At 36.7% G+C, this 461,373-nt stretch carries 451 protein-coding genes, 8 tRNA genes and 1 riboswitch (1 of these 460 only partly in view); of the genes, 238 read left to right on the top strand and 221 right to left on the bottom strand.

Annotation, left to right across the window (positions count from 1 at the left end; all coding sequences use genetic code 11):
- The 6 genes from FJA49_RS13410 to FJA49_RS13385 form a co-directional block, all read left to right on the top strand.
- On the top strand, positions 1-471 hold the 3' portion of the coding sequence (locus FJA49_RS13410; RefSeq protein ID WP_140001426.1) for a DUF6624 domain-containing protein. Its footprint begins 180 nt before the window's first position; only the last 471 of its 651 coding nucleotides appear in the window; the start codon falls outside the window, past its left edge; the stop codon is at positions 469-471.
- 119 nt (positions 472-590) lie between these two features.
- The gene (locus FJA49_RS13405; protein WP_140001425.1) at positions 591-1,544 is read left to right on the top strand and encodes a DUF6624 domain-containing protein; all 954 of its coding nucleotides are present in this window, start codon (positions 591-593) and stop codon (positions 1,542-1,544) included.
- A 12-nt stretch (positions 1,545-1,556) separates the two neighbouring features.
- Complete coding sequence (locus FJA49_RS13400) at positions 1,557-1,994, top strand: DUF1801 domain-containing protein (RefSeq protein WP_140001424.1); 438 nt, start codon at positions 1,557-1,559, stop codon at positions 1,992-1,994.
- A 6-nt stretch (positions 1,995-2,000) separates the two neighbouring features.
- Positions 2,001-2,480: a DUF1572 domain-containing protein gene (locus FJA49_RS13395; protein ID WP_140001423.1), complete on the top strand. Its 480-nt coding sequence runs from the start codon at positions 2,001-2,003 to the stop codon at positions 2,478-2,480.
- A 71-nt stretch (positions 2,481-2,551) separates the two neighbouring features.
- Entirely contained in the window at positions 2,552-3,508 is a 957-nt protein-coding gene (locus FJA49_RS13390) for a serine hydrolase domain-containing protein (RefSeq protein WP_140001422.1), read from the top strand.
- 89 nt (positions 3,509-3,597) lie between these two features.
- Positions 3,598-3,789 carry a hypothetical protein gene (locus FJA49_RS13385; RefSeq protein WP_140001421.1) on the top strand — a complete coding sequence of 64 codons (192 nt, stop codon included), beginning with the start codon at positions 3,598-3,600 and terminating at the stop codon, positions 3,787-3,789.
- Between the two features lie 45 nt (positions 3,790-3,834).
- Here the strand turns inward: FJA49_RS13385 and FJA49_RS13380 are convergent, their stop codons facing one another.
- On the bottom strand, positions 3,835-4,737 hold the full coding sequence (locus FJA49_RS13380; protein ID WP_140001420.1) for a magnesium transporter CorA family protein: 903 nt from the start codon (positions 4,735-4,737) through the stop codon (positions 3,835-3,837).
- 141 nt (positions 4,738-4,878) lie between these two features.
- Here FJA49_RS13380 and FJA49_RS13375 point away from each other — a divergent pair, with 141 nt between their 5' ends.
- Positions 4,879-6,882 carry an ATP-binding protein gene (locus tag FJA49_RS13375; protein WP_140001419.1) on the top strand — a complete coding sequence of 668 codons (2,004 nt, stop codon included), beginning with the start codon at positions 4,879-4,881 and terminating at the stop codon, positions 6,880-6,882.
- Here FJA49_RS13375 and FJA49_RS13370 read toward each other — a convergent pair whose 3' ends face one another.
- Positions 6,883-7,845: a GlxA family transcriptional regulator gene (locus FJA49_RS13370; RefSeq protein WP_140001418.1), complete on the bottom strand. Its 963-nt coding sequence runs from the start codon at positions 7,843-7,845 to the stop codon at positions 6,883-6,885.
- A gap of 160 nt (positions 7,846-8,005) precedes the next feature.
- Between FJA49_RS13370 and FJA49_RS13365 the strand changes: the two genes are divergently transcribed.
- Genes FJA49_RS13365 through FJA49_RS13350 form a run of 4 tightly spaced genes read left to right on the top strand, consistent with a single transcriptional unit; the run spans position 8,006 to position 9,802 of the window.
- Positions 8,006-8,509 carry a DinB family protein gene (locus tag FJA49_RS13365; RefSeq protein WP_140001417.1) on the top strand — a complete coding sequence of 168 codons (504 nt, stop codon included), beginning with the start codon at positions 8,006-8,008 and terminating at the stop codon, positions 8,507-8,509.
- 18 nt (positions 8,510-8,527) lie between these two features.
- Positions 8,528-8,911 carry a VOC family protein gene (locus FJA49_RS13360; RefSeq protein ID WP_140001416.1) on the top strand — a complete coding sequence of 128 codons (384 nt, stop codon included), beginning with the start codon at positions 8,528-8,530 and terminating at the stop codon, positions 8,909-8,911.
- A 43-nt stretch (positions 8,912-8,954) separates the two neighbouring features.
- Complete coding sequence (locus tag FJA49_RS13355; protein ID WP_140001415.1) at positions 8,955-9,374, top strand: VOC family protein; 420 nt, start codon at positions 8,955-8,957, stop codon at positions 9,372-9,374.
- 23 nt (positions 9,375-9,397) lie between these two features.
- A complete protein-coding gene (locus FJA49_RS13350; protein WP_140001414.1) occupies positions 9,398-9,802 on the top strand; it encodes a VOC family protein in 405 nt (134 codons plus the stop codon).
- Positions 9,803-10,312: 510 nt separating this feature from the next.
- On the opposite strand, the gene FJA49_RS13345 is transcribed toward FJA49_RS13350, so the two are convergent.
- Together FJA49_RS13345 and FJA49_RS13340 are read right to left on the bottom strand one after the other, a co-directional pair.
- On the bottom strand, positions 10,313-10,747 hold the full coding sequence (locus FJA49_RS13345) for a hypothetical protein (RefSeq protein ID WP_140001413.1): 435 nt from the start codon (positions 10,745-10,747) through the stop codon (positions 10,313-10,315).
- 295 nt (positions 10,748-11,042) lie between these two features.
- Positions 11,043-11,717, bottom strand: a complete 675-nt coding sequence (locus tag FJA49_RS13340; protein WP_140001412.1) for an SRPBCC family protein — start codon at positions 11,715-11,717, stop codon at positions 11,043-11,045.
- A 292-nt stretch (positions 11,718-12,009) separates the two neighbouring features.
- Between FJA49_RS13340 and FJA49_RS13335 the strand changes: the two genes are divergently transcribed.
- The 11 genes from FJA49_RS13335 (at position 12,010) to tamL (ending at position 27,232) form a co-directional block, all read left to right on the top strand.
- Entirely contained in the window at positions 12,010-12,525 is a 516-nt protein-coding gene (locus FJA49_RS13335) for a lipocalin family protein (protein ID WP_140001411.1), read from the top strand.
- 247 nt (positions 12,526-12,772) lie between these two features.
- A complete protein-coding gene (locus FJA49_RS13330) occupies positions 12,773-14,173 on the top strand; it encodes an anthranilate synthase component I family protein (protein WP_140001410.1) in 1,401 nt (466 codons plus the stop codon).
- A gap of 12 nt (positions 14,174-14,185) precedes the next feature.
- A complete protein-coding gene (locus tag FJA49_RS13325) occupies positions 14,186-14,752 on the top strand; it encodes an anthranilate synthase component II (protein ID WP_140001409.1) in 567 nt (188 codons plus the stop codon).
- Between the two features lie 40 nt (positions 14,753-14,792).
- Entirely contained in the window at positions 14,793-15,785 is a 993-nt protein-coding gene (gene trpD, locus FJA49_RS13320; RefSeq protein ID WP_140001408.1) for an anthranilate phosphoribosyltransferase, read from the top strand.
- Between the two features lie 2 nt (positions 15,786-15,787).
- On the top strand, positions 15,788-16,579 hold the full coding sequence (gene trpC, locus FJA49_RS13315; protein WP_140001407.1) for an indole-3-glycerol phosphate synthase TrpC: 792 nt from the start codon (positions 15,788-15,790) through the stop codon (positions 16,577-16,579).
- A 40-nt stretch (positions 16,580-16,619) separates the two neighbouring features.
- Positions 16,620-17,228, top strand: a complete 609-nt coding sequence (locus tag FJA49_RS13310) for a phosphoribosylanthranilate isomerase (protein ID WP_233590160.1) — start codon at positions 16,620-16,622, stop codon at positions 17,226-17,228.
- Complete coding sequence (trpB, locus tag FJA49_RS13305) at positions 17,225-18,412, top strand: tryptophan synthase subunit beta (RefSeq protein WP_140001406.1); 1,188 nt, start codon at positions 17,225-17,227, stop codon at positions 18,410-18,412. The genes FJA49_RS13310 and trpB overlap by 4 nt, the downstream gene beginning before the upstream one ends.
- Positions 18,413-18,414: 2 nt before the next feature.
- Positions 18,415-19,176, top strand: coding sequence for a tryptophan synthase subunit alpha (gene trpA / locus FJA49_RS13300; protein WP_140001405.1), 762 nt, complete (start codon positions 18,415-18,417; stop codon positions 19,174-19,176).
- Positions 19,177-19,272: 96 nt separating this feature from the next.
- The gene (locus FJA49_RS13295) at positions 19,273-19,575 is read left to right on the top strand and encodes a hypothetical protein (RefSeq protein WP_140001404.1); all 303 of its coding nucleotides are present in this window, start codon (positions 19,273-19,275) and stop codon (positions 19,573-19,575) included.
- A 276-nt stretch (positions 19,576-19,851) separates the two neighbouring features.
- A complete protein-coding gene (locus FJA49_RS13290) occupies positions 19,852-24,933 on the top strand; it encodes a translocation/assembly module TamB (protein WP_140001403.1) in 5,082 nt (1,693 codons plus the stop codon).
- Complete coding sequence (gene tamL, locus FJA49_RS13285) at positions 24,923-27,232, top strand: translocation and assembly module lipoprotein TamL (protein ID WP_140001402.1); 2,310 nt, start codon at positions 24,923-24,925, stop codon at positions 27,230-27,232. The genes FJA49_RS13290 and tamL overlap by 11 nt, the downstream gene beginning before the upstream one ends.
- 73 nt (positions 27,233-27,305) lie before the next feature.
- On the opposite strand, the gene FJA49_RS13280 is transcribed toward tamL, so the two are convergent.
- The 5 genes from FJA49_RS13280 to FJA49_RS13260 all read right to left on the bottom strand — a co-directional run bounded on the left by FJA49_RS13280 (position 27,306) and on the right by FJA49_RS13260 (position 32,225).
- Positions 27,306-29,810, bottom strand: a complete 2,505-nt coding sequence (locus tag FJA49_RS13280) for an AsmA family protein (protein WP_199758386.1) — start codon at positions 29,808-29,810, stop codon at positions 27,306-27,308.
- 220 nt (positions 29,811-30,030) lie between these two features.
- Positions 30,031-30,537: a pyridoxamine 5'-phosphate oxidase family protein gene (locus tag FJA49_RS13275; RefSeq protein WP_140001401.1), complete on the bottom strand. Its 507-nt coding sequence runs from the start codon at positions 30,535-30,537 to the stop codon at positions 30,031-30,033.
- A 19-nt stretch (positions 30,538-30,556) separates the two neighbouring features.
- Positions 30,557-30,934, bottom strand: a complete 378-nt coding sequence (locus tag FJA49_RS13270) for a SpoIIAA family protein (protein ID WP_140001400.1) — start codon at positions 30,932-30,934, stop codon at positions 30,557-30,559.
- Positions 30,935-31,034: 100 nt separating this feature from the next.
- Positions 31,035-31,526 (bottom strand): GNAT family N-acetyltransferase, encoded by a 492-nt coding sequence (locus FJA49_RS13265; RefSeq protein WP_140001399.1) that lies wholly within the window; start codon positions 31,524-31,526, stop codon positions 31,035-31,037.
- Between the two features lie 6 nt (positions 31,527-31,532).
- A complete protein-coding gene (locus FJA49_RS13260; RefSeq protein ID WP_140001398.1) occupies positions 31,533-32,225 on the bottom strand; it encodes a DUF421 domain-containing protein in 693 nt (230 codons plus the stop codon).
- 351 nt (positions 32,226-32,576) lie between these two features.
- On the opposite strand from FJA49_RS13260, the gene FJA49_RS13255 reads away from it, so the two are divergent.
- A complete protein-coding gene (locus tag FJA49_RS13255; protein WP_140001397.1) occupies positions 32,577-33,551 on the top strand; it encodes a DUF3667 domain-containing protein in 975 nt (324 codons plus the stop codon).
- Between the two features lie 26 nt (positions 33,552-33,577).
- Positions 33,578-34,579, top strand: a complete 1,002-nt coding sequence (locus FJA49_RS13250) for a M28 family metallopeptidase (RefSeq protein ID WP_140001396.1) — start codon at positions 33,578-33,580, stop codon at positions 34,577-34,579.
- Positions 34,580-34,629: 50 nt separating this feature from the next.
- On the opposite strand, the gene FJA49_RS13245 is transcribed toward FJA49_RS13250, so the two are convergent.
- From FJA49_RS13245 to FJA49_RS13220, 6 genes are all read right to left on the bottom strand, one after another.
- A complete protein-coding gene (locus FJA49_RS13245; protein ID WP_140001395.1) occupies positions 34,630-34,959 on the bottom strand; it encodes a YegP family protein in 330 nt (109 codons plus the stop codon).
- A 121-nt stretch (positions 34,960-35,080) separates the two neighbouring features.
- Positions 35,081-35,344 carry a hypothetical protein gene (locus tag FJA49_RS13240; RefSeq protein ID WP_140001394.1) on the bottom strand — a complete coding sequence of 88 codons (264 nt, stop codon included), beginning with the start codon at positions 35,342-35,344 and terminating at the stop codon, positions 35,081-35,083.
- A gap of 115 nt (positions 35,345-35,459) precedes the next feature.
- Positions 35,460-35,535, bottom strand: a tRNA-His gene (locus FJA49_RS13235).
- 63 nt (positions 35,536-35,598) lie between these two features.
- Positions 35,599-36,315, bottom strand: coding sequence for a bacillithiol biosynthesis deacetylase BshB1 (gene bshB1 / locus FJA49_RS13230; RefSeq protein WP_140001393.1), 717 nt, complete (start codon positions 36,313-36,315; stop codon positions 35,599-35,601).
- Positions 36,316-36,354: 39 nt separating this feature from the next.
- Positions 36,355-37,419, bottom strand: a complete 1,065-nt coding sequence (locus tag FJA49_RS13225) for an isochorismate synthase (protein WP_233590157.1) — start codon at positions 37,417-37,419, stop codon at positions 36,355-36,357.
- Positions 37,416-37,844: a hotdog fold thioesterase gene (locus FJA49_RS13220; RefSeq protein ID WP_140001392.1), complete on the bottom strand. Its 429-nt coding sequence runs from the start codon at positions 37,842-37,844 to the stop codon at positions 37,416-37,418. The genes FJA49_RS13225 and FJA49_RS13220 overlap by 4 nt, the downstream gene beginning before the upstream one ends.
- A gap of 190 nt (positions 37,845-38,034) precedes the next feature.
- Here FJA49_RS13220 and FJA49_RS13215 point away from each other — a divergent pair, with 190 nt between their 5' ends.
- The 4 genes from FJA49_RS13215 (at position 38,035) to FJA49_RS13200 (ending at position 45,131) form a co-directional block, all read left to right on the top strand.
- A complete protein-coding gene (locus FJA49_RS13215) occupies positions 38,035-39,579 on the top strand; it encodes a hypothetical protein (protein ID WP_140001391.1) in 1,545 nt (514 codons plus the stop codon).
- Positions 39,580-39,664: 85 nt separating this feature from the next.
- The gene (locus FJA49_RS13210) at positions 39,665-40,312 is read left to right on the top strand and encodes a DUF1579 domain-containing protein (protein WP_140001390.1); all 648 of its coding nucleotides are present in this window, start codon (positions 39,665-39,667) and stop codon (positions 40,310-40,312) included.
- 145 nt (positions 40,313-40,457) lie between these two features.
- A complete protein-coding gene (gene purL, locus FJA49_RS13205) occupies positions 40,458-44,156 on the top strand; it encodes a phosphoribosylformylglycinamidine synthase (protein WP_140001389.1) in 3,699 nt (1,232 codons plus the stop codon).
- Between the two features lie 9 nt (positions 44,157-44,165).
- Positions 44,166-45,131, top strand: a complete 966-nt coding sequence (locus FJA49_RS13200) for a hypothetical protein (RefSeq protein WP_140001388.1) — start codon at positions 44,166-44,168, stop codon at positions 45,129-45,131.
- A gap of 65 nt (positions 45,132-45,196) precedes the next feature.
- Here FJA49_RS13200 and FJA49_RS13195 read toward each other — a convergent pair whose 3' ends face one another.
- Complete coding sequence (locus FJA49_RS13195) at positions 45,197-45,484, bottom strand: hypothetical protein (RefSeq protein WP_140001387.1); 288 nt, start codon at positions 45,482-45,484, stop codon at positions 45,197-45,199.
- A gap of 156 nt (positions 45,485-45,640) precedes the next feature.
- Here FJA49_RS13195 and FJA49_RS13190 point away from each other — a divergent pair, with 156 nt between their 5' ends.
- Together FJA49_RS13190 and FJA49_RS13185 are read left to right on the top strand one after the other, a co-directional pair.
- Positions 45,641-46,018: a ribosomal maturation YjgA family protein gene (locus tag FJA49_RS13190; protein ID WP_140001386.1), complete on the top strand. Its 378-nt coding sequence runs from the start codon at positions 45,641-45,643 to the stop codon at positions 46,016-46,018.
- 102 nt (positions 46,019-46,120) lie between these two features.
- Positions 46,121-47,044: an AraC family transcriptional regulator gene (locus tag FJA49_RS13185; protein ID WP_140001385.1), complete on the top strand. Its 924-nt coding sequence runs from the start codon at positions 46,121-46,123 to the stop codon at positions 47,042-47,044.
- Here FJA49_RS13185 and FJA49_RS13180 read toward each other — a convergent pair.
- From FJA49_RS13180 to FJA49_RS13170, 3 genes are all read right to left on the bottom strand, one after another.
- Positions 47,037-47,411 (bottom strand): DUF779 domain-containing protein, encoded by a 375-nt coding sequence (locus FJA49_RS13180; RefSeq protein ID WP_140001384.1) that lies wholly within the window; start codon positions 47,409-47,411, stop codon positions 47,037-47,039. The two genes, FJA49_RS13185 and FJA49_RS13180, sit on opposite strands and share 8 nt — an antisense overlap.
- A 49-nt stretch (positions 47,412-47,460) precedes the next feature.
- Complete coding sequence (locus tag FJA49_RS13175; protein ID WP_140001383.1) at positions 47,461-48,522, bottom strand: 2,3-butanediol dehydrogenase; 1,062 nt, start codon at positions 48,520-48,522, stop codon at positions 47,461-47,463.
- Between the two features lie 78 nt (positions 48,523-48,600).
- On the bottom strand, positions 48,601-50,106 hold the full coding sequence (locus FJA49_RS13170) for an aldehyde dehydrogenase family protein (protein ID WP_140001382.1): 1,506 nt from the start codon (positions 50,104-50,106) through the stop codon (positions 48,601-48,603).
- A gap of 222 nt (positions 50,107-50,328) precedes the next feature.
- Here FJA49_RS13170 and FJA49_RS13165 point away from each other — a divergent pair, with 222 nt between their 5' ends.
- From FJA49_RS13165 to FJA49_RS13155, 3 genes are all read left to right on the top strand, one after another.
- Positions 50,329-52,107 carry an AMP-dependent synthetase/ligase gene (locus FJA49_RS13165; RefSeq protein ID WP_140001381.1) on the top strand — a complete coding sequence of 593 codons (1,779 nt, stop codon included), beginning with the start codon at positions 50,329-50,331 and terminating at the stop codon, positions 52,105-52,107.
- Between the two features lie 118 nt (positions 52,108-52,225).
- Positions 52,226-53,617 carry a S41 family peptidase gene (locus tag FJA49_RS13160; protein ID WP_140001380.1) on the top strand — a complete coding sequence of 464 codons (1,392 nt, stop codon included), beginning with the start codon at positions 52,226-52,228 and terminating at the stop codon, positions 53,615-53,617.
- A 106-nt stretch (positions 53,618-53,723) separates the two neighbouring features.
- Complete coding sequence (locus FJA49_RS13155; RefSeq protein WP_140001379.1) at positions 53,724-54,176, top strand: VOC family protein; 453 nt, start codon at positions 53,724-53,726, stop codon at positions 54,174-54,176.
- Between the two features lie 65 nt (positions 54,177-54,241).
- Here the strand turns inward: FJA49_RS13155 and FJA49_RS13150 are convergent, their stop codons facing one another.
- From FJA49_RS13150 to FJA49_RS13120, 9 genes are all read right to left on the bottom strand, one after another.
- Positions 54,242-54,790 (bottom strand): 3'-5' exonuclease, encoded by a 549-nt coding sequence (locus FJA49_RS13150; protein ID WP_140001378.1) that lies wholly within the window; start codon positions 54,788-54,790, stop codon positions 54,242-54,244.
- 56 nt (positions 54,791-54,846) lie between these two features.
- Positions 54,847-57,087: a hypothetical protein gene (locus FJA49_RS13145; RefSeq protein WP_140001377.1), complete on the bottom strand. Its 2,241-nt coding sequence runs from the start codon at positions 57,085-57,087 to the stop codon at positions 54,847-54,849.
- 245 nt (positions 57,088-57,332) lie between these two features.
- Positions 57,333-57,451: transfer RNA gene (locus FJA49_RS18455), tRNA-Gln, on the bottom strand.
- A 172-nt stretch (positions 57,452-57,623) separates the two neighbouring features.
- The gene (locus tag FJA49_RS13140; protein ID WP_140001376.1) at positions 57,624-57,944 is read right to left on the bottom strand and encodes a hypothetical protein; all 321 of its coding nucleotides are present in this window, start codon (positions 57,942-57,944) and stop codon (positions 57,624-57,626) included.
- Between the two features lie 106 nt (positions 57,945-58,050).
- Positions 58,051-58,123 (bottom strand) — tRNA-Leu (locus FJA49_RS13135).
- A 9-nt stretch (positions 58,124-58,132) separates the two neighbouring features.
- Positions 58,133-58,204: transfer RNA gene (locus FJA49_RS13130), tRNA-Pro, on the bottom strand.
- Between the two features lie 6 nt (positions 58,205-58,210).
- Positions 58,211-58,281: transfer RNA gene (locus FJA49_RS18450), tRNA-His, on the bottom strand.
- A 100-nt stretch (positions 58,282-58,381) separates the two neighbouring features.
- Positions 58,382-58,455: transfer RNA gene (locus tag FJA49_RS13125), tRNA-Arg, on the bottom strand.
- 907 nt (positions 58,456-59,362) lie between these two features.
- The gene (locus FJA49_RS13120; protein WP_140001375.1) at positions 59,363-59,773 is read right to left on the bottom strand and encodes a hypothetical protein; all 411 of its coding nucleotides are present in this window, start codon (positions 59,771-59,773) and stop codon (positions 59,363-59,365) included.
- Positions 59,774-60,121: 348 nt separating this feature from the next.
- Between FJA49_RS13120 and FJA49_RS13115 the strand changes: the two genes are divergently transcribed.
- Together FJA49_RS13115 and FJA49_RS13110 are read left to right on the top strand one after the other, a co-directional pair.
- Complete coding sequence (locus tag FJA49_RS13115; RefSeq protein ID WP_140001374.1) at positions 60,122-61,843, top strand: T9SS type A sorting domain-containing protein; 1,722 nt, start codon at positions 60,122-60,124, stop codon at positions 61,841-61,843.
- A 37-nt stretch (positions 61,844-61,880) separates the two neighbouring features.
- Positions 61,881-64,208, top strand: a complete 2,328-nt coding sequence (locus FJA49_RS13110) for a BspA family leucine-rich repeat surface protein (RefSeq protein ID WP_140001373.1) — start codon at positions 61,881-61,883, stop codon at positions 64,206-64,208.
- 23 nt (positions 64,209-64,231) lie between these two features.
- Here the strand turns inward: FJA49_RS13110 and FJA49_RS13105 are convergent, their stop codons facing one another.
- Entirely contained in the window at positions 64,232-65,653 is a 1,422-nt protein-coding gene (locus FJA49_RS13105; protein ID WP_140001372.1) for an RtcB family protein, read from the bottom strand.
- A gap of 125 nt (positions 65,654-65,778) precedes the next feature.
- On the opposite strand from FJA49_RS13105, the gene FJA49_RS13100 reads away from it, so the two are divergent.
- From FJA49_RS13100 to FJA49_RS13085, 4 genes are all read left to right on the top strand, one after another.
- Positions 65,779-66,357 (top strand): Crp/Fnr family transcriptional regulator, encoded by a 579-nt coding sequence (locus FJA49_RS13100; protein ID WP_140001371.1) that lies wholly within the window; start codon positions 65,779-65,781, stop codon positions 66,355-66,357.
- Positions 66,358-66,477: 120 nt separating this feature from the next.
- The gene (locus FJA49_RS13095) at positions 66,478-67,200 is read left to right on the top strand and encodes a sterol desaturase family protein (RefSeq protein ID WP_140001370.1); all 723 of its coding nucleotides are present in this window, start codon (positions 66,478-66,480) and stop codon (positions 67,198-67,200) included.
- A gap of 390 nt (positions 67,201-67,590) precedes the next feature.
- A complete protein-coding gene (locus FJA49_RS13090) occupies positions 67,591-68,613 on the top strand; it encodes a helix-turn-helix transcriptional regulator (protein WP_140001369.1) in 1,023 nt (340 codons plus the stop codon).
- A gap of 47 nt (positions 68,614-68,660) precedes the next feature.
- A complete protein-coding gene (locus tag FJA49_RS13085) occupies positions 68,661-69,494 on the top strand; it encodes a helix-turn-helix domain-containing protein (RefSeq protein WP_140001368.1) in 834 nt (277 codons plus the stop codon).
- An 11-nt stretch (positions 69,495-69,505) separates the two neighbouring features.
- Here FJA49_RS13085 and bla read toward each other — a convergent pair whose 3' ends face one another.
- The 7 genes from bla to FJA49_RS13050 all read right to left on the bottom strand — a co-directional run bounded on the left by bla (position 69,506) and on the right by FJA49_RS13050 (position 75,460).
- Entirely contained in the window at positions 69,506-70,258 is a 753-nt protein-coding gene (bla, locus tag FJA49_RS13080) for a BlaB/IND/MUS family subclass B1 metallo-beta-lactamase (RefSeq protein WP_140001367.1), read from the bottom strand.
- Positions 70,259-70,262: 4 nt separating this feature from the next.
- On the bottom strand, positions 70,263-70,700 hold the full coding sequence (locus FJA49_RS13075) for an SRPBCC family protein (protein WP_140001366.1): 438 nt from the start codon (positions 70,698-70,700) through the stop codon (positions 70,263-70,265).
- Positions 70,701-70,745: 45 nt separating this feature from the next.
- Complete coding sequence (locus tag FJA49_RS13070) at positions 70,746-71,390, bottom strand: NAD-dependent epimerase/dehydratase family protein (protein WP_140001365.1); 645 nt, start codon at positions 71,388-71,390, stop codon at positions 70,746-70,748.
- A gap of 205 nt (positions 71,391-71,595) precedes the next feature.
- Positions 71,596-72,090 (bottom strand): SRPBCC family protein, encoded by a 495-nt coding sequence (locus FJA49_RS13065; RefSeq protein WP_140001364.1) that lies wholly within the window; start codon positions 72,088-72,090, stop codon positions 71,596-71,598.
- Between the two features lie 176 nt (positions 72,091-72,266).
- Entirely contained in the window at positions 72,267-73,670 is a 1,404-nt protein-coding gene (locus FJA49_RS13060) for a hypothetical protein (protein ID WP_140001363.1), read from the bottom strand.
- A 74-nt stretch (positions 73,671-73,744) separates the two neighbouring features.
- Positions 73,745-74,851 (bottom strand): helix-turn-helix domain-containing protein, encoded by a 1,107-nt coding sequence (locus FJA49_RS13055; RefSeq protein WP_140001362.1) that lies wholly within the window; start codon positions 74,849-74,851, stop codon positions 73,745-73,747.
- Between the two features lie 27 nt (positions 74,852-74,878).
- On the bottom strand, positions 74,879-75,460 hold the full coding sequence (locus FJA49_RS13050; protein WP_140001361.1) for a hypothetical protein: 582 nt from the start codon (positions 75,458-75,460) through the stop codon (positions 74,879-74,881).
- A gap of 113 nt (positions 75,461-75,573) precedes the next feature.
- Between FJA49_RS13050 and FJA49_RS13045 the strand changes: the two genes are divergently transcribed.
- The 5 genes from FJA49_RS13045 to FJA49_RS13025 all read left to right on the top strand — a co-directional run bounded on the left by FJA49_RS13045 (position 75,574) and on the right by FJA49_RS13025 (position 83,490).
- A complete protein-coding gene (locus FJA49_RS13045; RefSeq protein ID WP_140001360.1) occupies positions 75,574-77,145 on the top strand; it encodes a Na+/H+ antiporter in 1,572 nt (523 codons plus the stop codon).
- A 218-nt stretch (positions 77,146-77,363) separates the two neighbouring features.
- On the top strand, positions 77,364-77,837 hold the full coding sequence (locus FJA49_RS13040) for a MarR family winged helix-turn-helix transcriptional regulator (protein ID WP_140001359.1): 474 nt from the start codon (positions 77,364-77,366) through the stop codon (positions 77,835-77,837).
- Between the two features lie 9 nt (positions 77,838-77,846).
- Positions 77,847-80,237: a 3-hydroxyacyl-CoA dehydrogenase/enoyl-CoA hydratase family protein gene (locus FJA49_RS13035; RefSeq protein ID WP_140001358.1), complete on the top strand. Its 2,391-nt coding sequence runs from the start codon at positions 77,847-77,849 to the stop codon at positions 80,235-80,237.
- Between the two features lie 22 nt (positions 80,238-80,259).
- Positions 80,260-81,441 (top strand): acetyl-CoA C-acyltransferase, encoded by a 1,182-nt coding sequence (locus FJA49_RS13030; protein ID WP_140001357.1) that lies wholly within the window; start codon positions 80,260-80,262, stop codon positions 81,439-81,441.
- Positions 81,442-81,684: 243 nt separating this feature from the next.
- The gene (locus FJA49_RS13025) at positions 81,685-83,490 is read left to right on the top strand and encodes an acyl-CoA dehydrogenase family protein (protein WP_140001356.1); all 1,806 of its coding nucleotides are present in this window, start codon (positions 81,685-81,687) and stop codon (positions 83,488-83,490) included.
- A 78-nt stretch (positions 83,491-83,568) separates the two neighbouring features.
- Here the strand turns inward: FJA49_RS13025 and FJA49_RS13020 are convergent, their stop codons facing one another.
- The 4 genes from FJA49_RS13020 to FJA49_RS13005 all read right to left on the bottom strand — a co-directional run bounded on the left by FJA49_RS13020 (position 83,569) and on the right by FJA49_RS13005 (position 85,894).
- Positions 83,569-83,739 (bottom strand): lmo0937 family membrane protein, encoded by a 171-nt coding sequence (locus FJA49_RS13020; protein ID WP_140001355.1) that lies wholly within the window; start codon positions 83,737-83,739, stop codon positions 83,569-83,571.
- A gap of 42 nt (positions 83,740-83,781) precedes the next feature.
- Positions 83,782-83,943 carry a lmo0937 family membrane protein gene (locus FJA49_RS13015; RefSeq protein WP_140001354.1) on the bottom strand — a complete coding sequence of 54 codons (162 nt, stop codon included), beginning with the start codon at positions 83,941-83,943 and terminating at the stop codon, positions 83,782-83,784.
- Between the two features lie 24 nt (positions 83,944-83,967).
- The gene (locus tag FJA49_RS13010; protein ID WP_140001353.1) at positions 83,968-84,561 is read right to left on the bottom strand and encodes a DUF4142 domain-containing protein; all 594 of its coding nucleotides are present in this window, start codon (positions 84,559-84,561) and stop codon (positions 83,968-83,970) included.
- 130 nt (positions 84,562-84,691) lie between these two features.
- Positions 84,692-85,894, bottom strand: coding sequence for an NAD(P)/FAD-dependent oxidoreductase (locus FJA49_RS13005; RefSeq protein ID WP_140001352.1), 1,203 nt, complete (start codon positions 85,892-85,894; stop codon positions 84,692-84,694).
- 173 nt (positions 85,895-86,067) lie between these two features.
- Between FJA49_RS13005 and FJA49_RS13000 the strand changes: the two genes are divergently transcribed.
- Entirely contained in the window at positions 86,068-87,270 is a 1,203-nt protein-coding gene (locus tag FJA49_RS13000; protein ID WP_140001351.1) for an LETM1-related biofilm-associated protein, read from the top strand.
- A 33-nt stretch (positions 87,271-87,303) separates the two neighbouring features.
- Here the strand turns inward: FJA49_RS13000 and can are convergent, their stop codons facing one another.
- The 4 genes from can to FJA49_RS12980 all read right to left on the bottom strand — a co-directional run bounded on the left by can (position 87,304) and on the right by FJA49_RS12980 (position 90,685).
- Positions 87,304-87,939: a carbonate dehydratase gene (gene can, locus FJA49_RS12995; protein WP_140001350.1), complete on the bottom strand. Its 636-nt coding sequence runs from the start codon at positions 87,937-87,939 to the stop codon at positions 87,304-87,306.
- A gap of 64 nt (positions 87,940-88,003) precedes the next feature.
- Entirely contained in the window at positions 88,004-89,674 is a 1,671-nt protein-coding gene (locus FJA49_RS12990; protein ID WP_140001349.1) for a SulP family inorganic anion transporter, read from the bottom strand.
- Between the two features lie 84 nt (positions 89,675-89,758).
- The gene (locus FJA49_RS12985; RefSeq protein WP_140001348.1) at positions 89,759-90,052 is read right to left on the bottom strand and encodes a hypothetical protein; all 294 of its coding nucleotides are present in this window, start codon (positions 90,050-90,052) and stop codon (positions 89,759-89,761) included.
- Positions 90,053-90,205: 153 nt separating this feature from the next.
- Positions 90,206-90,685 (bottom strand): Dps family protein, encoded by a 480-nt coding sequence (locus FJA49_RS12980; RefSeq protein WP_140001347.1) that lies wholly within the window; start codon positions 90,683-90,685, stop codon positions 90,206-90,208.
- A gap of 118 nt (positions 90,686-90,803) precedes the next feature.
- On the opposite strand from FJA49_RS12980, the gene FJA49_RS12975 reads away from it, so the two are divergent.
- Positions 90,804-91,748 (top strand): hydrogen peroxide-inducible genes activator, encoded by a 945-nt coding sequence (locus FJA49_RS12975; protein ID WP_140001346.1) that lies wholly within the window; start codon positions 90,804-90,806, stop codon positions 91,746-91,748.
- Positions 91,749-91,792: 44 nt separating this feature from the next.
- Here FJA49_RS12975 and FJA49_RS12970 read toward each other — a convergent pair whose 3' ends face one another.
- The 4 genes from FJA49_RS12970 to FJA49_RS12955 all read right to left on the bottom strand — a co-directional run bounded on the left by FJA49_RS12970 (position 91,793) and on the right by FJA49_RS12955 (position 93,924).
- The gene (locus tag FJA49_RS12970; protein WP_056070947.1) at positions 91,793-91,990 is read right to left on the bottom strand and encodes a hypothetical protein; all 198 of its coding nucleotides are present in this window, start codon (positions 91,988-91,990) and stop codon (positions 91,793-91,795) included.
- A 147-nt stretch (positions 91,991-92,137) separates the two neighbouring features.
- Complete coding sequence (mnmD, locus tag FJA49_RS12965; protein WP_140001345.1) at positions 92,138-92,803, bottom strand: tRNA (5-methylaminomethyl-2-thiouridine)(34)-methyltransferase MnmD; 666 nt, start codon at positions 92,801-92,803, stop codon at positions 92,138-92,140.
- Between the two features lie 18 nt (positions 92,804-92,821).
- Positions 92,822-93,277 (bottom strand): hypothetical protein, encoded by a 456-nt coding sequence (locus FJA49_RS12960; RefSeq protein WP_233590155.1) that lies wholly within the window; start codon positions 93,275-93,277, stop codon positions 92,822-92,824.
- Positions 93,277-93,924 carry a DUF4920 domain-containing protein gene (locus FJA49_RS12955; protein ID WP_140001344.1) on the bottom strand — a complete coding sequence of 216 codons (648 nt, stop codon included), beginning with the start codon at positions 93,922-93,924 and terminating at the stop codon, positions 93,277-93,279. The genes FJA49_RS12960 and FJA49_RS12955 overlap by 1 nt, the downstream gene beginning before the upstream one ends.
- A gap of 289 nt (positions 93,925-94,213) precedes the next feature.
- Between FJA49_RS12955 and FJA49_RS12950 the strand changes: the two genes are divergently transcribed.
- Positions 94,214-95,281: a branched-chain amino acid aminotransferase gene (locus FJA49_RS12950; protein ID WP_140001343.1), complete on the top strand. Its 1,068-nt coding sequence runs from the start codon at positions 94,214-94,216 to the stop codon at positions 95,279-95,281.
- A 225-nt stretch (positions 95,282-95,506) separates the two neighbouring features.
- Here FJA49_RS12950 and FJA49_RS12945 read toward each other — a convergent pair whose 3' ends face one another.
- Positions 95,507-95,890, bottom strand: a complete 384-nt coding sequence (locus tag FJA49_RS12945; protein ID WP_140001342.1) for a pyrophosphohydrolase domain-containing protein — start codon at positions 95,888-95,890, stop codon at positions 95,507-95,509.
- 80 nt (positions 95,891-95,970) lie between these two features.
- Here FJA49_RS12945 and FJA49_RS12940 point away from each other — a divergent pair, with 80 nt between their 5' ends.
- Complete coding sequence (locus FJA49_RS12940; RefSeq protein WP_056070933.1) at positions 95,971-96,159, top strand: hypothetical protein; 189 nt, start codon at positions 95,971-95,973, stop codon at positions 96,157-96,159.
- 70 nt (positions 96,160-96,229) lie between these two features.
- On the opposite strand, the gene FJA49_RS12935 is transcribed toward FJA49_RS12940, so the two are convergent.
- The 5 genes from FJA49_RS12935 to FJA49_RS12915 form a co-directional block, all read right to left on the bottom strand.
- Positions 96,230-97,666, bottom strand: coding sequence for a DUF6794 domain-containing protein (locus FJA49_RS12935; RefSeq protein WP_140001341.1), 1,437 nt, complete (start codon positions 97,664-97,666; stop codon positions 96,230-96,232).
- A gap of 79 nt (positions 97,667-97,745) precedes the next feature.
- Entirely contained in the window at positions 97,746-98,387 is a 642-nt protein-coding gene (locus tag FJA49_RS12930) for a DUF6705 family protein (RefSeq protein ID WP_140001340.1), read from the bottom strand.
- Between the two features lie 19 nt (positions 98,388-98,406).
- Positions 98,407-99,048 (bottom strand): DUF6705 family protein, encoded by a 642-nt coding sequence (locus FJA49_RS12925; protein WP_140001339.1) that lies wholly within the window; start codon positions 99,046-99,048, stop codon positions 98,407-98,409.
- Positions 99,049-99,066: 18 nt separating this feature from the next.
- Complete coding sequence (locus FJA49_RS12920; RefSeq protein ID WP_140001338.1) at positions 99,067-100,473, bottom strand: hypothetical protein; 1,407 nt, start codon at positions 100,471-100,473, stop codon at positions 99,067-99,069.
- A gap of 136 nt (positions 100,474-100,609) precedes the next feature.
- Complete coding sequence (locus FJA49_RS12915; protein ID WP_140001337.1) at positions 100,610-102,643, bottom strand: dipeptidyl-peptidase 3 family protein; 2,034 nt, start codon at positions 102,641-102,643, stop codon at positions 100,610-100,612.
- Between the two features lie 131 nt (positions 102,644-102,774).
- Between FJA49_RS12915 and FJA49_RS12910 the strand changes: the two genes are divergently transcribed.
- From FJA49_RS12910 to FJA49_RS12895, 4 genes are all read left to right on the top strand, one after another.
- Positions 102,775-103,935 (top strand): SRPBCC family protein, encoded by a 1,161-nt coding sequence (locus FJA49_RS12910; RefSeq protein WP_140001336.1) that lies wholly within the window; start codon positions 102,775-102,777, stop codon positions 103,933-103,935.
- 148 nt (positions 103,936-104,083) lie between these two features.
- A complete protein-coding gene (locus tag FJA49_RS12905) occupies positions 104,084-104,626 on the top strand; it encodes an RNA polymerase sigma factor (protein WP_140001335.1) in 543 nt (180 codons plus the stop codon).
- A 30-nt stretch (positions 104,627-104,656) separates the two neighbouring features.
- Entirely contained in the window at positions 104,657-105,067 is a 411-nt protein-coding gene (locus FJA49_RS12900) for a hypothetical protein (protein WP_140001334.1), read from the top strand.
- 2 nt (positions 105,068-105,069) lie between these two features.
- Complete coding sequence (locus FJA49_RS12895; protein WP_233590153.1) at positions 105,070-105,501, top strand: sensor of ECF-type sigma factor; 432 nt, start codon at positions 105,070-105,072, stop codon at positions 105,499-105,501.
- 4 nt (positions 105,502-105,505) lie between these two features.
- On the opposite strand, the gene FJA49_RS12890 is transcribed toward FJA49_RS12895, so the two are convergent.
- A complete protein-coding gene (locus FJA49_RS12890; RefSeq protein WP_140001332.1) occupies positions 105,506-106,561 on the bottom strand; it encodes a WD40/YVTN/BNR-like repeat-containing protein in 1,056 nt (351 codons plus the stop codon).
- A gap of 364 nt (positions 106,562-106,925) precedes the next feature.
- Here FJA49_RS12890 and FJA49_RS12885 point away from each other — a divergent pair, with 364 nt between their 5' ends.
- The 3 genes from FJA49_RS12885 to FJA49_RS12875 are packed head-to-tail and all read left to right on the top strand — an operon-like array spanning position 106,926 to position 111,628.
- A complete protein-coding gene (locus FJA49_RS12885; RefSeq protein WP_140001331.1) occupies positions 106,926-109,349 on the top strand; it encodes a TonB-dependent receptor in 2,424 nt (807 codons plus the stop codon).
- Entirely contained in the window at positions 109,350-110,450 is a 1,101-nt protein-coding gene (locus FJA49_RS12880; RefSeq protein ID WP_140001330.1) for a PepSY-associated TM helix domain-containing protein, read from the top strand.
- Between the two features lie 5 nt (positions 110,451-110,455).
- Positions 110,456-111,628 (top strand): PepSY-associated TM helix domain-containing protein, encoded by a 1,173-nt coding sequence (locus FJA49_RS12875; protein ID WP_140001329.1) that lies wholly within the window; start codon positions 110,456-110,458, stop codon positions 111,626-111,628.
- A gap of 133 nt (positions 111,629-111,761) precedes the next feature.
- On the opposite strand, the gene FJA49_RS12870 is transcribed toward FJA49_RS12875, so the two are convergent.
- A complete protein-coding gene (locus tag FJA49_RS12870; protein ID WP_140001328.1) occupies positions 111,762-112,127 on the bottom strand; it encodes a DUF983 domain-containing protein in 366 nt (121 codons plus the stop codon).
- A 118-nt stretch (positions 112,128-112,245) separates the two neighbouring features.
- Between FJA49_RS12870 and FJA49_RS12865 the strand changes: the two genes are divergently transcribed.
- The 8 genes from FJA49_RS12865 (at position 112,246) to FJA49_RS12830 (ending at position 120,797) form a co-directional block, all read left to right on the top strand.
- Positions 112,246-113,118, top strand: coding sequence for a helix-turn-helix domain-containing protein (locus tag FJA49_RS12865; protein WP_140001327.1), 873 nt, complete (start codon positions 112,246-112,248; stop codon positions 113,116-113,118).
- An 89-nt stretch (positions 113,119-113,207) separates the two neighbouring features.
- Positions 113,208-114,512, top strand: a complete 1,305-nt coding sequence (locus tag FJA49_RS12860; RefSeq protein WP_140001326.1) for a putative sodium/potassium/calcium exchanger — start codon at positions 113,208-113,210, stop codon at positions 114,510-114,512.
- 114 nt (positions 114,513-114,626) lie between these two features.
- A complete protein-coding gene (locus tag FJA49_RS12855) occupies positions 114,627-115,853 on the top strand; it encodes an RsmB/NOP family class I SAM-dependent RNA methyltransferase (RefSeq protein ID WP_140001325.1) in 1,227 nt (408 codons plus the stop codon).
- Between the two features lies 1 nt (position 115,854).
- On the top strand, positions 115,855-116,943 hold the full coding sequence (locus FJA49_RS12850) for an endonuclease (protein ID WP_140001324.1): 1,089 nt from the start codon (positions 115,855-115,857) through the stop codon (positions 116,941-116,943).
- 135 nt (positions 116,944-117,078) lie between these two features.
- Positions 117,079-118,170 carry an endonuclease gene (locus FJA49_RS12845; RefSeq protein ID WP_140001323.1) on the top strand — a complete coding sequence of 364 codons (1,092 nt, stop codon included), beginning with the start codon at positions 117,079-117,081 and terminating at the stop codon, positions 118,168-118,170.
- Positions 118,171-118,365: 195 nt separating this feature from the next.
- The gene (locus FJA49_RS12840) at positions 118,366-118,953 is read left to right on the top strand and encodes a Crp/Fnr family transcriptional regulator (protein WP_140001322.1); all 588 of its coding nucleotides are present in this window, start codon (positions 118,366-118,368) and stop codon (positions 118,951-118,953) included.
- A gap of 82 nt (positions 118,954-119,035) precedes the next feature.
- A complete protein-coding gene (locus tag FJA49_RS12835) occupies positions 119,036-119,806 on the top strand; it encodes an alpha/beta hydrolase (protein WP_140001321.1) in 771 nt (256 codons plus the stop codon).
- A 196-nt stretch (positions 119,807-120,002) separates the two neighbouring features.
- The gene (locus FJA49_RS12830; RefSeq protein ID WP_140001320.1) at positions 120,003-120,797 is read left to right on the top strand and encodes a class I SAM-dependent methyltransferase; all 795 of its coding nucleotides are present in this window, start codon (positions 120,003-120,005) and stop codon (positions 120,795-120,797) included.
- Positions 120,798-120,851: 54 nt separating this feature from the next.
- Here FJA49_RS12830 and rho read toward each other — a convergent pair whose 3' ends face one another.
- Positions 120,852-122,672, bottom strand: a complete 1,821-nt coding sequence (gene rho, locus FJA49_RS12825) for a transcription termination factor Rho (protein ID WP_140001319.1) — start codon at positions 122,670-122,672, stop codon at positions 120,852-120,854.
- 184 nt (positions 122,673-122,856) lie between these two features.
- Between rho and FJA49_RS12820 the strand changes: the two genes are divergently transcribed.
- The 3 genes from FJA49_RS12820 (at position 122,857) to FJA49_RS12810 (ending at position 126,178) form a co-directional block, all read left to right on the top strand.
- A complete protein-coding gene (locus FJA49_RS12820) occupies positions 122,857-123,267 on the top strand; it encodes a DUF4293 domain-containing protein (protein ID WP_140001318.1) in 411 nt (136 codons plus the stop codon).
- Positions 123,268-123,429: 162 nt separating this feature from the next.
- Complete coding sequence (locus tag FJA49_RS12815) at positions 123,430-124,089, top strand: response regulator (protein WP_140001317.1); 660 nt, start codon at positions 123,430-123,432, stop codon at positions 124,087-124,089.
- Between the two features lie 313 nt (positions 124,090-124,402).
- Positions 124,403-126,178, top strand: a complete 1,776-nt coding sequence (locus FJA49_RS12810) for an ATP-binding protein (RefSeq protein ID WP_140001316.1) — start codon at positions 124,403-124,405, stop codon at positions 126,176-126,178.
- A gap of 5 nt (positions 126,179-126,183) precedes the next feature.
- On the opposite strand, the gene FJA49_RS12805 is transcribed toward FJA49_RS12810, so the two are convergent.
- The gene (locus tag FJA49_RS12805) at positions 126,184-126,681 is read right to left on the bottom strand and encodes a metallophosphoesterase family protein (protein WP_140001315.1); all 498 of its coding nucleotides are present in this window, start codon (positions 126,679-126,681) and stop codon (positions 126,184-126,186) included.
- Positions 126,682-126,848: 167 nt separating this feature from the next.
- Here FJA49_RS12805 and truA point away from each other — a divergent pair, with 167 nt between their 5' ends.
- The 4 genes from truA (at position 126,849) to lpdA (ending at position 131,159) form a co-directional block, all read left to right on the top strand.
- Complete coding sequence (gene truA / locus FJA49_RS12800) at positions 126,849-127,628, top strand: tRNA pseudouridine(38-40) synthase TruA (protein WP_140001314.1); 780 nt, start codon at positions 126,849-126,851, stop codon at positions 127,626-127,628.
- On the top strand, positions 127,625-129,373 hold the full coding sequence (locus tag FJA49_RS12795; protein WP_140001313.1) for an ABC transporter ATP-binding protein: 1,749 nt from the start codon (positions 127,625-127,627) through the stop codon (positions 129,371-129,373). The genes truA and FJA49_RS12795 overlap by 4 nt, the downstream gene beginning before the upstream one ends.
- 10 nt (positions 129,374-129,383) lie before the next feature.
- A complete protein-coding gene (locus FJA49_RS12790; RefSeq protein ID WP_140001312.1) occupies positions 129,384-129,668 on the top strand; it encodes a hypothetical protein in 285 nt (94 codons plus the stop codon).
- A gap of 102 nt (positions 129,669-129,770) precedes the next feature.
- A complete protein-coding gene (gene lpdA / locus FJA49_RS12785; protein WP_140001311.1) occupies positions 129,771-131,159 on the top strand; it encodes a dihydrolipoyl dehydrogenase in 1,389 nt (462 codons plus the stop codon).
- 273 nt (positions 131,160-131,432) lie between these two features.
- On the opposite strand, the gene FJA49_RS12780 is transcribed toward lpdA, so the two are convergent.
- The 12 genes from FJA49_RS12780 to FJA49_RS12725 form a co-directional block, all read right to left on the bottom strand.
- Entirely contained in the window at positions 131,433-132,068 is a 636-nt protein-coding gene (locus FJA49_RS12780; RefSeq protein WP_140001310.1) for a porin family protein, read from the bottom strand.
- Positions 132,069-132,236: 168 nt separating this feature from the next.
- Positions 132,237-133,361: a cysteine desulfurase family protein gene (locus FJA49_RS12775; RefSeq protein WP_140001309.1), complete on the bottom strand. Its 1,125-nt coding sequence runs from the start codon at positions 133,359-133,361 to the stop codon at positions 132,237-132,239.
- A 27-nt stretch (positions 133,362-133,388) separates the two neighbouring features.
- Complete coding sequence (locus tag FJA49_RS12770) at positions 133,389-134,300, bottom strand: EamA family transporter (RefSeq protein ID WP_140001308.1); 912 nt, start codon at positions 134,298-134,300, stop codon at positions 133,389-133,391.
- Positions 134,301-134,377: 77 nt separating this feature from the next.
- Positions 134,378-136,213, bottom strand: coding sequence for an MFS transporter (locus FJA49_RS12765; RefSeq protein WP_140001307.1), 1,836 nt, complete (start codon positions 136,211-136,213; stop codon positions 134,378-134,380).
- Positions 136,214-136,406: 193 nt separating this feature from the next.
- Complete coding sequence (locus FJA49_RS12760) at positions 136,407-138,197, bottom strand: discoidin domain-containing protein (RefSeq protein WP_140001306.1); 1,791 nt, start codon at positions 138,195-138,197, stop codon at positions 136,407-136,409.
- 8 nt (positions 138,198-138,205) lie between these two features.
- Complete coding sequence (locus FJA49_RS12755; RefSeq protein ID WP_140001305.1) at positions 138,206-140,293, bottom strand: glycoside hydrolase family 97 protein; 2,088 nt, start codon at positions 140,291-140,293, stop codon at positions 138,206-138,208.
- A gap of 90 nt (positions 140,294-140,383) precedes the next feature.
- Complete coding sequence (locus FJA49_RS12750) at positions 140,384-142,627, bottom strand: glycoside hydrolase family 3 N-terminal domain-containing protein (RefSeq protein ID WP_140001304.1); 2,244 nt, start codon at positions 142,625-142,627, stop codon at positions 140,384-140,386.
- A 26-nt stretch (positions 142,628-142,653) separates the two neighbouring features.
- Positions 142,654-143,352 carry a carboxylesterase family protein gene (locus FJA49_RS12745; protein ID WP_140001303.1) on the bottom strand — a complete coding sequence of 233 codons (699 nt, stop codon included), beginning with the start codon at positions 143,350-143,352 and terminating at the stop codon, positions 142,654-142,656.
- Between the two features lie 3 nt (positions 143,353-143,355).
- On the bottom strand, positions 143,356-144,726 hold the full coding sequence (locus FJA49_RS12740; protein ID WP_140001302.1) for a glucoamylase family protein: 1,371 nt from the start codon (positions 144,724-144,726) through the stop codon (positions 143,356-143,358).
- Between the two features lie 12 nt (positions 144,727-144,738).
- Entirely contained in the window at positions 144,739-146,163 is a 1,425-nt protein-coding gene (locus FJA49_RS12735; RefSeq protein ID WP_140001301.1) for a RagB/SusD family nutrient uptake outer membrane protein, read from the bottom strand.
- An 11-nt stretch (positions 146,164-146,174) separates the two neighbouring features.
- Positions 146,175-149,252, bottom strand: coding sequence for a SusC/RagA family TonB-linked outer membrane protein (locus FJA49_RS12730; RefSeq protein ID WP_140001300.1), 3,078 nt, complete (start codon positions 149,250-149,252; stop codon positions 146,175-146,177).
- Between the two features lie 253 nt (positions 149,253-149,505).
- Entirely contained in the window at positions 149,506-152,259 is a 2,754-nt protein-coding gene (locus FJA49_RS12725) for a helix-turn-helix and ligand-binding sensor domain-containing protein (RefSeq protein WP_233590151.1), read from the bottom strand.
- Between the two features lie 126 nt (positions 152,260-152,385).
- Between FJA49_RS12725 and FJA49_RS12720 the strand changes: the two genes are divergently transcribed.
- Complete coding sequence (locus FJA49_RS12720; RefSeq protein ID WP_140001298.1) at positions 152,386-153,375, top strand: hypothetical protein; 990 nt, start codon at positions 152,386-152,388, stop codon at positions 153,373-153,375.
- Between the two features lie 51 nt (positions 153,376-153,426).
- Here FJA49_RS12720 and FJA49_RS12715 read toward each other — a convergent pair whose 3' ends face one another.
- Together FJA49_RS12715 and FJA49_RS12710 are read right to left on the bottom strand one after the other, a co-directional pair.
- Positions 153,427-153,981 carry a Smr/MutS family protein gene (locus tag FJA49_RS12715; protein ID WP_140001509.1) on the bottom strand — a complete coding sequence of 185 codons (555 nt, stop codon included), beginning with the start codon at positions 153,979-153,981 and terminating at the stop codon, positions 153,427-153,429.
- Complete coding sequence (locus FJA49_RS12710) at positions 153,971-154,156, bottom strand: hypothetical protein (RefSeq protein WP_140001297.1); 186 nt, start codon at positions 154,154-154,156, stop codon at positions 153,971-153,973. Before FJA49_RS12710 ends, FJA49_RS12715 begins: the two co-directional genes overlap by 11 nt.
- A gap of 109 nt (positions 154,157-154,265) precedes the next feature.
- Here FJA49_RS12710 and FJA49_RS12705 point away from each other — a divergent pair, with 109 nt between their 5' ends.
- Both FJA49_RS12705 and FJA49_RS12700 read left to right on the top strand, forming a co-directional pair.
- Complete coding sequence (locus FJA49_RS12705) at positions 154,266-154,541, top strand: DUF2752 domain-containing protein (RefSeq protein WP_394344084.1); 276 nt, start codon at positions 154,266-154,268, stop codon at positions 154,539-154,541.
- 20 nt (positions 154,542-154,561) lie between these two features.
- The gene (locus tag FJA49_RS12700) at positions 154,562-154,894 is read left to right on the top strand and encodes a CCC motif membrane protein (protein ID WP_140001295.1); all 333 of its coding nucleotides are present in this window, start codon (positions 154,562-154,564) and stop codon (positions 154,892-154,894) included.
- Positions 154,895-154,942: 48 nt separating this feature from the next.
- Here the strand turns inward: FJA49_RS12700 and rocD are convergent, their stop codons facing one another.
- The 3 genes from rocD to FJA49_RS12685 form a co-directional block, all read right to left on the bottom strand.
- Positions 154,943-156,187: an ornithine--oxo-acid transaminase gene (gene rocD / locus FJA49_RS12695; protein ID WP_140001294.1), complete on the bottom strand. Its 1,245-nt coding sequence runs from the start codon at positions 156,185-156,187 to the stop codon at positions 154,943-154,945.
- A gap of 193 nt (positions 156,188-156,380) precedes the next feature.
- Positions 156,381-156,797, bottom strand: coding sequence for an OsmC family protein (locus FJA49_RS12690; RefSeq protein ID WP_140001293.1), 417 nt, complete (start codon positions 156,795-156,797; stop codon positions 156,381-156,383).
- 84 nt (positions 156,798-156,881) lie between these two features.
- Positions 156,882-157,439: a DUF1697 domain-containing protein gene (locus FJA49_RS12685; protein ID WP_140001292.1), complete on the bottom strand. Its 558-nt coding sequence runs from the start codon at positions 157,437-157,439 to the stop codon at positions 156,882-156,884.
- A gap of 158 nt (positions 157,440-157,597) precedes the next feature.
- Between FJA49_RS12685 and rlmD the strand changes: the two genes are divergently transcribed.
- The 3 genes from rlmD to FJA49_RS12670 are packed head-to-tail and all read left to right on the top strand — an operon-like array spanning position 157,598 to position 160,278.
- On the top strand, positions 157,598-159,010 hold the full coding sequence (rlmD, locus tag FJA49_RS12680; protein WP_140001508.1) for a 23S rRNA (uracil(1939)-C(5))-methyltransferase RlmD: 1,413 nt from the start codon (positions 157,598-157,600) through the stop codon (positions 159,008-159,010).
- A 4-nt stretch (positions 159,011-159,014) separates the two neighbouring features.
- A complete protein-coding gene (locus FJA49_RS12675) occupies positions 159,015-159,560 on the top strand; it encodes a DUF6452 family protein (protein ID WP_140001291.1) in 546 nt (181 codons plus the stop codon).
- Positions 159,532-160,278, top strand: a complete 747-nt coding sequence (locus tag FJA49_RS12670; protein ID WP_140001290.1) for a DUF6048 family protein — start codon at positions 159,532-159,534, stop codon at positions 160,276-160,278. The genes FJA49_RS12675 and FJA49_RS12670 overlap by 29 nt, the downstream gene beginning before the upstream one ends.
- A 1-nt stretch (position 160,279) precedes the next feature.
- Here the strand turns inward: FJA49_RS12670 and FJA49_RS12665 are convergent, their stop codons facing one another.
- The 4 genes from FJA49_RS12665 to FJA49_RS12650 form a co-directional block, all read right to left on the bottom strand.
- A complete protein-coding gene (locus tag FJA49_RS12665) occupies positions 160,280-160,513 on the bottom strand; it encodes a hypothetical protein (protein ID WP_140001289.1) in 234 nt (77 codons plus the stop codon).
- A gap of 50 nt (positions 160,514-160,563) precedes the next feature.
- Complete coding sequence (locus FJA49_RS12660; RefSeq protein WP_140001288.1) at positions 160,564-161,826, bottom strand: TraB/GumN family protein; 1,263 nt, start codon at positions 161,824-161,826, stop codon at positions 160,564-160,566.
- Positions 161,827-161,890: 64 nt separating this feature from the next.
- Positions 161,891-162,727 (bottom strand): helix-turn-helix domain-containing protein, encoded by an 837-nt coding sequence (locus FJA49_RS12655; protein WP_158629488.1) that lies wholly within the window; start codon positions 162,725-162,727, stop codon positions 161,891-161,893.
- Between the two features lie 2 nt (positions 162,728-162,729).
- Positions 162,730-163,890 (bottom strand): THUMP domain-containing class I SAM-dependent RNA methyltransferase, encoded by a 1,161-nt coding sequence (locus FJA49_RS12650; RefSeq protein WP_140001286.1) that lies wholly within the window; start codon positions 163,888-163,890, stop codon positions 162,730-162,732.
- An 83-nt stretch (positions 163,891-163,973) separates the two neighbouring features.
- On the opposite strand from FJA49_RS12650, the gene FJA49_RS12645 reads away from it, so the two are divergent.
- The 3 genes from FJA49_RS12645 to FJA49_RS12635 are packed head-to-tail and all read left to right on the top strand — an operon-like array spanning position 163,974 to position 166,373.
- Entirely contained in the window at positions 163,974-164,705 is a 732-nt protein-coding gene (locus tag FJA49_RS12645; protein WP_140001285.1) for an SAM-dependent methyltransferase, read from the top strand.
- Positions 164,706-164,747: 42 nt separating this feature from the next.
- Positions 164,748-165,467, top strand: a complete 720-nt coding sequence (locus FJA49_RS12640; RefSeq protein ID WP_140001284.1) for a ZIP family metal transporter — start codon at positions 164,748-164,750, stop codon at positions 165,465-165,467.
- Between the two features lie 6 nt (positions 165,468-165,473).
- Positions 165,474-166,373, top strand: a complete 900-nt coding sequence (locus FJA49_RS12635; protein ID WP_140001283.1) for a hypothetical protein — start codon at positions 165,474-165,476, stop codon at positions 166,371-166,373.
- 28 nt (positions 166,374-166,401) lie between these two features.
- On the opposite strand, the gene FJA49_RS12630 is transcribed toward FJA49_RS12635, so the two are convergent.
- From FJA49_RS12630 to FJA49_RS12615, 4 genes are read right to left on the bottom strand one after another with little or no spacing between them, the layout of a single operon-like run.
- On the bottom strand, positions 166,402-169,062 hold the full coding sequence (locus FJA49_RS12630) for a carboxypeptidase-like regulatory domain-containing protein (protein WP_140001282.1): 2,661 nt from the start codon (positions 169,060-169,062) through the stop codon (positions 166,402-166,404).
- Positions 169,055-169,789: a GLPGLI family protein gene (locus FJA49_RS12625; RefSeq protein WP_140001281.1), complete on the bottom strand. Its 735-nt coding sequence runs from the start codon at positions 169,787-169,789 to the stop codon at positions 169,055-169,057. The genes FJA49_RS12630 and FJA49_RS12625 overlap by 8 nt, the downstream gene beginning before the upstream one ends.
- A gap of 4 nt (positions 169,790-169,793) precedes the next feature.
- Positions 169,794-170,096, bottom strand: a complete 303-nt coding sequence (locus tag FJA49_RS12620) for a hypothetical protein (RefSeq protein ID WP_140001280.1) — start codon at positions 170,094-170,096, stop codon at positions 169,794-169,796.
- A gap of 3 nt (positions 170,097-170,099) precedes the next feature.
- Positions 170,100-170,408 carry a hypothetical protein gene (locus tag FJA49_RS12615; RefSeq protein ID WP_140001279.1) on the bottom strand — a complete coding sequence of 103 codons (309 nt, stop codon included), beginning with the start codon at positions 170,406-170,408 and terminating at the stop codon, positions 170,100-170,102.
- A 167-nt stretch (positions 170,409-170,575) separates the two neighbouring features.
- Between FJA49_RS12615 and murQ the strand changes: the two genes are divergently transcribed.
- The 8 genes from murQ to FJA49_RS12575 all read left to right on the top strand — a co-directional run bounded on the left by murQ (position 170,576) and on the right by FJA49_RS12575 (position 177,444).
- Positions 170,576-171,388 (top strand): N-acetylmuramic acid 6-phosphate etherase, encoded by an 813-nt coding sequence (gene murQ, locus FJA49_RS12610; RefSeq protein ID WP_140001278.1) that lies wholly within the window; start codon positions 170,576-170,578, stop codon positions 171,386-171,388.
- 3 nt (positions 171,389-171,391) lie between these two features.
- Positions 171,392-171,616 carry a DUF6095 family protein gene (locus FJA49_RS12605; RefSeq protein ID WP_140001277.1) on the top strand — a complete coding sequence of 75 codons (225 nt, stop codon included), beginning with the start codon at positions 171,392-171,394 and terminating at the stop codon, positions 171,614-171,616.
- A complete protein-coding gene (locus FJA49_RS12600; protein ID WP_140001276.1) occupies positions 171,613-172,185 on the top strand; it encodes a pentapeptide repeat-containing protein in 573 nt (190 codons plus the stop codon). Before FJA49_RS12605 ends, FJA49_RS12600 begins: the two co-directional genes overlap by 4 nt.
- Positions 172,186-172,187: 2 nt before the next feature.
- Entirely contained in the window at positions 172,188-172,763 is a 576-nt protein-coding gene (locus FJA49_RS12595; protein ID WP_140001275.1) for a DUF1572 domain-containing protein, read from the top strand.
- A gap of 7 nt (positions 172,764-172,770) precedes the next feature.
- Positions 172,771-173,148, top strand: a complete 378-nt coding sequence (locus tag FJA49_RS12590; protein WP_140001274.1) for a DNA topoisomerase IV — start codon at positions 172,771-172,773, stop codon at positions 173,146-173,148.
- Between the two features lie 11 nt (positions 173,149-173,159).
- The gene (locus FJA49_RS12585) at positions 173,160-173,933 is read left to right on the top strand and encodes a TerC family protein (RefSeq protein ID WP_140001273.1); all 774 of its coding nucleotides are present in this window, start codon (positions 173,160-173,162) and stop codon (positions 173,931-173,933) included.
- 173 nt (positions 173,934-174,106) lie between these two features.
- On the top strand, positions 174,107-175,588 hold the full coding sequence (locus tag FJA49_RS12580) for an alkaline phosphatase PhoX (RefSeq protein WP_140001272.1): 1,482 nt from the start codon (positions 174,107-174,109) through the stop codon (positions 175,586-175,588).
- 71 nt (positions 175,589-175,659) lie between these two features.
- Positions 175,660-177,444: a cytochrome-c peroxidase gene (locus FJA49_RS12575; protein WP_140001271.1), complete on the top strand. Its 1,785-nt coding sequence runs from the start codon at positions 175,660-175,662 to the stop codon at positions 177,442-177,444.
- Positions 177,445-177,480: 36 nt separating this feature from the next.
- On the opposite strand, the gene FJA49_RS12570 is transcribed toward FJA49_RS12575, so the two are convergent.
- The 7 genes from FJA49_RS12570 to ychF all read right to left on the bottom strand — a co-directional run bounded on the left by FJA49_RS12570 (position 177,481) and on the right by ychF (position 186,548).
- The gene (locus FJA49_RS12570) at positions 177,481-180,132 is read right to left on the bottom strand and encodes a DNA gyrase/topoisomerase IV subunit A (RefSeq protein WP_140001270.1); all 2,652 of its coding nucleotides are present in this window, start codon (positions 180,130-180,132) and stop codon (positions 177,481-177,483) included.
- A 35-nt stretch (positions 180,133-180,167) separates the two neighbouring features.
- Positions 180,168-182,021, bottom strand: a complete 1,854-nt coding sequence (locus tag FJA49_RS12565; RefSeq protein WP_140001269.1) for a DNA topoisomerase IV subunit B — start codon at positions 182,019-182,021, stop codon at positions 180,168-180,170.
- Between the two features lie 174 nt (positions 182,022-182,195).
- Positions 182,196-183,149: a transglutaminase domain-containing protein gene (locus FJA49_RS12560; protein WP_140001268.1), complete on the bottom strand. Its 954-nt coding sequence runs from the start codon at positions 183,147-183,149 to the stop codon at positions 182,196-182,198.
- A 24-nt stretch (positions 183,150-183,173) separates the two neighbouring features.
- Positions 183,174-183,848, bottom strand: a complete 675-nt coding sequence (locus FJA49_RS12555; RefSeq protein WP_140001267.1) for a TIGR02117 family protein — start codon at positions 183,846-183,848, stop codon at positions 183,174-183,176.
- 5 nt (positions 183,849-183,853) lie between these two features.
- A complete protein-coding gene (locus FJA49_RS12550; protein ID WP_140001266.1) occupies positions 183,854-184,381 on the bottom strand; it encodes an NADPH-dependent FMN reductase in 528 nt (175 codons plus the stop codon).
- Positions 184,378-185,319 carry a YihY/virulence factor BrkB family protein gene (locus FJA49_RS12545; RefSeq protein WP_140001265.1) on the bottom strand — a complete coding sequence of 314 codons (942 nt, stop codon included), beginning with the start codon at positions 185,317-185,319 and terminating at the stop codon, positions 184,378-184,380. Before FJA49_RS12545 ends, FJA49_RS12550 begins: the two co-directional genes overlap by 4 nt.
- Positions 185,320-185,453: 134 nt before the next feature.
- The gene (gene ychF / locus FJA49_RS12540) at positions 185,454-186,548 is read right to left on the bottom strand and encodes a redox-regulated ATPase YchF (protein WP_140001264.1); all 1,095 of its coding nucleotides are present in this window, start codon (positions 186,546-186,548) and stop codon (positions 185,454-185,456) included.
- Positions 186,549-186,759: 211 nt separating this feature from the next.
- Between ychF and FJA49_RS12535 the strand changes: the two genes are divergently transcribed.
- Positions 186,760-187,299, top strand: a complete 540-nt coding sequence (locus FJA49_RS12535) for a hypothetical protein (protein ID WP_140001263.1) — start codon at positions 186,760-186,762, stop codon at positions 187,297-187,299.
- A gap of 71 nt (positions 187,300-187,370) precedes the next feature.
- Here the strand turns inward: FJA49_RS12535 and FJA49_RS12530 are convergent, their stop codons facing one another.
- Entirely contained in the window at positions 187,371-187,721 is a 351-nt protein-coding gene (locus FJA49_RS12530) for a 4Fe-4S dicluster domain-containing protein (RefSeq protein WP_140001262.1), read from the bottom strand.
- Positions 187,722-187,835: 114 nt separating this feature from the next.
- On the opposite strand from FJA49_RS12530, the gene FJA49_RS12525 reads away from it, so the two are divergent.
- From FJA49_RS12525 to FJA49_RS12500, 6 genes are all read left to right on the top strand, one after another.
- Positions 187,836-188,894, top strand: a complete 1,059-nt coding sequence (locus FJA49_RS12525) for an acyl-CoA reductase (RefSeq protein WP_140001261.1) — start codon at positions 187,836-187,838, stop codon at positions 188,892-188,894.
- 144 nt (positions 188,895-189,038) lie between these two features.
- Positions 189,039-190,112, top strand: a complete 1,074-nt coding sequence (serC, locus tag FJA49_RS12520) for a 3-phosphoserine/phosphohydroxythreonine transaminase (RefSeq protein WP_140001260.1) — start codon at positions 189,039-189,041, stop codon at positions 190,110-190,112.
- A 28-nt stretch (positions 190,113-190,140) separates the two neighbouring features.
- Positions 190,141-191,100 (top strand): D-2-hydroxyacid dehydrogenase, encoded by a 960-nt coding sequence (locus FJA49_RS12515; RefSeq protein WP_140001259.1) that lies wholly within the window; start codon positions 190,141-190,143, stop codon positions 191,098-191,100.
- Positions 191,101-191,166: 66 nt separating this feature from the next.
- The gene (locus tag FJA49_RS12510; protein WP_140001258.1) at positions 191,167-191,724 is read left to right on the top strand and encodes a hypothetical protein; all 558 of its coding nucleotides are present in this window, start codon (positions 191,167-191,169) and stop codon (positions 191,722-191,724) included.
- A gap of 118 nt (positions 191,725-191,842) precedes the next feature.
- Positions 191,843-192,268 carry a DUF6146 family protein gene (locus FJA49_RS12505; protein WP_140001257.1) on the top strand — a complete coding sequence of 142 codons (426 nt, stop codon included), beginning with the start codon at positions 191,843-191,845 and terminating at the stop codon, positions 192,266-192,268.
- Positions 192,269-192,298: 30 nt separating this feature from the next.
- Entirely contained in the window at positions 192,299-192,625 is a 327-nt protein-coding gene (locus FJA49_RS12500) for a DUF6787 family protein (RefSeq protein ID WP_140001256.1), read from the top strand.
- 69 nt (positions 192,626-192,694) lie between these two features.
- Here the strand turns inward: FJA49_RS12500 and FJA49_RS12495 are convergent, their stop codons facing one another.
- Together FJA49_RS12495 and msrA are read right to left on the bottom strand one after the other, a co-directional pair.
- On the bottom strand, positions 192,695-192,994 hold the full coding sequence (locus FJA49_RS12495; protein ID WP_140001255.1) for a hypothetical protein: 300 nt from the start codon (positions 192,992-192,994) through the stop codon (positions 192,695-192,697).
- A 43-nt stretch (positions 192,995-193,037) separates the two neighbouring features.
- On the bottom strand, positions 193,038-193,688 hold the full coding sequence (gene msrA, locus FJA49_RS12490; RefSeq protein ID WP_140001254.1) for a peptide-methionine (S)-S-oxide reductase MsrA: 651 nt from the start codon (positions 193,686-193,688) through the stop codon (positions 193,038-193,040).
- A gap of 138 nt (positions 193,689-193,826) precedes the next feature.
- Between msrA and FJA49_RS12485 the strand changes: the two genes are divergently transcribed.
- From FJA49_RS12485 to FJA49_RS12475, 3 genes are all read left to right on the top strand, one after another.
- Positions 193,827-194,486, top strand: a complete 660-nt coding sequence (locus FJA49_RS12485; protein ID WP_140001253.1) for an ABC transporter ATP-binding protein — start codon at positions 193,827-193,829, stop codon at positions 194,484-194,486.
- A gap of 13 nt (positions 194,487-194,499) precedes the next feature.
- On the top strand, positions 194,500-195,264 hold the full coding sequence (locus tag FJA49_RS12480) for a TIGR02757 family protein (RefSeq protein ID WP_140001252.1): 765 nt from the start codon (positions 194,500-194,502) through the stop codon (positions 195,262-195,264).
- A 101-nt stretch (positions 195,265-195,365) separates the two neighbouring features.
- Positions 195,366-196,718 (top strand): DEAD/DEAH box helicase, encoded by a 1,353-nt coding sequence (locus tag FJA49_RS12475; RefSeq protein WP_140001251.1) that lies wholly within the window; start codon positions 195,366-195,368, stop codon positions 196,716-196,718.
- Between the two features lie 18 nt (positions 196,719-196,736).
- Here the strand turns inward: FJA49_RS12475 and FJA49_RS12470 are convergent, their stop codons facing one another.
- Positions 196,737-197,846: a lactonase family protein gene (locus FJA49_RS12470; RefSeq protein WP_140001250.1), complete on the bottom strand. Its 1,110-nt coding sequence runs from the start codon at positions 197,844-197,846 to the stop codon at positions 196,737-196,739.
- A 458-nt stretch (positions 197,847-198,304) separates the two neighbouring features.
- On the opposite strand from FJA49_RS12470, the gene FJA49_RS12465 reads away from it, so the two are divergent.
- Genes FJA49_RS12465 through FJA49_RS12450 form a run of 4 tightly spaced genes read left to right on the top strand, consistent with a single transcriptional unit; the run spans position 198,305 to position 202,484 of the window.
- Positions 198,305-200,245, top strand: coding sequence for a vWA domain-containing protein (locus FJA49_RS12465; RefSeq protein ID WP_140001249.1), 1,941 nt, complete (start codon positions 198,305-198,307; stop codon positions 200,243-200,245).
- Entirely contained in the window at positions 200,242-201,498 is a 1,257-nt protein-coding gene (locus FJA49_RS12460) for a dihydroorotase (protein WP_140001248.1), read from the top strand. Before FJA49_RS12465 ends, FJA49_RS12460 begins: the two co-directional genes overlap by 4 nt.
- Positions 201,499-201,501: 3 nt before the next feature.
- Positions 201,502-201,828 carry a hypothetical protein gene (locus FJA49_RS12455; RefSeq protein ID WP_140001247.1) on the top strand — a complete coding sequence of 109 codons (327 nt, stop codon included), beginning with the start codon at positions 201,502-201,504 and terminating at the stop codon, positions 201,826-201,828.
- A 5-nt stretch (positions 201,829-201,833) separates the two neighbouring features.
- On the top strand, positions 201,834-202,484 hold the full coding sequence (locus FJA49_RS12450) for an alpha/beta hydrolase (RefSeq protein WP_140001246.1): 651 nt from the start codon (positions 201,834-201,836) through the stop codon (positions 202,482-202,484).
- 43 nt (positions 202,485-202,527) lie between these two features.
- Here FJA49_RS12450 and FJA49_RS12445 read toward each other — a convergent pair whose 3' ends face one another.
- The 3 genes from FJA49_RS12445 to FJA49_RS12435 are packed head-to-tail and all read right to left on the bottom strand — an operon-like array spanning position 202,528 to position 204,337.
- Positions 202,528-203,013, bottom strand: a complete 486-nt coding sequence (locus FJA49_RS12445) for a hypothetical protein (protein WP_140001245.1) — start codon at positions 203,011-203,013, stop codon at positions 202,528-202,530.
- A gap of 49 nt (positions 203,014-203,062) precedes the next feature.
- Complete coding sequence (locus FJA49_RS12440; protein ID WP_199758385.1) at positions 203,063-203,560, bottom strand: hydrolase; 498 nt, start codon at positions 203,558-203,560, stop codon at positions 203,063-203,065.
- Between the two features lie 12 nt (positions 203,561-203,572).
- Positions 203,573-204,337: an MBL fold metallo-hydrolase gene (locus FJA49_RS12435; protein WP_140001244.1), complete on the bottom strand. Its 765-nt coding sequence runs from the start codon at positions 204,335-204,337 to the stop codon at positions 203,573-203,575.
- 85 nt (positions 204,338-204,422) lie between these two features.
- On the opposite strand from FJA49_RS12435, the gene FJA49_RS12430 reads away from it, so the two are divergent.
- Complete coding sequence (locus FJA49_RS12430) at positions 204,423-205,895, top strand: TonB-dependent receptor (protein ID WP_140001243.1); 1,473 nt, start codon at positions 204,423-204,425, stop codon at positions 205,893-205,895.
- Between the two features lie 74 nt (positions 205,896-205,969).
- On the top strand, positions 205,970-206,518 hold the full coding sequence (locus FJA49_RS12425) for a GNAT family N-acetyltransferase (RefSeq protein ID WP_140001242.1): 549 nt from the start codon (positions 205,970-205,972) through the stop codon (positions 206,516-206,518).
- 67 nt (positions 206,519-206,585) lie between these two features.
- Here the strand turns inward: FJA49_RS12425 and bcp are convergent, their stop codons facing one another.
- Positions 206,586-207,038: a thioredoxin-dependent thiol peroxidase gene (gene bcp, locus FJA49_RS12420; protein ID WP_140001241.1), complete on the bottom strand. Its 453-nt coding sequence runs from the start codon at positions 207,036-207,038 to the stop codon at positions 206,586-206,588.
- Positions 207,039-207,122: 84 nt separating this feature from the next.
- Here bcp and FJA49_RS12415 point away from each other — a divergent pair, with 84 nt between their 5' ends.
- Entirely contained in the window at positions 207,123-207,773 is a 651-nt protein-coding gene (locus FJA49_RS12415) for an endonuclease III domain-containing protein (protein WP_140001240.1), read from the top strand.
- Between the two features lie 37 nt (positions 207,774-207,810).
- On the opposite strand, the gene FJA49_RS18585 is transcribed toward FJA49_RS12415, so the two are convergent.
- Positions 207,811-207,954 carry a hypothetical protein gene (locus tag FJA49_RS18585; RefSeq protein ID WP_233590148.1) on the bottom strand — a complete coding sequence of 48 codons (144 nt, stop codon included), beginning with the start codon at positions 207,952-207,954 and terminating at the stop codon, positions 207,811-207,813.
- Positions 207,955-208,008: 54 nt separating this feature from the next.
- Positions 208,009-208,593, bottom strand: coding sequence for a sigma-70 family RNA polymerase sigma factor (locus FJA49_RS12410; RefSeq protein WP_140001239.1), 585 nt, complete (start codon positions 208,591-208,593; stop codon positions 208,009-208,011).
- Positions 208,594-208,912: 319 nt separating this feature from the next.
- Between FJA49_RS12410 and uvrA the strand changes: the two genes are divergently transcribed.
- Positions 208,913-211,699: an excinuclease ABC subunit UvrA gene (gene uvrA, locus FJA49_RS12405; RefSeq protein WP_140001238.1), complete on the top strand. Its 2,787-nt coding sequence runs from the start codon at positions 208,913-208,915 to the stop codon at positions 211,697-211,699.
- A gap of 206 nt (positions 211,700-211,905) precedes the next feature.
- Here uvrA and FJA49_RS12400 read toward each other — a convergent pair whose 3' ends face one another.
- From FJA49_RS12400 to FJA49_RS12375, 6 genes are all read right to left on the bottom strand, one after another.
- Positions 211,906-212,883 (bottom strand): YeiH family protein, encoded by a 978-nt coding sequence (locus FJA49_RS12400; RefSeq protein ID WP_140001237.1) that lies wholly within the window; start codon positions 212,881-212,883, stop codon positions 211,906-211,908.
- Positions 212,884-212,952: 69 nt separating this feature from the next.
- Complete coding sequence (locus FJA49_RS12395; RefSeq protein WP_140001236.1) at positions 212,953-213,849, bottom strand: LysR substrate-binding domain-containing protein; 897 nt, start codon at positions 213,847-213,849, stop codon at positions 212,953-212,955.
- A gap of 19 nt (positions 213,850-213,868) precedes the next feature.
- The gene (locus FJA49_RS12390; protein WP_140001235.1) at positions 213,869-215,344 is read right to left on the bottom strand and encodes an oligosaccharide flippase family protein; all 1,476 of its coding nucleotides are present in this window, start codon (positions 215,342-215,344) and stop codon (positions 213,869-213,871) included.
- 214 nt (positions 215,345-215,558) lie between these two features.
- Positions 215,559-216,839 carry a glycosyltransferase family 4 protein gene (locus FJA49_RS12385; protein ID WP_140001234.1) on the bottom strand — a complete coding sequence of 427 codons (1,281 nt, stop codon included), beginning with the start codon at positions 216,837-216,839 and terminating at the stop codon, positions 215,559-215,561.
- A 115-nt stretch (positions 216,840-216,954) separates the two neighbouring features.
- Positions 216,955-219,414 (bottom strand): YfhO family protein, encoded by a 2,460-nt coding sequence (locus FJA49_RS12380; RefSeq protein ID WP_140001233.1) that lies wholly within the window; start codon positions 219,412-219,414, stop codon positions 216,955-216,957.
- A gap of 71 nt (positions 219,415-219,485) precedes the next feature.
- On the bottom strand, positions 219,486-219,764 hold the full coding sequence (locus FJA49_RS12375) for a DUF4834 family protein (protein WP_140001232.1): 279 nt from the start codon (positions 219,762-219,764) through the stop codon (positions 219,486-219,488).
- Between the two features lie 127 nt (positions 219,765-219,891).
- On the opposite strand from FJA49_RS12375, the gene FJA49_RS12370 reads away from it, so the two are divergent.
- Together FJA49_RS12370 and FJA49_RS12365 are read left to right on the top strand one after the other, a co-directional pair.
- The gene (locus FJA49_RS12370) at positions 219,892-220,857 is read left to right on the top strand and encodes a transporter (protein ID WP_140001231.1); all 966 of its coding nucleotides are present in this window, start codon (positions 219,892-219,894) and stop codon (positions 220,855-220,857) included.
- Between the two features lie 6 nt (positions 220,858-220,863).
- Positions 220,864-221,982, top strand: a complete 1,119-nt coding sequence (locus tag FJA49_RS12365) for a GTP cyclohydrolase (RefSeq protein WP_140001230.1) — start codon at positions 220,864-220,866, stop codon at positions 221,980-221,982.
- Positions 221,983-222,054: 72 nt separating this feature from the next.
- On the opposite strand, the gene FJA49_RS12360 is transcribed toward FJA49_RS12365, so the two are convergent.
- The 10 genes from FJA49_RS12360 to FJA49_RS12315 form a co-directional block, all read right to left on the bottom strand.
- Positions 222,055-222,519 carry a hypothetical protein gene (locus tag FJA49_RS12360; RefSeq protein ID WP_140001229.1) on the bottom strand — a complete coding sequence of 155 codons (465 nt, stop codon included), beginning with the start codon at positions 222,517-222,519 and terminating at the stop codon, positions 222,055-222,057.
- Between the two features lie 235 nt (positions 222,520-222,754).
- Entirely contained in the window at positions 222,755-224,023 is a 1,269-nt protein-coding gene (locus FJA49_RS12355; protein ID WP_140001228.1) for an aminotransferase class I/II-fold pyridoxal phosphate-dependent enzyme, read from the bottom strand.
- Positions 224,024-224,248: 225 nt separating this feature from the next.
- Positions 224,249-224,953, bottom strand: a complete 705-nt coding sequence (locus tag FJA49_RS12350) for a DUF342 domain-containing protein (RefSeq protein ID WP_140001227.1) — start codon at positions 224,951-224,953, stop codon at positions 224,249-224,251.
- 439 nt (positions 224,954-225,392) lie between these two features.
- Entirely contained in the window at positions 225,393-225,725 is a 333-nt protein-coding gene (locus FJA49_RS12345; RefSeq protein ID WP_140001226.1) for a DUF4339 domain-containing protein, read from the bottom strand.
- A 190-nt stretch (positions 225,726-225,915) separates the two neighbouring features.
- A complete protein-coding gene (locus FJA49_RS12340) occupies positions 225,916-226,296 on the bottom strand; it encodes a PH domain-containing protein (RefSeq protein WP_140001225.1) in 381 nt (126 codons plus the stop codon).
- 34 nt (positions 226,297-226,330) lie between these two features.
- Positions 226,331-226,876 (bottom strand): hypothetical protein, encoded by a 546-nt coding sequence (locus FJA49_RS12335; RefSeq protein WP_140001224.1) that lies wholly within the window; start codon positions 226,874-226,876, stop codon positions 226,331-226,333.
- Positions 226,877-226,944: 68 nt separating this feature from the next.
- Entirely contained in the window at positions 226,945-228,234 is a 1,290-nt protein-coding gene (locus FJA49_RS12330) for a metallophosphoesterase (protein ID WP_158629487.1), read from the bottom strand.
- An 88-nt stretch (positions 228,235-228,322) separates the two neighbouring features.
- Entirely contained in the window at positions 228,323-228,529 is a 207-nt protein-coding gene (locus FJA49_RS12325) for a helix-turn-helix domain-containing protein (RefSeq protein WP_140001222.1), read from the bottom strand.
- A gap of 1 nt (position 228,530) precedes the next feature.
- Positions 228,531-229,031 carry a hypothetical protein gene (locus FJA49_RS12320; RefSeq protein WP_140001221.1) on the bottom strand — a complete coding sequence of 167 codons (501 nt, stop codon included), beginning with the start codon at positions 229,029-229,031 and terminating at the stop codon, positions 228,531-228,533.
- 102 nt (positions 229,032-229,133) lie between these two features.
- Positions 229,134-229,625 (bottom strand): hypothetical protein, encoded by a 492-nt coding sequence (locus FJA49_RS12315; RefSeq protein ID WP_140001220.1) that lies wholly within the window; start codon positions 229,623-229,625, stop codon positions 229,134-229,136.
- Between the two features lie 171 nt (positions 229,626-229,796).
- Between FJA49_RS12315 and FJA49_RS12310 the strand changes: the two genes are divergently transcribed.
- Positions 229,797-232,103, top strand: coding sequence for a T9SS type A sorting domain-containing protein (locus tag FJA49_RS12310; RefSeq protein WP_140001219.1), 2,307 nt, complete (start codon positions 229,797-229,799; stop codon positions 232,101-232,103).
- Positions 232,104-232,210: 107 nt separating this feature from the next.
- Here the strand turns inward: FJA49_RS12310 and FJA49_RS12305 are convergent, their stop codons facing one another.
- The 3 genes from FJA49_RS12305 to FJA49_RS12295 form a co-directional block, all read right to left on the bottom strand.
- Positions 232,211-232,864 (bottom strand): ankyrin repeat domain-containing protein, encoded by a 654-nt coding sequence (locus tag FJA49_RS12305; protein WP_140001218.1) that lies wholly within the window; start codon positions 232,862-232,864, stop codon positions 232,211-232,213.
- 144 nt (positions 232,865-233,008) lie between these two features.
- A complete protein-coding gene (locus tag FJA49_RS12300) occupies positions 233,009-233,848 on the bottom strand; it encodes a helix-turn-helix domain-containing protein (RefSeq protein WP_140001217.1) in 840 nt (279 codons plus the stop codon).
- Positions 233,849-234,089: 241 nt separating this feature from the next.
- Entirely contained in the window at positions 234,090-236,480 is a 2,391-nt protein-coding gene (locus FJA49_RS12295; RefSeq protein ID WP_158629486.1) for an outer membrane beta-barrel family protein, read from the bottom strand.
- Between the two features lie 322 nt (positions 236,481-236,802).
- On the opposite strand from FJA49_RS12295, the gene FJA49_RS12290 reads away from it, so the two are divergent.
- The 3 genes from FJA49_RS12290 to FJA49_RS12280 are packed head-to-tail and all read left to right on the top strand — an operon-like array spanning position 236,803 to position 239,421.
- Positions 236,803-238,164 (top strand): sensor histidine kinase, encoded by a 1,362-nt coding sequence (locus FJA49_RS12290; RefSeq protein WP_140001215.1) that lies wholly within the window; start codon positions 236,803-236,805, stop codon positions 238,162-238,164.
- The gene (locus FJA49_RS12285; RefSeq protein WP_140001214.1) at positions 238,161-238,853 is read left to right on the top strand and encodes a response regulator transcription factor; all 693 of its coding nucleotides are present in this window, start codon (positions 238,161-238,163) and stop codon (positions 238,851-238,853) included. The genes FJA49_RS12290 and FJA49_RS12285 overlap by 4 nt, the downstream gene beginning before the upstream one ends.
- A 4-nt stretch (positions 238,854-238,857) precedes the next feature.
- Positions 238,858-239,421, top strand: coding sequence for a hypothetical protein (locus FJA49_RS12280; RefSeq protein ID WP_140001213.1), 564 nt, complete (start codon positions 238,858-238,860; stop codon positions 239,419-239,421).
- Positions 239,422-239,480: 59 nt separating this feature from the next.
- Here the strand turns inward: FJA49_RS12280 and FJA49_RS12275 are convergent, their stop codons facing one another.
- The 3 genes from FJA49_RS12275 to FJA49_RS12270 form a co-directional block, all read right to left on the bottom strand.
- Entirely contained in the window at positions 239,481-239,756 is a 276-nt protein-coding gene (locus FJA49_RS12275; protein WP_140001212.1) for a hypothetical protein, read from the bottom strand.
- A gap of 57 nt (positions 239,757-239,813) precedes the next feature.
- Positions 239,814-239,972 (bottom strand): hypothetical protein, encoded by a 159-nt coding sequence (locus FJA49_RS18445; RefSeq protein WP_158629485.1) that lies wholly within the window; start codon positions 239,970-239,972, stop codon positions 239,814-239,816.
- A gap of 605 nt (positions 239,973-240,577) precedes the next feature.
- Positions 240,578-241,672 carry an MBL fold metallo-hydrolase gene (locus tag FJA49_RS12270; protein ID WP_140001211.1) on the bottom strand — a complete coding sequence of 365 codons (1,095 nt, stop codon included), beginning with the start codon at positions 241,670-241,672 and terminating at the stop codon, positions 240,578-240,580.
- 168 nt (positions 241,673-241,840) lie between these two features.
- On the opposite strand from FJA49_RS12270, the gene FJA49_RS12265 reads away from it, so the two are divergent.
- The 4 genes from FJA49_RS12265 to FJA49_RS12250 all read left to right on the top strand — a co-directional run bounded on the left by FJA49_RS12265 (position 241,841) and on the right by FJA49_RS12250 (position 245,803).
- Complete coding sequence (locus FJA49_RS12265) at positions 241,841-242,146, top strand: hypothetical protein (protein ID WP_140001210.1); 306 nt, start codon at positions 241,841-241,843, stop codon at positions 242,144-242,146.
- A gap of 225 nt (positions 242,147-242,371) precedes the next feature.
- Complete coding sequence (locus FJA49_RS12260; RefSeq protein ID WP_140001209.1) at positions 242,372-242,944, top strand: non-canonical purine NTP diphosphatase; 573 nt, start codon at positions 242,372-242,374, stop codon at positions 242,942-242,944.
- Positions 242,945-243,044: 100 nt separating this feature from the next.
- Positions 243,045-244,958, top strand: a complete 1,914-nt coding sequence (locus FJA49_RS12255; RefSeq protein WP_140001208.1) for a DEAD/DEAH box helicase — start codon at positions 243,045-243,047, stop codon at positions 244,956-244,958.
- A gap of 86 nt (positions 244,959-245,044) precedes the next feature.
- The gene (locus FJA49_RS12250; protein WP_140001207.1) at positions 245,045-245,803 is read left to right on the top strand and encodes a carboxypeptidase-like regulatory domain-containing protein; all 759 of its coding nucleotides are present in this window, start codon (positions 245,045-245,047) and stop codon (positions 245,801-245,803) included.
- A gap of 154 nt (positions 245,804-245,957) precedes the next feature.
- On the opposite strand, the gene FJA49_RS12245 is transcribed toward FJA49_RS12250, so the two are convergent.
- The gene (locus FJA49_RS12245; protein WP_140001206.1) at positions 245,958-246,260 is read right to left on the bottom strand and encodes a hypothetical protein; all 303 of its coding nucleotides are present in this window, start codon (positions 246,258-246,260) and stop codon (positions 245,958-245,960) included.
- Positions 246,261-246,518: 258 nt separating this feature from the next.
- Complete coding sequence (locus FJA49_RS12240; RefSeq protein WP_140001205.1) at positions 246,519-247,199, bottom strand: TrmH family RNA methyltransferase; 681 nt, start codon at positions 247,197-247,199, stop codon at positions 246,519-246,521.
- A gap of 54 nt (positions 247,200-247,253) precedes the next feature.
- On the opposite strand from FJA49_RS12240, the gene FJA49_RS12235 reads away from it, so the two are divergent.
- Entirely contained in the window at positions 247,254-247,784 is a 531-nt protein-coding gene (locus FJA49_RS12235) for an RNA polymerase sigma factor (protein WP_140001204.1), read from the top strand.
- A complete protein-coding gene (locus FJA49_RS12230) occupies positions 247,784-248,569 on the top strand; it encodes an anti-sigma factor (RefSeq protein WP_140001203.1) in 786 nt (261 codons plus the stop codon). The genes FJA49_RS12235 and FJA49_RS12230 overlap by 1 nt, the downstream gene beginning before the upstream one ends.
- 40 nt (positions 248,570-248,609) lie before the next feature.
- On the opposite strand, the gene FJA49_RS12225 is transcribed toward FJA49_RS12230, so the two are convergent.
- Positions 248,610-249,419, bottom strand: a complete 810-nt coding sequence (locus tag FJA49_RS12225; protein WP_140001202.1) for a DNA alkylation repair protein — start codon at positions 249,417-249,419, stop codon at positions 248,610-248,612.
- Positions 249,420-249,551: 132 nt separating this feature from the next.
- On the opposite strand from FJA49_RS12225, the gene FJA49_RS12220 reads away from it, so the two are divergent.
- The 5 genes from FJA49_RS12220 (at position 249,552) to FJA49_RS12200 (ending at position 254,705) form a co-directional block, all read left to right on the top strand.
- Positions 249,552-249,911, top strand: a complete 360-nt coding sequence (locus FJA49_RS12220) for a winged helix-turn-helix transcriptional regulator (protein ID WP_140001201.1) — start codon at positions 249,552-249,554, stop codon at positions 249,909-249,911.
- On the top strand, positions 249,908-250,600 hold the full coding sequence (locus FJA49_RS12215) for an SIR2 family NAD-dependent protein deacylase (RefSeq protein WP_140001200.1): 693 nt from the start codon (positions 249,908-249,910) through the stop codon (positions 250,598-250,600). Before FJA49_RS12220 ends, FJA49_RS12215 begins: the two co-directional genes overlap by 4 nt.
- A 65-nt stretch (positions 250,601-250,665) precedes the next feature.
- A complete protein-coding gene (gene purB, locus FJA49_RS12210; RefSeq protein ID WP_140001199.1) occupies positions 250,666-252,012 on the top strand; it encodes an adenylosuccinate lyase in 1,347 nt (448 codons plus the stop codon).
- A 211-nt stretch (positions 252,013-252,223) separates the two neighbouring features.
- Positions 252,224-252,829 carry an NAD(P)H-dependent oxidoreductase gene (locus tag FJA49_RS12205; RefSeq protein ID WP_140001198.1) on the top strand — a complete coding sequence of 202 codons (606 nt, stop codon included), beginning with the start codon at positions 252,224-252,226 and terminating at the stop codon, positions 252,827-252,829.
- 1 nt (position 252,830) lies between these two features.
- Positions 252,831-254,705, top strand: coding sequence for a monovalent cation:proton antiporter-2 (CPA2) family protein (locus FJA49_RS12200; RefSeq protein WP_140001197.1), 1,875 nt, complete (start codon positions 252,831-252,833; stop codon positions 254,703-254,705).
- Between the two features lie 55 nt (positions 254,706-254,760).
- On the opposite strand, the gene guaB is transcribed toward FJA49_RS12200, so the two are convergent.
- The 4 genes from guaB to FJA49_RS12180 form a co-directional block, all read right to left on the bottom strand.
- On the bottom strand, positions 254,761-256,233 hold the full coding sequence (gene guaB, locus FJA49_RS12195; protein ID WP_140001196.1) for an IMP dehydrogenase: 1,473 nt from the start codon (positions 256,231-256,233) through the stop codon (positions 254,761-254,763).
- 72 nt (positions 256,234-256,305) lie between these two features.
- Entirely contained in the window at positions 256,306-258,156 is a 1,851-nt protein-coding gene (locus tag FJA49_RS12190) for a tetratricopeptide repeat-containing sensor histidine kinase (RefSeq protein WP_140001195.1), read from the bottom strand.
- Positions 258,157-258,250: 94 nt separating this feature from the next.
- A complete protein-coding gene (locus tag FJA49_RS12185) occupies positions 258,251-259,114 on the bottom strand; it encodes a hydroxymethylglutaryl-CoA lyase (protein ID WP_140001194.1) in 864 nt (287 codons plus the stop codon).
- 80 nt (positions 259,115-259,194) lie between these two features.
- Positions 259,195-260,214, bottom strand: coding sequence for a quinone-dependent dihydroorotate dehydrogenase (locus tag FJA49_RS12180; protein ID WP_140001193.1), 1,020 nt, complete (start codon positions 260,212-260,214; stop codon positions 259,195-259,197).
- A gap of 142 nt (positions 260,215-260,356) precedes the next feature.
- Between FJA49_RS12180 and FJA49_RS12175 the strand changes: the two genes are divergently transcribed.
- The 6 genes from FJA49_RS12175 (at position 260,357) to FJA49_RS12150 (ending at position 264,408) form a co-directional block, all read left to right on the top strand.
- Entirely contained in the window at positions 260,357-260,722 is a 366-nt protein-coding gene (locus tag FJA49_RS12175) for a VOC family protein (protein ID WP_140001192.1), read from the top strand.
- 9 nt (positions 260,723-260,731) lie between these two features.
- The gene (locus FJA49_RS12170; RefSeq protein WP_140001191.1) at positions 260,732-261,112 is read left to right on the top strand and encodes a VOC family protein; all 381 of its coding nucleotides are present in this window, start codon (positions 260,732-260,734) and stop codon (positions 261,110-261,112) included.
- 21 nt (positions 261,113-261,133) lie between these two features.
- On the top strand, positions 261,134-261,883 hold the full coding sequence (locus FJA49_RS12165; RefSeq protein WP_140001190.1) for a hypothetical protein: 750 nt from the start codon (positions 261,134-261,136) through the stop codon (positions 261,881-261,883).
- 5 nt (positions 261,884-261,888) lie between these two features.
- Positions 261,889-262,506 carry an HD domain-containing protein gene (locus FJA49_RS12160; protein ID WP_140001189.1) on the top strand — a complete coding sequence of 206 codons (618 nt, stop codon included), beginning with the start codon at positions 261,889-261,891 and terminating at the stop codon, positions 262,504-262,506.
- A gap of 76 nt (positions 262,507-262,582) precedes the next feature.
- Positions 262,583-263,824, top strand: a complete 1,242-nt coding sequence (gene pepT, locus FJA49_RS12155) for a peptidase T (RefSeq protein ID WP_140001188.1) — start codon at positions 262,583-262,585, stop codon at positions 263,822-263,824.
- Positions 263,825-263,832: 8 nt separating this feature from the next.
- Positions 263,833-264,408 (top strand): YdeI/OmpD-associated family protein, encoded by a 576-nt coding sequence (locus tag FJA49_RS12150; RefSeq protein WP_140001187.1) that lies wholly within the window; start codon positions 263,833-263,835, stop codon positions 264,406-264,408.
- Positions 264,409-264,457: 49 nt separating this feature from the next.
- Here FJA49_RS12150 and yajC read toward each other — a convergent pair whose 3' ends face one another.
- From yajC to FJA49_RS12130, 4 genes are all read right to left on the bottom strand, one after another.
- Complete coding sequence (yajC, locus tag FJA49_RS12145) at positions 264,458-264,733, bottom strand: preprotein translocase subunit YajC (protein WP_140001186.1); 276 nt, start codon at positions 264,731-264,733, stop codon at positions 264,458-264,460.
- A 7-nt stretch (positions 264,734-264,740) separates the two neighbouring features.
- The gene (locus FJA49_RS12140; protein ID WP_140001185.1) at positions 264,741-265,217 is read right to left on the bottom strand and encodes a DUF1573 domain-containing protein; all 477 of its coding nucleotides are present in this window, start codon (positions 265,215-265,217) and stop codon (positions 264,741-264,743) included.
- Positions 265,218-265,234: 17 nt separating this feature from the next.
- Complete coding sequence (gene nusB / locus FJA49_RS12135) at positions 265,235-266,143, bottom strand: transcription antitermination factor NusB (protein ID WP_140001507.1); 909 nt, start codon at positions 266,141-266,143, stop codon at positions 265,235-265,237.
- Between the two features lie 119 nt (positions 266,144-266,262).
- Positions 266,263-267,366, bottom strand: a complete 1,104-nt coding sequence (locus tag FJA49_RS12130; protein WP_140001184.1) for a Glu/Leu/Phe/Val family dehydrogenase — start codon at positions 267,364-267,366, stop codon at positions 266,263-266,265.
- A gap of 202 nt (positions 267,367-267,568) precedes the next feature.
- Between FJA49_RS12130 and FJA49_RS12125 the strand changes: the two genes are divergently transcribed.
- The 3 genes from FJA49_RS12125 (at position 267,569) to FJA49_RS12115 (ending at position 270,921) form a co-directional block, all read left to right on the top strand.
- Complete coding sequence (locus FJA49_RS12125; protein ID WP_140001183.1) at positions 267,569-269,317, top strand: ABC transporter ATP-binding protein; 1,749 nt, start codon at positions 267,569-267,571, stop codon at positions 269,315-269,317.
- Positions 269,318-269,389: 72 nt separating this feature from the next.
- Positions 269,390-269,767, top strand: coding sequence for a PUR family DNA/RNA-binding protein (locus tag FJA49_RS12120; RefSeq protein WP_140001182.1), 378 nt, complete (start codon positions 269,390-269,392; stop codon positions 269,765-269,767).
- Between the two features lie 113 nt (positions 269,768-269,880).
- Positions 269,881-270,921 (top strand): WG repeat-containing protein, encoded by a 1,041-nt coding sequence (locus tag FJA49_RS12115; protein WP_140001181.1) that lies wholly within the window; start codon positions 269,881-269,883, stop codon positions 270,919-270,921.
- A gap of 50 nt (positions 270,922-270,971) precedes the next feature.
- Here FJA49_RS12115 and FJA49_RS12110 read toward each other — a convergent pair whose 3' ends face one another.
- Positions 270,972-271,325, bottom strand: a complete 354-nt coding sequence (locus tag FJA49_RS12110) for a tRNA-binding protein (RefSeq protein ID WP_140001180.1) — start codon at positions 271,323-271,325, stop codon at positions 270,972-270,974.
- Between the two features lie 86 nt (positions 271,326-271,411).
- On the opposite strand from FJA49_RS12110, the gene FJA49_RS12105 reads away from it, so the two are divergent.
- Positions 271,412-271,966: a thioredoxin family protein gene (locus FJA49_RS12105; RefSeq protein ID WP_140001179.1), complete on the top strand. Its 555-nt coding sequence runs from the start codon at positions 271,412-271,414 to the stop codon at positions 271,964-271,966.
- Here the strand turns inward: FJA49_RS12105 and FJA49_RS12100 are convergent, their stop codons facing one another.
- Together FJA49_RS12100 and FJA49_RS12095 are read right to left on the bottom strand one after the other, a co-directional pair.
- A complete protein-coding gene (locus FJA49_RS12100) occupies positions 271,967-272,506 on the bottom strand; it encodes a hypothetical protein (RefSeq protein ID WP_140001178.1) in 540 nt (179 codons plus the stop codon). It lies immediately after the preceding gene.
- A 101-nt stretch (positions 272,507-272,607) separates the two neighbouring features.
- A complete protein-coding gene (locus tag FJA49_RS12095) occupies positions 272,608-273,540 on the bottom strand; it encodes a peptidylprolyl isomerase (RefSeq protein ID WP_140001177.1) in 933 nt (310 codons plus the stop codon).
- A gap of 162 nt (positions 273,541-273,702) precedes the next feature.
- Here FJA49_RS12095 and FJA49_RS12090 point away from each other — a divergent pair, with 162 nt between their 5' ends.
- The 8 genes from FJA49_RS12090 (at position 273,703) to uvrB (ending at position 282,636) form a co-directional block, all read left to right on the top strand.
- On the top strand, positions 273,703-274,152 hold the full coding sequence (locus FJA49_RS12090) for a DUF1569 domain-containing protein (protein WP_140001176.1): 450 nt from the start codon (positions 273,703-273,705) through the stop codon (positions 274,150-274,152).
- Positions 274,153-274,277: 125 nt separating this feature from the next.
- Positions 274,278-274,955, top strand: a complete 678-nt coding sequence (gene trmD / locus FJA49_RS12085) for a tRNA (guanosine(37)-N1)-methyltransferase TrmD (RefSeq protein WP_140001175.1) — start codon at positions 274,278-274,280, stop codon at positions 274,953-274,955.
- A gap of 337 nt (positions 274,956-275,292) precedes the next feature.
- A complete protein-coding gene (gene rplS / locus FJA49_RS12080) occupies positions 275,293-275,643 on the top strand; it encodes a 50S ribosomal protein L19 (protein ID WP_140001174.1) in 351 nt (116 codons plus the stop codon).
- Between the two features lie 137 nt (positions 275,644-275,780).
- Positions 275,781-276,542: a hypothetical protein gene (locus FJA49_RS12075; protein WP_140001173.1), complete on the top strand. Its 762-nt coding sequence runs from the start codon at positions 275,781-275,783 to the stop codon at positions 276,540-276,542.
- Positions 276,543-276,954: 412 nt separating this feature from the next.
- Positions 276,955-279,177, top strand: a complete 2,223-nt coding sequence (locus FJA49_RS12070; protein WP_140001172.1) for an NADP-dependent isocitrate dehydrogenase — start codon at positions 276,955-276,957, stop codon at positions 279,175-279,177.
- Positions 279,178-279,288: 111 nt separating this feature from the next.
- Complete coding sequence (locus FJA49_RS12065) at positions 279,289-279,951, top strand: thiamine diphosphokinase (RefSeq protein WP_140001171.1); 663 nt, start codon at positions 279,289-279,291, stop codon at positions 279,949-279,951.
- A gap of 22 nt (positions 279,952-279,973) precedes the next feature.
- Positions 279,974-280,558 (top strand): GDP-mannose pyrophosphatase NudK, encoded by a 585-nt coding sequence (nudK, locus tag FJA49_RS12060; RefSeq protein WP_140001170.1) that lies wholly within the window; start codon positions 279,974-279,976, stop codon positions 280,556-280,558.
- Positions 280,559-280,647: 89 nt separating this feature from the next.
- Positions 280,648-282,636, top strand: a complete 1,989-nt coding sequence (uvrB, locus tag FJA49_RS12055) for an excinuclease ABC subunit UvrB (protein ID WP_140001169.1) — start codon at positions 280,648-280,650, stop codon at positions 282,634-282,636.
- Between the two features lies 1 nt (position 282,637).
- Here uvrB and FJA49_RS12050 read toward each other — a convergent pair whose 3' ends face one another.
- The gene (locus FJA49_RS12050) at positions 282,638-283,039 is read right to left on the bottom strand and encodes a TerB family tellurite resistance protein (RefSeq protein WP_140001168.1); all 402 of its coding nucleotides are present in this window, start codon (positions 283,037-283,039) and stop codon (positions 282,638-282,640) included.
- 56 nt (positions 283,040-283,095) lie between these two features.
- Here FJA49_RS12050 and FJA49_RS12045 point away from each other — a divergent pair, with 56 nt between their 5' ends.
- The 3 genes from FJA49_RS12045 to FJA49_RS12035 all read left to right on the top strand — a co-directional run bounded on the left by FJA49_RS12045 (position 283,096) and on the right by FJA49_RS12035 (position 284,975).
- Positions 283,096-283,890, top strand: a complete 795-nt coding sequence (locus FJA49_RS12045) for an alpha/beta hydrolase (RefSeq protein ID WP_140001167.1) — start codon at positions 283,096-283,098, stop codon at positions 283,888-283,890.
- Positions 283,891-284,020: 130 nt separating this feature from the next.
- Positions 284,021-284,452 (top strand): DUF1456 family protein, encoded by a 432-nt coding sequence (locus tag FJA49_RS12040; protein ID WP_140001166.1) that lies wholly within the window; start codon positions 284,021-284,023, stop codon positions 284,450-284,452.
- A gap of 1 nt (position 284,453) precedes the next feature.
- Complete coding sequence (locus tag FJA49_RS12035; protein WP_140001165.1) at positions 284,454-284,975, top strand: DUF4269 domain-containing protein; 522 nt, start codon at positions 284,454-284,456, stop codon at positions 284,973-284,975.
- A 58-nt stretch (positions 284,976-285,033) separates the two neighbouring features.
- On the opposite strand, the gene sucC is transcribed toward FJA49_RS12035, so the two are convergent.
- Complete coding sequence (gene sucC / locus FJA49_RS12030; protein WP_140001164.1) at positions 285,034-286,227, bottom strand: ADP-forming succinate--CoA ligase subunit beta; 1,194 nt, start codon at positions 286,225-286,227, stop codon at positions 285,034-285,036.
- A gap of 243 nt (positions 286,228-286,470) precedes the next feature.
- Between sucC and FJA49_RS12025 the strand changes: the two genes are divergently transcribed.
- The 6 genes from FJA49_RS12025 (at position 286,471) to FJA49_RS12000 (ending at position 292,326) form a co-directional block, all read left to right on the top strand.
- Positions 286,471-286,884, top strand: a complete 414-nt coding sequence (locus FJA49_RS12025) for a hypothetical protein (RefSeq protein WP_140001163.1) — start codon at positions 286,471-286,473, stop codon at positions 286,882-286,884.
- Positions 286,885-287,008: 124 nt separating this feature from the next.
- Complete coding sequence (gene lysA / locus FJA49_RS12020) at positions 287,009-288,244, top strand: diaminopimelate decarboxylase (protein WP_140001162.1); 1,236 nt, start codon at positions 287,009-287,011, stop codon at positions 288,242-288,244.
- A 140-nt stretch (positions 288,245-288,384) separates the two neighbouring features.
- Positions 288,385-289,800, top strand: coding sequence for an alkaline phosphatase (locus FJA49_RS12015; RefSeq protein WP_140001161.1), 1,416 nt, complete (start codon positions 288,385-288,387; stop codon positions 289,798-289,800).
- Positions 289,801-290,043: 243 nt separating this feature from the next.
- Complete coding sequence (locus tag FJA49_RS12010) at positions 290,044-290,601, top strand: hypothetical protein (protein WP_140001160.1); 558 nt, start codon at positions 290,044-290,046, stop codon at positions 290,599-290,601.
- 251 nt (positions 290,602-290,852) lie between these two features.
- A complete protein-coding gene (locus tag FJA49_RS12005; protein WP_140001159.1) occupies positions 290,853-291,689 on the top strand; it encodes a helix-turn-helix domain-containing protein in 837 nt (278 codons plus the stop codon).
- A gap of 88 nt (positions 291,690-291,777) precedes the next feature.
- Entirely contained in the window at positions 291,778-292,326 is a 549-nt protein-coding gene (locus tag FJA49_RS12000; RefSeq protein WP_140001158.1) for a YbhB/YbcL family Raf kinase inhibitor-like protein, read from the top strand.
- Positions 292,327-292,682: 356 nt separating this feature from the next.
- On the opposite strand, the gene FJA49_RS11995 is transcribed toward FJA49_RS12000, so the two are convergent.
- From FJA49_RS11995 to FJA49_RS11975, 5 genes are read right to left on the bottom strand one after another with little or no spacing between them, the layout of a single operon-like run.
- Positions 292,683-293,378, bottom strand: a complete 696-nt coding sequence (locus tag FJA49_RS11995; RefSeq protein ID WP_140001157.1) for a hypothetical protein — start codon at positions 293,376-293,378, stop codon at positions 292,683-292,685.
- Positions 293,379-293,413: 35 nt separating this feature from the next.
- The gene (locus FJA49_RS11990; RefSeq protein ID WP_140001156.1) at positions 293,414-293,980 is read right to left on the bottom strand and encodes a DUF6620 family protein; all 567 of its coding nucleotides are present in this window, start codon (positions 293,978-293,980) and stop codon (positions 293,414-293,416) included.
- Positions 293,981-293,982: 2 nt separating this feature from the next.
- Positions 293,983-294,843 (bottom strand): hypothetical protein, encoded by an 861-nt coding sequence (locus tag FJA49_RS11985; RefSeq protein WP_140001155.1) that lies wholly within the window; start codon positions 294,841-294,843, stop codon positions 293,983-293,985.
- Positions 294,844-294,854: 11 nt separating this feature from the next.
- Positions 294,855-295,103, bottom strand: coding sequence for a hypothetical protein (locus tag FJA49_RS11980; protein WP_140001154.1), 249 nt, complete (start codon positions 295,101-295,103; stop codon positions 294,855-294,857).
- Between the two features lie 4 nt (positions 295,104-295,107).
- The gene (locus FJA49_RS11975; RefSeq protein ID WP_233590146.1) at positions 295,108-296,055 is read right to left on the bottom strand and encodes an SPFH domain-containing protein; all 948 of its coding nucleotides are present in this window, start codon (positions 296,053-296,055) and stop codon (positions 295,108-295,110) included.
- A 420-nt stretch (positions 296,056-296,475) separates the two neighbouring features.
- Here FJA49_RS11975 and FJA49_RS11970 point away from each other — a divergent pair, with 420 nt between their 5' ends.
- Positions 296,476-297,108 (top strand): carbonic anhydrase, encoded by a 633-nt coding sequence (locus FJA49_RS11970; protein WP_140001153.1) that lies wholly within the window; start codon positions 296,476-296,478, stop codon positions 297,106-297,108.
- A 34-nt stretch (positions 297,109-297,142) separates the two neighbouring features.
- Here FJA49_RS11970 and FJA49_RS11965 read toward each other — a convergent pair whose 3' ends face one another.
- From FJA49_RS11965 to FJA49_RS11955, 3 genes are read right to left on the bottom strand one after another with little or no spacing between them, the layout of a single operon-like run.
- Complete coding sequence (locus FJA49_RS11965; protein WP_140001152.1) at positions 297,143-298,081, bottom strand: NAD(P)H-dependent flavin oxidoreductase; 939 nt, start codon at positions 298,079-298,081, stop codon at positions 297,143-297,145.
- Between the two features lie 38 nt (positions 298,082-298,119).
- Positions 298,120-299,733: a S8 family serine peptidase gene (locus FJA49_RS11960; RefSeq protein WP_140001151.1), complete on the bottom strand. Its 1,614-nt coding sequence runs from the start codon at positions 299,731-299,733 to the stop codon at positions 298,120-298,122.
- A gap of 3 nt (positions 299,734-299,736) precedes the next feature.
- A complete protein-coding gene (locus FJA49_RS11955) occupies positions 299,737-300,087 on the bottom strand; it encodes a bleomycin resistance protein (RefSeq protein WP_140001150.1) in 351 nt (116 codons plus the stop codon).
- Between the two features lie 195 nt (positions 300,088-300,282).
- A riboswitch (SAM riboswitch) is annotated at positions 300,283-300,391 on the top strand.
- 150 nt (positions 300,392-300,541) lie between these two features.
- Here FJA49_RS11955 and FJA49_RS11950 point away from each other — a divergent pair.
- Positions 300,542-301,720, top strand: coding sequence for a trans-sulfuration enzyme family protein (locus FJA49_RS11950; RefSeq protein WP_140001149.1), 1,179 nt, complete (start codon positions 300,542-300,544; stop codon positions 301,718-301,720).
- Positions 301,721-301,732: 12 nt separating this feature from the next.
- Positions 301,733-302,926, top strand: coding sequence for a homoserine dehydrogenase (locus FJA49_RS11945; RefSeq protein WP_140001148.1), 1,194 nt, complete (start codon positions 301,733-301,735; stop codon positions 302,924-302,926).
- Between the two features lie 438 nt (positions 302,927-303,364).
- Here FJA49_RS11945 and mnmA read toward each other — a convergent pair whose 3' ends face one another.
- From mnmA to FJA49_RS11925, 4 genes are all read right to left on the bottom strand, one after another.
- Positions 303,365-304,552 carry a tRNA 2-thiouridine(34) synthase MnmA gene (gene mnmA, locus FJA49_RS11940; protein ID WP_140001147.1) on the bottom strand — a complete coding sequence of 396 codons (1,188 nt, stop codon included), beginning with the start codon at positions 304,550-304,552 and terminating at the stop codon, positions 303,365-303,367.
- A gap of 106 nt (positions 304,553-304,658) precedes the next feature.
- Positions 304,659-305,408: a toxin-antitoxin system YwqK family antitoxin gene (locus tag FJA49_RS11935; protein ID WP_140001146.1), complete on the bottom strand. Its 750-nt coding sequence runs from the start codon at positions 305,406-305,408 to the stop codon at positions 304,659-304,661.
- Between the two features lie 144 nt (positions 305,409-305,552).
- Complete coding sequence (gene yidC, locus FJA49_RS11930) at positions 305,553-307,493, bottom strand: membrane protein insertase YidC (RefSeq protein WP_140001145.1); 1,941 nt, start codon at positions 307,491-307,493, stop codon at positions 305,553-305,555.
- Between the two features lie 69 nt (positions 307,494-307,562).
- A complete protein-coding gene (locus FJA49_RS11925) occupies positions 307,563-309,176 on the bottom strand; it encodes a CTP synthase (RefSeq protein WP_140001144.1) in 1,614 nt (537 codons plus the stop codon).
- A gap of 217 nt (positions 309,177-309,393) precedes the next feature.
- On the opposite strand from FJA49_RS11925, the gene FJA49_RS11920 reads away from it, so the two are divergent.
- Positions 309,394-309,765: an RDD family protein gene (locus FJA49_RS11920; RefSeq protein ID WP_140001143.1), complete on the top strand. Its 372-nt coding sequence runs from the start codon at positions 309,394-309,396 to the stop codon at positions 309,763-309,765.
- Between the two features lie 100 nt (positions 309,766-309,865).
- Here the strand turns inward: FJA49_RS11920 and FJA49_RS11915 are convergent, their stop codons facing one another.
- The 5 genes from FJA49_RS11915 to guaA form a co-directional block, all read right to left on the bottom strand.
- Complete coding sequence (locus FJA49_RS11915; RefSeq protein ID WP_056070380.1) at positions 309,866-310,096, bottom strand: DUF3820 family protein; 231 nt, start codon at positions 310,094-310,096, stop codon at positions 309,866-309,868.
- On the bottom strand, positions 310,097-310,756 hold the full coding sequence (locus FJA49_RS11910; protein WP_140001142.1) for a hypothetical protein: 660 nt from the start codon (positions 310,754-310,756) through the stop codon (positions 310,097-310,099).
- Between the two features lie 3 nt (positions 310,757-310,759).
- Positions 310,760-311,161 carry an OsmC family protein gene (locus tag FJA49_RS11905; protein WP_140001141.1) on the bottom strand — a complete coding sequence of 134 codons (402 nt, stop codon included), beginning with the start codon at positions 311,159-311,161 and terminating at the stop codon, positions 310,760-310,762.
- Positions 311,161-313,185 (bottom strand): LysM peptidoglycan-binding domain-containing protein, encoded by a 2,025-nt coding sequence (locus FJA49_RS11900; protein WP_140001140.1) that lies wholly within the window; start codon positions 313,183-313,185, stop codon positions 311,161-311,163. The genes FJA49_RS11905 and FJA49_RS11900 overlap by 1 nt, the downstream gene beginning before the upstream one ends.
- 100 nt (positions 313,186-313,285) lie before the next feature.
- Positions 313,286-314,815 carry a glutamine-hydrolyzing GMP synthase gene (gene guaA / locus FJA49_RS11895; RefSeq protein ID WP_140001139.1) on the bottom strand — a complete coding sequence of 510 codons (1,530 nt, stop codon included), beginning with the start codon at positions 314,813-314,815 and terminating at the stop codon, positions 313,286-313,288.
- A gap of 156 nt (positions 314,816-314,971) precedes the next feature.
- On the opposite strand from guaA, the gene FJA49_RS11890 reads away from it, so the two are divergent.
- The 5 genes from FJA49_RS11890 (at position 314,972) to FJA49_RS11870 (ending at position 320,300) form a co-directional block, all read left to right on the top strand.
- Positions 314,972-316,246: a voltage-gated chloride channel family protein gene (locus FJA49_RS11890; RefSeq protein ID WP_394344083.1), complete on the top strand. Its 1,275-nt coding sequence runs from the start codon at positions 314,972-314,974 to the stop codon at positions 316,244-316,246.
- A 69-nt stretch (positions 316,247-316,315) separates the two neighbouring features.
- Positions 316,316-317,326 carry a DHH family phosphoesterase gene (locus FJA49_RS11885; protein WP_140001137.1) on the top strand — a complete coding sequence of 337 codons (1,011 nt, stop codon included), beginning with the start codon at positions 316,316-316,318 and terminating at the stop codon, positions 317,324-317,326.
- A 4-nt stretch (positions 317,327-317,330) separates the two neighbouring features.
- Positions 317,331-317,966, top strand: a complete 636-nt coding sequence (gldI, locus tag FJA49_RS11880; protein WP_140001136.1) for a gliding motility-associated peptidyl-prolyl isomerase GldI — start codon at positions 317,331-317,333, stop codon at positions 317,964-317,966.
- Between the two features lie 15 nt (positions 317,967-317,981).
- Entirely contained in the window at positions 317,982-319,094 is a 1,113-nt protein-coding gene (locus FJA49_RS11875; protein WP_140001135.1) for a peptidylprolyl isomerase, read from the top strand.
- Between the two features lie 42 nt (positions 319,095-319,136).
- Positions 319,137-320,300 carry a peptidylprolyl isomerase gene (locus FJA49_RS11870; protein WP_140001134.1) on the top strand — a complete coding sequence of 388 codons (1,164 nt, stop codon included), beginning with the start codon at positions 319,137-319,139 and terminating at the stop codon, positions 320,298-320,300.
- A gap of 56 nt (positions 320,301-320,356) precedes the next feature.
- Here FJA49_RS11870 and FJA49_RS11865 read toward each other — a convergent pair whose 3' ends face one another.
- Together FJA49_RS11865 and FJA49_RS11860 are read right to left on the bottom strand one after the other, a co-directional pair.
- The gene (locus FJA49_RS11865) at positions 320,357-320,794 is read right to left on the bottom strand and encodes a hypothetical protein (RefSeq protein ID WP_140001133.1); all 438 of its coding nucleotides are present in this window, start codon (positions 320,792-320,794) and stop codon (positions 320,357-320,359) included.
- A gap of 3 nt (positions 320,795-320,797) precedes the next feature.
- Positions 320,798-321,415, bottom strand: coding sequence for a GNAT family N-acetyltransferase (locus FJA49_RS11860; protein WP_140001132.1), 618 nt, complete (start codon positions 321,413-321,415; stop codon positions 320,798-320,800).
- 325 nt (positions 321,416-321,740) lie between these two features.
- Here FJA49_RS11860 and FJA49_RS11855 point away from each other — a divergent pair, with 325 nt between their 5' ends.
- From FJA49_RS11855 to FJA49_RS11815, 10 genes are all read left to right on the top strand, one after another.
- A complete protein-coding gene (locus tag FJA49_RS11855; RefSeq protein WP_140001131.1) occupies positions 321,741-323,147 on the top strand; it encodes a hypothetical protein in 1,407 nt (468 codons plus the stop codon).
- Positions 323,148-323,163: 16 nt separating this feature from the next.
- The gene (locus FJA49_RS18440; protein WP_158629484.1) at positions 323,164-323,328 is read left to right on the top strand and encodes a hypothetical protein; all 165 of its coding nucleotides are present in this window, start codon (positions 323,164-323,166) and stop codon (positions 323,326-323,328) included.
- 174 nt (positions 323,329-323,502) lie between these two features.
- Positions 323,503-324,429, top strand: a complete 927-nt coding sequence (locus FJA49_RS11850) for a GLPGLI family protein (protein WP_140001130.1) — start codon at positions 323,503-323,505, stop codon at positions 324,427-324,429.
- A 17-nt stretch (positions 324,430-324,446) separates the two neighbouring features.
- A complete protein-coding gene (locus FJA49_RS11845) occupies positions 324,447-324,956 on the top strand; it encodes a hypothetical protein (RefSeq protein ID WP_140001129.1) in 510 nt (169 codons plus the stop codon).
- Positions 324,957-325,040: 84 nt separating this feature from the next.
- Positions 325,041-327,044: a hypothetical protein gene (locus FJA49_RS11840; RefSeq protein WP_140001128.1), complete on the top strand. Its 2,004-nt coding sequence runs from the start codon at positions 325,041-325,043 to the stop codon at positions 327,042-327,044.
- Between the two features lie 11 nt (positions 327,045-327,055).
- Positions 327,056-328,051 carry a coiled-coil domain-containing protein gene (locus FJA49_RS11835; RefSeq protein WP_140001127.1) on the top strand — a complete coding sequence of 332 codons (996 nt, stop codon included), beginning with the start codon at positions 327,056-327,058 and terminating at the stop codon, positions 328,049-328,051.
- Positions 328,052-328,061: 10 nt separating this feature from the next.
- Positions 328,062-328,622 (top strand): T9SS type A sorting domain-containing protein, encoded by a 561-nt coding sequence (locus FJA49_RS11830; RefSeq protein WP_140001126.1) that lies wholly within the window; start codon positions 328,062-328,064, stop codon positions 328,620-328,622.
- 135 nt (positions 328,623-328,757) lie between these two features.
- The gene (locus FJA49_RS11825; RefSeq protein WP_140001125.1) at positions 328,758-329,120 is read left to right on the top strand and encodes a heavy-metal-associated domain-containing protein; all 363 of its coding nucleotides are present in this window, start codon (positions 328,758-328,760) and stop codon (positions 329,118-329,120) included.
- Between the two features lie 12 nt (positions 329,121-329,132).
- Positions 329,133-329,492, top strand: a complete 360-nt coding sequence (locus tag FJA49_RS11820) for an iron chaperone (protein ID WP_140001124.1) — start codon at positions 329,133-329,135, stop codon at positions 329,490-329,492.
- A gap of 4 nt (positions 329,493-329,496) precedes the next feature.
- Positions 329,497-330,342 carry a GNAT family N-acetyltransferase gene (locus FJA49_RS11815; RefSeq protein WP_140001123.1) on the top strand — a complete coding sequence of 282 codons (846 nt, stop codon included), beginning with the start codon at positions 329,497-329,499 and terminating at the stop codon, positions 330,340-330,342.
- A gap of 48 nt (positions 330,343-330,390) precedes the next feature.
- Here FJA49_RS11815 and FJA49_RS11810 read toward each other — a convergent pair whose 3' ends face one another.
- From FJA49_RS11810 to FJA49_RS11770, 9 genes are all read right to left on the bottom strand, one after another.
- The gene (locus FJA49_RS11810) at positions 330,391-331,569 is read right to left on the bottom strand and encodes an AIR synthase related protein (RefSeq protein WP_140001122.1); all 1,179 of its coding nucleotides are present in this window, start codon (positions 331,567-331,569) and stop codon (positions 330,391-330,393) included.
- Positions 331,570-331,673: 104 nt separating this feature from the next.
- Entirely contained in the window at positions 331,674-332,561 is an 888-nt protein-coding gene (locus FJA49_RS11805; RefSeq protein WP_140001121.1) for an OmpA family protein, read from the bottom strand.
- A 78-nt stretch (positions 332,562-332,639) separates the two neighbouring features.
- Positions 332,640-333,428, bottom strand: a complete 789-nt coding sequence (locus FJA49_RS11800) for an OmpA family protein (RefSeq protein ID WP_140001120.1) — start codon at positions 333,426-333,428, stop codon at positions 332,640-332,642.
- A gap of 359 nt (positions 333,429-333,787) precedes the next feature.
- Positions 333,788-335,272, bottom strand: a complete 1,485-nt coding sequence (locus tag FJA49_RS11795) for a carboxypeptidase regulatory-like domain-containing protein (protein WP_140001119.1) — start codon at positions 335,270-335,272, stop codon at positions 333,788-333,790.
- An 18-nt stretch (positions 335,273-335,290) separates the two neighbouring features.
- Positions 335,291-336,703, bottom strand: a complete 1,413-nt coding sequence (locus FJA49_RS11790) for a CsgG/HfaB family protein (protein WP_140001118.1) — start codon at positions 336,701-336,703, stop codon at positions 335,291-335,293.
- A 1-nt stretch (position 336,704) separates the two neighbouring features.
- Complete coding sequence (locus FJA49_RS11785) at positions 336,705-337,106, bottom strand: curli production assembly/transport component CsgF (protein WP_140001117.1); 402 nt, start codon at positions 337,104-337,106, stop codon at positions 336,705-336,707.
- Positions 337,107-337,122: 16 nt separating this feature from the next.
- Positions 337,123-337,851, bottom strand: a complete 729-nt coding sequence (locus FJA49_RS18580) for a curli production assembly/transport protein CsgE (RefSeq protein ID WP_233590144.1) — start codon at positions 337,849-337,851, stop codon at positions 337,123-337,125.
- Between the two features lie 3 nt (positions 337,852-337,854).
- The gene (locus tag FJA49_RS11775; protein WP_140001116.1) at positions 337,855-338,370 is read right to left on the bottom strand and encodes a hypothetical protein; all 516 of its coding nucleotides are present in this window, start codon (positions 338,368-338,370) and stop codon (positions 337,855-337,857) included.
- A gap of 61 nt (positions 338,371-338,431) precedes the next feature.
- Positions 338,432-339,268, bottom strand: coding sequence for a hypothetical protein (locus FJA49_RS11770; RefSeq protein WP_140001115.1), 837 nt, complete (start codon positions 339,266-339,268; stop codon positions 338,432-338,434).
- 414 nt (positions 339,269-339,682) lie between these two features.
- On the opposite strand from FJA49_RS11770, the gene FJA49_RS11765 reads away from it, so the two are divergent.
- Complete coding sequence (locus FJA49_RS11765) at positions 339,683-340,138, top strand: T9SS type A sorting domain-containing protein (protein WP_140001114.1); 456 nt, start codon at positions 339,683-339,685, stop codon at positions 340,136-340,138.
- A gap of 2 nt (positions 340,139-340,140) precedes the next feature.
- Positions 340,141-341,226: a cadherin repeat domain-containing protein gene (locus FJA49_RS11760; protein WP_140001113.1), complete on the top strand. Its 1,086-nt coding sequence runs from the start codon at positions 340,141-340,143 to the stop codon at positions 341,224-341,226.
- Positions 341,227-341,295: 69 nt separating this feature from the next.
- Here the strand turns inward: FJA49_RS11760 and FJA49_RS11755 are convergent, their stop codons facing one another.
- Complete coding sequence (locus FJA49_RS11755; protein ID WP_140001112.1) at positions 341,296-343,485, bottom strand: glutamine synthetase III family protein; 2,190 nt, start codon at positions 343,483-343,485, stop codon at positions 341,296-341,298.
- A gap of 373 nt (positions 343,486-343,858) precedes the next feature.
- Between FJA49_RS11755 and FJA49_RS11750 the strand changes: the two genes are divergently transcribed.
- The gene (locus FJA49_RS11750) at positions 343,859-344,122 is read left to right on the top strand and encodes a hypothetical protein (RefSeq protein ID WP_140001111.1); all 264 of its coding nucleotides are present in this window, start codon (positions 343,859-343,861) and stop codon (positions 344,120-344,122) included.
- A 57-nt stretch (positions 344,123-344,179) separates the two neighbouring features.
- Complete coding sequence (locus FJA49_RS11745) at positions 344,180-346,537, top strand: glycosyltransferase (RefSeq protein WP_140001110.1); 2,358 nt, start codon at positions 344,180-344,182, stop codon at positions 346,535-346,537.
- Positions 346,538-346,616: 79 nt separating this feature from the next.
- Here FJA49_RS11745 and FJA49_RS11740 read toward each other — a convergent pair whose 3' ends face one another.
- The 12 genes from FJA49_RS11740 to FJA49_RS11685 all read right to left on the bottom strand — a co-directional run bounded on the left by FJA49_RS11740 (position 346,617) and on the right by FJA49_RS11685 (position 355,414).
- Positions 346,617-347,165: a hypothetical protein gene (locus tag FJA49_RS11740; protein ID WP_140001109.1), complete on the bottom strand. Its 549-nt coding sequence runs from the start codon at positions 347,163-347,165 to the stop codon at positions 346,617-346,619.
- Positions 347,166-347,334: 169 nt separating this feature from the next.
- The gene (locus tag FJA49_RS11735) at positions 347,335-348,345 is read right to left on the bottom strand and encodes a T9SS C-terminal target domain-containing protein (protein ID WP_233590142.1); all 1,011 of its coding nucleotides are present in this window, start codon (positions 348,343-348,345) and stop codon (positions 347,335-347,337) included.
- A gap of 11 nt (positions 348,346-348,356) precedes the next feature.
- Positions 348,357-348,593 carry a hypothetical protein gene (locus FJA49_RS11730; RefSeq protein WP_140001108.1) on the bottom strand — a complete coding sequence of 79 codons (237 nt, stop codon included), beginning with the start codon at positions 348,591-348,593 and terminating at the stop codon, positions 348,357-348,359.
- A gap of 313 nt (positions 348,594-348,906) precedes the next feature.
- Positions 348,907-349,521: a hypothetical protein gene (locus tag FJA49_RS11725; RefSeq protein ID WP_140001107.1), complete on the bottom strand. Its 615-nt coding sequence runs from the start codon at positions 349,519-349,521 to the stop codon at positions 348,907-348,909.
- A 99-nt stretch (positions 349,522-349,620) separates the two neighbouring features.
- Entirely contained in the window at positions 349,621-350,493 is an 873-nt protein-coding gene (locus tag FJA49_RS11720) for an alpha/beta hydrolase (protein ID WP_140001106.1), read from the bottom strand.
- A 47-nt stretch (positions 350,494-350,540) separates the two neighbouring features.
- Positions 350,541-351,416 carry an AadS family aminoglycoside 6-adenylyltransferase gene (locus FJA49_RS11715; RefSeq protein WP_140001105.1) on the bottom strand — a complete coding sequence of 292 codons (876 nt, stop codon included), beginning with the start codon at positions 351,414-351,416 and terminating at the stop codon, positions 350,541-350,543.
- Between the two features lie 6 nt (positions 351,417-351,422).
- Positions 351,423-351,785, bottom strand: a complete 363-nt coding sequence (locus FJA49_RS11710) for a cupin domain-containing protein (protein ID WP_140001104.1) — start codon at positions 351,783-351,785, stop codon at positions 351,423-351,425.
- A gap of 23 nt (positions 351,786-351,808) precedes the next feature.
- Entirely contained in the window at positions 351,809-352,339 is a 531-nt protein-coding gene (locus FJA49_RS11705) for a GNAT family N-acetyltransferase (protein ID WP_233590141.1), read from the bottom strand.
- 72 nt (positions 352,340-352,411) lie between these two features.
- The gene (locus tag FJA49_RS11700; protein ID WP_140001103.1) at positions 352,412-352,969 is read right to left on the bottom strand and encodes an AAA family ATPase; all 558 of its coding nucleotides are present in this window, start codon (positions 352,967-352,969) and stop codon (positions 352,412-352,414) included.
- Positions 352,970-352,992: 23 nt separating this feature from the next.
- On the bottom strand, positions 352,993-354,153 hold the full coding sequence (locus tag FJA49_RS11695; RefSeq protein ID WP_140001102.1) for an FAD-dependent oxidoreductase: 1,161 nt from the start codon (positions 354,151-354,153) through the stop codon (positions 352,993-352,995).
- Between the two features lie 32 nt (positions 354,154-354,185).
- Positions 354,186-354,941, bottom strand: a complete 756-nt coding sequence (locus FJA49_RS11690; RefSeq protein ID WP_140001101.1) for a helix-turn-helix domain-containing protein — start codon at positions 354,939-354,941, stop codon at positions 354,186-354,188.
- Positions 354,942-354,946: 5 nt separating this feature from the next.
- Positions 354,947-355,414: a GyrI-like domain-containing protein gene (locus FJA49_RS11685; protein ID WP_140001100.1), complete on the bottom strand. Its 468-nt coding sequence runs from the start codon at positions 355,412-355,414 to the stop codon at positions 354,947-354,949.
- 226 nt (positions 355,415-355,640) lie between these two features.
- Here FJA49_RS11685 and FJA49_RS11680 point away from each other — a divergent pair, with 226 nt between their 5' ends.
- Complete coding sequence (locus FJA49_RS11680; protein WP_140001099.1) at positions 355,641-357,440, top strand: hypothetical protein; 1,800 nt, start codon at positions 355,641-355,643, stop codon at positions 357,438-357,440.
- Between the two features lie 64 nt (positions 357,441-357,504).
- Positions 357,505-358,194, top strand: a complete 690-nt coding sequence (locus FJA49_RS11675; protein WP_140001098.1) for a VIT1/CCC1 transporter family protein — start codon at positions 357,505-357,507, stop codon at positions 358,192-358,194.
- A gap of 26 nt (positions 358,195-358,220) precedes the next feature.
- On the opposite strand, the gene FJA49_RS11670 is transcribed toward FJA49_RS11675, so the two are convergent.
- The 6 genes from FJA49_RS11670 to FJA49_RS11645 form a co-directional block, all read right to left on the bottom strand.
- Positions 358,221-358,643 carry an arsenate reductase ArsC gene (locus FJA49_RS11670; protein WP_140001097.1) on the bottom strand — a complete coding sequence of 141 codons (423 nt, stop codon included), beginning with the start codon at positions 358,641-358,643 and terminating at the stop codon, positions 358,221-358,223.
- A 129-nt stretch (positions 358,644-358,772) separates the two neighbouring features.
- On the bottom strand, positions 358,773-359,243 hold the full coding sequence (locus tag FJA49_RS11665) for a DUF6428 family protein (protein ID WP_140001096.1): 471 nt from the start codon (positions 359,241-359,243) through the stop codon (positions 358,773-358,775).
- A gap of 54 nt (positions 359,244-359,297) precedes the next feature.
- Complete coding sequence (locus FJA49_RS11660; RefSeq protein ID WP_140001095.1) at positions 359,298-359,624, bottom strand: ArsR/SmtB family transcription factor; 327 nt, start codon at positions 359,622-359,624, stop codon at positions 359,298-359,300.
- Between the two features lie 138 nt (positions 359,625-359,762).
- Complete coding sequence (locus FJA49_RS11655) at positions 359,763-360,299, bottom strand: hypothetical protein (protein WP_140001094.1); 537 nt, start codon at positions 360,297-360,299, stop codon at positions 359,763-359,765.
- Positions 360,300-360,500: 201 nt separating this feature from the next.
- Positions 360,501-363,941, bottom strand: a complete 3,441-nt coding sequence (locus tag FJA49_RS11650) for a methylmalonyl-CoA mutase family protein (RefSeq protein ID WP_140001093.1) — start codon at positions 363,939-363,941, stop codon at positions 360,501-360,503.
- Between the two features lie 236 nt (positions 363,942-364,177).
- Positions 364,178-365,659, bottom strand: coding sequence for a catalase (locus FJA49_RS11645; protein ID WP_140001092.1), 1,482 nt, complete (start codon positions 365,657-365,659; stop codon positions 364,178-364,180).
- A 167-nt stretch (positions 365,660-365,826) separates the two neighbouring features.
- On the opposite strand from FJA49_RS11645, the gene FJA49_RS11640 reads away from it, so the two are divergent.
- Entirely contained in the window at positions 365,827-366,582 is a 756-nt protein-coding gene (locus FJA49_RS11640; RefSeq protein ID WP_140001091.1) for a DUF4197 domain-containing protein, read from the top strand.
- 192 nt (positions 366,583-366,774) lie between these two features.
- Here FJA49_RS11640 and FJA49_RS11635 read toward each other — a convergent pair whose 3' ends face one another.
- The 3 genes from FJA49_RS11635 to FJA49_RS11625 all read right to left on the bottom strand — a co-directional run bounded on the left by FJA49_RS11635 (position 366,775) and on the right by FJA49_RS11625 (position 370,694).
- The gene (locus tag FJA49_RS11635; protein ID WP_394344085.1) at positions 366,775-368,151 is read right to left on the bottom strand and encodes a di-heme oxidoreductase family protein; all 1,377 of its coding nucleotides are present in this window, start codon (positions 368,149-368,151) and stop codon (positions 366,775-366,777) included.
- Between the two features lie 89 nt (positions 368,152-368,240).
- Entirely contained in the window at positions 368,241-369,305 is a 1,065-nt protein-coding gene (locus FJA49_RS11630; protein ID WP_140001089.1) for an imelysin family protein, read from the bottom strand.
- A 33-nt stretch (positions 369,306-369,338) separates the two neighbouring features.
- Complete coding sequence (locus FJA49_RS11625; protein ID WP_140001088.1) at positions 369,339-370,694, bottom strand: autotransporter outer membrane beta-barrel domain-containing protein; 1,356 nt, start codon at positions 370,692-370,694, stop codon at positions 369,339-369,341.
- Between the two features lie 206 nt (positions 370,695-370,900).
- Between FJA49_RS11625 and FJA49_RS11620 the strand changes: the two genes are divergently transcribed.
- Genes FJA49_RS11620 through FJA49_RS11585 form a run of 8 tightly spaced genes read left to right on the top strand, consistent with a single transcriptional unit; the run spans position 370,901 to position 377,331 of the window.
- Complete coding sequence (locus FJA49_RS11620; RefSeq protein WP_233590139.1) at positions 370,901-372,229, top strand: HTTM domain-containing protein; 1,329 nt, start codon at positions 370,901-370,903, stop codon at positions 372,227-372,229.
- A gap of 28 nt (positions 372,230-372,257) precedes the next feature.
- On the top strand, positions 372,258-372,671 hold the full coding sequence (locus FJA49_RS11615; RefSeq protein WP_140001087.1) for a DoxX family protein: 414 nt from the start codon (positions 372,258-372,260) through the stop codon (positions 372,669-372,671).
- 20 nt (positions 372,672-372,691) lie between these two features.
- Positions 372,692-373,555, top strand: a complete 864-nt coding sequence (locus FJA49_RS11610) for a T9SS sorting signal type C domain-containing protein (protein WP_140001086.1) — start codon at positions 372,692-372,694, stop codon at positions 373,553-373,555.
- Between the two features lie 2 nt (positions 373,556-373,557).
- Complete coding sequence (locus FJA49_RS11605; RefSeq protein WP_140001085.1) at positions 373,558-373,995, top strand: thioredoxin family protein; 438 nt, start codon at positions 373,558-373,560, stop codon at positions 373,993-373,995.
- A complete protein-coding gene (locus FJA49_RS11600; RefSeq protein WP_140001084.1) occupies positions 373,995-374,981 on the top strand; it encodes an FAD:protein FMN transferase in 987 nt (328 codons plus the stop codon). The genes FJA49_RS11605 and FJA49_RS11600 overlap by 1 nt, the downstream gene beginning before the upstream one ends.
- Entirely contained in the window at positions 374,978-375,193 is a 216-nt protein-coding gene (locus FJA49_RS11595) for a DUF4266 domain-containing protein (protein WP_199758384.1), read from the top strand. Before FJA49_RS11600 ends, FJA49_RS11595 begins: the two co-directional genes overlap by 4 nt.
- Positions 375,193-376,701: a DUF3570 domain-containing protein gene (locus tag FJA49_RS11590; protein WP_140001083.1), complete on the top strand. Its 1,509-nt coding sequence runs from the start codon at positions 375,193-375,195 to the stop codon at positions 376,699-376,701. Before FJA49_RS11595 ends, FJA49_RS11590 begins: the two co-directional genes overlap by 1 nt.
- Before the next feature lie 33 nt (positions 376,702-376,734).
- On the top strand, positions 376,735-377,331 hold the full coding sequence (locus FJA49_RS11585) for a lipocalin family protein (protein WP_140001082.1): 597 nt from the start codon (positions 376,735-376,737) through the stop codon (positions 377,329-377,331).
- Positions 377,332-377,378: 47 nt separating this feature from the next.
- On the opposite strand, the gene FJA49_RS11580 is transcribed toward FJA49_RS11585, so the two are convergent.
- From FJA49_RS11580 to prfA, 4 genes are read right to left on the bottom strand one after another with little or no spacing between them, the layout of a single operon-like run.
- Positions 377,379-378,185, bottom strand: a complete 807-nt coding sequence (locus FJA49_RS11580) for an ABC transporter substrate-binding protein (RefSeq protein ID WP_140001081.1) — start codon at positions 378,183-378,185, stop codon at positions 377,379-377,381.
- Between the two features lie 3 nt (positions 378,186-378,188).
- Complete coding sequence (locus FJA49_RS11575; RefSeq protein WP_140001080.1) at positions 378,189-378,578, bottom strand: DoxX family protein; 390 nt, start codon at positions 378,576-378,578, stop codon at positions 378,189-378,191.
- Positions 378,579-378,587: 9 nt separating this feature from the next.
- A complete protein-coding gene (gene pyrF, locus FJA49_RS11570) occupies positions 378,588-379,400 on the bottom strand; it encodes an orotidine-5'-phosphate decarboxylase (protein ID WP_140001079.1) in 813 nt (270 codons plus the stop codon).
- Positions 379,401-379,455: 55 nt separating this feature from the next.
- On the bottom strand, positions 379,456-380,532 hold the full coding sequence (gene prfA, locus FJA49_RS11565) for a peptide chain release factor 1 (protein ID WP_140001500.1): 1,077 nt from the start codon (positions 380,530-380,532) through the stop codon (positions 379,456-379,458).
- A gap of 109 nt (positions 380,533-380,641) precedes the next feature.
- Between prfA and FJA49_RS11560 the strand changes: the two genes are divergently transcribed.
- The 5 genes from FJA49_RS11560 (at position 380,642) to FJA49_RS11540 (ending at position 383,640) form a co-directional block, all read left to right on the top strand.
- Positions 380,642-381,136, top strand: a complete 495-nt coding sequence (locus FJA49_RS11560) for an SRPBCC family protein (RefSeq protein WP_140001078.1) — start codon at positions 380,642-380,644, stop codon at positions 381,134-381,136.
- A 1-nt stretch (position 381,137) separates the two neighbouring features.
- The gene (locus tag FJA49_RS11555; protein WP_140001077.1) at positions 381,138-381,944 is read left to right on the top strand and encodes an AraC family transcriptional regulator; all 807 of its coding nucleotides are present in this window, start codon (positions 381,138-381,140) and stop codon (positions 381,942-381,944) included.
- A gap of 74 nt (positions 381,945-382,018) precedes the next feature.
- On the top strand, positions 382,019-382,534 hold the full coding sequence (locus FJA49_RS11550; RefSeq protein WP_140001076.1) for a DUF6265 family protein: 516 nt from the start codon (positions 382,019-382,021) through the stop codon (positions 382,532-382,534).
- Between the two features lie 37 nt (positions 382,535-382,571).
- On the top strand, positions 382,572-383,003 hold the full coding sequence (locus tag FJA49_RS11545) for a VOC family protein (protein WP_140001075.1): 432 nt from the start codon (positions 382,572-382,574) through the stop codon (positions 383,001-383,003).
- A gap of 88 nt (positions 383,004-383,091) precedes the next feature.
- Positions 383,092-383,640, top strand: coding sequence for a PepSY-associated TM helix domain-containing protein (locus FJA49_RS11540; protein ID WP_140001074.1), 549 nt, complete (start codon positions 383,092-383,094; stop codon positions 383,638-383,640).
- 56 nt (positions 383,641-383,696) lie between these two features.
- On the opposite strand, the gene FJA49_RS11535 is transcribed toward FJA49_RS11540, so the two are convergent.
- The gene (locus FJA49_RS11535; RefSeq protein WP_140001073.1) at positions 383,697-384,131 is read right to left on the bottom strand and encodes a DUF5606 family protein; all 435 of its coding nucleotides are present in this window, start codon (positions 384,129-384,131) and stop codon (positions 383,697-383,699) included.
- A 40-nt stretch (positions 384,132-384,171) separates the two neighbouring features.
- Entirely contained in the window at positions 384,172-384,759 is a 588-nt protein-coding gene (def, locus tag FJA49_RS11530) for a peptide deformylase (protein ID WP_140001072.1), read from the bottom strand.
- Positions 384,760-384,934: 175 nt separating this feature from the next.
- On the opposite strand from def, the gene FJA49_RS11525 reads away from it, so the two are divergent.
- Positions 384,935-387,157 (top strand): FUSC family protein, encoded by a 2,223-nt coding sequence (locus FJA49_RS11525; RefSeq protein WP_140001071.1) that lies wholly within the window; start codon positions 384,935-384,937, stop codon positions 387,155-387,157.
- Between the two features lie 52 nt (positions 387,158-387,209).
- Here FJA49_RS11525 and FJA49_RS11520 read toward each other — a convergent pair whose 3' ends face one another.
- From FJA49_RS11520 to FJA49_RS11505, 4 genes are all read right to left on the bottom strand, one after another.
- Entirely contained in the window at positions 387,210-388,709 is a 1,500-nt protein-coding gene (locus FJA49_RS11520; RefSeq protein WP_140001070.1) for a malate:quinone oxidoreductase, read from the bottom strand.
- Positions 388,710-388,815: 106 nt separating this feature from the next.
- Positions 388,816-389,232: a Holliday junction resolvase RuvX gene (gene ruvX / locus FJA49_RS11515; RefSeq protein WP_140001069.1), complete on the bottom strand. Its 417-nt coding sequence runs from the start codon at positions 389,230-389,232 to the stop codon at positions 388,816-388,818.
- 4 nt (positions 389,233-389,236) lie between these two features.
- Positions 389,237-389,818: a hypothetical protein gene (locus tag FJA49_RS11510; protein WP_140001068.1), complete on the bottom strand. Its 582-nt coding sequence runs from the start codon at positions 389,816-389,818 to the stop codon at positions 389,237-389,239.
- Positions 389,819-389,843: 25 nt separating this feature from the next.
- Entirely contained in the window at positions 389,844-390,581 is a 738-nt protein-coding gene (locus FJA49_RS11505) for a class I SAM-dependent methyltransferase (protein ID WP_140001067.1), read from the bottom strand.
- Between the two features lie 156 nt (positions 390,582-390,737).
- Between FJA49_RS11505 and FJA49_RS11500 the strand changes: the two genes are divergently transcribed.
- Entirely contained in the window at positions 390,738-391,553 is an 816-nt protein-coding gene (locus tag FJA49_RS11500) for a 2,3,4,5-tetrahydropyridine-2,6-dicarboxylate N-succinyltransferase (RefSeq protein WP_140001066.1), read from the top strand.
- 120 nt (positions 391,554-391,673) lie between these two features.
- Positions 391,674-392,735 (top strand): glycosyltransferase family 9 protein, encoded by a 1,062-nt coding sequence (locus FJA49_RS11495; RefSeq protein WP_140001065.1) that lies wholly within the window; start codon positions 391,674-391,676, stop codon positions 392,733-392,735.
- Here FJA49_RS11495 and FJA49_RS11490 read toward each other — a convergent pair.
- Both FJA49_RS11490 and FJA49_RS11485 read right to left on the bottom strand, forming a co-directional pair.
- Positions 392,732-393,544 carry a glycosyltransferase family 2 protein gene (locus FJA49_RS11490; protein WP_140001064.1) on the bottom strand — a complete coding sequence of 271 codons (813 nt, stop codon included), beginning with the start codon at positions 393,542-393,544 and terminating at the stop codon, positions 392,732-392,734. The two genes, FJA49_RS11495 and FJA49_RS11490, sit on opposite strands and share 4 nt — an antisense overlap.
- 22 nt (positions 393,545-393,566) lie before the next feature.
- A complete protein-coding gene (locus tag FJA49_RS11485; protein WP_140001063.1) occupies positions 393,567-394,325 on the bottom strand; it encodes a lipopolysaccharide kinase InaA family protein in 759 nt (252 codons plus the stop codon).
- 110 nt (positions 394,326-394,435) lie between these two features.
- Between FJA49_RS11485 and FJA49_RS11480 the strand changes: the two genes are divergently transcribed.
- The 9 genes from FJA49_RS11480 to FJA49_RS11440 all read left to right on the top strand — a co-directional run bounded on the left by FJA49_RS11480 (position 394,436) and on the right by FJA49_RS11440 (position 404,294).
- Entirely contained in the window at positions 394,436-395,287 is an 852-nt protein-coding gene (locus FJA49_RS11480; RefSeq protein WP_140001062.1) for a glycosyltransferase, read from the top strand.
- 406 nt (positions 395,288-395,693) lie between these two features.
- Positions 395,694-396,647 (top strand): hypothetical protein, encoded by a 954-nt coding sequence (locus FJA49_RS11475; protein WP_140001061.1) that lies wholly within the window; start codon positions 395,694-395,696, stop codon positions 396,645-396,647.
- A 9-nt stretch (positions 396,648-396,656) separates the two neighbouring features.
- Positions 396,657-397,793, top strand: coding sequence for a hypothetical protein (locus tag FJA49_RS11470; protein ID WP_140001060.1), 1,137 nt, complete (start codon positions 396,657-396,659; stop codon positions 397,791-397,793).
- A 5-nt stretch (positions 397,794-397,798) separates the two neighbouring features.
- Positions 397,799-398,872 carry a DegT/DnrJ/EryC1/StrS family aminotransferase gene (locus tag FJA49_RS11465; protein ID WP_140001059.1) on the top strand — a complete coding sequence of 358 codons (1,074 nt, stop codon included), beginning with the start codon at positions 397,799-397,801 and terminating at the stop codon, positions 398,870-398,872.
- Positions 398,869-399,501 (top strand): acetyltransferase, encoded by a 633-nt coding sequence (locus FJA49_RS11460; RefSeq protein WP_140001058.1) that lies wholly within the window; start codon positions 398,869-398,871, stop codon positions 399,499-399,501. Before FJA49_RS11465 ends, FJA49_RS11460 begins: the two co-directional genes overlap by 4 nt.
- Positions 399,498-400,058 carry an L-threonylcarbamoyladenylate synthase gene (locus tag FJA49_RS11455; protein WP_140001057.1) on the top strand — a complete coding sequence of 187 codons (561 nt, stop codon included), beginning with the start codon at positions 399,498-399,500 and terminating at the stop codon, positions 400,056-400,058. The genes FJA49_RS11460 and FJA49_RS11455 overlap by 4 nt, the downstream gene beginning before the upstream one ends.
- A gap of 37 nt (positions 400,059-400,095) precedes the next feature.
- Positions 400,096-401,529 carry a CCA tRNA nucleotidyltransferase gene (locus tag FJA49_RS11450; RefSeq protein WP_140001056.1) on the top strand — a complete coding sequence of 478 codons (1,434 nt, stop codon included), beginning with the start codon at positions 400,096-400,098 and terminating at the stop codon, positions 401,527-401,529.
- Between the two features lie 36 nt (positions 401,530-401,565).
- Positions 401,566-402,591 (top strand): COX15/CtaA family protein, encoded by a 1,026-nt coding sequence (locus FJA49_RS11445; RefSeq protein ID WP_140001055.1) that lies wholly within the window; start codon positions 401,566-401,568, stop codon positions 402,589-402,591.
- Between the two features lie 5 nt (positions 402,592-402,596).
- Positions 402,597-404,294: a S41 family peptidase gene (locus tag FJA49_RS11440; protein WP_140001054.1), complete on the top strand. Its 1,698-nt coding sequence runs from the start codon at positions 402,597-402,599 to the stop codon at positions 404,292-404,294.
- A 266-nt stretch (positions 404,295-404,560) separates the two neighbouring features.
- Here the strand turns inward: FJA49_RS11440 and FJA49_RS11435 are convergent, their stop codons facing one another.
- From FJA49_RS11435 to FJA49_RS11410, 6 genes are all read right to left on the bottom strand, one after another.
- Positions 404,561-405,316, bottom strand: a complete 756-nt coding sequence (locus FJA49_RS11435) for a LytR/AlgR family response regulator transcription factor (protein ID WP_140001053.1) — start codon at positions 405,314-405,316, stop codon at positions 404,561-404,563.
- Between the two features lie 40 nt (positions 405,317-405,356).
- The gene (locus FJA49_RS11430; protein ID WP_140001052.1) at positions 405,357-405,671 is read right to left on the bottom strand and encodes a 2TM domain-containing protein; all 315 of its coding nucleotides are present in this window, start codon (positions 405,669-405,671) and stop codon (positions 405,357-405,359) included.
- Positions 405,672-405,675: 4 nt separating this feature from the next.
- A complete protein-coding gene (locus tag FJA49_RS11425; RefSeq protein ID WP_140001051.1) occupies positions 405,676-405,993 on the bottom strand; it encodes a 2TM domain-containing protein in 318 nt (105 codons plus the stop codon).
- Positions 405,994-406,010: 17 nt separating this feature from the next.
- Entirely contained in the window at positions 406,011-407,366 is a 1,356-nt protein-coding gene (locus FJA49_RS11420; RefSeq protein WP_140001050.1) for a 2TM domain-containing protein, read from the bottom strand.
- 25 nt (positions 407,367-407,391) lie between these two features.
- The gene (locus FJA49_RS11415; protein WP_140001049.1) at positions 407,392-408,021 is read right to left on the bottom strand and encodes a tetratricopeptide repeat protein; all 630 of its coding nucleotides are present in this window, start codon (positions 408,019-408,021) and stop codon (positions 407,392-407,394) included.
- A gap of 424 nt (positions 408,022-408,445) precedes the next feature.
- Positions 408,446-410,599: a TonB-dependent receptor gene (locus FJA49_RS11410; RefSeq protein WP_140001048.1), complete on the bottom strand. Its 2,154-nt coding sequence runs from the start codon at positions 410,597-410,599 to the stop codon at positions 408,446-408,448.
- 166 nt (positions 410,600-410,765) lie between these two features.
- Here FJA49_RS11410 and FJA49_RS11405 point away from each other — a divergent pair, with 166 nt between their 5' ends.
- The 13 genes from FJA49_RS11405 (at position 410,766) to FJA49_RS11345 (ending at position 425,322) form a co-directional block, all read left to right on the top strand.
- Positions 410,766-411,143, top strand: a complete 378-nt coding sequence (locus tag FJA49_RS11405; RefSeq protein ID WP_140001047.1) for a VOC family protein — start codon at positions 410,766-410,768, stop codon at positions 411,141-411,143.
- A gap of 6 nt (positions 411,144-411,149) precedes the next feature.
- Entirely contained in the window at positions 411,150-411,539 is a 390-nt protein-coding gene (gene gloA2 / locus FJA49_RS11400) for an SMU1112c/YaeR family gloxylase I-like metalloprotein (protein ID WP_140001046.1), read from the top strand.
- A gap of 106 nt (positions 411,540-411,645) precedes the next feature.
- A complete protein-coding gene (locus FJA49_RS11395; RefSeq protein WP_140001045.1) occupies positions 411,646-412,182 on the top strand; it encodes an IS1096 element passenger TnpR family protein in 537 nt (178 codons plus the stop codon).
- Between the two features lie 79 nt (positions 412,183-412,261).
- Positions 412,262-412,630, top strand: a complete 369-nt coding sequence (locus FJA49_RS11390) for a four helix bundle protein (RefSeq protein ID WP_140001044.1) — start codon at positions 412,262-412,264, stop codon at positions 412,628-412,630.
- 38 nt (positions 412,631-412,668) lie between these two features.
- Positions 412,669-413,727, top strand: coding sequence for a nucleoid-associated protein (locus FJA49_RS11385; RefSeq protein WP_140001043.1), 1,059 nt, complete (start codon positions 412,669-412,671; stop codon positions 413,725-413,727).
- A gap of 121 nt (positions 413,728-413,848) precedes the next feature.
- Entirely contained in the window at positions 413,849-414,289 is a 441-nt protein-coding gene (locus tag FJA49_RS11380; protein ID WP_140001042.1) for a hypothetical protein, read from the top strand.
- A 187-nt stretch (positions 414,290-414,476) separates the two neighbouring features.
- On the top strand, positions 414,477-414,716 hold the full coding sequence (locus FJA49_RS11375) for a hypothetical protein (RefSeq protein ID WP_140001041.1): 240 nt from the start codon (positions 414,477-414,479) through the stop codon (positions 414,714-414,716).
- Between the two features lie 92 nt (positions 414,717-414,808).
- Positions 414,809-415,705, top strand: coding sequence for an ABC transporter ATP-binding protein (locus FJA49_RS11370; RefSeq protein WP_140001040.1), 897 nt, complete (start codon positions 414,809-414,811; stop codon positions 415,703-415,705).
- A 61-nt stretch (positions 415,706-415,766) separates the two neighbouring features.
- Positions 415,767-416,606: an ABC transporter permease subunit gene (locus FJA49_RS11365; protein WP_140001039.1), complete on the top strand. Its 840-nt coding sequence runs from the start codon at positions 415,767-415,769 to the stop codon at positions 416,604-416,606.
- Positions 416,607-416,628: 22 nt separating this feature from the next.
- Positions 416,629-418,929, top strand: coding sequence for a T9SS type B sorting domain-containing protein (locus FJA49_RS11360; RefSeq protein ID WP_158629483.1), 2,301 nt, complete (start codon positions 416,629-416,631; stop codon positions 418,927-418,929).
- A 31-nt stretch (positions 418,930-418,960) separates the two neighbouring features.
- Positions 418,961-421,738: a T9SS type B sorting domain-containing protein gene (locus FJA49_RS11355; RefSeq protein ID WP_140001037.1), complete on the top strand. Its 2,778-nt coding sequence runs from the start codon at positions 418,961-418,963 to the stop codon at positions 421,736-421,738.
- 47 nt (positions 421,739-421,785) lie between these two features.
- Complete coding sequence (locus FJA49_RS11350) at positions 421,786-424,197, top strand: T9SS type B sorting domain-containing protein (protein ID WP_140001036.1); 2,412 nt, start codon at positions 421,786-421,788, stop codon at positions 424,195-424,197.
- Positions 424,198-424,443: 246 nt separating this feature from the next.
- Positions 424,444-425,322: a tetratricopeptide repeat protein gene (locus tag FJA49_RS11345; RefSeq protein WP_140001035.1), complete on the top strand. Its 879-nt coding sequence runs from the start codon at positions 424,444-424,446 to the stop codon at positions 425,320-425,322.
- A gap of 31 nt (positions 425,323-425,353) precedes the next feature.
- Here the strand turns inward: FJA49_RS11345 and FJA49_RS11340 are convergent, their stop codons facing one another.
- A complete protein-coding gene (locus FJA49_RS11340) occupies positions 425,354-425,887 on the bottom strand; it encodes a GNAT family N-acetyltransferase (RefSeq protein WP_199758383.1) in 534 nt (177 codons plus the stop codon).
- 350 nt (positions 425,888-426,237) lie between these two features.
- On the opposite strand from FJA49_RS11340, the gene FJA49_RS11335 reads away from it, so the two are divergent.
- From FJA49_RS11335 to FJA49_RS11270, 14 genes are all read left to right on the top strand, one after another.
- A complete protein-coding gene (locus FJA49_RS11335) occupies positions 426,238-427,635 on the top strand; it encodes a hypothetical protein (protein WP_140001034.1) in 1,398 nt (465 codons plus the stop codon).
- Between the two features lie 2 nt (positions 427,636-427,637).
- A complete protein-coding gene (locus tag FJA49_RS11330; protein ID WP_140001033.1) occupies positions 427,638-428,156 on the top strand; it encodes a GNAT family N-acetyltransferase in 519 nt (172 codons plus the stop codon).
- A 168-nt stretch (positions 428,157-428,324) separates the two neighbouring features.
- The gene (locus FJA49_RS11325; RefSeq protein ID WP_140001032.1) at positions 428,325-428,819 is read left to right on the top strand and encodes a hypothetical protein; all 495 of its coding nucleotides are present in this window, start codon (positions 428,325-428,327) and stop codon (positions 428,817-428,819) included.
- 62 nt (positions 428,820-428,881) lie between these two features.
- The gene (locus FJA49_RS11320; RefSeq protein WP_140001031.1) at positions 428,882-429,454 is read left to right on the top strand and encodes a hypothetical protein; all 573 of its coding nucleotides are present in this window, start codon (positions 428,882-428,884) and stop codon (positions 429,452-429,454) included.
- Positions 429,455-429,504: 50 nt separating this feature from the next.
- On the top strand, positions 429,505-430,632 hold the full coding sequence (locus FJA49_RS11315) for an agmatine deiminase family protein (protein WP_233590137.1): 1,128 nt from the start codon (positions 429,505-429,507) through the stop codon (positions 430,630-430,632).
- A 70-nt stretch (positions 430,633-430,702) separates the two neighbouring features.
- Positions 430,703-431,275, top strand: a complete 573-nt coding sequence (locus tag FJA49_RS11310) for a hypothetical protein (RefSeq protein ID WP_140001029.1) — start codon at positions 430,703-430,705, stop codon at positions 431,273-431,275.
- Between the two features lie 81 nt (positions 431,276-431,356).
- Positions 431,357-432,064, top strand: coding sequence for an XAC2610-related protein (locus tag FJA49_RS11305; RefSeq protein WP_140001028.1), 708 nt, complete (start codon positions 431,357-431,359; stop codon positions 432,062-432,064).
- A gap of 76 nt (positions 432,065-432,140) precedes the next feature.
- Positions 432,141-432,731, top strand: a complete 591-nt coding sequence (locus FJA49_RS11300) for a TetR/AcrR family transcriptional regulator (RefSeq protein ID WP_140001027.1) — start codon at positions 432,141-432,143, stop codon at positions 432,729-432,731.
- Positions 432,732-432,811: 80 nt separating this feature from the next.
- On the top strand, positions 432,812-433,270 hold the full coding sequence (locus tag FJA49_RS11295; protein WP_140001026.1) for a hypothetical protein: 459 nt from the start codon (positions 432,812-432,814) through the stop codon (positions 433,268-433,270).
- A gap of 1 nt (position 433,271) precedes the next feature.
- The gene (locus FJA49_RS11290) at positions 433,272-433,574 is read left to right on the top strand and encodes a DUF3817 domain-containing protein (RefSeq protein WP_140001025.1); all 303 of its coding nucleotides are present in this window, start codon (positions 433,272-433,274) and stop codon (positions 433,572-433,574) included.
- Positions 433,571-433,933, top strand: coding sequence for a rhodanese-like domain-containing protein (locus FJA49_RS11285; RefSeq protein ID WP_140001024.1), 363 nt, complete (start codon positions 433,571-433,573; stop codon positions 433,931-433,933). The genes FJA49_RS11290 and FJA49_RS11285 overlap by 4 nt, the downstream gene beginning before the upstream one ends.
- Positions 433,934-434,194: 261 nt before the next feature.
- Positions 434,195-434,581, top strand: coding sequence for a VOC family protein (locus FJA49_RS11280; RefSeq protein WP_140001023.1), 387 nt, complete (start codon positions 434,195-434,197; stop codon positions 434,579-434,581).
- 86 nt (positions 434,582-434,667) lie between these two features.
- A complete protein-coding gene (locus tag FJA49_RS11275) occupies positions 434,668-435,624 on the top strand; it encodes a hypothetical protein (RefSeq protein WP_140001022.1) in 957 nt (318 codons plus the stop codon).
- Between the two features lie 289 nt (positions 435,625-435,913).
- Positions 435,914-436,459 (top strand): dihydrofolate reductase family protein, encoded by a 546-nt coding sequence (locus FJA49_RS11270; RefSeq protein ID WP_140001021.1) that lies wholly within the window; start codon positions 435,914-435,916, stop codon positions 436,457-436,459.
- Between the two features lie 55 nt (positions 436,460-436,514).
- Here the strand turns inward: FJA49_RS11270 and typA are convergent, their stop codons facing one another.
- Positions 436,515-438,311: a translational GTPase TypA gene (gene typA, locus FJA49_RS11265; protein ID WP_140001020.1), complete on the bottom strand. Its 1,797-nt coding sequence runs from the start codon at positions 438,309-438,311 to the stop codon at positions 436,515-436,517.
- Positions 438,312-438,500: 189 nt separating this feature from the next.
- Between typA and FJA49_RS11260 the strand changes: the two genes are divergently transcribed.
- The 4 genes from FJA49_RS11260 to FJA49_RS11245 are packed head-to-tail and all read left to right on the top strand — an operon-like array spanning position 438,501 to position 444,219.
- A complete protein-coding gene (locus FJA49_RS11260) occupies positions 438,501-439,844 on the top strand; it encodes a sensor histidine kinase (RefSeq protein WP_140001019.1) in 1,344 nt (447 codons plus the stop codon).
- A gap of 43 nt (positions 439,845-439,887) precedes the next feature.
- Entirely contained in the window at positions 439,888-440,319 is a 432-nt protein-coding gene (locus FJA49_RS11255; protein WP_140001018.1) for a response regulator, read from the top strand.
- Positions 440,320-440,321: 2 nt separating this feature from the next.
- Positions 440,322-443,819 carry a PAS domain S-box protein gene (locus tag FJA49_RS11250; RefSeq protein WP_140001017.1) on the top strand — a complete coding sequence of 1,166 codons (3,498 nt, stop codon included), beginning with the start codon at positions 440,322-440,324 and terminating at the stop codon, positions 443,817-443,819.
- Position 443,820: 1 nt separating this feature from the next.
- Entirely contained in the window at positions 443,821-444,219 is a 399-nt protein-coding gene (locus FJA49_RS11245; RefSeq protein ID WP_140001016.1) for a response regulator, read from the top strand.
- Between the two features lie 136 nt (positions 444,220-444,355).
- On the opposite strand, the gene rpsT is transcribed toward FJA49_RS11245, so the two are convergent.
- The 4 genes from rpsT to proS all read right to left on the bottom strand — a co-directional run bounded on the left by rpsT (position 444,356) and on the right by proS (position 446,385).
- Positions 444,356-444,607: a 30S ribosomal protein S20 gene (rpsT, locus tag FJA49_RS11240; RefSeq protein WP_140001015.1), complete on the bottom strand. Its 252-nt coding sequence runs from the start codon at positions 444,605-444,607 to the stop codon at positions 444,356-444,358.
- 32 nt (positions 444,608-444,639) lie between these two features.
- A tRNA-Glu gene (locus FJA49_RS11235) sits at positions 444,640-444,711 on the bottom strand.
- Positions 444,712-444,756: 45 nt separating this feature from the next.
- Positions 444,757-444,828, bottom strand: a tRNA-Glu gene (locus FJA49_RS11230).
- 78 nt (positions 444,829-444,906) lie between these two features.
- On the bottom strand, positions 444,907-446,385 hold the full coding sequence (gene proS / locus FJA49_RS11225; RefSeq protein WP_140001014.1) for a proline--tRNA ligase: 1,479 nt from the start codon (positions 446,383-446,385) through the stop codon (positions 444,907-444,909).
- A 113-nt stretch (positions 446,386-446,498) separates the two neighbouring features.
- On the opposite strand from proS, the gene FJA49_RS11220 reads away from it, so the two are divergent.
- Entirely contained in the window at positions 446,499-447,491 is a 993-nt protein-coding gene (locus FJA49_RS11220; RefSeq protein ID WP_140001013.1) for a hypothetical protein, read from the top strand.
- A gap of 91 nt (positions 447,492-447,582) precedes the next feature.
- The gene (locus FJA49_RS11215) at positions 447,583-449,079 is read left to right on the top strand and encodes an OmpP1/FadL family transporter (RefSeq protein WP_140001012.1); all 1,497 of its coding nucleotides are present in this window, start codon (positions 447,583-447,585) and stop codon (positions 449,077-449,079) included.
- Between the two features lie 46 nt (positions 449,080-449,125).
- On the opposite strand, the gene FJA49_RS11210 is transcribed toward FJA49_RS11215, so the two are convergent.
- A complete protein-coding gene (locus FJA49_RS11210) occupies positions 449,126-450,064 on the bottom strand; it encodes a M23 family metallopeptidase (protein WP_140001011.1) in 939 nt (312 codons plus the stop codon).
- 67 nt (positions 450,065-450,131) lie between these two features.
- Here FJA49_RS11210 and rimO point away from each other — a divergent pair, with 67 nt between their 5' ends.
- Positions 450,132-451,448, top strand: coding sequence for a 30S ribosomal protein S12 methylthiotransferase RimO (gene rimO, locus FJA49_RS11205; protein ID WP_140001010.1), 1,317 nt, complete (start codon positions 450,132-450,134; stop codon positions 451,446-451,448).
- Positions 451,449-451,498: 50 nt separating this feature from the next.
- Here rimO and FJA49_RS11200 read toward each other — a convergent pair whose 3' ends face one another.
- Positions 451,499-452,269 carry a tetratricopeptide repeat protein gene (locus FJA49_RS11200; RefSeq protein ID WP_233590135.1) on the bottom strand — a complete coding sequence of 257 codons (771 nt, stop codon included), beginning with the start codon at positions 452,267-452,269 and terminating at the stop codon, positions 451,499-451,501.
- A gap of 186 nt (positions 452,270-452,455) precedes the next feature.
- On the opposite strand from FJA49_RS11200, the gene FJA49_RS11195 reads away from it, so the two are divergent.
- Positions 452,456-452,803 carry a nuclear transport factor 2 family protein gene (locus FJA49_RS11195; protein ID WP_140001009.1) on the top strand — a complete coding sequence of 116 codons (348 nt, stop codon included), beginning with the start codon at positions 452,456-452,458 and terminating at the stop codon, positions 452,801-452,803.
- A gap of 63 nt (positions 452,804-452,866) precedes the next feature.
- Here the strand turns inward: FJA49_RS11195 and FJA49_RS11190 are convergent, their stop codons facing one another.
- Entirely contained in the window at positions 452,867-453,079 is a 213-nt protein-coding gene (locus FJA49_RS11190; protein WP_140001008.1) for a helix-turn-helix domain-containing protein, read from the bottom strand.
- 3 nt (positions 453,080-453,082) lie between these two features.
- Positions 453,083-453,637: a DUF2975 domain-containing protein gene (locus tag FJA49_RS11185; protein ID WP_140001007.1), complete on the bottom strand. Its 555-nt coding sequence runs from the start codon at positions 453,635-453,637 to the stop codon at positions 453,083-453,085.
- Positions 453,638-453,832: 195 nt separating this feature from the next.
- On the opposite strand from FJA49_RS11185, the gene FJA49_RS11180 reads away from it, so the two are divergent.
- From FJA49_RS11180 to FJA49_RS11175, 3 genes are all read left to right on the top strand, one after another.
- Entirely contained in the window at positions 453,833-454,378 is a 546-nt protein-coding gene (locus tag FJA49_RS11180; protein WP_140001006.1) for a GNAT family N-acetyltransferase, read from the top strand.
- Positions 454,379-454,420: 42 nt separating this feature from the next.
- The gene (locus tag FJA49_RS18435) at positions 454,421-454,591 is read left to right on the top strand and encodes a hypothetical protein (RefSeq protein WP_158629482.1); all 171 of its coding nucleotides are present in this window, start codon (positions 454,421-454,423) and stop codon (positions 454,589-454,591) included.
- Between the two features lie 84 nt (positions 454,592-454,675).
- Positions 454,676-455,104: a hypothetical protein gene (locus tag FJA49_RS11175; protein ID WP_140001005.1), complete on the top strand. Its 429-nt coding sequence runs from the start codon at positions 454,676-454,678 to the stop codon at positions 455,102-455,104.
- On the opposite strand, the gene FJA49_RS11170 is transcribed toward FJA49_RS11175, so the two are convergent.
- The 5 genes from FJA49_RS11170 to FJA49_RS11150 all read right to left on the bottom strand — a co-directional run bounded on the left by FJA49_RS11170 (position 455,101) and on the right by FJA49_RS11150 (position 460,868).
- Positions 455,101-457,296: a B12-binding domain-containing radical SAM protein gene (locus tag FJA49_RS11170; RefSeq protein ID WP_140001004.1), complete on the bottom strand. Its 2,196-nt coding sequence runs from the start codon at positions 457,294-457,296 to the stop codon at positions 455,101-455,103. The genes FJA49_RS11175 and FJA49_RS11170 overlap by 4 nt on opposite strands.
- Before the next feature lie 92 nt (positions 457,297-457,388).
- On the bottom strand, positions 457,389-458,084 hold the full coding sequence (locus FJA49_RS11165; protein ID WP_140001003.1) for a hypothetical protein: 696 nt from the start codon (positions 458,082-458,084) through the stop codon (positions 457,389-457,391).
- Between the two features lie 195 nt (positions 458,085-458,279).
- Entirely contained in the window at positions 458,280-458,789 is a 510-nt protein-coding gene (locus FJA49_RS11160; protein ID WP_140001002.1) for a tetratricopeptide repeat protein, read from the bottom strand.
- On the bottom strand, positions 458,776-459,465 hold the full coding sequence (gene prfH, locus FJA49_RS11155) for a peptide chain release factor H (RefSeq protein WP_140001001.1): 690 nt from the start codon (positions 459,463-459,465) through the stop codon (positions 458,776-458,778). The genes FJA49_RS11160 and prfH overlap by 14 nt, the downstream gene beginning before the upstream one ends.
- Before the next feature lie 11 nt (positions 459,466-459,476).
- The gene (locus FJA49_RS11150) at positions 459,477-460,868 is read right to left on the bottom strand and encodes an RtcB family protein (protein ID WP_140001000.1); all 1,392 of its coding nucleotides are present in this window, start codon (positions 460,866-460,868) and stop codon (positions 459,477-459,479) included.
- Positions 460,869-461,373 lie beyond the last annotated feature (505 nt).

Raw genomic sequence — 461,373 nt, 5'->3', positions numbered from 1 at the left:
CTTTTCAAGAACATGAAAACTACTGATTCTCTAAACCTGATTCAGGTAGAGAAGATACTAAACAGACACGGATGGTTAGGGTCTGATAAGATTGGCAGCCAGGCCAACACTACACTGTTTATGGTCATCCAGCATTCTGATTTGCCAACGCAGATAAAATACCTTCCAATGATGAAAGCGGCTGTAAAACAAGGAAATGCAAAAGCGGGTTCGTTGGCATTGCTTGAAGATCGTGTTGCTTTAAAACAAGGAAAAAAACAGATTTATGGCAGTCAGGTCAGCTGGAATATGGAAACAGATGTAAGCTTTGTGGCACCACTTGAAGATCCTGACAATGTAGACAAACGTAGAGCCGAAGTAGGCCTTCCAAAGCTAGAAACATATCTGGCTGAAATCGGGCTAAAATGGGATGTCGAACAATACAAAAAAGAGCTGCCGGCTCTTGAATCGACTTTCTTTAAAAAGAAATAATCAACTACAATAACATACCAATCTCTGAATTAAATTACTTGCAAAAAGCTTTTCTTTTAGCAAGTCTATTTTTCATAACTTCGTTTATATCAAAAATTTACAACAAAACTCCCACACTAATGAAACTAAAGTTACTTACATTCTTTCTTATGGTCTGTTCGCTTGCATTTGGGCAAGATTACAAATCAACTATTGCCCAAGCGGAACAATTCTACAATGCCAAAGACTATGCAAAGTCAACAGCAAAATATAAGGAAGCCTTTAAAATCGAACAAAAAAACAGCAATGACTACTATAACGCAGGCTGTTCTGCTGCACTTTCAGGCAAAAAAGACCTGGCTTTTGAATGGCTGAATCTGGCTTACAAAAACGGCTGGACCAACTTACAGCATATGAAATCTGATACCGACCTGAAAACCCTTCATGGCAATAAAAATTGGGATAGCCTTATAGCAGCAATACAGCAAGAAATAGATAAAAAGGAAGTGGGAATAGATAAGCCGCTTCAGACAGAATTACTTGCTATTTACAATGACGACCAAACAATCCGCCAACACTATATGACCGCACTAAAAGAATTTGGCAACCAAAGCAAACAGGCTGACAGTATAGCTAAAATTATGGGACACAAAGACAGTATTAACCTAATTAAAGTAAAAGACATCCTTGACAAAAAAGGCTGGGTCGGGCCAAACAAAGTAGGCGCTCAGGCAAATATGACGTTGTTTCTTGTAATACAGCATTCCGATTTGGAAACACAGCAAAAATACCTACCTATGATGAGAGAAGCGGTCAAAGATAAAAATGCTCAGGCAAGTGCACTTGCCCTTTTAGAAGACAGGGTGGCTTTAGGGGAAGGTAAAAAACAGACTTACGGCAGCCAAGTCGGTTACGATAATAAAACACAAAAAAATTATGTACTGCCGCTTGAAGACCCTGACAATGTAGACAAACGAAGACAGGAAGTAGGCCTGGGTCCTATTGCTGAATATGTAAAGACCTGGAATATAGTCTGGAATGTAGAAGAATACAAAAAAATGTTGCTAGAAATTGAAAAACAGCAGAAAAAATAAATTAGGCATATCATGAATAACATTCCTGACATACATCCAGATTTTAGGATCTTGCTGGAACGAAAAGAGCAAGAACTAATTGATCTGTTCACAGACCTGAGAGCTTTTATTTTCGAACTCTATCCAGATAGCAATGAATTGCTCTATCATACCCATGCCCTAACCTCGGTATTTTCTGTTTCAGACAAATTATCCGATGCTTTCTGCATGATTCCGATTTATACCAATCATTTGAATTTAGGGTTCAACAAAGGAACCCTGCTTGAAGACACTGATAAATTACTCACTGGAACGGGAAACCTGATACGGCATATTCCGGTAAAAAACAAAACCGATTATAGAAATGAGAAAGTACAGAAATTGGTTCTATCTGCTGCCCAATTTGCGGTTAATGATATGGACAAGCCTTCAAAGGCAATCCGGCAAACCATTTCAAAAATTAAAAAATAACATCCTATGAAACCGACAGAACAAATAGCAAAACATTTTCGAGATATCCATTTTGGAGGAAATTGGACTTATTCCAATCTCAAAGACAACTTGAAAGATGTCACTTGGCAGCAAGCCACAACCAAGGTTTCATCGCTCAACACCATTGCTGCGTTGGTTTTCCATATGAATTATTATGTAAGTGCCGTACTGAAAGTATTGCGGGGAGGACCATTGGAAGCCAAAGACATATACAGCTTTGACCATCCGCCAATAGAATCCGAAGAAGACTGGAACAAGCTTTTAGAAAAAACATGGAATGATGCGGAAAATTTTGCAAAGCTCATTGAGCAATTTCCGGAAGAGAAGCTTTGGGAAACCTTTATAAATGATGATTATGGAAATTATTATAGAAACTTTCATGGAATTATTGAGCATAATCATTACCATCTTGGTCAAGTCGCAATTATAAAAAAATTAATCATGACCGAAAATAAACAAACATGAAGCACTACTTATCTCTTCTGATTCTCACTGTAGCTGTATTCATATCGTGTAATGATGCACCCTAAAACAACATTAAAGAAATAGCCAGCAACTATAACAAAAAAGGAGCTTTTAATGGAGCTCTTTTAGTTGCCAGAGACGGAAAGATTCTTTGTGATACCATTTTAGGTTATAGCGATTTCAAAACAAAACAGCCTTTAAACGACAGTACTGCTTTCTATATTGCTTCGCTTGCCAAGCCATTTACTGCTTTGGCTATCATGCAATTGAAAGAACAGAAGAAGTTAACGTATGACAACCCAATTTCGCTATATGTCACAAGTCTGCCAGCGTTTGCGCAAAAAATTACCGTACGCCAATTACTCAATCATACCTCTGGAATTCCTGATTATGAAAAAGAAATGGCTACTGTAAAAAATCTTACGAATTCCCAGGTCATGCAATGGCTTGCTACAAAAAACAAACTAAACTTTTCGCCTAGCGATAAATTTGAGTACAGTAATACCGGCTATATTATTTTAGCAACTATTATTGAAAAAATAAGTGGCAAATCGTATGCTGATTTTTGTAAAGAAGCTTTTTTCAAACCATTAGATTTAAAACGGACTATTGTCTATGATACTACCAAGCCTACAATTACAAATAGGGCTATCGGATACAACAAAAACAAAGAACTCGACGATTATTCTATTTTAACCACTGGCGACGGCAGTATTTTTTCAACCACAAAAGATTTGTTTGCATGGGAAGAAGCGCTTTACGGCCAAAAGCTGGTTAGCTCAAAAGAAATGGAAAATGCTTATAAAGCTCCTATTCTAAATGACGGAAGCATTTCAAATTATGGTTTTGGTTGGAATATAGAAGAAAAAGACGGTCACAAAATCGTGAGCCATACCGGCGGATTAAACGGCTATAGAGCCTGCATCTGGAGAAAACTTCATGACAAAACGGTTATTATTGTACTGACAAATCAAGGCGATGCTTTTCCGTTACAGGAATTTATGACAGCTATTGAAAAGGAACTTTAGACTGCATATTTCAATTACATAACCTTTTACACGAATGATATAACACGAAAATTTACCAAAGCCGCTAACTTTGGTAAAAATAGAGCGCCATGGAAAATCGTGAAAAAAAGCAAAAGGATGCAACTGGCGAGAAATACATTCATGTTTCAGAAATCCCAATCCAAAAGTTGGATAAAGATCCAGACTTTAAGGACGATAAAAATAACCAAGTAACTAATCCTAGCCTAAAAGAAGCAAAACAGCCGAAAGCAGAAAACAATGAAACCATGGGGATACCATAAACAAATTTGAGTTTAGTTAGGGGCGGAAGTATACTTCCGCCTTTTTTATAGCCATTTTTTTCTTCGGAACCAGATAAAAATAATAACCGATACGATTACCATAGCCAATAAGGCAATTGGATAACCTAATTTTTGATCCAATTCAGGCATAAACTTAAAATTCATCCCATAAATACCTGCAATAAAAGTCAACGGCATAAAAAAAACAGAAAAGATGGTAAGAATCTTCATCACATCGTTTGTTTTTCTGGCCGATAGTGACAAATAAATATTCAGCAAGTTGTTAGCATCATCCTGAACCTGTCCATATAGCGTGAGTAATTTTAAGTGAAGATCCCGAACATCCTGCAATGCAGGCATATCCTTTTCTTCTACTTTAACCGAATTAACAACCTCATTGGTAAGTACCAGCAGTTTTTTACACAGTCCCGCTTTTCTTTTCAGATAATACATCCCTTCAATCATATCAGCAGGAATATTCTTTTTCAGAAAAACTTTCGATTCATAATAATCAATCTCCTCCGAAAGTTTGATGGCAGGATGCTCATAAGAATGAAGCATTTCCCAAATAATTTTTATCGCCATTCCTCCTGTCGTTGTCAATTTTCCGTTTTCTATACAGGTTTCACGTATTCCCTGCATAATAGGCTGAGCTGCCCTATGGATTGTAATGATAAAATCGGAATTAAAAAAAACGGCTATCTTACTGCTCAATTCCCTGATGGTTTGCTCATGCTCATCGGAATGTTGCAAAATCCTGGCAATAAAAAAATGTGTTTTGTTATGCTCTTCATATTTGGGAAGGTGATCCGGATCCAAACTGTCAATCAGCGTATAGGGATTTAAATCATATATTTTGCTGACTTGTTCAAGCTCTTCTTTTGTTGGATTTGTGATATCAGTCCAGACGATAGCACTATCTGAAAATTTGCAGGTTTCTATAGCCATAGAATCATTCTTTACATTTCTATCAAATTTAAGGGAATATTCGCCAACATATTCTGAAAGAATAGCAAAATTTCTACAATTTCGATAGCAATATTTTAAGATTTCATTAACTTTGTTAGTACCCTAAATACCACATTCCATATGTCCGTATCAAAGACACCCCCAGCTATTGAAAGGATTATTGCCTTGGCAAACGAACCTATGGCACTGTTAGACAAAGCTTTTACTGTTATATGTTCCAATGCTTCGTTCCAAACAAAATTCAATCTGTCTGAATTTGCCACTTCTAAAAACAGGAATTTCCTTGAGATTATAGATTCTTCTTTTGATACAGTTTCGTTAAAACTTCTTTTTTTGGATGTTTTGAAAACGAAAGAGACTATTAAAGACTATGGAATCCATTCTAAAAATTCGCCTAATAATAAAATCACATTCAATATTGAGACTATTGATATAGATGGTGAAACTTTCCTGCTTTTAGCTTTTAACAATTATAGAGAAACAGAACAGCTACAATCTTTTTTGCAATCTGTATTGAACTCTACAAATTACGGAATTGCCAGCTATGAGCCTATATACAAAAACGATGACTCGATTAGCGATTTTAGGATAACCTATACCAATCCTGAAGTTCCTAGAAATTTTGGACTGGAACCTAAAGATGTCATTGGAAAAACCTGTTGCGAAGTATATCCCGGAATTTTCAACAATGGGATTTTCGAAAAAATGGTAAAATGTATTGAAACCGGCTTGCCCGATAACTATGAAATTGCTGTAAGTCATAACAATAAGACAATGTGGCTGAGTGCTACAATAGAAAAAGCCGGCCATGCTGTTGCAGTAACTTCAAAAAACATAACTCCTGAAAAAACGGCAGCCTTAGAGATCGAAGCCATCAACATATTGCTGTCAAACAAAAACAAAGAATTGGAACAGCAATTGCTCAAGGAATTTTCTGAAAGTTTTTATTCTTATGGCAGTGGCGATGCCTTTTTTAATTCTTTATTACTCGAAATAGCACAAAAAACAAAAATGGACTATGTGCTTTTAGGAGAAGTACAATTTAATGAATTAGGAGAAGAAATCATCAAAAGTATCTCTGTAATAGCCTTTGGAAAGGTTGCTGACAATTTCAAATATCAGATAAAAGACGGCCCGTGCGATGAAGTCATCAGAGGGAATTATGCCTGTCATCCACGTGACAGTCAAAAGCTTTTTCCAGAAAGCAGGACACTTGCTGATCTTGATGTAGAAGGTTATATTGCCTACCCGCTAATTGGCTCTTCCGGAAAAGTAATAGGACTTATAGCCGTACTGCACCAGAGTGAAATATACGACATAACCTATATCGAATCCTTATTGAAAATTGCTGCTAAAAGAAGCGAAATGGAATTTGAGCGCTTGCAGAATGAAAAGCTTTTAGAAATGAAAAATAAGGAGCTTGAAAGACAAAATGTCGAACTGGCATCTTTTGCCTATATTTCATCCCATGACCTTCAAGAACCGCTCCGTAAAATACAACTCTTTGCCAGCCGTATTCTTTTTAGAGAAAAAGCAAACTTTAGCGATTCTTCCCTCGCCTATTTCCAAAGTATTACCAATGCTGCCAATCGCATGCAGAATCTGATCGAGTCCTTACTCAACTATTCCAGTATGGATGCATCAGATATTTATTTTGTGCCCACTGACCTCAATGCTGCAATTGACGACATTAAAAATAATATGACTGATGTTCTCGAAAAAAAGAATGCACGTGTTGAAGTTGGCAAACTGCCTATGCTTTCTGTTATTCCAATACAATTTCAGCAACTGCTCACCAATTTGATTTCGAACGGCATAAAATACAGCAAGGCAGATGTTCCTCCGGTCATAAAAATAAATGCCGAACTTGTTTCTTCGGAAGAATTTACAGGAAAAAAATTCTGGAAATTGGATATCGCCGATAACGGAATTGGCTTTCCTCAAGAATACGAACAGCAAATTTTTGAATTATTCAAAAGACTCCATGGCAGATCCGATTATGAAGGCACAGGTATTGGTCTTGCCATCTGCAAAAAAATCGTTCAGAAACATGACGGATTCATCCGCGCTCATGGAATTCCAGGCGTAGGCTCTGTATTTTCAGTCTATCTTCCAGCTGAATAATCAGGCAACAAGGTTATTGAATTTTTCCCTATAAGCTGTTGGAGTCATCCCTACATTTTTCTTGAATAGGCTTCGAAAAGATTTCAGATCATTATAACCCGACTCAAACATCACTTCCATTACGCTCTGTCTTGAGTGTTCAAGCATCTGTTTGGCAGCTTCGATTCTGGTTTTTTGTAAATATTCAATTGGTGTAATTCCAGTCACCTGTTTAAAACGCCTAACCAGATTTCTTCTGCTTGCGGGAACATCCGTAATAATCTCTTCAATAGTATTGGCTTCACGGAAATTTTTCCTGATGACTTCTTGTGTCTGTTTGACCAAATCATCGCCATGATCTTCGGCCGGAGCAAATGTTCCAAAATAGGTTTGCTGATTCCGATCCAAATCGACAGAAAATACTTTTGCCGTTCTCACAGCCATTCTCCTGCTGCAAAAATTCTCAATAAGGCGCAACATCAAATGAAAACTATTTGTAGCTCCACCACTCGTATATACCCTTTCCTCTTCTGTGACTACCGCATCTACTTTTAAGTTTACGGCCGGAAAAGCATGCGCAAAGGCATATTCTGCATTAATATGCGTCGTTGCCGGTTTGTTGTCAAGCAGTCCGGTAGAAGCTAAAAGAAAAGCTCCCGTACAAAAGCTCGCAACTGAAGCTCCTTTTTCATATTGCTGCCGTAGCCATTGTATCCATTGCATATTGAGTGAAATTGCTTTCGGCACAATATCATGCTTAAAGGCAGGAATCAGTAAAATATCATACGTTCTTTCTGAATCAGGCTGCATCAGATTGTATTCAGAATACGTCTGTGCGACTTCATCCATGTGTAAAAGAGTAATGTCAAAAAAAGGAACCTGACCTTCTTCAACATAAAACTTATTAACGGTTTCAAATACGTCGAGCATCGCTGCAACGCTTAAAAGCCTGTGTTCTTGTGTAAGCAAAATACCTAATTTCATAGCTAATTTTTTAGGAGAAACAAATATAAAATATTTTGTCTTAAATCCCCCCTTATAATGACTTTAACTCACACCCTTTACGCATATTTTTTGAATTAATTTTACAAAACAATACAAAAGACAATATTTAATTCAATTTTTAATACTAAAATTTAAAGATATGAAAATCACAACCGCAAGTAACAGAATGTTTTCCCTGCTTGTTTTATACGATATGCAGACGCTCTATTTTGAAAGAGCCTTAGACAAAATTTCTGATGAAGATGCCCATAAAAGACTAGACACAAAAGCCAACCATATCGCATGGCTTTCCGGAAGTTTGGTGCAGCAACGCTATGAAATTGCAAACCTGCTTGGATATGCTGAAGAACAAAAAGCAGTCGAATTGTTTAAAGAAGGCAAAGGCATACAAGACAATGTAAAATATCCATCATTATCCCAGTTTTTGGACGATTGGAAAAAGATCAGTCCCATATTAAAAGATCTTTTAGCGAAGATAACCGACCAAAAACTGGATGAAAAATTTGAAATGATGCCTGGCATGTCGCTTACTTATTATGAGCTGATTACTTTTATTATTTACCGTGAGGCTAACTGTATTGGACAAATAGCATTATGGAGAAGACTTTTAGGCTACGACGCCTTACGATATGACGATATGTAAATCCAAAAAAATACAATCATGTTAAGCAACAGCAACGCATTTAGCGGATTTTCTGTAAATGACAGTAAAAAAGCCAAAAAATTCTATGGAGAACTATTGGGTCTAAACATAGTAGAAGACCCTGAAATGGAAGGAGTACTAACCCTAAAATTAGCCGGGGGAAACTCAATTCTTATCTATACTAAAGAAAATCATGAGCCTGCTACTTTCACCATCCTCAATTTTCCAGTCAAGGATATTGAGCAGGTTGTAGATGAACTTACAAAGCAAGGTATCCTTTTCGAACAATATGGCGGAGATATAAAAACCGACAAAAAAGGAATTTTTAGAGGAGGCGGGCCGCTTATTGCCTGGTTCAAAGATCCAGCAGGAAACATCCTCTCCATACTACAAGAAGAATAACATAAATCAATTAAATACGAACAATTAATTAAATTAAATCAAAATGGCAACAATCAACACTTACCTGAATTTTAATGGTAACACTGAAGAAGTTTTTAATTTTTACAAAGCTGCTTTTGGTGGCGAATTTGCAGTCATAATGCGTTTTGGAGATACTCCAGGGTGCGAAGAAATGCCTGCAACTGACAAAAATAAAATCATGCATATCGCATTGCCAATTGGCGGTAATATGTTAATGGGAACCGATGTTCCTGAAACTATGGAACAGGTTAAAAACGGAACCAGTATGTCCATCTCAATCAATACCGATTCTGAACAGCAAACCAGAGACCTGTATGCAAAACTTTCTGAGGGCGGCAACATCAAAATGCCGTTAGACACTATGTTCTGGGGTGCTTTATATGGTATGTTCACAGACAAATTTGGTATCCAATGGATGCTTAATTACGAATACGAAAAATAGTAAAACAATAAAATAATCGACTTATGGCAACACAAATCTTTGTAAACCTTCCCGTAAAAAACCTTAACCGATCCATCGAATTTTTCACAAAATTAGGCTATACTTTCAATCCTCAGTTTACAGATGAAAATGCAACATGCATGATTATTAGTGATACTATTTTCGTGATGCTGGTAGTTGAGCCTTTATTCCTGAACTTTACCAAAAACGAGCTTTGTGATACGACCAAATATACAGAATGCATCGTTTGTCTTTCAGCCGAAAGCCGAAATGCCGTAGATGATATGGTAAAAAAAGCAATCGCTGCAGGCGCAACTACACCAGTTGACAAGCAAGATCATGGCTGGATGTACGGACATGGCTTCCAGGATCTGGACGGACATCTTTGGGAAGTCGCTTATATGGATATAGGTGCAATGCCTAAATAAAAAACACGGCTTCGGCCGTTTTTTTATTTTAAGGCACTAAGTGGCTAAGGTTCTGAGGCGCTAAGTTTGTAAACTTCTCAAATCAGCGGTAATTTCTTTAATCCGTGTTAATCAGCGTTGAAAAAGAGGCTCTAAGATGCTAAGGTTCTGAGGCGCTAAGGTTGTGTCTTTCGTATGTAAAAGAGTAAATTATTGAAATAGTCACTACCACTATCAACTAACCATTATCAACTATCAACTACAGAGGTGCTAAGTTGCTAAGGTTCTGAGGAGCTAAGGTTGTGTCTTTCGTATGTAAAAGAGTAAATTATTGAAATAGTCACTACCACTATCAACTAACCATTATCAACTATCAACTACAGAGGTCCTAAGTTGCTAAGGTTCTGAGGCGCTAAGGTTGTGTTCCTTTATGAGCAAAAGAGACTTATTGAAAATATTTTTTGTATATCTTTTATTTGACGCAAAACCTCACAATAGTCACTACCACTATCAACTATCAACTAAAAACTATCAACTAAAAAGGCGGTATATCACAATTACTGTCAGCGCAAATAAAACATAAGCAGCAATCAACGGGAGGTAATAATCCTTAAAACGAGCTTTTGATGCTGTAGAATAGTTGAAAAGAAAAAACCAGTAAAAAATAGCTGCTAATCCGGTAATGATGCCAAAAATAAGGCCACAAAACCAGGTTGGGTCAATATCAGTATGCGTCCAGATGTAGTGATAGCAAAGAACTACAAACAATCCAGCGAGATAACGGACACCTTGCTCCCATCTTGATGTATGATTTAGAGACTTGTTATGGGCCAATTTTGATAAAACCAAGCCCAATACTACCGGTTCTTTAAAAATATGCTGAAACCGCTCCGATACATAGCGGCTAAAAACCGTCATGACATAGGTTGCGACAAAAGCAGCTACCAAAATTTTCACAAGTTCCATAACCAAAGATTTGCCTTAAAGTTTGCAATTAAAATCGGTTTTGCTTTTATACAATTTACAGGAAAAATTATAAGCTTACTGCTTCTCAAATGATATAAAAATTAAACATAATTATATAATCGATTTGAAATCTGCAGCCGTAACTTTGATAGTGTAAAATTGAAAAATCTATTGGAATAAGCTGATAATAAAAATCACAACTAAAATTTCAATTTCAAGATCTCTTGAGTTTGTATTTATTTTTGAGGTTTATTATTTGTTTGAAATCCCCATCTAACGATGGGGATTTTTATTTTTATGCTAATCCACTTTCAAAGTGTAATTTGCATCTTCTGATATCCTCTTCAATAGTATTCTCCAAAATCGGAGCTAATACTTTTCCAACTGTTTCTCCAATATTTCCAAAAGGAAAATGGTACGCAATGATAACACTTAATTTTGTTCCACCCTTACCATTGTCATAAAGTTGTACAGTCCCAATATTGTGAATCAAAGAATCTGAGTAGGAACGCCAACTAATTTCTTTATCTTTTTCATCTTTAATGATAGTAGCCTTCCACGGAATTGTGCCCAGATTTCCCGGAATTTTCATCCTCCATTCTGATGTTTCCTCATCGAGAACATCTACACTTTCCAGATGTTTCATAAATAATGGTAGGTTTTCAAAATTGCGCCAGAAACTATATACAGTTGAAACCGGCTGATCAATTATCATCTGTACCTTGACCAGGATATTTTGGGATTTCTCGACTTTTGGTTTGTCTTTTAATAAAGCATAACCAAAACAATGTCCGCTTGTTCCTCTAAAAATCATAAAACCGGCCAACAACGCACCGGGTAGATTTTTCGGTTTTTTAGCTAAGGCATCATAAAGCAGTACCGAACCCGATAAAACGGAAAGTAATCTTTCCGTACTCCCAATATTGACCTCCAGGTCAGATAATCGGGAAATTGCTTCTTGTACTTTCATTTTCAACAATTTAATTCCTATTAAATGTAGGACTAAAAATTCAGTTTCATTTTATATGCAGTTGGCATTTAACCTAGTTTTAACGCCTTTACTTTCTGCCTATCCAATCCTGTTTATTTTTTTCTTTTTTGAATTATTCATAATTATATCTTAAAAAATTAACTATTTTTAACTTTTACAAAGAATTATATAACCATCATTAAAAATAGTATAAAGAATTAACAGATTTAACTATTGAAATTTGTGAAAACTGCTAATAAACCAGTAGAGAACTAACCTAAAAAACAATGTTATGAAAAAAGGAAAAATTTTAGTCTTGGCAATTTTAGCTTTAGGCTTTGGAGCTTGTTCAAGTGATGACGATTCATCAAACAACAACATGGGAACTATTGAAGGAGTGTATGACCTGACGGAATTCAACACAGCAGCACCAACAGATTTTGATCAAAATGGAACAGCATCTACAAACCAGATGAGCGAAAGTAATTGTTACAATGATCGAAAAATCGATTTCAATTCAGACAATACTTTCACTTATGAAATGGATTATATCCTGATTGATACCAATACCGGCGTTGCCGTTTGTGCAGAAAATACCGTAACGGGTACATGGACAGCTACAAATAGTGTGATAACCGCTACTTATGAAGAAGAAAATGGTACGGAAGTAACACTTAATTTTACGAGATCAAACAACGGAAGAACATTAACCCAGGCAACAGCCTTAACTACCTATCCGGACAGAAATGCCGACGGAGTGGCATACAACAGAATCGGTGGTGTTACGTTAGTATTCACGAAACAATAATCTTAAAAAAACTGCTTTCCAAACGAAAGCAGTTTTTTAAATTTATATTAAAATTAGGCTGTATTAAAAAAACATTTATACATTTGCCTCAATAATTAGCAACATGAACTGCATTTTAAATAATACTTGGTGGTGGAATTACTTACGTCGAACTTCGTGAGCGAATCCTGCTATCTGTATTTTTTAAATCCAAATATATAAGGCTTGTCATCACGACAAGCCTTTTTTTATTCCCAAAATTGAACATATGAAAACGTATACATTACATTCAAAATACAAACAAATCCTGGCTGATACAATAACGCCAGTAAGTGTCTATCTGAAAATAAGAGACAAATTCCCTAACAGTCTTTTACTTGAAAGCAGCGATTATCATGCAAGCGATAACAGCTTCTCTTACATTTGCTGTAATCCCATCGCCTCAATCAAAATAGAAAACGAAACCATCGTTACCGCCTATCCTGATGGAGATTTCCAAGAGGTCAAAATTCAAAACGAAACGGATGTTATTGAGGCTATCCAAAAATTTGCTTCTCAATTCAAAGAAGAAAAAAACAATTTCAAATTCATAAACAATGGCCTGTTTGGATATATTGCCTATGATGCTGTACGCTATTTTGAAAAGACTTCCGTTTCACAAAAACAAGACAGCCACAAAATCCCTGATCTGTATTATGCCATTTATCAAAACATAATAGCAATCAACCATTTCAAAAATGAAGCCTATATCTTTTGCCATACCATAGACAACAAAGACAATATAGCCCAGATAGAGCAGCTTTTATTGTCTAAAAATTTTGCCTCATATACTTTCTCAAAACAAGGAACATCGTCTTCTAACCTGACAGATACAGAATTTAAAGAAAACGTAAGTCTTGCAAAAAAGCACTGCCATCGTGGCGATGTGTTCCAACTTGTGCTGTCAAGACGTTTCACACAAGGCTTTAAGGGCGATGAATTCAATGTGTATAGAGCCTTGCGAAGCATCAACCCTTCCCCTTACCTATTCTTCTTTGATTATGGCAATTTTAAAATATTCGGTTCTTCGCCCGAAGCGCAATTAGTTGTAAAAAATAACAAGGCAGAAATCCATCCAATTGCAGGGACTTTCAAGCGAACAGGAAACGATGAACAAGACACCATTCTTGCCAAAAAGCTTTCAGAAGACAAAAAAGAAAACAGCGAACATGTCATGCTGGTTGATCTGGCTCGAAATGATCTCAGCCGAAACTGTAATGGTGTTCAGGTAGATACTTACAAAGAGGTACAATTCTTCTCGCATGTAATCCATTTGGTTTCAAAAGTAACCGGAAATCTAAAAGAAAATGCCACTACCATGAATGTGGTTGCCAGTACTTTTCCTGCAGGTACTTTAAGCGGTGCTCCAAAACATAAAGCATTGCAGCTAATTGAAACCATAGAAAAAACAAACCGTGGATTTTATGGCGGAGCTATCGGATTTATGGATTTCTCTGGCAATTTTAACCACGCTATTATGATTCGTACTTTTTTAAGCAAGAATCATCAGCTCCATTGTCAGGCCGGTGCAGGAATTGTAGAAAGCTCAGACGAAGAAAGTGAAATGCAAGAAGTATATAACAAATTAGGAGCCCTGACCAAAGCATTGGATTTGGCAGAAAACATCTAAAAGTCAACAAAAATGAAAATAGTAGTTATAGACAATTACGATAGCTTTACTTATAATCTTGTCCATTATCTGGAAGAATTATCAGGAGAAGTAACCGTACTCAGGAACGATGAATTTGACATCGAAGAACTAATCACTTATGATAAAATTCTATTATCACCCGGACCTGGAATTCCGGATGAAGCCGGACTTTTAAAAGAAGTCATAAGACACTATGCTCCAACAAAAAGCATATTAGGAATTTGTCTCGGACAACAAGCTATTGGTGAAGTTTATGGTGGAAGTCTCATCAATCTGGACAAGGTTTATCATGGCATTTCATCCAAAGTGAAAATTATAGCAGAAGAAGAGTCTCTGTTCAAAAATTTGCCTGAAGAATTTGAAGTTGGCAGATACCATTCCTGGGTGGTGGCAACTGAGAATTTCCCAGAAAATCTTGAAATAACATCGATAGATGAAAACGGGCAAATCATGTCACTCAGACATCGAATTTTTGATGTAAGAGGCGTACAATTCCATCCGGAAAGCGTACTTACTCCTTATGGGAAAACCATTTTAAAAAATTGGCTTGAAAGCTAAACTAAAAGCATTTTATGTCAATTTAAAAAATAATATCACAATGAAAAACATACTCAATAGGCTTATTGCCCAAGAAACATTATCACAAGAAGAAGCTAGATTCGTTTTGGTAAACATATCTTCCGGCCAATACAATCCGAGCCAAATTTCGGCCTTTCTAACCGTATTTATGATGCGTAGCATTACGATTGATGAACTGTCCGGCTTTAGGGAAGCCTTGCTGGAACTTTGTATACCCATCGATTTTTCAGATTATAATACTGTAGATTTATGCGGCACTGGTGGTGATGGGAAAGACACTTTCAATATTTCTACACTGGCTTCCTTCGTGGTGGCCGGAACCGGAATCAAGGTCGCAAAGCATGGAAATTATGGTGTTTCTTCTATTTCCGGCTCTAGTAATGTGATGGAAAATCTTGGTGTGAAATTTAGCAACAATGCCGATTTCTTAAAACGATGCCTTGAAGAAGCTAACATTTCAATACTCCATGCTCCGCTATTTCATCCGGCTATGAAAAATGTAGGTCCTATCCGTAAAGAACTGGGAGTAAAAACCTTTTTTAATATGCTCGGACCTATGGTCAATCCATCATTTCCTAAAAATCAGACTGTGGGCGTTTTTAGTCTGGAACTGGCGAGAATGTATGCTTATCTCTACCAAAACACAACTGTCAATTATACTATCCTGCATTCCTTAGAAGGTTATGACGAAATTTCACTGACAGGAGAAACCAAAATAATCGCCAAAACTTCCGAAAGTATAATCAGTCCTAAAGACTTCCGATTGCCGACAGTAAGTCCTGATGAAATAAAAGGTGGTACTACCACAGAATCCGCTGCCCAACTTTTTCTAGATATTATTTCCGGACAAGGAACAGAAGCACAAAACCAGGTGGTGTGTGTCAATGCTGCTGTGGCAATTGCTACAGTCAATGGAGATTCTTTTTTAGAAGCCTACAGCAAAGCTGAAGAATGCCTAAAGAACGGAAAAGCTTTGGGAAAATTAAAAAAATTACAACAATTAAGCCGATAGTCATGACAATTCTAGATAAAATAATAGCGGATAAAAAACGTGAAATCCAATTAAAGAAAAGTATTATTTCTACCAAGCAACTGGAACGTTCCGATCTGTTTGAAAGACCTGTAATTTCCATTTCAAAAAGCATCAGAAACTCAGCTGGAATCATTGCGGAACACAAACGGCGTTCGCCTTCAAAAAAAGTCATAAACGATATATTTTCTGTTGAAGAAGTAACAAGAAACTACGAAATTGGAGGTGCAGCAGCAGTTTCCATCTTAACTGATGCAAAATACTTTGGTGGTTCCATCGAAGACTTGCAATTTGCCAGAGCCAGTGTTTCGCTTCCGGTTTTAAGAAAAGAATTTATCGTTGATCCTTACCAAATTTTAGAGGCCAAATCTCATGGCGCAGATGCCATCCTTTTGATTGCTGCCATACTGACTCGAGAAGAAATCAGTGAACTTTCAAACTTTGCCCAATCGCTTTCTTTAGAAGTCCTGCTGGAAATTCACAATCAGGAAGAACTGGACAAATCATTAATGTCGAGTCTTGACCTTATTGGTGTAAACAATAGGAATCTTAAAACATTTGAAGTCGATTTAGCCAACAGTCTTGGTCTATCCGAAGCTATTCCTGATGATTTTGTAAAAATTTCTGAAAGCGGTATCCAAGCCCCAAAAGATGTGCATGAGCTTAGAAAATATGGTTTCGAAGGTTTTCTTATAGGTGAAAACTTTATGAAAACAGACAACCCAGGGCTATCACTGAAAAATTTTATTGCTGCCCTCCATCCCGATACATTATAAACTCATGATGATGCAAAAAATACAGATTAAGATTTGTGGTATGAAATTTCCAGAAAACACTAAAGAAATCAGCCAATTATCTCCTGATTTTTTAGGTTTTATTTTCTATAAAAAATCACCCAGGTATCTTGAAGAAACTATTCATGAAATCGTTCCTAATATAAAAAAAGTTGGTGTTTTTGTAAATGCTTCTCTTGAAGAAATCCGGGAAAAATCCAAACAGTATGTTCTGGATTACATACAGCTGCATGGAGATGAAACTCCTGAATTCTGTGCTGCGGTTGAAAGCAGTACCTCTGCCAAAGTAATCAAAGCCTTTGCTCTGGATAGCAGTTTTGATTTCAGCATTTTAGAACCTTATCAAAATAGCTGTTCTTATTTTTTATTCGATACCAAAGGACAGCATTTTGGTGGCAATGGAATAGCTTTCGACTGGAAGATTTTAAAAAAATATACACTTTCTAAGAACTACTTTCTAAGTGGCGGTATCAGTCTGGAAACTGTCGAAAAACTCATTGACTTTTTAAAAAGTGACTATTCCGAAAAATGCTTTGCAATCGACCTAAACAGCCAATTTGAAGACAGTCCCGGTTTAAAAAACAGCAGTAAGCTCAAAGAATTTATGCAATTACTAAAACAAAAATTATGAACTCAAAATATAATGCTAACGAAAAAGGGTTTTATGGCCAGTTTGGAGGCACATTTATCCCAGAAATGCTCTATCCGAATGTAGAAGAGCTGCGATTAAAATATCTTGAAATTTCGCAAGAACCTGAATTTAAAAAAGAATTCATGTCACTACTCAAAGAATATGTGGGACGCCCAACTCCTTTATATTTTGCCAAGAGACTATCAGACAAGTACAACGCAAAAATCTACCTTAAAAGAGAAGACCTCTGTCATACCGGAGCCCATAAAATCAACAACACAATTGGGCAGATTCTCCTGGCAAAGCGATTAGGGAAACAGCGAATTATTGCCGAAACCGGTGCCGGACAACATGGAGTTGCAACCGCAACAGTCTGCGCATTAATGGGACTCCAATGTATTGTTTATATGGGCGAAATAGACATTGAACGCCAAGCTCCAAACGTGGCCCGTATGAAAATGCTTGGTGCCGAAGTTCGCCCTGCCACTTCAGGCTCAAAAACATTAAAAGATGCCACAAATGAAGCCATCAGAGATTGGATTAATAATCCGGAAGATACTTTTTATATCATTGGTTCTGTCGTGGGACCACATCCTTATCCCGACATGGTTGCCCGTTTCCAAAGTGTTATTTCTGAAGAAATAAAAATACAGCTTTTAGAACATGAAAACCGGGAAAACCCTGATTATGTCATTGCTTGTGTAGGAGGAGGCAGCAATGCTGCTGGCGTATTCTATCATTTTCTGGATGAGGAAAATGTAAAACTTTTAGCTATAGAAGCTGCAGGAAAAGGAATCTATTCTGGCGAAAGCGCGGCCACTTCTGTATTGGGAAAAATGGGTATCATTCATGGAAGCAAAACACTTCTCATGCAAACAGAAGACGGACAGATTACGGAACCCTACTCTATTTCGGCAGGATTGGATTATCCGGGAATTGGCCCGCTGCATGCACATCTTTTCGACACAAAACGTGCCGAATTTCTATCTGTAACTGATGACGAAGCCATGCAGGCAGGAATGGAACTCGCGCAATCAGAAGGAATAATCCCTGCCATTGAAAGTGCACACGCATTGGCCGCACTTGAAAACAAAAAATTTGACCCAAATGATATCGTCGTCGTCAACCTTTCCGGACGCGGCGACAAAGACCTGAATACTTATATCAATTATTTTAAACTTTAGAAATGAAACGTATCCAGAACAAATTAAAAGAAAACAAAAAGCTGCTTTCCATTTACTTTACGGCAGGTTTTCCAAAACTGGAAGACACCAAAACTATTATTCAAAATTTGGAAAATTCCGGAGTTGATATGATCGAAATTGGTCTTCCTTTTAGCGACCCTATAGCCGATGGGCCTACAATCCAGGCCAGCTCTACAAAAGCGCTCGAAAACGGCATGACATCTGATTTGCTTTTCCAGCAACTAAAAGACATTCGTCAAACCGTAGAAATTCCATTGCTTATCATGGGATATTTCAATCCTATACTACAGTTTGGCATTGAAAATTTCTGCAAAAAGTGTCATGAAACAGGAATAGACGGATTGATTATACCCGATCTTCCTTTAGAAATCTACCTTTCTGAATATGAGCCTATTTTTAAAAAGTACCAATTGGCCAATATTTTCCTGATTACGCCACAGACATCCGAAGAAAAAATCAGGCAAATTGATGACAATACAGACACGTTTATTTATATGGTTAGCAGTTCAAGTGTTACCGGAAGCAAAACAGAATTTAATCAAAAACAGCTGGCTTACTTTGAAAAAATAGCCTATATGAAACTAAAAAACCCACAAATCATAGGTTTTGGAATCAGTAATAAGACAACCTTTAATCAGGCAACACAGTCTCAAAAAGGCGCCATAATAGGCAGTCATTTTATAAATTATCTTGAAAAAAATGGTCCACTGAATATCAGTCCGTTTTTTGATGACATAAGGTAATAACTAAAAAAGATATAATTTTTTCAATCTATTATGTAAGTAAAAAAGCGTGTTTATGTTGGAACTTTGGAATAAATCAATTTAAAATTTAATCTTATGGAACCGACATATAACAACTCCGAAGAAGATTTACATCTCGATCAGGGCAGCCCAAATCCAAATAGTTTGAGAATGGGAAATGACAAAAGAGGTATTGACAATCCAAACCTGAACAGGGATAATAACAATCCTCACGACAAAGACAGGGACTTTGACGATGACGAAGAAGATGATGATGACTTTCTGGATGATGGCTTTGACGACGACGATTCTTTAACCGATGATGAAGAAGCTGATGACGATCCTCAAGATACAAAGCGCAATCAGAAACGTACTGGAACTAACACCAACCCTAAATAACCATAATTCCTACTAATGACGGAGGCAAAAGCCTCCGTTTTTATTTTAGAAATCCTTAAGTTCTATTTTTAATAAAAAAGCAATTCCAATTTGGACATGACACAACAGTATCAATCTATAAATCAAACCAATAATTATTTGACAAAGTCATTCGCCAATTAAATGATACAATAATTCCAACTAAATTTGTTAGTTTTTTTCTGTCATTTTGGGAAGTATTTAATAAAAGTGAACTTTTAAATTCTTAAATTTAGAGTGAATAAAAACAAAATCCGCTTGAATAAGTACGTCAAAAAAGGACTCAAAATTACCGCTTGGACTCTAGGATCAATTCTGGGTCTGCTTCTGCTAATCATAATTTTAATACAGATTCCTTATTTCCAGAATCTTATTAAAGATAAGGCGGTTTCCTGTCTTGAAGAAAAAATCAAAACTCCGGTTGAAATCAAAAGAATCGAAATTGGGTTTCCCAAAAAAATAATTGTTGAAGGTATTTATTTTGAAAGTCAGGAAGGCGATACTCTTTTGGCAAGCGAAAAGCTGAAAATAGATATCAGCCTTTTTAAATTATTGCGAAACAAAGTAGAAATCAATTCGATTGACCTCCAGGGAGTCACGACAACCATAAAAAGAGATAAAGATTCTGTATTTAATTTCGATTATATCATTAAAGCCTTTGCATCCGAAGAGCCTAAAAAAGAAGATTCGGAACCGATGCAATTCTCCATAAAAAAAATAAACCTGGATAAAATCAAAGTCCGTTTTGATGATAAGATTTCAAAAAATGACCTGACTGCCTACTTGCAGCATTTTGATACCAAAATCACAAAGTTCGATCTCGAAAAAATGGATTTTGAAGTACCAAAAATCAATCTTGATGGGTTTAATCTGATGCTCAAACAAGGCGAAATCATTGAAGAAGTGGCTCAAAATACGGTTGAAGTTGCAGATGAAGCCGTACGAAGCCCCGAACTCAATCTTAAATTGGGAGAAATCAATCTGGCCAATATCAATATCGGGTTTGATAATGCAGGAACACGCCTTAATACGGGTATAAATTTGAAAAAACTACTTGTCGAATTCAATGCGATAGATCTCAAAAAACAATATATTGATCTTAAAAACTTTGAAATTGATGGCATAAAAGGCGGACTTACATTTGGCAAGCTCGACAAGAAAATTACAGTCAAGGCACCTGATTCGCTTAAGGCCACCGCTCCAAACTGGAAAGTAAAATTAGATGAAACCTCTCTAAAAAATATTGCTTTCCGTTTTGATGATGAAAATGCTGTTAAGGCCAAAAAAGGAATCGACTACAAGCATCTCAATCTTGACAATGTACAGCTACAGGGTAAAAAGCTTTATTATAGTTCCGATACAATTTCCGGGAACATACAGGCTTTCAGTATGAATGACCATAGTGGTGTTAGTATCGAATCCTTCCGAACCGACTTTTTCTATGGCTCAAAAAGAGCTTCGCTTAAAAAACTATACCTGAAAACACCACAAACGTTAATCAAGGACGAAATCAACGTTACTTACGACAACATTGCTACGATTGCAGACAATTTAGGAAGTCTGGGAATCAAAGCTTCGCTTAAGGACAGCCGTGTTGGTTTTAAAGATATACTGCTATTTGTCCCGACTCTGGAAAATACCAATCCGTTCAAAACGAACCCAAATGCGGTGATGTATATTAATAGTGAAGTCTACGGAAAAGTAAGCGACATTATTATCCCTAATCTTGAAATTAGCGGTATCGGAACAACAGTTATTGCAGCCAGCGGCAGGATTACTGGACTTCCGGATCCAAAGAAAACCTATTTTGATTTAAAAATACGTGAATTCAAGACCTCATCAAAAGACATCAATACGTTTGTTCCGGAAGGGACAATTCCTTCCAACATACAGCTTCCTTCACAACTGTCTTTAAACGGCTTTTTCAAAGGATCAGTTGATAATTTCAATACTGACATGGCTTTGGCCAGTAGTTTTGGAAAGGCAAAAATAAAAGCCACTTTTGACCAAAGAAGAAAGAATCATGAAAAATATAATGCCGACGCCATAATCGATAATTTTGATATTGGCAAACTGCTCAAAAACGATTCGTTAGGAAAAATAAGCCTTAGAGCTAAAGTCAACGGGACAGGATTAGATCCTAAAACAGCAAATGCAACTGTTGATGGTAGGCTGGTAAAAGCAGAATTCAATCGATATGTGTATCGTGACCTGAAATTAAAAGGCGCCATACAAAACGGGAAATTTGATGTCAAAGCCGGAATGGATGATGCTAACCTTACATTTGTCCTTGACGCTGAAGGAAACTTTAAAGACAAATATCCGGCTGTAAAATTAAAGCTGAATACTGACATTGCCGATTTAGAAAAACTCAACCTACATGCCGGTCCTTTAAAAATCCGTGGTAACGTATATGCAGACATTACGAGTTCTGATCCTGCTTTTCTAAACGGAAAAATCGATATCCATAACATCCTGATTGCTGATGCTAAGGAAACCTATGCGTTAGATTCAATAAAAATTGCTGCCGTATCAACTGCTGAAAAAGATAGTATTACGTTGAAATCACAATTTATAGATGCTTCAATTATTGGGAAATTCCAAATTGACCACGCCCCAACTGCCTTATCGAATACAATCGCTAAATATTACGATACCAATCCAAAAGCACCGAAAAAAGTAACCAAACCACAACAGTTCGACCTAAAAATAGGAATTAAAGAAGACCCTATTTTAGTCAAATTATTACCGGAACTCACAAGCCTCTCTCCTATCCAAATTAATGGAAGATACAATAGTGAAGGCGATAGCATTACCGTGACTGGAAAAATTCCAAAAATAATATACGGAGCAAACACCATCACAAACGGCCAATTGGATATTGAAACCGCTGATGACGCATTAGTATACAGTCTTATTATTGACGATATCAAAAATTCGCAAATTAACCTGCCATATACCAGCCTTTCAGGTGAAGTAAAAAACAACAAAGTCAATTATACGCTGCTTGTAAGAAACAAAAAAGACGAAGACCACTATCTGATAGCCGGAAACCTAATGTCAGCCGAAGGTTATACCCAAATTTCGTTGGAACCTGATGGACTAATACTAAACTACGAACCGTGGGATATTGAAAGAGAAAATATCATACGTTTTGGAGATAAAGGTATCTATGCGGATAACTTTGAATTAAGCAATGAAGGAAGTTCTATAAAAATCCAATCCCAATCCGAAAAGCCAAACGCACCACTGGATGTAACCTTTAATGATTTCAAAATCGAAACCATTACAAGTGCTATTCAAAAAGATACGCTCTTGGCAGGCGGAAAAATTGATGGTAATGTATTGCTTAAAAACCTGACAGGCAATCCCACTTTTACTGCCGACCTAAATATCGAGGACTTTAGCTTCAAAAAAGACACTATAGGAAACATCAGTATCAAAGTAGATAATGAAACTGCCAATACACTCGATGCCCATGTAGCTATTACCGGAGACGGGAATCAGGTAAACCTTGATGGGATTTACAGAACAGACAACAGTACTTTTGATATGACTCTGGATATCGAAAAGCTTAATATGAAAGCTATCCAAGGATTCACAATGGGTAATCTTACTGAAAGTACCGGATTCCTATCGGGAGATTTCAAAATCACTGGAAGCACAAAACAACCAAGCGTTATAGGTGAATTGCAGTTTAATGAAGTTGGATTCAAAGTAAAACAGCTTGCTTCCAAATTTAAATCCATGAACGATAAGATTTCATTTACCAATACAGGAATAGGCTTCAATAATTTTTCTGTATCCGATTCAGAAGACAATCTTTTAACGGTCAACGGTCGTGTTCTTACTACTAATTATAGTGATTTTGGTTTTGACCTAAAAATCAAAGCCGATAATTTCAAGGCGCTCAATTCTAAAGAGAAAGACAACGATCTTTATTATGGCGTTTTGGTATTAGATACCAATCTTAGCATAAAAGGAGACTTGAATAAACCTGTCGTTGACGGAACACTCAAAATTAACAAAGACACCGATTTGACAATTGTGCTTCCGCAATCTGATCCGTCTTTGGCAGATCGTGATGGAATCATAGAATTCATCGATCAGGATGAAGTACAAATCGACAAACGATTTACAGCTCAAACAGAGGCACTGACACAGACAGAGTTTAAAGGAATGGATGTTTCCGTCAACATCGAAATCGTAAAAGAAGCAGAGTTCACCATGATTATCGACAAAGGAAATGGAGATTACCTAAATCTGAAAGGTGAAGCTCAACTTACCGGAGGTATAGACGAATCTGGAAAAACAACACTAACCGGAAGATATGAATTCAATGAAGGTGCTTATCAACTAAATTACAATCTGATTAAAAGAAAATTTGATATCAAAGCTGGCAGTTATATCCTTTGGACAGGAGAACCTACTTCAGCAGATGTCAACATTACTGCCATTTATGAAATAGAAACTGCTCCTATCGACTTGTTAGACAATCAGCTGAATAATGCAGCTCCAGCCGTGCGGAATACTTACAAACAAAAAATCCCGTTCCAGACACTACTAAAAATGAATGGCGAGCTGCTAAAACCGGAAATTACTTTTGATATTGTACTTCCTGATGGAAATTATGGCGTCGCCACTGAAATTATTTCTGCATCAAAAACAAAACTGGCACAGCTCCGTCAAGAACCAGGAGAGCTTAACAAACAAGTTTTTGCGCTGTTACTGTTAGGCCGTTTTATTGGTGAGAATCCTTTTGCCAGCGATGCCGGAGGAGCAAGCGCAGGAGCACTTGCCAGACAGAGTGTGAGTAAAATTCTATCACAGCAGTTGAATAATCTGGCCAGTGATCTAATACAAGGCGTAGAACTTGACTTTGACCTGCAATCCAGAGAAGATTATACAACCGGATCGAGAGAAGACAGAACCGATCTTAATGTAGGTCTGTCAAAACGATTGTTAAACGACCGACTCAAAGTGACTGTAGGAAGTAGTTTTGGCATTGAAGGTCCACAACAAGCCAATGAAGAAACAACAAACATTGCTGGCGACGTTTCAGCAGATTACCAACTCACAAAAGACGGACGCTATATGGTTCGTGCCTACAGGAAAAACCAATATCAGGTAGCACTGCAAGGACAAGTCGTAGAAACTGGAGTAGCCTTTATCATTACGATGGATTACAACAAATTCCGGGAACTTTTTCATAGGACAGAAGAAGAAAAAAGAATGATAAAAGAAACCCGAAAACGTGAAAAAGAATTGCGGGAAAAGCAAAAAGAAAAAGAAAGATTAGCCAAAGAAAAAGAAGAAAATGAAACCGACAATGAAAACTAGCCTAAAATATACGCTCTTTTTTACCTTACTCTTCTTGTATGGCTGTAGCAATCTGAAATATCTGGAAGAAGGCGAAGCACTCTATGTAGGCGGAAAAGTAAAAGTTGAAGACTCGCTCCTATCCCGTAAAGAAAGGAAAAATCTGGAAAAGGAACTGGAACCCTTATTACGCCCATTGCCTAATAAAAAATTCTTAGGACTTCGTCCAAAGCTTTATTTCTATAACATTGCTGGCGAACCTACAAAAGACAAAGGATTCCGTTATTGGCTTCGCAATAAAGTAGGAGAACCGCCTGTACTATTCAGCCAGGTTGACCTTGAATACAACGAAAGCATTCTTCAAAACTATGCCGAAAATAAAGGTTATTTTAAAGTAAGGACAGAATCTGACTCAACCGGAACGAGCCGCAATAGAAAAGTTACTGCTGAATATATCGTCCGTCCGGGCAAACAATACAAAATCAAAAGCGTAAAGTTTCCATCTGACTCTTCAGTCTTATCAAAAAATATCGCCCAACTGCAACGCCGTAGCCGATTAAAAGTGGGTGATGCTTATAGCCTGGACAATATCAAAGATGAAAGAGAACGTATCGATACTCGTTTAAAAGAAAAAGGCTACTATTATTTCAGTCCCGATTTTATATTGGTACAAGTCGATAGTACTGTAGGAAAACAAGAAGTAGATTTGATCGTTAAGGTAAAAAGTGAGACTCCGGAACGCTCCAAAAAAATTTATAAGATTAACGAAACCTATATCTACCCAAATTATTCCATCACTACTGATAGTGTTGTTATAGATAAATCCTATGCTGAAAAATACAAAGACCTTACCATTATCGATACGATAAAAACGTTTAATCCTCGTATTTACGACAGGACACTGTATTTCAAAAAAGGTGATGTTTATAACAGAACCGACCACAATCTTTCGCTCAATCGTCTTGTCAATCTCGGAACCTTTAAGTTCGTAAAAAATGAGTTTAGGGTTTCAGATTCCATAGATGATGCGCTCGATGCCTATTATTACCTCACACCACTTCCTAAAAAATCAATCCGTGTAGAAGTACTCGGCAAGACAAACTCTGCCAATTACACCGGAACAGAACTCAATGTCAACTGGCTGAACAGGAATACTTTTAAAGGAGCTGAGCTGCTCACGATTACTGCCTTTGGTGGTATGGAAGTGCAAGTATCAGGACAAAACAAAGGCTATAATGTTTTCCGTTTTGGAGGTGAAACCAGCTTAATATGGCCCCGCTTTATTGCGCCTTTCCAATTTCAATCCGGTAGCGGATTTGTACCAAAAACCAGAGCGTTGATTGGCTACGAACATCAGGAACGCCAGCGACTTTATACGCTGAATACTTTTAAAGGTTCTTTTGGCTATTTATGGAAAGAAAATGCACGTAAGGAGCACCAGCTGAATCTCACGGAAATCACTTATGTAAGTTCCGGCAACGTTTCAGCCGAATACAGGGCACAAATTGAAGGAACAGATGAAACGCCAGGAAATCCTTCGTTAGCCCGTGTCATTGAAAAACAGCTGATTTTTGGCCCTACCTATTCGTATACGTATACCAACACAATGCGTAGAAGGCGTACCAATACTTTTTATTACAAAGGCAGTATTGACCTTTCTGCTACGGCAACGGGATTGATTATGGGAGGCAATTCAGATAACCCAAAACAAATCTTAGGTGTCCCGTTCAGCCAATTTGTAAAATTAGAAAATGAGTTCCGCCATTATTTAAAACTTGGAAACGATTCGCAACTGGCCAGCAGAATTATTGTTGGAGTAGGAATTCCTTATGGAAACTCGAAAGAGCTACCTTTTATCAAGCAATTCTTTATAGGCGGAACAAACAGTATCAGGGCATTCAGGGCACGTTCTATTGGCCCTGGAACCTATAACCCGAATGTAGAAGAAAGTTCCTTCCTACCCGACCAATCCGGAGATTTAAAATTGGAACTAAATACAGAATACCGTGCCAAATTGTTTAGCATCGTACATGGCGCTCTTTTTGTAGATGCCGGAAATATCTGGTTGATGAATGATAATGAAAATAAAGCGGGTGCCCGTTTTTCGAGTAAATTTATTGATGAACTTGCGGTTGGTGCCGGTGCCGGTCTGCGATTTGACCTTTCCTTTTTAGTCTTGCGATTGGATCTGGCTTTCCCATTACGCAAACCTTATCTACCAGAAGGAGACCGTTGGGTAATCGATAAAGTCCGATTTGGAGATCCAGATTGGAGAAAAGAAAATCTGGTTTTTAACCTAGCAATTGGTTATCCTTTCTAGTACTGTACTTTGTGTCTCTGCGTCTTTACGTGAAATAATTGCTCGCAAAGACGCAAAGCTTATTGCCTATTGCTTATTGCTTATTGCTTTTTAAATCCACTTCCTCATTTCTTGTTTTCTTACTAACAAGCCTGATTTTTATTTTTCCGTCATCGCCGTCAGATGCCAGGAGATGCAGTACTATTCCCCTATTTCTTCTCTCTTCCAGTTTTTCTTTATCAGTTATGCCTTTGTCGTTTTTAGGATTTCGGAGCGGTACATCAAGTGCTATGTTTGTCCCTTTTCCAAAAGAATAGATTCCAGCTACATCCATATTCAATACGCTGGAATTAATCTGCATTGGATGGATGGTTATCTTTTCTCCGCTTATATCTAAATTGCCTTTCAGGTTGCTGAATGTAATAGTATCCAAATCCCGGAAAGGAAAAGCAAATTTTCCGGCACTTTTAATGGGTTCAAACTTAAGCAGTGCACCATTTTTAAGCGTGAAACCTACCATTCCGTCCATTGATTTGGGTATTAATTTACCTTCATTTGAAATCGCTCCGGAAATGGCAGCAGCCGTTGTAAGATAGCCCTTCAGATTTTTCGACTTCAGAGACTCCATATCAAAATCATTGAACGCATAGAAAAACTTTTCTATCGCCACATTGGATACGTTTGCCTTTATCGAAAAATGATTTTTTGTTTTCCCTTGCTGTACTGAACCATTAAGTTTTACTTGTCCGCCTGCATGATTCACTACTGCGTTTCGTATTGTGATTCCTGAATCTGATAATAAAAGGTCAGCTTTTGTATTGGTAGCCGTAAATTTATTATAGTAAAATTTATCAATCTGAACGCTCAGGGCGACATTGCTCTTTTCAAAAAGAAAGTCCAGTTTATCGTTACCATTTCCCTTTTTTGTTTTTACAGGTGCATGCTTCACAGTTTTACGATTTTCTAAAAACCCGAGAAATTCTCCCAAATACAATTGAGGGCTTGTTACTTTCCAGTTGAGCACTAGCTTTTCAGGTTCTGTATAATACAGGTTTAGGAAATTTTGAATGCTTCCTTCCATGTTTACGATACTTTTGCCACTTTGTAGCCTGATATTGCTAATGAATAAATCCTTATCCGTAAAATTCAAAGCTACATTCGTGTTTTTGAATACCAGGTTTCTTGGCACATAGCGCATGTCTCCATTATCTATCTTGACCAATCCCGAAACAAACGGTTTGGTAATTTCGAAGTCGACAACATCGGCTTTGAAGTGAAGTTCAACATTGGCATTGCCTTTAGAAAATGCCATCAGGTCTTTATCAACGCAATTGTTCAATTTTTCCAATGGAAAATTGGCTTTAAAAACACCTGAGACAATGGGCTTGCTGAAATCATTAATTATCGCAGAATCCATTACAAAAGGAATTTCTTTATAAGCGCCTTTGAAATTCATAAGTTTTACTACAGAATTGGGATCGTCAAATCCTTTGCCTTTAACCAATTCATTAGTATACATTCCGTTAAAGCTACAATTGTCTATTATTCCATCAGGAATATGAAGTCGGTTGTTTTTGACAACTGCTTTTACCAGAAATAACGGATCGCCTTCTGCATTCAAATCACCAATAATATCACAGTTGACATCAATGGGTTTTTCCAGATCAAAGCGGTTGAGCTGTCGGCTGATATTATTTGAAAGCAGATTGGAAGCATTTTTCCATAAAATATTATCGGCTTTGATATGTAGCGAAAAATCCGATTTGGTTTTGCCTATACTGAACTTCCCTCCAATATTGAAGTTGTCGCTGCCTATTTCCAAATCATTGGGTTCAAAAACAATAGTTTCAGCTTTCTCATCATACACAATATCAAGTTTGCCATTGAGTGTCTTGTCTTTGATAAAACTTCCGTGTACGGTATTAAAAGCGAGACTTTGAGCAGAAGCATCTAAATTTACCGCTGCTTCCCATCCTTTTGAGTTATAATCGAGCCTACCTTTCAGCTCATTGATTGAAAATTCAAACAGTTTTTTTCCTTTAAGATTCTCTGAGATAAAAATAACATTGTGCAGATTAAACGCCTTTATTTCTGCGAAAGAACTGCTTTCACCTGTGGTCTCCTTTTCTTGTTTTGGTTTAAAAATAGCTGTATTACTATAGCCATTTTCGGCAATAAATAAATGAATCTTCGCATCATTGATATCTATTTTTTTAACCTCCAGTGTTCCTCTGAGAAAAGCCAATATATTAATCGAAATATTAAAATCTTCAGCTTCCAGCAACGTATTTTTGTGAGAATCCCAAAGGCTATCCTTTAAAGTCACATTTTTTATTCTTAGAGAAACCCGTGGAAATCCTTGCAGAAATGTAGGCTCTATACTTTCTGCTGTAAATTTACCATTGATGTTTTCGTTGATTTTTTTATTGACAGATGCTAAAATTTCTTCTTTATGAGTATTGACATAAAAAGCGAGTCCCAAATACGTAATGACGATTAGCAAAAAAATTCCTGATAAAACCCTAAGCGAAATTCTAACCCAACGAGGCAGGCCACTTCTTTTTTCAAGGAATCTGGAAAGTGTAGCTTTTATTTGCATAGACTATTATTACTATTGGCAGGCAGTACCACCTAAATTTACAATAAATCATTGAAGATTGGTATAAAAATAAAAAAAGCTTCCGGGAATGGAAGCTTTTGCTTTTTTCTAACAAGATAAATGTCAGAAACTTTGCGGCTCTGCGCCTTTGCGTGCAATTATTTTCTCGCAAAGGCGCAGAGCCGCAAAGCATTGAAATATTTAAATATATTCCGTACAATTATACGGAAAGCTTTCCTTCTATACCATCATCCAACGGTTTTCCGATAATCGCACCTACTGCTATTTTGAGCAACGATACCATCTTACCACTTTTAGTATCCCAATAATAAACATATTCCGGTTGAACACGGATTACAGTAACGTTAGGATCGTCTTTTCCTTTCGAAAACCAGGCTTTTGCAACAGGACTCCATTTGTCTTCAATCGTAGATTTATCTTTGTATATGAATGCTTTCCCATATACATTGAGGTATTCTGAGCTTGAGTTTTTTGCAAAAAGCAATTGCACATTTTCATCTTGCTTTATTTCAAAATTCTTATCGCTGTCCGCACCGCTTAGAAACCATATATTTCCTGATTCATCTACTTCCTGAACGCTCATTGGCCGTGTTGAAAACGGCGTATGTGTCAAATCGGTACAAAACATGCAGACTCTGATATCTTCTGCCAGTTTTTTCAATTTCGAAACAGCATCTTCACTGCTTAAATTTTTATAATCTCCCATGGCATTATTTTTTAGTTGGTTATTCTTCTATATCTATCTTTTCTGAAGTCCAGTCAACAGCACGGGACATGTCATCCTTGCGAAAAACTTTAAATTCTCCGGGCATGATTTTACTAAAAAAAGAAGTGAATTTGTCTACCGTTTCTGAATCTGAAATGATTGCGGCCCGGTTCCATTTTGTGATGTTTTTGATTCCAAGCAAGGCATCCTGTATCCAGGCTCCAAAGGTGAAATCGGTTGGAGAATTGTCTAAAAAGAGTAAATAATTGAGCTTGCCTGTTGTATTGACAAGCTCAGAAACTTTTATATTGACAAGCTTAAAATCATGTGGTGTAACTTCGCCACTGGAGCGAAAACCTACCATATTGTCTGGCAGATTGTAGATCTGTTCTATCATAACATTGAGTATTTGGTAGGGGTTATACTCAAAGTTACGCCTTATAAAATGGGCGCTATGTTATTGATTTCATAATGTTTGCCAACAAAATCCTAAATAACTATAGCTGCTTTTCCATTATATAATCTTCCATCAGATAGCCATTTCCTATGTTTATGTCTTCTTCTCCTTTCTTCTCAAATCCGATTTTGATATAAAATTCATAGGCCGTATTGTAACGGTTTACATTTAATGAAAGAATGGTGTTTTTATTTTTTGCTGCTTCTTCTGCAATATAATCTAACTGCTTTTTGCCGATTCCTTTTCCTTGTGTTTCCGGAAGGATATAAATTTTATGGATTTTGGTCTTTGGCTCTCCTCCATAATTGAACTCATAGGAAGCAAAACCCAATGGAATTCCTTCTTCTTCAGCCAAAATAAAATGATGTCCTTTTAAATCAGCCTGTTCTTTTAAAGCATTGATATTATACATCATGTCAAACATATAGTCAATCTGCTCAGGTGAAAGGATATGCCCGTAAGTTTTTGGCCAGGTTTGCTCAGCAATTTTTCGTACGGTATTGTAATCGGTAGTTTTGGTAATCGTAATCATTTATTTTTATGCTTTTCGTAAAGTTTTTATTGCCTCGACCCATTCGGTTTTATTGCAAATTTCACAATGCGCTTTTCCTGCTTCGACTTTTTGCGTATGCCCACAGAAAGTACATGAATAAAAACCTGCTTTAGGAATGGCCTGGCTCTTTTTTTCAAATAATTGTGGCAAGATAGGCAATCCATATTTTACATCCTTGTCTTCATAGAAAAAAATACTGACCTCTCCAGATGTTTCCAAATAAGCATTTTTGACCTGTCCCAAATGTTCAATAGAACGCAGTCGTAATTCAGAAAAAAACTCATCTTGCGCCAATCCTTCCCTTTCAAAACTCGCTATAGAAAATTTACCTTCTTCAATCAGACATTCTGTTTTTCCCTCAACCAAATTTTCAAACCATTTGAATCTTCCTGTAAGCATTGTCACGAATCGGTACAACAAAATGATAACGATAAAAACCGTAATGGCGGGTATCAATCCTACATCTTCATAAAACATCGGGTCGCCAGCAGCTGAACCCAAAGCAATAATAATGACAGTCTCAAAAATAGAAAGCTGCTTCACTCCTCTTTTTCCGGTGAAACGCAATGTAATCAACAGGACAATAAACATAATTACTGACCTGAAAACTACTTCAAAAAGAAATTCGAAAGGATGATTATTAGTAAGCAGTCTTTCCCATTCAAAAGCAGTATACATTTTAGAGCCCTTTTTTATTTGAATTTACTAATTATACTACGCACATTGCGAATTTTTAAGAGAAATTTAATACTTTATGCTACTGAAAAAATTGAATTATAACGTAATTTTATAGTCCAATTCATCAGAATAAATATAGTTCAGAATTGGCTATCCTTATATTGTGATAGAAAATAACACGAATTGCAATCACGTTAATTTAGAGTAGCTTGTAATTCATGTGCAAGGCTTTAGCATTGAGAAGATGTTGAAGCCTTGCTTTTTTTTGAAGTTTCTTAAAATCTTTCCCAAATGTTTTGGTTTTTTTTATAGTTTTAGCTTCCACAAAACACAGAAGCATTCATCTTAAAAATGGGACACCAAAAAATACGAGAAAACAAAACTTGTCTGAACTGCAACTATGTAGTCGAAAATAAATTCTGCCCCAATTGCGGCCAGGAAAATACAGAAACAAGACAGTCTTTTCACTATCTGTTTACACATTTTGTAGAAGATCTTACGCATTATGACGGCAGCTTCTGGAAAACAATAAAAGGCTTGTTGTTTAAGCCAGGCCACCTGACAAAAACCTATTTGGAAGGCAAAAGAAAAAAGTTTGTACCTCCGGTTAAGCTTTATATTTTTATCAGTTTCGTTACATTCTTGCTTCCGTCACTTTTGCCTGAAACCTCATTGTTGGAGTTCAAAGAAGGAAAGACTGAAAAAACTGTAACCCAAGAAAAAAATCCTGAAAAGGAAAAGAAAAAAGAATTTTCCGGAATAGAAGTCCGAGATGGAATAAAAATAAAAAGCCTAAAGGAATTAGATTCTCTTCAGAATGTATTACCAGAGGACGAGAAGTTTTCCTATTTGGAATATGGTGCTTATGAAAAAGTATTTAAAGTCAAAAAAGAAGAAACCGGAAAAGAACTTTTAAAAAAGGCTTTTGAATCCGCTGTACATACACTCCCAAAAGTCCTGTTTTTATATATGCCGGTTTTTGCCTTTTTCTTATGGCTAATGCATGACAAGAAAAAATGGTATTATTTCGACAGCGGCGTGTTCACACTCCATTATTTTTCATTTCTTCTGCTTGTCATTGCTATCGGAATGATTTTTAACTGGCTTATGAACCTATTACCGCTTTTAGGCATCTTTTCTACTTTTTATGATATCGTCGCTTTATTCTATGTTTTCTTTTATTTTTTCAGGGCCCACAGTAACTTTTTTGGGGAAGATAAAGCCATTTCAAGATTAAAGGGTTTCGTGCTGTTTTTCATAAATATGTTTCTTATATCTATCTTTTCTGTGGCGCTATTTGCCTACAGTTTATGGTGTGTAAAATAAAATTGTATTTTTATAAAAATTTGAAGATGAAAAAAATGCTTATTTCCGGTTTTCTGCTTTCATTATTTATGGTTAGCTGTTCTTCAGTCAAGCCTACAAAATATATGGAAGCCATATCTGCTGCTGACTTAAAAACAAATCTCTATGTGATTGCAGGAGATGAAATGGAAGGCCGAAATACTGGCGAACCCGGTCAAAAAAAGGCTGGAAAATACCTGATTTCTCAGTATGAAAAAATTGGCGTTTCCTTTCCTAAAGGAGCCACTGACTTTTATCAAAAGGTTCCTGCAGAATTTATGTCTAGAGCATTCAGTCCTAAACTAAACGATTCTGAAAATATCTGGGCTTTTATTGAAGGTTCTGAAAAGCCAGATGAAATTCTGGTTATTTCTGCGCATTACGACCATGTTGGCATGAAAAACGGACAGGTATTTAATGGTGCTGATGATGACGGTTCCGGAACTGTTGCATTGCTGGAAATCGCCAAAGCATTTATGCTGGCCAAAAAAGACGGACACGGACCAAAACGTTCTATCTTATTTCTTCATGTAACCGGAGAAGAACATGGACTGCACGGTTCAAGATATTATGCAGAGCATCCGTTATTCCCATTAAAAAATACAATTGCCGATTTGAATATCGATATGATAGGTCGTCGTGATGACAAACACAAAAACAACGGCAATTATGTATATCTGATAGGTTCAGACCGTCTGAGTACAGACTTGCATAAAATATCTGAAAACGCAAATGCAGAATATACTAAGTTGCTATTAGATTATAAATACAACGACAGGAACGATCCGGAACGAATTTATTACCGTTCTGATCATTATAACTTCGCTAAGAATGGAATTCCGTCGCTATTCTATTTCAATGGAGTTCACGAAGATTATCATAAAGCAACCGATACACCGGATAAAATCGAATACGACCTACTGCAAAAAAGAGCACAACTCGTTTTCGTTACGGCATGGGAATTAGCAAATCGTAAAGAAAGACCTGTTATTGACAGGGATGGAAAATAAAATAAAAAAAGCTCCGAAATCGGAGCTTTTTTTATTATTAAGTTTTTGGACTATAAATCTTCTTTTACATCTGCATCTGGCGCATTCTTTTTTACAGATTCAATTCCGTTATCACGCCCTGAAGCAGAAGCATACATCTGGCTTGATCCAATAATCTGTCCATTTGTTGCTTTTAGGTTAAAATATAATTTGCCGTTAGTAGCTTCTTTTTTATCGAATTTCGAATCGTCCTGAGAATTTTTTCGTACTGATTCAATACCATTCGTACATCCAGCTTTGCTTGAATAGCCTTCGCTGGTCAAAATAACTTCTCCGTTTCCGGCCTTTAATACGAATTGAAATTCGTCATTTTTTCTTTTTGAAATCAAGAATGTCCCCATAAAATTTAATTTAAAAGTTATACTAATTTTAGTTTATGCAATTCAAAAGAATAATATAAGCCAAAATATAACATTTTTATCAAATTTTATAACGATTTAGGATTATTTTTTCTTAAAACAATCATGAATTGAGATTCTCATTTTTTACAATCTGGATTTTCCCTAATTCAACACTGTCCGTTTCATCCTGAACAAGTAGTACTCCAAAAACATTGATTGGAATTTCAATTGTTTCTTCACGGGAATGTTTTATCTCTTCAATCAAACTTTTATAGTTTAAAGGATTTAAGATAATACAATCGCCTTTATTGACTTTATGATTAAAAATATAATCCCGGATGGACTTGAAGGAAATCGGATTTCCTATAACTATTTGCTGTGACATGGCTCTTTTTCTCTCTAATTTAGAAAATAATGCCCACAGGCACAGCCAATTTAAGTTTTAATTAGCAAAGAGAAGAAATAAAAAAAGCCCTGGAAAAATCCAAGGCTTTAAAAATGGGTGGCAGACCGGGTTCGAACCGGCGACCCTCGGCACCACAAACCGATACTCTAACCAGCTGAGCTACAACCACCATTTGTTTAACGAGTGCAAATATACTGCAAAAGTTGATTCCTGCAAACAAAAAATTCAAAAAATTACACCAAATCCCCTAAGCTATTGACAGCCAAATATCTTTCCACTGTAAATCCTTCGGCATATTCGGAGTTTATTAATCTTCCTAAATCCTGAGCACGGTATATAATACTATCTTTAAAGTTTTTTGTAGCTATAGGCGTACTTGGTTCATTAGAATTTGGGTCATAAAACTGTGATTTGTATTCCATGAGAGAAGCCACTTTCTTATCCATAAAGCCACTAACATCTACTACAAAATCCGGTTTAAGGTCTTTCCATTGGATATAATGATACACCAACTTAGGTCTCCAGGCTGCCTGAACTATACCGTCAATTTCGGTTTCAATCTTAATCAATCCAGACAAAAAGCAGGCATCAGAAACCAACTTACTGCCTTTGCCATGATCAATATGCCTGTCATCGATAGCATTACAGATCACAATTTCAGGCCTATATTTTCGAATCATTTTGATGACTTCCATCTGATGTGTTTCATCGTTGATAAAAAAACCATCTCGCATGTTCAGGTTTTCCCGAATTTCTACTCCTAAAACAGCAGCTGCATTTTTTGCTTCTTCATCACGAATTTCTGCAGTTCCACGGGTTCCCAATTCACCTCTTGTCAGGTCAATTATACCCACCTTCTTCCCTAACGAAACCTCTTTGGCTACCGTAGCGCCGCAACCCAATTCAACATCATCAGGATGTGCGCCAAAAAAAAGTATATCTAATTTCATTGTTTGTGTTTGTTTGTTTTTTAAAAATACGAAGAATAATTATTCTCCAAGGATATTTTTCAGTGTTAATGATTTATTCACGGTTTCGAAAAATTCTTTCTCAGGAACGCTGTCTTTTGTAATACCACAACCTATGAATAAATTGGCTGTAGCATCCTGCAGCTTCATACAACGGAGGTTTACAAACAAATCCGAATTATGCTGCATGTCTTTTGCAAAATCCCGATTTAGTTCTCCTAAAAATCCGGAGTAGTACTCCCGATCATAACCTTCATTTTCAAGAATAAATTCTCTGGAGGCTTCTTTTGGAAGTCCGCATACTGCCGGAGTTGGATGTAACATTTTTATTATTTTTCCTAAATCTTGCTTGTTGTGCAAACGGGCTTCAATATCCGTCTTGATATGCACAATATTTCCTGCTCTGAAAGTATAAGGTTTGGAGCTATTCTTTTCGGCTGTATAATCTTCAAGTCCGTCAAGAATAAATTCTGTGACAAATTCCTGTTCTTCCTGTTCTTTATTTTCCCATTTTATCTCTCCTTCATGATACACTTGCGTTCCGGCTAGTGCTACCGTTTTAATACGGTCTCCTGAAGCCTTTAATAATTGCTCTGGAGTGGCACCTAACCACATTCCTGTTTCTGGATGGAAAAAGCAGTATTTGAAAGCTGTTGGATATGCCGAAAGCAATTTTTTAAATAATGCAAAAGGAGAAGGTTTTTCTAAAGAAACAGCTTCTTTACGAGATAGGACAACTTTTTTAAAATCACCTTTGCAAATTGCATCTACGCCGTTTTGCACCAACCGTTCAAAATTTGCTTTGGCTGTATCATCAAATTCGGAGCTTTTATTACTATTTTCAATTGCAATTCGGGTATAGTCTTCTGTAAGGACATCGGATATTTCATTAGGTAACAGTACAAATTGTCCTCCTGAAAAAGGAGCAAATACAAAACCTTCTTCTTTAAAATTGGTTGTAAAATGCAATGACGCATCCTTTTGGAAAATCCCAACAGCAACAGTTTCTCCAGGTTTTGAATATACTACAAAAGGAAGCCTGTTTTTGAGCTGTTCTTCTGCTTTTTGATAAAATCCGGACATCATTTTTTAGCCCTTTCCAAAACAATATTGGTAATCTTACATAACGATATCAGCATATCGTTTTCATCGGTTATCCTGATTTCCCAAAGATGTACCATACGCCCTTTGTGGATAATTTTTGCAGTTCCGTAAACCATACCTGCACGTTTGCTTTTGACATGGTTTGCCGAAATTTCGATTCCACGCACTTCGTGAGTTTCCGGATTGATAAACATTAGTGAGGCCGCACTTCCTACACTCTCAGCAAGAGCAACAGAAGCTCCACCATGAAGCAATCCCATTGGCTGGTGGACTCTTGGATTAACCGGCATTTGGGCTTTTAAGAAACCTTCTCCGGCGTCAATAAATTCTATTTCTAAAGTCTGCATCAGGGTATTTTCACACCATTTTTTGCAGTTTTCAAGCATTGTATTTTTATCGAAAGCCATTATTAAAATTTGTTTTTCCAAAATTAAGGAAATTAATACGGAACATGACAGCAGATTAAGCGTAGAAAAGTTAAAAGACACATACTAATTTTAACATTTTTGAGTTTACTGATGCAGGACATGGCTCAATTTTAAAAATTAACCTGTCCGACAAATAAGATTTTTACTATTTTTACCAAAATTCAAACCGATGCGTAATTCCTTTATATTTTTATTCATAGTTGCTGTTATTTCACTGACTTCTTGTCGAAAAGATTTTGATTTTGAGCCTAGTAGCGGTAATCTTGGATTTTCAAAAGATACGGTTTATCTCGATACTGTTTTTACTAACATTGGTTCCAGTACGTATACCTTAAAAGTATACAACCGTAGCGATAAGGACATCAGCATCCCAACAATACAGCTTGCAAAAGGAATGAATTCAAAATACCGAATGATGGTAGACGGAATGCAGGGAACAGAAGGTAAAATTTTTAATAATGTAGAGCTTCTGGCTAAAGACAGCTTGTTTATTTTTATTGAAACGACTATCGATTATAATGATTTTGCTAATCCTGAGGCCGAATATCTTTATACAGACCAGATTTTATTCGATAACGGAACAAAACAGCAAAAGGTCCAATTAGTCACGTTGGTAAAAGATGCCGTATTCCTCTATCCTACCCGTGATAATGAAGGTAATTACGAGCAAATTCCGATTGGAGTTGACGAAGAAGGAAATCCGATAACAGGACGAGGCTTTTTCCTTGATGACACAGAAAGGCACTGGACTAAGGACAAACCTTATGTTATTTATGGTTATGCCGGTGTTCCAGCCAATGAAACGCTCACAATCGATGCGGGTACACGAGTGCATTTCCACTCCGGCTCAGCCTTGATTGCGTATAACGGTAGTTCAATCAAAATAAATGGAAGTCAATCGTTTACAGACCAATTAGAAAACGAAGTTATTTTTGAAGGTGACCGATTAGAACCGGCATTTTCTGACTCACCCGGACAATGGCTAGCCATCTGGCTTACCCAAGGAAGTACCGGACATGAATTTACCAACCTTACTATCAAAAATGCAACCGTAGGAGTTTTGGTTTCCGGAAATTCAGGAATAACCAATCCTGCTCCTGACTTAAAATTAAAAAATGTACAGATATACAATTCATCTAATGCTGGAATATTAGCCCAAACAGGTTATATTCAGGGTGAAAACGTGGTTATCAACTGGGGTGGCTCTTCCAGCTTTGTAGGCAGTTATGGCGGAAAATACGACTTCAAACACAGTACATTCAACAACAACTGGTCAGGTTCCAGAAAATATGCTGTTGCACTTGACAATTACATACAAGGCGCAACACCTGAAGTACAGCCGCTGGATGCGAGTTTTAAAAACTGTATTATTTTCAGCTCTAACCAATCCGGATTGTTACTGAACAAAAAAGAAGGTACCGATAATTTCAATGCTGTATTTACGAAGTGTCAAATCAAGCTTAGCAATTCTATTAATACAACTAATAACATCTATTCTTTTGTGAATGATGAATCAAACATTATCCGAAATAAAAATCCAAACTTCCTGGACATTAACAAAAATAAGCTGATGATTGGTGAAGAATCTGCTGCAAATGGTTTTGGAGACCCAAGCGTTGCAGCCGAGGTTCCTAACGATATCAAAGGAACGGCAAGAAATACTGCTGCCCCTGATTTAGGCGCTTATGAGTCTATAACTTTTGAAGAAAGATAATTATTCTTAAAAACATATCGCTAAAAATAAGATTAAATGTATTTTTTTCATAATTTTATACGAATCAAACAAAATCAACGTAATTATGAAAGCAAACTACATCTATCTAGGAGCACTGCTTCTATGCCTGACGGCTTGTAAAAAAGAAGTCAAGGTTGAAGAAACAAAAACTGTCGCAAAAGATTCTGTTCCAGCAGAAACAGTAAAATCAGAACCAATGGATTCGATTGCCATGCAAAAAGCCTGGCAGGAATACATGACGCCGGGCGAAATGCACAAAAAAATGGCTGCTGACGTAGGAACCTGGGACGAAGAACTTACTTTCTGGATGGGACCTGACGATAGGTTGCCACACAAAAGCAATGCTACTGCCAATACAAAAATGATATTAAACGGTCTTTATCAGGAATCAGTACATACCGGAAACATGATGGGACAACCTTTTGAAGGACGCAGTACTTTGGCTTATGATAATGCTGCCAAACAATACGTTTCTACATGGATTGACAATATGGGAACGGGAATTATGGTCATGAAAGGAAATTATGACGAAGCTTCAAAAACGATTAAAATGGAAGGAGAAGTTACGGATCCAATGACGAAAAAAACCAAAAAAATTCGTGAAGTCATTACCGTTGTCGACCCAAATACCCAAAAGATGGAAATGTATGACATGACTCCTGACGGAAAAGAATTTAAAAGTATGGAAATCATGCTCAAAAGAAAGAAATAACACCTAAAAACAATGCGGAAAAGGCTGTCTTCGGACAGTCTTTTTTATTTACAGAGAATGTTTGCTAACTTTTAACGTAAGGCTTTTGACTTTAGGACTTTTTGAACTAAATTTGCGCCACAACAACAACTAAATATAAGAACTAATGATTCATTTCTTCGGAAACGAAAGCAATACCGTTTTTGCCGTTCAGACGCAAAACGAGCTTTCTGCTCAAGACATTTCAAAGTTAAACTGGCTTTTTGGCAATACACATAAAATAGAAAAATCCGTGCTAGCGGATTTTTTTGTTGGTCCACGAGCTGCAATGATTACCCCATGGAGTACGAATGCCGTAGAGATTACTCAAAATATGGGTATTGAAGGCATTATCCGTATTGAGGAATTTAAAAAAGTCACTGCTGATTTTTCTGATTTTGATCCGATGCTTTCTCAGAAATATTTCGAATTAGGACAAGAAATATATAGCATAAATATACAGCCGGAACCTATCATTGAAATTGAAGATATTGCAAGCTTCAATACAAAAGAAGGACTGGCATTGAGCAATGAAGAAGTTGGTTATTTGGAAAATTTATCTAAAAAACTAGGTAGAAAACTAACCGATTCTGAAGTATTTGGATTTTCACAAGTCAATTCAGAACATTGCCGTCATAAAATTTTCAACGGAACCTTTATCATCGATGGAGAAGAAAAACCATCTTCCCTATTCAAACTGATTAAGAAAACATCATCAGAAAATCCGAACGATATCGTTTCGGCTTATAAAGATAATGTGGCTTTCTTAAAAGGACCAAAAGTTCAGCAATTCGCACCTAAATCAGCGGACAAACCTGATTTTTACGAAACAAAAGACTTTGATTCTGTTATTTCGATTAAAGCAGAAACACATAACTTCCCTACAACCGTTGAACCTTTCAACGGAGCGGCAACCGGTTCAGGAGGAGAAATCCGAGATCGTTTGGCTGGCGGACAAGGTTCATTGCCTTTGGCAGGAACTGCTGTATACATGACAGCGTATTCCCGTTTGGAAGAAAACCGTCCATGGGAAAAAGCGATGGGAGAAAGAAAATGGTTGTACCAAACTCCAATGGATATCCTAATCAAGGCTTCAAACGGAGCTTCTGATTTTGGAAATAAATTCGGACAGCCGTTAATTACGGGTTCTGTTTTGACATTTGAACACGAGGAAGAAAATAACCCTGCCAGAGTTTTGAACTCTGGCAGGGTTGATAAACTTGGTTACGACAAAGTCATCATGCTAGCCGGAGGAATTGGTTACGGAAAACAAGACCAGGCTATCAAGCAAAAGCCAAAAACTGGTGATAAAATCGTCATCCTTGGTGGTGAGAATTACAGAATTGGGATGGGTGGTGCTGCAGTTTCTTCTGCTGATACCGGTGCTTTCAGTTCGGGAATTGAGCTGAATGCCATACAGCGTTCCAATCCGGAAATGCAAAAACGTGCTGCAAATGCTATTCGTGGCCTCGTAGAAAGCGATACAAATCCTATTGTTTCTATCCACGATCATGGAGCTGGAGGACATTTGAACTGTCTTTCTGAATTAGTTGAAGAAACAGGAGGTTTGATTGATTTGGACAAATTGCCAGTAGGTGACCCTACTCTTTCTGCCAAAGAAATTATCGGAAACGAATCTCAGGAAAGAATGGGATTGGTTATTGGCCAAAAAGACATCGATACCTTACAAAGAATTGCAGACCGTGAGCGTTCCCCTATGTACCAAGTAGGCGATGTAACCGGAAATCATAGATTCACTTTTGAGTCAAAAACAACCGGAGCAAAACCAATGGATTTTGCTTTGGAAGATATGTTTGGAAGTTCGCCAAAAGTGGTGATGACTGATACTACTGTAAATAGAAACTATACTGAATTAGATTATACTCAGGAAAATTTCAAAAATTACCTGAATCAGGTTTTGCAATTGGAAGCTGTGGCTTGTAAAGACTGGCTTACCAATAAAGTAGACCGTTGTGTGGGTGGTAAAGTTGCCAAACAGCAATGTGCCGGACCATTGCAATTGCCATTGAACAACGTTGGTGTTATGGCTTTGGATTATTTAGGAAAAGAAGGAATAGCGACAACTGTAGGTCATTCCCCTATTGCATCCTTAATTGACCCAACAGCAGGAAGCCGTACGGCAATTGCAGAAGCCTTATCCAATATTATTTGGGCTCCTATAAAAGACGGTTTAAAAGGAGTTTCACTCTCTGCTAACTGGATGTGGGCTTGTAAAAATGAAGGAGAAGATGCCCGATTATATGAAGCCGTACAAAGCTGTTCTGATTTCGCTATAGAACTAGGAATAAACATTCCGACAGGTAAAGATTCACTTTCGATGAAACAGAAATATCCTGACGGAGATGTTATTGCTCCCGGAACGGTAATTATTTCTGCGGCAGGTAATTGTACCGATATTAGAAAAGTGGTTGAGCCTGTATTGAAAAAAGACGGAGGAAATATCTATTATATCAACCTTTCAGAAGATAATTTCAAATTAGGAGGTTCTTCTTTTGCGCAGGTTTTAAACAAGGTCGGTAACGACGCTCCAACAATCAAAAATGCAGCAAATTTCAAAACGACTTTTAATGTCTTGCAAGACCTTATTAAAGCTGAAAAAATACAAGCCGGACACGACATCGGAAGTGGTGGATTGATTACTACTTTGCTTGAAATGTGTTTTGCAGATGTGAATCTGGCAGCTGATTTTGACTTGAGCAATCTGAATGAAAGTGATACAATAAAAATAGTATTCGCTGAAAATATTGGAATTGTTTTCCAGGCAGATGCTTCTGTAGAAGCTGTCCTGGCTCAAAACAATATTGCTTTCTTCCCTATCGGAAAAGTAAAAGAAGGCAATACCGTAACCATCAAAAACGGAAGCCAAAATCTTTCTGTTGACGTAACTGAAGCACGAGATACCTGGTATATGACTTCTTATCTATTGGATAAAAAACAGTCTGGAGAACTAAAGGCAAAAGAACGTTTTGAAAACTACAAAAAACAGCCGTTACAGTTTGCGTTTCCTAATCATTTCACAGGAAAAAAACCGGTAATTGATGCTTCAAGACCAAGACCAAAAGCTGCCATTATACGTGAAAAAGGAAGTAATTCTGAACGTGAAATGGCAAACGCTATGTACCTGGCCGGTTTTGATGTAAAAGATGTCCACATGACCGACTTAATTTCAGGTCGTGAAACTTTAGAGGACATCCAATTTATCGGTGCAGTTGGAGGTTTTTCTAACTCTGATGTTTTAGGATCTGCTAAAGGTTGGGCTGGTGCCTTTTTATACAATGAAAAAGCAAAAACAGCTCTGGATAATTTCTTTAAAAGAGAAGATACGCTGTCCGTTGGAATATGCAACGGAGCACAATTGTTCATGGAGCTGGAATTAATCAATCCAGAACATGAAGTACACGGAAAATTAAGACATAACGACTCTCACAAACACGAAAGCGCCTTTACGTCTGTGAGCGTTTTAGAAAATAATTCTGTAATGCTAAGTACATTAGCAGGAAGTACCTTAGGTGTTTGGATTTCGCATGGAGAAGGAAAATTTGATTTGCCTTATACCGAAGATAAATACCATGTGGTTGGAAAATACGGTTATGAAAATTATCCTGCCAACCCTAACGGTTCTTTCTTTAATATTGCCATGTTATGTGACAAAACCGGAAGACATTTGGCAATGATGCCGCATATCGAACGTTCTACTTTCCAATGGAACTGGGCGAATTATCCGGAAGGCAGAAACGATGAAGTTTCTCCTTGGCATGAAGCGTTTGTAAATGCAAGAAAATGGATTGAAGACAAAAACAATTAGACATAGAAGATGAAAAAAATATCATTATTACTTTTAGCCTTTTCACTATTTAACTTTTCATGCAGTTCAGACGATTCTGGCTCTACTCCAGTAACACCAGAACCAGAAGTTACAGACGATTTTAAATTCCTTTCTGTTACTTCTGAGGGCAAAATTTTTGAAATTGGTAATAATACAGGACATACTGAATCCATTGGGCAAATTACTAGTCAACACAATTTGTTAATGTTGCCAACCATGTGCAATATCGGTTCAAAGATTTACACTATGGAAGCTTCCGCTGCGGAACCAAATATTCTTGTTATATATGATAAAATAACCAAGACAACAACAACCCAGCAAATCACGTTACCAGCTTCTATATCATCCACAATGAGAGAACCTCTTATTGCAAGTCTGAAATATAATGGTTCTGAGCTTATAGCTATAGTTGGAGAAAATATGCCTACTAATGCTAGTTCAAATAAAATTATCTCTATTAATCTTCAAAACTATCAGACAACTGATTTAGAAATAGATATCTTTCAATTGTCCATGACGTCAACAGAACTTATCAATAATAATCTTTATGTATCTACCCGAGAAGGTTTATTGGAGATAAATCTGACGACTAAAACAGTAAGGGAGCTTCAAGCAAACGGTACACAAATAGCTGCAACTCGTCTGGCTAAAATCAGCAATACAAAACTAGCTCTGATGCGATTCGTTCCGGGAGTTGTAAACGGTGTTAAGCCTTTCGAATACAATCTGACCAACAATACTTTGATTGAAAAAGAAGCAGGAAACGTAAGTAGTGTAGGACATCCTTCAGGAGCATCTGTGTTTCATAATGGCCAATATCTGAATTTAATTTTCACTGCAGGGAGCAAATTCGGAATCTCAAAAATCAACTATGAAACGAATCAAGCTCAATTTGTAGAACTGAATCATGATATTGTAGGCACTAATGCAATTATTGTAGATATACTTCAATAAATTTTATTTGTAATGCATTTAAAACAAAAGAATCCTTTCATAAACAGAAAGGATTCTTTGTTTTTTTATCGTTTTCCTTTCATCATTACTGATCCGATACCGGTAACTATACCCGAAGCGGCAAAGGCAAACATTCCTGAAGTGATCATTTCCTGACCTACAAATAGGGCATTTTGTGAAATTGCATTATTAAATAATGTTCCTCCTCCTACGCCGGCAATCATTCCAATTACTGACAAAATAGAAAAATCTCTCCATGGTTCTGGATCTGGATGCGGAGGCACTGGAAAACGCCACCAACCCGGAAACTTTGTACCACACCAGCCCATTGCTAAGTAAAATAACATTCCCATACTAATTATGTTTTATATGATGCCTACTCTATTTTTGCTTTTCGGCTTACGCATTAATCATAATCAAATGTAGAAACAGTTATTTTAATGATTATCAGGCTATTCCCTGTTTTTAATAAGTAAAAACACTGTATTTTAGAGGGCAGAATTCATACTATGAAAAAGACAAGACTCTGCTATTTTTTATTTTTCTTAGGAACAATAGCTTTAGGCTTATTATCCCGGACTATAAAAGATATTCCATTATTTATTGGCGACATGCTGTATGCAGTAATGATTTACTTTATGGTGCATTTTCTTTTTCCAAAAGCCAAAACCAGAACAATAGCGCTTGTTTCGCTTTTAGCCTGCTATGCGATAGAAATACTACAGCTATATCAAGCCCATTGGATTGTAAACATCCGCTCTACTACTATAGGACATCTTATTTTAGGGCAAGGTTTTCTGTGGAGTGATATTGTTGCCTATACTTTTGGAATAGGGATTGTTTTTATAATCGAAAGCTTTCTAAAGAAGCCGACTGACAGTCTGTAAAAAAGTTAATGTTCATTGTCTTCAGGAAAAAAAGCGTTACTTTTATAGGAATGGCTTTTCTTCTAAAAAGAAAGTCATTACCCCTAAAAAACTTTGATTGTTATGGCTTTAAAAAATGGAATAATTCTCGATGCTCCTGATCTTTCCAAAGAGAATTCGTTAAAGACTCTGGTCGAAAATCGAACGATACATACCTTAAATCATTGTGAGTTAAATCTTTTTGAAACCTATCAGGAAGCACAGTTGGTTCCATTAAAATTTAATGATCTGGTTGTCACCAGCATGTTGAGAGGCAAAAAAGTAATGCATCTTTTTGATAAGGAAGGTTTTGATTATCTACCGGGTGAAACTGTTATTGTTCCTTCCAATGTAGAAATGAAGATTGATTTTCCTGAAGCTTCAAAACAAAATCCAACCCAATGTCTTGCCTTGGCATTGGATCATTCTAAAATCAGTGAGATATTAAATCTGTTGAATGAAAAATATCCTAAAGGTTCCGATGATTCCTGGCAGCTGAATGCCAATAATTACTTTTTTTACAACAATATAGAATTGGCTGCCTCCATACAAAAGTTGATTAAAGTATGTCTGAGCAATTCTGTAACTAAAGACATTATTGCCGATTTGACCTTACAGGAAATGCTGATTCAAATCATACAGCTCCAAACTCAAAAAGGCGCTCTGGATAACACACTTGTAGATTCCAACCCAACACTTTCTCCGATTATAGCCTATATCAAAGCGAATATCAATAACAATATTAACATGAAAAAACTATCGGATGTGGCTTGTATGAGTACGACTGCCTTTCACCGTTTTTTCAAAAGAGAATTAGGAATCACTCCTGTTGAATTCATTGTGCAGGAAAAAATCAGGATGGCAAAATCCCTTTTGAGCGGACAGAACATCCACGTGAATGAAGTATCTTATGAACTGGGTTTCGAGGATAGCAATTATTTCATACGCCTGTTCAAAAAACACGAAGGTATTACACCTAAGCAATATCAGAAACTCACTATCAATTAAACCGTTCTACGGGTTCTAAATCTTTGGCTTCTTCTTCCGAATACAATCGGGAATGGATAAAAAAGCCAACATCCAAAACGGATTCAAGCGAAAAACTTGCAGCCCTCCCTTCCATAGCATCCAGAGTGAGTTGGGTATGCTTCCAATATTCAAACTGGTCGCCAGCCATATAAAACTTACAGCCTTCAACTTCTCCGATGCAAACATCGTTTGAACCGATCAAAAAACCACCTTTTTCAAAACAATGCGGATAGGATCCTTCGCAACAGCCTCCGCTTTGGTGAAACATCAATTCGCCATATTCTGCTTTTAGCTTTGCAATTACTTCTTTGGCTTTTTCGGTAGCCAGTACTCTTTTTGTAGCCATAATTGATTAAGAAATGAGCTTTCCAATTCAGGAAAGCTCATTTTCCGGGTTAATTGTTAATGTCGACTAATATTTTTACTTCTGACGGATTGCTCACAAGAGCTTCAAAACCATCTCTCACTATATTGTCGAGTTTTATTTTGCTGGTCACTAATTTTTCAACCGGCATTCTTCCTGTGGCAATAAGATTGATAACTTCTGGGAAAATATTTCTGTAGGCGATAATTCCTCTGATAGTAATTTCACGGACAACCTGTGTAAAAGCATCATGGCTTACCGGTTTTCCAAACAAAGCGACAAGCACAGCCGTTCCTCCATTTTTTAAGCTGGCCAATCCGCCATCAAATGTTGCCTGTACTCCAGCTGCATCCAGAAAAATATCAGCACCGCCATTTGTCAAGTCTCTTACTTGTTGCGGAATATTTTCGCTTTTTCCGTTGATTACATAACTGGCTCCAATAGAAAGTGCTTTTTCCAAACGCTTTTCGGCCACATCAACCACTACTACGGTGGTCGCTCCGGCCGCAATAGCTGCCTGCACACATAAAAGCCCGATAGGCCCGGCTCCAAAAATAACACACGATTGTCCTATTTTAAGACCGCTTTGCAAAACCGCATAAACAGCTACTGCTGCAGGTTCTACTAACGCGCCTTGCTCAAAACTCATGGAGTCTGGAATTTTATGTACCATGTAATCTTCAACAACTGTATATTTTGCAAAACCTCCATTTGAGGTTAATCCAACAAAACCAAGAGGTTCTGAAAGATTATATTGTCCGTTTGCTATAAAAGGACTCTCCGGGTTTTTGAAAATAGGCTCAACGACAACCCTGTCGCCTTTCTTTATATTCTTTACATTTTCGCCTACTTCGTTTACGATTCCCGCAAACTCATGTCCCAATGTCGTCACTCCTTTATGTCCGTTAAGCGGATAAGGCTTATCAAAAGGAATCAGCATTGGTCCGTGTGTGTATTCATGAAGGTCGGAACCACAAATTCCTGCAAATTGTACTTCTATCTGTACCTGATTCTTTCCGGGCGACGGTACTGTTGTTTCTTCTACCCGGATATCTTTTGCCGCATGCCAGCGGGCTGCTTTCATATTTGTCATGATATGCTAATTTTATTTGTATTTTTTTTGGAGAATAAAAACACCGCATCTTTAAATGCGGTGCCAACAATTAAATAATTAAAAGAATCCTAATTTCTTTTTATCATAAGAAATCAGCATGTTTTTAGTGCTTCTGTAATGATCCAGCATCATTTTATGGTTTTCACGTCCGAAACCTGATTTTTTATATCCTCCAAATGGGGCATGAGCCGGATAGGAATGATACTGGTTTACCCATACACGCCCAGCCTGGATAGCTCTTGGAACTTGGTACAATTCGTGGGCATCACGAGTCCAAACTCCGGCTCCTAATCCGTATAAGGTATCGTTTGCGATTTCAATTGCTTCTTCAACTGTTTTAAAAGTTGTCACGCAAACCACAGGGCCAAAGATTTCTTCTTGAAAGATGCGCATCTTGTTATGTCCTTTGAAAATCGTAGGCTCAATATAAAAACCGCCATCCAAATCACCATCTAAATGGTTGACTTCACCTCCTAATAGCACTTCTGCTCCTTCTTCTTTTCCTATTTTTAGGTAAGATTGTATTTTCTGGTATTGCTCGTTTGAAGTCTGTGCTCCCATCATGCTTGTCTTATCCAAAGGATGTAATGTCTTGATGGCTTTAGTGCGTTCGATTACCTTAGCGATGAATTTGTCATAAATATCTTCATGAACCAGTATTCGTGACGGACAGGTACATACTTCACCTTGGTTTAAGGCAAACAAAACAGCACCTTCAATTGCTTTGTCAAAAAATTCATCATCGGCATCGGCTACCGATTTAAAGAAGATATTAGGTGATTTCCCTCCTAATTCCATGGTCGAAGGAATAATGTTTTCGGCCGCATATTGCATAATCAGCCTACCTGAAGTGGTACTTCCAGTAAAGGCTACTTTAGAAATCCTTGAAGACGTCGCCAATGGTTTTCCAACTTCAATTCCGTAGCCGTTAACAATATTTAGGACACCCGGTGGCAGTATGTCTCCTATCAGTTCCATCAAAACCATAATCGAAACCGGAGTCTGTTCTGCCGGTTTTACTACCGTACAACAACCGGCAGCAAGAGCCGGAGCTATTTTCCAGGTTGCCATTAAAAGAGGAAAGTTCCACGGAATAATCTGCCCGACAACACCAATAGGTTCGTGCAGGACAATGCTGACAGTATTTTCGTCATGTTCTGCAATAGTGCCTTCATCTCCCCTAATTACGCCTGCAAAATACCTGAAATGGTCAACAACTAAAGGCAAATCTGCCGCCAATGTTTCTCTGACAGCTTTTCCGTTATCAATGGTTTCAACAATAGCCAGATATTCTAAATTGTCTTCGATGACCTGGGCAATTTTCAAAAGCAGATTGCTTCTGTAGGTAGGCGAAGTCTTGCTCCACGATTTAAAAGCTTCGTGTGCCGCGTCCAGTGCCAATTCAACATCTTCTTTACTGGATCGGGCAGCCTGGGCAAATACTTTTCCATCTATTGGAGAAACATTGTCGAAGTATTTTCCATTCACCGGAGGCACAAATTTTCCTCCGATATAATTATCATATCTTTCTTTAAACTGGGGTCTTTTTAGAATATCGCTCATAATTTAATATTTTTAGTTTTATCAAATTTGAGTATTACTAATTACGAATTATAGCATTATTCTATCAAAAAATAGCACAATTCTAATTTTAAGAAGAAAATAACTAAATAACATGCTTTATAAAGACGTATTACTAAACTTATATTAAAATAGTGCATCACTGTTTGAAAATATTGGCATTCTTAATATATTTTTTATAATTTGCAGATAAAATTTACCTCAATGAACAAAATAACACGCTTGTTTGATTTTCCTTATCATCAACAGGAAAAATACAGCATTCCCGATTCGTTGGTTACAAAGTATAATGGAGAATGGATCAAGACTTCTACTGACGAATATATTTCAAAAGCCAATGCTATTTCAAGAGCACTTTTGAGAATGGGAATACAAAAAGATGATAAGATTGCGGTCATTTCATCAAACAATAGAACCGAGTGGCATATTGTTGACATTGGGATTCTGCAAACAGGAGCACAAAACGTTCCTATATACCCTACTATTTCTGAGGAAGATTATGAATATATCCTGAACCACTCGGGTGCTATTTACTGCTTAGTTTCTGATGAAGAAGTTCTGAAAAAAGTAAACGCAATCAAAAATAATGTTCCGAACCTAAAAGATGTGTTTTGCTTTAATACCATTTCTGGATGCAAAAATTGGATGGAATTGCTGGACTTAGGTAAAGACGAAAGCAATCAGAGTGAAGTCGAAGCCAGAAAAGAAAGTGTAACTACTGAAGATTTAGCCACAATCATCTATACTTCTGGAACTACCGGAAGGCCAAAAGGCGTAATGCTTTCTCATAAAAACATCGTTTCTAACGTGTTGGGAAGCGAAAAGAGAATTCCGTTTCTAGCCGGAAAAAGTAAAGCATTGAGTTTCCTTCCTATCTGCCATATTTTTGAAAGAATGGTGGTGTACCTCTACCAATATTATGGTGTTGGAATTTATTTTGCCGAGTCGATTGACAAACTAAGTGACAACCTGAAAGAAACCAAACCGCACGTTATGACGGCAGTTCCAAGGCTTTTAGAAAAAGTATACGATAAGATTTATGCTAAAGGTGCTGAACTAACCGGAATCAAGAAAAAACTGTTTTTCTGGGCTATCGAGCTTGGACTTAAATTTGAACCTTACGGAAAAAATGGTTGGTGGTATGAATTCCAATTGGGAATTGCCCGAAAGCTGATTTTTAGCAAATGGAAAGAAGGTTTGGGTAATAATCTTGAATTGATGGTTTCCGGAAGTGCTGCCTTACAGCCAAGATTGGCAAGAGTATTTGCTGCTGCACAGATTCCGGTAATGGAAGGTTATGGCTTAACAGAAACTTCTCCTGTAATTGCTGTAAACGATATGCGTAACCATGGTTTCAGAATAGGAACCGTAGGTAAAGTAATTGATAATGTTGAAGTAAAGATTGCTGAAGATGGCGAGATTCTTTGCAAAGGCCCAAACATCATGATGGGTTATTATAAAGATCCTGAAAAAACAGCGGAAGCTGTGAAAGACGGCTACTTCTATACAGGCGATATCGGTTTGATTGACAAAGATGGTTTCTTGAAAATTACCGACAGGAAAAAAGAAATGTTCAAGACATCTGGCGGAAAATATATTGCACCACAATTGATAGAAAATGCCATGAAACAATCGCGTTTTATTGGCGAGATTATGGTAATTGGCGATGGTGAAAAAATGCCGGGTGCTTTTATACAACCTGATTTTGATTTTGTAAAACAATGGGCTTCGAAAAAAGGATTATCCATTGGTTCCACAAACAAAGAAATCGTTGCCAACGAAGATGTAAAAAAACGCTTCCAGGAAGAAGTTGATGACATCAACAAAAAATTCGGGCATTGGGAAATGATCAAACGTTTTGAATTGACGCCGGAAGTCTGGTCAATTGACGGCGGGGAACTTACTCCTACTTTAAAATTAAAACGTAAGAACGTTAAGGAGAAATACCAAGACCTATACGACAAAATATATAAAGAAGCTTAAAAATAATACAACCGCAAATTTCGAATTTGCGGTTTTTTGTTTAAATAATTTATCTTAGCTAATGGCAGCGTCTCTACATCTGCTTAGTCATGCCCAAATCTTTTTATTATAAGGAAAAATGAAGAAATTAGTATTACTAATACTATTACTGAATGGTCTGGCGGTTTACAGCCAAAAAAAGTATTCTCCTCAGGAAATGAAAGTCGATATTGACTCGTTGGTACGATATATAGAAGAAACGCATCCTAATCCTTATTACAGGTATTCAAAAAAGAAATTCCAAAAAGACATCCAACAACTAAAAAAAGAGCTGAATACCAATCTAAGCGAAATTGACTTTTATCTTGCCTTCATTAAAATTATTTCCAAATTGAATGATGGACATACCGGAATCGATATTCCTTTAAATTTCTATCTGAAAACAAATCCTTCGCTCCTGCTTTATGAATTTACTCTGTCTCCACAAAAACCATATATCATCACAGGAAAACCGTATACTTCTATAAAAAATGAAATTCCTAAAGACTCTGAGATAATCAGTATCAACAACATTTCATCTGAAAAAATCGTAAAAGATATTATAGCCTTAAATACAGGAGAACGTGATGAATTTAAAGCCGAATACGGTGCCAATTCTTTCTTTTTTTATCTCGATTATCTTTATCATGCCAAAGGAACTTATACCATTGCCTATAAGCTCAATGGAAAAGAACAGAAAATAACTGTAAAAGGCATTCCCTATCAGGATTATGAAGAGCAGGCTAAAAACCTGAAACAAGAAAATAGTGAAAATGAAAATCATCAGAATGGTAAAAATTATACCCTGAAACTAATTCCCGAAAAAAGTACGGCTATCATCAGTTTTCAGATTTTTGACTGGGATGGTTTTCCAGAATTTTGCAAACAGGCTTTTACAGAAATAAAAGACAAAAAAATTGAAAACCTGATTATTGATATCCGAAACAATCTTGGAGGCGATTCGGATGTAGGCGACGAACTGTTTCAATTTTTCATGAACCATCCCTACAAGCAATACGATCGCGTGATTGGAAAAAACAGCCGATTAATCAAAGAACGAATTCGGGCACATGAAAGAAATGGAAAGATCCTTACATCAAAAGATTTGGCCACCCTAAAAAAGGCAGAAGGAGTTTACGATACGATTGTATACGAAGAAATCCCAATCCGTGAAAATCCGCTGCGATTTAACGGCAAGGTATGTCTGTTGACCAGTGCCCAAACCTTTTCTTCTGCAGCAGATTTTGCCCAATGTTTCAGCTATTACAAAAGAGGAAAAATCATTGGTGAAGAAACCGGTGGACTAGTCGTGAGTTATGGTGATATCGTATCACATCAGCTTCCAAACACCAAATTATTTATTACAATTTCCAGCAAATTATATTACAACGTAGGAACTAAAGTAAACGATTGGCATGGCGTTATTCCTGATATTAAAACACCTAGTAGTAAGGCACTTGATAAAGCTTTAGAAATAATCCAAAACCAGTAATCATAGTTCTTTTAATGTCAATAGTCCTATAAACTTTTATTATAACAAAGCCCTTTCTGCAATATGAAGAATGACTAATTTTGGTTATCAATAAATTACTATTCTTATGATAACCGGACTATACGAAACCCATATCCAAGTCAGTGACCTGACAAAAGCAGTTCAATTTTATACCGAAATATTAGGATTACAATTGGCACATTATGATGAAACCAGACCTATAGCTTTTCTTTGGATTGGCGAAGGAAAAAAGGCCATGCTGGGACTATGGGAACAAAAGGAATCTTTACAGACCCGACATTTTGCTTTTACTTGCGATATTGAATTTATACAACAGCATTCTGAGCTCTTTTTAAAAAACAACCAACTACAGCCTTATAACTTCCTTAAAAATGGTTCATCAGCGCCAATGGTATTTGCCTGGATGCCTGCATTGGCTATTTATTTCAACGATCCTGACGGAAACCAATTGGAATTCATCTCGCTTCTTGAAGGAAATGGTCAACCTGAATTAGGCGTACTATCCTATGATCAATGGCTGGAATTGAAAAAATCATAAACCTATTATTTTTTTACCTGTTTAAATTATAAAAACCATGAATCGTGATGATTCATGGTTTTTTGTTATTGGTTCTTTAGGCACCAATGCAATATTTTAGCAATATTCTTTGCATCATCAACACCTCTGTGGTGTGTTCCTTCAAGTGGTATTTCAAGAATATGCAGAGCGCCATTCATACCTGTTGGTTTTGACAATCCTTTTGTTTCAGCAAACAAAACCTTCACATTAATATGGTCGTTACCCATTGGATAGTTCACGCCAAAGGACATGCATTGTCTTTTCAGCATATTTATATCGTATTGACCGTAACTCGCCCAGGTATATAAATCCGGATTGTATTCGTCAATAAGTTTTTCAATGGCTTCTTCAAACAACACGCCTTCTTTATCCAATAAATCCTGGGTTATAGTTGTAAGTTCCGTACAAAACGGACTAACCGTTGAACGTTGCGGCTTGATTAAAATACCCTGATTTTTAGAAATTTCGCCTGTAGCTGTGTCTAACAGGCTCAAGCCTATTTCTATAATTTCATTTACTTCCCCCTCGGGAATTTGACCTTTCCAGCACGTAGCTTCAAGGTCTATAATTATAATTTTATCTGTTGTTTTCATTTTGTTTTACTTTTTATAAACCACGAATTCATTGAAAACAAATTCGTGGTTTTAATTTAATCTATTAATAACTGCGTTACAGCAGCTGCATTTATCGCCCATTGAGCATCATAAACTTCATCCGCATTTAAGGATTCGATAATCTCCAAACCTTGAGCTTCTGCTTTAAGTTGTAGCAGACTACCGATATTCAATTTACTGCTCAATTTTGATAATAAAGCCTGAACTCCTTTATAATCCAAACCTTGAACAACCTGACCTCCAAAAGTCATCTCTAACCAAACGATTTCTTTTTTGGCAACATCGAGTACACCAAAAACTAAACCTTTTGCTACGTTTTGAGTTACTCTTACCTGATGGTCAACACAAGACGGATCATAAGCTACGCCTGTTTTCTCCGATATTTTCATCGGATGTTTACTATTCATCCATCCTACAACAAGGTTTGGACTAATGTTTCCATTGCTATAGGCATTACACGCAAAAGTCACAAACTTTGCACCCGCCTTTTTCAACTCATCGATATTGATGTTGATATATTCTGCCGTACCAATTTTATTTGGTATGCTTCTGATATCACCACTATGCTTACAACCGATTGTATTTAATCTGCTGAACGAGCATATATCTAACTTGTTTTCATAAGCAATATGGCAGCTTAAGTCCATATCCAAATGCTGGGCTGGCAAATCTTTACCCCATTGCATAAACAGTCTCACTTCATTACCTTCGACTGGGAAACGTGCACCCATCAAAGCAACTGGCAAATCCTGAACCGTATCACTTCTATCTCCAATAGAAACAGGAATATTGAATAATTGCGGATCGATATACATTGTCTTGTTATCATTTGCAACCGCAGCAAATCTTTTTTTCATTGCCAGAATACACAAATCTTCAATCTGACTTTTCATCGCCTCTAATTGCTTTTCATCATATAAACCCAATAAGATATTGGCATCAATTCTCTTATTAGTTCCTCCTAATGGCTTCACGCTTCTTTGTATGTTTTTATCAAAATAATTTTGGGCATACATGTTTAGCGTGAATAGCAACCTTGCAGGGATTTTATCGATAATCTCCGTAAAGTGGGCAATTGTTTCGTCAGAACCAAACCAAAGCATGTTAGAGAATAAAGAACGGGCAAATAGACCCGGACGCTGCTTTAGCAAAGCAAATGTCTTTTCGGCATCCATTTTTAAACGGTAACGGTTTACGTCTGCCTGCCAAACATCATAGGCCTGGTTATAGAAAACATCCAACAATTCGCTTAGTTTTTCAAAGTCTTTTCTTTTAGCGTATTCTGCCAAACGCAAAGCTCTGATAAAGCGAATCCACATTCCTCTTTTCGGGTGCATCATTTCACACATTGCCTCCACATCCATATCCAATTTGTTTAGCCAATTGGCTACCATCAGACATTCTTTTCTAGAGTATTTAAGCTTCAAATCATTTTTGGCAATCAATTTAGATTGAGCGCTATTATCTGCTGGTATAAAAATATGCTTTCCGTTTCCTTCAACTCTTTTTATGATAGTTTTTGGCTCTATGATTTGTAGCAAGCCCGTTTTCTTGAACCATAAATATCGTAAGATATCTGTTGGAGTCTTGAAATATTGAACTGCTTTTTCTTCTTTATCTTCTTCAATCAAAGTATCAATTACTAAAACTAAAGTTTCTTTCATACCGATTTCTACTTTTGGCAAAGGCAAATAATGCAATAATACTTTCAAGCTTCCCACCTGAGTCGCATCAAGAGCCGTTTTAGATTGCAACAACGAATTGAAATAATCATTCAATTGCTTTTCTGTCCACAATTCCAATACTTTTAATTTGCTCCCTTGTCCAAAGTTTTCAATAGTACCAAATTCAAACGGAGTACCACAAAACGGGCAACCATTATATCTTTCTAAAGGAAAAGTATTCTTTGGAATGATATGACCGCATTGCAAAGCAGTTCCTTTGTTTGTCTTGAAAACATTAGCAATCATCGTAACAATATGATCAAAAGTAGATTCACCGGTTGGAATATTCCATTCCTTAACCAACGGAGTCCAATTTTTATCGATACCTAAAACTGTTTTTAAAGTTTCTAAAACTTCTATTTTATAGCTTGGATTAACGTTATTCAAAGCATGCAATAAAGTTTCTGAAAAAGTAAATCCCAGTTTCGAAACATTCGCTAATAATACAGCTGTTGGAGCAGACAATATTTTGCTATCGTTTGCTATTAATTCATTCGGAATAAAGATTGCATTTTGGCGCAAACTGATTTTTAATAGTTCTTTTGTTTTCATTTTGTTTTTGGTTTTAAATTAGATAATTGTGTTTCTGGTTCTACCTAAAAGAGTTTTGAAGTAAGAAACACTTGACCTTATTTTATTCTTGAAGATAATGGAATAGCTGAATCAATGTAATTTGGTGGGTTTCCCCTGGAGTAAGCTAATCTTGACCTTCTAAATTAATGGTGATTTAAAAACTTGCCGGATTCGAACCGGAAATTCCAATTTTCTGAAGTAAGTTTTTATTGACCATTACTTTGTGGAGCAGGCGGGACTCGAACCCGCGACACGGACATCAAAAGTGTAAGAAGTAAGTTTTTGTTGACCTTTTCAGATAATTTCAAAAACTGACCTGCTCTACCTACTGAGCTACTGCCCCATAATTTTAAAAAAGTTAGCTGGTAATCGGGTAAGTGCTATCTTGGAAGGTTATTCGAAGTAACTCACGCTTGACCTTGCTAACTTATTTTATATTTCAATGAACTTGTTGTTTTATTACATGACAAAGATTTCAAAACCACTGCGCAATTATTTTGCGCAGTGAATTAAATTTATAGAATTCCCAGTCTTTTCTGGTGTTCACGGTCTCTTTGTTCAATAGCTCCAAAGGGACTTCCTTTGAAATAGCCTATATTTACAAACCCATTTTCTTCAGTTATGAGCGACTCTTTCCTTGTAACAGCTCCTGTATATTTAGAACCATAATTGCCCGTAAGCTTTTTTGTAGCCGGATCCAGATCGCCCCATTCGGGTGTCTTCCCATTATAGATAGGCTCAACAAAATAAATAATACCTGTTAGCCTGGACTTCATCAGAAAACGTCCCGTTTCATCCGTGTTTGTCAAAAACCTTTTTAAGATGTCTTGTCTCATGATTAGTATTCTTTTTAATTAAACATTGTGGAACAGATTCGAGTTGAACGAATACCTTTAGTGCTTCAAACTAACGTGCATACCACATACACTACTGTTCCATTTGTACAGAAAGAGAGACTCGAACTCTCAAAAAACAGATCCTAAATCTGCCGCATATACCATTCCCCCATTTCTGCCTTACTATGTCTGGGAAGCAGGATTCGAACCTGCGACCTCCCGCGTCCAAGGCGGGCAAACAACCTCCGTTATCTTCCCAGTTTTTGGGTGCTTTCGGGAATCGAACCCTGTTCTTCAGAACCACAATCTGAGGTTTTACCTAATAAACTAAAAGCACCATATGCGGCTCATACGAGGATCGAACTCGTTTCTCCCGAGAGACAGTCGGGAAGGTTAGCCAGTAACCCCAATGAGCCAGTTCCTTTCCAGAACTTATGTGACCCTGACAGGATTCAAACCTGTAACCTTCTGCTTCGTAAGCAGTTGCTCTATTCAATTGAGCTACAGGGTCATTGCGGAGAGCTAGTTGTAACAACCTTTATTTGCCTACTCTCTTTTTGGGCATAAAAAAAGCACCTCGTTAAAGGTGCTTCATATCATACTGCAGGATAAGATTATCCTATCAGCCTGTAATGATCATACACCTGTGTTTTATAAAATCGACTATCCAGTCTCGGGAAAGCTTGATGAATGTTATGTAATCTAAAAGCAAACATATCTTTATAGTTTATAATTGTTAGTTGATAGTTTTTAGTTGGTAATTCTGAAATCAAAAATCTCAAATCAAAAATCTTAAATCTTAAATTCTTTCCATTTTTCTTCGGCAAAGATAAAGTCTAAAAAATCAAACTTCCAAATTATTTTTTAATTTATTTTACTGAAAATCAATTAGTTATATTTATTTTTAAGCAAAAGAAATCCTGTCCACCAGGTAGCAGATGTCTTTAAAATATTCAAATGACTGTCTCTCATTTGGTTAGTTTCCAATTCTTATTTTCTATTTTTTATACTAGGCATGAAACATTTTTTTACTTTTTTTTTAGATTCCCCTTTTAAGGCACTTGTTTTTATATCATTTCTATTGTTTTTTCTTTAATTTCTTTTTCCAAAATCTTGCTTAATATGTCTAATTTGATTTCAAAATGGCTATAAAACAAAAAAAGCGCCCTGAAATCAGGACGCTTTTTATATAGTTTTGGATTACCAATTACAAATTGTACTTGAAATCTTTACAATATATACCACATCCTTGACGTTTCGCAAGAAGCTTTGCTCCAATACGATCGTTTAATAGTCTAAATGACGGTACGCTATGTTGGTATATTGTATTCATTTCGGGGACAAAAGTAATCGTTTTTTTAAAACAGTAAGAAAAGTATTCTTATTTTTCTTCAAAAATATCAGTTTGTAAATCAGACCTATTCAAGATGGGTTGCCAAACTAGGCAGCGTCATAGCTCCGTTAATATCTGCTGTTGCAGTTCCTGTCTGTTTCTGTACATTGTTAACATAAATCTTTGCGGTAGCCGTCTGTCCGGCAGCACCAAAACTCTGAGCGGCAGTCTGTCCGCCAAATCCAACCGCTATAAGGCTGTTTGGGGCTGTAATCTCTTTAGACCATGGTAGCGCTGTAATAATTTCTTCTACGTTTTGCCCATTTGCCCCCGTAAACACTACAAAAAGCTGTCCCGAATAATTTCCGGTTACCTCATATTTTACAGTTTTTGAGCCTGAAGGTGGGCTGCTATCATCACTGCTGCAAGAGCTAAGGCTAATAGAAACCAGTCCTAGGAGAACTGTAGCCATCATCAAAAAAAACTTCTTTTTCATACGTTTGGTTTTTTAGTTAGTTATAGTTAAGCTACAATTTCGTGAGTAGCCTTTACAAAAACAGTTTAACTCGAAAAAACCCTACTTTAAAAGTGAATAAATTTATTTCTCCAATAAATAAAGCGACAACGCAGCTTATTTATACATCTTAAAAACGTAAAAGAGATTTACTTCATTTCAAAATTTATCCTTCAGAAAACATAAAATTTAATTTATTAGCCTAAGTTTGCACTAGTACCCTTACAACTAAGCTACTACCTTACGTTCACGCCCACAAATCAAGAACCTGCCATACAATAGCTTTCCCGTAGTATTAGCACAGTCACAAACCTACCAAACGAGGAACGCATGAAAAAAATTACCCGGTTTGCAGCTTGCCTGTTTTTTATTTTTTCTTCTGCCTACGGCCAAAAAGAACTTTGGGGTTATCGAATGACCGCAATAGGAACACCCGGAAGCAACAATGGCGTTATTATCAAAACTGCTCTGGCAGGTGATAGTTCGGATCCTGAAACTATGCATGAATTTGATCCTAACGGTATGTTGGGAAAGTTTCCAAGAGGCCGACTATTCCAGGCTTCCAACGGAAGATTATATGGTGTGACTGGTTATGATGGCAATACGCCTGGCCCAGGAGTGCCCTTGGGAGTACTATTTGAATATGACCTTATACTCGACCAATATAAAGTGCTTTCTACAACATTAACAGGTGCAATGCATGGTGTTATAGAACCTCAACCTAACATATTGTATGGCATTACCAATAGCGGTTCTTCCATCTTTAAATACAACATCAATACGGAAGAAATGAGCATTGTTGCGACCATTCCTCCATTTTCCTATAACAACAGCAACCAATACCCTAAATTCACCGGAGAGCTTATGAAAGCATCCGACGGAAATTTATATGGTGTAACTTCTATGGCGCCTTCCTCACAAAATATTCCTTATCCTGGTGGTATTTATAGGCTGAATCTTTCAAACAACCAACTAACGAAAGTTTATGTTCTTGGTACACCCGGTTCAGGTTCCGATGTTATACATACTATTTATGAGACCAAACTGGTGGAAGCCTTGCCTGGAAAATTATACGGTACGGCATTGGGCGGTGTTAATATAGGTCCTCAAGGTGTAGCTCCATTAGGCAGCGGTACGCTCTTCGAATATACAATTGCGACCAATACGATGGTTAAAAAGTTTGATTTCAACTATGCTGTCAATGGTGCCAATCCTAGTCCTATTATAAAAAGTGCCGACAACAAACTTTATGGCACCTTAGGTGGAAATAACAATAGCAGTTACCCTAATGCAGACGGTTTAGTATTTGAATATGACGTTACCACAGGAACCATGTCCATACTTCATCCTTTTTCTTATGTTGCAGATGATATGGTCAGGGCTCCGTATGGCACGTTGCTAAAAGCCAGCGATGGTGCAATTTATGGCAGTAGCGGTCAAGGAAACTTTAAACTTAACCTGACAACCAACACTGTCAACCGAAAAATAATTGCGAATAATACCTATGAGCCAAAAGACCTTATCGAAATCTGCCGCAAGCCTTCTTATCACTTTTTTGATACTGCCTCTTTTGTCGTTTGCGTGAATAATCCTTTTGTATTTGACGTGCAGAATACTAATGCCACCAGCTATATATGGAAAAAGGGCTCAACCGTATTGCCTTCTCAAACTACCGGTATACTTTCTATTCCTAATCTTGTAGTATCAGACAGTGGCATATACACTTGTACGATGACCAATTCCTGCGGCACTACCATTACCATGCCTTTACAACTTACTGTTGATGGCTGTCTGGGTACTGATGAATTGATTTGGAAAAATGCTATAAAACTTTACCCAAATCCAGCAGCTAATGTCCTGAACATACAACTTCCAAATATGCCTGATCTTGAAATAAAACAAGTTTTAATAAGCAATATGCTGGGACAGACTGTCTACAACGAAACGTATAAAAATCCATCAGTCGAAATCAGCTTTTTGGCAGCCGGAATGTACCAACTCCATCTCATTACCGATAAAGGCGAATGGAAAGGCAAATTCATAAAAGAATAATATCTACACAAAACCCACTTATACCACAAAACAACCTATGAAAATAAAACTACTTCTTCTTGTATTTTTCCTGATGGCTACTTTTCCCAGTTTTGGGCAGTTTATAACCGAATGGAATACGGGCGCTAGTACTACAATTACAGTTCCCACAACCGGAACAGGATATAACTACACCGCTACCATTGCAAGGCTTGATACACCAGCAACCATCATTACGACATTGAATAATGTTACTGGAAATGCTCAATTTACCGGTTTGGCAATCAATACTAATTATCAGGTTAAAATTACCGGAACTTTTCCAAGAATTTATTTCAATAATTCAGGCGATAAAGTAAAGCTGAAAAACATAGCGCAATGGGGAAACATTGCCTGGACAAACTTTGCTAGTGCTTTCTATGGCTGTACTACGATGAACATTACGGCAACCGATGTTCCTGTACTTTCCGGTGTGACCAACATGAGTCAAATGTTTCAGTTTTGTATCGCTTTAAATGGCCCGACCAATATTGGAAATTGGAATACTGCTACCGTGACGAATATGAGCAATTTATTTAGCGGTGCAACAATTTTTAATCAGAATATAGGAACATGGAATACAGCTGCCGTTACAACCATGAGTAACATGTTTGCCAATGCTACTAATTTCAATCAAAATATTGGAAACTGGAATACCGGAGCCGTGGCTATTATGGAATATATGTTTTATGCCGCCAAGAATTTTAACCAGCCCATCGGAAATTGGAATACTACCAGTCTTACTAATACAGACGGTATGTTTTCTCAAGCTTCTGCCTTTAACCAAAATATCAACAATTGGAATATGGGAGCTGTTACCATTACACGAAGCATGTTTACAGCAGCTACTGCCTTTAACCAGCCTATCGGAAATTGGAATACAAGCACTGTTACTACAATGAGTGGCATGTTTAGCGATGCTACTGCTTTCAATCAAAATATCGGGAACTGGAATACTGCTGCAGTTACAGATATGTCAACCCTGTTTTCCGGAGCCACAGCCTTCAATCAAAACATAGGCAATTGGAATATGGGTAATGTTATTAATATGAATGCCATGTTTAAAGGAGCTTCGGCTTTTAATCAGAATATCGGTAACTGGAATGTTTCTTCAGCTGTTAATATGCTGAATATGTTTCAACAGGCAACTTCCTTCAATCAAGATATTAGCAATTGGGATATTTCTTCAGCAATTTCTATGGAAGCCATGTTTAAGGATGCCTCCGCATTTAACCAAAATCTGGGACCGTGGGGGGCACGCTTAAATTTAAATTCCTCTTTAGGAGGTTTTTTTGGTGGCATGCTTGATAATTGCGGCATGAGTATTGCCAATTATGATGCAACATTAGTTGGGTTTAGTGCGAATGGCCCTCAGAGCCGGGTTTTAGGCGCAGCAGGACTTTACTATTGTAATGATGGAGCAGCGGCCCGTGCTAACCTCCTGTTGCCTGTTGTCAACGGTGGAAAAGGCTGGAACATTACCGGCGACACTTCGTTAGCTGCCTCAACTCCGCTTTTGGCAGTATCAGGTACAACCACAACACTAGCCTATTCGGGATGCAACTACGATTGGTCGAATCCAACCAATCGTGCCAGAAAAATGCTGACCGTCAATCCGAATGGCAATAACTTTTCGCCGTCCAACGTACAAATCAATAACAATACTATAGGAGCGCTTCCAAATGGAGTTACTTCTACCGATGGCTATTACCAAATCAGTAACGGCACTAACAGCACCAGAGTCAGCAATCGTCTTGTTTCTATTACCGATAGCGGAAACCATACTGTGAATGACGGTATTATTGTACGGGTTTATTATTCCATATCCGAATATACCAACCTAGTTGTAAATGCGCCTCCTGCTGGAGATATCGTAGATGCAGGATGGTTTTTGTCAGGCAATAATACCGCAGCAACAGTAATTGCTACTATGTCTGCCGGAACTTATGCCTTACCTAATGCAGAAAAGATTATTCCTTTCAATTCAGGCTCAGAAAATGGTATCGCTTTTGTAGAATTTCGCTTAACCAAAACAGGTACTATCGGATTGTATGCAAAAACACAGGAGGGTTCGCTAGCGCCTGAATTATCTGTTCCGGATAGGTCAAAATCTTTAGCTATAAAAATGTATCCAAATCCTACGAAAAACCTATTGCATTTAGAATTTACCGACAGTCAAAATACAAAAATACAAAAAATTGCCATTACCAATATGTTGGGACAGACAATCTATACCATTACAGAAAATTCAAAATCTATAGATGTTTCATTACTCGCTTCGGGAATATACCAGATTTCTGTTTCTACAGATCGTGGTAATTGGAACGGTAAGTTTATAAAAGAATAGCAGGCAATTTTAGCCTGCTATTTTTAATCTTCTCTACTTCCGTCATCTGCCATACGCACCATTTTAGGAGTAAATTTCGCTACTACATCTACTAGTTCCTGTTGCGATGCCATGACTTGGTTGATATCTTTATAGGCCATTGGCGCTTCGTCCAGTCCGGCACCAATCAGCGTTACGCCATGATGGTTTAGGACGGCCTGCATTTCATTTTTGGTAATCGTCCTAAAGGCCTGACCTCTGCTCATCTGTCGTCCGGCACCATGCGAAGCCGAATTGATAGCATTCTCTTCTCCTTTTCCTCTTACCAGAAATCCCGGTGCCGTCATACTTCCCGGTATGATTCCCATCACGCCTTTTGCAGCCGGAGTTGCTCCTTTTCTATGTACAATTACTTCTTCTCCATTCCAGATTTCTTTCCATGCAAAATTATGATGGTTTTCCACTTTCGCTAATACCTCAGCACCTAATGCCTGCTGCATCTTGTTATGGATAATTTCATGGCAAGCCGAAGCATAATCTCCTGCCAAATTCATGGCTATCCAATACTCTTGTCCCATCTCTGAATTCATATCCAGATAAGCCAGATTTCTTGCCACTTCTGGTAATGGACATAACTCTTTTGCAATTTTAGTATAATGCCCGGCAACAGTAGCACCAAAACCTCTGGAACCCGAATGTGTCAACAAAGCAACATATTTTCCTTTGGAAATACCCAAAACAGCATCATCCGATTCAAACTCTAAAATCCCAAATTCTACGAAATGGTTTCCTCCACCAGAAGATCCTAATTGTGACCAGGCCTTATCTTTTAAGTTCTTGACAAACGGGTTAGTTTCAAAATCAGGGCTTTCCAGTACGGCATGGTCTGCTCTGTATTGCCCCTGGAAACCGTGTCCAGCACCAAATTTAGAATGAGCAATCAGTTCTCTCTTGAATTTATGTTCGTTCTCATAATAAAAATCTTCTGGAATATCATAAACCGACAGGGCCATTCTACAACCGATATCCACACCTACTCCATAAGGAATAATAGCATTTTGTGTAGCCAATACGCCTCCAATTGGCAATCCATAACCTTGGTGTGCATCTGGCATCAGGGCACCACCAACCGTAACAGGCAATTGCATGGCAATTTTCATCTGATCAATAGCACCTGCTTCAATATGGTTTAATCCATAAGACGAAAAGGCTTTCGGGTTTGGATTCAGGGCAATAAAATCTTCCGGTTTTTCTGCAAACTTTTCGATTAATGCCGTGGCTAATTTTCCAAAAAGCGCATCGTCGATATAATTCTCTGGTGTCTCCAGTACTTTTTTATACAAATCCAACATCTGCTCTTTTGTATGACCAGTTCTCTTTTTGTTTACGTTTAAGGCAATCCCGATAACGCTTCCTTGAGGATATCCTAATTCCAGCAAATCGGTTCCGTTGATTGGTGTTTTCATGTTTTCCATTTTTTGATGGTACAAAGATGCACATGCACCTACGCAATTATTTTGCGCAGTTATTTTTTATTTTAAAATCTACACTTTAAGCAAATTTATGTAGTATTGTATATAAATAGCATGCAATGGATTCTTATGATATACTTTTAAATTCTTTAAAGCAAATCACGGAACTTGATTCTGAAGAAGAAACAATGTTTCGAAAAGCATTTAAACCATACTCATTAAAGAAAAATGAATTCTTTTTGCAATCCACAGAAGTCAATCACAGATTGGGATTTTTATGCAAAGGATTAGTTCGCTATTTTGTTTTTAAAAATGAAGAAGAATCTACTTTGGAGTTTACCAAAGAGGGCGAGTTTATTGCTGACTATGGCAGTTTCATATCCAAGGAGCCTTCACTTCAAAATATTCAAGCGCTGGAAGATTGCCAATTACTGGTAATCGAATATGAAGAGTTGCAAAAATTGTATAAAATCTCCCGAAATGCCAACTTATTAGGCAGAGTTATTATTGAACATCGTTTCATCATTATGGTCGACCAACTTTTGACTGTCCACCGTTATAATCCCGAAGACCGTTACCGCTATTTCTTAAATCATTACAAAGATCTCACACAAAGAATTCCCCAATATCTTATTGCTTCTTTTGTGGGTGTAAAACCACAATCCCTTAGCAGGATAAGAAAAAGGATAGTGCAGTAATTTGTTAACTCAGGTGCATCATTTCTAATAAAGAGCACTATTACATTTGTATTCGTAGGCCTTAAAAAACAAATGTAATTCTTGTTGCGCTACAAAGCACAACAATAAACTCAAATTAAAATGACACTACTTATCATCTTTATCGTATTTGGATTTTGCTTTTTATTAGAGCGATTGACACCCGGCTGGAAATTACCTGATGTGCCAACCTGGACCATAAGAGTACTGGCTGTAAATTTTATTCAGCTTGGCATAGTGATATTGGCAGGATATACATGGGAAATATGGTTGGCTAAGACTTCCTTGTTTAAATTATCAGACTATGTGAATTCCTTCTTCGGAGGATTAATCGCATATTTTATAGCTACTTTTATCTTTTACTGGTGGCATCGATGGAGACATAAAATTGATTTTTTATGGACACATTTCCATCAAATTCATCACAGTCCACAACGCTTGGAAGTAATCACCTCTTTTTACAAACATCCTTTAGAAATGACTGTAAATTCAATTATAGGAAGCCTTTTGGTTTTTACTACGTTGGGATTGAGTTTAGAAGCTGGTGCTGTATATACGCTATTTACAGCTCTTGGAGAATTTTTTTATCATACCAACGTAAAAACCCCGCAATGGATTGGCTATATTTTTCAGCGTCCAGAAATGCACAGAATTCATCACGAATATGACAAACACACTAATAATTATGGTGATATTGTATGGTGGGATATGTTGTTTGGAACTTATGAAAACCCTAAAGAATTTAAATCAACATGCGGTTTTGATAATGAAAAAGAACAACGGCTATTTGACATGTTTAAGTTTAAAGATGTACATAAAGAATAGTATTCATTACTATCAAAATCTAATACAAAAGAACCCGACCAATTTTTATAATCAGTCAGGTTCTTTTTTTTGTAACCTTGATGAGATTCGAACTCACATTCCCTCTCGGGCATTACGGCTGCAAATACGCTTCCCTACTTTCCCTAACGATTTCGGTGCTTCTGTAAATTCTACCCATTAGTCCGCGCAGGTCTAACCGGAATATCCGTAAACTCAATGGCCAGTAAATTTTGCCACAGGCTTTTCCCTTTAAGCTACAAGGCCTTATTATTTTGATGGTACAAAGATGATTCCTCTACTACGCAATTATTTTGCGCAGTAAAAAAGAATTTCTATTTTTGACTAAACGAGCAAATACTTTTTACTTTCTTCTATCTAAAATCAGAAAAAATGTCTCAAAACAAGAATGCCCTTATCCGTTATAAAACCATTGATAAATGCCTACAGAACCAGTATAGAAAATGGACTCTGGAAGATTTGATGGAAGCTTGTTCTGAAGCATTATTTGAATACGAAGGCAAAGAAAATTCTGTAAGCAAAAGAACCACACAGCTTGACATCCAGCTCATGCGAAGTGAAAAACTGGGCTATAATGCACCTATTGTGGTCTATGAGAAAAAGTACTACAAATATGAAGACGAGGAATATACTATAACCGATATTCCGCTAACCGAAACGGATATCAATGTACTAACCGAAACCGTTTCTATGCTCAAGCAGTTTAAGGATTTTTCTTTATTCAATGATGTATCCGATATATTGCAGCGTCTTGAAGATAAGATTTATGCAGAGAAATCGCATACCCAACCTGTTATCTATCTGGATAAAAATGAGAACTTAAAAGGATTGCATTTTCTGGATATACTATACCAAGCCATCATCAAAAAAGTTGTAGTGGTGCTTACTTATAAATCGTTTAAATCCAGAGAACCTCAACAGTTTATCTTTCATCCGTTCATTTTAAAAGAATTCAATAACCGCTGGTTTTTGGTTGGTAAGAAAAAAGCAGCTTTACCAATTGTCAACTTGGCGTTAGATCGTATCGAAGCAGTTGATTTTGATTTTAATCATCCTTATGCTGAAGAGAATTTCAATGCAGAAGATTTCTACAAAGACGTGATCGGCGTTTCGGTTAGCGAAGGCCAAAGAGTCAGAAATATCCGTTTGTGGATAGACACTCATAATGCGCCTTATGTAATAACAAAACCATTTCACCACTCCCAAAAAATTGAAGAACATCGGGAAGGCGGAAGTATTGTAATCAGCCTGAAATTAAATATCAATTACGAATTCGAAAGACTGATTATGGGATTTGCTGAAGGAATTGAAGTGCTGGCTCCTGAGAGTCTTAGACAACGAATCAGCGAAAAGCATAAAAAGGCATTAAAAAAATACGATCAGCCCGTTAAATAAATCCCAATACCTATCGTCCGTATCAGATAAAAACAGAACTTAGCCTCATGCAGCTACAGTATTTCAGGCCTAAAAATAAACTCCTTTCCCAATATCTTGAAGGTTATTATTTCCTAGAAAAGGAAAGAGATGAGCCTACTGTTGAATATTTTACTTTCCCGAACAATTTCAGTATCGTGTCTGTAATTACAGATGCACAGATAGTCATGGATGACAAGGGGGCTTTTGTAGAAGAAAAAAAAGAGGCTGCTTTTCTTTCCACTCTCATCTGCCATTATAAAAAACCGTTTAAAGTGCATTATGAAGGCAAGATCAGGGAGGTTACTTTTTACTTCAAGCCTTTAGGGCTGAATGCTTTTATTTCAAAACCGTTAGAGCATTATCTTGAAAATTCTTATAGTTCTTTTGCTCCTTTCGAGGATTATGAAACGACCTTGAAGTCGATTTTGAATGAAAACAATAAGGAAGAGCAGCGAAACCAGATTGAAAAATATTGGCTGTCCAAGCTTATCGGTTTTGAAAATCCTCTGATACAAGATGTATTGCTGGAACTAACGGAAAATGCGGAAGAAGCATCTATTGAAAAGCTTGCTGTAAAACACCATACGAGCCGGCAAAATATTGCGAGACAGTTCCATATTCACGTTGGTAAAACACCTTCTGAGTTTAGGAAAATACAACGGTTCAGAGAAACGATGGCTAAAAACACCAAACTTGCTAACAAAGATAAAGGCAAAGGTACGTTGAGCTATGACAGTTCTTTTTATGACCAATCACACCTCATCAAAGATTTTAAAGCATTTACGGGATTAGCTCCTAAGGCATTTTTCAAGTCGGTTTCTTTACAAGAAAATGCTACAATAAACTGGCTGTTTTTATAAAAAACCAGAATTTATTTCTTTGTGAGCAAGTTTAGAGTATGTTGCATCGCCTTGTTACTTTCCCAACCAAAATGTCCTGGAATGACATAATGCGGTTTCGGATATTTCTTTATAAGTTTTCTCATAGTACCTTCCCAGGCATTTAAATCGGCATCGGCTATATTGCCCAAACTTTCGTTTTCTGTGCTTTTTATAAGACAGCCTCCATACAGAATTTTTTGTTTTCCAAACCAGATAACAATATTGTCCTGCGTATGTCCGGCTCCCGCATAATAGGTTTCAAATTTCTTGTTTCCGATGTTGAAAACAGTATCTTTTTCAAAATAATGTTCCGCCTGCACATTCCCGTTTTTCTGGCATAAATCATATGTCAATTTGGACGAATAGGTAGGAATGCCTTTCTTTTTATAATATTCGAATCCTGCAGTACGGTCGTCATGAAAATGGGTGGCAATGCAAAATATTACGGGTTTGTTATGCCGTTTGTAAATACTGTCAAGCAAAGGTTGAAATTCGGATTCATCCCAAGGCGTATCGATAAGAATTACTCCTTTGTCTGACACCACATACATACTATTAGAAGGGAATACTGTTCCGTCTAAATCTTTGTAAGTAGTATAGATATAAAAATCATCCGCCAGAGGCGTAATTTTCAACTTGGAAACTGCAGCCTGTCCGAAAAATGTTTCAGAAAGAAGCAACATGAAAAAAAGCACAGGCAAAAAAAATGTTTTCTTATTCTGAGCAATTCCGTTTGATTTCATGGTTTTAGTTTTGGCTTTCTACAAACTTTTTAAAGGCGCTCATAAATTTAAGCGATTGTTTTTTGAAAGCACCGGGCATCAAGAAAGCCATCACTTTCATAAAACCTTTTAATTGAAATTCATTTTCCGTAACATATTTGGTCTTCGTATCGGAAAGTTTGATAAAGCTATTTTTTACAGTATTTAAAACGCCATTGGCCTCATAAGTTCCTGTAAATTCATCTGGCAGATTGCGTACTGTAACGGTTTCAATCATTTCGAATTCACGACTGCCCATCTTAAACTTAAGTTTTAACTTAGCACCAGGCTGTCCCGGAGTACCGCTCAAATGCTCAACGCTCTGTAAGCCTTCCATCCATTGTTTCATCGTATCAGTATTGTCAAACAATTCAATAACCCTGTCAATAGGCTTGTCAATTTCAATTTCTACAGTATATTTCATAAAGCGTTTGGTTAAATAGTGTACCAAAAGTACAAAAAGATTATACTATTTTGCCAATTCCTTAATGTCTTGTATTTCCAAAATAGATTTAGGATACCCTTTTCTCACTGCATTAATCATAGCCTGGCCCACCTGTTCCATAGTCAGTGAACTTTTAGGAAAAAAGATTGGAAATAGCGGGATGATAATTTTGAAGATTGTCTTTACGTTTTTCTGTTCCTTAAAAGGCTTCATAAATCCCGGACGGAAATTATATTCTGCTTTAAAAGACAGCTTTTGCAATGCATTTTCTGTCCTGCCTTTTACCCTTGCCCACATAATTTTTCCTTTTTCGGAACTGTCTGTATGACTCCCGGATACATACGTAAAAACCATATTCGGATTGAGGGATGCCAATGTTTGGGCAAAAGCCAATGTCGTATCATACGTAATATGCGTAAAATCGGCTTCATTCTTACCTACAGAACTGATTCCGGCACAATAAAAACAAGCATCATAACCTTTTAGAGCTTCTGCATGTTGTTCCAATTTCATAAAATCAGGTACGATAAGTTCCTCTAATTTAGAATGTTTGAGGACTGAAGGCTTACGATTTACCATCAGCACTTTGGTTACAGCTGAATTTTCAAGACATTCTAACAGAACGCCTTCACCTACCATTCCGGTAGCACCAGTAATGATTACTTTCATTTCAATTATAGATTTAATTGTCTTTTTTATACTTGCAAAGTTCACTACAAAGCAACACTATCGTTTTGTTAGAAGGTTCAAATTATTTTGTTGTAAAGCTCAACAAAAACTATTGGTTATACTTGAATCCCAACGTCATACTAATATATAAAAAAGGCTGCCAAGTTGTACTCGCAGCCCATGATATCCTTTATAAAAAATCGTATTACGACTCCAAAAGCACATCCAGATTTTCCAATCCGGCAGTAAATCCTTCTTTGAAGCCCATTTCAATTATCTTTTCAAGGTCTTCTAGTTCCTTATATGATATTTCGATGTTTACAATAGTTGACTTCGAATTTTCTTTAAAGGTATTCGTCCAGAATGATCTTGGAAATTCGGTATTTAAAACACCATTTTCATCACAAAAAGCATCAAGTGCAGAAAAACTTTCACCTTCTTTAATAGCGTGATAGTCAGCTCTAGCCCAATGTTCCGAACCATCCGGTCCGACCATAGCATAAAGCCAAAATCCTCCTTCTGTAAAATCCATAGATTTAGTTCTGGCTTTCCAAGGCTTTGGTGCCCACCATTGGTCTAAAAGCTCACTTTTTGTCCAGGCAGCCCATACTCTGTCCCGAGTTGCTGCAAATTCTCTTTCTACTCTGATTTTTTTATTTTCCTTATCAACAGTAAAATTCATTAAAAGATTGTGTCCCATTTTTTTTTAATTTAAATTATTCAATATTATCTGGTTAGCAAAATACTTTATGTGAAAATTTAGAAAATTGCTTAATCGATTATTTATTAGCAACCATTCAGTTGCAAATATAAGCAACTTTTTGGTTGCGCAAAATGTTTTAGTATTTTTTTTTAGACAATACAGTTGAAAATGAGTTACCAAACGTAAAGAATAGAGTAAATATATGGCCCGGAGCCTGTGTATAATAAATTCAGCTGATCCGCTAAATAAATTCCATTGACTATGAATTTATAGCGATACTCTCCTTTTTGAAGCGTAACAGTACAAATCCATCGGTCGTTTATCTGTTGCATCGGTATTGGTTTCCAGTCGGAGAAATCACCAGATAACAAAACTTGTTCCGCACCTTCAAAATCGTTCATTTGAAACGTCACGGTTTGATTTTGCTGCTTTCCAAATAATATGGCTACATAATTTTCTGGATTTTTATCAAATACTTTGGTAAAATAGTGATTGCTTTCTTCAACTCGACCTTCTTTTCTATTAGCAACACCAAGCCATGTATCAATTTCCAAATTTTCCGGTTCGTATTTTTTAAGACATTCAAAAAAACGGACACCATCGTTTGCCTTACCAATTGCTATGGCTTGTATTCCCAATTCAATGGCGTCATGGTTTTTAAAATTGTACTCTTTTGGATGGTATTGTCGTAAAGAATCATAGGCTGAAATGGCACCTTCAATGCCATCCGTACTATACTTATTGAGTATAATCTCACTAATACTCTTAGGGAAATAGGTAGCCATATCCTGAAAATGTTTTCCCTTTTTTAATTCCTCAACTAATGAAATCACAATCGGAGTTTTAAAATCGTTTTTATAGTACAGGTGAACCCTTTTCTTTTTTAGCTCCACAGCCATAGAATAATTGGTTATGGTATTACTTGGTTTCTTTTGAGCTGTTCGTTGGAGGATAGTGACAATATCTTGCAAAGCATAAGTACTATTCTGCTTTAAATAATCATTGGCTGCATCTCTGCGCCAGCAAGCTTCATGATGTCCATTTTTTATACAATAATTAGTCAGAGTAAAGTTGTCAGTTGTTTTCCGTGCTATAAAACTTCCGTGAACGGTAGCATAATCACCGCTGGCGTCACCTATGAAAAGCTGTGCGCCTGTTAATCGGATCAAATTAAATTTTGAAATGAATTTCAGGGCTTCTTTGACCGTTTTGCAATTTTTCAGGATATAAGTAACTACTTCTTCTTCTCTAACCTGTTTTTTAGGATCATGGGAAGCAGGTACTGCATCAATTGCTGTATAATCCAGAAACAAACCATACTCATTCATTCCGCCTTGTGGATTTTTATACATGAGGTTGTTCATTTTTTCATCAGCCGACAGTTCCGTCCAAATCATATAACCGCATGATTTCCCCGTAGCGGGAAAATACCATAACCGATACGAAAGAGAGGGATCTTCATCTTCATTGTTTCCAATCCAGACATTTCGTCCGTCGTTGGCCATAAAAATTGTACAGGCATTTGATAATTCTATGCCGAAAAAAATCAATGCTAAAAAAAAGAGTGTGGATTTCATAAATAGCAGTTTAAACGGCCAAAATTAGCCTGAAAAACATGCCTGTCTGTTCGTGTTTATCCAGCCGAACCGATTTATCGTTGATTATTTTGCTTTTGATATTGGGTAGGCGACAAACCAGTCCATTTCTTAAAAGCCGTATTAAAAGTGGTCTTTGAATTAAAACCCGAAGCAAAGGCAATGCCCAACATATTCAGTTCTTCCGACTTGTCAGACAACAGCAGTCGTTTTGCCTCTTCTACTCTTTTGCTATTGATATAGTTGTAAAAATTATTGCCGGTTACTTCATTAATCAGATAAGAAGCATCATGTATACTGATTTTGAGTTTTTCAGCCAGAATCGGGAGACTTAATTCATTGTCTAAAAAAATCTTTTCGTTTGTCATTAATCTGTCGAGTTGTTCCGATAGTATTGCAATTTCATTTTTTTCCAAACGTGTCGATCTCTTTGAATCGTCATTTTGCGGTGTTCCAAAAAGCTCTGAAATGTCCTGTAATTTTTTCTTATCAAAAGCAAAAATAGTTCGTTGCCTGATCGAAAAATACGCCAGAAAAAAAGCCGATATAGCATAAACAATCGGCATTACTTTTAGCATAAAAGACATTCCTATCAAAGCATCATTGAGCCAGAATATCAGGACTAGAGCCAGAATCAGTAAAAAATACCGAAGCCAGTCCAAATTAATTTCTTTGACTGATGCAGTTATCAGTCGTAGGTTCTTTTGATGGCGTACTAAGGCTAAATAACTCAAGCCAATATATAACAACAGCTGTACTGGCAATAAATCCCTGACCAGGAAATCAGCATATCCAATGCTAAACAATTTTTGTCTGATTAGGCTTCCATCACTAGAAAAAAGAAAGCATTCAATAAATACATAGAATAGAAAAGGTAAAAAATGCAACCCATCTTTTGGTGTAAGAGTCTTGGTGGGATTTACAAAGTAAAGCGTTGCCAGTAAAAGGCTTGGCGCCATCAGAAATTGTATGGCATTTAGAAATAGAATCAGATGACCGGTTGCTTCTCTAAAACTGATTCCTAAAAAAGAACTGCCCATAAGGAATACAAAAAAGGCAAGCCATCTATTTGCTTTGCTGTTTTGTTTCAATGGATGAAAGAAAAGCAAGAAGCTCAGAAGGAAGCACGATCCCGTAGAAAAATACATTAGAGCAAGGTTCATTTTGAGAAAATTTAGTAGGAAGCCATATTATCGTCTAGGAGTAATTAATTGTAATTGATCTAATTCATCTAACATTTCAACAAAAAGGTACTGTAACGATTTCAAGACAGTGATGTCCCTTACCGTTTCGTTCAAAAAGAAAGAAAGTTCAAAATTATTATCTGGAAGCTTTTCTTCCCAAATTCCTTTTTGATCAGATATCAAGATATTTACATCTTTTTGTAATGCAATAGAATCACGTATTTTCTTATTTCGTAAAAGAGATTTCGTCTTAAACTCATTATTTGATTTTATAATAAATGCCTTGTCAAATTCAGGATAACCAATCTCTACGTCCTGAGCACCAAATAACTTTTCAATTTTTCTGGTAAAATCTGCCCTGTAAATTTCAAATTGAAAATTATCTACCAAAATTATCGGGGCAATTATTCTTGTCACTTTTGTACTGAACTTTCCTGACCATATAGTATAATTATCAAAGACAATTAGCCATTTATTATGCTCAATTTCTGTTCGGTCGGAATGCCACGAATAGCCTTTCACAAAACTACCGCCAGTCTCTTTGGCAAATTCTTTCCAAATATTATTCTTCTCTTTGAGTAGGGTCATTATTCAATTTTTAATTGTAATACATAGTATGAAATCAAATATAAATAAAGTGTTTTTTAACATTTACAAAAGACACTTTCAAATTTATATATATTTGTATCAAAACAATCTCAATGTTGCACGAATTTCCTTTTTATCTTGCCGTTATCTTGGCAATTATTTTTTTGGTAATGCTTGCCAATAAAATCAAGGTTGCCTACCCAATCCTATTGGTCTTCGCTGGTCTGGCTATCAGTTTTATTCCGGGTATTCCGTTAGTCAAAATTGATCCCGAATTGATATTTATTATCTTTTTACCGCCACTTTTATATGAAGCAGCATGGTCTACTTCATGGAAAGAGCTTTGGCGATGGCGCAGGATAATTGGCAGTTTTGCCTTCCTGATTGTTTTTCTTACGGCCTTAGCTGTAGCAATTGTTTCGAATCATTTTATTCCCGGATTCTCTCTGGCACTTGGTTTCCTTTTAGGCGGTATTGTTTCGCCTCCAGATGCTGTGAGCGTAGGTGCCATCCTAAAATTTGTAAAAGTACCCAAACGATTAGCATCTATGCTGGAAGGCGAAAGTCTGCTAAACGATGCTTCCAGCTTGATTGTTTTCCGATTCGCCTTAATTGCCATCGGAACAGGACAGTTTGTATTGCAAGAAGCAGTCCTTAATTTCAGCTGGATGATATTTGGCGGAATCGCTATTGGCGTATCCATCGCTTATGTGTTCTTTAAAACACACAAGATTCTGCCAACTGATGTCAATATGGATATAGTACTGACTCTTGTTGCTCCCTATATTATGTATATGGTTGCTGAAGAACTGCATAGTTCCGGTGTATTATCTGTTGTTAGCGGTGGTTTATTCCTATCTAAAAGAAGCCATCAATTTTTATCAAGCAGCAGCCGATTGCGAGCCGTAAACTTTTGGGAATCCTTGGTCTTTGTACTCAACGGATTGGTATTTATGTTTATCGGACTTGAACTTCCTGAAATTGTTGACGGTCTGGGTGCTATAGGTCTTTCTACTGCTATAGGATATGGAGTATTGATTACTGGAGTATTGATTGTCGTGCGGATTCTTTGCGCTTATGGTGCTGTTATCGTCACATTGATTGCCCGCAATTTTATTACCGTAGCCGAAACCAGAAACCCAGGCATTAAAGGACCATTCGTTTTAGGATGGGCAGGCATGCGAGGCGTGGTGTCATTGGCAGCAGCCTTGTCTATTCCAGTTCATTTGGATAATGGCATGCCGTTTCCGCAGCGTCACCTTATTTTATTTATCACCTTTGTAGTAATCCTGCTTACCTTAGTATTACAAGGACTTACATTACCTTTTATTATCAGGAAATTCAACCTGCCAGAATACGACCATCCGTTAAGCGATGAAGAGTCATATCACCAAATGTACAAACAGCTTACACAGAAAAGTCTGGAACATTTAAAAAGTAACTTTTCAAAAGAACTTGAAGAACAGGCTGTTTTGCAACAAATGGCTCGGAAATGGGAAGACAGCAATTATCTTCCAGATGATGCTTCAATGATAATAGAGTGTAAAACGGTATATCTTTCCATACTCGATGAGCAGCGACAAATGTTACGTGTCATAAACCAAGATCACAGCGTTAATGAAGAAGTCGTTCGCAGGCATTTGCGTCGCTTAGATATTGAAGAAGAAAAGATGTCGTTCCAATAATCTTCATGAATTATAAAAATCAGCCAGGTCTATCACCTGGCTTTTTTTATGGTTTCCTTTTATCTAAACCATCCACCTAATAGATATTTTTTAGACCGTTATCAAAAAGTTAGAAAAACTTTAAAAATATTTTTTTTCTGTTAAAAAATAAAAATAAACTCATTTACTATGCGTGCATAATATTTTATTTTGTATATTTGGAATAACCTAATTCGAATATGAAAGATAAAACTATAGACTATATACTGAGAGCGACTTGGCAAGCCGTTTCCAGAATGTATAATGAAGAAGCCGCAAAATACGGCGCAACAATGGCCACAGGATTCGCATTGCTTAGCCTTGACAGAGACAAAGGTTCGCCATCAACAACTTTAGGTCCAAAAATGGGTATGGAACCTACCAGCCTGACCCGAACCCTGAAGTCAATGGAAGAAAAAGGACTTATAACCCGAAAGAAAAATCCTGTTGATGGACGTGGCGTACTGATACATCTTACAAAGTTTGGAAAAGAAAAAAGAGAACTTTCTAAAAACACCGTACTTAAATTTAATGAAAAGATCAGGGAACATATACCGGAAGAAAAACTGCTGCATTTTATTGAAGTTGCCGAAACTATCAATATGCTGATAGCAGACAAAAATATCTTCTCAGATATACCCGAAGAAAAACAGATGCAAACAACAAACAAATAATACTAAGGAATGAAACGACTGATCAAAAAAGTTGCTGTCATAGGTTCAGGAATCATGGGATCGGGCATTGCCTGCCATTTTGCAAATATCGGAGTAGAAGTACTTTTGCTTGATATTGTTCCTAGAGAGTTAACCGAGGCAGAACAAAAAAAAGGACTAACTCTTGAAAGCAAGGTTGTCCGAAACCGGGTAGTAAACGAACACTTGGCCAATGCCTTAAAATCGAAGCCCTCGCCTATCTACAATATAAAATTTGCCGACAGGATTACAACCGGAAATACTACAGACGACCTCTCAAAAATAGCAGACGCTGACTGGATTATCGAAGTAGTTGTAGAACGACTCGATATCAAAAAGCAGGTTTTCGAACAAATTGAAAAATACAGAAAACCGGGCACTCTAATTACTTCAAACACTTCCGGAATCCCAATTCATTTTATGAGCGAAGGAAGAAGCGAAGATTTCCAGAAACATTTCTGCGGAACACACTTCTTTAATCCGGCACGTTACCTTAAACTTTTTGAAATCATACCAGGTCCAAAAACTTCAACAGAAGTATTGGATTTCCTAAATAATTATGGTCAGCAATTCTTAGGCAAAACTTCTGTCATTGCCAAAGACACGCCTGCTTTTATCGGAAACCGTATTGGAATTTTCGGAATCATGAGCCTTTTCCACCAGGTTAAAGAACTGGGGCTTACAATAGAAGAAGTAGACAAGTTGACCGGACCAGTTATTGGCCGACCAAAATCAGCTACGTTCAGAACAGTAGATGTTGTAGGACTTGACACATTGGTGCATGTAGCCAACGGACTTTACGAAGGTGTTCCAAATGATGAAGCACATGAACTGTTCAAGCTACCGGAATTCATCAGCAAAATGATGGAAAACAAATGGCTTGGAAGCAAAACCGGACAAGGTTTTTATAAAAAAGTAGACAAAGACATCTTATCGCTTGATTTAGATACTTTAGAATATAGAGCTCCAAAAAAAGCATCTTTTGCGACATTAGAACTCACAAAAACAATTGACAAACCAATTGACCGCTTTAAAGTTCTGGTAAAAGGAACAGACAAGGCAGGAGAATTTTACAGAAAGAATTTTTCTGGAATGTTTGCTTATGTAGCCAATAGAGTTCCAGAAATTACAGAAGACTTCTATAAAATAGACGACGCTATGAAAGCCGGTTTTGGTTGGGAAAATGGCCCATTCGAAATCTGGGACGCTATTGGTGTTGAAAAAGGAATCGAATTAATGAAAGCGGAAGGATATGAACCTGCTGCTTGGGTTACAGATATGTTAGCCTCCGGAAACAAATCGTTTTACACTATCAAAGATGGTACAAGCTATTTTTATGACAGAGCTTCCAAATCTCAGAAAAAAGTTCCGGGACAAGATGCTTTTATCATATTGAACAACATTCGCGAAAGCAAAAAAGTATGGAGCAACAGCGGAGCCGTAATACATGATTTGGGTGATGGAATCCTGAATCTGGAATTCCAATCCAAAATGAATACTATTGGTGGCGATGTACTTCAAGGAATCAACAAAGCTATCGACTTAGCAGAAAAAGAATACAACGGACTGGTTATTGGAAACCAAGGAGCTAATTTCTCTGTTGGTGCCAATATCGGAATGATCTTTATGATGGCAGTTGAGCAGGAATATGATGAACTGAATATGGCCATCAAATTATTCCAAGACACTATGATGCGTGTTCGCTATTCTGGCGTTCCTGTAATTGTAGCACCGCACGGAATGACTTTGGGTGGTGGTTGCGAAATGAGCATGCACGCTGACAAAGTTGTAGCAGCAGCGGAAACGTATATCGGTTTGGTAGAATTTGGAGTTGGTGTTATTCCTGGCGGAGGTGGTTCTAAAGAAATGGCTTTGAGAGCTTCTGATCTTTTCCGAAAAAATGATGTAGAATTAAATGTACTTCAGGAATATTTCCTAACGGTTGCTATGGCTAAAGTATCAACTTCAGCTTATGAAGCGTATGACTTAGGCATCTTACAACACGGAAAAGATGTGGTGGTTGTAAATAAAGACCGTCAGATTGCAGAAGCTAAGAAACATGCCTTAATCATGGCAGAAGCCGGTTATACACAACCTGTAAAACGCAAAGATGTAAAAGTTCTAGGAAAACAGGCATTGGGAATGTTCCTTGTTGGAACTGACAGTATGGAAGCCGGACATTACATTTCTGAACACGATAAGAAAATTGCCAACAAACTGGCTTATGTTATGGCTGGAGGTGATTTGTCCGAACCGACATTGGTTACTGAACAATATCTTTTGGATATTGAAAGGGAAGCCTTTTTATCATTATGTACCGAAAGAAAAACTTTGGAAAGAATCCAGTACATGCTGACCAAAGGGAAACCATTGAGAAACTAATCGAGATTAAAGAGACTAGAAAATGAAAACAGCATATATAGTAAAAGCATACCGCACAGCCGTTGGAAAAGCGCCAAAAGGAGTATTCCGATTCAAGCGTCCAGACGAGCTTGCCGCAGAAACCATTCAGTATATGATGAATGAGCTGCCTGATTTTGACAAAAAAAGAATCGATGATGTTATGGTTGGTAATGCCATGCCAGAAGCTGAACAAGGATTAAATGTTGCCCGTCTGATTTCTCTTATGGGACTTAAGATAGACGATGTTCCAGGAGTAACCGTTAATCGTTACTGTGCTTCTGGTTTGGAAACTATTGGAATGGCAACAGCCAAAATCCAATCTGGAATGGCCGACTGTATTATTGCAGGTGGTGCTGAAAGCATGAGCTTTATTCCGATGGGAGGCTATAAACCAACACCAGATTATGCCGTGGCTAAAGAAGGCCATGAAGATTATTACTGGGGAATGGGACTGACGGCAGAAGCTGTTGCAAAACAGTTTAAGGTTTCCAGAGAAGATCAGGATTTGTTTGGTTACAATTCACATCAAAAAGCGTTAAAAGCACAAGCAGAAGGCAAATTCGACAAACAGATAGTACCAATTACTGTTGACCAGACTTATATTGATGAAAACGGAAAGAAAGCGACTAAATCCTATACCGTTACTAAAGATGAAGGCCCAAGAGCTGATACTTCATTGGAAGCTTTAGGCAAATTGAAACCGGTGTTTGCAGCTGACGGAAGCGTTACAGCCGGTACTTCTTCTCAAATGAGCGATGGTGCCGCCTTTGTAATGGTCATGTCCGAAGAGCTTGTAAAAGAGTTGAACCTTCAGCCTATTGCAAGATTGGTAAGTTATGCTGCAGCTGGAGTTGAGCCAAGAATCATGGGAATTGGTCCTGTTAAGGCTATTCCAAAAGCATTAAAGCAGGCTGGAATGTCATTAAACGACATCGAATTGATTGAATTAAACGAGGCATTCGCATCGCAGTCATTAGCCGTTATTCGTGAATTGGGAATCAATCCTGATATCGTAAACGTAAACGGTGGTGCTATTGCATTGGGCCATCCACTAGGTTGTACCGGAGCTAAACTTTCCGTGCAATTATTTGATGAAATGAAACGCAGAGGCAACAAATACGGTATCGTAACTATGTGTGTAGGTACTGGACAAGGAGCTGCTGGGATTTATGAAATACTATAATAGTTGAAAGTTGATAGAGGATAGTTGATATGAGACATCATTTTAAATAGTTGAAAGTTGAGAGGGAATAGTTGATATGAGACATCATTTTAAAAGTTTAGAATTTAGCGGATAGCTATGAGTTTTCAAAATTCTTTGCAGTCCTATTCTCTAACTTTCAACTTTCAACTATCCTCTATAAACTATAAACTATCCTCTATTATCTATTATCTCAAAAAGTTTAACAAAAAAACAAAAAATACAATGGCAGATACTATCGAAAAAGACGTTACCCGCGGCGGGCAGTTTTTGGTAAAAGAAACAAAATGTGAGGACATTTTTACTCCGGAAGATTTTTCGGAAGAACAATTAATGATGAAGCAGACGGTAAAAGAATTCGTGGATAAAGAAATCTGGCCGAATAAAAACCGTTTCGAAAATAAGGATTACGCCTTTACAGAAGAATGCATGCGTAAAGCAGGAGAATTAGGTCTGTTAGGTGTTGCTGTTCCTGAAGAATATGGCGGACTGGGAATGGGATTTGTTTCTACCATGCTGGTTTGTGACTATATTTCCGGAGCAACCGGATCATTTTCCACCGCTTTTGGTGCCCACACCGGAATCGGGACTATGCCAATTACATTATACGGTACGGAAGAACAAAAGAAAAAATACGTTCCAAAATTAGCTTCAGGCGAATGGTTTGGGGCTTACTGTTTGACGGAACCAGGTGCTGGTTCTGATGCTAATTCTGGTAAAACAAAAGCAGTATTGTCTGATGACGGTACGCATTATAAAATCACCGGACAAAAAATGTGGATTTCCAATGCCGGATTCTGCAGTCTTTTTATCGTGTTTGCGAGAATTGGAGATGATAAAAACATCACAGGGTTCATTGTTGAAAACGATCCGTCTAACGGAATTTCAATGAACGAGGAAGAACACAAATTAGGAATCCGTGCCTCCTCTACCCGTCAGGTATTTTTCAGTGACACAAAAGTTCCGGTTGAAAATATGCTTTCAGAAAGAGGAAACGGCTTTAAGATTGCTATGAACGCTCTTAACGTTGGCCGTATCAAACTAGGTGCTGCCTGTCTTGATGCGCAAAGAAGAGTTTCTTCCGGAGCTATAAAATATGCTAACGAAAGAATACAATTCAATACGCCTATTGCTAATTTTGGTGCTATCCGTTCCAAAATTGCTGAAATGGCAACTTCATGCTATGCAGGAGAAAGTGCTTCTTACCGTGCAGCTAAATCTATTGAAGACCGAATCAATGCACGAGTAGCAGAAGGCTCTTCACATCAGGAAGCAGAATTGAAAGGTGTAGAAGAATTTGCTATAGAATGTTCTATCCTAAAAGTTGCTATTTCTGAAGACATACAAAACTGTTCTGATGAAGGAATCCAGATTTTAGGCGGTATGGGATTCTCTGAAGACACACCAATGGAAAGTGCCTGGAGAGATGCTAGAATCGCTAGAATCTATGAAGGAACAAACGAAATCAACAGAATGCTTTCTGTTGGAATGTTGGTTAAAAAAGCCATGAAAGGTCACGTAGACTTATTAGGTCCTGCTATGAAAGTAGCTGAAGAGTTAATGGGAATTCCTGATTTTAACACGCCTGATTATTCTGAATTGTTTGCAGAAGAAAAAGAACTGATTGGCAAATTGAAAAAAGCATTCCTTATGGTTGCCGGAAGTGCTGTACAAAAATACGGCCCGGATTTGGATGGGCACCAGCAATTATTAATGGCTGCTGCTGATATTCTTATCGAAATCTATATGGCAGAATCAACCATCTTAAGAACAGAAAAGCTGGCAAAAGCAAAAGGTGCTGAAAATGTAAAAGAGCAAATTGCAATGGCACAGTTATACCTATACAAAGCCGTTGACATCGTTAATGCTAAAGGAAAAGAAGGCATTGCTTCATTTGCTGAAGGCGATGAACAACGAATGATGTTGATGGGACTAAGACGTTTCACTAAATATACCAATCTTCCTAATGTGGTTGCTTTGCGTGAAACCATCGCTTCCAAATTAATTCAAGAAAATCAATATTGCTTTTAATTGCGTTTTAATAGTTGGTAAATGGAAAAAGCCCGGGCATTTGCTCGGGCTTTTTGTTTGTTTTTGGCGGATCAAAACTTATAGAGGCTTCTTTCCTTGGATAATTCTAAGCAGTACGATAATGACCGCAATCACTAACAAAATATGTATCAAGCCATTAGTTGCGATTCCTGCTCCAAGAATCCCAAAAAATCCTAATGCCCAGATAATTACCAAAATAACTGCGATTGTATAAAGCAAATTTCCCATGATAGTGTTTTTTATTGGTTAGACTATTTGTTTATGAAGAGGTTATTCTAAAGGCTTTCTTCCTTGTATTACTCTTAACAGTACGACAATGATGGCAATCACCAACAAAACGTGAATAAGACTACTGGTAACCATTCCTCCGAAAAAACCGATGGCCCAGACAATAACAAGAATTACGGCTATTGTATAAAGTAAATTTCCCATGACTGTATATATTTAGTTGGATTATTATTTCTTAGCAAGTGTGGCTTGTAATTTTTCTACTTCATCATGATGGTTTTGCAAAGTGACAATCATACTTTCCAGATAGGCTTTAATTTCAACGCTCTTTGTTGCTTGAGCATCCTGAGTAAAATCTCCTATGGCATCATGATGTTCTTTATAAACACGATCCAGATAGTCCTTGTCAAAGTTTTTTGTATCGGCTTTACTTAGCTTATCATATTCTTTCTGCCCATCTTCCGTAATTGCTGTTGGAATAGAAATTTGTTTTTCTTTTGCCAAAGCAGAAAGTTTCATAAAAGATTCATTGTGATGTTTTTCCATCATCTTGCCTAAATCTTTAACGGCAGTTGAAACACCTTTAGACTGTGCTAACTTGCCCAGTTCTCTTTGTTCCAAATCAAAATCCGCAGCATCAACCAAAATTTCAGCGTCTTTTTCTGCTTCTTTAATAGTATCGAATTTGGCTTCGTTCTCGTCTTCTGCTACTTCTTTAGGGTCTTCTGTTTTGGATTCATTCTTACAAGAAATTGTTCCTAAAGACAGAGATAAAACACCCAGACTTAGGAGTGCTTTTCCAAAAATTGTTGGCTTTTTCATACGGTATAAATTTTTAGTTGGTTTGTAATTTTTTCTAGATTATCTAAATTACCCAATAAAAAAATTATCCTACTTACAGAATTAACTTATAATGTTATACGATTCAGACAAGTCCAATTTTAGCATGAAATTACACCCGGTCAAAAGAGAAAATAGCCGCATCTTTATTTTTCTTCCCCAATAAAAGGTCTGTTATGATTTCTGCGGCAATCAGGCTAAAAGTAATCCCGTTGCCTCCAAAACCCAAAGCAAAATAGCTATTAGGCATTCTGTCATAAATGCCTATAAAAGGAAGTCCGTCCTTTGTAGCTCCAAAAGTTCCTGTCCAGCTAAACTCAGGTTTGAAATCCAAATACGGGAACAGTGTATTGATGTCTTTTGTTAGCTGTTTGGTCTTTTTAGAAATCAATTTATTTCTTTTATCAGGATTATGGAATTCTTCATCTCTGCCGCCTACAAGCACTCTGCCATCCGGCGTAGTTCGCATATAGAGATAAGGATTAGCAGTATTCCAAATAAGGACTTCATCTTTCCAAAACTTCTTTTCGTTATACTGTTCGCTTACCACAGCATAGGTCGATTGCAAGTCAACAATTTTTTTGTCAATAAACTCTACAACTTCATAACCAGTGGCATACACTACTTTTTTTGCTTTGATTGTAAAACCGGATTCGGTTTTAAGGACTGCACCATTTTTCTTAGTATTGATTTTTACAATAGGACTCCGATCATAAATATCAAGCTTGCTGCCTTTTTTGGCTTGTAACAATTTATGGGTAAAAGCATAAGCATTGGTCTGGGCCGCTTGTGCAGAAAGAATAGCCAATGGAGCCTTAAATCCAAATTGTTCCTGAATTTGCTTTTCATCAAGAAGTTTGACATCAAAACCTGCCTGTTTTCTGGCTTGGAATTCTTTTTCCAACAAAGACACATCTTTTTTATAAGCAGCATACCAAAGACTTTTTTTTCTTTCAAATTCTTTAAGCTTGAGTTTCTTTGCTATCTCTTCCAATTTATCAATAGCATAATCGCATAAATGGTAGGCTCTCTCTGCCTTTTCTTTTCCAATCTTTTCGGTTAACACATGGAGCGGCGTATCAATTTCATATTGCAAAAGCGAAGTACTGGCAGAAGTGCTTCCTAAACCAATTGTTCTGGAATCAATCATCACACATTGGATTCCTGCATTGATTAAATAATAACGCACTAATGCACCGGAAATACCGGCTCCAATGATGACAACATCCGTCTCGATATCTTTGCCCAATTTTGGAAAAGTATAGGGCAATCCATCTTTGATAAGCCAGAAAGGCATTCCTGATTTTAGGTTCATAAACTGTACTTTAGTCTATTAAAAATAAGGATAAAGCAGCTAAAAGCCTTTATTGTTATGAGTAATTTAAGTTTATGTCTCATTTTTCAGATATAAAATACAACTAAAAGCAGTCGTCAATTATTTTTTGACTTCATAATAAAAAACATAGCTTTGCATCGTAAATTTGAATCATGATTAACCCTTCGGCACACGGCTGGATCGACAAGTTTTTTGCAGAACAAAAGTACCTGCAATATCCTGTTGTGGGTTATCCGTTGGAATTCTATAAAGACACTCGTGACACCGGTTTTATCTACGGCCATGTGGTTTCGTTTGATACACCGCAGCCTATTGATACCAAAGGCTGGATTTCTGAAGAGTTTTCAAAAGTTGCCTTACTGAATACGCTATATCGTGTATATGGTCTGGTTACTCACGATCCTGATCCAAAAAACTTTATCGCAAAAACGATTGCTTTTTATAAGGAAATGCATCCTAAAGGTTTTAATCTTTTGGACAAGATGCTTCCCGAAAGTACGCCTTCTCATAATCTGGAAAAGATTATAGCAGAACGAATACAGACAAATGAGGATATCATCAGCAAAAACTTTTCGCATATACTAACCAATGCTTTGCTGTTTGTAGATGTACTGGCATTTCAGCAATACCTGATGAACCACTCTATTCCTGATAATTATTTAAAAAAGCTGGAAGAAACCATCATCAGTATTATTTCTCTGGCTTTGAATACCAAGCTAAAGAAATCGAAATATGACGATTTGCTAATTAAGTTGTTTGAAGCATCTGTACGTTACACCAAATTCTCTAAAGTCAACGTGCAGGACATGGAAGCGCTTGGACTGGATATTTATACACAGAAATTAGAAAAACTATATCTGATTGATATGGCAGGAATGGCACTTTGGAGCGATATGGAAATGGAAAGCAATGAGGCTTACTTTTTATATGAACTGGCTAAAATCATGAATGTCCCTGATAATTTTGTCACTGAAAGCATTACCTCTACTGACAATTTCATCAATAAGTACAAAAAGCAGATTCCATATTTCAACTATTCCAATCCGGTCAAGCATTTTTACGACCAGGCTACACAGAATGTAAAAATACTGATTACAAGAAATAAAACCCGATTGGCTAAGGAACTATCTAACAATGGCGATTTGATGCTTCTGCTTACGCACTCTACTCATCGTAGTCTGGATGCTAAAGAAAAGAAAAAGGTGAAGAAACAGCTTTTGGAAATCTGCAAGACCATTCCGTCATTGACTATTTTCCTTCTGCCTGGCGGTGGCCTGTTATTGCCGATATTAATCAAATTTATTCCGCAACTGCTGCCTTCCACATTTAACGAAAACCTCGAATCTGAAGAATAAAAAAAAAGCCTCTTTTTCAAGAGGCTTTTTTATTTAGAATTTCAATTGGTAAACTTGATCCAAATCTTCGTTTCCGCACAGATTTACTTCCAGGTCTTTTACAATTCCGGAGTTCAGTCTGTAAACCCATCCGTGAAGGCATAAATCCTGTCCATTTCTCCATGCTCCCTGAACGATTGAAGTCTTAGCCAAATCATAAACCTGTTCTTTAACGTTCAATTCTACAAAAGCATCAAAACGCTCCTTTTCGTCAAGGATTGAATCCAAATAGTGATGGTGGTGTCTGTAAACATCCTTGATATGACGAATCCAGTTATCAATCAAACCGATAGAATCATTACCCATAGCAGCTTTAACGCCTCCACATCCGTAATGTCCACATACAATAACATGCTTTACTTTCAAAACGTTTACAGCATAATCCAAAACGCTAAGCATGTTCATATCTGAATGCACTACCATATTAGCAATGTTTCTGTGTACAAACACTTCTCCCGGCTGTGCTCCAATAACTTCGTTTGCAGGAACGCGGCTATCTGAACATCCAATCCATAATAAAGGTGGTGATTGGCCTTCTGCTAGTTTCTCAAAATATTTTGGGTCTTGGTTAATTTTAGATTCTACCCATTTCTTGTTTCCGTCAATTATTTTTTTATAAAAATCGCTCATTGTTTTTTGTATTATAATAGTTTTTAAATTTTAGTCAGCTCAGCTGACATTTTTTGGTTTCTTTTTAATTTTCTTTTTCTTTTCCGACTAATGCCATGCATCGGTCATAATCAGCTTTGGCTTGCTTTCTGGCTCTGGCTTCTTCATAATTTTCAAAGAAGACATGGTTTGCCTTGTCATCAATGTCATTTAATTCATATGCCTTTTTAAAGCCTTTCAGTTTTACCTTAATATTTTCATCAGCTGCCCTGATAGTGGCAAACTCATGAATCAAATCCAATACATCATGGGCAATATAAACCGTGTCAGATGCATTGATTACTACTTTAGAATTTTCAGGTATTTCAGCCAAAGTCGTCTTTATTGCTGCCTTATTCAGGAAGGATACTTCTTGTGCCAGGTCGATTCTGATTACATCACCATCTTCAAATTTTTCTTTTCTAAAACGATAAGCTCTTTTCAGGTTACCTCTCAAGATAAAGACAACACTGATAGCGATACCCAAAGCAACACCTTTTAACAAATCAAGGAAAACAACTCCAAGTAGCGTTACGATAAAAGGAACAAACTGATATTTCCCTTTATGCCAGAAATGCATGATTACTGTTGGTTTTGCTAATTTGTATCCTACCATTAAAAGAACGGCTGCCAATGTTGCCAAAGGAATTTTGTTCAAAAGAAACGGAATCGATACTACGCTGATTAACAACAAAACACCATGAATTATAGCTGACATTTTGGATTTTGCTCCTGCATTTGCGTTTGCAGATGATCTTACTACAACAGAAGTCATAGGCAATCCTCCAATGAATGAACTCAACATGTTTCCAATTCCTTGGGCTTTTAGTTCTACGTTCGTATCCGTATATCGTTTTTGGGAATCCATCCTGTCTGATGCTTCTATACATAAAAGTGTTTCAATAGAAGCTACGATTGCAATTGTGGCACCTACAACCCAAACTTTAGGGTTCATAAATCCAGAAAAATCAGGAGTAACAATGATATTCTTGAAATCATCAAAAGATTGCGGAACCGGTAAAGAAACCAAATGCTCTGTAGAAATAGCCAATGCGCTGCCCGAAGCGGTAAAAACTTCATTCAGTACTACTCCCACTACAACAGCTACTAAAGCTCCTGGAACCAATTTCAGCCTTTTTAAGAAAGCTATTTTATCCCATGAAATCAAGATTGTCAACGATATCAAGGTAATCAGGATCGCTCCAATATGCAGATGTCCTAACGAATCCATTAAAGATCCCAGAGCATTTCCACCGTTTTCTGCGAAAGTTTCATCACCTTCAAAATCGCTGTCGTATCCAACAGCATGCGGAATCTGCTTTAAAATGATAATAACTCCAATACCGGCAAGCATACCTTCAATAACATTAGTCGGGAAATAATTTGAAATACTTCCTGCTTTAATAAAGCCTAATATTAATTGAAGCATACCTGCAATTAATCCAGCAGTTAGAAATATATTGAAAGCACCTAAATCAGTGATAGCTGTAAGTACAATTGCAGTCAGGCCGGCTGCAGGACCAGAAACGCTGATATGTGATCGGCTTAAAAAACCGACAACAACACCTCCAACGATTCCAGCAATAATACCCGATAATGGTGGCGCTCCAGAAGCTAAGGCTATACCTAAACATAATGGCAATGCTACCAAGAAAACCACTAAACCAGAAGCAAAATCTGATTTAAGGTTAGCAAAAAGATTGATTTTTTTTGTCATACCTAAAAAAATTTAATACAAGGATTTTAGCCGCATTAAAAAACACGACTTCAGATTTTGAAGTTTTCAAAATCCTAAATTGTATTAAACCTGTTCAGGCGGAGGAGAAAAGATGGCCGAAGCCGCATTATCATGTTTCAGGCTATGCTGTGAAATGATAAGGCTTGAAGAACTTTCTGTATAGTGAGAGAAAGTAAGATAATCTGCAACTGTGAAGTCAGCTTTTAATTCTTTACAACTATTGTGGTTGTGCTGTTCTTCTTCTGACATACTGTAAACCATAGATGTGTCAACATCTTCTTTTATCAGCCCTACAACAGTAGGAGTGACAATAAAAGTCATAAACATTAACAACACTAATTTCACAGCCAGTTTCATATTTGCAAAATTAGAAATTTCAATCCTTATTTAAAAACAAGATAAATTAATTTAATCAAATTTTAACAGCAAAAAAAATGCAACAACTAAAGTCACTTAGATGTTGCATTTTTCATAGAAATCATGGAATTAATTTTCCAGGATCTTATTGACTTATATTTTTTCTTCCAACCAGGCTTTCATCATCCAGATTGTTTTTTCTTGTTCTTTAATAAAATCACTCATCATCGAGTTAGTACCTTCATCATTAGCATCTGCTGATTTGGCCAACAGCTCTCTTTCAATTTTTAGAAGATCAGACAAAGAAGTAACAATCAAATGTACGGCTTCTTCATCGACAGAAATATTTTTCCCAACTTTTAGCTTGTTGTTTTTTATATAGTCTTCAAAAGTATGCAATGGCCTACCGCCAATTGTAAGTACTCTTTCTGCAATCATATCGATTTTTAGCTGCGCATCGTTGTACAACTCTTCAAACTTTACGTGAAGGTCAAAAAAACGCTTTCCTCTAATGTTCCAATGTATTCCTCTCAGGTTTTGGTAATACACTTGAAAGCTGGATAGCAATATGTTTAAATCGTTTGATATTTCTTCGGTTTCTTTAATTGGCAGTCCTAAAATATTCGTTTTCATTTCTGTTATTTTTAATGGTTCTTAAAATTATCTACTATAAAGTTACAAAAAATAAGGCAATTCAAATCATAAATAAATATTATAGTTTTCTATATTTGCATCACAAAATATTATAACAATGACTATCACACAATTATATTATGTCCTGGCTGTTGCCGAGAATAAAAACTTTACGCTTGCTGCCGAAAAATGCTTTGTTACACAGCCTACGCTAAGTATGCAGATTCAAAAACTCGAAGATGAACTTGGTGTTTTGATCTTTGACAGAAGTAAAAAACCGATACAGCTTACTGAAATAGGACAAAAAATAGTAACTCAGGCTAAAAACATAGTCAATGAGTCTGACAGGATTCAAGATATTGTTGACCAGCAAAAAGGATTTATTGGAGGTGAATTTAAATTAGGGATTATTCCAACCATCATGCCTACGCTTCTGCCGATGTTCCTGAATAATTTCATTAAGAAATATCCAAAAATAAAACTGATTATCGAAGAGCATAATACGGAGGAAATTATCACCCGTCTTAAAAATGGCCATTTGGATGCTGCCATTGCCGCTACACCTTTGGAAGATGAAAAAATTAAAGAAATCGTCTTGTATTATGAGCCTTTCGTAGCTTATTTCCCTGAAAGCCACCATAGCTTCCATAAAGAAGAAATAGAAGTTGAAGATATTGATGTGGATTCGCTATTGCTTTTACAAGACGGGCATTGTTTTAGAGACGGTATTTTAAATTTATGCAAAAACGTAAACAATTCCGAATCATCAACGTTCCAGATCGAAAGCGGAAGTTTTGAAACCTTGATTAAGCTGGCAGATGAAGGATTAGGCACTACGCTTCTTCCCTATTTGCATACTTTAGATTTAAAAGAAAAAGACAAGCTGAAATTACGCCATTTTAAGGAACCAAAGCCAGCACGTGAAGTCAGCCTTATATTTCCAAAAAGCGAGCTGAAAATACACATTATTGACGCTTTGCGTCAGGTTATAGCCGGTGTTGTAAAAGGAGCCATCGTTTTTCAGAACGTACAGATCATAAGTCCACTGTCAAAAAAGAATTAAAAGAAAAAGGAATAATAAAAAAGGAGCCAATTGGCTCCTTTTTTTTATTTGTTTACAATTAATAGACATTGTTTCAATTCCGGTTTTTCGACTGTGTAGCTTAAAAGCCATTCCGTTAATTGCTCAATTTCATATGGAAGTAACGATCTTATCGCTTTTTCAAGCTCTTTGCAGAACAACAAGGGGTCGAAACTCACTCTTTCAAGAATAGATTTCGTATAAGCAAACATAGGTCTTGTCATAGTCAAAATTTAATTTGGAGGTTAATGCTTTTGTAAGAACGTTTGGTAAATTTACAGAAATTAAACACTCAATTCCCTAAAAAAACGTTAATTCACAAAAAGTATTGCATTAATTAACATTTAATTTTCGATTTGCAAACAGTAGCATCAAGCTAGCTTCCTCGCTCTCAGCATTTCCCTTTTTCCTGGCGGTCCAGGCAGCTTTTCAGTAACAAACCCAGCTCCTATCATTGCATTTTTTATAGGGCCACGGCAAGCATAGGTAACCAAAACACCTTCCGGCTTTAATGCCGCATACATCTTTTGGAAAATTTCCAAACTCCATAATTCCGGCTGTACCCTAAATCCGAAAGCATCGAAATAAATCAAGTCGTATTTATTAGTATCTGTTATTTCCTGAAACTTGATGTTTTGCTTCTCTAACGAAAAGTCAGTAGACAGTATTTCTCTTTGGTTCCATTCCGATTCATGCATCTTTAAAAAAATATCTTTTTCACTTTCTGCATCCAATTCTGCTACATAATTCATTTTAAGCACATCCTCGGCTGCAACGGGATAAGCTTCAATTCCTGTGTATTCTATCTTTTGCTGAAGCTTTTGTGCTTCCAGATAGGTTATAAAGGCATTGAGTCCGGTGCCAAAACCTATTTCTAAAATGGAAACGGACTGACCTTGAAATAAGGAAAGTCCGTTTTGTATGAACACATGCTTAGCTTCTTGTATGGCTCCGTGTTTTGAATGGTAGGTTTCGTTCCATTCAGGAAGCAGAATTGATGTCGAACCATCCGAAGTCTGGATAATTTCTCTTTTCATTATAGCCGCATGAATTTGTTATTCTATAAATAATTTTTTGATTCTTGGAATCGGTCCGCTGCATTTCACTTCATGACAGGTAACGCAAGCTGAAACTGCTTTGTTGAAATGAGCTTTTGCATTTTTAGGATCTTCATAAATCTGCTCCTGAGCTTTGATGAAAACGGCTGCCTGTTCTTTAAAAAAAGCATCGTTTTCAGCCTCATCCGTCATGGCTCTTTTATGAATTTCTAAAAAATGAGATGGAAACTTGCCAATGGTATCACCATTTTTAATACGTTCTTTCAAACGCTGATTATCCACATACATTTGTTCCATAAGAGCTGCCATTTCAGACATCTCATACATCTCAAACTCTTTTGCTCCTGTAGTTTTTTCAGGAACTTCTTTTTTAACAACGGACGGTACTTCTTCTTTCTTATTACAGCTTGAAAAGGCTATAATAATTCCAAAAAACAAAAGGTATTTCTTCATTATTTGCTGATTAAAACTCCGTCAGCCTGGAAAGCATAGGTAATTTTAGGCTGAGTAATTTTATCTATTTCTTCTTGTGATTTTCCACCATCTTTTGCGTAGTGCTTTAACTCGGCAACAGAAATTTCGTCAACAAAAGCTCTTCCGCTTACGATGGCTTCCTGGTTGTCTGCATTTAACGGAACAAAGAATCCATAATCTTTAAAACGTATAAAAGATTCTGCCTGGCCTGGCAATTCCATTTTCATCCAGCATCCTTTTTTCTTGCAGACAGAGTTTATTTTTGATTTGAATTTCACCGCTATCGTGTCTCCTTTTTTCATAGACTTGTACTTCTGGAACATCTGTTCTTTGCTCAAAGCCTTATCAGCTAAAATCTTACTTCCAAATGACGCGTACTCTACTTTTACTTCTTTAGTTGGAGTTACTTCAATTATTTCTTCTGGTTTAGCAGCAACTTTAGTTTCAACTTCCGCAGTTTGTGTTGCTTCAACAGGCGCTACGGCAACTGAATCTGTCTTAGGCAGACTATCTGCTGGAGCTTCAATAGTTTCTTCTGTTTTTTCTGTTTTTTCTGTTTCTTTATTTTTATCGGCACAGCTTGCAAAAATTGCCAGCGAACAAGCCAAAACAAATATATTTTTCATGATTGGTATTGTTTTTTTTTAATTCGTTACAAAAATAGAGAGTTTCATCAAAAGTAGCGCCCTCCTGATTAATAAATTTTATGTTTCATTGCTAATTATACAAGATTTTGAACCATCGGCGATCAATTTAGAAAAAGCAACAACCTATGGCAATATAATTCCCTTTTTATCCAAAAACTTTCCATTTTTTATTAATTTAGCATTGATAAAAGTTATTGAAAATCGGCATCAAACCATAATGCATCACAACTGATTTTCAATTGTTTAAAACCTAAACCAACCTCAACCAATGAATTTAAAAAATAATCCCGAAATTGACATTATTAGGGCATCATCAAGCAAAATTAATGATGTTGATTTTGAAAATCTTGTCTTCGGAAACATCTTTACTGACCATATGCTGGTTTGCGATTTCAAGGATGGAAAATGGCAAAAGCCTGTCATCAAGCCTTATGAGCCTTTCCTTCTTGATCCTTCTGCAAAAGTATTCCACTATGGACAAGCTATATTTGAAGGTATGAAAGCTTACAAAGACGATAGTGATGCTATCTGGCTTTTTAGACCTGATGAAAATTTTGACCGATTCAATAAATCGGCGGTAAGAATGGCCATGCCTGAAGTTCCTGAAGAAGTATTTTTAGGTGGTCTCCATGAAATATTAAGAATAGAAAAGGACTGGGTTAAAAAAGGAAAAGGCAATACGCTTTACATCCGTCCATTTATGATTGCAACAGGTACAGGTGTTGTAGCTGCTCCATCATCACAATATCGTTTTATGATTATCCTTTCTCCTGCAAAATCGTATTATTCAGGAGAAGTTAAAGTAATTATTGCTGAACATTATAGCCGTGCTGCCAATGGCGGTATTGGCGCAGCGAAAGCAGCCGGAAACTATTCTGCACAGTTCTATCCAACACAATTGGCAAATAAAGACGGTTTCCAGCAGATTATCTGGACAGACGATGCAACGCATACAAAATTGGAAGAAGCGGGCACCATGAACGTTTTTTTCCGAATCAACGATACTTTGTTTACAGCACCGGCAAGCGAAAGGATATTAGACGGCGTAACCAGAAAAAGTCTTATTACTCTTGCTGAAAAAGAAGGTATTGACATGCAGGTACGTTCCGTTTTGGTTTGGGAACTTGTTGAAGCAGCCAAAAATGGGACCTTAAAAGAAATTTTTGGAGCAGGAACTGCAGCTGTAGTGAATCCGATTGTTGGGTTTTCGTATAAAGGTGAATATTTTGAGCTTCCAAAAGTAGAGAACTCTATTGCTTTGCAACTAAAAGAAAAACTGACAAACATTCAATACAAGCTGGCTGAAGATCCTTTTGGCTGGACAGTTAAGATTTAGAAACTTTTAAAAATATAAGAATATGCTTTATCCATTTATGACCATCGGGCTTTTAATTGCGTTTATTGCTTATATTATATATTTAGCCCTAACGAAAAAACTAAAACAGAATATCAGTGCAGTTGTTTATCCCGGATTGTTTTTTATCTCGGTTTGGGTTGGTCTGTACTTCCTCGTTTTTAGATAATTTCATAAAAAAATCCCGAAACTATTTCGGGATTTTTTTTATTTCAATATCAGGGAGAAATCAGGCTTAAAATAATTTGGCCCTTTCATCACTTTTCCATCTTCTCGATAGATTGGCTTTCCGTCCTCTCCTAGTTTGCTCATATTGCTGCGTTGGATTTCATCAAAAACTTCTTCAATTTTATGCTGTAATCCGTGCTCGATAATAGTTCCGCATAAAATATAAAGCATATCGCCTAAAGCATCTGCAATTTCAATTTTATCATCATTCTGAACGGCTTCAAGATATTCCTCGTTTTCTTCTTTCATCAAATTATAACGAAGCATATTTTTGCTTTCGCCTAAATCTCCTTTTGGAGTTTCGCTTACGCCAAGGCCAAATGCCTGGTGGAATTCTTTTACTGCATTGAGTTGTTTCTGCATGATTTTCAAAAATTAAATGATACTGCAAAATACTGACTTTTGGATACAAATAATTACTTTTGCATAAAAACTTATCCACTATGTTTACTCAAGGTCAATGGACTTTTGCCGGCTTTTTTGTTATTGCATTTATTGTAGCAATGATTTATGCCTACCGAAAAGATTTGAAACTGCACAAGATATTTTACAAAAGAAGTTATCTGGTTTTATTAGGCTTTTTAGCTTTTATCGGATTGCTTTTTGTTATAAAGGTTTATTTGAAACACTAAACCCATTCTTTTTATTTCAGATTTATACGGCTGTTTTATCAGCAAAATTCTTTTGCCTTTATTAGGTTTACTATTGGCTTTTATTTCGTTTAACAGGATTTTGCTTTTCCCATTTTTCCCAAGCCGTTTTGTCGCCTTTCAGCCATTTAATATATTGCTCTATAATAATATCGGATATAGTTTCGCTGCTATTGAACCTCTTTTTTTTAGTACTCCGGTCGTGAAAATATTTAAGTAATCGGGAGCCTCCATGGAGTCCCCAATTATTTCTGATCCACATGCCTAATCCAAAATGATGTTGAATTGACTCTCTTTCTTCAGTTTCGGCAAGCATATTTTTGCTTTCTAAATCTAAAATTTTATCCAATTCAGTATTACATTCATATAAATTTTTTGGAATATAAAAGTTATCTATTTTATCTAACGTAAGGCGTTTTTTGTATTCTTCCTCCTCTTTTTCCTTTATCCTTATAGTTTCTTTCTCTGCAATTTTTTCATCAAAACTTCTATAACCACCAAAAAAAGTTCTAACATAAATTTTATCAAGTCCAGCAGGAATGAAATCTGTCTTAAATGTCGTATTATCAATATAATTTATAATCTTTTGTTGGTCAAAAATCAGATCTGCAGAAATACTGTCTATCTCAAACTTTCCGTTGCGATTCATATAGCCTGTTAATTCTATTTTATGTAATCTAAATTTATAATACTCCTGAGAATTGGATGATATAAATTTCAAATTAGACAGTACACTTATTGCCTGAGATAGTTTTTCATTATTCTGAATATTTTCTATATCACTAACATATTTAAAGGGATATTCATAATAAGATATACGACTTTGTATTGCCTGAATATTTTTAATTTTTGGATAGAGAGAATCAAAATCTATTTTTGATTGGATAATACTTATGTTATTCAAATCAAACAGAGTGACCTTTTTTCTAGCATCTGTAATATAGATTGTATCATTTTTGTTAAATACATAATTCTTAATGAGAAATTTATTCTGATCTGTGACTCTGTCCTTGTATTCCAAAAAAGTTCCTCCAGAAGGTTTAAACAATTGATCTCTATTTTCAGAAAACATTTCACATTTTTCTCTTTGACGATCACAGTTAATAAATTCTTCGGTCGTATAAGCTTTTGTGAGCTTACCATCAAGATATACAGTCACATTTTTATGCTCCTCACCACCGTAATAAGCCCTATCTTTAATATAAATGATTTTTCTTCCGTCATTGCTTATTGCTACAAAAAGAGGCTCACCTTCCCATAAGTCAAATGAACGATTGATTTTATATATTTCTCCCGACTTGAAATTGTTATAACTGACAAAAGATTCCCCTTTTAAATTAGCAATTTCGTTGTCATAAGAAAATGATGTTAGTTTATATTTCCAATTAGAAGATAATGTTTCCGAACTAGAAGTACCCAATCCTAAAGGAATTTGGCAATGCAGGGATTGTAGAGATAACAAGGCTATTATAAGATATTTTTTTTTCATGTGGTGTATAATTTTTTAGTTGCTAAATTTTGAATGTTATCGAATTGAATTGTTCTTTTCATGCCGTATTTATTATTTTTCACAACTGTTTTGTAAGCACATATTCTCCATAAGGTAAAAGATAAGATACAATATCTGTTGGTTGCCCATCCCTTGTAAAGCCATATGAACCTGAAACTCCATAAAACCAAATCTTTAGTTTGGTAACACCATTTTCTGTAAATCTGCGAAAGACCATTTCGGAATCAAGCCCCTCAACATCTCTTCTGCTAGGTTCTGTGTAAAATGTCATTAACCTTAATTCACCCGGTTGACATTCAGGACAAGAAGCTGGAAATTTAATTCCACGTTTTTGTATATTTCCATAAATATTATAATAAGATATCTCTTGATAATTCATATTAATGTTGTCCAAAGTATTCTGCACTTCTAAATTGTTTTTGATATATTGATATTCGCCCACAATATAATCTGTATAAAAATTTAGTGGACCCCCATTTACATAAAACATTTCTTTTTTCTTTAAAATAATTTTTAAGATTGTCCCATTGCTTGAATAGAGCCACGTTCCCTCAAATTGGTCCAAAAAATTCTCGGTATCTTTATAATATCCTCCTGTTACATCCCCATAGCCACTATTATTTAATGGAATTATTGGGCTTTGCGCCTTACAAACTATAATAGTAAATAATAGTATGCTTGTTTGGATTATTCTTTTCATAGCGTCTTAATTATAGTTTTTACTGCTTTGTCAGCACATATTCTCCATAAGGTAAAAGATGCGTTTCAATATCTGTTGGTTGCCCGTCCCATGTAACTCTATATGACCCTGAAACCCTATAAAACCAAATCTTTAGTTTGGTAACGCCATTTTCTGTAAACCTGCGAAAAACCATTTCGGTATCAAGACCTACTACATTTCTTGCTCCAGGTTCTGTATAATAAGTCAGTAGTCTCTTTTCTCCATGCTGGCACTCCGGGCAAGCGGCAGGCACTAATGTTCCTCGAATTTGGGTGTTTCCAGTAATGTTGTATTGACTTATCTCTTCGTGATTAATGTTTAAGTTATGGAGCGTATTTAGTATTTCGATACCGTCTTTTATATATTGATATTCGCCAATAATGTAGTCTGTATAAAAATTTATTCCGATTCCATCTTCGTAAAACATGTCTTTGTTTTTTAAAACAATTTTTAAGATTGTCCCATTATTAGAATAAACCCAGGTTCCCTCAAACTGCCAAAAAAAATCCTCAGTATCTTTATAATATGCCCCACTAATTGCCCCGTAGCTGGATCCTCCATTTAATGGAATTACTGGCGTTTGTGCTTTACAATATACCTTTAAGCACAATAGAATAATAATTGTTAAAACATGTTTCATCTTTTTGTATTTAATTGACTAATTGCATGGTGTCTTTTTAATTTCACTCAATATATCATTAGGATTAGATAACGTAAGTTCTTTCCAATTGCTAAAATCAGCTTCCGCTTCATATAGTCCTACACCTACATCAAATTCATTCATTGTTACTAACAATGCCTTTATTAGTTTATCAGTATTTAATTTTCCAGCATCCTTGAATCTGTTTTCAATTTTTCTTTTCATCTTAATATATTTGCTAGAGTCACCCATGACAACCGCAAGCTTGAGATAGTTTTTTATTTTTATTGCATATGTACCATCAGGTGTTGTCAGGGTCAACACAAAAAGAGCATAGTTTCGAGAACGAGGTGTTAACCCATCCCAGTTATACAGTGCTGCTACCTTAAACAGAAAAAGAAGATCAGGAGCAGGAAACATAGGGAATGTTTCTGTATTAACAGGATTAGAATGGATATGGTTCGCTCCAAAGTATTTACCTCCTACAAAAGCATCCATATTAAGTACGTTTGGTCTATAATAATCTGGTGGTATTGGTTCTACATCATCATATCCCGGAGTCCGTTTGAAAGCAAAACCGTATTCTATATTCTCGTTAACCTTTGACTTTAATCCGTTTATACCAACATATGAGTCTTTGATTTTCGTGTTCTCAATCATTTTATTAAGCTCTTTGCAGGGCTCATTATCTCTGGGATGAGGCAGTAATGGCATTTCAATAATTACTTCGGGGTTTGGGTTTGGATTAGGATTGCTAGATCCTCCGCCCCCACCTCCGCCGGGTTTGGTAAATCCACCATCATAATAATCTTGTTTATTGATTGGCGGGCAAAGTCTATCTGCAAATCCTCTGAGGCAAATAGAACATTTATCGCACACACCTCCGGCACATTCGCCCCTACCGTTGCATTTGAGTACCCATGAATAGATAATGGTGCAACCCAGTCCTCTGGCACTACTGGCATAGATTTCTTTAAAACCAGTTTGCAAAGGGTCACCATCTTTGTCGACGGAATAATCAGACTGTATAATCATTTCCAGCCATTTTCCTTCTTTGTTATAGACAACAAGATAGAATCTGCTATTTTCTATTTCTCCTTTTATGGGGGTTATAGGAAAAACATAGGATGTTTTTTCTCCTGCTACGGTTTGCGTAATTTCTTTGGTGTCAATACTAAAATCAGCAAGTGTATAACCCTTACTATTACGTTGAGCAATTGGGCCATTTTTGTTTTGCGGGAGTCTTAAAGTGGGTTGGAAGTCGATTAACCCGGTTTGTTTTTTGAAAGTGGAAAAAGACACTTTTGTTACCTGTCTGGTTTGTTTCTCCCTGTCTTCTATAACAGGAATTTCTTCGGTCTGGCAACTTAGGAACAGGAATATTCCGGACACGAGAAAATAAGGCGTGCGTTTAAGCTGTTTCATTTTGTTGGCTTTTAAATACTTATTTTGGCGTGGGAGATATTCAAATATAAACAAAAATGTTTTCAAAAAAAACTAAATAAAAAAGCCCCAAATAGTTAGATCCTATTTGGGGCTGATTTTTATGCTTTAAAACCTGTTAGTTTTCTTCAGGAAGGAAACCATATGTTTTAGAATAATAAAGCATCTGCTCTGCAAATGTTTTAGGCTGTTGGATTTCAAAAGAAGTAATTTCTCCTTTGTCATCTGTTTTAGGAACCAAAACCGGATTTACAAATCCGCTATAAGGTGCTGATTTGAATTTCTTGTTTCTCTCCAAAACTTCTTTATGTATTTTCTGGTCTACTTTTACACCATAGTTTTCTACCAAAGCTTTTCCAGCTGCAAAATCACCTTCTGATTTAATGCGTTGCGTTTCTCTCAAAAGCTGTCCAAAAAGTTCGTGAAGTTTTTCGTAGTTTGTAATATTAAAATACGTTTTACCATCACGGGTAATCTTCTCGATTACATTATCTTTTTTACCTTTTTCAAAAACCCAGGCACTCACCCACTGGCGGTTTCTCATGTGCGCTTCTTCGATATTAGCTCCCGGCTCCAAACGAATCAACTGTGTCATTAATCCGTTTCTGATATAACCGTCATAAGCTGCCATACCTACTTTTTTCCAATCGTCTACCAAGCCTAATTCTTGTAATTTTGGGCTATACAGGTAATACAATCCAACCAAGTCAGCCCTTCCTTCTTCTAAAGTTGAAGCATAACTCTTTAAAGTTTCTTTTGGCGTTCCAACACCCGGATTGATTTGTCCTGATGCATGCCCTACTACTTCATGCAATGCTGTATGCAATTTGTCTGCTACTTCACCATATTTCTCTTCCAATTCGATTTCTTCCTTGTCGTTTGCAAACTCTTTCAAACGGTCAGAACCTCCAGCATGGTTATAAGCATCTACGATATTTCCTAATGAAACTGATTTTGAACCATGTTCAGCACGAATCCAGTCCGCATTTGGAAGATTGACGCCAATTGGAGTGCTAGGTGAAGAATCACCAGATTCTCCAGCTACAACAACCACCTTGTAAGATACACCTACAACATTTTTCTTTTTATGTTCCGGCATCAAAGACGAATTGTCTTCAAACCATTGTGCATTAGAAGAAATTACTTCCATTTTTTTAGACATATCGAAGTCTTTGATTTGCACAACCGATTCGTAAGATCCTCTGTATCCTAACGGATCGTTATATACTTCAATAAATCCATTGATATAGTCGATATTTCCTTCCGTAGCTTCTGTCCACGCAATGTTATAATCATCCCATGTTTTTAAATCTCCGGTTTTATAATATTTAATCAACAAGCCAATCGCATCACCTTGTTTTTTATTTTCAGCAACACCCTGAGCTTTTTCTAACCAATATACAATCTTATCGATAGCTGGCCCATACATACCGCCGCTTTTCCATACTTTCTCTTCAATCTGGCCTTTGGCATTACGCACCAATTTTGAGTTCAATCCAAAAGAATATGGTCTTTTAGCATCCGGACTTTTCTTTGTCTTGTAATACTCTTCAGCTTCTTTGTCTGTAATTCCCTTATCGTAAAAGTTTACTGCAGAACCTGCAAGCAATCCTTTAGATTCGTCCAGGTTTACTTTTTTTGCATCCTGATCGTTAAACAATATTTCTACTACTTCTGGAGCCAGAGTAGTTTTTGTTTCAGAAAGCAAAGTCTGGAAATACTCTTTTGTAAAAGCCGGCTTGATTTTATCGCTGGAATAATGGTGGTGGATTCCGTTTGAAAACCAAACTCTTTTCAGATAGATTTCGAAGTTTTTCCAATCTTCTGAAGCCTTATCTCCTTTATAATTTTGATAAATATTCTCTAAGGCTTTTCTGATTTTTAGATTGTGCTTGTAGTTTTGATCCCAATGAATATCACGGCCCGCCATACCAGCCTGCGTCAGATAATAAACCAGTTTTTGCTCCTTAAGAGTAAGTTTTTCCCAACCCGGAACCTGATAACGCAATACTTTTATATCTGCAAACTGCTCGACTTCATATTGAAAATCGCCTGTGTTTGCCGCAACTTCTTTCGGTTCTTCTTTGTCTTTTCCGCAAGAGACAAGAAATGCCGATGCAAGAAACATTCCTGCAATGGTTTTTAATTTCATATGCTTAGTTTTAGTTACTAAAAAAACAAATATAATGATTTCTTAACGGAACTGGTACGAGATATTCTTCCAATCGATATCAAACTATTTTCTTACTTTTGTAGTACGAAAAAGCGCCTAATAAAAATTTTATGAAAATACTGAAATACATCTTGCTCCTTATTCTTCTTGCCATTATCGGAACCACTGTTTACGTGGCTACACAGCCAGGTGAATACGAATCCGAACAAAGCAGAGTCATTAAGGCGCAAAAATCGGTTGTCTTCAGTTATGTCAACGATTATAAAAATTGGGAAGATTTCGGTTCATGGAAAGACGATGATCCTTCTATGCAGTTTGCCTATTCCGACACTACTATTGGGAAAGGTGCTTTTTATACCTGGAAAGGCAGTTATGGCGAAGGAAAGACCGAAACCATATTTGAAAAAGAAAACGACAGTATTGTCCAAAAAGTTACTTTTTCAGGCAACGAAGGCAAAGCCTATCTTACTTTTAAGGATACGGTTGGCGGAACAAAAGTTACCTGGCATTCTAAAGGAAAACTCAGCTTCATGGATAAAGCCTATGCCGTTTTAAAAGGTGGTGCAGAAAAAATGATTGGCAACATGCAGGAACGTACACTTGCCAAGCTTGACAAAGTAATTTCTTTTGAAATCAATACGTATTCCATACAAGTAGATGGTGTTGTTCAAAAATCAGGAGGCTATTATTTCCAGCAAAAAGTGACCTGTAAAATTTCGGAAGTTCAAAAAAATGTAGGGTTGATATTGCCAAGCATGCTCCGCTTTTTTAAAGACAATAATATAGCGCTAACGGGCAGTCCTTTTATCTTATACAATGTTTTTGATGTTCCTAACAATAAGGCAAGCTTCTCTGTATGCCTTCCAATGCGCGAGGAAATTTTCACTGCAGAAGGAAGCGATTATACCAGCGGTAAGCTTGAACCTTTCCAGGCCTTAAAAACAACTTTAAAAGGCGACTATTCGCACGGAAAAGAAGCTTGGGACAAAGCGTTGGCTCATATCAAAAAGAACAACCTGGCGGAAAATAAATCCGGAAGCTATATTGAAGTTTATGTAACTTCTGCTGCTCAGGTTAAAAATCCATCGAAATGGGTAACTGAAATTTATGTTCCGGTTGGACAAGCAGCCGCTACAGAAGTGGTTCCAAGTCCTGCTACCGGTGCAACTTCTACTAATACAAGTACAACTACGGCTACTCCACCAACAACTCCTAAAAAAGCAGCAACTCCTGCTAAACCTGCTGTTAGAGAAGCTCAAGTCATAGAATAGAAAATCTATCAAATATCAAAAAGCCGGACTATTGTCTGGCTTTTTTTATGATATGGTTTGCCATCCTTGTAATTTCTATTTTCTTAAAGTATTCTATTAGATTAAACCTTTTCGCTTACCTTTAGTCTTAGTTATAAAGAAATCGCTTTTGCTGGACGAACAGGCTTTCATAAAAGATCTTTTGGATCCGAAAACGCAGAATAAAGCGTTTCAAACACTGCTGTCTTCTTATCAGAAGCCTTTGTATAACCATATCCGTAATATTGTACTAAACCATGATGACGCTGACGATGTGTTACAGAATACATTTCTGAAAGTATTCCAGCATTTGAAAAATTTTAAAGGAGAAAGCAAACTGTTTTCCTGGCTGTATCGAATAGCTACCAATGAAGCGATAACCTTTTTGAATGCAAAAGCCAAACGAAATGGCATGACCAGTGAAAATTTCCAGCAAAAACAAATCGAAAGCCTAAAAGCGGATGATTATTTTGAAGGTGATGAAATTCAACTAAAACTTCAAGAAGCTATTGCAACACTGCCCGAAAAACAGCAGTTGGTTTTTAAAATGCGCTATTTTGAAGAATTAAAATATGAAGAACTATCTGAAATTTTAGATACTTCTGTAGGCGCTTTAAAGTCTTCTTATCATTATGCTGTAAAGAAAGTAGAAGAATATATGATCAAACATTAAACCTTTTTGGTTTTATAAAGTCAAAAGAATATGAACTCATTTAATTTAGAAAACGGACCAAAAATAAAGTCAGGATTTAAGACTCCTGAAGATTATTTTGAAAATTTTTCGGAACAGATGCTTACCAGGATCAACACCGACGAAAAACCGGTACGCTCTATTTTCCAGAAAAGAAGCAATTGGTTTGTGGCTGCTGCAGCTGTACTGATTGTTGGAATTGCAATTCCATTTCTAAACAAATCTGGCAACAATACATCCATTGATGGGGAAAGCTTAGAAAATTACCTGGCTTACCAATCCAATATAAGCCAATACGATCTTGTTAATCTTCTTGATGAGCAGGATATCGAAGCTTTGGAATCTGACCTGAAAATTGATGATGCTGTTGTTGAAAGCGCCTTGTCTGACAATACTAATTTAGAGAACTACTTAACAGAATAATTATGAAAAATCTATTTCTTATTTTGCTCGTTTTTGGATTGACAGCTTCCGCCCAAGACGATAAAAGAGAACAAATCAAGTCTTTAAAAACGGGTTTTTTAACTACGGAACTTTCGCTTACCGCTGATGAAGCTGCAAAATTTTGGCCTGTTTATAATGCTTATGATGATAAGCAATTTGAATTAAAGCATCAAAAAATGCGTGCCTTGAATAAAAAAATAGACGGGATTGACTCCATGACCGATAAGGAAGCGTTGGCATTAATCAACCAGATGGAAGATTATGAAAACGAATTGTTCCAAAACAGGAGAAAATTGGTCAGCAACCTGAAATCCATATTATCGCCTGTAAAAATATTGAAGTTGAAAAAGGCAGAAGACGATTTCAACCGAAAATTATTACGTCAATACAAAGATAAAGGTCCTAAAAAATAGGACCTTATTTTTTGAATCTTATACGGATAATTTTGTTTTTACCGGCAGCAATTGCCATATGATTATCAATAAAATGAATCGTATACAAGTCTTTGTCTTTAGAAAACTGTTTCCATGTAGCACCATTATCTGAAGAATACTGCAAACCAGAAAAACCTACTGTCACAAGTTGCTTCCCTCCCGATTCCGGCACAAATTGCACGCAGGAAGCATAGCCAAACCCTGTGTTTTCACCAATTAATGTCCAGGTTTTGCCTCCATTTATTGTCAGTGCTTTATTTTTTGAATTTAATTCCGGCTTTTCATAATTTCCTCCCACAATGAATCCAATATTCTCATCATAGAAGTCGGCAGAAAATATACCAGTCATCGTCTCGCCTTGAATAATTGGAGTTGCAGCAACTTCCCATGAAGCTCCTTTATCTAAAGTATAAAAAATACGGGCTTTTTTTCCTCCAGAAACAATCCAGGCCATATTGTTTTTTACCATAAGAGCAGAATTACTTGCTGCAAAAGCAGCTTCGCCCTCCTCTATTTTTGGAAGTCTTTCACAAGGTATTTTCTGCCATGTATTTCCTGAATCTTTCGTGATGATTACAGAAAAACAACCGTCTATAGGATCGCCTACAGCTATTCCTTCCTTATCATTCCAAAAATGCATAGCGTCAAAAAATGCCTTTTCGTGGTCGTCTTTATAGACCAATTTTGTTTCAGAACCGTCTTTTGCTACCTTATAAAGTAATCCGGGAGTACCCACGCTCATCACAAAAATAGCGCTGCTGTTTTTTGCAATACTTCTAAATTCAGGGTTGATGGTATCTTTGGAAATCGTTTTTTGAAATTTTTCTTTTGAGGCTAAATCGTAATATCCGTATTTTCCTTTATCAGCGGCATACCATATCTTATCATTTTCAATCAGAATTGCCCTGATGCTAAAATTATCCTGCCAAAGCGTATCAATAATAACGTCTGAAAAATAATTGTTTTTTTCAGGCTTTATTTCATGCTTGCATTGGGTAAATACAAGGGGCAATAAAAAAATACGTAGTATTTTTCTCATAGTTGTTTTTGGTTTGGGATACAAAGAAACAAAAGAACTCATAACATTTTCAAAATCGCCGCAGACAACCAGCAAAAAGCATAAAAATTCGTTGAAATGCAGTTATTTTATAAAACGCCGAAATACCTTAAACCCACATAATCAAAACATTAAAAAAGTGTTTTTTCATAAAATAAAAACATTTGATAAACATAATGCAGGATATAAAGAATAAAAAAACTATAAACACAATTATACTCTTTATATTTTAGATAAACTACAAATCTTTGTTTTTATTTTTAATTGTTCTAAATAAGTCTTGCCTGCTTATTATTTGAGAATTACTTTTGCATCGAATTTTAATCTCAAACAAATCTCACATACAATGAATAAGCTTATAATGACATTGCTTGTCTTTGTTTTATTTAGCGCTAGCTCATTTGCGCAAAACGGAACATTAAATGGTCGGGTTGTTTCTACAGACAATACACCACTTGAATCAGTTACAGTTACGGTAAATGGTACAAGATTCGGAACACAAACCGGTCCTGATGGTAAATTTGAAATACAAAATATAAAACCTGGAGATTATGTCTTAAAGGTTGCTTTTGTTGGTTATACTTCTAAAGAAGTAGTTTTTACTATCTCAGAAAATGTACCTACAACTTTGGAAAACATCTCATTAAACAGCAAAAATGAGACATTGGCTGAAGTCGTAATTACTGGCAACATCAACAGATATACAAAAGCCGAAAGTAATTATGTCTCTAAAATGCCTATCAAAAATCTTGAAAACTCACAGGTTTACAGTGTGGTTACTAAAGAATTAATGAAAGACCAATTGGTTGTCAATCAAGATGAAGCTTTAAAAAACATTCCGGGTTTATACCAATTATGGGCTTCAACAGGCCGTGTTGGTGATGGTGGTTCGTACTTTTCATCCCGTGGATTTATTACGCAAAGTTTATTAAGAAATGGTATTGCCGGAAAAATCACAAACAATGTAGATGCTTCTAACTTAGAAAGACTGGAAAGTATTAAAGGTCCGTCTGCAACTCTTTTTGGTAGTTTGCTTACTTCTTATGGAGGCTTGATCAATCGTGTAACAAAAAAGCCTTATGATAATTTTGGAGGGGAAATTTCATATCAGGCAGGAAGTTTTGGGTTAAACCGATTAACTGCAGATATCAATACACCAATCAATGATGACAATACGGCTTTGTTACGGGTAAATGCGGCTTATAATAACGCTAACACTTTTCAGGATTATGGGCACACAAGAAGCTACTTTTTTGCACCATCATTCTCGTATCAGGTAAATGAAAAACTTTCGATTTCTATTGATGCAGAACTATCCAATGTTGATGCTTCATCTATGCCGTTGATTTACATCCCTTTTGATAAGACGCCAAACAGTCTTGGTCTTCATAGTGCCAATGATATCAAAATGGACTGGAGAAGATCATTTGTAGGCGATGAATTTATGATGAATACAAAAACAGCCAATATCTTTGCACAGGCAAACTACCAGATGTCTGACAACTGGAAATCACAAACTGTTTTTAGTACCAGTTCAAACCAATCTGTTGGGCCACAAACCTGGTTCTACTTGTTAGGAAATAATGAAATGTCAAGAAACGTATGGAACATTGACGGAAGAGACAATATCATTGAATTTCAGCAAAACTTCAATGGGGAATTTGACCTTTTTGGAATGAAACACAGATTTTTGCTAGGTGGTGATATTTACCGTATGGAAAGCAAAGTTGGTTATGGATACTTGCCTACTTTCTTCTATTTTGATACGGTAAACTATGCGGGTGCTAACCCTAATTATTATAATTTCACGCCTCAAGCTGCAGAAGCTTTATTTGCACAAGGAACACATTATAAGACTCACAATTCGCTAACTACTTATAGTGCTTATATTTCTGATGTAATCAACGTGACAGACAGGTTAATCCTTTCAGCAGCATTACGTTTTGACCACTATAACAACGATGGTAATTTTGACCCGGCTGCAAATACAACTTCCGGTGCCTTTTCTCAAAATGCATTATCGCCAAAATTCGGTGCAGTATACCAAGTCATAAAAGATCAGATTTCTGTTTTTGGAAACTATCAGAACAGTTTTAAAAATATCGGTTACCAATTGGCTGATGTCAATGGAACGCCACAATTGAAGGCTTTTGATCCGGAACAGGCAAATCAGTTTGAAGCCGGAGTAAAAATCAATACGTTTCAGAACAAATTAAGCGCAACTTTCAGCTATTATAATATTGAAGTTAAAGACATCCTGAGAGCTGGACAATTAGCCAATACAAGTGTACAGGACGGAAACCAGACCAGTAAAGGTTTTGAGGCTGAAGTTACAGCCAATCCTATTCCAGGATTAAACTTTATTATTGGTTATGCATTCAATAACAGCAAAATCAACAATGCTTCAGCCGATGTAAACGGTCTAAGACCAGAAACAGCAGGTCCGGAAAACATGATTAACTATTGGATTAGTTATAGCTTACAGACTACAAAATTGAAAGGATTAGGTTTTGGTTTTGGAGGTAATTATGCTGACAAGACTTTTATTTATAACAGAAACCCTAACGGTTCAGGAAATAATGCCGATGTACAGACATTTTCTTTGCCATCATATGCAGTGATTAATGCGGCATTGTATTATGACCAACCAAAATACAGACTTTCTCTAAAAGTAAATAACCTGACTGACGAATTGTATTTTAACGGTTATACCACAATCAACGTACAGTCTCCAAGAACTTTCATGGGAAGCGTATCGTATAAATTCTAAATGAGTTTTAAAAAAAATATAAGATTCTTACACAAATGGCTCGGACTAACCTCCGGGCTTATTGTGTTTATAGTCAGTATTACGGGCTCTATTTTCTGCTTTCACGACGAAATCAAGGATCTTACCCGAGAATATCGCAAAGTAAGCGTTGAAAATAAATCTTATATTTTGGCTTCAGAACTGCAATCTAAGGCCAAGGAATTATTTCCAAAAGCCACAGCAGATATGGTTGTTTTTCATGGAAAAGACAGACCAGCCATTGTTTATTCAACGATAGACGATAAACCCTATAATTTATATTTCAATCCTTATTCTGGAGATTTTTTAAAGCAGGAAAGTATTGAAGATGATTTTTTTGTCATCATTGAAGACCTGCATATGCACCTTTGGCTGCCTCCTGAAATTGGAAAGCAAGTTGTTGGAATTTCTACGATTATCTTTATCCTAATGCTTATTTCAGGAATCATTTTATGGTGGCCTAAAAAACGCAGGGATTTAAAAAATAGGATCAAAATCAAATGGGATGCCAAATGGCGACGGGTGAATTACGACTGGCACAATGTCACCGGATTCTATATTTCGCTCTTTGTGCTCATTATTGCCCTGACTGGACTGACATTCTCTTATGAATGGATGCACAAAACGATGTACTTTGTTGGAAATCTTGGACAAGAATATCCTAAAGACGATTTTACGCCAGTAATTGATTCTACATTAGTGTCCAACTCAAAAGCCAATCCGATGGATCTTGCACTATCACAAGCCTTTAAAACCAAACCTGACGACGAGATGTTTTTTGTATGGTATCAGGGCGAAAAAGATGCCATCGTAACCGGCTCTTATCCCGATGCCTTAGATTTTGACCATCAGTCTAATTTGTATTTCCATCCTAAAACCGGACAGCTGCTAAACACTGATTTATACGAGAATAAAAGTCCGGGAATGCAACTGCAGGAAATGAATTACGGATTACACACCGGGCAGTTTTTTGGTCTGGCCGGAAAAATAATAGCTTTTGTATTGAGTCTGCTTGCAGCGGCCTTACCTGTTACCGGATTTATCATTTTCTGGGGAAGAAGAAATAAAAAATCAAAAAAATAATTCACTTGGCAAAGAAGAAAAACAAATACGGCCTTAAGCATTGGATTGGAAAAATACACCTTTGGCTTGGAATGGCTTCAGGTCTTGTTGTCTTATTGCTTGCTGTTACGGGTTGTATTTATGTTTTTAGTGTCGAAATTACAGAAGCGCTTCGCAAGGACGCCATGTATGTTCCAAAAGTTGAATCTACTACTTTTCCTATCTCAAAACTTTGGGGCGATACTCAGGAAAAAATCGGAAATCATATTAAAATTTCAAGCGTAAAGGTTTCTAACAATCCTGAAAAAGCATGGATTTTTGGCTGTTACAAAGGAAATGAAAATGCGATAACCTATTTTGGAGCGATCGATTATTATAAATCGATTTATGTAAATCCTTATTCCGGAGAAATCTTAGCGGTTTATGATGAAGAAATGGACTTTTTCAATATTGTAAAATACATCCATTGGAGCCTTTTATTGGAAATAGGACTCGGACAACAAATCGTAGGTTGGTCGACATTTATTTTTGTCGTCATGCTTATTACCGGGATTATTTTATGGTGGCCAAAAAACAAAGCTGCCAGGAAGCAGCGTTTTCGATTCCAATGGAAAGAGACTACAAATTGGAAAAGAAAAAACTATGACATCCACAATATTTTCGGATTCTATATCGCTACAATTGCATTAATCATTGCTTTTACCGGAATGGTTTGGGCATTTTCATGGTTTCAGTCTGCCGTTTATGTAGCAGGTTCCGGCACTACTGAACGACCAGAAATCATAGCAAAAGAAGCTAATGCAAATCTTCCAAAAATCTCTGATGTGATGGAAACCGCTTTAGAGAAAACAAAACTTGCTTATCCTGATGCTGATGCTTTCAGCTTAGGAAAACCAACCGATTCTTTAGCAACCGTAGATATTTATGTGCAACAGAACGAAAACACCTATTATGTTTCGCATGAAATGCGTTTTGCTCAAAAATCAGGAGAGGTTCTCTTGAACAGAAACCATTCTGAGAAAAATTTTGGAGAAAAATTAATTACTGCTAATTATGACTTGCATGTCGGAGCAATCCTTGGAATTCCCGGAAAAATACTGGCTTTCATCGCAAGCTTTATCTGCGGAATGCTTCCTGTAACGGGATTCTTAATCTGGTATGGCAGAAAATTCAAGAAAAAAGCAACTAAAGCTAGTTAACAGGGTTTCTAAATAAATCTGTTGGTACTATAATGCCACAGATTAACACAGATTAAAATGATTCATGTCGAAAAATCACTGGAAATCTTTGTAATCTGCGGCAAAAATAAAATTGTTCTCTAAATATTCTAAGCTAATTAGCTTTAGCCTTGGCCTTGCTGTCAAACATATAAATCCATAACAGTCTTGAATATCTGAAATTAATCGTGCACAGCAGGAATGCCGCCGCAACAATAAACAAAAGACTGTGGACCAAACTCGTTACAAACAATCTGGAAATAAAAAAAGTAGCTACCATTTCTGCAACAGCCAACCCATAGCTCACATACATTGCCCCGAAGAAATAGCCCGGTTCTTTTACAAATTTATGGCCGCACTCTGAACATTCAGGATGCATTTCGGGCATCTGAAATAAAAATGGGTTTCCATTTGTTTTGAACACTTTTCCTTTTCCGCAATTGGGACATTTATTCTGAATTACATTTTTTAAGAATGACATAACTCTATTGTTTTATTAGGACAAAGTTCCGAAAGGGATGAGCATCTTACAATAGGTTAATTACGCTAATATTTGTATTATTCGGACATTCTATAACTTTTATTTGTATCTTTATGGTATGGAAATGATCAGCGTTTTAGACATCAGCCAATTACAACTAGGCAAAGGCCAAAAGGATTTTTATGTCAATAAGATTCCGCCACATATTTTAGAGAACCACAGTAATATTACAAGGCCACACAAACATAATTCCTACCTGACAATCCTATTTACAAAAGGTTCAGGAAGACATGAAATCGATTTTAATTCCTACGAAATCAAACCCGGAAGCCTGTTCCTTCTTCCTCCTGGCAAAACGCATCATTGGGAACTTTCTGAAGATATTGACGGCTATATTTTTTCACATACAGCTAATTTTTACGATTTGCACTATTCTCACAACAGAATGCACCAATTCCCGTTTTTCTATTCCATTCAGAATACGCCATACATAGCCTTAGACAAGAAGCAGAAAGAAGAAGCAGAATTTTTATTCCAAAAACTTTTAGAGGAATACCAAAGCAGCAAACCTTTTCAGCAACAGCTTATTTTAAGCTATATGGACATCATTTACATCGAACTATCTCGATTATATCTAACAGAAAATGCTCCAAAAATCATAACATCAGGCACCTATTCTGAAAAGTTTCAACAATTTGAAGATCTCATCGAAAAAAATTATATCACAGAAAAATCGCCTTCACAATATGCAGACTGGATGAACATCAGTCCAAAACACTTAAATCGGATTACAAAAAACATAATTGGGAAAACAGCTTCTGAAGTTATCACTGATAGGGTTATTCTGGAAGCAAAAAGACGATTTTTACATACAAAAAATAATTTTTCGGCAATTGCGGAATCCCTGGGTTATGATGATTACGCCTATTTTTCAAAATTATTTAAGAAGAGCTCAGGCCTCACTCCTACTGGTTTTTTAAAACTATACTAAGCTTTCTAAAAAATCTTGGCACGGATATTGGTTATTAGCTTGTAAAGAAAAAAATTATCAGTCAAGAACACTTAAAATAAGTAGAAATCATGAAAGCAAAATTTATAACATCTGCCCTATTCGCATTTTTATTTGCGATACAAATCCAGGCACAAGACAGGACGACCGTCACAGCCAATAGCCGTGATATTAGCGACAACCTTGATCTTAGAGCCGTAGCTTCCATATTTGGAGATTCGCAGGATTTGGCAGACTTTGAAAGAAGGTTGAATGACCCAAAAGCACAGATTTCTAATCTTGACCTGAATGGCGACAATAAAGTAGATTATCTGCGAGTTATCGAAACTGTAGAAAACAATATCCACTTGATAATTATCCAATCTGTTTTAGATCGTGATGTGTATCAGGATGTCGCAACCATTGAAGTGGAGAGAGACAGCAATAATAATGTACAAATTCAGGTAGTAGGTGACGTTTATATGTACGGTACAAACTATATCTATGAGCCGGTATATGTCACAAGACCTGTAATTTTTAATGTCTTCTGGACTAATTATTACAGACCTTACTATTCTCCTTGGTATTGGAGTTATTATCCAACCTATTACCATACCTGGAATCCATATCCAATTTACAGATATCAAAGACACGTTCATAATCACATAAATGTACAGAACAACTATTATTATGTAAACACAGGAAGAAATCCAAGAGCTGAATCAATTTACAACAATGGCCGACGCTCAAACGGATATGAAAGAATGTATCCTAACAGATCATTTGCACAAAGAAATAACAATGTGAGCAACCGTTATGAATTGGTTCAATCAAGAAGCGGATCAACAAGAAATGCTGATGTAAGAGGGACACGAAATTCAAACGGGACACGTAACACGACAGGGACACGAAATTCTGCAACAACAAACAGAGATAATGCTACCCTGACAAGAACAAATGAAACCAGAACGAATGAAGTTAGAAATACAGATCGTGGCCAGAATTCTTCAACAAGAAACAGAGATAACTCTACTTTGACCAGAACGAATGAAACCAGAACGAATGAAGTTAGAAGTACAGATCGCAATCTGAATTCTTCAACAAGAAGTACAACACGTTCTGAAGCTACAACAGTTCCGACTTATTCAACAAGAACTACAGGAACTCCTACAAGAGTAGAAAACACAAGAAATACGCCAACAAGAAGTTATGATGCACCAACCAGAACAGTGACACCTAGAACGGAATCGCCAACCAGAAGCAGCGCTCCTTCTAATACAAATATAAGCAGAGGTAATTCTACTCCAAGACAAAGTGCTCCACAACAGTCAAGAAGCAATGACGGAGGCGGATCACGAGCTAATTCAAGCTCAAGAGGCGGAGGTTCCAGAGGTTAAAACAAAATAAATTTTTTTAAAAAGGCGGTCAAAAAATGACCGCCTTTTTCATTGTAGCTACGACCGTTGGCAACAAGCAAAAAATGTGATACCTTTGCCCCTCAATTACATAAAATGAGATTACACAGAAATTTAGTTTATACGACCATTGATTCATTGCATGCTATTTTCAATGAAGGGGAATATGCGGATAAGGTTGTGGCAAGAGCCTTAAAGAAAGATAAGCGTTGGGGAAGCAGTGACAGGAAATTTGTAGCGGAAACTATCTACGATATCGTCCGTTGGAAAAGGTTATACATGGAAATTGCAGAGGTGAAAGAACCTTTTGACAGAGATGACCTTTGGAGAGTTTTTGCTGTTTGGGCTGTCTTAAGAGGCTATCCTATTCCGGATTGGAGACAATTAGAAGGAACACCTGAAAGAAAAATAAAAGGCCGTTTTGACGAGCTTTCTAAAATCAGAAAATTCAAGGAATCTATTCCGGATTGGATGGACGAATTAGGTATAAAAGAGCTTGGTGAAGAACTTTGGTCTAAAGAAATTATAGCCCAAAACCAGCCTGCAAAAGTAATCTTAAGAGTGAATACTCTAAAAATTACCAAAGAAAAGCTTCGTGCAATTTTGATGGATCAGGATATCGAAACCGAGTTTTTAAAAGACCAGCATGATGCCTTGGTACTAAAAGAAAGAGCTAATGTATTTTTAACGGATGCTTTTAAAGAAGGTTTTTTTGAAGTTCAGGATGCCAGCTCGCAATTAGTAGCTCCTTTTCTGGATGTAAAACCAGGAATGAGAGTTGTGGACACCTGCGCTGGTGCTGGAGGAAAAACACTTCATCTGGCTTCTTTGATGGAAAACAAAGGACAGTTGATTGCAATGGATTTGTACGAAAGTAAGCTAAAGCAATTAAAGCTAAGAGCAAAAAGAAACGGTGCTTTCAATATCGAATATAGAATTATTGACACCACTAAAGTCATTAAAAAATTACACGAAAAGGCAGATAGAGTCTTAATTGATGCTCCATGTAGCGGTTTGGGCGTATTGAAAAGAAACCCTGATGCCAAATGGAAATTGCAACCTGAATTTATTGACAATATCCGAAAAGTACAGGCTGAAGTTTTAGAAAGTTATTCCAAGATAGTAAAGCCTGGTGGGAAGTTAGTGTATGCTACTTGCTCTATCTTACCTTCTGAAAATCAGGAGCAAGTTAAACGTTTCTTAACAACAGATACTGGGAAAAACTTTACCTTTGTAAAAGATGTGAAAATCTTGGCCTCAGAATCAGGATTTGACGGATTTTATATGGCGTTGTTTGAACGAAAAGAAAAAAAAGAATCATAAAATGAAAAAAAACTACTCCTTCCTGTTATTGCTTGTAGCAACAATAGGATTTGCCCAAGCTCCGGCGGGCTATTATAATTCTGCTACTGGCACAGGTTATACTTTAAAAACTCAACTTTACAATATCATCAAAAATCATACTGACCGAGGTTATGCTGGTCTTTATGTTACCTATCAGACATCTGATAAAAAAGCGAATGGTAAAGTTTGGGATATGTATTCCAATTGTGATTTTACTTTTGGTACTGTAGCTAATGGTGGAAACCAGGATAACGGAACAAATGCAACAACAGAATGTGTTTTCTTTAACCGTGAGCATACTGTCCCTCAAAGTTATTTCGGTAACGGAACTACACCAATGTATTCTGATGCGCACTTCGTATTGCCTACAGACAAGGTGGTCAATGCAAGAAGAGATGATTTTCCTTTTGGAGTCGTACAAAATGCTTCTTGGACTTCAGAAAACGGTTCAAAACTAGGAAACAATCTTAACTCAGGATATTCTGCAGGATATACTGCTACTGTTTTTGAACCTATTGACGAATATAAAGGTGATTTTGCAAGGCTTCTTTTTTACTTTGCAACACGTTATGAAACACAGCTTGCTGGTTTTTACACTGCGTCTACATCTACTTCAAAAGTAATGTTTGATGGTTCTAGCGGCAGAGCATTCTCTCCTACTTTTCTAAACATCCTGCTTACATGGAACCAACAAGATCCTGTAAGTGCCAAAGAAATAGCTAGAAACAATGCGGTTTATGCACGTCAAAACAACAGAAACCCATACATTGACAATAATGATTATGTAACACTAGTTTGGGGTATGCCACTTTCAGTTCCTGTATATGAAGCGCTTGCAGCTGTTACAGTATATCCAAACCCATCCAGCAATCACAAAATCAATATCGATACAGAATTGCAGTTGGATGAAATACAGTTGATCAACATTAACGGTCAAATCATGCAGGAAATCAAGAATCCATCATCACAAGGCAAGACGTATACTTTGGAAAATCTTCCTTCTGGTTTCTATTTCTTAAAACTGACTTCAGACAGCCAATCGGCTACAAAAAAGGTAATAGTAAATTAACGTTACTTTTACATATAATTCTTACAAAAAATGCCTGATTTTTAAAAATCAGGCATTTTTTATTGATTTAATACGTTAAATTTTAAAATTCTATTGGGAAAACCAATTACATTTGCTTCCCTTAATTATAATTTAATGACGAAATTTTACACTCTGGCAATGATGTTCACTGCATCTTTTGCCTTTGCTCAAGCTGGTGCGCCCGCTCCTTATTACAATGGATTTGATTTCACTCAAACAGGAACAGCATTAAAAACAGCCCTTGCGCAAAAAATCACATCGACACATACAAAAACGTTAAGCTATGATGGTGCAGAACAAGCCATCAAAATTATCGATCTTGACCCTGCCGATGCTACAAACACGAATGTCCTTCTTTTGTATGGCTTCAGCAATTCAATCTGTCCATCATCTCAGGCAGATGATAACGACCACAGACGCAGAAGTAAAAACAGTGATGGTGGTGGTGCTACTTGCGAATGGAACAGAGAGCATACGTATGCGAAATCTTTAGGAACTCCAGACTTAGGAACTTCAGGACCTGGTGCTGATGCACATCACCTGAGAGCTGCCGATGTTCAGAGAAATGGTGACAGAGGAAGTGAAAAATTCACAGCCGGTTCTGGAACTTCACACGATGTCACTTCTTCAACATGGTATCCTGGTGATGAGTGGAAAGGCGATGTTGCCCGAATGATGATGTACATGTACCTTAGATATGGTAACAGATGTCTTCCTAAAAATGTTGGTGTAGGAACTCCTGTAGCATCTGATGCTAACATGATTGATTTATTTCTTCAATGGAACGCAGAAGATCCTGTATCACAATATGAAGATAATAGAAATACGTATTTAGGTAATGCAAATAATCAATATGGACAAGGAAATAGAAATCCTTTTATCGACAACCCATATTTGGCAACAATGATTTGGGGAGGTCCTGCAGCAGAAAACCGTTGGCCATCGCTTTCAACGCATGAATTCAATCCGCTTTCTGCCGTTGCAGTGTATCCAAACCCTGCAAGCAACCATAAAATCAATATCGATTCAGATATCGTTTTGGATGAAATCCAATTGATCAATATCAATGGTCAGATTGTTCAGGAAATCAAAAATCCTGCTTCACAAAGCAATACATACACTTTAGAGAATCTTCCTTCAGGATTTTATTTCTTGAAATTGGCTTCTCAAAACCAAACGGCTACTAAAAAAGTAATCGTAAACTAACTTTTACCAATAACCATTAAGAAAGCCTTTCTGAAAATCAGAAAGGCTTTTTTCATTTCTATTTCCACCTAATAACCTGAAATTCTATCGAATAGAAATTTTAAAAACGATAAAATCATTCTGCAAATAGCGGAACTTTCTTGCAAATTATTTATATTTACTCGGAAAGAATCTGAACTTTTTAAGGATAAAATCATGGATAAACTCAAACACTTATCCTTTGCATTAAAAGAATTTGCCGGATTAACAGATGAAGATTTTCAGCTGTCGGAATCATTATGGCAGGAAATGAGCTATAAAAAATGGGATTTTTTTAATGAGTACAAAAATGTTTGTAGGTATCTGGGCTTTGTGACAGAAGGCGTCTTCAGGTCCTATATCGTTGACCCAAAAACAGGCGATGAAAAAAATGTTTTCTTGTATTCTGGCAATCAGTTTGTGGTATCTTTTAAAAGCTTTATCAATCAGATGCCATGTGATTATCATACACAATCTATGACCGATTCGCAAGTTTTATGCATCCACATTAATGATTTGCAAAGATTGTACGGGCAGTCGCATGCGTGGGAACGATTTGGCAGGTTACTGGCACAGGAAGCTTTCAACATAACCATTGCCCGCACAGAAAGTTTTCTCTTTCAGACTCCTGAGGAACGCTATTTGGATTTAATCAAACACCATCCCGATATTTTTAATACCGTTCCTTTATACCAGATTTCTTCCTATCTCGGCATTCAAGGACCATCGCTCAGCCGTATACGAAAAAGAATTTCTGGCAACTAATACGATTTTAACTCAGGTTAAAGTTTTTGGCATTACGATGATAGAACTTTGTCCTATCATTTAACAACTAAATAATCAAATTATGAATAAGTCAAAAACAATCGTGCTTATACACGGAAATTTCGTAAACAACCAGACATGGACATCTTGGAAAGATTATTATGAACAAAAAGGCTACACAGTCCATACTCCTGTTAATCCTGGACATGAAGGCAATCCTGCTGAATTAAGAAAAACGGACCATCCCGATTTGGCAAAGACCAATTTCAAAGCCGTAGTAGATAATATTGCCAAACTGATTGATTCATTGCCTGAAAAACCCTTGGTAATTGGCCATTCAATGGCAGGAATGGCAGCGCTAAAATTGACCGATTTAAACAAAGTAGCAGCAGCTGTAAGTATTGACGGAGCGCCTCCTAAAAATGTATTTCCTCCATTTCAAACACTAAAAACCGTATTGCCTGCTTTTGGATTTTTCTCTGGAAAGAAAAATTATATGGGCTCCCGAAAATGGTATGATTATGCCTTTTTCAACACTTTACCTGAGAAAGAAAAAGAAAAAATGTTCGATTTGTACGCAGTTCCAGAAAGTTTTGCGGTGAGCAGACAGTTGGTTTTGGACCCGTATTCTAATATTAATTTCAAAGAAGCCCATACCCCACTTTTATTTATTGGCGGCGGAAATGATCATATTTTCCCTGCTTCATTGACAACTACCATTGCCAGAAAATACAAAGACAGAAACAGCGTGGTCGATTTGAAAGTCTATGATGAAAAAAGCCATTTTATTGCGGGCGAACCTGGTTGGGAAAAAGTCGCTGACGATATTTTGGATTGGTATGAAAAATTATAATTCATAAAAATACTCGAAACAATTAATAACACCCATTGGCATATTGTTTCGATATTACTTTATCTCCATAAGTACATAGCAACTATATCAAAGATATCAATCGTATGATTTTTATCTGTAGCTTTACGGAACGTTACTGATAAAAATAACATAATCAAGGTAGCGTCATTAAATTTATTACTATAATATAAAAGCTATGGAAGAAAATTACTTAGAAATAAACAGGGAAACCTGGAATAAAAAGACAGAAGTCCATGTCGATTCTGAATTTTATGACCAAAAAAGTTTCCTAGAAGGAAACAATACGCTAAAACAGATTGAATTGGATTTGTTTGGCGATGTCAGAAACAAGAAAATCCTTCATTTGCAATGCCATTTTGGGCAAGACACGATGTCATTGTCCCGACTTGGGGCAAAAGCTACCGGAGTCGATTTGTCTGATAAAGCAATCGATAAGGCTCGGGAAATTGCGCAACAATTAAACCTGGACACCCAATTTATTAATTGTGATGTATACAGCTTGCCTGAACATCTCAACGAAGAATTTGACATCGTGTTTACCAGCTATGGAACTATTGGCTGGTTACCCGATTTAGATAAATGGGCTAAAGTGATCCAACGGTTCTTAAAACCTGGCGGTAAATTTATCATGGCAGATTTTCACCCAGTTGTCTGGATGTTTGATGATAATTTTGAAGGAATAGGCTATAATTATTTCAAGGAAGATGCAATAATCGAAACTGTAAATGGCACCTACGCAGATACGGAGGCTCCAATTTCTTCAAAAGCAATCAGCTGGAATCACGCTACTAGCGAGACCCTCAACAGTCTTATCACAAATGGTCTAGAGCTGAATTCTTTTGGCGAATATGACTATTCGCCTTATGATTGCTTTAGCAAGACAGAAGAATTTGAACCCGGCAAATACCGTATCAAGCATTTAGGAAACAAAATCCCGATGGTATATAGTATTGTCGCAACAAAAAAATAAAGACATAAAAAAACTCCAATTTTAGCAATTGGAGTTTTTTTATTTTCATTCTGATTAGTCGTTCATCGAAATCAGGAATTCTTCATTATTTCTTGTCTTTTTGAAACGATCGTTGATAAAATCCATCGCTTCAACCGGATTCATATCAGCCAAGTATTTTCTCATAATCCACATTCTCTGTATCGTTCCTTCGTCTAAAAGCAAGTCGTCTCTTCTCGTGCTTGATGAAGTAAGGTCGATAGCCGGGAAAATACGTTTGTTGGCAATCTTTCTGTCCAACTGTAATTCCATGTTTCCTGTTCCTTTGAATTCTTCAAAAATAACCTCGTCCATTTTAGAACCAGTTTCTGTCAAGGCTGTTGCAATGATACTTAGCGATCCACCATTTTCTATATTTCTTGCTGCTCCAAAGAAACGTTTTGGTTTTTGCAATGCATTTGCATCCACACCACCACTCAACACTTTTCCGGAAGCCGGCTGAACAGTATTATAAGCTCTTGCCAGACGGGTAATCGAATCCAGAAGGATAACTACATCATGGCCGCATTCTACCAATCTTTTTGCTTTTTCCAAAACAATATTGGCCACTTTTACGTGTCTGTCAGCAGGTTCATCAAAGGTCGAAGCAATTACTTCTCCCCTAACGCTTCGCTGCATATCGGTTACCTCTTCAGGTCTTTCGTCAATTAAAAGTACAATAAGATATACTTCAGGATGGTTGGCAGCAATGGTATTAGCAATGTCTTTTAAAAGCATTGTTTTACCTGTTTTTGGCTGCGCCACAATCATTCCTCTTTGCCCTTTTCCTATAGGAGAAAACAAATCGATAATTCGTGTAGAAATAGAACTTTGTTTTCCGGCCAGATTAAATTTTTCATCCGGGAAAAGTGGTGTCAAATGCTCAAAAGAAACTCGGTCTCTAACCACCTGTGGATCATGTCCGTTGATTTTTAAAACTCTTACCAAAGGAAAATATTTCTCCCCTTCTTTTGGTGGACGAACAACACCTTTTACCGTGTCACCTGTTTTTAATCCGAAAAGTCGTATTTGAGAAGTAGAAAGATAAATATCGTCAGGAGATGCTAAATAGTTGTAATCTGATGAACGCAGGAATCCGTATCCGTCAGGCATCATTTCTAAAACACCTTCACTTTCAATTATACCGTCAAATTCAAAATCAGCATCTCTGAAATTGGTCTTTTTATTATTCTTGAAATTAGGATTAGCGTTGGGATTAGAATTCTGATTCTGGTTTGGGTTTTGGTTAGGATTTTGATTTCCATTACCGTTTGGATTTTGTTTTTGGTTAGGATTCTGCTTTTGATTTTGCTGTGGTTGCTGTTTCGCAGTTTTTTCCTGACCTTTTTGAGAAGGAGCCGATTGATTTTCAACAGGCTGCTGAGTTACTTCATTTGCTTCTTTTTCAGTTATTTCTTCTTTAGTAGCTTGAGGTTTCTCAAAGTTATTTTTATTAAATCGGGGCTGTTTTTTGTCTTTTTGTGTTGGAGCTGCAATAGCATCCGGGCTTTTTGTTTCTGTCGTTTTTACAGCGATTACTGGCTTTGCAACAGGTCTCTTTTTTTCTTGTATTGGCTGTTCATTTACAGCAGCCGGTTCCGGTTCAGAAAAAAGGGTATTTGTATTTTCTACAGCAACTTTAGGTTTCTTTTCAGGGATTATCCTCGCTCTCTTTGGTTTAGCTTCTGTTTCAGCCGCAGAAGTCGGAATAACTTCAGGATTTGCTGCCTGATAATCTAATATTTGATAAATCAGGGCTTCTTTTTTTACTCCGTTAATCTTTATTTTTTTTGTTGCTTTAGCAATATCCTGAAGCTCAGAAAGCTTCATTTCTTTTAATACAGAAATATCAAACATGCATGTTTTGAATTAATTGTTGGAATCTTTGAAAGAGTAGTTGTGATTCTATTTTTTTTGAAAATGGATAACCCGCTAAATGAAGTGCTTACGGATTTCTTATGCAATAATACGAATAAATTTTAATCATGCAATAGTATTTATGAAAAAGAAAATATATTTTTGTGGGACAAATCAATGAATAATGATTCAGAGAATACAGACTATATATCTTGTGGCTGCCTTTATTGTTATGGGGAATCTGCCATTTGTTTTTCCTTTGGAAACCTCTTCTACCGGTGTAAAGACATTTGCGTCAGATCATCTGTTAGATATAAGTCTGTTTACATTGAGCGCTTTGCTTTCCCTGATTACTATTTTCTTGTTTAAGAATAGAAAACTCCAATTTGTCTTGTGCAGATTGAACATCATATTGAATTTAATTTTATTAGGATTATTTGTATATCATTCGCTAAGCTTATCCGGAGAGGTGGCGACCTCAGAGAAGGGTATTGGGATGTTTCTACCTATTTTTTCTATCGTTTTTTTAGTGCTTGCAAACAAAGCCATAAAAAAGGATGAAGATCTCGTAAAATCTGTGGATCGATTGAGATAAACCTATAAACTTAGTTTTATTTAGTGCGTAAGAAAGCCCGAACAATGTTCGGGCTTTTTTTGTATTTCATCGATTTTTATGGCATTTTGTAAGGGAAATTAATTTGCTATGGGGATTACTTCAAAAAAAAGGTTAAATTTGGTTAAGCCAATTTCCCCATAAATGGACACAAAAATTAGAATATATCTCGCTGACGATCACCAAGTTCTCATTGACGGCATGCTCTCAATGCTGAAGACTAATCCTAAATTTGAGGTCGCCGGATACTCCTTAAATGGCGAAAATCTGGTTGAAGATGTCCAAATAAGCAAGGCAGATGTCCTTGTAATGGATATTAATATGCCAAAAAAAGACGGTATTGAGGTACTTCGAGATTTCGCTACAAAAGGTTTTTGCTGTAAAGTAATCATCCTTTCCAGCTATGATGATGTAAAAATCATAAAAGAAGTGCTAAAACTCGGCGCGAATGGTTATCTTAGCAAACAAAGTGCAGGAGAAAATATTATTGAAGCCATCAATGCAGTCGCAAATGGTGAAGAATATTTTTCCCAATCCATACGGGATCGGATTTTTGAGTCTTTTTCCAAAATACCACAACAAAGCTATATTAATGAAGCCATGCCACTTTCCTCAATCACAGAGAGAGAGCTGGAAGTGCTCAAACTTATCACTATGGAATATAGCGGTACTCAAATTGGCGAAGAGCTCAATATCAGTACTAATACTGTAGAAACCCATCGCAAGAACCTGATCAAAAAGCTTAATGTAAAAACAACCATTGGATTGGTAAAATACGCCTTGAAACATAACTTAATTAATTAATCTAATAAATCAGAAACTATGTCATTATTCTTAAAAAACTATGCTATTGGAAAAGAAGACGACGCTTTTAAAGTATCTTTTCAAATCCCAGACAACTGCGAGTAAACCACCTTTGTAGATCCTTATGAAGTTAATATTATTGCCGTTACCTTAAAGCCTTACGAGAAAGATCCTTCAACAAGTTTCGTAGAATACTACGAATACTTTTCTTGTATAGAGAATGTAATAAACGTAGATTTTGAACTTCCTGATGGGGAAAGCGGTGGAATTGGCGATGGAGATCCAGTAACAAAAAAACCAAGATTAAGAATAGATGACCTTAAAATGGCCTAATTTCCAATCGTCATTTTGGACAATACTCCTATTCTTTTCATTTTCTGGATTTGTAACTGCTCAAGATAAAACCATAGATTCTTTATCCTTCTATACGAATAATAAAGACTACCTCAAAGGTTTGAAATATTCAAGAGAAAAGGCCAAATTTTATCTGGAAAACAAGGATTATAAAAAGTATTGCGATGTCAGCCTCAAAAAGGCTGACATCTATTTTTTGCTTAATGATAGTCAAAAATCCTTCGAAACCTTATTCAAAGCCCTGAAAGTTGCCGAGGATCACAATATTGTAGCCTCTCGGATGGAAATTCTGGAAGATATCGGGCATCGGTATGCTTCTATCCGAAATTATGACAGGGCAAAAAATTATTACTACCGTTCGCTTTCCTTGGGAAGGAAACACAAACTTTTAGTACCCAACTCATTCATCTACCAAAGGCTTTTTAAAGTCCATATCCTGACCAAATCTGACAGTGCTTTCTTTTACATGGAAAAAATCATGAAAGGCGCCAAGGAACTGAATGACCCTAGTGAATTGGCTTACAGCCACAACAACTACTACAGTTATTATATCACAAATGAGAAGTATACATTGGCTAGAAAATATCTTGATTCTTCCATGTTTTATGCAGAAAAGGCGAACAATATCAGGCAGATTTGCACCGCTTTGAGCAACTTGGGATATTATTACCTTGTGGTTGAAAAAAACTATAAAAAAGGAGTAGAACAATATCAAAAATCCCTAAAAATAAATCCAAAAGATACCATTTCTCAGGAAGTTGGAGATACGTTCCTTAACCTATCTTATGGTTATGAAATGATGGGCGATTATAAAAATGCCATCGAATACATGAATAAATATTTTCATGTCAACGAAACGATTTATGAAGATAATATCAAGCGAGCTATTTCAGATGTAGAAACAAAATACAAGATTGAAAAAATTGAGAATGAGAATAAAGAAAAGCAGCGATTGCTAGAGGAAAAGCAAAAAAACAATCAAAAAATAATCCTGATCTTTATTGCGCTTTTTGCTTTCAGTACTATCTTATTCTATTTCTTCTACCAAAACTTAAGGCTGAAACAGAAAAACAAGTTTATTGATCTGGACAGGCAAATCAAGCAAAATATTATCAATGCCACCATCGACGGCCAGGAAATTGAACGAAAAAACATCGCTACTATACTTCACGATAGTATTAGTGCACTGTTGTCTTCTGCAGGTCTTCATCTTTCTGCCTATACAGCAAATAACCCCAACGAAAATTCCGAAGAAATCCAAAAAACCAGAGCTATACTAAAAGAAGCACATGATAATGTCAGGGATTTATCTCATGAATTGATTCCGCCCTTATTGGCTAAGTTCGGACTATTTCATGCGTTGCAGGATCTATGTGAAAAAAATTCGAATTCTATTCTCCAATTTGAATATTCCAGTTATGTTCCGCAAGGAAGGCGTTATAACGAAGAGTTTGAAATGCGTGTGTATTTCATCACCGCTGAACTTTTTAATAATATCATAAAACACAGCAAGGCTTCTAAAGCTTATATTACACTAGAAGAAAACAACAACCAGCTTTTGCTTACAATTGAAGATGATGGTAAAGGTTTTGATACCAGCAAGGAATTATTAAGTGACGGTTTTGGGCTTACGCAGATAAAATCCAGAATCAAACACTTAAAAGGTTCTATTTCTATAAATTCAAAGATTAATGCCGGAACTTTGATTTACATCAAGCTTCAGATTCCTAAATAGTTGGGCTACGGCCTCTTCCCTATTTCAATCACTTCCAAATCTTTAATCTTATCGCCTTCGATAACAAAACGAAGCATTGTTCTTACTTGATGGAAACCCGAAATACCACAAGCTCCGGGATTCATATGAAGCAGGTTTAGTTTTTTGTCAAACATTACTTTTAGAATGTGCGAATGTCCAGTAATGAAAAGCTTTGGAGGATTTAAAGTAATTTCATTTTTTACAGCCGGACTATATTTTCCCGGATAGCCTCCAATATGGGTAATCCAGACATCTACTCCTTCACACATAAAGCGATTATGAAGCGGAAATTCCATTCTTGCCTTATCGCCATCAATATTTCCAAAAACAGCTCGTAACGGCTTATGCTTTTTTAAAGTATCCGTTACAATCAGATCGCCTATATCGCCAGCATGCCATACTTCGTCCGCCTGATCAACATATTTTAAAATAGTATCGTCAATATGGCCGTGGGTATCGGAAAGCAAAAGAATTTTTTTCATCAATCATTCAAATTAGGCGGGTAAAATTACAAAGTTTCTCGGGTCTTAAATCTAAAAAGCGAAACTCTTTTGGTTCATAACTTTAAGAAAATTTTGAAACCTTGCATTCTCGCACCTATAAAACTTATGACTATCTTTGTTTTTCAAAACTTTGGATTTACTTCACCTTGAGATATTTCATCGAATTTGCTTACAATGGCAAAAATTATCACGGCTGGCAACAACAACCTAACGCTCCTTCTGTACAAGAAACGTTGGGCAAAGCTATTTCTGTCCTGCTTCGAAGCACTGTTGAAATTACGGGCGCAGGAAGGACAGACACGGGCGTGCATGCCAAACAGATGTTTGCTCATTTTGATACTGATATTTCTTTTGAAGCCGATATTTTAAAAAATAAGCTGAATTCGTACCTGCCAAAAGATATTGCCATCATCAAAATCCATACGGTTGCTGATGATGCGCATGCCCGGTTTGATGCGGTGAAAAGAACCTATGAATACCATATCACTAACGTAAAAGATGTTTTTGAAGAGCCTTTGAGCTGGTATTGCCATCATCATCTTGATGTGGAAAAAATGAACCAGGCTGCAAAAATTCTTTTCGAATTCGACGATTTCCAATGTTTTTCAAAAGTAAATACAGATGTAAAGACCTTCCTATGCAAAATCATGGAAGCGAATTGGACAAAAACCGATAATAAGTTGGTCTTTACTGTTGCTGCCGACCGTTTTCTCCGAAATATGGTACGTGCCATTGTAGGAACACTGGTAAATGTTGGTATGGGCAAGCTAAGCCTGGAAGATTTCAGAAAAATCATTGAAAGTAAAAACCGAAACGAAGCCGGAGCTTCTGCCCCAGCCCATGGCCTGTTTCTAACCAAAGTAGAATATCCTTATATTTGTGGCACTTTGCCGCTGACAAAAAATAGCCTCGAGAAAAAGAAATGAAAGCATCAGATACCAAGATATTTAGGCGAATAATGGAGTACACCAAACCGTACAAAACCCGGTATTATTGGGTTATTTTCTTTGCGGTTACTCTATCTGTTTTCGCTGCACTCCGTCCTTTTTTACTAAAACGGACCGTTGACAATTACATACAGCCGGAAGACGCTACCGGTCTGTTATTTTTTATTTTATTAATGGGCTCCGCCCTGATTGTTGAAGTAATTTCTCAATTTTATTTCGTTTTCCTTGCCAATTGGCTCGGACAAGACATTATCAGAGATATCCGGGTAAAACTCTTCGGACACATGATGAGCTTTAAGATGAAATATTTTGACAATGAACCAGTCGGGAAATTAGTAACCCGTTCTGTATTCGACATCGAATCCATTTCAAAAATTTTCAGTCAGGGATTATTTATGATTATAAGTGACCTCTTGAAAATGGTAGTTGTATTGCTTTTTATGTTCTACATGAACTGGAAACTCACGATTATAGTAATGTGTGCTATGCCTATACTGGTGTATGCTACACGTGTTTTCCAGAAAAAAATGCAGGTGGCTTTTGAAGAAGTAAGAACACAGATTGCCAACCTGAATACTTTTGTTCAGGAGCGTGTTACCGGAATGAAAATCGTACAGCTATTTTCGAGAGAAGATATCGAATACGAGAAATTTAAAGTAATCAATGACAAGCATAAAAAAGCCTGGGTCAAAAACGTTTGGTATAACTCCATATTCTTTCCTATTGCTGATATTGTTTCTTCTATCTCTCTAGGGCTAGTTGTTTGGTATGGTGGAATGAACATATTGGCAGGTAACGGAACAACCACTTTTGGAGATTTGTTCTCTTACACCATGTTTATCGGAATGTTGTACAACCCTTTGCGTCAGATTGCGGATAAATTCAATGAGATGCAGATGGGAATGATTGCAGCAAATCGTGTTTTTGAAGTTTTGGATATGGAAGGACATATTCAGGACAAAGGAAAAGTTGCAGCACCTACATTTAAAGGTAATATCGATTTCAACAAGGTACATTTTAGCTATACTAACAAAGAAGAAGTTCTAAAAGGCATTAATATTCATGTCAAAGAAGGAGAAACTATTGCAATAGTTGGAGCTACCGGAGCTGGAAAATCGACAATCATCAACCTGCTCAACCGCTTTTATGAAATTAACGGAGGTGAAATATTGATTGACGGTACCAACATCAAAGACTTTACACTAAAAAGCCTTCGCAATCAGATTGCCGTGGTACTTCAGGATGTGTTTCTTTTTGCCGATACAATCCATAATAACATCACGCTTGAGAATCCGAATATTTCGAGAGAAGCCGTGATTAAGGCAGCAAAAGAAATTGGTGTGCATGATTTTATAATGACATTGCCACATGGTTATGATTATAATGTAAAAGAACGTGGTGTAATGCTTTCTTCAGGACAACGACAGCTTATTGCATTCTTAAGAGCATTTGTCAGCAATCCGAGTATCTTGATTCTTGATGAAGCGACTTCGTCTATCGACTCGTATTCAGAAGATCTGATTCAGAGAGCTACAGAAACCATTACTAAAGGCAGGACTTCTATCGTAATCGCACACCGATTGGCAACTATTGTCAATGCTGACAAGATTATAGTTATGGAAAAAGGAAATGTTGTAGAGCAAGGAACCCATTACGAACTAATCAACAAGGCAGAAGGTTACTATAAAAACCTATACTACTCTCAATTTGCAGTTGAGAGCTAATACAGTACACATGAAACTATTCTTCAAGCTTCTTTTTGCCGTAATTATTTTGGAAATAATTATTTCCATTTCCTGTACTTATATTATTGAAGAATCATCGAGTCGGTTTTTGGTCAATCTGTCCCATCTGATTATTATTTTCCTGAGCTTTCCTGTCTATCTAATAGACAAAAGCTATCCGTTTTATTCTGATGGCTCTGCAAACTTCGGTTTCATGCTCGTTTTGATAAATGTTTTGCTGCAGACATTAATCCTGTATGCATTTATAAGAATTACCACAAAAAAGAAAAATTGATACTAACAGCAGTTGTGGAAACTTTGCGAGAGCGAAACTTTTCCATAACCAAATAATTAGTTATTTTCGTACTCTCAAATAACAAGAAAAAATTACACTCTAATGAAATACGATATCATTGTTTTAGGAAGCGGACCTGGAGGTTATGTAACAGCCATCAGAGCATCGCAATTAGGCTTTAAAGTTGCTATTATCGAAAAAGAAAATCTAGGCGGTATCTGCTTGAACTGGGGATGTATCCCAACGAAAGCATTACTAAAATCCGCACAGGTTTTTGATTACCTAAAACATGCTTCTGACTACGGTTTGACAGTTGAAAAATTCGACAAGGATTTTAATGCTGTTATTTCACGTTCACGTGGTGTTGCTGACGGAATGAGCAAAGGCATCCAATTCTTGATGAAGAAAAACAAGATTGATGTTATTGAAGGTACTGGAAAAGTAAAACCAGGAAAGAAGATTGATGTTGTTGGAAAAGATGGAAAAACAGCAGAATATTCTGCAGACCATATTATCATTGCAACTGGAGCACGTTCTCGTGAATTGCCAAACTTGCCGCAAGATGGTAAAAAAGTAATTGGATACCGTCAGGCTATGTCATTGACTGAACAGCCAAAATCAATGATTGTTGTTGGTTCTGGAGCTATTGGAGTTGAGTTTGCACATTTCTACAACGCTATGGGAACTGATGTTACTATTGTTGAGTTTATGCCAAACATTGTTCCGGTTGAAGACGAAGATATCTCAAAACAATTTGAGCGTTCTTTGAAAAAAGCGGGTATCAAAATCATGACTAATGCTTCTGTTGAAAAAGTAGATACTTCTGGAAATGGCGTAAAAGCTACTGTAAAGACTTCAAAAGGAGAAGAAATCCTTGAAGCTGAAATCGTACTTTCTGCCGTTGGAATTAAATCGAACATTGAAAACATCGGACTTGAAGAAGTTGGAATCGCAACAGACAGAGATAAAATTGTAGTTAACTCTTACTACCAAACTAACATTCCTGGCTATTATGCTATTGGTGATGTGGTTCCTGGACAAGCATTGGCTCACGTTGCTTCTGCAGAAGGAATCCTTTGTGTTGAAAAAATCGCTGGCCTACACGTAGAGCCAATCGATTATGGAAACGTTCCAGGTTGTACCTATGCTACTCCTGAAATTGCTTCTGTAGGTTTGACAGAAAAGCAAGCTCGTGAAAAAGGTTACGAATTGAAAATTGGTAAGTTTCCTTTCTCAGCTTCTGGAAAAGCAAAAGCTGCCGGAACTCCTGATGGTTTCGTAAAAGTTATTTTTGATGCTAAATATGGCGAATGGTTAGGTTGCCACATGATTGGTTCTGGTGTAACTGATATGATTGCTGAAGCTGTTGTAGCTAGAAAATTAGAAACTACAGGTCATGAAATCATCAAGTCAATCCACCCTCACCCAACAATGAGCGAGGCTATCATGGAAGCTGCTGCTGATGCTTACGGCGAAGTGATACATTTGTAAGATTTTTGATTTAAGATTTTAGATTGCAGATTTGAGGTTTCTGATTTTAGATTTTGGATTTTAGATTTGCAGGAAGAATAAATAATAAAAAAACCGTTTTGAAATCCAAAACGGTTTTTTTATTAATCTATTTTTTGATTTCTGATTTAAGATTTAAGATTGCAGATTTGGATTGTTTGGAAAATCTGTGTAAATCCTATAATCTGTGGCAAATACGATTTTTGATTTGGATTTCAGCTTTCTGCCTACTGCTTTCTGCCTACTGCCAACATATTAATACAGTAAAAAGTTTATCCCTACGTTGAAGGAGCTTCTCATATTCACAATAGTATCGTCATAATCATTATATTTAAAAACTTCAGCCATACCGCCCTGTCCTTCATATTCAATAAAAACCTTAAACTTGTCGGATACCGGAATCTTTACGCCTATTCCAAATGCAATACCACCGTCTACTTTATTAAAACTGTCCTTTATGTCAGTATCTAGCCTAGTTTCTTTTGCATTCATTAAAAAGCCTATGTAAGGCCCAAAGTTTAAATACCAGTTTTTCTTGTTTCCAAAGTGCCAACCTGCCATTACAGGAACTGTAAGGTAATTTAAATTGATATCTGTTCTTGCATATCGTTGAACAGGATCAAATTGATCAGAAACCAGAATAAGATCATTATCCCATCCTTTTCTGTCGTAAATCAATTTTGCTTTAAGACTCCAGCTATCCGAAAAATAATAATCTGCAGATGCTCCTAAGTTAAAACCTATGCTCGGATCAGCCGAATCATATGTTGTACTGGCATTAGAAGAATTCAACCCGGCATGAAGCCCGATTTCTATTTTTCCTTTGTTTTGTGCGGAGGAACTCACGACAAAGCCGAAGATGGCCATCGAAGTAATTAGTACTCTTTTCATAAAGTTTGTTTTTACACAAACATAGAAAATTAATTAGAATTTGGTGTTAAAGATTTTGGATTTTGGATTTGAGATTTTTGATTTGGGATTTTAGATTTTGGATTTTAGACTTGGGATTTTAGACTTGAGACTTGGGACTTGGGACATGAGACTTGGGACTTGAGACTATTAAACTTTCTTTAGGGCTTCGATAAGTAAGTCGATGTCTTCCTGCGTATTAAAATGGCTGAATGAGATTCTTAAGCTTGGCTTTTTCAGGTCGTCTTCTGAAAGCATTTCTTTTAATACGTGCGATGGCTTGATGCTTCCTGATTGGCAGGCACTTCCTCTGGAAACCGCTATTCCTTTCATATCAAGGCTAAAAAGAATCATGGATGTCTTTTCATCAGAAAAAGGAAATAAGATATTAATGATATTGTAAAATCCTTCCGGATTGCCATTTATCTTAAAATCCGGGAAATGGATTTTTAGTTTTTCGATAAAATAATCCTTTAGGCTTTGGATGTGTTTTCTTTCTGCTTCTAAATTTTCATAAGAAACCTCAAGAGCTTTTGCCATACCGGCAATATTATGAATAGCTTCTGTTCCGGCACGAAGTCCTTTTTCTTGTTCACCACCAAAAATCATTGGATTTATGCCCGGATTCTTTCTTATAAAAGCAAAGCCGATACCTTTTGGTCCATGAAATTTATGGGCACTGGCAACTATAAAATCTACTTCTGCTTTTTGGAGGTCTATTTCTGTCTTTCCAACAGACTGTACCGTATCTGAATGGAAATAGGCTTTGTATTGCTTGCACAGCCTGGCTACTTTTTCTATATCTAAAACAGTTCCCGTTTCATTATTCACATGCATTAAGGCTACTAATGTAGGCTTATCCTGAGAAAGCAGTTCTACCAAATGATTAATGTCTGCTTCGCCATTGGAATTCAGATTGACAAAATCTACTTCAATACCATATTCAGCCTGTAAGGCCAAAACAGTATTAAGTACAGCATGATGTTCAATCTTGCTCGTGATGATTCTTTTTACCTTTAAATCTTTTACTGCCGAACGAAGAATCCAGTTGTTCGCTTCTGTTCCGCCTGAAGTAAATATGATTTCTTGTGCTGATACATTTAACTGCTTGGCAATCGATTTTCTTGAAGATTCGAGTATGTTCTTAGCTGACCGACCAAAACTGTGCGTTGAGGACGGATTTCCATATTCTTCCTGCAAAACATGGGCTATTTCCTGAATGACTTCAGGTCGTAACGCTGTTGTAGAAGCATTGTCTAGATATACTTTTTTCATGATACAAAAATCGGGATATAAAATGAATTACACATCTTTCGTCTGTAGTTCTTTTGTTTTCGACTTGAAGATGTGCTTGCTGTTAAAAATAATAATCGAAAGCAGGATTAAGGAATAAGCAATGATTTGGAATGTAGTAATGTCTTCCTTATAATAAAAAATGGCAAGGAAAAAATTAATCAGCGGATTGATATAAAGCAATATCCCTACTGTTGACGAGTTGACTCCTTTCAACGCATATAAGTTCAGGAAAAGTGGAATGATGGTAAACATCACCACGATGATGACCAGATAAAAATAGAAATCAAAAGCCGTTGGAACCTCAGAACTATAAAACGGATAGAACGGCAATAAGATAATTGCTGTGGTTGTCAGCTGTAAGGTAAGTAGCAGAAATTTGTCTATTGCCGTGTTCTTTCTTTGCGAAACCAGATACAAGGCATAGGTAGCCGCTACAATCAGGCTGTAGAAAATATCCATGAAATGGTTAAAAGACAACAATACACAGCTAAAAATGCTTAATGCTACGGCTGTCCATTGCCATTTATTTAATTTTTCCTTCAGTATAAAATAAGCAAAAACTGTTGTGAGTATTGGGCAGACCAGATACGCAAACGAAGCTGCTTTTACGCTAACGTGATTCATTACATAAATAAAGAAAAACCAATTGGCAGATAATAGCAATGAACCTCCCAATGTCAGAAGTACGACATTTCTCTTTTGAGTAGCCGACATCATCCTGAAATTTTCCTTAGTTTCTCTTAATGTCTTTTTTCTGAAAAGAAGATTAATTCCCATCATGAGAACGACACACAGAAATACCCTATAAAATAAAATATCCAATGAAGGATACAGATGTAAAGGCTTTAAAGCCAAACTGAAAAATCCCCAGATTGTAAAGGCTGTAATGGCAGCCAGATAGTATTTTGAAAGTCTCATGAGAAGTAAAAAATCCGAAGCAAATGTAGGGAATATATCTGCTTCGGATTCGTTATTATGAATTCATTAAGAATAAATTAATGGGCTCCTTCGGCTTCAATTGCATCAACATCAATATTCTGCCTTTTCAATATTCCTTTTACGGCAATCGCAAAGAAAGTAAGGTATGAGAAACAGATTACCGGTATTACATACGAAGCGTGGATTCCGATAATATCGGACAATTTCCCTTGTATAGGCGGAATAATTCCTCCTCCTAAAATCATCATTACCAAGAAAGCAGAACCTTGTGCTGTATATTTTCCAAGACCTGTAATTGACAATGTAAAGATAGACGGCCACATGATGCTACATGCCAATCCTCCTGCAAGGAAAGCATAGATTGCAACGGTTCCTGTAGAGAATAATCCAATTAGCATGGCAGTAACGCCCATTAGTCCAAATAAGATTAATGTTCTTGCCGGTTTGTTTTTGCTTAGGAAGAAAACCAAAACCTGTAATAATACGCAGATTACATAATAGTATAGTGATGACATATCCTGCTGCGCCAATGTATTTACGCCAATAATAACCGAAAAGGCAATTAACGGAACAATAATCAGGGCTAGTTTTCTTTTGCTTGCAGTCAGGTTAAAAACGCTGATTGCTCCTGCCCAACGGCCAATCATCAAACTTCCCCAATACATCGAAATATAAGGTGCAATTTCAGACGATTGGAAACTTCCAAATTCAGGCAGTTTTAATAGTTCTCCTAAATTACTTCCAACTGCAACCTCAACTCCTACATAGGTGAAGATAGCCAACATTCCTAAAACTAACTGTGGGTATTTCATAGCGCCCCAGCCATCGTTTTTCTTTTGTGCGCTACGGTTAGCAAATAAAAGTCCTCCTACGATTACCAATAAAGCTCCAGAAAGCCAGTACATTCTGTATTTTTCAAGAGGATGTCTGATTTCCTGAATTTCTTTGTGCTGCGGTTCAACACTTAATTCCAATACTTTGATTTCACTTTTGATTGATTCAGAAGCTATATTTTTTTCTTCTTCAGTAAGTACCTTGTCTTTTTTAATCTTTACCAGATTGTCGCTTAGCTTTTTAATGTCTTTCGTTATCGGTTCGATTGACTTTTCAATTTCAACTATCTTTTTTGCTTCCGGTGAGTTATAGCTATTAAAAACAGGCGCAAACATTATTGCCAAAAGACCGGTCATGATAATCAATGTGGTCATGGCTTTATTTGCTTTTTCCATTGGCTCGTTTGAAATTCCGGCTGGAAGTTTTTTCGAGAAAAAGAAAACGCTTGCTGCTATTAAAAATAAGATTCCTACTCCAACATATAGCAGGATTACTTTATCTAAACCCAATCCTTTAATCTGGTCATCGCTCACTGCTGCTGCTGTTCCGAATAATGCAAAACCTACAATGATTGGTCCGATTGTCGTTCCAAAGGAATTGATTCCACCGGCTAAGTTCTGACGGCTGGTACCCGTTTTTGGATCTCCTAACAAAACGGCAAAAGGGTTTGCCGCTGTTTGTTGCAATGAAAATCCTAAGGCCACTATAAACAATCCCACCAACATTCCCGCATACACATTCGCTTCAACTGCAACAATCATAGCTCCGGCTCCTAATGCAGAAAACAACAATCCGTAGACTATACTCCTTTTATATCCCCATTTGCCTACCAGGTCTTTTCCGTTTACAGCTCCAAAAATAAAAAGCAAAAGCGCTCCCAGATAGTAAGCGGTATAGAAAGCAAAGTCAATCAGCTGCGATTGAAATTGGTCTAATGAAAAATAGTTTTTACAGAAAGGAATAAAGATGCTGTTTCCGGCAGCAATAAATCCCCAGAAAAAAAACACTGTAATTAGTGTATACAGCGCAGGATAATTTGTTTTAGTTTCTGAACTCATTTATTAAGATAGTTTAGTTAAAGCAATAAAAAATAGGATTCTATTTAATAAAAACAATTAATTTTTGATAAATATACATTTATATGAAAACACCAGGTAATAGATTATAATTTAGTTATTAACGAAAACGATTTCTTAAGTCGTTTTTTAATCAAAATACAACGTTTGCGTAACTTTTTTCACAAAGTTTTTCTTATTCTGACTTTTTTATTTCAGATCGGGGACCTATCCCGTTATTGTTGAAAGCCTCGATCTGAAAATAGTAAGCATCTGAGCGATCCAGTCCGCTGAAATAGTATTCATTTTTGCCATATACCATTATCGAACCGTATAGTTTTTCTGGAGATTTTCCGAAGTATATGACATATCCGTCTGCATTAGGTTCTTGTTGCCATTTGAACCAGACGCTTCTTCTCTCTCCTTTTTTCCTGGCTTCGGCTCGTAACGGTGCAAAATTCTGCACCATGTTTGGCTTTTGCCCTGTTCCTTTTCCAAAAACCCTAAAGCCGCTTATGGCAAACTTTCCCGTTGGCATCTGGATGTTTTCTAATTTCAGATACCGGGCAGTTAACGGTTTTTCTAATTCGATATAATCATGGGGCACGTCTTTTGTATTTTTGCTTTTATCGACAGCTATTTTCCAATTTTTGCCATCGTTTGAGGAATAAATAATATACTTATGTCCTGTTGTTGTTTCCGGCTTGCCCATCAGCTCCACATCCTGATCCGCATAGTTAATTTGTATGGCATTGATTGTGGATTTTTCTCCCAAATCAGAAATCAGGTATTCGCCTTTCGCCGCAGTTTTAGCCGACCAATAGGTTTTTATGTCTTCATCATTACTAAAATTAGGCTGGAAGCCTCCCAAAGTAGAAGAAACCTGAACTGGCTTGTTATAATTTAAAAGCATCCATCCTGAGAAGTTTGCATCCAGATGGTTCTTTTTCTGTGAAGGAAGAAAAGTTGGATAATCGCCATAAGCTGTATTGGAGTATAGTACTCCATCTTCATCAAAACCGGCAGGCCAGATTCCTATTCTTCTTTCAAAATTATTCTTGGTCGAAATTACAATTGTGGATACGTGCCAATAATCATTATTGGTATCCTGATACGTAGCTCCGTGTCCGGCTCCTCTTGCAAATCCACCCGGTTTATAGGAAAACGGATTATGGGATTGGTAATCAAATGGCCCTAAAGGATTTGAACCTACATACACACCATCTGCATAGCCGCTAAATTCGGTGCCCGGTGCTCCGTATTGCAAATAATATTTGTCTTTGTACTTGGTCATAAAAGCACCTTCAGTAAAAGGCTGCAGGAAAGTATTGTCGTTGTGTTCGCCAAACCGTTCCCAACCATGCTCATCGTCATTAAGTGCCAAAACCGGAATTCTTTCGCCTTCGGGTTGGAAGGTTTTTCGGTTTAGTTTCACGCCATAGAGCGGATACAAATTACTCGATCCGTAATACATATACACTTCGTCTTTTTCCTTATCCCAAAAAATTTGAGGATCCCATGCTCCTGCTTCCGATTTATGTACGAGTTCTTTCCAATCATCTGTTTTTGGATTTTTGCTCATCCATAGCGGAAATTCTTTAGTATGTGTCGAACCGATAACCAATAGCGTATCATTTACAAATGACAACGATGGCGCACAGAGTTCGTCGTAGACCTTATGTTCCGGACGGAGGAATTTTCTGGAAATGAATTTCCAATCGAGCATATCAGAACTATGCCAATAGCCCCATTGGTTGGTTGAAAACAGATAATATTCACCTTTAAAATTGGTGATTACCGGATCGGCAGTTGCTCGATGTTTTCCTTGTGTTACAAAATTTGGAATCGGGCAATATCCATAATCTATGTTGATAGGATTGCAATAGGTTTTTTGTTGCGAGAAACCTTGTCCTGAAACGAGCAAGATTCCTGCAAGACCTACTACTTTGGTTGCTTTCTTTAAATTTTGTCTTTTAAAAAAATTCATTTTATAGTTTACTTTACCGGAAAGATGCTGATTGCTGTTCCGCCACCAGCTGCCATAGTGAGCTTTAATTTGCTTTTTGAAGCCACATCGATGGTTTTGATTTCGTAATTGATTGGATTTTTCTCCCAATGTGCTGTCTTTCCGTCTTGATAAATAATAGCCTTATATTTTTTTCCAGGTGTTAAGAAATCGAGTAAAATTGTAGTATTTCTAGGATTCTCGTCTGTAATAGCACCAACAAACCAGTTTTCACTTCCTTTGGCTTTTCTGGCAACCGTCAAATAATCGCCCGGTTCTGCTTCCAAATATTTGCTTTCGTCCCAGTCTGCTGCCACATCTTTGATAAATTGGAAAGCATCCGCATATTTTTCATAATTCTCAGGCAAGTCACAAGCCATCTGTAATGGCGAATACATCGTAACATACAAGGCCAATTGCTTGGCAAGTGTCGTATGCACCTGTTCTGTCTTGCTAGGATCGTAATGGCTCATCTTGATTTCGAAAACACCTGGCGTATAATCCATTGGTCCTCCTAAAAGTCGTGTAAACGGAAGAATGGTTTCGTGCGTTGGCGGATTTCCGTTACTCCAACCGTTGAACTCGTTTCCTCTTGCGGCTTCAGCAGCAATATAATTAGGCCATGTTCTGCTTACGCCTGTAGGACGGGATGATTCGTGAGAATTGACCATAATTTTATATTCTGCAGCTCTTTGCGGAACATAATTGAAATGATTCACCATAGACTGTCCGTCATGGAATTCGCCTCTTGGAATGATTCTTCCAACATAACCTGTTTTAACTGCCGGATAGCCGTATTTTTTCATTACGTTTAAGGCTCTGTCTAAACGTCTTTCATAATTAGCAACAGAACCCGAAGTTTCATGATGCATGATCATCTTTACATTTTTTGACTTGGCATAGTCGCTGATTTCTTGTATATTAAAATCCGGGTAAGGTGTCGTGAAATCAAAAACTTCTTCTTTCCAATTCCCAAACCAATCTTCCCAACCTACATTCCATCCCTCAACTAATACACCATCAAAACCGTGCTTAGCAGCAAAATCAATATAGCGTTTTGTATTTTCAGTAGTAGCGCCATGCGGTTTTTTACCTACGCTTTTTTGAGATGCATCTTGTGTTCCGCTTAAATCCCATGTTGAAACACCCACATGCATTTCCCACCAAACACCTACATATTTCATAGGTTTAATCCATGAGGTATCGTCTATTTTAGACGGTTCATTCAGATTTAGAATCATTTTTGAGCTGACAATAGCTCTTGCATCATTGCTTACCATAATTGTACGCCATGGAGAAACTGCCGGAGTCTGCAAATAAGCTTTATCACCTATAGCATTCGGTACCAGATGTGATTTTATTTTATAGTTAGTGGTAGTAACATCCAAATGCATTACCGGATAATTCACTACGGCTGCTTCAAAAATATTAAGATAAAGACCGTCGGCGGATTTCATCATCAAAGGTGATTGCACCACATAACGTCCTCCAATAGATTTTACGGCAATACCGTTGTTCAGGTTTAATTTGTCGTTATCAATTTCTGATAATTTTGTCTCGTTATAGACATATTCCTGACTATCATAATCACCTGGAATCCAAAAAGTCTTGTGATTTCCTGTCAGGTTAAATTCTGTTTTTTCATCAGAAATGATAAAATAATTCAGCTTGTCTTGTTTTGGAAATTCATATCTAAAGGCAACACCTTCGTTATATACTTTGAAAACAATATTCAGTTTTCTTCCTGTAGTTTTCTGAACCAATGAAAAAATTGTTTCATTGTATTTATTCTGAATCACGGACTGCTCACCAAGTACCGGTTTCCAGCTTTCGGCAACGCTTTTGTTTTGGGTATTTGTTATTTCAAATCCTGTATCTAATGCTTCTGTATCTTTCAAAGCAATTCCCAACAAGCTTTCTTTTATGACTGGTTTGTTTTGGTAGTTTACTGAGTAAGACGGTTGCCCATTGGCTGTTAATTTAAAAGTAACAGTAATTTCTTTGGATGGAGATTGGACTGTCTGTGCGTTTAAAAATCCTGCCAACATGAGAAGGCATAGGGTAAAGATGTTTTTCATAATGTATAAATTTCGCTAAAGGTAGCTAATCAACTTTAGAAAAAAGCCCTTTAGAGAAACCTAAAGGGCCTTTAAAACTCACAAAAAAAATTATTTAACTAACTCAAACTCTAATTTCATGTCTGTCGCCGATGTGCCGCCGACAAAGATTTCAAAATCTCCAGGTTCAGCAGCAAACTGCATGTCTATTCCGTAAAATTTCAAGTCTTCGGAAGAGATTTCGAATTCAATAGTTTTCTTTTCTCCTTTTTTCAAGAAGATTTTCTGGAAGCCTTTTAATTCTTTTACAGGTCTGGTTACAGATCCTACTTTATCACGAATATATAGTTGAACTACTTCTTCTCCATCAAAATTTCCCGTATTGCTTACCTCAACCGTAGCTTTTAATTTTTGGTTGAAGTTGATTTTAGGTGAAGAAATTTTGAAGTTAGAATAAGTGAAGTTGGTATAGCTTAGTCCATATCCGAATTCATACAAAGGCGAATTATCAACATCAATATAGCGTGATTTGTATTTCTGCTCATTGTCTGCTTTTCCTAAATATGGACGTCCGGTACTTTTATGATTGTAATACAATGGAATCTGTCCTACGTTTCTAGGGAAAGTCATTGGCAATTTTCCACTTGGGTTGTTGATTCCGTAAAGCGTTTGTGCAATAGCATCGCCACCTCTTGTTCCAGGCCACCAAGCTTCAAGAATGGCGTCCATGTTTTGGTTTTCCCATTCTAATGTCAGAGGTCGTCCGTTTAGCAACACCAAAACAATTGGCTTGCCTAGTTTTTTTAATTCTGCCAGAAATTCTTTTTGTATTCCAGGCAGGTCAATATTAGTACGTGAGGCGGCCTCACCTGTCATATTTTCAAATTCACCCATCACTGCAACGATAACATCTGCTTTTTTAGCATTGTCAATTGCAGCCTGCATCATGTCTCTTTTCTTATCCAGAATTTCAACGCCTTTTGCAAAACTGATTTTGCTTTTGTCTGTAATAATCTTGTTTATTCCTTCCTCTACACTAACAGCAAATCCATGTCTGTCACCCGATGCTGCCCAAGAACCAATAATGTTGAATTCGTCGCTAATTAGCGGTCCAACAAATGCTACTTTTTGTTCTTTTTTCAATGGTAACGTATTATTACCGTTTTTAAGCAATACCAGTGATTTGTTTGCCACATCTAAAGCAGCTTCTAAATATTCTTTTTTATAGGTTACTTCTTTTTCTCTTTTGGCATCATTGTATCGGTAAGGATCTTCAAATAAACCTAAATCGTATTTTGCTTCTAGTATTCTTCGGCAAGCGTCATTAATTTGGGCTTCGGTAACTTTTCCTTCTGATAATGATTTTTTAAGGTTCTTCATATAGATTCCGCCAACCATGTCCATGTCAACACCGGCATTTAGGGCCAATTCACCTGCATGTTTTTCGTCTTTAGCATAACCATGAGGTATCATTTCGTTCATTCCGGTATAATCGGTTACGACAAAGCCGTCAAATTTCCATTCGTCTTTTAATATTCCGTTAACCAGGAATTTATTTCCGGTAGCCGGAACTCCTGAAATTTCATTGAAAGAAGTCATAAAAGTCCTAACTCCTGCATCAACAGTAGCTTTGAATGGTGGCAGATAAACTTCTCTTAGCATTCTTTCTGACATATCCACCGTATTGTAGTCACGACCAGCCTCAGCAGCTCCATAAGCCGCAAAGTGTTTTGTACAGGCTAAAATGGTGTTGATAGCTGAAAGATCATTTCCTTGATAGCCATGTACTCTGGCAATTGCTAATTTAGATCCGAGATACGTATCTTCTCCGGCGCCTTCGGAAACTCTTCCCCAACGTGGATCACGGGAAATATCTACCATTGGAGAGAACGTCCAGTGAACGCCACCGGCAGCAGCTTCGGCAGCAGAAATCTTCGCAGCAAGTTCAACAGCGTTTAAGTCCCAAGTAGCCGATTCTCCCAAGGTAATCGGGAAAATAGTTTTATAACCGTGAATAACATCATAACCGAAAAGCAATGGTATTTTGAGCCTTGAATTGTCAAGATTCATCTTTTGGAGTTCTGCTGTATATTTAACGGTAGTCGCATTCAATATGGAACCGACATTTCCTTTTTTAATTTGTTCGATAAAATTATCTCCGGCAACTGGTCCGGTTATGGTTCCGTCTGCCGTAAACTGTACCAGCTGTCCAATTTTTTCATCAATTGTCATCTTAGCCATCAGTTCTGAAATAAATTCTTTCTTGGGCTTGATCTGGTTCTTCTTTTTATCTTTCTGTGCATTAGCAGTAAGCGAAACTGCTAATAATAATAGTAATGCTGTTTTAAATTTCATTATGATATTTATTTAGGGAAATTTGTTTATTGTTTGTGCTGTTTCATCATCCAATCATAAATTTCTTTGTTGTCATATACTCTGCTCCAACTATCATGATTGGCATCATCGAAAATGGTCAGTTGAATGTCTTTACTGCATGTTTTTAATTTCTTGTAGATAGCTATAGAATAGTTGACATCTACAACATCGTCTACCAATCCGTGGAAAATTCGTGTGGGAATATCTTTAATCTTACAATTTTCCATCATAGGCACTCGGTCTACAAATCCCGCAATAGGCACCAAAGCGGCAAATAGTTCAGGATGTGCAAAGGCCAGATTCCATGCTCCCCAGGCACCCATACTCAGGCCAGTGAGGTAGATTCTATCCGAATCAATATTATTTTCTTTTTGAATTTTTTGTATCAATTTATATAAGACTTCTGCATTCCAATATTCATTTTCAGGACATTGTGGTGCCAGAACGTAACTATCTAATTCATTGTTTTTTAAATATTTGAAAGGGCCGTGTACCTTTACCTTTTCAATATCTGAGCCTCGTTCTCCAGAACCGTGAAGAAAAACGATCAGCGGTTTCTTTGCTTTTGGGTTTCTTGGAACGTGCAAGGCATAATTCAATTCACTTTTTGTAATGATTTCGGCAGTAATGGTTCCGGTAATATCTTTTTGTGCAAAAGAGATACCGGATACCAATAAGCCCAATAAAGCCAGCTTTATTTTCATTTTTTAAAATCCATGTTTACCGGAATGAAATCCAAGATTGACTAAACCTTGACGCACTTCCGGAGCATTCATAAATAAATTCCAAAGCAATCCTGAACGGTAATTTTCCAACATAACCACCATAGGCCCCTGGTCTATGGCCAGATATCTTTTCGCTGTCCATCCATACTGCTTGCTGTGTGCATCATAAAATCCAGCTGGCCCCCATAATTGACCGCTGTAGTTTTCATAAAAATTACGCATTGCCGCCAGCGATTCTGTTGGAGTATATACGATTGAGCTTATAGCTGCCGTAGGCGATATAATTCCTAAGTCATTGCTAGGCATGTGCGCATTATAACCAATACTTCCGTCGGCATTTCTGGAATAAGAGGCAGTCAGCCCCCAATAATTTGGGCCGTATCCTGCAAAATTTCCTGGATTTTCAACGCAATACTTGTAATTGATTTTTGTATGATTGACATTAACATCCCAATAATTAGCATACTGATCTGTTAATTGTGTAGGGTCTAATCCCAAATACGAATAGTGTGCCCAAAAAAGCGGTCCTCCTGCCTGTTCAGCACCGTTATGCTTTAACAGCAAAGGAATTCCGTATTTTGTTGCTGCCGAAACGATTCCTCCATTTCTTGCCCAGCCTTTATGATAGGCCGCCGGTGTAATCGGATGTGTTGGCGAGGCGCTGGCTAGCACATAAGTAATCAGACATTCGTTATAACCTTCCAAAGGAAAGTCCATTTCCCATGCATAATTAGGCGACCAGTGCCAATACAAGACATCCTGGTTGTTTCTGTACCAATTCCAATCTACGCCTTTCCATAAATTGTCAAATTTTTGAGCCAAAGCTTTTTCTTCTGTAGAGCCGTCTTTGAAAAACTCACGTACGCAAATCATTCCCTGACACAGGAAAGCAGTTTCTACCAGGTCACCGCCATTGTCTTTTTGTCCAAATGGCTTTACCCGGCCAGTAGTTCCGTCCATCCAATGAGGCCATGCACCGTGAAAACGGTCGGCATTGGCAAGAAAATCTGCAATAGTATTTAATCGGGATACGGCTTCGCTTCTGGAAACATAATTTCTAGAAGTTGCTGCAATTATTGACATCAATCCAAAACCGGAACCTCCGGTGGTGACGATGTTAGAATCATTTTCTGGATAATTACCATCTGGATGGTATCTTTCTCTTGCCAGCTTTGAATTTGGTTCGGCAAAATCCCAGAAATATTTAAATGTTTGTTTTTCCACCACATCCACTAATTGGTCATCAGTCAACGGTGTTGGAGTTGAAGGTGTGGACGAATCGTCTCCTTTTGGAGACGATTCGTTTGAACCACAACTTGCAAATATTAAAAATATGAAAAATAAGTATTTCATCAATAGAGTTTATTACCAGTTCGGGTTTTGGCCCATACCTGGTGTTTGTATTAATTGACCATTCGGGATTGGGAATAGTTCATGTTTACCCACTTCAAAAGGTTTTCCATTGGCTTGCATGGCTTGTGCTGCTTGTCCGGTTCTAACCAGGTCAAACCATCTGTCATGTTCAAAAGCCAATTCTAGCCTTCTTTCTTTCCAAATCAGAGTTCTTAATAAATTCTGGTCTGTTGTAGTTATTTCGCCAAGGTTTACTCTGTCACGAACTTCTTTCAATGAAGCCAGTGCTTTGTCTGAGTTGCCCAATTCATTTGCAGCTTCAGCGTGAATCAGATAAATTTCTCCAAGTCGTAACACTCTAATGTTTTTATCACCGTCTCCAGCACCTGCATTAGCACTAGAATAGGCTTTTTCATTATACATTGGATTTTCTACGGCAGTGCTCACGATACGCCCATCATACATAGTTTCACCTCTGAAGATAATTGTAGCGTCTCTTCTGATAACATCACCTTCAGCATTGTAAGCATCCAAAAGATTCTGAGATGGTGTATTGAATCCCCAACCCCAACCACTTGGGCCTCTGGCACCTTGTGTTTCTGAATACTGCTGTACTCCGTGAGCAATTGATTCTCCACGAGCCTGAACTTCAAAAATAGACTCTCTACCATTTTCTGTATTGACTCTCCATATTTCAGCATAGTTTGGCTCAAGGCTGTATTCTCCTGAGGTAAGTACGAGTTCAGCATAATTAAAAGCATTTTGCCAATCTTTTTGATATAAATATACCTTAGCCAATAAAGCTTGTGCAGCACCTTTGGTAGCCCTTCCTAAATCAGCAGATCCATACTCGCTCTTTTTAGGCAATACCTGAATAGCATCCAGCAAATCTTGCTCTATAAAATCATAAACCTCTTCTTTTGGAACTCTCACAGTTAAATTAACATGTTGTAAAGGCACATCGCCAAAAGCTCTTACTAAGAAAAAGTAATGATACGCTCTAAGGAATTTGGCTTCACCGATTAATCTGTTTTTATAAGCCGTATCTGTAAGTCCAAAGTTTTCTGTATAGCTTATGGAATAAGTAGCTCGTCCGATTGCCTTATACCAGTTTGTCCACATGGCTTCAACAGAACCTGCAGTAGATGTGAATGTCAATCCATCAAGTAATCCTTTATCACCTCCCGGGTCACCAGGCGAACTGCCCTTATCTGCATTATCAGAAATGATTTCAGTAATTCCAAGATAAGAGAAAGCATAATCCCATTCTGTCATCATTCCGTAGATTCCATTGACAAAAGCAATAGGCTCTAAGTTTTCACCGCTGTCTTCTTCCGTAACTCTTTCTCTTGAATCTACATCAAGGAAATCGTCACATCCAACTAATACGCTAAGAGCGAATGAAAGACAAACAATTTTTTTATAATTAATTTTCATATTGTTTTTTTTTAAAATTCAATGTTTACACCAAAAATGAACGTTTTGATATTTGGATAAGCGGCCAATTCGATACCGGCAGTTTCGTTTGGTATTCCACTATTATTCAACTCCGGCGTAAATCCTGAATATTTAGTGAACAAGAAAGGATTTTGAGCCGTTCCATAAATTCTAAGTCTGGAAAGGTTGAACATGTCTTTAAAAGTATATCCTAAAGTAATGTTGTTGATTCTGAAATAATCTCCATCTTCTAAATAATAGCTTGAAGATAAGGCATCTCTATTTGCTCCCGGATTTGTATTTGAAGTTCCAGGTCCGGTCCAACGGTTATTGAATGTTTCTGCAGCAATATTTTCACCTGCGTCTACACGGGTTCCTTTAAGTCCGTTATAAACTTTGTTTCCTCCAGCTCCAAATCCATCAACAGATAAATCGAAGTTTTTATAGGCAAGACTTACATTAATTCCATAAGAGAATTTTGGAATATAAGAACCAAAGTATTTCTTATCTCTGTCATCAATCACACCATCTCCATTCTGGTCTTTATAACGGAGCTGGCCAGGCTGAGGCGTTCCGATGTGGGGATTGGCATCAATTTCTGCCTGAGTCTGCCAAACACCATCAGCTTCTAATAGCCACCAAGAATATAAAGGTTGTCCTTCTTGTAATCTTTTTGTTAGCTGTCCATCACCAAGGCTACCTCCTGTCAATCCGTCGTATGCAGGTTTTACATTCTCTAAGGTATTTTTATTATGGGCATAATTAACTCCTATACTATATGAGAAATCTTCAGTGATATTATCTCTCCAATTTAAAGCTATCTCATATCCTTTATTTCTTACTTCTCCACCATGATCAAAGTAATTTTCTGATGCCGGTGAATTTGGTATTGGCTTAACATTAAGGATTGCATTTGTATTTAGCCTATTGTAGTAATCAAAACTACCTGACAACCTTCTGTTAAGAAATTCGAAATCTGCTCCTAAATTAATCTCTTTAGTAAGCTCCCATGACAAATCGGCTGCAGGTGATCCAACAGCACCACCAAATACCAAGTCCTGATTTGGTCCAAAAACATAATTTGTGTTGGCACTTCCAGCATTTGTAATGATTGTAGTTGTATTATAACGCACATTCGCATTTCCTACTTCTCCATAACCGGCTCTTAGCTTAAGAAAGTCTAAGTTTTTGATATCACTTAGGAAGCTTTCGTTGGTTAGAACCCAACCTACACTAACTGAAGGGAATGTTCCCCAGTAATCAGCATTCTTTTTAAAGGTACTATTCCCGTCACGTCTTACTGTTCCTGAAATATAGTATTTCTCATCAAAATTATACTGAAGTCTTCCAAAATAAGAAAGAACATTTACAGGAGTGTAATAGTATTGTTTGACAACCTTAGTATAGTTTAATGATGCCATATCCAGGTTCCAGTAATTTTCTTGTTCCGGAACACCATAACCTTCCATAAAAGACTCATATACATCATTTCTTCTTTCTTTCGTCACACCTGCGGTAAGATTAAAATTGTGCTTGCCAAATGATTTGCTGGCTGTTAAATAAGTATCCCAGTTGTATCTGAAACTTTCAACATCTTTATACGAAAGAGAGTTATTTGCAAATTCTGTAGAAGTAGGTGCCGCATTTTGAGCATTCTGAAACCCTAGTAAGGTTCTGGTTGGATCTGCTGTTAAATAACGGGCACGGATATCATTAAAAATTCTAGTCTTAGAGTTCGATTTTGTAGCTCCAAAACGGGTCGTAGCTGTCAACCAATCCGTAAACGTGTAATCGGCTTGAAGTAACCCTTGAATTTCCATTGTTTTGTTTTTTTCATTCTGGTAATTTACGTTGGCAACCGGATTACCAATAGAATTCAATCGGCCTCCCACCTGGCCAGGGCCAATTACGTAGTCAGGCAATCCTGTCGTTTTATTCCAGAATGACATTCCATATCTTCCGTCAGGATAGTATACCGGAATTATAGGAGCCTGTTTGTAAGCTTCTGTAAACGAACTATACGGTTTTGGAGTAGATTTGGTAAATGCAACACTAACATTTTGTGTGATTTTTAATTTTCCGTCAAAAGCCTTAAATGTATTATTAGATCTTAAAACATTTCTGGCTACTTTGTGGCCTTCCAAAAGTCCATCTTCTTCATAGTTGTTATAGCTGAAATAATAGGTCACATTTTCTGAACCTCCAGACATGGAAATATCATTTCCTTGAGAGAAACTCGTTCCCGTCAATGCGTCATACCAATCTGTGTTATAAGGCTGATTAAGTGATAGCCTGTCTGGGTTTCCAATTGCTGCACGACTTTCATTAAAATAGGTAACAAATTGGCTGGAATTAGCCATTTTAACAGGATTTAGTATTGATTTTGCACCATAAAAAGAATTGATCTTGATGGTGGTTTTTCCTAATTTTCCTTTTTTTGTTGTAATAAACACGACTCCGTTAGCAGCATTCGAACCGTAGATGGCAGCAGAAGCCGCATCTTTCATGATATCAAAAGATTCAATATCATTTGGATTCAGGTTAGCAATACTGCCCGTGACAACTCCGTCTACTACATACATAGGAGTTCTCCCTGATTCAGCAGTTCCCAAACCTCTGATAATAATTGTAGGTGTTGCACCTGGTGCATCATTAGCAATGATGTTGACACCTGCAGCCTTACCTTGTAGGGATTGTAAAGCATTAAATGCCGGCTGTTTGGTTATCTGGTCTGATTTGATGGTTGAAATAGCACTGGTAAGGTCTGTTCTTTTTTGAGTACCATATCCTACTACTACCACTTCTGTAAGATCTGTGCTTGCCATTTTCATGGACACGCTCATGTTTTCTGCCGCATTAATTGTGAGTGTGACATACCCTAGAAACGTAAACGTAAGCGGCTCGTCTACTTTTGCATTAATTGAAAAATTTCCATCAAAATCGGATACCGAGCTTGATGTGGAACCCAAAATGTTGACTCCAGGGAGTGGGAGTCCATTTTCATCCAGTACCTTACCTTTTATATCCTGAGCATGGAGATGGCCCTGGAAGAAAAGAAGTACAAATACCCCGAAAATAAAGTTTTTCATTTGTTTATATTTTGTTAAAAGTTAGTGTTACCAAAGTACGAATTACAACGTTGTAGTAAACTTGAATAACTCACTACACAAACACATCATTTCAAAATAAAAACAAAATAAAATATTGATTTACAATAACTTATAAAAACAATAACTACATTTAGAATGACTTCTAAATTGGGTAATGATGTAGTGTTGATGTATTGTTATTTAATAAAAATGTTATGAAATTATTTAATTATTATTAAAAAACAATTCCATTTTATACATTAATCATAAACTTCGAAAGGTTATCATCTGAGGTTAGTCCTAATTTTTTTCTCAATCGATAACGATGTAGCTCGACACCTCGGAACGAAATATTCATCAATGGGGCAATTTCTTTTGACGATAAGTTCATTTTAAGATAAATGCATAGCTTAATATCCTTTGAAGTAAGCATTGGAAATTTATTGGATAGCTTGTGCACGAATTCTTCATGACTCTGCATCAGGTTATGTTCAAAACTTTCCCATTCATTTTTGTTGAGAGCGTTGATCTTAATTGATTTCTTGATCTTGCTTTTGATTTGGTTGACGTCTTTTTCTGTTTCTAAAATTTCCTGAATACTGTCAATCATTTCACTCTGTTTGGCTATTGAAAGCGATTTCCCTGCCACTTCATATGCCTTATTCTGAACTTCGATTTCAAGAATGTGTTTTTCGTATTCCTGCAATTTTAGCTTGTTTTCAGCATTAAGCTCTAACTCAAGAATTTCTTTTTGATGTTTTAGTTCTTCTTCTTTCAGTTTAATTTTTTCAAGATATCGGATTTTATTCCAACGGTAATACAGGAAGAAACTACCTGAAATAATCAAAATATAGAACATTACCATCCAGAATGAAAAATACCAAGGTTTTCTCACAGTAAATGTATAAGCAGCCACTTTACTGTATTTAGTCCCGTCATTATAATAAAATTCAAGTTCCTGAAGTCCGCTGCTAAGGTTATTAAGAATCAGGTTTCCTCTTTTTATAGGCACATAGCCATTGGAATCATTCAGCTTATAAAACAAGTCAGGACGATTGTAGCCAAAATATTCCGAAATTACATTTACTTCAACCGACTGGTTGTATTTTATTCGTGTGTTCTTATCAATCAATTTGTCATGATAAAAAGCTTCGGCATAGACCCCTTGAATGTGGCGTCTGTTGTTATTGATTTTAAAAGAAATAAACCCGTCATCCAGATTCATCAAATAATGATCTCCATTCTGGTATATTTTTATGTTTTCCATGATGATTCTTCCTTCGTAGTATTTTTCCGGAATAAGCTCCCAAACAAATTGGTCTTTAACCTGGGAAACCACATAGAGCAATCCGTTTTTTAATACGATAAAGTTTTCATCATTAATAGGTATAATGTCTGAGGTATTTTTAAAAGAGGCATTAAAAATTTTGTCTTTTTCTAATTTTCCCGAAATCGAATTATAGACATACCAATTGTTATCTATCAAAAACAGGATTTCATTTTTATAGCTGAAGAGCTTTACGCCATAATCATTTTTTATGCCGTTTTGGAGCGAAACATTTTCAATTTTTTTGACATTGAAATTGTTATCATATAAAATTCTATAAAGGCTTCTGTAATTATCCGCAGCCCATAATTCTCCTTTTTTGTTTTGGGCCAGATTCTTGATTGGCTTTTTCAAACCGCCCAATAATTTATATTTTGACAGGTCATTTATATCTTCATATACGACAATACCGGCATAATTTCCTTGAAAATACACATTCTCAAATTCTCCTTTTAAGAATTTCCATCCGCCATTTATCGGACTGACTTTTTGCAATCGGGCCGTCCTTCCGTCATATAAAAATGTCCCGTCGTTATGCCCTATTATAAATTCATTGCCACGTTTAAATATATCCCAAACCTGTCCTTGCGAATTGGGTAGCACTTCGAGTATCTTATTTTTACAGGTAAAGATTCCATGATTGGTTACAAAAAGATAGCCATTATCAATTGTAGAAAGTGAATAGACCGAGCCTAAAATACCCGAACTATCAGAAAAAACCTGAACAGGAGAATTTATCTCAACATGACATATCCCATTATCCAGTCCTAGCCATAAGTCTTTTTCCTTGTCAACACCAATGGATAGGATTGCATTATTTTTAAGGGCGTTCTGCCTGTTTAAATTCTGATAGCTTCCATTTTTAAGGTTAATGATATATATACCTTGTAGTCCGCTACCAACAACCAGGGTGTTTTCATCAACAAACTTCGCCGTAACGAGAACTTCTTTTTTAATAACTTCATTTAGCGGATGACTCCAAGGTATAAGATTGCCATCTACGACAACAAAGACGCCGTTATTTTTTGTAAAAATATAGACTCTGCCTTGGTGTTTTTCAATGTGATGGATGACATTTTCTTTTAAAATATCCCAATTATTCCTCTTAACGAAGTTTGTGCCTTCCATCATGTAGATGCCTTCCCGGACAGTGGCAACATAAATTTCATTATCTATCAGGTAGCAATAGGAAATCTGGGATGGAAATTCTACTTTTTGTATCTTTTTCCCATCATAAATAAAGATCTCATTAAAAGTTTGAAAATACAGCTTGTCCTTGTATTTAAAAATTTTCCAGATTTCTTCATTATCGGATCCGCCTTGAAAAATATTCTTGCCTTTTGTAAGCGAAAAATACTCCATCTTGCCGTTAATTCTTTTCCAATAGCCAAATTCTTTATAGGAACCGGAATAGACCTTATCGCCATCAATAAATATGGAACGGATAACCGTTTTGTTTGGAAGGGCATATTTTTCCCATTTCACCCCATTGTATCTCAAGAAATAATGGTTGTTTGCAAAATACATGGCATTATCACCACCTTGCGTTACATTCCATACCTGATTATCTCCATTGTAATCCGATTTCGTAAAATTCTCTACGAAAGGCAGCAATTCCTGCGCCTGGATACACAATGAAAAGAAACAAAAGAAAAGAAATTGAACGAATTTTAGTTTCACAGTAATAGGGATTTGTTCCAAATATAAGAACATATTCTGTTTTGAATCTGCACGATACTTAAATAAAAATTAATGCTGCTTCTCTAAATAATAAAAAAAACTATTTTTGCTTTAAATTCTATTGAAATGAAAAAATACCTAGGAATACTGTCTTGTCTGTTTTTGCTGAGTGCCTGTGATGATGGTGACATGACTTTTGATTCGTTCGATTTTAGCACTGCTATTGCAGCAAGTTGCACGAACAATGCAGATGTTTTGAACTCTGTCTTTAAACTGAACAATAATGAAGCCTTATTGATCAAGTTCCCAACAAACGTTTTTCCTTTCAAAAACGTAGAAGGAATAAGCTCACTGCCAATTTCTGCTGACAATAAAATTATCTACCGCGTTTTTAACGGGCCTGTTACCAATGCCTATTTTTGTTCTATTATCCCACCTGTATCTCCAACAGTAGTTGACGAATGGAGTACAGCCGATCAATCCAGCGGTAGCATCGAAATCAGGACTACTCCGGTAGATAATACAACAAAAAGGGAAGAAGCAAAATACGACCATATCATTGTCTTCAAGGGCATTACCTTGTCAAATGCAACTAATGGAACCGTAACTTATACAGAATATCCTTTTGGCAGGTATCAGACCGAGACGAACATTCGTTTTGCTTTTAGTACTGCAGCAATCCAAAAATGCGCAAACAACAAACTGTTTAAAATATTCGACTCTAATGTTGGAAATGATGCAAACAGACAGAATCTTAATGAGGTTATTATTCTGGACTTGCCTCCTTCTCTTTTTCAACTAGGAGCCGGTTCTGAAGATTATGTGGTAAACGATATCAATCAGATTACCTATAGACTATATGGAGGTGATGTGACTGCTAATGCTCTTTGTACCGAAACAGGGTTGCCTCAGCTATATGAAGAATGGCAGGCTGAAGATGGACTTTTAAATGGAGTAAATTCTACAGGAGTAATCAGAATTGATACTGCTGTGGATGGAACAAATTTTGTTCATACGATTACATTAAGAAGCGTGAAATACAAAAAAATAGGAACAACAAATAATACGTTCGTACAAGATATTCAAACTTTTGGCGATTATATAACTACAAATTAATACGTCAAAATTATAGCATAAAAAAAGCCCGATTCTAGAATCGGGCTTTTTTTATCTGTTAGGGTTTTGCTTGATATAAATTTCTGTAGCTCCCAAGCCGTATTTTTGATAATCGGCATCTTGAAAAATTATTTCGTCATAACGCCCGAGTAAAAAATCAAGCTCGGCTTTCAACACACCTTCACCAACTCCATGGATAAAAACAATTTTTGGAATCCTGTTTTTGATGGCAAATTCGATATGTCTTTTTGCTGTTTCCGTTTGAAGTGTGAGTATATCATAATTAGACATTCCTCTTTTGTTTGGAACCAATTTTTCGATATGTAAATCAAATTCCGGAACGCCTCTTTCGTCTCTTGTCTTCTTTTCTTTCACAAAACTCCTTGGTTTTGGAATTTCTTTTTCTTTTAAAACCTGACTTAAATTATGACTTCCGATTCCAAAATTTAATTCACTGGTTTTCTGAATTTTAATTAATTCATTGACAAAATATGTCAACTGAAATCCATCATCAGTTTCTATTGTAATTTCATCATTTTTGACAGACAAAACAATACCATTGACTGCCTCATCAATTACCGTTACCCTATCTCCTTTAACTAACATCTTCTTCAGAATTATTTTCATTTTTACTTGGCACTTTTGCCATCAGCCTCATCATTCCATACATAAAAATGACTATAGCAAAAATCATAATATAGATATTTGGCTTATCCTTACTCTGTTCATATAATGCGCCAATACCTGCGAGCGCCATCAAGGGTATGTATATTTTTTTCATCCTGATTCAAATTGCTATCTGCCAAAAGTAAGAAACTTTAAAAATAATTTCCCGACACACCTGAAACTTTATGCTTTTTTCGTAAAATTGTAACAGTAAAATTATAGCTATGGAAGAATACATGATTCCCTGTCTGAATAAAAAAATTTTTGGAATAGACTGTCCCGGTTGTGGTACACAGAGAGCTATCGCATTAATTTTTAGGGGAGAGTTTGTAGATGCATTCCATATGTTTCCTGCTATCTATACTACCATCCTGTTTTTTATAGTAATAGGACTGAATTTCATCGACAGAACACGAAATTACCACAAAGCAATAATTTCTTTGGCAATAATCAATGCTATGATAATGGTAATTTCTTACATTTACAAAATCACCAACTAAACAATTAAATCTTTTTACCTATGGAAAAACAAAAATTACCTAATGCATTAGCCGTTCTTATTCTAGGAATCCTATCCATCCTAACATGTTGTTGTTATGGTGTAATTGGATTAATCCTTGCCATTGTAGCACTTGTATTGGCAGGAAAAGACAAGAAGCTGTATCTTGAAAACCCTGAATTATATTCTAACTATTCTAACCTAAACACAGGTAAAATTTTGGCTATAATCGGGATTGTTCTTAACGTATTGACTATAATCTATTTCATTTGGTTGATTGCTACGTTTGGACTTGAAGGAATGCAAGACCAACAGTTAATGGAAGCTAAAATCAGAGAGATGTTTGGAAGCTAATCATTGCACACCATAAAAAAAAGCCGCTATAAAGCGGCTTTTTTAATTTTATCTTTCGAACTCTTTCAGAGTCTTGATTATAATAGATACACAATCCAGCAATTGCTCTTCATTCATAACCAAAGGTGGCGCAAAACGGATAATATTGCCGTGTGTAGGTTTTGCCAGAAGTCCGTTATCACGTAATGCCAGACAGATATTCCATGCCGTATCGCTTTCTTCCGTATCATTAATCACAACTGCATTCAACAATCCTTTTCCTCTAACCAAGCTTGCGATAGTGCTGGTCTTGATGTATTCATCTAATTTTTCACGGAAAATATTCCCAAGATAATCCGCATTTTCAGCAAGTTTCTCTTCTGTTATAACTTCCAAAGCCGCAATAGCAACAGCCGCCGCAATAGGATTTCCTCCAAAAGTAGAACCGTGTTGTCCCGGCTTTATGACATTCATAATTTCATCATTTGCCAATACCGCCGAAACCGGATAAGCACCTCCAGACAATGCTTTTCCAAGTATCAGAATGTCCGGTTGCACGTTTTCATGGTGTACGGCCAGTAATTTTCCAGTTCTGGCAATTCCGGTCTGGACTTCATCTGCAATAAACAGAACATTGTGTTTTTCGCAAAGTGCTTTGGCTTTTGCCAAATAACCTTCAGACGGCACATATACTCCTGCTTCTCCTTGTATAGGCTCTACCAAGAAACCAGCGATGTTTTTTTGAGTTGTCAAAGCTTTTTCCAAAGCTTCTAGATCATCATAATTGATATTGATGAATCCGGCTGTATAAGGGCCGAAATTTTTACGGGCATTCTCATCATTAGAGAAAGAAATAATCGTTGTTGTTCTTCCGTGGAAATTTCCATCGCAAACGATAATCTGAGCCTCATTTTCCGGAATTCCGTTTTTCTCGTACGCCCATTTTCTGCAGATTTTGATAGCTGTCTCAACTGCTTCCGCACCGGTATTCATTGGCAACACTTTGTCAAAACCAAAATATCGGGTTACGAACTCTTCGTATTTTCCTAACTTATCATTATAAAAAGCTCTAGAAGTAAGCGTTAAGGTTTGTGCCTGGTTAACCAAAGCATTGATAATCTTAGGATGGCAGTGTCCTTGATTTACGGCAGAATAAGCCGAAAGAAAATCGTAGTATTTTTTTCCTTCCGTATCCCAAACGTATACGCCTTCTCCTCTGCTTAAAACTACAGGAAGCGGATGATAATTGTGCGCACCGAATTTGTCTTCTAAGGAAATAGCTTCAGAGGCATTGTTTTTTTCTAAAACTGACATTGTGAAAGTATTTTAATTCTTCAAAAATCAATTCCTTCTTGTGGAGAGAAATCATCCATATAGCACTGCAAAATTAATGAATTCAAATGAATTTTCAATCGTTGTAGCGGACTAAAGCAAATGCAAATCCCATTTCTCCAACTGACTTTTCAGATGCAAAAATGGGATTCATATTTCTTTAAAAATGTAAACACTATGGTAGCACTAATGTGGCATTCGAAGTGATTTTTGTATTTAGCAATCTGGAAATAGGACAGGTTGTTTCTGCTTTTTTCACCAGCTCCTGAAATTTGTCGGTTGAAATCGCATCCACTCTTCCAATAACCGATAAATGCGATTCAACTACACTTCCGTCCTGAAAATCAATATCACATTTGGTTTCGATAGAAGCTACTCTAAAACCTGCTTCATTCAAATAGGCTGTCAACTGCATCGTAAAGCAGCCGGCATGCGCTGCTGCAATCAGCTCTTCGGGATTTGTTCCGTTTCCATGTTCGAAACGAGTCTTAAACGAATATTGAGCATTACTCAAAACTGTGCTCTGGGTAGAAATCTTTCCGTTTCCTTCTTTGAGCGAACCTTCCCAAACTGCTGTAGCATTTCTTTTCATGGCTGTTGTAGATTTGTTTATCCTAAAATTACAACAATCAAAAATGGAAAGAAATCAAATTTTATAAACTTTAACAAAAGAACTTCAGGAAGCTTCTCTTTCTTCAAAAAGCGCCAATAGCTTCAATGTCGTATTCCAGTTTCGTGCAGTCGCCGTTACTTTTAGCTTGTTTTCGATTAGCTTATTGTTAAGTTTTGAATTGCCCGCCGGATTATTGTATTTCATAAAGATTACCCTTTTGTTTATGATAATCTCATCAGGCTCAAAGCTTGCATTATGCAACGCTTCTATATTTTCTTTTGCAGGTTCCGTACCCAAAAAAGTAATATATAATTTTTTCAAATCAATATCTTTTTCTTTTAAATAGGGATTACTTTTCGAAACCCACTGTAGCATTTCCTTATCTGTTACCACAACCGAAACATCAAAACCGAAATGTGTTTTAATCAGCTCATGGATTTGCTCTTCTAATAGTTCAGGAGTTGAGTTTCCTGAAGTATCAAAAAGAATATTTCCGCTTTGTATATAAGTTTTAACATTTTGAAAACCAAAATCTTCCACTACTTTTCTTAAAGTTTCCATTTTAATCAACTTTTGACCACTTACATTGATTCCTCTAAGCAGGGCTACATACGATTTCATGATTTTCTTTTTTAAAATTTCTTTCCAAATTTATAAAAAACAGCATCCTAAACAATTTAATACAGGCTAAAAATTACCCTATAATGCTCCGAAAATCAAACCCGAAAAATTTTCTTAATTTCAATTCAAAAAACAGAACAATCACTTATTTTTGCCGTATGGGAAGAAAGAAGACAGACAAGATCGTTTTTGAAAATATTAAGGTGCTGGATGCAGGTGCCAAAGGAGTTTCAGTAGCTAAGGCACCGGACGGAAAAGTAATTTTTATTCCGAATGTCGTACCTGGAGATGTAGTTGACATACAGACTTTTAAAAAGAGAAAAGCCTATTATGAAGGAAAAGCCATTGCTTTTCATGAATTTTCTACAGACAGAGTTGAGCCGGTTTGCCAGCATTTTGGTGCTTGTGGAGGCTGCAAATGGCAGAATATGGCTTATGAAAAACAGCTATTTTACAAAAACAACGAAGTTTTCAACCATCTAAAACGAATTGGTAAAATCGAATTACCTGATTTTGAACCTATCCTGGGTTCTGAAAAACAGTTCTTTTACAGAAATAAAATGGAATTTTCGTTTTCAAACGCCCGATGGCTAACTGAAAAAGAGATTGAAAGTGATGAAGATTTGGGTAACAGAAATGCCCTTGGTTTCCATATTCCAAAAATGTGGGATAAGATTTTAGACATTACTGAATGTCATCTTCAGGAAGATCCTTCTAACGCTATCCGTAATTCAATACGAGATTATGCCAACGAGCATGGTCTGGCATTTTTTAATCCAAGAAGCCACGAAGGTCTTTTGCGTACCTTGATGATTCGTACTGCTTCAACGGGCGAAATCATGGTATTGATTCAGTTTTTTGAAGAAAACAAAGAACAAAGAGAAGCATTGCTAAACTTCCTTTTGGAAAAATTCCCAAATATCAAATCGTTACAGTATGTGATCAATAGCAAACCTAACGATACGATTTATGATCAGGATGTAATTTTATTTCATGGAAGGGATTATATACTGGAAGAAATGGAAGGCCTTAAATTTAGCATTAATGCCAAATCGTTCTACCAGACCAATTCTGACCAGGCTTATGAATTATATAAAATTACCCGTGATTTTGCCGGCCTGACAGGCAATGAATTGGTATATGACTTATATACGGGAACGGGAACCATCGCACAATTTGTCTCTAAAAAAGCAGGAAAAGTAATTGGTGTTGAAGCCGTTCCTGAAGCTATTGCTGATGCTAAAGAAAATGCAAAACGCAACAATATTACCAATTGTGAGTTTTTTGTGGGTGACATGAAAGTGGTTTTCAATGAGGCCTTTATTGCTCAGCACGGGAAACCGGACGTAATTATTACCGATCCTCCAAGAGATGGTATGCACAAAGATGTTATTGAGCAGATTTTAAAGATCGCTCCAAAAAGAGTCGTATATGTAAGCTGTAATTCAGCAACACAGGCTCGCGATCTTGCTTTAATGGATGAATTTTACAAAGTGGCAAAAGTACGCCCGGTAGATATGTTCCCGCAAACGCATCACGTTGAAAATGTTGTACTTTTGGAAAAAAGATAAATTGATGAAGAAGATTCAAAATATAATTACGGCACTTTTTATAGCTCTCTGCTTTTTTGGCTGTGAAAAGGATGATATCTGTGCCGGAACGACTCCTACTACTCCAAGACTGATGATTGAATTCCGTGAAAAAGACAATCCAGCTATCTTAAAACCTGTTACCGACCTTAAAGCTGAAGCAACAGGAATGACGACAGCCGTTGTTTTTAATGATGGGTTGGCATCGACAGATCCTAAACGTTATCTGACCAGCGCAAATAAAATTGGACTACCTTTAAAAATCACAGGAGGAACGGTAGAATATACGCTTACTCAGAATTCGACCAATGCGAATCCAGCTATCCGCAATGCGGACAAGATTACCTTCAATTATACCACAAAAGAAATTTATGTTTCCAGAGCTTGTGGCTATAAGACCAATTTTACTTTGACCGATAGTCCATTACAAGAACCTAGCTCTGTTGACAATAGTCGATGGATAAGCAATATTGTTGTCGAAACACCTAACATAGAAACTGAAAATGAAATACACATTAAAATCTATTTTTAATCTGGCTTTAGTGCTGATTTCATTATCCGCTTTTGCACAAGACAAAAAAAAGGATACCATTATTCCCACGACTGAGCGCTACGGACTACGTGTTGGTACTGACTTATATAAAATTGCCAGGTCAATATATGACAGTGACTATAAAGGTTTTGAGATTACAGGCGATTACCGTCTGACGCAAAAAATCTATATTGCAGGGGAAGTTGGAAATGAAAACAAAACGACTGACGAGCCTCAATTAAATTTTACGACAAAAGGAACCTATTTTAAAGCCGGTTTTGACTATAATATCTACAAAAACTGGCTGGATATGGAAAACATGATTACGCTGGGAATGCGTTATGGCTTTAGTTCTTTTACTCAGGAACTGAACAGCTATTCTATTTACAATCCTCATCCTTATTTTGACGAATCGGATGTAATTAATGTTTCAAGAAAATACTCCGGACTTTCGGCTCATTGGGTAGAGTTTGTAGCCGGCGTGAAGGCCCAAGTTTTTGACAATTTCTTCATGGGCTTTACATTACGAATGAACCGTTTGGTTTCTAACAAAAAACCAAGTGATTTTGACAATCTTTATATTCCAGGCTTTAACCGTACTTATGACGGTGACTTTGGTGTAGGCTTCAACTATACCGTAAGCTACTTTATTCCTATCTATAAAAAGCAGAATCTTCCTAAGACCGAAGACAAGGATAAAGGCAAAAAGAAAGAATAGGCTATTTAATCTGCCTGATTCCTTTCATGAAAATCCATTTCATAAAAAGCTTTTCGCCATCATTTGTTTTTACCGACTGAAATTGAGGTGAAAGAAGTGTTGCAACCATAAAAGCTGTTACAGGAATCCAGAATCCTTGCAAGTTGGTATAAGCCGCAACGAGGAAACGGAAAATGATAAACAAAATCGCAAAAGATAATAATTGAAAAAGGAAAGCTTTTGTCTTTAGAGTCATTGTAAAAATTCGTTAGATTAATTTCCAGTTCTGCAAAGCTAACCATAAAATTATTCTTCCGAAAGTTTAAAGACAGAAGTATTGGCTTTTGAATGGCTTAACAAAATGGCATAGTCAATAAAACCCGCCGTGCTTTTTTTGCTGTAGTCTATTTGGTTTTTAGGCTTAGGCGTCATTATTACTTCTATCAAATCAGAACAACTGCTTTGCTGATAAGGATTTTCAGATTGGTTCAATCTAAAAAGTGTAAGGTCTGAAATCTTCTGTTTTTTCAGTTCGCCAATTCCTTTAAAGTACTCTTTGCTATAGTCTCCAATGCCAAAACCGCCTTTTGTAGTCGATTTTTTATAGTTTCCCTGCTTATCAAAAACATCATCCCAAAGCACTCTCGATTTGGTAAGATAGCCCAAAACCGAAACTATTTCTTCTTTTTTATAAACTCCATTTTCAATCAATTGGGTAAAAAACGAGGCAAAATGATCTTCTTCTCTTATTTTCATCAAATGGGCAAACCCATATCTGAAAAACTTCACTCCTTCATCATAGTTGTACATCTTTGAAAGTGCGATGTAATTAGTATAAATACTTTCTTCTCTTGAAAGTTCTTCAAAACTTGCTTTTATAGTCCCAATCAGATAATCAAATTGCTTTGGGTCTTTGATGAATCGCTCATAGCTTTTTGTATTCAATTCATAATCCGCAACAAATTCCCTCAGCATTTTTTTAGAATAGCTTTCTTTATAGGGTGAATAATTTGCAGTATCCTTTTCAACCATTCCTTTTAGTTCTGATAGCTTTTTCCATTGGTTTGCTTCTGCATCAGCCAATAAAAGCAAATGTCTGCATGTATATTTATAGGTTACAATAGGATCAGCACCAAGAACTTTTATTTTCTTATCCGTTGGTAACTTATCATTTATAGCCTTTAGGTTTTTCCATTTCTTAAAAGCTTCTACAGAACGTTCCTGCGGCACTCTCGTTCCGTAAGTAATTATCAAATCTTTCAACAGTTTTTCATCACCATTTTGCAGGTATTCATTAAAATAATAAGCAATGCTATAATCCGTCTCCAGAAAGTAAAATCGGACATTGTTGTTTTTCAAAACAGCCTGTAGCAGCAAAAGTTCCGCTTCGTCTGTTTTTGCGCTTCCATGATAGGCACCAAAACCAATGATTTTTATTCCCGACTGTGGAAATTCAGATAGCTTGTTCAGGTCAAATTTATTTTTTGAAAGATAATCCTGCTTGCTTTCCTGTGAAAATGCAAATTGGAAGTAGAAAAAACATACAATAAATAGAACTCTGGATACCATAACTTTTGTTTAAGTTGGACAAATTAAAGCCTAATTCCTTGCAATTAATTGTAGGATTGAGACATTATTCCAATTTCCAATACGTGTCTTCACTTCCTAGTTTTGAAATAGAAGGAATGACTTTTTTAGGAGATTCTTTTGCAATGGATTTGAATTGGCGGATAAAGTCGGCCTGATCGTAATATTGGCTGAAAAGAGCAATTTCAGTAAGCGTATTCGATCCGTTTTGTTCTTGTGAAAAATTAATTGCCTGTCGGAATCGCACCATCTTTTTATATTCTTCAACAGAACACAACAGGTGTTTTTGAAACAATCGCAGTAGTGTTTTCCGGTTTGTCATTAATTTCTCCGAAAGCTCTGAAACTTTGGCCAGTCCGCCAGATGTTAGGATTTCATATACCGCTTTTTCAAGAATAGGAACATTAAAATCTGTCAGTCTACTTTCAAAAAAAGAATCCAGAAGTCTTACTTTTTCAGATTCGTTATTCTCTTCAAAAACAGCTGTGATGCATTTTTGAAAAGGAAGACCGAAATAATCAAAATAGCCTATTCTTTCCGAATGAACTTCAAAAAGAGGATTTTCAACGAAATGATTGAGTCCTAACGGAGCAAAAACAACTCCTATCTTGTCAAACGCACCTTTAAATTGAACCCGAATGCTTTTATCAAGGTTTGTAGTATATAAAACACTATACTGTTCCATCTTAGAACCTGAAACGGTTGTCCCTTCTTCAGACAATAGAATTTCAGCATTCTTGTAAACCGTTAGTGCATTTTTATAATTCGGGTAAAAAACAAATGATTTTTCAAATTTAGTATCGGTACAGCTATGGAAATAATAATAAGCAATATACTTCCTGATTATTTCACTTTTAGGCTGTACAGAAATAAATTTTTCCATCATCAATCCGCTTGGATATATTTGCCTTTTTTACTGCCTTCATACATTTCATACTTCACCAGTCTTGCTTCCAAACTTCCGTTGAATAGTTTGATTTTTCTGGAAGGTCTAAGCCCTACATATTTCAATGCTTCAATATTTGCCGTGATAAACCATGCATTGGTATTAGGATAGTTCTGCTTTAAAGTATCTCCTATGTTTTTATAGAAACGTTCCATTTCTATATCCAGACGTTCGCCATACGGTGGATTGAAAACCATATGCAACGGTCCTTGTATAGCTTTTTCAGTGTCGAAGAAGTTTTTCTCTGCTATAGAAACATACTCGTCCAGGTTGGCGTTTTTGATATTGTCTTTTGCTTTTAAAACCGCTGATGGAGCCTTATCATAACCCTGAATCGTATAATGAAATTCCCTTACTTTTTTCAATAAGGAATCTACAATCTGGTCAAAAAGGTCGTTATCCCAGTCATTCCATTTTTCAAAAGCAAATTCTCTTCTGTTCAGGTTCGCCGGAATATTGCAGGCAATCATTGCTGCTTCAGCCAAAATAGTTCCTGAACCACACATTGGATCTAAAAAATGCCCTTGCCCGTCCCAGCCGGAAAGCAGTAACATTCCAGCCGCCAGTACTTCATTAATTGGTGCTATATTGGTAGCGATTCTGTAACCTCTCTGATGCAGGGAATTTCCGGAAGTATCTAAAGCTACCGAAACCTGATCTCTATCGATATGGATGTTGATTCTCAAATCCGGATAATCTTTGTCAACGCTTGGTCGTGCACCAGTCTTGCTCCTGAACTGGTCTACAATAGCATCCTTACATTTTTGAGAGACAAATTGCGAGTGTTTAAAATAATCCGAATGCACGGTAGTATCAATCACAAAAGTACGGTTCGCATTTAAGTGCTGCGACCAATCGATGCCCGAAATTCCTTTATATAACGATTGTTCGTTGGTTGCTCTGAAGTGATAAATCGGCTTTAAAATTTTCAAAGCTGTACGCAACGCAAGATTGGCCTTATACATAAATCCTTTATCTCCTACAAAGCTGACCATCCTTACGCCCTGTTCTACATTTTGTGCGCCTAAAATCTGCAATTCTTTTGCCAAAATTTCTTCAAATCCGAAAAAAGTCTTGGCTATCATTTTAAAATTCTCCATACTGATTTTACTCCCCTAAATATGGGAATACTTATAGTTATTTTATGCAAAAATACACTAAATTTGCAGCTTAATTCAATACGATGCAAAAAGAAAAAAATACTTGGTTTGCCTCCTGGTTCGACACTCCCTATTATCACATACTTTATAAAGACCGGGATTATGAGGAAGCTCAAGTATTTATGGATAATATTACCAATTATCTAAATCTTCCTGAAGACGCAAAAATACTAGACTTAGCTTGTGGAAAAGGCCGCCATTCGATATATCTTAACCAGTTGGGTTATGATGTAACCGGAGCCGACTTGTCAGAAAACAGTATTGCCGAAGCTTCTAAATTTTCAAATAACAAATTGCATTTTAGTGTCCATGACATGAGAATTCCGTTTGATGAAAAATTTGATGCTATCTTTAACCTGTTTACAAGCTTTGGTTATTTTGAGAATGACGAAGACAATCGTACTACGCTACAAGCCATTAAAGAAAGCTTATCAGAATATGGTTTTGCCGTAATCGACTTTATGAATGTCCATCATGTCATTAACAATCTGGTTCCTGAAGAAACCAAGACTGTTGAAGGTATCGAGTTTAAAATCAAACGATATGTGAAAGACAATCATATTTTCAAAGAGATAGACTTTGAAGACAAAGGCGAAAAGTTTCATTTTGTTGAAAAAGTACAGGCATTGACATTACAGGATTTTGAGGAAATGATGGAAGAAGCAGGCATATTCCTGTTAGATACTTTTGGAGATTATAAATTAAAGAAGTTCTATAAGAACGACAGCGAAAGGCTAATCATGGTTTTCAAATAATTTAGGCAAAAAACTGCCTGATAATTTTCTATAGTTAAAAGTATGGATAACATTTTACCTTATATTCTGCCTCTATTGTCGGTTTTGATTGGCTATGCCATTGCGTTACTTTTAAAACCGAAAAAGAAAACCAACCTAAAACTGCTGATGGCTTTTAGCGGATCGTTTCTGCTTTCTATAACCGTCATGCATTTGCTTCCTGAAGTATATGAAGCCAGCCTTCATGCACATCATGACCACGATCACGGACATGAGCATTCGAATGCCATTGGAATTTTTATAATGCTGGGTATACTGTTCCAGATCATATTAGAATTTTTTTCTAAAGGAGCTGAACACGGCCACGTTCACGGGCATGAAGAAATACATAAAATGCCGTGGCTGCTATTCATAAGCCTTTGCATCCATGCCTTGTTGGAAGGTTTCCCTGTTAGTCATCACCATGATCTGGCATTAGGTATAGCCATCCATCACCTTCCAATTGCCATTATTCTGACTTCTTTTTTCGTAAATGCACGTCTTAATAAAACTGCGATTTTACTATTTATGGTTGCTTTTGCTATCATGACGCCACTAGGAACGGTCCTTTCAGAATACTTACCTTTCCTAACAGCTTATTATACAGAAATCACAGCAATAGTAATCGGGATACTGTTCCATATTTCATCTACCATTATTTTTGAAAGCAGCGAAGGACATAAATTCAATCTTGCCAAGCTGTCTATGATTGCGATAGGAATTGTTGCTGCTTATTTTATATAAGTTTTTATGGAAATCGTATCCAAAAGACATCCTTATAAGTTTTATTTTACGTTACTACTCCTAAACCTGGGCTTCTTATTCTTTAGCATCTTCTTTTTTATAGACGAAGAAGTAAATGCGCATGCTCTTGGATTAATTTTTATTGGAATGGCATTAGTCTGCAATTATATTTTTTTAAAAAATTCACCAAAGATTATTGTAAATGAAAAAGGAATCAAGGTTGGAAAAAAACAATACGACTGGAGTGATAGTTTAGAGATTGAAATTACAGGAAAAGGAATAGGATTCCTCCATTTTTATTACGAAGCAACAAAGATTTTATTCAAAAATCAGGATATCGTTTGTATTTATGATGTTTATTACGCTAACTCTCCTGAAATCAAAAGTTTTATCAATCAGGTTGTAATCAATAAAAGTGAAACATTCCAATTTAAAAAAATACGTTTAGAAAAAAAGAATCTATCATTCGAGAACTTAAAGACTTTTAAAGGCCACCCCGTTTTTTCTTTTACGGGAATTATGATGTGGGGACTCATCCTCTTCGTCATTTTTGTACCATCAAAAAACCCTAAAAGCCTGGAGTTTGTTCCTATACTGGTTGTATCTGCCTTTTGTTTGTTCTGGCTGTTATTAAATTCCTGGATGACTCATTATTTTCAGATTTCTAATAAGTATTTTATTGTAAAAAACCATTACTTCTTTTGGATTAAAAAAGCCTACTTGCTTGAAGACATTCGAGAAATAGTATACGACCAGCAAATAAGACAACCGAATGCCTTACGAATTATCACAAAAGATTTTGATAACAGTCGCTTTTTAGCAGGAACGCTACGTGACAAACATTGGCTTGAAATGAGGGATGTTTTAAGAAATAAAAAGATTAAAGTTAGGAACGAATGTATCTAATACTTTGTAGTTTGGAGACTCATATTAACTAAAACCGAAAAGAAACGCTTCCTAGAATATATCTTTCCAATAAATTATGTGAAGCTATGGTTTTTGAATAGTCTGAAATTGAAACAGTTTCAAATTTCTTATTATTCGTCAAATTTCTCATAATCAAAGCATATTGAAATCTTTTATTTTGAGGCGTATATCTGAGTTCAGAATCTAAAAACAAATAAGTATTGTTTTTGGACAAATCTGGTGAGACAAAATTAGTGGCAACATTCGTTTTAAAATCAGACCCAATTTTATAAATTATTTTAAAAGTATCATTAAAACTGCTAAATTGGTTTTGACTTCTATTATCCAGTAAAAAGTCATTATGAGAATAACTAAAATTGTTTTCAATATAAAATTTTGATTTAAAACTGGTTCTTAAAACACCGTTTATGAATAATAGTCTGGTTTCGACATCTCTTAGATTGGAATTATTTACAATATTTTTGTCAAATGATAAGGCATAACTGCCATTAATCTGTAAAGTAGTCCTAATAAAATGCATATACCGCTCAAAATCCAAATTCAAACTGTAATCTCTATTACCTGCTTTCAATAAAAATAAATTTGTAAAAGTATTATCAAGATTAATCGTATTTCTCGAAAAATAATTATTGTTCCTATTAGTATGATTAAAGGATAAAGAGAAACGAGTTACCTTAAAAACATCATTGTATATGTAATTCAGATTATAGGTATGTGTATTTAAAAATGAAATGTTAGGACTATTATTCCTGAAACTTCTAAAACCTGTAAGCACAAAACCCTCAAAAAGATTCTCTTCAGAAGGAACTATTTCGTTATAACTATAAGTAGCAACCAAATTAGATTTGGTATTTAAAACATACTGGAACTTCATTATTGGTGAAAAAACAAATTTTTCCTCTTCCCTATTTAGGTTTCTGATTTCATCATTCAAGGCAATATCATAATACTGATTATTAAGTAAAATTCCGAAAGCATATTTTTGTTTTTTTATATAACTCAAGCTTAAAGCAACATTAGGAAGTCGATACTTATAGTTCATACTATTTTGATAAAGCCTATCTGTATAAACCGTACCATCAGTATAATTTGCTTTCAGATTTGAGTTTAGAGTGTTATTGATAGATAAATATCCTGCAATCAATTTCAATTTCACTTTATTAAAACTTCGATAGTATTCTCCTTTAGTCTTAAAAGTTTCTTTATCAAAACGGCTGTATTGATTATTACTAATTACTTCATTAGTAGTATTCTCTTCAATATTTAAACCGGGAGTGAGTGTAAATTCTTGCGGCGCCCGATTATTACTATAGAAAACGATTCCTGTCACAGCACTATTTTCATCTATTCTATTGGTAAAGTTAAAATCTTGTTTGACAAAAAATTTAGTTGTTTTTACCTTATTCTTTTGCACTACTTCATTATTAAGGCTATTGCTGTCAAAATCAATTTCCTGATAATTAGCTTTTCCAATATATTCCCATATAAAACGATCATTTACTTTATTCGATAATTGAACATTCGCATTATATAAACGTGGTTTTTTAATAATATCCTCAATCTCATTAATTACAAATTGCTCATCATTAATACTATATTCAGTATAGGATTTATTGGTTCTGATTAGCCTGTCATCATAAATTCCTAAATTTGTTTTTGCCGTAATCTTCGATGAAAATTTATATAATAAATTGAGTTCCGAATTAAAATTACTATTTATCCTATGGTATTTATTTTCTAGTTGAGAATAAAACCCTCCCTGACTGATTAATGTTTTAGCTTGTTCTTCTTTTTCATTGGTCTGGCTCAATGAAATAATTTCCGAACTAAAATCATATGGACTGTAGTTATTACCAATATTATTGTAGGTAGTCGTTAAAAAACCTTTTGTCTTTTTGTTAATAAGCAAACCTGTTACTGAAGCATTGTATCTATCCTGAATTCCATAACTTAGGGAAGCATCACCTGAAAGGTCTGTTTTTCCTTTTTTCAGCTGAATATTAATAGCTACATCCTCAGCATTTACAAGGCCTTTAAGCATTGGGTTTTCATTAAAATTTTCAATGGCCTGAACTTTTTCAACCATTTCAACACTAAGATTTTTACTTCCGGTTGTATATTGACTACTAAATAAGTCATCTCCATCAAGTAAGAATTTTTTAATGCTTTTGCCTTTAAATTTTATCTCACCGTTTTCTTCAACTTTAATCCCAGGTAATTTTTTAAGCAAATCCTCAACAACTCTTTCTGTTCCATCTCTAAAACTTTCAGGATTATATGTGATTGTATCATTTTTAATTCTGATTGGCACTTCTTTTTCAATAACAACTTCTTCTAATTCTGTTGGTTTATTTTCAAGATTAAAGTTTAAAATAATGGCTTGCTTATTTTTCTGAATGCTACTCAAATGTTTTATTTGAGATTCAAAAGCAAGAGAGTTCACTTCTATCCAAATTGAATCCAGAGGTTCTTTTAAATCTATTTGATAAAACCCTTCATTGTTTGTTTTAGTAAATTGATAGATAGAACTAAGATTATCCGATTTTCGAATTATGACACTAGCAAAAGGCACGGGCTCATTTTCATGAAAAACCGTGCCTTTGATAGTTTGCGCTTTTAAATTAAAACTGGTACAAAAAATAATTATGAAGCAATAAAAATTATTCATTATTGTCGTTTATAAAAACTTCAACACCCCTTTTGGGAATAATAATGGCAGTATCCTGTTCAGGCACATAATTGGTTATCCTTTTAAAATAATCCTTATAAGCGTTGATAAATTGATCCCAATTAATATATAGCAGATTTAGTTTATTAAAAGGATTTTCTATGACCTCATTACTCTTTTGTATTTTGATAGCTTTGTAATGAATAGCACCCTCGTTTGAAGTAATTTCTAAAATCAAACCCGGTAAGCCATCAAATCTTTTTGGGCCACTTTGAATGGGTATAGCAGTAGTAAAATAAAGTGTATAATCCCTACCCCTGTAATGACCAACAGCTTGTTGGCATTTGTATCCTAATATTTCCTTATAGTTTTCAGTTATAGTCCATGCAACCATATAGGTATTGTCCTTAAGCAAATATTTGGGAAAAATTGTTCTCGAATAATATTCATTAGAGGCCAAATCTTTATATTCAGCCGGATCTGAAAAATCAAATTCGGAAGCTTTCTGTATAGTTTCACCAATATTTTTAAAACTTACAATGGTATCTGTAACTTTCACATAGGAAATACTCTTTGAACTATCTGTTATCAGCCTAACAATTCCGAATCCGGAAAAGCCATACTCATCCTTATCATCAGCTAACTCAAACTTATAATCAATCGCAAGGGTCTGACTATAACAAAGTGAAATATTAAATAATAGTAAGACTAAAAGTTTGTATTTCATAACTCTAATTTCCTCCTTCAATAGTGACAGGTACTTTTATATCCATAGACATTTTAAGGGCTAAATCAGCCAGTCTTCCGGCTTTACTACATGCCCTTGCCTGTGCATCTTGATACGAAATATCTGATGTGACACAGGCTTTTACAACAACAACCGTATGAGTACTTGTTCCTCTTACACCTCCTTCAGCTCTTCCTTCACAACAAGCAACTGGCGAATTTATCTTTTTTATATTCGGTTGATTTTTTGATGAAGCGATTTGAAAAAAACCACAGACCAATATCACTGTTAAAATTATTCTTCCCATCTCTTAAGGTTGTTTTAGTGTTAAATCCATCTTTTTATGTACCTCCAAAGCTTTTTCTGCTGCTATTTTTGCATTCGCACAAGCGTAAACATAAGCCTGATCTCTATTACTTGTAGCCGAAGTGGCACATTTTTTAACCGAAATTTTTATATAACCAGCTGTTCCCACAATGCCTTCACTCGCCTGACCAACACAGCACATAGTAACCTCGTTAAAATTTCGTTTAAATTCTTCTTTTCCGCTATTTGAAGCGAACAAACTAAAGGAAAGTACACACAATCCAAATGTTAAAAATAATTTCATTTTTGGCATAAATTTTAAATTTAATTGGTTAATAACTTATTTAATGTAATTATAAAACAATAATACAAAATATATAACAAAAAACATATTTTTTTATAAAAAAATTCTTATCCAAGTAAATGAATGAATAACTTAGGAAACTTCGTATTTTTGAGGAATAATATTCCTTTCAAAAAATGAGCTTCATAAAAACTACCGAACAGTCTTCAAAATATGAGCATTTAGAAAAAATGCCTATTGCAGACCTGCTTCGCAACATCAACAACGAAGACAAAACAGTTCCTCTTGCCGTTGAAAAAGCATTGCCACAGATTGAAAAACTAGTTGAAAGAATCGTCGAAAAAATGAAAGACGGTGGCCGTTTATTTTACATCGGCGCCGGAACATCGGGACGATTAGGTATTGTAGATGCATCGGAATGTCCGCCAACATTTGGTGTTCCTTTTGATCTGGTAATTGGGATTATCGCTGGTGGTGACACCGCAATCCGCAAGGCTGTAGAATTTGCAGAAGACGACAGAGAACAAGCCTGGAAAGACTTGCAGGAATGGGATATCAACGAAAAGGATGTCGTTATTGGAATTGCTGCTTCTGGAACTACTCCGTATGTGATTGGTGGTTTGCAGAAATGCATTGAAAACCGGATTACAACAGGAAGTATATCCTGTAATGCTGAAAGTCCACTATCCAAAACTTCTGATTTCCCGATTGATGTGGTAGTCGGGCCAGAATTTGTAACCGGAAGCTCCAGAATGAAAGCCGGAACGGCACAGAAACTAGTTCTGAACATGATTTCAACTTCTACTATGATACAGTTGGGAAGAGTCAAAGGAAATAAAATGGTGGATATGCAGCTGAGTAATCATAAACTTGTAGGCAGAGCTGTCAGAATGATTATGGAAGAACTATCCATTTCAGAAAGCGAGGCAGAATCACTGCTTGAAAAGTATAAAAACGTCAGGAATTCAATAGATAACTATAAAAAATAGGGCATGAATACCGACAAAAAAATACTGCAAAAAGGACTTTTATACCTGTCTATAGCAATGCCTTTGCTGTTTTTAGGGCCTGTCATCATTCATAGTGCTTTTAAAAACCAAAACCATCCGTATTACTTCATAGTTCTAGGATTTGGCATTCTGGCTTGTTTGGGAGCCATGCTGATGCTATTTCTAGGAATCCGAAAAATCATGAACAGCCTATTCAAAAAGCGATGAAAGAAACGGTACACATAGGCAAAACATTTTCCAAAGTTATTTATACAGAAGAATCAGTCCAAAAACGGGAATTCGAAAATTGTACTTTTATTGATTGCGATCTGTATGGAAGCGATTTTTCGCAAAGCCAATTTATAGATTGTTCTTTTAAGGGCTGTAACCTATCGATGATAAAACTCAATGGTACAGGATTAAAAAATGTGGAGTTTGAGTCTTGCAAGATGATGGGAATTGGTTTTGACTATTGTGACGATTTTCTGTTTGAAGTGCGATTCAGCGACTGTACTTTAGACTTCGCTTCTTTTGCGAGAAAAAAAATGCAAAAGATAAAATTTATAAATTCTTCCATGCAGGAAGTCAATTTCTCAGAAACCGATCTGACAAAAGCTATTTTTGAAGAAATCAACCTCAACAGGGCGCTGTTCAACAGAACAATATTAATAGAAGCTGATTTGTCTAAAGCTTACAACTTCTCTATTGACCCTGAACTTAATTCAATAAAAAAAGCCAAATTCTCTCTGAAAGATGCTGGCGGATTATTAGAAAAATACAACTTAAAACTCGTTTAATCATGGATGCAAATTCTTATTACCTAGAAAGTGTCAAAAAACAGTTTTTATATTATAAAACTCTTGGCGAAAAGGCTATGGCGCAACTAAGCGATGAGCAGCTTTTTATTTCCTTAAACGAAGACACCAATAGCATTGCCGTCATCGTTAAACATCTTCATGGCAATATGCTTTCTCGCTGGACTGACTTTCTTACTTCTGACGGAGAAAAGGATTGGCGTAAAAGAGATGATGAATTTGTAGACACCTATCAGTCAAAAAAAGAACTGATGGCAAAATGGAATGAAGCCTGGGATTGTCTTTTTAATGCTATAAATCCGTTACGACCAGAACAGCTTACGGAAATCATCTATATACGAAACGAAGGACATACTGTTCTCGAAGCCATCAACAGGCAATTGGCACATTATCCGTATCATATCGGGCAAATAGTCTTTTATGCTAAGCTTTTGAAAAAGACCGAATGGGACAGCCTTTCGATTCCTAAGAATAAATCCGGAGATTACAACGCTGAAAAATTCGCAAAGGAAAAATCCATCAAAAATTTTACTGACGACGAATTAAATAAGCTTAAATAAAGAACATATGAAAAAAATACTATTTCTTGCCCTGCTTTCATTAGGGTTGCTGACTTCCTGCTATAATGTAGAACTAAACTGTAAAGATTTTAAGACCGGAGAATTTCAATTTGAGTATGAAGTTAATGGTATAAAAAAAACATCTCACTTTGTAAGAAACGATACGTTGGAAATTGATACTTTTGAAGGAAAGACTGATACTTCTAAAGTTCGATGGGTTAACGATTGCGAATATATTCTGGAAAAATTACACCCAAAGAATATGGCTGAAAAAGAAGCAATTCAAATGAGAATTTTGAGCACATCTGGAAATTCGTATACATTTGAATTCTCAAAAATAGGCAACACAAACAAACAACAAGGAACAGTAACCAAAATCAAATAAACATATATAAAATGGAAGTATTCTTAAATCCGGATGCATGGGTAGCGTTATTGACTCTGACTTTTCTGGAGATTATTTTAGGTATTGATAATATTATTTTTATTTCCATCGTAACAGGAAAGTTACCTGTCGAAGATCGTAAAAGAGCTACCCGAATAGGTCTTTTCCTGGCCATGTTCATGAGAATCGGGCTTCTTTTTGGAATTACGTTGCTGATCGCAATGAAAGCTCCATTATTCTCTTTTGATTTTGGCTGGTTTAGCGGTGATGTCACCGGACAGGCTCTGATTTTACTGCTTGGAGGACTTTTCCTTATTTATAAGAGTACCAAAGAAATTCATGAAAAAGTAGACCATAAAGGCGAAGAAGAAAAAAGCCTGGGCGATGTTGCTAAAAAATCATTCTCGAGCGTAATTCTTCAAATCTTGTTGATTGACCTCATTTTCTCTGTCGATTCTATTCTGACAGCGGTTGGTATGACTAACGGACTAGAAGGTGCTTTATATATTATGATTACTGCTGTAGTAATTTCAGTAGGCGTTATGATGCTTTTTGCTGTGCCGGTTGGAAATTTCGTCAATGCCAACCCGTCTATCCAAATTTTAGGTCTGGCCTTCTTAATTCTTATCGGTTTTATGCTGATTACAGAAAGTATGCACCTTTCCGGAGCGCAGCTTGCAGGACAACATGTAGGAGCCGTTCCAAAAGGCTATCTGTATTTTGCGATTGCCTTCTCGCTTGCTGTAGAATTCCTCAATATGAAAATGAGAAAAACTTCTAAATAAATTTACAACTCTATTAATAAAGAAACGCTTCCCTGATTAGGAAGCGTTTTTTATTTACATCAAATCCTGATCCTACACAATTCCTTTACTTTTAAATATACTTTTAAAAATCATTCCTTAATTTATTGTTAACGTCTCATAAATAGCTTTGCCACAAACAAAAAACCAACAACATGAGACAACTAACAACCAAGACTTTTGCCTTTTTGGCAACGGCGAGCATCTTATTGGCAAGCTGCCAAAATGATGACAGTTCAAACGGAACGCCTGTAAATCAGGAAATCGATTTTACATCACATTCTTCCATTCCTGCGTTTGTATTCGCTATGCCAGGATTTGAGAGTATGAAGATCAGCACCTTGATTACAAGTGCTGACCAATTGCCACAATCACCAACTTTCGTATATGGTGCGCAGCCTGATGGTGCAGGATTGATGAAAAATCCTTCTGGTGAAGGTTATATCCTGATTTCAAATCATGAAATTTTACAATCGGTTTCAAGAGTATATCTAGACAAGACTTTTAAGCCTGTCAAAGGAGAATATATCGTTGACGGTGTGGGTGGACTTACCCGTTTGTGTTCTGCAACCTTGGCAACACCAGAAATTCATGGTTTTGGCCCGGTTTTCCTAACAGCTGGAGAAAGCGGTGAAGAAAGTATGGTTCATGGAATTGACCCAATGGGATTGACAAACGACAGAAGCAGAACGGACAGAGTTCTTCCTGCTTTAGGAAAAGCAAGTATGGAAAATGCTGTTCCACTTCCAAAAGAAGCTTATCCTGGTAAAACCGTTATCCTTATCGGTGAAGACCAATCGTATGCAACTTCGCATGCTAGTGCCGGGCAAATGATTATGTACATGAGCAATTCTGTTGGTGATTTATCAAACGGGAAGCTTTATGCCCTTAAAAGAACAGACGGAAACCAAGTCGAAACAGCTATGACTATGAACAATAGCTATAATGTTTCTTTTGTTGAAATTCCAAATGCTAAAAACCTTACGGGTGCTGTAATCAACACTACAGTAAACAATCTTGGTGCTATCCGATTCTCCAGAGTTGAAGACGTAGATTACAGAAAAGGGAGTGCCAGCAACAATCGTGAGGTTTATTTCACGGCAACTGGACAAGCTACTTCTAATGCTCCTGTAGATGGTTATACAATGTGGGGAAGAGTTTACAGGCTAAAAATGAGTGCTAACAACCCATTAGCAGGAACTCTTGAAGTAATAGCTGAAGGTGATAGTACTCCTGGTTCTGGATTAATCAACCCTGACAACCTTTGCGTTACTGAAAACTTTGTATACATACAAGAAGACGGTGACAGTTATTATACAGCTGCACAACACGATTCTTACATCTGGCAATACGACATCGCTACAAAACAAAACAAGCCTTGGTTAAATATGAACCATAAGAGAAGCGATGCTGCTTGGAATTCTCTATATAACCAAACAGGTGAAATGCGTTTTGGAAGCTGGGAATTTGGAGCTATGACTGACATTTCAGACGTTATTGGCGTTCCTGGAACATTCCTGGTAAACATTCACCCACACACTTGGCAAAAAGATGCTTTCCTAAATGCTGATGGAAGCGGAAGAAGCACAAATAAAGAAGGCGGACAAACAGTAATTATCCGAAACGTACAACGTTAATTCACAAGCAAACAGCACTATTAAACAACCCTTATTATCCATAAGGGTTGTTGCTTTTTTAACTACACAAAATGAAATTGAAATACTCTATATTTTTACTCATTCTATTGTCTTTATTTTTTTCGAGCTGTGAGGACAAAGCCTTTGAAAAAAACATAAAGCAGGAACTTCTGGTAGATCTTACAAAATTGAAAAACGAAATCATCTTGCTGCAGGAAGTAATTGCTACAGATGGTTCGCAAAAAGAAATCCTGAATCAATTCAAAAAAGCCAGACTCCAATACAAAAGGATTGAATGGGCAGTTGAATATTTTGTGCCTGAAACGGCAAGATTTATGAACGGACCAGCTTTGGACGAGATGGAATTAGAAGAAAATAAATTCTTTGTACCTAATGGTTTTCAGGTAATTGAAGAGCATATCTACCCGGAATACAGCTCCAAAAACAAAAAAGAAATAATCCGGGAATTGGACATTCTTCTTTCCAATGCAAAACAGGTGGAAGCCACTTTTGAAGCCATTACAATCAGCAATGATTATGTTTTAGATGCCGTACAGCAAAATGTGCATAGAATCCTGACATTGGGAATTACAGGCTTTGACAGCCCGATACTTAATTCTTCCATTGCAGAAACCAAACAAAGCATCATCATAATTCCGGAATTGCTTTTAATCATCCAACCCAACAGCAAGACCTTACAGGAAATAAAACAAATTGCTTCAAAGGCAAAAGCCTACTGCGATGCTAACTCTAATTTTAATACGTTTAACAGAGCAGAATTCATCACAGAATATCTTAATCCGCTTTCCCGAAAACTAAATCTGTTTCAAAAAGAAGAAAAGATTCCGGCCGTAGAACGAAACCGGGCACTAAAAGCAACCGCAGCAACATTGTTCGATGAAAATGCTTTTGATGTTAATGGTTTTGTAGCGTCTAACGAATACAAATATTCTGAGGAAAAAGCCCTTTTGGGAGAAAAGTTGTTTTATGACAAAAGCCTATCAAAAGATGGCAGCAGAAGTTGTGCTTCTTGTCACAATTCAGAAAAAGCATTTACTGACGGATTAAAAACCAATATCTCTTTAAAAGGAAAAAACCTCAACCGCAACACGCCTACTCTGACCTATGCTTCGTTCCAAAACGCCCAGTTTTGGGATATGCGCCAGCTCGATTTAGAAAAGCAAAGTGTAGATGTTATTGAAAATGTAGATGAAATGCATGGGTCGCTTGCTACTATTCATTCCAAAATTTCTTCGGATAACGAATACATACAGCTTTTCCGAAAAGCCTATCCAAAATCGGATAAGACAGAAGCCTGGCAGATCCAAAATGCGATTTCAAGTTATGTGCGTTCGCTCAATTCCTTCGATTCAAGATTTGATTCTTATATGCGAGGAAATAAAGAGGCTATCAATACTGAAGAAATTCAGGGCATGAATCTATTTATGGGAAAAGCGAAATGTGCTACTTGTCACTTTACACCCTTATTTAATGGAACAGTACCACCAAACTTCGCCAAAACAGAACATGAAGTTGTTGGCACGCCTGAAGATGCCACCGGAAAATGCCTAAGCAAAGATGAAGGCCGTTATATTTTCAACCAATTGTCACAACTAAAAGGAGCTTTCAAAACACCTACGCTTCGCAATGTGGCTGTAACCGCACCTTATATGCACAACGGGGCTTATATGACATTAGAAGAAGTGGTTGAGTTTTATGACCTGGGCGGAGGAACAGGATTAGGACTGACGGTAGAAAATCAAACACTTCCTACTGATAAGCTAAATCTGACCGCAGCAGAAAAAAAGGCTCTGGTTGCCTTTATGAAAACACTGACCGACAAGAAATACGATTAATAAAAAACGGAATGCAATGCATTCCGTTTTTCTATTTTAGTCTAAGCTTAACGTGATCTGTCCGTCATCATCGAGCTGTATGTCTTCTGAAACTTCTGTAGAGTCGGAAACTTCTATTTCTTCCGGAATTTCTTCCTCAGGAACTTCATACGGCAACGGTTCCAAACGGTTAATTTGTTTTAGTTTATCAGCTGTCAATTGATTACCAAGTGCCTTTATTCCTTTTACGGCAATAAAATCTTCCAAATCTACTGTCTGGTTTTCTTTTTGAACACCTTTTACTTTTGCAAACACCAATTCAGCTACAGGACGGTAGTCTGTTACTACAATTTCCAATTGTGATTTTGGATGTTCCGTAATAAATATTTCTTCCTTGTTTTCGTTTTCCACCAGGAATCGTTTTATAAAATAACGTTCCTTTTCTCCATCATAATAGATGGCAGAGATAGGCTTTTTAGGAACCCATTTTTCAAGGACCACCATGTCTTCATCAAAATGCGTTGTCAGTTCCGGAATAATCGTTTTCAGCTTACCGGATTGATTGATAATCAAAAGTCTGTCATTAGGCCTGAATTCTCCTAACAGTTCTCCCCTGCCATCCACATTTAGTTTCTGTACCGTATCGTCAAACCAGATTCTTCTCGGCTTTAAAGTCGAAATTCCTTTCTCCTTTAATTCTATTTTTTTGATTGGATATTTGGCAACCAGATTTCCTTTCGATGCTCTTCCTTTGATAGCCATCGTCGCAAAATCAATATCATATTTCAATTTTTTGACACTTCCAACTTGTCGGAGCAATATGGTAATAACCTCAGCTTCGCCATTCGGATTATGGGAGAAATACAATACCTGCGAACCTGCTTTTTCTTGTGTCAGGTCATACGCCTTGTCTCTGGTAATTCCCGAAACATTAAAGCGTTTGATATAAGACGATCCTGATTTTCCATCACGGTAAATCATGTTATAGATTGTACGCTTATCGTTCTTATCAAAAATGGCAACGTGGATAATGTCTTTACCGACAAACTTTTTGTCATCGACTTTAGACACCATCATGGTTCCGTTTCGAAGAAAAACAATCACATCATCAATATCGGAACAATCCGTAACGTATTCGTCTTTTTTCAAACCGGTTCCAATGAAACCTTCTTCCCTATTTACATACAATTTGGTATTTCTCAATACTACTTTTGTAGCTTCAATATCATCAAAAATTCGGAGTTCGGTTTGGCGTTCCTTACCTTTTCCGTATTTTTCTTTTAGTTTGGTAAAAAATGCAATCGTGAAATCAATAATATGATCAAGATCGTGTTTTACCTGTTCGATATCACCTTCCAAAGCTTCGATTTTCTCTTGCGCTTTGTCAATATCAAACTTGGAAATTCTTTTGATTCGGATTTCTGTTAAACGAACAATATCTTCTTCAGTAACGGCACGCTTCAAATGCTGAACGTACGGTTTTAATCCTTCATCAATCGCCTTGATAACGCCTTCCCACGTTTCTTCTTCTTCGATAAGACGGTAAATTCTCTTTTCAATAAAGATACGCTCCAAAGAAAGGAAATGCCATTGTTCTTCCAATTCATCCAATTGGATTTCCAATTCTCGCTTAAGCAAATCCACCGTTCTTTCAGTAGAAATTTTAAGCATATCAGACACGCCAATAAATAACGGCTTATGATCTTGAATTACGCACCCCAATGGAGCAACAGAAGTTTCACAAGCTGTAAAGGCAAACAAGGCATCGATTGTCTTGTCTGGAGAAACACCCGGATAAAGATGGATTAGGATTTCAACTTCGGCAGCAGTATTGTCTTCAATTTTTTTAATCTTGATTTTTCCTTTGTCATTGGCCTTCAAAATACTGTCAATCAAAGTAGAAGTATTTGTCGTAAAAGGAATCTGTGTTATGACCAACGTCTGTTTGTCGAGCTGTGCAATTTTCGCACGAACACGAACACGACCGCCACGCATTCCGTCATTATAATTGGAAACGTCAGCAATACCAGCCGTTGGGAAATCAGGATATAATGTAAAAGGCTTGCCTTTTAGTATTTTTATAGAACTATCGATCAGCTCATTAAAGTTATGCGGTAATACCTTGGTAGAAAGTCCAACGGCAATACCTTCCGCACCTTGAGCCAATAATAACGGGAATTTTACAGGAAGATTTATCGGTTCGTTTCTTCTACCGTCATAGGAAGCCTGCCATGAAGTAATTTTTGGAGAGTACAAAACATCATGTCCAAACTTACTGATTCTTGCTTCGATGTAACGGGAAGCAGCTGCTCCGTCACCTGTCAAGATGTTTCCCCAGTTTCCTTGCATGTCGATAATCAGATCCTTCTGTCCGATCTGCACCATGGCATCACCAATACTGGCATCACCGTGCGGGTGATACTGCATTGTATGCCCAACGATGTTCGCTACTTTGTTGTAACGACCATCATCCAGTTCTTTCATCGAGTGCATAATCCTGCGCTGTACCGGCTTAAAACCATCTTCTATTGCAGGAACGGCACGCTCTAAGATTACATAGGAAGCATAATCCAAAAACCAATCCTTATACATTCCGGTTACCTTCGTTATGGTATCTTCCGGATTAACTTCTTCCTGGTTATCGTAAAAATGCGTCCCTGATCCCTCAGGCTGACCTTCAATCGGCTCTAAATTCTCTTCTTCGTCCATTTATTTAAGCGGTCCTATAATTATTTAATCTAATCTTATTTCTCAACGACGTCCAATTCTACTTTCAGGTTGTTGATGATAAATTCTTGTCTGTCTGGCGTGTTTTTACCCATATAGAAAGACAGCAGCTGTTCGATTGAAGTCAGCTTGTCTAACATGACCGGATCCAAACGGATATCCTCACCAATAAAATGCTTGAATTCATCAGGAGAGATTTCTCCCAAACCTTTAAATCGTGTGATTTCCGGCTTAGGTTTTAGCTTTTCAATGGCATTTACCCGTTCTTCTTCGGAATAGCAGTAAATGGTTTCTTTTCTGTTTCTTACCCTGAAAAGCGGTGTCTGCAAAATATACAAATGTCCTTCCTTGATTAACTCAGGGAAAAATTGCAGGAAGAATGTAATCAGCAGCAAACGGATGTGCATTCCATCGACATCGGCATCGGTTGCGATTACGATATTGTTATAACGCAAATCGCCCATGTCTTCTTCAATATTCAAAGCAGCCTGCAGCAGGTTGAATTCTTCGTTTTCGTAAACAATCTTTTTGCTCATGCCATACGAATTCAAAGGCTTACCACGCAAACTGAATACTGCCTGTGTATTCACATCACGTGACTTGGTGATAGAACCCGAAGCCGAATCTCCCTCCGTGATAAAAAGCGTGCTTTCTAAACTTCTTGGGTTTTTAGAATCCGTTAAGTGTACACGGCAATCACGTAGTTTTTTGTTGTGAAGGCTGGCTTTTTTTGCCCTGTCTTTCGCCAACTTACGAATTCCTGAAAGTTCTTTTCTTTCTCTCTCCGCTTGCAGAATCTTGCGTAAAAGCAAATCTGCCGTTTCCGGATTTTTATGTAGAAAGTTATCTAATTTATTTTTGATAAAATCATTGATAAACGTACGAACTGACGGCAAATCCGGCCCCATTTCTGTAGAACCCAACTTTGTTTTTGTCTGCGATTCGAATACCGGTTCCATTACTTTCACGCTGATTGCGCTGACAATGGATTTACGGATATCGGATGGCTCAAAGCCTTTATTATAAAATTCTCGGATTGTTTTGACAAGCGCCTCACGGAAAGCAACCAAATGGGTTCCTCCCTGAGTTGTATTTTGTCCATTCACAAAAGAATGGTATTCTTCTGAGTATTGCGATTTACTATGTGTTAAAGCAATTTCTATATCATCGCCAGAAAGATGGATGATTGGATATACCATATCTTCCTGAGCAATATTTTCTTCCAACAGGTCTTTAAGTCCGTTATCAGAATAAAATTTTTCACCATTGTAAATTATTGTCAGTCCTGTGTTCAGGTAGCAATAATTTTTAAGCATTTTCAATACGTATTCGTTCCTGAACTTGTAGTTTTTGAAAATGGCCTCATCCGGAGTAAAGGTCACTTTTGTTCCTTTACGCTTGGTAGTCTCGATAATATCTTCTTCAAGCACCAGATTACCTCCTGAGAATTCTGCTGCTTTCTGTTTTTCTTCACGAACTGATTCTACCCTGAAATAAGTCGACAAAGCGTTTACTGCCTTGGTTCCGACACCATTCAGACCGACTGATTTCTTAAAGGCAAGGGAATCGTACTTTCCTCCCGTGTTCATTTTGGACACTACATCCACTACTTTTCCAAGCGGAATTCCGCGCCCATAATCTCGTACGGTAACTATCTTCTCCTTGATTGTCACCTCTATGGTTTTTCCGGCACCCATAACGAATTCATCGATACAGTTGTCCAAAACTTCTTTCAAGAGGATATAAATACCATCGTCTGGCGAAGAACCGTCGCCCAATTTCCCGATATACATACCCGGACGCATTCGGATATGCTCCTTCCAGTCGAGAGAACGGATATTGTCTTCGGTATACTGATTTTGTTCTGACATTTGAAAATTATGGATTTTGTGCTAATATACAGTATCCGCAAGAAAAATGAAAGTCTTGCAGGGCAAAGTTATCAATAGAATAATTGACAAAATTACAATCCTATTTGCATCTGAATAGTAGAGAAATTCAGACTTTATGTTATAGCTCTATAATTTTCGGAAGAAAAAAAACTGTTATTTGATTAGATAGGTTACCATAATTTTCCGATTAACATAAATCGTCAGATAATCACCTGATTTTCCAACTAATGAAATATCAAATTGAGTCTCTTTGTTATCATTATTCAGATAGGTACGTTTATTTTCACTGCTGAATATAAAATCCGCATTATCATATTCCCCTAAATTTTTAATCTCTAAATGGAAATTTGGTGTTGCAGAAGAAATAATTCCGTTTTTCGGAAATATCTCATAATTGCCACTGAAATAGTCCCTGTAATAAAGCGGTAATTTTGAAAAATCTAGTTTTGATTTATTAACTGTGAGCCATTTTTTATCTTCTGGATAATGATTTAAAAACAAGTCCTCAGCCGACATAAAAAAATATGAACCATTAAAGTCCGGCTTAAAAGAATCGTCTTTTTGAGAAATATATCCTGCCCCAAGTGTAGTATCTACAAATTTCCAAATATTATCAATTTTTACAGCATTCCAGGCATGGTCAATAGCCAAATTTACTTGTCCAATTTGCGATGGATCAGATTTTAGGGCTCCTGTTACTATCTCACTTTCAAGTCCTACTAAACGGCTTAATTTTTCAAACACCATTGAATAGCCATGACAGATAGCCTTACCAGAAAGCAATGTTTTAGAAATTACGGACTCCTTAAATTTAATTTCCTTTGCTTTCTTTTCCTTTTCATCCCGATAAGAAAATGCCATACTTGACGCACTGCCCATTGCGTTAGCGGCAGCAACATCAAACCCAATATTAAAAGTTATCCAAGAATAAACCGCCCTAGCCTTTTCAGAATCACTGCTAAAGTCCTTCTTAATCAAACTACTTATAGCTTCTAAATTTTGGACTTTTGAAGGATATTTTTTTACAATTTCATCAACTTCTAAAAAGTCTCTAGAAAAAGAATTGGTAATACAAAAACATAGAAAAAGAGTAATAATTTTCCTCATTGCTTAAATTTATTTTGATCTGAATTATCTGTAATGGCAAAAAATCCCTTTATCAGAAGGCGTCCATAGCGCCGCTTTTTGGTCGGCAGCCTTCAAAGCATTGTTTGCCCAGGTATTACAGGTATAAAACAGGCTATATTTTCGATTAGCCTCATAAAAACTATCATTTTGTCCATAAGTCGTGGCATGAATCAGTATTGGATTTCCCTGAGAGTCATATTGAAAACTACCTTCAATATAAGTGATTAGCTTGGCGTATTCTTCTTTGCTGATAGCAATCTTGACACAACTTTCATTTTCTTTTAGTTGTTTGAAAAAAGTAGCATGCATAGCAGAAGTTCCCAAATAGAAAGCTGCATTAAATGCCGTGCTGAATTTTAAATCTGACCATTCCGGTGTGTTTAGATAAAAACCTTTATCACCCCAGCCAAAACCTATAAATTGCATGGTGGAATCTTTTGAAGCGATATGTTCGTATTTTACTTTTTCACTCCAATCTTTATATTCTGTTTTGATTGGAACCACAATATCAGTATGCACTCCATTGGTTTTAATATAAATCTCCACATCTTCCTGTTTGTCCTTATCTTCGGTATTGACTCCGATATAAGGAATAGCAAGTGCTAGCACAATATAAACAACAAAAAAACCGAGTATCCCTAAAATTATCTTCAGTAAAATCCTGAAAATCTTCTTCACATTTTTCAAGCCTCAAAATTGGTTATAATTTCTTTTAATTCGCTATCCAATTCTGCATTTGAAATCCTTTTGTTTTCCACATCAAAATTGGTATAAAAGCTTGGAAGTGAAAACAGAGCTTTAATGTTTGCTCCATGTCTTGGCAGATTACTACTCGCAAAATCCAATACTCCTTTGCCTCCTCTACCGCCTGGCGAAGTTGCCATCAAAAGCATTGGTTTTTGCTGGAATACCTCATTATCGATTCTGGAGCACCAATCATAAATATTTTTGAAAGCAGTAGAATAAATACCGTTATTTTCAGCCAGAGAAATGACCAAAATATCAGCCGATGCCAATTTTGCCAAAAACTTCTTTGCCGTTTCGTGTTGCCCAATTTCTTTTTCTCTGTCTACCGAAAAAAGCGGCATTTCAAAATCATTAAGGTCTAAAATTTCTACTTCTGCATTTTCAAAAAGACTGGAAGCATAAGTCGCCAGCATCTTGTTAATCGATTTGGAGCTGTTACTCCCGCCAAAGGCAATTAGTTTCATAGTTTGGTTTTTGTATTGGTTCCTGCGTCTGTTATTTCAAAAATCTCTTTCTGGATTTCTACAGAATATTCATTAGGGCTAATGCTGCCTCCAAAAGCTTTCGCATACACCTTAGTGAATTCTGCGCCAAAATAAAGAATTATTGCGGAATAATACACCCATACTAAAATTATTATAATTGAGCCTGCTGCCCCATAAACACTGGCGACAGCGGAATTCCCAAGATAAAGTCCTATAGCAAATTTCCCAATCATAAAAAGCACAGCAGTAAAAGACGAGCCTATAAAAGCATCTTTCCATCTGATTTTCCCATCTGGCAGTGTCCTGAAAATAATCGTAAACAGCAAGGTAATGATAGCAAACACCAGAAGCATATTCAATACATAAAAGATATAAATCGTTCCTTCTTGAAAATACGACTTAAGCTTGGCGCTCAAAAGATCCATAACCGAATTGACCAGCAAACTGACCAACAATAAGAACCCGACGGAAACGATCATGGAAAAAGACATTAATCGGTTTTGGATAAACTTTTTAAGGCCTTTGTTTGGCTTGGCCTTAAGTCCCCATATAAAGTTAATGGAGCTTTGGATTTCAGCAAAAACCCCGGAAGCTCCAATAAGCAACATTATTCCACCAAATACGGCCGCAAACACATTACTATCTGAAAGTTCTACGTTTTTGATGGCGTTTTGTATCTGGATTGCCGCATCATTACCTACGAGTTCGTTAATCTGTCCGTACAGCTCTCCAGTAACCGCATCTTTCCCAAAGAAAAAACCACAAAGTGTAATGATGATAATCATCAGCGGAGGTATTGCAAAAATGGTATAATACGACAGCGAAGCGCTTAATTTGATTGCGTTGTCATCATTAAATTCCGATATTGAATTCTTGATCAAATACCATGTTTTTGAGAATAACCCTTTCGTTTTCATGATGATTTTGGTTTCGGTTTACTCAAATATAGTTGATTTTAAGAAATTCATTAGTCGGTTTATGGGATTTTTAACATGACATATCTTCATAAAAAAAGCGGCTCAAAAGCCGCTTTAATTGTTTTATTTTAAGATTATACGTTAAATCTGAAGTGCATTACATCACCATCTTTTACGATGTATTCTTTACCTTCAACACGTAGCTTACCTGCTTCTTTTACTTTAGATTCAGAACCGAATGCCACGTAATCATCATAGGCAATTACTTCAGCACGGATAAATCCTTTTTCAAAATCAGTATGGATTACACCAGCCGCCTGAGGTGCTGTTGCTCCAACATTGATAGTCCAGGCACGTACTTCTTTTACACCAGCGGTAAAATAAGTCTGTTGTTTCAACAATTTATAAGCTGCACGGATCAATACAGAAGCACCTGGTTCTGTTAAGCCCATATCTTCAAGAAACACCTGACGTTCTTCATAGCTTTCTAATTCTGTTATATCAGCTTCAGCTCCAACAGAAAGTACAATAACCTCAGCATCTTCGTCTTTCACCAATTCTCTAACCTGATCTACATATTTATTTCCGCTAACTGCAGAAGATTCATCAACATTACATACATACAAAACCGGTTTAGCGGTAATCAATTGAAATGATTCCAAAAGAGTCTCCTCATCATTATTTTGTGGCGTTATTGTTCTGGCTGATTTAGCCTGCAATAAAGCTTCACGGATTCGGTTAAGCAAAGCCTGCTCAACTTGTGCTTCTTTATTTCCTGTTTTTGCAGCACGGTTTACTTTTTCAAGACGTTTTTCAACCGTCTCAAGGTCTTTTAACTGCAATTCGATATCGATAGTTTCTTTATCACGGATTGGATTCACATTTCCATCAACATGGACGATATTATCATTATCAAAACAACGCAATACGTGGATGATAGCGTTACACTCACGGATATTTCCAAGGAACTGATTCCCCAGACCTTCACCTTTGCTTGCTCCTTTTACCAATCCTGCAATATCTACAATATCTACAGTCGCCATCTGAACGCGTTCTGGTTTCACCAATTCTTCCAACTTATTAATCCTCGGATCAGGTACGTTTACGACTCCGATGTTCGGCTCGATAGTACAGAACGGGAAATTTGCGCTTTGCGCTTTTGCATTTGATAAACAATTGAATAATGTTGATTTTCCAACATTTGGCAACCCTACAATTCCTGCTTTCATTGTGGTATAAGTATGATATTGATAATTTTAAGGGTGCAAATATACGCTTTTGGATTTGAAATTAAACCTCCTTGCCTTTCTATTTTTATTTCTTAAAAAATTAAAATATCTCTATTCAAAAATAACATTTAGCAATTCTTTATGATTTATTAAAAGTCAATTTAACACAAAATCCTTAAATTTGTTAATAATCACTCTAAATCAAATCATTATGAAAACTATTTTGTTAAGCAGCATTGCATTGCTTGCAGCTTTAAGTCTGCAAGCTCAGAATAAAAATGTCACAGATGTTTCGAAAACTACCGTAACCAAGGTAAAGGATTCTGATGGCGAGAAAACATACCTAAAAACTCAGGAAGTTAAGGAAGTTCAGAATATCGAGTTCCAAAATGCTGATTCCAAAGCGCTAAACAAGGACTTGAAAGAAACACCTGTTGAAGTAGTTTCAAAAACTCAGGTAATCAATCCTGACGGAAGTACCAGAACCGTTGATATTGACCGTTCTTCTTATTATACTTCAAATGGAAAAACATATCAGTTGAACCTAGATCCTGCTGGTTATATTATTACTACTCAAGACAATAAAAGATTGGGACTTTTGAGAGCTACAAGTACAAACAGTTATATCTACAGAGGTAAAAACCAAACATCAATAGGATATTTTGATACCAATGGAAACCTGGTTGTAGAAACTTATGATGACAAATCAGACAAAGTTTCTATCGAAACGTATGTACGTTCACCGAAATAAACTTTAATAACACATAAAAAAAACCTGAATTGTTTAATTCAGGTTTTTTTTATTTTCTTACTTAAGAAATTTTATTCGTCATGTAAAAACGCTTGCCTGTTAAGCAAAGTCTCTTCACTTTCTACATGGTTCTCATCCGGAACGCAACAGTCAACCGGACAAACAGCAGCACACTGAGGTTCTTCGTGGAAACCTTTGCATTCTGTACATTTGCCTGGCACGATATAATAGATATCATCCGAAAGAGGCGTATGTGGCGCATCCGCATCTACTTCTTCCCCATTTGGAAGCACTATTTTTCCGTTAAGTTTGGTTCCGTCTTTGTATCTCCAATCATCTGCCCCTTCGTATATGGCAGTATTTGGGCATTCTGGTTCGCAAGCACCACAATTGATGCATTCGTCTGTTATTATGATTGCCATTTTTTTCTTTTTTTGCTGTAAGCTATAGGCAATATGCTTAAGGCTTGCCTACTGCCTAGAAAAGGTTTATTTTTGTGCAAAATTACGCCCAAAACAATTCATAAGCAAATCAATATGACTTTAGAGCACAAAAAAAATATTTTCGTAGAGTTAGGGAAATTCTTGAGTCAATTTTCTGAAAATGAAAGTATTAAAAAAGAAACCGTTTTACATAACGATTTGTTTTTCAATGATTTTTTGGATTTGATTGAGTTATCTCAATCTCACAACGGCTGGTATACGCCGGAACAGGTATATTTTGCTATCCGTTCCTGGGCAGAAGCCTTGACAAAAGAAAACCTGGATCAGTGGCTTTCTAAGTACAATCTGGAAAACGTTGGCGGCAAGACTGTCGGATTAATTTTGGCTGGAAACATACCATTGGTAGGCTTTCACGACTTTTTGAGTGTTTTGATTTCCGGTCATAAAGTACTGGTAAAAACATCTTCAAATGACCAACATCTGTTACCGTTTTTAGCAAAATACATCATTGCTGTTGAGCCTAAATTGGCGGAATACATCACCTTTGCAGAAGGTAAATTAGAAAATTTTGATGCTGTTATCGCAACAGGAAGTAATAATACAGCTCGTTATTTCGAATATTATTTTAAAGACAAACCTTCCATAATCCGAAAAAACAGAAATTCTGTTGCTATTTTAGATGGCACAGAATCTAAAGAAGATTTCATTCAATTAGGCGAAGATATTTTCAGGTATTTTGGATTAGGCTGTAGAAATGTTTCCAAAATTTTTGTTCCGAAAGATTATAAATTTGACAGTTTCTTTGAAGGGATTTTTGAATATCAGGATGTCATACATTATGAAAAATACGCCAACAATTACGACTACAATAAGGCGGTTTTCCTGATGAGCAATTTCAAATTATTAGATAACGGATTTCTTACTATCAAAGAAGACACCAGCTATTCTTCACCAATTTCAAGCGTATTTTATGAATTCTATGAAAATACGGATGAGCTCAAAAAACGCTTAGAAGCAGATCATGAGCAGATTCAATGCATAGTTTCTAAAGGAAGTATTGAAAACAGTATTCCGTTTGGCAAGACACAAAAACCAGAGCTTTGGGACTATGCAGACAATGTTGACACTATTGCATTTCTTTCATCGATTTAGTCGAAATAGCTGATAAAAATAATTTCACTATATCGTTTTCGTTAATAACCTTACGAAATTATCACGAAAACGCTAAGAAATCTTTAATCATAATTTCTGAAATTTGCTTTTCAAACACACAACAACACTCTCTAAAAACACAGCATGAAAAAGCATAATTACAGTGCAGGTCCTTGCATTCTGCCTCAAGAAGTATTTGAAAAATCAGCCCAGGCCGTTTTGAACTTCAATAACTCTGGTTTATCGATTCTGGAAATTTCACACAGAAGCAAAGATTTTCTAGCCGTAATGGAAGAAGCAAGAGCTTTGGTTCTTGAACTTTTAGGCTTGCAAGGAAAAGGCTATCAGGCTTTATTTTTACAAGGCGGTGCTAGTATGGAATTTTTGAGAGTTCCTTATAATCTTTTAAAAGATGGAGGAAAAGCTGCCTATTTAGACACAGGAACCTGGGCTTCAGGAGCTATCAAGGAAGCTAAGGCATTTGGAGAAACCATTGTTGTAGCTTCTTCAAAAGAGGAAAAATACAATCATATTCCTAAACAGTATGAAATTCCAGCAGATGCTGATTATTTCCACTGTACTTCCAACAATACGATTTACGGAACACAGATAAAAGAATTTCCGGAAACAACAATCCCGGTAGTTTGTGATATGAGTTCTGATATTTTTTCACGCCAACTGGATTTCTCAAAATTTGACCTTATTTATGCAGGAGCTCAAAAAAATATGGGCCCGGCAGGTGTTACGCTTGTCGTAGTCAAAGAAGCTATTCTTGGCAAAACCGGACGAAACATCCCGAATATATTAAACTATCAGCAGCATATTGACAAAGAAAGCATGTATAATACGCCTGCTGTTTTTGCAGTCTACACTTCCTTGCTGACATTACAATGGCTGAAAAGACAAGGCGGAATTGCTGCCATTGAAAAAATCAACGAGGCCAAAGCGGAGTTATTATACACCGAAATAGACCGAAACTCATTATTCATTGGAACTGCTGCTAAAGAAGACCGTTCCAACATGAATGCGACTTTCCTGCTAAAAAATGAAAGCCTTGCCCCAGCATTTGACCAACTGTGGAAAGAAGCCGGGATTTCAGGTTTATCCGGACATCGTTCCGTAGGCGGTTACAGAGCTTCTATGTATAATGCGTTGCCTTTGGAAAGCGTACAAGTACTGGTAGATGTCATGAAAGAATTTGAAAAAACAAACGCCTAGTTTATCAAAATATAAAAACACAATTAAAATGAAAGTATTAGCCAACGACGGTATTTCTAAAAGTGGTATCAAAGCTTTAGAAAAAGGCGGATTTGAAGTCATAACGACCAAAGTTGCTCAGGAACAAGTCGCTAATTATATTAATAAAAATGCTATTTCAGTGCTTTTAGTTCGAAGCGCAACCAAAGTACGCCAGGATATCATTGACAACTGCCCTACGCTGAAAGTAATTGGCCGTGGTGGTGTGGGTATGGACAACATTGATGTAGATTATGCCCGTGAAAAAGGAATCCATGTTATCAATACACCAGCTTCTTCTTCAGAATCTGTAGCCGAATTGGTTTTTGCACACTTGTTTTCAGGTGTACGCTTTCTGCATGATGCCAACCGTAATATGCCACTTGAAGGCGATTCCAATTTTGAAGGATTAAAAAAAGCGTATGCTAACGGAATTGAGTTAAAAGGAAAAACGCTCGGGATTATCGGTTTTGGAAAAATAGGAAAAGCTGTTGCAAAAATCGGACTTGGATTGGGCATGCGTGTCATCGCTTCTGATAAATTTGTTGGCAATGCTGAAATTAAGGTCGATTTCTATAATGGTCAGTTTATCAATGTTGACATTGTAACGGAACCTATGGAAGACATCCTAAAACATTCTGATTTTATCTCATTACATGTTCCAGCACAAGATGGTTATGTAATCGGAAAAGAAGAATTTGAACAAATGAAGGATGGCGTTGGAATCGTTAATGCTTCCCGTGGTGGCGTAATCAATGAAGTAGAACTTATTGAAGCTTTGGATAACGGAAAGGTTTTATTTGCAGGATTGGATGTTTTTGAGGAAGAACCAACTCCTGCTGTGCAAGTACTCATGCATCCTAAAATATCATTGACACCGCACATTGGCGCAGCTACTTTGGAAGCTCAGGATCGTATTGGAACCGAATTAGCCGAACAAATAATAAGCCTATTAAAATCAGAGATATAATTTATCATTTTTGTTAAATATAATGGATTTTTGCATAGATTTGTTTAAACTTTAAACTTACAGAAGATGCTAGAACAATTATCCGATTTAGTAAAACAGTACGGAAATGAAGCTGTAGTAAACAATAGTTCCGTACCTAATGAATTGAACGAGGGTGTTATGGATGAAGCCAGCACCTCTATCTTTTCAGGACTGCAAAAAATCATTTCTGATGGTGGCGCTGATCAAATAGGCCAATTGTTTCAAGGCGATAATGCCGGTTCGGCATCAAATCCTGTAGTAAAACAACTAACGGATCAACTTTCCGGAAACCTGGGAGAAAAATTTGGTCTTAGCAGCGATGCCGCTTCAGGTGTTGCCGGTGGACTAATTCCTAAAGTTTTAGGTTCTTTGATTGGAAAAGCAAAAAATCCAAACGATAAAAGTTTTGAAGTTTCGGATATTGTCAACTCGCTTAGCGGAGGTCAAGGCGGTTCTTCTATTATGGATGCCATCCAGAAATATGGTGGACAGTTTGGCTTAGATCAAAACAATGACGGTAAGGTAGACATGAGCGATGCGATGGCTGCTGTCAATAAAAAAGGAGGTATAGGCGGTTTTCTGGGCAAACTTTTCGGAAGATAGTCTATTAAAATAGTTCAAAAGGCCAGGCATTTGTCTGGCTTTTTTTATGTTAAAAATATACGAAGCCGAAAAAGCATCTCGAAAAGAATGAGTAACTTTATGCAAATCCTCCACAGACATGAAAAAACTGATTTACATAGGAGCACTTTTTTTACTGATTTTTGGATGTACAACTACAAAAGATACAAAAACCAAAACGTTTCAGCAAACTGATAAGGCCGTTCAGAATGATACGATAAAAATCGCCAATGAAGAGCTGGAATACGAAGTGATTATTATTGATCCGGGATTCAACAGTTGGTTTTATAGCTATGCCAAACCTCGAAACTACTACTCACAGCAATACATGGAAACCCGAAACCGAATATGGGTTATGGAATGGAATAACCGCTTTAACCATGGCGATCGGCGTTTTGACATGAGCATTGACTATCAGAACACTATAAACTATGGCTATGAAGTTAATTATATGCTGTATAACTATCTCACTTATTTTCAACTTACCAATAATATAAAACTGGGAGGCTTTGTCCCTCGAATTTAAAGTTGTAGTTTTGCGCTATATTAATTCAGTATGAATAAGCTTAAAAAGCGCTGGGGCATTACATCAAACTACCAGCTTGTCATAATCTTTATTGTTTTTGCCATCAATGGTTCTCTTTCTGCCCGAATTTCTTATTTCTTGATGGGACTTCTCGGAATTACAAAAGAAAACACACACTGGTCACTTTATTACATTATTCTATTGGTATTAGTGTTACCACTCTATCCTTTTATGCTAATGGTTTTTGGATATATTTTTGGACAATCGGGCTTTTTCTTCCCTTTTGCCAAACGTATGATCCGAAGCATGAAATTGGGGTTTTTATTGCCTAAAGAAAAAAACGAAGAAAGCAAATAAGCTACAAATCGATATAAAAAATAAAGGCCGGAAGTTCAATTCCGGCTTTTTTATTGATTGTAAAATCATTTATTTATTTTCCTTGCTAAAATAATACGTATAAATCCAAGTCAAGGTGAAAGTCGGGAGAATGTCTGTAAAAGGAAACAACTCTTCTAAAAAGGATATGATACCTCCTACGGTACCAACCGTTCCTTTATACATTCTTGCTAAAATAAACCCGGATATAGGTGCCCATGCAATATCTGCAAACTCTCCTATAAAAGGCAGTGCATAGGTTGTCATTCCTATAACATCAAACAGTATACTTAATACTAACTGCTTTTGTTTTTTGTCTGAAGCTACTTTTATTTGAACTTGTTCTGTCATTTTCAATTGTTTAGTCGCTAGTATAACGCAAAACTAATGCCAATTATTTTTTCAGCTTTCCTGCAAACTGTTTTCTTACTTTTTCAACTTTTGGCGTAATGACATAACTGCAATAGGACTTTTCTTTATTTCTTGCATAATAGTTCTGGTGGTAGTTTTCAGCTACATAAAATTTACCCGCAGGAGAAACTTTAGTCACAACCGGTTTTCCAAACGTATTTTCAGCATCAAGTAGTTTTATATACTCTTCAGCCAGTCTCTTTTGTTCATCGTTATGATAAAAAATTTCACTTCGGTATTGCGTACCAATATCTGCACCCTGACGATTTAGTGTTGTTGGGTCGTGGGTTGCGAAGAATATTTCCAATAATTCGCCAAAACTGATTTTATTCGGATCAAAAGTAATTTGTGTTGCTTCCGCATGTCCGGTTGTTCCCGTGGAAACTTCCTCATAAGTCGGATTTACCGTCTTACCGCCCGTATATCCCGATTCTACTTTTTTAACACCATCCAGTTCTAAAAATATAGCTTCTGTGCACCAGAAACATCCGCCACCAAAGGTTGCGATTTCTAATCCTTTTTCTACTTCCATTTTTACGGGTTCCTTAATTTCTGAAATTAATTGTTCTTGTTCCTTTTCTTTTGACTGGCATGAAATTGTAATCAAAGTCAACAGTCCGATCATCTTTTTCATTGTATCCTGAGTTTTCCTCAAAAATAACGATTATCTGAAGTTTCAGGAATGGCATTAACTAAACTTTATCACTAAGAATAACCTACCAAAGATGGGAAGTTTTTCAAAAACTTTGTTTCTTTGTAGAAATTGGAAAAAATGATCCAGGCAAAAAATCTACATAAATATTACGATAAGCTCCACGTATTAAAAGGCGTTGATCTTCATATAGAAAAAGGTGAAATCGTATCTATTGTGGGCGCTTCCGGTGCAGGAAAAACCACACTGCTTCAAATTCTAGGAACATTGGACAAACCCAATGTAGAAAACGGAACCGAGTTACAGATTGACGGAGAAAACATCTTGCAGCTCAATGACAAGGCGCTTTCCCGTTTCAGGAACCTGAAGCTCGGATTTATATTCCAATTTCACCAGCTTTTGCCTGAGTTTACAGCATTGGAAAATGTTTGTATACCTGCTTTTATTGCCGGAAAATCAAAATCAGAAACCGAAGCTGAAGCAAAAAGACTTTTGGATTATTTAGGCTTGTCTCATAGGATTGACCATAAACCGGGAGAACTTTCAGGCGGTGAGCAACAACGTGTGGCTGTTGCCCGATCACTTATTAATAAGCCTGCTGTTATTTTTGCCGATGAACCATCTGGAAACCTAGATACTGTTTCTGCAGAAAATCTACACCAATTGTTCTTTAAGCTTAGGGACGAGTTTGGACAAACCTTTGTGATTGTTACCCATAATGAAGAACTGGCCAATATGGCGGACAGAAAACTGGTAATGTCTGACGGATTGATTCCGTAATGCTCAACTAATTATGACAGACACTGAGCTAAAAATCTTTCTTGACGAAAAGGTAGAACTATACAACAATCCTGATTTTATTGAATCCGACCCGATTCAGATTCCGCATGCTTTTTCAATAAAAGAAGATATTGAGATTGCCGGATTCTTAAGCTCGATTATTGCTTGGGGAAATCGGAAAATGATTATCAACAATTCCAAAAAGATGATGGAATTGATGGGAAATTCTCCTTACGATTTTATCATGACGCACCAGGAGTATCAATTGGAACGTCTGGAAAATTTTGTACACAGGACTTTCAACGGACAGGATTTCATAAGCTTTATCAAGGCTTTACAAAATATCTACACGAACCATAATGGATTGGAAGCCGTCTTTTTGAAAAACCAAAAAGAAGATTCCATGCAGCATAGTATTCATGAATTCAAAAAAATCTTCTTTGAAATCGAACACTTGCAAAGAACCCAAAAACATATTTCCGATCCGCTGAATAATTCTGCTGCCAAGAGAATCAATATGTTTTTAAGATGGATGGTCCGTCAGGATAAAAAAGGCGTTGATTTCGGAATCTGGAATACGATTTCACCTTCTGCACTGTCCTGCCCACTAGATGTACACTCAGGAAACGTAGCACGAAAACTTGGGCTTTTACATCGAAAACAAAACGATGCCAAGGCTTTGGCTGAACTGGATTTGCAATTGCGAAAACTTGATCCAAACGATCCTGTGAAATATGATTTTGCTTTATTTGGCTTAGGTGTTTTTGAAGGATTTTAGATAATTCCCTTCTGATTAACCGTTGTTTTACAGCTTGCCTAAAATCCCTACAATCTGAGAAGTCCAAATTTTAACGTACCTTTGCCCAAAATTTATATAGTATGTCAACTTTTGAGCAATTCAACCTTCCTAAATCTTTACAAAAAGCAATTGATGATTTAGGATTCACTTCACCTACACCAATTCAGGAAAGGTCATTTTCTGTAATTGCATCAGGGCGTGACATGATGGGAATTGCCCAAACTGGTACAGGTAAAACATTTGCATACCTCATGCCTTTGTTAAAACTATATAAGTTCACTCCTACGCATACTCCAAAAATCGTAATTCTGGTTCCTACCAGAGAATTGGTTGTACAGGTTGTAGAAGAAGTTGAAAAATTAACCAAATACATGTCGGTTAGAACTCTTGGTATTTATGGTGGCGTCAATATCAATACCCAAAAAACATCTGTTTATCAAGGAATCGATGTTTTGGTAGGTACTCCAGGCCGTGTTATGGATTTGGCTTTAGATAATGTATTGCGTTTTGACGAAACCCAAAAGTTGGTCATTGATGAATTTGATGAAATGCTGAACCTTGGTTTCCGTGTACAGCTTACTTCTATATTGGCAATGATGCGTCCAAAACGTCAAAATATCCTCTTTTCTGCTACGATGACTGATGAAGTCGATGCCGTACTGGAAGATTATTTTGACTTTCCGGAAGAAGTTTCATTGGCTCCATCCGGAACACCATTAGAAAAAATCAAGCAGGTTAAATACTCTGTTCCAAATTTCAATACAAAAATTAACCTGTTAAAACACCTTCTATCAACTGACGAGACCATGTCCCGAATCTTGGTTTTCGTGAACAACAAACGTTTTGTTGATATGATTTATGACCGTATTGAAGAAGATTTCGGTGATCAGTTTGGTGTGATTCATTCCAACAAGTCTCAAAACTACCGTCTTACTACCATGCAGGACTTCCAAAAAGGAGATTTGCGAGGAATTATTACGACTGATGTCATGGCCAGAGGTTTGGATATTTCTGATATTACCCATGTATTGAATTTTGATGTTGCGGAAATTCCTGAACAATATATTCACAGAATAGGAAGAACTGGTCGTGCTGACAAAGAAGGAACTGCTATCAGTTTTGTAGGTCAAAAAGAGGAAGAAGCTTTTATAGAATGTGAAATGCTAATGGATATGGAAGTAGATTTGCTTCCAATTCCTGAAGGAGTTGAAATTTCAACTGTTCTTATCGAATCAGAAAAAGTAAAACAGCCGGTTAAGCTTTTGATGAAAAAAGTCAAAAAAGACGGTGGTACTGCTTTTCATGAAAAATCAGATAAGAATAAAAAAGTCAATCTGGGTGGTCCTGGTAAAACAAAACCGAGAAAGACAAAACCGAGAAACCGTGCTGTTGAAAGAAACCGCGACAAGAAAAAGAAAGATAAAGGCAAATAATATCTAGCTTAGTAATTTTTAGAATTTGGTAAAAACCAGACAAACGGGAGCACAAAGTTCGATTCGTTTTCCGGTATCAGAAAGCTTGCCCGAAGTTTTATCAATCTTAAAAATTACTACCTCATTTGTATATTGATGCGCTACCAATAGAAATTTACCGCTAGGATCTATTGCAAAATTTCTAGGGCCTTTTCCTTTAGTACTTACCTGATTGACCAAATCCAATGTCCCTTTTTTATTAATGGCAAATACATTGATTGTATTGGCATCTCCCCTATTTGTAGCATATAAAAAATGTCCGTCAGGCGTAATATGAATGTCTGCCGCACTGTTTTCTCCTTTAAAATCTTTGGCTACGACTGTTGTTTCCTGAAGCTGTTTTAAAGAACCATTTTTATATTTAAAAACGGTAAGGGTTCCGTCCAATTCCTGAAGCAAGTAGACCAATTTTCCGTCTTTGCCAAACGTAAGGTGACGAGGGCCACTTCCTGGTTTTACAGCGATCTTATCTTTTAATTCCAATACTTTTTCCGGCGCATTTTTATCATATTTGTATACGTAAATCATATCCGTGCCCAAATCATTTGCCAGAATGTATTTTTTATCTGGCGAAAAATAAACCATATGTACGTGAGCACTTTCCTGTCGACTTGTGTTGATACCTTTTCCTGTATGCTTTACAACCTGTTTGGCTTCTTTTAGGCTTCCATCGGCTTTCTTTTCAAAAACGGCGATACTTCCGCCTGAATAATTGGCAACAATTACATTTTTATCGTCATTAATGATATAACAAGGATCCGCTCCTTTAGAATCCTGAGAATTCAGCGGTTGTAATTTTCCGCTTTTGGAATCAAATTGGAAAGAGCTTATCTTGCTGTCCGCTCCATTTTCATTAACGCAGTAAACATATTTGATATTCTCAGAAACCGTTAGATAACTTGGATTATCAGTTTTCTGTGTATTTTTTAAAGAAAAATCACCCGTATCCGGGCTAAAATCATAAACATAAATCCCTTTGCTATCACAGGAATTAGTATAGGTTCCTACGATCAGATTGTAAATTTTATCCTGGGCGTTTGCAGTCACAACAAATAAAAAAACGAGAAGCAGGAAGTTGATTTTTTTCATTTTAAAAAATTATTTAGAGCAAAAATAAGGCTTCGGGTAGCAAAAGCGTCTTCAGGAAATGTTAATTTAACTTATCATTGAGGTGATAGGATTTTACCACAGATTACACGAATTTACACAGATTTTCGTATCAAATCCTTTTAATCCTTTAATCTGTGGCATTTTTACAAATATCAAAAAAATCGTTTTTTAGCCACTGATTGCGCAGATTTGCACAGATTTTTGACATTCAATCATTTTAATCCTTTAATCTGTGGCATTCTAACTTAATTTATTACTATCAAAAAATTCGTCTTTAGCCACTGATTGCACAGATTTACGCTGATTTTAGATATCGAATCATTTTAAGCCTTTAATCTGTGGCATTTTGAACTAACCCGATTTAATATTCCAAAAAAATCTCCAAACTAGCTACGACAACTGCCAACTAATTTGTATTTTTGACAAACTTTCAATAAATGCAGTTCAAACACCCTGAAATTCTTTACTTCCTTTTCTTATTGGTTATTCCAATTCTGGTTCATTTATTTCAACTGCGTCGTTTCAAGAAAGAATATTTTACCAACGTACATTTCTTAAAAGAACTAGCCATACAAACCCGAAAAAGTTCGAGGCTTAAAAAATGGCTTTTATTGCTTACCCGATTATTTCTTCTGGCATGCCTAATTATTGCTTTTGCACAGCCTTTTTTCCAGGCTAAAGACAGTAAAGGAATCACCAATGAAATGTTTATCGTTCTTGATAATTCCTTTTCTATGCAGGCTAAAGGGAAACAAGGTGAACTAATGAAAAGAGCCGTACAGGAATTATTGGAAAACGCTCCAGAAAATCAGACCTTTTCATTAATTACCAATTCAGAAATTTTCTGGAATACCGATATTAAATCTATACAAAGAGAATTACAAAACCTAAAGTACAGCGCATCTCCATTTGCTTTAGACAACTTGATGGCTAAAATCAAATCCAGAAAGTCACCTTACAACAAGGATATTGTAATTATTACGGATGCTGTAGGATTACAACCAAAACAGCTTAAGAGCATTGACAGTACTTCAAATACGTATTTTATCATTCCAAAAGCGGAACAAAAGAACAATGTGGCTATTGACAGCGTTTTTATACAACAGGCTTTGGATAATTTTTATGAAATAGGTATCAAACTTTCTTCGTATGGCGACAACGAAAAAGATATTCCAATCTCGCTTTACAACAACAAAAAACTGATTGCCAAAACAATAGTCAATTTTGAGGGCAAGGAGAAGTCTATCAATTTCACTATTCCAAAAGAGGATTTTAATGGTTATGCTTGGATTGAGGACAACGCATTACAATATGACAATCAACTGTTTTTCAGCATTTCAAAGCCACAGAAGATGAATATCGTTAGTATTGGGCAGCCTGAAAAAAGCAGCTTCCTGAAAAAAATCTATTCCGACAACGAATTCGTTTATACTAATTTCGACTTAAAATCATTGGATTACAATATCCTGGAAAAACAAGATGCTATTATCTTAAATGAAATTCCAGAAATCCCTCAAGCCTTACAAACTACTTTAAAAGCTTTTGTAGAAAAAGGTGGCAATCTGGTTATTATTCCTTCTTCTGAAAGCAGTATTTCAAACCTAAACAGCCTGATGGGAAATTTTGGAAAAATACAATTCCAACCTATAGAGAATGGCGAAAAACTGGTTACAAAGATTGCTTTTAGCCATCCGCTGTATAGTACCGTTTTTGAGAAAAAAATTGAGAATTTCCAATATCCAAATGTCAACAGTTCGTATAAAATTTCAAGTGTTTATCCTGCGATATTGAGTTTTGAAGACCAAAATGCTTTTCTGACTGCTATGCAAAATCCGGTCAGTTCAGTATATGTGTTTTCGGCTCCGATAAATAAAACTAATTCAAATTTCCAAAATTCGCCTTTGATCGTTCCTACTTTTTACAATATGGCATTAAGCAGCCAGAAAACGGGAATCAGCGCATTGACAATTGGAGAAAACAGTCCTTTCTTGATTGACGCTTCGCTATCCAAAGATGAAATTGTTGAAATCAAAAGCCTTACTGAAGACACGAATGAAAAGTTTATTCCAATGCAGCAGATATTGAATAACAAAGTAAAACTTACATTCAACGATTTCCCTCAGGAAGCAGGCAACTTTGGAATTTACAAACAAGACAATCTGTTAAAAGAAATCAGCTTTAATTATGCTAGAACAGAAAGCAATATAGATTCCTCAAATGAATCTATATTGTCCGATTACAATGTTATTGGAAGCATTGATGAAGTCTTTGATACTTTGCAGACCGACAGAACGGACAATGAAATATGGAAATGGTTTGTGTTTTTGACACTGCTCTTTTTAGTCACTGAAATATTGATACAAAAATTCGTAAAATGAACCTAATTATCAGACAAGCTAAAGTTATTGACCCTAAAAGCCCTTATCATAATGAGACTGCCGATTTAAAAATTGAGAACGGTGTCATTACCAAAATTGGAAAAAAACTCCAAAATCCTGATAAGCTCAAGGAAATAACGTTTGAAGGACTTCATATATCACAAGGCTGGTTTGATTCCAGCGTTAGTTTAGGCGAACCGGGATTTGAAGATAGAGAAACCCTTTCTAACGGACTGAATGTGGCAGGAAAAAGCGGTTTTACAGCCATTGCTTTACAACCAAATGCTTTCCCAATTCCTGATAACCAATCCGGAATCAGCTTTACAAAAAGAAAAGCAGAAGGTGCCGCAACAGATTTGTTTCCTATTGGCGCACTGACTAAAATAAGCGAAGGTAAAGATCTAGCTGAGCTGTTTGATATGAAAAACTCAGGTGCTGTAGCTTTTGGAGATTACAACAAAAGCTTGTCCAATGCCAACTTATTAAAAATTGCCCTGCAATATGTACAGGATTTTGACGGACTAGTTATCGCCTACTCTCAAGATTCAGATATTAAAGGCGTTGGTGTTGCTAACGAAGGCATTGTCAGCACCCGACTCGGTTTAAAAGGTATTCCTTCTCTAGCCGAAGAATTGCAGATTTCAAGGAATTTGTTTATCTTAGAATATACCGGAGGAAAATTACATATCCCAACTATTTCAACTGCAAAATCCGTACAGCTCATTAAAGAAGCCAAAGCCAAAGGCTTGAATGTGACTTGCAGCGTGGCTGTACACAATCTGGTATTGACTGATGAAAAACTCGATGGTTTTGATACCCGATACAAAGTAACGCCACCGTTGAGAAGCGAATCTGATAGAAAAGCATTGGTAAAAGCAGTAAAAGATGGAATCATCGATATGATTACCTCCGATCATAACCCAATGGATATCGAACATAAAAAAATGGAGTTTGATATGGCCAAAAACGGAACCATAGGATTGGAAAGTGCTTTTGGTGCTTTATTGACCGTACTTCCATTAGAGACCGTAATTGAAAAACTGATTTCCGGAAAAGAAATTTTCAGCATTGAAGAAAACGTTATCAAAGAAGGAAATAAGGCCGTCCTGACATTATTCAATCCTGAAACAAAATGGACATTTGGTAAAGAAAACATCTTGTCAAAATCAAAAAACTCCGCTTTTCTGGGACAATCAATGAAAGGAAAAGCATATGGAATATACAATAACAACCAATTAGTCTTAAACAATTAGATTATGGAAAATACAGTTAACGAAGGAAAAAACATTGCTATCATAACCCACCTTACCATCATAGGAACAATAATCGCTGCGGTATTAAACGGCGATAAAAAAAATGCCTTTGCCGGTTTTTATATCCGCCAGACTTTGGGAATTTTTCTTTTGTTCTTCGCTTTAGGCTATCCTGTAGGATTGTTTGACGACTGGATGATTTCTTCTGCCTTATATGTCTTTATATTCATATTGTGGGCCTATAGTTTTGTGAGCGCACTTCAAGGGCAAATGAACAAGATTCCTCTTTTGGGAGGTTTTTTCCAAAAAGCATTTAAAAATCTTACGTAAGAGTAATGAAATCAAATATAGAATACCTCATTCGAGAACCTAAAATAAAAAAAGAAAAGAATCCACTGTTGTTGCTACTTCACGGGTATGGAAGCAATGAGGAAGATTTATTTTCCTTTGCCGCTGAACTTCCTGATGAATATTATGTAGTTTCAGCACGTGCTCCTTATAACCTGAATCCGTATGGACATGCTTGGTATGCCATCAATTTTGATGCAGATGAAAATAAATTTTCTGATATAGACCAGGCTAAGGAGTCAAGAGACATTATTGCAAAGTTAATCAACGAGCTTATTTCTGAGCTTCCTATTGACTTTCAGAATGTAACATTAATCGGATTCAGTCAGGGAACAATCTTGAGCTATGCAGTTGCTTTAAGTTATCCTGAAAAAGTCAAAAATGTTATTGCATTAAGCGGTCATATCAATACTGATTTACTGGTTCCCGGTTATGAAAAAAATGATTTCAGACATCTGAATATGTTTATTTCTCATGGAACCGTCGATCAGGTTATTCCTGTAGAATGGGCACGAAAAGCACCTGATTTGCTAAAAAAACTAGGAATTGAAGCAACCTATAAAGAATATCCGATAGGCCATGGCGTATCGCCACAAAATTTTTACGATTTTAGAAACTGGCTTGAAAATCTTCAATAAAAAAAGGACTCCAATTGGAATCCTTTTTTAGTATTTGTATGTTTTAATCTTCTGCTTTGTCGCTTCCGGTTATGACCTCCTCATTAATCAGGGCTCCTGCATACATTAGCGAATCGCCTTTCATCAATTGATAGCCATTTGTAGTCTTCAATTTCCAATCGTCTTTTATATAAGGCTTCCCTTCTGCCTCTCTTTCCATTATCATGGATGCTTTTTGATTCGGCATAAAAAGCTCTGCTTTATTTCCTCCATTCTCTTCCAAAATAGCAAAAGCACTATAGACTGCATCTCCTTGTTTTACTTCTGCTGCCGGATTTAAACGAATACCCACCTCAAACGGGCGGACACAATTTCTTTTTAACTCAGACCAGGTATAGCCAGCCGAAGCCACGCATCCTTTATCGTCTTTATCGTTTCCTACTACTGTTCCCAAGCTGTCTTTTTGTATTGACATATCAGAATTTTTGCCTAAATCCTTACAAGAAAAAGCCGAAACAGTAACAAAGGCCAACAAAAATATTTTTTTCATAATCGTTAGGGGTTTGTTCATGATAGCCTATAAAATTATAAAAAAACTTCTACTTTAATGTATTAGGATAGATAAAAGTATCCATGGTTTCATATTCAGTAGGCTTTCCTTCCTGTTTGTAATATTTAATCATGACTTCGCCCCAAGCTTTTCCTATACTAAAGTCAGCAATAATCCAACGGCTGTTCAGGATTTTTACCCTATTAATAATGGCTTTATTTCCGTTAATCATGTCATATTTTGTAAGCGGATTGCCTTCTGGCTTTTCGTTTAGAGAACTGATTTCATCACGGATTTCAGTCGACAATTGATTGATATCAAATTTGTCAAAATATTCCATCGCATTATCATTGTATTCCAAAGAAAAATAATTAGCATCTAAAACCTGATTGTTCAATGCAGCTATAGAATCTTTTTTTGCTTTGGATTCTTTTTGAAAATTGGTTATCCTGTCCTCTTCAAATTTCACTTTTTTAGTAAAATACATATAAGTAAAAACGTTCAGCAATACAGATAAAATGAAAAGATATAGCAGTGGTTTTTTCATTATTTGGTGGGTTTAAATGGTTATTTGTAGGTTGTCATACGCCAAATATACGTTTTCAGGAAGCAGCTTTTCTACTTCATCATGAAATCCCATTCTATGGCTGATATGGGTGAGATAGGCCTTTTCAGGTCCTACAATTTTTATAAATTCCAAAGCTTCTTCCAGATTGAAATGAGAATGGTGTGGTTCTTCCCTCAAAGCATTAACAACAAGCACTTTCAGTCCCTTTAGTTTTTCTATCTCAGAAGATTCAATAGTCTTGACATCTGTCAGATAGGCGAAATCGTCTATTCTGTATCCAAAAACCTGAAGGTCGCCATGCATAACATCAATCGGAATAGCTTTTTTATTACCTATATCGAAACTTTGCCCGTTAATTACCTCTATCGGTTCAACAGACGGAGCGCCCGGATATTTATTGACGGTTTCAAAAACATAATCGAATCTGCGTTTAAGAGATTCTAAAACCCTTTTGTGCAGATAGATTGGAATATTCCCCTGTCTAAAGTTAAATGGGCGGATATCATCCAATCCTGCAGTATGGTCAGAATGTTCATGCGTAAAGAGAATGCCATCAATTTTTGGGCATTTGGATACCAGCATTTGCTGCCTGAAATCCGGCCCGCAATCAATAACAAAAGAATGATTTTCCCAAGAAATCCAAACAGACACACGAAGACGCTTGTCTTTTGCGTTGGTACTTTTACATACGGGATGCTCGCTTCCTATAACCGGAATGCCCTGTGAAGTTCCCGTACCTAAAAAATAGACTTTCAATTGACGTTAATTTTTTACAAAAATAGGATTAATTCCCTTTAATAAAAGCCCTATTTTGTTAACTTTGCAAAGTATTCTCACTATTATGAAAAACGACGAAAACGAGATTAAACTTAAAGGAGATAAGGTCATTGAGCAAATTCCTTCTGTCAAGGATAAGGCACTCCGTATCAACTTGAATGAAAATATATATGGTACTTTTGCCGAAATTGGTGCCGGTCAGGAAACTGTAAGACACTTCTTTAGAACCGGCGGCTCTTCAGGAACCATTGCTAAGGCGATGTCTGCCTATGACAAGGATTTTAGCGATGCTATTTACGGTGCGGAAACTGACGGAAGATATGTTACGGAAGCCCGACTAAAAAAAATGCTTTCACACGAAGTAAAGCTTGTAGAACAACGTCTGAACAGAGATAAGCACCCTAGCAAAATGTTTTTTAGCTACGCCAATACTGTAGCTACAATTGACTTTGCAAAACAATTCAAAGGACATGGCTGGGTTGGAATCAAATACCAGATTGAGCCGGACGAAGATTATAATGAAATCATACTCCATATTCGCTTTAAAGAAACTGATGCCCGATTACAACAAGAAACTCTTGGTATTCTAGGTGTTAATTTGATTTATGGCGCTTTTTACAAATACAACGACCCGAAAAAATTATTGCGTTATCTCTATGACCACTTGGACAAAGACCAATTGGAAATTGACACCATCAATTTTTCCGGCCCACGTTTTGCTGATGTCGACAACCGTTTGATGAGCCTTCAATTGGTTAAAAACGGAATGACTGATGCCGTAATGTTTGATCCGGAAGGAAACAACGTTTTACCGGCAGCGGTACTTTACAAAAAGAACATTCTTGCTTTAAGAGGAAGTTTCCGCCCTGTAACCCGTGTAAATATGGATATGTACGAGAAATCATTGCAGATGTTTCTCGAAGAAAATAAAGTAGAAAAAGAAAACACGCTGGTTGTTTTTGAAATTACGCTATCCAACCTGCGTTCAGATGGTGAAATTGACGAAAGAGACTTCATGGACAGGGCTGAATTGCTTTGTTCGTTAGGACAGACCGTAATGATTTCTAACTTCCAGGAATATTATAAGGTGGTAGAATACTTCTCTAACTACACTAAAGCCCGTATGGGACTAGCTATGGGAGTTAGCAATCTTGTCGATGTTTTTGACGAAAAATATTACCGCCACTTAAGCGGTGGTATCCTTGAAGCTTTTGGTAAATTATTCTACCGAGATTTGAAGGTATTCTTATATCCGATGAAAGACGAGCACGGCGTAGTCATCAATTCAGAAAATCTGAAAGTACACCCTAGAATGAAAGAATTGTACAAATTCTTTAAATTCAACGGTAAGGTAGTAGACATCACTGATTTTGATGAGCATGATTTAGAAATCTTCTCTCGTGAAGTTCTGAAAATGATCAGCAAAGGAAAGCCAGGCTGGGAAAGCATGCTACCAAAAGGTATTGCCGAAATGATTAAAAGAGACAATCTTTTTGGATATGACCCGAAAAAGCTGGTAGAAGAAAGCACCAATTAATTTCGACAACGTATTAATTAGAAAAGAGCGTCTTTTATTGAATACTATTAGAAGATAGCTCCAAATCCCTGACTTTGAACACTACAAAAAATTATATTTTTACTTCTGAAAGATTGGGGTTCAGAAACTGGATTTCTGAGGATGTGGAGGAAATGGCCCAAGTCAATAGCAATCCAAATGTAATGGAGTTCTTTCCTGCTACTCCTACTTTTGAACAGACAAAAGCCTTTGTTGAAAGAATGCAGAAGCAATTTTCAGACAAAAAGTATTGCTATTTTGCTGTTGACATATTGCAAAGCGGGACTTTTATTGGTTTTATCGGATTGTCTGATAAAGATTTCGAATCCGATTTTACACCTTGTGTTGATATTGGATGGAGGTTGTCTGAAGAGCATTGGTACAAAGGTTATGCAACCGAAGGAGCCAAAGCTTGTTTGAAATATGGTTTTGAAAAATTAAATCTTGAAAAAATTATTTCTACAACACCCAAAATAAACCTAAAATCAGAAGAAGTAATGAAAAAAATAGGAATGACGAAGGTAAAAAACTTTGATCATCCTTTACTTTTAGAGGATAACCGACTTAAGGATTGTCTTCTTTACGAAATAATAAATCCTGGTTAAACTATTTACTTTGATTTTCATACAACAAAAAAGCAGTATCCGTCGATACTGCTTTTTTGTTTGTCTTCTATTTCAATATCTGTTTAGCGTGTGCCTTGGTTTTTACATCGGTAATCACTTCTTCAATGTTCCCATTTTCATCAATCACAAAAGTGGTCCTGTGAATCCCGTCATAGGTTCTTCCCATAAACTTTTTAGGTCCCCAGACACCGAAAGCTTCTATAATACTTTTGTCTTCATCTGCCATCAGCGGAAAAGGAAACTTAAATTTATCTCTGAATCTACCTTGTGCTTTTTGAGAATCTGCGCTTACTCCCAGAAGTTCATAATTGTTTGCTTTAAAACGTTCAAAATTATCACGCAAGTCGCAAGCTTCAGCAGTACAGCCCGGCGTATTGGCCTTCGGATAAAAGAAAACTACTAACTTTTTTCCTTTATAATCTTCTAACTGGTGAAATTTTCCGTCTTGGTCAAAGCCTGAAAAATCAGGCGCTTTGTCTCCTGCTTTTAATGTTATCATGTTTTTGGTATTGGGTTTTAGAAAGTTGGAAAAAGGAAAAACTAAATATTTATCCTAATTTTACATTTATAAAAATAGCTAAAAATGACCAAAAAAGAACGTGCAACATTTGTTATTAATACGTTAAAAGAGTTATATCCCACTATTCCAGTACCGTTAGACCATAAAGATGCCTATACATTACTAATTGCAGTTTTATTATCAGCACAATGCACCGATGTTCGTGTCAACCAGATTACGCCATTGCTCTTTGCCAAAGCCGATAATCCTTATGACATGATAAAAATGTCTGTTGAAGAAATTCAGGATATTATTCGTCCGTGTGGTCTATCCCCTATGAAATCAAAAGGAATTTACGGGTTATCCCACATACTTATCGAAAAATACAATGGTGAAGTTCCTCAAAGCTTTGAAGCTCTGGAAGAGCTTCCAGCTGTGGGCCATAAAACAGCCAGCGTTGTGATGTCACAAGCTTTTGGAGTTCCTGCTTTTCCGGTAGATACACATATCCACCGATTGATGTACCGCTGGGGGCTCTCAAACGGGAAAAACGTAGTACAGACTGAAAAAGACGCAAAAGCTATTTTCCCAAGAGAATTATGGAATGACCTTCATCTTCAGATTATCTGGTATGGAAGAGAATATTCTCCGGCTAGAGGCTGGAATTTAGAAAAGGATATTATTACCCGCACTATCGGCAGTAAAAAAGTACTGGCTGAACTGGCTGGAAAATAAAAAAAATATCCCGACAATAAATTATCGGGATATTTTATCAATTAGCAATCGACTCAAATTTAAGCCCTTTAACTTTGATATAAGTCAAGGCTTTAGAGTAATTCAATAAAAATGATATTGTCTCTTTTTTAGGCTGCATTGGTTTTGTTGCTAATGATTTTTTAGAGTAGATTTTTGCCATATAATAATTTTACTAGGTTATTTCTACTACAACGCAACAATACAGCTAATATTGTTAGTTTGTTAAAATTATTTGATGTTTATCTATAACTTTTCTCAAGTTCATAAGAGCATAGCGCATCCTTCCTAATGCGGTGTTGATGCTAACTCCTGTCAATTCAGAGATTTCTTTAAAACTAAGATCCTGATAAATCCTCATTAATAGTACTTCTTTCTGGTCATCCGGAAGTTCTTCGATTAATTTTTTCAGGTCTTGTTCTACTTGAGCCGTAATCATTCTGCTTTCAATATTCGGACATGAATCTGAAATAACAGAAAATATAGAAAACTCCTCTGTCTCTCTGGACATTGGCATTTTTTTACCTCTCCTGAAATGATCTACGATAAGATTGTGTGCTATTCGCATAACCCAAGGAAGAAACTTCCCTTCTTCATTATACGATCCTGATTTCAAGGTTTTGATGACTTTAATAAAAGTATCTTGAAAAATATCATCAGTAATATCTCTGTCAGAAACCTTGGAATAGATAAATCCATAGATTTTTGACTGGTGTCTGTCGATAAGTGATGCAAGAGCGACTTCGTCACCTGCCACATATCTTTTTACCAACAAAGCGTCTGGGGTTTGAACATTTGCCATAGTATTACCTTTTAGTTTTTGGTTGTAAATGAAAAATAGATATTCTAAAAAGTAATTTTTTGTTATAGGCAAGTGTTAAATTAGAATTAATAATGAACCAAATGTAGTGTTATTTTTTTTATAGTACAAAACATAATATTGAATTTTAACATAAAACCTTATGATAAAATAAATCCTAACAATGATTTTCCGTCAAAATATGGCAAATTCCCATACATTTACGACTCCGTTAACATTGAAATCATTATGCTTTCTCAATTGTAGAGTATCGACTTGCTTCACTCAAAATTAATTATCTTTGTACCTCTCAAAACAGGCTATGACAACTGATATAACAAACATTGAACCAAAATCAAATATTATCATCAAAGGGGCTCAGATTCACAATCTTAAGAATCTTGATGTCGTAATTCCAAGGAATAAATTTGTAGTCATTACAGGGCTTTCCGGCTCGGGAAAATCAAGCCTGGCCTTTGATACGCTGTATGCCGAAGGTCAAAGAAGATATGTAGAAAGCCTTTCTTCTTATGCCAGACAGTTTCTTGGACGATTAGACAAGCCAAAAGTAGAATACATCAAAGGAATCGCTCCGGCAATTGCTATCGAGCAGAAAGTCAATACAACAAATGCACGATCAACCGTTGGAACTTCTACCGAAATATACGATTACCTGAAATTGCTTTTTGCAAGAATCGGGAAAACCTACTCGCCTGTTTCCGGACAAGAAGTCAAAAAAGACAGTGTTACGGATGTAATCAATGAGGTAAAATCATTTGAATTGGATAGCCGATGGTTGCTTCTGGCTCCTATCCATCTGGAAGACGGACGTGCGCTTGAAGATAAACTGAAAGTCTTATTACAGCAAGGTTTTGCCCGTATTCTTATTGATAACGAAATGGTAAGACTTGATGAAATTGATAGTCATTCGTTAGACAACAAGGATATATTATTAATTATTGACAGGATTGTTGTCAAAGAAGAAGAGGAATTTTACAACCGACTTGCCGATGCGATACAGACTGCTTTTTATGAAGGCAAAGGTGTTTGCTATCTACAAGAACTAAATACGGATAAGCGTTTTACATACAGTAATAATTTTGAACTGGACGGAATACAGTTTTTTGAACCAAACGTACATCTTTTTAGTTTTAATAATCCTTATGGTGCCTGCCCTACCTGTCAAGGTTATGGTAATGTCATAGGAATCGATGAAGACTTGGTTATTCCAAATACTGCACTTTCTATTTTCGAAAATGCCATTTATCCGTGGCGTGGTGAAAGCATGAGCTGGTATCGCGATGAACTGGTTAAAAATGGCTATAAATTTGATTTCCCTATCCACAAGCCGTATTACGAGCTTACTGAGGAGCAAAAAGCTTTGGTATGGAAAGGCAATAAAGATTTTGTTGGATTGAACGATTTCTTTAAAGAACTTGAAGTAAAAAATTATAAAATACAAAACCGTGTGATGCTTTCCCGCTACAGAGGTAAAACCAAATGCCCGGATTGTAGAGGAAAACGTCTGCGTGAAGAAGCCAATTACGTAAAAATTGCCGGCAAAACGATTTCAGACTTAGTCGATTTGCCAATCAAAAAGCTTGTTACTTTTTTTAAAGAATTGGAGCTTTCAGAATACGATTTAAAAGTAGCCAAGCGTTTGTTACTGGAAATCAATAACCGTTTAGCTTTCCTTTCGGAAGTTGGTCTTGACTATCTTACTTTAAACCGAAATTCTGCCACCTTGTCCGGAGGTGAATCGCAACGAATCAATTTGGCTACCTCATTAGGAAGCAGCCTGGTAGGTTCGATGTATATTTTGGACGAGCCAAGTATTGGACTTCACCCAAAAGACACGGAACGATTGATAAACGTTTTGATTTCGCTTCGTGATTTAGGGAACACGGTTATCGTGGTTGAACACGATGAAGACATTATGAAGGCTGCAGATATGATTATCGATATTGGTCCGGAAGCAGGAACCTTTGGTGGTGAATTGGTCGCTCAAGGAACTTTTGATGAAATCCTTACATCATCATCGCTTACAGCCAAATACCTGAACGGTCAAGAAGAAATCAAAACGCCTAGAATCCGCAGGAAGCATAAAAACTTTATCGATATCATTGGTGCGCGCGAAAACAACCTTAAAAATATTGATGTTCGTTTTCCTTTGGAAGTACTTACGGTAATCACGGGAGTTTCCGGTAGTGGAAAAAGTACGCTTGTCAAAAAAATACTTTTCCCTGCCATGCAAAAGGCCTTGGAAGGAGTTGGTGAGAAAGCAGGACAATTTAGCGAAATGACCGGAAGTTACCAGCTAATCAAACATATCGAATATGTTGATCAAAACCCTATCGGGCGAAGCTCACGTTCTAATCCGGTAACGTACATAAAAGCCTATGACGATATCCGTGACTTGTTTGCCAAGCAAAAATTATCACAGCTTCGCAATTACCAGCCAAAACATTTTTCTTTCAACGTTGACGGTGGCCGCTGCGAAACCTGTAAGGGTGAAGGTACAATCAATGTAGAAATGGTGTTTATGGCCGATGTTCAATTGGTTTGTGATACCTGCAACGGAAAACGTTTCAAAAAAGAAATTTTGGAAGTTGCCTACGAAGGAAAAAACATTGACGATATCCTTACGCTGACTATTGATGATGCTGTGGCTTTCTTCTCAGAACATAAACAGACAAAAATCACTCAGAAACTACAACCATTACAGGATGTAGGATTGGGTTACGTACAGCTTGGACAGTCGTCATCGACACTTTCCGGCGGTGAAGCACAGCGAATCAAACTGGCGTCTTTCCTCGTAAAAGGAGCGACAAAAGACAAGGCTCTGTTTGTTTTTGACGAACCAACTACCGGTTTGCATTTCCATGATATCAAAAAGCTGTTGGCTTCATTTGATGCCCTGCTTGACAAAGGGCATTCTATCATTGTTATTGAGCATAATCTTGACCTTATCAAGTGTGCCGATTATATTATCGATATCGGTCCTGAAGGAGGCGAAAATGGAGGGCAATTGGTCGCATCAGGAACTCCGGAAGAAATCGTGCAGAACAAAAATTCGGTTACCGGTAAATACCTCAAAGAAAAATTATAGTTCTGTTTAACACTAATTTATCATTTCAAGAAGCATGACATTTTAACTTTGGCATGGAACTTGAATATAGTAAAGTGTAAAAAGTTAGTTGGTTATACGAACTGATAAAATATTTAAGAGTTTAATAATTTGGTTGATTATTAAAATTGGTTGGTTAGGTTTGTTATAAATCCCGTTGTACTGCAAAGTAGGCGGGATTTATTATTTTATGAGCTATAATAAAACACAGCTATAGCCGCAGGAACGGCTATTAGTATCCAAAGAATAATTCCTTGCAATATGGGTTTAAACCCTACCGTAGCCAATACTTTTTTTGACAAGCCGGCTCCAATTAAAAAAAGAGTAACCGTCATTCCTATTTTTGATACGCTAACAAGGCTGCCTCCTATTTTTTGAAAAAAAGGAATGTAAGTATTCAGTACAATAGCAACTACAAATAAACCGATAAAGTAAGGGATTTTTACTTTAGCTTCTTTGGATTTAAAAATAAGCGAGCTAAAAAAAGCAATTGGAATAATCCATAAGGCTCTTGTAAGTTTCACGGTTGTAGCAATCTGTAAGGCTTCGTTTCCATATTTGCTGGCTGCTCCTACTACCGAACTGGTATCTTGTATTGCAATGGCACACCATAGTCCGAATTGCGATTGCGAAAAGTGTAACATATGACCTATAATCGGGAACAGAATCAAAGCGATAGAATTCAGTATAAATATGGTACCCAGAGCTACACTGATTTGTTTTTCTTTTGCATTGATAACCGGAGAAACGGCAGCAATAGCACTTCCACCACAAATAGCGGTTCCAACAGAAATCAGAAAAGACGTTTCTTTAGTAATCTTTAGAATCTTCCCAACTATATATCCGGCTATAAGAACACCAAAAATGGAAAATACTGTAAATAGAAAGCCATTCTTGCCCGCCTGCAGCGCCGTGTGCACATTCATCCCGAATCCTAAACCTACAACAGAAATTTGCAGTAAGTAATGGGTTACTTTATGATTGAATTGCAAATACGGGTGTCCAATGGTCTGCGCTGTCAAAATCCCTAAAAATAAGGCAACAGGTGGTGAAACATAAGTAGAAGCACAAAGTAGAATAAGCACTATAAACAAAGCTTTTCTGAGCGAAATATTCTTCCCGAAAATTGTTTTGTTTTGATCTAAAAGCTGATTGATTTTTTCCATTATCTGATTAATTTATAATGCAAATTTGGAAAGTATCAGAACAATAGAGAAATGACTATAACGAATGCATTATAACTTAAAGTTATGTAAAGATAAGTGTTTGAGAAAAATATCATTTAAAAAGTGCGTATCACCTTGCTGTGTAATACAATAGAAAAAGCGTTCTATTTCCAGTTCTTTTATATCAACAATTTTTAATTCGCCATTCTTCAGTTCTTTGAATATGGAAGCCACTGATAGAAAGGCATAGCAATTAGAACTCAACAGATAGGATTTGATACTTTCCGTACTTTCAAATTCCATATCAATATTGAGGCTTGCTGAATTTAACCCTGCTTTTTTTAATGCTGCTATAATAACTTCACGGGTTCCTGATCCGCTTTCTCTTATTACTAAAGGTAATTGTGGCAGATCTTTTAAAGCTATTGTAGTCTTTTTTGAAGTTGGATTAGAAGCACTGGTACATAAAACAATTTCATCCTTGACTAAAGGAATGTATTTAATGTTTTTGCGTTTAGTTTGTCCTTCAACTATGCCCAAGTTGATTTTATTTTCTAAAAGCAGGTTTTCAATATGTTCCGTATTATTTACAAATAACGCTATTTTCAAATCGGAAAACTTGCGTTTAAAGGAAGCCAAATGCTCCGGTATAAAATATTGCGCAACCGTTGTACTGGCTCCTATTTTAAGGGTTCCTTTTACATCTTTTGTCAAGGCCGCAAGGTCAAATTCAATATCTCTGTAGATATTAAGAATTTCTTCCGCATAACGCAAAAGTATCTCTCCGGCTGGTGTCAGTTTGATTCTTGTGCCGTTTCTTTCAAATAATTTGCTTTTATAGAAAGATTCTATTTCATGGATGTGCTTGCTGACGGCGGGCTGGGTAATAAAGAGCTCTTCGGCTGCTTTGGTAAAATTAAGCCGCTTCGCAACGATGTAAAAAACCTTTAGCCTAAAGTCGAGCATAGCATCAAGGGTTAAAAAACTACTTCTTAAGCGAGTTTTTGATTAAAGGAACCATCTTTTCCAATACCTGATTGATATCGGCAGAAATCTTGAAAACATAATTGAGATACACATATGATATTGTAATCAATACCGATTTCAAAATGATATTTATAAAAGGATTAAAAGGAAAATCCCAGAAATAAAATGCGACAAACACAACTGCTATAATTCCAAACGATTTTAGGGTGTTAGCAGTAAACGGATACAAATCCATTTTTTTCACGACAAACAAAAGCTTTATCGTGTTATATACAAATATAGAAATAAAAGTAGCCAAAGCTGAGCCGGTGATGCCATACATTGGGATGAAAAGCATGTTCAGTCCAATCATCATGGCAACCAGTAGCAATCCGAAAATCAAAACCATGCGGTAGTATTTCGTATTCAGGATAATGGCATTGTTATTTCCTAAAATCACATCATAAAACTTCCCTAGCCCGATTAAGAAAACGCTCCAAAGTCCCGCTTCATAATTCCCCGGAATTACCAAATACAATTCTTTGATATTCAAAAAAATGCCCAGCATTACCAATCCGCCAAAAACCTGCAAGCTGATAGCGCTTTTTTTATAGAGATCGTTTAGTTCTTCCATCTTTTCTTCGCTCATCAATCGGGCTGTTATCGGATAGATAATCTGTAGCATGGCACGGCTTGGCACAGCAATAACAGTAGCAATGTAAATCGCTACAGAGTAAACTGCATTTTTACTGATTTCTTCATAAGCCGGAATCATTACCTTATCAAAATCCAGCAATAATACGGCTACGCTTCCTGACAGGATGATAAAAAACGAATAGCCAAAAATATCTTTTACATTTTCTGGAATCTTGACCTGTAGCTTAGGCATTTTGACATACATGGCATAAATCATCATAGCCAGCATTTGCAATCCGTAAGCACCAGCTATGCAATAAATAAAAGTATCTTTCTCAATCCAGCCCATATAAATGGAACACAGAAGTATCGTTGTTACAATTCTGACCAAGACTTCGCTGATAAAATTCCCAAACACCGATTTCATATGTACCTTAACCCAGGCATAAAAAATCTCAAAATAGCCCATAAAAAGTCCTACGACAGGAATCAACCATAAATAAGGCTCAACCGTAGGATTATCTTTTACTATCCACAACTCTATCTGTTCATAGCCAAAAATAGTGATGATAGTAATAGGCACTATCAGCAGAAAAGGCATCAGGAGCATAAAACTCAGAAAACGTTCCCGCTCGCTTTCTTCCTTATATTTTGCATAAAACCGTATCAGTGTACTGTGTACGCCAAACGCCATCAACGGCATCATGATATTGGCAGCAGAAAGCAAAAATGAAACAATACCGTAATGTGTTTTTCCTAAAAAACTGGTATAGAGGAAAAGTGCATTAATAGCGCCAATACCAAAACCAAAATAGGTTACGGCGATGTTTTTGGCAGACTGATTTAATACAATTCCCATGGGTATTTTTGATTTATGATTTAGGATTTAGGATTTTAGATTTGTGAGCTTTGATTTATGAACTTTGATTTATGATTTATGATTTTAGATTTATGACTTTAGATTTATGACTTTAGATTTCTGTTCTTCTAAACTGTCCCTTCTTTACCATCTATCCACTATCAACTATTCTCTATCCACTATCAACTATCCATTATCAACTATCATCTATTCTCTATTTTCGTATTATTTTTGACAGTTTTTCCGTTAGGCTTTTTCGGCTGTATTGTTGTAAACCAACGGCGTGTGTTTTAAGGTTGCTTTCTTTAAAGGCGGCATAATAGTTCAAAATACGGTCTTTTAAGGCATCAAATTCATCATAATGGAAAAAGGCACCTGTGTTTGTTTCTTTAATGATAGACGCAAAATCTGAGCCTTCCGGGCCTATTGCCAATATTGGGCGTTCAGAGGCCATATATTCAAATAGTTTTCCCGGTATGATGCTTTTTGTATCTTCAGAATTGATTTCAACCAATAGCAATACTTGTGATTTTCTTTGGTGTTCTACTGCTGTCTTGTGTGGCACATAGCCCAAATTGTTTACATAAGAGCTCAATCGGAACTCTGAAAGCGCATCCAATACTTCCTGACTCACGGCACCAATCAATTTCAGTTCAAAATCCTTTTTGAAATCAGGGTTTTCTTTAATGATTTCTTTCAGGCATTTCCATAAGATTCTTGGATTTCTTTCAGATAAAAAAGAACCGATATGCGCCATGCTAAATTTTTCATCCAAAGGCTGCTTTGTTATTTTTTCTATATCAAAACCATTTGTAATAACTTCAATAGGTTTTGATGTTAGTGCTTCAAATTCTTTCTTGGTCGTTTGGCTGGTTACTAAAATTTGGTCGGCTTCATTTAAGACGATTGATTCTAGTTCCTTATGTTTTTTAGAAGCTGATTTGGATAATTTCAACTTATTATGGTAGCCAATGGTTGTCCATGGATCTCTAAAATCAGCAATCCAATGTGTTTTGGTTCTTTCTTTTAAAGCCAGTCCAATCAAGTGCAGACTATGCGGTGGACCGGAAGTTATTATCGTATCGATACCATTTTCACGAATGTACTTTTCTAAATACAATACCGAAGGTTTAACCCAAAATACACGGGCATCCGGAATAAAAACATTACCACGAATCCACAAAAAAAGTTTTTCCAACAGGGATTGCTTTTTTTGGTTCGGGATGATGCCAGAACTGATTTTTTTGGTCTTTTTCTTGGAGAAAAAAGAGGCAAACCCATACGGCTCGAAAATTTTTTTCTTTAGGATAATAGCTTTATCCGAAACTTCTGAAACCAATCCTTCATCCAGAATCGGATAGGTTGGATTTTCAGGAATATAAACAATCGGCTGAATATCAAAATCAGGAAGGTACTTTACAAACTTTAACCAACGCTGCACTCCAGGTCCTCCAGCGGGCGGCCAATAATAAGTTATGATGAGTACTTTTTTCAAAATTGTGGATTTGTGATTGGAGATTTTTGATTTTGGATTTTAGATTTATGATCTTAGATATGTGATTTAAGATTGCGGATTTCTGGCAGAAATCAAAAATCTCAAATCTTAAATCTTACTTCTCTAATGAATCTTCTTTTTTGTTCCTTTTATTTTCCCAATAAATACCGCCAATTAAAAGCAATAGCATAAAAATCGAGCTGATTAAAGCTATTGTGCTACCTGTCTTAACGACTTGTGGCTCAAATTTAAATTCAATTGTATGCTTTCCTGCCGGTACTTCCATTGCTCTTAAGGTATAATCTACCCTAAAATGGTCAGCTGGTTTCCCGTCAATTGTTGCCTTCCATCCTTTTGGATAGTAGATTTCAGAAAACACGGCCAATCCTTTTTGAGAATTGTTGGAAGTATATTTCAAATGGTTCGGCTTGTAACTATTTAGAACAATTGTTGCCGTACTGTCTTTTTGATACGTTTTAGCGATTGTATTTTTAAACTCCTTCTGGTTAAAGACAGCCTGGTTCTTAGTATCTAATTTATCTAATGCCTTCATTTCTTCATCTGGCGTATCGACAAATTTCACTTCTTTTACGAACCATGCATTTCCGTTAGCATCCGGGTTTATGATTGGGTACTCCTTCCCTTTTTCATCAACCTGGATAACGTATTTGGTATTTAGCATGTTCAATACATTCAGGTTGTTTTTCGCAATTTGGTAATCAAACAACTGCTCAATCCTTCTTGGACGAACAGCGCTATAACCTGATAGTGATTTATGGAAGTAGGAAGTTCTTGCCTGTAATCTTCCTTCGATTTCATAAACACGATATTGTGTCGTATCTCTTAAAATCTGCTGATCTGAAGCTGTTGGTTGGAAAGGCTCGTTGATTTCTCTTGCGCTAGCAAAACCAGAACTATCAACATAGTTTTTATCAATGAAGAACAAATCGCCAATCATGAATAACCCTACTAATATGACCGCAAAAGTATGGGAAAGCTTATTTTTAATATGTAGCCACAATAGTCCTGCTGTTACTAAAATCAAGATTCCGGAACGCAACAGGTCGCCATTGTACATGCTTCTTCTGTCCTCACGCAATGCTTCAACAAAATCAAGCCCGAAAGAATGGCTTCCTTGTGCCTGACTAAACATCTGTTGCATTTGGGCATCATAAGGTCCAACAAAATCAAACATACTTTTAGCAAAGAAAAGCACTATAATAATTCCTAAACTTACGGCTCCTGACAGTTTTAATGATTTCCACTGTTCAGCCTTATCCGCTTTGAAAAAACTTTGTAATCCCATGATGGCTAAGACCGGAATACACAATTCAAGGATAACCTGGATTGAAGATACTGCCCTGAATTTGTCATACATTGGTACGTAGTTAATGAAAAAGTCAGTCATTAACGGGAAGTTCTTGCCCCATGAAAGCAATAGTGAGAAAATCGCTCCTGCTAAAAATGCATATTTGATTTTTCTCTTATCGTTAAACAAAGCTAGAATACACAAAAAGAAGACAACAGCTCCAATATAAGCCGGTGCCGCAACAATAGGCTGGGCACCCCAATATGTTTTTGCATAGGCTTCGGTAAAACCTTTGGCTTCCTCAGGATTTGCGCCTTGAGCCGAGATAAATTCATATACTTTAGACTTGTCTCCCAAATGTTCTGAGTTAGAACCTCCAAATAATCTTGGAGCAAACAAGTTTAAACTTTCTGCAATTCCGTAGCTATATTCCGTGATATAGTCATAAGACATTGACGAAGTTGTAGTGTTTTTAGAACCATCCGGATTAAAACTCAGTTCGCTTTTTCCACGCATACTGAAATCCGTATATTCTGAGGTTGCCATCAGGCTGGTTGCATTGGCTCCAACAGCCAAAATTCCTGCTGCAGCAAATACTCCAACGGCATATAAAATACCTTTGTAATCTTTCTGTCTGATGTATTTATAAAGGAAATAGATGCCTATGATTAACAGTAAAAATAATAGATAATAGGTCATCTGAAAGTGGTTCGCATTAATTTCCAACGCTCCTGCAATCATGGTGAGCAAACCGCCAACAACATATTTTCGCCTGAATACGAGAATCACACCGGCAACCACCAGCGGCATATAGGCTATAGCATGGGCTTTGGCGTTATGCCCGACACCCAAAATAATAATCAGATAGGTAGAAAAACCGAAAGCTAAAGCTCCAAAAAAAGCTTTGAGCGGGTCAATCCTCAGGGCAAGTAATAATCCGTAAAATCCGAGGAAATATAAGAAAAGATAATCAGCCGGTCTAGGCAGGAAACGTAATACATCATCCAAGTCACCTACAAAATCATTAGGATATTTGGCTCCTAATTGGTAAGTTGGCATTCCACCAAATGCAGAATTTGTCCAAAACGGCTCTTCTTTTTCCTTGGCACGGAAATCATTCTGCTCTTTTGCCATTCCTGTATATTGCGCAATATCAGACTGATAAATCTGTTTGCCTTGCAGGACAGGATAAAAATAAATTAGGGAAACCAAAACAAAGCCTAAAATGGCCAGTAAGTGCGGATAATACTTGCTGATTATTTTCATACGGTGTTAATTGAAAACAAATAAAATAAAGGCGTGAAGATACGCTTTACCGCAAATATATTCAAAGAAAGTTAGTCTATTTCTTCGTAATCGATGTATTCGCCTACTTTTTTTGTTTCACGTGGTCGGTCAGATCTTCTGTTGGCATTTGTATCAACATTAGTAAAACTATCCTGACTATTTTGTCTTTGGTAGTTTTGTTGCTGCTGTTGGAAACTCTGTTCCGCTTTTTGCACTACGGTTCTCACCATGATAGGAAAAAATATCCTTGCAAGCAGTCTGATACCGTAATAAATACAGACTAGGATAAACAACGTTCTCAAGACTCCGTTTAATGAAGCAAACTGCATAATCTAAAATTTTAAACCGTAAAATTAGCAAATAGAACGTTTAAATTTAAAATATCCTTCTTAAATAAATAATAAATTATACTACTTTTGGGTTATACTAACCATTGCTAATGAAAACTGAGAGACTATGTCAAAATTAAGATTCGCTTCGTTACTGTTCTTCGCCTTCTGTTCTTCAGCCAGCTATGCGCAATTTACCGACGATATCAACTCCAACCGTCCCGGAGAATCCATGTCGGGATTTTCAGTAGGAAAGACCGTTTTCCAGGCTGAAGCCGGAATTTATGCTTTAGCAGAAGACCATGACATCCAGAATTATAAAACTAAAGGTTTTGGACTTGATTTGGCACTGCGTTACGGAGCTTTTTTGGAACAATTGGAATTTATCATGAACCTGCAATACCAAGCTGACCAGTACGAAACTGCTTTGGGAACTGAAAACAGGAATGCTGTCAAAAAACTGACGCTTGGAGCCAAATATCTTATCTATGATCCGTTTAAGAATTACGAAGAAAAAGTAAACATCTACAGCTGGAAAGCCAATCACCGATTCAAATGGAGACAGTTTATTCCTGCAGTGGGAGTTTATGCCGGAGCCAATATTAATTTTTCAAATAATCCCTATACCTTTCCAACTGACCCAAAAATCAGTCCTAAGCTGATGGTTATTACACAAAACCATTTCGGAAGCCGTTATGTGTATGTGATGAACATTATCGCTGATAAGGTAACAACCGATTATCCTAGCTATGGTATTATCGCTACTTTGACTAGAGGTTTCAATGAAAAATGGTCCGGATTTATAGAATTGCAAGGTTATAAAAGTGATTTCTATTCTGATGCTATTGGCCGTGTAGGTGCTGCCTATCTTCTTCAGCCAAACTTACAGGTGGATGCTTCCATCAGTAAAAACATCAAGGATACTCCTTCTATTTTCTACGGAGGCGTTGGTGTTTCCTGGAGATTTGATGGCTTCTATAAAGACATCATGATTCAAGGACCGGATAAGAGCGACAAAAAAGACAAAAAGAAAGACAAGAAAAAAGAAGACGAGAAAAAACGAATCGACGAAGTCGGAGGAGAAAAAGAATAACCCACAATGATATCAATTAAAGAAGCCAATACCAAAGCTCTGCTTTTGGATTATATAAAATTTCCGTTTTCACTATACAAAGGCAGCCAATATTGGGTACCGCCTATCATAAGCGATGAACTAGAAACTTTTGACAAAGATAAAAACCCAGCTTTTGCAAGTGCCGATGCTAAATTTTATCTTGCTTATAAAGACAATACAATTGTTGGAAGGATTGCTGCCATCATCAATTGGAATGAGGTAAACGACCAAGGCAAGAAAAAAGTACGTTTTGGATGGTTTGATGTAATTGACGATATCGAAGTTACCAAAGCATTGCTGGAAAAAGTCCATGAATTTGGCCGGGAAAACCAGCTTGAATATGTCGAAGGGCCGGTAGGTTTTTCTAATTTGGATAAAGTTGGCGTACTCACTGAAGGTTTTGACGAGATTAGCACAATGATTACCTGGTATAACTTTCCGTATTATAAAGAGCATTTCGAAAAGTTAGGAATGACCGTTGAAAAAGAATATGTCGAAAGCAAGTTCCCTCTCTCTAATATCAAGCCTGAGTATTTTATAAAAGCTAACGAACTAATCAAGCAGCGATATCAGCTGAGACCGCTAAACTTCACAAAAACTAAAGATATTATGCCTTATGTAGACAAGATGTTTGACTTGTTTAATAAGTCGTATGCGAACCTGTCTTCATTTGTGGCTATAACCGATATACAGAAAGAATATTTCAAGAAAAAATACATCAGTTTTATCAATCCGGAGCTAATCAAATTTGTTGTCGATAAAGACGACAATATAGTTGCTTTCAGTATTGTGATGCCGTCTTTTTCGGAAGCGTTGCAAAAAGCTAAGGGTAAACTTTTCCCATTTGGATTCCTGCATTTACTTAAGGCTCGAAAACACAGCAAGGATATGATTTTTTATCTGATAGGTATTGATCCGGAATATCAAAACAAAGGCGTAACAGCTATTGTTTTTAATGAATATTATAAAACTTTTAGCGAAAAGGGCGTGCAAACCTGTTTCAGGACTCCTGAATTGGTAGACAATACTGCAATCCATAATATCTGGAAACATTTTGGGCCAGTTATCCACAAAAGAAGATGTACGTATGTACAGAATCTATAACAGTAAAGAGCCTACAAATAAAAAAGTTCCGGTATCAGTAATGTCGGAACTTTTTTTATTTGCTACAGTCTATTACTTACAAGCTACTTTTTTCAGCACCATCTTATCATCAAACTTTAGCGATTTCTTATCCTTAAAAGCCTGCTTGTTTCCTTGTTCGGTTATGTCACCATATCCTTGCAACAGAGTATCGTCTTTGCGTAGCAAAACGATTTCTCTAATTGAAGTCACACCTTCCGATTGGAATGTATAGTCGGCATATAGCGTATCTCCTTTAAACATTCCTGAAAACATACCTGTATTGCTGTCTTTTTCAAACCAGGCATATTTCAAATCTCCTGCCACATTATTACCATTGGTAATAGCCATAGAAAGCTGTATCGTGTCTTTTCCGTTGGTGTATTCATAGCACTCTTTGGCTGGTGCTGTTATTTCCGGCTGTTCCATTTCTGGTTCCGTGACTACCTTTGTATCTTCTTTCTTATTGCAGGCTGCCAAGCTAATGACTAAACCCAAAACTAAAAATTTGATTTTCATGTGTGTTGCTTTTTTTTGATTAGTTGTATTAAAGATAAAGTTTTTAGGTGAGAATTGAAAACTAAGGTTCTGAGGCACTGAGGTGCTAAGGTACTAAGGTGCTAAGGTGCTAAGGTTTGAAAGTCTAAAGTCTTAAATCTCAAATCAAAAAACTTAAATCAAAAGCCTAAAGATTAGTACTGAAATCAAAAATCTGAAATAAAAAAGCCATTCTTTTCAGAATGGCTTTTTTAAATTATCTTTCGTCGCTTACATCGACCGTAGTCTTGGCAGCGATTTCTTTGTAAGTACCGTTAACCAGTTTTTCACGTATTGCTTCAAATGCAGCTAATGTCTCTGCAATATCGTCCAAAGTGTGTGAAGCTGTAGGAATCATTCTTAACAAAATAATACCTTTAGGGATTACCGGATATACTACGATCGATAAGAAGATACCGTAGTTCTCTCTAAGGTCGTTTACCATTACCATCGCTTCTGGAATACTTCCTTCCAAATATACCGGAGTAATGCAAGTGTTAGTATCACCAATATTAAATCCTCTCTCTTTCAAGCCATTTTGAAGCGCATTCACGTTTTCCCAAAGCTTATCTTTGATTTCAGACGAATTACGTAACAATTCCAAACGCTTCAACGAACCGATTGTCTGGATCATTGGCAATGCCTTGGCAAACATTTGAGAACGTAAGTTATATTTTAAATAGTCAATAATATCTTTATCAGCAGCAACAAATGCACCAATATTTGCCATTGATTTCGCAAACGTAGAGAAATACACGTCGATTCCATCCTGACAGCCTTGTTCTTCACCTGCACCAGCACCTGTTTTACCAAGCGTACCGAAACCATGTGCATCATCAACCAAAAGACGGAAATTGTATTTTTCCTTCATGGCAACGATTTCTTTCAGTTTTCCTTGCTGTCCTCTCATTCCAAAAACACCTTCTGTGATGAAAAGGATACCACCTCCTGTTTCTGTAGCCATTTTTGTAGCACGTTGCAGGTTTTTCTCCATACTTTCCAAATCATTGTGTTTGTAGGTGAAACGCTTACCCATATGAAGGCGAACGCCATCGATGATACAAGCATGTGAATCTACATCATACACAATAATATCATTTTTGGTCACCAAAGCATCAATGATAGACACCATTCCTTGATAGCCAAAATTTAAAAGATATGCGGCTTCTTTCATTACAAAAGTGGCCAATTCATTTTCTAACTGTTCGTGATATTTGGTGTGGCCGCTCATCATACGCGCACCCATAGGATAGGCTGCTCCAAATTCTGCAGCAGCTTCAGTATCAACTTTGCGTACTTCCGGATGGTTTGCCAGCCCTAAATAATCGTTAAGACTCCAGTTCAAAATATCCTTCCCATGAAATTTCATTCTCGGTCCTAAATCGCCTTCCAGTTTAGGAAATACATAATATCCTTCTGCCTGTGAAGCCCATTTTCCTAAAGGACCTTTATTTTGCTGTATTCTTTCGAATAAATCTTTTACCATAATATGATATAGTTAATTTTCTTTTATGAAATTGAGGCTTTTCAAACCTGCGTGCAAAAATAATTATTTATAAGTTATTATACTTCGGAATAGGCATTTATTTTAAGTATAAGTCGATACTTTTTACCGTGGTATTGGCTAAAAAAGCGAAACCGCTCCTGTGCAGGGGAGCGGTTAAAGGGTTGGGAAAAAATTTGTAGTATATAGTGGAAAAATTTTAGAAATTCATTCTATTATGTCTGTCAGGCTCGCAATTTTTACTAGATTTTCCATCTCCACTTCTAGAGCTCGGATTTCTTCCTTCCAGACCTGTATTTTTTTATTTGCTTCTTCAATCTCTTCTTTCTTGTCTTCGGTCATCCTTAAAAACTGGAATGATTTGGCACCAACAAGTTCTTGTTTTGCTGCTTCAAGATTCTCTTTTGCCATATCCAACTCAATTTCAATCTGTGCCATTCTTTTGGCCGCTATTCCATTCTCATCTGTGGTTAGCACGCCTTCTTCTTCTTCAAGGCTTGTATTTGCAGACTTTTCTGTTTTATCAGACGAACGCTCTTTCCAGAACGACTCTTTGGATAACTGTAATTCATTATGACTGCGTTGTTCATCTTTTGAGATACTACTTGTGATATAAAAACTATAAAACAAAATACCAAATCCCAGAATCAATCCCAAGGCAACAAACAATAGCAAGCGATCTTTAAAAAAAGAAGCCGTTTCGTCATCTATAGATTTACGGAACCCTTCTTTCCTTTTCTCCCAGTTTGTTCGAAACAGCTCTTTTAATTCTGATATGTTTCTGATTTTAGACCTGCGATTCGAATCAAAGAACCAATCTTGCATATCTCTTCCATTTCCTCTTGATTTCAAATCATTGAAGTCAAAAGAACCCAGATTTTGTTCCCCACTATTTATGTAGTATTTTTTCATAAAAACAGTGAATTCAAATAATAACCTGAGATAAACAAGCAAATCAAATGTAGACCAACAAAAACCGATTTCCTTACGGGTTTCCGTAAAAGCGTGTTTTTTTTCAAAAAAAAGCACTTAAAATTCATAACATTCACAAAATGTGACCGTTAAATATCCCGATTTTAGCTTATGGCATCCTATTTCTTCCTTCGATTTCTTTTTCGGAGACAAGTCTATGGGAAAACAAAAAACCGCCCGAAGGCGGTTTAGTCCGGATTGCATCACTATTATGGCTAGATCCGCTTGTCCCAACTGTTAATCAAAATATACTTAACTTCAAATATATATGCGTTACTGATTATATCCTTACGGCTAGCCGTAAAGCAAGTCTTTTTTTGAAAAAATATTCACATCACGAGAATTTAATTCTATAAATGCACTTAAAAAAATGTCATTTTTATAGATTAAGTCCCAATAAAAACATGATTATACCCACGGCAAGGGCAAAAAGGAAGAGAAACAAAAACTTATCAATATGCTTTAGGAAAAAGGATTCATCATTTTCCATTTTAGAAATATAATATTTTTCCACGCCTTGGCTACTCGTCAGTTCATGCCCTGGAATACTCTCAAAGAGAGGATGTAATTCTCTGACATTTCTTGCCGGCGTCCAACCTTCAAGCCCGATAAACCATACCATTGTTTCTGGTGCTATCCTATGCTCTCTCAAATCCTCAAGGCTAAAGGGCCCCAGATTCTCATCCCCCCTGTTCAGATAATATTTTTTCATGGTTTACATTTTGTACAATCTATGTCGTTTTTGTTACATATTGCCAAAAATAGGCTCCGAAAAAACAATTGCCTTACGGATTCCCGTAAGATCCGCTATTTTCTCTATTTGTGTTACAAATTAGCAAATAAAAAAACCCGAAGCAATGCTTCGGGTCATAATTTTTATTAAAATAATAATTATTTTTTCCCTATTTTAACACATGATGTGCCAATACTTTTTGCACCTCATAAACGTTAACCGATTTATTAAACTGTTTTTTAATACTCGGATTGATTTCACTCGATACCCAAATCCTCAATTCGGCATCTAATTCAAACGTTCCTGCCGTTTCTACACTAAAGCGACTGATTGCTTTATAGGCTATGGACTTATACTCTGTCTTACTTCCCGTAAGTCCTTGTATATCGATTAAAATAAGTCTTTTGTTAGTAAAGATAAAGGTGTCACGAAGCAGTTTAAATCCTAGTTCTATCGATTCTCCATCAGTAAGAAGCTGTCCGTATTTTTTTTGAAGTTCGTCCTGGCTTACTGCTCCTGCGTTGCCTAATAATGCCGAAAATAATCCCATTTTGTTATTTTAAATTAAGTTGTTACGATTGTTTTTAAGGTGATACCGTCATAAGAGCGTTTTCAACCTTTTTATCAGCTCCAAACATATCATGATACGTTTTTAAAGCTTTCTCCGGAGTATCCGATATTGTAATCTGTACTTTTTCTTCTTTTAATCCTTTCGGATCCGTATCATAAATAATACCTCTTGACTTTTTTCGAAGCTTTTTTTCAGCATCAATTACTATGGTACCAATATAATATGACTTACCTGCATCAGGAACCGAAAGATTCGCATAACCTATTGGTAGGTTGACAGAACCATAAGGCGTATAGATGTATTTGATAAAGTGATTGCCTTGCGGGAGTTTCATTATGATGAGCCCGTCTTCTAAAAGCTTATACGACAGAGTACCTTTTATGTTTTCATCAAAATAGATTTTGGCATTTTTGGTTACATCTTTATCATCATTCATAATTTTGATTTCTCCTATAATAACAGTTTCTGATTGAGACAGTGTGTCTTTGGTTGACAATTTCCCTGTCTTGCATGAAGCAAAGAACACAACGACAAAACAGAGCAAAATATAGTTTTTCATAGCCGATTGTTTTTTGCTAAGGTACGAGTATTTCTTTAAAATTTCTGTCCATTTAAAGACTGCTAAAACTATAATTTAGACCTTCTGCCCTTATCGTCAACCGCATATTCTTTTCCGTTTTCAATCAATAATCCTACTGTTTTGCCACTGTCTTTTTCCTGTCCATGCTTAACATCAATCTTGAATACTTTTCCTTTATAATCCACAGTAATGGCATCAACAACAGAATGCCCTATCACAAGCTTTTCGCCTCCATAATAATGTAGTACTTTTTCTAATTCTTCCTGCGATGGCTTGTGTGTAGGCGCATTGGAGGGGTCATTAAAGAAATAAACGGCACGGTATAAAAAATTCATTGATAAACTTCTGTCCCAATAAGGGCTAAAATAAGAACTCAACACTAATGCATGACGCTTGTCTTCTAACTTTTGGTCGGGATAGATACCATAATATTTTCGGGCAATTGCATTCATTTCCTTGAACGATAATTTCTCATCGACATGCCTAGTATTTAGACCAGCATGCACAAAAAGATAGAGACCAATTTTTTCTGCAATATTTTTGCTCCTCAACCATCTTCCTAATTCTGATTCAGCAGCAAAAAGCCTTCGCAATCCTTTATCCCACCGGGTAGTATTGCCGATACGTTTAGCTGCTTCCATATATTTGAAATCGCAATAGGATACATCACCATAAAGATTCATGATTTCATGATTCCCTAAGATATAATGTACTTTGCCTCCTGCCTTTTCAGCCTCTTGTTCCAGCTTGTAAATAAGCCAAAGTACCTGTGTGGTATTTTTGCCTCGGTCAACAAAATCACCATTCAGTACCAAATGCCCGGCACCATATGTCCAATGATACTGCATATCCATTACACCATTAGCAATCAAAAAACTGTAAAAGCCGTCAAAATTGCCTTCGATATCAGAAATAGCAATCATTTTTTTTGAAAGCTGAAATTGATCTGCTTCCTGGGCATATTCTTTTCGGAGCTTTACCTGAAAAACATCCTTATCAGCGTTGTCAGCCTCAACGGTCACAATCCGTGAGCTATCGAGAGGTTCTACATAAAGGCTATTGTCACCATCAACTCTAAAAATTGTATCGCCAAAAATATAAGGCCCGTCTGCTCCGTCTAGCTTCGTCTCGAAAATTTCATTATGCTTAAAACCAAATTCCTTGTCGTCCCTCCAAAGCGCATTTAATCCTGACCAATAATATACATAAGTACCTTTCCTCTCGTCAATATCCGAATAGCCAAAGTAAAGTGTTGTTCCTAACCAATAAGTCACTACTATAATGGCCGTCCATTTAATGATTTTTTTTGCTCGTTTATTGAATTTTGATTGTTTCATGATGATGATTTTGTTGTTATATTTTGGCATTAGAAATCCCGCCCGAGCTTTTTGAGTTCAGGTAATCTGGCTAATAATGTATCCGAATTTAATCTTCGCGATATTCCAACAGGTCGCCAGGTTGGCAGTCAAGTGCCTTGCAGAGCGCTTCCAGAGTAGAGAGTTTTAATGCTTTGGCCTTACCCGTTTTTAGTATGGAAAGGTTGCCCTGCGTAATACCAATCTTTTCAGCAAGTTCCTGTGATTGCATCTTTCGCTTGGCCAACATAATATCGATGTTAATGATGATGGACATACTATATAGTTAGTTCGGTTTGGGTCTGCAGTACATATCCTTCTTTGAAAAAAGCCAACATAAAATAGATTACGATGCCTAATACAAGGTGTAACAAAAGATAAGTATCGTTTCTCAGGTAAGCGTCTTCCTGAAATTGCAAATAGCCTAACAGTAACAAAAAAGGTACCGCCAACACATTAAGCAAAGCAAAACGCTTGAGCCAAGTAATCACATCAAGGTTAAAGGTAACTTCAGAACTCATACCATGGAAAATCTTGCATAAGAAAAAAGTAAAAACAAGATAGTAGCCAAGATACAATAGTCCTGTGCCCATATTAGAAAATGTGGTAATTGCTACCAATGTACTACCCGTAAGTGGTATTTCAAATTGCTGCCTATGCTCCGTTCCCGAATAGTAGATAAAGGCTACATAACCTAAAGTTAGCAACTGTAGGACAAAAGCAATAAAGCAGCCGTGTCCTAATAGTCTTGAAAGCGAATTTTTTCCGATAAGTTTCATTTGCGATAGTATTTATTACCGCAAAAATAGAATAATTTACCGTGTTACGGTAAATTATTTTCGTATTAAAGTAAAATTTAACATTATAAAGCATTCAAATTGCTACAATGCCCGAACCAATATCTTAGTTTCTTTTTGCACTTCCGTATCTTTTGAAGCAACGGCAATACTCTTTAAAACAGCTTCCATAAAAACAACCTCATCAGCATGCCTGTCATTCAATTGGTCTATGTTTAGGATTTTTCCATCTTTTGCATGTGCTTCTATAGAAGAATACATTCCTTTTTCAGACTTATTTCGCTTTTGTGAAGTTGTATCAATTGCTTCAAAAAGATTTAGGATTTCTTTTAGCGAAGCCTCATCAAGAGATACAATTTTACTATCTGACAAGCCTTTGTTAGCATCAGCCGATGCAGCCAAAACCTCATTCAGATTTTTATATTCAATTTGGCTTTTTTGACTGTCAATAGTAATCTGTTTAGGGTATTGAGAATGGCTCAGATTGATGACAATAGTTGAAAAAATTTCTTTTTGTTCTTTTTTCAAACAAGAACTAAAAAAGACAACCGCAATTAAAAGGAGTATTTTTTTCATAACAAAATGTTTTTACTAAGATAAAAGATTTTTATTGAGATCATCGTATTTTTTCTATTAAGCAAATTGAAAAAAGTACGGTTTATCTGATTAATCGTATTTACATATCTTTATGCTAACGAGACCTGTCTTTCGTTTTATTTATAAACAAGAACCCTTAATTAACATTTTATGAAAAAAATTTACCTCTTATTCTTCTTCCTCTGTTTTTTTAATTTATCTGCTCAAAATGGCACTTACTATCTGAGTAATTTCTTGATTTCACCCCATAATTTTACAAATCTGAATCAGGTTGTTAATCATTTAAACTTGCAACCTACACCATCAACTTTGATAATGAATGCTAATATCGGTATAGCATCAAATCTTATGATAACGGATAAGATTGCTTTAAAATTCCAAAATGGATTTAAAGTAACAATTCCTGATGGAGTTACCCTAACATTAAACTGCCCTATAGATGCTGGCATATTTCAAATTTTTGATATATCAGGTAGCGGAAAAACAGATGGACAACCAAAAATAGATCAAGCTTACCCTGAATGGTGGCACCACTCAACTACTACCTCATGGACAAAAGCCATTCAAAATGCCCTTGATTTTTATTCAATAGTTTTCTTTTCCAACAATAATGAAGATCCTTACATAGTATCTGATTCTATTAAGATCGATCTTAGTAGAAACAATCAGGCAGGCTATATATTAAAAGGCATTGGACGCGGTTCCACAATTATTGCCAATGGACCTCAAAATAATGGTTTCCTATTTGTGTGCAAAAATGTACCTTATAACGGATACATTGGTGGACTTACATTTGAAAATTTGAGCTTTTTCTGTTACAATGGAATCTCAATCGAATCAAATGGAGATTTAGGTGATTTGAATGAAGGTTTTGCTATCCAGAACGTAAAAATTAACAATTGTCGTTTTCATTATAGTAGTGAAAACACCAAAAATAACAATACTGCTATCTCATTTAAAAAAGTATTTGATTCTAAAATCTCCAATAATTACATTATTGGCTTTGGTACCGGAATTAAATTTCAAGGCTCGGATATAAATACAATCCATGATAATAGAATAATGAACTTTTATAACTACGCCATTTGTGATTTGGCTTTTGGTACTTTCGGTTCACAAAATACTATCATACATAATGATTTATTGGCCTACAAAGGCGACCAAAATAAAGGTGCTTTTATAAAATCAACATCGAGGCATATTATTATCCGGGACAACTATCTCGAAAACCAACCTTCTGCACAAAATCCCCAATTCCCAAATAGTAGAGTTTATGCTTATATCGACTGTTCCAAACGTAGCTTATCACCTAGCAAAGATTACATTACAGGTGAGTTCACAAAAATCATAGATATCACCGGAAATCGATGCGATGTTGAAAACAATACCTGCACCAACTATATCTATTTTATAGATGAAAAATTTAAAAGCCTGAATCTGGTTGAATCTCCTAATATATCGTTATATACATTAGGTTCCACATTCTGCACTACAGAAACAAGTAACCCTATATCACATATTCTTTTTAAGATGGATAATCTCAACCAATGGGATAAGATCATTAACATACAAAGCGATTCTTTTATAGGATGGGAAAACTTTTCGTCTTCAAGATATTTTACAGATGCTTCCAATGGCGATCTTATAATTTCGCCAAAAAACTTTTCTCACAATATCTTTCATGGCCAGTATGAAATGCAACGATTTAATTCCCGAGGGCTTATGTTGGAGAAAGACCAAGCCATTTTTGTAAAAATCGACCAAAAACCGGATAGTAATTCTTTTGGAAGCATACCGAAAAATCTTAATTTTAAAATTAAAGTGCGTAATTACCGAAAAACAGCCCAAGATCCGCTTGACACCAATAATAATGATCTTTATTTCAGCATCAAGACAAGTACGGTAGAAATGCCACTTCCATTGTATTGGACCAATATTGAAATTCCTAATGGAGATAACTTCTCAACCTTAAGTGTTACTATTCCTTATCCTTTCTCAAATGCGGCTGCCAATCAGGTACCGGCAGATTATTTTGATCCAAGTAAAGTCTATTATATTTCAATTTCAGCACGAAATTCAACAAAAGAGATTAGAGAAATGATATTAGAAGCTGTTCCACCAATATCTTCTGCAAAACAAAAAGAAAAGAAAGAAGAAGAGAAAGATTTAAAAAGCGGTGAAACAGAGGATGAGACTACTGAAGAAATACAGCGTATCATTGTAAACAATGAAATAAAAACATATCCAAATCCGGTTAAGGATAAAATAACTTTTGATATTAAAGAAGGGGATTCTTTAAAAGCCGTAGAATTATATGATACCACTGGAAAGTTCATACAAAACCTGACAGACAAAATAACCGAGAATTCCGTAGATATTAGCGCCCTGGAAAGCGGTACCTATTTTGTAAAAATCATCAGTCTTTCTACTACTTCAAAAACTATTATAAAAAAATAAAATTCGAAAATTTAGTCAGATAAAAAACAGAGGGGTAATATTTTATTGCTCCTCTGTTTCTACAAAGCAATACTACAATCGGTTATAACTTTTCGAAACAATAAGCTTTATTGCAATAAACTTACAATCTCTTTAAAACCTCTATTCTTAGCATGCTGTAAAGGACTTACGCCATCACTATCCGGAATATCCAATCGGGATCCTGCATCTTTTAAAATCTGGACAATTTCCTGGTATTTTTTGCTACCGTCTCCTAGCACAATCGCTTCCATCAAAGCTGTCCATCCTAAACGATTAACATGGTCTATCGGGAATTTTTTAGTATTTGCTAATAATCTGACAGTTTCCACATGTCCACGTTCGCAGGCCGGAATAAGTGCCGTTCCATTATATCTATTAAAAATATCAAAGCGTGCTCCGTTATTCAAATACAGCTGTACGAGTTCTGTTTGTCCGCTTGCACCTGCATATAAAAAAGCACTGTCTAAATTATCCGACTGCTGGTTGACATCGGCTCCGTGTTTTACTAGCAATTTTGCCATTTCTGTCTGACTGTTTCGTGTTGCAATTAACAGCAACGAATTTTTATTATTATCGGCTGTATTCGCATCGGCTCCATTTTCAAGTGCCTTTGCCATACCATTCACATCATTTTTCTGCACTAATTCTAAAACATTCTGATTCATTACTTGAGTTGTTTGAGTTAAAGAAGGGCAAGAAGCAGCTACTGCCATCATTGCCATTAAAAGTATACCTTTCATAATAGCATTATTAAATATTATACTTAGTTACCGGTAAATTATGGATTGCAATCTTTTTTAAAATCTATATAAAAGATGATGCTGCAAAGATAAAGTGGCTTGTTCTCAAACAAGTAGGACGATTTCTGCCATTGCTTGTAAAATTTATCTCTTTTCTCTAAATGCACTAGGAGTCATTCCTGTCTGGCTCTTAAAAAAATTAGAAAAATAAGCATGGTCAGCAAAGCCCAATTCAAAGGCTATTTCTTTGATGGAAAGGTTCGTATTACTCAGCAATCTTTTAGATTCTGTACTGATGCGCTGTTGGATCAGCTGTGTAGCAGAAGTTTTTAAATGTTTTCTGCAAAGGGTGTTTAGGTAGTTGGCAGAAACATGCAGCTCATTTGCATAAAAGGTTACCTGTTTCTGTTCTTTAAAAAATTGGTCAACCAGCGTATTGAATTTTGCCAATCTTGGATTCGATTCATACGCTTTAAGTGTTGACAACAGTTGTTCGGCTTCACTGCTAACTATACTGGCAATAATAGCCGCTCGTAGATAAATGATATGATTCTGGGCATCGGTTTTTTGTAATTCTTCTTTAACTGCCTTGAATTCATATAGCAGACTGTTAAACGTAGCATCTGCCAACCGAAACACCGGATGATTCTGATACTCTGTAATCGAAAATCGGAAATAAGGCGCAAACTGCTCAAAAAATGTCCGCTCTGCCATTAACTGATAACCTATTGTTCCTGATTTGATATCCCATTTATGTAGCTGTCCCGGGAAAAGCAAATGCACCTGACTATTTTCAATTTCGTATTCAATAGAATCAATGGTATGCTTCCCTTCTCCTTTCTCAAAAAGTACTATCGAAAAAAAGTCATGCTTGTGTGGTTCCTCAATATGCCTTTCGCCATGAAGCTCATTAAACAAAAGCTCTTCTTTACCGGCTAATTGCCCTGCACGGAATTTTTCGATGTTGAATATGGGTAATATCATTTTTGAAGCAATTGAAAATTACAACGGTTTTGCATCGCAAGAGTGTTGCAAAACCGCTGTAATTTACAAAAAAGCTTTTCATTTTGGATTTCCGATTTTAGATTTTGGATTTTTGATTTTGGATTTTTGAATTACGAATTGGTTAGTGTCAAACAATTAAGAGATGCAGGCACATCGCACCTCTTAAATCATAAATCTTAATTCATATATCTTAAATCCAAAATCTAAAATCCAAAATTCATCAAATCCTTCTCTGCTCCTCAGTCTGTTCTCTGGTTTTTTCTTTCAACTTTTGGTTTCCGAAATTATAACGGAATCCCAGCCTCAAATTTTGCGAATCGGAATAATAGCGTGACTTATTATACTGGTTACCGTAGTCTGTACTCATCTTCAATCTCTCTCCACGGTAAACATCTGAGAAAATACCATATACCTCCCCATTGCCTTTCAATACCTTTTTGCGTAATGCCAATGTTAGGTTAGATGTAGGATCAAAAACAAACGTTCCCTGTACTGAAGATGAATTATAGTCAAAATTAATCTCGCCGTTAAAATCTTTTTTCTTGTTTAGGGCAAAACGGTTGTTGACACTAAAATTATAAGTAGGTCGTCCGTTGCTATACATCTTTCCGTCTACTCCCTGAAAACGATCTTCTACATAGCTCAAGGCGCCTTGTAATCCTGCATCCCACCAGTCAAAAAATGTCAGGTTTGTATTGAATTCCAATCCAAATGCATAGTTCTTATCAATATTAGTGAATTGGTAAACCACCGTATTCTCCTCATAATCCTGATACACAATTTCCATTGACGGATCTTTTTCCAGTCGGTAGAACAAATCGAAATTATACTTGCCTTTGAGTGTATACAAAAAGTTTAGGTTGTGTGTAATGGTTGGCAACAGATTCGGGTCTCCCATACCGTACGAATAGTTATTGTTATATGTACGGAACGGATTGAGTTCACTATAACGAGGTCTGCTGATTCTTTTTCCATAAGAAAATCCGATTTCATGATTCTCATTAGGTTTGTACATCGAATAAAAAGTCGGAAACAGCTTGAAATAGTCCTGACCGTTGACTTCTGAAGTCGTAACCGAATTTCCTTCAAGCGAGGTATATTCCCCTCGTAATCCCGCCTTAAGACTCCATTTGCCAAATTCTTTGCTATAACTCAAATAACCTGCAAAAATAGATTCGTCATATAAAAACTTACTTGTACGCCTTAAGTTAGGTATCAGAACTCCGCCAATATCATCACGAAAGTCAAGTTTACTATCTGCCGACACATTACTGTATTTTAATCCTGCTTCAAGCGTACCGTTTCTTTCGTTACTATAATCCGCCTGTGTCGAAAATAGCTTAATTGCTTGTCGGCTGTTATTCACAAAACGAGTATCTCGATAAGGCGTTCCATCGGGTAAAGAAAACGCTGTGTTGATATCCTGATTATCTTTGGAAAGATAGTTTGTATAATCGGCGTTGACCGCCAGTTTTGCTTTTTCAGACAATACACGTTCGTATAAGAAATTATATGCTGCATTTCTGGCAGGATTCTTCCTATTATTGGTCGTTACATAAAGCGAGTCCAGCAATCCGTCTCCTCCATAAATAGCCGTTGGCGAACTGTACTTTCCAAACTGTTGTGGCGCTTGAAATCCCGTGCTTCCTATTGTAAACGTATTGAGCGAATCCAATTCGTAGGTTGCCTGTAATCGGTACGAATGCTGTTCCAGCGATTTGCTTTTGCGACGCAAATAACTCTTCCATTCTGAAGCTGTCCCTCCGTTTTCGTCGTAATAACGCGTCAAATCCTTGCTTTCATTTACATATTCTCCCATTCCAAAAGTATACCGCCCCATTAAAGATAGCTTTTTGCCTTTGTAAAAATGTCCGGTCGATGTCACTGCTTTAGGATATATCGATTGTACATAAGCCGTGTTTACAGAGCCTTTATAACCTTGCGACAGAACTTTTTTAAGTTTGATGTTGACAACGGCTGATCCTTGAGCATCGTATTTAGCAGGCGGATTGGTAATAACCTCAACCGATTTTACATCTTCGCCACTGGTATTTTCCAGATACTGCTTCAGCTCATCGCCGCTCATGTATACTTTCTTATCATTGATTGTTACCAGAATACTCTGGCTTCCACGTATCGAAATACTACCTGCACCCGTAGTTGTCACACCTGGTGTTTTAGATAAAATTTCCCAGGCGTTGTTAGAAGATAAAGAAGAATTTTCTACATTAAATTCCATACGGTCTACCAACCTTTTTACAATAGGACGCTTTGCAACGATTTCAACACCTTCTAACATTTCTGCCGCCTGTGATAGCACAAGAGGTTCTAGCTGCTGATCACTTGTTATGTTGATATTTCTATATGCTCCCGACATTCCTATGGCGCTTGCTTTTAAAATATATTGTCCATTCTCCACTGTACTTATTACAAAACGGCCTTCCTCATCGGCAAGCACTGCTCTGTATGCTGTAGAATCTTGTGCTTTTAATAAAGCCACATCGGCGAAAGGCACTGCCTTGCCTCCGGTTTCTATTACGGAACCGGAGAGGCTGTGCTGTGCGCTGCTCCACAAAGGGAACAACAGCAAAAAAATAACTAACTGTTTCATGATTTGATTGATGATTGATGAATCACATGGATTCATAATGATGATTGATTGATGATGATTGAAACTCGATGATTGATGGTGCAAATCTCAGCAAACGCTTTCTGGAAATGGGTTAACGAAGGGTTAATGAAGGGTTAAACGCAAAACAGCCTTCTGAGTAGCATTTAACAAAAGAAGCTTCAGTTATGTCCCAGCCCGTATCTACTGTGCGAGCGTATCATTGCGCCGCTACAGATTTGGTTAAAGAAGGGTTAACGGTTTGTTTTTTAGTACGGCAAAACCAATAAACTCCTAGCTTTGTCCCAACAAACCAGCATTTGTCATGAAACGAAAAATAATGTTATTAATAGCTTCCTGTATTTTTACCGTAGCCGCATTGGCAACTATACAGGGCTATTTTATATACAACACTTATAAACTGACTGAAAAAGAAGTCAGCGCCAAGATCAAGAAGCAGCTTTTTGAATTGGAAGATACTGATGAGTGGTATAGTCTTAACAATGCCTGGATGCGACTTTGTGGCCAATTTATTAAGGACTATGCCTATAAAAGAGTCAAAAAAGAAGAATTTGTAGCTTTTATGACCAAAAAGTCAGATTCGTTGAGCAACCTCATGTCAGATTATATGACAAAAGTGAAAAAGCCTGGCGATTATGATATCGGTTATTCGGTCTATATCAATTCTGCTACGATTCTTGAAAACCAAAAGATGAAAACCTTTTATAAAGGCAAACTGTTTGTAAGCGGAAATCACACCCGAAATAAAGAAGAAATATCAGCTTCTACTGGCCGATGGGAAAGCGATTTAGAATTAAGCGTTAAAGACAGCCTGGTTGCCCCGTTAAAAAAAGATTTTAAGTTCCTTATCAAAAGTGAAACCTATTATAGCGTTGCCAATTGGCAGATGACAGTAATTAGTCAAATGGCGGGATTGCTAATCTTTTCCATTCTGCTTATGGCGTTTGTGGTTTATCTTTATTATTTATCGCTTAAAAACCTTATCAGCCAGAAACGTATTGCCGACATCAAGACTGATTTTGTAAACAACATAACCCACGAATTCCAAACACCCTTGGCAACGATGGATATTGCGATCAAAACCTTGCAACGCAAAGAAAGCAACATGACAGAAGAGCATTACAGACACACGCTGTCTTTGCTCGAAAGACAAAATGAGAGGTTGCAGAAACTGTTTCGTCAGGTTACCGATGCTTCGTTACTTCCTACTGCCCAAACCGAAAATGTCAAGGAAGTCAACTGTAGTGAAATCCGTGATATTATTGAAGATTTCAAGCTTTCACATCCTAACACCGCTATTAACTGCCATCAGGAACAAGATGGCCTCCATGCCAAAATCGACCCATTCCATCTGAATACTATTATCGTAAACCTGCTGGAAAATGCAGTAAAATATGGAGCAACAGAAATTGATATTGAAATGAAAGCCCAGAAAAATAATTTTATAATGAGCATTCAGGATAACGGGCAAGGCATCGCCACTAAAGAACAACTTGCCATTTTTGATAAATTTTACAGGATTGAAAAAGGAAATATACACGATACCAAAGGACTTGGACTTGGACTATTTTATGTCAAGCAACTCATAGAATCCTATAAAGGCACAATCAAAGTAGAAAGCGAAGAAGACAAAGGAGCCCTATTTTTAATCACCCTACCCATATGAAAAAGCACATCCTATTAGCAGAAGATGATTTCGACTATGCTTCCATCCTGAAGCAGTATCTGGAATTTTCTGGATTCAATGTCACCTGGGCCAAAGACGGCAAAGAAGCTCTTAAGCTATTTCCTGACACCCAACCGGATATCTGTGTCTTTGATGTAATGATGCCACAAATGGACGGCTTTACGCTGGCTGAAAAGGTTGTTGATACCTATCCGGAAACGCCTTTTATTTTCCTAACGGCCAAATCCATGAAAGAAGACAAGATAAAAGGGTTAAGACTTGGGGCCGATGATTATATCGTCAAGCCTTTTGAAGTAGAAGAATTGATATTGCGAATCACGAATATATTGAAGCGTGTGCAGAAAACGGCGCCACAGCACATAGCAGATAAAAAATTCAAAATTGGACAATATCTTTTTGATAGCGAAAACTATCTATTGACACATGAAAAAGTTACACACCGAATTACGGAAAAGGAGGCACACCTGATTCAGTTTTTATATGCCAATAAAAGCAAGCTTGTAAAAAGAGAAGATATCCTGAAAGAAATCTGGGGCAACGACGATTTCTTTTCTGGCAGAAGTATGGATGTCTTTATCAGCCGATTACGAAAGTATTTCAGCGAAGATCCTGCCATTTCTATTCCAAGCGTAAGAGGCTTGGGTTTTGAGTTTAACATTAAAGAATAACATTATGAGACTAATTATCACCATCGCATTTATGGCTTGCAGCTATATGGCAAGCGCACAGAAAGCTACACCTACACCGCCAACACCACCAACACCGGCTACTCCATCAACGTCGGTTAAAGTTTCGGCAAATACTACTTCAGTAGTAACAATTAACGGAAAGACGTATGTTTCTACCGACTCATCAACTCCTGTAAAAACAGAAGTCAAAACCAACGGTAAAAAGAGTAAAAGCAAAAGCAGCTCTAGTTCTAGCTCAAGTTCTAGTTCTACCTCTGTTTCTGTCAATAATTCCGATTTTACGTATTCTATAAGGGCTAGTTTTGACGACTATAAGACTGAAAAGATTCGAAAAATTTTGATGGAAAATCTTGAAAAAGATCATTTCAGCAGCAAAGGTGATACATATACATGGAAAAAACTTGAAGATGGCGAAGCGGCTTACAGCTTTGTATTATCTGAAGGAAGGCTAAAAGGCACTGTAAACAAAGAATTGAACTCCAATAATGCTGTAGACAAGTTTATCGCTTTAGGCGAAAAGATTTCGGAAGCATTGTCTAATAACTAGGCATAAAAAACGGCTGAATGTTTTACATTCAGCCGTTTTCAAACTAACAATGAATCAAATCAGCTAACAGCGTTTGAAGCTTTGTCGTTTATTCCGGTTGCAGCATCGATGGCTTTTCCGGCAATATTTTTACTTTCCTTAATCATGGAATCTGCTTCGGCTACTGCCGAATCTTTAATCTTGCCTAGGGTATCTTTTACCTTTCCGGCCATATCGCCTGCTTTGTCAAGCAACGATCCAAAGTTAACATATCCTTTTTTGTGGCAAATTACTCCTACTACTGCTAAGGCTGCGACTCCCGCCGCTATTCCTAAAACTAGTTTCTTGTTTGTCATAGCGCTGTTTTTTAATAATAATTTGATTCGTAAACTAACTAACTCGAATAAACTTACTTAGATGAAAAGTGGAAAGCCATATTCTTCATCTTGACCGTCTAATTCTTGGTCTTCCTCTTCTTCATTGAAGATTTCCATCCTATTCAATACCGTTTTTACAATGGTCACTACAGAGAGACCTACGATTCCGATCAATAAAAGGCTTTTTGTTTTCATTTTCTGTGCGTATTATTTTGGGTTATTAATTATTAATTCGTCATGAAGATACGACAAAACACGCAATGAGAATGCAGGTTTAATATAAATTTAATACAAAAACAACACATTTTGTAACAACTAGGAAGAAACGTGTAATGAGATTTTTAAGGGACTTGGGATTTTATGATTTTAGATATATGATTTGGGATTTAAGATTTCTGACAGATGCTCTTAAATTTATTTTTGATTTGAGATTTTTGATTTATGACTCACACTCTACCAACTATAAACTATCTACTACCAACTATAAACTATAAACTATCTACTATAAACTATCTACTATAAATTAAAAATAATTCTTGCAGTTCTAATAAATAAGATTACTTTTGCAGCGAGAGACCTGGAAACAGGGTTACGCTCTCACCGCAAAAGTCGATCGCTCCAGGTCGGCTTTTGCATTTTTATAGGGTTTGAGATTTATGATGTAAGATTTTAGATTTGTGATTTTAGATTTATGATGTAAGATTTTGGATTTATGATTTTGGATTTATGATTTAAAACTCCCAACTAAAAACTATCCACTATCCACTACCAACTATAAACTATCCATTACCAACTATCAACTAATCGATTCCTTCCCACCATTTAACCTTACTATCTAACGCATCCAAATCCAGTACTTCTCCAATCATTGGGTGTACTATAGGTTGTCCTGTTTTTTCAGCAGCGGCTACGGCTCTTATGATAGGCTCATCCCAATTGTGAAGTGCAAGCGGAAACTTAGCCCAATGCACCGGAAGCAAGACTTTTGCATTTAAGTCTAACGCTGCCTGTATAGTTTGTTCTGGCATCATATGAATATATTTCCAATTCTTATTGTACTGTCCGCATTCCAATATAGCAAGGTCAAATGGCCCAAATGCATCGCCTGTCTGCTTGAAAAAAGTGTCATAGCCCGAATCGCCTCCCACATATATTCTTTTTTGTGGTGTATTGAGTACAAAAGCCAGCCAGATTGCCTGATTTCTCTTAAAGCCTCTGCCGGAAAAATGACGGGCGGGAGCTGTATGTATATTAAAGCCTGAGCCCAAGTCCAATGATTCATGCCAGTTAAGCTCGTCAACAATTTTCATGTCAAAATTCCAGCGTTCGAAATGCTCACCTGTACCTACTCCCGTAATGATTCTTTTTATTTTTGGCTTCAATTGGAGCATTGTATCATAATCCAGGTGATCCCAATGATCGTGAGAAATGAGTAGAAAGTCAATCTCAGGCATATCGGTAACATTATAAACATTCGCTCCTTTAAATGCATTTACAGTAAATGACAAAGGCGAAGCATGGTTGCTAAACACCGGGTCAACCAAAAAAGTCTTTCCGTTTAGCTGCATAAAATAAGAAGAATGGCCAAACCACACCAGCACATCTTTTTCGGGATCCAGATTTTTCAGGTCGGTTTTTTGGGATGGAATGATGTCTGAAGGAATATTTCGTTTGCTCTTGCCAAAGAAAAAGTCTTTTAAAACGGTGTATAGATTAGCTCCATCAGTAAGATCAGGCGTATCAGAAATATTCTGGAATTGGCCTTTTCCGTAATTCGAAAGCTTTTTAATGCGTTCAACCCGTTTGCCTGATGGCCGTCTTCCAAATTTCGGGTGGTTAAAAAAGAAAAATACAGAAATTGCCAGCAGGATACCGAGAGTAAAAATAAAAGTCATCTGATTTCAGGGTTTAACTACGCCAAAGCTATCGATAAATTAGATTCAAAAAATAAAAGCTATGCTAAATATAATATAACAAAATCAAAAAATGCTGTTGGATTTACCATAACTGCTATTTCATTTTTAAATCGTATATTAGTAAGACAATTTTATAAACCAGCCATCATGAACGATAATTTCAAGACCATCATCGAATCCCTGATTAAAAACGGTTTCATAGAATCGGAACAGCATATTAGGGAACTCGGTAGTAAGCTCGATTTTAAGATTACGCAATATTCTTTGAATACGCCTCTCAGCTTTAAATTTCATAACAGCGAAGAATTTGTCACTTTTCTCAACTTCTCAAACCCGGAAGAACTCGACGAGGAAAAGATTGGACTTATCAATGCTGCCCTACTCGAACAAGGATTGGATCCAGCTCACTTCTTTTATGTAAACTTTTTTAAGAAAGAAGTGAATGAGTTATAGTTTATAGTGGATAGATTATAGTGGATAGTTGGTAGTAGATAGTTTATAGTTGGCAGGGTGTTAGTCGTAAATCAAAAATCTCAAATCAAAAATAGATTTAAGGCACATCTGCATTCACAAATCTTAAATATATTTCCCAAAACTTTCGATTGAAGTACATTTGCATTCATAAATCTAAAATCATAAATCTAAAATCACAAATCTAAAATCTTACATCATAAACCCATGAAGCTCGTTTTCGCCTCAAACAACAAAAACAAAATCATAGAAATACAAAATCTACTTCCGGAAGACATACAGATATTGAGTCTGGAAGATATAGGTTGCCATGAAGATATCCGTGAAACGGCTGATACAATTGAGGGCAATGCTATCCTAAAAGCAGACTATGTTACCAAAAACTATGGCTATGACTGCTTTGCTGATGATTCAGGACTGGAAGTCAATGCCTTGGATGGCGCTCCAGGCGTCTACTCTGCCCGCTATGCCGGCGAGCAAAAAAACGACCAGAACAATATTGACAAACTGTTAGTGGAACTGGAAAGCAAAACGGACAGAAAAGCCAACTTCAAAACAGTTATTGCACTGAACCTTAACGGACAGCAGACATTATTTACCGGAAAAATATTCGGTACTATCATCACAGAACGACGAGGAACGAATGGTTTTGGTTACGATCCTGTCTTCCTTCCTGATGGTTTTTCCTACACATTTGCACAACTTTCACTCGAAGAAAAAGGTTTAGTGAGCCATCGTGCACAAGCTGTGAGACAACTTATCGAGCACCTAAAAAAATAACTTTCTGATTTTCAATCACTCATAAAAAAATAAACTTCGTTTTTGCATTAGTTTTAATGATTTATTAAACGTACCTTTGCACCCTATTTTAAATAAATATATGAACAAATTTGAACAATTAGGATTGAGTGAGTCGCTGCAGAGGGCGATTTTAGATCTAGGATTTGAAAATCCGACAGAGGTGCAGGAAAAAGCGATTCCCCTATTATTGGCACAAGACACAGACATGGTTGCGTTGGCTCAGACAGGGACAGGGAAAACAGCAGCGTTTGGTTTTCCGCTTATCCAAAAGATTGATGCCGACAATAGAAATACTCAGGCGTTGGTTTTATCACCAACACGCGAACTTTGTTTGCAGATTACAAATGAAATCAAAAACTACTCTAAGTACGAAAAAGGTATTAATGTAGTTGCGATTTACGGCGGTGCCAGCATTACAGAGCAGGCTAGGGAAATTAAGAGAGGTGCACAAATTGTTGTAGCTACCCCGGGGAGAATGCAAGACATGATCAATAGAGGATTGGTGAACATTTCACAAATCAGCTATTGCGTACTTGACGAAGCAGACGAAATGTTGAACATGGGCTTTTATGAAGATATCGTAAACATCCTTTCAACTTCACCAGACGACAAAAACACATGGTTATTCTCGGCTACAATGCCAGCAGAAGTAGCTAGAATTGCAAAACAATTCATGAGCGAACCATTAGAAATTACTGTAGGAACCAAAAACTCTGGTTCTGCTACAGTTTCACACGAATTTTATTTGGTAAATGCTCGTGATCGTTACGAAGCATTGAAAAGATTGGCTGATGCTAATCCGGATATCTTTTCTGTGGTGTTTTGCCGTACGAAACGAGATACACAAGCAGTTGCTGAAAAATTAATAGAAGACGGATACAGTGCTGCAGCTTTGCATGGAGATTTATCTCAGGCGCAGCGTGATGGCGTTATGAAATCATTCCGAGGAAGACAAATCCAGATGCTTGTAGCAACTGATGTTGCTGCTCGTGGAATTGACGTTGACAACGTAACTCACGTTATCAACTACCAACTTCCTGACGAAGTAGAAACTTATAACCACCGTTCAGGAAGAACCGGACGTGCTGGAAAATTAGGAACTTCTATCGTAATCGTAACAAAAAGCGAATTGCGTAAGATTTCTGCTATCGAAAAAACCATCAAACAGAAATTTGAAGAGAAATCAATTCCTTCAGGAATTGAAATCTGCGAAATCCAGCTGTTACACTTGGCTAACAAGATTAAGGATACAGAAGTAGACCATGAAATCGACAACTATCTTCCGGCAATCAACAACGTATTTGAAGCACTTACAAAAGAAGAGCTGATCAAGAGAATGGTTTCGGTAGAATTTAACCGTTTCATCAACTACTACAAGAAAAACAGAGATATTTCTGCGCAATCTGCTGGCGAAAGACGTCCTTCAAGTGAAGGTGTTTCCAGAGATAGCAACGGTGCAGTACGTTATTTCGTAAACATCGGTTCTAGAGATAATTTCGATTGGATGTCTTTAAAAGACTTCTTGAAAGAAACTTTAGATCTTGGACGTGACGATGTTTTCAAAGTAGATGTAAAAGAAGGTTTCTCTTTCTTTAATACTGATGCTGAACATGCAGACAAAGTAATGGATGTATTGAACGGAATCGAAATGGAAGGAAGACGCATCAATGTTGAGATTTCTAAAAATGACGGAGGTGGCAGAAGCAGCTCTAGAAGAGACCACAACGGCAGAGGAAACAGATCTGGCGGTGGCGGCGGATTCAGAAGCGACAGAAATTCAGCTCCAAGAAGAGAAGGTGGATTCAGAAGCGACAGAAGTGGAAGCGACAGAGGTGGTTCATCAGACAGACCACGCAGAGGCGAAGGTTTTTCTTCAGATCGTTCAGACCGTTCTGATCGTCCAAGAAGAGAAGGCGGATTTTCTGAGCGTTCACCAAGACGTCCTGAAAACAGATCGGAATTTCCGAAACCAAGAAGAACTAGAAGAGACTAAATCTTTTAGTTAATTTTCTTATAATTATATACAGACTGCAAAATATCTTAAAGAGTTTTATTACTTTTAACGCTTCTAACAAGGCTATGAGATATTTTGCAGTTTTCTTTTTCTTTTTCGTAACCTCTTTTGCTTTTGCACAGGATACAAAAATTTCGGCTACAGTAATTAACGACAATACTTTGCTCCCCCTGGCAGATGTTAGCGTAATTAACCTCAACAAGGTTAAAGGAACGACAACAAATGCAAGTGGTTATTTTGAGTTAGTTGCCGAAGTAAACGATACGCTTCACATTTCGACTCTGGGATATAAATCCATCAAAGTAAGAGTCACCAACGACTGGTTCAAAACCAAAAGCACAAAAATCAAAATGACTGAAAAGGCCTATGCCTTAGAAGAAGTAGTCATCAATCAATACAATCTGACCGGATATCTGGAAATCGATTATAAAATCATTCCTATAAAAGAAAACTATAGATACAGTATTTCAGGCCTTTCGCAAGGTTATGAAATGGGAAGATATTCTCCTGGTGCTTTCTCAAAAGTAGTAGGTTCCATCTTCAACCCTGCCGATATGCTTTATAATTTCTTCGGAAAAAAGCCTACGGAACTCAAAAGGTTGAAAGAAATGAAAAAGGATGATGCTGTAAAAAACCTGCTATCTTCTAAATTCGACAGAGAGACTTTAGGTGCCTTATTGGGCGTTACTCCTAATGAAATTGCTGAAATCTTGGAACGTTGCAACTATTCTGAAGCTTTTATCAAAACAGCTAACGATTTGCAAATCATGGATGCCATCAACGAATGCTATGAAGAATACAAAATTCTAAAAGGTAAAAAATAAGGTAATTATATGCCAGTTTACACTGGTTAGTTAATAAATAAGCCCCTTTCGTTAGTGAGGGGCTTTATTTTTTATTTTTCATGCTTTCAAAATATTAAAAAAGCCACTCCAATTACGGGTGGCTTTTGTTGTTAATAATATTTTTTCTTCTAACTTATAATTGATTATCCCAATAACGATTGCTTGATTTATTATCAATAACTATTACTTGAACAATCACAATTATCCAGTAAATTGGGAATTTAAAAAAAGTATAAAGGATTTCATAATTGTCCATAATTCCGATTGTCATTTTTACACGCTGAATTTCAATCCACTGCGAAATAATCGGAAGAACAATTCCGAATATAAGTCCTACTATACAGCCTATTTTTCTATTAATTTCTTTTTTCCAGAATTTAATATTTATTATTATTAAAATTCCAATTACTATATAGTCAAAATATCCTATTATCATTTTTTTCGGTTTACTCGTACTTACTTATGTGCCTGACAAATCATCCTTATCCATACTTCCAAGCAGATTGAACTGATAATCATATCATGCATTGCTATTACAAATATAAATCAAACTAAGAGAGTGTTTTCAAAATCTTTAAATTTAAGGGAAGAACAAGAAGACTTAAATAAACTGAAACTTACGCTTTTGCACGAATGAAGATTTTATAAGAAAAAAGGAGTGTAGAATTATATATAATCACCAAAAATAATATTCCTATTCCGGAATATTATTCATTTCCATATACCGCTCTTCTATTCTTTTGATATCACGGATAGAGTTTTTAGCCCATGCCAATCTTCTAGAAAATATTTCATCTTCTGTTAACTTCCAATCTATATCGGATTGGCGCAAACGGCTCGTTATATCCTGAATCACTATCGCTGCCGAAACCGAAATATTCAAGCTTTCCGTAAAGCCAACCATTGGGATTTTCAAAAAACCATCGGCTTCGTCCATCACTTCGTCAGAAAGCCCTTTTCTTTCGGTACCAAAAAATAGTGCCGAGCGCTTTGTAATATCAAATTCATGCAACAAACAGGAATCATTATGAGGCGTAGTAGCAATAATTTGGTAGCCTTGTTCTTTTAATGCTTTCACGCATTCTGCATTGGAATTGTATCGGGTAACGTCTACCCATTTTTGGGCTCCCATAGCAATTTCCTTGTCAATTGTTTTACCGTATTTTTCTTCCACAACATGAAGATTCTGAATACCAAATACTTCACAACTGCGCATAACAGCACTGGTATTGTGAAGTTGGTAGATGTCTTCCAATGCAATTGTAAAATGATTGGTACGCTGTTCCAATATCTTTAAAAACTTCTCTATTCTGTTTTCCGTCAGAAATCCTTCCAGATAGGACAGATATTCAATTTCCCAGTCTTTTTCTTTCATTAGTAAGTGGATTATAAAATAGTTTCCTTAACTTGGCTTACCTAAAATCTGGCCATGACTCAGGAAGAACTGCTGATACAAATTTATAAAAAAGACGATAGAGCTTTTACATTGCTCTATGATATGTATTCTAAAAGTCTTTTTAGCGTTATTTACAATCTGATACGCGATCATGAGGAAGCTGAAGACATTCTTCAGGAAACTTTTGTGAAAATATGGAAAAATATTGACAGCTATGATGAATCTAAAGGAAGATTCTACACCTGGATACTTAATATTTCCCGAAATGCTTCTATTGACAAACTCCGTTCCAAAGGTTTTAACAACAGACAAAAAAACCTCTCGTCTGATAATTTCGTACATCTTCTCGATGACAGTAACAAATTGAACCATAAAATCGATACGATTGGAATCAAGGAATTTGTGAAGAAATTAAAACCGAAATGCATACAGATTCTCGATCTGTTATTTTTTAAAGGATATACGCAGCAGGAAGCATCGGAAGAATTACAGATTCCGCTGGGCACCATAAAAACACAGAACAGAAACTGTATTAATGATTTAAGAAACTTTTTAAAAGTATAATGGATAAGCAAGAATACATAGAGTCAGGTATTTTAGAATTGTATGTTTTTGGACAATTGGAGGAACCGGAATTTAGCCAGATTACAGAAATGGCCAAAAATGACGAAGATATCCGCAATGAAATTATCTCAATAGAAAAGGCCATTATCAATTTTTCTGAAAGCGTAGCTCCTTTCCTTTCATCAGAAAACTATGAAAAGATACGTGCTTCATTACTAATCAAACACAAAATAACAACGGATGAAAAGCCAAAACCAAGTATCGGTTTGTATTTGGGATGGGCAGCATCTATATTGCTTATGATTGGCGTTGGATATCAATACGTACAATTAGAAGATAAAAAATCTAAAATTGAAACGATAGAAACAGAAAAAAGCAAATTACAAAAGTCTGTAACTGACCTCGATCTGCAAAACAAAAATACGGAAGCCGCATTGGCAATCGTCCGTGATAATAGCAATACGGTAGTCGCTATGGAAGGACAGGAAGTTTCGCCTCTATCCTACTCAAAAGTCTATTGGAACAAATCCACCAAAGCCGTGCATATTGATGCTACAGGACTTCCTGAACCGCCGGAAGGAATGGTTTATCAGGTTTGGGCATTAAAACTCAATCCGCTAACCCCAACAAGCATCGGGCTTCTTGACAATTTCAAAGGCAATACAAAACGTTTCTTTACAGTTGAAAAAGCAGAGGAAGCAGAGGCTTTCGGAATTACACTGGAACCAGCTGGCGGAAGCCCATCACCTACTTTAGGACAGCTTTATACGTTAGGGAAGGCGTAGTTAAGGTGTCAAGGCTCTAAGGTACTAAGGTGCTGAGTGGCTACGTTTTCTTTTCGATTGTGCGGAGTGCTTTTTTAATGATATAATCGGTTTCCTTACTCGGAGATTCTTTGCGCCATTTTTCACAAAGTTGCGTTACAAATTTGGGCTGTGATTTGCTGGCATCATTGAGCCAATTGCCTACACTGTCTTGTACATATTTTGCCTTGTCAGAACGAAGAGGTTCCAGAATTGGCAGGCCTAATTCCGGTTGTTGTTTCAGTACTTCGATATGTTCGCACCAAACTCCACGAGGCCTCGTTGCTTCGCTTGCAAAACGTCGTACGTTCTCATCTTTACTCTTGGTCCATTCTGAAAGGATTTTTATACTTTGGCTAATATCCTCTGAAATTAATTTCCGAACCGAAAGCCATGAAATTTCCCTTACTCCAAAATGGCCATCTGCTGCAAATGGTTTTATCAATTCCAATGTTTCCTGTAAAGTACGGTTCTCATCACATGTAATATAATAAGTCGCCCAACAACGAACCAAATCGGACGGAAGCGAAACAATTTCCATTAAAAATTGAGAATCATCTGCCTGTAAAGCCTGCTTATAAAGTCCTTTGCCAATGGCTTCATTAATAGTATTGACCGTTTGCTTTTTTAGTTGCTCTATATTTTCTAAAATCGGTGCCAAATAAGAGGTTCTTTCTTTCTCTTCCAGCAAATTCTTAAGCAGTATTTTTTGGTCGACTGCCAACCATTCTACCAAATTTGCGGTTTCTATTTTTCCAGCGTTCAACTGTTCCATAATAGCTGTGGGAATATCTTTTGCGGAACGAGATCCTTTCCTTTTTGTTTCGGTCATAACCTAATAATGTTTCTTCAAGAATGATATGCCTTGTAATCTTTCTTTGATTATTTTTGTAAAAATCCTAAATCTGGTGCAGATAGGCAATACCGCATATTTTTATCCCCTAGTGAGCAAAAAGTCAATTTTATGAAAACAAAGGAAAGAGCAACCGAAAATAAAATATGTCCATTAGAAATTGCTGTAAATTCTATATCCGGAAAATGGAAAATCCCTATCGTATGGCAAATCAACGAAGGCAAAAAACGCCCTAGTGAATTTTTAAGAGGCATTGCCAAAGTAGATCGCCGTGTATTGAACCAGCAATTGAAAGAATTGGAAAAAGATGGTATCTTAACCAAAGAAACTTTTAATGAACTGCCACCCAGAGTGGAATACTCTTTGACCGAATTAGGAGAAAAGCTTGTCTTGGTTTTATGGCAATTAAACGATTGGGGAAAATTACTATTGGAAAAAGAAACCCTACATCCTGAAACACAAACACTATGAAAAAGAAACTTGTAGTTCTTACCGGAGCCGGAATCAGTGCTGAAAGCGGCATCAAAACTTTTCGTGACTCAGACGGATTGTGGGAAGGTCACGACATTATGGAAGTCGCATCACCCGAAGGCTGGAAAAAAAATCCTGAGTTGGTTTTGGATTTCTACAACAAAAGGCGCCAACAACTTAAAGAAGTCCTACCTAATGGCGCTCATATAATACTGGCGGAATTAGAACAGCACTTCGATGTATATATCATTACGCAAAATGTAGACGATCTACACGAAAGAGCCGGAAGCAGCAAAGTATTGCATCTGCATGGAGAATTGCTCAAAGCACGCAGTGTACAAAACCATCGTCATATTATAGATTGGAAAGATGATTTGTTTTTAGGGAATCTGGACAACAACGGACATCAGCTCCGTCCGCATATCGTATGGTTTGGCGAATCTGTACCCGCTTTAGATGAAGCCGTAAGAATCACCCATGATGCCGATTTCTTTGCCGTGGTAGGAACCTCATTGCAGGTATATCCGGCCGCAGGTTTGGTTGATTTTGCAAAACCGGGAACACCTTTATATTATATCGATTTAAAACCCGCCCGAATTACAAACCTAAGCAATGAATTGGAAGTTATTCCCAAAACGGCTTCGGAAGGCATGAAAATCTTAAAAGAAAAGCTGCTTCTGCTTGCCTAATATCGCTTTTTTATCTTTTATACGTCAGACAGATAAAGTATATTTGCGCTTAATAACAACACAAAATGACAACGCTAACTGAACTAAACGCTATATCTCCTATCGACGGGCGATATAGAAGCAAAACGTATTCCTTATCACCTTATTTCTCAGAAGAAGCACTGATCCGTTATCGGGTGCTTGTTGAAATAGAATATTTCATTTCACTTTGCCAGATTCCTTTGCCACAGCTAAAAACTGTAGACGCATCGCTATTTGACAGCCTGAGAGCTATCTACAAAAATTTCAGCGCTGAGGATGCCAAAGCCATCAAGGAAATTGAAAAAACAACAAATCACGATGTCAAGGCCGTAGAGTATTTTATCAAAGAAGCTTTTGACAAACTCGGATTATCCGAATATAAAGAGTTTATCCATTTTGGATTGACTTCACAAGACATCAACAATACTGCAATTCCGTTATCAACCAAAGAAGCTTTTCAGGAAGTATATCTTAAATCGCTAATTGAGCTGACAGCTAAACTTAAAGAATTAAGCACCGAATGGGCAAACGTACCGATGTTAGCCAGAACTCACGGACAGCCTGCTTCTCCTACCCGATTAGGTAAAGAAATAGCTGTGTTTGTAGAAAGACTGGAAGAACAGATGCGCCTTCTTTTTAATGTTCCTTTTGCTGCCAAATTTGGAGGAGCAACCGGAAATTTCAATGCGCATCACGTTGCTTACAAACAGATTGACTGGAAACAGTTCGGAAAAGATTTCGTAGAAGGAACTTTGGGATTACAACATTCGTTCCCAACAACACAGATTGAACATTACGACCATTTTGCTGCATTTTTTGATGCACTGAAACGAATCAACACTATCCTGATTGACCTTGACAGAGACATCTGGACGTATGTATCGATGGATTATTTCAAGCAGAAAATCAAAGCCGGTGAAGTTGGATCGTCTGCTATGCCACATAAAGTGAATCCAATTGATTTTGAAAATTCAGAAGGAAACCTTGGAATTGCAAACGCCATTTTCGAGCACCTTTCTGCCAAACTTCCATTATCACGATTACAGAGAGACCTTACCGATAGTACGGTATTGAGAAATATTGGCGTACCAATGGGACATACGCTTATTGGTTTTGAAGCTACCTTAAAAGGATTGAACAAATTATTGCTGAACGCAGCGAAATTTGAAGAAGATTTGGAAAGAAACTGGGCTGTTGTTGCCGAGGCTATCCAAACTATCCTGAGAAGAGAAGGCTACCCGAATCCATACGAAGCCTTAAAAGGACTTACAAGAACCAACGAAGTCATGAACAAGGAATCTATCCATAATTTTATCAAAACTTTGGATGTCTCTGACAGCGTAAAAGCAGAATTGCTAGTAATTACGCCAAGCAATTACTTAGGAATCTAAGATTTAAAAATTCAAATACTATAAAAAGTCTCGAGCAACAACATACAATACTGCTCGAGATTTTTTTTTTGCCAATTTCTTTTTTTTCCCGACATTTAAATTACCAAAGCACACCCCAACTATAAACTATCCACCATACATTATCAACTATAAACTATCCACCATACACTATCAACTATAACCTATCCACCAACCACTATCAACTAAATCGATGTTAAAGAACAAAATTTTAATATTGTTTGCTCATCCTTTATTCGAAAAATCTTTTGCGAATAGAATTATAGCGGGACATATCCCGGATTCCGAAAACATCACCTTTCACGATTTATACGAACTTTACCCAGAACTTGATATTGATGTCAAGTACGAACAGGAACTGCTAAAACAGCATGACATTATCATCTGGCAACACCCAATGTATTGGTACAGTTGCCCGCCTTTGTTGAAACAATGGATTGATATGGTTCTGGAATATGGCTGGGCTTATGGAAAACACGGATTAGCACTACAAGACAAAATCATTTTCCAGGCCATTACTACCGGAGCCAATGCCGAAAATTATTCGGAAGAAGGATTACATTTGTTTACAATACCGGAACTATTGCGACCTTTTAGCCAGACTGCCAAAGTCTGCCGTATGGAATACCTGCCGCCTTTTGTAATTCACGGCACACATAAAATAGACGAACAGACTTGCCACGAAAAAGCAGCCTCCTACGCACGGCTGCTTACCTATCTTGAAAATAACGAAGTTGATATCCTAAAAATACAGGAGTTTTTCTACATGAACGATTGGATGCAATCTAAAAATATTTGACATGGAAAATAGTTTTTTTCTTCAGGCAATCATCTATCTGGCCGCAGCGGTAATCTGTGTCCCGATAGCCAAAAAAATCGGGTTGAGTTCCATCTTAGGCTATCTGTTTTCAGGAATTATTATCGGGCCTTTCGTCATGGGTTTTATCGGGTCTGAAGGACAAGACTTGATGCATTTTGCTGAATTTGGCGTAGTCATGATGCTGTTCTTAATCGGATTGGAATTAGATCCCTACAAATTCTGGAAAATGAGGCGTTTCATTTTAGGCATGGGATCGCTTCAGGTGGGCATTACTTCTTTGGTGCTTTTTATCTGTTCCTGTATTATTTTTGACTGGAACTGGCAAACTTCACTAACTATTTCGCTGGCCTTATCATTATCTTCAACTGCTATCGTATTGCAGACACTCAAAGAAAAAGGAATGTTACAAACATCGGTTGGGCGTTCTTCTTTTGCCGTGTTGCTCTTTCAGGATATAGCCGTCATTCCTATACTTGCTCTTATTCCCTTATTAGCTTCCAGTTCTAACATTATTCCTGATGAAGACCTGCATCATTCCCTGATTTCAAATCTGGATGGATGGTTACAAACCTTAATCGTAACAGGAGTTATTGGTGCTATTTATTTTGGCGGGAAATATATTATCGTGCCTTTGCTCCATATTATTGCTAAAACGAGATTACAGGAGTTATTCACCGCTTCGGCATTGCTGTTAGTATTGGGTGTTTCCTATTTAATGCAGATAGTTGGGTTAAGCCCAGCTTTGGGTGCTTTTATGGCAGGAGTGGTTTTGGCCAATTCGGAATTCCGCCACGAACTCGAAGGCGATATTGCTCCTTTCAAAGGACTGTTTTTAGGATTGTTTTTTATTGGCGTTGGTGCTTCCATAAACTTTAGGCTGATTATCGACAATCCTGCCTTTATCCTGATTTTCGGGTTTATACTCACGATGATCAAGTTCTTCGTGTTTTTAGGAATCGGGAAACTGTACAATAAAAAAATCGACCAGAACTTTATCTTTTCTATTGGTTTGAGCCAGGCAGGAGAATTCGGATTTGTAATCATGAGTTTTTCCATGCAATTGAATATCATCCCCAATATGCTCGCCAACCAGATTATGGCTATTATTGCCATCAGTATGATTGCTACTCCTTTCCTGCTACTTATTAACGAAAGACTGATTGATCCTTATTTTGGTATAAAAGAAAAAGAATCCAACACCTATGACGAAATCAATGAAAACAACGAGGTAATCATTGCTGGTTTTGGAAATTTCGGAAGTACAATAGGTCGTCTTTTAAAAACCAACAAAATTCCGGCAACCATCCTTGACCTCGATTCTGACCGTGTAGATTCACTCCGAAAAATGGGCTTTAAAGTATATTATGGCGATGCTACCCGATTGGAGTTGCTCAAAGCTGCCGGTTGTGAAAATGCAAAACTGTTTATTGCGGCAATTGACAACCCAACCGTAAACCTCATCGTAATTGAAATGCTTAAAAAACATTTCCCGCATTTGAAAATTCTGGCGAGAGCCCGAAACAGGAATGATGCTTTTGAGATAATTGACATGGGAATTGAAAACATTTACCGTGAAAATCTTTATAGCGCTGTACACCTGGGCATTGATGCTTTGGTTTATTTAGGCCATCGTCGTTATTCTGCAACCCGACAAGGACAGCGGTTTATCAAATATGACGAAGATGCCATATTTAGGCTCGCCAAAAAACGCCATGACAAGAAGGCTTTTATGATTTCGGCTATGGAAGAAATCGAAATGCAGGAACAACTTTTCAAAAGCGATTTGCTCAATCCTATGGGACCCGATGACCATGCCTGGGATAGCGAAAATCTGAAAAAAGATACTTCAACATAAATAAAAAAACCGGAGAACATAAATGAACTCCGGTTGTATATAGTATTGAGAAAAATTATCTGGAATAATTTGGCGCTTCTTTTGTAATGGTCACATTATGCGGATGGCTTTCACCAATACCGCTGGCAGTAATCCTAACAAAACGACCTGTTTCTTGTAAAGTCTGAATGTCTTTAGAACCACAATAGCCCATTCCTGCTCTAAGTCCACCTACAAATTGAAGCATGCTTTCCAACAATTCTCCTTTGTATGGAACACGACCAACAATTCCTTCCGGAACTAGTTTTTTGATATCGTCTTCCACATCCTGGAAATAACGATCTTTAGAACCTTCCTGCATGGCTTCAACCGATCCCATTCCTCTATAGGACTTGAATTTTCTTCCTTCAAAGATGATGGTTTCACCCGGAGATTCTTTTGTTCCTGCTAAAAGCGAACCTAACATAACGCAGTCAGCACCGGCAGCAATCGCTTTTGGAATATCTCCTGTATAACGGATACCACCATCGGCAATTACCGGAACTCCTGAACCTTTAACAGCCGCAGCTACTTCTAATACAGCAGAAAATTGAGGGAATCCTACACCGGCTACCACACGAGTTGTACAGATTGAACCTGGTCCAATTCCTACTTTAATACCATCTGCTCCATTTTCTACTAAGTATTTTGCAGCTTCTGGAGTAGCGATATTTCCAACAACAACATCCAATTCAGGGAAGCTTTTCTTTACATTTTTCAATACATCCACCACACCTTTTGTATGTCCGTGAGCCGTATCGATGATAACCGCATCAACTCCGGCTGCCACTAAAGCGCCAGCTCTCTGTACTGCATCGGCAGTAACACCTAAAGCAGCGGCAACTCTCAAACGACCAAATCGGTCTTTGTTAGCGATTGGTTTCTGTGTCAGCTTAGTAATGTCTCTAAAAGTAATCAGACCTACCAGCTTATAGTCATTATTTACTACCGGAAGTTTTTCAATTTTATTCTTTTGCAGTATTCCTTCAGCAACTTCTAATGTAGTTCCTTCTCCAGCCGTAACCAACTTCTCTGTTGTCATTACTTCCAGGATGGAACGTGCATTGTTTTTTTCGAAACGCAAGTCACGATTGGTAACGATTCCTTTTAGTATCTGATTTTCATCTACCACTGGAATACCTCCTATGCTATATTCTCTCATTACTTGCTTGGCATCACCAACTGTAGCTGTCAAAGGCAAAGTTACCGGATCGATAATCATTCCTGACTCAGCTCTTTTCACTTTTCTTACTTCAGCCGCCTGTTGGTCGATTGTCATGTTTTTATGCAAAACGCCAATACCGCCTTCCTGAGCCATAGCAATTGCCATAGCGCTTTCCGTAACCGTATCCATTGCTGCTGAAACGATTGGAACGTTTAATGTAATATTGCGTGAAAATTTAGATTGAATGCTTACTTCTCGTGGTAAAACTTCAGAATAATTGGGAATTAGGAGGACATCATCATAGGTTAGGCCTTCTCCTATAACTTTAGTTGAGTGTGCTTTCATTGTTGCAATTTGTAGTTAAATTGCGTGCAAATATAGTTAATTTTCAGGAGAAAAGGAAATCTGACTGTTTATTTAGAAATTTTTAGCTTTTGGCAAAGCTGCAATAAATTCTGTTCCTTCCTCATGATGGTAAATAATATCCAGTTTACCATTATTGTCAGACAAGAACTGTTTTACCAAAAGTAACCCAAGACCGGTTCCTTCTTCAAATCCGGTACCTTTTTCAGAAACCATTCTTTTATCGAAGTTTAGGATTTCTTCAATCTTGACTTTAGAAATTCCAACACCGGAATCGGTTATATGGATATTATGGAATACATCGTCTTCAGAATAGTTTATTTCGATTGTTCCTGCCAGCGGCGTAAACTTAATCGCATTAGATAACAGGTTATTGAGTATAATCTGTACGTGCCCTTTATCTGCATCTACAATAACATCTTCATGTGAATTGATATGACTAATCGTAATTTCTTTTGCTTTTGCTGTCAGTTCCAAAGCCGCAATGGAATCTCTGACAACAGCTTCCAAATCAACATTCTCTTTATTGATCTTAGCACCATCTAACTGCGTCATCGACCAATGCAGAATATTATTAAGCATAATAGAAGTATTGTCTACCTGCGTAATCAGATGTTCCGTGAGAACTTTTAATTCTTCATCACTGATTTCTCCTTCCTTCAACAATCCCAAAACCTGCTGTATCGAAGCAATAGGCGATCTTAAATCATGCGATAATATTGAAAACAGCCTGTTCTTGGTCTGGTTTAATTCGCTCAAATTATGATTCTGAGCCGTTATAAGTACTTTTTGGTTTTCAATATCCTGATTTTTAACCTCTAATTCATTGTAAAGTTTTTCTTTAATCTTGGTGTTTTTGGTGTATTGGTAAATAATGGTCAAGAGATAAAGCATAAACAATATGACAGAAACAGAAAACAATCGTGTGTTTTTAAGCTTGTGCTGTGCTGCTTCATTTTTCGCTATAAGCTTTTCATTTTCAGCTTCTTTACGTTTTAATTGCAGAAGATTGATCTCTTTTAATTTAGTATCGTTGAATAGCGAATCGTTATATGATTTGCAGATTGCCAGATACTTAAAAGCCATCTCATAGTTATTTTCATTTTTGTAGGCAATTGACAAGATTTCTGCCGCCCTGGCAATATCCCATTTGGCCTGCGCTATTTTTGCTGCTTCTAAACCTTTGAGCCCGTATTCTTGCGCCTTTTTATAATTTCCTTTTTTGATATAAACTTCTGAAAGTCCTGTAAAGGCAAATGATCTTTCCCATTCATTAGGCAGATCTGAATCGGTTAATACTTTTTGGTAATAATACGCAGAGGAATCCAGATCGTTTTTCAGGTAATGAAGATTTCCGAGCCTGTTGAAGGAAAGATGTTCCATATTTGCATCTTTATTCCGGGCTGCCAATTTCAACGATTTATGGAAATTCTTATACGAACTTTCATAATCCTTCAACTCAACCTGAGATATTCCTATATTAAAGTACACCTTACTCTCTAATACGGTATCTTTCAATTCATGGATAAGGATGTTGGCACCTTTAAACAATTTAATAGCTTCCTCGTTTCTGCCAATTCCCTGCTGAATCAGCCCTTGTCCAATAAGGCATTTGGCTATTCCCAGCGTATGATTGTTTGCTTCATACAGCAAAAGAGCTTCCATAAATTTCTTTAGGGCAACATCATACGATCCCACAATATAATAGCTAGCGCCATAATTATGAGCTACATCTGCAATCAGGATTGGGTCTTTTGATTTTTGAGCAACAGTTTCAGCCTTTTTAAGCAGCTTTTCTGCTTGCTTAAAATCACTGTAGACAACTTTCTTTGACTCGGCTAAATAATAGGGAACGGAATCTTTCTGTAGGTTAAAAGCATAGCTATTGCTTTTTGGTAAAACCAAGCAAATAAATACTATAAGAAATTTTATTATAGATCTGGGCAAACTATTTCTAACTAGAATTCCGCTATAAAGGTATCAAATTTCGAGCCTTAATTTAGTGGTATACAGTAAAAATCTTAGTGGCTTCGTTATAGGCACTCTCAAAACTCATTGGACTGGTGTGGGTAGCTACTTTTTCTGCCGTAAAATAAGAGAGCATTTTTTCTGTCGGCATATTGCCCGTCAGATCGTCTTTCGCCATTGGGCAACCACCAAAACCTTGTATCGCACCATCAAATCTTCTGCATCCTGATTTATAAGCTGCATCAACTTTTTCAAACCATCTGTCTGGCGTAGTATGAAGATGGGCACCAAACTCAATATGTTTGTATTTTGGAATCAGGTTTGAGAAAAGATAGTCGATTACTTCAGGAGTTGAAGAACCTACGGTATCTGAAAGCGATAGAATCTTAACACCCATATTGGATAATTTTTCTGTCCACTCGCCTACAATTTCTACATTCCACGGATCGCCGTATGGATTACCAAATCCCATAGAAAGATAAGCAACAACTTCCTTATCGGTAGCGTTTGCAATGTCCAGGATTTCCTGTAAAGTCACCAGGGATTCTGCAATAGTTTTATGCGTATTACGCATTTGGAAATTCTCCGATATGGAAAACGGATAACCCAAATAACGTATTTCTTTATGTTTAGAAGCTATTTCAGCACCTTGTGTATTGGCAATAATAGCCAAAAGTTTACTATTGGTTTGGGAAAGGTCAAGCTTCGACAGCACTTCGGCTGTATCTGCCATTTGAGGAATGGCTTTGGGTGAAACAAAACTTCCAAAATCTATGGTATCAAAACCAACACGCAATAAGGATTGGATATAGTCCACTTTCTTTTCGGTAGGGATAAATGCCTTAATTCCTTGCATTGCATCCCTCGGACATTCTATAATTTTAACTTGTTCCATAGAAATCCAAAGATAGGAAAGAATTCTATTTTACGAAATCGTTTTTTCCTAATTTTATGCTAACAGATTATAGAATAATCTTACTTTTTTTGAAGTAATTTTTTGTTGATTTTTTTAATCAATTCCGGGCCTTCGTATATAAATCCGGTATACAATTGTACAAGGCTTGCCCCTGCATCCAATTTCTCTAAAGCATCTTCTGCAGAATGAATACCTCCCACTCCAATAATAGGAAACGATTTATTGCTTTTTTCAGATAAGAAACGAATGACTTCTGTAGAGCGTTTTGTCAAAGGTTTGCCAGACAGTCCGCCTGTTTCTTTTTGATTTTCGGATGTAAGGCCTTCTCTTGAGATTGTCGTATTCGTAGCAATTACTCCTGCAATTTTGGTATCGTTTACAATATCTACAATATCCAAAAGCTGCTCGTCTGTCAAATCAGGAGCTATTTTCAGAAGAATTGGTTTTTGTTTTGGCTTGGTCGTATTCTTTTGCTGCAAAGTCTGCAACAATTGTGTCAGCGGTTCTTTATCCTGCAAGGCACGTAGGTTTGGCGTATTAGGCGAACTTACATTCACAACAAAATAATCGACATAATCATACAAGGCATCAAAGCAGATTTCATAATCTGAAACCGCATCCTCGTTTGGAGTCAGCTTGTTCTTACCAATATTTCCACCTATCAGAACACCATTGTTTTTTTTCAATCTTTCCACAGCTTCAAAAACACCGCCGTTGTTGAACCCCATTCTATTGATAATTGCCGAATCTTCTTTAAGTCGGAAAAGGCGTTTCTTTGGATTCCCTTCCTGTCCTTTTGGCGTAAGTGTTCCGATTTCAATAAAACCGAATCCCAAGTTCGAAAGCTCTTTATACAATTTAGCATCTTTATCAAAGCCTGCAGCCAGGCCAACAGGATTTTTAAATTTCAGTCCAAAAACTTCACGTTCCAGACGTTTGTCATCGACTTGGTATAGTGATTTAAAAACGGATTTGGCACCCGGAATCTTATTCAGAAACCGTAATGTGGAAAAAGTAAAATAGTGGATTTTTTCTGGATCAAAGCCAAAAAGTATGGGACGGATTACCGATTTGTACATTGTAGTTGTGTTGTGTTGTTGTTCTGCAAAAATAGAATTATCCCACCGATTATTAAATGCTTAAAAAGATTTTTTTGTTGAGACATCTAAACTAATACATCCAAAACTTTTTTATCTTTAACGAAAGAAACATCTATACGCTATGAAATTTGAAGAATTGCGTCCAATACTCTGGACAGAGAAATTAGATGAAACCATCGATTTTTATACCAAAACACTCGATTTTACTTGTGATGAAAGGAATGACGATTGGGGCTGGGCTTCACTACATCGAGATGCCATAGTGATTATGCTAGCCAAACCAAACAGCCATGAAGGATTTGTAAAACCTACCTTTACAGGCTCTTTTTATATATCGATAAATGATGTCGATTCGTTTTGGGACAAGCTAAAAGACAAGGCGAATATCTGCTATCCTATTGAAAATTTTGAATGGGGCATGAGAGAATTTGCCATTTATGACAACAACGGATATATTCTCCAATTTGGACAGGATATCCCTAATTAGGAATAGACTATGACAAAGCCAAAACTTATTGGAATTGCTCCGCAGCTCATTGTTTCTGATGTAGTACAGACTGCAGAATATTACCGTGATATATTAGGTTTCGAGATTATTGGATATTTTCTGGACCCGCCAGTTTATGCCATGGTAAAAAGAGATGAATTCCAGATACACTTTGGAAAAGCAGATGCCGATTTTGAAATAAACAAAAATGGGTATTACAAAAAGGGATGTACGGATTTGATTATTTGGGTTCCAGAAATTGATGCTTTTTATGAAGAACTTCGTTCCAAAAATGCTATCATCTTTCAGGAAATAACAAAACGAGTGTACGGCAGTCGCGAATTTATCATTCAAGACTGTAATGGATATTTGATAACTGTTGGAGATTAATTTTATACTATACCATAAAGAATGAGAAACAACATCATAAAATTTATTTTTTTAGCTTTTGGTTTAATATTTATAAGCTGCAAAGAAGACCCTGAATTAGTTGTAAGTCACAGCTTTGTAAATGATACAGCTTTGGGACATAAAAGAACTCTAAAACTTTTCAAAGACAGTACTTTCATGTTTACAGATAGCTCGTTAAACAGAGGTCTAGATCGTGATACAATCATAAAAGGAAAATACACAATAAAGAACGATACCATTTACTTTCAAGATTCCTTTTATTATTTTAAAAAGGGTATTCTAACAAATGGGTATTTTGAGTTATTAAGCCCAAGACCTTTAAAATTTGAATTATTAAAAAATAATTCTCAAATCAATTCAAAAATTTACACCGATACTAAATCTGATTTTACATTTTTCACCTACACAAAAGAGTATTTTGGAAAAGATTTAATTGGCAAAAATTCCTCTTTAAATGAAGATGAAATTTTAAAAGTCAAAAGTCTAATTCAAGCTACTATAGAAAAAAACAGGGAAGAATTTTATAGCAATTTCAATGAGAGTGATTATTACAAACAATGTATGGTAATTATCAATTCTAAAAATGAAAAAGAAGTCCAGATACATTGTATAGGCAAAAAAGGCAACTTTACTTTAGATTGGAAAGAACAACCTCTTATGGTTAAGGATGGTGGTGATTATTTCTTTTGGATAACAATAAACCTGACAAAAAACGAAGTTACTGATTTAAGTGTCAATGGTCAAGCTTAATATGTATGCTAAAACAAAAGTTCAACAATCTGCTTCAAACGTATAATGAGGATATTTCTCTGCAAGAAAAATTCTGGATGGAAATCGAAAAGCATTATAGTTCCAGCAAAAGGCATTATCATACGCTTTTACATCTGGAAAATCTTTTTGGAGAGTTGGAACCTTTACACAGAAAACTTGAAGATTGGGATACCCTACAGTTTTCCCTATTCTATCATGACATTATTTACAAGTCTTTTAAAAGCAACAATGAAGAAGAAAGTGCTTCGTTGGCAGTAGAAAGACTTCGCCAGATTGGTTATCCGGAAGAAAAGATACTCAAATGCGAGAATCAGATACTCGCCACAAAATCGCATAGTTTTGCCGATAATGACACTAACTCTTTTACTGATGCCGACTTATCCGTATTGGGAAAAGACTGGGAAACCTATACTGTTTACTACCAGCAAATCCGAAAGGAATACAGCCTTTATCCCGATTTCCTCTACAACAACGGCCGAAAAAAAGTACTACAACATTTTCTGGATATGGAGAACATTTTCAAAACAGAATATTTTCAAAATAAATATGAAAACCAGGCACGATTAAATATTGAAAAAGAGTTCCAGATACTCGATAAATAATCGTTAAACCTTGACACAAAAAATAAGAAAAACTTAAATAAATCGTAACTTCGCAACACATTTTTAAACCTATAATATGCAACATATCATTGACCGTTTTATCAGTTATGTGACAATTGATACGGAATCGGATCCAAATTCAAATACAACTCCAAGTACAGAAAAACAATGGGATCTGGCTAATAAATTAGTAGAAGAATTAAAGGCAATCGGAATGGAAGATGTTACGATTGACGAAAATGCTTATATCATGGCTACCCTGCCAAGCAATGTGGATCATGACGTGCCGACAATTGGGTTTGTTTCGCATTTTGATACGACACCAGATTTTACGGGCGCAAACATCAAGCCTCAAATCATCAAAAATTATGATGGTGGCGATATCGTTCTAAATAAAGAACAAAACATCGTGCTTTCTCCTAGCTATTTTAAAGACCTGTTGCAATACAAAGGACAGACTATTATCACTACCGACGGTACTACACTTCTTGGTGCTGATGATAAGGCTGGAATTACAGAAATTGTTACGGCAATGGAATTCCTGATCCAGAATCCGGAAATCAAACACGGAAAAATCAGAGTGGGTTTTACTCCTGATGAAGAAATTGGCCGGGGCGCTCATAAATTTGATGTAGCAAAATTCAATGCGGACTGGGCTTATACTATGGACGGAAGCCAGATTGGTGAATTGGAATATGAAAACTTCAATGCTGCCGGTGCCAAGATTACTTTCAAAGGAAAAAGCGTGCATCCTGGTTATGCTAAAGGGAAAATGATCAACTCTATGTTGATTGCAAACAAATTCCTTTCAAAATTACCGAAAGACGAAGTGCCTGAAAGAACAAAAGGTTATGAAGGATTTTTCCACGTACATCACCTGAACGGTACGATTGAAGAAACCGTATTGGAATTGATTATCCGTGACCACGACAAGAAAAAGTTCGAAAAAAGAAAAAAACTGGTTGAGAAGATTACCAAAAAAATCAACAAGAAATTTGCAGAACAATTCGGAGGTGATATAGCTACTGCTGAAGTAAAAGACCAATACTACAACATGAAAGAAAAAGTAGAACCGGTTATGCATATTGTTGATATTGCTGAAAAGGCAATGAAAGAATTAGGTATCAAACCAATCATCAAGCCAATCCGAGGCGGAACTGACGGATGCCAACTTTCGTATATGGGACTTCCTTGTCCAAATATTTTTGCTGGTGGACATAATTTCCATGGCAAATATGAATATGTTCCTGTAGAAAGCATGCAGAAAGCAGTTGAAGTTATTGTAAAAATTGCCGAACTGACTGCCGTAAAAAAATAAGCGTCACCATGGAGGAAAAACACACATGGGATAAAACCAATCAATGGGAAGAAGAGTTGGATTTCCTGAAGTCAATTATTATCAAGACAGAATTGGTTGAGGCCATTAAATGGGGCGCACCTGTTTATACCTTAAACAATAAAAATGTACTGGCAATTGGCGGCTTCAAAAACTTTTTTACCATCTGGTTTTACAATGGTGTTTTTCTGAAAGACCCGAAAAAAGTATTGGTCAATGCCAATGAAGGTGTTACAAAGTCCTTAAGGCAATGGCGATTCGAGTCGAAAGAAGAAGTAGATGAAAAATTGGTACTTTCTTATATCAAGGAAGCAATTGAAAATGAAAAAGCCGGGCTTTCAATCAAGCCGGCTAAAAAAGAAGCTATCGTTTCTGAATTCATGCAAAACCAATTCAATGCTGATTCCGGGCTAAAAAAAGCTTTTGAAGTATTCACTCCTTTCAAGCAACGAGAATTCTTAGAATATATCGAAAGTGCCAAGCAGGAGAAAACAAAAATCACACGATTTGAAAAAATCAAGCCGATGATTTTAGAAGGAATTGGCCTGAATGACAAATACAGATAATAAAAAAGTCCCGATTACTCGGGACTTTTTATTTTTTTATAGAAAACGATTATTTAGCTTCGTTTGCCATTTTGCTCAATTCCAAAGAAATTGCAGAACGCTCCATTTTTAGTTTTCCTGACATTGTTTCAAGAACAACAGTTCTTTCTGCAAGCTCAGCAATTCTTCCGTGAAGACCACTTTTTGTAATCACCTTGTCTCCTACTTTAAGACCGGTTTCAAATTCTTTTTCTGCTTTCGCTCTTCTTTGTTGAGGCCTGATCATGAAAAAGTACATGACCACAAACATTCCACCGAATAAAAGTAAATTTGCGTATTGTTCCATAATAATCTTAGTGATTTGTCACTCCAATTCCACCTGCTTTAGGTGTAACTTCTGCTCTAATAGTTAATAATTCGTTTCCGTTAGCTGTATTAGTCGTAATATTTACAGACTTTTGTTGTTTTCCTGGTTTTCCAGTAGAATCAAAAGTAACTTTCATTGTACTGGTTTCTCCTGGCTTAATTGCTTCTTTTTTATACTCAGGAACCGTACAACCACAACTTCCTTTAGCATCAGTAATAATCAAATCAGCATTACCTGTGTTAGTGAATGTAAAAACGTGTTCTACTTTGTCTCCTTCTTTGATTGTCCCGAAGTCAAATTCTTTTTCTTTAAAAGTCATTACCGGGATCTTTCCAGCTGCTTCTTCACGCATGGCTGTTGCCTCAACATTAGAAGCCTCGATTTTTGAAGATGCGTTTTCTTTGCAAGAAACACCTAATACTAGCGTTGCAATGGCTAGCAAACCTACAGTTTTTTTAATCATGATTATGAATATTTAAGTTACATCAAACCTCTTCCGGTTTTATTTAATTTATTTGCTGTTTGGTAATCTTTTACAAGATTGTCTAAAATTCCGTTGATAAAAATACTGCTTTTTGGCGTAGAATATTCCTTTGCAATTTCTAAATATTCGTTAATAGTTACTTTTACCGGTATAGAAGGGAATTTTAATAGTTCACAAATAGCCATTTTTAAGATAATCGTATCTACTTCCGCTATCCTGTCTGAATCCCAGTTTGGAGTTTTATCGATAAATTCTTTTGACAATTCCGGTTCATTCAACACCGTTTTTCGGAACAGGTTTTTAGTAAATTCCTTGTCTTCAGAATCTTTATAAACTCTTGGAATTGAGAAATCTTCGTCCGTCGATTTTAACGCTTTTAGTTGTTTGGCAATATGCGTATTCACTAATGGAATATCATCAATCCATGTTAGCTTATTATCTTCAAGATATTCGTAAAGTTTTTCGTTTGGCGCAATTAAATCTGTAAAAACAGTAACCACAAAACGTTTGTCTTCTTCAAAATTGTTCACACGATTGCTCATGTACTCTTTATAAAGATCGCTGTTTTTGATTTCTTCCAGAAGAATTCTGATATAATCATCATTCAAATGCCAATCGTTGATTTTTCTATTCTCCAAAGCCATGCTTAAAGAATTGCTTTCAAGTAGCAATTGCAATACATGATTGTTGATGAATTTCTTATTGGGATTACGCTCGTCTGGAGTTGCGAGGTGTTTTTTGCTGGACTTGTCAAGAAAATCTTCTTCTCTTTTTTGGATTTCTACCAAAGAAGACAGCATAATAAGGTATAAATCTTGAATATTTTCGATACTGTAGAATAAGAATTTTTCTTCTTTTTCAAGATTATCGGAATTGTTTTGATGCATGGCATATACTGACTGCATTACTTTTACACGGATATGTCTTCTGTTTAACACCTTATAAGAACTTTTAAAAATTAACAAAGCGAAAGAGATTTTCTTTCGCTTTGCAAAAATAGTAATATTATTGAAACCCTAAATTATTATTTAGCGTTTTCTTTTTTTCTGTCATCAATACGTTTTTGAGCAATAGATAAAGCTGCCTGGTGTGTAGTAATACCATTTGTTTCAGCAAAATTGAAAATCTCTAATGTAGTATTGTAGATGTTTTCAGTTCTTCTCAAAGCTTCAGCACTGTCATAACCAACAATTTCAGCATATACGTTAATGATACCTCCAGCGTTGATCAAGAAATCAGGAGCATAAGCAATACCTCTGTCTTTCAAGATTTTTCCGTGGATTTCTTCATTAGCCAATTGGTTGTTAGCAGCACCAGCAATGATTTTTGCCTGAATTTTGTTTACTGTAGCATCGTTAATTGTAGCACCCAATGCACATGGAGCATAAATATCAACCGGAGCGCTGTAAATATCTTCTCCTGTGAAAATCTGAGCACCATATTTTTGGCTGATTTCTTTCAATCTAGCTTCGTTGATATCAGTGATTTGCACCAAAGCACCTTCTTTTGTAAGGTGGTCGATAAGTGTCTCACCTACGTTTCCAGTTCCTTGAACCAAGATTTTTTTGCCATCCAGGTTATCAGAACCAAATTGGTATTTAGCTGCTGCTTTCATTCCCATGTATACACCAAAAGCTGTTACAGGTGAAGGATTTCCAGAACCACCTCTTGATTGAGAGATACCTGTTACATAAGGAGTAACATCTCTGATTAAGTCCATATCTGGAGTTGTAGTACCTACATCTTCAGCAGTAATATATTTTCCGCTTAGTGAATTGATAAATTCACCAAACTTTATCATCATTTCCGGAGTTTTGTCAACTTTAGAATCGCCAATAATGACGGCTTTTCCACCTCCAAGGTTCAAGCCTGAGATAGCAGATTTAAAAGTCATTCCTCTAGACAGTCTCAAAACATCATTAAGAGCTTCCCATTCGTTGGTATATTTCCACATTCTCGTTCCACCCAAAGCTGGTCCTAAAACTGTGTTATGAATGCCGATTATTGCTTTCAAACCAGTATCTTTGTCATTACAAAATACGATCTGTTCGTGATTGTCAAATGATAATTGTCCAAAAACCGGGTCGATTTTGTGAAGCTCACTTGCTTTTGCTACTTCTGTTATCATACTATCTTTTATTAAGTGGTTAATTATGATTTCATCAAAAAGATGTCGCAAAATTAAGATTTAAATCAAAACTTTGCAATGAAATTAACCTTTATTAGCAATCCATTAATGAAAATAGCTTTTTTACATTTTAAATAAAAAAATATTTTACTCATATTTTTAACATAAAACAACATATTATTTTATCACTTTTGCAAATACAATGAAAGAACTTCAATATTTAAACAAATATTTCACTAAATATAAATACCATTTTTTATTAGGAATTATTACCACAATTGCGGCTCAGTTTTTTTCTCTTTATACGCCAAAATTAATCGGAAATTCCATCAATGCGCTGACGCAGAAAGAGTTTGATTCTGAAACCACAAAAAACATCCTTCTGGAAAATATTGTATGGGTTTTAATCACTACAATTATTGCAGGTGTACTTACTTTTTTAATGCGCCAGACATTAATTGTAATGTCACGTTATGTAGAATTCGACTTAAAAAACGAAGTCTTCAGGCAATATGAAAATCTTTCTCAGAATTTCTATAAAAGAAACAGAACGGGTGATTTGATGAACCGCATCAGTGAAGATGTTAGCAAAGTCAGAATGTATGTAGGTCCGGCCGTTATGTATACCATCAACACCTTTATACGTTTTGCCGTGGTAATTGTACAGATGTATATTATTTCGCCAAAGCTTACCTTATATACTTTATTGCCTTTGCCTATTCTTTCTTACCTAATATTTAAACTCAGTAACGAAATCAATATAAGGAGTGGGATTTTCCAGCAGAATCTTTCACAACTTTCAAGCTATACCCAGGAAGTCTTTTCTGGAATTCGAGTTATCAAAGCCTATAGCCTCGAAGAAAAATCACAAGACGAATTTTCTGATTTGTCAGAAGAAAGCCGTGAAAAGAGCATGAAGCTTGCCAAGACCAACGCCTTGTTTGGCCCGCTAATGATTTTGCTCATCGGGATGAGTAACCTTGTCGTGATTTACGTTGGAGGTATGATGTACATTAACGGCTCTATAAAAAGCATTGGTGTCATTGCAGAATTCATACTCTACATCAACATGTTGACCTGGCCGGTAGCTTCTTTAGGATGGGTTTCATCTATGATACAGGAAGCTGAAGCCTCACAAAAAAGAATCAATGAGTTCCTTAAAATACAACCGGAAATCAAAAACAAAACACTAGAAAGCTCTATCATTGACGGAAAGATTACCTTCAACCATGTAAGCTTTACTTATGAGGATACCAACATCACAGCATTAAACAAAATAAGCTTTACGATACAGAAAGGAGAAACACTGGCTATTCTTGGAAAAACAGGTTCCGGAAAATCGACAATCTTAAACCTTATTAGCCGATTGTATGATGTTAAAGACGGCGAAATCACTATTGATGGCCACAACATCAAAGACCTGAACCTTCACGATGTCAGAAACAGCATTGCTTTTGTACCTCAGGACGCTTTCTTGTTTTCAGATACGATTATGAACAATATCAAATTCGGAAAAGAGAATGCGACAGAAGCTGAAGTAATCGAAGCTGCCAAAAAAGCGGTTGTCCATACTAATATTATAGGATTCAACGATCAGTACCAGACTGTAATTGGTGAAAGAGGAATTACTTTATCGGGTGGACAAAAACAGCGTGTCTCTATTGCAAGGGCAATTATCAAAGATTCCAACATTTTGTTGCTTGATGACTGTCTTTCAGCCGTTGACACAGAAACCGAAGAAGCGATCCTAAATAACCTTCTTGAATTCTGTAAAGACAAGACAACTATTTTAGTGAGCCACAGAGTTTCATCAGCTAAAAACGCAGACAAAATCATTATTCTTGACGATGGAAAAATCATCCAACAAGGCTCTCATAATCAATTGGTAAACCAAGAAGGCTATTACAAAGACTTGTATCTGAAACAACTTTCTGAAAAAGAAATCCTATAAAAATGTTGTTTAATTCAGCTATTTTTTAGATTTTTGGTTTCCAGTTAACACAAACCAATTGAACGACGGATTATGAGAGAAAATGACATGCTAGAAAAAGAAGAAATTTTTTCTAAAGTATTGAGAGCCGGAAGAAGAACTTATTTCTTTGATGTTAGAGCTACAAAAGCTGACGACTATTATATCACAATTACTGAAAGTAAAAAATTCACTGAAGAAGACGGTTCTTTTCATTTTAAAAAACACAAAATCTACCTTTATAAAGAAGATTTTACCGCATTTTCAGAAATCTTAGAAGAAATGACTTCTTATGTCTTAAACCACAAAGGCGAAGAAGTAATCTCTGAAAGACATCAAAAAGATTTCAAGAAAGAGTTCTATACTGAAAAAGCTACAGCTGAAACTACCGCCACAGCAAGCTTTACAGATATTGACTTTGACGATATTTAATCAATACACAATAACAGAATTCCCGAAATGACCTTTCGGGAATTTTTTGTTTATATAAGATTCTGGCATAGTTTTTTCCAAAACTCAAACCTAACACAATAACATCCCCCTAAATGAGACACCTTCTTATCTTATGCCTGTTCCTAAGCAATTGTCTTCTTGCACAGACAAAAATTGCTGGGACTTATGATACAAAAACAAAAAAATTCACGCCTGAAGACAAGACTTATTATATCCAATACTTTTTTAAAGGCTATGCGTCTGTTTCAAAAGACAAAGCTTCCGGGATAATTGATAGCACAGGAACTATTGTTGCACCTCTTATTTATGATTCCACTGTCGCCAGCTTTACAGAAAACAGGGCACTAGTCAAAAAAGAAAATCTATACGGCTTTGTCGATAAATCAGGCAAAGAAATCATTCCTTGCATGTATAATGAAGCTAAAGGTTTTTCAGAAGGTTACGCCTGGGTAAAAAAAGAAGAAAAATGGGGACGTATAGATTCTTCTGGCAAAGAAAACATTCCTTTTATTTATGAGACGGCTGGTTTTACATCAGAAGGCATGACACGAGTACAAAAAGATGGGAAATTTGGAGCCATTAACCAAAAAGGGCAAGAAGCCGTTCCTTGCATCTATGATGAGATTGGCTTTTTTAAAGATGGACTGGCTGTAGCCACAAAAGGACAAAAACGCGGTTATGTTGATAAAACAGGAAAAACGGTCGTTCCATTTATTTATGAACTAGCTGACGATTTTAAAGGCGGTGTAGCTATTGTCAGAAACAACAACAAATGCGGCCTAGTTGATAAAACCGGAAAAGTTATAGTTCCATTAATTTATGACGGAATGGGCAGTTTTGATAGTGACCAGTCTGGATTGGCAAGAGTTCAGATAGGCAACAAATGGGGCTTTATCAATAAAAAAGGAAAAGAAGTTGTTCCGTGTATTTATATCAAAGCTAATTTTTTCAGTGAAGGCTTGGCATTAATCGTTACTGACAAAGGAGAAAGTGGTTATGTAGACACAACCGGAAAACTTATCATTCCATTTACAAAATATACTAGGGCTGAAAATTTCAGAAACGGAAAAGCAGAAGTAAGAAAAGGTAATGATATCTTTTTTATCAACAAGCAAGGACAGCCAGTCAACTAATTCAATAACATTTTACAATTATAGTAACAGCCTCAAAAGAGGCTGTTTTTTTATCCGATTCTCAAACCATTCTCTACTTTAAAATCCGGAGATAACAAGATAACAGAACCTTCCTCGCCTACCGCTCCTAAAACAAGACACTCGCTCATAAATTTGCCAATCTGTTTTTTAGGAAAATTTACAACAGAAACAATTTGTCTTCCAATTAAATCTGCTTTTTCATAATGTTTAGTGATTTGTGCGGAAGTCTTTCTGATTCCAATTTCAGTACCAAAATCGATAACCAGCTGATATGCCGGTTTTCTGGCTTCTGGAAAATCATTGGCTTCCATAATAGTCCCAACTCGCATTTCTACTCTTTCAAATTCGGACCATGATAAATTATTCTCTAATTCTGAATTCATAATTTTAATTTTCTATTCTAAATACTGTCTGTCAAATTTCGAAAATTTCTGCCTATATTTAAAGCTCGAATTTTATTTTAAACGCAATGGCAAAAACACCATCAAACATGCCCCCACTTGGGACTTCTGCACCACAATTCAGATTGAAAGATACTAATTCTAATTTTTATTATTCTTTTGAAGACCTGAAAGGCAAAAAAGGCACTTTGGTTATGTTTATCTGCAATCACTGCCCTTATGTGATTCATGCCTTGCCGGAAATTTTGATGATTGCCAACGATTATCGAGTACAAGGTATTGGGATTATTGCCATAAGCAGCAATGATGTTGAAAAATACCCACAGGACGGGCCGGATATGATGACTGAATTTGCCTTTAAAAACAGTTTTGATTTTCCTTACTTATATGACGAAACCCAGGAAGTAGCCAAAGATTTTGATGCTGCCTGCACGCCTGACTTTTATCTTTTTGACTCGCAAGACAAATTATTTTACCGAGGACAATTAGACGATTCAAGACCTTCAAACGGGATTCCTTTAAGCGGTAGCGATTTGAGAAATGCAATCGACGCCTTGATTTACAACAGAAGCCTGCCTGAAACCCAAAAACCAAGTCTGGGTTGCAATATCAAGTGGAAATAATTATTTCTTTTCCAATACGATATCAATAGGGCGGTTCATCTTAGGACCAAACTGTGTTTCACGAGCTTTGCTGGAACATAAGACATACATATTGAAGCTATTCAGCTTTACAATCTGTGTTTTAAAATTGCCACCGTTTTCTTCACCGTCAACATCTTCAACTTTCAGGCTAAAATCATCTCCTGGAAATGTGTTTTTGATGGAAAGCAGATAATTGTCTTTTGCAAAAGGAAAAAACCAGCGCTCTTTTGAAACCTGAGAATCGCCTGTTACCCTATTACCCTTATCGTCTATTTTATAATTAGCAGTAAAAGTCAATGGTTTTCCGGCACTTGTCCAGCTGTACAGGTTATTGATGTTCAGCAAATCAAGACCTAATCCATTAATGATAGTAATTTTCAATCCTGGAATATTCTCTTTTTTGCCCGCTTCGTGTACATTCAATACAAAATAAGAAGTAAAATCATAGCCGCAATGCTGTGCAACCTGAGCTTTTGAAGAAAATGAAATCAGAAAAAGAATAAAAAGCAAAAAACGCATCGGATGAATTTTAGTAGTGACAAAAATACAAAAGCAAATAGCATTCCAATAAAAAAGCACCTCGAATGAGGTGCTTTTAACAACTATAAATTGAAATATTATTATTTCACATCCATTAATTCCACATCAAAAACCAAAGTAGCATCTGGAGGAATAACGCCTCCCGCTCCACGAGAACCATATCCTAAATGTGATGGAATAACAAAACGAGCCTTATCTCCTACTTGAAGTAAAGCAATTCCTTCATCCCATCCTTCAATTACGTGCCCTTTTCCTAAAGGAAATTCAATTGGTTTTTTTCTTGGGTAAGAAGAATCGAATACTTTTCCATCTTCCAATTGTCCGGTATAGTGAACAGAAACGGTCTTACCGTTTTCTGCTTTTTTACCATTCCCCTTTTGAATCATTTTATAACGGAGTCCACTTTCAGTCTTATCAAATCCTGCAGCTAATTTTTCCATTTTAGCTTCAGCTTCTTCTTTTGCTTTTGCTTCACGTTTTGCACGAGAACCTTCAAATACTCTGAAAGCCTCAATAGCATTCCATTTTTTTGCCTCATCACCTTCACGGATAATTTCAATGCTTTGGATTTCATCGCCCTGAGCAATTGCATCCACTACATCTTGTCCTTCTACCACATGTCCAAAAACAGTATGTTTGTTATCCAACCAGTTTGTAGGAACGTGAGTGATAAAAAATTGTGAACCGTTAGAACCCGGACCAGAATTAGCCATAGACAATACACCTGGCTTATCATGTTTTAATTCCGGATGAAACTCATCGTCGAATTGGTAACCAGGTCCGCCTGTTCCTGTTCCTTGAGGACAACCACCCTGAATCATAAAATCAGGAATCACACGGTGAAATTTAAGCCCATCATAATAAGGCTTTCCTTGTGGTCTTGATTTATTTTCTAAATTTCCTTCTGCCAATCCAACAAAGTTACCTACAGTTCCTGGCGTCTTATCATGAGTCAATTTTACTACGATTGCCCCTTTTGGAGTATTGAATTTTGCGTATATTCCGTTTTCCATCTTTTTAATTTTATTTTTGAATCACGCAAAATTACGAATTAAAATGTGAAAATAAATACAATTAATGACCTAGGTCAAACAAAGAAACTAGGTATTTACTTAAATTTGCGTCACAGAAAAAAGAGATTTCTCCGTTATTCTGAAAATAAAACAACCGACCACATGAACAGCATTTTTCATCCTGAAGGAAATAAGAAACTGATTGAGCGCATTGAGACGCTCACTCCTATTACACACAATGAATGGGGAACAATGAACGTAAGCCAAATGCTCGTACATTGTCAGATGCCTATTAAGGTTGCTTTTGGAGAGTTGAAGATTAAAGTAGGGCTTATCGCTTTATTATTTGGAAAAATGGCCAAAAAAAGCGTCACCAGTAAAAACCCGATTAAAAGAAACTTGCCTACAGCCAAAGAATTTGTAGTAAAAGGTCATCCTGATTTTGAGCAGTCAAAAACAGAATTAATTACCTTAATCTCAAAATTCGCTGACGAAGGCCCTAAAGCAATAAAGAATCCAAAACATCCTTTTTTCGGAAATCTAACAACCGACGAATGGGACTATATGCAATGGAAACACCTGGACCACCATTTAAAACAATTCGGAGCTTAAATAAATATTTGATTTGGGATTTCAGATTTATGATTTTAGAAGCGAAATCATAAATCTAAAATCATAAATCTAAAACCCTAAATCACAAATCGTAAATCTAAAATCCAAAATCATAAATCCCAAAAATGAGAATCGACATTATCACCGTACTTCCTGAATTATTAAGAAGCCCTTTCGAAGCCTCTATTATGAAAAGAGCCATCGACAAAGGACTGGTAGAAGTCCATTTTCATAATTTGAGAGACTATACGACAAACAAACAGAAGAATGTTGACGACTATCAATTTGGCGGAGGTGCCGGAATGGTAATGATGATTCAGCCTATTGATGATTGTATTGCAAAGTTGAAAAGCGAGCGCAATTACGATGAAATCATTTATATGACTCCGGATGGCGAAACTTTAAATCAAGGTATGGCCAATCAGATGTCGTCATTAGAAAATATTATCATCTTATGTGGTCATTATAAAGGTGTAGACCAAAGAGTTCGGGATCATCTGATTACAAAAGAAATTTCAATCGGAGATTATGTGCTTTCAGGTGGAGAATTAGGAGCTATCGTATTGTCTGATGCCTTGATTCGGCTAATTCCAGGCGTTTTAAGCGATGAGACTTCTGCCTTGACAGACAGTTTTCAAGACAATCTATTGTCGCCTCCTATATACACGCGGCCATCCGACTATAAAGGCTGGAAAGTGCCGGATATTTTACTAAGCGGCCATTTTGCCAAAATCGACCAATGGCGTGAAGACAAAGCTTTTGAGCACACGAAGAATAGAAGACCGGATTTGCTGGAAGACTGATTTTTTAATTTATGATTTTTGATTTGTGAAGGCTGACTTATGGATTTATGATTTATGATTTGTGAAGACCGATTTATGGATTTATGATTTTTGAAAACAGACCTACATAAAGTGTCGTAATTCTAAAATCTTAAATCCTACCTCCAAAATCTTAAATCTTTAAATCCTAAATCTTATATCATACATCTAAAATCATGCATTTGAAATTTTTCTTAAAAAAATCACCTCTTCACGTTTAATAATTCATAACTTTTCCTATCTTTGCACCCACTTTGGACCAACCTCTGGCGAAACTCGTGAACGTTGCTCTGATAATCAAATAATTAAATCAAACAAAATGGCAGATTTGATGAAATTCGTTAAAGACGAATTTGTAACAAAAAAAGATTTTCCTGAATTCGGAGCTGGTGATACAATCACAGTTTACTACGAAATTAAAGAAGGTGAAAAAACAAGAACTCAGTTCTTCAAAGGAGTTGTAATCCAAAGAAGAGGTTCTGGAACGACTGAAACTTTTACAATCCGTAAAATGTCTGGTTCTGTTGGAGTTGAGCGTATCTTCCCTGTGAATATGCCTGCTTTACAGAAAGTTGAAATCAACAAAACTGGTAAAGTTCGTAGAGCTAGAATTTTCTACTTCAGAGAACTTACAGGTAAAAAAGCTAAAATTAAAGACAGAAGAAGATAATCTAAAGTCTTTTAGTTATAAAAAAATCCCGAATCGCTTCGGGATTTTTTTATTGCCTATTTTTAAGATGCAACATGAAATAAAAAATCATACCTTTACCTATTGTATTGCATGCAACTTACCTAAAATCAGACATTATGAAAAAAATAGCTTTACTATTTTGTCTCGCCATACTTCTTTCATGCTCAAGCGACGATTCATCGCAACCGCATGATACTACTGCCGATGTGCTCTTAAAAAAGACCATCACCCAAAGTAATGGCAATAGCTATGAAACGCTTTTTACCTATGACGGCAAAAAATTGCTGCAAGCGAGAAGTGTCAAGGAAAATAAAAAATTCAATTACAGCGGAAACAACATCTCAAAAATCAGCTGGTATACCAATCCTGATACCGACAATACATTGTCACAAACTGTAGAATTTGAATATCTCCCTGATGGAAAACTAAAAAAATTCAAGCAGGAAAGTGACAATCCTTTGACTGTTGAATTTACTTACGTTGGACAAGATACCGTAAATTTTGTTGCGAGAGCCTATAGAAGTTCTTATGATTTCGTAGGATACTTTACCGTTAGAGACAATGAAATCTCAGAATATGTCTACTTAAATGGTGGAAGACCAAGACCTTCTGTAAAATACACTTACGACAGTAAAAATCACCCTTTGAAAAACGTTACCGGATACAACAAGCTATTCTTGTATCACTATTTTTATAATTCAGCACATTTCAATGGTTTTACGACTAATGTTGGAAGCTCAAAAAACTGCATCAGCAACAGCCTGATCCAAGATCCAAGCGTTATTGAAGTTATGAATACGTACGAATACAACGAAAACGGATTTCCGAAGGTAATCAACAAAGACAGCAATAGTGCTGCCGATTATTTGTTCTACTAAAATCCTTTCATAAAATACATCCATAGCAGCCAGAAGCTTTCGCCTTCTAGCTGCTTTTTTATTTAAAAAAGAAAAGACTATCAAGATAAGCTCACCATTTCTATTATTAGAAATTTTGCGACTCTGCGCCTTTGCGTGAAATAATTGCTCGCAAAGGCGCAGAGTCGCATAGCAAGATTTCAGATAATCAATTAGGAAAACCTAAAGAATTCACCTGCTAAAATATTTCCAACTTATAAAATATCCACGTTAAAATTTTATAGTTATTTGATGATTTCGCATTTATCAATCTTTTAATTACCAATTTCTTAAATCAAACGTTTTCGCTTTCTCCAAATTCTTAAATTCGCTATGGTTTTCATATATTTGCAATCCTTACAAACAAGAATAAACAAACAAATTTTTTTCGAAAATGTCAGATAAAGCAAAGATTTCTTATACAATTACGGACGAAGCTCCGATGCTTGCCACCCACTCTTTTTTACCAATCGTAAAAGCTTTCACTGCTCCGGCAGGAATTACTGTTGAAACCAAAGATATTTCATTGGCTGGAAGAATCATCGCCAACCTTTCAGACTATCTTAAGCCGGAACAGAGAATTAATGATAACCTTGCCGATCTTGGAAAACTGGCTACAACACCAGAGGCAAACATCATCAAATTACCTAACATTTCAGCTTCGGTTCCTCAATTGAAAGAAGCTATCAAAGAATTACAGGCACAAGGATATAATCTTCCTGAATTTCCTGAAAACCCTCAGACTGACGAAGAAAAAGCAATCAAGGCTAAATATGCTAAGGTGCTTGGATCTGCTGTAAACCCAGTTCTACGTGAAGGAAACTCTGACAGAAGAGCTCCAAAAGCGGTAAAGAATTATGCTAAAAAACACCCGCATTCTATGGGTGCTTGGAGTGCAGATTCCAAAACGCACGTAGCAAGCATGAGCGAAGGCGATTTTTACGGAAGCGAAAAATCAGTAACCATCAAGGATGCCGATACTTTCAAAATTGAATTCGTAGGCAATGACGGTACTACAAAATTATTAAAAGACACTTCTCCGTTAAAAGCCGGAGAAATTATCGATAGCTCAGTAATGAGCATCAAAGCATTAAAAAGCTTTATCTCTAAAGAAATTGAAGACGCCAAAGCAAAAGGTGTTTTATTTTCTGTGCACTTAAAAGCAACTATGATGAAAGTTTCCGACCCTATTATGTTTGGAGCAATTGTAGATGTTTTCTTTGCACCGGTTTTTGAAAAATACAAAGACCTTTTTGCAGAACTTGGTATCGATACTAAAAACGGATTGGGTGATGTATATGCAAAGATTGCCGGACATCCAAAACAGGCTGAAATAGAAGCTGACTTAAATGCAGTTTACGAAAACGGACCTGCTATTGCTATGGTAAATTCTGATAAAGGAATCACCAACCTCCATGTTCCTTCTGATGTAATTGTTGATGCTTCTATGCCGGCTATGATCCGTACTTCAGGACAAATGTGGAACAAAGAAGGTAAAGGACAAGATACAAAAGCAATCATTCCAGACCGTTCTTATGCTGGTGTTTATGTTGCAACTATCGATTTCTGCAAAAAGAATGGTGCTTTTGACCCAAAAACCATGGGAAGTGTTCCAAACGTAGGTTTGATGGCACAAGCAGCTGAGGAATATGGTTCGCATGACAAGACTTTCCAGATGACAGCAGACGGAACTGTAAAAGTTACCAACTCAAAAGGAGAAGTCCTTACAGAACAAAAAGTAGAAAAAGGCGATATTTTCAGAATGTGCCAGGTAAAAGATGCTCCAATTCAGGACTGGGTAAAACTAGCCGTAAACAGAGCAAGATTATCAGACACTCCAGCTATTTTCTGGTTGGATGAAAACAGAGCTCACGACAGACAATTGATCGAAAAAGTAAAACTATACTTAAAAGATTACGATACAACCGGATTGGATATCAAAATTATGAATCCAGTTGATGCTACCAACCTTTCTTTGGAAAGAATCAAGGACGGAAAAGACACGATTTCTGTAACAGGAAACGTATTGCGTGATTACCTGACTGACTTATTCCCTATTTTGGAACTTGGAACTTCAGCAAAAATGCTTTCTATCGTTCCGTTGATGAATGGTGGTGGTTTATTTGAAACTGGAGCCGGAGGTTCAGCACCAAAACACGTTGAGCAATTCATCGAAGAAGGTTACCTTCGTTGGGATTCTCTTGGAGAGGTTTTGGCTTTAGGAGCTTCTTTGGAACATTTAGGGCAAACTTTAAACAACTCCAAAGCATTGGTTCTTTCTGAAACTTTGGATCAGGCTACAGAAAAGTTCTTAGAAAATGACAAATCGCCAGCTAGAAAAGTAGGACAGCTTGATAACAGAGGTTCGCACTTTTACATTGCGTTATACTGGGCACAAGCATTGGCAGCTCAGGATAAAGATGCTGAATTAAAAGCAACCTTTACTGAAATAGCAAAAGAACTTACTGATAACGAAGCTAAAATCAATGAAGAGTTAATCGGTGCTCAAGGAAAACACCAGGAAATTGGTGGCTATTACAAGCCAGATTTCAACTTGACTGACAAAGCCATGAGACCAAGCGAGACTTTAAACAAAGCTTTGGCTAAACTAGCTTAATCTTTTAACTTATTTTATAGAAAAAGACGACTGGAAACGGTCGTCTTTTTTATATTTTTACGTTTCAATCTTTTTATCCGTAATTCATAATTCACAACTCATAATTAAAAAATGTCAAGCCACCATATTGTCCGAGACGACCAGGAACCTGCTTTAATCATTGCCAATGGAGCTTCATGCAGCAGTGAACTAATGGGTCAATTATTAGAATGGTCGCCTTTGGTTATTGTTTTGGATTCAGCCATCGAAAGAGTGCTGCCACTAGGCATTAAAGTCGATGTGCTGTTAGGCGATTTTGACAATGAACTGGATATCGAATATTACAAAACATTGCAATTCCCACTGGAAATCGTATGTGCACCTGATCAGGATAAAACTGATTTGGAAAAGGCCTTCGACTATTTGGTAGAAAAAGGGCACAAAGCAGTGAATGTTGTATGGGCAACAGGCCGAAGAGCCGACCACACCATAACCAACATGACTAATATTGTACGTTTTCAAGACAAGCTGAAAATCGTTATTCTTGACGACTATTCCAAAATTTTCCAGCTGCCAAAACGATACGAAAAATGGTATCCGAAAGGTTTTCCCATTTCAATTATTCCCGTTGGAACAGTACACGGTATTACATCAACCAATCTTGACTACCTATTACATGATGAAACCCTGACTATGGGATACCGCACCGGAAGCAGCAATCATGCAGCTCAGGATGGCATGGTAACTATCGAGCATAAAGAAGGCGATTTGTTGTTGATGGAATGTTTTGATTGACCTTTTTAAACCCCTATTTGACATGACTAATCCGACTATAAAAATACAAAGCTCTGAAATCCTTTCAGACAATTGGTACATCCTTAAAAAGATTGTCTTTGATTATCAAAAAAAAGATGGCAGCTGGGAAACCCAATCCAGAGAAGTCTACGATCGTGGCAATGGCGCTACCATTCTTTTGTATAACAAAGTACAAAAAACAGTTATCCTTATCCGTCAATTTCGTATGCCTACTTTTGTAAATGGCAATGAAACCGGAATGATCATTGAAGCCTGTGCCGGACTATTAGAAGAAGAAAATCCGGAAGAATGCATCAAACGTGAAACTGAAGAAGAAACGGGATACAGCCTGACTCAGGTACGGAAAGTTTTTCAGGCCTATATGTCACCCGGTTCCGTTACAGAAATCATCTATTTCTTTGTGGCGGAATATTCAAAAGAGATGAAAATAAGCGAAGGCGGCGGACTTTCTACAGAACATGAAAATATCGACGTACTTGAAATTCCTTTTGAAAAAGCCATGCAGATGATTGAAACCGGAGAGATAAAAGACGCCAAAACCATCATGCTTTTACAATATGCCAAAATCAACAATCTGTTAGAATAGGTATTTTGCCCAAGTGTAACTTTTAAGGTTTCCTAAAGTTTTTTTCCTATTTTCCTTTGTAACTTTGTTACTTAAACTTCAAACTCCACATGAAATTTCAAGTCGTATCTGATTACAAACCTACTGGCGATCAGCCACAAGCTATTGAAAAATTAAGCAAAGGCATCGAGGACGGAGAGCGCTTCCAGACACTATTGGGAGTCACGGGTTCAGGGAAAACGTTTACTATGGCAAACGTGATTCAGGAAGTACAAAGACCTACGCTAGTTCTGGCGCATAATAAGACGCTTGCTGCACAGTTATATTCTGAGTTCAAGCAGTTTTTCCCAAACAATGCGGTAGAGTATTTTGTTTCCTACTACGACTATTACCAACCGGAAGCTTTTATTCCTGTAACAGGTACTTATATTGAGAAAGACCTTTCCATTAATGAGGAGCTGGAAAAAATGCGATTGAGTACCACTTCTTCGCTTCTTTCCGGACGCAGGGATATTATAGTCGTTTCTTCTGTTTCCTGTCTATACGGTATTGGTAACCCTGTGGAATTTCAAAAAAATGTGGTTACAGTAGAAAAAAACCAGGTAATTTCCAGAACAAAACTGCTACACAAATTAGTACAGGCCTTGTATTCACGAACAGAAGCTGAATTTAATCCCGGCTCTTTCCGTATTAAAGGCGATACGGTAGAAGTATTCCCTAGTTATGGTGACGAACCTTTCAGAATACATTTTTTTGGAGATGAAATTGAAGAGATTGAAGCATTTGATCCAAAAACCTCTTTAGTAATAGAAAAATATACCAGTCTGAATATTTACCCGGCTAATATGTTTGTGACTTCTCCAGAAGTCCTAAACGGCGCTATCTGGGAAATCCAGCAAGATTTAGTAAAACAAGTAGACTATTTCAAAGAAATAGGAAAACACCTTGAAGCTAAACGTTTGGAAGAACGTACCAACTTCGACCTGGAAATGATTCGTGAATTAGGTTATTGTTCCGGTATCGAGAACTATTCGAGATATCTTGACGGCCGACTTCCCGGCACAAGACCTTTCTGTCTGTTGGACTATTTTCCAAAAGACTATCTTATGGTAGTAGATGAAAGTCATGTTACCGTATCACAGGTTCATGCCATGTATGGTGGTGACCGTTCGAGAAAAGAAAATCTGGTGGAATATGGTTTCCGACTTCCTGCCGCTATGGACAACCGTCCGCTGAAGTTTGAAGAATTTGAGGCCATGCAGAACCAGGTTGTCTATGTATCAGCAACTCCAGCCGATTACGAATTGGAAAAATCAGAAGGTATATATGTCGAGCAGATTATTCGTCCAACAGGATTGCTTGACCCGATAATTGAAGTACGTCCAAGCTTGAACCAGATTGACGACCTTATTGAAGAAATTCAGCAGCGTGTTGAGCTTGACGAACGTGTTTTGGTGACCACGCTTACAAAAAGAATGGCAGAGGAATTGACAAAATACCTTACCAAAGTAGCTATCCGTTGTCGTTATATCCACTCTGAAGTTGACACACTGGAACGTGTTGAAATCATGCAGGACTTACGAAAAGGATTATTTGATGTATTAATTGGTGTGAACCTGTTACGTGAAGGCTTAGACCTACCTGAAGTATCACTTGTAGCTATTTTGGATGCTGACAAAGAAGGTTTCTTGAGAAATACCCGATCACTAACCCAAACCGTAGGAAGAGCAGCAAGGAATATCAACGGAAAAGCGATTATGTATGCCGACAAGGTTACTGCCAGCATGCAGAAAACGATTGATCAGACCAATTACAGAAGAGAGAAACAGATTAACTACAACAAAGAACATAATCTTTCTCCAAAAGCTCTGAACAAAAAAATCGAAAGCACGTTAGCCAAAAACTCTGTTTCGACCCAATATTTTGAAAACCAAGCTCTGAAAGCTGCAGAACCGGAAAGTCAATACCTGACAAAACCAGAAATCGAGAAAAAAATCCGTGAAGCCAGAAAGGCGATGGAAAAAGCAGCGAAAGATTTAGATTTTATGCAAGCAGCTAAATATAGAGATGAAATAAAAGCGTTGCAGGAAAAGATATAAACTAATTCAACTGCTCCTTAAAAATATCAATCAGCATTCCAGGATCAATCATTCCGTTTGGCGATTCTTCCATTGCTTTTAATATTCTTTTGATAGCAAAAGGATTCAATCCCATGTTCACTCCCATCTGTTTGATGGCTATTTCTTCTTTTTCATGCAATACGCCATCACAGTGCATTAGCAAAGCCAATCTGTAAAACTGATGGATGCGCTGCTGCTCTGATTTTATAGGAAGTGCTTTTAATTCTTCATGAAAAAGATTTTTAAAATCCTCGCTTTTGACTTGTAATTCCTGGGCAACAATACTTAAAAACTGATATTCTCTATCATGAAGCTTCCCGTCAATAATAGCAAAAGCAATCATTTCGGCCAGAAGGCTTAATTTTTGTTCGTAGGTGTTCATTAAATCCTTATTTTTAGCTAAAATATTCTTTTTTGTCCATCTCTAAAATCATTCACTTGAGATATTTATTCACAATTTTCTTATTCTGTTTTTTTCTGAATCTAAAAGCACAGGAAAGTACGGCTACATCACAGGTGAGCACTTTTGAAATAGAAGCGCCCCAATTAAAAACTGTCAAGAAAATATGGGTTTATCTTCCAAAAAGCTATACCGCTTCTAAAAAAAAGTACCCTGTAATCTATATGCACGACGCACAAAACTTGTTTGATGCCAAAACTTCCTATGCAGGCGAATGGAATGTTGATGAAACACTGGACAGCCTCAAGGCACAAGTTATTGTTATTGGCATTGAACACGGAAATGAAAAACGAATAGACGAGCTTACTCCTTTTCCAAATAAAAAACATGGCGGCGGCAAAGCTGACGATTATTTGGATTTCATTGTAAACACATTAAAACCGTACGTTGATAAAAATTACAGGACAAAAACCAATACCAATAATACCGCAATTTTTGGTAGTTCGTTAGGTGGGCTTGTCTCCTATTATGCTGTTTTAAAATACCCAGAAGTTTTTGGAAAAGCAGGTGTTTTCTCGCCTTCTTTCGGGTTTACTGACGATATATATACCCTAACCGAAAAATCAGAAAAGATCAAAGCCAAAATCTATTTCTTATATGGCGATTCTGAAAGTGATGATATGGTTATTGATGCCCAAAATATTAAAAAACTTTTGGACCATAACAGATGTTACTGCTTAAAGCTAGATAAGACCGTAATTGTAAAAGGAGGACAACATGGTGAGAAATTATGGAGGGAAGGTTTTGCGAAAGCTGTTTTGTGGTTGTTGTAAATAATTTAACCCAGCCTGGGTACGGAATCGATAACCCTGCCAGGGTTTTGAACCCTGGCAGGGTTAGGGTTTTGAACTCCGGAAAGGTTATTATCTAAAATATAACCTATCTTTGCAACAAATCAAGGATATGAACAACAACGATATTTTTAAAAAGCTTCGTGTAGCCTTACAGCTTCGTGATGATCAAATAGTAGACATACTTCAACTGGTAGATTTCAGAATCTCCAAACCTGAATTAGGTGCTTTTTTTAGAGCAGAAGACCATCCAAACTACATGGAATGTGGCGACCAGGTATTGCGTAATTTTTTAAATGGTTTAATCATTCATTTGCGTGGGACAAAAGAAAATCCTACCAATGCTATGGATATCATCAATCAAAACAAAACCCAGTTAAAAACGGCTGTCAAAAAAGTTGCTCCAAAAGAAGCCACAAAAGAAACTCCGAAAAAACCATTTGTAAAATCTTCTTCTAAAAATTTCAAACCTAAAAAAGTTGAAAGTAAATTCAATCCAGTAGAGAAAGTAAAATTCAAAAACGGTAAAAACAAAAAAGCATAAATTGATTGATTTTCTAACAATAGAATATCTTAAATCCGGAAATAGCAGACAGCGTGAAGCATACCAGACCTTAACGCAACATGCCATTCTTGAAAAGCTTTCAGAGTTTAGTCCGGTGCTGGTGGGAACGATTCCAATCTGTATTGATATTCCATCTAGCGATTTAGATATTGCTTGCTATTGGACCGACAAAGTTAGTTTCTACAATCAGATCAAAACCAATTTTGACAAAGAAACCGGATTTCAAATTTCTGAAACGGTTATCAATGGGCGTGAAACAATTATCTCCAGCTTTATCTTAGATAATTTTGAAATAGAAATTTTTGGACAGGACATTCCTGTAGAAAAGCAATACGGGTATCGCCATATGCTAATCGAATACAAGATTCTAGAACAGAAAGGAAAAAAGTTCCGAGAAAAAATCAGGAAATTAAAAGAGCAAGGCTATAAAACAGAACCCGCTTTTGCCCTACTTCTGGACTTAAACGGAAATCCTTACGAAGTATTACTCGAACTCGAATAAAACAAAAAATCCTAATCTTTCGATTAGGATTTTTTTATTGAAATATAAATATATACTATTAGCTAAGTGCAGCTTTTACTTGATCAGCAGCTTCTTGGAATTGTACTGCAGATAAGATTGGCATTCCTGAGTTATCGATCATTTCTTTAGCAAGTTCTGCGTTAGTTCCTTGCAAACGAACAATGATTGGCACTTTTATGCTATCACCCATATTTTTGTATGCATCGATAACACCTTGAGCAACACGGTCACAACGAACGATACCACCAAAGATATTAATCAAGATTGCTTTTACGTTAGGATCTTTCAAGATAATTCTGAAAGCCAATTCCACACGTTTAGCATCAGCAGTACCACCTACATCAAGGAAGTTAGCTGGTTCGAAACCTGCATATTTAATCAAGTCCATCGTTGCCATAGCAAGACCAGCACCATTAACCATACAACCAACAGTTCCGTCAAGATCTACATAATTAAGACCTGCAGCTTTTGCTTCAACTTCGATTGGGTTCTCTTCACGAATATCACGCATTTCTGCTAAAGCCGGGTGTCTGTACAACGCATTGTCATCCAGGTTAACTTTTGCATCAACAGCAATAATTTTGTTGTCAGATGTTTTTAAAACTGGGTTGATTTCAAACATAGAAGCGTCTGAACCAACATAAGCCTTATATAAAGAATCTACAAACTGAACCATTTCTTTGAAAGCATTTCCTGAAAGTCCAAGATTAAATGCAATTCTTCTAGCCTGGAAAGCTTGCAATCCTACAGTAGGATCAATTTCTTCAGTGAAGATTAAATGAGGTGTTTTTTCAGCAACTTCTTCGATATCCATTCCACCTTCAGTAGAATACATAATCATGTTACGCCCTTTACCTCTATTCAATAAAACTGACATATAGAATTCTGAAGTTTCGCTTTCACCTGGATAATAAACATCCTCAGCTACCAAAACTTTGTGTACTTTTTTTCCTTCAGCAGAAGTCTGAGGAGTAATTAACTGCATTCCTATGATCTGTTCAGCTAACTCTTCTACCTGCTGTAAATTTTTAGCCAATTTCACACCTCCACCTTTTCCTCTTCCACCTGCGTGAACCTGAGCTTTAATCACGTGCCATCCAGTTCCTGTCTCAGCCGTCAATTGTTTTGCAACCGTAACAGCTTCCTGAGGATTATTGGCAACATAACCACGTTGAACTTTCACGCCGTAACTGGCTAATATTTCTTTTCCTTGGTATTCGTGTATATCCATATTGAAGTTTTTTGACTTTTTAAAAGTGCCACAAAAATAGCAATTTTCATCTAATCAGCGAAAGAATTATTTCTTTTATTTAATGCTTGCCTACCTATTCTGATTCTACTTTTCTTAGTATCCTACATTATTTATTATTTCATTTTTTTTATTAAAAACACAAAAATAAAAGCAACTTTTTTACTTTTTTAACATCTTTAATATACATTAAACGCAAAACCCAACCCTTTAAAACAAATAATCATGAAAAAAATCCAACTAATATGCTTATTTGCAGTAATGATATTGCTAGGCTGCAATAACGACGACGATAATAGAAATGATACTTCATTAAGCGGAGTATGGAAATTAATAGAAGTTAATGGTACCATAGCCGGAATCAGGGATCAGTTCGAACCGGGAACTATTCAATGGAATTTTAATACTTCTAACAGTACTTTTACGGTCGTAAATAACAATACCGACGCATCCAAACAAGATGTATTTGAATCTGGCAATTATAGCTACTCCATAACCAATAATGATATGACTCCTGAAACATGTGCCCGTTCTCTTGTTCTTGACGGAACGAATTATGGCTGTTATATAGTCACCAATACTACTTTACAGATTAATCAGGGTGAAGCCGACGGTATAATCCTTAAATTTATTCGTTAAAATAATTTGTTTTTTAATTATTTTATGTTTCAAAAACAACAATATGTTGATTTTTGTTAATATAAGTTATTATTTTGCAAGATAAAAAATTCGATTATAGTTTTGTATAAAAGAATTTAAAGTCATGCAAACGAAAGATTTACTGCAATTGTCAGAAGAGTTTGGAAGTCCGCTGTATGTATATGATGCTGCAAAAATCCAGTCTCAATATACCCGACTGACGAATGCATTTTCAAAAGTCGGAAGCTTACGTATAAACTATGCCGTAAAAGCATTATCGAATATCTCTATATTAAAACTTCTAAAAGAATTAGGTTCCGGATTGGATACGGTTTCAATCCAGGAAGTACAACTTGGATTGTACGCAGGATTTGAGCCGGAAAAAATCATCTACACTCCTAACGGTGTTTCTTTTGAAGAAATTGAAGCAGCGGCACATCTTGGTGTTCAGATTAATATCGACAACTTATCCGTATTGGAACATTTTGGGGCAAAATACCCATCCATTCCGGTCTGCATCAGAATCAATCCGCATGTCATGGCAGGCGGAAATGCAAATATTTCAGTAGGACATATCGATAGCAAGTTTGGAATTTCTGTACATCAGATGCCTCACTTATTGCGAATTGTCGAAAATACAGGTATGAATATCAATGGAATCCATATGCATACGGGATCAGACATTCTGGATATTGAAGTGTTCCTATATGCAGCTGAAATACTTTTTGACACTGCTAAACATTTCAGCAATCTTGAATTTCTTGATTTTGGGAGCGGCTTTAAAGTACCTTATAAAAAAGACGATATTGAAACCAATATTGAAGAACTAGGCAAAAAACTGAGCAAGCGATTCAATGCTTTTTGCAATGAATATGGCCGTGAACTGACTTTAGCTTTTGAACCGGGTAAATTTTTAGTTAGCGAAGCCGGCTTCTTTTTAGCTAAAGTAAATGTTGTAAAACAAACAACTTCTACTGTTTTTGCAGGTGTTGATAGTGGCTTCAACCACTTAATAAGACCCATGTTTTATGGTTCGCAACATCATATTGAAAATATTTCCAACCCTAAAGGCAAAGAACGTTTTTATTCTGTTGTAGGTTACATCTGTGAAACAGACACTTTTGCCAACAATAGAAGAATTGCAGAAATTAAAGAAGGTGATATTCTGTGTTTCAGGAATGCAGGAGCCTATTGCTTTTCGATGTCATCCAATTACAATTCCAGATTTAAACCTGCTGAAGTATTGTGGTATGAAGGAAAAGGACACCTTATCAGAGAAAGAGAAAATTTTGACGATTTAATAAGAAACCAAGTCATTGTAGAATTTGACAAAAGTTACGAGCTGGTTTCTAAAAATTAGTTTGGTTAAGTATATTTTGAGGAAGGGTCCCATAGCATTAGCTTGGGGCTTTTTTTTTATAAAAACTCTTAAAATAACAAATAGTTAATCGCTGTAAAATGTTAGTTGATTATCTTTGGGCTTCATAAAGATTTTACCACATGGATAGAAGGAAATTTTTCAGAAACGGTTCGCTGTTTACAATAGGAGCCGCAGTTTTGAATCCTTTTCAGGGCAATGCCAATGTTCTGGATTTTGAAACGATTAACAAAAATAAAAAAGCCAAGAACATCATTTTGCTGGTCAGTGACGGAATGAGCACCGGGACACTTAACATGGCCGACCTATTCCTGAATAGAAAATATGGAAAAGGATCCAATTGGATTCAATTATATAAAGACAACCGAGTTTCAAGAGCTTTAATGGACACCGCTTCAGCCAGTTCGATTGTTACGGATTCTGCTGCGGCCAGTTCATCTTGGGGTGGTGGTTTTCGTGTAAATAACGGATCACTGAATGTAGGTCCTGACGGAAAACCACACTTACCTATCTGGCAAAAATTCAAAAGAAGCGGAAAAATGGCCGGATGTGTAACCACAGTTCCGATTACCCATGCTACTCCTGCCGGCTTTTGTGTAAACAGTAAAAGCAGAAACAGTCAGGATGATATTGCCGAAATCTATCTTGATCTGGAATTTGATATTATGATGGGCGGTGGTAAAAATTATTTCTCAGCTCAAACCAGAAAAGACAAAAAGGATATGTTTGCTGCATTTCAGGCAAAAGGCTATCAAGTTGCAAAAACACGTGCAGAAATGCTTAGCACCTCAAATGACAAGCCGGTATTGGGCGTTTTTTCTGATGATGCGCTTCCTTATTCTGTTGACCGAAATAGTGATAGTGATTTAACGAAAACCGTTCCTACCTTGGCAGAAATGGCACAAAAAGCTATTGACCGCATGAAAAACCACAAAAACGGATTTGTGCTTCAAATAGAAGGCGGGAAAGTGGATTGGGCAGCCCATGCTAATGATATTGCAGCTTTAATAAACGACCAGATTGCTTTTGACGAAGCCGTAAAGGTTGCTATAGACTTTGCTGAAAAAGACAAAGAAACTTTGGTTATCATTACAACCGACCACGGAAATGCCAATCCGGGAGTAATCTATGGGAAAAATGCGAATGACAATTTTGACAGCATTCAAAAGTACACACAAACTAACGAATGGATCCTGAACCAAATCACTCCAAGCTTTTCAATTTCACAAGTAAAAGAAGTCATCGAAAAAGCAAACGGACACATTCCTAACGATGAAGAAGCCAAAACAATCTTGAGTTATTATGATGGCTTGCATAAAGAAGAAGGCCTATACAATTATAAAAAACTACCGTATAAGGCATTTTCTGAAATGCAACAGAAAACAAATTCAGTAGGTTGGATCAGTATGGATCACTCTGCCGATTATGTTGAATTGGCAATGTTTGGCCCTGGAAGTGAGCTTCTAAAGCCTTTTGTTAAAAACACGGACCTGCATTATTTAATGCTTCAGGCTGCTGAAGTTGAGAATAAGTTTTAAAAGCCAAGTCTCTTCTAAATCAGAAATTTACTTTTTATTATATTGAAATCCTGTCTTGTTTAATTAAGACAGGATTTTTTTATCGTCAGTAATTCACAAAGAAAACAGCATACATACAAAACGAACTAAAAACACATACAAGTCGTTGATTACAACCAAAAATCATTACCTGATTTCACTCATTTGCTTTCATCACAAAGTTCCTTATATTTGAAAGTTAACCGCAAGTTTAAAGATAACAGTATGCTCAAACGACTATCAGAAAAGCTTTCCAAAGTTGATTATTGGAAAAAATGGGAACTATTTGAATTGTTTGACGACTTGCATAGAGGTGAAAAACTTTTGATTGAAATAGCAAGTAAAAATAGTGAAAGTCAATTCTTGAAATTCAAAGACAATTATATTGAAGAGTTATATGAAATTGAAGGTGATAATGTAGCTGATTTTACAAGAATATGGGAATGGTTTACACCAACAAAAGAATGGGAAACTTTGCTTAGTGAAAAAGGGAAAGAAATTGGAGACAATGTATTTCGGATTACTGACCAATGGAAAAGAAGCCAAGATTTTTTGATAGGAACGAAAGTTTCTTTAGAAAATGAGCGTGGCGTGGTTTTAGGTAAAAGTAAAGACAGGAATGAATATGGACTAATTCGTTGGGACACTGAGAAAGAAAATGACATTGAGGATTGGCGAGGTTTATTTGAAAGCTTTTTGCAAGCAGGAGGACAAATCATTAATCAAGACCACGAATTCAAGTTTATAAATAACGATGGAACTGAAAAGAAAGTAAACCGATAACAAGGTATTGCTAAAAGAAACGCTAAATGAGTTCGTTTTCCAAATCGTATCTGACAAAAAAACAAATTTTAATATAGTAGAAATTTATTGCGATTTTAACTGAAAAAAACGGCAGATAATAAGGGTTTTGCATCAGACTTGGCTGAAGTGCAAAAATTTGAGTAGTAGTTTTTCAATTCAATAATTATATCAAAATTCTCACTTTTTATCAATATCTACACAAAAAGTCGTAAAACAAAGCAAGAAAACTCATGAATATTGTTACACTTCCCGATGAATTAAATATAGACACATCACTATCTGTTCAGATTTTCAATTATTCTTCATCTCGGAAAATTTCCAAACAACAAATCATATTAAACCAGAATACTTTTAGCTTCCTGTTAGAAGGCTACAAAGATGTTATATTCAACAATTCATCTTTATCAATAAACAACTCAAAATTTGTTTTGATGAAATCAGGGCACTGTCTGATGACGGAACAACTATCCGATAGGAATAATTACAGAAGTCTCCTTCTTTTCTTCTCGGATACTGCCCTGTCGAAATTTATTGAAAATATAGAGCTAAACAAAACAGAACCAGCGAAAAACAGCTCTGTCCATGCATTTGAATACGATGAATTCATCAGACACTTTATTCAAAGCCTAACTGCCATCTTAAAACTTTCGGGCAAAATAAGAAACAATTTACTGGAAGTTAAATTTCAGGAAATAATGCTATACCTTACAGAATTACATGGTACAGATTTCCTCCAATCACTCGTTTCAAATAATAATGATACCATCCGAAAATTTACCCGTACAATAGAAAGCAACCAACTCAATAAACTAACCCTCAAAGAACTGGCCTTTTTATGCAACATGAGTGTTTCTACTTTCAAACGTGAGTTTGAAAAACATTACCCGGAATCGCCTGTAAAATGGTTTCAGAATAAAAGGCTGGAATATGCCCATTACCTGATTAACAAAGAACACAAAAGCTCATCTGAAATTTATTTCGAAGTTGGCTACGAGAACTTATCCAGCTTTATTCAGGCTTACAAAGCAAAATATGGAACCACACCAAGGCAACACCTTAAAAATTGAACTTCTGGCAACAGTTTTTGAACATTTCTCTAAGCTCAGTCATTATTGCGAAAATTAACTTTGTCTAAAATTTTAAAATCGTAATAAAATGAAAAAATTAAACTTAATTCTGGTATTAGCCCTACTGTTCACAAGTACACTTTTTGCACAAAAAACATTTACCTTATCAAGTAAAGACATGGGTGGAGAAGCCACAAAAACACAAGAGTTCGGTGGTTTTGGCTGCTCAGGAGACAACCAATCTCCCCAATTATCATGGAAAAATGCACCCGAGGGAACAAAAAGTTTTGCCATTACCATGTATGATCCGGATGCCCCAACAGGAAGTGGATTCTGGCATTGGATTGTATTTGACATTCCTGCAAACACAAAGGAGCTGGTCACTAATGCAGGAAATATGCAATTAAACTTAGCCCCAAAAGAGGCCATTCAAAGTATTACAGACTATGGAATTAAAGGATTTGGAGGACCTTGCCCTCCTAAAGGACACGGATTTCATCAATACATTATAACAGTATATGCTTTGAAAACCGACAAATTGGGACTGGACGAAAATACAAACCCTGCAATAGTAGGTTTTAACCTTTGGAACCAGACATTGGCAAAAGCAAGCATAGTGGCCTACTACAAACGATAAACCTGTTACATGATATAGAAAAACGGATTGAAAATGATTTTCAATCCGTTTTCTGTTATCTTAAAATTAACTGATTCTAATAATAACAGTTTGTTAATTAATGTTGGGCAAAACAAGACTGGATATCTGAAAGACAGGGCTATTTATAGTAAGCTCTCTCTTTATTTTACCAACCAAAATGTTATCTAAATTGGTGTTACAATTTCGATTAAAATAAACTGACAACTAAGTTATTTTTCTTGATTCATATTATCAAATATGGGCATTGTGGCAGATTTAATGCAAAATACAATTGCTTTTATTTATAAATAGCTTTAAACATAATATTTTAACAAACTCGTTTATATAATTTATTTTTAAAATTTATATATAATTTTTAGGTCAAGATTAAAATTAAAGCTGTTACATATACCATTGTCAACTAAGTATCCATCAGTTCTTACTATAAACCCAGTTTCTTCAAAACCCCAATCTTCTGTTCTATTAATTACATTCGAATAGGTTACATTTCTTTTTCGGAAACCTATTCCAACCTTTTGCATTAAAGCTAAATTTTCAGTGATATTGTATATTAAATTGTGATTAATATTTATGCCATATTTAATTCTTTTGTAATCTGCAGAAGCAAACTTGTAATATACCTCATTATCTAAATTATAATACCAGGTATTTTCAAATTTGTCGGTATGTTTTAAGTATTGTATTTCTAATGATAATAAATGCCTTAGCTTTGATTCTGGATTTAGCTGATAATAAAATTCAGGTTTAATTTCAAAGATTTTGAAGTCATCTTTAATTCTGCTTTCCTTCGCAAAATTCACTGCTATATCTTTATTTCCATAACCAACTTCAATACCAGCCCAATAGCGTTTATCAATTTTTTTTATATACCCTAAATTCCATCGTGGTGCAAAATTAAAGGTAGGTGATAATGCACTAAGAGTAACTATCGAATTGAATTCTTTCTTACTTTGTTCTTGAGCAGAAGTAAGGTTTGTGAATAATATTATTAAGTAATACCATTTTATTTTTAGTTGTATGTTTGGTATCATTTACACTCTTGATTTTAATTTTTAAATAGTTACTTTTAAAATTCTACATCATCTGCTACATTTCCTCCTTGTTCGGCAGCGAATTTTTCGGAATATTCCTTTTCCTTTTGATCTCTATAGTCCTGGAAATGTCTTGATATTTCAAAGCTGTCATCGGCTGTAAGAGAGAGCCATTGTATTGTGATTATTTGAAAATCGCCCAATGAAATTCCAAAATTGTTTTGTATCCATTGCGCCCCGTCTATTCCGTATTCATAGGCGGCTTGTCTGGCTCCACTCAATTCTTCATAAAAATAGCGGTCGGTTTTCATTTTTTCTAGATTTGCCTGGCCTTCCTCACTTACTTCTGCTTTTAGGTTGCCCAATTTGGGATGTTTGTCGGGTTCACCAAAATATTGCCCGAAAAGTGTAGCTATTTCAAACGTGCCATCTTCCTGCATTCTGGCTATCCATAACGCTGATGCTTCGTCGAAAACAGCTTTTTCTATTCCCAGCGCATTCAAAATTTCTGCTTCTGAAATACCTGATGCCATTTTTGCTGATACCACGGAATAGTCTTGTAATGAAACTCCGTGAATTGGTTCTAATAAAGGATTACTCATAATTAATTTGGTTTATATTCATTTAATATTCGTGTATAAAATTTTTCGTGCTGCTCTTCCATATCCGGATTTATTTTGTTCCATTCGTCAAACATGGTACGCCAATAGTGTTGGTACAATTTAGGTTCCTGTTGTTCCAACTTTTCCTTTTGCTGTTTCAGATCTTGTATTTGTTTTTCTTTTTGTGTAACACTATTTTTATCGGCTTCCCAAGTAAGACTTAACTCCAGTTCATGTATTTTCAGGTAAAGCTGCTGCGATTTCTTACAGGCTTCCTGATATTGGAGTAACAGGTGTGCAGTTCGCTGTTCGGCGAGGCTTCTGCCCAATTGTTCAAGTGCTTTAGTTTGCGAACTTGGCTCAAATGTGTTTTTGGTATTACAGAATGAACAGGTAAGATAGGTTGTTGTGGAATAGATTTTATCAATGTGAACAAGGCTTCCGCACTGCGAGCAGTGAAACTGGTCTTTTATAATTTGGTATTCGTCAAGGATTTTACGGTACTTGATTTCATAATCTTCCTGTTGTGTGTTTTCTATTTTTTCACAATAAATGGCATTTATTTCGTCCAACCTATGCAGTCTTTGGTAACATTCGTTCCTAAATTCGTAATATGCCTTTGTTTCATTTTCGTGGTATGGAAAGTTGGTAATTTTTTCTTCCTGTACTTCCCTGCCCTTTTTCATAATGCTCTCTAACTGTCCAAGCACCGCATTTTTCATACTTGAATATTCTCTTTTATATTCGTCAGTATCATTATTGTTGAGCTCTTCCAGTTCGGGAATGGAGGCTTCGGCAAATTCACGGAGTTTGTCTTCCAGCTTGTCAATAAAAAGGAAAAATCGTTCTTTGGTTTCTTTCATTTTCGTAAATATTAGGGACGTGAATTGTCTTCTTTTTTGAGGTGAATGCCATCAGTAAGTTGTATGGAGAGAAATTCAAAACCGCAATAAGCACAGTGGGTTAATCCGTCTTCTTTTGCCCTGCCAGCCCCGCAATTGGTACAGGTTCTTGAATTTAGTTTTGCGGGTTCTTCTACATAGTCATTCCCGTAGAATTTCTGTTCTTTGGCCTTTTGTTTCAATTTCTCTAAAAGACAATGTGTGTGTTTTTGTTCTTCCATAGACTTATAGTTTGTCCATCAATTCTGCTTTCTTTGCCTTATATTCCGCCTCATCTATTAGCTCGTTTTCAAATAAGATTTTTAGTTTTTGCAGTTTAACGGTTATATCTTCTTGTGGCGGTTGCAGATGGTTTTGTTGTTGCATTTGATTTATCATCATACCTGCCATCATTCCATTTGTGATTCCCTCATTGGCAACAGTTCCTTTTTGGGCTATGGCTTGTGCAGTATTGAATTTGGTAAATTTATCCATGTCAGTTACCATATTCATATTGGTAATCTTGTCATAATGGGCAGCTACCTCATCGGGAAGCGTTACGCTTGTGATAGTAAATGTGATTAAATCGATACCGAACTGGGCAAAGTAGGGCTGTAATGTGGGGGTTATTTTTTTACCTATTTCGGTAATGTTACCAGCAATATCCTTCACTGAAATATTTTCCTGAGCCAATACTTCTCCAAATTTAGGAGCTATAAAGTCTCTGAGCTCGTGCTGGAGTTCAAAAATGGTAAACGTTTCGTAAGAACCTGTATACTGGCGGAAAAAGGCGCCAAAATCTTTTATCTGTATGTCAAATGTACCAAAAGCCCGGACACGTACTTGTCCGAATTCGGGATCACGCATCATAATTGGTACGGGGGTTCCCCATTTGTTGTTGACAAACTGACGGGTGTTTACAAAATAAATATCTGTTTTGAAGGGACTTTCAAAGCCGTGTTCCCAACCCTTTAAACGGCTTAGAACCGGAATGTTTTCAGTGTTTAGTTTATGCAAACCGGGCAGAAAGACATCTGCCAACTGTCCTTTATTTAGAAAAACGGCAACTTGAGATTCTCTTACGGTTAGTTTAGCCCCGTTTTTAATTTCTTTGCTGTTTTCAAATCTCCACATCAACAGGTTTGGATCCGGTGTAGTGGCTTCTATAATTTCTATAAATTCGGATTTTATCATATTCTATTTTGTATGGCTTGTAAATATTGGCTGCTACTCCATGAAAATTATATAAACTGAATGAGTTTCAATTTAAGCGGAACGCAACCCTTGTGCTTTTTTATATTTGCTAATATACTTTTTTTTTAACGAAACTGAAAAATAATAACAAAAAAATAAAATAATGTTTTTTAATCTGGTTTTTGCAATATAAAATCTATGCTGTCCTAAAGCGGTATTATTTAAAATGTACAACAGGTTGTTTTTATATTTTTAGAATAATCATTACGATATCTTAATTTTTCAAATCTATCTAAGATCTTACAGATATTTGTTTCCTACTGATTTTTGTTGACTTTTTACCTGTCACTTATTTTTTTTGGGATTTATGCTAATTGATTATCTTTATCATATAAAAATCTCCCAACTAACTATCATACTATGGAACTAGAAAAAGTATTCCGAAATAATGAAAAGTGGATTGCTGAAAAATTGCAAAAAGATCCGGACTATTTCATGAACTTATCAAAAGGACAAAATCCGGATATTTTATATATTGGATGTTCTGACAGCCGTGTTACAGCAGAAGATTTGATGGGCGTTTCTCCCGGAGAAGTTTTTGTACACAGAAATATTGCTAATATGGTAATCAGTATTGACCTGAATGTGATGTCAGTATTGAATTATGCTGTAAACTACCTCCATGTCAATCATGTCGTGGTTTGCGGACATTACTTCTGTGGCGGTGTAAAAGCTGCGATGCAAGCCGAAGATTTGGGCGTTCTTAATCCGTGGCTGCGAAACATACGCGACGTTTACAGGCTGCATAAGAATGAACTGAATGCTATTGAAGATGAAACTGCAAAATACAACAGGCTGGTCGAATTAAATGTACAGGAACAGTGCGTTAATTTGGTTAAAACTGCCGAAGTGCAAAAAGCATACAACGAAAGAGGACTTCAGATTCACGGTTGGGTATTTGACATAGAATCCGGAAAACTAATCGATTTAAAGCTGGATTTTGACCATATCATGAAAAATATCATGGAAATCTATAATCTTGGTCATGATTAAAAAAAAATCCCTTTGTTGAGCAAAGGGATTTTTTTTATAAAGAAACAGCTTCCTGTTTTGCTTTTTCAAATTCAGAAACCATATTCTGGACGATTTCTTTTACCGGTTTTATATCGTGAATAAGTCCTGAAATCTGACCGATTTCAAGTTCGCCTTCTACTAAATCGCCTTCAAACATTCCTCTTTTGGCACGGGCTCTTCCCAGTAAAACCTTAAGATCATCTGTTGTAGGACATTTGGCATAAAGCTCTTGTATATCCTGGTAGAATTTATTTTTAATTAATCGCACTGGTGCCAATTCTTTTAAAGTCACTTGTGTTCCGCCTTCTTCCAAATCAACGATGGTCTGTTTAAAATCGGCATGGGATGAACTTTCGATCGATGCTGCAAAACGGCTTCCCACCTGAACGCCATCGGCACCCAAAACCATTGCGGCAAGCATTCCTCTTCCGGTAGCAATTCCTCCGGCTGCAATGAGTGGAATCTCTATTTTTTCACGAACCATCGGGATTAAAGTCAACGTTGTTGTTTCTTCTCTTCCGTTATGGCCGCCAGCCTCAAAACCTTCTGCGACAACGGCATCAACACCTGCTTCTTGCGCTTTTAGAGCGAATTTTGAACTACTAACCACATGAACAACAGTAATTCCTTTTTCTTTTAAAAAGCTTGTCCATGTTTTAGGATTACCTGCGGAAGTAAACACAATTTTTACGCCTTCTTCTACAATAATATTCATGATTTCTTCAATATTCGGATAGAGCATCGGAACATTGACGCCAAAGGGCTTATCAGTCGCTTTTTTACATTTCTGGATATGTTCTCTAAGGACTTCCGGATACATTGATCCTGCTCCAATTAATCCCAATCCACCGGCATTACTAACCGCACTTGCTAATTTGTAACCGCTGTTCCATATCATACCACCTTGAACAATTGGATATTGTATATTGAAAAGCTGTGTAATCTTATTCATTTAATTTAGTTATGGTTTATTATTTGTTTTTCAAGCTGTTATTTAACGGCTAATTTTCCTGTTTTATACGTATTTCCTGCTTTGATTTTATACAGGTAAATACCCGATTGCAGATTTTCAACAGAAAAGGAAGGGTTTTCTTTTTTGATTTCCTTATTTATAATTTCTTGTCCTAGTTGGTTATAAATAAAAATCTGTACTTCTCCATAAGATTCAGGAAGGGTCAAATTCACGACAGAATGAGCCGGATTTGGATATACAGAAAATTCGTTTTCAGAAAAATGTGGAGTTGCTAAAGCATTGGTAACGGCCTTATTAAAATCTGGTATTCCATAGCCAAACTGGTTGTTTGGAGTAGTATATAAATGGGCAGACTGCTTAATCATTTGCATAATCTCCACATTTGTTTTATTGGGAAAAGCCTGCCATAAACAAGCCACCATGCCTGAAATTATTGGCGAAGAAAATGAGGTTCCATTGGCAGTAACAATATTGCCAAAAATATCAGAAACAACGGCTTGTTGGCCTTGCGCCATTATATCGGGTTTTACTCTACCGTCAAATGAAGGACCAATAGAACTAAAACTGGCATAACTTCCATCTGATGTAACAGCTCCTACTGCCAGCGCATTGATAGCATCTGCCGGAGCGCTGATGTTTGGATTGGGCCCGGCTCCAGAATTTCCTGCTGAAACAACACAAATCATTCCTCTTGAAAAAGCAGTATCTGCCCCACGAGAAATAAAAGCTGTTGTACCATTCATATTGGCATAGCTATAACTATAATTGGGATTGTTGTATATGAAATATCCTAAGGATGTATTGATAATATCAACACCAAGGCTGTCAGCCATTTCAGCAGCTTCAACCCAGTAGGATTCCTCAACCGGATTTTCATCCAAAACATCTTCCGTTATAAAAAGATAGTAAGACGCATCAGGTCCTGTTCCTACTAATTGGTTTTCAACATAACCGCCTATAGTAGAAAGTACCAAAGTTCCATGAGTGCCACCTGTGTAAAAGTTTGCATTTCTGTTTACAAAGTCATAGCCTCCTAAAATCTTATTGTTATTAAGAAGTCGTTGAAAAGGTTGTGCCGTATTTACATTAGGAAAACCGGCATCCAAGACCGCAATTATTTTTCCATTCCCAGTAAAATCTTGCTGGTGCAACAGATTTCCTTTTAGCATTTGAATCTGGTTAACAGAGGAACCATATCCAAAACTTACCTGAACTTCCTGGTCTTTATTTACAACGGCTGATTGGGATTGACGCATGGCTCGGCCTGTAGTATTTAATGTAGCATTCGCAAACTGGACATGGTCAACGAAAGTCAGACTTTCAAGATTTTGGATGGCTTCTACCGTACCTCTAATGTGTAACGCATTCATCCATTTTGATTTGGCCTTGACCGTAATTCCTGCCGAAGCCGTAACCTGATTGATATACGATACCGAAATAGGAACATCCTTGTCGTCTAATGAAATATTCTGTCTTGTCCTTCTGTCAAGCGCTCTCTGCGAAAGCATTTCCAGCGGATTTGCCAGATAATGAGCTGCATCTGGTTTATCTGTAAAATACACCCAGGCATCTTCTTGAGCCATAGCCCAGAAGCCTGAAAGCAAGATAACTAAAAAGGTAATTTTCTTCATAAGCTATTGTATTGGCTGTCCAAACTTAAACAAATTGCCGCTATCATCAATAATATAAAACTCCCGCATTCCCCAAGGCTGGTCTTTAAGCGCTATCTTATCTCCCAAAACTTTTTTATACCGTTCAAAAACAGCCTCAATATCATGTACTCGAATGTAGCAGCTTGAATTTTCAGGAACTATTTTTTCACCACATTTCCATAGGTGGATTTCATTATCATCCCATAAAAAAATCAAAAGGTCTTCGTATTCCTCCACTAATCTACAACCTAAAACTTCCTGATAAAACTGTTTGGACTTTTCAAAGTTTAAAGAAGGAAGCTGAGAAATAATCTGGGTTATTTTTGAATTCAAAACCGATATTTTTTTAGATATGAATGTCAAATTTACAAAATTGAATTTTTATAAAACACTTTGACTACCACTATTTACAGTATTTACACTCAATTCAACACATTGAAAATCAATAAAATAAAAAATATTTTATTTTTTATTAGGTTTATAAATATTTTATACTCTAAATTTGCAGCCAAGTTCTTTAAAAGATTATTCTTATCCAGAAAGACCGAGGGAATTGACCCTATGACGTCTTGGCAACCTGTCCTATTGAGGATAAGGTGCCACATTCAACCCTTGCTTTGGCAGGGAAAGATAAGCTTAGAAAATAGTACATAATAACTCGAGATATTATTTGCTCTTCTGACTTATCGGAGGAGCATTTTTATTTTATGCCCTTTCCGATATCTGGTTTCGAATATTTTTTTTAAAAGCGAAAAAAAATATTAAAAAAACTTAAAAACGAATCACGATGAAAGAGCAAACTCAAATTCTAAACTACATTCCAGTTGATAAACTAACAGGTTCCATTTCGGTGCCAATTTACCAAACTTCTACTTTTGTACAAGACGCCCCTGGTGTTCACAAAGGTTTCGATTATGCAAGAAGCAACAATCCTACACGAAAAGTTCTTGAAGATTTGGCCGCTAAATTGGAGAACGGAACTAATGGCTATGCCTTTTCCAGCGGACTTGCAGCAATAGATGCTGTTGTCAAATTATTATCTGCCGGAGACGAAATCATAGCGGTAGACGATATTTACGGAGGTGCTTTCCGCCTATTTACTCATGTGTATGAAAAATTCGGAATACAGGTGACTTATGTCGATGCAACCGATGCCAAAAATGTTGCCAACGCCATCAGTGACAAGACAGCCCTGATATGGATCGAATCTCCAACCAATCCAACCTTAAAGATTTCAGATTTGCGTGCGATTGGGAAAATTGCAAAAGAAAACAATATCCTGTTCTGCGTTGACAATACTTTCGCCTCTCCTATCGCCCAAAAACCGATTGATTTTGGTGCCGACCTGATTGTCCACAGTGCGACAAAGTATATCTCAGGACACAGTGACCTGATAGCCGGCTTGGTGATTACGGCTACAGAAGAATTAGGCGCTAAGATTAAATTCATCCAGAATGCTTCAGGCGCTATTTTAGGCCCATTTGATAGCTGGCTGGTTATACGTGGTATCGAAACCTTACAGCTACGAATCAAGCAACATGCTGAAAATGCACAGAAAATTGCCGAATTCCTGACTACTGAAAAGCTAATTCGTAATGTTTATTATCCGGGACTTAAAACCCATGTCAATCATGAAATTGCCAAAAGTCAGCAGAAATATTTTGGCGGTGTTGTGACCTTTGATTTGGTTATTGACGATAAGGAACTGGCTTCAAGAATCGTATCGGGAACAAAATTATTCCAATTGGCAGAAAGTTTGGGTGGTGTGAAAAGTCTGTGTTGTCTGCCATGCGAAATGACTCATAAATCAATTCCTGCTGAAAAAAGATACCAATCAGGCGTTACTGATAGCCTAATCCGCCTTTCTGTAGGCTTGGAAGATGCTGATGACCTGATTGCCGACTTAAAGCAGGCATTGCAAAATGCTATTACAGAAAATACCACTGTCGAATTCCATAAAAATTAATTACTCGAAAAAATGTCAAGAAAAAAATTAAATATAGGATTATTCGGCTTTGGATGTGTTGGTTTCGGATTGTATGAAGTTTTGCAAAAAACTCCGGGGTTAAAAGCCGACATCAAAAAAATCTGTGTCAAAAACCAAAACAAGCCACGTGAAATTGGAGCAGAAAATTTTACTTTCGACAAAAACGATATTTTCAACGATCCGGAAATCAATGTTATTGTAGAGCTTATTGATGATGCAGATGCAGCTTATGAAATCGTAACGACTGCTTTAAAAAGTGGAAAAGCCGTAGTTTCTGCCAACAAAAAAATGATCGCAGAACATTTTGAGGAATTATTGGAATTGCAGAGAAAACACAACGTCCCACTGCTCTATGAAGCTGCTTGTTGTGCCAGCATGCCTATCATTCGGAATTTAGAAGAATATTATGATAATGACCTTTTAGAGTCGATCCAAGGTATCGTGAACGGTTCTACCAATTATATACTGACCAAAACTTTTAAGGAAAACCTGTCTTATGAAGAAGCCTTAAAAGAAGCCCAGGAAAAAGGATTTGCAGAAAGCAACCCTATTTTAGACACTGGCGGTTTTGATGCCAAATACAAGCTACTGATTCTTTTGGCACATTCCTTCGGGTATATTGCAAGACCTGAAGACCTGTTGAATATTGGAATTAATAATATTGGCGGATTAGAATTAAAATACGCCCGTGAAAAAGGACTAAAAATAAAATTGGTCGCACAGGCTTTTAAGAATACAGATGGAAATATTACTGCTTTCGTTATTCCAAAATTTGTGGACTCTAATGACCGTCTGTTTAATGTTGATGATGTTTTCAATGGCGTGATTACTAAAACCAGTTTTGCTGACGAACAGTTTTTCGTGGGCAAAGGTGCTGGTGCCCATCCAACGGCTTCGGCTGTACTGAGCGATATTTCAGCCTTGAGCTATGACTACCAATACGAATATAAAAAGATTGCGCAGCAGGAAGATTACAGCCTGTCTGACGCTGTAAATCTAAAGGTTTTCCTAAGACACCAGATTGAAGATGCGGTTACTTTGAAGAAACATTTTTCTGCTATTGACGAATCCTATCTGAATCATGAATCGGGTTATATAACCGGTACGATTTCTCTAGAAAACCTAAGAAACATCCATTTTGACGAAAGTATTGACAAGTCTTTCGTACTGTTGGATATTGCCTAATTAGTTGTTTAGTTTGTTTGTTATATATTTTGTTCATCAAAAAACCCGACAAGTGATTGTCGGGTTTTTATTTTATAATAGGTTATAATTTTTAATGACTATACAGAAGTATTAATTTTAATTAGTTACTCCTGCTTCTAATTTTTGTTTTAGCCACAGATTAGAATAATTACATTGATTATCTGTACTAAACGAAAGGATACAATCTACTTTTACAACTTCCTTTTTGCACACAAAAACACAAACTTAGCATCTTAGTACCTCAGAACCTTAGTGGCTCTTTAAAAGCACGCAGATTAACACGGATTAAAATAATTATGCAGATTTGAGAAGTCTGGACTAAATGGAAACGATCCTAAAACACTGTTTTTCAACAACTTTCTCTTTCGCAGAAAGAAACATAAACTTAGCGCCTTAGAACCTTAGCACCTCAGAAACTTAAGCTATTACTCCCGAACCAATCAATTCTTCTCCTAAATGCCAGGAAACAAATTGTCCTTCTGTAATGGCTGATTGTGCTTCTTCAAAAGCTACATACAGTCCATCTTCATATTGGTGTAGCGTAGCTTTTTGCAATGGTTGGCGGTAACGGATTCTTGCCATTACTTCCATCGATTCACCGTTTTTCAATGCCAAATCCTGACGAATCCAATGCACTTCGGAACGTTCTACAAAAAGAGCTTTTTTATAAAGTCCCGGATGGTGATTTCCTTGCCCGGTATAGATGATATTATTTTCAACATCAGTTTCAATAATAAAAAGAGGCTCTACGGTTCCACCTACATTTAGTCCTTTTCGCTGTCCTTTTGTAAAATAATGAGCACCTTGGTGTTTTCCAACCACTTTACCCATTGCCGGAACATAAGGAATTGATGCTGCTTCATGAGCAAGTTCTTCTTGCAAAGAATTAAAATCGGTTTTTTCTTTTTTATAAATTTCCTGATCGGCTCCAATTTCAAAAATCAGTCCATCTTTTGGCTGTAATTTTTGCTGTAGGAATTCCGGCAGGCGGACTTTCCCAATAAAACACAAACCTTGCGAATCTTTCTTTTCCGCTGTAACCAGTTCCATTTTGGCTGCAATTTCTCTAACCTCAGGTTTTGTCAATTCTCCAATTGGGAATAAGGATTTTGCCAATTGTTCTTGCGAAAGCTGGCAAAGGAAATAAGATTGGTCTTTATTTCCATCAACACCAGCTAACAGTTGGTATACCGGCTTTCCATCAACTTCAATTTCTCCTTTTCTGCAATAGTGTCCGGTTGCGACATAATCAGCCCCAAGACTCAATGCAATTTTCATAAAGACATCAAACTTGATTTCACGGTTGCACAACACATCCGGATTAGGTGTTCTTCCTTTTTCATATTCGCTGAACATATAGTCCACGATTTTTTCCTGGTATTGCTCGCTTAAGTCTATGGTCTGAAAAGGAATTCCTAATTTCTCAGCTACCAGAAGCGCATCATTACTGTCTTCCAGCCAAGGACATTCGTTAGAAATCGTTACGGTATCGTCATGCCAGTTTTTCATAAAAAGGCCAATGACTTCATAGCCCTGCTCCTTAAGTAAATAAGCAGCAACACTAGAATCGACACCACCAGAAAGACCTACTACGACACGTTTCATTTTCTTATTATTTAATTCAAATTATTTGACGGTGCAAAATTACGTCAAAATAGAATAGTATTTGTGTTCACTGCATTTGTTTAATTTATAAATGCATTTGAGAAATTTATTTATTGGCAGGAGCGTTTTGTGGCAGTTTTCGAGCTCCTTTGTTTTTGCTATCGATTTTAAATTTTTCTCTTACCGGCTTGTTTGGGTTTTCTTCTTTGACCAGTTTTCCGTTTTCATAATATTTCCATATTCCGGATTTCTTACCGTTTTTGAATTGTCCTTTTACGGTTTTTCCGGCATCATCATTATAAATCACGGCTCCGTCAAATTCTCCGTTTTTATAAGTCGCATCTTCTAAAACAGCTCCTTTTTCACTATACTTTTTGTAGGGTCCGTTTTTAATTCCGTCCTTATAATTTGCTTCTTCAGCTATTTTTCCGCTTCTATAAAAAACTTTCCTTGCACCATTTAACTTTCCCTTGGAGTATTTTTCAACAGTCATTATTTCTTTTGACTCCAAGTGATAGTATTTCCATTCTCCTTCATAGAGCTTGTTCACTTCTTTTCCTTCACTAACCTTATTTCCTTTTTGGTCAAAAAAAGTAGTATAAGCGCTGCCGTCTTTTGCACTAAAATCTCTAGTGGCAATAACTTTTAGTTCTTTAGTATCATCAAAAAACTTAAAAGTTCCGGTTTCTTTTCCATGATCAAACGTTCCTTCATAACGTGGTCTTTTTGATTCAGTATAAGTACCTTTCCAAAGTCCGTGGCGCTGGCCCTTGTCGTCAAGCTTATTAGTTTCCTGAGAATAGGAAGTTTGGAATAACGATAAAAATAGAATACATGTTATGATAAGTGATTTCATACAATAGTGGATTTATTATTCTTGTTAACTAAAAATATCTGTTTTTATTGCCGTCTTCTTCTTTCAAAAAGCCTGCCGAAAACTTTTATGCTACAGATTCCCTAAGAATTTAAAAAAGCACCCGAGTTGAGTGCTTTTTTGTTTTTATTTCTTTTTTCTGTCGTCTAGTGATTTTTTCTTATCCTCCAGAGTTTTGTTTTTTTGTTTTTGCTGCTCTTGCGCCTGCTCCATCATTTCCTGCATTTTTTGCTGGAATTTGCTTTTTGGCTTTTCTTTAGTTTTGTTCTCTTGGATTCTTGCGTGGATTTTTTCATCATTGATGATGTAGTTTTTAATTACCAGCATGATACCAATTGTAATCGTGTTGGAAATAAAATAGTACAAACTCAATCCAGAAGCGTTGTTGTTAAAGAAAATCATCATCATCAAAGGCGAGATATAAATCATCATTTTCATGATTTTGCTCATATCCGGCATACCTTCTTGTGGTGGCGCACTCATTGCCTGGTCACCCGTTGTCATTTTCATGTAGAAGAAGATAGCAATTGCTGCCAAAATCGGGAATAAGCTGATATGGTTTCCATAAAAAGATGAAATTACCGGTATGTGCTGTTTCCATGAGAAAATAGCATCAAAAGAAGATAAATCTTCTGCCCAAAGGAAACTTTTCTGTCTTAGTTCAATTGCTGAAGGGAAAAACTGGAATAAGGCGTAGAATACTGGAATCTGCATCAAAGCCGGTAAACATCCTGCCATAGGATTGACGCCTGCCTTGTTGTACAGCTTCATTGTTTCTTGCTGTTTCTTCATCGGATCTTTCTTGAACTTCTCGTTCAATTCCAAAATTTCCGGACGAAGTACTTTCATTTTTGCCTGTGACAAATACGACTTATACGTTACTGGCGACATTACTAAACGTACCAGAATCGTAAATACGATAATTGCGATTCCATGTGATAAGAAAAGGCTCAAGAAGTCATAAACCGGAATAAAGATCCAACGGTTAATCCAACCAAAGATTCCCCAACCTAGCGAAATTACTTCGTCAAGGTTTCTCTCATATTTGTTTAAGATTTTATAATCAGCTGGTCCGTAATACCAGTTCATATTATAGTTAACTTCTCCACCTTTGAAAGCCAAAGGAACAGTAGCTTTAAACGATTTTGTGAAGATGGTATCTTTTTCAGTATCCTTAACCAGATTATCCGATTTCAGTTCTGCTACCTTAAATGGCGTGTCTGTCAAAAGGATTGAAGTAAAGAAATGCTGTTTGAATGCGATATAGGTTACTTCTTTAGCTTGTTTATCGCTAGAAGATTGTCCTAAATAATCGTCTTTACCATTTTCGTATTCGTATACCAATTCTGTATAACGGTTTTCATACGAAATACTTTTTTCGCTTCTGTACGTTTTCATGCTCCATTCCAAAGGAAGTGGATTAGATGTTTGAAGTACATTGCTCAAACCTTGCGTTCTGATAGAGAAATCAAGCATGTATTCTTTTGGCTTCAATACATAGCGGTATTCCAAATATTGTTCAGCACCTGCTTTTAAGCGCATGGTCAGTACCTGGTTTTCGCCTTCTTTAGTAAGAGCTGGCTCAAAATACAGGTCTTTTGTATTCAATACAAGATTGCCTTGTGTTTTAAGCTCTATGTTAAGTTTGGCGTTATTGTCTTTTATTATTTTAACTAGTTTACCAGAACCTTTGCTAACGGCTTCGAAATTTTTCATTTCTGCACCAACAATGTAACCACCTTTGTTAGAAAAAGTAAGTTTTACCAAATCATTTTCTAAAGTCTGGATTTCCGGTTTTGCTGATGGAAGTGTTGCAGCGTAAGCAAAACTGCCTAAAGAGCTTTTCAATTTTTCTAATTGAAGCGAATCTTTTGCCGTAGTATCAACTGCGGTTATTGCGGCTTCTTTTTCTGCTACTGTTGCTGCTTTTTGTTTTTCGGCTTCAATCTTGGCTTTTGCGTCAACTTCTTTTTGTGAAGGCTTATTGAAATACATTACGCCTAACAAAAGCACAAAAATCAAAACGAAGCCAATAATTGAATTACGGTCAAACTTTTTTTCTTCCATTGTATTCTAAATAATTAATTTAATTACGCATTAAACGCGTTAGTTCTTTCCTGAAGTTTCCTTCAAATGCTATTTATTTTTATGCGTTACAGCTGCTTTTACAAAACTCATAAATAATGGGTGTGGTTGTGCAACTGTACTCTTATATTCCGGATGGTATTGTACTCCGATAAAAAATGGATGTTTTTCGATTTCGATGATTTCCACCAATTTCGTATCCGGGTTTATACCTGATGCCTTTAATCCGGCATTTTCCAACATTTCTAAATATTCGCCGTTAAATTCATAACGGTGACGGTGGCGTTCCTGAATCTGGTTTTTACCATAGATTTTTGAAGCCAATGTATCTGGTTTTATGTCACATTTCCATGCTCCCAGACGCATTGTTCCGCCTTTATCTGTAATCGTTTTTTGCTCTTCCATCAGATTGATAACCGGATGTGCTGTCCCGGCGTTCATTTCTGTTGAATTGGCATCAGCATATCCCAGAACGTTTCTCGAATATTCAATTACTGACATTTGCATTCCTAAACAGATTCCAAAAAATGGAATATTGTTTTCTCTCGCATAACGAACCGTTTCAATCTTTCCTTCAATTCCTCTTTCTCCAAAGCCCGGCGCTACAAGAATACCATCTAAATCCTTTAGTTTCTCAGCAACGTTTTTATCATCCACATATTCTGAGTGGATGCTCACCACATTCACTTTGGTTTCATTAGCCGCTCCTGCATGGATAAAGGCTTCTAAAATCGATTTATAGGAATCCTGCAATTCTACATATTTCCCAACCAAACCGATGTTTACGATATGTTTAGGATTTTTCAGTTTTTGCAAGAACTCATTCCATTGTTTTAAATCTGGAGTCGCTTTTTCTGGCAAATCCAGTTTTTTCAATGCTACTTTGTCAAGACCTTCTTCCAACATCAGATTTGGAACATCATAGATCGTTGAAGCATCAATTGATTGGATAACCGCTTCTCTTTTCACATTGCAGAATAAAGCCAGTTTCTGACGCAATTCATCAGAAAGTTCATGTTCTGTTCTGCAAACCAAAATATCAGCTTTGATACCGCTTTCCATCAATGTCTTAACGGAGTGCTGTGTTGGTTTTGTTTTTAGCTCACCCGCAGCAGCCAAATAAGGTACTAACGTTAGGTGAATCACAATTCCATTGTTTTCACCTAGTTCCCAAACTAGTTGACGAACCGACTCAATATAAGGAAGTGACTCTATATCACCTACTGTTCCTCCAATTTCAGTAATCACAATGTCAAATTCGCCAGTTTTTCCAAGAAGTTGCATTCTCTCCTTGATTTCATTGGTGATATGTGGAACAACCTGAACCGTCTTACCTAAAAATTCACCTCTTCGCTCCTTTTCAATTACAGAAAGATAAACTCTTCCGGTAGTCACGTTATTTGCCTGCGAAGTAGGAACGTTTAAAAAACGCTCGTAATGTCCAAGATCCAAATCGGTCTCAGCACCATCATCTGTTACATAACATTCTCCGTGTTCGTAGGGATTTAAAGTTCCCGGATCCACATTAATGTAAGGATCAAATTTCTGGATTGTCGTTCGATATCCTCTGGCCTGTAATAATTTTGCTAAAGATGCGGCAATAATCCCCTTTCCCAAAGAAGAAGTCACACCGCCTGTAACAAAAATATATTTTGTCTGATTCATTGTGCTGTTGTTTGTCGTTGTAGTTGTGTAAAAAAACGTGGCAAAAGTACGAATTATTAATTGATAATCGAGAAGCTGGGGCCTACATTATTTTTTTATGAAAAATTTAGAAGCGGTTTTATTGGCAATAAAGATTTTACATTAATTTATTTTAAATAAATTCAAATTTGTTATAAAATTTACGTATTTTAGTCATAATCAACCAAATAAAATTATTATGACAGAAGTATCAAAATTGAATCGGTTTCTTGGGCTCTTAATTGATGGTATCATTGCGTACATTCCCATGTTTGTGTTTTCTTTAATATCGGTCCTTACCGGCATTGGAATCATTTACTATATAGGATTAATCCTCGGCATTGGCTATTATCTGCTTAGAGATGCTCTTCCGGGCGGACAAAGTATTGGCAAAAAGCTAATTAAGTATGCAGCAGTCAAACAAGACGGCTCTTCTTTAGAAGGAGATTACGCTACCAGCGCCACAAGAAATGTGACTTTATTCATTCCGTTAGTTGATCTTATACTGGTACTTATCGATAAGCCAAGACTAGGAGACGACTTAGCCAAAACGAGAGTGGTCAACAAATAATTTTAAACCTAACCGAAAAAGCCTGTGAAATATTCACAGGCTTTTTTATTTGGTGTAAAGACATTTATAAGAAAACTTTCAGCAATTGGCTTACTACCCTCTAAGGTTTAGCGTATTGCTTCTTTATGTTTCTGACGAGTTCTTCCAGTCCGTTTAATTTTAATTCGTAAACTAGCTGTAATTGCTGCCCTAATTCTCCTTTTGGAAAACCTTTATTACTATACCATACCACGTAATATTCAGGCAAATCTATCAGGTAACGACCTTCATATTTTCCGAAAGGCATTTTGGTATGAGCTAATTTGATGAGAAGCTTTTTCTGTTCGTCCATTTATTTAGAAAAATAGAATCGGGCTCCAATCCAAAGTAAAAGAGAAATAATACTTAGCGTCAATATTCTGGCCCCATGCTTTCTATCGGATTCGATATAATTGAAGACACGCTCTCCGTTTGGAAGTGTTTTCCCGTGAGTTTTCAGATACCAACCGATAAAAACTCCCATAAATCCGCCTAAAAGAGCCATGATATAACCAATGATAATCCAAGTGGTTTGGCGGCCTTCCGGCTTAGCCAAATCTTCCAATCGTTGCTTTCTGTGCTTTTCTATTTCTTCCGGTACTATTTCCTGTCCCCTTTCCTTAAGAATCTTCTGAGCCAACAAGTAATCCAAATGGCTCCATTCGTCTTTCTTGACAATGATTTCTTTTAATTCTTCATCTGTAAAATCATACAGATAATGTTCTGTCCCGATAGTTTCTACCAAATTAGAAGAAAGCTGCAACAAAAGAGTATCCGCTTTTTCAAAATCTTCTTTTTGCAGTTTTATCAGGTAATCCTTAGTCAGTTCTGAACCTCCAAAATTACCATCCAAACCGGAGGAAACATCTTCTATTCGGTATTCTATTTGGCTTTCTTTTAAAAAGTTAGCCAATTCGACTGCGTCTTCTTTAAGGTTGAATTTTTGAAAAGTAATGAATTGAGAATTTTCCAATGATTATTTCCAATTAAAGGTGATTACTTTTTCAATATCCGGGTTCAGGCTTAATAAAACCGGGCAATTCATTGCTGTTCTTTCTAATATGGTTCTCGTTTTTTCATCAGCCGCAACCGACATGTTCATTACGATTTCAATTTTGGCAATTTTTCTCGGTTCAGCCTGCATAACTTTAGTTACTTCAACCGTCGAGCCTACCAAATTTATATCCATATCTTTTGATTTGATTGCCATAATCGAAACCATACAGCTACCAAGCGCATTGGCTAGCAAATCAGTAGGAGAAAAAGCTTCGCCTTTTCCATGATTATCAGTTGGCGCATCAGAAAGGATTTCAGTTCCTGATTGCAGGTGTACAGAAGAAGTTCTTAGGTCACCCAGGTAAGTTACTTTTGATGTCATTATTTTGCTTCTTTAACGGACAAGTCTTCATCATAATAAAGGATATAAACCCCTTTATTTGAATAGCCTCCTGCCGGATTTCTATTATAATTGAATTTATTTTCTACCTGTTCTGTAGCCGCATCATAAATGGTTTCTTCAAAACTTTTCTCTTGCGAAAGTCTTAGTAATGCGTCAAACGTAACATCAAATCCACGGGTGGCGTACTGGTTAGGAAGAATATTGTTTTTCTTTTTATACATCTTTGCAAAAATCAATGCTTCCGGCGTATCATTCTCACGTGTTACGGCAGGATACATCATTTTTAGCTTTGCAAGATTGGAAACTAAAATTTCATCTGAATCCAAAGCATCATTCGATTCCAAAATAACCAATTGCAATTGGTATTCAGGCTGTGCCGCTAGCAAAGCCGTAATTGTAGACTTGATCATCCAGATACTTGCTGTTTCCATAACAACATAGTTCATCTGATTTGGTTTTAGCAGCGATTTCAGGCTTTCTGCAGACAATCCACCTTTATCAGTAAATGTTGCAAATCGGACATTTCCGTAGTTGTCTGAAATATATTTTCGGGTTGTGGCTTTCTTCGGGTCAACAACCGCAACTATATTACCATTTTTGCTGTTCATGTAATCAAACATGGCATTTTTCAGATAGTCAGCTGTTGGCATGGATTGGTATAAGTTGCTATACAACTTACCGCTCTCTTTTGACAATGGAGAAATCACAGGAACATTACTCTGGTTCAGCATTTCTGCTGTTTTCTCTGCATGTACCTGATAAAATGGCCCTATTACCACATCAGCTTTCGTTAGATTGTTCTGCACAAAAGTGCTTGAAATATTGGATGTGTTTTTGTTTTCCTGAGAATCAAAAATCTTTACATCAATATTCAGTCCCAATGTTTTTGCTGAATCAATTGCAATCAAGGCTCCTGAATAAAAATCAAGCGTCATGTTCAGAAAGCCATCTTTTTTAAGTCTAGTCTGAACGGTTGATGTTGAATCTCCACTTATTTTTGTAAGGTTAAAAGGCAACAATAACACTAATTCTTTTCTGTCTTTTTTAGAAAGCGTTTTGGTCAGGTCAGTAAAATCTTTAGATGAAGCTCCTGATATAGGTAACGTATTTGGCACCTTTAGCAACATTCCTACTTTTACGCCATCTTTTAATTCCGGATTTAAATCAATCAGTTCGTTCTGGCTTAGACCGAATTGTCTGGATAGGCTGTAAAGTGTTTCTTTTGGTTTTACTTCGTATTTGTTCGTATTTGAATCTGCCGTTTCTGGTTTTGAAACTTCTTGTTTCACTTCAGGTTTTTTATCAGCAATTTCAATTTTTGGAGCATTACCTTTTATGGTCAATACCTGGCCGATTTTTAAACCATCTTTAGTTTCAGGATTTCTCTTTTCCAGTTCTTCAAGAGTAATTCCGTATTTTTTAGCAATAGAATATTTTGTTTCTTTTGGCTGTACTGCATGGCTGATATCCTGAGCTGTATTTTTAGCCTCTTTCTTTTCTTCTTTTTCGGCTTTTTTCTCAGCTTTCTCCGCTTTTCTTTCTTCTTTTTTTGAAGGCTTTGCCTCCTGCATTGGCACTTCCTGACCTTTTTTAGGTATTGTCAGAACCTGACCAATTTTCAGGCCTTCTTTTATTCCAGGATTAGCTTTTTCTAAATCCGCAACAGAAATATTGTATTGCTTTGCCAGACCATAAGCCGTTTCTTTTGGTGCTACTGTATGCGAACCGTTTTTCTTTATGGATGGCGTATCTACAACTTTTTGCTCTTTAGCAGGAACTTTAACTATTGCCCCTTTTGAAGGAATCAATAAAACAGCGTTTTCCTTAAGTCCATTTCTCGCATCTGGATTTAGCGTGTAAATATCTAAAGGTGTGACTTTATATTTCTGTGCAATCTGTGTTACGGTTTCACCACTCGTCACGGTGTGCTTCACATTTTGCTGTGCCTTTGCTGTAAAGGACACTACTAACATCAATACAAGTACATAAAAAAACTGCTTCATTTTATTCTTTCTTTTAAAGGCTATATATGTTTTATAAGCTATTAAGTCGTTACTAATTTAGAGAAAAGCAACGACTTAATTAATTTAATCTTTCAATTTATTATTCCCACTCAATTGTGGCTGGCGGTTTTGAGCTGATGTCGTATACAACCCTATTCACACCTTTTACTTTATTTATAATTTCGTTCGAAATTGTCATCAAAAATTCATACGGTAGATGTACCCAGTCAGCCGTCATTCCGTCTGTTGACTCAACAGCTCTCAGGGCCACTACTTTTTCATAGGTTCTTTCATCTCCCATTACACCCACACTGTTTACCGGAAGCAGTATTGCTCCTGCCTGCCAAACCTTGTCATATAATCCGTGTGATTTCAATCCTTCAATAAAGATAGCATCTACTTCTTGTAGGATTCTCACTTTTTCCGGAGTGATATCGCCTAAAATTCGGATTGATAATCCTGGTCCAGGGAAAGGATGTCTTCCTAATAATTCTGGCGAGATTCCCAACGTAGCACCTACTCGTCTTACTTCGTCTTTGAAAAGCATACGCAACGGTTCTACAATTTTCAGCTTCATATAATCAGGCAAACCTCCCACATTATGGTGCGATTTAATGGTTGCTGATGGTCCTTTCACAGAAACCGATTCGATTACATCAGGATAGATGGTTCCTTGGGCAAGCCATTTCACATCTTCCAGTTTATTGGATTCGTCATCAAAAACTTCAATGAACACACGACCGATTGTTTTTCTTTTTGTTTCCGGATCTTCTATACCTGCCAGTTCACCCAAAAAACGTGCCGAAGCGTCAACTCCCTTAACATTGAGTCCCATTCCTTTGTATTGTTCCAGAACGCTATCAAATTCATTTTTGCGCAACAATCCATTATTCACAAAAATACAATATAGGTTTTCACCTATTGCTTTGTTCAACAAAACTGCTGCTACAGTAGAATCAACTCCTCCTGATAATCCAAGGACTACTTTATCATTTTTAATTTTTTCCTGAAGTTCAGCTATGATTTCTTCAACAAATGCATTTGGTGTGAAATTTTGAGGCACTTTTGCAATCTTAACCAAGAAGTTCTCTAAAATCTGCTTCCCATCGGTTGAATGGTATACTTCCGGATGGAATTGGATTGCATAAGTTGTTTCGCCTTCAATTCTATAGGCAGCATTTTCTACATCTTTTGTACTTGCCAGTCTTACACCATTTTCAGGCATTTTTTTGATGGTATCGCTATGGCTCATCCAAACCTGGCTGTTGAGATGGACATCATCAAAGAAATCTTCATCGTCTTTAATGAAAGTCAAGTTGGCCCTACCGTATTCACGAATATTGGACGGCGCCACTTCTCCACCCGAAAAATGAGCTAAGTATTGTGCTCCGTAACAAACGGCCAACATAGGCAACTTGCCTCTGATTTGTGATAAGTCAGGATGCGGTGCATCTTCTGCTCTTACAGAAAAAGGGCTTCCAGATAAAATTACAGCTTTATAACTTGATAAATCACTCGGAAAATGATTGTATGGGAATATTTCGCAGAAGATATTTAATTCGCGAACCCTTCTCGCAATTAGTTGTGTGTATTGCGATCCGAAATCTAAAATAAGTACGTTGTGTTGCATGCGCAAAAATACTATTACTATATTGAAATTAAAAATGCATCGGCAAAAAAACAAAAAGTTTTTTTGTAGTATTGCATTACTGTTTTTCAACCTATTTTTTAATAAGACAATTCTTTTTCGTCTTTTTATAATCATAGAAATGGTTCTGGTTGTCAAATGAACGAACCTACAGACATGGAATCAACAAGCATTCAAAACAAGCTATCTTCTTTTTTCAAATGGATTTTAATCTGTTTGCTCACAGGAGTCCTTTCCGGTCTGGCATCTGCGATCTTTCTTATCTCGCTTGAATGGGCCACAACTTATAGAGAAAACAACTACTGGATTATCGCTTTATTGCCTATTGGTGGCTTACTAATTGGACTGCTGTATTATTATTACGGCAAGGAAGTCGTAAAAGGAAACAATCTGATTTTGGAGGAATATGATAGTCCGAAGAAAATCATTCCCTTTAAAATGGCTCCTCTGGTATTAATCGGAACGGTTATCACACATCTTTTTGGTGGTTCTGCCGGACGAGAAGGAACGGCCGTACAAATGGGCGGTGCTATTTCTGACCAATTTACACGCTTGTTTAAACTACAGCCTTCAGAACGAAAAACCATCTTAATAATAGGAATTAGCGCCGGATTTGCTTCTATTTTTGGAACTCCATTGGCTGGAGCTGTATTTGCACTCGAGGTTTTGTATTTCAGCGAAATAAGACCCAACAGTATACTTCCATCCTTTGTTGTCGCATATATTGCTTATTATACTGTGGAGCTGCTTCAAATAAAACACACGCATTACAGCATTCCTTTTGTTCCGGAACTTACTGCTATAAATTTACTCTGGATAATTCCTGCCGGAATTGCCTTTGGTCTAGCTGCTATGGCATTTTCCAGAACGACACATTTTTGGGGAACGTTTTTTTCAAAATACATCCAATATCCGCCTTTACGACCTTTAGTGGGAGGGATTGTTCTTGCCATTTTTATTTTTAGTTTTCAGGCAACGAAATTTATAGGATTGGGAATACCTGTAATTGTCGATTCTTTCCAAAACCCGAGCGATAACTTTGATTTTTTACTCAAAATACTTTTTACCGGATTTACGTTAGGCGCCGGATTCAAAGGCGGTGAAGTAACGCCTCTTTTTTTTGTAGGTGCTACATTAGGAAGTGCGCTTTCTGGTTTGATTCCCCTGCCCGTGGCTCTTTTGGCCGGAATGGGTTTTGTTGCTGTTTTTTCGGGAGCAACACATACACCTGTTGCTTGCAGTATTATGGGTATGGAACTTTTTGGAGTCGATTGCGGAATTTATATTTCCTTCGCTTGTCTAGTGGCTTATTTCTGCTCCGGATCTGTAGGAATCTATCACTCCCAAATCGTAAAAGGCCCAAAACATCTTCTTTATCAGAAGATCAGGCGAAAAGACCTGAAAGATTTATAACGCATTTGTATCCGTACATTCCTTAATTTTATTAATTATTTATAGTAAAAAAATGTAATTTCGCAATCTATGAAAGAAGAAGATATTAAAGGGATACAGGAATTATTGGTATCGCCTAAAAAGATTGCAATTATTCCGCACCGAAGCCCTGACGGTGATGCTATGGGATCTACTTTGGGATTATACCATTTGCTAAAAAAACTGGGACATGATGCTGTAGTTATTGCTCCTAATGAATTTCCGGAGTTTTTGGCATGGCTTCCTGAGTCTGAAAAGGTGCTGGTTTATGAAAAGGATAAAACAAATGTGACTGCGGTTCTTCAACAGGCCGAACTTGTGTTTACTTTAGATTTCAATGCCCTGCATAGAACAGGAGAAATGGAAAACGTGTTATCGAAGCTTACGGTACCGTTTATTATGGTTGACCACCATCAAAAACCAGATAATTACGCTGTTTATACGTATTCTGATACGAATTTTGGTTCTACTTGTGAGATGATCTATAATCTTATCTTATTTTTAGGACATAAAAACCTGATTGACAAAACTATTGCTTCCTGTTTATATACTGGAATTGTAACTGACTCCGGGTCTTTCCGTTTCCCTTCAACAACCAGCATGACGCATCGTGTTGTAGCGGAATTGCTTGATATTGGTGTAGAAAACGGGGATATTCATAATGCATTGTTTGACAATAACTCTTACCATAGATTACAGCTTTTAGGAAGAGCATTGCAAAACATGAAGGTATTACCGGAATACAAAACTTCTTATATCAAACTGACACAGCAGGAACTCGACGAATTCCACTACGTTAAGGGAGATACGGAAGGAATAGTAAATTATGGCTTGACAATTCGTGGGATTATCTTCACGGCTATATTTATCGAAAACAAAGAAGAAGGAATTATTAAGATATCATTCCGTTCACAAGGCAAGTTTGACGTGAACCAATTTGCCAGAGACTATTTTAATGGAGGTGGCCATATCAATGCGGCCGGAGGAAAATCTACCTTATCTTTGGACGAAACTATAAAACAATTTGAATCTATTTTATCAAAACAAAATTTTAATGTGTAGCCCTATGAAATTTTTCAAGCTTATTTTGAGTGTCACAGCTGGTGCTTTATTGATTACAGGCTGTACGCAACAACAGGCTAGAAAGCCTCTTTCGCATTCTTCAGGAACTTTTATGAAAGAATCTGTTGAGCGAAACAAAAAACTGATTGCCGGTGAGGAAGCTGAAATTGAAGCAGTCATCAAAAAAGACACAGCAGCCCAATATATTGCTACTGCAAAAGGGTATTGGTACAAATACGATGTAAAAAGTACAGTAACGGATACGTTGACTCCAAAAAAAGGCAATGTCGCCTATTTTGATTATGAAGTAAAAGACCTTAAAGGCAACATAATTTATACCGAATTAGAGCTTCGTCCGCAAATTTATCGTGTCGACAAGCAAAACATTATGATGGGAATGCGTGACGGAATCAAATTAATGAAAAAAGGCGAAAAACTGACCTTTCTTTTTCCTTCTCATATGGGTTATGGTTACCACGGCGACAATAGAAGAATTGGCCATAACCAGCCTTTGATGGTCACTATAAATTTAAGGGACATCAAACCTGAAAAAGATGCAAAAGCAGCAGCTAAGGATACAAAAACAAATGTTCCTTTAACTACTGAGACACCAAAAACAACAGAAACAATAAAACAATAAACCGACCTATATCCAATGAAAAAAATAACCAGTTTATTTTTAGGCCTTAGCGCCTTATTTTTCTCCTGCGACAAGTCCAATAGCAATCTACCTGACGGAATGTATGCTGAAATCGAAACAGACAAAGGAACCATTATGGTTGAGCTGGAGTACAAGAAAACACCTATTACGGTGGCTAATTTTGTATCGCTTGCCGAAGGAAAAAATCCAGTAGTAAACGAAAAATATAAAGGAAAGCCATTTTATGACGGATTAAAATTCCATAGAGTACTTCCTAATTTTATGATACAAGGTGGTGATCCAGACGGAAACGGTTCTGGAGGACCTGGCTACCGTTTTCAAGATGAAATTGTTCCAGAGCTAAAGCATGACAAAGGCGGCGTGCTATCAATGGCAAATGGAGGAAAAGCTACAAACGGAAGCCAATTTTTTATTACACACCAGGCAACACCTTGGCTTGACGGTATTCATACAATTTTTGGACACGTTATAGAAAATGGAATGGAAGTCGTGAATGCTATACAGCAGGACGATGTTATCAAAAAAATAACGATTATCCGTAAAGGACAGGATGCTAAAAAGTTTGACGCTCCTAAAATCTTTAAAGATGGTTTTGCCAAACAAGCTGAAGAGCAGAAAAAGTTTGAAGAAGAACAATTAAAAATGAGAGAGAAATTCTCAGTCGTTATTAAAGAAAAAGAAGCTCAATTCCAGCAATTGAAAGCACAATCGACAAAAACGCAATCTGGTTTACAGTATAAAATCATTACCAAAGGAAAAGGTAAAAAGCCAGCAGCCGGAACTCCGGTTTCTATCAACTATGCGGGTTACTTTGAAAATGGGGATTTGTTTGACACCAACATTGAAAGTATTGCTACAAACTTTGGCAAACTAGATCCAAATAGAGCAGCTGCCAAGGCTTATTCTCCAATTCCTTTCACTATTGGAATGAAAGAAGGTATGATTCCTGGTTTTATAGAAGGAATTGAACAATTGGCACCAGGAGATAAAGCTATTATCTTTATTCCTTCATATCTTGCTTATGGAGAAAGAGGAGCCGGTGGCGTTATTCCTCCAAATGCGAATATCATTTTTGAAATTGAAATGCTGGGTGCTACACCAAACTAATAGATTTTTTAAAACAGAATAGAAAACTTAATCTGATACACAATGAAATTAAAATTTATTTGCTTACTGTTTTTAGCCATGACGGCGGGTCTTGGCGCACAGACAAAAAAATCAGCTGCTCCAAAAAAAGCGACAACTGCTAAAGCAGGAGCGTCTACTCAAGATCCGGGTATTTATGCCCAGATCGAAACAAACAAAGGAAGAATCGTCCTAAAGTTAGAATACCAAAAAACGCCTATTACTGTGGCAAACTTTATTTCTCTTGCTGAAGGAACAAACAATGCCGTAAGTGCAAAATACAAAGGAAAACCATTTTATACAGGACTTAAATTCCATAGAGTAATTAAAGATTTTATGATACAAGGTGGTGATCCTGACGGTACTGGTTCAGGAGGTCCTGGTTACCGTTTCACCGATGAAATTGTTCCTGAATTAAAACATAACTCAGGCGGTATCCTTTCTATGGCTAACGCTGGTCCTGGTACAAACGGAAGCCAGTTTTTCATTACTCATAAAGAAACTTCATGGCTTGACGGAAAGCATACTGTTTTTGGAAAAGTAATCAGTGGTATGGATGTCGTGAATGCTATTGAGCAAAATGATGTTATCATGGAAATCAAGATTATCCGTAATGGCGCTGAAGCTAAAAAATTCGATGCTGCAAAAGTTTTTAATGATTATTTCACTAACAAAGATGAAGTAGAGAAAAAACAACTTGCTGCAGAGGCTGAGAAGAAAAAAGCACTTGAAGCTGAATTTGCTCCTGTAAAAGCTAAAAAAGTTGCTGAATTTGCAGCAATGAAAGCTACAGCTACTAAAACAGAATCAGGCTTGCAATACAGCATCACCCATAAAGGAACTGGAACTAAACCAACAACAGGAACTGTTTATGTAGGTTATGCAGGTTATTTGGAAGACGGAAGCTTATTTGACAGTAGTGATGCCGAAATATCAAAAGCTTATGGAAAATTTGATTCTAATCGTGCAGCACAAGGCGGTTACCAGCCTTTTCCTTTTGACATTTCTAACAAAGGAGGCTTGATTCCTGGTTTTCTTGAAGGAATCAACCTTATGTCATTTGGAGACAAGGCTACATTCTTTATTCCAGCAAATCTTGGTTATGGAGAAAGAGGCGCAGGCAACGTAATTCCACCAAATTCTGACATTATTTTTGAAGTAGAGCTTTTGGAAGCACCAAAACAATAATAGGCTAAATAGCATATAAAAAAGGGGATTTTCTAATTGAAAATCCCCTTTTTCTTTTATTTCTTGAACTTCCATTCAAATTCGTCCTTATCGTTGAAAATGGCGCCTACTTCTACTTTTACTATTTCATTATATTCTACATAGAAGATGGTCCAGTTCGATTCATTAAAAAAGGTTTCCTGCATCTCGAATTCTCCTTTTTCCCATTTTGCCCATCCTACTGCTTCTAATTCTTTTAGTACATCGGCAGGTGGACGTCCAATGATTTTTTTATCAAAAAGCTGCAATTCCGGATTCGATGTTGTGAGATAACCCAACTTGAATCCTTCGTCTGTGTAGAAAGTCAGACTGATTTTCTGATTATTATACTGCAGTATCTTATTGTCTTCTTCATCGGTAGAAATTTTATCTGATTTTCCATATACTTCTTCTACATCTTTTTGCAACATCCCGAAGACAAGCTTGTCTATTCCTATTTTTGGATTGATTTTCATATTCTATTTGTTATTTATTTTATCAAAAAGCCTTTGTTTGGCTCCTCCTTCCCATTCGTTTTTCAATATACTTAGAATTATAGAATCCCGTCGGGTTTCACCATTAATTCTAGGCATATGGCTTCGTAAAATTCCTTCTACCTGACAGCCTATACTTTTCATGGCGGCAATGCTTTTGGCATTATCACTGTCCGCCCTGAATTCTACTCTTTCCATTTCCAAAACTTCAAAAGCAAATTGCAACATCAGGAATTTACAATGTTTGTTAAGCCCTGTTCCCTGAAAGTCTTTCCCATACCATGTATATCCAAGTTGCAAGCTTTTGAATGGAAAATTGATATCGTAAAAGCGTGTACTTCCGGCATAAAGTCCTGTTTTCTTGTCTATGACAATAAAAGGAAATTCGGTTTTGTTTTCACGGGCTTCTATTGCCTGATTGATATAGTTTTTAAGGTTTTCACTACCACTGGCAGGTATACTGGAAAATGTCCAGATTTCGGGTTCGTTGAGAGCAAAGTGCAACAGGTTTTCAAAGTCTGACTGCTGCAACGGGCGGAGCAAAACGGTATCATCTTCCAAAACAAGGTTTTGTGAAAAGTCAAATTCTTTTGTAAATGTCATATAAGGTATTGTGATTTAGGGTTGTATCCGAGACCTATCAGGCTATGTGAAGATATAAAATATTGTATCGATTTTTATTGATTTTAATAAAATATTGGCAGCTGTTTTTTATCTCAAAAGAAAACATTTTAGTTTATAATTACCATTTAACAAAAGCTTCCTAATACACCTTAATCATTGATAACTTTAATACTATTTGATTTTTAAGTTTTATTTTTTGTGATTTTTTATAACAAAAAATAAATTAATTTGTTTATTTATAAATTATTTTTTGTATTATTGTATCTCTCCCACGCCAAAATGACTAATTAAACACCAAATAGATATGAAACAAAGAGCAAACCTATTGAAAAGTCTCCTGTTGATTTGGAGCTTATCGTTGTTGAGTTGTCAAACCGACGAAATTCAGGAATCTACTGAAAAGTTCAGTTCTGAATCTCCTGTAGTCCGTAAACAATTTAAAGAATTTGGGAAACTTTCGGGATTACTTTCGGAAACACTTCCAAGAGACCTGACTTTAGCAGCAAGGAATAGTAATTCTAATGCTGTATATCAATTTGAGATTGACAGTACTTCTGTAACCCAGATAACAAATAATGGTATTGAATATTATACTATGGCCGTTACTCGCGAAACTATGGAAGAGGGAACTTTTGAGAACCTTGTTGTTTTTGATATTGGAAACGAGAAAAAAGCAGTGCTTATAAAATATAAGCCGGACGACTCCTATCTTTCACGCCGTTTGGCGGACCCTGATGCACAGTTTACGGGTAAATATAATATGACAGAATTAAGTCGTTCTGCTTTTCTTTCCAGAAGTGCAACTGCACTTAAATGTTTTATAAGTACGCATTTATATTGCACCAACAATAATCCGCCTACATTAGCCGGTCCAGGCTGTTATAAAAATAGAGACAAAGGAGCCCATGTGAAATCAGTAGCGTCTATTAGTTGCTTTGAAATAGTCCTGAATTCGCCCGAACCTTATCTTGAAAGCTCATTGATTAGGGATCCTGTTAGCAATGATGGTGGCGGAAATCCAGATATTGCCATTCCTATTACTACTCAGCCGGTTTTCTTTGGAAATATTCAATTTAGTTTTATAAGGCATTTGACTCCAGACCAAAGAGATTGGTGGGACGATCCGGCTAATCTTAGAACTGTAGCGTCAATAATCAATCATCTAGACCAAAATACATTTAATGGCAGGATTAGTCCTGAAGCTATGGCATTCACCAGAAAGCTGATTGATCATTCTATTGCCACGGGGTTTTCGTTTGAATTTGATGCTGCTATAGAACCTGCCGCCACAAGAACAATAAATAGTGTGGAAGAATTAGCTGAATCTCTAAACCAACTGGAAATAAACGCTGTCTCTATTGAGCAGCAACCCAATATAAGTAATACTTTCCTGGGCAGCTACAAATTCAAAATTAATTTATTCACCGGATTACGAATGAATGTGAAATTTTCCGTTTCTAGACAACAGCGTCATACAGTCACTAATGTAACTTCTGAAGAATATGGTGCCTCCATAGGAGAATGGAAACAAAGCGATTATTTCGTCGATATTTTGTCCAATGGAAATATTAAAGTTGAAGTAGTAGGCTCCATGAAATACGATTATACTATAGAAGGCTGGGGAGTCAAAGTTATCAAAGGAATTCGCCTGACTTTAATCTTAAATCCATTAGATGCAACTATTGTAAGTTCGGAATGGCGCTACAATTAACATTAAAAACTCAATTATGAAACAACAGGTCTTTGAAACAGAAACTGTATATAATCTGCCTTTTATTTTAGGCACTCTATGGGAAGTCATCAGCCTTCTTTTTCTTGCAGTGATTATTTATTTTATAATAAAGCTATATCGAAAACTAATTAAGTTTTTAGACAGAAACACTCCTAATTAATCAATCTATACTTACCTAAAAACGGCGGGATTTTCCCGTCGTTTTTTATTTAATCTTCTCACTTCTAATTACTTTCTGTTGTGGTTTTGTATAACTAAAAATAAAATTTCTTATTTTTAATGAGATAAAACATTGGTTTTCAATAGTTATACGGTAACATTTAACAACAGATATATGAAAACTTTTTTATTTACTTTATTTGCAACAGCTCTTACCTCCTTTGCTTTTGCGCAAGACCAAGACAAGGTTTTGATACGGGTGAAATATGCTTTTTCACATCTGCCAGACACGACTAATAGAGAAAACTATTATAAAGAAACCATGATGCTCATAGCCGGAAAAAATGCTTCTGTTTACTTAAGTTATGATAAAATACAACAGGATATAGAGGCAAGAAATGCTTTCGAAAAACAAAGCCGACAGCAAGCCAATGTAGAAGTTCCGACGTTTATATCGCCTCCTAAAAAAAAGCCGACAAATAGCATGGAAATTTTCTATTTTGCTAATCAACATAAGTTTTTTATCAAAGAGCAATTGGTGGCTTTTTATCTTACTGAAGAAAAGGTAGAAAAAATCGATTGGAAAATAACAGCCGATACCCAGGTTATTGAAGGTCTGAAATGTAAAAAAGCGACAGGCTATTTTAGAGGAAGAAATTGGACTGCCTGGTTTACAGAAGAACTTCCCTTTTCGAGCGGACCATGGAAACTGGTGGGATTGCCCGGACTGATTATTGATGCCTATGATGAAGATAGCGAAGTGAGTTTTGTTTTTTTAGGATTAGAGAAAATCGACGAAAAAGCTAAGTCCATTCAAAATACATCCAATGATTTTACCGTTAAAAAAATAGGAAGTAGCAATGTCCTATCACAAACCGAAATCCAATTGCCTACTGATGCTATCAAGGCAACTCCACAAGAAATAAAGAAATTGAAAGAAGCTCGTGATAAGGACCCTAAGAAATTTATAAAAACTCAGATGGAATTGGTTGGACTTGGCGGTTTAAAACAAATTTCGCCCGGCAAAATGGGTATTCCTGCTCAAATTCCTGTATTTAATAATCCTATAGAGCGTTCAAAAACTTTATCTCCAAATCCATAATTAAGCTATCTGATTGAATGGCAACTCTAAAAATAACAGTCATCTTCTTCTTTTGTTTTTCATATTCTTGCCTTCTAGCGCAAGAAACAAACAAGGTATTTGATTATGATCAGCTTATTTTTGACAGCGATACCTGCTGCTGGAGAAAACTTGCGGATAATAAAGAATATGAAAAAGGTGCCAACCTGATTGTTTCTTATCTTAAAAACAATAAGACTCATACAAACAAACACTCTTTGAATTGGCATGCCGGGCAACTATTTGCAAAAGCACAAAAGGATCAGCAGGCCATCCGCTATTTTAGAAAAACCTATAATTTCTTGTACCGATGGTTTGGTGGAGAGGATGGAAAAACATGGTATTTTTATGCAAAAGGAACCGTTGCTTTTATCAAAAGAGATAAAGAAAAACTGCATAAAATAATAGAAATCTGGAATAAAAGTCTGCCAAAGGATGGGAATTATGATACCTTGATATTGCTTTATGAAAACTGGGATAAAAAGTACTTAGAGATAACCGAGCGATAGATTATATAACATAATAAAAATATAATTTTTCTTACTTTTATGTTTTTAAAGAAATTTTGTTATTTCCTATTAAAAACTCATAAAATGAAGCAAAAAATACTATTCTCTTTATTTCTATCTTTCAGTTATATATTCGTCTATTCACAAACCAATATATATGCTTCACCAAACGGTCCAAATACAAATGATGGACTATCTGTAGGAACTGCCGTCAATTTGCAAAAAGCAAAAGACATTGCCAGAACTATAATCAGCAACGGTCCCCTCACCGGCGATGTTATCATCAATATATTGCCTGGCGAGCACATCTTGAATCAGACATTAGTTTTTGATTCAAACGATAGCGGAAATAATGGGCATTATGTTATCTATAAATCATATAGCTCTGAGAGTCCCTTAATTAGCGGTGGGCAAAAAATTACTGGATGGTCATTACATGATCAAACTAAAAATATCTGGAAAGCATCTATTGGCAATCTATATTCAAGACAGCTATATGTAAATGGAACTAAAGCTGTAAGAGCCAGAAGCAATGACAGCTTTAATATATACGAAACCAAAACCGGATATTTCTCAACGTGTAACGACTTTTCGACTTGGGGTAATATTCAAGATTTGGAAATTGTTTCCTGCATGCATTGGAGAAATCATAGAATTCCTGTTGAATCAATATGTAATAATCAAATCATTATAAATCCAATTTTTTTTAAATATATTCATAAAGACCCCACTTTTGAAAGTGCACCAATTAATTGGATAGAAAATGCTTATGAACTTATTGATAGTGAAAACGAATGGTATATTAACAAAAATACACAAACTCTATATTATAAGCCTTCAAATAATATAACAACTCAAGAAACAATTAATGCTTTAAACATAGTATTGCCAAAACTTGAAAAATTAATTGACGGTCAAGGTATAAATGGAGCGAATATAAATAATATCAAATTTATTGGGCTTACTTTTAAATATACAACATGGAACCAAGCATCAGAATATAATAGCATTACTGGAAGCAACTATGGATTTTCTCCAAATCAGGCTGACGATACGGCTACACCACCAGCACCATCTCCTTATAGTAGTCTAGGTTTAGAACAAATACCCGCCGCTATTTCATTTAAATATAGTAACAATATTCATTTTTCAAACAATATCGTTACTCATATCGGTTCAACAGGATTAGGTTTTCAAATTGGATCTAACAACAATCGAATCTGCAATAATCGAATTGAAGATATATCTGGAAGCGGCATACTTTTAGGAGATTTTGAACATGCTGGAGATCCTTGCTTAAATCCTAATCTAAATCCCGATACTTATCTTAATTATTGCACAATAAATAATAATTTACTTCTACACAATCATGTATTAGTTAAAAACAATATTATTGAAAACAATTTTATCAATAATATCGCTAATGAATACCTTAGCTGTGTTGGAATTGACGTTGCATTTGCTATAAATACTATTGTTGATCATAATACTATTTCAAATTTCCCTTATACAGGAATATCTTTTGGCCTTGGCCTAAACAGATATTTTGAGCATGGCACAAATAATAAAATCACTTATAACAAAATTGATTGCTCAAAACAGTTTTTAGGTGATGGGGGCGGAATTTATACAGAAAGTAATTTGGGAGAAACCACTACTAAGCTAAATAATTCTTTATCTTCCACAGTAAATCGTGCAGAAATAAGTCATAATTATATCCTAAACCAAACATCCTATTTAGGGGCAATATATTTAGACCAAGCCTCTAGTAATATTAATGTTCATGATAATTTAATTGACATAAAAAATAATATTGCAATTCCACTAAAATCCCAATGTATCACCAACGATGTAAGAGCAATAAATTGCCCAACCGCCACATCACCACCATACGATATTATGTACACATCACATGATGTTAGTATTTATAATAATTATTATAATGACAAATACTCAATGCTTTCAAATGCCAATTATACCGGACTCACGAATATTGATTTCCACTCCAACACTGCTTTTACCGGATTTCAAGCCCAAAATTCAATAATCACAAACTCAGGCCAACAAACAAATTATAACTGTAATTAAAATCTTGAATTATGAAATCAAATCTTTTAGTTTTTCTAACGCTATTTACTACTCTCACTGTTTGCATTTCCTCTGCTCAATGCAATAACCCTGTCATTTTTCCTGCTTCAAATAATGCCGGTACAGGAGGCATTGTTTGTTTAGATGGATCTATTGTAAGTTCTGTACCATATCCAAAAATTTGTTTTGAAAATATACGCGGTGATATGAAGATGGTATATAAAGATACAGATACATTATTCACTTTTACTAAAGAGGGAAGATTAGGCATTGGAACCTTAACCCCGTCTCGATTATTGGATGTTAATGGTAGCGCAAATATTAATGGCGACACAAATATTAATGGTAATGTCACTATCAATAATCATTTTTTAAAATTTGCACCAGCGAATAATATGGATGCCATTATTCAACGAATAACTCCAGGCAATATGATTGTCAATTCTGGCGGAGGAACTTCATCACTATATCTTAATTATGCTTCAGTTTATAATGCAGGAACCGGAGGTGTAAATATTTTTGATGGGGGCACCACAAATTTTGCAAAACTCTGGATAACTAAAGGTATAGGAAACGGAATTGAATCTGTAGGTGGGAACTTAGTAATAAGCCCTTCAGGGGGAAGAGTAATAATTTCTGATTTATCAAATCCTAATTTAAAAATTCCTACTGCTAATTATAAACTAATCGTACAAAGCGGCATCCTCACCGAAAAAGTAAAAGTTGCAGTCCAAAATTCAGCAAATTGGTCTGATTATGTTTTTGCTGAAGATTATAATCTAATGTCTCTTTATGATGTTGAAAAATACATTAAAAAAAATCAACACCTCCCAAATATTCCTTCTGCTAAAGAACTCGTAAAAGAAGGTTTAGATCTTGGTGAAATGCAAGCAAAACAAATGGAGAAAATAGAAGAGCTGACGTTGTATATGATCGAAATGAAAAAAGAAATTGATTCATTAAAAAAAGAAAATTCAGAATTGAGAAAAAAGAATAACAAATCCTAAAAGATAACTTATGAAAAAAGTAATTTTATTTTGCTTGTTATTTTATCACTTCTATTCAGAGGCACAATGTTTATCTGACATCACTTTGCCTACTGGGACTTTTAGCACCGCACTAACAGAATCTTCTACCTGGATTAAGACTTCACCAATAAATACAACTCCTACAATAATGTCTAGCACAGTTGTAATAAAGCTAGATGCCAGTGATTATATTGAGCTAAATCCTGGATTTCTTTCTAATCCAACAACTGGCGCTTTCATGGCCCAAACTATAGACGGTTGCGGGCCACAGATAGCTGCTAAAACACCTACAAATGATTTTCCAGCTAAAACAGATGGAGAAATAATAATATATCCAAATCCGAGTAAAGACCTATTCTATATCAAAACAGACAATCTTACTGATGGTATTGTTGAAGTATATAATACTCTTGGGGTAAAAATCTTAGAACAGAAGTTTCAAAAACAAACGATTATTGAAATAAATTTAAAGGATCAACCAACGCAAATGTTTTTGGTAAAAATCATTTCAAAGAATACAATAGTTTCAAAAAGAATAATTAAAAATTGATTCTTATCGAATCTTAAAGAGCAAACACAAGACTGCAAGTTTTATTCTTTAGTCTTTTTACTTATACCTCTTAATTAAAAGATTTTACCGTAAATAAATTGCCTTATATTTGTGAGAAAGCAAAACTTATAACTGATGAAAAACACTTTCTTAAAACAATCAATCTTATTATTCTTTATGCTATTTGCTGTTGCCTCATTTGGACAAGAGGGCAAGAAAAACCAAAAGGCAGTTATCAAAACAAGCATTCACTGCGACCATTGTAAAGAATGTGAAACCTGCGGGTCAAAATTCCAAACTAATATGCTACGAATAAAAGGTGTTAGGATGTATGAACTGGATGAAAAAAACATGACCATTACAGTGTATTACAATACTACAAAAACGGACCTGAAAACCATCAAAACGGCTATTTCAAAATTGGGTTATGATGCTGACGAGGTTAAGGCGGATATGGTTGCTTATGAAAGTTTAGACAATTGCTGTAAAAAGGCATAATTGGGAGTTACTATGACGGCGAAACCAGACAATATTGATGCGTATATTGCAACTTTCCCTTATGAAGTACAAAAGATACTGGAAGAAGTTCGTACAACAATAAAAAAAGCTGCTCCGGAAGCAACAGAAGCTATTAAATATGCTATTCCTACTTTTGTATTTCATGGAAATCTCGTGCATTTTGCTGCTTTCAAAAATCATATCGGTTTCTATCCTGCACCAGAAGGTATGGAAGAATTCGACAAAGAACTTGCTGTTTATAAAAAAGGAAAAGGCTCTGTCCAGTTTCCTTTAGACCAACCCATACCATTTGATTTGATTGCAAGGATTACTGCATTTAGAATAAAGCAGAATTCCGAAAAAAAGAAATAACATAATGATCCAATTTCAAACGCTTGAAAAAAGCAGTACAGAAGACATCTTGGAGGTTTTCAACAGTTCCTTTTCAGATTACAGCGTTCCCTTTTACCTGACATTACCGCTATTAAAAGCAAAAATCATTAACGATAGCGTGCGCCTTGGATTGTCTGTCGGGGCTTTTGAAGCTGGCAAACTAATCGGTTTTATACTTCATGGTTATGATACAATCAATGGACAATCATTTGCTTATAATGCTGGAACTGGAATCATCCCTAAAAAAAGAGGCCACGGACTCACTGCCAAACTTTATAATCATATTCTTCCGCTTTTGAAAGCTGAAAACACAGACAGTATTAAGCTTGAAGTACTGGCAGAAAATGTTCCTGCATTAAAAACCTATGAGAAAATAGGTTTTAAAACTGTTCGGAATTTTGACTGTTATAAAGGGTCTATCCAGATAGAGAATTATGACAAAACCTATGAAATCAAAGAGCTACAATCGTTTGATTGGCAACGCATAAAACTATTTTGGGATTGGGAACCTTCCTGGCAAAATTCTATCACGGCCATTGAAAATTTAAAAGAAACCACACATGCTGTTGGGATTTTTGACAAGGAACAATTACTTGGGTATTTGATCTTTAATCCTCTCTCTAAAAGAGTACAGCAGTTTGCCATTAAAAAAGAATGTAGAAGAAGAGGACTTGGAAAGCAACTTTTCAATTATATTGCCTCAACTTTTGGCAATGAAATGTCATTAATCAATATAGATGGCAATTCTAAAGAAACAGCCTCATTCTTGGCTTCTTTAGGATTCGAAAAATATATAGTCCAGCATGAAATGGAATTGAAATTGAAGTAATAAAAAACTCCCGCAATTGCGGGAGTTTTTTATTTTTAAGGCTTTTGATTAATATTCAAAAGTTCCGAATTCGCTTTTTATTGTCAGCTTCTTGTTTTCTGAAGCTTCTACCCTTCCCACAATCTGTGCTTCTACATTAAATGATTTTGAAATCGCTATGATGTCGGCAGCCAATTCTTCCGGCACATAAATTTCCATTCTGTGACCGCAATTGAATACCTGATACATTTCTTTCCAATCCGTTTTGGATTGGTCCTGAATAAGCTTGAAAAGCGGCGGCACCGGGAAAAGGTTATCTTTTATGACATGTACATTTTCAACAAAATGCAACACTTTGGTTTGAGCGCCTCCACTGCAATGCACCATTCCGTGAATTTGCTCAGGAGAATACTTGTCTAAGATTTTTTTGATAATTGGCGCATAGGTTCTTGTTGGAGAAAGTACCAGTTTTCCCGCATCAATTGGTGAACCTTCTACTTCGTCTGTCAATTTTACGCCACCGGAATACACCAAATCAGAAGGTACGGAAGCATCAAAACTTTCAGGATATTTTTGAGCAAGATAGTTATGGAACACATCATGGCGTGCAGATGTCAGTCCGTTGCTGCCCATTCCTCCGTTATATGATTTCTCATAAGTTGCCTGGCCAAAAGAAGCCAAACCAACAATTACATCACCAGACCTGATATTGGCATTATCAACTACTTTATCTCTTCGAATTCTTGCTGTTACGGTAGAATCAACAATTATGGTGCGAACTAAATCACCCACATCAGCCGTTTCACCACCTGTTGAATGGATGGTTACTCCAAAGGATTTTAATTCTTCAATGAGTTCTTCTGTTCCGTTAATGATAGCAGAAATTACTTCAGCCGGAATCAGGTTTTTGTTTCTTCCAATGGTTGAAGAAAGCAATATATTGTCTGTTGCTCCAACGCACAACAAATCGTCAATATTCATAATCAGGGCATCTTGTGAAATGCCTTTCCAAACAGATAAATCGCCTGTTTCTTTCCAGTACAAATACGCCAAAGATGATTTTGTTCCTGCTCCGTCAGCATGCATGATGAGGCAGTATTCTTCGTCATTCGTAAGGTAATCGGGAACAATTTTGCAGAAGGCTTTTGGAAATAATCCTTTGTCTATGTTTTTGATTGCGTTATGCACGTCTTCTTTTGAAGCCGAAACTCCTCGCAAATTATAGCGTTTGCTGGTATCAGAACTCATAAAAATAGGTTGTGTTGTTGTGGCGCAAAGATAATCAGTTTTTTTGAGTTTCGATTGGCAGACAGCCATAGATTTTTAGGCTTTCTGCTTTTGCAAAACATCGACTAATTCTCTATGATTTCAATTTCAACACGTCGGTTTGCAGCTCTTTCTTCCTCACTTTTTTCCGGAATGGCAAAAAGCGGCTCGGTAACACCAAATCCTTTATAGGTCACCCTATCCTTATCTATTTCGTTTATTTCTAAGAATCGGGCAATAGCTTTCGCTCTTTTGGTTGATAGGTCTTGCTTGTCACTTTGCATACAGCAAATATGTCCTTGAATTTGTATTTTCATCTGCGGATTTCTTTTCATGACTTCCAACAGCTCATACATTTTAGGTCTTGAATCATTCGTAATCGCAAATGTATTCAGCTGGAAATTGAGGTTCTCCAGTTTTAATTTTTCTCCAGGTTTTGCAACGGTTAGCTTTTCCATAAAGGCAACATCAAAAACCAATTCAGAAGAAGTACCATTAGGGTTCTGGATAGTCATCTTTTGCGGATATTTAGGCATCTCCTTTGGCCTTTTTACAATAGGCTCTTCTTTTATTCCAAGAATTTCATTTTCACGTGGCAAATCTTTGGCTTGCAGGAAATAAATAACAACCTTTCTGTTTTCAGATTTTATTTTGGAATGCTTATGCCTTTCACCAAAGCTTCTGGTTTTGAAATCATCTCTGATTTTCAGTTTTCCTTTTATTGCTTCATAGATAAAACTGACTCTTTTTTGTGCCAGCGTGTCATTAAATCCCGAAGTTCCGTCTTCATCTGTATACCCATTAATGGCTACAATTTTGACCTCTTTATTGGTATTAATAAAATTCTGGAGTTTTTCGTTTTCCTGTTTTTTGAGTTCATATTTATTACTGTCAAAATAGACCGAGAATTCTTCCTGAGCCTGGGCAACTAACGAAAAGAACAAAAAAACGATATAGAGAACCGTATTTTTCATGGGTTGGGTTTATAAATAAAAACGAAGTAACAAATTATTTATTACATAGAAAAATGGGGCCAAGCGACCAGTATGTTTCTATTTACTTTCAAGAACCATAATTTCTACTCTTCTGTTTTCATTGCGTTCTTTTTCATTCCTTTCGGGTATTGGATGTATAGGTCTTGAACTTCCAAATCCTTTATATTGAAGTCTATCCTTACTGATTCCGTTTTCGAGTAAAAAGTTATAAATCGCCCGTGCCCTAATGGTGGCAATATTTTCTAAATCTGTTCCCGGCTGACAGCAGATATGCCCTTGTATTTCTATTTTTAAATCAGGTCTTTCAACCATAATACTCAGCAGTTCTTTTAATATAGGTTCTGATGAAGGCACAATAACTCCGGAACGATCATAGAAATTAAGATTTTTCAGCGTGAGTTTATCTCCAGTTTTTAAATTTTTAGTCTGATCCGTAAGACTTTCTTCTACAACAGGCGCTTCTTTTTTAGGTGGAATAGTATAATAAACAACCGCTTTTCGATCAGCAGCCGCACTACCGGATTGGCTATAGCGTTTGCCAAAACCTTTTACTTCTGCTTTATCATTTATATTTATATTGTTGCTCTTAAGTTTTTCTACAACGTAATTGGCCCTTTTTAAAGAAAGCACATCATTGTATTCCACACTACCTACGGAGTCACAATAACCATAGATCTTATCTACTACCGCAGTTGGATTGTTTTCTATCCATTGCTGTAATTTCTCTGTCGAAGTAGTATTTGTTTCAGAAATATCAAAATCAAAAAATACTTGAAATTGCTGTTCCTGAGAATAAAGAAGTATTGAAAACAACAAGAAAAAGGTTGTGGTAATTTTTTGCTTCACGGTCTATCTATTTTTAATAATAAACGGACGAATCAGAATTTTATTACACCAAATAAAAAGTGAGATAGCTTTCGCTATCTCACCAGTTTTAGAATTAATTTGCGGGAAAAATTAGAATTTAGGTTTGCCTGATTAAAACCAGACTTGTATTTCAAAACTCAAATCCTAAGAGCAAATTAAAATATTTATTTACGATGGGGGTAAATAAATAAGTATAAGTAAAAACTTATGGGGTAAAGTTCTATCGAACTCTTTATTTCATCACTAATTTAAGTTAAATACAGTGTATTCCTCCTTTATTTGGGTCAAAAATCGATAAAAAGCAATATTCTTAGACAAAACACTTTACACTACTATTTCTACTCCCAATCTGGCATTGAAGCATTGGTAAACAGTGTGGTTCTTGACGCTACTATGCCAATCAGATATTTCTGAATATTTCGTGCACTTATGAAATCATTTGATGTATTTACAAAAATTACTTCTGCCTCATTTGGCGAATATCTGGCATCAATATCTACTGTTCCAGCCGGCTTTTCGGTATTGATTTCTGAGGTTGTAAGAGTACTGAAAACATGTTGGAAAATTCGGGTATCAAGCTGTCTGTAATCCGGATTTTCAAAACCAGATACATCCCTTGTAAAAAGTAGCTTTTGTCCGGTTATCGAAAAATTAAGGCTTCCCATAGCTCCATTCACTCCCGAAATAACGAGGTCTGAAATGGCCCCTTCAGCAGTAATCACGTATATTTCAGCATTATAACCGCTAGCATCGTTCACTTTTAGCGCAATCTTTGAACCATCATAACTCCAATCACATTCAGAAATAAATTTACCGTTTGGAGTATGGAAAATCTCGGTCAGGCCGCTTCCATTGCTGTTTATTCGATACAACTTATCAAAACTTGGATAAATGATTTGGCTTCCACTAGTATTCCATGAAAAATTAATAAACTCCGGATTGAATCCGGCAACAGGAACCGTGTTCGTTACTTTAAACACTCCCGAGCCATCCGGATTCATGGTATAGATATGGTTTTGCGCACCGCTGGAACGGATAAAAGCTATTTTATTGGATTGGTTGTTTTTTCTAGGTCTCCAACTATTGGTTTCTGAGCTTGTCAATTGTATCTGGTTGCCAGAATTATCTCCAGCATAGATGACATTATTTTCGCTGAGTTTTTTGACAAAAAGAAAACGGGTATCAGGAAAAGAGGTGGTTGTAAATGTTCGCACCGCACTCAAAACAGGAGGATTTACGCCATCAGAGACTGAAACCTGCCAAAAATATTTTGTGCCAAAAGCCAGATTTTGCAAAGTGTATGTTGGAGTCAAAATATCTGAATATCTGACCTCTTCATCATTAGCATCATTTTTCAATATCACTTCATACTTTAAAGTATCTTGTTCCGGGTCTGTTGCCGTCCAAGTCAATACTACCTGCCGATTTTGGTTCATTGCATTGTCTGCCGGAAGTGCTAAAACTGCAGCATTGGGTGGCCTATTGCCACTGGTAGATACAGACAGTTCAAAAACAATTTCCGTTGTGCTGTTGCTAATCACATTTGCTGCTTCAAATTTTGTGAGGTAGCCGTCTTTTTGGGCCTGAAAAGAATATTGGCCAACGACAACTTTAGGAATCGTAAACCTTCCGTCTTCATCCGTAAAAACAATACTTGATGTTGGGTTTGAAAAAACCTTGGCATTGGCTAAAGGTTCAAACGTGTTGGCAATAACCACTCTTCCTGTAACGGTTCCGAAATCTTCTCCATCGACTTTTTCCTCACTGCAGGAAAGCAGCAGAAGCAAAAGAACAAATCCTGATTTTATAAGACTATTTTTCATGATTTTAAAGATTAAAAATTATTGCTTCAGCGGATTTTGGGCTTCCTCAATGATGTATTTTTCATAAATTTTCTGTTCCTTTTTCGGGAAATAGTAGGTCAGTCCTAAACCAAACCGGAAATAATAATCATCACGCACGCCTCTTTTTAAGTAGTCAATATTGTCACTAAAATTGAGATTGTGTTCGGCATAAATTTTTATCCCGATTGTTTTTGAGGCGAGATACTCCAATCCGGCACCGTATTGCACTTTTGCATGTGTGTTTTCAAAAAGGCGATTCGCACCAAATCCGGCTCCTCCAAAAACATAAGGGCTAAATTGTTCCTTAGGCAATAAAATAAGCTCCGCATTCAAATCGAAAGTCAGATAACCTACATCGAGACGGTCTTTATTAGCAAGGTTGATCACATTTGTAGAGGCACTCAGATTAAAACCTGGAGTAAAAAAATATTTTAAGGCACCACGCCCCATAGGGCGAAACAAGGATTTGTCATAATCGCCATCGATTAGTGTTGCACCTCCTGCTAGTTCCATTGCAAATTTTGATCTTCTTTCTGTTTTGTATCTTCCATAGATTCCTGTAGCATCAGCAACTTCTTTTTCCATTTCGAATTTTGAAATCAGCGAGTCTACTTCTTCTTTGTCTGCATCAGCTTCCCAAATTTTATCTTTGATTCCTTCCAGCACCAAAGTTTGTACGGCTTTTTCTATAGCTTCTGTTACAGCCATCTGCACCGGTTCGTTTGTAGAATATCCCGTTTCGACTTCAAGCAGTCTTTTGAACTTGACATATCTGAAAAAACTTTGGTCAATGGCCTGCGACAAGATTGTTTTAGAAACGTAAACTGATTTTAGTATTTTTCCGCTTGCTGTAGAAATCATCCTGAGATAAATCGTCACGCGATCTTGTCTATATTTTGTGGATCCACCTACTCCAAAATATCGTGCCCCGAAACCGCCGGTTATGATGTTGGTATCATAAGAAACAATGCCACCTTCCAGCAGTACTCCTGCATACAACAAAGGCGTCAGCTGCTGTTCGTTTGAGTTCGGGTTTTTAGAGTATTCCTGGCGTGTAGACCGGATCAGGTTTCTTTCTTGCAAAAGGTTTCCAATGTTTTCACGCTCAATTGGGATAAACCATTTGGAATCTTCTAATGCCTTGATTAATATAGAAGTCGCTCCCTGAGTCACGGCTGTACTGAATGTACTTCCGTTATCTGAAGCCTTATATTGTCCTGTTTGGTCCCTAAATTTATAAATCCCAACCACTACGGGTTCTTTAGGTTTTGGCAATTCTCTCAAAAGTGTTGTTGCCGGCGTGATTTCTCCTATGGATGCTTTTTCAATCTTAACAGGTTGATTAAAATAAGCGCCACATCCGGACAACATCAGCATCAGGACTATCGCTAAGTAATTTTTGATCTGCATATTATGATTTTGGGATGATAACTTGTGTCTGTTCTCCTGTATTGGTATCCAGAATGGTAACGGTCAGTCCATTTTCTGAGGGAAAAATTTCAACAGATAAGCTGCCAAAAGTATAGCTCCCTTCAGAGATTCCATTATTCCCGAATTGCTGTGTGAATAAGGATCTGGAAACTAAATTCAGTAATTGTGAATTCAGGTTTTCAGTAAAACTTTCCAGTTCCGTTTTTGTCTTGGTCGTGACCGTATTGTCTTTTAGTTTGTTTTGGGCTTCGGCAGAACTTAGAAGCCACTGATAGTTAAAAGTATCTCCTCCAAAATTTGGATTCCTGGGCTTGTAGACCAGATCCTGAGCATTCGCGGCATAGGCCAGCAAAATGATAATTGCAGTAACTAGAGGTTTCATAATTAAAGAAATAAGATTAATACTGAGTGAGATATCGGCTTTGTTTTTCCAGATTTTTCAGATAAGCAGAAGTAACATTGACAGCTTCTTCAGCTACAAGACTTAAAAATTCTTCATCGGGGTTTACTAAAAACTCATAAAAGGGATTAGCATCTATACTGATTGTAATTTTTGTATTTCTGGCAAAACTCAATTCTTCAGTTATTATAACAATCTTTTTGGAGTTGATTTTCAAATCGCTGTACTTGAAAAAGTACAGGTCATAAAAATCTTTGCCTGCTTTGGTCTTTGTATCGTCGGTTACTATGCCTGACAATTCAAAACCATCTGCAGGAATTAATCCTTCATCCTTTTTTTTTTCTTCACCAATGACTATCCTATCTTTTCCAACCAGTTTTTTGTCGCTATCATAGAAAAGGAGCATGACAATAATTTCATCATCCTTGCCGACATTGATCTGGGTTGACGATAGTTTTTTTGTTTCATTCGGGTCTAGAGTAAAAAGCCCTTCCTGGGCATTATTGGATTGATTGCTATTAATCTTATTTTTTCTTATTACTGATAATTTATACGATAAGCTTTGGACTATATCGGTTAAATTTTCCGCAGTACCGGTAATCTTTACGTTTCCTTCAATTTCTTCCAGATGTATTTTTGCCTTGACCTGGCTGTTTGTTAGTTGCGAATAGGCCGCAGGTGCAAAAAGCATCAGCATAAAAAAGCTATAGGAAAGATATTTTTGCATGGCTTATTGATTTAATATAATTACAGAAGAACCATTTCCTGACTGCGTCACTTTCATATCTTTTGAAAGGGAATTGGTTCCATAATTTTGTATATTTTGGTTATTTCCTTGTTGGATCATTTGCGTATTCACATCATATTTTGTGTAATAGGTAAAATCCTGTATTCCATTATTTTTTCCGGATTGCACAATATTTTGTGTTATTGTATTGGCCTGTTTAGACAGCGAAATGGCATTATCATTACCATTTTGAAGTACAGAAACATTGACTTCATTGGCTTTTAAGTTCGCGTTGAACTGATTGTAATCTCCTATTTGCTGAACCAGAATATCTCCTTTTTGGAACAAGGCATTAGAATTCTGTTTCGGGTTCATGCTTGAAACCACATACAAGGTCTCTTCTTTCGAACCAAAAACAGAAGAGCTGTACTGATTGTAACCCGGGTTTTCTTCTTCCTGTGCCAAAGCGGCTTGAGAAAAAAGTCCCAAGAGCAATAGCTTAAAAAATAAGGGTTTCATAATTTTTTATTTTATAAAAAATGGGGCTGCCAGAACTGACGGCCCCATTTTTATTGTTCAACTAGTTAGATTGGGTAACATTGTTGATGTTAGAGTTCCCTTTTTGAACGTTCATGCTAGTTTGGTTGTTACCGCTTTGCATTACGTTTGAATAGTTAAAGTTTCCTATTTGAAGTGTATTGTCTAAATGACCAAATCCGTTTTGAGTAGTCAGAGCGTCATTTTCTTTACCATACTGATAGTGACTTGCCTTATTAGCTCCAGAAGCAGCTACAGCAGTACTTGTTTGAGTAATTTTAGAGTCGTTCATTTCACCACCTTGGCTAGTGTAGGCAATGTTGAAATCTCCGTTTTGAGTTTGTAATGCATCATTGTATCCATGTGGCATGAATGGCACTGCTACAGCACTCACAAATCCCAGAGCTTCTGCACTAAATGGAGCTCCAGATGGCATTTCGTTTCCACTTGTACCCTGGTCAATAGTTGCTTTGTTACTGTTTCCTGTCTGTACCTGTTTTGCCCAGTCATGTCCATTTCCAGCAACAGGATTTAGCTGATCTTGCCAGATAGTAGCTTGGTTACTGTTTCCTGTCTGAACTTGATAAGCTTCATTGTAAAGGTTGTTTTGTGAAATAAAAGCATTGTTTGAATTTCCAACTTGTTTCACATCTGCTTTGTTATGATTCGAAGCAGAAGAAGGGTTTGGATTGATTCCTTGCGTAACATTAGAAACGTTGTTGTTTCCTTGTTGTCTAACATCTGAATCTTGATAAGATCCTTTTTGATTTACAGCCGAGTTGTTGGATCCACCCAACTGCAAAACATTACTGTCATTAAATTGTGCAAAAGAAACTGCACTTACCAGCATCACTGAGATGCTCAAAATCACTTTTTTCATAATAAAAATATTTAATTGGTTATAATTACAATTTAATATTTGGGGGACGAAAAAAGTCTTAGAGGGAAGCTATTATCAGCTTATCTTAATGAAGTATTTTTGGAATAAAATTGTGGTATCATGTTTTCAAAGTTATTTCTTTTTTCGAAAAAGCAATACGGGAAACCGTAAAAATTACATCGGTATTGTTATTATTCTATGAATTGTTTAAAAAATCGGACGAAATACATCATTTTTAATTTATAGCATGAAAATTAATTATCAAATTCATATTTTCATGTCATTTACTTAACGTTTTCGTAAGAGATAGTTTGCTAAAAATAATTTTCAAAAATTATTGTGTAAAAATTTTCTTTCTACAGCACCTAAATATCCATCCTATTGTATATATATTTGCGAAAATTTTATTTTATTATGAAGCAAAAACTATTATTCCTTTTTTTATTCCCTGCTTCCTATTGTTATTCGCAATCTGCAATTCAGACCTTGAATTCCGGTAGCGTAATTGGAACCAGGGCTTCTGTTTCGATAGGGGAAATTGTTATTGTTCCGCAGAACCAAAACCAATCCAGTTCCGGAATTATTGGTATTCTAGCGACAGTAAACAATAACAATCTTGAAGTAGACCATTTTGACCTGACAGAAAAAATTACCGTTTACCCGAATCCGACAGTGGCCAAAATCTTTTTTGACACAAAAGAAGCTATTTCCAACGAAAGTGTGTCGGTATATAACAATGCGGGGCAAGTAGTTCTGTCAAAAAAAATTGATTCTGAGCATTCGCTGGATCTTACTTCCCTTTCAAGCGGCACTTACTTAATTCAATTCGCAAACCAAAAATTTAAAACCTTTAAAATCATCAAACGTTAACAATGAAAAAACTATTACTCATTACAGCCTTATTCTTTGCATTTTTCGCTTCGGCTCAAGTTCCACAAGGAATTTCCTATCAGGCTATTGCTCTTAACTCTTCCGGCGCCCCTATTGTTAATTCAAACGTTGGAATCAGGCTTTCTGTATTAGACAATACTGCTACCGGTACTGTTTTATATGCTGAAACACATACTAAAACCACAAATGCTCAAGGACTATTCGCTACAATTATTGGTCAAGGTTCTGCCACAACAGGAACATTTTCAGCAATTAACTGGGCAACCAACCCAAAGTTTCTAAAAGTAGAGCTAGATGTTGCCGGAGGAACAAATTATGTTTTGACAGGCACAACACAATTGCTTTCAGTTCCTTATGCTTTGGCAGCAAAAGGCCTGGCGTTACAAGCCGGAGAAGGAATCAAATTGATTTCGCCAAACGGTACTCCATACCAGCTTACTGTTAATGATAATGGACAACTTTCTTTGCCTACTTCTGAAAATAATTCTAATATTCCGAACCAATTGTATATGTATGGGACATTTAATAGCTTTAACCCAACTTCTGCTCTTTTAATGCGGTCTACTAGTTCTGCATTTTCTGGATATAAATATTTAACTGCCGGAACTCAAATAAAATTCACCTCTTCTAACAGTGCTAATGGAGCTGTTTACGGAATTAATGGGATTCAGGATTTAACTTTAAATGCAAATGCGTACACCATTCCTTCTAATGGGTTCTATTTCATTCAAATTGCTACTTATGGCTCATTACCTTTTAGTATCGTGTCAATCGCTCCATCAGTAGTAATAAATTTTGGCTCTACATCACGTAACATGACTTATAACGTAGGTACAAATACGTTAACGACAACAGTTACAGGCATCACAAATAGCGATAGCTTTTATTTTAATATTCCTAGCTCTAATGGAAGTCAGCGATTTGGCGACAATCTTGCCGATGGCACAATTGATGAGGATGGAAGTTCAATTTCTTTTCCCGGAGCTACTGCAACTCCAAGAAACTACAAAATTGACTTAGTTTTAAATTTTAACGGTTCTGGTACTTATACCATTACACCTCAATAATATAGAAAAAAAAGCCTGCTTTAAGCAGGCTTTTTTAATTGTTGTGTTGTTGTTGTTGTTTGTAGTATATTATTTAGTAAATAATAATTCTCTGTATTTGGTTAATGTCCAGATTTCATCATCTACCAAAAGCTCCAGCTTGTCGCAGTGCTTTCTGATAATTTCAAAATAAGGCTTCACCTTGTTGCAATATGCAAAAGCCATTTTTTCTGTATCAGAAAGGTTGTTGGCTTTTTTACGTTCCTGGGTCATTTCTTCTACCTTAGTATTGATAGCTTCAATGTGTCCAGAAATTTCTTTGATTAATGTAATCTGCTCTTTTGCGATTGTTTCGTATTCTTTACCGAAAATGTCTTTCAATCCTCTTACATTTTCAATCAAAAGGTTTTGGTAGCGAATAGCTGTTGGCACTACGTGATTTCTGGCAATATCTCCAAGAACTCTTCCTTCAATCTGGATTTTCTTGGTGTATTCTTCCATTTCAATTTCATAGCGAGCCTCAACTTCTACATGGTTCATTACTCCTAACTCACCAAACAATTCGATAGCTTTTTTAGAAACTTTTGCTTTTAAAGCTTCAGGAGTTGTTTTATGGTTGCTCAATCCTCTTTTTGCAGCTTCTTGTTGCCATGCATCGCTATAACCGTCACCTTCAAAAAGGATGTTTTTTGTTTCTTTGATGTATTCTCTTAAAACATTGAAGATAGCATCGTCTTTCTTCATGTCTTTACCTTCAATCAGCGCATCAACTTCTTTTTTGAAATCAATTAATTGTTTTGCTACGATAGAGTTTAGCGTAGTCATCGCATTAGCACAGTTTGCAGTAGAACCTACAGCTCTGAACTCGAATTTATTTCCTGTAAATGCAAACGGAGAAGTTCTGTTTCTGTCTGTATTGTCAAGCAATACATCTGGAATTTTACCTACTACATTTAATTTAAGGTCTGTTTTTTCTTCAGGCGACAATTTTCCGTTTGATACACCTTCTAATTCTTCCAAAACTTTGGTTAGCTGCTGCCCGATAAAAACTGAAATAATTGCCGGTGGCGCCTCATTCGCACCCAAACGGTGGTCATTGCTCGCTGTTGCTATCGAAGCACGCATTAATTCTTCATAAGTCTGTACCGCCTTAATCGTATTAATGAAGAAGGTTAAAAACTGAAGGTTGCTCATTGGCGTTTTTCCAGGACCAAGTAAATTCACTCCGGTATCTGTTGCCAACGACCAGTTATTATGTTTTCCTGAACCGTTTACTCCTTTAAATGGCTTTTCATGGAACAGCACTTTAAAATCATGGCGTTCTGCTACTTTCTGCATCACATCCATCAACAAAGAGTTATGGTCTACCGCTAAGTTTGTCTCTTCAAAAATTGGTGCCAATTCAAATTGATTTGGAGCCACCTCATTGTGACGCGTTTTTACCGGAATTCCTAAAAGCATACATTCGTATTCCAACTCTCTCATATAAGAAAGTACTCTTGTAGGTATAGAACCAAAATAGTGGTCATCAAGCTGCTGTCCTTTTGCAGAAGTGTGTCCTAATAATGTTCTTCCCGTCATTAATATATCCGGTCTTGAATTGGCCAATGCCGAATCAATTAGGAAATATTCTTGTTCCCATCCTAAAGTAGCGGTTACTTTTTTTACATTTTTATCAAAATAGCGGCAAACAGATGCAGCTGCTTCGTCAATAGAGTGCAATGCTCTTAATAAAGGAGTTTTATAATCTAGTGCTTCACCTGTATAAGAGATAAAAACAGTTGGGATACATAAAGTTGTTCCAAAAATAAAAGCAGGCGATGTAGGGTCCCAAGCGGTATATCCTCTAGCCTCAAATGTATTTCTGATTCCTCCATTTGGAAAACTAGAAGCATCCGGTTCTTGCTGAACCAACTGTCCGCCACCAAATTTTTCAACCGGGTCGCTACCATCCATTGACGTTTCAAAAAAAGCATCGTGTTTTTCTGCTGTTGTTCCTGTCAAAGGCTGAAACCAGTGCGTATAATGTGTTACTCCTTTTGACAATGCCCATTCTTTCATTCCAAGGGCAATATAGTCTGCCAATTTTCTATCGATTTTCTTTCCCTGCTGTACTGCGTCTCTAACACCCTGATAAGCATCCTGCGTCAAAAACTGGCGCATTGCCTTGTCATTAAATACATTGCTACCAAAAATTGCAGATTTTCTCTCCAATTCTTCAAATTTGACAGGCTTCCTTCCGGCTGTCTGTACTAGTGCTTGAAAACGAAATGTCGACATAAGAATTATTTTAGGTTTGACTAATTTGATGCAAAGATATAACTTTTGAATAAAAAAATAATTTATACCCCATTTTTTTTAGGGTATAAATTTAAAATTTTTAAAATATAACACCTATACCCCTATTAAAACGAAATAAAATTAAAAATAAAATTTTATCGTTTTATTCCTAGAATTCCCATCTGATGAATTATATAACTTAATTTAAAGATTATATAATATTCATTAAAAATGAAAAATCTTACAAATAAATACGTAAAAATCAACGAATTGTTAATTATGTTAAACATTATATAACACAACTCCGATTTTTCAACATTATAGCTAATTTTAGAAGAAAGAAAAAATAATAGTAACTCAAAAAGAATTGGTCATGAGCTCAAAAAAATTGGTTATAGGCATAGCAGCCGGAGTTGCTGCTCTAGCAATTGTAGGACTTATAGTTGCAAAAAAGAAATCTAAAAAGGATAAGTTTTCTGAAAAAGCCCGAGATGCAAGAGATAATTTCAAAAGCAAACTAAATGATTTACAACGCAAAGCAAAGAAAGAATTCAATAGTGCTTTAGAAGATGGTGAAGATTTAGCCAACAGAGCTAAAGACAGGGCTAATGAATGGGCCAATCAGATTACTTCCTAAGCTTTAATAAATTTCAGAACATCAAAAACGGTAAAACTGTCAAAAACTGAATAGCATATGAAAAACCTACCACACCGCTCAACATCACTTGCTTCGAATTCAGATAGCCTCATTTTCCCCTCTCGTGCTAATGCATTTTCGGATGAGGAACTATTACCTGAAATTCTGTTTATAACTTCTTATCCGCCAAGAGAATGTGGCATTGCCACTTATTCTCAAGATTTGATGAAAGCGCTGAACAATCAATATGTAAATTCATTTTCTCTGACAGTCTGTGCCTTAGAAAACGATCATGAAAAACATCATTATCCTGATGAGGAAGTAAAATACACGCTAAATACTTCCGATCCTTTTTCTTTTAAAACAATAGCAGAAACTATCAATAGCGATCCTAATATAGAGGTTGTTGTCATCCAGCATGAATTTGGGCTTTTTCGTGACGCTGAAAGTTTTAACTTGTTTCTGACTGAAATTAAAAAACCTTTGGTTGTCGTTTTCCATACAGTTTTACCAAGACCAGATGAAGCATTTAAGGAAAAGGTACAGTATATTCTTGACCGAGCCGATTCTATCATTGTAATGACCAAAAATTCTGAAGCTATCCTTTTAGAAGACTATACTGTAACTGCTGAAAAAATCTCAGTGATTCCTCATGGAACCCATTTAGTACCGCATACCGACAAAAACGCATTGAAAGCCAAATATGGTGTAAAAGGAAGAAAAATACTTTCTACATTCGGTCTCTTAAGTTCCGGAAAAAGCATTGAAACTACATTAGAAGCCTTGCCCCATATTGTTGACAAAAGTCCTGATGTGCTTTTCCTTATTATTGGAAAGACACATCCGGGTGTCGTATTGAATGAAGGTGAAATCTATCGCGATTCACTCAAAGAAAAAATAAAAGAACTGAAGCTTGAGGAGCATGTGCAGTTTGTAAATAAATATCTCCCGCTGGATGAACTGTTGGATTATCTCCAACTGACAGATATTTATCTTTTTACTTCAAAAGATCCCAACCAGGCTGTGAGCGGTACCTTTTCGTATGCCATGAGCTGTGGATGTGCTGTGGTTTCCACTCCTATTCCTCATGCCAAAGAAATGCTTGACAATGGCTCCGGGCTTACCTTTGATTTTGGAAATTCAAAACAATTGGCCGAAGCTGTTAATCAACTGATTTTTGATATTGGCCTCAGAAAAAATATGATACTGAACGGACTTCATACCATTATGCATACCGCCTGGGAAAATTCTGCTGTGGCACATGCTATCTTGTTCCAAAAGATATCGAGGGGAAAAATGGAATTGCATTATAAAAATCCGAAACTGAATCTCGATCATATTAAAAAAATGACAACCGAATTCGGGATATTACAATTTTCAAAACTCAATAGACCCGATCCTAATTCCGGCTATACGCTCGATGACAATGCACGGGCACTTATTGCCCTTTGTCAGGATTATAAGCTGACACGGGATATTGAAGACCTAAAACACATCAGCATCTACCTAAATTTTATTTCTTATTGTCTCAATGAAGATGGCAAGTTTAAAAACTATGTAGATATCAACCATAATTTTACACCTCAGAATAACAGCGTAAATCTGGAAGACAGTTCAGGACGTGCTCTTTGGGCTTTAGGATATCTGATTTCCTTAGCACCGATACTGCCTTCCAATTTCACAAAAAAGGCTGAAGATTTATTCCGAAAAGCCATGCCACAGACAGAAAAAATGCACTCTACAAGAGCTATGGCTTTTATTATAAAAGGATTGTATTATTTCAACCGACAAATCAAAGATCTTGACCACAGGATTTATATCGAAATATTTGCCGACAGGCTTGTACAGATGTACAAACACGAAAGCAGCGAAAACTGGAAATGGTTTGAGAGTTATCTAACCTATGCTAATAGCGTACTTCCGGAAGCCCTGCTCTGTGCTTATGCTGTAACTGACAAAGAAGAATATCGAAAAATCGCTAAAGATTCATTTGATTTTCTTTTAGAAAATACGTTTTCAAAAGACCATATCAAAGTGATTTCAAACAAATCCTGGCATTTTAAAGGACAAGAGAAACACAGTTATGGTGAGCAGCCCATTGATGTTGCTTATACAATATTGGCACTTCGAAAATTCCATGATATATTCAAGGAAGAAGAATACCTCAACAAAATGGAAATTGCTTTTAATTGGTTCTTAGGCAACAATCACCTGAAACAAATTATTTACAATCCTTGTACAGGTGGCTGTTTTGACGGACTTGAAGAAACCAATGTCAACCTGAACCAGGGAGCGGAATCCACTTTAAGTTATCTTATGGCCCGACTGACCATCGCACGTTATTTTGGAAATCCAAATACCATATATTTCCGCAAAAAACTAAAGGCTACCAAGCTTTTGCTTCTTAAGAGTTAATTATTAATTCACGCAAAAAGCCCGCTAATTATAAGCGGGCTTTTTATTTACAAAAAAAGAGACCGGAGTCTCTTTTAAATTATTTTCTTGTTTTGATATTCTGTTCTTTAATACCGAATGCTTTTACAACAGCGTTATAATCATTATAATCAACCGTTTGAGCTACAGATTTACCTGTATTTTCAGATGTTCTGGCAAATATTGGATTTTGTCCAGGAACTACCACAATTCTAAAAAACTGACCTACAGTATAATTTGGAATAGAAGCAAGATTAATATTAGTTTCCGTCCAAATTGTAGCTTCTGTAGTGGTAAAGTCGTAATTGTAAGTCAAAAGTCCTGATACTCCTGGGTATTCATTGTTAGGGAAAGAAATATTTTGCGGAATCAATCTCCAAATTGGATTTCCAGAAGTAGTAGTACTTTCCATCCAGTAGATTAAAACTACATCACCTGAAAAAACTTCACCTGCATTAAAAGGGAATATAATCTCTCCTTGTGCATTAAAGCTTTTATTAACATCAAAAACTAATGCGACAGTATCATTATCAACACGATCGTCATCGTTGCTACAACTTTGAAATGTCGTCATTCCGACAATAGCTAAAAGTAAAAGTATTCTTTTCATAATATTTATTTTTTTATATGTTTATAAATGTATTCCAAAAATAAAGCCAAAAAAAAATTTTTAGAGAATTTTAATACTTTTTGCTTTATTATTTGTGTCTTAACCCTAGATAAACATTAACTAATTTACTGAAATTAAACCAGTTATTTAAAAATAATTTTATGCTAAATTATTTTTCATCGGAAGTTTTTTTCTTTTTTGCATTTATATAAATTCCCAAATAACTACTCAAATCAACTTTATGCAATTTTTGAGGTTTATTGATAAATGGCTTAATTGAGAAATTTTCATTAGTCAGATAATAATGGAGTCCGTCAGCTGTAGCGATTCCTTCAATCTGATGAAAAGGCAATCGTAGTTTTATTTTTCTCTTATTTCCTGTAAAAAAATCAGTTCCCCGAAAATCATACAACAGGTATAGAAAAGGCTTCAGGCGTTTTGAATAGCCACATAAGACGATAGCATTTTCCGGTTCCAGAAAAATAGCTCCGGTAACTAATCCACGAATGTCATGTACAGCTTTTAGGTTAGCTACATAATTCCCTGGAGTTTTTGGCAACGAATACAAGGCTGTTCTTTTCGATTTCCATTGTTTCGTAAAAATATAGATACTGTCTTTTGAAACCACCATAGCCTCGCCGTCATAGTCGGTTTGGTTGGCTTTTGAGACAATCAAATCAATCTGATCAGAATAACGGAAAGAAATTGTGTCGATGACCGGATTTAGAGCCAATGATTTTTTCTCGATTCTTAAAATATGCAGGTTCGTCCTATTTCCGGCTACATTATTCCCAAAATCACCAATATAAAGATAGCTGCTGTCCTGAGAGATTTCTTCCCAATCTTTATTGATGACATTTTTTAATACATAGGTTTCTTGTATGTTGCCTGAAATGGTATCCAGTCCATAAATCGACGTGTCCTTATCATCATTATGTGTCCATAGTTTTCCTTCCCAGAAAATAAGCCCTGAAGTCTCGGGTACTTTTTGATCCAGCTTTTTTGAAAATTCAGGCCGTATTGCTGCTCTTTTATATTGACAGCTCCCATCATTTACTGTTGCTTCCGGATTATAATTCTTGGACAATGGATCTGTACAGCCAACAATTTGCGCTGCCATATCCATATCAACCGTAAAAAGAAGATTCAGTAAAACCAGCCAACAGCAAACTGTTTTCATATCAACATTAATTAAATTGCTTTTTCTCTAGCTGTCCTGATGCGTTCTATGTCCTCTAATGTGGCACATTTCGTATTGACTTTTACCTCATCGACTATAAAAGGCAAGTGAATGAATTCAACTTCCGAAAGGTCTTCATTCAAATAATCGGAAACGTCTTTCAGGTCGTAAAACCAATATTTATCGAACTGTACCTTTTTTATCGAAGCGTCCTTAAGCAGGATTTCTTCTTTTAGCTTCTTTATCATAAAATAATGCTGATTTCTTCTTCCGCAAATTACGTTATTTGAACTGTAGAAACATTCGGTTCTTGTATGTTTTAACAAAAAAGACTTCTTTAGGAAGTCTTTCTGTTTAGTTGCTCGCAAAGGCGCAGAGCCGCAAAGTTAGGGTATAGCATATTTCGATGTAAGGTTTCTAAACTTAGTACCTCAGAACCTTAGTACCTTAACAACTCTTTGACTGATTAACTTTTATTTCGAATTTTATTTTAGCCACAGATTATAATGATTACGCAGATTTATACATAAAGCGTAAAACTTAGCACCTTTCACTACAATGTCAAAAATAATCGATCAATATTTCATTCCCTTCTTTCCAGCGAATCCAACCTGATTTTATAGGACTATCCATATCATCACAATGGGGTGCTGTAAAAATCTGAATCCAGTCGCCTTTCATCGACTTCACCTGAAAACAATCTTCTCCTTCAAAAGGAATTGTTTTTGCAGCGTCATTAGGCTGTGCTTTAATCTCTTGTGGAAAAGAATTTCGGGAAATCATAAATGCATTTTTCAGAAAACCATCCCAAGTATCCAAATCAACTGCTTTTGTCTTTCTTATCCAGTAGGATTCTCCTGTTTCATTGTTTACTATTATTTCAATCCAAAAACGTTCTTCAGCTTTGCATCGAAAAATCAGCTGGTCGTAGTCCAGAAAAAAGCCTTCTGGTTTTAGCCATTTTTCAACCGTTTCAATATTTCGTATGTCAGCGGTTCCCGTTCCTTCGTCCAAATAAAATTCGATGACTTGTTTTGGCTCTTTATCATAAGCAGCAGCATACAAATTCAAAACAGTGTTGCCTGTAAATTTTATAGTTGCGATACCGATTCCCAAATCTGATTGTGCGGCTGCGTTTAAGGTAAATAAGATAAATAGTGCTTGTAAAAATTTCATTATAGGGCCTGCTTGTTTTTAATAGCATACTACAAAGAACGCTCTAAAAATCTTTTTATTTTGTTTTTTAAGAAACTGTTATTTTTTTATTATTAAGGATTATTGGGCCGTTGCAGTGTTGGTCTTAAATATTTTGGAGAAAAACAAGGCATGGTAAGCCACGGAATTCTCCCAATATTCCCAGTCATGTGTACCTGGTCGTTCCGTATAATCATGGGCCACTTTGTTATAAACCAGCCTTCTATGTAACTCTCTATTAGGTCCAATCAGAAAATCATCAACACCGCAGTCGATAATAAGAGGCAGACCGTTTGCTTTCATTTTGTCTATCATATTCAGCACTGCATGTGAAGCATATACTTCTTGAGAAGCGCCTTGAGGCCCAAAGACAGGCTCCATCAACTGGTCAATTCTTTCCGGCGTATCAATCCCCATATTTTTCATGGTTCCCATATCAACAGCTCCGCTCATGCTTCCGGCAGCTGCATATATTTCAGGATGTTTTGTTGCCAGGTACAGAGCTCCATGACCACCCATAGACAATCCTGTAATGACCCGTCCTTTTTTTTCGCTGATAGTCCTATAGGTCTGGTCGATTTTCTGTACGACTTCTTTAGTGATGTAGGTTTCAAACTGGCTTCCTTTATTGACAGGGCTGTCCAGATAAAAACTAAATGTTTCGCCTTCCGGCATGACAATAATGATATCATACTGATCTGCCAGATTCTTGACTGTCATTTTATTTGGTGTAGCTCTGAGCCAGTCTCTGAAATGTCCGTAAGCACCATGCAATAGATACATCACCGGATATTTTGCTTTGCTTTTAGAATAGGAATTGGGCAAGACTACAGCGGCATTATAAGTCTTGTTCATCGCAACACTTGGAATTGCGAGCGTATCTACTTTTGCTGCCTGAGTGGCCAAACCTTGAATCAGGAAAAAAGTGATCAATAGTAGTTTTAGATTTTTCATAAAAAGTTTTTATCCAAATTAATGATTAAATTCTAATCTTGAATCCTTTAGTTTTTCTTACCCATTAATTTTACGTGTTTCAGATAGTCTCTGATATTTTGATCCAATTCTGTCGGATACGGATAACCTAGCTTTTGCGCCATTGCAGTTCCCATTTCTGTTCCTATATCGGCATAGGCAAATAAAGCACGCCAATTGTCTTCTATATTACTCCCAGAGAAAGTGGCTTCTATCTTTTTCCATATTTCAGATGAAAGGTATTTTTTAAACAGTCTGCCTTTTTTATTAGTCGATACTTTCCAATCATGTTCCAGGCCTATATGCCATTCAATCATCGCTTGGAAGTACTGCGTTCTCATATTGTCTTCGAGCATGAATTTGGCATAGAAAAGGTCATCACGCCATAGACATTTTGCTACATAGGTCATATCCCACCAAAAATCATTGAACAAGGTTGCAAATTCCTGTTCCGTTGGCTTTTTGATCATCACAGCGTTATACGTAGGCGGTTTCATGTTTTTTGTAATACCGTCTTTGTCCAGTAAAACTTTATAACCTACATCCCAGTCTTCCTGTAATTCTTCACTATCTACTTCTTCAATAAATTTTGATACTGAATAGAGCTTAAAGTCCACTTTGGTATAGTCTTCATAAAAAACCATTCGCATAGCATGCTTGCCTTCAAATGCTTCTTCATTTTCGACAATCATGGCGATTTTTTTACCAAAATTTTCAATCCAGGCATCATCAGATAAGAATTGTTGCAGGTCACTTACCACAAACTCGATATCCAAATCGCTAAATTGGTCAACCGGAGCATATGGATTTACAAGCGAACTGGTCAGCAATACTGCTCTGATTTCGTCATTTGATGCTGCCCAATCCATAATTTCCATTAATTGGGTTTCTCTTTTGTTTTCCATGACTTACTAAATCGTGTCTAATGTGTCTCTTGTCAGTTCACTTTTTTCTGCATTTCCGGTATTTAAGGTCGATGCAGGCTCAAAAAGCAATACCGATACTTCGTGTTCTGCTACTGGCCTATGCTCTACTCCACGGGGCACAATTAAAAATTCATTTTCCTTAAGCACAACAGTCCTGTCCCGAAATTCCATATTGAATTGACCACTGACAACCAAAAACATTTCGTCTTCATTGTCGTGTTTGTGCCATACAAATTCTCCTTGAAATTTTGCTAATTTGACATGCTGTCCGTTCAATTCTCCAACAATCCTCGGATTCCAATGATCGTTAAAAAGAGAAAGTTTTTCGGCGATAGTTACTTTTTCCATGAGTGCGACTTGTTAATTATGGTTTATCTTAATAGCAGCCTAAATCCATAGACTGCAAGCGTACCTTGCATAAAATCCAGATCTTCTGATCTTTTAAATCCTCTATGTTCATACATTTTCCAGGCCGTTTGCATGGCCATTGTAGTATGAATAATCAGCTGGCTATTTCCATCGGTGATGGCCTTACTAATACAAGCCTCGGTCAATAGTTTTCCGATTCCTTTTCCTCTTGCTGACGGACTTACAGCTAATAGCCGAAATCCGGAAGCCATTTTTTCTTGTGTGGCAATACCCCCTGAACCATAATACTGTATGTCACCAAAATAGACTACAGCTCCGCCAATCTGTCCTTCTGGTGAAATTGCCACTAAAAGCTCCGTTTTGGGTTTATCTGCAAATTCTCCAACAGAAGCAAGTAGCTTATAATAATTAGGTTGTTCGGAAGGTTTTGGAAATCCTTCGAGCTGCGAATAGGTTTCTACCATTAGCGTTCCGATTTCATCGAATTCAGAAGGTATGGCTTTTCTTATGCTATATTCCTTATTAATTATCATTTGCAGATTTCTATTAGCTATAACGAAGTTAGGAAAATTACTTCTCATTATCAGTCCAAGCCACTACAGTATTTATTCCTGTTTAATGCAATTGATAATAAAATCTTTTCTGTTTCCAATAGTATCTTTTGGTACTTCTATAATTTCATAGCCGTAATCCTGATAGGTCTTTTTCATCGCCTCAAAAGTAGCTTCGGCTTCTTTCCAGTCTTGTTTCCGTTCGTTATCTGTTTCGTAAATATCTTGCCAGGGCGGAAAAATAAACACTTTTCTATTGTATTGATAGTTTTCAGCAATTTGCTGAATTTTATCCGATACCTCCAACCTGACCATTCGGGCATAACAGACGGCGTCCAAAATACCACGATCAAAAAATAGTGGGAGAGAACTGTTTTGAGAAATAGCCTCCCGATAACTTTCAGCTGATGCTTCTAACATCAACAGCATATAAGATTCTTTATTTTTCCAAGGAAGTGCCTCTCCGTCAATCGCCATCTGTTCTTTGATAATAGCTCGTGCCGTTTCAGGCATGACGATGTATCCGCTTTTTTCCAGCTCATCCAATACAGATGTCTTGCCTACACCCGGGCCTCCTGTGAGTATATAAAAATTATCGTTTTGGTATTTCATACAAATCTATCATTGTTTCTCTTTTATTCTGTAAACAGTTCCAACATATGGGAAATTGCATTTTCAGAATGTAAAGCTTCGGTTTGTTCTAATGTCATTTTTGCCGTTTCGGAAGCTCTAGCTCGCATCTGGTTTTCATAATACGCAATTGCTTCTTTAATATCAGGAAAATCTGTTCCGGTAAGACAATTGCTGAGCTCAAGAGCATCAAGCATCGCCATATTTACTCCTTCCCCGGCATAAGGCGGCATTAAGTGTGCTGCATCGCCTAGGAGAGTCATATCCGCACAGGCTTCCCATGTTTGGTCAAGTGGCATGCAGTATTGAGGACGCGGCGCAAAAGAAGTTCCTTCTGTTGCAAACAGCTCCTGCCAGATTTCGTCCCAATCTGAAAATTCTGTACGGAACCAAGCTGCAACCGACTTATTGTCTTTGAAATCGATACCGCTATCATGCATCCAGGATTCCTCTGCTCTACAACCCGTGTAAAAAGACAAACTGCCATCTCCTTTAGCACTTACAATAAGTGATTTTTGGTCACCAAAAGCAAAAACTTTTCCTTCTTTGACCAATTCATAGATACTGGGTGCCTTTTCTGCTGCGTTATAGATACTACCTTCTACTACTGTTATTCCTGAATAAAATGGTTTGATAGGTGTTAGATAAGGGCGTATTTTTGAATTGGCTCCATCGGCTCCAATAACCAAATCTGCGGTTTCCTTTCTCCCATTTTGGAAAACAAGCTGCCATTTTCCTTCTTCTTTTTCCAATGATGTGATATGGCTATCCCATACAACTGTCTCGGGTTGCAGCGAATCAAGCAACAAATCCCGTAAAGGTCCACGATCAATTTCAGGACGGAAATGCTCGTGTCCAAAACCAACAGCTTCTTCATGTTCTTCATGCTGATCATAAAGAATGTTTCTGTATTTGTCAGTGATGCGTGTCTTATCGGCACCCGGTCTGTAATATTTTTTAAATTCCTCTATCAACCCTGCTTCATTGAGCGCTTTAAGTCCTGAATCGTCATGAAGGTCGAGTGTAGCTCCTTGTACTCTCACAAATCTTCCTGCATCTCTTTCGTGTACTGTTACATCAGCTCCTTTTTGTTGCAGAAGTCGGGCTAGTGTCAATCCTCCCGGGCCACCTCCAATAATTGCTATTTTCTTGTTTTTTATTACCATGATTTTAAAGATTTAGTTTTATCAAGGCAAAACTATTTCTTATTCATAGTGGAGAATTGTATAAATCGGTCATTTTTGTTTTGGGATAATTCTTTTGGAGGTACACCAGAAAACTTTTTTACATCACGGATAAAATGTGCCTGGTCCGCAAAGTCCTGCTCTGGAAAAAGCTTGCCTTCTTTTAGATGCTCAAAAGAAGCCCTAAACCGTAATATACTGCAATATGTTTTTAGTGGAAGTCCAAACTGTTGGCTAAAATAACGGTTGATTTGTCGGCTGCTCCATCCGGCCTTTTCAGAAAGTTCTTTTACAGTAAGCCTGCCGTTTGAAGCGTATATCTGGTCAAACAATCTAAGTTTCCTATTGTCTGGCGGTATTTTTATGAGACTTTGTATTTTCCGGGTTATCTTAACGCAAAAAGAATCAAAATCCGAAAGATCCTCTTTAGTAATATCCCAAAAACCTTCCGGCAAAAGACGCCCATCATTGAGCAAAGATGAAACACTGTCTTCTAAAAGATATTCAACAGCCAAAAGCCGAAGACTGACCGCAAACATAGTTCTCCCCGATTCCATTAAAGTTTGTGAAGCTTCTGTTTCTAGGCCTAAAAGAACGGCTCGAAATGACTGGTTATCGGAAGATGAAAAAATGATGTCAATTCTGCCATCTGGCAATACGATTATATTTTTGGGTTCTCCTGAAGGAGTCTTTAATTTCCAAAAGCTTTCGATATAGCCGGCAATTGACGAATCGGGTTTTATTATTTTATATTCAAGCTGGCCGGCCATTTTTATTATTTCTTTACTGAGAGAAAAATATCTACTTCTGCATTGTTCCAATCAGCACAACGTTCGTCATAGACTTCGAAATCGTATTGATAGGCCCTATTCAGTACGACATCTTCTTTCCAGATTTCTCTCCATGCTTCTGCAATACAGTTGGGCATGACGCCTTTGGCTACTTTTTGAGTATAGATTTGTGACGGTATTTTCAGACTTTTGAATCCATCCGGAATTATTGTTCCTTCTGCAACTTTACAGCCTATAAAATAAGAATACGGTTGTGTATGGTCGCCATCATAGTCAAAATATACGGCATAGATTTCATTTCCCAGCTTGCCTTCAATCTGGCCGTATCTCTTTTCGGTCTCAAATTGTTGCCATAAGTTACCGCAATCTATAGCAGCCTGACTGTCTTTGTTGGTCGTTTTTTTATCAAGCTGAATTCCTATCAGTTGGAAGTTTTCTTTGGTGGTTTCCATTTTTGTATGTTGTTTTTAGAAATTTATTTATTAGTGTAGTCCAGAGAATCGAAGTACCGTTTTCTAAATCAGAATAATCACACCAACATTATTCTACGAAATTAATAAAATAAATTGGCACATATACCGCTGTCACTTTTCATATGTTTTCCCGAAGCTGACATTTATCATCTTTTGCGACAAACCGTTTATCCATATTTGCAGCTATCTTAAATTATTACGCACTATGGCAACTGATTCTCCTGTACATACTTTTCATATTCCGGTAATGGGACTTTCCTTTACTATCGATAGCCCTATTCGGGTGGCTCACTACGGAATTTCTTCTGTAGTTTCTATCGTAGATGATGAGCTTATTGAAAAGATGAATGCTTTTTACAGCAAAAAGTTTTGCCAGCCGTATCAGGAAATCAGCCGAAAATTTCATGATTATAGAGAAGAACGAATCAGAAGTTATCTGGATTTAATGGATCATATCGTAAAGGAAAAATTTGAAGCGTTCAAACTAGAACTTTCTGAAAGTCGTCTGGCTTTGGAACGTTTTCTAGGCATGCTTCCCAATCAATCCCATTTTAAAAGAAACCTACAGGAAATTTTGGAAAACGGCTGTGAGCTGAAACACAACATCAAAAGTTTCCTTGAAAAACATTTTGCTCCGGGTGCTATTGATGTAAATATCATGACTAAGGTAGATCGCGAAAATCATGATAAAAACGGACCGCTTCCCGCAGAATTTAATGATGCCCATACGGCGTTGCGTGGATTTGCCTCCAGCAGACTTCAATCTTCAATTGTATTTTCAGCAGGTATGAATCCGAGGCTTTATAGCTATCTCGAAAGTTTCCGCTGCTTTTTTCCTGATACTGAAGGAAAACTCGAAAAGAAAATTACATTAAAAGTCAGCGACTACCGTTCTGCTTTGATACAAGGTAATTTTCTGGCAAAGAAAGGATTATGGGTTTCCGAATATCGCATTGAATCAGGGCTTAATTGTGGCGGGCATGCCTTTGCTACAGAAGGATTTCTTTTAGGACCGATATTGGAAGAATTCAGAACAAAAAGAAAAGAACTCATAGAAACTTCTCATGAATTATTGCTAAAAGCACTCGACCAAAAAGAAATTCCGGCACCACACCAACCACTTGCTTTAAAAATCACAGTACAAGGAGGCGTGGGTACGACTGAAGAACACGATTTTCTTTTGCAACATTACGAAATGGATTCTGTAGGATGGGGTTCTCCTTTTCTATTAGTTCCTGAAGCTACTTCTGTAGATGATGAAACACGTATACTATTAGCAAAAGCTGAAGAGAAAGACTTATATCTTAGTCATATTTCTCCTTTGGGCGTGCCTTTTAATACGATAAGAGATACCAGTAACGAGAAACTAAAACAGCATCGCATCAATGCGGGTCGACCTGGAAGTTCTTGTCCTAAAAAATACCTTGCCTTAAATAAAGAGCTTGATAATAAAGGACTTTGTACGGCTTCACTCAAATATCAGGAACAAAAACTAGAATCGTTGGAAAACAGAAAACTGGAACTTACTGCCACGGCTTACGAACAGGCAAAGTTTGATATTACTGAGAAAGCCTGCTTATGTGTTGGACTCGCCAATGCTTCTTATCTTGAACATGGCATTACTGTTAAAGGTGAGGCTCAAGGCGTTGTAATCTGTCCAGGGCCAAATATGGCTTATTTTAATAGGGAGGTTTCATTGCACGATATGGTGCAACATATTTATGGATATGATTCTGTAATGGATTTTCCTAATCGTCCAAATTTGTTTGTAAAAGAGGCTCAACTTTATGTTGATTATCTTAAAAAAGAAATAGCCATACACCGTAGTACAGCAACTCCTGCCCATTTCAAAAAATGGGCACTATTCCAAAAGAATTTGCTTTTGGGAATTGATTATTATGAAGAGTTATTCTTATCTATATCTTTAGGAAATACTATTAATCCGTGGAGCAACTTACGTCAGGAAATTGAAGAAATTGAAGTAGGTCAAATATTGGACTATTAGGAATTAAATCACAGCACGTTACAATTAACGAAAACCTTACTATATTTATATTTAAAACAGGAGTATGCAAAGTGAGGTACATTATATAACCCGAAGTGGCTGGCTTAGGGCTGCTGTATTAGGCGCTAATGATGGAATTCTTTCTACGACAAGTCTTGCCATTGGAATAGCTGCTGCATCTGAAACAAGAGCACCAATAGTATTGGCTGCTCTGGCAGGAGTGGTAGCTGGTGCGCTTTCTATGGCAGCTGGAGAATATGTGTCTGTAAGTTCCCAAAGCGATATAGAAAAATCTGACCTAAAACGGGAAATGAAGGAATTGAAAGAAATGCCTGAATCCGAACTCGAAGAACTCACGCAAATTTACATTTCCCGCGGACTTGCTCCCGACCTTGCAAAAGAAGTGGCACTACAGCTTACTTCACACAATGCTCTTGAAAGCCATGCACGGGATGAACTTGGAATCAATGAAATGACTCAAGCCAAACCTATGCAGGCTGCATTGGCTTCGGCACTGGCTTTCCTTTGCGGAGGCATATTGCCTCTTTTAGTAGCTATTTTTGCTCCACTAAACTACATGGTGTTTTTTCAATACGGTTTTGCCATTATTTTTCTTGCGCTGTCAGGAACCTTGGCAGCAAAGGCAGGCGGATCCAACAAAATAAAGTCGGTGGCACGCATCTGTATCTGGGGAACTGTTGCAATGGTAATTTCCGCTTTAGTTGGTTATATTTTTGGTGTTCAGACTTCGTGATTTTTGTTCCTTACATTTTACATGTTTTATTTTAAATACTCTGTTATAAATTTCTTACTATACTCTTTTATCATTTCTCTTACGGCTTCAAACTGTTTTTTAATTTCTAATTCGGTACCAGTTGCTTTAGCAGGATCGGGAAAATTTTGATGAAGTCTTACTGCTTTGGTTGGGAAAAACGGACAGTTTTCCTTTGCATTGTCACATACGGTTATGACAAAATCAAAATCTATATCCAAGTATTCATCAATGTGGTTTGATGTGTGATTTGAAATGTCAATACCATCTTCTTTCATTATAGCAATAGCTTTCGGGTTTACTCCATGAGTTTCAACTCCCGCACTATATAGTTGCGCCCTACCTCCTGCAAAATGCCTAAGATAGCCTTCTGCTATTTGGCTTCTGCAACTATTGCCTGTGCAAAGCACTAAAATCTTTTTTGTCTCCATATTTCTAAACAAGTAGCCAGATAAGGTTAATGATGCAGAATTTTGCGTCAAAGCCAAAAATAATCTGCAAGACAATAACCGATGTGGTGATAATTATTGGTTTCTTATATTTAATTAATTTCTTTTTCATTAGCAACAGCCTGAATTGGGCGAACAGCCTGAATTTCCGGTATTTAATTCCGACAGATTCAACTTTTGTTTCTGGGAAGGAATTCCGCAGGCTTCTTGTGCCAAACAGGCCGTTACTTTGTTCTTTAGGACAAATGTTTTTCCGTCAAATTCCAGATCGTATTTTCCAATCGTTTCGTTTTGATACTCTACTTCTATTTCTGAATCTTCAATACCTAATTTTTCTTCTGAAAGCTTAATGATATTCAACAATTTCCCAGGTTTTAGACGATGTTCAAAATCATCTGCGTTCCATAATTGAAAATTCACAATCTTTTCATCGCGCATTGTACCTCCACAGTCAATAAAGCTTTTTCTAATTATCCCTACTTCTGTGACATGGAAATGTTCCGGAACAAAAGTGCCGTTTTCTAATTGGAATTCAACATTTTCTAATGTTGGCAAAATCTGTTTTACTTCTGATAATTTCATCTTTATAATAGTTTATATTAATCGTAATATTACGATATATCAAAACAAAAAAAGCTAACAGCTCTTTTCTATTTTTATATCCGTAAAAAAGTGGTTTAATTCTATTTTTATCTGCTTCCAGACTTTTTCATCAATACAATAACAGACACTTGTTCCTTCAATATTTCCTTTAATGATTCCGATGTTTTTTAGCTCCTTCAAATGTTGTGATATTGTTGCCTGGGCCAATCCTAATTCATGCACTAAATCATTACAGATACAGGCATCTTGACTAATAATATGCTGTAAGATGGCTATCCTTGCCGGATGCGACAAAGCTTTTAATGTTGCTGCAAGCTTATTCTGTTCGTCTGTAAAAAATTCTTTTTTAGTTAGTCCCATAGTTTTTTATTATATCGCAATATTACGATTAATATTTAAAAAGACAATATTAATTTTCTGTTTTTTCAATTGCAGTTCATGTAGAAAAACAAAAAGACCTTATAAAAGGCCTTTTGTTTAAATTACTTATTATCTATTTTATTTCGGAATACCCAATGATTCACAGACTTCTTCATAAGTCCTCTCTTTATAATTTATTTGTCTTGCAAGAGGAACAGGTGCGCCTCCCGGAATAATAATATATCGGATTCTGACTGTAGCTCCAACCGGTACTAACGGTGTTCCGCCATCATGACGGAATCTGAAAATTCTTAAACTTCCAACAGAAGTAATAGCCTCTACAGTATTAATATTTCCACCCGCTCTTGAAGTATAAGGCAAAAGGAAAACATCGGATGAGAACTGAAGGTAGACCAGAACCGTACCGGTGTTCATAATTTCATTGGTTATCTGTGGCACAGAAAAATTATAAGCCATTCCTGTGGTACCATCAATTGTAGTCTCTGCTCCAACAGGTCGGTCGAGCCAATTACTATAAATTACATTGGCTGTTCCCGGCTCGCCATTCGTTCCGTTTAGTCCGTCTTCTCCATCTTTTCCGTCACCTGAACAAGAAATAATACTGGTTCCCAAGATCATTACTAAAAAAATACTAAGTTTTGTGGTTAGTTTCATATAGGTTCTTTTAAATTTTATGAAACGAAACTAGGCATACAGCAAAGGCAAAAAAAGGAGTAATAGACGAATGACGTTTTTAATAGACCAATGTTAAAAAGTGGATAGTTGATAGTGGGTAGTTGATAGTGGGTAGTTGATAGTTAATAAAAAAAGACCTTCGATGAAGGTCTTTTTTTATTGTAATTATGCAGTATGTTTTTACATATTTCTTCTGTACTGTCCTCCTACTTCAAACAGTGAAGCAGTGATTTCACCTAGAGAACATACTTTAGTAGCTTCCATAAGTTGCTCAAAGATATTCTGGTTGTTGATGGCTACGTCTTGAATAATGGCCAACTGCTCTTTCATTTTTTCGCCATAGGCTTTATGTAGGTTTTCCAAAGTATGGATCTGGAATTGCTTTTCTTCTTCACTGGCACGGATTACCTCGGCAGGAATTACTGTAGGCGATCCTTTGGAACTTAGGAAGGTATTAACTCCAATGATAGGAAACTCACCCGTATGTTTTAATGTTTCATAATACATACTTTCTTCTTGTATTTTAGAACGTTGGTACATGGTTTCCATAGCTCCTAATACGCCTCCTCTTTCTGTAATCCTGTCAAATTCCTGCAATACAGCTTCTTCTACCAAGTCGGTTAATTCTTCGATGATAAAAGAACCTTGTATCGGGTTTTCGTTTTTCGCCAGTCCAAGTTCCTTGTTTATAATCAGCTGGATTGCCATAGCACGACGCACTGATTCTTCTGTTGGCGTAGTGATAGCTTCGTCGTAAGCATTTGTATGCAAAGAGTTACAGTTATCATAGATAGCATACAGCGCCTGCAATGTAGTACGGATATCGTTGAAATCGATTTCCTGAGCGTGCAATGAACGACCGGATGTCTGGATATGGTATTTCAGCATCTGTGCTCTTTCATTCGCACCGTATTTATTTTTAAGCGCTTTTGCCCAAATCTTTCTGGCTACACGCCCGATTACAGCATATTCCGGATCAATTCCGTTCGAGAAGAAGAAGGAAAGGTTCGGTCCAAAATCATTGATGTCCATGCCACGGCTTAAGTAATATTCTACATACGTAAATCCGTTGGCAAGAGTAAACGCCAGCTGTGTGATTGGGTTGGCTCCGGCTTCTGCAATATGGTATCCTGAAATAGATACGGAATAGAAGTTACGTACGTTTTTAGCAATAAAGTATTCCTGTACATCACCCATTAGCCTTAGTGCAAATTCTGTCGAGAAGATACAAGTGTTTTGTGCCTGGTCTTCTTTTAAGATATCGGCCTGTACGGTTCCACGAACTTGTGATAAGGTTCTGACCTTAATTTGGTCATAGATATCTTTTGGCAGTACCTGATCTCCTGTTACTCCTAAAAGCATCAGACCCAAACCATCATTTCCTTCAGGAAGGGTTCCGTTATAACGTGGTCTTTCTATTTTTTTCTTTTTGTAGATTTCTGTGATAATTGCTTCTACTTCGTCTTCCAGGTTGTTCTCCTTGATGTAGATTTCACACTGTTGGTCGATAGCAGCATTCATAAAGAATCCAAGCAACATCGGAGCCGGACCATTGATAGTCATACTTACCGATGTTAGCGGGTGTGCCAAATTGAAACCAGAGTATAATTTTTTGGCATCATCCAAACAGCATATTGATACTCCTGCATTACCAATTTTTCCGTAGATATCAGGTCTTAGGTGCGGATCATTACCGTACAATGTCACACTGTCAAAAGCAGTAGAAAGCCTTTTTGCTGGAAGTCCTGCGCTCACATAGTGGAAACGTTTGTTGGTTCTTTCTGGCCCACCTTCTCCAGCAAACATTCTTGACGGATCTTCACCTTCTCGCTTGAACGGATACAATCCGGAAGTGAACGGAAATTCTCCAGGTACATTTTCCTGCAGGCACCATCTTAGGATATCGCCCCATGCTTCGTATTTCGGCAAAGCTACTTTTGGTATCTGCGAATGCGATAGTGATTCTGTATGTGTTGCAATCTTTATTTCCTTGTCACGTACCTTAAAGGTGTAGACCGGATTTTTGTATTTGTTTACTTTTTCATCCCATGTAAAGATAATTTCCCAGTTGTATGGGTCTAAATCCATCTTTACTTTATCAAACTGATTAAGCAATAAATTTAAAAAGATTCTGGTTTCGTTGTGTTCTTCTAATGCGCTTGGCAATACTGAATCGTCATTGATTCCGGTTTTGCTAAGCTCCGGAGTTTTTCCCGAAACCGATTCAATAGTCTTGAAAATACCGTATAATTTTTGGGCTACTTGCTGTTGTGTGAAAGCAACTGTATCGTATTTTCTATTGTTTTCTGCTATTTCAGATAAATAACGGGTTCTATGTGGTGGGATAACGAAGATTTTTTCGCTCATCTCACGGGTAATCTCAAAAGTAGATTTAAGATCAGCTTCTGTTTTTTCAACAATCTTGTCCATGATCGCTTTGTATAGCGTGTTCATTCCCGGGTCGTTGAATTGGGAAGCAATGGTTCCAAACACAGGAAGATCATCCGGATTGGCATCCCAAAGATTATGGTTTCTCTGGTATTGTTTTTTCACGTCACGCAATGCGTCTAACGAACCTCTCTTATCGAATTTGTTGATGGCTACAAGGTCGGCAAAATCAAGCATGTCGATTTTTTCAAGCTGGGTAGCTGCTCCAAATTCAGGAGTCATTACGTATAGCGAAACATCTGAATGGTCCATGATTTCAGTATCAGATTGCCCGATTCCCGATGTTTCAAGTATGATAATATCGTATTTAGCCGCTTTAAGTACCTGAATAGCTTCTGCAACATATTTAGACAAAGCCAAATTCGATTGTCTTGTTGCCAAAGAACGCATATAAACACGTGGATTATTGATCGCATTCATACGAATCCTGTCACCTAAAAGCGCTCCACCTGTTTTACGTTTTGAAGGGTCAACCGAAATCAAACCGATCGTTTTTTCCGGGAAGTCAATCAAAAATCTTCTAACCAATTCGTCAACTAAAGATGATTTACCTGCTCCACCCGTTCCTGTAATACCCAGTACCGGAATTTTGCTGGTTTCATTTTGTTTGTGTATAGTATCAAAAGTTTCTTTTGCAATTTCCGGGAAGTTTTCTGCTGAAGAAATAAGACGCGCAATAGCTGTCGGATTCTTGTCTTCCAAATGTTTGGCTTCTCCGTTCAGCTTGTCGCCAATAGGATAGTCAGATTTCTGAACCAGGTCATTAATCATTCCTTGTAGTCCTAATTCACGTCCGTCATCTGGTGCATAGATTCGAGTGATTCCATACTCCTGCAATTCTTTTATTTCATCTGGCAGGATTACTCCGCCTCCACCACCGAAAATTCGGATATGGCCTGCTCCTTTTTCGTTAAGGAGGTCGTACATGTATTTGAAATATTCATTATGTCCTCCCTGGTAAGATGTCATCGCTATGGCGTTGGCATCTTCCTGAATAGCTGTATTTACTACTTCTTCAACGCTTCTATCGTGTCCTAAATGGATTACCTCGACTCCTGTCGACTGGATAATGCGTCGCATAATGTTAATGGCAGCATCGTGTCCGTCGAAAAGTGCTGCTGCAGTTACAATTCTTACTTTATTTTTAGGAATATAAGGTTTGGCTTGTTCCATTTTGAAATATATGTCTTTTTAAGGTCGGCAATTTACGAAATTCCTAAAAATTTTGAAGTGTTTATTACGTATTTTAACTGAACAACGTTTCCCCACCCTGGCGGGGTTTGAAACCCTGCCAGGGTGGGGAACGGTTGGAAAAAAGAAAGCCCTTCCGGCATAAATACTACCGAAAGGGCCTAGGGGGTCAAAACTCTAAATATTGACTTTACTATAAAATCTTGTTTACGGAATCCTTATTTCATCATAGCCGGATCAACATCCACTCCAAGTCCTTGTGCAATTCCCATTCCTAATCTTGGATCGGCACGAAACCAGTGGCAAAGCTGGCGGTTAATGATTTCCATTCTTTTTGGACCATCAATTCCAGACATCGCACCTACTACGTTGCTGATCAGATTTTTCTGCTGTTCCGCTTCTAATAAACGGAAAAGATTACCCGGTTGTGTATAATGATCATTTTCTCCTTCAGCATTGCGATCATACCATCCTGCAACATTACTTTCTAATGTCCATGCAGGTTCTTTATACGATTGATCGACTACAATATTATCAAAACTATTTGGAAAATAATTAGGTGCGCTGCCTCCATTTCCGTCAATACGCATCTGTCCATCTCTCTGATAATTGTTTGTAGCAAACGGACATCTGTTTACCGGAATTTGCTCATAATTGGCTCCCAGTCTGTAACGGTGAGCATCCGGATAAGAAAGCAATCTTCCTTGCAGCATCTTATCTGGCGAATATCCAATTCCGTCTACGACATGCGCTGGAGCGAAAGCGGCCTGTTCTACATCCTGAAAATAGTTATCCGGATTTTTGTTGAGTTCGATAACACCAACATCAATTAGCGGATAATCGCCATGAGGCCATACTTTTGTCAAATCGAATGGATTGATATGATAAGTTCTTGATTCCGCTTCGGTCATGATCTGTATTTTCATGTCCCATCGTGGAAAATTCCCTTTGTCAATATTTTCAATCAGATCTCTCTGTGCGAAATCCATGTCTTTTGATTTCATTTCTGCTGCTTCAGCATCGGTAAAATTCTTGATTCCTTGTTTGGTAAGCATATGGAATTTTACATAGAATCGCTCATTATCTTTATTGATAAAAGAAAACGTATGACTTCCAAATCCATGCATATGACGGTAACCATAAGGCGTTCCTCTATCTGACATTAATGTAGTAACTTGATGCAAGCTTTCAGGATTTAGCGACCAGAAATCCCACATCATGGTAGGTGACTTTAAATTGGTATACGGGTCACGTTTCTGGGTATGTATAAAATCACCAAATTTTTTCGGGTCTTTAATAAAGAACACAGGAGTATTGTTTCCTACTAGATCCCAATTACCATCTTCAGTATAAAATTTCAAAGCAAACCCTCTTGGATCTCTTTCCGTATCGGCCGAACCTTTTTCACCTCCAACAGTAGAGAAACGAAGCAGGAGTTTTGTTTCTTTTCCTATATTCGAGAAAATTTTTGCTTTTGTATATTTTGTGATGTCGTGTGTTACAGTAAAAGTTCCGAAAGCTGCCGATCCTTTTGCGTGTACCACTCTTTCCGGAATACGTTCTCGATTAAAGTGTGCCATTTTTTCGTGCAAAATGAAATCCTGAAGCAAAAGCGGTCCTCTAGGCCCTACTGATTGCGAATCTTCGTTTTCAACATAAGGCTTTCCTGAAGCTGTCGTGAGTTTGTTGTGTTCTTTCATAATTTTTATTATTTGTTGTTAGTACCTTATTATCAGTTTGTTTCCTCAAATTTAAACAATCCTTTTTGATAAACAAAATTGATTGTTTTTATATTTTTATAATTTTTAACTATACTATTAAGTGGTATGATGTTTGATTATCTTTGAATCGAAAAAACTTTACTCACATGAAAAGATTATTACTCCTGGCATTTTTAGTACCAGCAACCTGTTTTGCACAGCTAGATGGATTTATAAAAAAGGCAACTGAAAAGGTACAATCAAAAACAGAAAAAACGCAAACTAAGACAACTTCTAAAAAAACAAGCAGTTTATTAGGTGCCACTGATATTAGTGCCGGACTTAAGGAAGCCCTACAAAAAGGAATTACGGAACAAGTAACCAAATTAACGGCTGTTGACGGGTTTTATAAAAATGAAGCCGTAAAAATTCTTTTTCCGGAAGAATTACAAAAAGTAGACAAGACATTACGTTCTATGGGATTGTCAAGTTTGGCCGACGAAGGTGTGAAAGTATTGAATCGTGCCGCTGAGGATGCTGTAAAAGAAGCAACTCCTATATTTGTCAATGCCGTCAAAAATATGAAAATTGCCGATGCAAAAAATATTCTTTTAGGTAATGAAAATGCAGCAACGACTTATCTTCAAGGTACAACTTCAACTGAGCTTTACTCAAAATTTAATCCTGTCGTAAAAACATCGCTGAGCAATGTAGGTGCTGACAAGGTATGGGAAGGCATTATTAAGAAATACAACACTATTCCTTTAGTAACAAAAGTGAACCCTGATCTTAATGATTATGTTACGGATAAAGCGATGGAAGGTGTCTTTAAAATGATTTCTGTAGAGGAGAAAAAAATCCGTACCGACATAGGAGCTCGTACTTCGCCTTTGTTAAAAAAGGTGTTTGCTATGCAAGATTAAGAGCTGTAAAATAGGTTCTTAAAAAATTAGTAATCAATAACATATAAATAACATTGCCTTAACACATACGCTCCTAAAAAAGTTGGACATTTGCAGAGAGATTAATGGTTTTCTCATTTGGTTAGGGTTAGTTAGAAAAAAAATGCCAGTGTTTTTAGGAACACTGGCTTTTTTATTTGATGCTATTTATGATTATAAAGAATTAAGAAAATCAAGCAATGCTTTACGTTTTGCTTCTGTCAATTGCTTGAATTTTTCTTTAGCTTTTTCGGCTTCTCCACCATGCCAAAGAATGGCTTCCGTAAGGTTTTTGGCTCTTCCATCATGCAGGAAAGTTGTATGTCCGTTAACCAATCCTGTAAGTCCGATACCCCATAATGGACGTGTTTTCCATTCTCTGCCCGAAGCCAAAAAATCAGGCCTGCCATCTGCCAAATCCTCTCCCATATCATGCAAAAGCATATCGGTATACGGATAGATTGTCTGAAAAGCTAAAGCCGAAATCGGGCTCGGACCAGTCATTTGTTTAGGTATATGGCATTTAGAACATTCCAGACTTTCAAATAGTTTTGCTCCTTCTTTGACACTTTTACTGTTGATATTTCTAGGCCCCGGCACTGCTAGTGTCTGGCAATATAAAACAACCTGATCTACAATTGGTCGTTGTATTTCAGGATCGTCATCACGCCCATCACCTCCATTAGATTGGCCATGGCCTGTTTCTTTCGAAAACACATAATTGGTAATTCCCATGTCTTCTACATATGCAGCCGTACATTGTACCAATAAAGTTCCCGTATTGGCTTTCCATCCAAATCTTCCGAGGATTGTGCGTCTTTCAACCGGATCCCACACATAGTTTGCTTTGCCAGAAATACCATCACCGTCCGTATCATTTATATCTTGCCTAGCCAGAATATTCTGTTCCGGTATGGCTTCAAGTAGGCCTAATCCAAAAACCGGAGTAGCAATACGAGGTGAAAGCATAAGTCCCGCCGGTAAACTGGTATAAGGATCGATTAAAGTAATTACTGGTTTTTGCAGCACAACAACAGTTCCGTCTGCAAAAGTTTCTCTTTTTTCTATAAATGCTGCCTGGTATCTTGCTTCCGGGGTAAAACCAAAAACAGCCTGGTTCTGTATCTGCAATCCAAATCCCGGTACCGGATTGGGACCGCCGTTTTCATCTTGTCCAAAAATACTGGCTCTCATTAAGAGTCCGCTTCTATTGGCAAGGTTTGCTGGAAAGTTAGGACGCCCATCGTTTGGGTGGCATGAAATACAAGAAGAATTATTAAATATTGGGCCTAATCCTGAATTTACAGCAGCTGGCGCTGTTACAAAAACAGCCTCGAACTGGGTATCTCCCATAAGATGCGTCTGCAAGTCGGAAGCTGACAAATTTGGAGCCGGTGTTCGGAATGCAATGCTTGTTGCTGAAAAAATAGTAGTTTCTCCTCCCGCATACATCCGTTCGGAAAGATCAATATCAATATAGGAGCTTTCATCATTGTTATCACACGACAACAAGACAAGTCCCAAAGTGGCCAATAAAAATCCCTTTTTAATCATTTTTTGTTTGGTTTTTATAGAAATGCAAAAAGAATATCCGAATTCCAGATACCCTTTTTGCGCTTAATTTATGGTTGATAAATGGCTTAATTATTGGCGATAAATGGCTTTAATTGTGATTGGATCAATAACTGCAATTCTGCAACTTTGTCTCTTGCATTTTCTACAGCAGGAACATTGTTAGTTACTGCATCAGTAAATGTTCCAGGAATTGCTTCGATAGCAGCAATAGCTGCATCAATTTTTGCCTTGATACTAGCATCCAATGCGCTATTTTTTGGCGCAACAATGTTAGTTAATCCAGCACGTGAATTCCCATTGTAATCTCCCCAATAGATATTTTTGATACTTCTCATGTTATCAGCAAAGTCTTTTTTAGAATTGTTGCTGAAACGTGACTCTTCCTGAGAAACACCTTCATCCAAAGGAGTCTGGATTTTTCCTGTAGCAACTTCATCAGCAATTGTAATCAATCCGTTGATAATTTCTTCTAAAGCTGCTTTTTGTGAAGTATATCCCTGGTTACCTGTTGTTCCAGCATTGATGAAGTGTCTTGCGAAATTTCCTCCTGATGCTTTCCATCCGTCATACAAAATCTGTGTATTGTTTTGCAAATCAGCTGCCGCAGCTCTCAAATACTCCAATTCTCTTGCAGTCAAAGCACTTGCTGACTTGTTCCCGTTGATTCCCCATACCAAGTATTCAATCAAGTGGAAACCACGAGCTTCAACGTTAGCTTCAATAGTAGCCGTAGTAATTGGGTTTGGACTGTTTAGGATATCGTTCATAGCGGTAACATCTACTGGCCATGTATCCATTGCAGGGTCAATTCCTCCTGTATCTACTGGTCCGTATAAAAATCCTTCTGATTGCTCCCAAGGAGATCTTGCTGCTTTCCAGGCATCTTTTACAGCTGTAAGAGCTGTCTCATTTCCGATAGTCAAGGCATTTACAGCTGTTTTCAATGCAATTGCCTTGCTGTTCAAATCCTCATATGTTTTTGTGATAACGTCATTTGAAAGATCAGTAAGCACTTCTTTGTAAAGTCCCGCATTCGGATCAACATCAGACGAATCATCATTGTTACTGCAATTCACAAAAAATACAGCGGACATTGCTAATAGACTCAGACTAAAAATTCTTTTTTTCATTATGTTAAAAATATATTGGTTAGTATTAATTCTTTAGAATGAAAATCCAATTCCTGCCGAAAAAGTATTTTCCTGTTGTTTTTTTCCTGTATAAACCAAAGTTGCAGGATCAAAGTTTTCAGACCCCAATCTTCTGTTCTGATAATGTGCTTTTAATACAATCTGTGGATGAACAAACCAGTTGAATCCTCCCATGATGGCACTTCTTTCCCATCTTGGTTTTTTGACAACAGTTCCTTCAACCTGATCCATGGTGTCATAATAGTCGTAACGAACAAACGGATATACTTTTTGTTTTGTGGTTTGGTTGAAGAAATGCAAAACTTCATAACCTCCTTCAAAAGAGAATCCGAAAGCATTTTTTCCAACCGGTGTTCTTTTTACACCAAGATTGTTTGAAAGTGAGGCATTTTTTGAAGTAACGATGTTGGAGTTTTCAAGATTTCCCCATAATACAACCGAATTGAAACGAAGGTAATCTTCATCATACGTAACATGTCCTTCAAAAATCATTACATAAGCTGATTCTTTCATGTCGTTTTTCGGACGGTTGGCTGCAGCATCATTGATATAAGCAGAAGCCCCAACATAGGTATATTTATTTTTCCCAAATTTATAATCCAATCGTCCTGTAAATGCCCATGAATTTCCATTTGCCATTTCAAAACGAGTCTGGTAACCTTCTTTTATCCAACCTCTGGAACTGAATCCTGAAGCATCAAGTCCATTGGTAACAGAAAATTCATATTTCCATCTTTTTAGGAAAGTTCCGTGAAACTGGATTCCGTTTTCATACCATCCCAGAGGCAATATTTCATTTTCCATTTCCTGACGGTGTGTGGTGAAATAAGAAATCGGACGATCCAAATCCTGAGCCAAACCAAAGTGGATTTTCATCCTTCCTGCTCTGATGTTAAAATACGGTCGGATAGCAAAATTGATATGAATCTGTTCAATTTTCACCTCACCACCAGCTTCTATTTCCTGCTCGTATTCTCCAAATTCTTCTTGGGTATCCAATTCAACGGTAGAACCTGTTCCTCCATGTTCAAATTCTATTTCAGATTTGAAACTAATCCAATCATTGAAATTATATCCCAAATACAGGTTCAAACGTTCGGCATCGAACTTGTCTTTCATGTTTGGGTCGGTGTCAAATTTGGTGTAGTTGTAATAATTTACAACTCCATAGCCACTCAGAGTAAAGTTACTCCAGTTGAAAAGTGTCTTGTTTTCTTTTGCAAAATCTTTCTTGATTTCTGCTTTTAGCTCTTCGCGGAGCTCTTGTTTTATTTCGGATTTTATTTTTTCAATATTTAGCGAATCAGCTTTTTGAGCGAATAGTATAGCTGATGGAAATAAGAAAAAAATGAGTAGTGCTTTTTTCATTATTGAATCAAATTTCGGCAAAGCTATAAAAATTATTTAAATACAGTCTAAATAAAAATAAAATATTTTTTAACGTAATTTTAAGAAACTGATTATGAAATCATTAGTAGGAATTTTGAAAAAAAATATTCTATTTTAAATCAGTCTAAATAAATATTAAATACATTTGCCAAAAATTTATTAAGAAATTCCATCCAATCCGGCATATGATACGCCAATTTATTTACAAGCAAATCGATAACAGTCAGCTAGTTGCATTCCGAATACTCTTTGGTACGCTTTTGCTGTGGCAAGTGGTCGATTATCTGCTTTCCGGATGGATTCGGATTAATTTATTAAAACCGATTTTCACTTTTTCACACATCGGTATGGAATGGCTACAGCCGCTTCCTGGCAATTGCATGTACTATTATTTTGGTCTGATGGCAATCGCAGCTTTGTTTATTATGATCGGGTTGTATTACCGCATCAGTATCGTCTTGTTTACGATACTTTGGTCTGGAATTTACTTCATGCAAAAAACAACCTACAACAACCATCATTATCTGATTGTGCTGCTTTGTCTTTTGATGTGCTTGCTGCCAGCCAATACATATGCTTCTGTAGATTCTAAAATAAAACCGGAATTAAAAAGATTTACCATGCCGGCTTGGTGCTCCTGGATAATGATTGTTCAGATAGCGATTGTTTATTTTTATGCGTCGGTTGCAAAATTGTATTCCGGATGGCTTGACGGTTCTTTCACCAAAGGAATGCTTTCAAAACACGCTCCTGATTTCCTAAAAGAGCTGTATGCTCAGGAATGGTTTTATCTTTTTATTGCTTATGCCGGACTGGCTTTTGATTTTCTTGTCGTACCGCTCCTGCTTTGGAAAAAAACACGAAATCTCGCTTGTGTAGCTTCTATCATCTTCCATATCTTTAACAAGGCTCACCTGGGAATTGGGATTTTTCCTTTTCTAGCTTTGAGTTTTATTGTTTTCTTTTATCCGCCAGAAAAGATCCGCAAGTTATTCTTTTGGAAAAAACCTATTGAAATACCAACATCTTCACAATCGCAAGAAGGAAAAATGCTTGTTCGGTGGATACTCCTGCCCTATCTCCTACTTCAGATTGTACTTCCCTTACGCCATTATGCTATCAAAGGCGATGTACTTTGGACCGAAGAAGGTCATAGGCTTAGCTGGAGAATGATGCTACGTTCCAGAAAAGGAACTACCAAATTCAAAGTAGTCGATAATACTACCCAAAAGACTAAAATTTTTAAACTCAAAAAGATCCTTACTCCAAAGCAAATACGTGGAATGCAGTCGAAGCCCGATATGATTTGGCAGACAGCTCAAAAAATCAGGGAGCGATATGCCCGTATGGGAAAAGACGTAAGCGTTTATGCCGATTCGAAAGTTGCTATTAATCATGGCGAACCCAGAATATTAATAAATCCCGATATTGATTTGGGAAAAGCCAAATGGAATTATTTCTGGCACAACGACTGGATCTTACTCTACGACAAAAACGGAAACATTATTCATTAACCATTTATTCAATTTAACACCAACCCTTATGAAAAAAGCAATACAATATTCAGTAGCAGGACTTGCCATCATTCTTGGCGCTTTCTTTGTATACAAAGGCTTAAACAAACATTTCCTTTCAGAATGTAAAGTTTATGAAGCAGATAGTCCACTTCCATTAAATTATAGAAATCTTATAACAGCACTTTGTACTTCAGGATTCACCAAAGTAGTTGGATTTTTAGAAATTGCTTCGGGAATACTACTAATCATTCCAAGAACAAGATTACTGGGCAGCATTGTCCTTCTTCCTGTTATCATCACCATCTTCCTTTTCCACTTGCTGATTGACAATCGTCCGCATGAACTTGTAGAAACTGGTATTCCTCTTTTGGCAGCCATTCTGGTTTTTGCTTCCTACTATAACGTTTGGAAAGTAATCGTCGCTGGAAGAAAAAATTAACCTTATCAAATTCCCCCATAATGAAATCTTTATTTTTTAGTGTTTGCATGCTCACCTTGACGGGCATGCAGGCACAAATTACAATCACGCTTGGAAATGGTACTTCATCAGGTACATCGTCTCCGGTTGCCTCGTGGTATAATTCTTCGGCTAACGAAAGTATCTATACCGGAACAGAAATCGGTTCAACCGGAACCATTACCAAAATTTCCTATCAGAAAGCTTCGGGTTCTTCAACGACTGAACCTAACATAAAAGTCTATATGAAATTAACGGAGACTGCTGCTGCAGGCACAGTTGCCTATACGATTGGAAGTTTGAATTTTAGTAACTATACTCTTGTTTATGATGGTAATCTTCCCAATTCCTCAATTTCAGGAACTATGGAAATTACCTTGCAAACTCCTTTTGCTTTTTCTAATCTTTCAAGAAATCTCTCCGTTTTGGTAATTGGTTCTACCTGCATTGAATCCGGAAGACCACAATACCGATTTACAACCACGCCTTCAAAAATGTCTGCCGGATATACGGACGGTAGTATTGGCTGCGGAGGTAATAACTCCTGGACGCCAGATTCTTCAATGTCGCCGGTTTGGGAACGTCCTAACTTGGTTTTGACGCTTACTTCATCGCTAACTATTGGAGAAAAAGCAATTGACAAAAATGATATTCAAATACTGGTTAAGAATGCGCAATTACAAGCTTTTTCAAAAAAAGTTGCTATCTCTGAAATGACCGTATTTGACATTTCAGGCCGAAAATTGGCAACCATGAAAAATGACTCAGAAACTGCTTTGCTTGATCTGAACCTGGCCAACCAAATCTTGATTGTACAGATTAAAACAGCCGACAATACCATCATTAACAAAAAAATCGTCTTCTAACAATGAAAAAACTATTGCTCCTTCTTTTGCTTGCAACTTCACTTCCTGGGTTTTCTCAAAAATGGAATACTTCGCTTTCTGAAGCAAAAACAATCGCATCGAAAGAAAACAAGCCAATATTGCTCGTTTTTTCAGGTTCAGACTGGTGTGCTCCGTGTATTAAACTTGAGAAAAGCGTATGGCAATCTGACGAATTCAAAAAAGAAGCCAATACCGGATGGGTTTTGGTCAAAGCTGATTTTCCTAAAAAGAAAAATAACCAGCAGTCTGAAGAACAAAAAAATCAGAACAAAACCTTGGCTGAAAAATACAACAAGGAAGGTTTTTTTCCTCTTGTTGTCGTATTGGATAAAACCGGAAAAGTCTTGGGTAAAACAGGCTATGAAAACATCAAGGCTTCTGAATATATTTCACTAATCAAGTCATTTATATCCCGATAATGAAAAAGGCGTTCCTCCTACTTTTATGCCTGAATTTCTTATCGCTGCAGGCTCAGGTCGTTCGAAAAAGAACGGTCAAGCTTATGGGCAGTCGGTTTGACATTAATATTTCTGCCAAGTCGGCTACAGAAGCAGAAGCCTATATTGATAGTGCAATTATCGAAATCGAGCGTATTGAAAACGTCATATCAGAATGGAGAGAAGAGACACTGGTTTCAGAAATCAATCGGAATGCCGGAATTAAACCGGTAAAAGTGACAGCGGAATTATTCGGATTGACGGAAAGAGCCTTGCAATTTTCAAAAATGACCGATGGCGCTTTTGATATCAGTTTTGCCTCTATGGATAAAATCTGGAAATACGACGGCTCTATGACAGCAGTACCTTCAGAAGAAGCCGTTAAAAAATCCGTACAGAAAGTAGGCTATAAAAACATTATACTGGACAAGAAGAATAGCACCATTTTCTTGAAGTTACCCGGAATGAAAATTGGTTTTGGTTCTATCGGAAAAGGTTATGCTGCCGACAAGACTAAAGAACTAATGATTTCTAAAGGTGTTCCTGCCGGCATTATCAATGCTTCCGGCGATATGAATACCTGGGGAAAACAACCGGATGGAAAAGAATGGACCGTCGGGATTACTAATCCGATGAACCAGAATAAGGTTTTTGCAACTTTTCCATTATCCGGAAATGCTGTAGTTACTTCTGGTGATTATGAAAAATTTGTCGTCTTAGAAGGAAAAAAATATTCCCATATTATTGACCCACGTACTGGATATCCGGCCAGAGGAATTTCGAGCGTAACCGTTTTTGCTTCAAGTGCCGAACTGGCAAACGGTTTTTCAACTTCTATAATGGTTATGGGAAAAGAAGCCGGATTAAACCTCATCAACCAGATTCCGGGAATGAGCTGCGTAATCGTTGATGAGAATGGCCATATTTTTTATTCAGATACCATCGATATTAAAAAATACCAACAATGAGACATATACTATTGATTTTCTTTTGCATTCTGTTCCTGCAATCCTGCAAGAGTGTTAAGGTAAAAGAATATGAAAAACAAAATATTAACGACCCTGAAATGAAACTGTCTGCAAAAACAGCAGAACGACACGAAACTAATTTTCAGATATATAGAGAAGGTGCTTCCGGAGCAAACGGCGGCAAGACAGGAGGAGGCTGTGGATGCAATTAATGTTTACACTAAAACAAACTATTTTCGTTTTTTTAATAAGCATCAGCTGTTTTGCACAGGAAACCGATTCAACTGAAGTAAGCTATAAAAAAAGAGTTCTGGAAACTTCAGAAATTGAATTTATCAGCAGTTACTATAAGCAAGATGGAAACCATTCTGCGGTTTCAGGTGGTATTGGTACAGAAAAACTTACTGATGCAGCGGCAAATGTTGTACTTACAATTCCGCTGAATGCTGACGATGTCCTTACTATCGATGCTGGGTTTTCTGCCTATACTTCTGCTTCATCAAGCAATATCAATCCGTTTTTTACAGACGGGAGTTATGTGGATAACGGTACAAATACCGGTGCTTCCCGACGCATTGCCAATCCTACAAAAACACAGAATCGGGATAGCTACGATGATGATGAATATGGCACCGGCACCTTGCGTCAGCTTCCGTATGGCAGTCCATGGATTGAATCGACAGGCGCTTCCAGAAAAGATGTGTTGACTTCGTTGTCTGCTAATTACAGCCATAGTTCAGATGACAGGACTCTGATTTGGAGTACTAATCTTTCCGTTTCAAGAGAATACGATTACCAATCTTTCGGATTTGGCGGAGGCATTGCAAAATTATCTGATGATAAGAATTCAGAAATTTCAATTAAAGCGAGTGCTTACCTGGATCGTTGGAAAGCAATTTATCCGACAGAACTGCATGAATATGCTAAATATGGGCTAGGTTTTCAGAACAAAGGCTATTTTAAAGATGTGACCGTCTATGACCAGTATGGCGTTGAATCGACCAACTACCTTCCGTTCTATTTTTCTGAATTTGACAATGAAAAGAGAAACTCTTATTCGCTGTCTTTAAGCTATTCGCAAGTACTGACAAAAAACTTACAGGTTTCCGTTTTCTTGGATGTGCTTTATCAGGAAGGTTTGCTGTCAACTCCTTACCATAGGGTTTATTTTGCAGACAAGGCCAATTATTATATCGGACAGAAGCGCTATATCCCTGTTTATGAGACGCAAAACAATAGAGGCGTTTACCGATTGGCAGATGATGTAGAAAGACTTCCGGGCAGCCGTTTCAAATTGCCTATTGGTGCACGATTGAATTATTATATCAATGACCTGATGGTGCTTCGAACCTATTATCGTTTTTATTCTGATGATTGGGGCTTGAATTCCCATACGGCCAGTATTGAACTGCCGATAAAGATATCGCAAACTTTTACTGCTTATCCGATGTACCGTTTTTATACCCAAAAGGCGATGGATTATTTTGCTCCTTTCGAGCAACATTTTTCGAGTCAGAGGTATTATACTTCAGACTACGACCTTTCCTCTTTTGACAGTCACCAGTTTGGTGCTGGACTGAGCTATGCAGCGGTATTTCCGCCATTCAGCATTTTTAAATTCGGACTGAAGAATATCGATTTCAGATACAATCATTATACACGAAGCGACAAACTGGAAGCCGACATCTTTACGATTGCAATCAAATTTGTAAACCAATAAACCAATTATAACAATAATCTAAAAATCAAAACAATGAAAAAAATTACAGCAATTATTTTATTGATTATCACCGGACTTCTCCTTTCCAATTGTAACAAGGACGATGACAATACCAGAGACATGGGCAACGCTATTGTCGGAACCTGGAAACTGGTTGAAGAATATACAGATGGAAACGCTGTCAGCTTAAGCAGTTGTGCGCTTCAGGAAACCTATATTTTCGGTTCAGAGCAGTTCACACATGAAGTCTATTCCAATTCTTCCAGAAGAATGGGTTCACATGATGACGATGATAACGGTGATGACAATAGCGACGATAATAGTGATGATAATAGTGACGACAACAGCGATGATGAAGGTGACGACGACCATTCTACCGATGACAACACCGATGATGGCGGCAGTGACGACAATGATGACGATGACAACGGTACAGGAGAATGCCTAATGTCTGAACAAAAGCTAGGTTTCTGGACAGCACAGGACACTACTTACGTACTTACTATTGATGGAGTTTCTGAAAATTTGATTATCCATTTTACGGATAGCAATAATCGTTTTTATTATGAGAAAACCGTAACCGTTAACGGAGTTACAAAAGTAAAACGTTACGTTTTCCAAAGACAATAAAACATAACGTTGCTAAATCAAAAAGCTGTCCCAAAGGACAGCTTTTTTTATAGATTAGCATGTAGCTTTTTAAAATAATCAAAGGCCTTTGCCATGTGGCTTCCATACCAGGAAAACATCTCACCATCAACAAAGATGGTCTTGGCATGATGCGTATAGCGTCCCAATTCAAAGGCATGTTCGTCTTTAAACGGAAAAGGTTCAGAGGATAGCAAAACCAAATCAGGATCTCCCTGAATTTTCATTTTTTGAATAACAACTTCTGGATACCTGCCCTCGTATTTTGGGTTGTTATCGTAGATATTCTTAAACTTATTCAGTTTCAACATTTCATTGATAAAATTATCACCACCCGCTGCCATATATGGATTTGCCCAGATAAAATAAGCCGCTTTTTGTTCTTCTTTGTCTTTAATGAAATTTTTGAAATCGGCTAAGGCAAATTGTATTTTATCAATCCACTTTTGAGCTTCTGTACGTTTGTTGAACAATTGTCCGAAATCTGAAATCATCTGCAAGCTATCACCAATTGTAAGGATATTGGTGACCCAAACCGGACAGATTTTTTGTAATTCTTCGACGATTTCAAGTGTATTCTCTTCTTTATTGGCAATAATAATATCGGGTTGCAGCAACTTTATCTTTTCATAATGTACCTTTTTGGTTCCTCCAATCATCTTTTTAGTCGATTTTAAATGATACGGATGTACACAAAATTTGGTAATTCCCACAATAGAATCTTCCAGTCCTAAATCAAACAGCAATTCTGTTTGCGAAGGTACAAGTGAAATAATTCTTTTGGGAGCAGATTCAAAAGTATGCGAATTGCCCAATTGGTCAATATAGGTTTTCAATGGCTATTTTTTTGATAGTTTATTCTTTATTCCCTCGGGAAACATAATTGCCAAAAGCACAAAAATAAGCAGGAAGTTAAATTCCATACCATTTCTTCCGCCGCCAACAACAAACCAACCTTCCGGATAATGAACCATAATAATTCCCATAATCAAAATTAAAATGGTAACGATTGATGCAATCTTGACATATTTATTCAACAAAAGCAATACCGCCGCTACTACATGGGATAGTTTAATCAGCCAGGCAAGCAAAATTCCATAAGGTGCAAACCCAACCGTATCCAGATAAAAGGTTCCAAACTCATGAATCCCGTTATTGAACATTCCCGGCACGCTATGCATGATTAGGATTATGGCAACTGCAAAACGAAGAATAAAAGTCCTATCCATAGAAATAAATTAATTTAAAATTTGTTCCATTTCCTGCTGTATCTTGATTGCTTCTTCTCTTGCCTTTTCTGCAAAATCCTGCTGTTGTGAAGCATATATGATTCCTCTTGATGAATTAATCAGCAATCCAACATTTTCAGACATTCCATATTTGCAAACTTCGGAAAGACTACCTCCTTGGGCACCCACACCCGGAACCAGCAAAAAACTCGTAGGGATTATTTTTCGTATTTCAGTAAAATATTCTGCTTTGGTAGCTCCTACAACATACATCAGATTTTCGGAATTTTTCCACTGTTTTGATGTTTCAATAACCTGTTTGTAAAGCTCTTTCCCATCAACTGATTTTGTTTGGAAATCGAAAGCGCCTTCATTGGAAGTCAATGCCAAAAGTATCGTGAATTTATCTTTTACAGCCAAAAAAGGTTCAACAGAATCTTTCCCCATATAAGGTGCGACCGTTACTGAATCAAAAGCCAGGTCTTCTAAAAAAGCCTTGGCATACATAGAAGAAGTATTTCCAATATCACCCCGTTTAGCATCTGCAATTGTAAAAATTTCAGGATGCTTCTCGTTGATGTAACGAATTGTTTTTTCGAGTGAAATCCAGCCTTTGATTCCATAGGCTTCATAAAAAGCCGTGTTAGGCTTATAGGCTACGGCTAGATCATGAGTAGCATCGATAATGGCTTTGTTGAATTCAAAAATCGGGTCTTCCGTATCAAGAAGATGCGATGGAATCTTATTCAGATCGACATCCAATCCGATACAAAGGAAGGATTTTTTTTGGCGAATTTGTTCGGTGAGTTGTTGTGTTGTCATGGTGTTGTGTAGTTAGTCTTATAAAAAAAGCCCCAATAATGAGGCTTGTTTATCTTTAGAATACTTCGCTGGCTTCTTTTAGTTTTTCAGTATTGCTGACTAGTTGAAGCTCGTCAACAATCTTATGGATATCTCCGTTCATGATGTTTCCTAAATCGTATAACGTCAATCCAATTCTGTGATCAGTTACACGGCCTTGAGCATAGTTATATGTACGGATTTTTGCAGAACGGTCACCAGAACTTACCTGAGAGCTACGCTTTTGAGCATCTTCTTCCTGTTTTTTAGCCAATTCCTGTTCATACAAACGAGAACGTAAAACGGTAAATGCTTTATCCTTATTCTTATGTTGTGATTTTTCGTCCTGACATTGTGCTACTAATCCAGTTGGAATGTGCGTCAAACGAACAGCAGACTTAGTCGTGTTTACCGACTGTCCTCCAGGTCCTGATGAACAGAAAAAGTCGATACGCACATCGTTCATGTCAATCTGTACATCAAATTCTTCCGCTTCCGGCAAAACCATTACTGTTGCTGCTGATGTATGCACACGGCCTTGGGTTTCAGTCTGAGGCACACGCTGTACACGGTGTACTCCCGCTTCAAATTTTAAAGTTCCGTAAACATCGTCACCTGTAACTTCAAAAATAACTTCCTTGAAACCTCCAGAAGTTCCTTCGTTCATATCTACAACTGAAGTTCTCCAGCCTTTGCTTTCGCAATATTTTGTATACATTCTGAACAAGTCTCCTGCAAAAATACTGGCTTCATCCCCACCCGTTCCGGCACGGATCTCAACCATTACGTTTTTCGCATCTTCCGGATCTTTAGGGATCAACAAGAACTTGATTTCTTCTTCTAATTCTGGCAATCTTTGCTTGGCTTCATCCAACTGCATTTTTGCCATTTCAGTCATTTCTGGGTCGCTACCGTCAGCAATAATTTCATTTGCTTCATCGATATTGCCCATTATATTCACATACTCGTCACGCTTTTCTACAAGCGCTTTCATGTCTTTATATTCTTTGTTCAATTGAATATAGCGCTTCTGGTCGGCAATGACATCTGGCTGGATGATCAAATCCGAAATCTCGTCAAAACGCTGTTTTACAATCTGCAATCTATCTAACATCTTTTCTTCCTTATCTAATTGGAGTGCAAATTTACAAAAAAATTGTTTATCTTCCATGAGGCTTCGGGTTGAGTTTTTTTACTTACTTTAGTCCATAAAAAATCTCGCTATGGAAAATTTCGACTGGACAAAATTCACCAGAAAAATTGCAGTAAAGGCTAGCCTTTCAACTCTTTACAACGCATGGACCACTTCTTCAGAAATTGAGAAATGGTTTTTAAGCAACGCTTCTTTTTTTAATAAAGAAGGTAAAAAAATCAATTCTGACCAAGCTGTTGAAAAAGATTTTTCTTACGATTGGAAATGGTTTTTATATGACGATGCCGAAACAGGAAAAATTACGGAAGCTAACGGTACTGATTTTCTTCAATTTACTTTTGCAGGAAACTGCCTTGTAGACATCAAACTTACACAAGAAGACGGTTATGTGTTGGTTGAGCTTACACAAAAAAACATTCCGACCGATGAAAATTCAAAAAGAGATATCCGTTTGGGATGCCACACAGGTTGGAGTTTCTATTTGATTAATCTGAAATCAGTGTATGAAGGCGGATTGGATTTAAGAAACAAGGATGAAAATACATTCCCGATGATAAATAATTAGGATGGATTATCGCATTTTTTCACCAAATGAAAAGCTTTCAAAATACATTCGCTGTTATTGGAGCTTAGACAATCTGGACGATTCAGAACCGCATTCAAGGGAGCGCATTTTCCCCGATGGCTGTATCGAACTGATTTTCAATCATGGTGATTTATTCGTAACCTATACTAAAAATGGGGCCGAAGAACAGCCAAAAAACTTTATTCACGGACAGTTAAAAAAGTTTATTGAAGTACAAGGAATGGGCAAAGTCGGCATTTTCAGCATTCGGTTTCAGCCAGCCGGACTACAGCCTTTTATTGATTTTCCGGTGAGTGACCTGACCGGTATTTTTATGGAAATTTCAAATATCTGGAAAGACAGTAGTTCATTGGAAGAAAAAATGAACCGCTGCCAGAATAATAAAGAACGTGTTGAAGTTATTGAAGCTTTTCTTGAAAGCAGACTCAAAAATGTTCCCGATAATGCCGTAATCGAACGCTGTGTTGATGAAATCATCCAATCAGACGGAATGATTGCTATAGAAAAACTCACTGCTGAACTAAAAATAGGACAGCGTCATTTGGAGCGAAAATTCCTTTCAAACGTCGGATTGAGCCTAAAATTATTTTCAAGAATCATACGGTTCAATAATGCGTTACAGCTTATTGAAAATAAAGATTTTAGAAGTTTTACTACTGTTGCACATGATGTTGGCTTCTACGACCAGGCACATTTCATAAAAGATTTCAAATATTTTACAGGCTTAAATCCGAAAAAATATTTTTCTGAAAACCTTGAAATGGCAAAATATTTCAATCTGGAGTAGTTAAGTCGTTTTTTTACAATTTTTATAAATCATTATTATCTCATATTTGCTTTCAATAAACTAAATCAATCATTATGAAAAAAACTATCTATGTACTAGCCGTTTTGGCAGCCATCGGGATTACTTCCTGCAAAGAAGCCCATGACGCCAAACTTCCTCCTGTTGAAGCAGCACCAAAAACCTATGCCGAAATCAAAAAAGCCGATTGGTTTTTGGGTCGTTGGGAAAACAATACCAAAGAAGGTAATCTATCTGAAATATGGACAAAAGAAAATGACTCTGTTTTTCACGGAGAAACGTATTTTGTCGTTGGCAAAGACACCGTTTTTTCTGAAAGTGTAAAATTAGGACAGAAAGAAAACCAACTGATTTATGAAGTCTCCGTAAAAGGACAAAATGATGAAAAACCTGTGGAATTTGCGCTGACAGCTTCTTCTGACAAACAGCTTATTTTCGAAAATCCGAAACATGATTATCCGAACAAGATTACCTACAACCAAATCACAAAAGACAGTATCGTAGCTGAAATTTCTGGAATGAAAGACGGAAAATCGAAATCGGAACAATTCGCAATGAAAAAAGTTCAGTAAGTTTGTTAACGAACAAAAACAATAAAACAATCTAAAAATGGCACAAGTAAATCCTTATCTTACTTTTAATGGGGACTGCGAAGCAGCATTCCAATTTTACAAATCCGTATTTGGCGGAGAATTTACATTCATCGGAAAGTTTAAAGACATGCCTTCTGAACATCCACTTCCAGCTGGAACAGAAGATTTGATTATGCACGTTTCGTTGCCAATCAGCAAAGAAACAATACTTATGGGAAGTGATACAAGCGAGGCTTTTGGACAGCAGCCAGCTATTAAAGGAACTAATTTTTCAGTTTCTATCAATACGGACAGCGAAGCGGAAGCTCAAAAGCTTTTCGACGGCCTTTCTAATGGCGGACAAGTAACCATGCCTATGGAAAAAACCTTTTGGGGTGCATTCTTTGGTATGTTCATCGACAAATTTGGCATCCTTTGGATGGTAAATTATGATTATGAGCAGAAATAAAAAATCATAGGCCCCGCTAAGCGGGGCTTTTTTTTGCCTATTGCTTAGAAAAAAGTGAAGTATATTTGCAGCATCTTTTAAAAACAACATGAAGCAACAAAAAATAAGAGGCCTGCACCGTGACTTAGGCTATTTCTACATCGGATTGATTATCTCTTTTGCCTTTTCTGGAATATTGATGAACCACAGAGACAGCTGGCATCCTGAAAAATATACTGTCGAAACCAAAGCTGTAACTGTAAAACTTCCTGCCGAAGAATTAATCAGTGAAAAATATGCAGAATCGCTGGGTAAAGAACTTGGAATTGACGACAAGATCAGACGCCATTCCGTAAAAAAAGGAACATTCAAGATTTCTTTTGAAAACCACGATGTGGAAATCGATATGGAAACCGGAAAAGGAGAAGTAGTTGCTTTCAAAAAAACACCTATCATCAGTCATGCTATGAAATTGCATAAAAACACTTCGGAATGGTGGATTTACTATTCTGATATTTTTGGTATTTCATTAATCGTAATTGCCGTTACAGGAGCCTTGATGATACCTTATGGAAAATTCACTTTTAAGAAAAGAGGTTTGAAACTTGCCGTAGCCGGCGTAGTGTTTCCGCTACTGTTTCTCTTCTTATTGAGCTAAAATAAAAAAACCTCGTTTAGTGCTAAACGAGGTTTTTTTTATTTTTTAGTGAAGAATTAGTTTGAATTTTCTTCTGTCACTTCTTCTTTAACCTTTTGAACCGGAGCTTCTTTTGAAACCAATCCTTTTGCCTGAAGCATATTGTACCAGTTCAAAACTTTTTTAATATCCGACGGATATACTCTGTCCTGATCGTAATCTGGTAAAACTTCCAGGAAATAAGCAGCCAATTTAGCATTATCTTCTTTATGTGATAAAGCTGGGCCGTTATCTTCTTTTACAGCGATAGCTCTCATTACCTCAACTAACGGTTTCTCCTGATCATACGTATAAATAGAAATTTCTGAAAGCAGGCTCACATTGCTTCTCAAACCAACAGTAATTTTCTTTCCGTCAAGTAATGATTCAGCGACAAAACCAGTACGGGTTTGTAATTTTAATGCGTAAAGTCCCGGCTTGCCAGAAATGGCTAATATTTTATCTAAATTCATTTTAAATATATTTTATAATTGAAATTAATTTGTGTTCTCCTTATCTGCCTTTTTTGGCAATAAACTTCATTTTATAATCCGGTCTGGTTTTTCCATCCATAATATTTTGAAGTTTTTTCTTTATTAACTGTTTTTTCAATGAAGATATTTTATCCGTGAACAGAATTCCTTCAATATGGTCATATTCATGTTGAATTACTCTGGCAATCAATCCGTCAAATTCTTCTGTCTTCTTATTGAAATCTTCATCATAATATTCAATCGTGATTCTTTCATTTCTATAAACATCTTCACGAACTTCAGGTATACTCAGGCAACCTTCGTTAAAACCCCATTCCTCACCTTCTTCTTTAAGCATTTTTGGATTGATGAAAGCACGCTTAAAGTTTTTCAGTTTTTCACGTTCCTCCTCACTTAAATCTTCATCGTCACCAAACGGTTCCGTATCAATAACAAACATACGAAGGCTAAGTCCTACTTGAGGCGCTGCAAGACCTAGTCCATAGGCATTATACATCGTCTCATACATATCTGCAATAGTTTGCTTCAGGTTTGGATAATCCTGCGGCACTTCCTCACCTACTTTTCTTAAAACCGGATCGCCATATCCTATAATTGGTAAAATCATTTCTTTCGTATTGAATTATAAAGAATTAGCAGAGTCTCTGCAAAATCAGTGGGCAAAAATAGTAAAAAAAGATCACAGATAGTAATCTTTTAATAACATCAAAAGCGTTAAATCTTTATTTTTTTAATTCCGAAAATGTTTATCAATTCCTATCTTTGCTAGTAACCGCTTCACGATGATTCAGAAAGTCCGAAATTTTACCGACAGCACCAATTTTTCCAATGCACTAAAAGTGACTTTGGCATCTGCTATTCCGGTTCTTTTGTTCTCATATACAGGCAATTTTCAGATTGGTTTTAACATCGCATTAGGTGCTTTTTTGACCTATCCGAGCGATATTCCCAGCAATAGAAAACACCGTATAAATGGTATTTTAGTAGCTGCTCTGATTGTAGCCGGGAACAATCTGGTCGTTAATTTGCTCTATCCGCAGCCTTGGATATTGTATCCTGCTATGGCGGCCATGATTTTCTTTTTTTCCATGATTTCGGTTTATGGTCAACGGGCAACACAGGTTTCGTTTTCCGCACTGTTGTCTATCTGTCTGGCTTTTGGCCACATACACGAAGGTTGGGAAATGCTCCAATATTCAGGACTGATGCTTGTTGGAGGTCTGTTTTACCTTCTCATCTCTCTGACATTTAATTATATCCGACCGCACCGATATATTGAACTACAGGTTGCAGAATGTTTGCGGCTTACTTCAAAATACATGAAACTGCGTGGGGACTTATGGAAAATTGATTCGCCTCGTGAAAAAATTATTGAAAAACAGCTCTATCTTCAGGTAGAACTGAATACTATCCATGAAAATCTTAGGGAAATTTTAATCCGGAATCGAACCCATTCCAATGGTACTTCAGACCAGACTAGAAAGCTGACCTTGGTTTTTATTTCCTTATTGGAAATCCTGGAATTGGCATTGTCAACTTCTTTCGACCATAGTAAGCTTCATCAAAAATTTGCCGACCATCCAAAAGTACTGGCGACATATCAAAACCTGGCTTATAATCTGGCTTCTACATTGAAAGCTATTTTCAAGAGTTTGGAAAACCACAAAAAATACGTTCCAAAGCATTCGTTGCTAAAAGATCTTGAAGCGTTGGAGAATGTTATTTTAGCTTACGAACAGGAGCTTGGAAAGGAAAAAGCATCTGAAGGTGTCTGGATGCTTTCCAATATGTTGCATTATGCGGAAAAGCAGATTGAAAAGATCAAAATTGTTGAGCGTGCCTTCATGCCTAACTTCAATAGCAACGATTACAGAGGAAGAGACAAGAACCTGGACAAATTAATGACTCCTCAATATTATCCATGGAGCACATTTCGAGAAAACCTGAGTTTTTCGTCAACCATATTCCGTCATTCATTGCGATTGACAGCCACGATTATGATTGCATTTTTGTTGGGAAGTCTTTTTCCTTTCCAGAATGTATATTGGATTCTGTTGACGATAGTGGTTATCATGCGACCTGGTTACGGATTGACCAAGGAGCGTTCTTTCCATAGAATTATAGGAACTGTAGCTGGCGGATTGATTGCTTTTGCCATATTGCTCGTTGTTCATAATCACATCATCATTGGTGCCCTGGCTATTACCTCCATGATTTTAGGTTTTACCTTTACTTCCATAAATTACAAAGTAGGCGCTACTTTCGTAACCATTTATGTAGTTTTTGTTTATGGAATCATTACGCCTAATATTAATGATGTAATCCAATACCGTATTCTGGATACTGTTGTGGGTGCCGGACTTGCCTTTTTAGCAAATTATTTCTTCTGGCCATCATGGGAATTCATGAGTCAGCCGATTTATATCAAAAAATCCATAGAAGCCAACCGCGATTACCTTAACGAGATTTCTCTTTTTTATAACAACAAAGGAGAAGTAACGACATCCTATCGAATTGCTCGAAAAAATGCTTTTATTGAAGTCGGAAACCTGATGGCTTCTTTTCAGCGTATGAGTCAGGAGCCTAAATCCAAACAGAAACAAGTACAACAGGTTTATAAACTTGCCGTTTTGAACCACACATTGCTTTCTTCATTGGCTTCTTTAGGAACGTACATACAGACTCATAAAACAAGTAAAGCTTCGGAGGCTTTTAATGTGGTGGTTCAGACTGTAACCAAAAACCTGAATTACGCCATCACTTTTGCAGACTTAGAACTTTCTGGTACGTTAGCCCAGTCCGAACCCAATGAAGATCTGGCTATGCGTTTCACAGAATTAAAAAATATGCGTGCTAAAGAATTGAAAGAAGCACATCTTTCTGAAGATGACGAATACCAACTCAAAATGCAGGAAGCTCAATTAGTTATCGAACAACTGGTATGGCTGACAAATCTTTCGGAAAGTATTGTAAAAGCAGCAAAATTGCTGAATCAGACCAAATAAAAAGCCCGAAATCAACAGATTTCAGGCTTTTATATATTTCATTATTACTCTTTTATAGCGTATCTAATTTTAAGACTTTCGCAGAGTGCTCTCTAACTTCATGAAGTAAAGTTTCATTATCGTTTAATGAAATTCCATAAGATGGAACCATTTCCTTTAATTTTTCTCGCCATGCTGTTGACTTTTCATGTTCAGAAAAACATCTTTGAATCAAGTCAAGCATAATTGAAACGGCTGTTGAAGCTCCTGGTGATGCCCCTAATAAAACAGCCAACGAGCCATCGCCTGCTGTCACGACTTCTGTTCCAAATTCCAATACTCCTCCTCCATTCTCGCCTTTTTTGATAACTTGAACTCGCTGTCCGGCAGTTTCTAAAACCCAGTCTTCCATCTTTGCATCAGGAAGATATTCTTTTAGTGCTTCAAGCCTGTCTTCCGGAGACTGACGCACCTGATCAATCAGGTATTTTGTCAATGGTAGGTTATGAAATCCGGCTGAAAGCATCGGAATCAGGTTATTCGGTTTTATAGAAAGTGGCAAATCCAAATACGAACCGTTTTTCAAAAACTTAGTTGAAAACCCGGCATAAGGCCCAAACAATAAGGCTTTTTTACCATCAATCATTCGTGAATCAATATGTGGCACCGACATTGGCGGAGCGCCTACAGAGGCCTTGCCATATACTTTGGCATTATGCTTTGCGATTATATCTTCATTGACGCATTTCAACCATTGTCCGCTAACCGGAAAACCGCCAAAACCGTCACCTTCCGGAATACCTGCTTTTTCCAACAATGGCAATGAACCGCCACCGGCTCCGATAAAAACAAATCGTGTAGAACTTTTAGATTTATCTCCTGTTTCTAAATCTTTGACTTTTATCAGCCATCTGCCATCTTCTCCCTTTTTCAGGCTTTTCACTTCATGGTGAAATTTCATGCTTACACCATCTAAGATTTTAAGATAATTAAAAATGTTTCGTGTCAGTTCACCAAAATTCACATCCGTTCCAATTTTCATGAAAGTAGCGGCTATCAAAGATTTCGGACTCCTGCCTTCCATTACTAATGGCATCCAAGAACGTATTTTATCTTTGTCTTCAGAATACTCCATACCTTTGAAAAGCCCGAATTGTTGAAGTGCATCGTATCTTTTTTTCAAGAAATCCACATTTTCTTCGCCCCAAACAAAACTCATGTGTGGAATGCTCTTGATAAAATTTTCAGGATTGGAAATCAGTTTTTTCTCAATCAGATACGCCCAAAATTGTTTTGAGACCTCAAAAGATTCGGCAATTTTTACCGCCTTCTTAGTATCAATTTCTCCATTTGGAAGTTCTGGAGTATAGTTCAGCTCACAAAATGCAGAGTGTCCCGTTCCAGCATTATTCCATGCATCAGAACTTTCGGCTGCTGCCATATCGAGCCTTTCATAAATTTCAATTTTAATACTGGGATTCAGTTCTTTAAGCAAAAGACCTAAAGTGGCGCTCATGATTCCTGCGCCGATTAGAACCACATCCGTTTCAGTTTGTAAAGTTGTAGTTGCCATCACAAAAATTTTGTCGTGCAAAGATACTTTGAAAGAAGCAAAAAACTTTGTTATTTATATCAATTTTAAATTGCAAAAAGTTTTTTTGACAAAATAAAAATAAAACTTAGAAATTTTTTCTGGATAAGTAATCCTGAAGCATTATTGTTGCCGAAATCTCATCAATCAGCGCTTTATTTTGACGTTGTTTCTTTTTCAACCCACTATCAATCATGGTCTGGAATGCCATTTTTGATGTAAAACGTTCATCAACCCTCTCAAATGGCAGGTCTGGAAAATTATTTTTAAATTTTTCCACAAAAGCTTCGATCAGTTTTGCACTTTCAGATGGCGTATAATCCATCTGTTTGGGCTCACCAATCAAAACTCTTTCTACTTTCTCTTTTGCAAAATAATCTTTAAGAAAAGTAATAGCTGTTTCTGAGGGAATTGTCGTGAGTCCCGATGCAATAATCTGCATCTCGTCTGTAACGGCAATTCCGGTTCGTTTTAATCCGTAGTCTATAGCTAGTATTCTTGGCATTTTTTTATTTATTTTTTTTATTCTCTAAGATTATTTTACTAAGCCTGTCTAATTCCCCATTCATATTAAAACACCTTGTATTAGCATCTTTATTTGAAATACTGTACAATTGACATTCAAAACAAATTTTTGCTATCCCAATTTCTTCTTTATTCTTTTTAAAAATAAAGATGTCCCTATATGTTGGCGCACAAGCATATTCCCATATATTATCACACTTTTTCTCTGAGAAAACCCAGTTTAATTCTTTATTGTACTTAGGATTTATTTTATATTCTTCTTTATCAGCAAACTCCAAGGCTTCTTTAAACCCTTTTTTTTCTTCCTGGGTTACAGGGCAAGGATAACGCAATAACATAAACAGAAGTCTTTTTTTTGTAGGTACAGTATCTGCTACTTCAGAGTCATAATAATCGTTTGAAGGATCCTGAATCTGATAATGTACAACTTCATCAAAATCAAAAAAGGGCTTGTTTTGGGTTATTTTTTTATTAATATTTTTTTGATACTCAGATAAAGTCTTCTTTTCCTGTTTATTACAAGAAATTGTCAAAAACACCAATAACAACGGAATCAATATTTTCATAAATCAAAAATTAGATTGTCCAAAATTACATTTTTAATTTTCCTAATCTCAAAAGCATCGGAAAAACGACCGTTTTATTACCTGCTTCCCATGAAAGTTCTAATTCTTTACGGATCAAATCGATTGGATTTTCGTTGTTATGCGCTTTGTAATGTTCTACTGCCGACCATGTTTCCAGATAACCTACAAGCTGCTCGAAAGTCCATGTAAATTTATTCTGGAAATGGAGCGTTTCCAATTCCTTAAACGGAAAAGGAATCGTTTCGTAATTTTCATCCAGGTATTTTCGTTCAGTATCCCAAAATGGACCTACGATATTATAATAAAAATCAGAGAGTATCTTATCTGATTCAGGATTGGTTTTGAAAAGTCCATAACCAATTATTGCAAAGATTCCGTCGGGTTTTAGTATGCGATACACTTCAGCATAAAATTGGTCAAAATCAAACCAATGGATCGCTTGGGCTACAGTGATTAGATCAAATTGTTTGTCATGGAAATCGGTTTTTTCAGCAGGAAGTTTTTTATAAATCACATTTAGCTGCCGTTTCGCATGGAGCAATTGATTTTCACTTATATCTGTTGCATATACCGTTTCAAAATATTCGGATAGCAATTGGGCAACTTGTCCATTACCTGTCGCAACATCCAAGGCCATTTCTCTCGATTCTGTAAAAGAAACGACATGTTCTATGAGTTCTGGCGGATAAGACGGTCTGAACTTAGAATATCCTGAAGCTTGGTTTGAAAAATTGTCTTTCATGTGAAATAAGGTGTTTTACAAATTTACGTAAAATGGTTATAACCTTTTGCTCAACCCTGCCAGAGTTTTGAACTCGTAACCCTGCCAGAGTTTGAAACTCTGGCAGGGTTGGGGTTGGAAACGAAAAAAACATATCTTTGCTGAAAATCAAATTTTATGAGCACTTTGCAGACAATTATAGAGCAGGCATGGGAAAATAGAGCACTGCTTCAGGAAGAAAAAACAACAACAGCAATCCGTGAAGTTATCGAACTGTTAGACAGCGGAAAATTACGTGTAGCGGAACCAATTGCTGGCGGATGGCAAGTTAACGAATGGGTAAAGAAAGCAGTTGTAATGTACTTCCCTATCCAAAAAATGGAAACTCTTGAAGCTGGAATCTTTGAATACCACGACAAGATGCCTTTAAAAAGAGGCTATGCTGAAAAAGGAATCCGTGTTGTTCCTAATGCTGTGGCTCGCCATGGAGCTTATATTTCAAGCGGTGTAATCTTAATGCCTAGCTATGTCAATATTGGTGCTTATGTAGACGAAGGCACAATGGTGGATACATGGGCTACTGTGGGCAGCTGTGCTCAAATTGGCAAGAATGTACACTTGAGTGGTGGTGTAGGAATTGGTGGTGTTTTAGAACCATTGCAAGCAGCTCCTGTAATCATTGAAGATGGTGCTTTTATTGGTTCAAGATGTATCGTTGTAGAAGGTGTTCGTGTTGAAACAGAAGCTGTTCTTGGTGCGAACGTATGCTTAACGGCGTCTACAAAAATTATAGATGTGACTGGCGACGAACCTGTAGAAATGAAAGGCGTTGTACCTGCACGTTCCGTTGTGATTCCAGGCAGTTACACTAAAAAATTTGCTGCCGGAGAGTTTCAGGTTCCTTGTGCTTTGATTATCGGAAAAAGAAAACCTTCAACAGATTTGAAGACTTCCTTAAACAACGCACTGAGAGAATACGACGTAGCAGTATAATTTAATTAGGAATTAAAAATTAGGAATTAAAAATTAGGAATTACGAATTTTGCCAAGCAGATCACCCTCAATTCCTAATTCCTAATTTGTAATTCGTAATTCGTAATTCATACGATTTTCATGAAAAAGATACTTGTAATCCAGCAGAAAATGATTGGCGATGTTTTGGCCAGTTCTATTCTTTGCAACAATTTAAAGGCTATATATCCTGATGCGCAGATTGATTATCTGATCTACCCTTTTACAAAGCCGGTAGTAGAAAACAATCCAAACATTGATCATTTGGTACTTTTCAAGGATGAATTTCGCAAAAGCAAAAAAACGCTGCTTCGTTTTCTGGTTTCTATCCGAAAAGCAAAATATGATATTGTTATTGATGCCTATGGAAAGCTCGAAAGTAATCTTGTTGTGGGAATGTCTGGTGCGAAAAAGAAAATAGGATTTCACAAGTCGTATACCAACTTTTTATATACTGATACATTTAAAGAGCTTTCTAAACCAAAAACTTCAGCCGGACTGGCTATTGAAAATAGGATGTTACTGTTACAGCCATTTTCTTCTGGAGTTTCGCTTGACAATAGACCAAAAATCTTTTTGACAGAAGAAGAAGTCAAAAATGGAAAAGATATTTTAGTCCGAAACAATATAGATTTCTCAAACAAAATCTATATGATAGGCGTATTAGGAAGCGGTCATAATAAAACCTATCCTTTCCCTTATATGGCAAAGCTACTGGACGCCATAGTAGCCAAAACAAATGCTACACTCCTATTCAATTATATGCCTTCACAATCTGAAGAAGCCAAAAAAATATTTGGATTGTGTCTGCCGGAAACTCAAAAAAACATTAAGATTGATATAATCCCCGGAAGTATTCGGGAATTCTTGTCAATAACCCATCATTGTAACGCTCTGATTGGCAATGAAGGCGGTGCCGTAAATATGGCAAAAGCCTTATTCAGACCAACATTCACTATATTTTCTACCTGGATAAAAAAGGAAGCATGGAATGCTTTTGAAGACGGGATTCATCATACTTCAGTACATCTCAAAGATTTCAAGCCGGAATTGTATGGTGAAAAATCGGCAAAAGAAATGAAAAATCAGGCCTTGAAATTGTACGAGTCTTTTACACCGGAACTTATCCTTCCGGAACTTAATAACTATTTAGAGAAAAACTAATTGGAATCTATTCCGATTGGCGTCTTGATGACTTTATTTTTTCGGGTGTTTTCACGAATGGCAAAATTCTTTTTCCAGGTCGCTTCGTTTACATAGCCTCTTGCATGGTCCAAATGGACTACAATAGCGCTATAACGAATCTGTTTTGATTTCAGCCCTTTGTTAAAAAGCCTCTCGCCTAGTTCCCTGTCTTGTCCGCCATATTGCATTTCCTGATTAAAACCATTAATGGCAACCAAATCGTCTTTCCAGCCGGAAGCATTATGTCCGTTCCAGGTAGCTTTTGTTGGCGTAATAAAGTTCAGGAATTTTGCCCATCCGCCGGAAGCAGACAGTTTTGTATTTTTAAATGACTTTTTCAAGCCTCTATTGACCAGCCATTTTACATCAAAACAATTTTGATGCAGGATATCGTTTTTTGTAATAGCCTGAGAAATATTCATAGGAAGCATGAAATAACCGCCAGAAAGAAAATAACCTCTTTCACGATAGTGAAGATGCGTTTCTATAAAATCTTTTCTCGGAATACAATCCCCGTCAGTAAAAATAAGATAATCAGTACTAGAAGCAACAATTGCCTTATTGAGTATTTGTGACTTTTGGAAACCGTTGTCTTCCTGCCATACATGAATCAGCGGCATTGAAATTTGTGGTCTTAAAGTATCTAGCAGTTCTTTTGTTTTGGGTTTTGACCCATCATCAGCAATAATAATTTCAAAGTTGAGTTCGGTTTGCACACTAAATCCCCATATGACTTTTTCAAGCCATTCTTCAGAATTATAGGTACTCATTATTACGGATGCTTTCATAATCTACTTTAAATGCGAAAAATTATTTCCAGAAGAACAGTTTTTTCTTGAGACGCTTCTTTCTATAGAATCTGTTTCTGAAAGATTCCGTTTCAACAATCATCATTTTCAAGATCTCTTCATAAGGTTTGCCATAAAGCTTTGCATATTCATCGCTCATCACTTCCACCAATTCTCTTTTTGGCGTAAGCTTGGATAGATTGACAATACGCTGCTTCAATGTCATCGATTTATGAAACTGCATTCTGTTTAGGTCAACCAAAAAGAAATCATATTTTCCCTCGCCATTTTTCTTGATCAGTGTATTTCCAGGGGTATGATCCAAAAATTCAATTCCATTTTCATGCAAGTTAAATGAAAATTGGATAAACTGACGCAAAATAGCCTCATGATCAGGGTAATTCAAATCGGTAGTCAGTTCTCTAAACGTTAAGTCTGCATTCAGCTGTTCGCTGATATAATAACTATCGTAAAGAACATTTTTAAAATTTTCAAAATAAGCAATCGGCTGTGGGGTACCTATTCCTTTTTCCAATAGAATATTGGCAAACTCAAAAGACCGTCTTGCTTTTGAGCGCCTGAAAAATTTATAGGCAACCTGATTTATAAAATTAGGAATTTTGAACGATTTGATATTCAGTGTAATTCCGTCTAATTCAAAGAGCCTAATTTTGTTGCGTTTTCCGTCGACAAACAAAATACCTTTAGCCTCAAAGTTAGCAATACAGTCTTTTATTGCTTCTTTCTGCTGTAAGAATTTTGGATTGTAAACTTCGTGCATTTATGGTTTTCTTATTTTGTTCACAAAAGTAACCATTTTCGATTTTAGAGTTCAAATAATTAATTTAATTTTACAAAAAAATTGCCGAAAGGTTAATTAGCACCTGATAAATGTTTAAACACTATCTAATTACTAGGTTTAATCTAAAAAATCCTGATTGGAACGTTACTAAAAATAACGAAACCTTACTGACAGACGAATGGATGGAAGACCGAATGTGGCTCTTCGAGAGTTTTTGTTTCCCATCTGTAGCTGCACAGACGAATAAGGATTTTAACTGGCTTATATTTTTCGACGTCACAACGCCTGAAAAATATAAACAAGCCATTACAAACCTCATTTCAGGTACACCAAACATCAAAGCTTTTTATATCAATGGGATGCCTGAGTTTTATCCGGCCATCCAGCAATTTATTTCTACAGATTCACAGGATGTTCCTTTTTTGATTACCTCCAGAATCGACAATGACGACTGCATCCACAAAAACTTTATCAACGAAGTACAAAGCAAATTCAAATCTCAGGAATACCAGGCAGTAGATGTTATTGAAGGCTATTCTCTTCAGGTAGAGCCTCGTTATATTTTGGGCAAAAAAGAGCATATTTTCAATCCGTTCATAAGTCTGATTGAAAAAAATGAAAACCCAAAAACCGTATGGTTTAACGATCATACGCTTTGGAAAAAAGAAACCCGTATCACACAGATTACAGACAAACGCCTATGGATGTCAATCATTCATGAGAAAAACAAGGTGAATGAATTTGACGGCTACGACAATGTAAAATGGAGCGATATCAATAAAGATTTTATTGTTTCGGACAAAATGAACAGCCTGATTGAAAAAGAACTTATTCCTTATAAAAGTTGGATGTTTTTGAGCTTAAAAAACCGATTGTATGTAAAACTGGTTCTGTTAAGCAAAAAAATAAAAAAGGCATTGGGTGTTTATAAGATAAAATAAGGTGCTAAGGTGCTAAGGTGCTAAGGTGCTAAGGTAAAATTCGGCTTTGTATATAACAATCACTTTACATCCAAAAATAATTTTTGAATTTTAATCTGAATATAGATACTATTCTTTTATTTTTAAGATTTAGTTTTAATAAAAACACTCTTTAAAAACCCTCCAAATAATTGATTTTCAATTTAATTAAGATTTTCTTAACATATTCTATAGAGACCTTGTTTCTTAAATCTAAAAAAACTTATCTTTGCGAAAAAAATCAAATTTTTATACATTTTGCAAGCGATATTGAGAATTGAAGCAACCAACATTTCAGCAAAAGACAAAAACGATAGGCAAAACAAGATTTACAATTAAAAATGGTAAGACAACTAATTTCTTATTGTAAACCGCTATAAAAAGAGAGATGAAAATTGCGTTGATAAGTTTTGATAATTGGGGATTGAATGACGGAATTGCAAAAGTCTTAAAACAAGACGGTCATACTGTGCACCACATTGATTTCCACAATTTTATATACAAATACCCTAACTTCTATTATAAAATTTATAATTCTTTCCTGAAAGTTTTTTTCAAAAAGAACATCAAAAATATCTACTACGGGAAAGAAATTATCAAACGACTTGAGAAAATAGGCGAACAGCAAGACCTGATCCTGACCATCAAGGGAGACTTCATTGATAAAAGATACCTGAAGCAATTAAAAAATCATACGAAAAAATCTATTGGATTTTTTAATGACAGTGCGACCCGTTGTCCTAAAATTAAGAAAGTTGCATCTGCCTTTGATCAGGCATTTTCTTTTGAGAAAGAAGACTGTGAAAAATTAGGGTTAAAATTCGCTCCCAATTGGATTTATGAAGAAAACAAGGATAGTCATAATGGTCCTTTTGAATTTAAAGTCTTTAATATCAGCTCAAAGGACAAAAGACTTCCAGTCCTTTCAAAAATTATTGGTGAATTAAAGTCGAAACAGATAGAGCACAAGGTTATCGTTTTTAGTACGGGCGAAGAGTGCCCTAAAAGTGAAATCGAATTTTTCTTTCAAAGAATTTCTTTAGAAGAAATCTCAAGATATATTGAAAAATCAAAGTCGCTCCTGGACATCAAAAGAGACGGCCAGTTCGGACTTACTTTCAGGATTTTTGAAAGCATCGGATTACAAAAGAAGTTGATAACCACGAATCCTGATATTGTAAATTATGATTTTTATAATCCTAATAATATCCTGGTCATAGATGAAAAAAATCCAGAAATCCCGATTTCATTTTTCGAAAGCGATTATGAAAAACTTCCTGAAGAAATCTACCAGAAATACACAATAAAAGGCTGGATTCAAAATGTTTTATTTCACCAATAGATAAAAAGTATGTCAATTAAAAAAGACTTCCTGAAATTCAAACATCAGCTTAAGAGCTTTGTTTCGCAGGGCCATCATAAATCTTTCAAAAAAAAATATTTTAAACAGCATTATTCCGACACAAAAAAACTGATTCTCTTTTTTGTTCCAGCTGGAACAGACAGGATTAATGGCGGTATTTTGTCGATATGTACTATTTATAATATTGTCAAGAAATTGAAAGACATCCATGGATGTGATGTTGTTGCTAGTTTTTTGCCTGGCAAAAGTGAAACTGACTATCAGTATAGGAAGTTTTCAAATGAGATGATCATTTATACTTTCAAAGAAATTGAGCACTATTTTGGCGATCTTGATTTTGCAGAAATCCATATCCCGGATGTGATGATTTCAGCTTTCAATAAAGGGAATAAGCGAATGGCTCCTTTTTTTAGATGGACGGAAAAAATAAAAAGTATCAAAATCAACCTACTAAATCAGAATGATCTTTTTATGCCACCGATTGAAAAAATCGACAATGTCAAAAAAATGTTTCCAAACACGACTATGACAATGGCTCATAAGCGCTATGCTACGCTTGAAAAGAGAAATTATTATGGAGTTCCGCTTCATCTTTTCTCAGCGTGGTTGAGTCCTACTCCATACAACAGAAGAGCTTTTAGCGAGAAAGAAAATCTAGTGATTTATTCTCCTGATAAAATTCAATGGGTTCCCAACTCCAGTACGCTGACAAAAGAGGCAATCTTGGCAAACCTAAAAGCCAAACTACCGCATTATACTTTTGTTGAAATAACAAACATGAAGTATGACACCTATAAAGATTATGCTTCAAGGGCTAAATTTGTCATCACTTTTGGAGAAGGATTAGACGGATATCTTATAGAAACTATTTTTTCCGGAGGTATCTCATTTGCTGTGTATAATGAGATTTTCTTTACAGAGGATTTTAAAAATCTGCCAACATTATATTCATCATTTGATGAAATGAATGAAAAAATAGCTGACGCTATTAAACAGTATGACAATCCTGAAACGTTTAAAGAATATCAGGATAAACTAGACATCATTGTTAACAAATTATACAGTTTTAACATGCTTGAAAACAATGTTAAGCAGTATTATTTGCATAACTTTGATTTTAAATAATCAAAATGATAAACGTAACACAGACATTTCTACCACCACAAAGCGAATATAACAACCTGGTTAAAAGAGCTTGGGATAGTTTGTGGCTTACAAATAGAGGTCAGTTGACTTTAGAATTGGAAAACAAGCTTAAAGAAAAGCTGAATATTGATTCCATTTTAATCACCAATAACGGTACAGTTCCATTACAAATTGCCCTAAAACTTTTAGGCAAGGGTGGAGAAATTATTACAACGCCTTTTTCTTATGTAGCTACAACTTCAGCAATTGTTTGGGAACATTGTGAACCTGTTTTTGTGGATATTCATCCCGAATACCTGACCATAGACGAAACTAAAATAGAAGCTGCCATAACTCCAAAAACCACAGCTATACTGGCTACGCATGTTTTTGGTAATCCCTGCCATGTGGAAGCAATTGAAGCCATTGCTAAAAAACACAATTTAAAAGTCATTTATGATGCTGCCCATTCTTTTGGCGTAGAATACAAGAATCAGTCTCTTTTTAATTTTGGCGATGTGAGTACTTGCAGTTTCCATGCTACAAAATTATTCCATACCGGTGAAGGCGGTGCGCTTTTCTGTAAAGACAAAGATCTTTTCCATAAATTATATTACAGCCATAATTTTGGACATAACGGACCATTGGATTTTCATGGTTTAGGAATCAATGCTAAGATTTCAGAACTTCAATCTGCTATGGGATTGGCAGTTTTACCATATATCGATACCATTCTTGCGGAACGAAAAAAAGTTGTGGATTTTTATAACGACAACTTAAACTCTTCTAAGCTGCAAACTTTGAATATCCGTGAACATACAAAATGGAATTATAGCTATTATCCAATTATTTTGGATTCTGAAGAAACGCTGTTAAAAGTACAAAAGGCATTAAACGAAAAGCAAATTTTCCCAAGAAGGTATTTTTATCCTTCACTAAATACGGTTAATTTTATAAAAAATACTGAAATGCCTATTTCAGAATCAATTTCAAAAAGGGTAATGTGTCTTCCATTATATGTGGGACTAAAAACAGAAGATTTAGAAACAATTACTTCTATAATCAATCAAAACATATGATAATTATTGGAGCTAAAGGTCATGCAAAAGAAGTTTTCGATATCGTAACTGTCGATAAGTCGGACTCTTTTTATTTTTTTGATAACATCAGCAAAGACCTTGAAGACTCTTTATTTTCATATCCAATTTTAAAAACTGCCGAAGAAGCCCAATCTATACTTGAAAAAAATCCCAATTTCATCTTAGGACTCGGGAATGTTTTTAGCAGAAATAAAGTATACAACCTTTTTTTAGGATACAATGGCAATCCAGTCTCTGCAATAGCTCCAAATGCTGTCATTAGCAAAAGTGCTGTTTTAGGAAACGGACTGAACATTATGCCTTTTTCATTTATATCTGCTGATACTATCATTGGAAACGGTTCGCTTATCAATGCCTATGCCAGTATTCATCATGATTGTAAAGTTGGCGAATTTGTAGAAGTATCGCCTGGAGCAAAAGTTTTAGGCAATTGTGAAATTGGTGCTTTTACAACAATTGGTGCCAATGCTACGATTTTGCCAAAACTAAAAATAGGAAAAAATGTAACCATAGGAGCCGGTGCTGTTGTGACAAAAGACATTGAAGACAATGCTGTAGTTGTTGGAGTTCCTGGGAAAATAATTAAATATAACGATTCAAAAATATGAACGAAGAAGTTCACAAAGCATACGAAGTTATTAAAGAAGGTGGCATTATTCTCTATCCAACGGAAACCGTTTGGGGAATTGGATGTGATGCTACCAATCCGGATGCCGTAGCAAAAATTTATGCCTTGAAACAACGAGAAGAATCAAAATCGATGATTGTCTTGATGAATGGCGAAAGAATGGTATACAATGTATTCAAAGACATTCCTGAAGTGGCTTGGCAAATTTTAGATCTTTCTGAAAAACCAACTACGTTAATTTTGGACAATCCCAGAAATATTGCCAAGAATCTGATTGCTTCAGACAATACATTAGGCATGAGAATCGTGAAAGAACCTTTCTGTTTCAAACTGCTGGAACGCATGAAAAAACCACTGGTTTCGACTTCGGCCAACATCTCTGGAATGCCAACTCCTATAAATTACAAAGAAATTAGCCCAGAGATTTTAAAGGGCGTTGACTATATCGTAAATTTGCAGCAAGAAAAGATGACAGGAAAGCCTTCTGCTATTATCAAACTGACTTCTGACAGTCAGGTGAAAATAATCCGAAAATAGCAATTGGCTACAGTTCTCAGAACTTTAAGCATAATTAATGAAAGACAAAACTTCATATAAAGAAGCAGTAAATAGTAAAATATTCCACGTAATCGCACAAGCTTCAAAAGAGCTTCACATTGACAGTTATGTTATTGGAGGATTTGTGCGTGATTTGCTTTTAAAAAGAAAATTTAAAAAAGACATCGACATTGTTGCTGTTGGTAGCGGTATCGAACTGGCTTTGAAAGTTTCTGAATTACTTCCGAAAAAACCGAAAGTTCAGGTTTTTAAAACTTATGGAACCGCAATGCTTCGTTTTGAAGATACCGAAATCGAATTTGTAGGTGCCCGAAAAGAGTCCTATCATTTTGAAAGCAGAAATCCGGTAGTAGAAAACGGAACACTGGAAGACGACCAAAATCGCAGGGATTTTACCATAAACGCTTTGGCAATTTCGCTCAATGAAGCCAATTTTGGAGAACTTGTCGATCCTTTCAACGGGTTATCCGACCTGGAACTCAAAATCATAAAAACCCCGCTCAATCCGGATATTACTTTTTCTGATGATCCGCTTCGTATGATGCGCGCCATCCGTTTTGCCGCACAATTGAATTTTGATATTGAAGAAGAATCGCTCAAGGCAATTGAACGAAACAGAGAAAGAATCAGTATTATTTCTGGCGAGCGTATCGTTGACGAGTTAAATAAAATCCTGATGACAGACAAGCCTTCTATTGGCTTCCTGTTATTGCACCAAACCAAACTCCTGCACATCATACTGCCTGAATTGACCGCACTTGAAGGTGTTGACGAATCAGAAGGACAAACTCACAAAGACAATTTTTACCATACGCTGGAAGTTGTGGATAATATCGCACCTAACACAGATGATGTATGGCTTCGATGGTCTGCCCTGCTCCATGATATTGGAAAAGCGCCGACGAAACGCCATCATAAAAAAAATGGTTGGTCATTTCATGGCCATGAGTTCGTAGGTGGAAAAATGGTCAAAAAACTATTCGAAAGGTTGCATATGCCATTAAACCATAAGATGAAATACGTTTCTAAAATGGTAATGATGAGCTCCCGTCCTATCGTATTGTCGCAGGATATTGTAACCGACTCCGCCGTAAGAAGGCTTATTTTTGATGCCGGTGAAGATATTGAAGACCTGATGGTTTTATGTGAAGCCGACATCACGACAAAAAACCCGAACAAATTCAAAAAATACCATAATAATTTCAAGATTGTACGCCAAAAGATTGTGGAAGTGGAAGAACGCGACCATGTGAGACAATTCCAGCCACCCATTTCCGGAGAAGAAATCATGGAAACATTCGGCTTAAAACCCGGAAGAGAAATCGGCATCTTGAAAGAAGCTATCAAGGAAGCTATCCTTGAAGGTGAAATTCCTAACGAATATCAGCCTGCCTATGATTTCATGCTCAAAAGAGCAGAAAAATTAGGTTTGCAGAAAATAGCAAAATAGGCATCACCGCTCAATTCGAATTCAAACTAACTAAAAATGAAAAAATATTTCCGCACCATTACCAAAACAGCTCTAATCCTGGTTTATTTGGTAATCATTGCCGGTGCTCTGGTTCGAATGACCGGTTCCGGAATGGGCTGTCCTGACTGGCCAAAATGTTTTGGCTATTATATTCCTCCAACAGATATTTCAGAACTTACCTGGACTCCTGAACGTGAATTCAAAAAGGGACAGGTAATCATTAGAGGAGAAAAGCTGCTTGTTGCGCAAGAAGATTTCAAATCTGGTAGCCAATTCGAGGAAAATCATTGGCAGGTGTATACAAAACATGATTATGCTTCGTTTAATCCAACCCATACTTGGGTAGAATACATCAACCGTTTGTTTGGAGCATTGGCGGGACTGGCTTGTTTTGTTATGGCTGTATTTTCGTTTAGCTTATGGAAACAAAACAAAAAAATAACCCTGCTTTCGTGGCTGGTTGTCTTTTTAATGGGTTTCCAGGCATGGTTGGGAGCAACGGTTGTTTACTCGGTTTTGAATCCGGTAAAGATTACAATCCATATGGTTATGGCCTTGTTCATCGTATGTATTATTTTGTATATCCTAAATCTGGCCAAACCAAAAACAGCTACACCTCTAAAATTTGACAAAGTTTTTGACAGTGTTCTGATTATTTCCCTAATCCTGACATTGACACAAGTAATCTTAGGAACTCAGGTTCGTCAATTTGTGGATGAGCAGGTTAAGATTTATGGTTATGATGCCATGCATAAAATTCTTGAAGATCCAATTATCGGGTTTTATTTCCACAGGACTTTTTCATTTGTGGTCTTACTTATCAATGTCATCCTGATTACCCGAAACAACAAGCTACAACTAGGTTTCAAAAAAATCAACTGGGTTATGTGGCTTTTAGGTATTGAGATTCTTTCGGGAATTGTGATGTATTGGTACGATTTCCCATTCGGTTCGCAAACCATACATCTTGTTGTCGCATCGCTTTTGTTTGGAACGCAGTTTTACCTAATTTTAGAAAGTAAAAACAGAGAAATAAAATAATATCTATGAAACAGCCCTTTTTAGTTATTTGCAGTTGTCTTTTGGTAACAACACTCGCTTTAGGCCAAAAGAAAAATTCGATGTCAGATAAAGACCTTATAACAATTTGCAAAACCTGGGGACTGTTGAAGTATTATGATCCTGTTGTTTCCAGTGGAAAAATAGATGCTGACTCATTATTGGTTTCGGCTTTAGACCAAAAACTTCCTGCTGAAAAAACGATAACGGTCTGGATCGATTTCCTGAAAACCAAAACAGCTCCTAAAAGTTCTGAAGCTATATCCTGCAAAGACCCGGAAAATAGGAATGTTTCGACAACATGGATTCAAAAAGATAAAAATCTCAATACTCTTCAAAAAAAATACCTTTCGGAACTGATTTCATCCAATCAGATGCCGGGCGGTTATTATTGCCAAAAAGCGGATTTTATCCGTTACAACGGCGATAACGAAAAAACGAACAAGGGGAAAGCATTAGAAGAGAATTACCGTATTCTGAACCTGTTCAGAGCATGGAATGTTATTGAATATTTTTATCCTTATAAATATGGCATTTCAAAACCATGGGATGATGTCCTGAAAGAATTTATTCCATTGGTCAAAAATGCAAAAGATGCGCTTTCTTATAAAAAAACAATGATGCTTTTTTCTAGCTCCATTGAAGACACGCATTCAAGAATCGAACCAGTAAATTACAGGGAGATTTTTGGAAATTATGGCGCTCCTTTTACCTATCAGATTGCCGAAAATAAGATTGTAGTGACCAAACCAGTTGACGTTGAACTATGCAAGTCTTTAGGCATCGAGTACGGCGATGTAATTGAAACTGTAAATGGCGAATCTATTGACAAGATTATTCAAAGAAATTCAAAATACATCTCGGCTTCCAATACTTCTGTAAAAATCAGGGATTCATACAATTACATATTCTATGGTGAAAAAGGAAGTTTTACAATTAAAGGTTATGACAAAAACAAAAAGCCTTTTGAAAAAAAGATTGACAGAATCGACCGGTCTAGTGCTGTATGGTTTCAAAATGGACTTCCAGATAACAATTTAGTACGCTACGATGAAGCTTCTAAAAAAGTAATATACTCGACTATCAATAAGGACAATATCGGTTTTATTGACTTTTCTTTATTTGAAACTTCTGAAGTTGACAGTATCATGAAAGCGATGAAAAACACGAAAGGTATTGTGTTTGACCTGAGAGGATATAGTACAAACGGTGGAGTTGTAAAAACTTTTAACCATCTTTTCCCTGAACCGAAATGGTTTGGTATTCTGACCAGACCTGATTTTGGCAAACCAGGAAGATTCTGCTGGCAGGATTACATAATTAGAGAAGATTACAAATACATTGGTAAGGCAAATCCGGATTATTATAAAGGACATGTCGTTATCTTAATTGATGAAAACACGCAAAGTCTTTTCGAAATGTGGTCGATGATTTTCAAGACCGCTCCAAATATTACCGTTATAGGAAGTCAGACTGCCGGTGCCGACGGTAACGAAACTACTATTCCTTTAGTGAATGGCGAAAAAATGATTTTTTCTGGCGTAGGAATCTTTTATCCGGATAGAAAAGAAACCCAAAGAATAGGAATTGTTCCTGATATTAAAGTAAAACCAACCGTTTCTGACCTTCAAAATAAACGAGATCCGCTTATTGAAAAAGGCTTTGAAGTAATACTCAAAAAATAATTATATAACTAATTTCCAAAATGATATAACATTTTTTTGGTGTTATCATGGTAACTTTACAATACAGAAATCGCACAAAGAATCAAATCTTTATTTGATTTTGAGTTCATTTTTATCATCTGCAGTAATCAGGAATAATTTGGAGAACTCAGTATAACGAGTTTAAAAATAAACAAATTTACCATTACAGTAATAAGATGAAAAAAATGTATTCAAGGACTGTTTCATTAGCTTATCAATTTGATAGCTTTTGAAACAGTTTTTTTTTAGCCTATCCAGTTTTTAAAGTCATTTACTCGTTCCCGGCTCACTATTACCTCATCTTCTTTATAGGTTGGAAGAATTAATTTCAGTCTGGAGTTGCTGTAGACCACAATATCTTTGATTGTTTTCATTGGAACAATAAACTTACGGCTTATGCGAAAGAAGTCTTTCGGGTCCAACTCAGTTTCTAGCTGTTCTAATGTTCCTTCTAATAGATAATCTCTATTGTCAAGCGTATGAAGATAGGTTCCTTTGTTTTCGCTATAAAAGCATTCCACTTCTTCAATATTGATCATTTTTAAGTATTGCCCGGTCTTGATCGTAAAACGTTTTTTGTAGTTTTTGGCATCCGGACTGACGAGCATTCTCTTTATCATTTCCAAATCCAAAGACATGGATTCTGATTTTGGCTGTCGGGATTTAAATTTATTTACGGCCGCTTCCAGATCATCTTCATCAATAGGTTTGAGCAGGTAGTCAATACTATTAAGCTTAAACGCACGCAAAGCATATTCATCATAAGCAGTTGTAAAAATAATAGCGCTTTTTATATCAATAGCATCAAAAATTTCAAATGAAAGTCCGTCAGAAAGCTGGATATCTAAAAAAATCAGATCCGGATGCGGATTGTCCTGAAACCAATTGATGGCTTCTTCAACAGAATGCAGCATGGTACTGGTTTCTATAGCTAATTTCTGGAGTTTTCTTTGCAACAGTCTTGCTGATGGTTTTTCGTCTTCAATAATTATAGTGGTCATATTCTTGATGATAATTAATTTTCAATTTTTTGATTAAAAGCTACTCCCATTTAGAAGTTTTCTCTCTTTTCATAATTTCGTTGATTTTCCTTTCTTCCCAATTTTCTCCTAAAAAGATGTTCTTTCCAAAAACCGAAGCAGCGTGAACCATCAATCCAAATCCCCAAAAGAAAGTCATAGAAAAGGTAGAAAATTTAAAAAAATGTTCTGGTCCAACATCAAAATAGTGTCTGGAAAGAAGAAATAAGTTTACAAGTATGTAAGCGAACAGGTGTTTGTAGAATCCTGAAATTGATTTCACGCGTTTCTGTGCACGTTCAAATCGTTGTCGTTCTAGTTCAGTCAGATTTTCCATTTCCTTATTTAGTATTATGATGGTAGTACTCTTGTTTTCTTGTTTCCTTTTCTATTAGTTCCTTTATTTTTTTCTCTTCCCAATTTTTTCCGAGGAAAGGATTATATCCAAATGCGGCCATTCCGTGACATAAAAGCCCTGTGCCCCAGCCTAGCATTGAAAACCAGAACCATTGAAATTCAGGCGTAAAAACCAAATTGATTGTAATCAGTATCGGTATAATGATACAATACATCGTGAGGTTGTAATAAAATCCCCTGATTTCTTTTGCTCTTTTTTTGGCTCTTTCATAAGCCATTTTTTCAGAATTAAAATCTTCCATGATCCTTTGGGTTAGTACTATTGCCATTTGTCTTGTTTCTCTTTTTCCATTAGTTCCCTGATTTTCTTTTCTTCCCAATCATTGCCCAAAAACGGCATATAATTAAAAACGCTCAAACCGTGAATGGCAACACCTATTCCCCATCCTATTGCAGGATAAAGAAACCACAGATGACTTGGAGAAGTTATCAAATTCAAAGCTGCTAATCCAATATTTACTACGATATACGAAGTCAGGTTGCCATAAAATCCCTTAATGTCTTCTACTTTTTTCTGGGCTTTACGATATATGCTTTCCTGTGTGTTATAATCTGTTTCCATAATTGCTATTTGTTTGGTAAGCATAGGCAGTTCAACTCTGAAATGCTGTTCTGTCTGCTCAATTTTTACTTTTCTATTGGTTACAATCGAATATCTGTCAACGATATTCTGCAGCCCTACTCCTTTTCTGTCTTGCAGGACTTCTTTTTTTTGGTAATCATTTTCAATGACCAGATAATCCTCTTTTTCATAAATCCTGATATGTAAAGGTTTCATTTCGCTGGCAATATTATGCTTTACTGTATTCTCCAGAAGAAGCTGTAGCGACAGAGGAACTACTTTTGCATCAGGATTTTTAACCGATACCGGCAATTCATAAAACACGCTATTTTCAAACCTCATTTTTAGCAGATTCATATACGTCTTTGCAAATGAGAGTTCCTCTTCCACACTTACGAGTTCCTTATCTTTTTGTTCTAAAACATAGCGGTAGATTTTGGAAAGCGATGTTGTGAATCTCTGTGCGTTATCTGGATTTTCTTCAATAAGCGATGTTAATACGTTTAAACTATTAAAAAGGAAATGCGGATCAATTTGGTTTTTAAGGGTTTCAAATTTCGCAGAGGCTGTTCCGGCAATAATCTTCTGTTCCTTGACTTTATTTTCCTGAGATTTTTTGTAAAAATAAATCAAGTGGAAAGCCATATTCACAATCATCGTTATCATCAGGCATATCACATAGAATCTATAATTTTGCCCAGCAATAAACTCTGAATAGCTATTTTTATGTATTACAGTTGCTATGAACAGCCTTATAAAAAAAATACCTATTACTGTTAGAACGACACTCCCAAAAATACTAATCGCTGCCCTATATCTTTTATATTTTTCCCATACTACCTTATGATTCATATAATTAAAATAGGTAGAGTTTATAAAAGTCAGTACGATTCCATACAGCCAATAATAGGCCATTTCTTCAAGCAATGACGCATCCCAAGAGAAAGTTCTTCCAAACATGGCTTCGATCACAAATATTATTGCAATAATCGCACAGCTGACAACATATCCTATTATGATTGTCTTAAAGATATATTTGATTGCTTTTTGCATGGAAGATGGTTATTGATAATTATTATTATTTCTTTTTATTGCATTCTTTCTGAGCTTCTAAGGCTCTGTCTAGTCCCCAGCTTGGGTGAAAAGGCGTTTCCGGTTTAAATTTAGCAAAAAGTTCTATTGCTTTGTCAATCTGGGCGCACATTGGTTTTGTGTCATTTCCAAAATAACGAGCTCCTCCAATTTCAAACTCTGCTTTTGAAAATAATGCTCTTGGATTGTCTGGAGCAACCGCTAATGCCTTATCATAAAGTTCTATCGTTTTGGCAGAAAGTTTCATTCCGTATGTCATTGGATCAGACACTATCCAGGCTGTGTTAATCATTGCTTGTAGCACTAACAGTTCTGGGTTTTCTGGACTTTTATCCAGTTCTATATCCAATGCTTCTTGGGCTTTGCCTAACAATGCAGCCACCTTATCTTTATCTTTTGTCTGGAAAGCCGTTGTAGTATTAACCATGGACACATAATAATTTGGAAGCCAGTTATTTTTTTCTGCCGAAGCTATTCTTTCAAACAAAGCCGATGCTTCTGCCGTTTTTCCTTCGCCCCAAAGTGCAAAGCCTTTTTGCATTCCTTGTTCATACTGTGTCTGCGCACCTACCAAAGAGGTCACAAAAAAAACTAGGGTAATGATACATTTTGTCATAATTGAAAAGTTTTAGGTTGGTATTGTTTTTATGATGATTGAAACGTTTATTATTCTGATACAAATTTGCTTCGGAATTTTATCTTTTAAAAAAGAGAGTTACTGAGTTGTTGAATTTTGGAGATGAATCGTTTTTTTTGAGGTGCTTGGTTTTTGAGGTGCTAAGGTTCTAAGGTACTAAGGCGCTAAGGTTTTGAGATACGGAGATAAATATTTTGTTCTTTTGCTCAGGAATTTAGCAACTTAGTTCCTTACTACCTTTCTTAATTATCTTCTTTCAAAGTACTAACATCTAACCTCCCAAACAAACCTTAGAGCCTCAGCACCTCAGCGCCTTTTAAACACCTCTTTTTCAAAAGCACTAATATGTACATTCAAAAATCAAACCTCAGCAACTTAGCACCTCAGAACCTTAGTACCTTCTTTAAAGATTCTTCAACTGATTATCTTTCTTATTGTCACTAATCGTCCAGAAAAAGCCTACGAAGAAAAAACGGTCGGCTGGCTGTCCGATAGCTTTACGTTGGAATTGTCCGCTAGTATCTGGATTGTTTGCATATTGGTATCCGAAAACATTATCTGTCCCCATAACGTTTGAAACAGAGAAGTAAAGTATTTTTTGTTGTGAAACTAAGTACGCCCAACTAAAGCTCAAGTTATTATAAGTCTTCGTCTTTCCGCTCATAAAATCAGCTTTATTTGGATCATTATAAGGTCTTCCTGAGTTAAAGCTATGTGTAAATCCAATTTGAGATCTCAGGCTGTTTACCCAATACTTTGTAACGAGTGATAGCGAATGGTCGGCTACAAAACTAGGCGTCACTTCTTTCGGATAGTTTTTAAAATCTCTTTTTGTATTTATATAAGAGTACGAAAACCAATATTCCAGATTCTTAAATGTTGTATTATCTCTCCAGTACAAGTCGATTCCTTTTGCAAAACCTTTTCCGTTGTTATTAAATTGAGAGTCAAACTGAACTGTTTCTGTATCATATTTTACCAAATCTCTGTATTGCTTTAAGTAAGCCTCCGCACGGAATATTCTTCCTGATTTGCTGTATTCGTAATTCAAAATATAGTGTGCTGTTTTCTCACTTTCGAAACGATCTGAATATTTCAGATATTCTTGTCTTGGTGATTGTACGAAATCTCCATAAGCAAAAGACAATTGTCCGTTGTCGCTTACCTTGTAGCCCAAAGAAAATCTTGGTGAAAGGTTAGATTCCTGTAGCAAATCGGTATACGAAAAACGGAAACCAGCTTTGGCTGCAAATCTTTTGGAGAAGAAGATGTTTGCTTCTGCATACGTTGCTGCGATATTGTTATTGTATCCGGAAGAAAAAGTATTCCCAGCATTTTCAGCAAAATCTTCATCAAATTTAGTTGTGAAATAATCGGCACCAGCTGTCAATCTTATTCTTTCGGTAATGTTTTTACCAATTTTTATCTTCATATGTGTAGCATGCTCGGCATTTTTCACATCGTCTAATGCAATTCCTATTTTGTTCTGCGAATAGCCATAGCTAATCCCTGTAGTTAATTGGTAATTGCTCCCAAAATAACCCTTATAAGAAGAATTCAGATAGAAATTATTATTTCGCACATCTACTCTAATTTTTTCTGGTCGGTTGATATCTTCCTGGTTCAGGTCAAAATCTGCCGCATCAAAAGCCATGTATGTCTTAAGTGTTCCATTATTAAAATGATAACGATAAACCATCTCACCTGATATTGACTGATAAGCTCTGTTCCAATCTACAGCTTGAGGAACTGCCACCTGATAAGGCGCCAGATTCACATAGGAAGCATTTACGCTTAAGGAACTTTTTTCCCATTTCTGCGTATTTCCTATTCCTAAACCAACACTCATTAATGAAATATCTGTCTTATTCTGGTCCGGATCTTCAATTGTGTTTAATAATAAGACGCTTGACAGTGCTTCTCCATATTCTGCGCTATAACCACCGGTTGAAAAGGCAATACCACTAAAAAGAAAAGGTGAAAATCTTCCTCGTGTTGGCAAATTGTTTGTTGTAGCACCATACGGCTGTGAAACACGAAGCCCATCAACATAAGTCTGTGTCTCATCTGCTTCACCACCTCTTACAAAAAGACGGCCATCTTCACCAACAGTCTGAGTGCCTGGCAAAGTTAGCAACGCCCCAATAATATCGCCTGCTGCTCCGGCTGTCGTAACAATATCCATAGGTTTTAAAACTGAAGTTCTTGCTTTATCACCCGATTCAAAAGTTCCGGCAGTAATCACAACAGCATCAAGCGTGTTAACGGATTCTTTCATTTTGACAGTCTTGTTCTTAAAATCTTCAACTGTTATTTCCTGGTTTAAAGTTTCATAAGTCAAAAAAGTAACCACCAGTTTTTGTTTTCCGGTTACTGTAGTCTGAAAGCTGAAATTTCCCTGCTCATTTGAAGAATCTCCATCGTAGGTTCCTTCAATAAAAACATTGGCTCCTGCAATAGGGCGTCCTTTTTCGTCAACGACTTTTCCGGAAACCGTTTGCTGCGCAAAAGTTGCAATAGAGAATGTAAGGAATAAGAGTGTAAAAATATTTTTCATTGATTTGGTGTTTTTGTTGAGGCAAAGTTGCATTTGGAAAGTTTGCTTTCATAATAAAGATTACCGAATTGTATTTTTTCGAGGATGAATTGCAATGCAAATCATAAAAACCTTCCGCATATGATTTTGTTTTTATACTTTTAATATGAATTAACACCGTATCACTATGAAAATTCCGCAGCAGTACCTTCCCGTCATGCCCTATCTTATACTGAATAAGTCCAATGACTTTTTAGAATTTTCCAAAACAGTTTTGGGTGCCAAAGAACAGCTTATTGTTCCCGGAAAAAACAATTCCATAATGCATGGAGAAATCAGGATTAAGGATGCCGTAGTAATGTTTGCCCAGGCCAATGACAACTGGCACCAAAAGACTTGCGGTATGTTCCTATTTATTGAAAAAATAGATGATGTTTTCAATCTCGCCATACAAAAAGGTTCGAAAACCCTTAAAAATCCAGGACAGGAAGAATACGGTTATACTGCAGGATTTGAAGATCCTTTTGGAAATCAATGGTGGATTACTGAACCTTTAAGAGAATAATATAATATGCTAAAAATTAACAAAGTACACCACATAGCCATAATCTGTTCGGATTATGAAGTATCAAAACATTTTTACACAAAAATTCTAGGTTTTGAAATCCTAGCCGAAGCCTACCGCAGCGAAAGAGATTCTTATAAGCTGGATTTGGCGCTGAATGGAAATTATTCGATTGAGCTTTTTTCATTTCCAAATCCGCCAAGCCGTGTTTCACGTCCGGAAGCCTGCGGATTACGACATCTGGCTTTTGAAGTTGATGATATACAAAAGACACGACATTATTTAGTTGAAAACAATCTGAATCCAGAACCGCTGAGGACTGATGAATTTACGAACAAACGTTTTACATTCATAGCAGACCCTGATAATCTGCCGATTGAATTTTACGAAGCTTAAAAAAATGATTCCTGATTCCAGCCGTATATCAAAAATTCCAAGAATGCAAAATCTAAAAATCGGAATTTAAATTTTACCTTTGGCGTTTCAAAAATACATTTAGATTATGGTTTATAAATTCAGGGTAATACTCGATGCGGAAGAAGATGTTTTCAGAGATATTGCCATTCAGGACAACGACACTTTAGAAGACCTGCATAACGCTATTGTCAATGCTTTTGGTTTTGACGGTATGGAAGTAGCTTCATTTTATACGAGTGACGACCAGTGGAATCAGGACGAGGAAATCCCGATGTTTGACACAGGTGATATACCGGGTGAGCAAAAAGTAATGTCTGATTTTGAGCTTTCTGAAGTTTTAGATGAAGAAAGAACAAAAATCATCTATGTTTATGACTTTATCAATATGTGGACTTTCTTTGTAGAACTGGCTGCCATTGAAGAGCATGTTCCAGGACAGGTTTATCCGGATGTGTTATTCTCTCATGGAATAGTGCCTCTTGAAGCACCTGACAAGGATTTTAGCGACTCAGCCGTAAATGACTTCGATTATGATGAGGACGACTTTGACGAAGATGATCTTGATATGTTGGACGGAGGAGATAATTTTGAGGATTACGGATTTGAGGAGAATTGGAATTAGTCTAAGCTGCTAAGGTGCTAAGATTCTAAGGCTTTAAGTTTTTTGATATAGAAAGTCTATATTTGAAAAAAAGTTATTTATGAGCCATTTCAAAAAACTGCTTATCTGGCAGAAATCAATGACATTAGTTACCTCTATTTATCAGATTACAAGAACATTTCCAAGAGACGAATCATTAGGATTAACATCACAAATCAGAAGGTGCTCTATTTCAATCCCTAGTAATATCGCTGAGGGTTACAGCAGAGAAAGCCCTAAAGAATACGTCCGATTTCTAAATATCTCTATTGGTTCTTTATTTGAACTTCAGACACAATTAGAGATTGCAAAAAACATAGGGTATTTAACACCTGAACAATTTAACAAACAATACGAAGACAGTCGGGAGCTGGAAAGAATGCTAGTCTCTTTTATTAAAAAGGTAAAAGAACAAAGCAAAACTACTTAGCCACTTAGCTGCTTAAATCTTAGCAACTTAAAAAAAAAATGATCAACTTATTTAACACCCACATCGAAACTCTTTCCGTTCATAGAGTAGGAAACAAAAGCCGTAACGAAGCCTTCTTTTTGTCTGAATCGCCATATGGCCTAAACGACGAGATCATGCCTTTGCTAAAAGAATTTTTCTTCAAATCGTTTAGAGAAAAAGAAGAAAACTATTTCCAGTTTGCACATGATGTAGATTTGGAATATAATGAAATGTACAACTTTGCTGGCGAGATTTTCAACAATCCTAGTAGTGTTCATGAGGTTTCAAAGAAGATAACGAAACATCTTTTTGAGCAATCCAACCATCCGCACATCAAAAACGGAGAGGTTTATGTTGCTTATCTTACCAACCTGAGCATTGACAACAATGTTGTTGACGCCGTTGGAGTATTCAAAAGCGAATTGCAATCTGATTTCCTACAATTTGAAGAAAAAGAAAGCAATCTTGAAATGATCCTACAACACGGAATCAACTTGAACAAGCTTGACAAAGGATGTCTTATTTTCAACCATAAAAAAGAAGAAGGATATAAAATCCTGACAGTAGATAGCAACCGATATGATGCACGTTACTGGCTAGAGCATTTCCTTTCTGTAGATGCTTTTCAGGATGAAAACTTCATTACTAAAAAATATTTAAAATTCTGCCAGGACTTCGCAAAAGACGTGGTATTGCCTGCTGAAGATAAAAAAGAAGAAGTAATGTTCATGAACCGTTCTGTGAACTATTTTGCAAAAAACGACGATTTCGTAGAGCAAAACTTCCTGAATGAAGTAATTGACAATCCGGACTTGATGTCGGAATTTAAAAACTATAAGGTCGACAAAGGAGAAAAGTACAGCATTGAAGATGTGACTACTTTCCCAATTGCAAATGCAGCGGTTTCGGATGCACGAAAAAAAATCAAGAACGTAATCAATCTCGATACGAATATCCAAATCAAACTGGATTTTATCAATCCGGAAAGTGCTGAAAAATTTGTAGAAAAAGGATGGGATGAAGAGAAGCAAATGTACTATTACCTAGTATATTTCAACAAAGAGCAGAAATCCTAAGCCTATTTAAAATATTCAAAAATCCCCGATTGCTATGTAATCGGGGATTTTTTATTTGTGTATAATTATATAAAAGCAAACTGTTTTAGTAATCGTAATTTAGAAATCAAACAGTATGGCTATGAAAACACAAATCAAAGACGCTGAAATCTTTTTTAAGAATTATGAAAAACGATTCAATGCTACGTTAAAAGACGAAAAGATACATTTAGATGCCACCATTGCCTCTTTTGCTGACTGCTTTATCGAATCAAGTCCGTTAGGAGTGATTTGTGGAAAAAACGACAGTGAATTCAAGAAACGGATGTCGAAAGGTTATGAATTTTATAAAAAGATAGGGATTACTTCCATGGACATACTTTCCAAAGAAATAGTTGCACTCAATGAATATCATACGATGGCGAAAATCTATTGGAGAACAAACTATCAAAAAGAAGGAAAAGTGGGGAAAATTGAATTTGAAGTAATCTATTTTTTACACTACAAAGACAAAAAGCATGCGATTTTTGCCTATATAACCGGAGATGAGGAAAAGGCCTTAAAAGATCATGGTCTGGTTTAAATCAATTTATTGTTAAAAAATTAATACAAAAGAAACGTGTCAAAATAATTTTGCAACAAGCCCATTATACCAATCAAATTACTTAACCCTTTGTTGGTGTTTTGTTTACAAAGTGCATTTCATCGATTATTTTTGCCTTTAATCGGATAAATTAGTATGTTTATTGCCCCTAACAAACATAACCTACATGAATCCAAACACAACCCGCCACAATGCGCTTTTTGAAAAAGCCTTTTGTCAGTTTTTTGGTCATAAGTTTAAGACCACCCGAAAAATTACTGATCACTTCAAAGAATTTGAATGCAAAGTATGCCACCGTTGCGCAACGAATGACATTTTAGGTAACAAAATTCATCTTTCTGAAGAAATGAAAGACATTAATAAGGCACTAAACCAGCTTTACGAAAGAAGACAAGTCGCCTTGTAAATAGTTAAAAAACACATCCGAAAAGAGTTTTAATTTTCTTGTAACAAATTGTTGCCAGGATCGTCTTACTATAAACCAAACCTCATACTATTTTGGAAACCATACTTAAAATTGAAAGTCTTTATAAAAATTTCGGCCTGGTTAAAGCTGTTAAAAACGTTTCCCTTGAAATCAAAAAAGGAAATGTTTATGGTATTTTAGGCCCAAACGGAAGCGGAAAATCAACTACACTCGGAATCGTACTCAATGTTGTCAACAAAACATCTGGAAGTTACAGCTGGTTTGGCGGACAAATGGAAACACACGAAGCTCTAAAAAAAGTAGGCGCCATTATCGAAAGGCCTAATTTTTATCCTTACATGACCGCTGAGCAAAATCTCCAATTGGTTTGTAAGATTAAAGGAACCGACTATTCTAAAATAACTGAAAAGTTGGAAATTGTTGGGCTACTGGATAGAAAAGATAGCAAATTCAGGACTTTCTCGTTAGGGATGAAACAAAGACTGGCTATTGCTTCTGCCCTGCTTAATGATCCGGAAATCCTGATTTTGGACGAACCTACTAATGGACTCGATCCGCAAGGAATCCGTCAAATCAGAGATATTATCAAAGTAATTGCTGCTCAAGGAACCACCATACTTCTTGCCTCTCACCTTTTGGATGAAGTCGAAAAAGTATGCAGCCATGTGCTTGTCTTACGAAAAGGAGAAATCTTATATTCAGGGACTGTTGACGGTATGAATTCGCATGATGGTTTCTTCGAATTGCTGGCAGACAACCTTCAGGAATTAAAAAGCGCACTCGCACAGCATCCTTCGATTGAAAAAATTGAGGAAGAAGAAGGCCGAATTATCGCCTATCCGAAAACCCAGCTTAATGCGTCTGAACTGAACAAATTTCTCTTTGAAAGGAATATAACCCTAAGCCATCTTGTAAAACGCAAGCATAGCCTGGAAGAGCAATTCCTTGAACTGACGAACAACAAATAACATTCCTGAAACAAATCCAAACCGGGTCCGACAAGGACATCTAGGACAAAATACGCAACCCATGAAACGATTACTATCTATAGAGCTCCAAAAAATATGGCAGAACAAGGCAAGCAGAGTATTGACGCTTACCTATTTCATTCTGCTTTCCTTCATTGCCCTGATTGCTTCCATCAATTTCAGCTTTCTGGGAATTAACTTCCGCATTGCGGATCAGGGAATTTTCAACTTCCCTTATATCTGGCATTTCAATACCTATATTGCTTCCATCCTTAAATTCTTTCTGGCTGTCGTGATTGTTTCGATGATGGCTAATGAATACACTTATGGAACGCTTAAACAAAATCTTATAGACGGACTGAGCAAAAAGGAATTCATACAGTCCAAATTGATAACCGTTGTACTTTTCGCATTAGGTTCTACAATTTTTATCTTTATCATGTCATTGATATTGGGAATGTGCTTTTCTTCATATGACGAAGCCGGCATTATCTTTTCTGACCTGGAATATCTTTTGGCCTATTTCATAAAACTAGTGGCATTTTTCTCATTCTGTCTTTTCTTGGGAATATTGGTAAAACGTTCTGCTTTTGCCTTGGGTTTCCTACTTGTTTGGTTTTTTGCAGAAGGAATCATTTTCGGACTCTTGAGATGGCTGGTATTCACAAGTTCAGAGCAAGTACAAAAAATTACTGCTTTCCTTCCATTGGAATCAATGTCAAATCTTATAAAAGAACCTTTCACACGTTTCCAGGCCTATAAAGCTATTGAAAATCAGGTTTCAGGTAATGTCAGTGTAAAAGACTACAGCGTGCATTGGTATGAAATTGTAATTGTTGTCGTTTGGACGGTTATTTTTATGTTAATGTCGTATAAAATTCTTCAAAAAAGAGATTTATAGTATCTTTGCCGATACTATGAAAATGACGAAAGCCCACATTTTTTTCTTATTGGCAATTTGCCTTCCTTTTTTGGCCAAGGCGCAATATATAACAGTTAACGATACGTATACAAAAGAACGACTGGTTCAAGATGTCCTCATCAATAATACCTGCGCCACCGTTTCTAATATTTCAGTTCTGGGTGGAAATTTTGCCACAGGCGAACAAAGCTATGGTTATTTTAATGCCGGAACCAGCACTTTTCCTTTTGCTGACGGAATCATATTAAGTACAGGGCGAGCTGTAGCTGCACAAGGCCCTAACAGCAGTCTTTTAGATGATGGACGGGGAATGGACTGGCCTGGCGACTCTGATTTAGAGACCGCTCTGGAAATAAACAATTCTATTAATGCTACTGTACTCGAATTTGATTTCGTTCCACTTGGTAATAAAATCAGTTTTGACTACATGCTTTCTTCAGAAGAATATCATGATAACGCACCCTGCCGTTATTCTGATGGTTTTGCATTCCTGCTGAAAGAAGTTGGAGGCACTGGAGGCTATAAAAATCTGGCCATAATTCCGGGCACTACTATACCTGTTAAAGTAACATCTGTGCATCCTGCGATTGGAGGAAATGGAGGATGTGATGCTCAAAATGAAGAATATTTTGGAGCATTTAACGGTTATGAGCATCCGACAAATTTTAACGGACAAACTACTATCATGACGGCGCAATCGGATGTAACGCCAGGCGTACGCTACCATATAAAATTAGTCGTGGCAGACGAAGGCAATTACCGATACGATTCTGCCATTTTCTTAGGTGGAGGAAGTTTTAAGATTGAAACCGATTTGGGTAAAGACCGACTGTTGGCTACCGGAAATCCGTTATGCAAGGACGAAACCCTGACATTAAACGCAACCAATGCCAGCGCCATACGCTACGAATGGTATAAAAACGGTATATTACAGCCTGAAACCACTCCTACGTATCAGGTAATAGAAGCCGGTGACTACTCTGTCAATGTTGAACTTGCCGGAAGTTGTTTCTCACCAGGAAAAATCAAGGTGGAGTACTCGCCTGTACCCACAGCAACTAATGCTGTTTTAGTACAATGTGATGAAGACAACAATGGCCTTGCACTATTCAACCTTAACCAAGCAAACGCTCAGATTATAGCTGCCGATCCAACATTAACCAATCCTGTTTATTTCAGGACAAATGCAGAAGCGGCTTCAGATACAAATCCGATTACTAACGTTACAAATTTCGAAAATACCCAGCCAATTGTTTATGCTCGTGTAGAAAATCAATACGGCTGCTATGCTATTGCAGAAGTAACGCTAAACGTTTCCAATAACAATATTGCCGATCCTCAGGACCTGAAAAAATGTGATACTGATGCTAATCCTTCAGATGGCAAGTCGGTGTTTAATTTGCGTGACAGAGAAGCAGATATATTGGTGAACCTACCATCAGGAAACGTCAATTATTATACGTCCTATGCAGATGCCTTATCAGGACTCAATCCGATTCCTACTCCGGAAACATTTGCGAATACGACTCCATTCACCCAACGTATTTATGCAAAACTAAGCTCCGGTATCGATTGTTATGGAATTGCCGAATTCAATGTTCGTGTCAACTTTTTTGGCAACAGTCTGGATGATGTTCAGGTAACAATTTGTAGGGGCAGCACTATAGTGTTAAATGCAGGAAGCGGTTTTTCAAGCTATAGCTGGAATACTCCAGGTCACGAAACAACTCAAACCATAAGAGTTAATGCAGCCGGAACCTATACGGTTACTGTTACAAATGCTGACGGTTGCGAAGGCACAAAAAAGTTTATCGTTACTGCTTCAAGTATTGCTACAGTAGAAACCATCAGAATAAGAGATTTCCAAGGCGGGAATAATACTGCAACCGTTGTACTTACATCTGACAGCATAGGGACTTACGAATACTCCCTTGACGGAATTACTTTCCAAAACTCACCAACGTTTACTGATCTGGAACCTGGTCGTTACAATGTTATTATAAGAGAAGCAAATTGCGGTACGATTACCCATGAATTTTATATCATGGACTACCCTAAATTCTTCACTCCTAATAATGACGGTACTAATGACTTTTGGAGAATTCCTTACCTGCAATACCAACCCAATGCCACAGTTGCAATTTTTGACCGCTATGGCAAACTTATTTACTTTTTTAAAGGCGGACAACCGGGATGGGATGGCAAGCTGAATGGCCATGATTTGCCTGCAACCGACTATTGGTTTAGGATAACTTTACAAGACAATAGAGAAATTCGAGGACACTTCTCACTTTTGAGATAATTTTCTATCTTTGATAGCTAATTGGCTCGCTATGAGACTAAAATTACTTGTATTATTTCTGTTCCTATCAATAAGTTGCTTCCCCCAAGGCGAGGCATCAAACTGGTTTTTTGGCAACAGAGCAGGTATTCGGTTTAATAGCGACAATACGATAACAACGCTTTCCACAGTTCCAAATCCGATTAGAATTGTAACCGATGAAGGTTGTAGTTCTTTTTCAGATGCCAATGGCAACTTATTGCTATATACGGACGGAAGAACCGTTTGGGATCGAAATCATATCATCATGCCTAATGGTGATTACAGTGCAGGCACTGGACTGTTAGGCGATCCTTCCAGTACCCAATCCGGTATTATTATACCCAATCCCACCAATCCGAACCTTTATTATATTTTTACTGTAGATGAACCGCACCATCAAAATGCAGCGGCTTATCCCAATCAGTTTACAGGAGTATATGAAAATGGAGGCGGAACAATTCCCGGGGCAGATGACGGTTTTAATAATGGCCTTAATTACTCCGTTGTTGACATGTCTATTACAGGTGCTAACGGGAGTGTTGGCGATGTAACAACTAGGAATATCCATCTGGTTACCTATAATCCAGATCCTGCAGGTGAAGAAATCAAATACAAATGTTCTGAAAAAATAACAGCGGTCCGAATACGAAACGGAGGTGGCTATTGGGTCATAACGCAGTTTATAGACAAATTTTATGCTTTCAAAATTGACCCGAGCGGTGTTGCTACTACTCCTATAATTTCACAGCTAAACCCCGTAGTTCCCATTTCTGGTTACAGGAGAAACGCAATCGGTCAGATTAAAGTCTCTCCAAATGGTAAAAAAATTGCCATTGCCCACGTACAGATAGGCGAAGTAACAGGTGGTTCTTCATCTGGCGGTGCCCTTTATCTTTATGATTTTGACAACAGTACCGGAATAGTTTCTAACGGACAAGCCATAGTCACTAACAGCGGCTGTTATGGTGTTGAGTTTTCTGCCGAAACCAAAAAACTGTATGTTTCTGCGGAAAGCGGAGTAATGCAGTTCAATCTTGAAGCCACATCCATCCCAAATTCAGGGCAATTTATATCGAGGAGAAGTTATTCATCGCTTCAATTAGGTCCTGACAAAAAAATTTATAAAGCCAACATCAATACCGGATTTGAAGATTCTTTCCTAGATGTCATCAACAGTCCTGAAGAAGACGGAGTAGCCTGTAATTACCAAAATGCCGCCGTTGATCTGCAACAAGGAACATCCCGATTTGGGTTGCCGCCATTCATTACTTCCGTATTCAACACAAATATTCTTGCCAAAAATCTTTGTGCCGGCCAGACAACCTCGTTTGAAATAAGTGCCAATGGTTTCGTTCAAAGTGCCGTATGGGATTTTGGCGATGGAAGCGTTTTTAGCAATGCCGTTGAGCCTTTCCATGTTTTTCCAGGACCAGGAAACTATACCGTTACGGCAACTGCCATAGTCGAAGGAGCAACTGTCCGGAGTACAAAAAATGTACAGATTAGCCCTCTTCCTGTAGCATTTCCTTCCTCTTTAATACAATGCAGTCCTACTACTGCTGTTACCAATATCTTGTTTAAACTTTCAGAAGCTCAACAAGATATTACCGGAGGCAACTCAAATTTAAGCGTTTCTTTTTTCCTTTCCGGACAGGAAGCCATCGATAATAGTAATCCGTTACCAAACAACTATCCGAACATTTCTAATCCGCAGCGAATCTTTGCACGGGTATCAGACAATACCAGCGGCTGTTTTGTAACCACCACACTGGACTTATCTGTAAATGCTCTAGTAGCAGCCCCTTTATTAGTTGAAAAATGTGATGAGCTAAATGGTGAAGATGGAATTTCAGATTTCACGCTTACTGACATACCTATTCCAGGAATTCCTGCCACAACTACAACTACATACTATGCTAGTATTGATGATGCGTTACTGGAACAAAATGCATTGCCTACCGCATTTAGAAATACGATCCGTGACAGACAAACAATCTATGCTCGTGTAGAAGATAACAATCAATGCAACGGTATCTTTCCGATTACTCTTGTTGTAAATCCGTTACCTCAGCTCCAAACTGAAGCTACGGATTATGTCTGTACTAATTTGCCTAACCGCTATATCACCTTAAATCCTGGGCTATTACAAGGCACAATCAGTGATTATACTTATGAATGGTCAACAACACCAGTACAAACCACACCTACTATTCGGGTCAATCAACCCGGAGTCTATACCGTCAAAGTTACAACCGCTAAAGGTTGCTCTAAAACAAGAACCATAACCGTTTTGCCTTCAAATAATGCTACTATTTCCAATGTAGTAATAGTAGATTTGGCACAAAACAATACCGTAACTGTACTGTTGTCTCCAGAAAGTATTGGCAACTACGTATACAGTCTTGACCAGCCTGACGGCCCATTCCAGGATTCTAACCATTTTGAAAATGTGGCGCCCGGATTCCATACTGTTTATGTCTATGATACCCGAGGATGCGGAATCGTCAAAAAGGACATTTCCGTGCTTTACATACCCAATTACTTTACTCCTAATGGTGATGGCTATAACGACACCTGGAATATCATTGGAATAAATTCGCTATTTTATTCTACTGCTAAAATTTACATCTTTGACCGTTTTGGTAAGCTTTTAGCAGATGTTGATCCTAAAGGTGCTGGCTGGGACGGAAATTACAATCAACATCCCGCCTTGTCAACAGATTATTGGTATCTTGTTATTTTAAACCAAGAAAGAACCGTTAGAGGACATTTTTCTTTAAAAAGATAACAACCCGTTAAAAAAATATAATAAATTTGGGCAAACATCCTTAACGAATGACATTAAAAAAATCCCTCATTGCTCTGCTGTTCTTTTTTACCATTACCAAAACCTTTTCTCAGAATGACTGTTCTGATGCTATCGTCGTATGTGGAAATACAGGGTTTCAAGGTCTCAGCGCAACAGGAGTGGGTATTCAGGAATTAAGCTCCAATAATACCTGCAGTAGTCAGGAAAATAATAGTATCTGGTTAAGGTTATCTATTGACACTGGCGGTACTCTCGGTTTTATCCTTACTCCGGAAAATAGTGATATTGAAGTTGATTTCGACTTTTTCATATTCGGTCCCAATGTCACTTGTGGTAGTTTAGGTCAGGCCATTCGTTGTTCAACCACAAACCCGGAAGCTGCCTTTGCAACTGATAATCTCACCGGGCTTCGTGACACAGAAACCGACACTTCCGAAGGACCGGGTGCTCTTGGAAACAGTTTTGTACAATCCTTAACGGTTAATAATGGCGAAAACTATTTTTTGGTTATTGATCGACCTGTAGGTGCGAGTAATTTTTCACTGACATGGACGGGGACGGCCACATTCAACCAACCTCCAACATTTCAGGTACCAACGGGTGTTGCTCTTGACATAAAAAAGTGTGACAATGACGGAATTGTTGATAATTCTACCTCTTTTGATCTCGATCTAAATACAAGTACAATTATTGGAACCCAAACTTCAGTAGCGGTTACTTATCATATCAGTTCTAACGATGTATTGACGGGGGAAAATCCGATAACACCATCCAATGATTTCAGAAATACAGTAAATCCTCAACCTATTTTTGCCAGAATCACCAACACTGTAACCGGATGTTTTTCTACAACACAATTTTCTGTAGAAGCCATCAATTCGGTCGTTATTCCAAACAACCGGTTCGCTATTTGTGACGACAATCTTGATGGTGATGATCAAAATGGGCAAGCAACTTTTACTATGAGTGATGTTACTAATGGTATACTTTCGAATACAAATCCTCCAGGAACTGTAGCTGATTATTATTCCAGTTTTGCTAATGCCATGGCGAATACCGGAGCTTATGGGCTTACCTATTACAATACAACTCCAAACGAAGAACCCGTATTCATTAAAGTCACCACACCTGATGGCTGTTTTAGAATAGAAGAAATCAAACTTATCGTAAATCCACTTCCTGCAACAGTAAGCGGAACTTTGGTTCAATGTGACACAGGACTAACTCCAGACGGGCTAACGCTATTTAACCTCAACGAGGCTCTTCCAACTCTTACAGGAAACGATCCAAACCTTGGCGCAGAATTCTTCAAGACGGGCTCATTAACAGCTTTGCCAATTGCATACAACAATACGACCAACCCGGAAACTCTGGATGTAAAAATCACCAATCTTACGACAGGATGTTTCAGTTGGGGAACCCTGAACCTAAACGTAAATGTAATCAACAGGACAGTAACTATTGATCCGCAATGCGACCTGGCTGAAACAGGCGTCATGCCTTTTGATCTCAATACGGCAACTCTTGCACTGACACCAACAGAAACAGCTCATTTCTATGCTAATCTAAACGATGCTTTATTAGAACAGAACGAAATTACAAACACGAGCGACTATCCTAATGCTACTCCATATAATGCCACAATTTATGTACGTATAGAAGACGCCAACAGCTGTTCAGGAATCTCACCTATTCAGTTAACAGTATACCGTTTACCGCAAATTGAAACAGAAGACAAGGGCTATGTTTGCAGCAATCTACCTAATCGCTATATCACATTGGATGCCGGGTTATTGCAAGGAAATCCTGCTGACTTCACCTATGAATGGTCAACAACACCTATACAAACTACACCAACCATACGTGTCAATGAAGTAGGTACCTATACTGTTAAAGTCACAAATGCTAACAACTGTTCCAAGACCAGAACTATAGAAGTTGTGCTTTCAAATAACGCCACTATTGCTGATGTAGTAATAGTAGACTTAGTACAGAACAACACTGTAACCGTACTTCTGGATGCTGCAAGTATTGGAAGTTACCAATACAGTCTTGACCTTCCTAATGGGCCTTTCCAGGATTCTAACTATTTTGAAAATGTTGCTCCTGGCGTGCATATGGTTTATGTATACGATACTCACGGCTGTGGCACCGTATCAAAGAAAATTTCCGTGCTGAAAATCCCTGCCTTTTTTACACCTAATGCAGACGGTACAAACGACACCTGGGATATTATTGGTATCAGCCCGAACTTCTTTGCCAGTTCCAAAATCTATATTTTCGATCGCTTCGGAAAACTTCTCTCTGATGTCGACCCTAAAGGCGCTGGCTGGGATGGAAATTATAACGGACATCCATTGCCTGCCAATGACTATTGGTATTTGGTAAAACTGGAAACCGGCAGAACAATACGCGGACATTTTAGCTTGTTGCGATAACAACAATCTGACGAAACAATTTCAAACGAAATTTGAAAACTGCATAAACAAGACCAATAATACATTACTAATAAAATCAACAAACATGCCTGGAATATGTTAAATATTTCCAGGCATGTTCCAATTATACAATTTTTCCATTCTTTTTATAAGTAACTTTACCTTTCTGAAATCAAAAATCAAAAATCAAAAATCAAAAATCAAAAATTTGAACTTTGAAATCAGAATCATCATCAATCAAATCACATGAAAAAAACAATCTTTCAGGCTCTACTCCTGATGCTTTGCTCCTTGCAGGCATTCTCACAAACTGACAACGTCGAATTACAAAAAATGGCCGACGACGACCAGAATTCAAGAATGAAATCCGATATCAATTGGATTATTTTAAACAAAGAAGACAGCCTAAGACGTGTCCGGGTTTTTGAATTACTCAAAGAAAAGAAAGTACAAACTGCCAAAGATTACTTCAATTCAGGGGTCGTTTTTCAACATGGAAATGATACCATTTCTTCGGGTATGGCAGTAAAAACCTTCAAAAAAGCCTTAGAACTTGACCCGTCACTCAACAGATGGTGGTATGCCGCAGCTGTAGACAGAGATCTTATGAGAAAAGGAGAACCTCAAATCTATGGGACACAGTATACAAAAAACAAATCCACAAACGACAAATGGGCACGCTATAAAATAGACCCAACCAAAGTAACCGACGAAGAACGTCAATATTACTCTGTTGAAACCCTGGCTCAGCAAGTCGAAAAAGAAAGGCAGATGAATTTAAAAACCATTTCCTCTTATTACGATTCCAATAAATCTGCAGACAAGACAATCGAATTGATAAAAAAGGAATTCAAAAAAGGAATAAAATCAGAGTATGATATTTCTGAAGAAGGAGTCAACGAATTCGGTTACAATCTGCTTAATCAAAACAAAAATGAAGAAGCTCTGAAAATTTTCAAGCTAAACACAGAATTTTATCCAAACGGGTATAATACGCATGACAGTTATGGCGAATGCCTAATGAAGCTTGGACAAAAAGAAAAAGCTATAAAAGCTTATAAAAAGTCGCTAGCATTAAATCCGGAAAACAGCACTGCAAAACAAATAATAAGCGAAAACAAATAAAAAAAGCCTGTCCAAATGGACAGGCTTTTTGCTATTCAATTCCAAACTCTTTTGGATACTTTACTATGCCGTTAGCATGTTGTAATGCTTTTTCGACTAATTCAATAACCATGCAATTTTCATCAGGAACTTCAAAAGGCAGGCGTATTCCGTATTTTTTTGCCATTTCATAGCCAAACCGTGGATAATAACCTTCATGTCCTAATAAAACTACAGAACCAAAACCTAACCTCTTCGCTTTTTCATGAGCCGATTCAATTAATCGTCCTCCAACTCCTTTCCCTTGGAATTCCGGTAAGACAGCCACTGGAGCCATAGCTAAAGACTCCGTTTCAAAAGTTTCATTCACGATTTGAATTTTTGTAAGCAATACATAACCCACAATCTGTTCTCCAATTTCAGCAACCAGAGACAGTTCCGGTACAAAAGCTTCCGAATTTCTCAGTCGCTCTACCAGCTCCTGTTCTTTATGGTCGCTCATCAATTCCTTTTCAAAAGCTTTTTCAACCAGGTTAAAAACCGTTTTATAATCCTTTTTCTCTTCTTTTCTTATAGTAATGTTCATTGTTATAAATGTATAATGCCCGACTGCCAGCCTACGATATAAAACCATAAGCCATTGCCAAACTTTTTAATAAATATAGATAAATACGAAAAACATCGAGCAAGAATTCGCCCGATTATAGTTAATAAGCACAACTTCCGACATGAGGTCGAAGGCTGCGCTTTATGCGGTTATAGTAGTAGAGATAATCATCTTGTAAAGATAGTAAACTTTTAGGTACCTCCACTCCAAGAAAGAAACCCAATCTTCTCTTAATTTTTCAACCTCAACTATTTTCATTTGAAAAAACTTTTATCTTAGCAAAAGCGCTATGATAATAGCGCATCATCATCAATCAAAAAACATATCGAATGAAAAAAATGCTCACCTTGCTTTTTGTTTTTGCAACAAGCGTACTCCCCCTTTTCGCTCAACAGCCCGTAGAATTTAAGTTAAACTATTCGGAGCCTTATGCCGTCTATGATTTCCTCACTAAAATATCAGACAACTATCCTGATAATGAATTAAAGTCCATTTTTTTTAAATCAAAATACAATACTGAAGCATTCAAAAAACAGATTTCAGACTTTGAACAGCTGCCAATCGATTATACCTATGCTTTTACTCAATATCCGTCACCTCTAAAAGCTGGACTGATGTCACGCGATATGATGGAAAGAAATCTGGCCATAAGCCAAACGGTTGCCGATTTCAGGAATAAATCCATAGGCCTTATACCAAACGAGTATTTGTCTTCATTTTCTGAAATCCTGGAAAACTTCCTTCCTATATACCGTGAACTTATTTTTGAACCTAACAAAGCAGCTCTTGAAGTCCAGAAGAACAACCTGCAGAACTATGTAAAAAACAAGCAATTTGCCAACTTCTTCCAGACAGGACTTACCTTCTATAATACCAACTGGGACAAAAACATTCCGTTCGAACTCAATCTTTTGCCTTCGTTAGACAAAGGCAATCTGGGAGCAAGAGCTTTTATCAATGTTGCCGTCTGCGAAGCTTCCTTAGATCTTAAAGACCATGTATCGTTTTTTAGCGTTGCCATGCACGAAATATACCATATCGTTTATGATAACCAGTCACTCGAGATGAAAACAAATATCCAGAAATGGTTTAACGATACAAAATCACCTAACAGCCAATATGCCCTATTGCTAATGAATGAAGTATTGGCAACCGCATTAGGCAATGGCTATGTGATTGAGCAGGTCAATAAAAAAGCGGATGAAGGCGAATGGTATGCCAATAAATACGTATCCGAAATGGCAAAGGCAATCTATCCGGTGCTAAAAAAATATATCGAAGATAAAAAACCAATGGACGAAGCATTTGTAAAAGCTTATGTAAGCACTTACGACACTAAGTTCCCACAATGGAATAACGAGCTTCAACATCTTTTTACCTACCGTTTTATTATAGCCGATACTTCTAACGACTGGACCTATTTCAGGAGAAACTTTCGCAAGTATTCGAACAACAGAATGGGAGCTCCGGTTAGCGCTACAGAAATTGAAAAAACATTAGCTATGCCCATTACGAAAGTATTTGTCATTTCGCAAGACCATGAACAAAAACTCAACCTGCTGAAAGATTACTTTGAGGTACTCAAAAACAAAAAACTAAATCCAAAAGCAGAATTTATAGAAGTCTTTAACCTTCCGGAAAACACCAAACTGTTTATTATTAATCGTCATAAATCAACGATCGAAGAAATGATGAATAAACGCTTTCCAAACAAACTCATTCAATAAACATGGAAAATATTTTATTAAAAAAAGTAACCTTAAACGATATCGACCAATTGCAAAAAATTGGACGGCAGACTTTTTTCGAGACATTCGCTGAAAGCAATACTGAAGAAAACATGAAAGAGTATCTGGACAACGGATTTTCGGTAGAAAAACTACATTCAGAGCTCAGCAACACCAACTCTGAATTCTATTTTGCACTGGAAGAAGATACTGTAATCGGATACCTAAAACTTAATTTCGGAGAATCACAAACCGAATTAAAAGACGACAAGGCACTTGAAATCGAAAGGATTTATGTGCTTAAAGAATTTCATGGAAAGAAAGTTGGCCAGTTGCTCTATGATAAAGCCATACAGGTAGCAACAGAAACAAAAGCTGATTATGTCTGGTTAGGTGTTTGGGAGGAAAATCCCAGAGCCATTGCTTTCTATAAAAAGAACGGCTTTGTTGAATTTGACAAACATATTTTTAGATTAGGCGATGAAGAACAGACTGATATAATGATGAAGTTACAGTTATAGGGTTAGTTGAAAGGACATGCGAAAAATGTTTACTTTTAATACCAACTTTGCGGCTTAGCATCTTTGCGTGAAAATTGCTCGCAAAGGCGCAGAGTCGCAAAGCAAAAATTGCAGACGGTTTTGGAACATATTTTGATATGACTTTTCTATCACCAAAAAACAGCTAAAATGAAAGTAACATCTTTACAAATAAACTCTTTTACCTATAGCTTACTTCACAAAGTAAATGCAAAAATACTAGAATGGGATTTAGAACCATTGGTTGGCAAAGCACTCTACAGTAAACATCACAGTGCTGGTTATTTGGAGCTAAAGATGTATTTTGACAAGCAAAGCGAGTATAGCAAAAATGAAATAATCTGGAATATTCCTGACTACCCTATTGCTATAGAAACTATAAATTATAAGTTGGAGATTCAAGATGGGTTATCAGCCTTTATAAAATATATGTCAGCACTCAGAGGCGAATCAGTGTATTTAACTTTTGAAATTAATGATATTGCCTTTGATATAACCTCTACAATGAAAAGGCCATTTGAAAATGCTACAATCTATGCACTAATTTCTTGCTTTGACAAAGAAACAATACCATTCTCTGAAGAAAGAATCAAAGGAATGAAAGACACTACTGCATGGCTTCTTGAGCGCAATGAACTGTTTTAAATTTATAATCCATTGTAATGTACAATAGTAAAACAAAACCATTCTACATAATCTTATTGATAATGTCAATAAGTTTAACCACAACTTTGTCGTATTCCCAAACGAAAAAAAAGAAACACACAGACGGTAGTGAGAAATTAGACTGTGTTAGAAAAACTAAAATCAATCTGCAACAACGATTGGCCAATTATCCTTACAATCAGACTTCACAAATAAAGCTGATTGCCTACCAAAACAAAGGAGAAGCCGGAGTTGGCGAAGAAATACAAAAATACCTGAATGCATCAGTAGGCAAAAAAGCGGCAGCAATCGAAAGCCAATTTGATGAAATAAAATCCTTAAACTTCGACCAGATTGAAAAACTTACGGATATTATCTATAATTATGGTTACAAAGCCAATCCCGATTTTCTTTCAGCAGTAAAATGTTATATGCCCAGAAATGCCATATTGTTTTATGACAATACAAACCATCTGATTGCGTTTATAGAACTATGTTTTGAATGTAGAAATTACAGAACAAATGACAGCAAAATAACATTAGGAGATGACTGCACACAAAAGCTAAGCATGATCAAAGACCTGTTTAACCAAAATGGAATAAAATATGGAGTTACAGAAACTGAGTTCCAGTAAAAATTATCAACTATAGCCTATCCACTATCAACTATAAATTTATGTATAAAATGTTGATTTTACTTATGATAATAGCCGCTTTTAATTCGTGCAATAGCAACGACGAACAAAATCCTCAAGAAGTTGAGGCACTCTATACTATGCCCGAAGAAAGTGAGCTGCATGAAGGCACTTGGCTTCAATGGCCACATCATTATCAATATGGAGTTGGGTATAGAAACAGCATAGACCCAACCTGGGTAGCGATGACTCAGGCATTGGTAACAAGTGAAAAAGTACACATCATTGCTTACAACGAAACAGAAAAAAACAGGATTATCAATTTATTGAACAATGCAGGAGTTCCGCTAACCAACGTAGATTTTAGGATTTACAAAACAGATGATGTCTGGGTTAGAGACAATGGGCCAATTTATGCCCGTGACAAAAGTGGCAACTTGGTTGTACAAGATTGGGGTTTTAATGGTTGGGGACAAAAAACAGACGAAACATCCGGATTGCCTATCCAATTTGCAAACTGCAATGTGATACCTTCTAAAATTGCCTCAGACCAAGGCAAGCCTTATGTCGATATAAATTCGCTTATGATAAATGAAGGCGGCAGCATCGAAATCGATGGGAACGGTACTCTGATGGCTTGTAAAAGTTCAATACTCAATCCTAACCGAAACCGAAATATGACACAAGCACAAGCAGAGAACATTTTCAGAAAATATATAGGTGCGACAAATTTTATCTGGCTTGACGGTCAGGCCGGACTTGATCTTACCGACCAGCACATTGACGGATTTGCCCGATTTGGAAATGCATCCACTATAGTGACCATGCAGCAAAATGACCTATTGGATTATGATGTAAAGCAAAGCGATATTACCAAGCTTTATGCTGCAAAAAACAAAAACGGAACTGCTTATACATTTGTAAAAGTGCCCTTAACCCAAAACAATGTCAAAAAAACAGACGGAACCAGCTTAGGCTACAAAGGCTCCTACATTAATTACTACATTGCTAACAATAAAGTATTAGTTCCCAATTACAACGACCCGAACGACGCTGTTGCCAATAGTATTATCCAATCCCTTTATCCAACCAGAACCGTTGTAGGAATTGATGTAAGGAATCTTTATGAGAACGGTGGAATGGTACATTGTGTAACGCAACAACAGCCTACGTATTAAATAGCTAATATTCTGATTTTAAAACTCATTAATAAGGAAATGGGTTTCATTACGATTCCTTTATAACTTTATGAAAAACCTCCTAGTTATACTCCTATTTACAATAAATCTAACCAACATCTTTGGGCAAAACTTAAATGAAGAAAAATATAGATTTGCAAAAGAAGTCTTTAACTCAAGTAAATACAAAAAGGGCAATTATCCAAGGTTTCAGCAAAACATTCAACTGGTTGGAGAGAACAGTTATCAATTTGGAGAAAAAAACATGACGGTCTCGATTGAAAATAAAAGCTATGAAATACTATTCAAAAAAGGAATATTTAATCCCGATGTAGTTTTCGGGAAAGAAACAATAAAGAAAAGCAATTCCCAACTTGATACATTAACTCAAACCCAAAAGATTATTTATAATCAGGTTAGAAATGACAGCCTATCGATTTGTTGTTTTGAAGAACTAGAAAAGTTAAATCCCAATCCTCAAACAAAGCGCTTTAAATTTTGGCTGTCACGAATTGGCACAGTTAACCCAACTGAATATTATATTGAATTCCATAATAAAAAAGCAACCAGAGGAACTTCAATTGAAGAATTTATTGAAAATGCTAAAATGACATTTTATTATCAGGGAGGAATAATAATATAAAATTATAAGTTATAATCAGAACAATCTTTTACACATATTATATTTAACCTCTAATTTTGGAAACTTAACTCATAAGTAAAAATGAAATACTTACTCATGTTCTTTCTAATCTTTTCTGTAGGTTGTTCAGAAAAGAAGAAATCTGAAGACATCCCTTCGGACATAATAAAAAAAACTCAAAAAGACGTTTCTCTAGTTGATGAAAAATATATTGACAGTTTGAATGTGGGTATTCCAAAAAAATACAAGATTGAGCTTAAAAAGTATAGAAACCCAGATAGTGTATATGTTGAAATTAATTTCTTCGAGAAAAATAATTCGAAATGGCTTTTGAAACAAAACTTTCATTTTTTAAAAGATGGTGTTTTAGGCTGTGATGTACAACTAGAAGACTTTAACAATGATAAATTAAACGATTTTACGTTTGTATCTTCAATAGCAGCAAGAGGTGCAAATAGCGTTAGAAAACTTTTCTTATTCGATAAAGAAAAGGGAAAGCTGGTATTTATTAAAAATTCCGAAGAATTTCCTAATTTGAGATATAATAAAGATTTAGATTGCATTGATGCTTTTAGAGTCTATGGAGGAACTCAAACCGTATTTGCAAAAATAGATAAAGACAGTTTAAGAGAATTTGCCAACGTAGAATTATTTAATGAAAGGATTACAATAAATACGATTGATAAAAACGGTAAGGAAACTACAATTAGAAATGACAAATATGATAACGGAAGTTATATAAGATTCAAAAACTATTTTCCTTTAAAAGAATTAGAAGAAGAATATTAAAAACTTAATTATTAATACCAGTTTGCTCAAACTCCAAATTATCTCTTACTTTGTTTAAAAGAATACAACTCCAAACATGAAAAAAGCGGCAATCACACGGCTGAATATCCTCCAAAAAGCCTTTGAGCTGATTTACGAAAAAGGCTATCTGACCACCAGTATTGATGAAATTCTGGCTACAACTGCTGTTACAAAAGGAGCGTTCTACTATCATTTCAAAAACAAAGACGAAATGGGTATTGCCATTATCAACGAATTATTAAAGCCTTCGTTTGAAAATACATTCCTAAAACCACTGACATCTGGCGGAGATTCGATTCAGACCATATATGATATGATGTATGAAATACTGATGGACAATGAAATCCTTAAAGTAGAGTATGGTTGTCCTGCTTCCAATCTTACCCAGGAAATGGCTCCTTGGAATGCTGAGTTTACTAAAGCGCTAAACGACCTGTCATCAGAATGGAAAGAGGCTATCATTAACTGTATTGAAAACGGTAAAAAGACCAGAAACATCCGTTCCGATGTAAAAGCAGACCAGGTCGCTATTTTTATCATGTCCGGCTATTGGGGCATCCGAAATATCGGCAAACTTAACAATAGCAAATCCGTCTATCTTGTCTATCTAAAACAACTCAAAGACTATCTTGAAAGCTTGAGATAAATTTTTTTATCCAAAAAACATACTAATTAGTATGTTTTTTATTTACTTTTGTTTTCGCCAAACAAATAGTCTTTTATACTATGTATCAAACCCTCACTTTTCTGCATTCTACCTTGCGTTGGTTTGTCTTAATCAGCCTGGTTATTTCCCTTTACAAAGCATATCGAGGATATTCACAAAAAACAACATTTACAAAAACAGACAATGCCATCCGGCATTGGACAGCCACAATAGCCCATCTGCAACTTATGGTTGGGATAACCTTATACTTCCAGAGTCCGATTATCAAATACTTTCTTAAAAATTTCAGCACTGCCAAAGAAAATTTCGATTTGCTCTTTTTTGGACTGATTCATAGCACACTGATGTTAATTGCTATCGTCATCGTTACCATTGGTTCCGCCCTATCAAAAAGAAAAACTTTGGATAACGAAAAATTCAAGACGATGCTCGTTTGGTATGGCTTGGCCCTACTCCTAATTTTTGTTGCCATACCCTGGCCTTTTTCTCCTTTCGCAAACAGACCTTATTTCAGATAATATGCAAACTTTACTAAAAACTCCAATCGGACGCCTCCGACTACTCGGATATATTGAAGGCCTCTCCCTACTCGTTCTTCTATTTATAGCTGTGCCTTTAAAATATGCAGCCGAAAATCCATCACTTTCAAAAATAATGGGCCCAATCCACGGTGCTTTATTTCTGCTTTTTATTATCAATACCATGAGTGTTGGAGTCGAGCAGCAATGGAAATTCAGAAAAACAACCTACAAAGTCATGCTGGCCTGTATTATACCATTCGGCACGTTTTATATAGATCGTAAAATACTAAGCAAAATATGAAACGAGTTATCATTATCATTGGAGTATTAGTACTGATCTACATTGGATACCGTATCTACAGGATTTACACATTGGATAAAGGTTTGGACAAGCTTATATCCGAAGGAGCCATTATCCTAGATGTACGTACCCAAAATGAATTCAATATGGGCCATATTCAAGGTTCGCTCAACATATCATTAGGAGAAATCCGTAACCGATATGTCGAGCTTGACACTTCAAAAACTTATATAACTGTATGCTCTCATGGTCTTCGCAGTGTCAAAGCCGAAAATATCCTGAAAGAAAAAGGATTTAAAAAAGTATACAACGGTGGAGCGTGGAACGATTTGCAGGAAAGTGTTTTTTTAAGGCGCTAAGGCTCTGAGGTGCTAAGGTACTAAGGTTTTGAGGTTCTAAGCCTGTGTGTTTATTTTAAAAGTGACAGCAGATAAAACCTCCTTTTCGTATTATTTTTATGAGGTATGGGTGGCTCTTTGAATCTGTGTAATCTTTCTAATCTGTGGCAAAATAAGATTAGCTACTGAAATTAGCTGGCTATTAAGAATATAAAAATCAATATATTACTGTATATTTATATTTGTTATCTATTGATAGTAAAAATTAAACTTCAACGTTTTATGAAAACAAGAAAAATCTGGGCAAATCTGGGTGTAGAAGATTTAGAACGTACGACCAAGTTTTATACCCAATTAGGTTTTAAACCTAACGGAGCTTCTAAAGAACTTACCAGCTTTAGGGTTGGTGATGACAACTTTATAATTCATTTCTTTTTAAAGGAGATTCTTAAATCCAATACTAAAATAGAGTTAATCGACCCGAAATCTGCAAATGAAATAATATTTACACTCTCTGCGGAAAGCAAAGAAGAAGTCAATCAGTGGCAGGAAGAAGTTAAAAAAGCAGGCGGTACAATTATTTCTGAAGCAGAAGAATTTGGGGAAGAATATTATGGCTTTGTTTTTTCAGATCCTGATGGACATAAATTCAATGTATTTTATATGTAGACATTTGTAATAACATAATGTTTGTTTATTTTCGGTTTCGAAAAGACGTTATGATTCTTAATTACATTTCAAGTACATCTAAAAACATGAAAAAAATATACCTGTTATTTTCTCTTATCACAATAAACAGCATATCGGCACAAAATATAGAGACAATAAATATTCCTAAAGGGGTTGTTTACAATTATGTAGACAATAACCTTAATGATAAAGCCAAGCAGCTAATTATCAAAAACCTGGAAAAAAACAAGTATTCAATTTTAGAGGAACATCTTATTGTTGGCCCAGAATTATGGAAACGGTTTCAGAAAATTGAAAAACTACAAAAAATTAAAGGCAATATTACTTTTGTGGTAGATGACCTAAAATTGAGCGGCAAATATAGTCCCACTCTAAATGACACAAAACTTATATGGGACGAATTCAAAAAAGAAATAACCGGTAATTACAAAATCAGGAAAGCTAACGAACATGAATTAAAATATTACTGGTCAGTTATTTCATTTGATATAGACGAGCCTTTACTTATCGTAGAAACAGAAAATCATAATTACATTTTAAACTTCCTGAAAAGCAATCTAAAACTATTATGGCTTGATGAAGCTCCAAAATTAGAGTATCATAATCCTATTGATAATAAAACTTATACATCAGAAGGCGGGTTCAAATCTTACCGAAATGGTCAAGAAATAACTTCAACACCCATGGGTACTAAAGAGACAGCACTTGAAAAAGTTGTTTTGTTAAGTAGCGACCTGGAATTTAAAGAAAATAGCTCAGTAGAAGATGTCGGATTAATCATTGATCAAACAAAAACAATCTTTGAAGAGCTTTTTAAAAATTCAGATGAATCTGGAAAAATTATGATTCAATTTGAATTAAAAAAGGACAATAATGAAATAGAATTTGCGGTCAAAGATGCTATAGACATGACAATCATGAAGGAATTTGAGAAAAAGATTAACAATACAAAATTTCCAAATTCAAAAAAGGATCCGATAAAACTACAATTGATATTTAAGGTTAATTCATTTAACGATTAACAGTATTTATCCAAAATAGACAAACCTTTCATATTGATAGAATTGTCCATATTATGCCAGAATTGGTTAAAAATATAGCAGCAATAAAGGCGAGATTTTGCTTTATGAACGAATAGAAAATTCTTCATCAGTCAGCGTAAGATCCATTCAAAAACAATTTGTCCTAAATAACCTTCCTTACTTTTGCTTTCTTTTAGTAAGTTTGTTTAGCTATGAAAAAAATGCACACAGATAAAAATATCTAAAAGGATATCTGTTTGCCAACAACTTCAATCAAAACAAACAATCAATGAAAAAAGTAATTTTAGACCTGGCGGTAACGCTTGATGGATTTATTGAAGGCTCAAACGGAGAAATCGATTGGTGTATTATGGATGACGATATGGATTTTGACGGCTTTCTTGCCAGTATAGACACCATATTTTATGGTCGGACAAGCTATGATGCCTGGGGCAATTATCAGCCGGAAGACGGAGCGAGCGCTGTAGAACAAAAACTCTGGCAGGATGTCCATTCAAAAAACAAGTTTGTATTCTCCAGTCAGGAACGACAAGATCCAAATGCTACCTTTATAAGTTCCGATATAGCCAAAAAAGTAACCGAAATCAAACAACAAGACGGTAAAGATATCTGGTTGTATGGCGGCGCAGGACTCATTAAAAGTTTTATCCAATTAGGTCTTATCGACACCTATAGGATATCCGTGCATCCGGTAGCACTAGGCAGTGGAAAACCCTTATTTGAAGACCTTAAAGAACGACTACAATTGAAGCTTGTCAAAACCAACACTTTCCGTTCTGGTGTTGTGCAATTAATCTATGAACCGGTACGATAAAATAAAAAAGCCATTCTTTTCAGAATGGCTTTTTTTATATAAAGAAATACGAATATTAGAATTTAAAACGCTTTCTGTCTGTTTCAGATAAATAAATCTTTCTCAAACGTAACGATTTTGGAGTTACCTCAACATACTCATCTTTCTGGATGTATTCAAGAGCTTCTTCCAATGAAAACTTGATCGCAGGAATAATTCTTGCCTTGTCGTCAGCTCCAGAAGAACGTACGTTAGAAAGTTTTTTAGTCTTGGTTACGTTCACAGTCATATCATCGCTACGAGTATTTTCTCCAATAACTTGTCCTTCGTAGATATCCTCGTTTGGATCAACGAAAAATTTACCACGATCTTGTAATTTATCGATAGAATAAGGAATTGCTTTACCATTTTCCATAGAAATTAATGAACCGTTGTTTCTTCCAGGAATTTCTCCTTTGTATGGTTCATATCCTATGAAACGGTGTGCCATGATAGCTTCACCAGCAGTAGCAGTCAATAATTGGTTTCTCAATCCAATGATTCCACGAGATGGAATGTTGAATTTCACTACCATTCTTTCTCCTTTACCTTCCATAGAAAGCATTTCACCTTTACGAACTGATACGAATTCAACTGCTCTACCTGAAAGATTCTCTGGAAGGTCAATTGTCAATTCTTCAATCGGCTCACATTTCACACCATCAATTTCTTTGATGATAACTTGTGGCTGACCAATTTGTAATTCGTAACCTTCTCTTCTCATTGTTTCGATAAGAACAGATAAGTGTAATACACCACGACCAAAAACCATGAACTTATCAGCAGAATCAGTTTCACCCACTTTCATGGCTAAGTTTTTCTCCAACTCTTTTGTCAGACGATCTCTGATGTGTCGAGATGTAACAAATTTTCCTTCTTTTCCAAAGAAAGGAGAATCGTTGATTGTGAACAACATACTCATTGTAGGCTCATCGATTGCAATAGTCTGCAATGCTTCCGGGTTTTCAAAATCAGCAACAGTATCACCAATTTCAAATCCTTCAATTCCTACAATTGCACAGATATCACCAGCAACAACTGTTTCTACTTTTTTACGTCCAAGTCCTTCAAACGTATGAAGTTCCTTGATACGTGATTTTATAATCTTGCCATCTCTTTTTACCAAAGAAATAGGCATTCCTTCTTTCAATACACCTCTTTCCAAACGACCGATAGCGATACGACCTGTAAAAGAAGAAAAATCTAAAGATGTAATCAACATTTGTGGTGTTCCCTCAGAAACTTTTGGAGCTGGTACATTTTTGATAACCATATCCAATAGCGGCTCGATGTTTTGCGTTTGGTTTTTCCAGTCGTCAGACATCCAGTTGTTTTTCGCAGAACCATAAACAGTTGGAAAATCCAATTGCTCTTCAGTAGCGCCAAGTTCAAACATCAAGTCAAAAACTTTTTCGTGAACCTCTTCAGGTGTACAGTTTTCCTTGTCTACTTTATTGATTACCACGCAAGGCTTCAATCCAAGATCGATAGCTTTCTGCAATACGAAACGAGTTTGTGGCATAGGACCTTCAAAAGCATCTACCAAAAGGCAAACTCCATCGGCCATATTCAAGACACGCTCTACTTCTCCTCCAAAATCCGCGTGACCTGGAGTGTCGATAATATTGATTTTTGTTCCTTTATAAACAACAGAAACGTTTTTAGAAGTAATAGTAATACCTCTCTCACGCTCCAAATCGTTATTATCAAGAATTAGGTCTCCCGTATTTTCATTTTCGCGGAAAAGCTGACAATGGTACATAATTTTATCAACCAAAGTAGTCTTACCGTGATCGACGTGGGCAATAATTGCAATGTTTCTGATAGATTCCATCTGATTTTTTTTCAAGGTGCAAATTTACACATTATTTTGACATAAAAAATGTTTTTTTCAAAGGACTTAACTTATTCATAATAAGCCAGTAACTTAAAGTTCCATAATTAGAACATATCTTGATTTTTTAACATAATTAATCTGAACAAAAAGAGTTTTCTTTATCTTTACAAAGAAGAACATTACCCCATGTATAAACCTTCCAATAAAATAATCTCCATCTATCTTGTGATTGGAATCCTATGGATTTTAATCAGTGACCGTTCATTTGCCTATTTTGGCTTTTATGGTGACACCGTACTTTTTCAAACACTTAAAGGAATTGGATTCATAGTAGCTTCAGGGTTTCTGTTTTGGATCATGCTTAGGAGATATGAAAATAAAAACCAAAAGTACCTGAACAGGCTAAAAAACATTACAGAAGAACTCACACTTTCCAATAAAAGATATACTGTGGTAACCAAAGCAACCAACAATATTATCTGGGATTGGGATTTCAAGAAAAATAAAGTCAGCTGGGGCGAATCGCTAACCAAAATCTTTGGTTATCCAAATCTTGAAAATCATAGTACCTGGTGGACGGACAAGATCCATCCAGAAGACAAAGAACGCGTCGCTCAAAAGTTCAATACTTTCATCGAAAGTTCTAACAAAGAAAAATGGTCTGACGAATATCGCATTATTACTGAATCTGGCAGCATCCGCCATATTTATGACAGGGGATATCTTTTATTCAACAAAAAAGGAAAACCCATCCGTATGATAGGTTCTCTGGAAGACATTTCCGAAAGAAAAATTAATGAAGAACAGCTTAAAGAACTCAATCTCCAAATCAACAAAAGAGTTGAAGAACTTGCTGTTTCTAATGCTGAACTGGAACAATTTGCCTATATCGCTTCTCATGATCTTCAGGAACCCTTACGAATGATCACACGTTTTTTGTCAGAAATCCAAAGAAAATACAGTGACAATCTTGACGACAAAGGCAAAGAATACATTCATTATGCTGTAGACGGCGCACACAGAATGCGCAACCTTATACTTGATCTGCTGGAATATTCCAGAGTTGGAAAATTTGACCAGACCATCGAAACAATTGACCTCAATATCCTGATAGAAGAAGTGACTAACTATCATGAAGCTTTTATAAAAGAAAGCAATGCAGTCATAAAATGGAACCATCTGCCTGCCATCAAAAACCGCAAAACCCCAATACAGCTGGTTTTTCAGAATCTGATCAGCAATGCACTAAAATACCACAGTCCGTCTGAGCCACCAAAAATTGAAATAACGCATCAGGATCTGGAAGACCATTGGTTATTTTCAGTTAAAGACAACGGAATCGGTATTGACCCGATGTTTAGTGAAAAAATATTTATTATTTTCCAAAGGCTTCATGCCAAACACGAATATTCAGGAACCGGAATCGGACTGGCAATCTGTAAAAAAATTATTGAGGCCCAAGGCGGCAAAATCTGGGTAGAATCAGAAGAAGGCCAAGGAAGCACATTTTGTTTTACAGTAAGCAAATAAGTGAATAGTTTTATTATATTTGTTAAATTCTAATCTGTGCCCCATGGAATCAATTGTTATTTTACTGATTGAAGACAATGATGGCGATATCCTGCTCACAAAAGAAGCGCTCAGCCATGGCAGTATACGAAAAGAAATTTCAGTTGTAAAAGACGGATGGGAAGCTATACAGTTTTTAGAAAGAAAGGGAGCTTATGAAAATGCAATACTGCCAGATCTTATACTTCTGGACATAAATCTTCCTAAACTAAACGGCCATGAAGTTTTGGCCAGAATAAAATCGAATCCCCAAATTCAACATATACCTGTAATTATGCTAACTACATCGTCATCTGAGAGCGACATACTGAAAAGTTATCAAAACCACGTAAATTGCTTTATAACAAAACCCGTCGAAGCTGGTAATTTTCTGGAAACGATAACTGCAATTGAAGAGTTTTGGACATCAATGGTTCAATTGCCTAAAAAACTTTAACGATGACGTTTCAAAAAGAAGGTATTCACTTTTTAATAATCGAAGACAACCAGGGCGATCTGGTGCTGATCAAGGATTATATAAAAGAAGAATTTCGCAATCCTGTTTTTTATGAAGCGCGGAATCTCAAAGAAGCCAAGAAATTTCTGAACACGGAAGAAAAAATAGATATTATTTTTTTAGACCTGATTCTTCCAGATGCAGAAGGCGAAAGGCTTTTTAACGAGATCATCCCGATATCCCGAGATATTCCGATTATTATTCTAACAGGCTTTTCAGACAAGGAATTTAGCATCAAATCGCTTTCGTATGGAGTCTCTGACTATCTGCAGAAAGAGGACCTGAACGCTTCTTTGCTTTTTAAAACGATACTTTACAATATCGAACGCAAGAAAATAGCGCAAAAACTCAGCGATTCCGAAAAGAAATACAAAGATATTTTCCAATATAGCCCGTTGCCAAAACTTGTCTATGATATCCAAACGCTTCGTTTTTTGGATGTCAATGATGCGGCCATGAGAAAATACGGCTACACTAAAGAAGAGTTTTTAAACCTACAGGCTTACTCCGTGGTTGCCAAAGATGATTCCGACAAAGCATTGGCTTTGGTCAAATCGTTAAGAGAAGAAGGAAAGTTCATAGAAATGTCTTTCAAGCATATCACAAAAGACGGAGTACTAATTGATGTCATCACTCAAGGCAATGAGATTAATTTTAATGGAAAAAGAGCCCGACTTGTTTTAGTAACCGATGTCACGGAAAGGCTGAAAACCGAAAAAGAAAATGAGCTGACAGAACAGCGTTTCAAAGCTCTGGTTCAAGACGGTTCAGAATTGATTGCCATTCTCGACACTGATGGCGTATTTACTTATATCAGTCCGAATGTACAGACCAATTACGGAATAAATCCTGACGATTATATTGGGCTCAATGCATTCGAACAGCTCCATCCAGAAGAAATGGAAGTCTTCAGGGAGGAATTTTCCCGTTTGAAAACTGAAAAACGCATTGCCACCCGCCCATTTAGATATATTGAAATAGATAACGAATGGCGATGGCTTGAAGCCAATGTCATCGACATGAGAGACAATGCCGCAGTTAACGGGATTGTACTCAATGCTCGTGACGTAACCGAAAGAATTGAAAACGAGCTCAAAATCAAAGAAAGCGATCTTCGCTATGAGGCCATTGCCAAAGCAACGAGCGATGCGATCTATGAATTTGATGCCGAAACAAAAAAAATATACATTGCCGGCTCTAATTATCAAAAGCTATTCGGATTTGATTTTAAAGACCAGCAATATATCGATTTGGATTTCTGGGTATCTCGGCTTCATCCTGACGAAAGAGACGATGTAAGGGAAAAAATTGCAGCCATACAGGAAAACTCTTCCGATTCGCATCACGAAATTGAATACCGCTTTCGCAAGCAGGACGATACTTATGCTCATGTTTTAGACCGATTTGACCTGATTTGGGAAGACGGCAAACAAGTCAAAAAAATAGGCGCTCTACAGGACATTACGACACGTAAATTCCAGGAAACCATACTCGCATTCGAGAAAGACACTTACAAGCTTAATGCCGAGCCCAACAAATCACTAAAAGAAGTTTTGGAAAAAGTAATCCAAAACATCGAGATTTTGATGCCGGATGCGCTGTGCTCTATCATAGAAATCAAAAACCATAAGATAAAACACTTTGTAGGCAATTCGTTGCCAAAAGGCTATATCGATTCCATAAATGATCTCGATTCGAAAAGAAGCATTTTCAAAAATGAAAACGCTTTTATTTCCGACATCGAAAAAGAACCACTCTGTAAAAATTTTGCTCCGGCTGCTATAGCTAATGGTTTAAAATCCTGTTGGTCTATCCCAATCAAAAAGACAGACGGATCAAGCCTCGCTAGTTTTGTGACCTATTACAAAACCAACAGAGAACCAAACCCGAACGAGATTTATCTTTTGGAGCGCATTGCAAACCTCGTAGGAGTATTGATCGAAAACAGAAGAGCAGGCGAAGAACTGAAAGAAGCTATTGATCGTTATGATATTGTAGCAAAAGCAACAAGCGACACCATATGGGATTGGAAAATACAAGAAGACGATTTTCAATGGAATAAGGGAATCCGAAGTGTTTTTGGATATAAAAAAGAAGAGGTCGGCGATACATCAAAATGGTGGTTCGACAGAATTCATCCGGAAGACAGCCTTAGAGTATCTGTAAAACTCTATAACTTCCTTGAGAAAAAGGTTGAAAAGTGGCAAGATGAATACCGCTTTAAATGTGTTGACGGCACTTACAAACACGTTTTTGATAGAGGTTTCCTGATTAAGAACAGCGATGGTAAACCAATCCGAATGATTGGTTCCATGCAGGATGTAACCAAACAAAAAGAAGAAGAGCAGCGACTAAAACTTCTGGAAACCGTTATTACACAAGCCAAAGATGCAGTAATCATTACGGATAACGACACCTCAGAAACTTCCATTCCAAAAATCATTTTTGCCAATCAGGCATTTACTGAAATGTCAGGTTATAAAGCATCCGAAGTTATTGGAAAATCGCCATTACTATTCAGAGGTGAAAACTCAGATGAATCTGAATTGAAAAAACTTGTCTCCGCTATTAAGAATGAAGAAGAAACCCAGATTGAAACCATTAGCTACAAAAAAGATGGCGAAGAATATTGGGTCAGCTTCTCAATGATTCCAATCACAAACAAGGAAGGACAGCTTTCTCACTGGATTTCGATACAGAGAGATATTACCCAGCTAAAAAGACAAGAAAAAGAGCGAGAACAGCTCATTCGGGAATTAACACAAAACAACAAGGATTTAAAACAATTCTCTTATATAACATCGCATAACCTGAGAGCTCCATTATCGAATCTGACCGGGCTTTTGAACTTAATTGAAGATATTCCAATTGAAAATGATGACCTCAAACTGATATTGAATGGTTTTACAAAGTCAACCCATCTCCTAAATGAGACTATAAACGACCTCGTAAAAGTTGTCATCATCAAAGACAATCCATTCATCCAAAAAGAAGAAGTCCTTTTCAGCGAAGTATTTGAAACCGTTTTTGACCAGCTGAGCTATCTTATAAATCTGCACCAGCCGATTTTAAAAATCAACCTTGAAAACGACTCGCTTTCAAACATGAATAAGGCCTATTTGGAAAGCATCATGTTAAATTTGCTTACAAATGCCATAAAATATAGAGATCCTTCAAAAAAATTAAAAATAACTATCGCTACAAAGGAGAAAGTTGATAAGACAATTCTTACCTTTGAAGACAACGGAATCGGAATCGATATTGAACGAAATAGAGACAAGATTTTTGGCCTCTACCAACGATTCCATAACTATCCAGACAGCAAAGGACTTGGCTTATACCTTGTCAAATCACAAGTCGAAACAATGGGAGGAACAATTGATGTTCAAAGCCAAGTAAATAAAGGAACTAAGTTTACATTAACATTCAAAAAAGAATAAAATGCTACATAAAATCTTATGTGTGGATGATGATCCAATTACTCTAATGCTTTACAAGATGGTAATTGCTAAAGCATCTTTTACAGAAGAAATAATTACTGCAAAAAATGGGCAGGAAGCTATGGACTATTACGCTAATTTAAAAGCTACTAATGATACCCGCTGTCCTGAACTCATCTTTTTAGACCTCAACATGCCGGTCATGGGTGGTTGGGAATTTCTGGACAATTTTATAAAAAAGGAATATCAGGAATTCAACACTAAGACAAAAGTAATCGTGCTTTCATCAACTATTGACCCAACGGATATTGAAAAGTCAAAAACCTACCCGATTGTGATTGATTTCTTATCCAAACCCATTACCAAAGAAATGCTGGAAGACCTAAAAGACAAATTATAAAAAAAGCTCTCGAAATCGAGAGCTTTTTTATTTGGTAATTTTAAAACTGGTCTCTTATTTCGTTAGTGACTCGAAATACGAGAAATAAAAAAGCCCTCATAGAGGGCTTTCCATATTTTAGCGGTTCACACTCAGATTAAAGAGCAGAAACGTGTTTAGTCAATTTAGATTTTAAATTGGAAGCTTTATTATTGTGAATAATATTTTTCTTAGCCAATTTATCAATCATAGAGATAACATTTGATAATTTTGCAGAAGCATCAGATTTATCAGTAGCCAAACGCAAAGCTTTGATCGCATTACGAGTAGTTTTGTGTTGGTATCTGTTTAATACTCTTCTTTTTTCGTTACTTCTGATTCTTTTTAGAGCTGACTTATGATTTGCCATTTTCTTACTTTTTTTCTTTTAATATTTTTTTGTAGTCCGTAGGGGAATCGAACCCCTGTTACCAGGATGAAAACCTGGCGTCCTAACCCCTAGACGAACGGACCTTGAATCCTTCTAAGTTAGTTTACTTTCAATAAACTTTGAACTTGTAGCCCGTGGGGGAATCGAACCCCCCTTACCAGGATGAAAACCTGGCGTCCTAACCGATAGACGAACGGGCCTTGCTTCTCTAATGCGGATGCAAAAATACAACTATTTTTTATTCGCACAATAGCTACCTTGATTTTTTTTTATTTTTTTTAATATGCCTTAGCAAAAAGCACTCTTCCAACAGAAGGCTTCCCAGTAAACACGCAGCTTCCAGCCTCTTCTACTCTATCCAAAGCAATACATCTAATTGTTGCTTTAGTCAGGTCTTTGATTTTTTCTTCTGTCTCCGGAGTTCCATCCCAGTGTGCTGCAATAAAACCTCCTTTGTTCTCCAAAACATCTTTAAATTCATCAAACGAATTTACTTCCGTTACGTGTGTGTCTCTGTATTCCAATGCTTTATTAAACAAACTGTCTTGAATTTCTTCCAACAGTCCATTAATATGGTTAACGATATTGTCTTTTAAAACAACTTCTTTTGACAATGTATCTCTTCTTGCCACTTCAAAAGTTCCGTTCTCCAAATCCTTCGGACCAACTGCAACACGAACCGGAACACCTTTTAATTCCCATTCAGCAAATTTAAATCCTGGCTTCTGAGTCGTCCTGTCATCAAATTTCACAGATATTCTTAGTTTACGCAATTGCGACACTAAAGTATTCGCTGCTTCAGATATGGCAGCAAATTCTTCATCTGTTTTATAGATAGGAACTATAACAACCTGGATTGGCGCCAAATTTGGAGGCAAAACCAATCCGTTATCATCAGAGTGCGTCATAACCAGAGCTCCCATCAAACGGGTTGAAACACCCCATGAAGTCCCCCAAACATGTTCTTGCTTTCCTTCCGCATTAGCAAACTTAACATCAAAAGCTTTTGCAAAATTCTGCCCTAAAAAGTGAGACGTACCGGCTTGCAACGCTTTTCCGTCTTGCATCAACGCTTCAATACAATAGGTTTCTACTGCTCCTGCAAAACGCTCCGTTTCTGTCTTTATTCCTTTAATTACCGGAATAGCCATAAAATTCTGCGCAAAATCAGCATACACATTCATCATTTGTTCTGATTCTGCTATCGCTTCGCTTTGTGTAGCATGAGCCGTATGCCCTTCCTGCCATAAAAACTCAGCAGTTCTTAAAAACAAACGGGTTCTCATTTCCCAACGCACAACATTTGCCCATTGGTTAATCAAAAGCGGTAAATCTCTATAAGATTGCACCCATCCTTTATAAGTAGACCAGATAATAGCTTCACTTGTTGGGCGAACAATAAGTTCCTCTTCAAGCTTAGCGTTAGGGTCTACCATTAATTTCCCAGGTTTGTCTGGGTCGTTTTTCAATCTATAATGAGTGACAATCGCACATTCTTTAGCAAAACCTTCGGCATTTTTCTCTTCAGCCTCAAACATACTCTTGGGCACAAATAGCGGGAAATAGGCATTCTGATGTCCTGTCTCTTTGAACATTCTGTCTAACTCTGCTTGCATCTTTTCCCAGATAGCGTAACCGTATGGCTTGATAACCATACAGCCTCTAACCCCAGAATTTTCGGCTAAATCTGCTTTTACTACCAGTTCATTATACCATTTAGAATAATCTTCTGATCTTTTTGTAAGGTTCTTACTCATATTGAATAGTTTGGCACAAATATTGTTTAACTTTATTTAACTAGATAATTCAGCAAAACTAATTATTTTTGTATTGTCTTTTGTATTGTCCAACAATAAAATTGCTTCAAGATATGAAAACTTATTACATTTCCCCGAAATCAGCATCCCTCTATTCATTGGTTGGGCTGTTGACAATTCTTATGACTTCCTGTGGGTCATATCAGAATTCATCTTACTATGACTCCGACGGAGTTTATAACAATAACGAAAGAAGATCGAACACTACTGCTAGCAATGAGCAAAACAGTAATGGATATAGAGAATATTTCAGATCGCTTCAAGACGACCCTGAAATTTTCACAGATTCCAATAGTTATGCATCTCCTGCTTATAACGACACTACTTATGTAGCTACTACTGCATCGTATCCTGCCTGGGGTAGCAATTCCGACAATGTAACCGTAAATGTTTACGACAATAGTTGGGGTTGGAACAACTGGTACGGATCAGGTTGGGGCTGGGGTCTTGGCTGGGGCGGCTGGTATGGCGGCTGGGGCTGGAATAGCTGGTATGGTCCAGGTTGGGGCAGCGGCTGGGGCTGGGGTTGGAACAACTGGTACTACCCTAATTACGGTTGGAACCACTGGCATGGCGGTCACTACTACAATAACTACGCTTATGCCAACGGAAGAAGAAGCTACTATGCTAACAACAACTATGGAAGAAACAATTACTACAGAAGCAGCTCTGCAACAAGAGGCTACAGAAGTAATAGCGCTTATAATAATTCAAGAAGATCAGAAGGAGTCAATTATTCTACCCGAAATTCAACACGATACAATACAAGCGGAAACCGAAGCAATAGTACTACAAGAGATTATAATACCAATGCTACAAGAAGCGATTATAACACAACGAGAAACAGTTATAATACGACAAGAAACAGCAGCAACAACAATTATAGTACCCCAAGTCGAAGCAATTCTACAAGAAACCAAAGCGTATCACCACCATCAAGATCATATAGCGCTCCAAGTTCAAGTGGAGGCGGAAGATCATCAGGAGGAGGCTCATACGGCGGCGGCGGAAGATCTGGCGGCGGTGGCGGCGGACGAAGAGGATAACACTTAATTTAATGATACAGAATGCCTATGTCTATGCGTAAAAGTTATAGCATAGGTATTTTTTTGAACCCCTATGAAAAAAATTAACCCTATGAAAAAGTATTTTTTATTTATGATTGCGGGATTTGCTTTAAGTGCGCAGGCACAAGAAGTTTCCGATGCCATGCGATATGCTCAGGACAACCTGACAGGCACGGCCCGCTTTAGAGGGATGAGTGGTGCTTTTGGTGCACTTGGAGGTGATTTTTCGGCAATTGGCGTCAATCCGGCCGGAAGTGCAGTTTTTACAACCAACCAGATTGCCATAACACTTAGCAACTATAGCACTAGCAACAAATCACGTTATTTTGGCACGACTACAAAAGAAAACGACAATAGTTTTGACCTGAACCAGCTGGGAGCTATCTGGGTTTTTGAAAACCAAGACACTTCAAGTAATTGGAAAAAATTTACAGTTGCCGCAAATTATGAGAACGTTTCCAATTTCGACAACCAGTTCCATGCAAGCGGATTCAATCCAACAAATTCCGTAGCCCAATATTTTTCAAGCCATGCCAACGGAATTCCTCTAGGCGATATCACAAATATTCCTTTTGGATCAATGACATACAGAGAGCAGCAGGCCTATTTTGGTTATTATGGTTTCCTCATCAACCCTGCCGCAAACACCGACAATAATACGGTTTATACCTCAAACGCACCTATAGGCGGTAATTATTACCAGGAAAACTTTATTGAATCCACAGGATACAACGGAAAACTTTCCTTTAACGGAGGCGTACAACTCACAGACCGATTTTATTTTGGACTTAACCTGAATTCCCATTTCACAGATTACACTCGTGTAACTAACTTCTATGAAGATTATATGGATACTCCAGGTAATAATCCAAACTCTGGACCTCAAGGACTGCGTTTCCGAAATGAATTATATACTTACGGAAACGGATTTTCTTTCCAGGTTGGAGCTATCGCAAAAGTCACTCCTGAGTTACGTGTTGGTATTGCATACGAATCACCTACATGGTTCCGTCTGAATGAAGAATTACGTCAAAGCATGGTGGTAGACTGCCCAGATTGCGGAACACGTAATCCTGTTATCGTTGACCCCAACCTGACTATGATTTATCCTTCTTATAGACTACAAACACCTGGAAAATATACAGGAAGCTTAGCCTATGTTTTTGGAAAATACGGACTGATTAGTATTGATTACGCTATGAAAGATTATAGCAATATCCGCTTCAGACCAAGCAACGATTACAGTCAAACGAATGCACAATTTGAATCACTTCTTGATGCAACTTCAGAAGTACGTATAGGTGCTGAAGCCAAAGCAAAACAATGGAGCTTCAGAGGTGGTTATCGTTTTGAGCAAAGCCCATATAAAAACGGAAAAACAATTGGAGACCTGCAAGGATTTTCAGCCGGTCTTGGTTACAATTTTGGCGGAACAAGACTGGATGCCGCTTACTCTTATGCAAAAAGAGACATGCAGCAGACTTTTTTCTCGCAAGGCCTTGTTGACGCAACCACTGTCAAATCGGTCAGCAACAACGTAACGCTAACATTATTGCTTGACTTATAATATATCCTTTTAAAAAAAAAGCCCCTGCATTGCAGGGGCTTTTTTTTTAAAACTCATAATCTTTTTTATACGATTTCTTTTCCTGCAAGAATTCGAGCCTGTTTCCTTCTGTCCTGAATTTGGTTCGGATCGACCTCCTACCCTTTTCTATATCCGAAACAAAACTGAAAAAATGCAGATGTGGCCCTGATGACCAACCAACATTCCCGCTAAGTCCAATCTTATCACCTTTCTTAATGACATCCCCTTTTTTAACAAAAGAACCCTTGGTGTCAATATGCGTATATTCTGCCAGCGTTCCATCCTCATGATAAACCACGATATAATTATTGAACTCAGCGCAGTTTTTAGTCATACATGTTTCTGTATTACTATCTTCTACATCAACAACAATACCTTCTCTGGCAGCCATAATCTCCGTACCAATTGGCATTGCAAAGTCTAAGGCAAACTCACCTTGGTGTGAAACTTTCCCATTATATCCTTGTCCTATGACATATTCTTCTCCTTGCTTATAAGGCAAGCTGTACGGAAAATCAATATCGTATTTTTTGAGATTGATATCGCCCAAGAAAAAGGAGCTTTGGTATTTAAAATTAAATTCTTTTTTAAGGTTGATTACCGAAATTTCCATTAAAACGAATCTTGTTGCCTTTGCCGGAACCAATACATAAGGAGCTTTAAGACTACTTTTCATATTAAGGAGCTCTGTCCTGATCAAGACAGAAACCGGACAAAATTCATTGTTATCAGCAAAAACCACCGTTTTCCCTTCAATAAACTCTCTATATACCTTAACATCACGTTGCTGCGCCAAAAGCATCAAAGGAGCCAACAACAAAAAAAGCATTCCTATTTTCTTCATAAATACTACCATAACACTATTAAATCGCAATATATCAAAACTAATACCGATATAAAAACGGCTTTCCTTCAAATCTATTTTATAGCCTCTTATTTTTCTTACTGCCAATACCAACCTCATAAAATTTACCCAACCATAGTGCTACTATTCATAAAAAGCTTAATTTTGCACTCCAATTTACAATTCTATGAGAACCAGATCATTAAAGAAAAACAAAATCAATGTAATTACACTGGGATGTTCCAAAAACGTGTATGACAGCGAAGTATTGATGGGCCAGCTACGTGCCAGCGGCAAAGATGTGACCCATGAAGCACCTGCCCATGAAGAAGGAAACATCATTGTAATCAATACCTGTGGTTTTATCGACAATGCAAAGGAAGAATCTGTAAATATGATTCTGAACTACGTTGACAAAAAAGAACAAGGCTTAGTCGATAAAGTTTTTGTGACTGGCTGTCTTTCTGAACGCTACAAGCCGGACCTTATTAAAGAAATTCCTGATGTAGACCAATATTTTGGAACTACCGAATTGCCCGGTCTTTTAAAAGCATTAGGAGCCGATTACAGACATGAATTATTAGGCGAGCGTCTTACAACGACTCCTAAAAACTATGCGTATCTTAAAATTGCCGAAGGATGTGACCGTCCTTGCAGTTTCTGTGCCATTCCGTTAATGCGTGGCAAACACGTTTCACAGCCAATTGAAAAATTGGTAAATGAAGCTAAAGGACTAGCTAAAAACGGAGTAAAAGAACTGATACTTATCGCACAAGATTTGACCTACTACGGTCTTGATTTATACAAAAAGAGAAATCTGGCTGAATTACTAGAAAATTTAGCTGCGGTTGAAGGCATTGAATGGATTCGTCTGCACTATGCTTTCCCAACAGGATTCCCGATGGATGTGTTGGAACTAATGAAACGAGAACCAAAGATTTGTAACTATCTTGACATTCCGCTTCAGCATATATCCGATAACATATTAAAATCGATGCGTCGTGGAACTACTCAGGCCAAAACGACAAAACTTATTGAAGATTTTCGCAATACCGTACCTGGAATGACAATCCGTACAACCCTGATTGTAGGATATCCGGGCGAGACTGAAGAAGATTTCCAGATTTTGAAAAACTGGGTTGAAGAAATGCGCTTCGAAAGATTGGGCTGTTTTGCCTACTCTCATGAAGAGAACACACACGCTTACTTATTGGAAGATGATGTTCCTGCCGAAGTAAAACAACAACGTGCCAACGAAATCATGGAACTACAATCTCAAATTTCATGGGAATTAAACCAGGAAAAAATCGGACAGGTTTACCGTTGCATCATTGACAGAAAAGAAGGCGGTCACTTTGTTGGAAGAACAGAATTCGACAGTCCTGATGTAGATAACGAAGTTCTTATTGATGCTTCAAAAGCCTACTTAAAAACCGGAGAATTTGTAAACGTAAGAATTACGGACGCAGCCGAATTTGACTTATACGGCGAAGCTGTACTATAAGATATAAAAAAGCCCTGATTGACAGGGCTTTTTTTATATATCATCGGAATTTACTTTAGAAAATAAGCCTGATAAGGATAACGCTCGTAAATCACATTATCTTCATTGATTGTATAACCGTTTCTATAATCGGTTATGGCTTTTTGCACCAGTTTATCCGCTTCCTCATTCCTTCCTAACTTAATCAGACATAAGCCCTTATAATATTCCGCATCTGAAAACTCCTTATAGGTTCCAATGGAGATGTCAAATTGCGCTATGGCTTCCTCATATTTTCCAAGCTCATATTTGGCTATACCCAAATAAAACACATCCAGAAAATGAGGTTCCACACTACTTGTGGCTAAATGCGTCTTTCGGTCCGCTTCCAATACCTGTTCTGCTTCTGCAAATCTCCCCAACTGTAAGTAAGAAATGGCTATGTAAAAATCATAAGTATGATCCATTACATAGGAGTTACCGCTAAGTTTCTTGGCAGCTTTAAAATCCTCAATCGCTTCAACATACCGTTTGCCAAAAATACATTTCATAAAAGCCCTGTAATCCAAATATCCTTTTGGGTCCAAAGCGACTGCCTTGTCTAAAAAAGGCATTGCGTACTCATATTTTCCTTGTTTAAAAAGCGGCATTGCTTTTTGCTGCCAGGCATACGCAGAGCGTGGATAATCTTTTATGATCTTATCCATTTCTGCCTGATAGTCTTGTGAAAAGTGAAATGATTTTCGGGCCTCATTAATACGTTTTTCGACAATTTCTTCTTCTGTTTGCGCCCAAACAGTAAAGCCAGTCATAAAGAGCAAGAGCATAAAGACAGTTTTCATAAGCTCAATCGGTTTGTTGTTTTCGCAAATGTATCATTATATCTGAAAAGGCCGAGTTAACGCAAACTACTTCTTGGTTAATAGAATGTTAACGCTATCTATCACAAGCCTTTATACTAAAACTAAAAACAGAATAACAGAAATATTTTGTAATTTTAGTACGACACTTGCAAAAATTCATAGGCCATGACTGCGAACAAAAATACAGTGGCTTCGTATATAGAAGGCTTCAAGACCTACGACCGCAAAAAAATCCTTTCGTGTCTTACGGAAAATATAGTCTGGGATATGCCCGGATTTTTCCATTTGTCCGGAAAGGAAGCTTTTGACAAGGAGATTGAAAAAAATCATTTTATAGAAAATCCTGAGATCGAAATTATCAGTCTGACCGAAGAAAATGATATTGTTGTAGCAGAAGGTACCATAAAATGTAATTTCAGGACAGGCGACCTTCTTAATGCAGCATTTTGCGATGTCTTTCAAATGGAAAACGGAAAGATTAAAAAGCTGACAAGCTATCAGATGACTCGATAATATAAAAAGCCCGCATGTAATATTATACCGCAGGCTTTTTTAAAAGATCAAATTATTATAAAGCTATTTCGTATCAGGCTGATATTCCAGAACATCAGCCGGCTGACAGTCTAACGCTTTACATATCGCTTCCAGCGTACTGAATCGGATGGCTTTTGCTTTTCCTGTTTTTAAGATTGAAAGATTCGACAATGTTATGTCTACCTTTTCAGAAAGTTCATTGAGTGACATCTTCCGCTTTGCCATCATCACATCTACGTTTACTATTATTGGCATAAGCTATATTGTTAGGTCATTTTCGGATTGGATTTCGATGCCTCTTTTGAAAATTTGCGCTATGATTAAAAGAATTATCCATATAAATAGCCACACATCAGAACCGTCTAAGTGCATATCGTCTAAACTAGGCATAACAACACCTTGCTGAACCAGCCCCTTACTGTACTCCGCTCCCCAACCAGAAAAAAATCCTATTCCTAAAGCCAGATAAGATACTAGCAAAATAAAACGCCTCAGTGCAGGGTTAAAAGGCTGCGCCATATCCAGTTTTTTCTCGTATAGAATTTTTACAATCAAATAAAACATCAGTGCTTTTAGTACTGCCACAATAATAATTTGCGACATTATTACCACATAATGCTGAGAACCGTAGTTGTACAGATCAGAGAAATCGATCAGCATCCATAAATGTTTCGTTTCTGTTGGATCCAGCGTCAATGTCATAACAGCATTAACCATAAGAGCACCCGCTTCAAAACACAATCCGAGAAATATGATCCAGGATAAGACATGCAATACAGCAAGGATTTGATTAGTACTAATTTTAATTTCCATATCGTTTGATTTAATCATTACGGTACAAATATATTTATTTTTATTGAAAAACAATAAATTTATACTGAAAAATATAAAATATTTTTCGAACATAGATTAATTTATATTGATAAAAGGCATATAATCCTTCTATTTATTGAGCATCCAACTCTATTTTTTATTTATTTTTACATAATACTATTCATAAATTTCAACATGATTTTCTTTACGATTGAAACAGAAAGACTCTTACTCAGGAAGATTATACCCGAAACCTACCACTATGTGTTTGAGCATTTTTCTGAAAAAGAGCTACAAGAGTTTTTAGGTATTTCTAGTCCAGAAAAGCTGCAGGCAGAAAAGGAAAAATTCAAAAAAGGAATAACCACGCACAATAAGTCGATGGTGCTATTTCAATTACTTGATAAGAAAAGCAATAGGGTTATTGGTGGATGTGGATACCATACCTGGTATCTGGATCATGACCGTGCCGAAATTGGATATGCACTTACTGACGATAATTTCAAAGGAATGGGATTGATGAGCGAAGCCTTGCAGCACGTTCTTGACTATGGATTTGATACTATGCAACTCCATCGTGTCGAGGCTTTTATCAGTCCAACAAACACTGCATCAATACAGTTAGTCAATAAATTTGGATTTATAAAGGAAGGTCATTTACGCCAACATTATCAAAAAGACGGGCGATTTGAAGATTCTGTGGTTTATTCCCTGCTAAAAGAGGAGCATCTAAAAAGATAACATGAACTTCATTAGGATTTTCATAACTTTATATAAAAAATCATGGAAATCAACTGGATAACAATAAGTATTATAGTTTTGATTGGCTTGATTTTGATTGTATTTCTGATTAAGCGAAATCTAAAAGACCAAAAAAAGGTCGAGAAATTTTTCAACGAAGAATACAAGGCAAAACCTGAAGAAGAGTCTGAGGTTAATGATAACGACCGATGAACCGCATACATCTTGTTAAAATATCCCATTTTTTTATATTTGGCTTAAAAAATGAGTAAGTTTGAAACTCAAAAATCTTAATTTATGAAAACCGGATTGTTCTTTATCGCTATATTTTTTCTAATGCTTTGTCCTGATACAGCTTCTGCACAATATTATAATCCCTATGGAGGCGGTGTTGACCGATCTATTGGCTCAGAAGTAAGACAAAACAAACCTAAGAAAAACAGCAAGGAAAAAGTTGATATGGCCGAAAGCTGGGCGACCTATCTGGACAAAGAACTAAAACTGGATGGTTTGCAATTTGCTGCCGTGAAAGCAATTATAAACGACAACAAAAGCAATATTGAAGAGATTTCTAAAAGCAATATACATGTCCAGGAAAAGAGAGACAAGATGCGAGAAATAATGGATAAGATTGATGTCGAAGTTTTAAAATTATTATCGAAAGACCAGTCCGCTAAATATTTAAAAATGAAAGAAGACAACGAGAAGAAAGCAATGACGTACTAAAGTACTAGCAAACCTTGTTCTCGTAAAGAATTGATTGGCTTACTGTACCAGAACAGTTCAAAATCTTCTAATCCGGAATTATTTTCATAATCGGTTTTGACTTCCTGATACGTATACGTTTTCAAATTTGAAACTGCTATTTTTTCCAGCATATCTCCAAGCCAGATTCCCTGTTCCTTACTGACAGAAACAGAAAAAGCTTCTTTTTTAGCATGAAAATCCAAAGAAGCCATCTCCCATGAATTTCCTTTTTTAGACTTGGTGTAGGTCGAAATCAAAGGCTTGCTGCCTAACCATACTATTTTTGCAGTTGGCTTAACGTTCCAATTTTCTTCTTCATGTACCGCATTGTAGATATAATCGCTTGGAATTTTAGTTCGGGGTATTTTAAAATCAAACCAGTCCTGCAGCGGAAAATCAAAACAGATACCATGCATATAGTTGAATAATGATTTCTTTAAGCCAAAGCTATAAGCATCGTGATCGGTTCCGGTTTTATCAATATGTATAATATCGTTATTCGCAAAAGTCCCCAAGGCTTCTGTTTCTTTTAATACGCCAAATTTTTCCGGATACATTCCCACAGGGCTATGCGCCGTCATTGCAAATTGATGCCAAAAACCGGATTGCAAGACTCCTATTTCAAACAACTGGCGCACCATTTCTAAAGAATCTATTGTTTCCTGAGCCGTTTGAGTTGGAAACCCATACATCAAGTAAGCATGTACCATAATACCTGCTTCTGTAAAATTTCGTGTTACCCGTGCTACTTGAGCTACAGTAACGCCTTTTTGAATTAATTCCAACAGCCTGTCTGAAGCTACTTCCAATCCTCCGGAAACGGCAATACAGCCCGATGCTTTTAACAGAAGACATAAATCACGGGTAAAACTTTTTTCAAAACGAATATTAGTCCACCAGGTAACCGCCAATTTCCTGCGTAAAATTTCCAATGCAAGTGCTCGCATCAATGCAGGAGGTGCAGCTTCGTCTACAAAATGAAAACCATTCTGTCCTGTTTGCCTGATAAGTTCTTCCATCCTGTCACAAAGCAGTTTGGCAGCTACCGGCTCATATACTTTTATGTAATCCAGTGAGATGTCACAAAACGTACATTTCCCCCAATAACAGCCATGTGCCATAGTAAGCTTATTCCAGCGTCCGTCACTCCACATTCTGTGCATTGGGTTGACAATTTCTATGACCGAAATATAACTGTCTAAAAGTAGATCCGAATAATCTGGAGTTCCCACCTCAGATTGCTTATAATCTTTTTTAGAGGAATTATTTTTATAGATAATTTTTCCGTTTTCCAGAAGAAATGTTCTTTTATAAGAATCATAATTCGGGTTTTCGATGCTTAAAATAAGCTCTTCGATAGGAACTTCGCCATCGTCCAATGTGATATAATCAAAAAACTCCATTACCCTAATATCTGACAAGGAGCGTAATTCCGTGTTAGGAAATCCACCGCCCATAGCGATCTTGGTATTGGGATAATGCTTTTTAATAAACTGGGCACTTTTGAAAGCGCTGTATAAATTTCCTGGGAATGGAACTGAAAAGCAGACCAACTTTGGCTGTAATTCCTTCATTTTCTGATCCAGATTCCCAAGCAATAATCTATCTATATAAGTAGATTCCCTGTGCAACATTTCATAAAGTGCATCAAAGGAATTGGCAGAACGCCCCATTCTTTCTGCATAACGGCTAAATCCAAAATTTTCATCAACACATTCAATAATAAGATCCGAAATATCTTCAAGGTATAAGGTGGCCAAATGTTTAGCCTTATCCTGAGTTCCCATAGTCCCGAAAGCCCAATCTAATTCCTCAAGTTGTGAAAACCGGGAAGCTTCCGGAAGAAAATCCTCCTGGCAAATCAGGTGTGACAATGTTGGATTCTTGCCTTGCAAAAAAAGCATTACCGAATCGATTGTTTTGAGATATTCTTCTTGTAATGCCAGAATTCGTTTTGCATTGTCCGATTTATCCGGTGCTTTTTCCGCTTCAGAAAACAAATCGCTTAATCCTTGTTTTGAGAATAGCTCTAAGATGACCTCAATTCCAAGATCCGCCTGAAAACAAGAAACATTCTTTGTATTCAAAAACCCTTTAATATATGCCGTTGCCGGATACGGAGTATTCAGCTGGGTAAAAGGTGGCGTAATTAAAAAAACAGTCGGACTCAAAACAAGTTATATTAAGCCGCAAAAATATTGCTTATTTGTGAAAGTGTCTGTATAAAACGAAAAAACTCCCAATTTAGGGAGTTTTTAATTAATTATTCTTTTGTAAGGAATTCGTCCATTGCTTCATCTCGAATGACCTGTTCTTCCTTATAGAGATTTTTCAGATACTTCTGCATACCAAAAAACATAATTAACAGCAAGAACAATATAGTTGCCATATAGTATGCGGTTCCCATGCCTATGGTAATCATTCCTCCACCCATGCCGTCTGCCATAGATGTAACAGCATTCAGCTCGTCAGAACTTTTGATTATGATTCCAAAAACAAGCAACACTAAAAATCCAACAGAAGAAAGAACAATATGCAGTAGTCCTTTACGCTTGATTTTGATAAAACTAAAAATCAGTCCTGCTATAGCCATAAGAAATGGAATCCCCATCATGACCATCATAACAATTCTACTATTTCTTTCGTCTGGCGTTTCTTCAGGAAGGAGTGAACTTTCTGCTTTTTTCGGATTTCCATCTTCATCAACATCCAGAGAATCCAAATCGCTTCCGGCTGCACCAAACAAGTCTTTTCCTAATTGTTTTTCCAGTTTTTTAGAAAACTCATTGTTTTTCGTCTTTTCCTTTATATCCGTTCCTACCACATAATCAAAGCCTGTAACAGAAACCAATTCTGTTGTACCGCATTTGATCGTAATAAAAGGAAAGAAAAAACAGATTAATATTACCGTATAACTTGGAATTGGAAGTAAGTCCGAAATGATTTTGAGTGCTCTCATATAAGGTTTGTCTTTTATTTATATTTCATCTCAAACTTAGTACTTCTTGTTAAATTTAAGAAATTTTTAAGATGATTTTTTTTATAGATTTTTAGTGATTCTTAGCGGGAAGTTTATCTTAATCAATTAAAAAGATATCCGCTGCCCATCACTATAAATATAAAGGCTGCCAAATAGGACAGCCTTTAGCTAAAATTAATTTGATTTCTTTTTAGATTTCTTCTTAACCAATTCGATCTTACCCTTGATTCTTTTTTCAACATCTCTAATCTCAGATTCTGAATCATAGCTTATAGAATGCAGTTTTGCATTTCTGATTTCACTCATTGCTTTTTTGAATTTATGTTTTACCTCAAAAAGTATGGCTTTCTTTACATAAATGTCTGCCTTGTTTATACCTTTAATTGTAAGCGCAAAATCAATCAATCGCAACGCTTCTTCATAATCTTCATTTAAGATAAGCGTTTGTATATAATATGGATAGACTTCTAACGCATGGATATTGATTGTAAAAGCCTCCTCAAAATAGTTTTTGGCAGCTTCATAATTCAACAATTGCTCAGCCTGGATTCTTCCGTAAAGACAAAGCACCATAGTATTTTTAGCATCATAGGAAAAAGCATAATCTAATGATTCTATAGTTTCTTCTAGTGAATAAGGATAGCTATCTAAAGCTTGAAATACATATTTATCAATTGTTTTCATTTCTTAAATCTGTTTTTAATTTTCTGCGTGTTCCTTTATAGCTTTTCTCAATTTTATTCTTCTTAAAATCTGTTCCGGCAAATGTTCTCGTTGGGTTTCCACGTTGAATATTCAGCTGGTTCTCCCATTGTTTGCCTACATGATCTTTGAGCTGCTGTAAAGTCTCACTTTCAAGTTTTTTTAATAATCTTTCTGTTGCCAGTTTTTTGTTTTGGTGCTGCGAGCGACTGTCCATTGCCACCACAGCAATTCCTGTTGGCAAATGTGTCGCCCTGATAGCCGAACTTACCTTATTCACATGCTGTCCTCCTGCTCCTGAGCTTCTCATTGCCTGATATTGGATTTCGTTTTCTGAAATCGACCAATTTTTCTGTTTTTCAATTTCAAAAATTCCAATAAACCAGTTTTTTCGCTTATGCATCTTTCTGAATTGGCTTTGCCCAATCCATTGGATAGTTCCTACCCAGGAATTTACAAACTGCATCACCTCTTTTCCTTTTACAGAAAGGGTAGCCGTTTCGACTGTTCCATTTTCAGAACCCGGCTGACGATGCAATACAATGGTTTCAAGTTGCAGTTCCTGCGCTTCATCCAAAACTTTTTTAAGCACTTGGGCAACTACCCAAGTGCATTCTGCTGGCCCGCGGCCTGCTGTTATCTGAATTATCTTTTCCATCTTTTAATTTTTTATCGATCCATTCTGACAATTTTCGGAGTGAATGTCCCTAGTACTTCTACCAATTCGCTTTGGTTTGCCATTACTTTCGTAATGTCTTTGTAGGCCATAGGCGCTTCATCAATATTGCCTCCAATAAGAGTAACATCATTTGCCAGCAGTACCTTTTTGATTTCACTCTGTGTGAAGGTACTTTTGCATTTTGCTCTTGAAAATAATCTTCCTGCTCCATGAGAAGCTGAATTCAAGCTTTCTGCATTACCTTTTCCCTTGACAATATAACCTGGCGCTGTCATCGAACCCGGAATAATTCCTAATTGTCCTTCAGCCGCCGGAGTCGCTCCTTTTCTATGAACAATACATTCCTTGCCTTCAATTATTTCTTTCCACGCAAAATTGTGATGGTTTTCAATGGTTACCACTACTCTTTTTCCAAGTATCTTGGCAATCCTTCTGTGAATATCGTCATGACAGGCTTTGGCATAATCACCAGCCAAATTCATCGCAAGCCAATATTCCTGACCATCGTGCGTGTTAAGGTCCAACCAAGCCAAATGCTGTACATTCTTAGGTAGCGGACATTGTTTTGTTGCCAAATAAGTGTAATGCTTGGCAATATTTGCGCCCAATCCGCGTGATCCACTGTGAGAAAGAACGGCAAAGTACTCTCCTGCTCCTATTTTCCATTCGTTTAGCGGATTATCAATCTTGACAATTCCGAATTCCACAAAATGATTACCGCCACCAGAAGTTCCGAGCTGTTTGTAAGCCTTGTCTAAAAGGCGTTTCAATAGCGGAATATCCTGAAATTCCCGTCTGTAGAACACTTCATGATCTGCCTTAATTGCGTGTGTTTCATACATCCCAAACTTGGTATGGTCTTTCAAAATGGCCTCCAACTGATGGTCTTTTCCTTTTAGGAACGACGCTGGCAGGTCAAAAATAGAAAGGCTCATACGGCAACCGATATCAACACCAACTCCGTACGGAATCACAGCATTGTCTGTAGCCAAAACACCTCCAATAGGCAGTCCGTATCCTGAGTGCGCATCGGGCATCAAGGCTCCTGCTACCGAAATTGGCAGTTTGAGCGAGTCATACAATTGAAACTTGGCTTGTTCATCGATTTCATTTTCTCCAAAAATCGCAAATGGAGCCCTTGTTGTTTTCAATTGATGCATTCTCACCTGTACAGGATTTACCAAACCTTCAGCTACTTTACCCCAAGTTCCGTGACCGTTGAATTTTTCCGGATGCAGCAAAACCTCTTTCGCTTCTGCCAGAATGGATTCCTTTTTTTCTCTTTTTCTATATCTGTTTATTTGCCCAAGGGCAATATTTATTGAATTGTTTTTCGGAAAGCCCAATTTGATCAGGTCTTTTCCGGTTAATTTATTTCCCATAAATTTTATTAATTGTAATTATTCTGCGCCGCTTATATCAATTTCTAAATAGCTTAGAAAAAAACATAAGCGTGCTAAATCTTTTATCCCTTCGGATAAATAATGGAACTGTTTTTCGGGAAAATTTTGAAGTGTCTAGAATAAAAAAAGCCCGAGTCTAAATTGCTTCGGGCTTTTTTATATATCTAAAAAAATATTTCTAAGATTGAAATAAGCCACGAAGTCGCACAGCACCAAATCCTGTTGGTGAGTAGCTTTGAAATGATGATGCAAATACAGTCATTTTTCTTCGTTTTAAAAGTGTTATTAATTTTTCGTGTGCAAATATTTAGAATAGTTTTTGAATTATGCAAATTTTTTTTAAAGTTTCTGAGGGATTAAGGCGCTAAGGTGCTAAGGTGCTAAGGTGCTAAGGTGCTAAGGTGCTAAGGTGCTAAGGTGCTAAGGTGCTAAGGTGCTAAGGTGCTAAGGTGCTAAGGTGCTAAGGTGCTAAGGTGCTAAGGTG

Origin of the sequence: Flavobacterium microcysteis (assembly GCF_006385255.1) — a bacterium.
Lineage (GTDB): Bacteria > Bacteroidota > Bacteroidia > Flavobacteriales > Flavobacteriaceae > Flavobacterium > Flavobacterium microcysteis.
Note: the sequence above shows the minus strand (reverse complement) of the source record. Positions and strands in the feature narration are given on the sequence as shown.

Coding starts and splice junctions, on each gene's coding strand:
- FJA49_RS13405 (WP_140001425.1), top strand. CDS start 591: ATGAAACTAAAGTTACTTACATTCTTTCTTATGGTCTGTTCGCTTGCA.
- FJA49_RS13400 (WP_140001424.1), top strand. CDS start 1,557: ATGAATAACATTCCTGACATACATCCAGATTTTAGGATCTTGCTGGAA.
- FJA49_RS13395 (WP_140001423.1), top strand. CDS start 2,001: ATGAAACCGACAGAACAAATAGCAAAACATTTTCGAGATATCCATTTT.
- FJA49_RS13385 (WP_140001421.1), top strand. CDS start 3,598: ATGGAAAATCGTGAAAAAAAGCAAAAGGATGCAACTGGCGAGAAATAC.
- FJA49_RS13380 (WP_140001420.1), bottom strand. CDS start 4,737: ATGGCTATAGAAACCTGCAAATTTTCAGATAGTGCTATCGTCTGGACT.
- FJA49_RS13375 (WP_140001419.1), top strand. CDS start 4,879: ATGTCCGTATCAAAGACACCCCCAGCTATTGAAAGGATTATTGCCTTG.
- FJA49_RS13370 (WP_140001418.1), bottom strand. CDS start 7,845: ATGAAATTAGGTATTTTGCTTACACAAGAACACAGGCTTTTAAGCGTT.
- FJA49_RS13365 (WP_140001417.1), top strand. CDS start 8,006: ATGAAAATCACAACCGCAAGTAACAGAATGTTTTCCCTGCTTGTTTTA.
- FJA49_RS13360 (WP_140001416.1), top strand. CDS start 8,528: ATGTTAAGCAACAGCAACGCATTTAGCGGATTTTCTGTAAATGACAGT.
- FJA49_RS13355 (WP_140001415.1), top strand. CDS start 8,955: ATGGCAACAATCAACACTTACCTGAATTTTAATGGTAACACTGAAGAA.
- FJA49_RS13350 (WP_140001414.1), top strand. CDS start 9,398: ATGGCAACACAAATCTTTGTAAACCTTCCCGTAAAAAACCTTAACCGA.
- FJA49_RS13345 (WP_140001413.1), bottom strand. CDS start 10,747: ATGGAACTTGTGAAAATTTTGGTAGCTGCTTTTGTCGCAACCTATGTC.
- FJA49_RS13340 (WP_140001412.1), bottom strand. CDS start 11,717: ATGAAAGTACAAGAAGCAATTTCCCGATTATCTGACCTGGAGGTCAAT.
- FJA49_RS13335 (WP_140001411.1), top strand. CDS start 12,010: ATGAAAAAAGGAAAAATTTTAGTCTTGGCAATTTTAGCTTTAGGCTTT.
- FJA49_RS13330 (WP_140001410.1), top strand. CDS start 12,773: ATGAAAACGTATACATTACATTCAAAATACAAACAAATCCTGGCTGAT.
- FJA49_RS13325 (WP_140001409.1), top strand. CDS start 14,186: ATGAAAATAGTAGTTATAGACAATTACGATAGCTTTACTTATAATCTT.
- trpD (WP_140001408.1), top strand. CDS start 14,793: ATGAAAAACATACTCAATAGGCTTATTGCCCAAGAAACATTATCACAA.
- trpC (WP_140001407.1), top strand. CDS start 15,788: ATGACAATTCTAGATAAAATAATAGCGGATAAAAAACGTGAAATCCAA.
- FJA49_RS13310 (WP_233590160.1), top strand. CDS start 16,620: ATGAAATTTCCAGAAAACACTAAAGAAATCAGCCAATTATCTCCTGAT.
- trpB (WP_140001406.1), top strand. CDS start 17,225: ATGAACTCAAAATATAATGCTAACGAAAAAGGGTTTTATGGCCAGTTT.
- trpA (WP_140001405.1), top strand. CDS start 18,415: ATGAAACGTATCCAGAACAAATTAAAAGAAAACAAAAAGCTGCTTTCC.
- FJA49_RS13295 (WP_140001404.1), top strand. CDS start 19,273: ATGGAACCGACATATAACAACTCCGAAGAAGATTTACATCTCGATCAG.
- tamL (WP_140001402.1), top strand. CDS start 24,923: ATGAAAACTAGCCTAAAATATACGCTCTTTTTTACCTTACTCTTCTTG.
- FJA49_RS13280 (WP_199758386.1), bottom strand. CDS start 29,810: ATGCAAATAAAAGCTACACTTTCCAGATTCCTTGAAAAAAGAAGTGGC.
- FJA49_RS13275 (WP_140001401.1), bottom strand. CDS start 30,537: ATGGGAGATTATAAAAATTTAAGCAGTGAAGATGCTGTTTCGAAATTG.
- FJA49_RS13270 (WP_140001400.1), bottom strand. CDS start 30,934: ATGATAGAACAGATCTACAATCTGCCAGACAATATGGTAGGTTTTCGC.
- FJA49_RS13265 (WP_140001399.1), bottom strand. CDS start 31,526: ATGATTACGATTACCAAAACTACCGATTACAATACCGTACGAAAAATT.
- FJA49_RS13260 (WP_140001398.1), bottom strand. CDS start 32,225: ATGTATACTGCTTTTGAATGGGAAAGACTGCTTACTAATAATCATCCT.
- FJA49_RS13255 (WP_140001397.1), top strand. CDS start 32,577: ATGGGACACCAAAAAATACGAGAAAACAAAACTTGTCTGAACTGCAAC.
- FJA49_RS13250 (WP_140001396.1), top strand. CDS start 33,578: ATGAAAAAAATGCTTATTTCCGGTTTTCTGCTTTCATTATTTATGGTT.
- FJA49_RS13245 (WP_140001395.1), bottom strand. CDS start 34,959: ATGGGGACATTCTTGATTTCAAAAAGAAAAAATGACGAATTTCAATTC.
- FJA49_RS13240 (WP_140001394.1), bottom strand. CDS start 35,344: ATGTCACAGCAAATAGTTATAGGAAATCCGATTTCCTTCAAGTCCATC.
- bshB1 (WP_140001393.1), bottom strand. CDS start 36,315: ATGAAATTAGATATACTTTTTTTTGGCGCACATCCTGATGATGTTGAA.
- FJA49_RS13225 (WP_233590157.1), bottom strand. CDS start 37,419: ATGATGTCCGGATTTTATCAAAAAGCAGAAGAACAGCTCAAAAACAGG.
- FJA49_RS13220 (WP_140001392.1), bottom strand. CDS start 37,844: ATGGCTTTCGATAAAAATACAATGCTTGAAAACTGCAAAAAATGGTGT.
- FJA49_RS13215 (WP_140001391.1), top strand. CDS start 38,035: ATGCGTAATTCCTTTATATTTTTATTCATAGTTGCTGTTATTTCACTG.
- FJA49_RS13210 (WP_140001390.1), top strand. CDS start 39,665: ATGAAAGCAAACTACATCTATCTAGGAGCACTGCTTCTATGCCTGACG.
- purL (WP_140001389.1), top strand. CDS start 40,458: ATGATTCATTTCTTCGGAAACGAAAGCAATACCGTTTTTGCCGTTCAG.
- FJA49_RS13200 (WP_140001388.1), top strand. CDS start 44,166: ATGAAAAAAATATCATTATTACTTTTAGCCTTTTCACTATTTAACTTT.
- FJA49_RS13195 (WP_140001387.1), bottom strand. CDS start 45,484: ATGGGAATGTTATTTTACTTAGCAATGGGCTGGTGTGGTACAAAGTTT.
- FJA49_RS13190 (WP_140001386.1), top strand. CDS start 45,641: ATGAAAAAGACAAGACTCTGCTATTTTTTATTTTTCTTAGGAACAATA.
- FJA49_RS13185 (WP_140001385.1), top strand. CDS start 46,121: ATGGCTTTAAAAAATGGAATAATTCTCGATGCTCCTGATCTTTCCAAA.
- FJA49_RS13180 (WP_140001384.1), bottom strand. CDS start 47,411: ATGGCTACAAAAAGAGTACTGGCTACCGAAAAAGCCAAAGAAGTAATT.
- FJA49_RS13175 (WP_140001383.1), bottom strand. CDS start 48,522: ATGACAAATATGAAAGCAGCCCGCTGGCATGCGGCAAAAGATATCCGG.
- FJA49_RS13170 (WP_140001382.1), bottom strand. CDS start 50,106: ATGAGCGATATTCTAAAAAGACCCCAGTTTAAAGAAAGATATGATAAT.
- FJA49_RS13165 (WP_140001381.1), top strand. CDS start 50,329: ATGAACAAAATAACACGCTTGTTTGATTTTCCTTATCATCAACAGGAA.
- FJA49_RS13160 (WP_140001380.1), top strand. CDS start 52,226: ATGAAGAAATTAGTATTACTAATACTATTACTGAATGGTCTGGCGGTT.
- FJA49_RS13155 (WP_140001379.1), top strand. CDS start 53,724: ATGATAACCGGACTATACGAAACCCATATCCAAGTCAGTGACCTGACA.
- FJA49_RS13150 (WP_140001378.1), bottom strand. CDS start 54,790: ATGAAAACAACAGATAAAATTATAATTATAGACCTTGAAGCTACGTGC.
- FJA49_RS13145 (WP_140001377.1), bottom strand. CDS start 57,087: ATGAAAACAAAAGAACTATTAAAAATCAGTTTGCGCCAAAATGCAATC.
- FJA49_RS13140 (WP_140001376.1), bottom strand. CDS start 57,944: ATGAGACAAGACATCTTAAAAAGGTTTTTGACAAACACGGATGAAACG.
- FJA49_RS13120 (WP_140001375.1), bottom strand. CDS start 59,773: ATGAAAAAGAAGTTTTTTTTGATGATGGCTACAGTTCTCCTAGGACTG.
- FJA49_RS13115 (WP_140001374.1), top strand. CDS start 60,122: ATGAAAAAAATTACCCGGTTTGCAGCTTGCCTGTTTTTTATTTTTTCT.
- FJA49_RS13110 (WP_140001373.1), top strand. CDS start 61,881: ATGAAAATAAAACTACTTCTTCTTGTATTTTTCCTGATGGCTACTTTT.
- FJA49_RS13105 (WP_140001372.1), bottom strand. CDS start 65,653: ATGAAAACACCAATCAACGGAACCGATTTGCTGGAATTAGGATATCCT.
- FJA49_RS13100 (WP_140001371.1), top strand. CDS start 65,779: ATGGATTCTTATGATATACTTTTAAATTCTTTAAAGCAAATCACGGAA.
- FJA49_RS13095 (WP_140001370.1), top strand. CDS start 66,478: ATGACACTACTTATCATCTTTATCGTATTTGGATTTTGCTTTTTATTA.
- FJA49_RS13090 (WP_140001369.1), top strand. CDS start 67,591: ATGTCTCAAAACAAGAATGCCCTTATCCGTTATAAAACCATTGATAAA.
- FJA49_RS13085 (WP_140001368.1), top strand. CDS start 68,661: ATGCAGCTACAGTATTTCAGGCCTAAAAATAAACTCCTTTCCCAATAT.
- bla (WP_140001367.1), bottom strand. CDS start 70,258: ATGAAATCAAACGGAATTGCTCAGAATAAGAAAACATTTTTTTTGCCT.
- FJA49_RS13075 (WP_140001366.1), bottom strand. CDS start 70,700: ATGAAATATACTGTAGAAATTGAAATTGACAAGCCTATTGACAGGGTT.
- FJA49_RS13070 (WP_140001365.1), bottom strand. CDS start 71,390: ATGAAAGTAATCATTACTGGTGCTACCGGAATGGTAGGTGAAGGCGTT.
- FJA49_RS13065 (WP_140001364.1), bottom strand. CDS start 72,090: ATGGGACACAATCTTTTAATGAATTTTACTGTTGATAAGGAAAATAAA.
- FJA49_RS13060 (WP_140001363.1), bottom strand. CDS start 73,670: ATGAAATCCACACTCTTTTTTTTAGCATTGATTTTTTTCGGCATAGAA.
- FJA49_RS13055 (WP_140001362.1), bottom strand. CDS start 74,851: ATGAACCTTGCTCTAATGTATTTTTCTACGGGATCGTGCTTCCTTCTG.
- FJA49_RS13050 (WP_140001361.1), bottom strand. CDS start 75,460: ATGACCCTACTCAAAGAGAAGAATAATATTTGGAAAGAATTTGCCAAA.
- FJA49_RS13045 (WP_140001360.1), top strand. CDS start 75,574: ATGTTGCACGAATTTCCTTTTTATCTTGCCGTTATCTTGGCAATTATT.
- FJA49_RS13040 (WP_140001359.1), top strand. CDS start 77,364: ATGAAAGATAAAACTATAGACTATATACTGAGAGCGACTTGGCAAGCC.
- FJA49_RS13035 (WP_140001358.1), top strand. CDS start 77,847: ATGAAACGACTGATCAAAAAAGTTGCTGTCATAGGTTCAGGAATCATG.
- FJA49_RS13030 (WP_140001357.1), top strand. CDS start 80,260: ATGAAAACAGCATATATAGTAAAAGCATACCGCACAGCCGTTGGAAAA.
- FJA49_RS13025 (WP_140001356.1), top strand. CDS start 81,685: ATGGCAGATACTATCGAAAAAGACGTTACCCGCGGCGGGCAGTTTTTG.
- FJA49_RS13020 (WP_140001355.1), bottom strand. CDS start 83,739: ATGGGAAATTTGCTTTATACAATCGCAGTTATTTTGGTAATTATCTGG.
- FJA49_RS13015 (WP_140001354.1), bottom strand. CDS start 83,943: ATGGGAAATTTACTTTATACAATAGCCGTAATTCTTGTTATTGTCTGG.
- FJA49_RS13010 (WP_140001353.1), bottom strand. CDS start 84,561: ATGAAAAAGCCAACAATTTTTGGAAAAGCACTCCTAAGTCTGGGTGTT.
- FJA49_RS13005 (WP_140001352.1), bottom strand. CDS start 85,894: ATGAACCTAAAATCAGGAATGCCTTTCTGGCTTATCAAAGATGGATTG.
- FJA49_RS13000 (WP_140001351.1), top strand. CDS start 86,068: ATGATTAACCCTTCGGCACACGGCTGGATCGACAAGTTTTTTGCAGAA.
- can (WP_140001350.1), bottom strand. CDS start 87,939: ATGAGCGATTTTTATAAAAAAATAATTGACGGAAACAAGAAATGGGTA.
- FJA49_RS12990 (WP_140001349.1), bottom strand. CDS start 89,674: ATGACAAAAAAAATCAATCTTTTTGCTAACCTTAAATCAGATTTTGCT.
- FJA49_RS12985 (WP_140001348.1), bottom strand. CDS start 90,052: ATGAAACTGGCTGTGAAATTAGTGTTGTTAATGTTTATGACTTTTATT.
- FJA49_RS12980 (WP_140001347.1), bottom strand. CDS start 90,685: ATGAAAACGAATATTTTAGGACTGCCAATTAAAGAAACCGAAGAAATA.
- FJA49_RS12975 (WP_140001346.1), top strand. CDS start 90,804: ATGACTATCACACAATTATATTATGTCCTGGCTGTTGCCGAGAATAAA.
- FJA49_RS12970 (WP_056070947.1), bottom strand. CDS start 91,990: ATGACAAGACCTATGTTTGCTTATACGAAATCTATTCTTGAAAGAGTG.
- mnmD (WP_140001345.1), bottom strand. CDS start 92,803: ATGAAAAGAGAAATTATCCAGACTTCGGATGGTTCGACATCAATTCTG.
- FJA49_RS12960 (WP_233590155.1), bottom strand. CDS start 93,277: ATGAAGAAATACCTTTTGTTTTTTGGAATTATTATAGCCTTTTCAAGC.
- FJA49_RS12955 (WP_140001344.1), bottom strand. CDS start 93,924: ATGAAAAATATATTTGTTTTGGCTTGTTCGCTGGCAATTTTTGCAAGC.
- FJA49_RS12950 (WP_140001343.1), top strand. CDS start 94,214: ATGAATTTAAAAAATAATCCCGAAATTGACATTATTAGGGCATCATCA.
- FJA49_RS12945 (WP_140001342.1), bottom strand. CDS start 95,890: ATGCAGAAACAACTCAATGCAGTAAAAGAATTCCACCAGGCATTTGGC.
- FJA49_RS12940 (WP_056070933.1), top strand. CDS start 95,971: ATGTTTACTCAAGGTCAATGGACTTTTGCCGGCTTTTTTGTTATTGCA.
- FJA49_RS12935 (WP_140001341.1), bottom strand. CDS start 97,666: ATGAAAAAAAAATATCTTATAATAGCCTTGTTATCTCTACAATCCCTG.
- FJA49_RS12930 (WP_140001340.1), bottom strand. CDS start 98,387: ATGAAAAGAATAATCCAAACAAGCATACTATTATTTACTATTATAGTT.
- FJA49_RS12925 (WP_140001339.1), bottom strand. CDS start 99,048: ATGAAACATGTTTTAACAATTATTATTCTATTGTGCTTAAAGGTATAT.
- FJA49_RS12920 (WP_140001338.1), bottom strand. CDS start 100,473: ATGAAACAGCTTAAACGCACGCCTTATTTTCTCGTGTCCGGAATATTC.
- FJA49_RS12915 (WP_140001337.1), bottom strand. CDS start 102,643: ATGAAATTAAAAACCATTGCAGGAATGTTTCTTGCATCGGCATTTCTT.
- FJA49_RS12910 (WP_140001336.1), top strand. CDS start 102,775: ATGAAAATACTGAAATACATCTTGCTCCTTATTCTTCTTGCCATTATC.
- FJA49_RS12900 (WP_140001334.1), top strand. CDS start 104,657: ATGAACTCATTTAATTTAGAAAACGGACCAAAAATAAAGTCAGGATTT.
- FJA49_RS12895 (WP_233590153.1), top strand. CDS start 105,070: ATGAAAAATCTATTTCTTATTTTGCTCGTTTTTGGATTGACAGCTTCC.
- FJA49_RS12890 (WP_140001332.1), bottom strand. CDS start 106,561: ATGAGAAAAATACTACGTATTTTTTTATTGCCCCTTGTATTTACCCAA.
- FJA49_RS12885 (WP_140001331.1), top strand. CDS start 106,926: ATGAATAAGCTTATAATGACATTGCTTGTCTTTGTTTTATTTAGCGCT.
- FJA49_RS12880 (WP_140001330.1), top strand. CDS start 109,350: ATGAGTTTTAAAAAAAATATAAGATTCTTACACAAATGGCTCGGACTA.
- FJA49_RS12870 (WP_140001328.1), bottom strand. CDS start 112,127: ATGTCATTCTTAAAAAATGTAATTCAGAATAAATGTCCCAATTGCGGA.
- FJA49_RS12865 (WP_140001327.1), top strand. CDS start 112,246: ATGGAAATGATCAGCGTTTTAGACATCAGCCAATTACAACTAGGCAAA.
- FJA49_RS12860 (WP_140001326.1), top strand. CDS start 113,208: ATGAAAGCAAAATTTATAACATCTGCCCTATTCGCATTTTTATTTGCG.
- FJA49_RS12855 (WP_140001325.1), top strand. CDS start 114,627: ATGAGATTACACAGAAATTTAGTTTATACGACCATTGATTCATTGCAT.
- FJA49_RS12850 (WP_140001324.1), top strand. CDS start 115,855: ATGAAAAAAAACTACTCCTTCCTGTTATTGCTTGTAGCAACAATAGGA.
- FJA49_RS12845 (WP_140001323.1), top strand. CDS start 117,079: ATGACGAAATTTTACACTCTGGCAATGATGTTCACTGCATCTTTTGCC.
- FJA49_RS12840 (WP_140001322.1), top strand. CDS start 118,366: ATGGATAAACTCAAACACTTATCCTTTGCATTAAAAGAATTTGCCGGA.
- FJA49_RS12835 (WP_140001321.1), top strand. CDS start 119,036: ATGAATAAGTCAAAAACAATCGTGCTTATACACGGAAATTTCGTAAAC.
- FJA49_RS12830 (WP_140001320.1), top strand. CDS start 120,003: ATGGAAGAAAATTACTTAGAAATAAACAGGGAAACCTGGAATAAAAAG.
- rho (WP_140001319.1), bottom strand. CDS start 122,672: ATGTTTGATATTTCTGTATTAAAAGAAATGAAGCTTTCTGAGCTTCAG.
- FJA49_RS12820 (WP_140001318.1), top strand. CDS start 122,857: ATGATTCAGAGAATACAGACTATATATCTTGTGGCTGCCTTTATTGTT.
- FJA49_RS12815 (WP_140001317.1), top strand. CDS start 123,430: ATGGACACAAAAATTAGAATATATCTCGCTGACGATCACCAAGTTCTC.
- FJA49_RS12810 (WP_140001316.1), top strand. CDS start 124,403: ATGACCTTAAAATGGCCTAATTTCCAATCGTCATTTTGGACAATACTC.
- FJA49_RS12805 (WP_140001315.1), bottom strand. CDS start 126,681: ATGAAAAAAATTCTTTTGCTTTCCGATACCCACGGCCATATTGACGAT.
- FJA49_RS12795 (WP_140001313.1), top strand. CDS start 127,625: ATGAAAGCATCAGATACCAAGATATTTAGGCGAATAATGGAGTACACC.
- FJA49_RS12790 (WP_140001312.1), top strand. CDS start 129,384: ATGAAACTATTCTTCAAGCTTCTTTTTGCCGTAATTATTTTGGAAATA.
- lpdA (WP_140001311.1), top strand. CDS start 129,771: ATGAAATACGATATCATTGTTTTAGGAAGCGGACCTGGAGGTTATGTA.
- FJA49_RS12780 (WP_140001310.1), bottom strand. CDS start 132,068: ATGAAAAGAGTACTAATTACTTCGATGGCCATCTTCGGCTTTGTCGTG.
- FJA49_RS12775 (WP_140001309.1), bottom strand. CDS start 133,361: ATGAAAAAAGTATATCTAGACAATGCTTCTACAACAGCGTTACGACCT.
- FJA49_RS12770 (WP_140001308.1), bottom strand. CDS start 134,300: ATGAGACTTTCAAAATACTATCTGGCTGCCATTACAGCCTTTACAATC.
- FJA49_RS12765 (WP_140001307.1), bottom strand. CDS start 136,213: ATGAGTTCAGAAACTAAAACAAATTATCCTGCGCTGTATACACTAATT.
- FJA49_RS12760 (WP_140001306.1), bottom strand. CDS start 138,197: ATGAATTTTTTTAAAAGACAAAATTTAAAGAAAGCAACCAAAGTAGTA.
- FJA49_RS12755 (WP_140001305.1), bottom strand. CDS start 140,293: ATGAAAAACATCTTTACCCTATGCCTTCTCATGTTGGCAGGATTTTTA.
- FJA49_RS12750 (WP_140001304.1), bottom strand. CDS start 142,627: ATGAAATTTAAAACAGCATTACTATTATTATTAGCAGTTTCGCTTACT.
- FJA49_RS12745 (WP_140001303.1), bottom strand. CDS start 143,352: ATGAAAATAAAGCTGGCTTTATTGGGCTTATTGGTATCCGGTATCTCT.
- FJA49_RS12740 (WP_140001302.1), bottom strand. CDS start 144,726: ATGAAATACTTATTTTTCATATTTTTAATATTTGCAAGTTGTGGTTCA.
- FJA49_RS12735 (WP_140001301.1), bottom strand. CDS start 146,163: ATGAAAATTAATTATAAAAAAATTGTTTGTCTTTCATTCGCTCTTAGC.
- FJA49_RS12730 (WP_140001300.1), bottom strand. CDS start 149,252: ATGAAAAACTTTATTTTCGGGGTATTTGTACTTCTTTTCTTCCAGGGC.
- FJA49_RS12720 (WP_140001298.1), top strand. CDS start 152,386: ATGAAAAAATACCTAGGAATACTGTCTTGTCTGTTTTTGCTGAGTGCC.
- FJA49_RS12715 (WP_140001509.1), bottom strand. CDS start 153,981: ATGTTAGTTAAAGGAGATAGGGTAACGGTAATTGATGAGGCAGTCAAT.
- FJA49_RS12710 (WP_140001297.1), bottom strand. CDS start 154,156: ATGAAAAAAATATACATACCCTTGATGGCGCTCGCAGGTATTGGCGCA.
- FJA49_RS12705 (WP_394344084.1), top strand. CDS start 154,266: ATGGAAGAATACATGATTCCCTGTCTGAATAAAAAAATTTTTGGAATA.
- FJA49_RS12700 (WP_140001295.1), top strand. CDS start 154,562: ATGGAAAAACAAAAATTACCTAATGCATTAGCCGTTCTTATTCTAGGA.
- rocD (WP_140001294.1), bottom strand. CDS start 156,187: ATGTCAGTTTTAGAAAAAAACAATGCCTCTGAAGCTATTTCCTTAGAA.
- FJA49_RS12690 (WP_140001293.1), bottom strand. CDS start 156,797: ATGAAAAGAAATGCTACAGCAGTTTGGGAAGGTTCGCTCAAAGAAGGA.
- FJA49_RS12685 (WP_140001292.1), bottom strand. CDS start 157,439: ATGAAATCGTATGTAGCCCTGCTTAGAGGAATCAATGTAAGTGGTCAA.
- rlmD (WP_140001508.1), top strand. CDS start 157,598: ATGGGAAGAAAGAAGACAGACAAGATCGTTTTTGAAAATATTAAGGTG.
- FJA49_RS12675 (WP_140001291.1), top strand. CDS start 159,015: ATGAAGAAGATTCAAAATATAATTACGGCACTTTTTATAGCTCTCTGC.
- FJA49_RS12670 (WP_140001290.1), top strand. CDS start 159,532: ATGAAATACACATTAAAATCTATTTTTAATCTGGCTTTAGTGCTGATT.
- FJA49_RS12665 (WP_140001289.1), bottom strand. CDS start 160,513: ATGACTCTAAAGACAAAAGCTTTCCTTTTTCAATTATTATCTTTTGCG.
- FJA49_RS12660 (WP_140001288.1), bottom strand. CDS start 161,826: ATGGTATCCAGAGTTCTATTTATTGTATGTTTTTTCTACTTCCAATTT.
- FJA49_RS12655 (WP_158629488.1), bottom strand. CDS start 162,727: ATGGAAAAATTTATTTCTGTACAGCCTAAAAGTGAAATAATCAGGAAG.
- FJA49_RS12650 (WP_140001286.1), bottom strand. CDS start 163,890: ATGGAGAATTTTAAAATGATAGCCAAGACTTTTTTCGGATTTGAAGAA.
- FJA49_RS12645 (WP_140001285.1), top strand. CDS start 163,974: ATGCAAAAAGAAAAAAATACTTGGTTTGCCTCCTGGTTCGACACTCCC.
- FJA49_RS12640 (WP_140001284.1), top strand. CDS start 164,748: ATGGATAACATTTTACCTTATATTCTGCCTCTATTGTCGGTTTTGATT.
- FJA49_RS12635 (WP_140001283.1), top strand. CDS start 165,474: ATGGAAATCGTATCCAAAAGACATCCTTATAAGTTTTATTTTACGTTA.
- FJA49_RS12630 (WP_140001282.1), bottom strand. CDS start 169,062: ATGAATAATTTTTATTGCTTCATAATTATTTTTTGTACCAGTTTTAAT.
- FJA49_RS12625 (WP_140001281.1), bottom strand. CDS start 169,789: ATGAAATACAAACTTTTAGTCTTACTATTATTTAATATTTCACTTTGT.
- FJA49_RS12620 (WP_140001280.1), bottom strand. CDS start 170,096: ATGGGAAGAATAATTTTAACAGTGATATTGGTCTGTGGTTTTTTTCAA.
- FJA49_RS12615 (WP_140001279.1), bottom strand. CDS start 170,408: ATGCCAAAAATGAAATTATTTTTAACATTTGGATTGTGTGTACTTTCC.
- murQ (WP_140001278.1), top strand. CDS start 170,576: ATGAGCTTCATAAAAACTACCGAACAGTCTTCAAAATATGAGCATTTA.
- FJA49_RS12605 (WP_140001277.1), top strand. CDS start 171,392: ATGAATACCGACAAAAAAATACTGCAAAAAGGACTTTTATACCTGTCT.
- FJA49_RS12600 (WP_140001276.1), top strand. CDS start 171,613: ATGAAAGAAACGGTACACATAGGCAAAACATTTTCCAAAGTTATTTAT.
- FJA49_RS12595 (WP_140001275.1), top strand. CDS start 172,188: ATGGATGCAAATTCTTATTACCTAGAAAGTGTCAAAAAACAGTTTTTA.
- FJA49_RS12590 (WP_140001274.1), top strand. CDS start 172,771: ATGAAAAAAATACTATTTCTTGCCCTGCTTTCATTAGGGTTGCTGACT.
- FJA49_RS12585 (WP_140001273.1), top strand. CDS start 173,160: ATGGAAGTATTCTTAAATCCGGATGCATGGGTAGCGTTATTGACTCTG.
- FJA49_RS12580 (WP_140001272.1), top strand. CDS start 174,107: ATGAGACAACTAACAACCAAGACTTTTGCCTTTTTGGCAACGGCGAGC.
- FJA49_RS12575 (WP_140001271.1), top strand. CDS start 175,660: ATGAAATTGAAATACTCTATATTTTTACTCATTCTATTGTCTTTATTT.
- FJA49_RS12570 (WP_140001270.1), bottom strand. CDS start 180,132: ATGGACGAAGAAGAGAATTTAGAGCCGATTGAAGGTCAGCCTGAGGGA.
- FJA49_RS12565 (WP_140001269.1), bottom strand. CDS start 182,021: ATGTCAGAACAAAATCAGTATACCGAAGACAATATCCGTTCTCTCGAC.
- FJA49_RS12560 (WP_140001268.1), bottom strand. CDS start 183,149: ATGAGGAAAATTATTACTCTTTTTCTATGTTTTTGTATTACCAATTCT.
- FJA49_RS12550 (WP_140001266.1), bottom strand. CDS start 184,381: ATGAAACTAATTGCCTTTGGCGGGAGTAACAGCTCCAAATCGATTAAC.
- FJA49_RS12545 (WP_140001265.1), bottom strand. CDS start 185,319: ATGAAAACGAAAGGGTTATTCTCAAAAACATGGTATTTGATCAAGAAT.
- ychF (WP_140001264.1), bottom strand. CDS start 186,548: ATGAAAGCAGGAATTGTAGGGTTGCCAAATGTTGGAAAATCAACATTA.
- FJA49_RS12535 (WP_140001263.1), top strand. CDS start 186,760: ATGAAAACTATTTTGTTAAGCAGCATTGCATTGCTTGCAGCTTTAAGT.
- FJA49_RS12530 (WP_140001262.1), bottom strand. CDS start 187,721: ATGGCAATCATAATAACAGACGAATGCATCAATTGTGGTGCTTGCGAA.
- FJA49_RS12525 (WP_140001261.1), top strand. CDS start 187,836: ATGACTTTAGAGCACAAAAAAAATATTTTCGTAGAGTTAGGGAAATTC.
- serC (WP_140001260.1), top strand. CDS start 189,039: ATGAAAAAGCATAATTACAGTGCAGGTCCTTGCATTCTGCCTCAAGAA.
- FJA49_RS12515 (WP_140001259.1), top strand. CDS start 190,141: ATGAAAGTATTAGCCAACGACGGTATTTCTAAAAGTGGTATCAAAGCT.
- FJA49_RS12510 (WP_140001258.1), top strand. CDS start 191,167: ATGCTAGAACAATTATCCGATTTAGTAAAACAGTACGGAAATGAAGCT.
- FJA49_RS12505 (WP_140001257.1), top strand. CDS start 191,843: ATGAAAAAACTGATTTACATAGGAGCACTTTTTTTACTGATTTTTGGA.
- FJA49_RS12500 (WP_140001256.1), top strand. CDS start 192,299: ATGAATAAGCTTAAAAAGCGCTGGGGCATTACATCAAACTACCAGCTT.
- FJA49_RS12495 (WP_140001255.1), bottom strand. CDS start 192,994: ATGACAGAACAAGTTCAAATAAAAGTAGCTTCAGACAAAAAACAAAAG.
- msrA (WP_140001254.1), bottom strand. CDS start 193,688: ATGAAAAAGATGATCGGACTGTTGACTTTGATTACAATTTCATGCCAG.
- FJA49_RS12485 (WP_140001253.1), top strand. CDS start 193,827: ATGATCCAGGCAAAAAATCTACATAAATATTACGATAAGCTCCACGTA.
- FJA49_RS12480 (WP_140001252.1), top strand. CDS start 194,500: ATGACAGACACTGAGCTAAAAATCTTTCTTGACGAAAAGGTAGAACTA.
- FJA49_RS12475 (WP_140001251.1), top strand. CDS start 195,366: ATGTCAACTTTTGAGCAATTCAACCTTCCTAAATCTTTACAAAAAGCA.
- FJA49_RS12470 (WP_140001250.1), bottom strand. CDS start 197,846: ATGAAAAAAATCAACTTCCTGCTTCTCGTTTTTTTATTTGTTGTGACT.
- FJA49_RS12465 (WP_140001249.1), top strand. CDS start 198,305: ATGCAGTTCAAACACCCTGAAATTCTTTACTTCCTTTTCTTATTGGTT.
- FJA49_RS12460 (WP_140001248.1), top strand. CDS start 200,242: ATGAACCTAATTATCAGACAAGCTAAAGTTATTGACCCTAAAAGCCCT.
- FJA49_RS12455 (WP_140001247.1), top strand. CDS start 201,502: ATGGAAAATACAGTTAACGAAGGAAAAAACATTGCTATCATAACCCAC.
- FJA49_RS12450 (WP_140001246.1), top strand. CDS start 201,834: ATGAAATCAAATATAGAATACCTCATTCGAGAACCTAAAATAAAAAAA.
- FJA49_RS12445 (WP_140001245.1), bottom strand. CDS start 203,013: ATGAAAAAAATATTTTTGTTGGCCTTTGTTACTGTTTCGGCTTTTTCT.
- FJA49_RS12440 (WP_199758385.1), bottom strand. CDS start 203,560: ATGAAAAAACCACTGCTATATCTTTTCATTTTATCTGTATTGCTGAAC.
- FJA49_RS12430 (WP_140001243.1), top strand. CDS start 204,423: ATGAAAAACGACGAAAACGAGATTAAACTTAAAGGAGATAAGGTCATT.
- bcp (WP_140001241.1), bottom strand. CDS start 207,038: ATGATAACATTAAAAGCAGGAGACAAAGCGCCTGATTTTTCAGGCTTT.
- FJA49_RS12415 (WP_140001240.1), top strand. CDS start 207,123: ATGACCAAAAAAGAACGTGCAACATTTGTTATTAATACGTTAAAAGAG.
- FJA49_RS18585 (WP_233590148.1), bottom strand. CDS start 207,954: ATGGCAAAAATCTACTCTAAAAAATCATTAGCAACAAAACCAATGCAG.
- FJA49_RS12410 (WP_140001239.1), bottom strand. CDS start 208,593: ATGGCAAATGTTCAAACCCCAGACGCTTTGTTGGTAAAAAGATATGTG.
- uvrA (WP_140001238.1), top strand. CDS start 208,913: ATGACAACTGATATAACAAACATTGAACCAAAATCAAATATTATCATC.
- FJA49_RS12400 (WP_140001237.1), bottom strand. CDS start 212,883: ATGGAAAAAATCAATCAGCTTTTAGATCAAAACAAAACAATTTTCGGG.
- FJA49_RS12395 (WP_140001236.1), bottom strand. CDS start 213,849: ATGCTCGACTTTAGGCTAAAGGTTTTTTACATCGTTGCGAAGCGGCTT.
- FJA49_RS12390 (WP_140001235.1), bottom strand. CDS start 215,344: ATGGGAATTGTATTAAATCAGTCTGCCAAAAACATCGCCGTAACCTAT.
- FJA49_RS12380 (WP_140001233.1), bottom strand. CDS start 219,414: ATGAAAATAATCAGCAAGTATTATCCGCACTTACTGGCCATTTTAGGC.
- FJA49_RS12375 (WP_140001232.1), bottom strand. CDS start 219,764: ATGCAGTTTGCTTCATTAAACGGAGTCTTGAGAACGTTGTTTATCCTA.
- FJA49_RS12370 (WP_140001231.1), top strand. CDS start 219,892: ATGTCAAAATTAAGATTCGCTTCGTTACTGTTCTTCGCCTTCTGTTCT.
- FJA49_RS12365 (WP_140001230.1), top strand. CDS start 220,864: ATGATATCAATTAAAGAAGCCAATACCAAAGCTCTGCTTTTGGATTAT.
- FJA49_RS12360 (WP_140001229.1), bottom strand. CDS start 222,519: ATGAAAATCAAATTTTTAGTTTTGGGTTTAGTCATTAGCTTGGCAGCC.
- FJA49_RS12355 (WP_140001228.1), bottom strand. CDS start 224,023: ATGGTAAAAGATTTATTCGAAAGAATACAGCAAAATAAAGGTCCTTTA.
- FJA49_RS12350 (WP_140001227.1), bottom strand. CDS start 224,953: ATGAAAAAATACTACATAAATAGTGGGGAACAAAATCTGGGTTCTTTT.
- FJA49_RS12345 (WP_140001226.1), bottom strand. CDS start 225,725: ATGAAAAAATATTATCTGAACAGGGGGGATGAGAATCTGGGGCCCTTT.
- FJA49_RS12340 (WP_140001225.1), bottom strand. CDS start 226,296: ATGGGATTATTTTCGGCATTATTAGGCAACGCAGGAGCAGTAAGCCAG.
- FJA49_RS12335 (WP_140001224.1), bottom strand. CDS start 226,876: ATGAAAAACTATATTTTGCTCTGTTTTGTCGTTGTGTTCTTTGCTTCA.
- FJA49_RS12330 (WP_158629487.1), bottom strand. CDS start 228,234: ATGAAACAATCAAAATTCAATAAACGAGCAAAAAAAATCATTAAATGG.
- FJA49_RS12325 (WP_140001222.1), bottom strand. CDS start 228,529: ATGTCCATCATCATTAACATCGATATTATGTTGGCCAAGCGAAAGATG.
- FJA49_RS12320 (WP_140001221.1), bottom strand. CDS start 229,031: ATGAAACTTATCGGAAAAAATTCGCTTTCAAGACTATTAGGACACGGC.
- FJA49_RS12315 (WP_140001220.1), bottom strand. CDS start 229,625: ATGAAAAAAATACTCCTTTTAATTGCGGTTGTCTTTTTTAGTTCTTGT.
- FJA49_RS12310 (WP_140001219.1), top strand. CDS start 229,797: ATGAAAAAAATTTACCTCTTATTCTTCTTCCTCTGTTTTTTTAATTTA.
- FJA49_RS12305 (WP_140001218.1), bottom strand. CDS start 232,864: ATGAAAGGTATACTTTTAATGGCAATGATGGCAGTAGCTGCTTCTTGC.
- FJA49_RS12300 (WP_140001217.1), bottom strand. CDS start 233,848: ATGATATTACCCATATTCAACATCGAAAAATTCCGTGCAGGGCAATTA.
- FJA49_RS12295 (WP_158629486.1), bottom strand. CDS start 236,480: ATGAAACAGTTAGTTATTTTTTTGCTGTTGTTCCCTTTGTGGAGCAGC.
- FJA49_RS12290 (WP_140001215.1), top strand. CDS start 236,803: ATGAAACGAAAAATAATGTTATTAATAGCTTCCTGTATTTTTACCGTA.
- FJA49_RS12285 (WP_140001214.1), top strand. CDS start 238,161: ATGAAAAAGCACATCCTATTAGCAGAAGATGATTTCGACTATGCTTCC.
- FJA49_RS12280 (WP_140001213.1), top strand. CDS start 238,858: ATGAGACTAATTATCACCATCGCATTTATGGCTTGCAGCTATATGGCA.
- FJA49_RS12275 (WP_140001212.1), bottom strand. CDS start 239,756: ATGACAAACAAGAAACTAGTTTTAGGAATAGCGGCGGGAGTCGCAGCC.
- FJA49_RS18445 (WP_158629485.1), bottom strand. CDS start 239,972: ATGAAAACAAAAAGCCTTTTATTGATCGGAATCGTAGGTCTCTCTGTA.
- FJA49_RS12270 (WP_140001211.1), bottom strand. CDS start 241,672: ATGACTTTTATTTTTACTCTCGGTATCCTGCTGGCAATTTCTGTATTT.
- FJA49_RS12265 (WP_140001210.1), top strand. CDS start 241,841: ATGAACGATAATTTCAAGACCATCATCGAATCCCTGATTAAAAACGGT.
- FJA49_RS12260 (WP_140001209.1), top strand. CDS start 242,372: ATGAAGCTCGTTTTCGCCTCAAACAACAAAAACAAAATCATAGAAATA.
- FJA49_RS12255 (WP_140001208.1), top strand. CDS start 243,045: ATGAACAAATTTGAACAATTAGGATTGAGTGAGTCGCTGCAGAGGGCG.
- FJA49_RS12250 (WP_140001207.1), top strand. CDS start 245,045: ATGAGATATTTTGCAGTTTTCTTTTTCTTTTTCGTAACCTCTTTTGCT.
- FJA49_RS12245 (WP_140001206.1), bottom strand. CDS start 246,260: ATGATAATAGGATATTTTGACTATATAGTAATTGGAATTTTAATAATA.
- FJA49_RS12240 (WP_140001205.1), bottom strand. CDS start 247,199: ATGAAAGAAAAAGACTGGGAAATTGAATATCTGTCCTATCTGGAAGGA.
- FJA49_RS12235 (WP_140001204.1), top strand. CDS start 247,254: ATGACTCAGGAAGAACTGCTGATACAAATTTATAAAAAAGACGATAGA.
- FJA49_RS12230 (WP_140001203.1), top strand. CDS start 247,784: ATGGATAAGCAAGAATACATAGAGTCAGGTATTTTAGAATTGTATGTT.
- FJA49_RS12225 (WP_140001202.1), bottom strand. CDS start 249,419: ATGACCGAAACAAAAAGGAAAGGATCTCGTTCCGCAAAAGATATTCCC.
- FJA49_RS12220 (WP_140001201.1), top strand. CDS start 249,552: ATGAAAACAAAGGAAAGAGCAACCGAAAATAAAATATGTCCATTAGAA.
- FJA49_RS12215 (WP_140001200.1), top strand. CDS start 249,908: ATGAAAAAGAAACTTGTAGTTCTTACCGGAGCCGGAATCAGTGCTGAA.
- purB (WP_140001199.1), top strand. CDS start 250,666: ATGACAACGCTAACTGAACTAAACGCTATATCTCCTATCGACGGGCGA.
- FJA49_RS12205 (WP_140001198.1), top strand. CDS start 252,224: ATGTTAAAGAACAAAATTTTAATATTGTTTGCTCATCCTTTATTCGAA.
- FJA49_RS12200 (WP_140001197.1), top strand. CDS start 252,831: ATGGAAAATAGTTTTTTTCTTCAGGCAATCATCTATCTGGCCGCAGCG.
- guaB (WP_140001196.1), bottom strand. CDS start 256,233: ATGAAAGCACACTCAACTAAAGTTATAGGAGAAGGCCTAACCTATGAT.
- FJA49_RS12185 (WP_140001194.1), bottom strand. CDS start 259,114: ATGGAACAAGTTAAAATTATAGAATGTCCGAGGGATGCAATGCAAGGA.
- FJA49_RS12180 (WP_140001193.1), bottom strand. CDS start 260,214: ATGTACAAATCGGTAATCCGTCCCATACTTTTTGGCTTTGATCCAGAA.
- FJA49_RS12175 (WP_140001192.1), top strand. CDS start 260,357: ATGAAATTTGAAGAATTGCGTCCAATACTCTGGACAGAGAAATTAGAT.
- FJA49_RS12170 (WP_140001191.1), top strand. CDS start 260,732: ATGACAAAGCCAAAACTTATTGGAATTGCTCCGCAGCTCATTGTTTCT.
- FJA49_RS12165 (WP_140001190.1), top strand. CDS start 261,134: ATGAGAAACAACATCATAAAATTTATTTTTTTAGCTTTTGGTTTAATA.
- FJA49_RS12160 (WP_140001189.1), top strand. CDS start 261,889: ATGCTAAAACAAAAGTTCAACAATCTGCTTCAAACGTATAATGAGGAT.
- pepT (WP_140001188.1), top strand. CDS start 262,583: ATGCAACATATCATTGACCGTTTTATCAGTTATGTGACAATTGATACG.
- FJA49_RS12150 (WP_140001187.1), top strand. CDS start 263,833: ATGGAGGAAAAACACACATGGGATAAAACCAATCAATGGGAAGAAGAG.
- yajC (WP_140001186.1), bottom strand. CDS start 264,733: ATGGAACAATACGCAAATTTACTTTTATTCGGTGGAATGTTTGTGGTC.
- FJA49_RS12140 (WP_140001185.1), bottom strand. CDS start 265,217: ATGATTAAAAAAACTGTAGGTTTGCTAGCCATTGCAACGCTAGTATTA.
- nusB (WP_140001507.1), bottom strand. CDS start 266,143: ATGCAGTCAGTATATGCCATGCATCAAAACAATTCCGATAATCTTGAA.
- FJA49_RS12130 (WP_140001184.1), bottom strand. CDS start 267,366: ATGATAACAGAAGTAGCAAAAGCAAGTGAGCTTCACAAAATCGACCCG.
- FJA49_RS12125 (WP_140001183.1), top strand. CDS start 267,569: ATGAAAGAACTTCAATATTTAAACAAATATTTCACTAAATATAAATAC.
- FJA49_RS12120 (WP_140001182.1), top strand. CDS start 269,390: ATGAGAGAAAATGACATGCTAGAAAAAGAAGAAATTTTTTCTAAAGTA.
- FJA49_RS12115 (WP_140001181.1), top strand. CDS start 269,881: ATGAGACACCTTCTTATCTTATGCCTGTTCCTAAGCAATTGTCTTCTT.
- FJA49_RS12110 (WP_140001180.1), bottom strand. CDS start 271,325: ATGAATTCAGAATTAGAGAATAATTTATCATGGTCCGAATTTGAAAGA.
- FJA49_RS12105 (WP_140001179.1), top strand. CDS start 271,412: ATGGCAAAAACACCATCAAACATGCCCCCACTTGGGACTTCTGCACCA.
- FJA49_RS12100 (WP_140001178.1), bottom strand. CDS start 272,506: ATGCGTTTTTTGCTTTTTATTCTTTTTCTGATTTCATTTTCTTCAAAA.
- FJA49_RS12095 (WP_140001177.1), bottom strand. CDS start 273,540: ATGGAAAACGGAATATACGCAAAATTCAATACTCCAAAAGGGGCAATC.
- FJA49_RS12090 (WP_140001176.1), top strand. CDS start 273,703: ATGAACAGCATTTTTCATCCTGAAGGAAATAAGAAACTGATTGAGCGC.
- trmD (WP_140001175.1), top strand. CDS start 274,278: ATGAGAATCGACATTATCACCGTACTTCCTGAATTATTAAGAAGCCCT.
- rplS (WP_140001174.1), top strand. CDS start 275,293: ATGGCAGATTTGATGAAATTCGTTAAAGACGAATTTGTAACAAAAAAA.
- FJA49_RS12075 (WP_140001173.1), top strand. CDS start 275,781: ATGAAAAAAATAGCTTTACTATTTTGTCTCGCCATACTTCTTTCATGC.
- FJA49_RS12070 (WP_140001172.1), top strand. CDS start 276,955: ATGTCAGATAAAGCAAAGATTTCTTATACAATTACGGACGAAGCTCCG.
- FJA49_RS12065 (WP_140001171.1), top strand. CDS start 279,289: ATGTCAAGCCACCATATTGTCCGAGACGACCAGGAACCTGCTTTAATC.
- nudK (WP_140001170.1), top strand. CDS start 279,974: ATGACTAATCCGACTATAAAAATACAAAGCTCTGAAATCCTTTCAGAC.
- uvrB (WP_140001169.1), top strand. CDS start 280,648: ATGAAATTTCAAGTCGTATCTGATTACAAACCTACTGGCGATCAGCCA.
- FJA49_RS12050 (WP_140001168.1), bottom strand. CDS start 283,039: ATGAACACCTACGAACAAAAATTAAGCCTTCTGGCCGAAATGATTGCT.
- FJA49_RS12040 (WP_140001166.1), top strand. CDS start 284,021: ATGAACAACAACGATATTTTTAAAAAGCTTCGTGTAGCCTTACAGCTT.
- sucC (WP_140001164.1), bottom strand. CDS start 286,227: ATGGATATACACGAATACCAAGGAAAAGAAATATTAGCCAGTTACGGC.
- FJA49_RS12025 (WP_140001163.1), top strand. CDS start 286,471: ATGAAAAAAATCCAACTAATATGCTTATTTGCAGTAATGATATTGCTA.
- lysA (WP_140001162.1), top strand. CDS start 287,009: ATGCAAACGAAAGATTTACTGCAATTGTCAGAAGAGTTTGGAAGTCCG.
- FJA49_RS12015 (WP_140001161.1), top strand. CDS start 288,385: ATGGATAGAAGGAAATTTTTCAGAAACGGTTCGCTGTTTACAATAGGA.
- FJA49_RS12010 (WP_140001160.1), top strand. CDS start 290,044: ATGCTCAAACGACTATCAGAAAAGCTTTCCAAAGTTGATTATTGGAAA.
- FJA49_RS12005 (WP_140001159.1), top strand. CDS start 290,853: ATGAATATTGTTACACTTCCCGATGAATTAAATATAGACACATCACTA.
- FJA49_RS12000 (WP_140001158.1), top strand. CDS start 291,778: ATGAAAAAATTAAACTTAATTCTGGTATTAGCCCTACTGTTCACAAGT.
- FJA49_RS11995 (WP_140001157.1), bottom strand. CDS start 293,378: ATGATACCAAACATACAACTAAAAATAAAATGGTATTACTTAATAATA.
- FJA49_RS11990 (WP_140001156.1), bottom strand. CDS start 293,980: ATGAGTAATCCTTTATTAGAACCAATTCACGGAGTTTCATTACAAGAC.
- FJA49_RS11985 (WP_140001155.1), bottom strand. CDS start 294,843: ATGAAAGAAACCAAAGAACGATTTTTCCTTTTTATTGACAAGCTGGAA.
- FJA49_RS11980 (WP_140001154.1), bottom strand. CDS start 295,103: ATGGAAGAACAAAAACACACACATTGTCTTTTAGAGAAATTGAAACAA.
- FJA49_RS11975 (WP_233590146.1), bottom strand. CDS start 296,055: ATGATAAAATCCGAATTTATAGAAATTATAGAAGCCACTACACCGGAT.
- FJA49_RS11970 (WP_140001153.1), top strand. CDS start 296,476: ATGGAACTAGAAAAAGTATTCCGAAATAATGAAAAGTGGATTGCTGAA.
- FJA49_RS11965 (WP_140001152.1), bottom strand. CDS start 298,081: ATGAATAAGATTACACAGCTTTTCAATATACAATATCCAATTGTTCAA.
- FJA49_RS11960 (WP_140001151.1), bottom strand. CDS start 299,733: ATGAAGAAAATTACCTTTTTAGTTATCTTGCTTTCAGGCTTCTGGGCT.
- FJA49_RS11950 (WP_140001149.1), top strand. CDS start 300,542: ATGAAAGAGCAAACTCAAATTCTAAACTACATTCCAGTTGATAAACTA.
- FJA49_RS11945 (WP_140001148.1), top strand. CDS start 301,733: ATGTCAAGAAAAAAATTAAATATAGGATTATTCGGCTTTGGATGTGTT.
- mnmA (WP_140001147.1), bottom strand. CDS start 304,552: ATGAAACGTGTCGTAGTAGGTCTTTCTGGTGGTGTCGATTCTAGTGTT.
- FJA49_RS11935 (WP_140001146.1), bottom strand. CDS start 305,408: ATGAAATCACTTATCATAACATGTATTCTATTTTTATCGTTATTCCAA.
- yidC (WP_140001145.1), bottom strand. CDS start 307,493: ATGGAAGAAAAAAAGTTTGACCGTAATTCAATTATTGGCTTCGTTTTG.
- FJA49_RS11925 (WP_140001144.1), bottom strand. CDS start 309,176: ATGAATCAGACAAAATATATTTTTGTTACAGGCGGTGTGACTTCTTCT.
- FJA49_RS11920 (WP_140001143.1), top strand. CDS start 309,394: ATGACAGAAGTATCAAAATTGAATCGGTTTCTTGGGCTCTTAATTGAT.
- FJA49_RS11915 (WP_056070380.1), bottom strand. CDS start 310,096: ATGGACGAACAGAAAAAGCTTCTCATCAAATTAGCTCATACCAAAATG.
- FJA49_RS11905 (WP_140001141.1), bottom strand. CDS start 311,161: ATGACATCAAAAGTAACTTACCTGGGTGACCTAAGAACTTCTTCTGTA.
- FJA49_RS11900 (WP_140001140.1), bottom strand. CDS start 313,185: ATGAAGCAGTTTTTTTATGTACTTGTATTGATGTTAGTAGTGTCCTTT.
- guaA (WP_140001139.1), bottom strand. CDS start 314,815: ATGCAACACAACGTACTTATTTTAGATTTCGGATCGCAATACACACAA.
- FJA49_RS11890 (WP_394344083.1), top strand. CDS start 314,972: ATGAACGAACCTACAGACATGGAATCAACAAGCATTCAAAACAAGCTA.
- FJA49_RS11885 (WP_140001137.1), top strand. CDS start 316,316: ATGAAAGAAGAAGATATTAAAGGGATACAGGAATTATTGGTATCGCCT.
- gldI (WP_140001136.1), top strand. CDS start 317,331: ATGAAATTTTTCAAGCTTATTTTGAGTGTCACAGCTGGTGCTTTATTG.
- FJA49_RS11875 (WP_140001135.1), top strand. CDS start 317,982: ATGAAAAAAATAACCAGTTTATTTTTAGGCCTTAGCGCCTTATTTTTC.
- FJA49_RS11870 (WP_140001134.1), top strand. CDS start 319,137: ATGAAATTAAAATTTATTTGCTTACTGTTTTTAGCCATGACGGCGGGT.
- FJA49_RS11865 (WP_140001133.1), bottom strand. CDS start 320,794: ATGAAAATCAATCCAAAAATAGGAATAGACAAGCTTGTCTTCGGGATG.
- FJA49_RS11860 (WP_140001132.1), bottom strand. CDS start 321,415: ATGACATTTACAAAAGAATTTGACTTTTCACAAAACCTTGTTTTGGAA.
- FJA49_RS11855 (WP_140001131.1), top strand. CDS start 321,741: ATGAAACAAAGAGCAAACCTATTGAAAAGTCTCCTGTTGATTTGGAGC.
- FJA49_RS18440 (WP_158629484.1), top strand. CDS start 323,164: ATGAAACAACAGGTCTTTGAAACAGAAACTGTATATAATCTGCCTTTT.
- FJA49_RS11850 (WP_140001130.1), top strand. CDS start 323,503: ATGAAAACTTTTTTATTTACTTTATTTGCAACAGCTCTTACCTCCTTT.
- FJA49_RS11845 (WP_140001129.1), top strand. CDS start 324,447: ATGGCAACTCTAAAAATAACAGTCATCTTCTTCTTTTGTTTTTCATAT.
- FJA49_RS11840 (WP_140001128.1), top strand. CDS start 325,041: ATGAAGCAAAAAATACTATTCTCTTTATTTCTATCTTTCAGTTATATA.
- FJA49_RS11835 (WP_140001127.1), top strand. CDS start 327,056: ATGAAATCAAATCTTTTAGTTTTTCTAACGCTATTTACTACTCTCACT.
- FJA49_RS11830 (WP_140001126.1), top strand. CDS start 328,062: ATGAAAAAAGTAATTTTATTTTGCTTGTTATTTTATCACTTCTATTCA.
- FJA49_RS11825 (WP_140001125.1), top strand. CDS start 328,758: ATGAAAAACACTTTCTTAAAACAATCAATCTTATTATTCTTTATGCTA.
- FJA49_RS11820 (WP_140001124.1), top strand. CDS start 329,133: ATGACGGCGAAACCAGACAATATTGATGCGTATATTGCAACTTTCCCT.
- FJA49_RS11815 (WP_140001123.1), top strand. CDS start 329,497: ATGATCCAATTTCAAACGCTTGAAAAAAGCAGTACAGAAGACATCTTG.
- FJA49_RS11810 (WP_140001122.1), bottom strand. CDS start 331,569: ATGAGTTCTGATACCAGCAAACGCTATAATTTGCGAGGAGTTTCGGCT.
- FJA49_RS11805 (WP_140001121.1), bottom strand. CDS start 332,561: ATGAAAAATACGGTTCTCTATATCGTTTTTTTGTTCTTTTCGTTAGTT.
- FJA49_RS11795 (WP_140001119.1), bottom strand. CDS start 335,272: ATGAAAAATAGTCTTATAAAATCAGGATTTGTTCTTTTGCTTCTGCTG.
- FJA49_RS11790 (WP_140001118.1), bottom strand. CDS start 336,703: ATGCAGATCAAAAATTACTTAGCGATAGTCCTGATGCTGATGTTGTCC.
- FJA49_RS11785 (WP_140001117.1), bottom strand. CDS start 337,106: ATGAAACCTCTAGTTACTGCAATTATCATTTTGCTGGCCTATGCCGCG.
- FJA49_RS18580 (WP_233590144.1), bottom strand. CDS start 337,851: ATGCAAAAATATCTTTCCTATAGCTTTTTTATGCTGATGCTTTTTGCA.
- FJA49_RS11775 (WP_140001116.1), bottom strand. CDS start 338,370: ATGAAACCCTTATTTTTTAAGCTATTGCTCTTGGGACTTTTTTCTCAA.
- FJA49_RS11770 (WP_140001115.1), bottom strand. CDS start 339,268: ATGAAAAAAGTGATTTTGAGCATCTCAGTGATGCTGGTAAGTGCAGTT.
- FJA49_RS11765 (WP_140001114.1), top strand. CDS start 339,683: ATGAAGCAAAAACTATTATTCCTTTTTTTATTCCCTGCTTCCTATTGT.
- FJA49_RS11760 (WP_140001113.1), top strand. CDS start 340,141: ATGAAAAAACTATTACTCATTACAGCCTTATTCTTTGCATTTTTCGCT.
- FJA49_RS11755 (WP_140001112.1), bottom strand. CDS start 343,485: ATGTCGACATTTCGTTTTCAAGCACTAGTACAGACAGCCGGAAGGAAG.
- FJA49_RS11750 (WP_140001111.1), top strand. CDS start 343,859: ATGAGCTCAAAAAAATTGGTTATAGGCATAGCAGCCGGAGTTGCTGCT.
- FJA49_RS11745 (WP_140001110.1), top strand. CDS start 344,180: ATGAAAAACCTACCACACCGCTCAACATCACTTGCTTCGAATTCAGAT.
- FJA49_RS11740 (WP_140001109.1), bottom strand. CDS start 347,165: ATGAAAAGAATACTTTTACTTTTAGCTATTGTCGGAATGACGACATTT.
- FJA49_RS11735 (WP_233590142.1), bottom strand. CDS start 348,345: ATGAAAACAGTTTGCTGTTGGCTGGTTTTACTGAATCTTCTTTTTACG.
- FJA49_RS11730 (WP_140001108.1), bottom strand. CDS start 348,593: ATGATAAAGAAGCTAAAAGAAGAAATCCTGCTTAAGGACGCTTCGATA.
- FJA49_RS11725 (WP_140001107.1), bottom strand. CDS start 349,521: ATGAAATTTTTACAAGCACTATTTATCTTATTTACCTTAAACGCAGCC.
- FJA49_RS11720 (WP_140001106.1), bottom strand. CDS start 350,493: ATGAAAAATCTAAAACTACTATTGATCACTTTTTTCCTGATTCAAGGT.
- FJA49_RS11715 (WP_140001105.1), bottom strand. CDS start 351,416: ATGGAAAACAAAAGAGAAACCCAATTAATGGAAATTATGGATTGGGCA.
- FJA49_RS11710 (WP_140001104.1), bottom strand. CDS start 351,785: ATGGAAAAAGTAACTATCGCCGAAAAACTTTCTCTTTTTAACGATCAT.
- FJA49_RS11705 (WP_233590141.1), bottom strand. CDS start 352,339: ATGATAATTAATAAGGAATATAGCATAAGAAAAGCCATACCTTCTGAA.
- FJA49_RS11700 (WP_140001103.1), bottom strand. CDS start 352,969: ATGAAATACCAAAACGATAATTTTTATATACTCACAGGAGGCCCGGGT.
- FJA49_RS11695 (WP_140001102.1), bottom strand. CDS start 354,153: ATGGTAATAAAAAACAAGAAAATAGCAATTATTGGAGGTGGCCCGGGA.
- FJA49_RS11690 (WP_140001101.1), bottom strand. CDS start 354,941: ATGGCCGGCCAGCTTGAATATAAAATAATAAAACCCGATTCGTCAATT.
- FJA49_RS11685 (WP_140001100.1), bottom strand. CDS start 355,414: ATGGAAACCACCAAAGAAAACTTCCAACTGATAGGAATTCAGCTTGAT.
- FJA49_RS11680 (WP_140001099.1), top strand. CDS start 355,641: ATGGCAACTGATTCTCCTGTACATACTTTTCATATTCCGGTAATGGGA.
- FJA49_RS11675 (WP_140001098.1), top strand. CDS start 357,505: ATGCAAAGTGAGGTACATTATATAACCCGAAGTGGCTGGCTTAGGGCT.
- FJA49_RS11670 (WP_140001097.1), bottom strand. CDS start 358,643: ATGGAGACAAAAAAGATTTTAGTGCTTTGCACAGGCAATAGTTGCAGA.
- FJA49_RS11665 (WP_140001096.1), bottom strand. CDS start 359,243: ATGAAATTATCAGAAGTAAAACAGATTTTGCCAACATTAGAAAATGTT.
- FJA49_RS11660 (WP_140001095.1), bottom strand. CDS start 359,624: ATGGGACTAACTAAAAAAGAATTTTTTACAGACGAACAGAATAAGCTT.
- FJA49_RS11655 (WP_140001094.1), bottom strand. CDS start 360,299: ATGAAACTAACCACAAAACTTAGTATTTTTTTAGTAATGATCTTGGGA.
- FJA49_RS11650 (WP_140001093.1), bottom strand. CDS start 363,941: ATGGAACAAGCCAAACCTTATATTCCTAAAAATAAAGTAAGAATTGTA.
- FJA49_RS11645 (WP_140001092.1), bottom strand. CDS start 365,659: ATGAAAGAACACAACAAACTCACGACAGCTTCAGGAAAGCCTTATGTT.
- FJA49_RS11640 (WP_140001091.1), top strand. CDS start 365,827: ATGAAAAGATTATTACTCCTGGCATTTTTAGTACCAGCAACCTGTTTT.
- FJA49_RS11630 (WP_140001089.1), bottom strand. CDS start 369,305: ATGAAAAAAAGAATTTTTAGTCTGAGTCTATTAGCAATGTCCGCTGTA.
- FJA49_RS11625 (WP_140001088.1), bottom strand. CDS start 370,694: ATGAAAAAAGCACTACTCATTTTTTTCTTATTTCCATCAGCTATACTA.
- FJA49_RS11620 (WP_233590139.1), top strand. CDS start 370,901: ATGATACGCCAATTTATTTACAAGCAAATCGATAACAGTCAGCTAGTT.
- FJA49_RS11615 (WP_140001087.1), top strand. CDS start 372,258: ATGAAAAAAGCAATACAATATTCAGTAGCAGGACTTGCCATCATTCTT.
- FJA49_RS11610 (WP_140001086.1), top strand. CDS start 372,692: ATGAAATCTTTATTTTTTAGTGTTTGCATGCTCACCTTGACGGGCATG.
- FJA49_RS11605 (WP_140001085.1), top strand. CDS start 373,558: ATGAAAAAACTATTGCTCCTTCTTTTGCTTGCAACTTCACTTCCTGGG.
- FJA49_RS11600 (WP_140001084.1), top strand. CDS start 373,995: ATGAAAAAGGCGTTCCTCCTACTTTTATGCCTGAATTTCTTATCGCTG.
- FJA49_RS11595 (WP_199758384.1), top strand. CDS start 374,978: ATGAGACATATACTATTGATTTTCTTTTGCATTCTGTTCCTGCAATCC.
- FJA49_RS11590 (WP_140001083.1), top strand. CDS start 375,193: ATGTTTACACTAAAACAAACTATTTTCGTTTTTTTAATAAGCATCAGC.
- FJA49_RS11585 (WP_140001082.1), top strand. CDS start 376,735: ATGAAAAAAATTACAGCAATTATTTTATTGATTATCACCGGACTTCTC.
- FJA49_RS11575 (WP_140001080.1), bottom strand. CDS start 378,578: ATGGATAGGACTTTTATTCTTCGTTTTGCAGTTGCCATAATCCTAATC.
- pyrF (WP_140001079.1), bottom strand. CDS start 379,400: ATGACAACACAACAACTCACCGAACAAATTCGCCAAAAAAAATCCTTC.
- prfA (WP_140001500.1), bottom strand. CDS start 380,532: ATGTTAGATAGATTGCAGATTGTAAAACAGCGTTTTGACGAGATTTCG.
- FJA49_RS11560 (WP_140001078.1), top strand. CDS start 380,642: ATGGAAAATTTCGACTGGACAAAATTCACCAGAAAAATTGCAGTAAAG.
- FJA49_RS11555 (WP_140001077.1), top strand. CDS start 381,138: ATGGATTATCGCATTTTTTCACCAAATGAAAAGCTTTCAAAATACATT.
- FJA49_RS11550 (WP_140001076.1), top strand. CDS start 382,019: ATGAAAAAAACTATCTATGTACTAGCCGTTTTGGCAGCCATCGGGATT.
- FJA49_RS11545 (WP_140001075.1), top strand. CDS start 382,572: ATGGCACAAGTAAATCCTTATCTTACTTTTAATGGGGACTGCGAAGCA.
- FJA49_RS11540 (WP_140001074.1), top strand. CDS start 383,092: ATGAAGCAACAAAAAATAAGAGGCCTGCACCGTGACTTAGGCTATTTC.
- FJA49_RS11535 (WP_140001073.1), bottom strand. CDS start 384,131: ATGAATTTAGATAAAATATTAGCCATTTCTGGCAAGCCGGGACTTTAC.
- def (WP_140001072.1), bottom strand. CDS start 384,759: ATGATTTTACCAATTATAGGATATGGCGATCCGGTTTTAAGAAAAGTA.
- FJA49_RS11525 (WP_140001071.1), top strand. CDS start 384,935: ATGATTCAGAAAGTCCGAAATTTTACCGACAGCACCAATTTTTCCAAT.
- FJA49_RS11520 (WP_140001070.1), bottom strand. CDS start 388,709: ATGGCAACTACAACTTTACAAACTGAAACGGATGTGGTTCTAATCGGC.
- ruvX (WP_140001069.1), bottom strand. CDS start 389,232: ATGCCAAGAATACTAGCTATAGACTACGGATTAAAACGAACCGGAATT.
- FJA49_RS11510 (WP_140001068.1), bottom strand. CDS start 389,818: ATGAAAATATTGATTCCGTTGTTATTGGTGTTTTTGACAATTTCTTGT.
- FJA49_RS11505 (WP_140001067.1), bottom strand. CDS start 390,581: ATGAAAGACAATTTTTCAAACCAAGCTTCAGGATATTCTAAGTTCAGA.
- FJA49_RS11500 (WP_140001066.1), top strand. CDS start 390,738: ATGAGCACTTTGCAGACAATTATAGAGCAGGCATGGGAAAATAGAGCA.
- FJA49_RS11495 (WP_140001065.1), top strand. CDS start 391,674: ATGAAAAAGATACTTGTAATCCAGCAGAAAATGATTGGCGATGTTTTG.
- FJA49_RS11490 (WP_140001064.1), bottom strand. CDS start 393,544: ATGAAAGCATCCGTAATAATGAGTACCTATAATTCTGAAGAATGGCTT.
- FJA49_RS11485 (WP_140001063.1), bottom strand. CDS start 394,325: ATGCACGAAGTTTACAATCCAAAATTCTTACAGCAGAAAGAAGCAATA.
- FJA49_RS11480 (WP_140001062.1), top strand. CDS start 394,436: ATGTTTAAACACTATCTAATTACTAGGTTTAATCTAAAAAATCCTGAT.
- FJA49_RS11475 (WP_140001061.1), top strand. CDS start 395,694: ATGAAAATTGCGTTGATAAGTTTTGATAATTGGGGATTGAATGACGGA.
- FJA49_RS11470 (WP_140001060.1), top strand. CDS start 396,657: ATGTCAATTAAAAAAGACTTCCTGAAATTCAAACATCAGCTTAAGAGC.
- FJA49_RS11465 (WP_140001059.1), top strand. CDS start 397,799: ATGATAAACGTAACACAGACATTTCTACCACCACAAAGCGAATATAAC.
- FJA49_RS11460 (WP_140001058.1), top strand. CDS start 398,869: ATGATAATTATTGGAGCTAAAGGTCATGCAAAAGAAGTTTTCGATATC.
- FJA49_RS11455 (WP_140001057.1), top strand. CDS start 399,498: ATGAACGAAGAAGTTCACAAAGCATACGAAGTTATTAAAGAAGGTGGC.
- FJA49_RS11450 (WP_140001056.1), top strand. CDS start 400,096: ATGAAAGACAAAACTTCATATAAAGAAGCAGTAAATAGTAAAATATTC.
- FJA49_RS11445 (WP_140001055.1), top strand. CDS start 401,566: ATGAAAAAATATTTCCGCACCATTACCAAAACAGCTCTAATCCTGGTT.
- FJA49_RS11440 (WP_140001054.1), top strand. CDS start 402,597: ATGAAACAGCCCTTTTTAGTTATTTGCAGTTGTCTTTTGGTAACAACA.
- FJA49_RS11435 (WP_140001053.1), bottom strand. CDS start 405,316: ATGACCACTATAATTATTGAAGACGAAAAACCATCAGCAAGACTGTTG.
- FJA49_RS11430 (WP_140001052.1), bottom strand. CDS start 405,671: ATGGAAAATCTGACTGAACTAGAACGACAACGATTTGAACGTGCACAG.
- FJA49_RS11425 (WP_140001051.1), bottom strand. CDS start 405,993: ATGGAAGATTTTAATTCTGAAAAAATGGCTTATGAAAGAGCCAAAAAA.
- FJA49_RS11420 (WP_140001050.1), bottom strand. CDS start 407,366: ATGCAAAAAGCAATCAAATATATCTTTAAGACAATCATAATAGGATAT.
- FJA49_RS11415 (WP_140001049.1), bottom strand. CDS start 408,021: ATGACAAAATGTATCATTACCCTAGTTTTTTTTGTGACCTCTTTGGTA.
- FJA49_RS11410 (WP_140001048.1), bottom strand. CDS start 410,599: ATGAAAAATATTTTTACACTCTTATTCCTTACATTCTCTATTGCAACT.
- FJA49_RS11405 (WP_140001047.1), top strand. CDS start 410,766: ATGAAAATTCCGCAGCAGTACCTTCCCGTCATGCCCTATCTTATACTG.
- gloA2 (WP_140001046.1), top strand. CDS start 411,150: ATGCTAAAAATTAACAAAGTACACCACATAGCCATAATCTGTTCGGAT.
- FJA49_RS11395 (WP_140001045.1), top strand. CDS start 411,646: ATGGTTTATAAATTCAGGGTAATACTCGATGCGGAAGAAGATGTTTTC.
- FJA49_RS11390 (WP_140001044.1), top strand. CDS start 412,262: ATGAGCCATTTCAAAAAACTGCTTATCTGGCAGAAATCAATGACATTA.
- FJA49_RS11385 (WP_140001043.1), top strand. CDS start 412,669: ATGATCAACTTATTTAACACCCACATCGAAACTCTTTCCGTTCATAGA.
- FJA49_RS11380 (WP_140001042.1), top strand. CDS start 413,849: ATGAAAACACAAATCAAAGACGCTGAAATCTTTTTTAAGAATTATGAA.
- FJA49_RS11375 (WP_140001041.1), top strand. CDS start 414,477: ATGAATCCAAACACAACCCGCCACAATGCGCTTTTTGAAAAAGCCTTT.
- FJA49_RS11365 (WP_140001039.1), top strand. CDS start 415,767: ATGAAACGATTACTATCTATAGAGCTCCAAAAAATATGGCAGAACAAG.
- FJA49_RS11360 (WP_158629483.1), top strand. CDS start 416,629: ATGACGAAAGCCCACATTTTTTTCTTATTGGCAATTTGCCTTCCTTTT.
- FJA49_RS11355 (WP_140001037.1), top strand. CDS start 418,961: ATGAGACTAAAATTACTTGTATTATTTCTGTTCCTATCAATAAGTTGC.
- FJA49_RS11350 (WP_140001036.1), top strand. CDS start 421,786: ATGACATTAAAAAAATCCCTCATTGCTCTGCTGTTCTTTTTTACCATT.
- FJA49_RS11345 (WP_140001035.1), top strand. CDS start 424,444: ATGAAAAAAACAATCTTTCAGGCTCTACTCCTGATGCTTTGCTCCTTG.
- FJA49_RS11340 (WP_199758383.1), bottom strand. CDS start 425,887: ATGAACATTACTATAAGAAAAGAAGAGAAAAAGGATTATAAAACGGTT.
- FJA49_RS11335 (WP_140001034.1), top strand. CDS start 426,238: ATGAAAAAAATGCTCACCTTGCTTTTTGTTTTTGCAACAAGCGTACTC.
- FJA49_RS11330 (WP_140001033.1), top strand. CDS start 427,638: ATGGAAAATATTTTATTAAAAAAAGTAACCTTAAACGATATCGACCAA.
- FJA49_RS11325 (WP_140001032.1), top strand. CDS start 428,325: ATGAAAGTAACATCTTTACAAATAAACTCTTTTACCTATAGCTTACTT.
- FJA49_RS11320 (WP_140001031.1), top strand. CDS start 428,882: ATGTCAATAAGTTTAACCACAACTTTGTCGTATTCCCAAACGAAAAAA.
- FJA49_RS11315 (WP_233590137.1), top strand. CDS start 429,505: ATGTTGATTTTACTTATGATAATAGCCGCTTTTAATTCGTGCAATAGC.
- FJA49_RS11310 (WP_140001029.1), top strand. CDS start 430,703: ATGAAAAACCTCCTAGTTATACTCCTATTTACAATAAATCTAACCAAC.
- FJA49_RS11305 (WP_140001028.1), top strand. CDS start 431,357: ATGAAATACTTACTCATGTTCTTTCTAATCTTTTCTGTAGGTTGTTCA.
- FJA49_RS11300 (WP_140001027.1), top strand. CDS start 432,141: ATGAAAAAAGCGGCAATCACACGGCTGAATATCCTCCAAAAAGCCTTT.
- FJA49_RS11295 (WP_140001026.1), top strand. CDS start 432,812: ATGTATCAAACCCTCACTTTTCTGCATTCTACCTTGCGTTGGTTTGTC.
- FJA49_RS11290 (WP_140001025.1), top strand. CDS start 433,272: ATGCAAACTTTACTAAAAACTCCAATCGGACGCCTCCGACTACTCGGA.
- FJA49_RS11285 (WP_140001024.1), top strand. CDS start 433,571: ATGAAACGAGTTATCATTATCATTGGAGTATTAGTACTGATCTACATT.
- FJA49_RS11280 (WP_140001023.1), top strand. CDS start 434,195: ATGAAAACAAGAAAAATCTGGGCAAATCTGGGTGTAGAAGATTTAGAA.
- FJA49_RS11275 (WP_140001022.1), top strand. CDS start 434,668: ATGAAAAAAATATACCTGTTATTTTCTCTTATCACAATAAACAGCATA.
- FJA49_RS11270 (WP_140001021.1), top strand. CDS start 435,914: ATGAAAAAAGTAATTTTAGACCTGGCGGTAACGCTTGATGGATTTATT.
- typA (WP_140001020.1), bottom strand. CDS start 438,311: ATGGAATCTATCAGAAACATTGCAATTATTGCCCACGTCGATCACGGT.
- FJA49_RS11260 (WP_140001019.1), top strand. CDS start 438,501: ATGTATAAACCTTCCAATAAAATAATCTCCATCTATCTTGTGATTGGA.
- FJA49_RS11255 (WP_140001018.1), top strand. CDS start 439,888: ATGGAATCAATTGTTATTTTACTGATTGAAGACAATGATGGCGATATC.
- FJA49_RS11250 (WP_140001017.1), top strand. CDS start 440,322: ATGACGTTTCAAAAAGAAGGTATTCACTTTTTAATAATCGAAGACAAC.
- FJA49_RS11245 (WP_140001016.1), top strand. CDS start 443,821: ATGCTACATAAAATCTTATGTGTGGATGATGATCCAATTACTCTAATG.
- rpsT (WP_140001015.1), bottom strand. CDS start 444,607: ATGGCAAATCATAAGTCAGCTCTAAAAAGAATCAGAAGTAACGAAAAA.
- proS (WP_140001014.1), bottom strand. CDS start 446,385: ATGAGTAAGAACCTTACAAAAAGATCAGAAGATTATTCTAAATGGTAT.
- FJA49_RS11220 (WP_140001013.1), top strand. CDS start 446,499: ATGAAAACTTATTACATTTCCCCGAAATCAGCATCCCTCTATTCATTG.
- FJA49_RS11215 (WP_140001012.1), top strand. CDS start 447,583: ATGAAAAAGTATTTTTTATTTATGATTGCGGGATTTGCTTTAAGTGCG.
- FJA49_RS11210 (WP_140001011.1), bottom strand. CDS start 450,064: ATGAGGTTGGTATTGGCAGTAAGAAAAATAAGAGGCTATAAAATAGAT.
- rimO (WP_140001010.1), top strand. CDS start 450,132: ATGAGAACCAGATCATTAAAGAAAAACAAAATCAATGTAATTACACTG.
- FJA49_RS11200 (WP_233590135.1), bottom strand. CDS start 452,269: ATGAAAACTGTCTTTATGCTCTTGCTCTTTATGACTGGCTTTACTGTT.
- FJA49_RS11195 (WP_140001009.1), top strand. CDS start 452,456: ATGACTGCGAACAAAAATACAGTGGCTTCGTATATAGAAGGCTTCAAG.
- FJA49_RS11190 (WP_140001008.1), bottom strand. CDS start 453,079: ATGCCAATAATAGTAAACGTAGATGTGATGATGGCAAAGCGGAAGATG.
- FJA49_RS11185 (WP_140001007.1), bottom strand. CDS start 453,637: ATGGAAATTAAAATTAGTACTAATCAAATCCTTGCTGTATTGCATGTC.
- FJA49_RS11180 (WP_140001006.1), top strand. CDS start 453,833: ATGATTTTCTTTACGATTGAAACAGAAAGACTCTTACTCAGGAAGATT.
- FJA49_RS18435 (WP_158629482.1), top strand. CDS start 454,421: ATGGAAATCAACTGGATAACAATAAGTATTATAGTTTTGATTGGCTTG.
- FJA49_RS11175 (WP_140001005.1), top strand. CDS start 454,676: ATGAAAACCGGATTGTTCTTTATCGCTATATTTTTTCTAATGCTTTGT.
- FJA49_RS11165 (WP_140001003.1), bottom strand. CDS start 458,084: ATGAGAGCACTCAAAATCATTTCGGACTTACTTCCAATTCCAAGTTAT.
- FJA49_RS11160 (WP_140001002.1), bottom strand. CDS start 458,789: ATGAAAACAATTGATAAATATGTATTTCAAGCTTTAGATAGCTATCCT.
- prfH (WP_140001001.1), bottom strand. CDS start 459,465: ATGGAAAAGATAATTCAGATAACAGCAGGCCGCGGGCCAGCAGAATGC.
- FJA49_RS11150 (WP_140001000.1), bottom strand. CDS start 460,868: ATGGGAAATAAATTAACCGGAAAAGACCTGATCAAATTGGGCTTTCCG.